This is a genomic window from Kaistella pullorum, from assembly GCF_014837035.1.
GTDB classification, from domain to species: Bacteria; Bacteroidota; Bacteroidia; order Flavobacteriales; family Weeksellaceae; genus Kaistella; species Kaistella rhinocerotis.
In genome coordinates, this window is record NZ_JACSPS010000002.1 from 449,851 (window position 1) to 850,999 (window position 401,149).

Consider the following 401,149-nt stretch of genomic DNA (forward strand, 5'->3'; position numbering starts at 1 on the left):
TAAAGATGCTCGAGAGCAACAAGTCCGATCAGGATTTTTGACAGAAGTTCCATGATGATTGTTTTTAATGAAATGTAGTTTTAACATGCAGGCTGCCCGAATGTCAGCATATTGTTATCTGGATCCAATACGGAAAATTCCTTCTGACCCCACGGTTTCAGCTGTAGTTTTCCGTTCGGATAAATGCTTACATTTTGATCTGAATAAGATTGATACAGCCTTTCAATATCATTGGTGCGAAGGTAAATCTGCCCGTAATTATAGCCGTGAAATACTTCTATAGCAGTTGCAAATTATTCAATGCATTAAAATATGGCCCTAAAATAAGTATCCCTGCGGCTAAAGCTAACTTAATTGAACTTTTTAACATTTTGTGGTGAAATATTAAAACTATGTTAAACTGTTACACGCACGATGCTCAGTGTGGGCTTAATATATCCCTGGACAGCAATATCAAAAAGTACCTGAAAGCGTCAGAAAATCTAATCCTTCCGCGCCGGCGCTTGCACAGCAAAGCGGCATGTACATAGACAGTGTCACCCAGAATAAACTGAATGTTTCTGTAAGTGAAGACTCTGCGGAAATCACTGGGTGGAATTCCCAGGTTAAATTTCAGATAGATGCAGCCGGCAGGCTCATTTCTCAATACGGCTCGGTACTGGAAGAAAAACAGCCGGAAGAGAATCTCCCAGCTGGTTTTGTAGGCTGTATCCTTCGCAGAAGGCTACTCAGACGCGTTTTTTTTTATCAATTACCTGGTCAGCCAGCCGCCGTTCTTCACGGTGGCAATGGCGAAGGGGAAGATCCAGAATAATCCGAAGAGATAAAAGACACTGTACGGATAAGCCCAGAGTCCGTCACCCACAGGATAATTCCGGCTGAAGAAGAGCATCTGTATACTCGAGAAAATAAAGGTGCCGGTAAGTGCGGAGCTTACGTAAAGCAGCGGATGGGTAAACAGGAAATATATCATCAGAATCATCAGCGGGTAAGCCATCAGCAGCTTCATACATTGGTGAAGGAAGATAAATCGGGCCCCGGTTCTGTTGGTCTCGCGGAAACGTTTAAACATAAAACGGTTCATCTTCAACGTTTCCCTTACGTTACTCCGTCCCCAACGCGTAAACATTTTATGTAATGTTTTAAAACCGACGGGTGTATTTGTCAGGACAGCAGCGTTTCTTTGGAACTGAACATCAAGGCCCTGTTCCAGGATCAGATTGGTCATGGCCCTGTCTTCCCCGATGGTGGCGTAATTACCCATGAATTTCTGATTCATCCACTCCTCCAGGCAGTTATCCACAGCATCGCGGCGGTAGGCCGACAGCGCGCCGGGCGTACAGAGAACAAATCCCAGGGAACTTTCGGCAGCCCTCATAAACTCGAAACTGAATACGAAGCTTACGTTCAGCATGCGCGGGATCATACCCTGATTACGGTTTAGCACCTTGACATTTCCGGCTACGGCGCCACATTTTTCATTTACCGCGAACGGACTCAGAAGATTGCGGAGGGTATCGGGTTTTACGACAGAATCTGAATCAATGGTCACAAAAACCTCACCGTTACCCGATTTAAAACCGTGGTATAACGCATGTCTCTTCCCACGGTTTTCGGGCTGTTTCCAAATGGTGATGGAGTCGCCAATGTCGCTCTGTGCACGCTGGATCCAGGACCACGTGTCGTCGGTACTTCCGTCATCAATCGCTATCACCTGCATTTTATGCTGCGGATAGTCACTGGCGGCGATGCTTTTCAGTGTATCATATACAAGACTGCCTTCGTTGTAGGCGGGTACAATTACGGTGCAGGATGGCAAATCACCGTCGGACACTCCGGTGACCGGACGGTAACGCATGAAAAGGATTGCCACAAAAATGAGGAAACACACCTGAAATACTAGTGCACCAAGCAGGAAATACACCAGAATTCTGCCCGGCAAAGTTTCCATACGCTGGAAGTGCAGTTCCTCGAAGTAGGGATGGAAATTATTCACGGCATAGATGGCGCTGAACATCAAGATCTGTGCGCCGATAAGCACGCCAAATTCTTTTTTCTTGAGTGAACGCAACCGCGCAATGACGCGGATGCGGCTTATGGGAAGTGCAGTGTTATCCTGCAGGACTGTATTTTTCATTTAACCTTTTTATGTAGTATAATTTCAAAAATTCCCTACAAAGAAAGGTCAAGTGACTACTTTTTTCCGCACAGAAGGCACCGATGTTTTTCTGTCCTGTTGTAGATTTTTATCTACGCGGTTCTTCTCTGTGAATGCGCATCACCTCCAGAAAATCCACCAAAGTTTCCACATCAAGTTTTTTAAAAATACGTTTTTTAAAAGTGCTTACTGTGTTCTGCCGAAGGTCCAGCTTATTGGCTATTTCCAGATTTCCCAGCCCTTCAGCCATCAGATCCGCGACCTCAAGCTCACGGTCTGTCAGCCGTGCCAGCGGATCCGGACTCACCGGATTAAGGGCGGCCTGTGCCAGTAACTGCTGAGTAATCGGTGAAAAATAACTGCCCCTGGTCATCAGTTCCTGCAGTGCGGTTTCAATCTCAGCTTCTTCTGCCAGTTTACTCAGAAAACCGTTTGCGCCTTCAGCAATAAACTTTAATGAATAATGTTCCTCCTCAGCACTTGAAAAAATGATTATTCGGGCATCCGGCTGCAGTTCGCGGATTTTCTTTAAAATGGTCACCGAATTTCCGTCCGGAAACTGCGCATCCAGAATTGCCGCGTCCAGAAGGCCTTCACCAGCTTTCTCCAGGATTTCCCGCAGCGTAGAAGCATGCTTTATTTCTGCTTCGGGGAAAAGATCTTTTACAATGAATGCCATTCCCTGTCTTATGATCTGATGATCGTCTCCTAAAAGAAACACCGGTTTTCGGTCTGTCATTGGGTGGGTTTATTCAGATTAATATAAAAATAAATGCTTGTGCCTTCAGCAAGTTCACTTTCCGCACTGATTCGCCCGCCGAGCAGTTCCACGGTCTCGCGACAAAGGTTCAGCCCCAGGCCGGCACCCATATTTTCCACATTCTTAAAGTTCCGGCCCTGATAGTAAGGATCAAAGATCCGTTTCAAATCGGCTTTGGAAATGCCGCTGCCTGTATCCTCCACTTTTACATGCATCTGAACAGAATGGTTTTGCTCCACGAGCCATGTCCGGACCGAGATTTTTCCGTTTTCGGTGAATTTATTCGCATTGCCCAGAATGTTTACGAACAGCTGATAGATCAGTATATGATCTGAAAACACGACCGTTTCCGCGGGAATTCCGTTCTGCACTGTAAACTCATTGTTACGGGATTCTATATAAGGGCGGAAAGCAGTAAGGATTCTTTCGGTTTCGCTGTACAGACCGAACGCTACCGCATTGACCGTCTGTCCGCGCTGCTGGTTTTTTGCATACTCCAATATTTGCGTAGCCTGCAGCAGGAGCGAACTGTTCGTATATTTCATTGACTGAAGATAGTCTTCGATACGTTCGTCACTGTTTTTCTTACTGATCCGGTCTATGAAAAGGTTGATGATCTTCAGCGGTGCCCGAACTTCATGACTCAGCATGCCGAGGATTCGGTTCTTGAATTTCAGGTTGCTGTTGATCTCCTCATTGGCCAGTTTTAGTTCACGCTGATACAAATAGGACTGACGGGTAAAATAGATGATAAGCATCAACACGAGGAACATCAGAATCGTCAGTCCCGTCAGCAGATATTTGCGGATCTCGCGGTTTTCCGAACGCTGCTCATCGAACTGATCCTGCAGTGCCCTGCTGAGATCGCCAACGGCGAAAGTATAAACCTCCATCCAGTTGTTGCTTATCCACATCAGTTGGTCATACGTGCGGTACAGGTTGTCATTCTGCTTCATTGTACTCTGCAGGCCGGCCTCATAGGTCTTAATTTCACTGCGGTAGTGTTCCTGTACGTTCCTCAGCACACTGTCCACTTCATTCTTGATCTTGTTTGTGTTAATGGTATCACTTTGGCGCGTGGTAACCAGCACCACTTCGCGCTGTACCTCAGATTCATTGTTGATGGCGTCTTTCAGCCGTGAAAGAAACGGCTTCTTCGCTACCGTATCCACCTGCTTTTCGATTTTCAGATCGAAACGTGTTTCCGGAGGTGCAATCTTGAAATCTTTGAGGACGAGCGGTTTTCTCTCCGCACGCGGTTTCTTTGATTCAGTGTACACAGACTGGATGACCTTATCCAGATCGGGGAGGGTATCAAGCTGCTTTTTCCGGGCCTGAATGAGCGCAGCCAGTTCAGGTTTGAGCTGCGGTGAGGAGGCGATACTGTCCAGATTTCTGCTGAGTTTGCGCAATGATGCAAAGTAGGCATCGAGATCTTTCTTGTCCTGCGTGTCGCTGTACTTTCTTAAATTATCCTGCGCCTGCAGAAGGTCGGTGCGTGCCTGTCCGGCGGCTCTTTCGAGCGTACGGCTGTCTCGCAACTGCGCTTCGATTGACTCGAGTTTCTTCTGGTTGAAATATTCGTTGTAGATGAAAACCGCAATGACCACCTGTATGATCAAGGTAGCCACAATCAGTGAATAATGAATCAGCGGTCTGGTGTTTTTGGTTTCCGTCATAAGCTGATGGTTTGCTCAGCAGAAATTTGCTGCTGTGCTGATCGCTGCGCTAATTTTTTTTGAAGCTGCAGGCAATCTCCGGTGTACATAGCATCTGAACTGTAATTCCGTACGCGAAGATACAAAATATGAAGCGGCTGAAAAACCGGGACTGCGAGGGAAACCGCACGTTAAAAAAAGGAACTCTGTTACGTATTAAAACCGAAAAGGCAGAGGGATGTGCTTTTTATCCAGGTTCAAAAACTTCGGAAAATACAACAAAAGAGTTTTTGTGTATCCCCGGACTATTTTTAATTTTTATACCTACTCTCTGACAATTTTAATATTAAAGTAAGTCAATCATCCGATTTTATCGCAATAAGATTTAAATCAGGCGCCCCCGCACTGCACAGGTTTTGTGAAGTTTGTTTTAAAGATTCGATAAAATTTAGTCAGTACTTAACTCCACTAAATCTTTAATACATTTACAGCCAAAGAATTCCCATGACTCAACGCTTCCGGGACAAAAATCACCGTCTCAGCTATTTCCGGGATAAGGTAGATGTAGAATGTCCTGCCTGTACGAAAAAGGCAACCGCCACTGCCGACCATGAAAAGAAGGACGCACGGCTCAACTGCATGCACTGCGGTTACTCAAAAATAAGCAGTACGGAGGTCGAATTGCTTGGCATGCACGGACAACTTAATGTGGCTGCAAACGAATATTTCGGTACGGCTCTGTGGTACACCGCACCTTTTAAAAATGAGGTCTTCATCGCCTACAACCGCGAGCATCTGGATTATCTCGAATCCTACATCTCTGCCACACTTCGCGAACACAAAGACCGCACCCATTTTACCCTCCTCGAGAAACTGCCGCGCTTTTACCACGAAGCCAAAAACAGGGAGGCCCTGCTCAAAGTGATAGCCAGGCTCAAACAAAGACAGTAGACCCTTTTTCCCGGCGAGTTTTAGTTTTTCAGGAGAAGGACGATCAGCGCAATGATAGCCGGCACCGCCTGCGTCACAAATATTTTCTTACTCGCCGTGAGTGCACCGTATGTTCCCGCCACGACTACGCAGGTGAGAAAGAAAATGGCGATATTGCTGCTCCACTCACGGTCTTTTATGAAAAATGTCCAGATGAGACCTGCCGCTAAAAAACCGTTGTACAGACCCTGGTTCGCCGCAAGACCTTTGGTAGGCGTGAACAGATCTGCAGGCAGCGAGCGGAAAGTTTTCTTGCCTATGGTTTCCCACGCAAACATTTCGAAGTACAAGATGTAAAGATGCTCGAGAGCAACAAGTCCGATCAGGATTTTTGACAGAAGTTCCATGATGATTGTTTTTAATGAAATGTAATTTTTAAGAAGCCGACTGTCCGAATGTCAGCAGATTGTTATCCGGATCCAATAGAGAAAATTCCTTCTGACCCCACGGTTTTACCTGCAGTTTTCCGTTCGGATGAATGCTTACATTTTGATCTGAACAAGATTGATACAGCCTTTCAATATCATCAGTACGAAGGTAAATCTGCCCATAATTATCTTCCGGATCAAGCGTTTTAAACTCAAAAAAATGAATTTGTCTATTGTCTTTCTCAAGCATTAAATAGCCTTCAAAATCTGTGTTTCCAAATAGATGAAAGCCTAATTTATCCACATAAAACGCAACGGTGGCAGCCCTGCCGCGCATCGGTAATTTAGGATGTACGTGTGTCAGCATTTTTTTATTTTTATCCGTCGCCATTTAGCGGGCTTATTAATTCAGGTTGATCTTTTTCTTATAAACATACAAGCGCAAGCAATCCCACAATTACTTTGGCAAATACAGTTTCACGGTGCCCGGCTTAAAGGTCACTTCGTCTAAATGTCCCAATTGTCGGCGGTCTTTCGTGATCAGATGCATGTGCAGGAAGGTATCGTGGTGCGTAAAAATGGCTTTATGCTTTGTGGAGAAAAACCCGATGATGTCCGCTTTTTCGTTCTGCAGCTTATAGTTGACCTGACCCTGATGCGCTTCATCCGGCGAACTCACTTTTGAGCCTTCCGGCAAATTCACGATGTGTACCGTCGCCTGTTCTACGGTTCCTTTCAGCTTAAACATAAACGGACGAGGCGAATCTTTGGTAATGGAATCGAGGTAAGTTTCGAGCTGCTCCAGGTTCTGTACAGTTTCCGGCAAACTTTGTTCGGACCAGTCTGAAATATTGGCGTAAGCAAAAAACGGCGCTTTGATGTCGTAGGTTTCTTCAACTTTCATCGCTGCATCAGAAGTAACGGTAGATTTGTATGATTTGCCGTCGATGATCAGAATTTCGCCGGCCAGATATTCCACAGGTCCAAAGCCGTACAGGTTTTTCCTGTTGGCAATGGTGTCGAGGTGAATGTTTCCGAAAAGTTCCCCCTTCCACATCACGTTTTTCATCTGTCCGATCACTTTTACGTCTTTATTGTTTTTTTGTGCCTGAATGCTGGAACCGCTAAGTGCCAGCAGGCCGAGGGCGGCGATGATTCGTTTAAAATTCATATCAAGTGCTTAATGATGTTTAAAAGTTTTAATAAAAGTAACTATTTAAACCTCAACTTTAGAACCGAAATCAACATCGTAGCCGGACTGGTAGTCCTGAACACCCCAACTTTCCTTCATACTGTCGCGCCCCACAATCAGAAAACGGTCTTTCGGGATGCCCAAAGCGAACAGATTACCTCCGTGTTTGACAATGTCGTATGCTGTCCAAAAAATTTGAAATATCGGATGTGTGAATTTTTTGGGTATTTATGGGTTGTAAAAACGCCTAAATAAGCAGTTTTTGTCATAGGGGGGCGTGTGTTGTTACTTGTTTTGTGACAGAGCTATTTTAAGTTTATTCGGATCTTTATAAGCAGTGCTATTTCAGGTAGTTTAAGAAACATGGTAATCTTCTAACTAAAATAATATTTTCTCATGTACACAGCGCTTAAATGTAAAATTTATTTACCGGCTCAAAACCCTGTTAATCAATAAATCTTGATTTGAACATTCACACATGGTCATTGCTAAACAATAAAACAGCGGGTAGAAAATCTTAGCCATAAGGTGAGATCATACAGATAAAACTGATGTGGGTTCGTTTCACCAACATGACGAAATATGGCCGCTCGAAATTCTGAATATAATTGAATGAAGCTACCGGAACCGCATGTAAGGAAAGATTGATATAAATAGTGCTTCCTATCTTATCTATTTACGTTTATTTGAATTCAATTTTATTCTCTTTTACATTACTTGTCTTTTATTTGTGTGTATTTCATATACTGATATTAACGATCTTTTTTGAAAACTGATTTTTTACAAGATCGAACACATAGCCTATAGTTGGCGATAACACTGATAGTAAGTAAATTAATATATATTCAGTATCTACACTGTTGATAAGGTATTTAGAGGCATTCTTGGTTTAAAATAAACTGTAACCCAGATTTTTATGTGCATTTATTGTTCATTTATAGATAAGTATTTTTATTTTTGTAAAAACATTAAGAAATGATAATAAGATTTATTAAACCAGACGCAACAGGAGGTAGTGCAAAACTTACGGTGCATAAAACAGGAAAGCTTGGACTTTCAAAGGGAGCTATGGAGATGCTCAATACAGAACGTAACCGCTTCGTAAGATTTGGTTTTGGGGAAGATGAGCAACTGCTTATGGAAGTTTCACCTGACGCCAAAGAAAATACTTTCCCAATTGGCAAAGCAGGTCAATATGACTATATTAACGCACGGGCTATGCTGGAGGAGTTAGGCGTAGATTACATGGCGAAGCAAACGGTGATTTACGACATCAAAAAAACGACGGAAGAAGGTTTATTCAGACTCCACCAGAGGGTGATTAAAAAGTAAACTTATCATTAAAGTACAAGACAGTAATACTAATTTGAAATACGCATTATAAAAAATGCACAGACACCAATGAACAGAAAAAAAAATATCAACAACCGCCCTCAGTACCGAACGCCCGGCTGGCAGAATGAGAGCAGTGCGCATCCGCTGACCGGCACGTATTACGACACTTCCGAAATGATGAATGTGCTGCATGTATCTGACCGTACACTGCACCGCTGGCGCAAGGAGGGGAAGATTCCTTATACCAAGCTAGGCGGCAAGATCTATTACCTGGCAGATGCCGTTGACCGGATGATGCGGGAAGGCGAGTAGGGCAGCCCCATCCGTGCGACATCAAAAAAAATACCGCAGGAAAGCGAGGCTTTCTGCGGCATCTTCTCACCCGGTTACCCGGCGAACTGTCAGATCAGGACAGCTGAACCGAGGTAAACGGAATTGCAGGCCAGATCCTGCTCTGCATTCTGAAAGAATGCATACACATGCACCGTAGCACCTGCCCAGTCTGCAGGCAATGCCACCTCTGCCAGCGCCGAAGTACGTACTTCCGGCCCTTCCTTCACGAAGAACTCACCACTTTCCGCCTCATAGATGGCGCAGCTGAAAATGTCAGTCGCGTTAGCCATCATCTGCGTGCTGTTGTCTGTCCATGTGAAGTTCAGCAGTTCACCGGCCGTCGCCGTTACCGCCAGATCCTGGAAGCCCGTCAGCTCACCTTTGGTGATCTGCACTTTGTCCATCTGCAGCGTTACCAGACCGTTCACATCCGTCACCACTTCGCGCAGCAGCTGGCTGGCGGCGAGGTTCACCCGCGATCTCACGCCGGCATTGTCACCATAGAGCCGCTTCTGCATGGTGCGCAGCGAGTTCTGGAACTTAATGGCAAGCGCAAACTTTTCGCGCTGCAGCAGTTGCTGGGGAGTAGCAATACTTCCCGACTTTTTTGGACGGCTGCGAATGACGTCCATTCCGCGCCAGTTAGCGCCCACTACGGTACCTACAGTACCACTGAATCCACCCAGGATTCCTTTCTTAATTGTTCCCATTTTATTTATTTTTTGGGGTTAAACAGGACAAATATAGAAAGGTAAGCGAGTCCATGCAAGTAATTACAAATCAGTAAGTTAAACTTTCTTTAACTGTCACTTTATTTTCTTCGTTAGCATACATTAAGACTTTCTTTCCTGTTTTAAAACATACTGGCATAAATAGTTTCAAAATAGGTGAGATATCGCCACTTTGTGCCACCAATTTTCCCTTATGATGTTTCTCTTCGCTAACCGATGATTATTGTAATAATTAGTCCGCGACAAAGTTTAATTACGAATTAAAATCCAGGCACCTCCTGTCATGATTATAATCGACGCCAAATAGCAGTACGGTTACTACAAAGCATGCACATGTCTTTCAATTGCGGTGAGATACAAGACTTGTCCGGCAATGTCCTTTCCTGTCCGGATGTGTCCGCACCCCTTGCAGTTTTGTTGCAGACTTGTTCGGGTGTTGTTGCGGCGTGCTTCCGAAAAAAGGGTGATTTTGGGAAGGAGAGTGCAAGGAGGGTGGGAGGAGGGCGATTGTATTAGCTTAAAATTATTGTTTTATTAGAAACAATTCATTTGATTTATACCATTACATTTTGTGATTAAGAAAGGGTGTTTTTCGCGGGGTATAAGGGTCTTTACTTCTTACTTTAGTTCTAAACTAATCACCATGAAAAAAACTTTATTAATTATTTTGTCACTTATGTGCGGCGTGTGTTGGGGTCAGCAATCGGATGCTGAAAAGTATTTAAGAGAACTTTCTGCCAGTTATGTACAGGATAGTACTAAGCTTGCAGAAGGAACTTTGATTTTGGAAGAGATTAAGGCTAAAATCGTTCCCTCAAACCAAGACTCGAAAGTTTTGAATGAATTGACCCAGCAGATACAGGAAACAAGAAAAATTCAAGTTAGACTTGACTCCGTATATACTGCTGCACAAACAGCAATGTCTTTTTATATTGCAAAGGAAAAATTAAAGCTAGAAGATTTAAAGCTCTTTTTTCCGCATAAACATCAGATGTCTACGGGAGATTCGACTGCCCAGGAAGAAACGAAATTGATATCATATTTTGGAGAAGATCAGACCATTGACCATGATATTTTAAAAAATAAAACCGGAAAAGAAGCTGAAATTATCAGGAGCGCTTTAATGACGGTAAATAAGGATCATTATTTAGGAGACATCACAATCCCTAAAAAAGGCCAGCCATTCTATTTTTACAGATATTTTACAGGAGGTGAAATTAAAAAAATAAAAAAAGGTAGTTCTGATAGTAAGATGTTAAAGCTTTATAACTTAATCGCATCATCTTCAGAATTAATTAATGTGCTGCTAAGAGAAAAAAATACTAGTGATTATATTTTGACCGGTAAGGTCTTTAAATTTAATAGTCTTAGTGTGGAAATAAAAGACGGTTACTTTTATGATATTATCGCTAAAGTGGATGATGAAGCTGGCAATACTCATATTTTTAGCAATCAAGTAGGTCAAAGTGTATTGTTTTTCTCAAGTTATGGGGATAGAAAGTTTATGTATTACTCGCACTCAGAAAAAAAAGATGCAATGCGTGGCTATACAGATTCTGAACTTTCAAACCTTTATATAAAACTTACTGATATCTTTTCATATTCTTACGATATTGGTAACCATTACATTCCGTTAGAACTTAACATTAAACTTCCTGATGATATAAAAGATAATAACGACAGCAATGTTAGATACAAAATAGTACAGGAAGCACCGTTGGAGAAAATTGTGGAACTGCGAGTATATTCTGATTTTCTGGCCCTATTTGGAGAGGCTGAAAATGGTCTCGTGCAAGTGGACGGAAGGGCTACTTTTTACCTTTTCCCGTATCCCTTCCCGGTATTGAGAGGAAATAGTATCATGGGACAGATAGAATTTCTGCCCACGCTGTCACCGTATGTTAATTACTCAAGATTTGAAAATGATAATAGGTTTGCATCTTTGGAACACATTCAAGATGATTTAATTCATCCTCAAAGACTTAATCTTGTCGAAAAACGGTTTCTTACCATGGGTGTAGAGGGCGAAATTATTAAATGGCAACACAAAAGTGCACCTGTAAAACTCAGCGGTTATGGATTTTTGAATTACAATATTTCAGAACTTAATATAGGTACTGAAGAAATCAGGGATGTAAGAGGCCTTAAGTCGATGGGATATGGAGGAGGTTTACACTTAAGTACTAAACGATTTAATAACTTTGGTTTTGACTATAAGGTAGAACTATCATGGTTTGATTACCAAAATTTTAATGTATATAACGATGTTGCTACAGATTTTATAGTTCCCGTTTTTAAACATGAAGCGGAAATTTTTTATCATGCGAATGGAAATCCCAATTCCGCCATTTTTGTGCGGTTAGTAACCCACAATTATAAAGGAAATAAAATTGATGATGCCTTCTATCAGTTCCAGTTCGGTTATAAGTTCGCTCTTGGAAACAGAGCGGTTCGAAAATAGTTTTAGGGCATTTCGATTTGATAAGTTCCCTTTCCCATCCCAACCTTTTTCCCTACTTTTGAAAGGTAACCGAAACCTATTCAAACATTTTAATGAGCAACTTTACGCAGACGTTTAAAAACATAGACGACTTACTATACAAGGATTCAGGAGCTGATTCGGAGATTGATTATATCGAACAGTCCTCCTGGATTCTTTTTTTACGATACCTCGATTCCCTCGAAAAAGACAAGGAAGATGAAGCTGGCTTGGAAGGCAAGGAGTACAAATACATCCTTGATGAACCTTTCCGCTGGGAAACCTGGGCAAAACCACGCAGCGAAAGCGGTTCTGATGACCACCATCTGGAACTTACCGGACCCGACCTTGTGAGATTTGTCGAAAACCAACTCTTCCCTTACCTCGCCGAATTCAAGAACCTCCATTCCGAAAATGCCAGAAGCATTGAATACAAAATCGGTGAAATTTTCTCCGAGCTTAACAACAAAATAAAATCAGGCTACAACCTTCGCGAGATCATCGATATGGTGGATAAACTGCCGTTCGGTACCAGCAAAGACAAGCACGAGCTTTCCCACCTGTACGAAACCAAGATCAAGAACATGGGCAATGCCGGAAGAAATGGCGGCCAGTATTACACGCCACGTCCTTTGATTCGTGCAATGATTTCTGTGATTGATCCGAAAATTGGCGAAAAGATCTACGATCCTGCCTGCGGTTCTGCCGGGTTCCTTTGCGAAGCGTATGAATACCTGTACGAGCGGATGGAGAAAACAACTGCCAACCTCGACACACTGCAGGATAATACCCTTTTCGGTAAAGAAAAAAAGAATCTGGCCTACATCATCGGGACCATGAACATGATCCTTCACGGCATCGAAGCTCCCCACATTACGCATACCAATACTTTAGGAGATAGCATCCGCGATATTCAGGAAAAGGACCGTTATGATATTATCCTCGCAAATCCACCTTTTGGCGGTAAGGAAAGACCGGAAGTACAGCAGAACTTCGATATCAAGACTGGTGAAACGGCCTTCCTCTTCATGCAGCATTTTATTAAATCGCTGAAAGCAGGCGGCCGTGCTGCGGTAGTCATTAAAAATACTTTCCTGAGCAATACCGACAATGCTTCGGTGGCTTTACGTAAATACCTTCTGGAAACCTGTAACCTGCACACCGTACTGGATATGCCTCAGGGCACATTTCAGGGTGCGGGTGTTAAAACGGTGGTGTTATTCTTTACCAAGGGCGAGGCCACAAAGAACATCTGGTATTACCAGCTTGATCCGGGTCGTAATATGGGCAAGACCAATCCGCTGAACGATGCCGATTTAAAGGAATTTATACATCTAGAGAAAACAAAACCCGAGTCTGAAAAATCTTGGAACCTTCCGGTAGCTGAATATTTAGAAGCTACATTGGATTTGAGTGTGAAAAATCCGAACAAGCCAGAGGAAACACCGTTGCGTGAACCTGCATTAATTTTGGAGGAGATAACTACTCTGGATGAGGAGACGAGTGAGATATTGCAAACTTTAAATGAGTTACTCCAATGAAGGAAGGCTGGTTAGAATATGAATTTGAAAAGTGCTTAAATCCTTTTCCTAGATATAATAAAATTTCCAAGAAGAATTTTTTATCAATTGGTAATTTTCCAATTGTCTCTCAAGAAAAAAAATTAATAAACGGTTATTGGAATAACGAAGAAGATTTAATTAAAATAACTAAGCCGGTGGTCATTTTTGGTGATCATACCAAAATTGTTAAGTATATTGATTTCAATTTTGTTGTGGGAGCTGATGGAGTAAAAATATTTGACCCAATTGACAAAATTGATTCAAGATATTTTGCATATGTAATAAGTAATTTGAAACTTGATGATCTGGGTTATGCGCGACATTACAGGGTGCTAAAAGAGGCAAAAATTCCAATCCCCCCACTCCCTGAACAACAACAAATCGTAGAAAAATTAGATACTGCTTTCGTTCTGATCGACCGCGCCAAAGTCAATATCGAAAAAAACATCCAGAATGCAAAAGAGCTTTTTCAAAGCAAATTGAATCAAGTGTTTTCGGAAAATGGTGAAGGGTGGGAAGAGAAAAAATTAGAAGATTTCTATTTGATAAAGCACGGGTATGCTTTTGATGGAAAATTATTTGAAATCAGTGAAAATAAAGATCTTCCTATAGTCTTGACCCCAGGGAATTATCATGAAAATGGCGGTTTATATTTTACGAAAAAAAATACCAAAAGAACACATGCGAAATATCCACTAGATTTCTTATTTGATGTGGGTGATTTAACTGTTGTAATGACTGACTTATCTTCAAAAATGAAAATTCTGGGTTTACCTGCAATAATTGAATCCTGCAACATTCTTCACAATCAACGAATTGGTAAATTCATAAGTAAAGGCAACGATGAACACTTTGATAAGAAATTTTTGTACTATTTTCTAAAATCTAAAAAGTATTTGGATAAAATAAAATTAACAGCCACTGGTACTATGGTTAAACATACAGCTCCGGGGCGAATTTTAGATAACAAAATTAATTTTCCCTCATCTTTAGATGAACAAAAGGAAATAGTTTCACAGTTAGATCAACTTTCCGCTCAAACCGAACTCCTTCAGCAAAAATACAAACAAAAACTCGCCAACCTGGAGGAGTTGAAAAAAAGCATTTTAGAGAAGGCGTTTAAAGGGGAATTAATCAATTAAAAAGGAGATGGGGAAGTCATTCAGGAGTTCAGCGTCTTTCGGCAAAAGAATTGAGCATTATGTCATTAGCTTAATGCTCAAAGAAGGGCTGGATGTGTATCTTCCGATGGTAGATGACGATGGAATTGATGCTGTGATAAAAAGACCCGACGGCAGTTTTGTAGAAGTTCAGGTTAAGGCCAGATCAAAAGACGTGGTTTTTGGGGATGCAGCATTGTTCGCTGCAATTCCACATGAATATAGAAATAATTATTGGTTTGTGTTTTACTCTGAAAGAATGGAAATGATTTGGATCTTGAATTCGCATGAGTTTATAAATGAGTCAAATCAAAATAAGACCGGAAAAAATATTGGTAAAAGGTCTATTTGGTTTAATGGCAGAAAAACCAAAACACAAACTGAACATTGCAAACCACAGTTTTTAAAGTATGTTGAAAAAGATTTCAGTCGCATTTTAAAAGAAAGCCCCATTAAATAACATGAACGAATCCGAAACCCGCGCAGAACTCATTGACCCGCACCTTCTTGAACAGGGTTGGCAGGTCGTGAAAGACAGCCGAATCCGTCGAGAATTTCCGATTTCTAAGGGCCGTTTAATTGGTTCTGGCAAAAGAGCCATGCCCGATAAGGCCGATTATATCCTGCAGTATAAGAACAGAAATGTCGCGGTCATTGAGGCAAAAGCATCTACCTGTTATTACACCGAAGGTTTAGGGCAGGCAAAGGATTATGCAGAAAGACTGAATCTGAGATTTGCCATTGCAACCAACGGCCACAAATACTATCTCGCCGATCTCGAAGGTACAGAGAAGGATATTAATAAAGTTCCAACGCCTGAAGAGCTTTGGCAAATGCTGTATGGGCAGGAAACGCATGATCATCCCGCAGCTTTCAACTGGAAACAGAAATTCTACGACATTCCTTTTGAAACCAAGGGTGGCACTTGGGAACTTCGCTATTACCAGCAGAACGCCATCAACAAAGTACTGGAAGCCATTGCCGATGATCAGAAAAGAATTTTGCTGACATTAGCTACCGGAACCGGGAAAACTGCCATCGCTTTCCAAATCGCCTGGAAACTTTTTCACGCAAAGTGGAACATCCGAAAAGACGGATTAAGAAGTCCGCGCATCCTTTTCCTGGCAGACCGTAACATTCTTGCAGATCAGGCATTCAATGCCTTCGGTGCATTTGAGGAAGATGCTTTGGTACGGATTAAGCCGGCAGAAATAAACAAGAAAGGGCAGGTCCCGAAGAACGGCAGTATCTTCTTTACAATCTTCCAAACTTTTATGTCCGGGAACAAAGAAACGGCCTCTTCTGCAGGGCCAATGGTAGCGGATGAAGATACCGCTTACGGCAAAAAAGGAACTCCCAATTTCGGTCAATATCCAAAAGATTACTTCGATTTTATCATCATTGACGAATGTCACCGTGGCGGCGCAAACGACGAAAGTACCTGGCGTGCAATCCTGGAATACTTTTCACCTGCTACTCAGCTCGGTCTCACCGCAACGCCAAAACGCGATGTAAACGCTGATACTTATGCATATTTCGGTAAGCCGGTGTATGTATATTCACTCAAAGAAGGGATAAACGACGGCTTCCTCACGCCTTTTCGGGTAAAACAGATCGACACTAATATTGACGATTATATTTACATTTCTGATGATAAAATTATAGAAGGAGAAATCGAAGAAGGAAGGGAATACAAGGAAGAAGATTTTAACAGAATCATTAAGATAAAACAGCGTGAAGAGTTTCGGGTAAAACAGTTCATGAACCAGATCAACCAGAATGAAAAGTCTTTAGTATTCTGCGCCACCCAGGAACACGCAGCAGCCATAAGGGATTTAATAAATCAGTTCGCTGTCAGGAAAAACCCAAATTATTGTCAGCGGGTTACCGCGAACGATGGCGATTTGGGTGAACGATACCTTAGAGAATTCCAGGACAACGAAAAAACCATTCCCACAATTCTCACAACTTCCCAGAAACTCAGCACCGGAGTAGATGCCCCGGAAATCCGGAACATTGTTCTGCTGCGCCCTGTAAATTCTATGATTGAGTTTAAACAGATTGTTGGCAGAGGCACACGCTTGAATGAGGGCAAAGACTATTTTACCATTTACGATTTTGTAAAAGCTTACAAACATTTTAGCGATCCTGAGTGGGATGGTGAACCATTGGATCCTGTACCTCCAGATGGTGAGAAGGAAAAGCCAATCTGCAAAGAATGTGGTCAGCGACCTTGCATCTGCGCAAAACCTGATCCTGAACCGTGTGAGGTATGCGGTTATATAGATTGCCGTTGTAATGTAAAACAGAAGATGATAGAAGTTGTTTTAGCCGATGGCAAAGTCCGTCAGTTACAGTCAATGACCACAACCTCATTTTGGTCCGCAGACGGCACCCCAATTACAGCTTCAGAATTCCTGAAGCAGCTCTATGGCCAGTTGCCATCTTTCTTCACCAGCGAAGCCGATCTCAAAGAACAGTGGAGCGTTCCCGCAACCCGCAAAAAACTCCTGGAAAAACTTTCAGAAAAAGGCTTTACCTCAGAGCAACTCAAGGAATTTCAGATAATCCTGAAAGCCGAGAATTCTGATATTTATGACGTGCTCTCTTATGTCGCATACAATTCACAAATACTGGAACGGGTGGAACGCGTAGAGAAAGCACGATTTCAGTTTGAACATTTGGATGATAATAACCGCGACTTCCTGAATTTTGTATTAGATCAATATGTTCTTAAAGGCGTAGAGGAACTCGATGACGAAAAAATAAGTGCTTTCCTGCAATTAAAATACAACACCATCCAGGATGCTAAACATAAACTGGGAGACGTACTCACCATCAGAAACAATTTTATACAATACCAGCGTTACCTCTATCAATAACTATTTGTTATAATAATTATAGGCGGTGGTTAAAATTTTCACCTTAACATGAAATAATCCCATTTCCATTTTTTTTAATTGCCATAATTACTAAAATAAAACACAATAAAACATATGAACTACGAACTACTAATTATGATTGCAGCTGCAGCAATAATGCTCGCTTTCATTCTTTATTATGAAAATATTATCTCACGTGCGAAATCTCCAAAACTACGCCTGGAGATTAATTATTACGAACTCGAAAATGCTCCTTCTACCTTTGTAACAATAGGTCTATTAGGTACTTGTGCAGGTATATTCTTGGGCCTACTTAATTTTGAAACAGACGCTGGCCAGATAAAAGAAAGCGTCAAAGAACTCCTCTCGGGATTAAGATTTGCTTTCTTAGTTACCATTGTTGGTCTCATTTTGTCACTCTTCTATAAACAACGCGTAAATAGAATTTTGAACTTGTATGGGGATATTCAGCCACCTGAATCTCCGGAATTCGCAGAGATGAAAAAAACCAACGCACTTCTATTAGGATTGGGACACGGAATTGATAAATTAAACCGCGCTTTTTCTGATGATTTAATTTCCAAAATTCAAGAATCCAATAAAAAATTAGCAGACAATCTTTCAAAGTTTGGTGAAAATTTAGCAACCTCAAATCATGATGCATTAATTGAAGCTTTGCAAGAAGTTATTTCGGATCTGAATTCAAGTTTCAGAGATACCCTGGGCCTATTAGTAAAGCAGAATTTTTCTGAACTTACCAACTCGATTGATAGTCTTAATAATTGGCAAAAAGAGAACAAAGCGTATATTGAAAATTTCGCGCAGCGGTATGAAAACATTGTACAGCACACGGAGGACATGAATACAAACCTGGAAAACATCGTTAACACAAACGCCAATTTGCTATCTCAGAACAGTACTCTTCATGACATTATTGATGCCCTTAATTCTGTAATGGTCAAAGATGAGCGTTTCGTAGAAATTACTTCAAATCTTTCAGAGGCTTCTTCAACCATCAAAACAAGTGTACTCGAATTTAATAAAGAATTACAGACCACAAGAAAGCAATTGCAGGCAATTGCTAATCTTAGGGTGAATATTGAGCTTTTGATTTCCAAACTCGCAGATTTGAAGCAAATAGATACCGACGAAGAAAGGCTTTATGTGCAAGGCATATCTCAAACTATGGCATCAATGGATGAAATGTTTAAAAAACATTACGAAGCAATACCTAAATTGATCAATCAAAATATAAAATCTTTAGCAAATGGCTAGACCTCGTTCTAAAAGCGATCACAATTTTATTGCTTACTCCGATATTATGACAGGGTTGGCGATAATATTTTTATTTATAGCGGTAGCATACATATTAGAGGGTATTTCAGACAAAATTATTAAAGATGATATATACAATTCTATTGGCGAAGACCTCAAAAAAGATTTTAAAAGCAAAAATGTTGAACTGGACGCAGATATGTCTCTCAAATTCCTACAGGATAGTATCAATAAATCAGACGAGCTTTTTACAATCGGGTCAGCTGAGATGACGCCATCTTTTAAATACAAGGTTGCAGAAATCTGGCCTAAATACCAGCAAATTCTTCTGGATAAAAAAAATCTGCCATACATAAGTGAAATAAGAATTGAAGGCCATACCGACACCATTGCGCCAAAGAAAGATCAAATGGAAAGTTACTTATATAACCTTCAACTATCATCTGCACGCGCACAATCAGTACTTTCTTTTATTAGATCTTTAGATTCGTATAAATCTTTACCTGAAGAAAACCGGTCAAAGCTGGACTTTTTGCTTACATCAAATGGGATGTCCTTTTCGAGAACGCTTAATAGTAAAGGAGAAATTTCTACGCTAAGTGAAACAGATAAATCAATTGATTTGAATAAATCTCGAAGAGTAGAATTTAAAATAAACACGTCGAATCAGGAATTACAAAAAACCCTAACAGAAAAATGATATACGATTTCAGAAAGGGAAAATCTGCACTGTATTTTTCTTCTTTATTAGCGGTCGACTATGAATACGATGTTCAGGACTTTATCTTGTCAAATTCTACTTTAGAACATGATCATATCGGCTATTATCGTGTGTCAAAAAAAAATGGTTTCGTCCGCTTAGGAAGTTTTCTTCCAGAATATAAAGATATTCAGTTCAAGAGAACTCCTGCGTTCCATATCCACGATTGTCAAACCACGGATAGGCTTGGGCGTCGTATGAAAGTTACCAATTCCGCTAGGAATACTTATTGGTCACTAGATAAACAAAAAGAGGTCGAAGCCGATCTTGAAATTTGTTGGGAATGTCTGAAAAAACTCCGTCGGGAATATAAGATCTCAATGGGGCTCAACACTTTTAATAATTTCGTCCTTAGTCTTGAAGAAAATCCACGCACTAAACAGACTATAGTGGATGGCAACGGCTATACTATTAACTGGAAGCAGTTGTCATTTTGCTACAGAGATTTTAGGCGGTTCACATGTGAAAAGTGTGGTTTCAAAGCCAAAAACGAAGCCGAGCAAAGATTCCTTCATTCACATCACCGTAACGGTATAAAAACAGACAATAATAGATCAAATTTACAATGCTTGTGTGTAAAATGTCATTCAAATGTCGATGATCATCACCGTGCAAAATTTTCACTCGAAGGGCTATCGCTATTGTTGGACTTTGAACAGCATATTAATACGGCAACCTAGATTATATTGTATAATATTTCGCAATTTTACAAAATGGAGCTTTCTTTACCTTTCTTAAAGGAATTACAAAACAGACTAAAAGTTGGTAACAGGTTATCAACTCATTTAAATGCTATCCCTAAAAAATCAAATTATAAACTCGATTTTTCTTTATTATCAGCCATCGATCAAAATATGCCTCAAGACTTCCTGGAAACATTATTTTCTAAAGGAAAATTTAGGTTTGAAATTTCGTGGAAGGATAAGGAAATTGATCTATTTAATTTATCCGTGGGCGAGCATAAAAAGTTTTCTGCAATCAGTAAAATTTTTACTAGTCTATTAAATCAGGTTACCGTAATTAAGGAAGAACGAGGTGTTGAAACTTTTGGTTTTGGTTTCCCGTTGCTCATAAGGCGAAATAGAACTGATAAAAAGCTTACAGTGGCACCGCTAATTATTTGGAAACTCAAGGTAGAACGTTCGAAGAAAAATGATGCCTGGATAATTTCTAGAGAACCGGATTCGGATATCTATCTAAATGAAGTTTTGGATAATCATCTCCAGGCTGATGGTGGTATATTTCTGGATCCGTTGAGCGCTGATTTGGTAGGAGATGGTTTAATTACAAAGGAGGAGCTTTACGATGTTTGTACCGCAGTCCTTAAAAAGACGAATGTATCAAAAATTGCTAATCTTGAGAATAATCTTAAGAAAATATTTAGTGAAATTACGCCAATATTATCAGAAGAGGAATATGAAGATCTTCCTCTGAATGATACAAATAGCTTTCTTACATATTCCGGCTTATTTTCATATTTTGAAATTCAGAAGCAGAATATCATTAAGGATTACGATGCATTACTGTCATTGGAAGGAGCAGAACTAGTACAAGGCCACCCGGAAGGAAATGTTTTCCAGTCGTTAACTTCTATACCCACGGATCCTTCGCAGCAGAGTTTTTTAAATTCCATAGATAAAATACGCCATCTGGTAATTCAGGGGCCTCCAGGTACTGGCAAGAGCCAGACGCTTACTGCTTTGTTAGTAAATGCAATGGAAAATGGTAAAAAGACAATTGTAGTCTGTGAAAAACACACAGCATTAGATGTACTTCATAAATCTTTGGATAGAGTAGGCTTATCGTCCCATGTCGCTCTTATTAACGATGCATCTGAAAGGAGACAGACTATAGTCTCCGCTGCTAGAAGCCGTGTTAATAATCTTCACCGCCTATCTTCTACCTACGCTAATGGTCCTTTAAAGTACAAGGCACAACTCAAAAATATCAAGGCAGCAATTGATAGAATCAACCAACAGCATAAAAGTTTAGATGTTAAAATGCTGGAATTATACTCTTGGTCAGATATTGTAGGTAAATATTTAAAAAATCATCGTTTTAATGATGCCCAGAAAGTTGCATTCCCTCTTAATATGGCATTTGCTTTTACCTATGAGGAATATGATGAATGGCGCACACTTTTGCAAAAAGGTCAACAATTGTATGCAGATTATACTTCTTCTGGTGAAATCACCTTGCTCACGCGAGAAAGTTTTTTAAATAATAGCTTCTACAGTTTTGAGGAAGAATTAGAAACCGCTTTCGAAGCCTACGATCAAAGTTTAAATAAAATCAGCGAACTTAAAAATCAACTTTATAACCAGTTTATCGTACAACGCAACAAAAAACTTTATGCACAAAAAGACATAATAGACGCGTCACTTTCTAAGCTGCGCACCAATGTTTTAAATGTTTATGCATTAATTTCCACTCACAAAGTAAAATTTACAGAAAACAATAAAGCGGATTTTGATCGGGATATTTCTCGTTTTAGTGATATAGTGACCAGTCTTCAGAATATATGGAATCGAAATCAGAAAAAACCAGATTTTTTAAATGAACAAACGCAGAGGTCCTTTGGTTTTAAAATAGGCAGTTGGTTTTCCAGTGAAAAAAAATCCATACTCTCCGATGTCAAACAGTTCAATGAATTATATGACGCGTTATCATTTTCCGTTTCTACTTCTCCGAACTTTGATGGATTAGAACCTGCTCAGGACATCTCCTTAAATGTTAAAAGCTTTAATAATTTTAATAGTAGTTACACTTCTGCGATCTCCGAATTTACCCGCAAATCGGAAAAGGGATTTAATTCCCTTGATTTACCTTATTTATCAACGCTAACAGATTCTGCAGGAATAATAGGACATCTGCAGCTATTACTACAGCGAAATTTTCTGTCGGTTAATCAGAAAAAACTGTTAGATGATTTAATTTCGGATATAAATAATTTCTTCGCCTCACAAGAATTAAATTGGCTGGAGTTGACCTCGGCTCTAAATCATTCGCCGGATTTTAAATTTGATTTCGAGTATAATTCAAAATTGGTTGACAACGAAAAACAGATAAGTAAAATTGAAAAACGTATTGCAACTGTTGTTGAAAGCATACAATCCAAAATTGATTTTGAGTTTCTCAACGCGGATATTTTAAAGGATAAGGATTTGTTCTCACATCTAGAGATTTATCGTGAGCTTGTTGAGGCCTATGATTCTTTAACTTCTAAGATATTATCGGATAATTATATTTCAAATTGCACTTTACCTGTTAATATAAATGCTTTTATAGATTACGTTAATAACCTGATTAATCAAAAACGTGCCTTATACGATGAGCATCCAAGTGCTTTATCAAATTCTTACAAATGGATAAATTTCAATGAAGGTTTGAATGAAAGCCAGAAAAAAGTTATTGCTAATGTTAAGACTGAAGAAAACTGGGAATATTCATTTTTAATGTTTTATTTTGATCGCTTATTGAAGAAAAATGCATCTGATGATCTTCCAACGGATGAAATCTTTTTAAATGATTATAAAAAGAAAATTATTAATGTCGAGGAAACGCAGATTTCTAGCATCAATGATTTTTGGTATAAAAAACAGCGCGATGCGGTTTCACGTTTCAATAGTGCTTCACCGTATTTCCAGTTTAATAATCTCTATAACCTGCGGGGTGCAGCCGGCAACCGACGATATTCACTCAGAAATCTAATTGAACACAATTGTGACTTGTTCACCGACCTACATCCGATAATTCTTACAACTCCAGATGTGGCGTCAACACTTTTTAGAGAAAAGAACGGCTACTTTGACTTTGTTGTATTTGATGAAGCAAGTCAGTTACGGCTAGAAGATAATTTGCCGGCTATGCTTAAGGGAAAACAAATTATAATTGCTGGCGACGAACATCAGATGCCACCATCAAGCTTCTTTGAAAAAAAACTAATTGCAGGCTTGTTGGAAAGTGAGGAGGAAGATGAGGAAGAGAGTTTTGCGATAAAGGATAAAAGTTCAGTTGAAGCTGGCTTGCTCTCATCAATCTCACTATTGGACGCAGTATCAGAACTCAATTTTAAAAACCAGCATTTAAATTTTCACTATAGATCTAGACATCCTTTTCTTATTGACTTTAGTAATTACGCTTTCTACGGTCAAAAGCTTGTTCCTCTCCCGGTTGCGGTAGAATATACACCGATAAAATACATACATGTCGGAGGTATTTATGAGTCCAACACAAATGACAAGGAAGCTGAAGTCGTCATGTCAATTTTAAAAAATAATATTCATAAAGATTCTCAGGGGAAATACCCGTCCGTAGGGATTGCAACTTTTAATATTAAGCAGCGTGATTTAATAAAAACGAAAATCCTTGAACTCAAAAAAGTAGATCGCGATAGAGATTTTATTAAGAAAATTGAGAGATTGGAATCCGATGGTCTCTTCATAAAAAATCTTGAAAATATCCAGGGTGATGAAAGAGATGTAATCATTATGTCGACGACATATGGTCCAGATGAGGAAGGCAAATTTCATCAGAGGTTTGGTCAATTAAATAATTCAAAAGGTTACAAATTGCTGAACGTTATTGTTACGAGAGCAAAATACAAAAACTACATTGTAACTTCAATTCCGGAAGAGCACATAGGTAATTACCAGTCATATTTGAAAACGACGGGCACCAATCACGGTAAAGCACCACTCTACGCATATCTCGCATATGCAAAAGCGGTCAGTGAAAAAAATGAAGACTTACGAAAATCTGTTCTTCAGGCCTTAGCGCTTAACAATCCTGCATCTTCAGAAAGTATCTCTGCAATTGAGGATAAATTAGAATCTATTTTTGAAGAGGAAGTATATACTCGCCTTCGCGAAACTGAGTTGCGGGATTTTATAGAGCTGCAATATAAAGTAGGAGGGTTCAGAATTGATATGGTAATTGATTTAAAAATGCCTGGCATTCCCAAAATTGCACTTGAATGTGATGGTGCGAAATTTCATTCTAGTGAAGAAGCGTATTTGTACGATTTTCATCGCCAGAAAATATTAGAATCCCATGGGTTTATATTTCACCGTATTTGGGGAACTAATTGGTGGCGCAATCCTGATTACGAAATACAAAAGTTGCTAGAATTTGTGAATAATGTAAAAACTCCAAAATCTGGTGATCTGTTTGCAAATTCAGACCTTTCAGAAGGAATTTACAGTGAAGATATCATCATTTCAATCGAAGAACCAGAGATACTTTTAGATAGTGCGAGTCCTTCTGTAGAAAATATAGATTCTCTTTACCCTGAAGAGGATATAATTTTAGTCGATACGGAATTACAAAAGATCGAAATTGGCTCTTACGTTACAATCAATTATATCAATCAAAAGCAAATTTTACAATTTAAAATTGTAAGTCCGAAAACTGCCGCCAACGAAGCAAATCCAAAGATTAGAGAAGTTCTTTTTAACAGTCCGTTAGGCAAAGCAGTAATGGGTAAAACAGTCGGGGATAGTGCAAGTATCGAAGGGGTTGATAATATTGTTGAAATTCTAGAAATATCTTACCACTCGTAATAACCATACCTCAATTAATAATATCATACTCTAATATTATGGATATTTTCGACCAAGCTTTATCATATTTATTCCATCAACTTAGCGCTGTAATACAGGAAGGCAAAAAAAATAATCGTATTAATGATGATTTTCATAATGTAATGAGTGTCATAGATATAGATGATTCTTATGCAGTAGGAATAAGGTTCAAAGGGTCGGTATATTGTATAATTGTACATCTAATTAACGAACATCAAACTTCCGCTATATCCGACGAGGATTTTAGCAAATATTTGGAGATTAGCTATGCAAATAATTTTATACCCATACTTTTTCCGGTTAAGGCGATTGGTTCTGATCCATATACATTTGAAAATGGTCTTGAGGGGAATAACTATTTATGTTTAATAACCGGCAAACGGGTCAACATATATACCGACTCGGTTCGTGACATGGTCCCGCGTTCTCACTACGAGTATTTAGATGCGGCAAGAAATTGCCTACAGGCAGAATATGGTCAGACCACATTTGTCAAGTCTATTTCTTCTTTAAATTTTCATAGTGACCCTTATGCAATTGCTTGGTTTCACAATAACAAAGGGCAACGCATCTGGGTATCTATAAGGTATCATTTCAAAGGGGAGAATCACGAGGATTTAAGGCATATTTTTATTCGACCTAAAGCGATTCAAAAATTGTCCGTAAGCCCTGGATATTTGGCAGATATTGAGTTCGAAGAAAGGGTTCCCAGAGTTTATGATGCTAAAGCAAAAGTAGTGGGCATCAAGAAATTTTATTCTCCTACCTTAAAATAAGTACGCAAATGAAACTCTTTAACTACATCTACACTTTACTAATCTACCCATCTACAACGCTTAACCGCAGATTTGCCGTAGTCAGTCCGCTCTCGTGTCAACACGGGTACATGTTGTTGTTTGAAAGAAATTGAATATAACCGTTTATTTCCTTTGCAGGAACTGTAGTATTAAAATAATAGCAAACATAAAAAAATCGCATCATGGCATTCAAATCATATCTCGTTGAAAAATATGAAAATACGCATGAAAATATTTTCTTTCGTGCCCTCAGTAGTAATTTATCCGAACATTTCGAAAACAAAAATGGCTTACACATTCTTGTGGGTAACCTCTCCGTCGGCGGCCAGGCAATTGATGCAATTTTTATTAAAAATGGTGCAATTGTCGTAATTGATTTTAAAGATTATTCCGGCACACTTGAGTTTTCTGAAAATGGTCCATGGCGGTTAAAAACCGAAAAGGAAAAAATCGTTTTTGTTGCAGGTGGCGGCAGATCACGGAATCCATTTCAGCAGGTTAATGCCTATCGATTCACCCTGTTTCAGTTCCTTTCAGAGAAACAGAACAACATTCTGACGGTTAATCATGATAATATCTCATGGGATCACACCTGCGGCATTGTCCTTTTCCAAAGAAAAATATACTTCGATCATAATACCATCCCTGCCCACATCCAGCGCAAATTTCATATAACAGACAATGATAATTTCATTAGTCGGTTAAACGATATACACAGTTCAAATCTGTATTTAAATGACAATGAAATCAAAAACATTATAAGTTTACTTTCAATTTCGGAAGATGACTTGTTTGATGCTTCAGCCGCTATAGAAGAGGATAAAAGTCTGCTGTCCTACGATCCAGATAGGATGCAGAAAATTAAGCAGCTTCTTCCCGCAGGAATTTCAGATCAAGTAAAAAAAACGCTGACCTTTTACAATACCATGATCTCTGTGGAAAAATTAAATGAAGCATCAGTCACAGACATATTTCATCTTCCGATTGTCTGGAACGCTATTGCAGTTGATAACTATACTTTAGACCTTTCTTTAAACACAACCTTTCTTAATGTTTTTTTACAAAATAGACAAGAAAACTTTCCAAAAAATCTATTCATCAGTGTAAATGTTAACCTTAATAATGAGACGGTCCCCTTGTTTTATGGAGTAACTGTTCACAGTATAATTGAAGACTATCAAAATATCAATATAGATTTTAATGGTTTCGATTTGTTCTCGGCAATACTTTCAGAATTAAGTTTAACTGAAGATATAATCGAGGAAATAGCTCAAAAACTTACAGAGAGCGTCTTATTGGAGGATAAAATTTCCATCGTATCAGAAATATTGGACACTCCCATTTCATTAGGTAACACTATTTCAGTGGGTTTAAGCGATGAAAGTAAATTTACACTGCAGCTACAGGCTGAATATAGAAATTGGCTAAATGGCAAAGCTCCACTTCCCGCCAGAAATTCAGTCTTAGATTCCTTTCTTACAAACTCACAGATATCATTCAAAAATAATATTGAAAACTTCAAGTATGTTCAGATAACTGACCTTAATAGCTATCAAAAAATGGCAGTTCGTGCTGCTTTCACACAACCCTTACTCATTATTACAGGGCCTCCCGGGACAGGAAAAAGCCAGGTTGTAATGAATATAATGGCAAATGCTGTCGTTAATAGTCAGAAAGTTTTATTTGCAAGTAAGAATAATAAAGCGGTCGATAATGTATATCAGAAAATAAATGATTTATTGGACACAGATTACTTTATAAGGTTTGGTAATAACGAAATTAATGCTTCTACTAAAGATATTCTTTCACGAACTGTCGGCTTAATCAACTCAGAAAATTTAACAGATCAGCAAGAGGAATTATCACAGATTCAGCTAAGCCACAATAAATTGCTGGAATTGCAAAGTGAACTTATAAAAAAAATTAGGAGAATTCCAGAGCTAAGAAAAAACCTGGAACAGAAAAATGAGCAACAATTTGTCATCAAGAATGATTTTGATACTTGGATGCGCACATTATCTGAGATTCACAAAAAACTTTACATAGACAGAAATATAAAGTTTAATATTTCTTTGTCCGAAATAAATGAGCTCATTTTAATAATCCAGAACAGAAAAGGCTTTTTTTCAAAACTCTCGTTCAATCTTTTTCACAAAAAGATGGTAACGGAAAGCATCAAAAAAATAAACAGTGCACTTCCAACCGAACTTTTACAATATATCGAAAAAGAACAGCCATACTTTTCACCGGATAAAAAAATTACACATTCATTCGCAGATAATCTGAATCTGATAAAATCTGAATATGCTTCTCAGAAAGAAATTTCTCATAAGAATGCCGATTTTAAAATGCAATTAGATGAAATTACGATTGAAATTAAAGAATTACAGTCAACTTATGACAAACTACTGTCGGAAGAACCACAAAATCGCTTACAATTAGCCAAACTCGAACCCTCGATTGTTGATTCATCGAAAAAACTTGTCAAAACAGTAATCAATGAGAAACTGCGCAATTCCGATCCTTACACGATCGTCAGATACGCCGATTATTTAATAAATGGTATTTCGTGGAAACGTGAGGAGCAATCTGAATTCTCGCGCGTTACCCATGATTTTCTCACCACTTATAACGTAGTTTCGATTAGTAATTTGACAGTGAGAAAGGCTTTTCTCCAGGAAGGTGATATTTTTGATTTGTTAATAATAGACGAAGCCTCTCAATGCGATATCGCATCGGTCTTACCACTGCTGTATCGTGCTAAAAAAGTTGTGATTCTTGGTGATCCACTACAGCTACCTCATATAACATCAATAAAGAAACAGGAACAGGAATTTATTGCTGACCAGCTTGATATCGCAGTGCCTGATCACAATTATGTAAATGATTCCCTATTTTTAAAAGCGGAAAAAGTGTCTAACAAAAATCAGCTAAAGCAAGTGTTCTTAAAAGAACACTACCGTTGTCATCCACAAATCATAGAATTTTGTAACACCCATTTCTATCGTGTTCTTGCGGGTCAGGAACTGGAGATAAAAACCAAGAACACAGATTTCAAGCTTGGACTTCCTGGTCTTCACTGGTTGGATGTAAGAGGAGAAGTTGAAAACAATAGAAATGTTAATAATGCAGAAATTGAAAAGTGCGTCACAGAGGTTAAAAAATTATCTGAAAAATTTCCGAGCGCAACTATCGGGGTAGTCACTCCTTTTGCACATCAAAAACAGGCGCTACAAAAGGCATTTATGAACTTTCAAAATAAAAACTTGACAGTTGACACTGTACATCGTTTCCAGGGTGATGAAAAGGATATTATTGTTTTTAGTATAGTCGTAAGCGAAAATGCTCATGTATCTTTACATAGGTTCATTAATTATTATTCAGCATACCTCCTAAACGTTGCTGTTTCCCGGGCAAAAAGTTCATTGCTGATCATTGGTAATAAAGATTATTGTAAAGCTCTTGTAGACAATAAGGGCAGGACACTCCTTTCTCACCTTGCAACATATTCAGAAAAAACATCTAAAAACTAACACAACATGGGTCTACTGGATTTTTGGCGTAAAAAAAAGCCTGAAGAAATACAAAATGATTTACCTGAACAACGGTCAAAAGCACATGATAAACATGCTGATCCACAATATCCAGGGAGGAGTATAGCAAAATCAGTTGATAATAAAATTGAAGATAAAAAGACAGATCCTGCAGAAGAAAACCTTCAAAAAGCTTATAATAACTTTAAATCTCTCAATTTCGAAAAAGCCAACGACTACATTGATAAGGCAATCGAGCTCGGGGGTAAACCGGATGAAAAATTAATGACATCGATAAGAAGCTTTGTAAATACTTTAGATACTCCGGATACGCAAACATTAGAACTTAAACGTGACATAATTTTAAAATCAATTTCCTCCCATTCTCATATTGAATTCCTTTACCCCAAGGAACAGAGCCGTTATTTACAACTTATTTTTATCTGTATACCTACTGAACTGGCCAGCGTGAAAGATGCGGTGATGATAGACGGGGAGCGCTACGAAATTAAAAATATGCGAAAATTAAAATTTGTTAATTCAAACTACTACCCTGATAAACCACAATAGAGCCCACTGCTTAATTCTGATAACTTTACTCCATTATACCCTTAAATGTCAAAAAAAAAACTAATACTCAAAGCATTTGAAGAACTTGACGCAGAGATGCTCGACGTCCTCCTGAATGACGGGCAGTCTTACCAGGATGTCCACAAAGAAACCTTTGTGGCAGAACTAAAATCATACTTTTCAGACCTTCGGAACGATCGGGATTATAAAACAGACTTTAAAGCAGTGAGGGGAATGTGCACCAATTGCAACAAGGGTAAAAAAGGATATTCTTTTATAAATTCTGATGGCGAAAGTTTTATGAGCATGGTATTCGAAGAATCGGATGATGATTATACCGACATTTACAAATGCAGCAGCTTTAAAACTTTCGACAGGGAAATCACAGAAGAATGGGTCGGTATTCACTTTTATGAAGAGGACAAGGTAGATTATAGGCCTACAGAAGTCCACATCCGGGAGCAGAAGGAGTGCGACCGTGCGGTTAAAGAACTCGAAATGGAAATCAAAACTGAAGGTATTCTGTCAAAAAATTTCTATGTTTCCTGGGTCAGCACCTATCGTCATCTACACTCCATCGGAGACATTTTCACCGATAAATCCTACCGTTATAAAAACGAAGTCTCCGGCTACCTCTGGATTCTCGAACCTCTGGCAGAGGTTCTCGAAAAATCTGACCTTGCCCGCGAGCTCTTGCAAGAGTTCATTGCCTTTCCTTTAATTACCCACGAGACCATCCAGGATTGGTTGATCAGGGCGGATTACCATTTCCCTTATTACAAATTTGCCACTGAATACAAAGCTGATTATCAACAGGACTTATTCATTACCGGACGTATTAAAATTAGACTTTCAGAACACTGGTACCTGCAGAATATTGCGGTCATCCTTAACAAATATTCCAACTGGATTCCTGATTACAATCCTTTGAAAGAAGCCGAGGATTTTGTCGCAAGTGAGCAAGATGATGATATGTTTCCTTTCTGATAAAAAGCACTTACGTTTCCTTCGTTACTCTAAGTCTCCTTAATTCAGGTCTCGGTCAATTACGCATCCACCGCTTTGTAACCACAAACACTCCTGCAAACAATTTAAATAAACCGCTATTAATCAAGGCTTTCACTATTGCTGCAAATAAACTGTTGCTGCACTATAGCCTTGTCTCAGTCACGTTTATAAATTTTTCTTCGGTACTCATAATTTTCCTGTACCCGTGCCGGCAGCCGCTTCTTACACTTGTTGCGAAGGTTCAATTTCATCGAAGTGTAAATTCGGTAAATCCTTTTATGGTTCCACCTGAAACTAAGGTTCTTCAAACGGTGGCGCATTAGCCAGAAGTCCCACGTTTGGTGTTGATTTGCCAGCAGTAGCAGTTCTTCACAGATTTGGTCATCTTCATTATTGCTCCGCTTTTTGTAATAAAGCACCGAACTGCTTACCCTGAAAACATCACACGCCTTACGAATACTTATTCCATGGGTTTGTTTGGAATAAGCTACCAACTCTCTTTTCTCGCAAGGCGTCAGAGCTTTTTTTCGATCACGTCTTTTAAAACGGTGTTTTCCAATGTAAGCTCAGCATCAATCTTTTTATACTGCGAAAGTTGCTTCTCGATCTCTTTCAACTGAGCCAGCTGGTGGGCTTCCATACCGCCATATTTGCTCTTCCAATTGTAAAAGGTGGGTTGGCTTATTCCGTGTTCACGGCAGATCTCATTCACCGTTTTCCCCTGATTCTGTTCAGATAAAATCTTTACGATCTGAACCTCTGTAAATTTGCTTTGTTTCATCTTTCCCAAATTTAAAAACTATATTTATCTTCGTTTCGGTTTTTGGGGAAGATTACACTATAATTTAAATATTTCCCTACATTTGCTGTCTCCAAAGGGTGAATCGTGTGAAACTCACGAACTGTCGCGCAACCGTAATCTGCATTTGCAGAAAGTCGGATCCCCAAAATACTTTCGCGATCTGAAGTAAAATCTCCGGGATTTTATTCATTTCAATGTTTATAATTAAAATCAGCAGAGATGAATTACGAAGACAAAATTAAATCTTCCGAAACTCACGTTTTTAAAGTCGTTTTTCCAAATACCACCAACCATCACAACACAATGTTCGGCGGTAAAGTAATGGAAATGATGGACGAAGTTGCCTTTATGACCGCCACACGTTTTGCGCGTAAATCCTTTGTTACTGTGAGTTGTGACCGCATCGATTTCAACAGGCCTATCCCCGCCGATACGCTGGTTGAGCTGATAGGCCGTGTGAAATATGTAGGGAACAGCAGTCTGAAGGTCTCCGTTGAAATCTTCATCGAGGAAATGTACCTCGAAAGCAGAGAAAAAGCCGTGAGCGGCGATTTTACGCTCGTAGCGATAGGGGACGATAAAAAGCCGGTTAAGATTTTTGAGACGCAGCAACTGCCTGTTTAGCGACCGCAGAATCCTCTTCTTTGCGGTTCGAAACTTATAACAGAACCTATACGGGCTGCTGGCTTTGGGCGATTGGTTATTAACAATACGGAACCCTGAAATACCTGTCCATATCAGTTTAATCTGGATCCAGCACAAACCGCCACGGCATATTTTTCCACACTTCACCGGCATAATCCACGCCGATACGCGGACCGGCGGTGACCGTTCCTGCCAATACAGAATCCTCTAGCCACAGCCGTTCTGAGCTCCCCACATCTTCTCCGTAAAAACTTTTATCGAGTTCCAGCAGATTGCCGATCCGCCCGGGTCCACTTACGGTACTCAGTCCCCGGATCAGCACGGCCTCGGGCTGTCCGGTCTTTCCGGTTACAATGTTCAGCAGCCAGTAGCGCCCGTAAATCAGGTAAACATACACGAAGCCGCCCTCGCCAAACATAAGTTCGGTGCGTGGGGTGCGGCCTTTGCTCGCATGACTCGCCAGATCATCGGTGCCGAAATAGGCTTCCGTTTCAGTAATCTGTGCACGCAGTTCGCGGCCGTCCGCAAATTTGCGTACCAGTGTTTTACCCAACAGCGACTGTGCCAGATATACTGCATTATGTTTTTGAAAATAGGAGTTAGGGATGCGCTTAGCCATTTGCACGATAGGTGGAAGGGTGAAAAGATGGTAAAATGCAGGTGAAACCTTCAAATTGTGTACCCTTTGAATGTGTTGATGCACACCTTGAGGTTGGTAAAATCGTTTTCAGAACATAAAACCGCTTCATCATGGATGAAACGGTTTGGTAAGTTTCCGGTTATAATTTGCCGGACTCCGGATTTCAAAAGGTGGCCTCAGCCTCTGCATTTTTAGTTCTGGTCCGGCAGGAAACTGTACTCTTTAGAATAGTGCAGCATCTGCTCCGCAAAGGTTTCCGGATATTGCAACACATAATCAGTTACATTGCCGGCGCTGTTTTTAACCGGTGTAATATAAGGATTCACAAAACCGCGGTACGGCGCCTCCTTATACTGCGCGTTGCGCGCCAGCACTTCTTTGTGGATGGTCTGATCTACTTTAACACCGTAATTTTCAACCAGATTTTTAGCGGCATTATAGTCGCCTTCCGATTTAATGCGTTGGGTTTCGCGCAGCAGCTGCCCGAACAGATCGTGCAGTTTATCGTAGTCGGTAATATTGAAATAGGTCTTACCGTTGCGTGTGATTTTTTCAATTACATTGTCCTCTTTTCCTTTCTCAAAAACCCACGCGCTTACCCACTGGCGGTTCCGCATGTGCGATTCTTCAATATCGGCGCCGGGTTCCAGCCGCACGAGCTGCATCATAAGCCCGTTGCGGATATAATTGTCGTATGAGGCCTTACCCACACCTTTCCAGTCATCAGTGAGCCCCAGTTCCTGCAGTTTTGGGTTGTACAGGAAGTACAGACCTACAAGGTCAGCGCGGCCTTCTTCCATTGTCGAAGCGTAGCTTTTCAGTGTTTCCTTAGGCGTTCCCACACCCGGATTGATCTGACCCGACGCGTGACCTACCACCTCGTGCAGCGCCGTATGCAGTTTGCTGGAAAGTTCGCCATACTTCTGTGCGAGGCGCAGTTCTTCATCGTCATTCACGAATTCCTTAAGACGTCCCGAACCGGCTGCTTTATCATACGCGTCGATGATATTTCCGAGTGAAACGGATTTTGAACCGTGTTCAGCACGTATCCAGTCAGCATTAGGAAGGTTCACACCGATTGGCGTGCTTGGTGATGCATCACCGGATTCCGAGGCTACAATTACCGTCTTATAGCTGACGCCTACCACATTTTTCTTCTTATGTTGTGGCATGAGCGGAGAGTTGTCTTCAAACCACTGCGCCTGCTTTGAAAGGACTTCCATCTTTTTGGACATGTCGAAATCCTTGATCTGTACCACGCTTTCATAGGAGCCTTTGTGGCCCAGCGGGTCACTGTATACTTCGATAAATCCGTTGATATAGTCAATGTTCCCTTCAGTGGCATCCACCCACGCTACGTTGTAATCGTCCCAGGTTTTGAGGTCGCCGGTTTTGTAATATCTGATGAGCAGGTCCAGCGCATTTGCCTGCTTCTGGTTTTCGGCTGCGCCTTTTGCTTTTTCAAGCCAGCCCGTAATCTGGTCGATGGCTGCGCCGTACATGCCGCCGCTTTTCCACACCTTCTCGGTCAGCTTACCGTTTTCTTTAACGAGTTTGGAGTTGAGTCCTGTTGAAAGCGGACGTTGTGGATGCTTGCTTTTCATATTGGAGTAAAAGCGGTCGGCTTCATCAGCGCTGATGCCGTCACCGTAGAAATTAACGGCTGAACCTTCCAATAGTCCTTTGCTGAGGTCCAGGTTCACTTTTTTGCTGTCCTTATTATTAAAGAGTACATCAGCCACGGCTGTATTCAGCGTAGTATTGGTCTCTTTTAAAAGTTGATCCAGATAGACGCGGGAAAATGCCGGCTTCATCTTGTCGTTGGAGTAGTGGTGGTGAATACCGTTCGCGAACCAGATGCGTTTAAGATAAATCTCAAAGTTCTGCCAGTCCTGTGTGGTTTTGTCGCCCTTGTAATTCTGATAAACCTTTTCCAGGGCCCGGCGGATGGTCAGGTTGTTTTTATAGTTCTGGTCCCAGATGATATCGCGGCCTGCGTAACCGGCCTGGCTCAGGTAGTACACGTATTCTTTTTCTTTTAAAGTCAGATCATTCCAGCTTGGCACGTCGTACCGCAAAACTTCAATGTCTGCAAAACGGTCAATGCTGTTCTGTCCCTTTGGGGTGCTCTGTTCCTGAGGTGCGCTTTCAGCGGCGGCATTCTGTTGTGCCGTGCAGGATAATACCAGCATAGCAGCCAGTGCGAGCAGCGTTATTTTGGTTCTGTTCATAATTAAATTTTTATTTAAAGTTATAACTATATTTATCCCGATTTTAGAAGGAAGCGGATAAACAGGACGTAAACCGCCTGTAGTCCCAAAGTAAAAGGAGCGGTCCATCCGTTTCGGGCACAGTGACTTTTTTAAGTTCGCCCCGACATAAGCAACAAAATTCGCACCGCAGCATTTGTGCTGCTAATTAATGATTTGTAAAAAATGATCGCAAAAAAGCCCCAATCTCTTGGGGCTTTATCTTTATATCTAAAAGGGATTACCCTTTTGCACCTCTTTCAATGCGTTTTCTTTCGTTTTCAGAAAGAATTTTTTTACGCATACGGATGAAGTTTGGTGTTACCTCAATAGCTTCGTCGCTCTGGATGTATTCCATACATTCTTCGAGAGAGAAAAGAATTTTTGGCGCGATGCTGCCGTCTTTGTCTTTTCCGGATGCACGCATGTTGTTCAGCTGCTTGGCTTCAACGATGTTTACAACAAGATCGCCAGGTTTATTCTGCTCTCCGATGATCATACCTTCGTAAATTTCCTCGCCCGGATCAACAAAGAACTTGCCTCTGTCCTGAAGTTTTGCGATAGAGTATTCGGTAGCCGGTCCCTGAGACTTGCTCACCAATACACCTACGAGTCTTCCGGGAATTGAGCCTTTGAAAGGCTTGTAATCTACAAAACGGTGTGCCATAATGGCTTCGCCAGCCGTAGCAGTCAACATTTGAGAACGCAGTCCGATCAGGCCTCTTGAAGGAATCTCGAATTCCATGTGCTGCATTTCACCTTTGGTTTCCATAATGTGCAGGTCACCTTTGCGTTGCGTCGCCAAGTCGATTACACGTGATGCATATTCTTCAGGTACGTCAACTACCATAGATTCATAAGGCTCACATTTAACACCGTCAATCTCTCTAAGGATTACCTGTGGCTGACCGATCGTCATTTCGTAACCTTCTCTTCTCATTGTTTCGATCAATACAGAAAGGTGAAGGATACCACGTCCGAATACCAGGAATGTATTGGCATCTTCAGTTGGTTCAACTCTTAGTGCTAAGTTTTTCTCCAACTCTTTCATCAACCTTTCTTTCAGGTGATTTGAAGTTACATATTTACCGTCTTTTCCGAAGAAAGGGGAGTTGTTAATCGAGAACGTCATGTTCAAAGTAGGCTCATCGATTGCCGTACGTGGCAACGGATCCGGATTCTCAAGATCAACGAATGAATCCCCGATCTGGAATTTATCGAAACCTACGATCGCACAGATATCACCTGCTTTAACTTCCTGAACTTTCTTTTTACCAAGACCTTCGAAAACGTAAAGCTCTTTTACTTTTCCTTTGATGATGTTGCCGTCTTCCTGAGCCAAACCAATCCATTCAGACTCTTTTACAGAACCCTGGGTGATTTTACCGATCGCAATTCTTCCTAAGAAAGAAGAGAAATCGAGTGAAGTGATCTGCATTCTCAGCGGACCTTCTTTAGCGTCGGGCGCAGGAACGTGTTCCAAAATACCATCTAATAGTGGGAAAATATTATCAGTCTGTTCCAAAGATGAATTGAACCAACCTTGTTTTGATGAACCGTAGAAGGTTGGGAAGTCAAGTTGCTCTTCCGTAGCATTAAGGTTGAAGAACAGGTCAAAAACCTGATCGTGAACTTCATCCGGACGGCAGTTTGGCTTATCAACTTTGTTAATTACCACTACCGGTCTCAGACCCAATTCCAAAGCTTTCTGAAGAACGAAACGCGTCTGCGGCATAGGACCTTCAAAGGCATCTACCAAAAGCAGAACCCCGTCAGCCATTTTCAGTACTCTTTCCACCTCACCACCGAAATCGGCGTGACCAGGCGTATCGATTACGTTAATCTTGGTGTCTTTATAAGTTACCGAAATGTTTTTTGACAGGATGGTAATTCCACGCTCTCTTTCAAGGTCATTGTTGTCCATGATAAGATCACCTGATTCCTGATTTTCGCGGAAAACACTGGTGGCGTGAATGATTTTGTCGACCAGCGTAGTTTTTCCGTGGTCAACGTGCGCAATGATTGCGATATTTCTAATGTTTTGCATAAACGTTTTTTGACGGTGCAAAAGTAATCTTTTTTACCGGATAATTTGTGCAGCGATGAAGAATTATCACAATTTTATACATAAAATTACAGAAAACTCAAATGCCTGATTATCAATTGCATTTTAAATTTTCCAAAAAGAAAAGCGACCCGATAGGGCCGCCATGATAAAATTTGATTTTGATAAAAATTTATTGTCTTAGATAGGTGTACAGATTATCTTTCAGGTGAACGCGTTTTTTGCGAAGGTCGGTAAGATGATCATCTGTGGTGTGATTCACTTCACCTTCTTCGTAATGCTGAATGAGTGCGTTTACCTCTTCATAATTCACGTACATCTTCTTAAAATTGTCGTCATTCAGCTTCAGCGCCTTGATTTTTGATTCGAACTCAGGAAACTCGTTGGTTAAAATGTGGTTTTCCATGACTTTAAATTTTAATGATTTTTAATAAACTAAAGTTAAGGAAAAATTATCGCTGACTCCTTATGAGAATTATCATTTTCAGGTCTAAAAAAACAAAAGCCGGAGAAAATCTCCGACTTTTTAGCGATCGCTGTTTTAAAGACTGCTATTTCTTGCCCGTAATGTGAATTTCGCCTTTGCCATCCTTCTTATATACGTGCACCGATTCAATATTTTTAGGTTCAATTTTATCCATCTCTGCCTTGGATATCGTCTTTCCGTCCAGATAGTAGATCACATCCTGTTCTTTACCGCGCAGAAGGTTGGCTTCCGTCGATCTTCGTGCAGCTTCCTCAGCCTTTTGCGTGGCGTCTTTCAGGCGCTGCTGGAATTCCGGCGAATCAAGTTTGATCTGCATTTCCTTTGCCCGGCGCTCGGCTTCCTGTATGCGCTTTTGAAATTCGGGTGAATTGACTGTCTTTTCGATGTCCTTTGAACGGCGCTCCATCTGGCGTAACTGCTTTTTAAAGGCCGGAGAGTTTACTTTTTTGTCGATTTCGGCTGCGTGTTTTTCGTAGTCGCGGATTTTGTTTTTAAAATCTTCAGAATCGTAAAATTTAATTGTCTTGCCCGTCAGTTCTTTTATTCTTGCTGCCATTTGCTCCTGAGTTGCAGTAAAATCCTCACTGTTGAGTTTTTCTTTTATTTTGGCGTCCAGTTTTGAAAGCTGCATTTCAAGGTCTTTGAATTCTGCGCTGCTCTCCAGGTTCTTTTCAGTCAGTTTTTGGATCTGCGCTGATGTCTGCTGCATTTCTGCGCTCAGCTTTTGCACCTGCTCAGACTTCCGCTCCCTGTTTTTCGACCGCAACAGCAATTCATTTTCAATTTTGTCTACTTTAAGGACAGCCTTCGGGCTAGGTACTTCAGGAACTTCAGGAACTGGAGCCGGTGGCGGCGGTAGGGTATCCCGTGTCATCGCGGTCACATATTCTTCGATCTGAATGTTGGTTGCCGCGATTTCATGGTTCTTTGCGTTGACAAGATAGAAGAAACAGAGGGCGAAGATTAGGGGCAAAGCTGCGATGCGACGTGCATAGCTGTATTTGGTCTGTGGTTTTTTAAGCATTGTTAGTCGTTTTTTTAAGTTAGAACTGAGAAACGGACTCGTTGCGGGCAGCGGTCTTCCGGAAAACCGGCTCGCCAAAAGCATCTGCGCAAATACCTTGGTGTCCGAATTGGTAACGGCTTTTTTATCAGCCAGATATTCGTGGATAAGCGCTATTTCGCGCCTGATTAAATGATAGAATGGATTAAACCAGAAAACTGCAACCAGAATTTCAGAGAAAACACGGTCCCAGGAATGTTTCTGCTCAATATGCACCATTTCGTGCTTCAGGATTTGGCGTCCGAGGTCAGAAGAAATCGGCAGGGATTCTTTCCAGAAAAGGTTGCGGAAAAATGAAAACGGTGCTTCGGCAATATCAGTTTGGTAAAAACTGATGCCTTCAAAACTTTTCTTCGGATAGCGTTTTTTAAAATGCTCAATCCGTACAACGGCAAGTAAAAATCTTAGGAGAAGACCGACAGAAACCAGTCCAGCAACAAGAGCACAAATTTGAATATAACCGAAATCATGGCTTAAAGTTTTATTTTCGTTGGCGTACGTTAACTTATTTAATAATAGATAAATATCACTGTTTACTTCAACTGTAAAATAAGACAGTTTCAGCAAAGGCAGCAGCAGGCTGATCAACATCGTGCCAAGCAGATAAAACCTGTTGTAATGATGAAATGTCCTGTCCTTTAAAGACAACTGATAGTACAGAAACATTACACCGGAAGTAAGGATTACTTTGCCGAAATAGAGCAGGAGCGCTTCCATTATTTTTTGTTTTTGATTTCGTCAAGCAGCATCTCAAGATCTTCAACGCTGATTTCATTCTTTTCAACCAGAAAGGAAACCGCGTTGCGGTAAGAACCTTCGAAATAGTTTTTCACGAGGCTTTTCATTGATTTTCCACTGTATTGCTCGCGGCGTACAAGCGGGAAATATTCGTGCTGACGACCGAAAACGTTGTAATCAACAAAAGCTTTTTCTTTTAAAACCTTTAAAATGGTCGATATCGTATTGGTGTGCGGCTTCGGTTCCGGAAACTTTTCGAGGATATCTTTTAGAAAGGCTTTTTCCAGGTCCCACAAATACTGCATTACCTGTTCTTCGGCTTTGGTGAGTTGCGTAATTTTCATATCACTAAATGTTTAGTGATACAAATGTAGGAATTAATCTCATACATACAACTATTTTTATAGTGATATTAAAATATTTTTGTAATCAATTGGTTTTCAATATTAAATATTTCGCGTTAAAAATTAAAACAAAGAAAATTTAGCCTGGAAAAGTTCAGGTACAATTATGTGGAAGTGAAAATTTTACCCTTAAAAACATTCACAAAATCACTACCTTTGCGCACTTTAAACAGAATATCATTCTGTCTTTATATATTTAAATTCAAACTCATTATATGAAATGTGGAATCGTAGGTTTGCCGAATGTAGGTAAATCAACCCTTTTTAACTGCCTCAGCAACGCCAAAGCTCAGTCTGCCAACTATCCTTTCTGTACCATCGAACCCAACTTAGGAACGGTTTCAGTGCCGGATCACCGTCTTTTCGAACTTGAAAAACTCGTTAATCCTGAGCGCGTACTGCCTGCAGTAGTGGAAATTGTGGACATCGCAGGTCTTGTGAAAGGCGCCAGCAAAGGTGAAGGTCTTGGTAACCAGTTTTTGGCGAATATCCGCGAGTGCGAAGCGATCATCCACGTTTTAAGATGTTTTGAGAATGGAAATATCGTGCACGTTGAAGGTTCAGTAGACCCGATGCGCGATAAAGAAATCATCGACATCGAACTTCAGCTGAAGGATATCGAAACCATTTCAAAAGCCGTTGACAAAGCAAAGAAATTCATCAAGTCCGGTAAGAAAGAAGATGTCCTGACTTATGAAACGCTTCAGAACCTGCTTAGATTCGTGGAAGACGGCCGGAATGTACGCGAGTTTCCAATGGACGATTTCAGTACAGATATCATTGCAGATATTCAGCTTTTAACCAACAAACCGGTTCTTTACGTTTGTAATGTTGATGAAAATTCAATAAAGAACGGCAACGAATGGATCGCTAAAATCGAAGAGATGGCGAAAAAAGAAAACGCCGAAGTGGTGGTTCTTGCCGCTCAGATCGAAGCTGATATCAACGAACTTGAAACTTTCGAAGAAAGACAGATGTTTCTTGAAGAACTCGGCTTAGAAGAACCTGGTGTTAACAGATTGATTAGAAAAGCTTACGACCTCTTGAAACTTCAGACCTATTTCACGGCTGGTGTGAAAGAAGTGCGCGCCTGGACCATTGGACAGGGCTGGACAGCTCCTCAGGCGGCCGGCGTCATTCACACGGATTTTGAAAAAGGATTTATCCGTGCAGAAGTAATCGGCTACGAGGATTTCGTGAATTACGGCTCCGAAGCGAAAGTAAAAGAAGCCGGCAAAATGAAAGTGGAAGGCAAAGAGTATATCGTAAAAGATGGCGATGTGATGCATTTCAGGTTTAATGTGTAAGAATTCATTAGCTGAACATTTATAGAGAGTTTACCCCACCAGGTAAACTCTTTTTTGTTTACACTGGGTGATTTTAAAACCTCTCATACATTAGGTTCATATTGAACACCGCACATGTGATAAGTTGAATGTTTGAACTTATCTAATTTCTTAAATATGGTTAAACTACCTTACATCAATGCTTTACCATTTTATTTAAACTAAATTTGTAAGATAAGCATAGCAAATTACAGCTATTTAGTTTTTATTAATCACTTAAATAATCAGCATATGAAAAAGTTAGAAAACAAAGTGGCCATCATTACTGGCGCAGGATCGGGAATCGGAAAAGCAACGGCAATTCTTTTCGCTAAAGAAGGCGCAAAAGTTGTCGTAAGCGACATCAATGAAGTCAACGGCAGCAAGGTAGTGGACGAAATAAAAAGCAGCGGCGCAGAAGCACTTTTCGTAAAAGCAGATTCATCCAGCCCTCAAGACAACCAAATATTAGTAGACGAAACTTTGAAAGCATTCGGCAAACTTGATATTGCTATAAACAACGCAGGAATAGGTGGCGAAATCAACAAAGCGGGCGACATGTCAATCGAAGGCTGGAAGAAAGTCATTGACATCAACCTCTCAGGCGTATTCTACGGCGTGAAATACCAGGCACCGGCGATGGTAGAAAACGGGGGCGGAAGCATCATCAATATTGCTTCCATTCTTGGTCAGGCAGGATTTGCGACCTCAAGTGGCTATGTGGCTGCAAAACACGGTGTGGTGGGTCTTACGAAATCTGCGGCGTGGGAATATGCGAAAGATAAAGTCCGGATCAATGCAGTAGGCCCCGGATTTATTTATAGTGGCATGGTGAATGAGGAGGCGATGGGCAAAGAAGCGTTGACAATGCTCGAAAATAAACATGCTTTCGGCAGGCTTGGCGAGCCCAAAGAAATCGCCGCAATGTTGCTTTTTCTGGCTTCAGATGATGCGTCTTTCATCACAGGGTCCTATTATCCGGTAGATGGCGGCTATCTTGCAGTATAAAAAATTTAAACTTTGAGTTTTAAATTATTCAGAAGTTTAGCAGAACTCAATCTCAACCTTTAAAACAAAATTATGGCAAAAAACATCGCAGTACTTGTAGGCTCTTTAAGGAAAGATTCTTACAACAGAAAAATCGCAAATGAAATGATCAGGCTTGCGGAAGGTAAACTCAACATGGAAATTATAGAAATCGGAAATCTGCCTCTTTATAGTGAAGATCTCGATGAAAATCCACCGCTACAATGGACGGCATTCCGGCAGAAAATACAAAGCGCCGACGGTATTCTGGTGGTTTCTCCCGAATACAACCGCACAATTCCCGGAGCGCTGAAAAATGCAATCGATGTAGGATCGCGGCCGTACGGAAGCTCCGTCTGGCCAGGAAAACCGGGCGCGGTCGTCACTTCGTCAGTAAGTTCGCTGGGCGGTTTGGCAGCGAATCATCATATCCGTCAGGCCTTCGTATTTGTTGATGTTCCGCTGATGCAGCAACCTGAAGCGTATATCGGGAACTCATCAAAAATTTTCGGGGAAGACGGAAAGACAGTTGTGCCGGACACGGAAAAATTCCTTCAGACTTTTGTGGATGCCTTCCAGAAATGGGTTGAGAAGTTCTAAATATGCTTGAGTAGCCACTGAAAAACCTTGTTCAGCAATGAGTAAGGTTTTCTTTTGCGCTTTATTTTACCGTGAAATATTTTTACACGGCGAAATAATGCCTAAATTTAAGAAACTGTTCAGTACCTAAAAAACAAACTATGTGGTTTACAAAATCCATCGATGAAACCTTAAAGGAACTCAGTGTTGGCCCCGCCACTGGCCTTTCCAGCGAGGAGGCGGCGAGCCGGAAGAGCAAATATGGGCCTAACCGTCTGGAAGCTAAAAAGAAAAAATCGGTCTTTCAGATTTTCATTTCGCAACTGAACGACTGGCTGATCTATGTACTGTTTGCGGCCGTAATCATTACGTTTTTTATGGGCGAATATATAGATTCGGTCATCATTATTCTGGTCATCCTGATTAACGCCGGAATCGGGGTTTTTCAGGAAGTTAAAGCCGGGAAAGCGATTGAAGCACTCATGCAGATGTCGTCACCCAGGGCGCTCGTCAGGCGCGATTCACATACTGCTGAAATCGACAGTGCAGAGCTGGTTCCGGGGGACATCGTTATTCTGGATGCCGGCAGGGTGGTGCCCGCCGACCTGCGGCTGATAGAGTCGGCAAATCTGCAAACCGAAGAATCGGCCCTCACGGGTGAATCCGTCCCGGGCTCTAAAGAGGCAGCCGATATCTACGACGACCCGAATACACCCATTGGCGACCGGGATAATCAGGCATTTATGTCGTCCATTGTTACATACGGCCGCGGCGTCGGAGTAGTGGTAGAAACCGGGATGCGCACCGAAGTCGGCAAAATTGCGCACCTTATCGATAACGAAGAACTCACCAAAACACCTCTGGAGAAAAAGCTGAGCGAGCTCGGCAAAATGCTGGGAAAGATGGCGGTGGGTATCTGTGCGTTTATATTTGTTCTTTCATGGTTTCAGGGAAGGGATCTGGGCGAAATGTTCCTCACCTCGGTTTCACTTGCCGTAGCATCGATCCCCGAGGGCCTGGCTGCAATCGTAGCGGTGGTACTTTCCGTCGGCGTCACTGCAATGTCGAAAAACAACGCCATCATCCGCCAGCTTCCGGCAGTGGAAACATTGGGTTCAGTGAATGTAATTTGCTCTGACAAGACCGGTACGCTTACCATGAATAAAATGAGCGTCACCCAGGTTTATACCACACAAGGCCTGCTGGATTTGGATGAACATGTTCCAAACGACATTCCGAATGCCGCAAAATTTGCAGCTAAAGCCATGATCTTATGCTCCGATGCCACCTTGCATAATGACGATGCCACCGGCGACCCGACCGAAATAGCACTGTTAGCATTGGGCGATACGCTGAGACTCGACCGAAAGAATCTGGAGAACGATACAAACCGAATTAATGAAAAATCCTTTGACAGTGACCGCAAAATGATGTCGGTACTGGTGAAGGAAGAAGACGGCGATTACAAAGTCTTCACGAAAGGTGCATTGGCAAGTTTAAAAAAAGTTTCGACCAGGATTTTTGACAACGGAGAAGTACGCGAAATTACCGAAGCCGATCTGAAGAACTTCAGCCACGCCGCGCGGCAAATGTCAGATCATGCATTGCGCACGTTGGCCGTAGCCTATAAACCCGCTGCAAGAGATACGCATCCCGACGAAATGGAGCAGGACCTTGTGCTTCTTGGTTTGGTAGGCATGATAGACCCAGCACGCGACGAAGTGAAACCATCGATAAAACTCGCGAAAGACGCCGGCATCAAAACCATCATGATTACGGGCGATCATAAAAACACTGCGTTTGCCATCGCTAAGGATCTGCACATTGCCGATCATGTGGATCAGGTAATCACCGGGCCGGAAATGGACAGCTTCAGTGAGGACGAATTAAAACAGAAAGTGAACAGCTATCGGGTGTACGCACGCGTTTCCCCGGAACATAAAGTGAAAATAGTACGCGCACTTAAAGCCAATGGAAACATAGTCTCCATGACCGGCGACGGCGTGAATGATGCACCGTCGCTTAACGCGGCCGACATCGGTGTGGCGATGGGAATTACCGGTACCGATGTAGCAAAGGGCGCTGCAGACATGATTCTTACCGACGACGATTTTTCCACTATTGTTAAAGCCATTGAACAGGGAAGGAACATCTACAATAACATCAAAAAATCCGTCATTTTTCTCCTCACCTGCAACCTGGGCGAAGTGGTGGTTATGTTTCTCGCGCTGCTGGTGGGCTGGCAGTCGCCCCTGATCGCGACACAGCTGTTGTGGATCAACCTGCTTACCGATTCGCTGCCGGCCATCGCGCTGGGCATGGATAATGGCGACCCCGATGTAATGAAAGAAAAACCTCGCTCCATAAACGAAAACTTCTTTTCGCACGGCGCCGGAATACAGGCAGTTGTTGGCGGTATATTCATCGGGCTGATCACGATGCTGGCGTATTGGTACGGATATTACGAACTCGGTTATTCTCCTGCAGACGGCAACATTCCCGAAGAAGTGGTGAAGAATGCGCGCACTTTAGCATTTATGGTTTTGGTATGCTCGCAACTGTTTTTTTCTTTAGGCTTAAGGAATAGGAAAAAACCACTGTATAAAATAGGTATCTTCGGCAACCGATATCTTGTGGGTGCAATTGTACTTGGGATTCTGATGCAGATTCTCGTCCTGTTTGTGCCGGTTTTGCGTGAAGCCTTTAAACTTCATATGCTCGACCAAAAAGGATGGATGATGGCGGTTGTTCTTGGTTTGTTACCGTTAACCGCGCTCGAGATCTACAAGATAGTCTTCGCAAATAGAAAGCAACATTCAACAGCTAAAATTTAAACCAAAACCAGCTTATGAAAAAACTTTTCAGTCAAATCAGCGTTCAGAAAGCCCTTATTTTCACCGCGCTTTTTCTCGTTGCGCTCATTTTGTTTGAACTTAATTATTTCATGTCAGGCCTGTTGGGCGCCATTACGCTCTATGTTCTTACCCGCAAATCTTACCTAAAATACACCGAGGAAAAAAAGTGGAACAGCAATCTTACCATCACGCTCATCATTTTCCTTATCATTATCACATTCGCGGTGCCGCTCTGGATCATCCTGGAGATCTTGATTCCAAAAATCAATGAATTCCTGAGCGACCGTGAGGGAATCATTAAAAAATACGACGCTGTGCGGACATTTCTGGAGAACAATGAGTACCTCAAAAGGTTTGATTTCCATGTTTCCAATGAACAGATCATGCAAGTGCTGAACCGTGCAGTTTCCTACATTCCTTCCACGCTGAACTGGGTCGGCCAGACCTTTGGAAACATTTTTGTCGCGCTTTTTATCCTTTATTTTATGCTTAAAGAAACGCGGACAATGGAACAGAAATTTAAAGATCTGCTCCCATTTTCGCGGGATACGAAAAAATATTTCATTCGTGCCAATGCAGACCTGATCCGTTCCAATGCTTATGGAATACCCATTCTGGGCCTAAGCCAGGGTCTGATTGCAATTTTGGGCTACTACATTTTCGGTGTCGAGAATGCGATCTTCTGGGGTTTGCTCACTGGAGCCGCATCCATCGTTCCGGTACTCGGCACGATGCTGATCTATGTACCGATTAGTGTCTATCAGGTTGCCAGCGGCGATGTGAGCGGCGGGCTGATGCTGGCAGGTTTCTGTCTGATATTTGTGGGTGGTATCGACAATATTCTGCGCTTTACTTTATTAAAAAAAATGGCGGACATTCATCCACTAATTACGGTTTTTGGTGTGCTGCTCGGTTTACAGATTTTCGGTGTGATGGGACTTGTTTTTGGTCCCGTACTCATGTCTTTGCCCGGAATTCTCTACCGTATGTTTGAGATGGAACGCAGCTTTAAAGATCTTAAAGACCATGAGCAGACCGAAGACGAGGAAAACGTTCCGGTGTAACATTTGGCTGCAGATTTTTACAAATCATAAAAATTTAAAAACCTAAAAAAATGAACAACCACGAAATCGACTACAGAATCCACGGCGAAGAAATGCAGTGCGTAGAAATAGAACTGGACCCGAATGAAAGCGTAATTTCCGAACCCGGCAGTTTCATGATGATGACAGACGGCATACAGATGCAGACGATGTTCGGCGACGGAAATGAAAAAGGTATCATGGGCAAGCTCTTTTCCGCTGGAAAAAGGATGCTCACCGGCGAAAACCTGTTTATGACGGCCTTTACCAACACCGCGTCCGGTAAGCGGCAGGTTACTTTTGCAGCGCCGTATTCGGGGAAAATCATCGCGCTTGACCTTTCAGAATTAGGCGGAAAAGTGATTTGCCAGAAAGATTCATTTCTGTGTGCGGCCAAAGGTGTGGCGGTCGGGATCGAATTCCAGCGTAAGCTGGGCACGGGGCTTTTCGGCGGCGAAGGTTTCATCATGCAGAAACTCGAAGGAGACGGCATGACCTTCGTACACAGCGGCGGTCACGTGATCGAAAAACAACTGCAGCCGGGCGAAGTTTTGAAGATAGATACGGGCTGTATTGTGGCCTTTACGAAAGATGTAGATTATGACATTCAGTTTGTGGGCGGCATAAAGAATACCATTTTTGGCGGGGAAGGTCTGTTTTTCGCACAGCTCCGCGGTCCGGGAAAAGTTTGGATTCAGACGTTGCCAATTGCACGTTTGGCGAACAGGATCCTGCAGTTCGGCACTACAAAAAAAGGCGAGGAGGGAAGCCTGCTCGGCGGTCTGGGCAGAATGCTGGACGGCGACGGAATTTAAATTTTTTAGAATTTAATTATATCAGGCACACTTCTTCAGTGTGCTTTTTTAGTTTTACTGAATTGCCGATCAATACAAATACATTTTCTCCTGGCAAGACGGCATTTTTAGGGACATTATTTTTTCCACAAAGTTTTTAGCTTGAGCTAACTTTCACTATTTTTGTGGATTGCTGAATTTTAAAAACATTCAGGCCCAAATATGAGCGAAAACAACGCAGTAAACTACTCAGAAGACAACATCAGGACCCTCGACTGGCAGGAGCACATCCGCGTAAGACCCGGAATGTACATCGGTAAGCTGGGCGACGGTTCATCGGCCGATGACGGTATCTATATTTTGCTAAAAGAAATCATTGACAACTCGATTGACGAGTTCGTGATGAAAGCCGGCAAGCGCATCGAAATTAAGATCGACGAAGGAAAAGCCTCGATCCGCGATTACGGACGAGGAATTCCGCTCGGAAAAGTGGTGGACGCGGTTTCGAAAATGAATACCGGCGGTAAATATGATTCAAAAGCCTTTAAGAAATCTGTAGGTCTTAACGGTGTCGGTACCAAGGCTGTGAATGCACTTTCGGAGTACTTTAGGGTTAAATCTGTGCGGGATGGCAAGGCGAAAGTGGCTGAATTTTCAAAAGGACTGATCACGGAAGATTTTCCGGAAACCGAATCGTCTGACCGCAACGGAACCGAAATCACTTTTATCCCGGACGGAAGCATTTTTACCCATTTCAAGTTCAGGAAAGAGTACATCGAAAAGATGCTCAAAAATTACTGTTACCTGAATCCGGGACTTAAAATCATATTCAACGGAGAAACCTATTTCTCAGAGCACGGCTTGAAGGATCTTCTTCAGGAAGAGATTGAAGGGGAGATTCTCTATCCGGTGGTTCATCTTAAAGATGAAGATATTGAGGTGGCCATCACACATTCAGACAAATCACAGTCGGAAACGTACTTTTCGTTTGTCAACGGCCAGAACACCACGCAGGGTGGAACTCACCTGAATGCGTTCCGTGAGGCATATGTGAAAACCATCCGCGAATTTTTCAATAAGAATTTTGAAGCGGCCGACATCCGCAAATCGATTATTGCAGCGGTTGCCGTAAAGGTGATTGAGCCGGTTTTCGAGTCGCAGACGAAGACCAAATTAGGTTCCAATGAAATGGAGCCCGGCAAAGAGACCGTGCGGACTTTCATAACCAATTTCTTAAAAAACAAACTCGACAACTTCCTGCACCAGAATCCGGAAATTGCAGAAGCAATAAACCGCAAGATCATAATTTCTGAGCGCGAACGGAAAGAACTTTCCGGCATCCAGAAACTCGCGCGTGAAAGAGCGAAGAAAGTTTCACTGCACAACAAAAAATTGCGCGATTGCCGCCAGCATTACAATGACCAGAAAGCGCTGCGGAAAAGTGAAACGATGATTTTCATTACCGAGGGTGATTCCGCTTCGGGTTCCATCACAAAATCACGCGATGTAGAAACGCAGGCAGTATTTTCGCTGAAAGGGAAGCCGCTGAACTGTTATGGACTGACCAAAAGAGTTGTTTACGAAAACGAGGAATTCAACCTTTTGCAGGCGGCACTTAACATTGAAGATTCACTCGAAGATCTGCGTTACAACCATGTCGTGATCGCAACCGATGCCGATGTTGACGGGATGCACATCCGCCTTCTGATGATCACATTCTTCCTTCAGTTTTTCCCGGACCTGATCCGGAACGGCCATCTTTACATTCTTCAAACTCCGCTTTTCCGCGTGCGGAACAAAAAAGAGACAAGGTATTGCTACAGCGAGCCGGAACGGATAAAAGCACTTGAAGAATTAGGTAAAAACCCGGAAATAACCCGATTTAAAGGTTTGGGTGAAATCTCTCCCGATGAATTCAAGCATTTCATCGGCAAAGATATCAGGCTTGAACCGGTAGTCTTAGGGAAAGATCAGACGATCGATCAGTTACTCGAGTTCTATATGGGTAAAAACACACCGGACAGGCAGCTTTTCATTCTCGAAAATCTGGTCGTAGAAGATCCCGAAATCGACAAGAAAGTAGAGCTTGCCAACGCTGAGGCCTAAATGTACACCACATAAAAATCATTAAGAAAACCAAATATACGCGAGAGCTGGATTGATGGAAGAACAAGAAAATCACCACGAAGAATCACTGAAAAAAGTTTCCGGACTGTATAAAGACTGGTTCCTCGATTACGCTTCATACGTAATTCTGGACCGTGCTATACCTTCTATTTTTGATGGTTTCAAGCCTGTGCAGCGCCGAATCATGCACTCTATGCGCGAGCTGGAAGATGGGCGCTATAATAAAGTGGCGAACCTCGTCGGGAATACGATGAAGTATCACCCGCATGGCGACGCCTCCATCACCGATGCTATGGTGCAGATCGGGCAAAAAGAACTGTTGATTGACACGCAGGGAAACTGGGGAAATATTTTTACCGGCGATTCTGCTGCGGCTGCGCGGTATATTGAAGCAAGGCTGACGCCTTTCGCGCTGGAAGTGGTCTTTAATCCTAAAACTACGCATTGGGTAAAATCTTATGATGGCCGGAACAATGAGCCCATCGACCTTCCGGTGAAGTTTCCGCTTCTGTTGGCGTCGGGGGTAGAAGGAATTGGTGTCGGACTTTCGACCAAGATAATGCCTCATAACTTTAATGAGCTCATCAATGCATCAATAGCACATTTAAAAAATAAAAAGTTCGAGCTTTACCCGGATTTTCTCACCGGTGGAATGCTGGATGTAACGAACTATAATGACGGCGAACGTGGCGGACGAATCCGGACACGCGCGCGAATCATTCAAAAAGAAAAGAACGTACTCTGCATCACGGAGCTACCGTACGGTAAAAATACAGGTGACCTGATAGATTCCATTATCAAAGCCAATGATAAAGGAAAAATTAAGATCAAAAAAATTGAAGATAACACGTCTGATCAGGTGGAAATCAATATTCTGCTGAATAATGATGTTTCTCCGGACAAAACCATTGATGCGCTTTATGCTTTTACGGATTGTGAAATTCCTATTTCGCCCAATGCCTGTGTGATTGTCGGCGATAAACCCGAATTCCTCACTGTATCTGAGATCTTAAGACGTAACACAGACCACACAGTACAGCTTTTAAAAACTGAACTCGAAATTGAGCTTCACGAACTGCAGGAAAAGTGGCATTTCGCAAGTCTTGAAAAGATTTTCATCGAGAACGAAATCTATCAGGAAATCAAAGGTAAATCTTCGAAAGAGGAAGTTTATGAAGCGGTGGACAAAGGTTTGAAACCGTTTACGGGAAATCTTCTGCGTGCGGTGACAACTGAAGATATCATCAGGCTTACCGAACTTCCGTTCATGCGAATTTCCCGTTATGACCAAGATAAAGCGATCGAGAATCTCCAAAATTTGGAGGCTAAAATAGAACAGGTGAAGTATCATCTCGAAAACCTGGTTCCGTACGCGATCGATTATTTCCTCGGCATCCAGAAAAAATATGGAAAAGGGAAGGAGAGACGCACCGAACTTCGTGTTTTTGATACCATCGATGCGACGAAAGTGGCCGTGGCAAACGAAAAATTTTATGCGAATTTTGAGGAAGGCTTCATCGGGACATCACTTAAAAAAGACCAGTATCTTTTTGACTGCTCGGATATCGATGACATCATCACTTTCCAGAAAGACGGCACGATGAAAGTGGTGAAAGTGGAACCAAAGACGTTTATCGGTAAAAACATCCAGCACGTTGCGGTTTGGAAAAAGAACGATAAACGCACGGTTTACAACATGATTTACCGCGAAGGTAAAGAAGGCCCATACTACATGAAACGTTTCTCCGTAACCGGCGTTACGCGGAACACTGACTATAAACTCGCCTCCGACACCAAAGGTTCGGAAATGCTTTATTTTTCGGCGAACCCTAATGGCGAAGCCGAAGTAGTGACGGTACTTTTGAAGCCTAATGCAAGGATCCGAAAGAACAAGATTGAGATTGATTTTGCCGAAATAGGTATCAAAGGCCGTGATTCAAAAGGAAATCTCGTCACTAAATACGCGGTGAAAAAAGTAGATCTGAAAGAAGAAGGTCATTCTACGCTGGCACCGCGGAAAATCTGGTTTGATGACACGGTACGCCGCCTGAATGCGGATGCGCGCGGAACTTTGCTCGGAACTTTCAAAGGTGATGACAAGATCCTTACCATAAATTCGAATGGTGATGCACGGCTGATGTCATTTGACCTGATGAACCGGTTTGAGGATGAGTATTTGGTTCTCGAAAAATGGAAACCGGAGCAGCCGGTGACTGCGATTTACTACGATGGCGAGAAACAGATGTACTTCATCAAACGTTTTCTGCTCGAAAACACCACGAATATCCAGCACTTTTTGCCTACAGAACATCCAAAATCCTTTATCGAGCAGGTGATTGTTGCCAATGGCGCCACCGCAGAAATCGTTTTTGCGAAAGAAAAAGACAAACAGCGCGAACCTGAAACAATCAATATTGACGAGTTCATTACGGTGAAAGGCATAAAAGCAATCGGAAACCAACTCACGCGCAACAGGGTGAAAACCATCAGCGTAAATATTCCGGAGCCCGAAGAGGAAATCAATCCCGGTTTTGACGTGGTGGAAAGCACAGACGGCCACATCAGCTTCATCGATGAAGATGTGAAAGAAGAAGATTTCCCGGACGAAGGTACCATCGGCAGCCTTTTCGATGAATAAATTAATAAAGACGCTTACAGAGCGTCTTTATTAATTTAAAACTGAACATTCAGTGTGATTTCCTCGCCATCGCGTGCTACGGTGACAGGCAGTTGATCGCCGGGATTTACGCGCGAAAGACAATCCATATACGAATAGATTTCGCTTACCTCGCACGTTCCTATCCGTTTCAAAACATCACCTGCCTTGATGCCCGCAAGCGCTGCAGGGCGGTTTTCGGAAACGCCGTCGATCAGCATTCCGTCCTTCGTGTCGGCGTAGTTTGGCATTATGCCAAGTGTTACTTTAAACTGTGGTAGTTCGTTATTCATTTTTTTTGTTTAAATGTTTAATGTTTACAGGTTATTTCCAACCGCCGGACCTGTAGCTAAGTTTGTGCCCTTTGATTTTTTTAGTAAAAAAAAACCGCAGTAAGGAACTGCGGTTGCATTTTAAAACGGATAACCGAAAGCAAAGTTGAGTACCGGTTTCCAGGTCTCGCCCAAAACAAAACGCTCGCCCAGCGGCCGGTTAGGGTCGTACACCTTGTAAGCGGCATCGAGCCGCAGCGTGATGTAAGCCACATTTATCCTTACACCTACGCCAGTTCCGACACCCATCTGCGAGATGAATTTGCTGAACTTAAATTCATCGCCAAAGCCGGTATCTTTTAAGCCCCAAATGTTACCCGCATCAACGAATGCCGCTCCCTCAAACATTGGGGTGAACGGAACTCTGTATTCTACGTTTGTGGTAAGTTTTAAATTATCCATTGCGTAGCTTCGGATTTTCTCATCGAGTTGTGAATCTGCCGGTCCCAAACCGCCGAAAACACGCCATGCCCGAATGTCATTGGACCCGCCGTTAAAATAAGACCTTACAAAAGGCATCGTGGATGAATTGCCGTAAGGAATGCCCACGCCGATGAACTGTCGGAGTGCCAACGTATGTTTTCCGTTGAAGAACGTGTAATATTTCCGAATATCTACATCAAATTTCACGAACTGAGAGTACGGAATATTAAAAATGGTCTTGGAAGCTCCGGAAACAACCCCGTCATTTTCTGTCCTGTTATTAAAAAGACTAAACACATTGCCTGCAAGTTCTACCTTTGCATTAAGATAAACCGGATTCGGTCTGTCTTTTTTACCAATCTCATTGTAGATAAAGTTGTAAATCATTGAGGAAATGAGTACGTCCTGCGTCTGTCTGTCTTTGTTGATGAGTGACTGGCGGAACGTATTGAACAGCGAAAGCCGGTCCCCCGAAAGCGAATTTTGATACTGCTCATCATTTAAGATTATGGTCGCGAACTCATCAGATGTGATAGTCCCGTTATTAAAATCATTCACAAGCGCCGGTGAATAATCATCAAAAACAGCATTTCTTACCCCTTCATCTACCGGAAAAAAATCATAATAACGGTCTTTGTTACGCGTCAAACTAAGTTGCGTGTTGAACAGTGACAAACGGTGCGTGACGATGTCATTTACATTCGCGAAATAATTTAAGCCCGCATTAAACCCAATTCTCCCCAAGCCAATATTATTCTGGACAGATGTGCCCAAAACGATGGAACTGGCCGGTGAAAAGCGTTTTGGGATCAATTTCCAGGTTGTGAAAGGCATCAGCAGACGCGGAAAATTGAGCGATCCCTGTGCGGAAACTTCGTAAGCCAATACACGCTTATCCGGATCCTTGGTATTTTCGATTGAACCAAAAATACCTGATACACTCGTGACAAGGTTTTCTGCGCCACCAAAGACATTTCGAGTAGTGAGATCCACAGACGGCGATATGCCGAAATTCAGGATTTGAGAATAATTAAGGTCAGTGGCGATCCGTAGGTCATATTTCGGAAGTGGCGCGAGATAATAACTCACATCCAATATACTGTCATTGTCTTTACGCAGGATTTCATCATACTTCAGCACGCTGAAATTGTTTGTGGACGCGATGTTCCGCTTGGTAAGATCCAGATTGCGCTGCTGGTAAAGGTCACCCTTCTTTAAGATTAGCGGTCGCCAAAGCGCGATCGTTTTATACTGATCATCGAGTTTGTAAAAATTGATTCCGAGCAGTGAATCTTTTACCGTATCAACGGTGTCGGCAAGTTTCTCAAGATAATGAACTTTAATATCGCCGATTGTAGTCTTCCGGTATGGGGTATCCAGGGAGTCACGGTGGATATCCATCGTCAGCGGGACCTGTTTGCGGCTTTGCAGCGTGTCAGCAGTGAAATAAATTTCTTCATTTGAGTTATTGAAACGGTAATATCCGCGCTCTTTCATAAGGTCGTTGATACGTTTTACTTCTTTTTCGAGCACGCTCTGGTCTAAAATATTCTTCCCCTGCACAAGACTTTTGCTTAGATCTTCTTCGTAAACAGAGCGTATCGCGGGATCCGGAATATTATAATAATAATCGCTGATGATTGTAGGTTCACGATGGGTGATAAGATAGTTTGCCTGCGCTTTTTTAGCCGCTGAATCAAGGTCATGACTGAATTTTACATCGGCATCCCAATAGCCGCGATACACGAAGTATTTTCGTATAGAGTTGGCGCTGGTTTCGGTTTTACCCTGATCCAGGATTACCGGTGGCTGGCCGATATTGTGCATGAACCTTTCATAAAAGAGGCTTTTGCCCACATATTCGGGGTGATTGTATTTAATGAAAAGCGAGTCGCGCAACTTCTGATCCCGAATTTCAGACGGGTAGGTAAGGTACTCATTCAGTATCGAGTCGTATTTAGGATTTGTGGCATTGTACATCCACAGACCGATCGGAAACAGAAACAGCTGTTTTTTATTTGGCTTTTGGCTTACATAATCGGGAACCTGGTCTGCAAAAAGCTTTCCGTCTTCATAGCGGAAATTATTTTTTGTGAGCAAATATTCACCATCGGGGACTTTGCGGGTGGTGCTGCAGGCGTACAGAAGCGAGACTGCAATTGCGAAAGCGAAAAATATATGATACTTTTGATAATATTTTAACAGATGCTTACCGCTCATACACTAAAGATTTTACAGTCCCTGGACAGGAAGAAGTTCAGACAAAAATACAATTTGTTTTTGGTTGAAGGCAACAAAACCATCAAAGAAATCCCGGGTTCACGCTACAGAATCCAGCAGCTGTACTCGGTTGATCCTACTGCGCTTAATATTAGTGATACAGAGATAACAGCGGTTTCTGAAATAGAACTAAGACGCATAAGTTTTCTGCAAAATCCGAAAGACTCAGTTGCGGTTTGTGAGATCATCAAACCGGAAATGAAAAGTGATGTTCCTGTGCAATTAGTTCTGGACGGCATCCAGGATCCGGGGAACCTGGGTACCATCATCCGCCTTGCCGATTGGTTCGGTATCGAACAAATAATTTGCAGTGAGGACACTGCTGATTATTACAATCCCAAAGTAATCCAGGCTAGCATGGGCTCGTTTCTTCGCGTAAACATCCTGTATACCGATCTTCAGAACTATTTCAATTTTTCAGGCCGGGCGGTTATCGGAACTGATATGCAGGGCGAAAGCACTTATAGTTTCCGGTTTCCAACGGAATTTGATTTGGTCTTGGGCAATGAAGGAAACGGAATACGTCCTGAAACTGAAGCAATTTTAACAGATAAGATCACGATTCCGCGTATGGGAAAATCGCAGGCTACAGAAAGCCTGAACGTTTCGATGGCCGCGGGCATTATTTTAGGACAGATATTTTCCAAATAAAAAAAACCGCCCAGGCGGTTTAGATTATATAAGTTGCTGCATGCTCGATGTAGTGCGGCTTCGCTGATAGTCTTCAAGCCTCTCGCGTACCATTTTCAGTACCACAGGTGCTACATAGATCAGTGCAAGTCCGATGGCTTTCTTTTTCCAACTCGTGTTGCTTAAATTTTTGCGCGCATAATTACCGATATAGCTTACCGCGCCAAGTTTTAAAGCATTTTCGGCCATCGCGACCGTTCCTGGATTTGCGGCGAAATTACGAACAGTATTTTTGTGGAGAATAGAATCTTTAAGATTCTCCGCGAATTCTTTTACAATTCCGCTTCCGTCAAATTTAAGTTCTGTGCCACCGCCCGCTTTTGGTTCCTCCTTCAGAAATCTGTCGGTAAAACCATTGGTAAAAGCACTCAAACTTTCCTTCGTATTGTCAAAAGTCAATAAATCCTCAAGGCCTGAAACATCTTTCTTAAGAAGTTCTTTCTTTCGCTTCAGTTCTTCTAAATTACTGTATTTAGTATCCATAATTTTAGCTGTTTAGTGATTTGATGATTTTATTTGCGACAGCGGCTTTGATGGCATTTCGCGCAGCGAAAACAATCAGGATAAGCAGCAGATAAAAACCGGCAAGTATAAGGAAACCGTAACCATAGTTATCTACCCACGTGCCGATCAAGAAGCCCAGGCCAATATTCAGCAGAATGATAAAAAAGAGCGCAGCCACCGCGGCCAGCGTAAGATAGGTAACCGTACCTGCCGTAACCGAAGACTTTTCGGTTGCCTCCATCTTAAGAAGCGTGAGCCTCTTCGAGGTGTATTCTTTTACGAGGTCAAGCATAATGTTTATGTTTAAAGTTACAAAAAAGGAACTTCAAAAATTTAAAGTTCCTGTTGGTTTTGAATTACCGCATCTTCCTAAGATTTCATGCCGTCTAATTCATTCTCTACATCTTTTACAACCTCTGTGGTAGTAGCGATTGCCTGATCTTTATAGCGGTCGTAGCCTTCTTTTACAGATGATACTACTTTATCTGCTGTTTCTTTTACCTGCGTAGTGATGTTGCCATACTGGTCACGCACTTTGCCAGATACATCCTGGAACTGCTCTTTAGCTTTCTCAGAAACTCTGCCATATTGGTCTACGGCTACATCCTTCAGCTCATTTGCTTTCTCCTTTACCTTTCTTCTGGTTTCTTTGCCTTCTTCCGGAGCGTAAAGCATTCCAAGAACAATACCTGCTGCTGCACCTGCAAGTAAACCGGCTAAAACTCCTGCTGAATTATTACCTTTTTTAGACATTTTAATAATTTTTAATAGTTAATAATTAATGTTTGATTTATTTCAACAAAGGATTACAATTTATATACCAATTGAAAGGGTACTTTCTTAAATAAATGTTAAAACTCGGCAATATGGCTTATTATTGCAGCGATTGTTTCGTCTTTAGACATATTTGAGTTATCGATCAAAATGGCATCTTCAGCTTGCCGAAGTGGCGCAATTTCACGTTCACTGTCAATCTTGTCGCGAGTCGTTAAATTGTGGCTCACCTCCTCAGCTGATATTTCCACACCCATATTCTGGAGTTCGAGAAAGCGTCTTTTGGTTCTTTCTTCAATGCTGGCGGTAAGGAAAAACTTATAATCGGCATTGGGCAACACCACCGTGCCGATATCACGGCCGTCTAAAATAACGCCGCCTTGTGCCGCAATAGCTCGCTGTGTATCCAGTAGGAACGCGCGAACCTCTTTTTGGCAAGCAATCTGGCTTACATGATCCGAAACTTCTTTCGTACGGATTTGCTGCGAAATATCTTCACCGTCCAGGAATAAAGTCAGTATGTCGCCGGTTTTTCGGAATTCCAGACTTATGTTTTTAAGATTGTCAAATACTTTTTCGAAGTTGATATTTCCTTGCGCATCAGCACAACACTGTAAGGAATAGTAGGTGATACCGCGGTACAGCGCGCCGGTGTCCATATGAATAAGTCCGAGTCGCTCTGCCAATATTTTTGAAATTGAACTTTTGCCGGTGGAGGAGTAGCCATCTATTGCTATGACAGGTTTTCTCATAGCGCAAATTTCATCTTTTTTTTTGAATTTTAAGCCAGGGAAGCGGCTGTCTTTCCTTAAATCTGAAAATTATCAGCGTCTGTTTCCGGAAACTTCTATGAGGTCCAGCGTAAGCCCAAACATATTCGTGTTAGAGGCATTGTGATAGCGTACATGCGCATAATCGAACCTGAAAGAAGATATCTTAATTCCGAAACCCGCGCTTAAGCCTGCGAAACTCCGCTGGTCCAAAACTGCCAACTCGTTGCCCCGGCGTATATTATATCCAAGTCTGATATTAAAGGCCTGTTGTGGGAAAAGTTCGGCACCAAGGGAAAAATGGTCGGCAAATTTGCGCTGCCAGCTGATCGGCTGACCGTTATTGTTATAATCCTGTGAAATATTAAACTGCTGAAGGTCGTGCGCGGTAATGGTAAATGCGAGCGGGAACTCGTCTAAAATCCTTGTATAACCCAGGTCTACCCTGAAAGCTACATTTTCGCGCAAACCATTAAAGGTCTTAAACTGATAGCCAAAATTCCGGAAAACAAGGGCCACAGTTTCGTTGCTTTTCCTATTATGGTAAGTTACGCCTGCATTTCCTACAACGGCCATTGACGCGTAAGTATCGATTTTTGAGGTCACGAAATTCGCACTTCCGCCGATCGTCCAGTCTTCATCAAACTGATAGGCGTAGCCAACACCCACAGACGCATCCATCGCTCCGAATTCACCGTCGATATTTGCACTTTCATCAGTTCGCGGCATGCGGCCATAATCCATATAGCGGGCGCTCAGAGAAATCAGATGTGCTTCCTGCAGATCACGGGCGTAGGTGAAGGTTCCGTATTTAGAATCGGCAAGGTAAGATGCATAGTTTATGGCTAACATTTCATCCTGCTCGATATTCATTACCGCCGGATTTACACCTGCAAAACTCACATCATAATCACGTATTGAAACAGCGTCACCACCCATCGCTGCCTGACGAGCCGAAAACGGGAGGTTGAGAAACGGATACACCCGCGTCCCTTCCTGAGCGAAAAAAAGTGTAGAACACAGCAGAGCGGAATATGCAAAGAGTTTTTTCAAATGATGATCTGTGTTTGCAAAAGTAATTTTTTTAGAAAAATTCGGATGAAATTTTTAGTCTAAATTTAAATGTATTAACGGAATTATTCGCGTTTCCTTATATTTGCAGGGCAAAAATGCAGTTTTAAAAACTAATAAATGAAATATAAGAGAATTCTCCTGAAATTAAGTGGTGAAGCCCTCATGGGAAACCGTCAGTATGGTATTGATAATGACCGCCTGAAGGCATATGCTGCTGAAATAAAAAAAGTGGTCGATATGGGTTGCGAAGTGGCGATCGTTATCGGTGGCGGTAATATTTTCCGCGGGCTTGCCGGCGCTGCTAAAGGGATGGACCGTGTGCAGGGAGATTATATGGGGATGCTGGCAACCGTGATCAACGGCATGGCACTGCAGGGCGCTCTGGAAGATGCGGGAATTCACACAAGACTACAGTCTGCAATTGAAATGGATAAGGTGGCTGAACCATTCATTAAAAGAAAAGCAACACGCCATCTTGAGAAAGGCCGTGTGGTGATATTTGGTGCCGGAACCGGGAATCCGTATTTCACAACCGATACGGCAGCAACTTTAAGAGCAATCGAAATTGGTGCTGATGTGATCTTAAAAGGCACACGCGTTGACGGAATCTATGATTCTGATCCGGAGAAAAATGCAGATGCAGTGAAATTTAATTCACTGACTTTTGACGAAGTTTACGCCAAGGACCTGAAAGTGATGGATATGACGGCCTTTACATTAAGTCATGAAAATAAACTACCGATCATTGTATTTGATATGAATCGCGAAGGAAACTTAAAGCGCGTGGTAGAGGGCGAAAAGGTAGGTACGCTGGTAGGACTTTAATTTACTGCATACATTTATTTATAATTTTAAAAAGAACAGAAAATTATGGAAGAAATAAATCTAATCATCGACATGGTAAAGCAGGAGATGGATGCTGCGCTGAAACACTTAGATCACGCTTTTCAGAAAATCCGCGCAGGTAGGGCATCTACCTCGATGGTGCAGGATGTGATGGTGGAGTATTATGGTGCGCCGACCCCGCTTAACCAGGTGGCAAATGTGATGGTACCCGATGCGATGACCATTTCTATTCAGCCTTGGGACCGCAGTGCAATAGGTGCTATCGAAAAAGCGATTGTCAATTCAAATCTTGGCTTCGCGCCTATGAACAATGGTGATAATATTATCCTGAACGTTCCGCCACTTACAGAAGAGCGCCGCCGCGAGCTGGCAAAGCAGGCAAAAGCGGAAAGCGAAGCAACCAAAGTTACCGTACGCAATGCACGCCAGGACGGCATGAAGGAACTGAAAAAGCTTGACGGTGTTTCCGAAGACCTTATCAAAGGTGCTGAAGCTGAAATTCAGGAGCTAACCGACAAGTACGTAAAGATTTGCGATGAACATCTGAAAACAAAGGAGGCAGACATCATGAAAGTTTAAAACAAAAAGTTCTGAGAAATCAGAACTTTTTTGTGCTATTTCGCGGCGAAACTGAAGATATTGCCCAGTTTGATCTCTGAGAAACTTTTAGATTTAATTTTGGCGGCATTAATCATCGCCTGAGCTAAAACATGGGTAGGCAAAGGTTTTTGACTTTTAAATAATCCAAGACTGTTTGCAAACTTCAGCACTTTTGCACCCAAAACTTCTCCGGTACGGTCAGAATCCTTGCGCTCGAGCATTCCGGGCTGAAAAAACGTGAGCTTTGGAAATTCGAGTGCTTTAATTTTTTCCTCCAGTTCACCCTTCATCCTTGAATAGAATATTTTTGACCGCGGATTCGCACCATACGCGGAAACCAGTACAAAATCTTCAACACCGTTTTCATGTGCTGCCTTTGCGAAATTATACTGATAATCAAAATCCACTTTCCATTGGGCATCTTTGCTGCCGGCTGCTTTCAATGTGGTCCCCAAACAGGAGAATGCAACATCACCCTGTGCTAATTTTTGCCACTTTTCAGGAGCATCAAAATCCACCACATTTACGGTAAGTTTTGAATTGTTTATGTCTAAAGGCTTTCGGACAAATACCGAAACTTCGCTGTATTCGGGATCATTAAGTAAAAGTTTGACTAAATCTTTTCCAGTAGCGCCCGTCGCGCCGATTATTAAAGCTTTCATATAAAAAATTTGGTTAGCGGTCCCGATGCCAATTTCTTGCCGAAATTTAATAATTTTGTCCTTAAATCGCCACGGCTCATTAGGCATTACAAATTTAAAACTGAATGGACGCTTCGGAAATTCTTGATTATTGCAACGAAAAGAAAGGCGTCGAAGAAACCTTTCCTTTCGATAACGAAACGCTGGTGCTGAAAGTTGGTGGCAAAATGTTCCTGCTGATGTCGCTCGATAAACATCCGCTTCATATTGCCGTGAAAACCGATCCAGAGCGGAGCGAAGAACTTCGCGCAGACCATCCGCAGATTTCGGGCGCGTATCACATGAACAAAACGCACTGGAATTCGGTAGTTTGTGAAGGTTTAAAGAAGGAACTGATAAAAAAGCTCATTGATCATTCTTATGAACTGATTTTCAAGTCGCTCACCAAAAAGAAACAGCAGGAGGTAAAAGATTCAGTCTAAAAACCGAATTCCGCAGTGAGGCGTTTGTCCTCATCAAGCCTTTCAATCAGCTTTTCAAGGCTCTCAAACTTAATCTCATCATGCAAAAACTCGCGGAAATTGACCGAGATTTCTTTACCGTAGATATCTGCATCAAAATCTAAGATGTAAACTTCCACAGAAAGCGCGCTGCCACCCACGGTAGGATTTGTGCCTACGCTCAACATTCCTTTGTAACGCTCACCTTCAACAAAAACTTCCACGATGTACGCGCCTTTTTTTGGAAGAAGTTTCATTGAATCTACCTTTATGTTTGCTGTAGGATAACCAATTGTACGGCCAATTTGCTTACCGCCAACAACCACGCCGTTGACTGAATAGACGTAGCCCAACATTTCGTTTGCGGCAACCACATTTCCTTCTGCCAACGCATTTCGGATTTGGGTAGAACTTATTGGCGCTTTACCAAAATCCACGGCCTGTACTTGCTCGAGTTCAAAACCACATTCGGGTGCCATCTTTTCCAGCAACGCGAAATCTCCGCTTTTGTTTTTGCCGAATGTGTGATCGTAACCGATGATCAGGTATTTTACATTGAGTTTTTCAACTAAAATCTGCTTTACAAACTCTCCACCGGTCAAATTGCGGAAACGTTCGTCGAATTCCTTCAAAAACAGATGCTGGATACCGTTCTTCTGCAGAAGGTAAGTTTTTTCGTCAATGGTATTCAGTAATTTTAAATCATCATTTGGGTTAAAAACTTTCCTCGGATGCGGCCAAAAGGTCAACAACGCGGAATCCAGATTATTCTGTGCAGCGAAAGCATTCAGTTTTTTAATGATTTGCTGATGTCCGAGGTGAACTCCATCGAACATGCCGATTGACAGCGCGAGTGGCTTTTGGGCTGTGTATCCGTGAAGGTTTTTGATGATGTTCAAAAGTGCTGATTTGATGCTGCAAATATGATAAAAATCTTCTTTTAAAAGCAATTGCCAATTTGGGAAGTTTCATTATATTTGCACACACGAAAAAAATCAGCAATGGCAAACCAAATTAAAGGAAAAATTTCTCAAATTATCGGTCCGGTAATCGACGTAGTTTTCTCGGATGCAGCAGAGCTTCCAAAGATCTATGACGCACTGGAAATCTTGAAAACAGACGGTAACAAAGTAATTCTTGAGGTAGAACAACATATCGGTGAAGATTCTGTAAGATGTATCGCAATGGATGCTACAGATGGTCTTCAGAGAGGTCAGGAAGTTATTTCCCAGGGCCGCCAAATCACCATGCCAACCGGCGAAGGTGTATATGGACGTCTGTTCAACGTGGTAGGTGACGCTATTGATGGTATCCAGGAAGTTTCAAAAGAAACCGGCGGCTTGCCAATTCACAGAGAAGCACCAAAATTCGATCAGCTTTCTACATCTGCAGAAGTTCTTTTCACTGGTATTAAAGTAATCGACCTTGTAGAGCCTTATGCAAAAGGTGGTAAAATTGGTTTGTTCGGTGGAGCTGGTGTAGGTAAGACAGTACTTATTCAGGAATTGATTAACAATATTGCAAAGGGACACGGTGGTCTTTCGGTTTTTGCCGGTGTAGGTGAAAGAACGAGAGAAGGAAATGACCTTTTGAGAGAGATGCTGGAATCCGGCATTATTAAATACGGTGATGAGTTTATGCACTCCATGGAAAATGGCGGTTGGGACTTATCTAAAGTAGATATGGAAGAAATGAAAGACTCTAAATGTACTTTCGTTTTCGGACAGATGAACGAGCCACCTGGAGCAAGAGCGCGAGTAGCACTTTCGGGTCTTACAATTGCTGAATACTTCCGTGATGGTGACGGACAAGGACAGGGTAGAGACGTACTTTTCTTCGTTGATAACATCTTCCGTTTCACACAGGCAGGTTCTGAGGTTTCGGCACTTCTAGGCCGTATGCCATCAGCGGTAGGTTACCAGCCAACGCTGGCGTCTGAAATGGGTGCGATGCAGGAAAGAATTACTTCAACTAAAAACGGTTCAATTACTTCAGTACAGGCGATCTACGTACCTGCGGATGACTTGACTGACCCGGCTCCTGCAACTACATTTGCTCACCTTGATGCAACAACGGTTTTGGACAGAAAGATTGCTTCCTTAGGTATTTATCCCGCGGTTGATCCATTGGCGTCAACTTCAAGAATCCTAACTCCTGAGATCTTAGGTGATGAGCATTACGACTGTGCACAGAGAGTAAAAGAAATCCTTCAGAAATACAAAGCTTTACAGGATATTATCGCGATTCTTGGTATGGAAGAACTTTCAGAAGAAGATAAACTTTCAGTTTACCGCGCTCGTAAAGTACAGCGTTTCCTTTCTCAGCCTTTCCACGTTGCAGAGCAGTTTACAGGTCTTAAAGGTGCATTGGTAGATATTAAGGACACCATCAAAGGATTCAACATGATCATCGACGGAGAACTGGATCACCTGCCAGAAGCTGCTTTCAACCTTAAAGGAACCATCGAAGAAGCAATCGAGGCCGGACAGAAAATGTTGGCAGAAAACGCGTAAAAGTTAGACTTGAGAAGTTTAGATAGGAGACAATAGACTTTGGTCAGTCTCCCATCTCAAATCTCTTAATCTAAAAATCTAAAGAAAATGAACATTAAAATATTAACCCCAGAGTTTGTAGCTTTCGAAGGCGAAGTAAGTTCAGTACTGCTTCCCGGCAAAAACGGAGATTTCCACATCAAGAAAGATCACGCGGCCATCGTAGCCTCGCTTACAGGCGGTAAGGTGAGGGTTTATACGAACGAAATTCCTGAAAACTACGCCAACCACTTTACAAAAGAAAATACGTCTGACAGCGTATATTCAATCGAAGTGAAAAGCGGAGTAGTGGAATTCAGCGGTAATAAAGGGATTATTCTTGCAGAATAATTTTCTATTCAGATACAAAAACAGAATCCCGGAATTAGTTTCCGGGATTTTTTTTATAGAAAGTTTACACTTAAAGAATCTGTAATAATTTTTAGAGGCTTAAAATAATTCCGTTTTCTTTTAATTGCTGAACAGGTTTGGAAAACCAGAACATTTCGAAGTTTTCAAAGTGCAGTTCGAAATCATTTTTAAGCTGATGAAGGGTAATTTGACTCCCGTTTTTTATTGAATGTCTCAGCATGCTCTCAGTAAGCCAAGCAGCGAGCTTTTGTTTTAATTCAATTTTAAGAATATTCGTATTCAGATGAAAAGTAAGTGAAGTAATTTCCCACGAATCTCCCTTCTTTGACTTAATGAAATCATCCTTGATCGGCTCCGGATGCATGAATATAATCTTTGAATTAGCCTTGAATTTAAAAACTTCATCTTCAACTAGAGAATCGTGGATGTAGTCCGGATCGACGGTTGGACGCGGAATTTTAAAATCAAACCATTCCTGCAGTGGAACGTCAAAATTAATTCCGTGCATAAAGTTGAAGAGAGACTTTTTGAGGCCAAAACTGAACTTGCTATGATCTATTCCGGTGCTGTCTGTGAAATCGATGTCATTATTGGCAAACGAAATCTCACGTTTCACCGGTGTTATGCCAAACTCCTGTGGATTTATACCGATGGGAGAGTGTGCCGTCAGCGCAAACTGATGCCAGAAACCGCTTTGCAAAACGCCCATCTCGAACATCTGTCTTACCATTTCGAGAGAATCTACCGTCTCCTGAATTGTCTGCGTCGGGAATCCGTACATCAGATAAGCATGAACCATAATCCCGGCTTCGGTGAAATTTCTGGTAACCCGCGCCACCTGTGCTACAGACACTCCTTTATCAATAAGCTTCAGGAGCCGGTCACCGGCGACTTCCAGTCCGCCGGAAACCGCGACGCACCCTGAAAGTTTAAGCAACACACACAGATCACGGCTGAAGCTCTTTTCAAATCTGATATTTGTCCACCAGGTTACCACCAGTTTTCTGCGTATAATTTCAAGTGCAACTTCGCGCATCAGGGCCGGCGGTGCGGCTTCATCCACGAAATGAAAGCCAGATTCACCTGTCGATGCGATCAGTTCTTCCATTCTGTTAACCAGAATTTTAGCGGCGACCGGTTCGTAAATCCGGATATAATCAAGTGAAATATCACAGAAAGTACATTTGCCCCAATAGCAGCCGTGCGCCATCGTCAGCTTATTCCAGCGCCCGTCGCTCCAGAGGCTATGCATAGGGTTTGCGATTTCAATCACCGAAATATATCTGTCTGTCAGCAAATCACCGTAATCCGGCGTGCCTACTTCAGCCTGGCGATAATCCGCCAAAGACGAATTATTCACGTAAACAACCTGATCGTCCTCTAACAGAAAAGTTCTTTTATAAGATTTCGGACCGTCTTCATCAAGGTTTTTGATCAATAATTCAACCGGAAGTTCACCATCATCCAGCGTGATAAAATCAAAAAATTCAAAAACTCGCTTGTCGCTTAATTGACGGAGTTCTGTATTTGGAAATCCGCCACCCATTGCTGTTTTAATGTGAGCGTAGTTTTCCTTAATATACTTAGCGGCACGGAAAGCAGAGTATAGATTGCCCGGAAACGGAACTGAAAAACAGATTAACCGTGGATTTTCGAGTGTAAGGTGCTGAGCGAGAATTTTCAAAGTCAGGCCGTCAATGTACGTCTGAGGTCCTACAATCTTGTGATATAATTCGTCGAATGAGTTTGCGCTATGGCCGATCCGTTCTGCATAGCGGCTGAAACCGAAATCAGGATCAATATTTTCAACGATATAATCTGAAAGATCTTCGAGATAAAGTGTAGCCAGATGTTTTGCTTTGTCCTGCAAGCCCATAGTCCCGAAAGCGTAATCGAGCTCGTCGAGTTGTGCAAAACGTGAGGCTTCAGGCAGAAAATTCATCGTACAGATTTGTCGGGCCAACGTCGCATTTTTGTTCTGAAGGAATAGAATTACCTGATCAATAGTCCTGATATACTCACTTCTGAGCGAGAAAATTCTTTGGGAATTTAAGGAGGTAGTCTGCAGATCGATCGGTTGTGCAAAGACATCAGTCATTCCTTTTTTAGAAAACAACTCCAAAATCACTTCAATTCCCAAATCCATCTGGAAGCTTCGGATATTTTTTGTATTAAGAAATCCTTTAATATAAGCTGTGGCCGGATAAGGAGTATTAAGCTGAGTAAATGGAGGCGTGATAAGGAGGATATCGTTCAAAAGCAATTTTTTGCAAATTTACCGTATTCCCGGGACTAATTATAATCTCCAAATTTTACTTAGTAGCGGACAGAATAAATGCTGCTGCTACGCCCGCAGCAATACCCCACTGCTGTATACGCGAAAGTTTTTCTTTATGGTAAAGTTTGGAGATGCTAAGCCCTATTACAGGTTCTATCAAACCTATTACAGCGAACATTATAATACTGATATTGGCCAGCGCAAAATTTAAACAAAACGTCCCGAGCGTACCCAAAATGATGAGTAGGCCGATTTCATATTTAGTTCTTTTACTGACCGTAAGGTGTGATATTTTTGTAGGTTTCCACAGAAAAAGAAGAAGGCTCATTGTACAGACTGTGAACTCGAGCACTACGCAGAACAGAATCGGTCCTAATTTAGTAATGAACGGAACATAAAGGAACGCGGTGCTCCAAAAAACCTTGCATAAAACTGAATACAGTAAACCTTTTGACAATAAAGTTGTACGTTTTCCCGATGAGAATTCAATCATCGAAACGCCAATGAGTACCAGTGCAGCCAAGAATATTTTAAGCAGGGAAATTTCTTCATCATACACGAAATATCCTACGGCAATACCGATGATCAACCCGATTTTTCCAAAGCCGATGGTATGCGCAACGGGCGCATGTTTCATCGCTTTTAAATAAAAGAAGAGACCAAAATAATTTATGGCGCATATACCCATAGTCTGTAATATATCACTTGCCGAAACCTGTGGAATACTGATAATTCCGACTGCCTGGAGAACGAAAAATGAAACTGAGAAAATAACGAGACACCCTAAACTGCGAATAATAATCAGCGGCAAGGTACCGACCTCGTTCCGTGGATTCTTCCAAAGTACATTGGTGGTTCCATACGCGATGTGCCCCAGAATAGTGAAAAATATGGGGAACATTATATTTTTTGTAGGTATGTGAATTTCATCCTGTTTGCCAAAAGCTCGAACCTGCCTCGGATATCTTTACGTTTCGGATATAGTTTTTGCGCAAAAAAGAGGTATTTCAATTCGAAATACATTTTGCTGTCAAACGAAAATGTTTTCACGTTATTGATATCGCTGGGCAGCAACTCAAAGATATCCATCGCGGCATCTTTTTGCCCCAGATGGTATAGCGTGATAGCGCGCTCCAGTCTGTAAAGGAAAACATGCGCACGATAAGCGTGATTATCAACTTCGAATTGCTTGATTGTCTTCTCAGAAACATCCTCACCAAAGCATATATCCGCACTCTCGTAATCTTTTAGGACATTGAGGATATTGGTGACGTAGGTACGATAGATAAAACGTTCTGTGAAGGTGAGATTCGGCACATGAGAAAGCGTGATTTCGCGCTGCAGGTGTTCTGGAACATGATACTTATTACCGTCACCATTGCTAAGATAATCATGGATGCACCTTGCAATCATGTACCGTGCTTCCGGGAATGCATCGAACTTTTCACTTTCCCGGCGCATTTTTACCACATTTTTTTCAATTTGAACCAATAGTTTGCCTGATTCTTCCACCTGCAAACTTTCGGACATGAACTTGCCGAAATATACGAATGCCAATGCGAAAACTTTGATGTGGGCTTTTGAACTGAATTTAGCCAGATTCAGCAATGCGTCCTGATAGTGTTTGTACGCCACGTTCTCATACGATGGATGCCATGCCAAAACATATTCGAGCGCCTCCTCATTCTGTGCAAAACGTTTGACGAATTCTTTCAGATTTTGAGGATCGGAGATGATTTTTTCGGCAAAATAATAGTTCGCCAGCTGGAAACGCGTTTCGTTGAGCGACGTACCCTGACCTTTGACGATTCCGTAATAAATGTCGAGTAATTCAAAATCAAGCGTGTACTTTTCCCGGCCCACACTATTGCAATAATCGCGGTAATCTTTGTAGCCAAGTCTTTGCGCGATAAGGCTTAGTGTGGAGTCGCGAAGCTTTGTATTATCCTGAATCTTGCCGAGAAAACGGCGCATAGAATTCTTTGAGATGCCGATGTTTACGGCTAATGCTTCCAAACCTTTGGTGGTAGAAATCGTGCTGAAATAAATCTCTTCAAACTCGCGTCTGAGCTTTTGAATCATATGTAGTTACTAATTTTTGCTAAAGATAATGCATTTCAGAAAATGGGCAAACTTGGGCAAAAATAAAAGCCGTGATACTTGTATTTTTGCTGAAGATTCAGTAACGAGAAAAACACATCCATATATAACGAGAAAAATCCGCCACCGGCTAGGCCAGGGCGGATTTTTTGTTGTGAACCTGGGAGTACTTGGCATTACAGCTCAAAATCTCCGGCTGCCTCGGGCTGATAAATTATTTCGTCAATGATAATCTTTGTCATTCCTGACGGCACTATCCAGTCGATTTCATCTTTTACGCGATAGCCGATAAGCGCGGCTGCAACCGGTGAAAAGATCGAAATTTTCTTTTCTTTAATATTTGCCTGCTCCGGATAGACTATTTTAAATTCGGTTTCAGTCTTATTATTCTGGAAATGGATTTTCACCACCGAGTTCATCGTCACTACATCAGCCGGTATCTCGGCAGACTCCACGATCTTTGCTGCATGCAGTTCACGCAAAAGCCTTTCTGCATCTTCTTTCTTTATACTGTTGTTTTTTTTGGCATCCATAATTGATTTATGGATCCTGTTCGAATCTTGCTTGGTGATGATAATTTCTTTCATGTGTTATAATTTTTTGCTATTATTTAAATTTGAGAATGGTCACTTTAAACCTACAAAAAACCGCCTGAATTTCAAGCGGTTTATATTATTAATAACTGTTTGAAAATTCTATGAATTCTTGAACTGGAGGTTTTTTTCTTCTAAAAGTTTCTGCTCCTGCTCCTTGTAGAAACCTGAGGTAAGTTTATCATGAATTGCATCGAAAGCATCCAGCGTTTCATTAATCTCCGAATCGGTGTGCGATGCGGTAGGGATCAGTCTGAGAAGTATCATGCCTTTTGGTATTACCGGATAAATCACTACCGAGGTGAAGATACCATAATTTTCGCGCAGATCCTGCACTAGAAGCGTTGCTTCTACCGTAGAACCCTGCATCATTACAGGCGTAACACACGTGTTGGTACCACCGATGTTGAAACCGCGTTCTATAAGACCATTCTGAAGCTTGTTTACGTTCTCCCAAAGTTTGGCTTTTATTTCCGGACGTGACCGAAGCAGTTCAAGTCTTTTCAGACCTCCGATTACCATAGGCATCGTCAGCGACTTCGCAAAAACCTGTGAACGCAGGTTGTATTTCAGGATTCTGATGATCTCCTGGTCACCCGCGATGAATGCACCGAAACCAGCCATTGACTTGGCAAATGTTGAGAAATAAATATCGATCTGATCCTGGCAACCCTGTTCTTCACCAGCGCCGGCACCAGTTTTACCCAATGTTCCGAAACCATGTGCATCATCTACTAAAAGTCGGAAATCGAATTTGGATTTAAGATCGCAGATTTCTTTGATCTTTCCCTGCATTCCGCGCATCCCGAAAACACCTTCGGTAATCACCAGGATACCGCCTCCGTTTTCTTCAGCTACTTTTGTCGCACGGGCCAGATTCTTTTCTAAACTTGCGATATCATTATGTTTGAAAGTAAAACTTTTACCCATATGAAGACGCACCCCGTCTACGATACACGCATGCGAATCTGCATCATAAACAATCACGTCATGGCGTGAAACCAAAGCATCAATGGTAGAAACCATGCCCTGATAGCCAAAATTTAACAGATATGCAGCTTCTTTATTTACAAATTCTGCCAGTTCTCTTTCGAGTTGCTGGTGCTGCGCCGTTTCTCCTGACATTGCGCGGGCGCCCATAGGGTAGAACATCCCGAATTCAGCAGCTGCTTTTGCATCAGCTTCCAAAACTTCCGGATGGTTGCAGAGACCCAGGTAATCATTCGCGCTCCAGAAAACCACCTCGCGGCCCTGAAACTGCATCCGCGGCCCGATAGGCCCCTCGAGTTTTGGGAATACAAAATAACCTTCGGCATAATCTGCAAACTGCCCCAGCGGTCCGGGGTTCTGTCTTAACCGTTCAAAAATATCTGTCATTACGTAATTAAATGTATTAAATATAGGATAGCGGCAAAGTTAATGATTTCAAACATAAAAAAAGCTTTTTGCACCACGCAAAAAGCTTTGTAAATGAGTTTTATCACATATTCTATTTCACGTGTTCCGTTTTATAAAGTGAGTCGTAATTGTGTACGCCGTTATTCACAAATCCCTGCTCATTCATCCACTCATCGCTATACACTTTTGTGATATAACGTGAGCCATGATCAGGAAATATCGCAACTACCACATCATCTTCTTTAAATGAGTTGGCTGCTCCATACTGCAACAATCCCTGGATCGCCGCGCCGGTAGTATATCCGCCCATGATAGCTTCTTTCAAAGCGATCTCACGTGTACGGTAAGCCGCCATCTCGTCATTTACGCGTACAAATTCATCTACTTTATCAAATAAAAGTGCCGAAGGAATCAGGTTTTTTCCTATTCCTTCAATCTGGTAAGGATGAATATCTTCTTTGTTGATTTTTCCGGTTTCGTGGAAACTTTTCAGGATAGATCCCGCGGCATCCACACCGATTATTTTAATATTTGGATTCTTTTCCTTTAGAAATTTAGCTGAGCCTGAAAGCGTACCGCCGGTTCCGGTGCACGCGATGAGATGCGTAATCTTACCTTCTGTCTGTTCCCAAATCTCAGGACCGGTGGTCTGGTAATGCGCATCGATATTGAGCTCATTGAAATACTGGTTGATATAGATAGAATTCGGAGTTTCTTCTGCGATCCTGCGCGCAACTTCATAGTACGAACGCGGATCATCTGCCGGAACGTTTGCCGGACATACGTAAACGGTAGCACCTAAAGCTTTTAGGTAGGCAATCTTTTCCTGTTTGGTTTTATCGCTTACTGCGAGAATGCATTTGTAACCTTTAATAATACAAACCATCGCCACGGAGAAACCGGTGTTGCCCGAAGTAGTTTCCACCACAGTAGATCCGGGTGTCAGCAAGCCTTTTTTCTCAGCAGCATTGATGATGTGGATCGCTATTCTGTCTTTAGTGGAGTGGCCCGGATTATAAGATTCTAGCTTGGCATAGACGGTTGCGGGTATTTCTTTGGTTACCTCGTTCAGCCTTACCATCGGCGTATTGCCTATCAAATCCAGAATGTTATTGTAAACATTAGTCATTAGTCGTCATTTTTTTCTCCTAAAAAGCGTGGCAAAAATACTAAAAAATTAATTATTGAGAAATTTATACACAATTTCAATACGGCAGATGCTATGGTTTGTGGTCTAATTTAATCTTTAAAATCTGCTCTTTTCATATCATTGAAGCGCTAAATTTCATGGTGAGTTAGTTCGTTACAGCTGAAAAACCTTATTTTCGCATATCTGAATTTTATCTATGAAAAACTGGAGTTTCAAACAGTGGAATACCGTCCTCGGATGGGTAGTATTTGTTATCGCTTTTTTGACTTATCTCTCAACTATTGAGCACTACCTGAGCTTTTGGGATACGGGTGAGTATATCGCCTCTGCAGTAAAGCTTGAAGTGACACATGCACCGGGTGCAGCGCTTTTCCAGCTCGTAGGTGCCGTGGCAGCGATGCTGGCATTTGGGGATGTGGAAAACTACTCAATTGTCATCAATGCAATGTCCGCACTTTTCAGCGCCCTTACGGTATTGTTCCTTTTCTGGATCATCACGCATTTGGTTCGCAGATTACTGAACAAAGATTTTGAGCAGATCACGCGGCACGAGGAGATTTCGATCCTGTTTGCAGGTGCGATTGGCGCACTTTGTTTTACTTTTTCAGATACGTTTTGGTTCTCAGCTGTGGAAGGTGAAGTTTATTCGATGGCTACGCTTTTTATCGCGCTTTTGGTTTGGCTTATTACGAAATGGGAAAATGAATATCACGACTCAGACAATGAACGGTGGATCATACTGATTTTCTTTGTTACAGGTCTGTCAATCGGTGTTCATATGATGTGTATGTTGGCAATTCCAGCCGTTTGTTTTATTTATTATGCAAGGAACTACGATTTTACCTGGAAAAGCTTTCTATGGGCAAATGCAATTACGCTTGTGATATTAGGGATTGTCTTCAAAGGCATTTTCCCGCTGATAATGACCCTTTTCGGACGAATGGAAATCTTTGCCGTAAACGGCATTGGTCTGCCGTTTCACTCAGGAACTGTAATCGCGTTCATCATACTGATCAGCTTGTGCTATTTCGCCATTAAATATGCTAAAAATTCCGGGAAAAGTATTTGGCAGACGATCGCATTGTCTGTAGTATATATGATCATCGGTTTTTCATGCTGGATGGTAATTCCCATACGTGCGAATGCAAATCCACCCATGAACCTGAACAATCCGGATAACGCGATTGGGATGCTCGATTATTATAACCGTGAGCAATATGGCGACTGGCCAACCTCCTATGGTCAGAATTACACGGCTTATCTTGACGCCAATGGAATCCAGAAAAACGAAGACGGCAGCTATAAAACCAAGAAAACGGGTGACGTTTACGAAAAAGACGAAAAAACAGGCACTTATCTGAAGGTGGGCGACCGTTTCAATTATGTCTTCAGTGAGGCGCATGTGGGCTTTATGCCGAGGATGTTCAGCGAAGACAAAGATGTAATGTCGAACTACATTTCGATGTATGGCGCGCCTGATTTTTCATTTAATTATGATAATCCGGACGTTGCTGAAAGCCCGGAAGCTAAACAAATATTTGAGGAATTGCGCGGCAAGTTTGACGCAGGTACGATACGGGCTGATGACTATCTTAAAGTGAAGCCTTATAATCTGATTAACATCCAAAAGCCGTCCCTCGCTCAAAACCTGGATTATTTCTTCACTTTTCAGAATGGATATTACTTCGTACGTTATCTGATGTGGAACTTCGTCGGCCGCCAGAATGACCTCGAAGGTAACATGGAAAACAACCGCGGCAACTGGATTTCAGGCATTCCTGTTATTGATAATGCAATGTGGGGTGACCAAAGCCAAATGCCCGCAAAATTCAAAAACGAAAGCACCGTAGCCTTCTTTTTTCTTCCGCTGCTATTGGGAATTCTAGGTTTTTTCTTTCAGCTGAACCGTGATTTCGGACGCTTCTACGCCATACTTTCACTGTTCATCATCACAAGCGTCGGAATTATTTTCTATACCGGCGTCAAACCTTTTGAAGTCCGCGAACGTGATTATGCAATGGTGGGGTCCTTTTTCGCATTTGCGGTGTGGATAGGGCTTGGAGCGGCGGCACTTCTTTGGGCTGTTCAGAAAAAGATAAAATCAGATGCAGCAAACGTAGCGGTTGGCGTTATCCTTTTAGGTATTCCGCTGATGATGGGCTTCCAGAATTATACACCGCATGACCGAAGCGGCCGTTCAGCTGCTTATGATTATGCCTATTCCACATTAAAATCGTTACCGAAAAACGATATTTTGTTCGTTTATGGGGATAATGATACGTATCCGATTTGGGGAATGCAGGAAACATCCGGTTTGCGTGATGATGTGAAAGTAGTGAACTTTACGCTTCTTTCCACACCGTGGAATATCGATCAGGTAAAACGCCGGACTTATAACTCAATGCCGATACCGTCGATTCTCACGCATGAAGATTACCGCGACGGGACCAATGACCAGATATTCCTGATGAGTCCTGAAGACTGGCAAAATGTTTTTGCGAACCTTAAAGACCAGGGCGCGCCTGAAAGTGCATTCGCAGGCTTCAGAAAATACCTTACACAGGATTCGATGACATTAAAGGAAGCATTGAATTTCGTCAGAACAAAATCTGATGACAAAGATGAGATCCTGAAAATGCTTTTTGGTGAGGAGAAATTTGAAAAGTTCAATTTCCTGCCTGTAAGCAGATTCATACTTCCGGTGAATAAAGAAAACGCACTCAAATCGGGTACCATTGAGGCTAAGGATCTTAATCAGGTTGTAGACCAAATTACGATTGATTACAGAAGATCGAGTATGTTTAAAAACAATCTGTTGCTTTTGGATATGCTTGCGAATAACGACTGGAAGCGGTCTATCAATTTCTCTTCCGGCGGAATCTATGATCCTGAAAACATATTCTATCTTGGTGAATATCTACAGTATGACGGTTTCAGTTACCGACTTGTACCGATTAAGACAGAAGAGCGTGAAGACGGTGAAATGGGACGCGTAGACGCAAACTCACTTTATAATATCGTAAAAAACTACCGTTGGGGCAATTTTAAAGACCTGAATGTGCATTTTGATGAAACCTGTATGCAGAATATCGTAAGCTACCGAAGTTCGGCCAGCCGCGCCGCGGAAGCACTTGCACTTTCGGGACAGCGTGCAAAAGCACTTGAAATACTCGATTTGGCTTCCCGCGAAATTCCGGTGGCGAAATACAATGATCCGCGTTCGCTGAGTTCCATGGTTTACGGATACATCGTGGCGGGCCAGGAACAGAAAGGTTTAATGCTTGCCGAGGAGCTCAAAAAAGGAATTTTCGAAGAGTATGATTATTACAGCAGGCTTTCTGCACGCGAACAGATGTTTGTTTCGCGGCAAATGCGTACAAAACCGATGGAATATTCACTTGTGGTGGGCGCAGTGAGTGATGCTTATGACAGACTTGGGAAAAGGGACAAGGGTTATAACTACGTCGTAAAATCTATTGAACCTATTGACAAACGTTTCAACGGTTTTGTGAAAAATCTTGAGATTATGGGGAAGGAGAAGGCGTACAAAGAGTCTGAGAAAGTGCAGAAGATAACGCCATTTTACACGTATCTGTTTGATATAATGAATCCGTACGATTCTACCTACAGCCAGGAGAAAGAAACGCAGATCACTAATGCGGTTATCCGAGCCACGCAATAATTCCGCAATGATGAGGTTCTGTGCATTTCTTCGCGGTGTAAATGTGAACGGTACTTCGATGAAGATGGCCGACGTTCGTGATGTTTTTGAAAGTGCGGGATTGAGTGAAGTTTCATCTGTTTTGGCATCGGGAAACATTCTGTTTTCGTCCGAAAAGTCGGTAAACGAGCTTAAAATTTCACTTGAAAAAGCAATGAGTGATCATTTTAAATATGACGCTTTTATGTTCATTAAAACCAAGGATGAAGTGAAGCAGATTTTGCAATATGTACCGTTTCAAAACGATTCCTCATCTCACGTCTACGCTTTCATTGGTGAAGAGGGCGTTGATAAGATGTTGGATGATGAATTCAGTAAACTAAAAGCATCAGAAGCCGAAAAAACAAAAATAGTAAACCATCATTTTTACTGGCAAAATTCAAAAGGCAACACCGTAAAGTCAGATTTCGGAAAAATACTCGGGAACAAACGTTACAAGCATCTCGTAACTTCACGTAATATTAATACTATTGAAAAGATTTTGCAGAAGCTGTAAGTTTTAAATTCTACTTTTTTCAATTTAAATTTTTAAATATAATGATTCAATACCTTGATAATATTCAGCACAAAAATTCAAAAAACTTTTTCCTGATTGCCGGACCCTGCATCATCGAAGGTGAGGACATGGCTTTACGAATCGCGGAAAAGGTGATAGAGATCACCAACAAATATGAGATTCCTTATATCTTCAAAGGCAGTTTCAAAAAAGCCAACCGCAGCCGTGTAGATTCATTCACCACAATTGGCGAAGAAAAATCGCTTGAGATACTAAAAAAAGTAGGCGAAACTTTTAGTATTCCTACTACCACGGATATTCACGAGAACGACCACGCAGCACTTGCTGCAAAATATGTAGACGTACTGCAAATCCCGGCATTTCTGGTTCGACAAACCGATCTGTTGGTAGCTGCAGCCAAAACAGGAAAGTGCGTAACGCTGAAAAAAGGACAGTTTCTTTCACCGGAAGCGATGAAATTTGCGGTGGAAAAAGTGACAGATTCGGGCAACCAAAAAACCGCTATCATCGAACGCGGGAACTCATTTGGATATACAGATTTGGTCGTAGATTTCCGCGGAATCCCAACGATGAAACATTATGCGCCAGTGATTCTGGATGTAACGCATTCACTTCAGCAGCCCAACCAAAACTCCGGTGTGACTGGCGGAAGACCTGAACTTATAGAAACTATTGCCAAAGCCGGAATCGCTGTGGGTGCAGACGGACTTTTCATTGAAACACATCCCGACCCCAGCTGTGCTTTATCAGACGGCGCGAACATGCTGCAACTTGACAAACTCGAGAATCTGCTGCAGAAATTGACCCGCGTGCGCGAAGCTGTGCTTTAAAATTTGCTATCTTTAAAAACTAAACTTCAAACCATTGAAAAAGATATTTCTACTGTTTGCCTTTGTTCCGGCAGTTCTGTCCGCGCAAATCACCCTGAAAGTATTAGACGAAAACGGAGCGCCGGTAAGCGCGGCCAATGTTTATTATAACAACGGAAGCTTTACTACAGACGAGAATGGAATGGTAAAAATTCCGGTAGCAGCTACGGAGCAGCAACTTCAGGTTTCAAAAGAGAGTTTTTTCAGCTTCAGCAAAAACATTAAACCGACGCCGAAAGTACAGAACGTGAACGTACTTTTTAAAGATTCCGGGCGCGAAACGCAGATTCAGGAAGTTGTTTTTCAGAAAAAAGGCAAACCAAAAGTTACCGATCTCACCTCTGTAGAAATCACAGCAAAAGAGGCTCAGCAGGTCGCGTCACTTTCGGGTGGCGTTGAAGGATTGCTGAAAACCCTTCCGTCGGTTAACTCAAATACCGAACTTTCCTCACAGTATATGGTGCGTGGCGGTAATTACGATGAAAACCTTATCTACATCAATGATATCGAAATTTACAGACCTTTCCTGATCCGTAATTCGCTGCAGGAGGGCATGAGCATCATCAATCCGGATATGGTGCAGGCCATCAACTTTTCAGCGGGTGGTTTTGAAGCAAAATACGGCGACAAAATGTCTTCGGCGCTGAATATTTATTACAGACAGCCTACCAAATTTGAAGTTTCAGGAGAAGCAAGCCTTATAGGAGCAAGACTTTCCACAGGCTTTGCTACGAAAGACCGAAGACTTTCTGCGCTTTTCTCCGGACGTTACCGAAATACAAATCTGGTCCTTAATACTTTAAATGAAGACACAGATTTTAATCCACAGTATCTTGATTTTCAATCTTATATCACTTACAGACTGAACAGTAAATGGGATTTTTCCTTCGTTGGTTACTACAGTAAGAATGATTATGAGATGATTCCGAAAGTGAAGGAAGTAGATTTTGGCTCGTTACAAACTCCACTAAGACTCAGCGTTTTCTATAACGGCCAGGAAGATGATGCCTATAAAAACATGATGGGTACGGCATCGATCAACTTCAGGCCAAACAAAAAATGGACTTTTACATTAGATAATTTTGCTTATCAAAACCGTGAACGCGAGTATTATTCCATTGCTTCTGCTTATTTATTGCAAACTTTTGATCCGATCACAGGCGACCCAATTACCTCTTACGATGTGGGTGGACAGATTGATCATGCACGGAACGACTTATTGGTGAAAACATACGGCAGCCAGCTTAAAACCCGTTTTTCACCCGATGTGAACACAGATTTTGAAGTAGGGTTAAAGTTCGAAAAAGAGAACCTCAAAGATTTCACCAATGAATGGCAGCTTGTCGATTCGCTTGGTTACAGCACGCCTCGCGATTATACAGATCCAGGAACATTGGATCCGTCTGACCTGAGACTGCGTTTTCATATTGCAGGCCAGAATCACATTCAGCCAACGCGTCTTTCGGGATATGCGCAGTTTTCGAAAAAACTCTTTTGGGGAACGAACCGTGTATTTGTGAACGCGGGCGTCCGTGCTTCACACTGGGATTTCAATGATGAAACCATAATTTCGCCACGTGCGCAGTTTGCGATAAAACCAGATTGGGAAATGGACATGCTGTTTAAACTTTCCGGCGGAATCTATTATCAGGCGCCATTTTACAAGGAAATCAAAGATTTAGACGGTAATTTCAATCCAAACATCAAATCTCAGCGGTCAATGCAGGTTATCCTGTCAAATGACTATGAGTTCCGCATGCTCGAACGTCCGTTTAAACTCACAACAGAAGCGTACTATAAGAAAATGGATAACCTGATTCCTTATTATCTCGATAATGTGAGGATAAGGTATTCGGGTAAAAACAATTCGGAAGGTTATGCTTACGGCGTAGACACGCGTCTTTTCGGTGAATTTGTTCCCGGAATCGATTCGTGGGTTTCCGCCAGTTACGCGCGTGTATTTGAAAACATTGAAGGTCGCGGAGATATTTCAAGACCAACTGATCCGCGCTTCAGATTTTCAATGTTTTACCAGGATTATATGCCGAAATTTCCGTCTATGCGTGTAAATTTAACGTTGACATACGCCAACGGACTTCCTTCCGGAACACCGATCACACTGGATGAAAACGGTCAACCGGATTACACGGCGCCGTATCTGTACCAACGTACTTTGCCTTCGTACAAACGAGTGGACATTGGTTTGTCTAAAGTGTTCATCGACCAGAAAGACAACAAAGTAAACAGCGGTTTCTGGAGTAATTTCAATGAACTCACCCTCGGTGTACAGATATTCAACGCGTTCAACATTCAAAATACAGTTGCCAACCAATGGGTGAACGATGTTTCATCGGGCTACAACTATCCGGTTCCGGTTCGGATGACCGGCCGTTTCTTCAATGTAAAGCTTGAATTTAAACTTTAAAAAAAGTTTATCCCGAAAATAAAAAATCCTGAAATGTAAAGTTTCAGGATTTCTTTTTTAGCATAAATAATTTAAAACTAATCTTTTTCCGCATTCAGGTCCAATGTGGTGTATAGATCGGAACGGCGGTCGCTCATCGTACGTACCGCGCCATAATGATGCAGCTCTTTGAGTAAATTTAAATCTACATCAACGATTAAAGTGGTTTCCGTATTCGGTGTAGCTTCGCCTTTCACGGCATTCGATGGAAATGCAAAATCAGACGGCGTGAAAACCGCGGCCTGACCGTACTGGATATCCATATTGTTTACACCCGGAAGATTCCCCACACAGCCCGCAATCGCAACATAACATTCGTTTTCGATTGCCCTGGCAGCAGCGCAGTGGCGGACCCGAACGTAGGCATTTTGCGTATCGGTAAGGTAAGGAACAAACAGGATTTTCATTCCTTGGTCGGCTAAAATCCGCGGCAGTTCGGGGAATTCTACATCATAGCAAATCACAAGGCCTACTTTTCCGCAATCTGTATCGATCACTTTTATTTCGCTGCCACCTTTCATGCCGTAGAATTTTCTTTCGTTGGGTGTGATGTGAATTTTACGGTGCTCATCGATCTTTCCGTCACGGTGCAGCAAATAACTCACGTTAAAAAGATCGCCGTTTTCTACCAGCGGCATACTGCCGGCGATGATATTGATGTTGTAACCAATCGCCAGCTCAGAGATTTTATTCTTAATCTGCTCTGTAAGTTCGGCCAGTTTAAACATACTTTCGCGCTCCGAAAGATGGTTGAAAGGCGCAAGTAGAGGCGTATTGAAGAATTCCGGGAACATGATGAAATCCGATTTATAATCAGCCATCACATTTACGAAAAATTCTACCTGTTCATAAAACGCATCGATGGTCTTGAAGTGACGCATTTGCCACTGAACAAGTCCGAGGCGGATCACCGAATCCTGCATCGTATTCGGTTTTTTGCTGTAATAGATGTTGTTCCACTGCAGCAAAACCGCATTTTCCTCGGAATGAAAATCTTCCGGAAGGTAGTTTTTAAGAATCCTTACCGGTAAAAAATTGTTTGCGAGCTGAAAACTCAGTACCGGATCGTACAGCTCCTTGTTCCGCACTTTCTGGATATAGGCACGCGGCGAAAGTTTATCGCTGTGCAGATGATAATTAGGAATTCTGCCGCCAACCATGATGGATTTTAAGTTCAGCGTTTCGCAAAGTTCCTTCCGCACGTCATAAAGTCTTCGGGCGAGACGGAGTTTTCGGTACTCCGGATCCACAAAAACTTCAATGCCATAGAGCACATTTCCGGTCTCAGAATGGGTATTGAACGTATAATTTCCTGTAATTTCTTTATAAGTGTGATCGTCCCCATACAACTCATACTGCACGATAAGCGAAAGCGCCACCGCGGCTATTTTGCCGTCGACGGTAATGCAAATCTGCCCGTCACGAAAGATCCGGATGAGTTTTTGGATGCTTTTTTTCGACCAAATGCTCTGAGACATTGTCGGGTACGCTTTCATCATTGTTTCCCGCAGTTCTTCGTAGTCTTCTACTGCAAGTTTTCTTATATCAATCTGCATAATATTGTCTTTAAATTTTTAAACCACTAATCCTGAAGAATGATCTTCTGTACTTCCCGTGGCTGAAGAAAGTACGTTGATTTTATTATTAAGTTTCAAAACGCCCATAAATGCAAAAATCAGGGCTTCTTTGTAATCAATGATTTCCTTTTCGGGGATGATGATTTCTGCTCTGCACTTTGTTTTTATCCTTTCAATTAAAAACGAATTGTAAGTTCCGCCGCCGGTAAAAAAGACTTTCTTCAAATCAAATTTTCCCAGCGTTTCAGCTATTTGAAGAGCTGCATGTTCCGTGAACGTCGCGAGTAGATCTTCAGCCATCTGATCCTGTATTAACGGATCGATGTTTTCTTCAACCCATTCAATACCTAATGATTTTGGAGGAGCGTACTTGTAGTAGGGAAGCGCGTTCAAAGAATTTAAAAGTTCCGGAATAATTTTTCCGCTGCGCGCGATTGCGCCATTTTTGTCATACTTTAAATTTAAAACCTTTGCAAAACGGTTCAATACGATATTTACCGCACAAATATCAAACGCAATCCGTCTGCTATTCGCCTTAAAGGAAATGTTCGAGAAACCGCCCAGGTTCACACAGGCATCGTATCCGGCAAAAAGCAATTCATCACCAATGGGGACTAAGGGCGCACCGTTGCCACCCATCAGCACATCCTGACTTCGGAAATCATATACTACCGGAATTTTTACCATCGTATTAATCGCACGTCCGTCGCCAATTTGCAGAGTAAACTTATTCTGAGGTTGATGAAAAACCGTGTGGCCGTGGGAAGCAACCAGATCTACGTTGCTTAGTTGATTCTCTCGTATAAATTTTTGAACCTGCTCACCGAGATAAAATCCATATTCAGAATTCAAGGCTAAAAGTTTTGCGGAGCTAAGTTGTGTTGAATTGCGAAGCTTGAATTCCCATTCTTCACTGTAGCCGACAGTTTCGGCATGGAGAATTTTGAAATTCCAATCACCACCATCGAACTGAAACCGAACAAAGCAGATATCCAGCCCGTCAAGGCTGGTGCCGGACATTAATCCAATCGCGTGAAATTCCATCAAATAAAAACCATTTGACGCGAATTTACGAAATATTATTGGCCCTGTTCGGGGATTTTCTGTGCGCTGATGTTGCCGGAATTATTAAAAAATGTGTACTCGCTGAAATCATCTTTTGCCTTCATACCATTGGCACCGACGAGCGTCGAACCATCTTTGTCGGTAACGTACACGGTGTCTGAAGTATAAATCAGACGTTTGTTCTGGTCCCAGAATACCGACTGCATCGCGAACATCTGATTTTCATTTGTTGTAATGCGCACGTTGCCTTTCGCCTCATAAAATTTTTTCTTTTCGTTGAATTTGGCATATTTTGCCACGATTTTGCCCGGAACATTCGGTTTTTTCTTATCGTAGAAAAGTATGTTGATTCCTTTCCTTGCCACGATATACGGCGAGTCGATATATTCGTACTTCTCTATGAGGGGCGCCGTAGCACGCAGCTTTACCATACCTGAATCACGCTGTACAATGTTCGCGCGGTTGATAATTTGCGAAGGGAAGTTGGTATTGTTGTTCTGATTGACTTTTGTAAGATCTTCTTCGCAAGAAATAAGCGCAAAAAATATAGCACAACCCAGAAGGCCTGCTATACTTGAAGGAAATATTTTGTTCTGACGAATCATTTCTTAATCATAAAGACGTTTTTGGAACCACTTATCAGCGAAATTCAAACCGATTCGGAAGTTCACAAAATTTTGACGGATCATATTGTTCTCCAGCGTGCCCCGTTTTCCAATCTCCAAACCTACATCGATGCCGCTCAGGCGGTTTGCGCTTCGGTTCTCAAATGGCAGCGTAAGTCCGCCGGTGATCGCAAACTGATTGATATCAGTTCCGTTAAATGAAAGATTACCTTTCTCGTAATAAGCACCATAACGGTAGGTCACTCGTGAAAAATAACTTCTGAAATTATTAAAGTTCGGCAAATACCAACCTCCCGCGGCAATTCTGTAAGAATTCTGGTTTACAAAGGGCTGACCCAGGAACTGGATTGTCTCACCTTTTTTATAATCGAACTGAGTTCCTAAAAACCATTTTGCATCACGACCATAGCCCGCACCCACCGAAAATTCCGTTGGGATCAAATTCTTATCGGAGCTGTACTGCTCATCGATGATGCTCATATTGGTTTTGTCGGAATTGCCGTTGTAGTAGTAGGTACTATTCATGTAACTTGTCTCCATCTGGCCGGTATTCCCGAAAGTGTAGGTGGCACCAAGCGTTAACTTGCGGTCTAGACCGTATTTTTTCTGATAGGCTGTACCCAGCGTGAAGTTGAAAGTCTTTACCTTGTTCCGGGTTTCGTAGCCATTGATAAGCTCCGCATTGCTGTACGTCAGCTCATTGATATCGTAAAGATTACCAAAATAAAAATTGGTTCGTGCGCCTAATGCAAATTCGGGTGTGATTTGGTAGGCGAGTGCAGCTTGAACGGTGCTCAAAGTACCTTCACCACGGAAAAGGTTTGCTTCTGTAACGCCGTCTTGCTCATTTTGAACCAAAACGGAGTATTTTTTTGAACTGTACGGCTGATAACCGACTCCAAATTTGACTTTCGGTGAAAGCGGGAATGCAATTGAAAGATTTGAAAGGTAAGTAGAGTGCTTATTCACACTCATGTTATCGAAATTCGACTTGAAAAAATTGTTTTCGTTGGTTGCTTCTACTTTGATTGTCGTCAGCTCAAGATTTTTGCTGGCTGCCGGGTTGCTGAAATTGAAATTATTATTAAAATCCCAAATATAAGCTGTAGAAATACCGCCCATCGCATTCACATCCGTCGTATTGTCATACTTCACATCTCCAATTCCGAAGGCGGCGTACGGTGAATTACCAATTGTTTGCGCGCTGGCAAAAAAAACCGCGGCGACCATTGGCAACACAAAAAATTTTTTCATTCGTTATTTTTAAAAATAATGCGCAAATATCTTAATTATTACTGAATTGAAGAAATTTTACAGAGGTTAAAGTTTGTTAAGTACAGAAGCCGTTTTCATGCTTCGTTTTAATGATAATTCTCCCGTTGAATACTGCTTAATTCGCTAAAAATTTAATTTAAATATATTTTCGTCCTAGTAAGGACAGATTATCTTGATACCAAAATTAATATCTTTGGCAGATGAATTGGGATCAGATCGTTGGCCAGCAAACGCTCAAAACCATGCTTGCTAATAGCATTTCGGACAACCGTGTCAGCCATGCGCAGTTTTTTGTCGGCGCATATGGATATGGTACATTAGCACTCGCACTGGCTTTTGCCAGACAGATTTTCGCCCGCGAAAATGAAGGGTCAGCGCCTAAAGTTGAGCATCTCAACCACCTTGACCTGCATTTCTCATTTCCGGTGTTCAAAGAGAAATCGAGTGGTTTGTCCTCGCATTTCGCAGACGAATTCCGGGAACTTGTGCTCGAAAATCCATACGCTGACAATGCCGACTGGAGCAATATTCTACAGTCGGAAAACAAACAGCTGACCATTTATGCTGAAGAAATCGATGCCCAAAATCAAAGATTTTCATTAAAAAGCTACGAAGGCGGCAGCAAGGTGCTGATAATATGGCAGGCCGACAAAATGAATATTTGGGCTGCCAATAAGTTTCTCAAGTTTCTGGAAGAACCGCCGAAAGATACTGTAATCATCCTCACAGCCGAAAGTAGTGATAATGTTCTGCCGACAATCCTGTCCCGTACGCAACTGGTAGAAATCCCGCGGATTGATGATGCGGAAATCGACGCAGCACTCCAAAAACATTTTGATATCTCTGATGAAAAGCGTCGGGAAATTGTTTTTCAGACTCAGGGAAATTGGAATATCGCGCAAAAACTCGTATCCGCCGAAGATGTAAACTCTGAATTCCAGAATCTCTTCGTATTGTGGGTACGCGAAGCATTTCAGGTGAAGAAAAAACCGCAGTACCTGAAAAATATTGTTTTTTGGGCACGTAATATTGCCACATGGAACCGGGAAAAACAGAAAAACTTCCTCGAGTACTGTGCCGACATGTTCCGGCTTGCATTGCTGCAGAATTACGGAAATTCAGACTTGGTATATCGGAAAATAGTGACGGATGGCTTTAAATGGGATGGTTTTGCACGTTACATTCACGGAGCTAATATTGAAGTGATTTTAAACGAAATTTCCGAGGCAGATTATCACTTGGAAAGAAACGCAAATCCAAAAATCGTGTGGACGGATCTTGGCATAAAGCTCTCGCGCTATATACACAAAAGTGCGTAGGGCAGGACTAAATAAAATTAAAGCCGGAAAAATTCCGGCTTTAAATAAATAAAAAAGTTGAGGAATAAATTCCTCAACTCCCCTTGAAAACATTACTCCCAATCCGGCATTTCTGCATCGGGGAATAAAGCTGTTCGTGTAATATCTTGCAAGGTTACTTTCATAATATTCTTCACTGAAATACCGTCATTGGAAGTGTTTGTAAAGATTACCTCGGCATTGTTGGGTGAAAATCTGGGATCCAGGTCATTTGTACCGTCCGGCTTTTCGCTCGCGACCGACACGTCGGTGACATCTCCTGTCTGCATATTGTGAATGAAAATATGCGTATTGAGCTGACGGTAATTATTGTCCTGATGCCCGCTGATATCGTACGTATAGAGCAAGAGATTACCATCAACCGAAAAGTTAAGACCTCCGGCGGCGCCGTTTACGTTTTCAAGCACCGTTTTTATCACGTTTCCAAGCATATCAATCACGATTATTTTGGCATTGTATCCGTTTGGATCGTTTGTTTTCAGTGCAATCATACTACCATCATAGCTCCAGTCACATTCAGAAATTAAACTTCCGTCAGGCGTCGTGTACACAAGTTCAAGGCCGCTGCCGTCTTTGTTAATTCTGTAAAGTTTAGTAAAACTCGGGTATAGAAGTTCCTTGCCGTTGGTACTCCAGGAGAAGTCGAGCTCGGCATTATTGAAACCTCCAACAGGAATCGTGGTGACCTGGAATGCTTGTGAACCGTCTGGTTTGGCAGTAAAAATATGTGTGCTACCGCCGGTAGTTCTCAGAAATGCGAGCTGCTGTGCATTCTGGCTTAAACGTGGACGCCAACTGTTTGCAGAAAGTGCCGTGAAATTAAAGTTGCTGCCGGCTTCGTTGCTTGAGACGATGTAATAATTTCCATTAGACTTTTTTACATAGTGAAATCTGTTATTGGGAACCGAATTGGTCTTAAACCGAAATACCGGACTGTTTACGGCGGGATTTACGCCATCGCTTACGCTGACCTGCCAATAATAGGTTACTCCAAACTTCAGATTTTCAAGGAAATAATGTTTCTCCGTTAAATCTTTGATTTCAATGACATTCTGGTCGAAATCATTCTTTACCGTCAACGTATATTTTAATACATCCAGCGAGTCCGGATCTGTAGCGCTCCATGACAGGTCGACTGACAACGGTTGGTCCACCGCATTATCAGTCGGGCTAAGCAAAACCGGTGCTGATGGTGGAGAGTTCAATGATTCGTCATCACTCATTTCCAAAACAACAGACACATTCTGCCCTCCATTTTTAATACTGATTCCCTGCAAAGTCGTTACATAGCCTGATAGTTCCGCTCTTAAAGAGTATTCGCCAACAGGTATTTCTGCGATTTCAAAACTACCGTCATCTTTGGTAAAAACAGTTTGCGTAGATGGTGCGGTATAGATTTTTACATTTTTCAAAGGTTGATTAGTTCCTTTTTTGATTACGGTTCCTTTTACAGTTCCTGTCTGCACTTTGCTCACGAGCTCCTCACTGCAGGAGGTGAGCGAAAATAAAATAACGAAGGCAGTGAATATATTGAGTAAATTTTTCATGTTTTTAATTATTAGCTTTTTTAGAACCGAAATAATAATTCACACCGATGCCAATCCGTACACCCTGGTCTTTTTGTGAGCCGTTCACGAATCCATCCCAGTCATCGGTGAAACCGAAATCATACTGGCTCGAAAGACGCAGCGCGAGATTTTGATTAAGCAAATATTCAAGTCCGCCGCCTACCTGGGCTTTGTAACGAGGCTTATCTGGAAGAAAAAAAGTACCGGCACCAGCGTAAACAAAAGGACTCAGCTTAACTTTTGGAATCATCAGATACTCTAAATTCACTTCAGAAACGAAAACATTTCTCCTAATGATGTCCTTATTTTCAATCGTTACATTGCTGACGTTAATTTCAGCGTTGATGTACTCGGAAAGGAAATACTTCAGTCCGACTTTTCCGCCAATATTCATTTTAGCATCTACATAATCACCTTTGATTGTGAAAGCCTCAAGATTCCCAAAAGCAGCCCACTTACCGCGATTACTCTGTGGAAACTTGTTTCCGACAATCCTTTGGTCGTTCACTTTTTCCTCCGTACGGTAATTGGCAACGATTTTATCGAAATCGGTAGGATTAGCGAGCTTATTAGCCCATAAATTATCACGTACACCTTCGACAATCAGAGAATGAACAGCCTTTTCTATAGCCTCAGTCACTGCAAGATGTACGGGCTCATTCTGGGTAATACCTATATCCGATTCCAAAAGTCTTTCCGTATCTACAAACCGGAAAAAATTTCCGTTAATGCTTGTCGACAGGATGGTTTTAGACGTATAAACGGTCTTCAAAATTTCGCCGGACGAGGTTGACACCGCCCGTAAGTAAACCGTAATCCGGTCCTGCCTGTATTGGGCGCCAGCTCCGAGTCCAAAATAACGCGCCCCGATCCCGCCGGTCATCACATTGGTGTCATACGAGATCACACCGCCTTCGAGTATAATACCCGCAAATAGAAGTGGTGGCAATAGGGCTGCCTCATTGGCGTCATTCCCTGCATATTCCTTTCGGGTACTGCGGATGATTTGCCTTTCATTGAGGAGATTACCTATGTTTTCGCGCTCGATTGGCGTAAACCAGCGGCTGTCTTCCAGTGCTTTGAGTAAAATAGGCGTCGTTCCCTGGGGAATGGCCGTGCTCCAGCTCGCGCCAGTTTCCGAGGCTTTGTATTGCCCGGTTTGATCGCGGAATTTGTATACACCAACCACGATTTTTTCCTTTGGTGCAGGAAGATTTTTAATTTCGGGCGTGTAAGGTGTTACTTCACCGAGTGTTGATTTCTCGCCGGTAGCAGGTAAATTAAAGAGGGTGCAACTGGTAAAAAAAATTAATGGTGTTAAAAGTGCAATTTTGGTTAGCTTGTTTGTTTTCATGGGGATATTTTCAAGGGGTTGAATAATTTTAGCCGCCGCCCGGTATGACGATTTCAGACTGTTCGCCGGTGTCCGTGTTCAGAATAGTAATGAGCAGACCCTGACCGGTTTGGGTGACCTCCAGAAATATGGAGCCAAATACGTACGTTCCGGGCTGCAGTTCTCCGTCACCGAACTGATCGCCGAACAGCTTTCGGGATAATTCCGATAAAATCTGACGGTTTAAGTTTTCCGTAAAACTGTCAAGAGAGCTAGTTCTGCCGAGCGTAGAGCGCGAACTATTATCAAACTGATTTTGCGCGGTAGCAGAACTTAGCAACCATTGATAATTAAAAGTATCACCTCCAAAAGCGGGGTTGATTGGCTTGTAAACCAGTTGCTGAGCAAAAATGTAAAATGGCGCACAGAGAAGTGCTATTAAAATATATTTTTTCATGAACTTAATATTTAAACTGATTATTACGTACGCTGCTCTTCGCATTGTAATCCTCCAGAATAGCGAGTGTACGTGTGACTTCTTCAGCTATTGCCTCATCATCAGCCCGCGGTACAAATACGTAAACAAGCTGATCGTCATACATCACGGTAACACGCGTACTGCGGCCAAATCCCGGCAATTCGGCTACCGTTACTGTACCCTGGAATTTTTTCGGCAGTTGATTATACTTCATAAAAAATGCGTCATAAAACTGTTGACCAATTCGGGTTTTTGTTTCATCGATTGTTAATCCGGAAAGTTCAAGCTTGTTTTCAGGTATGTAACTTACTTCTTTGGCGAACTGTGCACCATTGATCTCCAGACTGTCTTTAGACAATAATGCGTCGGTCTCTTCATCTTTTACAAAGAGGTATACCTTCAATCCGTCATTTTTCTGGAGATTAAAGTTAGTTTCTGCAAGTGTTTTGGTTTCGTGGGGAGTGATTGAAAATTTACCGCTTTGTTTATTGCTGGAACTTCCTGATTGTCCTTTTTTCACAGAAACCATGATGTAATTTAAGCTGTGATAAGTATCTGAGGTACTTATAGCTGCTGCTCTTATTTGTAAAGAGCCTTCTTTTTGTTCGGTTATGATTTTTGCGGTAACGCCGTGCTGCGACTGAGCAGAACTTTTGGCGACCACAAAAAATATTCCCAGAATCGTGGCGAGAGTTTTCATTTTCAAGGGGTGGGGTTGTTTTAATAATTCTTCATAAAAATATTGGTATCGTTAGCATTGATATTGATTTTCATTCCATCAGATATACTGTTACTTCCCAGAATCTCGACAGAATTTCCAGAGCCTATAATGTTAATCTCAGCATTGCCACGATGATTGTTGGTATTATAGAGATATGTAGTGTTATTATCTCCGATCTGGCTGAGTGCTATATAGCTTGATGCGAGATCTGTAACTTCCATAAGATTATTATTACCGACCTGAAGCATCACAGTGGCTGAACCGGGATCCGCTGCCAATAAAGAAGCGTGCGTTCTTGCATAATACTCAAGTACATTATTGCTTGTAATTGTTTGCGCTTCCGAAAAAACTACGCAAAGCAGCACTGCGAAAAGCGTGATTAGGTTTTTCATAACTGGATTTTAGAAAAATACAGGAGGAACCGAGATTCCTCCTGCATTTGTAGAATAGTGAGATGACTAGTTAGATTGATTCACTGTCATAGTGTTATCATTTCCGAAAACAGTACCCCAATGTATGTGGCCATTTCCAGTTTGATTTATTTGACCAGTGTTATCATTACCGATTTGCCAGTCGTCAGCTAGGTTATCATTACCAATTTGGAATTGTTCCAAGAAGTTACCATTTCCATTTTGCAAAGCTCTGCTGATGTTATCATTGCCCCACTGATGAGAATCTCCCCAGTTACCGTTACCATTTTGCGTATTCGTTGCATAGTTATCATCTCCACCTTGATCCTGGTGGATATAGTTGCTGTCACCGTTCTGCATAGCTATACCCTCATTGGAATCACCAACTTGTTTTTGGAACGATTGGTTACCGTCACCTAGCTGAGTAATGGAAAATCTGTTTCCATCTCCCAGCTGATCCTGCCACGCATAGTTATAGTCACCAGCCTGAATACCCACAACTACGTTACTGTTACCCTCCTGACGCTGGATTAATGTATTGTCGAAACCATTCTGATTTGCCGTACCAATGTTGTTATTTCCGTACTGATTAGTAGCGTTACTGTTAGATTCACCTACTTGGTCAACATCAATAGCATTCATGTCACCTTCACTACGGGCCTGATTAACGTTGATTTGCCCAGTTTGGTCAATGGTTGCAGTGTTAGTGTCACCCACCTGATAAAGGTTGTTGTTGTTCTGTAACCCCGACTGGTTTACCGTAGCTGTGTTGCCGTTTCCTTGTTGCCAAGTCCAGTCATAATTCGATTGAGCGTAAGTTAAACTTACTGCAGTTAGTGCGATCGCACTTGTAAATAATTTTTTCATGGTTAAAAAATTTTGGTTAGTTTGTGTTCCAAAAGTAGGATCATTAGGACATATAGCGCCTCCCAGCAAGCAGGGAAATTTTGAAAATCATTAGAAACTATTAGAAGGGTGATTTAAACACCCTCACTTATTTTCAATTTTACTGTCATTAAAAATGCAAAATAAAAAAACTTGGAAACTTTATTTGTTTTTAAGTTTTCTGTCGTATCTTTGCGCCCAATTATGGATGACAAACAAAATTTTTTAGTCAAAGCCGCAGAGCTGTTTATTGAAAACGGCGCGAAAACTGTGACGATGGATGATGTGGCCAATGCATTTGGAATCTCCAAGAAAACGCTTTATCAGATGTTTCGCAACAAAGAAGAATTACTCGAAGAAATTCTTCGGTACCATCTGGACCTTGTTATTTCAAAACTTAAGCAACTGGATTTAAGCATTGACAATGCGATAGAGCGAATGGTCTGCAGGGATGAAGAGATTGAACGCATTTCACATTCAAACAAAACAATACTTATTAAACAGTTGATTAAATACTATCCGGCAATATTTAATAAGCATATGCTCAATTTTTCGGAAAAGTTTTCCGAAGTGTTGGTTCAAAATATTGAGAAAGGCCGAAGACAGGGTTTTTACCGCGATGATTTCGATGCTGTGGTATATTCTAAAATTTTCTTTCAGCTTGTGATGTCTTATGACAGTTCACCTTATATCGATACCAGCACACTGGATCGCGAACAATATAAGGACGAGTTGATGATGATGTATATGCACGCTATCACTACTGAAAAAGGAAAAGAAACAATTAAAAAATTAAAAAATAATAAATGAAAAAGTTCGCTATAAGCTTGCTATTTGCCGGAACTCTAGTTTTTGGGCAGGAAGCTAAGATGCTTACCTTACCCGAAGCTATTTCCTACGCGCTGCAAAATAAAGCAGATGCCGAAAAGGCCCGCCTGGACATCAGGAGAGGTGAGGCTCAAATCGCTGAAGTAAAATCAAGCGCTTACCCAAACATCTCTTTCGGGAGTAACACCGCTTACAACCCGCTTCTACAGGAAAGTGTACTGCCGGGAGAGATTTTTGGAGCACCGGGTCAACAGGTAAAGGTTGCATTTGGCCAAAAATTCACCTCCAGCAACATGTTGCAACTTACGCAAGTCCTGTTTAACCAGTCGGTTTTTACGGGTTTAAAGGCTGCTAAAACTACACGGGAATTTTACATTATCAATGCAGAACTTACCGAAGAACAGATTATTGAACGTGTAGCTAATGCATATTTTCAGGTTTATCAGAGCGAGCAAATGCTTGCAAATGCCGAAAACAATCTGAAAATCACCAATGAAACGGGGAAAATCATTAAAGGTCTTTTTGACGCTGGACTCGCGAGAAAAATCGATTTCGACCGTACAGAAGTAGCTAAAAACAACATCACTTCATCAAAACAACAACTTGAGAATGCCGTTGAAATCAGCGAAAATGCGTTGAAGTTTATGATAGGGATGCCGATGCAGCAGGAAATTGATCTGCCTGCACAGACCTTTGACCCCTCCATTTTACCAGACAGCGATCCCGGAAGTTTCGATGAAAGAACCGAACTCCGCCTTGCCAATAAGCAAGTCGAGTTGCTTGAATGGCAGAAAAAAGCCAGCGAAGCCGAATATTACCCCACTGTAGCGTTATCGGCCAATTACGGTTTCCTGGGCCAGGGAAATAAGTTCCCCTGGTGGAACGGCGAGAAAAACGGTGTTTTTTGGTCTGATGTCGCATCAATTGGACTTAATATCAGCGTCCCAATATTCAATGGTTTTGCTACAAAATCTAGAATTGAACTCAATCAAATTGAAATTGAAAAAGCACAGGCTGATCTTCGCGAAGCTAAAATGGGCCTTGAGATGGAACACAAAAATGCGGTTACACTTCTCGAGAATAATATGACGACCATCAATATGCAACTTTCAAATGTTAAGCTAGCGGAAGAAGTTTTGGCAAACACAAGGTCCAATTACCAGTACGGACTTGCAACCTTAAATGAAATTCTGGATGCAGAACGCGCCGTTACCGATGCTAAAAATAATCTTACACGCGCACAGCTCGATTACAAACTGGCTGAAATAGACCTCTTAAAATCTCAAGGAAAACTAAAAACATTAAAAGAAATAAATTAAAAAAATGAAAAAAAGAACTTTAATAACAATATTGGCCATCATTGCCGTGGCAGTGGGGTTTTTCCTCATCCTCCAGAATAATAAGAAGAAAAATGAGGAACAGGTGGCTATCGTTGCTGAGAAAAACACGAACGTTGCGGTACGTACGGCGCCAGTGACAAGAGAGGAAATAAGTGGCGAGTTTGCAGTGAACGGTACATTTTTGCCAAACAGACAGAGCCAGATATCTGCAGAAATCGGTGGACAGCTTGTTGCACTTTATGTAAAAGAAGGTAGCTATGTGCGCGCCGGACAAAGCATCGGGCGTCTTGGCGGCGAAAAGCTTAACGTGAATGTGAGCAATTCACAGGCGAATTTGGCGCAGGCTCAGTCCGCACTCAGCCGTTACGAAGCTGCTTACAAAACAGGTGGTGTCACTGCACTGCAGCTGGATCAGGCGAGACTGCAGGTTCAGAATGCGCGTGCACAGGTTCAGTCTGCGAGATTGCAGTCTGGCGATACGAATGTAATCTCGAAAATCAGTGGTATCGTTAATCAAAAAATGGTGGAAGTGGGTGCTGTGGTAGCGCCGGGAACTCCGATTGTTGAAATTGTAGATATCTCTTCGCTTAAACTTAAAGTGGATGTTGACCAGGCGTTGGTGAGCCAGCTTTCTGTCGGCAACACTGTGAAAGTAAAACCAGACGTTATCGAAGGTGATATCGACGGAAGGATAACTTTCATCGCGCCGTCTGCTTCCGGGGCGCTTAAATTTCCCGTTGAAATCACCGTTCCAAACAGCTTCAATAAACTTAAAGCCGGGATGTACGGTACTGCAACATTCAACCAGTCAGGCGCAGCCAACGTACTTACGGTACCGCGGGACGCATTTGTAGGAAGTGTAAGTGACAACAAAGTTTTCGTAGTAAGGAATAATGTAGCCTATCTCACGCAGGTACAAACCGGAATGAACTATGGCGAGAAAGTAGAAATCACGGGCGGCTTAAAAGAAGGAGACTTGGTAGTGACCAGTGGTCAGATAAACCTGGCAGACAAAACGAAAGTCCAAATCTTAAAGTAAGCCGATTAAAAGAATAACATGAAATTAGCAGAAATATCGATAAAAAGACCCAGTGTGGTGATCGTGATGCTTGCATTACTAATCATTGGCGGGCTCTTCAGTTATACCCAGCTCAATTATGAGCTGATCCCAAAATTCGAGGTTAAAGTAGTAACCGTTTCTACCATCTATCCGGGTGCATCGCCATCAGAGGTAGAAAGTACGGTTTCAAGAAAAATTGAGGATGCAATTTCCTCGCTCGAAGGAATTAAGAAAATCCAGTCGAAATCATACGAAAGCCTGTCGGTAGTGATCATTCAGTTTAATAATGACGCTGATGTAGATTTTGCCTTAAATGAAGCTCAGCGGAAAATCAACGCTGTACGGTCAGAACTTCCGGAAGACATCGAAGAACCTTCGCTCTCACAGTTCTCACTTTCAGATTTACCGATCGTGAGTATGGGTGTGACCGCGAATTTGACGCAAAGCGAACTTTACGACCTTATGGACCAGAAGATTCAGCCTGAATTTTCGAGACTTCAGGGCGTCGCTCAAGTGAACATTGTAGGTGGACAAGAGCGTGAAATCCGTGTAAACTTAGATTTAAATAAACTGGAAGGTTACGGACTTACGATTCCGCAAGTTCAACAGATTATCTCCACTTCAAACCTTGACTTCCCCACAGGAAGTTTGAAAACCCGCGAAAACAGTACGCTTATCCGTCTTTCGGGTAAGATTCAGACTGTGGATGAACTAAGAAATCTTACCATCTCATCCGCAAACGGACAGAATATCCGGCTTTCAGACGTTGCAGAAGTACAGGATACCCAAAAGGAAACAGACAAGATTGCACGTGTTAACCAGCAAAGCACGATTTTGCTACAGGTTCAGAAGCAAACTGATGCGAACGCTGTGGAAGTGAGTGAGCTTGTACAGAAAAAGATCGAGCAGATGCAGACGCAATACAAAAGCCAGGGACTGGTGATTGATGTTGCTAATGACACATCACTCTTTACCCTTGAAGCTGCGAACTCGGTAATCAAGGATTTATTCATTGCCGTGGGTCTTGTGGCATTCGTGATGTTATTCTTTCTGCACAGTTTCCGAAATGCACTTATTGTGATGGTCGCGATTCCAACCTCACTTGTAGCCACATTTATTGGTTTAAGCCTGCTTGACTATTCATTGAACTTAATGAGCTTACTCGGGCTTTCCCTGGTCGTAGGTATTCTGGTGGATGACGCGATTGTAGTAATCGAAAACATTCACCGTCACATGGAAATGGGTAAGAACAAGGTGCGCGCGGCGTACGACGGAGCATCAGAGATTGGATTTACCGTTACCGCGATCACGCTGGTAATTGTGGTGGTATTCCTCCCAATTGCGATCAGCAGCGGTTTGGTATCAGACATTATCCGTCAGTTCTGTGTTACTGTGATTATTGCGACCATGCTATCGCTTCTGGTGTCATTTACCGTGGTTCCGTGGTTGTATTCACGTTACGGGAAACTCGATCTGATCAGTAAAGATTCACTATTTGGTAAAGTGATCTATAAATTTGAGGACGGACTTTCGCGTTTTACCGTATTTATTACAAATATCCTTAAATGGAGTCTTCACCACAAAATCAAGACATTCACAATCACTTTTGCCCTCTTTGTTTCAGCGATTTTAATGGTAGCATTCGGGTATATTGGTTCAGATTTCTTTCCCGGAACTGATAAAGGTGAATTCTTAGTTCAGATCGAAATGCCGAAAGATGTTTCCATCGAGCAAACCAACTTTACCACCCAAAAAGCTGAAGCTTTCCTAAGTAAAAGACCGGAAATCGAAAGAATGATCACCACGGTTGGCCAGGCGAGTACCGGTATGGGTGGTGCGCAGGCAACCAGCTATCAGTCGGAGATAAGTGTAAAACTCATTCCCAAGTCTGAGCGTGGCGAAAGTTCAAAAGTTTACGCCGCAAAAATGAAACGCGAGCTTGAAAAAGAACTGGTAGGTGCTAAGATCACTACCGTTCCTATCGGTTTCATGGGTGCAGAGCAGGCACCGCTTCAGATGACAGTGGTAGGACCGACGCTGGAGGATGTAATGGCCTATGCAAAGCAAGCTGAAGCCCAATTGAAAACTATCGATGGTGCTTCTGAAGTGAAACTTTCGGTAGAAGCCGGAAATCCAGAAATTGCGGTAACAGTAGACCGTGATAAGATGTCGTCACTCGGATTGAGCGTTGCGCAGGTGGGGCAAACACTTCGTACGGCATTTAGCGGTAACGACACCAATAAATTCAGAACCGGAAACAATGAATATGACATCAACATCATTCTTGATGAAGGTTACCGAAAAAGCATCGATGACGTGAAAAACATCACGTTCAAGAATAATGATGGAATGACCATCCAGCTTTCGCAGTTTGCAACGATTTCGAACTCATCGGGGCCGGCGCTACTTGAACGATATGACCGCTCACCTTCAGTTACCGTACAGTCTCAGGTGGTTGGTAAAACTACCGGAACTATCGCTGCGGAATGGGAAACTAAAATGGAGAAGGTACAGAAACCCGCAGGCGTGAGCTGGATCTGGGGTGGAAATATGGAAAACCAAAGTGAAGGTTTCGGAACTTTGGGAGTTGCGCTACTTGCAGCGATTATGCTGGTTTACATGATTATGGTTGTGCTTTACAACGACTTTGTGAAACCTTTTATCGTACTTTTCTCAATTCCGTTATCATTTATTGGGGCGCTTTGGGCATTGGCATTAACAAACCAGAGTTTGAACATTTTTACAATTCTTGGGGTGATCATGTTGATTGGTTTGGTTGCGAAAAACGCGATTCTACTGGTTGACTTTACCAACCACAGGATGGATAAAGGTGAAACGATTGAAAATGCACTTATCCAGGCGAACCATGCCAGATTACGTCCGATTTTGATGACCACGATCGCGATGGTATTCGGTATGTTGCCGATTGCGCTTGCATCGGGTGCTGCGGCGGAAATGAACAACGGACTTGCGATTGTAATTATCGGTGGTTTGCTTTCCTCGCTGTTTCTTACGCTGATCATTGTTCCGGTTGTATATTACATCGTAGTGAAACTGGAAAACCGTTTCTCCAATCATGAAAAAACGGATTATGCGGAGGAGATGAAAGCTGATTATGAGCACATCGATCCTGAACATGAACTTGAATTTTAATATTTAACTATTAAAAACTAATAGCCGCCCCAATTTTTTGAGGCGGCTATTTTATTTAATGTTTCTAAGTTTATTTAGATAAATATTTAATATTATTAAATCGGCTGTGCTGAATTAATTTTTCGCTGCGTAAGTTTCATAAACCTTCTTACCAGCAACAATGCCGAAACAGTGAGGCCCAGACCTAAACCAATCCACATCCCGAATGCACCCATCTTGAAAGGAACACATAGGAAATAACCAAGTGGAATCGCTATCAGCCAATACGCAACAAAAGTAATGATGGAAGGGATTTTCACGTCCTGAATACCACGAAGACTGCCCAGCGCCACTACCTGAATGCCGTCTGAAAGCTGGAACAAGGCCGCGATGATCAATAGTTTGGCTGCGAGCTGAATCACGTCAACATCTTCTGCGCGCGTGAAAAACGTCGGCAAAATGTGTCGGCCAAAGATGAATACCAACCCACAAAAAAGCATAAATAAGAAAACGATCTTTATATTATTGATTCCGATCCGCTGAAGTCCTACAAAATCACGTTCACCTAATTTCCGGCCGATAAGAACGGTGGAAGCCACACTAAAACCGATGCAAAGATTAAAAGTAAATGAAGCCATGGAAAGGGCAATCTGATGCGATGCGATGTCTCTGGCAGAAACAAGTCCACAAATAAAGGCCGCACCCGCAAACGCAGTCACTTCGAAAAACATTTGCAAAGCTGTCGGGAAACCGATTTTCAGCATTTTGCGGAACATTTCCTTTGAAAATTCAGCAACTTTAAGCGAAAAATCCTTGATGTAGCGGCGTGTTTTTTCTTCTTTTACCAATACATAATAGAGGAAGACCACCATAAAAATCCGCGCAATCAGCGTCGCGAGCGCTGATCCCTGTACACCCATTGCCGGCAAACCAAACATTCCTTTAATGAAAACATAGTTTAATGCTACATTTATAACATTCGCAATGATGGTCGCTTTAGTTACACCGATTGTATAGGAAAGTCCTTCCGAGACTTCGCGGAGCGTTTGAAATGCCATAAACGGTAGAATGCTGACCGTCATGATGCTCAAAAATGCCACCGTGTCCGGGATGATTTCCTTTGGCTGATCCATATGGTAGAGTAGTGGCATAGCAAGAAAAAGCAGCAACATCAATATAATACCGATTCCCATATTGATTACGAAACCATGCCGGAAAACAGAGTCAATTATTTTATGCTTTCGCTGAGAATGCGCTTCCGAAACCAGCGGCGGAATGGCGAAGGAGAATCCCAATGCAAAGACAAAAATGGAGAAGAATACCGCATTTCCGAGTGAAACCGATGCCAGCGCCTGCGCACCCAGCAGTTTTCCAACGATTATGTTATCAAAAAGATTTACTGAAACCTGGCCGACCTGTGTGATCATCACAGGTAGTGCGAGCGCGAGGCTGGCACGCGTGTAGTCTCTGTTAAGAAATGGCATAAAAAAAAATTTGCAGCAAAAATACTGCAAACTTTATCGTTCTGATCAAATTGACCTCTGTTTTATTTTCTTACGAAACTTGCCACATCTGTTTCACTTATCGGGTTCGACCCTAAAATTATCAGACGCTCTACAACGTTTCTTAACTCACGGATGTTTCCTGTCCAGCTAAAACCTTCAAGTGCCTTAATCGCATTCTCATCAAAAGTCTTCAGCGCAGTACCGTGTTCATCAGAAATAACCTTGGAAAAATGTTCCACCAAAAGTTTAATGTCTTCTTTGCGCTCATCCAATGGCGGTACATAAATTTCAATAACTGAAAGTCTGTGATACAAATCCTCACGGAATTTCCCTGCTTCGATCTCTTTCTGCATGTTTTTGTTCGTGGCAGCAATCACTCGTACATCCACTTTCACTTCCTTATCACTGCCAACAGGTGAAACCTTGCTTTCCTGCAGCGCGCGGAGCACTTTAGCCTGTGCCACTAATGACATATCCCCAATTTCATCAAGGAAGATGGTACCGTTTGTTGCAAGTTCAAATTTACCCTGCTTATCTTTGATGGCACCCGTAAAACTGCCTTTTACGTGCCCAAACAATTCAGATTCAATAAGTTCTGAAGGAATAGCCGCACAGTTCACTTCGATCATAGGACCTTTGCTTCGGTCACTTTGCGCGTGAATTGCATGCGCAACCAACTCTTTTCCGGCTCCGTTGGGACCCGTAATAAGTACACGGGCATCGCTCGTAGCTACCTTTTCGATCATCTCCTGAATTTTTTTAAGCGCAGGAGACGAGCCAATCATCTGATATTTCTTATTTACTTTTTTCTTTAATGTGCTGTTCTCTACATTGAGTACCTGATTGTGCTTTACAAGGTTCCGCTTGTCCAGTGCATTTCGAACGCTGGTTATCAATCTGTTGATATCAATTGGCTTCGAAATAAAATCATAAGCACCATCTTTCAGACACGCAACTGCGGTGTCTATATCTCCATGGCCGGAAATCATGACGAAGGTAAGATCTGGTTTAACCTGTAGAGCCTGCTTCAGAAATTCTGTCCCGGAAACTTTCGGCATTTTGATATCTGAAATCACCAGGGCAAAATCATCTTTCTCCACTTGTTTCAAGCCATCCAACCCATCTTCCGCACTGACGAATTCGTAATCTGGCAATTCGTCGGAAAGGATGCTCTGCAAAACACTGGAGATCGCTTTATCATCTTCTACAATTAAGATTTTCTGCATTATATAAATTTAAGGATTCTTTAAATTAAGGTATTAATATTTGCTGAAAATTCATCAACAATCATACCCAAAAGCACTTAGCGGACATATTGTCGTGGGCCGAAAATACCAGACCCAATGCGTACCGACGTAGCTCCGCACTCAATAGCCAGGCCGTAATCACCACTCATTCCCATTGAAAGTGTATTCAGTTTTTTCTTGGCCGAGAATTCATCAAACAGAGCTTTTAAGATTTTAAATTCACTTTTGATTTGTTCTTCATCCTCCGTAAAGGTAGCCATCCCCATGAGTCCATCGATGATCACATTTTCATACTGCGAATCCACATAATTTTCAAATAACTCGCGCGCTTCGTCCGGCGTAAGTCCGAATTTTGTGTCTTCCCGCGCAATTTTCACTTGTAGCAAGACATTTATCTTGCGCCCAACACGGCCGGCCTGCCGGTTGACTTCAGTAAGGATTTTTTCGGAGTCAATGCTTTCAATGGTATCAATAAACGCAGCGATTTGTTTGACCTTGTTACTCTGCAGATTTCCGATAAGATGCCACTTAATGTCTTTAGGCAGCTGCGCGTGTTTTTCGAGCAGTTCCTGCACTCTGTTTTCGCCAAAAGTGCGGTGACCGGCGCCGTATAATATATGCACCGATTCAGCCGGGTAGGTTTTGGTTACCGCTACCAGCTGCACGTGAGGCGGCAGCTCACGGATGATTTGATTAAAATTTTCTAATATGTGATTATTGGACTCCATTTTGTAGATCAATGCCTGATTATTACTTTAAGAGTGAAATATAATGATAAAATATCTTCAGGGCAAATGTAATCATACGATGTTGTTTCGGGTGATTTCACGTAAGGTCTGGTAATTTTAAATAATATATTTGCAACATAAGTGTTATTTTTTCCACAAAGAATCGCACTTATTTTAATGTAATGCTCAATCCTAACATATTTATAAGATGCATACCGCGAGAGATATATCAGGTGCAATAGGAGTGGGCGTACTTGTCATAACACTTTTAACGCTGCTTTACAAACATAGAAATGCAGGTCGCGCGAAATGGTACTACATCTCCGCTGTATTTGTCCTGACCGTCGTGGAGGCTTATAATACTTTTCAGCGCAGCACTGATCCCAATTATAATTCCTCGCCCGTGTACATTATTGGTTTGGATCTTATTGTTTTTGCACTGCTGCTTCTGTACTTTCATAAGTTGCTTGCAGTCCGGCTTTGTCGCCAAATAAGCACAGGGATATTTGTGCTTTTTTTTACTCAATATATCCTCGGAGCCATACTGATTGACGATTTTTTCCAGCAAGTCCCTTTCATCACTTATTTTATGGGTGTATTTTGCCTGGCGGTCAGCATTGTTCTGGTTCTGTCAGAAACATTTAACTCAAAAAAGATATTTGCACTTCAAAATTATTTTCCTTTTTGGGCTTGTATCAGTACTTTAATTATCTTTATAGGTGCATTACCTTTGATATTTGCCCGGTATTACGCTGGACTTAGCGCCAATCTTTTCTATACAACGCTTTTTATGGTGCATGTTTTGGGTCAGATAGCAACCATTATCGGCATTTTCAAAGCTAAAACCGACGAATAACGTATGCAACTGCAACTTTCTTCCACTGATATAATTGTGATACTTTGCAGCATCATTATTCTTATTGTATTGCTGATTCTTATTGTAATTTACGGCGTTTTCATCAAGAAAAAATCCGAACTTTTGCTTATCCACCAACAGAAAGAAGCTATCTTTGAGCAGGAACTGGCGCGCTCGCAGGTTGAACTGCAGAACCAGACTTTAAAATATATCGGACAGGAACTGCATGATGATTTGGGCCAGAAACTTTCGGTAGCACGCCTTATGACAAGCAAACTGAAACATGCCGATCCAGCAGACCTAAGGATTGTAGAGGAAATCAATCTCATACTTGGCGAAAGCTTGCAGGATATCCGTAATATTTCGAAATCATTTATTACGCCGGCGGCGGATGTGGGGGACTTTGTGGAATCGCTTGAGAAAGAGGTTTTCCGCATCAAGAGATTGTCCCTTTTAGAAGTAGATTACCGGATCAACAGGCATCATCTGCCTATCAATGCGGAGCATGGTCTTATTTTGTTTCGGATCATCCAGGAGTGTATTACCAATGTGATCAAGCATTCACGTTCGAAAAGTATCCAGATTATAGTGGAAGACAGACCAAAGCAAACTAAATTTGTGATAAGCGACAAAGGGATTGGGTTTAAGACCGCGCGGAATTTCGAAGGAATCGGTTTGAAGAACATGATTAACCGCGCTAAGATTATCAATGCTGAATTTAAAATCAGCTCTGAAGAAAACCAGGGTACGGCAGTGACAATAATTTATAAAAAACTATGATGGAACCTATAAAAATTGCGATTGTAGACGATCACAAACTGGTCTCGAAAGCACTTGAAAACATGATTTCCTATAATCCGAACTTTGATGTGATTATGAACAGTCCGAACGGGCAGGATTTTATAGAAAAACTCCGAGCAACGCAGGACTTTCCGGATGTGGTACTCATGGATATCAACATGCCGATAAAGAACGGGATAGAAACTACCGCAGACCTCACGCGTGAATTCCCCCAGCTGAAAGTAATCGCGCTTACAATGGAGGATCATGAAGGAACGATCATAAAAATGCTGAAAGCCGGTGCCAAGGGCTATTTGCTTAAAGATATGTCACCGGATATTCTTTTTGATGCGATCGATATTGTACACAAAAAAGGTATTTTCTACACCGATCTCGTAACGCAAAGTCTTCTGAAAATTAAAACGGAAGAAAAATTCATGGACAGTCTCAATGAAACTTTGAAAGACCGTGAACTGGAATTCATAAAGTTGGCTTGCTCAGAGCTTACCTACCGTGAAATCGCAGATAAAATGTTTGTAAGTCCTAGAACGATAGATGGTTACCGCGATTCGGTTTTTGTAAAACTCAATGTAAAATCACGTGTAGGGATAGTTCTTTTTGCAATAAAACACAATCTTTTTTGAAATAGGGTGTTTTCACGCTATCTCTGTTATTTGTTTAGTAGTATTTTTGAGGCGTCAAACACAAGACACAAATGATGAAAAAAAAAACCGGTTTGTTAGGAATCGGTTTTTTTGTTTTTATAGCTTAAAGTTTCGTTCTTAATATTTGTTTCAGCATCCTCATCCCTTCGGTAGCCGAAGTCTTAAAGAAATTTTCCCTGTTTGTAAATTTGTTTTCAAGTTGAGGATCAACAACAAACACTATGCCACTACTTGGCACATATTCCACAAGCCCTGCAGCAGGATAAACCTGCATCGAAGTACCGATAATCAGGAAATAATCGGCTTCCGAAACAACTTTTACGGCGTGTTCCAGCTCTGAAACCACCTCGCCAAACCATACAATATGCGGGCGCAACTGTATTCCGCGATTATCAGTGTCGCCAACATTTAAATCATTTTCCCATTTCACTATATCGTTTTCAGAATCTACAGGCCGAACCTTTTTCAACTCACCGTGGAGATGGATCACATTTTTGGAGCCGGCGCGTTCATGTAGATCATCAACGTTTTGGGTGATTATATGTACATCAAGATCCTGCTGGAGCTCAGCCAGGATGAGATGTGCGGCATTAGGTTTCACTTCCCGGAGTTGACGGCGCCGTGCGTTATAAAAATTTAAAACGAATTCAGGATCGCGCGCGAAACCTTCCGGACTTGCAACATCCTCAATGCGGTAATTTTCCCACAAACCAGTGGAATCGCGGAATGTAGAAATACCACTTTCGGCCGAAATTCCCGCACCTGACAATACGACTAACTTCTTTTTTTGTGAATTTTTTAAATTGTTGCTCATCCAAGACTAAATTATTAAAAAGATTTAAAGAAGAATTGTTTAAATGAACTCTTTACAGGCTGTAACGGAATCAACCCCACACATAATAACTATTTTTACATCTTTTAAGAATATATGGAAACAAATAATACAAATTATTCCTTTAGAAAAGCGGAAATGGCGGACGCTGCAAAGGTTTGGGAAATCATTGCTCAGGCAATCGAAAGACGGCGCCGTGACGGCAGTACGCAGTGGCAGGACGGTTATCCAAACCCAACTTCCATTCAAAATGACATTGCAGACGGCTGGGGTTATGTAATTGAAATCGGCAGCGAAATTGCAGCATATTGCGCCCTGATATTTGATATGGAGCCGGCGTACGAAAAGATCGAGGGCAAATGGCATTCTGATGGTCCTTATGCGGTTCTTCACCGAATGGCTGTGTCAGACGCTTTTGCAGGGCAGGGGCTGGCGAAGGCTATCTTCAGGGAAGCGGAGAAAACGGTGTTACAAAGCGGTATTAAGACCATAAAAGTTGATACAAACTTCGACAATGCCGCGATGCTCTCTATTTTAAAGAGTTTAGGATATCAATACCGAGGCGAAGTATATTTCCGTGGCAGTGCCCGGAAAGCATTTGAAAAAACGCTCATGGAATAAATCATGGGTCGGAAACGAGCCAATACCGGCACATTTTAACTAAATTTGTACTTCAAAAATCTAATCTGATATGTCTAAAAAAGCCATCTTAGCCATTCTTGACGGCTGGGGACTCGGAACGGTTCCTGAGGTTTCCGCCATCGCGCAGGCTAAAACACCATTTATCGATTCTTGTTACCAGAACTTCCCCAATACTACGCTTGAAGCCAGCGGCACCGCGGTGGGTCTGCCATTCGGGCAGATGGGTAATTCCGAAGTTGGGCATATGAATTTAGGTGCTGGCCGCGTCGTTTATCAAAATTTGGTAAAGCTTAATATGGCGGTTGAAAATGCAACTTTAGGCAAACAGAATGAGATCACCAAGGCTTTTGAATACGCTGCATTAAATAAAAAAAACGTCCATTTCATCGGCTTGGTTTCCGATGGCGGTGTACATTCACACATCAATCATCTTAAAGGTTTACTTACTGCCGCACATGAGTATGGTCTTGAAAATGTCTTTGTACATGCTTTCACAGACGGGCGGGATTGTGATCCGCATTCCGGCAAAGGTTTTATTGAAAATCTTTTAGAGCACATGGCGCAAACAACCGGAAAGCTCGCCAGTGTTATCGGACGTTACTACGCAATGGACCGTGACCGCCGTTGGGACCGCGTAAAACTCGCCTATGACCTAATGGTTCGCGGAATTGGAGAGCGGACGCGTGATGTGATCGGCACATTAAATAATTGCTACGCAGATGGAATTACAGACGAATTCTTACGCCCCATCCTGTGCATGAAAGACGGTAACCTGCCCGTGGCACGCATCCAGAATGAAGATGTGGTGTTTTGTTTCAATTTCCGTACAGACCGGGGCCGCGAAATTACAGAGGTGTTATCGCAGAATGAACTGCCCGAATTCGGTATGAGTCCGCTGAATCTTTATTACGTCACGATGACAAACTATGATAAAGATTTTAAAAATGTAAAGGTTGTCTTTGACGAGGATGTGCTACAGAATACTTTAGGCGAAGTACTGGAACGTAACGGCAAGACGCAGATCCGCGTGGCCGAAACCGAAAAATACCCTCACGTGACATTCTTTTTTTCCGGCGGACGTGAAGCCGAATTCATGGGCGAACGCCGACTTCTTTGTCCCAGCCCGAAAGATGTCCCGACCTACGATTTCAAGCCAGAAATGTCAGCCTACGACATCACTGCGAAGATTCTTCCAGAGATTGAAAATGAAACGGCTGATTTTATATGCCTGAATTTCGCAAATACCGATATGGTAGGACATACCGGCGTTTTTTCCGCTGCCGTGCAGGCTGCAGAGGTTGTAGACCATTGTATCAGCCAGGTGGCTTCTGCCGCCTATGAACATGGATATACGGTTTTCATTCTGGCGGATCATGGCAATTCAGATGTCATGAAAAACGCTGATGGCAGCCCGAACACACAGCATTCAACCAATTTGGTTCCACTGATCGTGATGGATAAAGAAAAAACGTGGAATCTTAAGCCTGGTAAACTCGGCGACATCGCGCCGTCCATTCTTACCGTCATGAATCTTGAAATTCCCGAACAGATGACCGGCGAAGTTTTGGTAAGCTAATCGCATGATATTTAGGGCAATTAGGAAATTTTCTTTATACTAATGTTGGCTGTTTGTGCTTAAAATTATAATTTAGGTACAAATAATACAACTTGAGATCAAAAATTTATATTTTCTTGATGATTCTGGTCGCATCTGCATTTGCGGCGGAAAACCCCCGGGACACCATCGCCGAAAATTTAAAAAGATCTAAAAGTAATTCCGAAAAACTTTCGCTGTATAAAAAATATGCGGAATTTTTTGAAACTAAAGACTTTGACCGCAGTATAAAACTGTCGAACGAGGGCCGTAAACTTGCCAAAAAAACCAATAACCAAACGCTGGAGGCCGAATTCCTGCGACATCTGGGCAACGCTTACTATTTTTCGGGCAAATTAGACAGCGCAGGAGGTTATTATTTCAGTGCGCTGAACATCCTCAAACTTCAAAAAGACCGGCGTAAGCTCGCCGAACTTTACAACAATCTAGGGCGTTTTTACCGCAAAACCAGCGACTATCAGCGGGCGCTGAAAAACTATGATGAAGCACTCCACATTTATACGCAACTTGATGATTTAGAAGGAATTGCCACAGTTTATAATGAAAGTGGCGTGGTGTACGAATATTTAGAGCAACATAATGAAGCCATAAGCCGTTACCAGAAATCACTGGAGATACAAAGGAAACGCAGTGATCTTGTGGGTCAGGGATATTCTTTAGAATTTATCGGCGGCAATTATATTTTGCAGAAGAAATTCGAATTGGCGGAAAAATTTTTGCTTGCAGCGATAAACCTCCGTGAGCAGACAAAGGATGAATTTGCGCTGGCCATGAGCTATAATGTTCTTGGGAAGTTGTATCAGGAGCAGGATCGCTACAGCGAATCTGAGGTTTATTTTCTTAAAAGTAACGCCATTTCCCGCCGGCTTGATTATCTTGATTTACTGAAAAACAACTATCAAAACCTCGCTAAAATCTATCGTCTGCAGGGCAAAAACGATGCAGCATATGAAAACCTCGAAAATTTCAGAATCATAAACGACAGTATTTTCACACTTGGAAAGGCTGAGCAGATCGAGGAACTTTCGGTAAAATATGAAACCGCCGAAAAAGACCGTCAGCTTTTAGCCGAAAAGTCAAAGGTATTCAAGCGTAATGTCCTGGTATTCTCGCTTCTTGGCGTGTTACTGCTCGGCTTTTTCTATTATCAGAATTACCGTGCACGCCAGAAAGTTCAGTTGCAGCGGGTGGTCCTACATCAACAGGAACTTGCCGCAAACGCCGTACTGCAGGCCGAAGACAACGAAAGGAAGCGCATGGCAACGCAGCTTCACGATGGTATCGGCCAGTTGCTTTCTGCCGCAAACATGAACCTAAGTATGTTTAATGACTTTAAAAATGACGAAAATAAATTCACCGCAGTTCTTAACAAAACGCAATCTATTCTCGGGGACGCAATTTCGGACGTTCGCACACTTTCACACCAAATCATGCCAAATATGCTCATCAGAAACAGTCTGCCCGATGCCTTGCGTGATCTGGTAGCCAAAACCAGTTCGACTAGTTTAAATATTCAACTCGAGATCAATAATCTTCGGAAGGATCTTAATCAGTCACTTCAGGTCTTGATTTTCAGGGTGATACAGGAATGTCTGAACAATACAATCAAACATGCGAAGGCATCGGAAGTGCAAATTAAAATTCAACAGGACAAGGGCTTTGTGGAGATTTTCTATGGTGATAACGGGATTGGTTTTGATGTCGATGAGGCCATCGCAGCCGGTGGTTTGGGCGTGGAAAATATAAAATCACGTATAGAAATGCTTAAAGGATCGTATGTTCTGAAAAGTGAGAAAGATCGCGGAACCACAGTCAAAATGAAAATCCCATACTGATGGAGAATACTGTAAACATCGTAATCATCGACGATCACAATATCATTATTGAAGGTATTGAGCTGATGCTGGGTTTCGAAAAAGATATCGCTATCAAGAAAACCTATAATGACGCCAATCTTTTCATTGATGACCTGCGAAACAGGAAAGTAGAGTCTGAAATAGTGTTGATGGACGTTGTGATGCCTGCTATCAATGGTCTCGAAGCATCCAAAATTCTGAAAAAGGAGTTTCCACATCTAAAAATCATCATACTTTCGATGAACTATGAGGCGAAAATCATTTATGAACTAATCGAAAAAACGGGTGTGGAGGGATATCTTTCGAAAAAAATCTCCCGCAGCGAACTGGTTTCGGCCATTCAATACGTTCGGAAAGGCTACACGCATCTGTCACCTGAGGCTGCGGAAATGCTGGATAGCTTCCGAAAAAAGATTGTGGATTATCCCGCAGTGAAACTTTCGGACCGTGAGAAACAGATTGTGAAAATGATGTTCGCAGGCGACTCGAATAAAGAAATTGCCGCAAAACTCTTCATAAGCCTGAGTACTGTAGAAACCCACCGGAAAAACATCTACCGGAAAACCGACGTAAACAGTTTGCCTAAACTGATGCAAATTGTAACCGACCTGCAGCTTTTGGATGATCTTCATTAACGGAAGATTTGAATTCGATTTTAATTGTCACGAAATTTCAGCGATAAACTTCGGGTCAATAAATAAACTTCGTGCACCGCGAGGTTTTTTTATGCCTAAAAATACCCAAAAAGGTGTAGCGATGTGTACCGGGCAGCGGTGTACTTTTATTCTACAAAAAATCACAAATCATGAATTACAAAAATTTATTTGTTGCCGCATTTGTTACAGCAGGTGTTGCGATGCATGCGCAGGGCATGAACGTCCTGGAGAAAGATTATGAAATTTCACGTAAAGCCAAAAAAGGATACTTGGGTGGAGTAGAAGCTAAAGCGGATGGTAATTTCGACATGATCTATTTTTTGCCATCGTCTAAAAAGATGGTGAAAATAGAAACCTACAGCTTTGATAAAGACGCGAATCTCACCGGATCAAAGAAAGATGAGTGGGAAATAGAAAAAGCCCGAAAACGGTACAAAGGTCTGACATACAAGGGTGATCTACTGGTTAACAATGCTATTTCGGTAAGTTCAAACCTGATGGGTAAACTGGTTTACAAAAACCGGAAAGTAACCGCCAAATACAACTGGCTTGCGGGTGGATATGTGCGAAAGGTAAAAATGCTCGACAAACAAAAACTCACCAACGACAATGGCGACGAATACCTTTTCGGAGGTGCTTATGAAGTGGAAAGAGACAGCGCGATCCTCGTGATGGGCTACCCTTACAGCCGCGAAAAAGCAGATTTTTCTAAAATCGAATTATTAAAAGTTCAAAACGACGGCAGTATACGGAAAATACAATCTCTTGCGACCGGTAGCCAGCTTCGGCCCGTCTTCTCAAAACCATTGCTCGATGATGACAGCCGTAATATAGAAAACGATGATTTACCACGTGATTGGATTTTGGTAATGGCTCCGGCGAGAGGCACAAATCTACCACCAAATGAGATGACTTATTTCCGCATCACGCCTGAAGGTACGATTAGAGAAAACTTCAAATTCACCGCACCCACAGCCGGTTACAGGATCATCAATGCGTACGAGAAGAACGGAAATGTGCTTCTTTATGGACTTGGAATAAAAAAAGACGGGAAAACGGCGGAAGAATTACTCGGGATGTCAGTTTCTCCGTCCAGTATGGATTCTGAAGAAATAGAACAAACCAAAAGCGGAACGTCTGCCACAGAAAAAGTCCTGGGTAAACTTGGCGGATTAGGCGGATTGGTAAGTGCCGGAAAAAAAGCTGTAAACCTCGCCACTGGCAAAGAGGAAATGATGCCGAGCCAGGACGACCTTGAAAATGCCATGGATGAAAAAAAATATACTGATTTCATCGTGTGCAAAGTCTCCGGTGGTCGTTTGGTATTCGCTAATGCGACGCCGATCGAGGAGCTGAATCAGAAAGCAGTTGCAGGACCCGACATGAAAAAAGCGCTCAGTTTTGACGGCAAAAAATTTAAGACAAATAATTTCCAAATCTTAAATGATGGCTCGATGGTTTTAAGTTTTCAGGATTTCAAGAAAAACAGCGGTGGAGTAGGCGGAAACAAAATGCTGAACACACTCGCAGGCATCAGAACTTCATCCAGCGGTCCGAAATACGAAAGGATTTATCAGGGTCTTTATATGCTTCACCTGAATCCGGACGGCAGTTTGAAGAAAAACTACACGGTTTTGCTCGATCAGAAGAACAAAAAAGGCTTTTTTAATAATTCTCCGATGACCGCTGATAATTTTCCCGCAACCAGTTATGTAATCGAAAGCAAGGACGGAAAGTCTGTTAACTGGGTAATGGAAATGGTAAAAGCAATTGATAAGGATACAGATTTCAGCAGTTTCATGAATTTTGACGGGTCTACCACCAATACTACTACCACTTCCTATTCGCCATTTTACAGTATCGAATACGGAAAACTGAACCTTGCAGAAGGATCCTCATCCGCCTTCCGCACATTGGGAGACCTGGAAAAAAAGAAATATTACCTGTATGAAAAATACAACCGGATGCAGATTGGAGATTACACGTACTTCTTCAGTGAAACACCAAACGGTGACCGGCTTCTGATCTCAAGGCTTGATGTGAACCAATAGTAAAATCATAGTGATTTCCGCGCCCTTCGATAATTTATAAGTATTTAAGTGGCTCATAAGGGTGCGGTTTTCTTTAAACAACAAAAAATAATCATGAAAACTTTTAATAAATACTTTGTTCTAATACTTCCAATCATCCTTGCATCAGTGATTTTAATATCATGCGAACGGTCAGAAACTAATGATGACCAGGTTGCACCGCCTGCTGCAACCGGATTTTTCTGGCGGGAAAATGATATGAACGCGGCGTTGAAAACTGCCGGGTCCTCTGAACTCAGAACACAGTTTAAGAGTATTTTTGCATTCACAGGTGCAACTACCAGTTCGGGAACTGTATTTGAAATAAATCTTAGCGGCACAGCGGTCGGAACTTATGATATCGGAACTGCGGGAAACGCTTTATATTTTAATGGTTTTGGCAGCACCAGCGGCGGCAAAATAATCATTACCAAAAATGATGGCAGCAAAGCTTCAGGCACTTTCGAAGCGAGTGGGACCGGTGGCACAGCCAGCAAAGTCTATGGAACATTCACAGACATTCCAGTAAAATAAAAAATACTGTATAACAAAACTAAAAACGCAGACCGGGGATTTTACTTCCCGGTCTGCCTGTGATATGCCATAAATACTATTTTGTTATATTTGCGTACCGGTAAAAATTAACATGATGTACGATAAACTTGTAAGAATAGAGGTAATGCGCAGTTTGGGCAAAGAAGTGAGCGATTTCATAGCGACGTATCTTACCCCAGTGGAAAAAATTTGGCAACCCACAGATTTTTTGCCGGATCCTACTGCAGATCAGTTCAAATATGATGTAGAAGAACTGCAAACCTACGCCCAGGAAATGGATTATGACCTATTCGTGACGCTCATCGGAGACTGTATCACCGAAGAAGCGCTCCCAAGTTATGAATCATGGATTATGGGAATCGATGGTATCGAACAGGAAGAACGAAGCGGCTGGTCTCAATGGGTACGCAGCTGGACGGCAGAAGAAAACCGTCACGGTGATTTGCTGAACAAATATCTTTATTTGTGTGGCCGCGTAAATATGCGGGAAGTAGAAATCACTACTCAATATTTAATTCAGGATGGGTTCGATATCGGAACTTCAATGGATCCGTACCGAAATTTCGTGTACACCAGTTTCCAGGAAACCGCTACCAACATCTCACACAGGCGAGTAGGTTCTTTGGCAAAGCAGACCGGAAATACAAAACTTTCCAGAATGTGCGGTGTGATCGCTGCTGACGAGGCGCGACACGCAAAAGCATACAAGCACTTTGTCACACGTATTTTTGAACTTGACCCTTCCGAAATGATGCTGGCTTTTGAAGATATGATGCGTAAGAAAATTGTAATGCCGGCACATCTGATGCGGGAATCTGGCCAGAAAGCAGGCGAATTGTGGGGTCACTTCTCCGATGCGGCCCAGCGCGCGATGGTGTATACCGGTCAGGATTATATTGACATACTTAGTGGTTTGCTGAACGACTGGAAAATAGAACATATCACCGGCCTAACCGAAAAAGCGGAAAAAGCCCAGGAATACCTGATGAAATTGCCAAGCAGGCTGCAACGCGTAACAGACAGGATTGCGACCCCGGATCTGGAATATCAGTTTAAATGGGTGAAGTCTTAAATAAGAAAACTCAAATTAATTTCATTGCGAGCGGCAGATTTTCTGCCGCTCTTTTATTTTGTTATCTTTGCTCGGCAAAAAATTTATTTTGATGAAAAGCAACAAGAAACTTGCAATTGACTTTGACGGAACCGTCGTAGAAGACGCATATCCGGGTATTGGAAAACCCAAAACCTTTGCGTTCGAAACTTTGCGTAAACTGCAGTCTGAAGGCTACCGACTGATCTTATGGACGTACAGACACGGGAAAACACTCGAGGAGGCCGTAGAATTTTGCCGCAAACATGGTGTGGAGTTTTATGCCGTCAATTCAAGTTTTGAAGGTGAGATTTTTGATGCAGACGCAGCTTCACGCAAGATAGATGCAGATCTTTTCATTGATGACCGCAACCTTGGCGGTTTTCCGGGTTGGGGCGAAATCTATAACATCATCAATGACCGTATCGAGTTTCGCGTGGAAGGCTCTGAGGTTTTAGCCTATTCAAAAATGAAGAAGGAAAAGAAAAAAGGTCTTTTCTGGTAAACTTTCCTTCCCTGATAAATTTAAATTTAAGCCTGTTAAAATACTTACATGATCATCTTAAAAACACTTGAAGAACTGAGGGTAATGCGCGAAAGCGCACAATTGGTTTCCAGGACGCTCGGCATGCTGGCCAAAGAAATAAAACCCGGCACGACCACCGTTCATCTTGATAAGTTGGGTGGAGAGTTCATCCGTGATCATGGCGGTGAACCGGCTTTCCTCGGAATGTACGGATTCCCGAAAAATCTGTGTATCTCGCCCAATGCGGAGGTTGTACACGGAATTCCGAATGACAAACCGCTTGTAGAAGGTGACATACTTTCCGTTGATTGCGGCGTGTATATGAACGGTTTTTACGGTGACCACGCTTATTCTTTTGAAGTGGGAGAAGTGGAACCTGAGACTAAAAAGCTGCTCGATATAACCAAAGAATCTTTGTACAAAGGAATTGCGCAGTGTGTTCGTGGAAAAAGAGTAGGAGATATTTCAAATGCTATCCAGGAACACTGCGAAAAACACGGCTATGGTGTTGTCCGTGAACTTGTAGGCCATGGTCTTGGCCGAAAGATGCACGAAGATCCACAGGTTCCGAATTATGGCCGGAAAGGCAGTGGCAAAGTATTGAAAGACGGTGTCGCGCTGGCTATAGAACCGATGGTAAATCTCGGTACTGAAAAAGTGAAATTTCATGATGATGGCTGGACGGTTACTTCGCTGGACAACTCTCCGTCTGCACACTTCGAGCACAATGTCGCAATAATCGGTGGCAAACCGGTTCTGCTGAGCACCTTTAAATATATCTATGAAGCTTTAGGAATTAATAGTACGGAAGAAGACGCCTTCACCCTCGATTTTTGATGAGAAAAATTGCAAAATTTTTTCTGAATAATATACCTCGGCCTATCCTTATAAACCTGAGCGTTTTTTTGCGGCCGTTGATTTATCAGCTCTTTAAAGGCGACCGGTTCACAGATCCAATTGACGGTAAATCATATCGGAAATTTCTGCCGTATGGCTACGGAAGACAGCGTGATAATGCGCTTTCACCCGGTACTTTAAGTCTCGAGCGTCACCGCCAAATGTGGCTGTATCTCCAAAATGAAACCGATTTTTTCCGGAAAAACTACAAAGTGCTGCATATCGCGCCTGAACAGGAATTTCAGCGGCGGTTCAAAAAAACAAAAAATCTCCAATATGTTTCGGCAGATCTTTTTTCCCCAATTGTGGACGTGAAAGCGGACATTCTTGATTTACCTTTTGAAGACGAAAGTTTTGAAGTCATTTTCTGCAATCATGTGTTGGAGCATATCGAAGATGACCAAAAAGCGATGGGCGAACTATTTCGTGTGATGAAAAAGGGCGGCTGGGGAATCTTTCAGGTACCGATGAAAACGGGTTTGGAAAAAACTTACGAAGATTTTTCAATTAAAGATCCAAAAGAACGACAGAAAAACTTCGGCCAGTACGATCACGTGCGCTGGTACGGAATGGATTATTTCCAAAGACTGAAAAACGCCGGATTTGAAGTTGATATCAATTTTTATTCAAAGCAATTTTCACCGGAGCTGCGCAAGCGTTACGGCCTTCTCGTAAATGAGATATTGCCAGTGGTTTATAAGCGGTAATTCAACGACAGAACACAACATTCCAAACTGCCATCTCTGAGCTAAAAAACCTTGTTTCAGCATATTTTTGCCTTTCGCGGAATTCTTATACTAAAGTTTGTTTCATTAACTTTGCAAAAGGTCTAAACACAGACTTTTTTAATATCTTTTTTTCAATGCATAAAGCTGGATTTGTAAATATAGTCGGTAAGCCCAACGTGGGTAAATCTACTCTCCTCAATCAATTGATGGGTGAGAAGCTCGCCATCGTAACGCAGAAAGCGCAGACAACGCGCCACAGGATTTTTGGAATGTATAATGAAGAGGATCTTCAGATCGTATTTTCAGACACGCCGGGCGTTCTTGATCCAAAATACGGATTGCAGGAAAAAATGATGGATTTTGTGAAAGATTCACTACAGGACGCGGATGTTTTCCTTTACATTGTAGATGTGCTTGATACCGGCGAACAGTCGGAATTTCTGATTGAAAAACTGAACAAAATACCAGTTCCTGTCCTTATTTTGATCAACAAGATCGATCAGTCGAACCAGCTTGACCTTGAAAAGACAATGGAGCTGTGGCACGAAAGAATTCCTAAAGCTGAAATACTGCCCATTTCTGCCCTCCGCGCCTTTAACACTGAGGTTATTTTACCTAAACTAAAATCTTTGCTGCCGGAAAGTCCGCCATATTATGACAAAGATATGTATACGGACAAGCCGGAAAGATTTTTCGTGAATGAAGCAATCCGTGAGAAAATCCTGCTCAATTATGAGAAGGAAATCCCTTATTCAGTAGAGGTGGTGACAGAAATGTTTAAAGAAAAAGAAGGCATCATATTCATCGATTCAATCATTTACGTGGAGCGCGATACCCAAAAGGGCATCATCATAGGCCACAAAGGTGAAGCCATAAAAAAAGTGGGTACGGAAGCCCGGCTCGACCTCGAAAAATTCTTTGCGAAGAAAATACACCTGAACCTTTTTGTAAAAGTGAAGAAAGACTGGCGCAAAAACGACCGTGACCTCAAAAATTTCGGCTACCGCTAGTAGTTGCTGATACAGGTTATTTTCTTAAATTTGGTAAAATTTGTCCCGATGAACTACTTTACTTCCTCGCAAAGTAATGCTGCAATAAGTGATATCGTCATCCTTATTACCAGAATTTTTGTAGGATTTGCAATGCTCTCGCATGGTTTTCCAAAATTGCAGCAACTCTTTTCCGGCGAAGAAATTCAGTTTTACAGTTTTCTGTGGCTGAGCCCCAAAAGCACACTTATCTTAGCCGTATTTGCAGAATTTGTCTGTTCTATATTCATCATCCTGGGACTTTTCACGCGTTTCGCACTGTTTTTCCTGCTGATCACGATGGCTGTCGCCGGACTGATCGTTCATGGCGCAGATCCATTTGCAAAACGTGAAATGAGCTTGCTTTACCTTTCGGTTTACATGTTACTTTTTGCGTTCGGGCCCGGCAGATATTCAGTGGATGCAATGATAACCAGGCGCCGCCAATCGAGCTGGTAATTAGCTAAAACATATCTATAGTGCATTGACTGACCGTTGGTGCATTTTTTTTAATACTAAAACTAAACAGATCATTATGAGAATCAAAACAGCAGTCCTCGCGCTTCTTTTTGCCGGAATGACTTTCGCACAGGAAAATATAACGTACCAGCAGCCTTCTGCCGAAATCCTTCAGCTCGCTGACTTCCAACGCGCGCCCGGCGTCATCATGAACAGCAAGAAAGACTGGATGGTTTTCACCTACCGCAACACGTACAAATCGTTGGACGAACTGAATATGCCCGAAATGAAACTCGCAGGTCTTCGCGTGAATCCGGTCACAAATATCAGCAGCACTGTCACTTATATTAACAACCTGAAAGTCCGCAAGTTAAAAGATAAATCGGAAACGCAGGTTAAAGGGCTTCCGGCCAATCCTAAAATATCGTATACGAGTTTCTCACCTGACGAAAAGACGCTGGCATTCACAAATACTACCGCAAAAGGAGTGGAGTTGTGGGTGGTAGACCTCGCTTCGGCAACCGCAAAAAAAATCAGCCGCGACAACCTGAACGCGAATCTCGGGACGCCTTATGTGTGGATGAAAGATTCAAAATCACTTTTGGTTAAAAGCATTCCGGACGACCGCAAAGCATTGATTGATTCAAAGACTGCAATTCCCACCGGTCCTACGGTTTCTACCGCAGACGGAAAGGTTTCGCAAAACAGAACTTATCAGGATTTACTCAAAAACCCGCAGGATGAGCAAAATTTCGACACGTTGGCAAACGCTGAATTGGTAAAAATAAGTGTTGACGGTAATGAAAGTACATTCAAAAACGCTGCGATCTATACCGGGATGAGTCTTTCTCCTGACGGAAGCTTGCTGATGCTCACTACCATTCAGCGGCCATATTCGTACATAGTTCCTTTGAACCGTTTTCCAATGACAACCGCGGTTTACGATACGGCTGGGAAGCTCGTAAAAACCGTAAATGAAGTGCCGTTAACTGAAATAATGCCTAAAGGTTTCTCGTCTGTCCGCACCGGAAAGCGCAGCATGACCTGGCGGGATGATGAGCCTGCAACGCTCGTGTATGCGGAAGCCCTGGACGGCGGTGATCAGTCTAAATCCGTCGAGTTTCGCGATGAAGTGTTTCTTTGGAAAGCGCCATTCAGTGCAGAACCTCAATCATTCTTTAAAACAAAGCAAAGATTCAATAATATTGATTGGTCTAATGGAAATTTTGCGGTGATTACAGACTCATGGTACGACACGCGGAATACCAAATCATACCTTATCAACTTGAAAGACAACACACACCGCATCATTGATGACCGGAATTATCAGGATGTTTACACGGATCCGGGTTCATTTAACCAATCGAAGAACCAATTTGGAAGAACGGTCATCGATGCCAAAGACGACAAGGCATATCTTGTGGGTGACGGATTCACAAAAAGCGGGCAGTTTCCATTTATTGATGAAATTGACGTAAATACGTTATCAAAAAAACGCGTCTATACCTCTAAGCTGAAATATTCGAAAGAGAATATCATCGATATTTTGGATGCAAAAAAAGGTGAAGTTTTGGTAGTGGAACAATCGGCCAATCTATATCCGAATTATTTTCTCAGAAATATTAAGAATGGCAAAGCAACGGCACTTACGACGTTTGCAAATCCATTCGAAAGTATTAAAAACGTACACAAAGAAGTTATCAAATACAAGCGTAATGATGGGGTAGAACTCACCGGAACGCTTTATTTGCCGGCAGGTTTTGACAGAAAAAATCCAAAGGAAAAACTGCCGTTGCTCATTTGGGCGTACCCAACCGAGTACAAAGACAAAAACACAGCCGGCCAGAATACCCAGAATCCAAATGATTTTACCTTTCCGAGTTACGGCTCTTTCATTTACTGGGTGACCAAAGGTTACGCGGTTTTGGATGATGCGGCTTTCCCGATAATCGGTGAAGGAAAAAGTGAACCGAATGACAGTTTCGTTCCACAGCTTGTAGCCAATGGTAAAGCGGCAATTGATGCGGTGGATCAGCTTGGCTATATTGACCGTTCAAAAGTTGCTGTGGGTGGGCATTCTTATGGCGCTTTCATGACGGCTAATCTGCTTACGCATTCAAAAGATTACGCTTGTGGCATCGCGCGAAGCGGCGCTTACAACCGAACGCTTACGCCATTTGGCTTCCAATCTGAACAGCGTAATTATTGGGATGTACCGGAGGTTTACAACACGATGTCACCATTCATGAACGCAGATAAAATGAAGACTCCGATGTTGCTGATCCATGGTGAAGCCGATAATAATCCGGGAACATTCACGCTGCAGACCGAAAGATATTTCCAGGCATTGAAAAATCTGGGTGCACCGGTACGTATGGTTTTGCTTCCGTTGGAATCTCACGGTTACGCTGCCCGTGAAAATATTTTGCACGTTTTGTGGGAACAGGATCAGTTTCTGGAGAAATGTCTGAAAAAATAATATGAAGGTTTTCCGGTTTTGGAAAACCTTTTTAATCTTTTATTTTAATGTATAAGCGTAGCTGGCATCAATTTGAATAAATAAATAAATAGCATCTGTCAGGGGGTTTCCGCAAAAAAGGAGATTGAGACTTACTAAATATTAAAAATGCCCAAAAACATAAACAACTTAACATAATATAAATTATAGCACTTTTTGTTGTCCTCGTATAATATCTTCCACTTACCAAAAATTTGTACTTTTATAGTCATGAAAAAATTAAAAATGAATAAGATCTGCCTTGCATTACTCGCCGGCTCAATGATTCTCAGCTGCGAAAAAAAATCTGAACAGATTACTGACAGTTCAACCAAATTTGATTCAGTTAAAGTTCCGGAATCCAACGAACCCATCGAGCTCTCAACTATTCAAAATTGCTATATATCCGTGGTTGGCAAAGATTCCGTCTTTGTTTCCATTGAGGATAATCTCGGTACCTTGATTGGTAAGATGCGTTACAAAAATTTTGAAAAAGACAGTTCCTTTGGCGAAATATCCGGTACGCAAAACGGTGATACACTCAAATTAAACTATGTTTTCCAAGCTGAAGGAATGACATCTGAACGCGAAATTTATTTTCTTAAAAAAGACGGAAACTTACTTGAAGGCATTGGTGACCACGTCACAGAAGGCAGTACAGACCGTTATGCAAATCCTGCCCAACTGAAATATGAAGGTCATTCGCTGAAGCCGACCGATTGCAAAGATTTTGACAAAAATTTCCCCACGGCCGCTTCACGTTAATGTTTGGTAATCCGAAACTCCATCTTCCTTATTTTTAATGTATTTTTAAAAATTTCATGACAAAAATCATGCATGATAATTATGTTATGCCCAACCGAAATTCTTAAATATGATAAGATAACTACTAATTTTAACACATATGATCAATGATGAAATTTCAGACAACATGCGTCTGCACGGCGTATTGACGAAAGAAAAATATGTTAAGCATCTCTCTGTAGACTGCACTATTTTCAGCGTTCAGGATGCCAGGTTAAAAGTGCTTCTTTTAAACTGGCAAGACGTGGAATATTGGTCCCTGCCTGGTGGATTTGTTAAAGAAGATGAAGATTTAGATGAAGCTGCGCGCCGCATCCTTTACGAAAGAACCTATTTAGACAACATTTTTTTAGAGCAGTTTCATACTTTCGGGAAAGTTGACCGCACAAGCTTAAAACTCAGCAAAGACTTTTTAAAGGCGAGAAATCTTACATTTCCCGATGATCACTGGCTTTTTGAACGGTTTATCTCCGCGGGTTACTGCAGTTTGGTAGATTACACACAGATAAGCGTTTTTCCGCGCTACAACAATGAAAGCGGCAAGTGGTTTGACCTCGATAAACTTCCCAAATTAGCCTTCGACCACAAAGAAATTGTGAAAAAGGGTTCTGAATATATCCGAAAAAACATCGATACGCAGATTGCTGCCAGCAACCTTTTGCCGGAAAAATTCACGATGAACGAGCTCCAGAGTGTGTATGAAGCTGTGCTCGGCGAAAATTTCAGAAGGAATAATTTTCAGCGCAAAATACTGGCGATGAATTTTTTAGAAAGACTGGAGAAATTATATGACGGTTCGGCAAACAAGGCGCCCTACCTCTATCGCTTCAGGGATGTCCGTTAAAACTCAATTTTTAATTTTTAATTATTTCGCCATCACTGCGAAAAAACTTAATTTTAGCAAAAAACTATAAAATATGTCATACTACCCGCTCACAAGCATCCCCGATTATTATTTGATGGACAGTCTGCTCACCGAAGAGCATCTGTTAATCCGCCAGTCTGTCCGCGATTGGGTTGAAAGTTTTGTGATGCCTAAGATTGACAATGCTGCGCAGCACCACACCGATATTCCCGGTCTCATGCAGGAACTGGGCAAAATCGGCGCACTCGGCCCGTACATTCCCGAAGAATATGGCGGTTCAGGCCTTGATCAAATTGCTTACGGAATCATCATGCAAGAACTCGAACGCGGAGATTCGGCCGTTCGTTCTGCTGCTTCTGTTCAAAGTTCGCTGGTGATGTTCCCAATCAATGAGTTTGGATCTGAAGAACAAAAGCGTAAATATCTTCCGAAGCTTGCGACCGGAGAAATGATTGGTGCCTTTGGTCTTACCGAGCCAAATCATGGTTCAGATCCAAGTTCAATGGAAACGAAGATCGAGGATAAAGGTGACCATTATTTGCTTAATGGTGCCAAGATGTGGATCACGAATGCGCCACTCTGTGATATCGCGGTTGTTTGGGCTAAAGATGAAAGCGGCAAAGTACGCGGACTTATTGTTGAGCGCACTTTAGAAGGTTTTTCTACGCCTGAAACGCATAATAAATGGAGTCTTCGTGCGTCAAAAACCGGCGAATTGGTGTTTAATAATGTAAAGGTTCCGAAAGAAAATATTTTACCGAATGTCATTGGTCTGAAAGGTCCTCTTTCGTGCCTGAACTCTGCGCGTTACGGCATTTCGTGGGGAGTGATCGGCGCTGCTGTAGACTGTTACTGCACGGCTGTACAGTATTCAAAAGAGCGCAAACAGTTTGGCAAACCTATAGCTTCATTCCAGCTTCAACAGAAAAAACTGGCCGAATTCCTTACAGAAATCACCAAAGCACAACTTCTTTGCCTTCAGCTCGGTAACCTTAAAAACGATCATAAAGCTACACCTGCGCAAATTTCTATGGCCAAACGAAACAATGTGAAAATGGCAATCGACATTGCGCGGGAATCCAGACAAATGTTGGGCGGTATGGGAATAATGGGTGAATTTCCGATGATGCGTCACGCGGCAAACCTTGAATCTGTAATCACTTACGAAGGTACGCATGACATCCATCTCCTAATTACTGGAATGGACATCACCGGAATTAATGCTTTTGGTTAAATTGCTTAATAATCATACGAAACTTTAACTGACTCCACGAATTTGTTCTCGGGGTTCAGGATATCTAAAATAACGTTTTTCACAGCGTTCATTGAGGTTTGCAGATTTTCGGCGGTAATCTCATCATCGCCGAAAAGACTGAGCGTCTGTACGCCTCTGTTTACCTCGGCAAAGCTCCAGATTCCGCACTGTACCTTGTTGTCAACAAAATCGGTGCTGTTCAGAATCAGATGTGCATAGATAGAAAGCTGCATCGCCTGCTTATAATCACTGCTGAAGAACAGATTCTGCAATTTTTCGCCACCATCGTCTTTTTTAGGATGTGTAATCGCCAGATTTTTCGTTTTTGCTGTTTTAAAGTCGATGATGCGAAGGTTTCCGTTCAATCTGTCAATTCGGTCAATAAAACCGTAAAATGCAACTGAATCTGTCTTTTCGTCGTTTAAATAAAACGGCGGACTGGTAAATTCCCGCTCCACACCCACAATTTCGAGCGTGTTTCCATTGGATAAAAGTTCGATGTCATGCTGCAACACACTTCGCACTACCCTTTCCGCAATTGATTTGTGGATGAAATTGATTCCGCGTTCATAAAATTCAGGCTGATGTTTAATTTTCTCAATCGCGGCATTCAAAGCTTCATTTATCGTTTCACTGATCAGTGATAAATCATTATTTTGCAACACTTTGCCAACTAATGGATCATAAATATGCTGAAGTGCATAGTGCACAAGATTTCCGTAACTGCGCTGCGAAAGCTCCTCTTCCATCTCCTCGCCTTCCCGCGTGTGCAGGATCTTATTCAAATAGAAATCAATAGGATCATAGATGTACGATGTAAGGTGCGAGGCAGAAACCCGCGATTTCCAAAGTTCAAGTTGCTCAAGAACCGGAGGCGTTTTTTCATACTGCATCGGCTGCAGAAGAATCGGTTCCGAACTGTTTTCGATGATGATATTTTCAATTTTGTGATACCGGTCTTCTATTTCAAGCTGCGTGATGAAACGGCTTTTCTCACCACTGTTCACACCCGAATTCAAAGCATTAAACAGCAGATGTACATTCCGGGAATCCTGCAGAAAACGGTAAAAATGATAAGCGTAAATACTGTCATTTTCTAAAAAAGTATGCAAACCGAAATGCTTCCGCACTCCGAATGGCACGTACGTATTTTGAGTGTTCCCCAGCGGCAGTTTTCCTTCGTTGGCAGAAAGCAGGATGATATTTTCGAAATTCAGCAGACGCGTTTCCAGTAAACCCATCACCTGCAAACCTTCTAACGGTTCACCCTGGAAATCAATTGTTTCCGAGCTGATCAGTTGGTTGATAAGCACTTCCAGCGTTTCCATATTCAGTGTAAAACTGTAGGGTGACAACTGGTTTTTAATGATTTTAAATGATTTTTCGAAGTGCGAAATATTTTCATATTGGATGTCATCCAAATCACCAAACTTCAGTTGGTAGCAATACGAAATAAGTAAATCCAGAAATACCGCGACCGATTCCTGCTTTTGAAAAAGATTGAAATACGAAAGTTCACCCAGAAGCTCAGCTAGCAATTTGCGGGAGATGTAAATAATATTCCGTTCCTCAATCTGCACCCGGAATTGTACGATGATCTCTTGGTCTTGATCCGCGTTTGGCAGTTCTTCCAGAATAGAAAGTACGTCATTGTAATAATAAGATGAATCTGAGGCTTCGAGTAGTTTCTGAAGATAAAAAAGCCGTTTCATCGCGTTGCTGAATGCCAGATTTTTCAGCGGAAAACCCATCGTGATATTCAGGCGCGGCGCTGCAGCCAGAGCATCCAACGCGGCTGGCAGGAGATTTTCATCCAATAAAACAACTGCTGTATCGGCAAGATTCTCAGATTCAATTTCTGAAAAGATTGACGGCAGCACTTTAGTTTGCGACACATTGCCCGAAACTTCATAAACCTTAATGTTCTTGGTCTTCCGGAAATCATCCTCGATCCAGCGAAACGGCCGGCTTTCATTGAATTCTTTCCAATGCCTGTGTTGGCGAAGGAACTTGCCGGCTTCCTGTCTTTCATCCGCGACATAATAATCGTCGCCCTGAAAATAACAGATCGCCCTGTCCCACTGCAAAAGGTTTTTCACAAGTTTCTCCTCCACCGGCGTGAAGGCATTAAAACCACAAAAGACATATTTCCCATCCGTACTTTGAGCGAATTCTTCTATTTTTCTACTAGCCGCTTTGTGCATCATGCCCGAGGTCGCCCAGCCTTTTTCCTCCAGCCGGAGCTGCAGCAAAGGGACGAAGGCGTTCATACGCTGCCAGAAATTCAAATGCTTACGCACCGTGCCGTCCTGATCACCCAGGTTTTCCGCCCAGTTTTTAATTCGTTCTTCGCTCACCATGTATTCCAGAACTTTGGTGTCATCTTCGGCGAATTTTGAAATATCATCCCAGTCTTTCAGCAAAGTGGGAAACCATTTAAGAAAATCCGAAAAGCTTTCACCCGGATGCTGGCTGCGATAGACATCGAATGCAAACAACCAGACCGCAATACCCTGGACAGGCGTCTTTCCGCCAATTTCAGTGATTAAGTCTTCGATGGTAAAGAAATTAGGCAAAAAACCGGAATACTGCTTTTCTTTAAATATTTTCTTGATGAAAACTATCGGCCGCTTGCCGGGCAGCACGATGTTAAACTTCGAAAGGTCACTTTTCAGAGCGAGCAGTTCAGTTACAATTTTATTTAAAAATTTCATTTAGCGTTGCGGGTAATGATTAACTTTTAAAAATACAAAAAAAGCATCCGAAACCTACCTCGAATGCTTTAAGTTTTGAAAATTAAAAACAGAATTTATTTTACGACGATCATCCGTTCCAGCCAGGCATCGGCGCCTGAAGAATCTCTACCCGTCCAGAAGCGGAATGTGTAAACACCAGCCTCCACAGGTCTGAAATTGATCTGTGAGGAGCGCGCCAGGGTTTCCCCACAAGCCGCGGTCGTTTTAAACTTATATGTGGCAACATCACGTTGCAGTGAAGGTTTGTGGACATAATCGTAGCCGTAAAAGCCTTCACAGTTTGCGGCGTAATCTGAATAGGTTTTAATAGTCTGGATGGTGTAAACATCCATCGTGTCCTGCGCGATATTCACGCTGTCAATCTTTGCGAGTTCTGTGCTGGTGATTTCATCACCTTCAAACCGGTCATTGCAACTTGCAAGGCCCAGAAAAAGAACCAGCGGCATTGCCATTTTTAATATAGTTTTCATAAAGATTTGATTTATTACAACTAAAACGATAAACATAATCGCAATAGTACGTGCATATCAAGAATTAAAATTTCCTTTAGATAAATATACCACTTTTTTAGTCTCAAAGAATTCGCCTTCAAAATAATTCTTAAGGTCAAATATTTCGCATTTCAGTCCCGAAAGCTCTTCACTTAGATCTCCGCCTTTTAGATAAAGGACGCCATTGTGTTTTGGATTAAATTGCTCTTTCTCAAATTTTCCTTTGAGCCAACGCAAAAACACCGGCATCTGCGTCACCGCACGGCTTACTACAAAGTGAAATTTTCCGGGAATATCTTCCGCACGTGCATGGATCGCGGTCACATTTTGAAGTTCCAAAGCGGCGGCAACTTCCTTCACCACGGTGATTTTTTTACCGATAGAATCTACCAGCGTAAAATGAGTTTCCGGAAACATAATGGCCAGCGGAATTCCCGGAAATCCACCACCAGTCCCAATATCAAGCACTTTCGTGTTGGGAGAGAAGTTCATCACACGCGCGATGCCGAGTGAATGAAGGACGTGTTTCTCATAAAGCGAATCCATGTCTTTGCGCGAAATCACATTGATTTTTGCATTCCATTCTGCGTACAGTTCCTGGAGTTTATCAAACTGCTGCTTCTGGTTTTCGGAGAGATCGGGAAAATATTTTAGGATAAGTTCGGTCTGCATCTAAGTCATTTTTGGCAAATTTAAACAAAAAGAAAGCGCCTGCATGAAGAAAAAATTTATCTTTGGAAGCCTAAGAAAAATTATGGAGAAACTAGCAAACCGCCTTAGCAGAATGAGCTTTTCGCAGACATTCGTGATGAGTAATAAGGTGAGGGAAATGAAGGCCGCGGGCCTGGACGTAATCAGCCTGACATTGGGCGAACCGGATTTTGACGTACCGGAAAATATTAAGAAAGCCGCTTTCGAAGCGATAGACAATAACTTCAGCCACTACTCCCCCGTCCCGGGATTTCTGGATCTTCGCGAGGCCATTTGTGCCAAACTGAAACGCGACAATAATCTTCACTACGAACCGAGCCAAATATGCGTATCAAACGGCGCGAAACAATCGATCCTGAATGTGCTTGCCTCATTACTGAACGATGGTGACGAGGTTATTTTACCTGCACCATATTGGGTGAGCTATAATGAAATGGTGAAAATGATGGGCGGCGTGCCGATTTTCATTGAGACTTCGATCGATACAGATTTCAAAATGACGGCCGCGCAACTTGAAAATACCATCACAGCCAAGACTAAAATCTTGCTTTACAGCTCACCGTGCAATCCATCGGGCAGTTTTTATTCCTATGAGGAGCTAGAGGCGATTGCAAATGTAGTCGCGAAACATCCACAGGTAACTGTAATTTCAGATGAAATTTACGAATACATCAACTATGACGGGAAACACACCTCGATTGCCGAATTTCCACAAGTTTATGAGCAAACCGCGGTAATCAACGGGATGTCAAAATCATTTGCGATGACAGGTTGGCGAATCGGCTATTCGGCTTGTCCGAAATGGCTGGCGACAGGTTGCGAAAAAATTCAGGGTCAGATGACAAGTGGCGCGAATACGATGGCGCAAAAAGCTTCTGTAGCAGCGTTACGTGCCGAGCCAAGTGAATATGGATATATGATTGAAAAATTTCGCGAGCGACGTGACTTGGTCTTCAATCTTTTGCAGGACGTTCCGGGTTTTAAAGTGAATTATCCGGAAGCTGCATTTTATTTTTTTCCGGATATTTCCTACTATTTAGGGAAGAAACTGAACGGAAAATTAATGGTTAATGCAGATGATTTTGCGATGTTTTTGCTAGAAAACGCGCATGTAGGGACCGTTGGTGGAGTTTCATTCGGAAACCCGCACTGCATCAGATTTTCTTACGCAGCATCTGAGGCGGAACTTATGAAGGCCATGCGGAGAATAAAAGACTGTCTGGAAAATGCAGCTATTGAATAAAACAAAAAGGTTCGGAAAATTTCCGAACCTTCTTTATTTTTAGAGAAAGAATTAAAATTTAATAATATCTTTCATTTTTTCAGTTTCCTCATTTACGAGATCATCATCTACCAGGATTTTACCGCTATGCTCATCGATAATGATTTTTTTGCGCTGAGCGATTTCCATTTGCTTCTGTGGAGGAAGTGTGAAGAATGAACCTTTCGGCGCACCTCTTTCAAGACCTACAACCGCCAGACCGGTCGGTGAGTTGCTTCTGATTCTTTGGTAAGATGCCAGCAGTCTTTCATCGATATTTTTAGCGAATTCTTCAGACTTCGCAGTAAGGAATTCCTCTTCTTTCTGCGTTTCTGCAACAAGACTTTCAAGCTCTTCCTTCTTGAATTTCAGGTGATTCTTCAGTTCAGAAATCTTGTTGGTCAATTCTTCTAAAGTTTCATCTTTATGTGAAATCTTCGCACCGAATTCTTTGATTCTTTTTTCAGCCAACTGTATTTCAAGTTCCTGGAACTCGATCTCTTTGCCTAAAGCTTCGAATTCTTTGTTGTTTCGAACGTTATCTTGCTGAGCTTTGTATTTGTCAATCAATGTTTTAGCATGATTGATAACCTCATTTTTATTATTGATCTCGTCGTTCTGTTCCTTTATTTCGGCCTGAAACTTTTCTGCTCTTTTCTCTAAACCTTCAATTTCAATTTCGAGATCTTCAACTTCAATCGGGAGTTCACCGCGCGTATTACGGATCTCGTCTAGACGTGAATCAATAATTTGCAGGTCATACAGTGCCCGAAGCTTGTCTTCAATTGTAACTTCTACAGTTTTCTTAGCCATATTTTTAGAAAAAATAATTAACAGGATTGGTTTTCTCAAGAGATTTTGAGACCGCAAATTTAGGAAAAATTTCCGACAATATTTGAAATATTTGGTCTGGGACAAATTGCTCAGACTCAAAATGCCCGATATCACAAATCAGCATCCGGTCTTCGCCCTGATAAAATTCGTGATACTTCACATCAGCCGTGACGTACGCGTCACAGCCTTTCGCCAAGGCGCTTTTTATTCCGCTGGCGCCACTGCCACCCAAAACAGCGACAGCTTCAATCATTTTGCCCATACGATTGCTGTGGCGGATTACGTTCAAACTAAATCTGTCTCTTAAAAGCTGAAGAAATTCTACTTCAGTCAGTGCCTTTTCAAATTGACCAAAACGCCCCAGACCGGCGTATTGATTTTCGTTTTCGAGATTAGTAAGTTGGTAAGCAACTTCTTCATATGGATGCGCTGCTCTTAAAGCGGAAATTATCTTTGATGATTTGTAGCTTTCAAAAATTACGGAAATCATTTCTTCCGCGGCGTTTTCGCGAACACCCTGCGTACCGGAATATGGATTTGATCCTTCAATTGGTCTGAATGTCCCACGCCCGTCAACCGAAAAACTGCATTCATCATAAAAACCGATGTTGCCGGCGCCCGCTTCAAACATTGCGTTTCTTACCGTATCTGCATGACTGTGCGGAACATAGACTTCCAGTTTTGACAGATTAGATTTTTTAGGTATCAAAATCTGTTGGTTTTTTAAGCGCAATTCTTCGCAAATGCGATAATTCACGCCGAAATAGTCATTATCAAATGCCGTATGGATGGCATAGATCGCAATTTTATTTTCTATTGCCTTAAGTACAGCACGCTCCACGTAATTTTTACCGGTAATGGATTTTAAGCCTGAAAAAACAATCGGATGAAAAGCCACAATCAGATTTAAATTTTTCGAAATAGCTTCATCTACAACACATTCCAGTGAATCATGGCACACCAGTATTCCCGTAATTTCACGTTCCGGATTGCCGCAAAGTAATCCGACATTATCAAAATCTTCGGCCTGGCTTATCTTAAAACGCTGTTCAATGGCTTCTACAGCCTGCTTCAGTTTCATTTGCACTAAGTTTGTTACGAAAATAGGAATTATTTATTTACATTTATTTCCTAAAGGCATATGGATAAGGAACACAATTTTATTTCTGAGAACAAACGCTGGAAACGCAAGGTTTTCCGCATCATTTTCAAATCTGATACGCGGCTCGGAAAACTGTTCGACCTCACACTGCTTACACTGATCCTCCTCAGCACCTTCATCGTCATGATGGAAAGTGTGAAAATTTACGACGCGAAACTTCACCGGCTATTTGTAATCCTGGAGATCATCATAACCGCCTTTTTCACCGTCGAATATGTCTTACGGATAATCACGATCCGCAACCGCCGCGCCTATATCTTCAGCTTTTTCGGAATCATTGATTTTCTGGCGATTTTGCCCTTTTATCTGAGTCTTTTCTTCCCTATTACGAAGTATTTCCTGATCATCCGCATGCTGCGGATGCTACGTATTTTCCGGATCCTCAACCTGCTCGACTTCATGCATGACGGCACTTTCATCGTACGTGCGTTGAAAAACAGCTCACGCAAAATCTACATTTTCCTGCTTTTTCTGGTAATTTTTTCAGTGATTGTAGGCTCGCTGATGTTCATGGTGGAAGGCCACAGACCTGGCTTTGAAAGTATTCCGCAAAGTATTTACTGGGCAGTAGTAACAGTTACTACCGTCGGCTATGGCGATGTTTCACCTGCCACACCACTGGGCAAGTTTTTGTCCGTTTTGCTCATGCTCGCAGGTTATTCTATCATTGCAGTGCCTACAGGAATCGTAACGGCTGAAATGCGCAACAAACGCCAAAATTTGGAGAAAGTTTGCAACCGCTGCGGAAATGAGGATATAGATGATGACGCGCGCTACTGCAAAATCTGCGGTGAAAAAGTAGTATAAAAAAGATGCATTCTTTTGAAATGCACCTTCCCTTTTCAGTCATTTGTGTTTATCGTCATCTATCTGTGTTGTGTAAAGCTAATTCAAGTTTAAGTTTCTGTTGCCGCATTATACCTGCTTTTCGCTTCCGTGCTTTCCTTAAACTTCTGGTACAAATTTACCGTAACAATCAAAATGGTTGTACCGTGAAATCACCATAATTGCTATGATGCTTTAGGGTATTTTTAATTAAAACTGAAGAATTAAGCTAAAATAATTAACCAATAAAAAAGGAACACTAAAAAATAGTGTCCCTTTATTATAATTTTATGGTTATTGAGTTATCTTGTTAAAGTTGCATTCACTTTTACAAGCTCCACATCAAATACCAGCCACGCGTTCGGAGGAATCACGCCGCCAGCACCTCTTGCTCCATATCCAAGATCTGAAGGAATAAGGAAAGTACCGGTTTCACCTTCTTTTAACAGTAAAATTCCTTCGTCCCAACCTTTTATGACCTGGCCAATACCCACTGAAAACGTGATCGGCTCATCACGTTTAAACGATGAATCGAACTCACTACCATCAACCAAACGACCTGCATAATGTACAGCGACTTCATCACCGGCCTTTGGCGCAACGCCGTCGGTAGTTTTCGTGATTTTGTAGTAAAGTCCTGAAGCTGTCACCTGCATCCCGGCTTTCATATCTTCTACCATTTTCAATTGCTTTGCTGCGAATTCTTCTTCTTTACGTTTCTTTTCTGCTTCAATCTTTGCCATCGCAGCTTTGTTATTTTCAGCAATTTTAGATTTGCCTTCAGTAAAAACCTGCGCAGCATCATAGTTTTTGTACTGATCTCCTTTTGAGAATACAGAAACTTTTTCCAGAACAACATCCGTACGCGGCTTATCCTGTGGACCTTTTTCTACATTCGCGATAGCATCAATCACTTCCTCTCCTTTTACCACTTTACCAAAAATGGTGTGTTTTCCGTCGAGCCAAGGTGTTGCAACCTCAGTGATAAAAAACTGCGAACCGTTGGTATTAGGACCTGAATTTGCCATTGAGAGAATACCTTTTCCGGTGTGCTGAAGGTCATTTTTTTCATCTTCAAATTTGTAGCCGGGATCACCCATTCCGGTTCCCTGCGGATCACCACCTTGAATCATGAAATCTTTGATCACGCGGTGAAAAATAGTACCGTCATAAAACGGAACACCCTTAGTCTTGGACTTATTTTCGATTTTTCCTTCTGCAAGACCCACGAAATTAGCCACCGTAACCGGTGATTTCTGATCTTCAAATTTTACGATCATATTTCCTTTTGAAGTCTGGAAATTCGCGTAAAGGCCATCTTTTAAGCCTTCGTAAGTTTCTTTTTCTACGTTCATTTTTTTATAGATTGGTGTGCAACTGCTGAGCGAAAACGCTGCCATTGCGATTAATAAATTCTTTTTAAACATGGATTAATTTTTATAATACTTTGATTTTTATAATTAGCGGCAAGTCGTTCGGGATATTATTATTGTCACCATAAGTGCCAAAAGCCAACACCGAAGGCACCAAAATAGTGGCAGAAGCACCGAGTTCCAGATATCTCAAAACATCTTCTACGGCTTTCAGTTCCTCAAAACGTCCAAACTGAACATTCCTTTTCTCCACCGGCTCTATCGAAAGTTTCACTTGGTCAAAATCAAAAATTTCATAAGAATAGGAGATGGTCTGACCCTCAGCTTTCCGTGGATTATTCTGCAGGTTTTCAACATTTACCCAATAGTTTAAAGGCATTGGATAAAACTTTTCATCCTGGCTCTTGATCCAGTCTTCAATCTGCAGTCTTTCGGTTTGATTTAAATTTTTCGCCCGGTTTTTTGAAGTTTCCAGATCTTTCTCGCTCAGAAAGCCACCTACAGGCGGATGACTCTGCTGTTTCTGTGCACAGCCGACCGCTACAAGTATTGAAAAGACAATTATTTTGCGCATAAATATTTGCGAAAATAGTGAATTCGCGCTAAACTTTTAACCAAAAAGACCGGGAAGTTCCCGGTCAAATATATTTATCGCTGATAGAAATTAAGCATCCTGCAAAACTTCTTTACCTACTTTCATTCTCCAGCCAAACGGATCTTCAGATTTATTGTTCTGAATATTCACAAGGTCCTGCTGCAGTGAAAGCGCGAAGCTTTCTTCAAGTGGAAGTGTAGGAAGTTCAAGTTTTTCACCTTTGTAACCCAGCGCACGGAAAACACTCGTAACTACGGCAGTTCCAACGCCCCAAACTTCTTTCAGGCTACCATCTTTCTGCGCCTCGATCACTTTTTTCACAGATACAGGCTCAATTCTCACCTCAATACCCCGTCTTTTCGCCAAATGGATAAAACTGTCACGCGTAACGCCATCAAGAATTTTTTCCGATGTAGGAGGAGTATAAATGGTATCATTGATTCGTACGAAGACATTCATCGTTCCACTTTCTTCGAAATATTCGTGTGTGGAATCGTCTGTCCAGATCACCTGCTCATAGCCCTGTTGATTTGCCAACTGAGTCGGATAGAAAGATGCTGCATAATTCCCAGCTGCTTTTGCAGAACCTACACCGCCGCTTGCCGCACGTGAGTAAAAATCTGAAATGAGTACAGAAACCGGTTCAGTATAGTAACTTTTTGCCGGTGTCGCAACAATCGCGAACATGTATTTATTTGAAATTCTTGCTTTCAATACCTCTTCCGTTGCAAAAATAAGCGGGCGGATATATAAAGAAGTCCCTACTCCCTGCGGAATCCACTCCCGATCCATATCTACAAGTGCTTTCAGGCCGCCAAGAAACATTTCTTCGGTAACTTCCGGCATCGCCAATCTAGATGCAGATTTATTTATTCTTTCAAAATTCTTTTCAGGTCTGAAAAGAAAAACTTCGCCTTCATCATCTTTATAAGCCTTCATTCCCTCGAAACATGCCTGACCATAGTTCAGCCCCATCATTGCTGGTGTAAAAGGCAGCGGACCATACGGAATAAGCTTCACATCACCCCATTTGCCATTCTCATACTCGCAGATGATCATATGATCCGTAAACGTATCGCCAAAAGAGAAATTTTGTGGATCAAAGGTTGCAATCCGGGGAGTTGCAGATTTTTGAATTATCATATTAAAAAATTTTATTGATGTTCTACAAATTTAACATAATTTTCTAAATATAAAAGTTTTAAAGTATTTTTGAAAAAATTTAGCATGGAACGGATTGTAACAACTACCAAAGATGGCAGTAAAACACTGCTAATAAAGGATTTAAATGAAAACTACCATTCCGGTCACGGTGCGTTGCAGGAAGCGCGTCACGTCTTTATCAATAATGGATTAATATTGTTTGAAAATAACGAAATTCATATTTTGGAACTCGGTTTTGGCACAGGACTTAACGTTTTGGTAACATTAAATGAATTTTTAAGAAATGACAAATGTCATGTTATTCATTATTATACATTAGAGAAATATCCCGTAATGCAAGCCGAAATTACAGAACTTGCATATGAGAGCCTTTTCGATGAGGAAAACATAGCAGACCTCAATGCTAAAATTCATGCATGCGAGTGGGAAAAAGAAGTGGAAATAGTCCCTAATTTTTATTTAACTAAATATAAATGCGATTTCTTTGAACTTGAAAACATCGCAATGCCAAGTATCGATCTTGTGTACTTCGATTGTTTTGGCGCCCGTGTACAACCGGATCTTTGGGAGCAGCCTCTCTTAGAAATGGTAGCTGATAAAATGGGAATGGGTGCACTTTTCACAACTTATTCTTCCAAAGGCAGCGTTCGGCGGATTCTTAAAGAACTCGGTTTTAAAGTAGAAAAACGTCCCGGACCACCGGGAAAACGTGAAATGATGATCGCCTGGAAAGGAAGCCAACCTACATCCTAAATTTTATTAACTTTGGAATGTTCTGTAATTTAAACCAATGACCGAAAAACTAAATGTCCGCGTATATGGCGCCGCGGTAAAAGACGGAAAAGTGCTGGTACTACATGAAGAATATGTAGGCCAAAATCTTTTGAAACTGCCTGGTGGCGGACTGGAGCTCGGCGAAGGTGTTACCGATTGTCTCCGACGCGAATTTGAAGAAGAATTAAATGTAAAGATCAATATCGTAAGTCATCTTTATACGCAGGAACATTTCGTGGCCTCCCGTTTTCGCGAAAACGAGCAGCTACTTACCATTTATTACATCGTAGAAATCGCTGATGAAACTGAATTCTTGATCATGGATCCGTGCATCGAAAAAACAGAGTGGCTTCCAATCAATGCCGCCCAAAACCCATTCGTACTCCCGGTTGACAGGATCGCTTACGAAAAACTTTGTGAAAGATTCCTATAAAATTTCATTCAGGATTTTTGCCAGCCTTAATCCTCCATGCAACAACTGGCGCTCCATAGTTTGCGCAAATTTATAGTTGTAATCGTAGGAATAAGCGGCTCCGGCTACCGTATTTGCATAGATCGTATCCGCCATTTTCTGGCTGTCATAGAACCAATCTTCAAGTGTTCCGCTTTGGATCTGCTCGATTTCTTTTTTAGATTTTACATTCAACACAGTTGCATACTCCTCGTAACTGTATTTCTGGAAATCGATCAGTTTAGAATCCCACAGCGAATGTAGATTGGTATTATCTCCGAAGAATTTAATCTTAATCGTATTTCCGCCCAAATCTTCGGCGCGACCCACATGTAGTGGCTGTGATGAATCTCCAACCATATGAATAAGAAAGCGCAACGCAATCTCGCGCTCATTCTGCGGCGTATTTTTGTCTTTGATTTTCGTTGAAAGTGCTTTAATCTCCGTGTAAAGATTCGGACCTTTCTGTGCCTGAAGACTGTCAGAGAACATTTTAGCGTTTGGCTGCGAATTTACATTTACATAATGCCAAACCTCGGAATGTTTCCACGTTCCCGTGGTGTCAGCTTTTATAAAATCAGGCCAGTTTGCCCAATAAGCCAATTTCTGGTCGCCAATGATTTTCTTTAAATTTTTCTTTGCTTTCCGTGTTAGATTCCGTTCGGCAATTTCGGCAACTATCCGGTGACCGGTAATGCCATAAGAGTACATAAAACCTGAGATAATGAGCCCGCCGGCCAATATCAGTCTGTTGAAAAATCTGTTCATTAAAAAAATCTTATTTCTTTATTTTGAAATCACGGTGACCCGGGTATGGCTGCAGATATCCGGAATTCCAGTTGCTTTGAAGAAGCGATTCCAAAAACTCGTCGGTGCGGTTTCGGTACGGATCGTAAGGCTCTTTCAGTTCAATATCTGCAATATTTCCTTTAACATTCCACCAGAAAGCACTCCAGCCGCCACGCAGTTCCTTAATGATCTCAAAGACTGTCTTGCCGGTCGCACGGTACATCAGTTTAGCAAAAACTTTCCCTTCGGTGGTCGTCAGGTCGCGTAGCTGCTTTTCATACTGATCTGCCAGCAATTTCTGCTGCGAACTTACGTATTTTTTCTGTTCGGCGCGGCTAAGACCCTTTATTTCCTGTTGAATACCCTGATACTGGTCCAGTGCCGTAAGAAAAAGTGGATAAACACGATTGAGTTTCTTGTTGAGAAAGTAATAATAGTTTTGATCGAGTTGGTTATTAAACCTAGGTTTATTCAGCAAAATGAGTTCGTCCATTACAACCACATTTTCACCGTCAATCTCGTATATTTTGGCTTTTTGAGCTTCGTCGTAGTAATATTTATTTCCCAGTTCGTCAGTCTTCAAAAGCTCGGGTGGGTATTGGCTAATTGGTTTTGCAATAAGTACGGTGTCCTTTTGGGCACTCATGAAACTGAAGCAAAACACAGCGGATAGTACCACCAGTTTATTTAAATTCATTATTTTTACGTCGTATAAAATCAGGCTTTTACATCAAATTTCATACCTAATATAATGGCTGACGAAAATAGGTCTTTAAACTTTTTAAAAAAATATTTAAATACCGCATCACCAACCGGTTACGAGCATGGTGGCCAAAAAATCTGGATGGATTATGTGGCTCCATTTGTGGACAAAGTGGAATTTGATCATTATGGAACATGTTACGGTATTATCAATCCTGAAGCCGAATTCAAGGTGGTCATCGAGGCGCACGCTGATGAAATCTCGTGGTACGTGAATTATATCACGGATGAAGGTTTGATATATGTGATCAGGAATGGTGGCTCAGACCAAATGATCGCTCCGTCGAAGGTTGTTCAAATCCACGGCGAAAAAGGTGTTGTTAAGGGAGTTTTCGGCTGGCCGGCGATACATACGCGCGGCATAAGTTCAGATGAACCCGTCCCGAAACTCGAAAATATATTCATTGATTGCGGCGCCATCTCCAAGCAGGAAGTAGAAGATTTGGGAATATTTGTTGGCTGCATGATCACCTATCCTGACGAATTTTTCGAACTGAACGACCGATATTATGTGTGCCGCGCCCTGGACAACCGTATCGGCGGCTACATGATTGCCGAAGTTGCAAGAATGCTTAAAGAAAACCAAAAGCAGTTGCCGTATGGTCTCTACATTACCAATTCTGTGCAGGAAGAGGTAGGTCTTTATGGCGCTGATATGATCGCTGACACGATAAAACCGAACATCGCCATTGTCACCGATGTGACACACGACACAGGCACGCCGATGATCGAGAAAAAGAAGGAAGGCGACCAAAAATGTGGTGCCGGACCTGTAATTTTCTTTGCGCCCAGCGTTCATCACACCATTCGCTCCCTCATCGTGGAGACAGCCAAAGAGAAAGATATACCGTTTCAGCGGGCGGCGGCAAGCCGTGCAACCGGAACAGATACAGATGCGTTTGCGCACTCAAACGGCGGTGTTCCTTCTGCACTGATCTCACTTCCGTTACGTTATATGCATACCACTGTGGAGATGGTTTCCAAGGAAGACGTACAACATGTCATCAATCTTATGTACGAAACTTTGCTGAAAATCGAGCCCGGAATGAATCTAAAATATCACTAAAATTCCTTAAAACCGATTCCGTTTTAAATATAAATTCATGAAAACCAAACTCATCGCTCCTTCCCTCCTGTCAGCCGATTTCGGAAATCTGCAGCGAGACATAGAAATGCTCAACAACTCGCAAGCAGACTGGCTTCACATCGACGTAATGGACGGCCGTTTCGTACCCAATATTTCATTTGGATTTCCTGTGATGAAAACCGTTCAGCAACACGCGCAGAAATTTGTGGACGTGCATTTGATGATTGTGGAGCCTGAAAAATATGCCGAGGAATTTATCTCTGCGGGTGCAGATTTGGTTTCCGTTCATTACGAAGCGTGTACTCATCTTCACCGCACCATCGCGCTCATACAGGAAAAGGGAGCGAAAGCGGGTGTAGTGCTCAATCCTGCCACGCCGGTCCTGATGCTCGAAGATATCATCGCAGAAGTGGATTTGGTATTGCTGATGAGCGTGAATCCGGGTTTTGGCGGGCAGAAATTCATTGAAAATACTTACAAGAAAATTGCGGAGACTAAGGATTTGATTCTTTCCAATAATTCCACAGCACTGATTGAAGTAGATGGCGGCGTGAATCTGGATAATGCAGGCAGACTTTTCGAAGCCGGTGCCGACGTTTTGGTCGCCGGAAACGCAGTCTTCTCATCTGAAAGTCCTGAACGGACCATTGAACTTCTGAAAATTTAAAACTTTAAGTCTGAAAACAGAAAAAGTCCCGTTGCCGGGACTTTTTATATTTAAATAATTCAGTTAAGTAATTAGAAAATCTCTCTACCTGAAAAATGGAAATTAGCTTCGATCAATGCATTCTCATCAGAATCTGAACCGTGTACGGCATTCTCACCAACACTTCTTGCAAACATTTTTCTGATGGTTCCTTCCTCAGCTTCGGCCGGGTTCGTTGCTCCAATAAGTGTACGGAAATCTGCTACCGCGTTATCTTTTTCAAGAACCGCCGCAACGATAGGTCCGCTGCTCATGAACTCCACAAGTTCACCATAAAAAGGTCTTTCTGCATGAACTTCGTAGAATTTCTGCGCATCAGCAACCGTAAGCTGAGTAAGTTTTAAAGCTTTGATCTTGAAACCTGCTTCCGAGATTTTCCCTAAAATAGCACCAATGTGACCATCTGCAACTGCATCTGGCTTGATCATAGTGAACGTAATTTTACCTGACATATATCGTATTTTAATGTGGCGCAAAAGTACAAAAAGTTTTATATATTTGCACCGTAAATTCATTTTCTAGAGAGCTAAATTCATTTTGGCACAGAAGTTGTGAATAACACTTCGATTCTCATGTTTAATTTGAGTTTTCATGGTTATTAGTTTTTACCCAGCTTCGGCTGGGTTTTTTTATGGAAGCGAATTTTCTTCGGCTTCCTCCATCAGTTTCAGGTAGGTGTTGTAGCGGCTTTCTTCTATCCTTCCGCCCTCTTCAAGTGATTTGATCACCGCACATTTAGGCTCATTGATGTGCATACAGTTGTGATACTTGCAGCCTCTGCCAACGGAAAATATCTCAGGAAAGTAATGCTGGATTTCGGCTTTCTCTACATCAATCATCGCAAACTCCCGCACCCCTGGTGTATCGATCACGCTTCCGCCAAAATCCCAGAAATGCATTTGGGCAAATGTAGTGGTATGTTTGCCTTTAAGAACAGAGGTTGATATCTCGGATGTTTTAAGGTTTAAATCCGGCTGCAGAGCGTTTACCAACGTAGATTTCCCGCTGCCCGAATGACCGAAAAATACCGAAACTTTGTTTTTGATCAAATCCTGAAGCTGGTCCAGGTTCAGTTTAGAATAAGAAGAAATTTCTAAAGTATCGTAGCCGATTTCTTTATAGAGCGACTCGACATAACGCACCAGTTCCGTTTCTTCGTCACTCAGCGTATCCATTTTATTGATAAGGATGAGCGGTTTGATATTGTACGCTTCACAACATGCCAGAAAACGGTCAAGGAAACCTAAGGAAGTTTCCGGAAATTTCAGCGTATAGATAAAGCATGCTATATCAATATTAGAGGCAATGATATGCGCTTCTTTCGAGAGATTTACAGATTTGCGGATCAGGTAGTTTTTTCGCGGCGTAATGTGCGTGATCCACGCGACATCATCCTGCTCCAAAGAAAATTCTACCATATCACCTACGGCCAGAGGATTCGTAAGCCTTGTTTTTATGAGCTTAAATTTGCCACGGATCCGCGCTTCATAAAACTGGCCCTTTTCCGAGTCTAAAACCTGGTACCAGCTGCCGGTAGATTTAGTGATAAGTCCTTTCAAACCGTTATTTTTTCAAATTTAAAGACTGTTTTGAACTTCAATTGATTCTTCATGTATCGCTTTGAAGACTTTCTCTATAAATTCTGATGACATTCCCGTTTCGTCAGCTTTTTGCTGCGCGTATTCCGAAATGATTTTCCAGCGTTCAGGTTGGAAGATCGCAATGTTGTTGTCTTTTTTCAAGGTCCCAATCTTTTCCGAAATTTTCATGCGGTGCGACAGCAACTCAATCAATTGGAAATCAAGGTCGGAAATCAGTGTTCTGTGCCTGTCCATTTCATCATCAAATGCTGAAATATCAGAGTTCCTGATCTGCAGATTTGAAATAATATCAGCCAAAACCTCAGGCGTAATCTGCTGCGACGCATCGCTCCAAGCCTCATCAGGGTTGCAGTGCGTTTCGATGATCATACCTTCATAACCAACATTGAACGCCTCCTGCGCTACGCCAGCCAGACCGGTTCGGTTTCCACAGATATGCGACGGATCTACAAGCATCGGAATATTCGGGAATTCCTGCCGGAAATCCAGTGCAATCTGCCAGTTCGGAATATTCCGGTATTTCGTCTTTCGATAGGTTGAAAAACCGCGGTGAATGACACCGAGATTCTGCACATTCTGGCTCAAAAGCCTTTCCAGTGCGCCAATCCACAATGCTAAATCAGGGTTCACCGGATTTTTTACGAAAACTGGTTTTTGCGTTCCGTTCAATGCTTCTGCAATTTCCTGCACAGTGAAAGGATTTACTGTAGAACGGGCTCCAATCCACAAAATATCGACATCCGCCGCGAGTGCAGCCTCCACGTGATGCGCGTTCGCAACTTCAGTCGCGGTACGGAAACCGTATTCTTCCTTTACTTTTTTAAGCCAGTTGAGACCGATTACGCCAACGCCTTCAAAGCCGTTCGGCTTCGTGCGTGGTTTCCAGATTCCAGCGCGAAAAATCGGCACGTCAGCACCCGATTCTTTGATGCGTCTGGCCGTTTCCAGCATTTGGCTTTCGCTCTCGGCGCTGCACGGGCCGGCTATGATGATGGGTTTGGCAAATTGGTGAACCCACTTGTTTTCAATATTTTTTAGATCCATTCTTTATTCTTGATTTCTGACGTTTCCTGTACTTAAGAATTAAAGTCAAATTTAAATAATTCGTCAAGTTCATTTAAAACAGGATTTATCGCCGCTAATTTATCGAAAAGCATCCGCTTGGTCACGATTTCTTTTTTGAGCGTGACGTCGTTTCTGTATTCTATTTTTATGTTGTAATGATTCACCTTATGCATGAAATGGTTGAAGAAATCTGCGCGCACCTTCTCGAACTCGCTCTTCGCAGAGTCTGACGGATAGGTGATTTCAATAATATCTTCATCCTTTTTCCGAATGCGGAATGAGCTGATTGCATTAAAAACAATCACATCGTCGCTCTGCAGGTTTTGCAGGAACTTTTGCCACTCCTGCTGAAGATCAGTATCGGTAAAGTGATTGCTCGGCAGTTTTTCCTGAGGTTTTTCCGCAACTATTTCGGCTTTTTCTTCCGATTTTTCAAGCATCGCCGTAATGCTGTAACGGGATGGCGCTTTTTTCGCTAATAATGGTTCGGAAGTTTTTGCAATGACTGGCGCGGTTTCCGGTTCGGTCGGCACGGGCGCTACAGCAACAGATTTTTCTACGGAAATCTTCGCAACTACAGGTTTAGGATTAGCCTGCGGTGCTAAAATCAGATACTTTTTTTTTTATCTGCACTGCCGTTTGCAGTAAGCGAGGCAAGTTGCATGAGCGCAATTTCGACGGTAAGCCGTGGGTTTTTTGAATTTTTATAATTGATGTCTGCGTGATTACAGATTTCAATGGCGTCTATCAGAAGTTGCGCACTCCACTTTTTGCTTTGCGCGGCATATTTCGTCTTTGTGGTTTCGCCGACTTCTATTAAATTTAAAGTATTCGTATTCTGGGCCATCATCAGGTCGCGGAAATGGTTTCCGAGCCCCGCGATGAAAATGTGAGAATCGAAGCCTTTTTTCACTATCTCATTAAACGCTGAAACTATTTCGGAAATCCTGTTTTCGTGTGCAAGATCGACGATATTCAGATATTGGTCGTAATCTAAAATATTCAGTACTTCCGCGGCTTTCGCCAAAGTAATGTTTTTCTGCGTGAAGGTAGAAAGCCTGTCAAATATCGAAAGTGCGTCACGCATGGCACCGTCTGCTTTTTGGGCAACCATATAAAGCGCATCGTCTTCGTACGCTATTCCTTCTTTTTCAGCGATCTTTTTCAGTTGCAGCTGGATATCTTCGATCGTGATTCTTTTAAAATCATAAATCTGGCATCGCGAAAGGATTGTCGGGATGATCTTATGCTTTTCGGTAGTAGCCAAAATGAAAATAGCGTGTGCCGGCGGTTCTTCAAGTGTCTTTAGAAAAGCATTGAAGGCAGCTGACGAAAGCATATGAACCTCATCAATGATGTAGATCTTGTACTTGCCGACCTGCGGTGCAAAACGAACCTGATCAGTAAGTTCGCGGATTTCATCTACACCGTTGTTTGAAGCGGCATCAAGTTCAAAAATATTGTAGGAAAATCCATCTTCCGACGTAGAACCGTCGCGTTCATTGATTTTTCGGGCCAAGATCCGCGCGCAGGTTGTTTTTCCCACGCCACGCGGACCGCAAAAAAGCAGTGCCTGCGCGAGCTGGTTTTCCTGAATGGCGTGCTCCAGCGTATCAGTAATATGCGCCTGTCCCACCACAGTATCAAACTCCTGCGGACGGTATTTTCTTGCTGAAACCACGAAATTTTCCATCGGTCAAAAATAGGCAAATAATTGGGAAGATAAAATAGCTTTTTTTACTTTGTTATAGCGCAACAGCTTCCGGATAGCGCGATATCCTTATCTTTGCAGCGCCGAAAAACCGGCATTCAGACTTATGGCACTTACACTTTTTAATCCTTTTGAAGAATTGATATTTGGAGAACAATTCTGTTTTCTTACCGGTGATCTCACGACCGAAAGCATGACGGTCTTTCCAGAATGGCTGATGGATCATTTCAAAATAGGCCAGGACCGCATCGAAATGATGGATAAATCAAAATCATACGTGTATGCCGACCTGAAATTGCCGTGCACGCAGCGCGTAAAAGATGCTTTTGTAAATTTAGACCAAAAAATATTTGAAGCCTACAAAAAGGGCTACGAAGGAATGGCCGCACTGGATGAGCATTTGATTTTTCTCTGGACGAGCCGAATCGTTTATGGCCTGCTCTATCACGAGATGCAGTACGAAAGCAACCGTGTATTAAGTGTTGGTCAGACATTCGACCTTTCTCCGATGCTCCGCGAAAGATTCGGGAACTTTCATTTGATGATACAGTCGATTATCGAGCCGGTTTCATTTTCAGACCGGAAACCGTGGTCAATCACTGTATTTCCCCTGAAATATTCGGCAGACATCCTAAGTTACCGCGATGATGCGATCAACCTTCTCTTCCAGTTTGGTGTGAACGGTTTTGGTTTCATTGCATGCCTACAAGACAATGGCATCATCGGCGAATGCCAGCAGGAAATCCTCGAAAAGATGAAAGGTCACATACTTCATCCGATTCAGTTTGAGGAACTTTACGCGCGTTTTCACTATTCAGATTATCTGCTGCAGTACAAACCCGAGTATAAGAACCTGCGTACAGACAACGGGATTAAGATTGAAGCACTACCGGTTGTTGTTGTTGCGTCACGGCCGCTATTCGGATTTTGGGACCAGGATATGTTTGCACAACTGCTTTCCAACTATTGGTCTGTCTACGGAATTCAGCGCGAAGACATCATCACATTTCGTAAGCCTTTCTTAAGTTTTCTCGAAAATCCATATTCCGGCGATTTTGTAAATCCTGAGAACATCAAGTTACCGTATTAAAAAAAATTCCCTCAATCTTTTGAGGGAATTTCATTTTTGTATTTAAAGTATTTTACCGTCTTCCTGCAGTTCCTTGATCTGGTATTCCTGCACGAGTTCAATCGCATTTGAAATAACATCGCTAAGGGCAATTATGAAGGTATTTTCTTCAGCTAAACTGATTGCATGTTTAAGTGCATCTGTTTCCTTTGGAATAATTTCGTAGCTCACATCACGTCCCGATTCATGGATACCGGTGATTACAAGGCCATTTATTTCCTCTTCAGTTCGTCCGCGCAGATGTTTTTCGTTGCGGATGATGATATGATCAAACATTCTTCCCGCGATTTTCCCGCATTCTCGGATATCTTCATCACGACGGTCGCCAACGCCGGAGATAATCCCGATTTTCTTCGGTGAATCTACATTTTTAAGATAATCTTCAATAGCTTCGTAACCCGCCGGATTGTGCGCAAAATCGATCAGCACGTGGAATTTCTTAAATTTAAATAAATTCAGACGTCCAGGAGTCAGTGCAGCGCTTGGTATCAGCGTGCGGAGTGAGTTTGCTATATCTTCTATCGCAAAACCGTGCAGATATGTTGCTAAGGTTGCCGCAAGTACATTCGAAATCATGAAGCGCGCCTTCCCTTCCATGGTAATGGGCACATTTCGTGCTTTCACAACACGAATTTTCCAATCACCTTTTTTGATGGTGATGAAGCCTTCCTCATAAACGCATGTGATCTTGCCTTCTTTCGCGAATTTCAGGATGTTTTCATTGTTTTCATCAAGGCTGAAAATGGCAATTTTCGAATCAAGGTCCGGCATCAGACGCATAGAATAGGCATCATCTGCATTCAAGACGCTCCAGCCGCCTTTTTTCACTGCATCCAGCACTACCCTTTTTACTTTGGTCAAATCCCGAAGATTGTGAATATCATTCATGCCCAAATGATCTTCTTTAATATTCGTCAGTACGCCAATGTCACAGGAACTGAAGCCAAGACCGGAGCGCAAAATCCCCCCACGCGCAGTTTCGAGGACTGCAAATTCCACAGTGGGGTCTTTTAAGATAAACTCAGCAGAGATTGGCCCGGTGGTATCTCCTTTCGTAAGCATTGTATTCTGGATGTAGATTCCGTCTGAAGTGGTGAAACCTACACGGAACCCATTGTTTTTTACGATATGTGCTATAAGGCGCGTCGTAGTGGTCTTTCCGTTGGTTCCCGTCACCGCGATGATTGGGATTCTGAAAGGTTTTCCGGGCGGATAAAGCATATCTACAACTGGCGCAGCCACATTTCGGGGCAGGCCCTCGCTCGGAGCCAAATGCATCCTGAAACCGGGCGCTGCGTTTACTTCGATGATTGCACCGCCGCTTTCTTTTAAAGGTTGTGTAAGGTTTTGAGCCATGATGTCGACACCGCAAACATCCAGACCTATGATTTTCGAGATCCGTTCGCACATGGTGACATTTTCGGGATGCACCATATCGGTCACATCTATAGAAGTGCCGCCGGTGGAGAGATTGGCCGTGGATTTTAAATAGACCACTTCACCTTTTTGAGGCACAGTCTCAAGGCTGTAATTCAGTTTTTCAAGCAGTTCGTTGGTATCTTTATCCACCAATATTTCGGTAAGCACATTTTCGTGTCCGTAACCTCTTCTGCTGTCCTGGTTTTCGATATCGATAAGTTGCTGGATATTCTGCACACCGTCGCCCACTACATGCGCCGGAACCCTTCTGGCTGCCGCCACCATTTTATGATTGATCACAAGCACACGGAAATCATAGCCGGAAATATATTTTTCTACAATTACCTTACGCGAGTAATTTTGGGCGTGTTGTAGTCCAATAAGTGCAGTTTCCCAATCATTAACATTGATCGAAGATCCTTTTCCATGGTTGCCGTCCAGGGGTTTCAAAACAATCGGATATCCTATCTTGCGAATTACTTTATCCAGGTCTTCAGGCTCGGTGACAAGTTCTCCCATCGGCACAGGAATCGCGTTATCATCGAGCATTTTTTTTGTCAGTTCTTTATTACAGGCCATTTCAACCGCAATAGAACTGGTTTTCCCGGTTATGGTCGCCTGAAATCGCTGTTGGTTTACGCCGTACCCTAATTGGACCAACGAATTACGGCCGAGACGTATCCACGGAATATTTCTGGAGACCGCTTCTTCTACAATACTTCCGGTAGAAGGACCTAACCTTTCCTGTTCACGTATTTCCTTGAGCTGCTGGATGCACGCTTCAATATCGTACTGTCTACCGTCAATCAGATATCGTACAAGTTCCACCGACTGTTCTGCCGCGTACACGCCACAATTGGCTTCCAAATAACTGAAAACCACATTGTAAACGCCAGGTGTTTTCGTTTCGCGTGTTCGTCCAAAGCCTGTGTCCATACCCGCCAGCGTCTGAATTTCAAGTGCAATGTGTTCAATGACATGGCCCATCCAAGTTCCCATCTCTACACGCTGAAAAAAGCCTCCATGTACGCCTTCAGAACATCTGTGTGTGACTAGTGAAGGGATAAGCTGCTCCAGCCTTTCGCGAAAACCGTCGATCTTATTGGTAGGTAAATGTTCAAGTTCTTCCAGATCCAATCTCATCTGAATCAGTTTTTTTCGTCGGATGCTCCAGATATTCGGTCCTTTTAAAACCTGTATTTTTTCAATTTTCATAGTTTATTGATGTGATTTGCGACTTGTAAATTTTTGTAACAGAATCAAAGATAAAGGAAATGCCTAAAAATCTGCAACTATTTTTTTATCCGCCTGTTTATTAGAATTAAGTACATCTATACTGTCGGCCTGAAAATTGGTAAGTAAAGCGCTGAAAACTTAAATTTAGTAAATTTGCACTCTATGAAAGCAGTTGGGAAATTAATGATCATCGGAGGTGCGGTGAACAAAGGGAGTTTTGCAGAAACCGAATATGACCAGAATGTTGAGAAAAATCTTAATTTTTTTGAAAGAGGAATCCTCCGAAAGATCATCGATGAATCACGGCTAAAGAAAGATTCTGTTATCGAAGTAATCACTACCGCTTCACAAATTCCGCAAATCGTAGGTCCCGAATATAAAAAAGCCTTTGAATTCTTAGGCGCAAAAACCGTCAACATCCTCGATATCCAAAATCGCGAGCAGGCAAACAGTGACGCAATGGTGGCACGGGCCAACGCTGCAGATGTGGTGATGTTCACGGGTGGCGACCAGCTGAGGCTCACCTCCATCCTGGGTGGCACAAGATTCCATGAAGCCATCTTAGTGAAGTATCAGGAGCAGAATTTCATCTATGCAGGCACCTCAGCTGGTGCTGCGGCGGCTTCTGAAAACATGATTTACCAGGGATCAAGCAGCGAGGCGCTTTTGAAAGGCGAAATAAAAACAACCCAGGGACTCGGTTTCATAGAAAATGTGATCGTGGATACACATTTTGTGCAGCGCGGAAGAATCGGGCGGCTTTTTCAGTCGGTGGTGAATAATCCGAGAACGTTAGGCATAGGACTTGGTGAAGATACCGGACTGTACATTTCGGGTGACCGAATGACAGCGATTGGTTCCGGACTTGTGATACTGGTCGACGGAAGGTTCATTAAAGACACCAACCTAACTAAAATCCAGTTGGGAGAACCCATTTCTATTGACAATCTCACGGTTCATGTGATGTCTCAGAACGATTATTTTGACCTTAAGACAAAAGAGTTCACCATCGTTAATTCCCAGTACAACCCGATTCCACAGGACAGTTAAATTTAAAAGATGAAAATTATTATACACGGTGGCTTCTTCTCTGAAAGCGACCAAAGTACCGAAGTAAAGACCGCGAAGCAGGATGCTTTGAAGGAGATTATTGAAAAATCGTATTCATATCTAAAGGATAATTCCGCGGAAGAGACCGTGGTCTACGCGGTTTCTCTCCTTGAAGATGACGAACTGTTCAATGCCGGAACCGGATCACAGATTCAAAGTGACGGAAAGATAAGGATGAGTGCATCACTGATGAACGGACAAACTCAGAAGTTTTCCGGTGTAATCAATATCCAAAACATTAAAAACCCCATTGAAGTCGCGAAAATCCTTAAAAATGAGGATGACCGCGTTTTGGGCGGAAACGGCGCCAATCAATATGCTGCTGAAAAAGGTTTCGAACAATATTCTACAGAAACACAGAAAAGGCGCGAAGAATATGAGGAAAAGCTAAAAAATGGCGGAAAAGGAACTGTGGGTTGTGTCGCAATCGATAAAGATGGAAATCTAGCAGCTGCAACATCTACCGGTGGTAAAGGTTTTGAGATTGTGGGGCGAATTTCAGATTCGGCTACTGTGGCCGGAAACTATGCGAACACATTTTGTGCGGTGAGCTGTACGGGTGTAGGCGAAGACATAGTGAGCAACGCTACCGCCGCAAAAATAGTGACCCGTGTTACCGATGGTTTATCATTAAAGAAAGCTTTTGATAAAACTTTTGCTGAACTGAAGGAAATCAACGGATTTGCCGGCGCAATCGCAATTGACAGAGACGGCAACATTTTCCATCAGGACTCTGAACCGACGATGGTATTTGCCAGTTTTGACGGTAGTGAACTTGAAGTGTTTGAGTAACAATTAGGCGCGTAAATTTCAGTTTTGAAATGATTGCATAATTATTGCAGGCTGGTATCAAATTAAAAAAATAACAGCATGAAAAATTTATTTGGTCTCGCGATTTTAGGAATGCTCTTCATGAGCGCCTGTGTGCAGAAAGAAGAAAAACGGGATGAATTCAAAGAAAATCACAGTGTGGAAGAAGAACGCAATTCCGGTGTTGATTCGGCTGCGCTGGAGTCTACACAATCTCCGGTACAATAAATAAAAATGCCCCAAAACGGGGCATTTTTTTGTTTCAACTTGTGTGTATTAATAATTAAAAAGCACAGAACCCCAAGTAAATCCGCTTCCGAAAGCAGACAGTAGCACAAGGTCTCCCCTTTTTATTTTTCCTTCGGCAATGGCTTCACTTAATGCAATCGGAATAGACGCTGCCGTGGTATTTCCATACTTCTGGATATTATTGAATACTTTATCTTCCGGCAGTCCCATTTTTTGCTGTACGAACTGCGCAATTCGCAAATTGGCCTGGTGAGGAATGAACATATCCAGATCTTCCACTGTTTTTCCGGCTGCTTCCAGCGCTTCCATCATCGTCTGCGGAAAGCGTGTCACCGCATGTTTGAAGACGAAATTACCGTTCATCACTGGGTAAATCTCAGCATTGGTCACATTTTCAGGCTCCAGACGCATCCTGTCGCTCCAACCGTACTTAGATCCCGGGAATTTCGTGCAAAGTTCATCGGCATATTTCCCTTCAGAATGCATATTAACAGACAGAATATCGCCGGTATCATCACTTTCTGATGCAGATAATACTATAGCACCTGCCCCATCACCAAATATCACCGAAACACCGCGGCCTTCATCAGAAAAATCGAGTCCGAATGAATGCGTTTCAGCACCTACTACAAGTATGTTTTTGTATGTTTTTGATTTAATGAAAGCATTCGCAACACTCATCGCATACACGAAGCCGGAACACTGATTTCTCACATCGAGCGCGCCAATGGTGTCGCAGCCCAACATTTCCTGCAAAAGCACGCCACAACCCGGAAAATAGTAATCGGGTGAGAGCGTTGCAAACACGATATAATCGATATCTTTTGCGGTAAGACCAGCCATTTCCAGCGCTTTTTCAGAAGCTTTAAAACCAAAATAGGCTGTGGTTTCTGTTGCATCATTTCTGTTGGCTCGGTGGCGGCGTTCCTTTATGCCCGTTCTTTCCGTGATCCACTCATCGTTGGTGGTCATCAGTTTTGCAAGGTCATCATTGGTCACTACATTGTCCGGAACATAATGGCCAATACCTCTTACTGTACTTTTTATCATGTAAAATTCTTTGTGCAAAGATAATTTTATTTAAATCAACAGAGCGGGACAGCAGCAGGCAGATTTATTGCTAATTTTGTTTAATGCCAATCGAAACCGTATACCAAAATCAACACTGTAAGTGGATTGACGTGGAAGCGCCCACGCTTCAGGACCTGAAATTTCTGGAGGAAACCTATCACATCAATGGCTTGCTGCTGGAAGATACGATGGATCCGAACCACCTTCCGAAATTTGAGGAAGACGGAGGCACAAGATTTTTTCTTTTGCGAGAAAATACAAAGCTTGAACGCCGCGCACTGAATACCTTAAGTGATGTCTCCACAAAGCTCGGGATTTTTCTGCAAGATGATGTGATCATCACGGTTCACCGTATGAAAAATCTAAGCGTCGTTGAATATTTAAATGAAATCAAGGCTGCGGACGGGCTTTCACCCACACCCGACGGGATAGCGCTTGCTCTTGCACTGAAAGTAATGAAATCCTTCGATGATGAGTCACAAAAGCTGCTGGAAGTAATGGATAAGATTGAGAATGATATTTTTCTAAAAAACAACGGAAACAGCAAGCTTATCCGTCAGCTTTACAACCTTAAAAGACGCAGCAGCCTGAATTCCCGCATTCTGCACATCTCGGGAAGCATCATCGATCAGTTTAAAATACTCTCGATTAATGATTCGGAATTTATCAACCTTAAAGATAAACACGACGACGTTGTAATAGATTTTGAACATCTTACATCGCAATCTACCAACCTGATTTCGATGTTCCTGGCGATGAGTGACCAACGTGCTAACCAGGTGATGAAGGTACTTGCGATTTATTCGATGTATTTTTTTCCAATCACATTTATCGCCGGCATTTACGGAATGAACTTCGATAACATGCCCGAACTTCACGAACCGTTCGGATATTTCATGACACTGGGTCTGATGGTGCTGATCGTAGTCATCACATTTGTTTATGTCCGCCGGAAAAGATGGTGATTTTATTGAGATTAAATATATTCCTTGCTGAACATATATTTAATTAAAAAAATAAAGTTGTGTTGTGATAAATTATTAATTTTGAGGAAACTAACAACACAACCATGAAAAATAACTATTCTCAAAGCAAAGAATTTCCGCTGCTTTATTATCCTTCTTTTGTTCCTCTGATGATTGATTAATAATAAGTCATGGAAAATTTCTTTGCCCTCATCATTGGTGTTGGCGGAGATCTTCCTGCCACAGTTGCTGATGCCAACGCAATCTATCACTTGCTTAGCGACCCACAAAAAGGCGGCTACCCCAATGAAAATGTCGAATTTCTTACGGAAACAAACGCTTCAAAACAAAAGGTTCTTGAGGCGCTTGAGCGAATCACTGTTGCAAGCCGGCTAACCACAAATCCGACTGTGATGATCTACTATTCCGGTCACGGATTAAAAACTCCACGCGGGGATGATCCTCAGGTTTGCGACTTTTATCTAAAAACTTCCGGTGCTGATCTGAATCAGAAAGAAGAAACCATGCTCAATGGAAATCTCTTTTCACAGAAGATCAATGAGCTCAATGCCGACAAAATATTGGTTTTGCTCGATTGCTGCCATGCAGACGGCATGAAAGCAAAAGAAATTTCGGTTTTCGAGCAGCTTGAAACAGTTCCCGAGACGTCGAACAGGCTGCTCCTTGAAAAACTTCAGGGCGGCGAGGGCAGGGTTTTTATCTCAGCTTGTGATGACGATGAAAAATCGGTGATTTTGCCGGGCTCCGACAATAGCCTTTTTACGGAAGTCTGTCTTGAGGTCTTTAATGGAAATCTCTCGCCCACGGATGAGTTTGTGAGCGTAGTTGACCTGATTTATTTCGTGGTGAAGGAAGTTCCAAAACGTGTTCTTCCCTACCGTCATACACAGCGGCCGATCATTACCGAAGTAAAGAACCTATCGCCGGATTACTTTGTTTGCAGAAACGGCAACTATGGTCCTTTACACGCCGAACTGGAAGGCTTCGGCTTTGATGGCTCCGCGGAAAGACTGGCCTTCATTTCGGATTATGACAATAAAATTTAAAATAACAAAGCGATGGAAATATTAGATAAATTCGGAAAACCAATTCCTCGGATCATTACAAAAGGCGACGAACTAAACCCTTGGGACGCCGCACACGATTATTTGGACGGCGAATTGGCGGCCGGACAAAAACCTGAATTTGTAGAACCGGACCTGCGACATAGGATTTTTTCCGCACAGGATCCGGAATATTTGGCAAGCCAAAACCTAGACTTAGAAGCTTTTGATGAAAACGAATACCTTAAAAACTGGCCACGCCCGGATGACGGTACCGACCGTTTTGTTTGGCATCTTACAGATAAATATTCCGAATTTTTTAAAGCTAATAAAAGACTTTTAGAAAAAGTGAAAGATCCCTGGATCAAAGTTGGGCACATCGATACAGGATTTCAGCCGGATCATCCCGCGCTGCCAAAAAACTTAATGAAAGACAAAAGCCGAAGTTTCATTAAAGGTGAAGAAGGTAAACAGGCGATAGATGTCGCCTCAGGTACAAAACTTGAGCAGGATGGCCACGGCACGGCGACGATGATCTTATTAGCCGGCGGGAGCGTCGGGAACTCACATACAAGTGACAATTACAGCGGTGTGGTAGGTGCTGCACCGTTTGCCGAAATTATCTCAATGCGGATCAGCGAAACGGTTGCGCTAATCCAGACATCCTCATTTGTAGATGCGCTGGAATATGCAATTTCCGAAGGTTGTGAAGTCATTAGTATGTCAATGGCAGGTGCGCCTACTAAAGCGTGGGCAAACATGGTGAACAAAGCCTATGCAGCCGGAATCACAGTTGTGACAGCCGCCGGAAATTCGTGGTTTGAAGGACCCAGGAAAGCATTGCCTAAAACGATTTTATATCCCGCGCGCTGGGAGCGGGTGATCGCAGCAACCGGCGTCGCATATGACAATCTTCCGTACGTTTTGAAGGCAAGAATCCAAACAAAATCTGAGGGCGGTGAGACGATGCAGGGAAATTTCGGACCTGCCGACGTGATGACTCACGCTTTGGCAGCATACACGCCGAACGTTTTCTGGGCGACCATGAATGACGCAGGCAAATACTTCCGTCTTGACGGTGGCGGAACGTCATCTGCCACGCCGCAGGTTGCAGCCGCAGCGGCAATTTGGCTAACGTATTATCGCAATGAAATCAACGAGATACTGAAAAAATTCCCGGGAGAAAAATGGCGTAAAGTAGAAATGGTAAAAAACGCACTTTTCGCTTCGGCGGACCGCCATTCTTACCCACTGCACAAAATTTATCTGGGCCGCGGTATTTTGAAAGCAGACCAAGCTTTAACAGTTCCGCCTTCCGAAGAAAATTTAGTTAAAGCCAAAGAAGCAACCGTGAATCTGTGGGGAATTTTGGATCTACTCGGACTTTTACTGAGATTGAAAGGTGAAAATGAAGCTAATGAAGTACGCGGTGAAATGTTCCAGACTGAAATCCTGCAACAAATGCACACCAATCCGGCTCTCCAAAAGTTTTTGGAATATCACGAAAATGATATCTGGAGCGATGCTGACCGTGAACTGATGCGGGAAGAACTACTGAAGTCGCCGGAAGTTTCGCAAAAACTGAAAGAATATCTCGCCGCTGAATGATTTAAAATTCCTGAAAATGAAAATATTCACGCCCTTTTTACTCTGTCTTCTGCTTTTGGCTTGCTCCGGTGGCTCCAATGAAAACGCACCCGCGGCGACAGATTCTGATACGGCCGTATTTACAGATTCGGCAACGCTCGGAAGTTCGGTAGACATAGATTCTGCCGCTGTTTCTGTGGATGCCGATGCCGGTGAAAGTGTAACAGACGATAATGAAGCGAAGCCTGTAGATGCCACGCTCGGATTTTCATATTACCCGGTGATCCCGCAAAATGAAACCCGTGACCTGCGCGTTTTCGTGAAAGTGCAGGGAAAACCGTCAGAGGTCCGACAGAGCATCCGACAAATAGAAAAGGAGGATCTGGAGTTTACCAAAATCAATGACAGCAGCGTGGTTTGTATTATTAAAAACATTGAAGCCTACAAAAAACTTTCGATAAAACCACTCTACGATTTTGATGACTTTAAAATAACAAAAGTAGATGATGCAGAACCACTTTCGCAAGCTGACCCCAATGAGCAAACACTCGATTTGGAGAATGGAAATTACTGGCACTGGAAAGTAAAAGCTATTGCAAAGACCGCGCATTTGGGAAATATCACGCTGCTTATCAAAGCAGAAACCCCTGAGGGACAGAAATTGAAACTTGCAGAGCGACAAATCAATATCAAAATTGACATCAACGAGCCGCAACTCACTTTTGGGCAAAAGATTTACCGGTTTGCGGATTCACATTTCAAGGAAATCCTTTCACTTATCGTCATCCCACTTGTGATCTACCTCTTCAATATCATCAGGAAACGGGTGAAAGGCGGCCAAACAGACCAAGATAATAAAAACTAAAACCTGACTCAAATGGATGCAAGAATAATCGAAATGATACAGCACGATGCAAAGTTAGATAAGGAATCAAAAGAACGATTCAGCGAACTTTGTGACAACATCGCAGCACAGGAATTCTCGGACATATTAGACGACGAGGGCAATCAGTATGTAAATTTTGTGCAGGAAGGCGGCGGCGTTTGGGGTGTAGCGCTGGTGGGTTATCTGTATGCGCTGGAAGTTTTTGGGATTCGCTTTTTGCGTATCGCGGGAACGAGTGCGGGGGCGATCAATACGATGCTTATTGCAGCCCTGGGTAATCATAAATTAAGTAAAAGCACGAAGATTAGAGAAATCTTATTTAGTTGGAAATTTGAGGCTTTCATGGATGGAAAATCTATTGTGCGCCGGCTCGCCAGCCGGATTTTGAAACGAAAAAGGTACATTAAAAGAGCGTCATATACGGTTTTGGGACTTTTGATTATCATCCTGCTCTTCCCATTTGTTACTTTAATTTTTAAAATCAATCCGCTGTGGTATCTGTTGCCGTTTGTTATCTTTTTATCGCTGGCATTAATCAGTTGGCATTATTTTCAACTTTTTAATAAGAATCACATCGGACTTAATCCGGGAAACGAATTCGAGAAGCAAATGATGGCCGTTCTTGTACGTAATAACGTCAAAAATATCAGCCATCTGAATGAGCAATACAACAAAAAAGGTAGGGACCTGCAGCTCAACTACCGATACGGAAATGGCCCGGAATATTACACCAATGCGCTCGAACACATTAAAAACATCCCAGACACTCAACTAGCCAACCTTGATCTGGTACGCTTCCGCAACTTTTTGCAGGCCGCGCAGGACAATGACGTTTATCGTGACAATCCTTTTACGCTACTGCGTGCAGATTACACGATCATCACCACTGATATCAATTCAAAAATAAAAGTTGAATTACCCAAAATGGCCAACCTTTACTGGAGCAACACACAGCTTTCCGAGATCAGCCCGGCGAGGTTTGTACGTGCTTCGATGTCGGTACCCTACTTTTTCGAGCCAATGATTACAAAAATCGATACTTCAAAAGATTCAATAGTTGCGGCGTGGAAATTTTGGCTTAATGCAGAGCCGGCAAGTGTATATGAACAAGGAATCTTCATCGATGGTGGCAGTATTTCAAATTTTCCTATAGATATTTTTCACGAAAGCGACATCTTCTATCCGCGAGTTCCGGTCTTTGGGGTCAGACTTATGGATAAAGCGGAATTGGGTGAGGCGCGCAGCTCCGGAACGAAGGAGATCCTGAAAAGTCCGCTATCTTTTATGGCGAATATCTTTGATACACTGAAAGGATTTAACGATAAAACTTTTCTCACGAAATACACCTTCTACAGCACGCACAGCATTCAATATGTAGACTGCAGCCCAAGTAACTGGCTCAATTTCTTCATGGATGAACAGGAAAAGACCGAACTTTTCAATAAAGGTTTCCGTGCGGGCATTGAATTCTTAGCAAAATTCGATTGGCAGCAATACAAGTACGAACGTATGCTGGTTGCCTTAAAGGAAAAGAATATTCTGAAGCAGGAAGCGCATCCTAACGTTGGCTGAGATGCCAGAGTACAAAAAAATCCCCCAAAAGCGTGTAACCTTTTAGGGGAAGCAAAAGATCTGTATCCTTGTTAAGAAACTAATTTGTGGCTCATCGCAAATTTCACGAGCATGGAGGAACTTCGTACCTCCAATTTCTGCATGATGTTGCGGCGGTGAGATTCTACCGTGTGCGGACTGATAAACAGCTCATCGGCAATTTCGCGTGTCCGTAATCCTTCGCAGATATGACGCAAAACTTCTTTTTCACGGACTGTGAGTGCTTCGGTGCGCAAAGGATCAGGCTCTTCGATATTTTCAACGTTGCAAATAAAGTTGTAAAGCGCGTTTTTGGTATCTTCCGTAAGAAAAACCTTTCCTTCCAACACCTGCGTCATCGCGTGCACGAATTCCGCACCGTCAGTGGTTTTGGTTAAAAAACTCTTCACTCCTTTCTCAAAGAATTTTTTAATCACCTTCACTTCAGGACTTGAAGAAACGATGATGATCTTGAGTTGCGGATTCTTCGCGAGAAGTTTCTCGGGCATCTCCAGAGCGTCATTGCTCGGCACGCCGCAAACGTTGATAATAGCGATTTCCGCCTGGTTGGTAATCATCTCCGGAAGCTCCTGAAAGTCGGAGGTGTGGAGGTAATCGAACTTTTTGTTATAACCATTACTGTCGAGGAAGCAGCAGAATGCTTCCATAGAGAGATAATGATTATCGTAGAGGATAATTTGATTTCTCATGCATTTGTGTGTTTGATTGCTAATTTAGCAAAAATATCAATACCTGCAAAAGAAATTTATGCGGAATCTTTTTTAATAATTTTAATTACGATAATGTCGCTTTAATTCAGAAATACCTGATATTTCTGCGTTTGATGGATAATTTCGAGCAGTGAGCCGTTAATTTCAATCTGTGCTTTCATTGAAAGCATTTCAACTGTGGTCTGGTCATCAGGATTCTTGACAAGGAACGTAAGTTTTTGCTCTCCTTTGTTATCGATGAAGTTTTCGCGGAAAAAACTGATGTCCTCACGCCGAAGGTCATTCAGCCCAATTACCACGGTCATCTTTTTCGCAAATTTTTCGAAAGCATCCTTCAGATCGGTCACTTCATTCACATTCACGAAAACACGCCGGTCTTTAGACTGCGCAAATTTAATCTTGAAAATAACAAAACGCTGTACTTCTATTTTATCACGAAGCCTCATATAATCTCGGTCGCCGAGCCTAAAACTGTAACTTCCGCTATAATCTTCCAGTGTGACAAAAGCTATCTTTTCGCCACTGTTTTTTCCGTCGCGGACGCTGTATTCGGTTACCAGTCCGGCGACCATATATTCAGGTGTGTTATTTCGAAGCGCCTGTTTTTCCTTCCAGCTCAGCTGGTCATTATTAAACAGATCGGCCTGCGGACCCGCGAACGCAGTATCTTTGAAACTATCGATCTCATCAAGGTTCAGGAAATTAAAATTTCCCCGCGGCTCTACTTTCTTCGTCGGTTCTTCTATCGCGGCGTCATCTTCCTCATCAGCAACATCCAGCGGAATATCCACCAAATCTTCATCAGCTTCCGCTGTATCGATGATCTCCGTAGGTAAGATGAGAGGACTCAGTTCCTCTATTTCCTCTTTCTTGCCTTCCAAAATTTCCTTCTTGCTCAATGCGCCCTGCAAAAACTGAAACTGAAAACGGTACTCATCAAGCGGATGCGCGGAAAGATAAAACCCGATAATTTCCTTTTCCTTATTGAGTTTGTGCATGTTCTGCCACTCCGGCGCGGGATTTATTTTGGGCTGCTCGATCTGCACTTCTTCTGCAAAGTCAGCAAAAAGCGAATTTTCGATCTCATTTTTGCTTTCCTGAAAACTTTGGCCGTAGCGCAAAAGCCTTTCAAGATTGGTTCGGCCACTCATATCGATGTCAAAATACTGCGCGCGGTGGTAACGGTCAACCTCATCAAAAGCACCGGCGATCACCAAACTTTCCGCCACTCGCTTATTCATTTGCGTACACGGAACTTTTTCGAAGAAATCATAAATATTGCGGTATTTCTCCTCTTTTCGGGCATTTACGATTGCCTCACTCGGACCTTCACCAATTCCTTTTATAGCGCCAAGCCCAAAGCGGATCTGACCTTTTTCATTCACCGAAAACTCGTATTGAGATTCATTCACGGCCGGTCCTAACACATCAACGCCCATGCTTTTGCAATCTTCCATGAACATGGTGATCTGCTTAGTATTATTGAGGTTATTCGTCATTACGCTCGCCATGTATTCTGCGGGATAATTGGCTTTAAGATAAGCGGTATGATAAGCTATCAGCGCATAACAGGTGGAGTGAGATTTGTTAAAAGCATATTCTGCAAAAGCTTCCCAGTCTTTCCAGATTTTATTGAGTTTATCAACGTCGAGATTGTTCTTTTGTCCTTCCTCCAAAAATTTAGGATACATTTTATCCAAAGTAGCGCGGTCTTTTTTCCCCATCGCCTTTCGCAGCGTATCGGCTTCACCTTTGGTAAAGTTGGCGAGTTTTTGCGAAAGCAACATTACCTGTTCCTGATAAACTGTGATTCCGTAGGTTTCCTCGAGAAATTCTTTAGTTTCTTCAAGGTCATAAACTGTTTCCTCAAGCTTGTTTTTTCTGTTGATAAAATTTGGAATATATTTAATTGGGCCCGGCCTGTAAAGCGCGTTCATCGCGATCAAATCAGCAAATTTCGTAGGTTTTAGCTCGCGCATATACTTCTGCATTCCCGGACTTTCATACTGAAAAATACCAATTGTGCGGCCTTCCTGAAACAACTGATACGTCTTTAGGTCGTCCAGCGGAATGTTGTCTGTATCGATTTCAATTCCGTGTCTTTGCTTAATGAGTTTGATGGCGTGCTTGATGATCGTCAAAGTCCGCAAACCCAAAAAGTCCATTTTCAGCAAACCGGCACTTTCTGCCACCGAGTTATCAAACTGCGAGACCAAAATATCCGGATCCTTTGCCGCAATAGCGATCGGCACAAGGTTCGAAATATCTTCAGGAGTGATGATAACACCACATGCGTGAATTCCGGTATTCCGGATGCAGCCTTCCATTCTCTGCGCTGCGTTCAACACATCATAACGCTCATCAGCAGGATCAGCCAGAATATCTTTCATCTCCTGCGCTAAAACTTTGTCTTCCGGCCCGAGTTTTTCAAATTTTGCAAAAGCCTTGGCAATGTTCATTCCGGGCACAGCAGGAACGAGTTTAGCAATGTTATTGGTTTCCGGGATGGACACATCGAGCACACGTCCGGCATCCTTGATAGCGGATTTTCCGCCAAGAACAGAATAGGTAATGATTTGCGCTACATTGCTCTTGCCGTATTTTTCAACTACCCATTTGATGATTTTATCACGGCCTTCGTCATCAAAATCAATATCGATATCCGGCATCGAGATACGTTCAGGATTCAGAAAACGCTCAAAAAGCAGATTGTATTCTATGGGGTCCACATTCGTAATTCCTGTACAGTAAGCCACCGCAGATCCCGCGGCCGATCCACGTCCCGGACCCACCCAAACGCCCATCTTACGTGCTTCATTACAAAAATCCTGTACGATGAGGAAGTACCCCGGATAACCGGTCTTTGCAATGACATCAAGTTCAAAATCGAGCCGGTCACTTATTGACGGAGTAATCTCAGCATATCGCTGGCGTGCACCTTGGTACGTAAGATGCCGCAAATAGGCATTTTCACCACGTTTTCCACCATCAAGCAAATCTTCTTCATGTAAAAACTCTTCCGGAATGTCAAACTTCGGAAGCAGCACATCACGCTTCAGTTTGTATGGTTCAAATTTTTGCCGGAACTCTGTGTAAGCTTCGAAAGCATCAGGGAACTGAATGAAAGCCTGCTTCAGTTCCTCGCGGCTTTTCAGATAAAACTCTTTAGACGGAAGACCACGTCTTTTCCCGAAACCTTTACCAACCGGTGAGGAAAGCTTCTCACCATCTTTGATGCAGAAAAGGATATCCTGAATGTTTGCATCGGTTTTATTGGTGTAAAAAGTTTCATTTTGGGCTAAAATTTTCACTTCATGCTGATCTGCAAAGCCCAATAGCACTTCATTGATATATTCTTCCTCTTCTACCCCGTGATTTTGAAGCTGGACATAAAAATTATCTTCAAATGTATTTTTCCACCACTTGAAAACCTCCTCTCCTTTCTGTTCACCAAATTCTAAAACTGTCGAAGGAATATCACCTGAAATGCCGCCGGTAAGCGCAATCAGGTCTGATTTGTGCTCCGCGATCATTTGTTTTGAAATCCGCGGAACGCCGAAGTAGAATCCGTTCACAAAACCAAGACTTGAGAGTTTGATGAGGTTTTTATAACCGTTGAAATTTTTTGCGAGCAAAACTACATTCGTTCTGCGGTCGGGATCGTCTTTGGTAAACTGCTTCTGCTCCGGCCTGTCTGAAATATAAAATTCACAACCCAAAACAGGGATCAGCGGTTCTTTTCGCGGCGCAGGTTCGGTGAAAGTTTGCCCTTCCGCTGCAGCAGATTCTAACTTTTGAAGATAGGTCTGATAATTTTTTGAAATATTGTCATTGGCCTTTTCCACCTCCGCAACAAATTTGAAGGCGCCCATCATATTTCCGATATCCACCAGTCCCACCGCCGGAAAATCATTGGCAAGAGCGTGAGAAATAAGTTCAGAGATATGCGTCGAAGACTGTAGCGACGAATAAATGCTGTGATTGTGAAAATTAAAGTATTCGCCAAGTTCGATCTCATCAAAATCGCCAAAATCAACGGTTTTCTTCTTTTTAGTAGCTGAAACCTGGCGGCGGATGACAATCGGGAACGGCGCGAATCGTGACCGGTGTGCGTCCCGGAATCTTTGCAATTCGTCTTCGCTGATTTGCAATGCTTTTGCGGGAATAATCCCTATTCGTATCATCTCGAAAAAGATCTGTGCGGTGGCATTTACGTCTGCCGCGGCATTGTGGGCTTCGTCGAACTTTTCACCGAAAAGTTTATCATAGAGCTCCACAAGTTTGGGCGATTTGAACCGGCCATTTTTGCCACCTCCCAACTGGCAATACTCTGTACCGATCTCCATTGTATCGGCAGACGGAATTGCGTGCAACGAGTCGTCAAGACCCTGTCTTAAAAATTCAGCGCCGACGATTTTGTAGTCAAAATCAATATTGTGGCCGGCAACTATCTTAGACTTTTTTAAAACCTCGGAAAACAGTGACAGCACTTCCCGCAGGTCATGACCTTCCTCACGGGCCATTTTGGTGGAGATACCATGGATTCGCGATGCGTTAAACGGTATATCAAAACCGTCAGGCTTAATTACAAAATCCTGGTTTTCAATAAGATTTCCTAAATCATCATGCAATTGCCACGCGATCTGCACCATCCGGGGCCAATTGTCGGCATCGGTAAGTGGTGCATTGAAATTTTTAGGTAAACCGGTGGTTTCAGTGTCGAAAATAAGATACATGAAGTGTGGAAATTTTGGTAAAAATAGGCGTTTATCTTCTTAAATCAAAACCATGAAAGCAGGTTCGGTTGCCAGAAATTTCACTATAAGCATATTGATTTTCTACGCTTAAAACAGCGAAAGTTTGGGCCGACAAAATTAAATCTAAACAAAAAAAGACGGCAGATAAACTGCCGTCCTTCAATAGAAATTTAAATGAAAAATCTACTTCTTTACAGACTTCACTGTTTTCACAGTACCATCCTCATAGCGAAGATTGATAAAGTAAAGACCAGATTTCAGTTGTGCAAGGTTGATCTCAGAAGCCGCAGCTAAAGTGCGAACATTTCTGCCTGAAGCATCTGTCACTGTGATTGATTTTACACCTTTGATATCAGAAATCTTCACCACATCAACGAATGGATTAGGATATACAGATACTGCATCTTTACTAACATTTCCTACTGCAAGGAACTGCTGATAATCGAGCGTATAATCTTCCGCCTGACCGTTACCCATCTGGCTGCATCCTGTGGTAAGTGCTGTGTGGATAGCCGTGCTGGCAAAATTGTACTTCACTCGCATACGTTTTTGGCCATACGCAACACCAGAAGGGATTGTGATATTTCCTGTAAGTACGACCGGGTTATCAGTTACCCCTGCTTTTCTCACCATAGTTGCTGTAGTATTGAAGTAAGATTCTCCGGCATCATCGAAGTCACCGTCACCGTTCCAATCGATAAATACAGACATAGCCCAACCATTCACAGGGTTTCCGTTTGTAGTTCCTGATACCGTGATAGGCAATGTAGTAACATTATCTTTCACCTCAAAAATAGTGGATGTGAAATCCTGATAATGCGCGAATGAACCAATAGTAGTTGCTGTAGGATCAGAACTGTTCGTTACGCCCGCAAAGTTTACAGATTTAATTGGCGCAATAGCCGTAGGCTGATTCGTTGTAAGCGCGCAATAAGTAATCACATTGTTCGTGGTGAAAGATACTTCCGTACAACCTGTCGCCTGTCCTACTGTATTCCAAGGAGACACAGAGGCGTAATAAGTACCGTTTGGCGCCAGGGTAATGTTCTGTGAAGTTCCTGTCACAGCAGCGTTGAAGACATCAGTTCCGCCAGGAGTAGTTCCCACTTTCAGATAATAATTTACTGCAGTCGGAGATTCATTCCATGAAATAGTGTTGGTTCCCGATGGCAGTACTGAACCGCTGGTAAGGTTGGTAAAGGTAGTACAAGCAGGTGCAGTACTTACGTTTTGCTGTGCAATGTTGATATCATCAACAAAAATATTTCCGTTAGCACTTCCTACAACCCACGCGCCAATACCGTAGGCTTGGCCGGGCTGCATCTTACCTGCAGGAATAGTAGCACTTTTAGTTTGACAAGTCGTAATCGCAGCGGCTCCCAATGCAGTTCCTGCTCCGATGTATTCCACGTTCCACTGGTTTGTTGCCGGCAGGTAGCTGAATAGGGCAACATAAAGCGTTCCGTTTGAGTTCGCGGCTTTTTTGTAATTAAAGCTTACATCTACCGCCTGTCCATTGTTCAGTTTGCCGAATTCTTCTTCAAGCACTTCTGTAAGGACCATCCAACCTGTTTGCGTCACTGTACCGTTTGTAGTGACCGCGCCAATCTGCAACTGTCCACCAAAATCTCCCGAACATGCAGCTGCGGAAGTGAAAGTACCGCCGCCAAATTGTGCGTACTGTCCTACATCAGTTGCATCCTCGAAATCAGCTAAGTGATTCAGCTGAGCCTGTGCGAAAAAGCTAAAAGCGATACCGCAAGAGAGTAATAATTTTTTCATAAAACTAATATTTAAATTTTTCTGTGGTAAATATAGGATAAATATGTGAAATAAAACATCCATGAATAAGTCGCAAAAGGTTAGCTTAGGCAGTAACTTTTATTCAACGGTTCAGGCTAAATGGCGACAATATCATTTTGTAGCTATTTAGGGCTTGATATAGGCTTCAGATAACGTCATCATCTTTAAATTTCCCCTAAAATCTTTATCTTTGTTAGCTATGGAAACCGAAACTCAGCCCAACGTATCTAAAGAGATTTTATTAAAAGCCTTCAATCATATGATGCTCGCGAAAGCCATGGCGGATATCTATGAAGAAAACCGGGCAATTGTACCTTACGTTCACAGTACCTCACGCGGACACGAAGCCATACAGCTTGCCACAGCCTATCAGCTTACAGCCGAGGATTGGGTTTCGCCGTACTATCGTGATGAAAGTCTTTTGATGGGCATAGGCTTTGAGCCGTACCGTTTGATGCTCCAACTTTTAGCTAAAGCCGACGACCCATTTTCAGGCGGCAGATCTTACTACTCACACCCTTCAAGTCTTGAAGAGAATCTACCGAAAATCATTCATCAAAGTTCGGCTACGGGGATGCAAGCGATACCTACAACAGGTATTGCGCAGGGTATTCAATATATTGAAGAATTTGGGCTTAAAGAATTTAAGCAAAATCCAGTTGTAATCTGCAGTTTGGGTGATAATTCGGTAACCGAAGGCGAAGTTTCGGAGGCTTTCCAGTTTGCGGCTCTTCACCAACTCCCGATCATCTTCTTGGTGCAGGATAACGAATGGGGAATCTCTGTTACAAAAGAAGAAGCCCGCACTGCGGATGCGTACGATTTCGTGGCGGGATTCACCGGTCTTGGCCGTATGCGTGTCGACGGAACCGATTTTGCGGCAAGTTTTGAAGCGATGAAAAATGCAGTAGAATTCGTGCGTGCAGAACGTAAACCGCTCGTAGTTTGTGCCAAAACAGTACTGATAGGCCATCATACTTCCGGTGTGCGGCGTGAATTTTACCGTCAGGAAGATGAATTGATCAATTGCCGCGCGAAAGATCCGGGTGATATTCTGAGAAAAAGTCTTCTTGAAATTGGGCTTGATGAAGCGACGCTGAACGAAATGGAAAAAACAGCACGTTCGGAAGCAGAAAATGCATTCCAAAATGCCCTCGCAGCACCGGATCCCTCACCGGAATCTGTGGAAGATTTTGTATTCGCACCCACTCCTATTACCGAAGAAAGCGGTACGCGCTCACCGCACGGCCAAGAAAAAATTGTGATGGTAGATGCAGCGATACACGCGATTCAGGAAATCATGAGAAAACATCCCGAAGCGTTACTTTACGGCCAGGATGTGGGCGAAAGAATCGGCGGCGTGTTCCGCGAAACGGTTACATTAGGACAAAAATTCGGTAAAAAACGGGTTTTTAATACACCCATCCAGGAAGCATATATCATCGGCTCTACTGTCGGGATGAGCGCTGTAGGACTTAAACCTATCGTAGAAGTTCAGTTTGCAGATTATATTTATCCAGGGATTAACCAATTGGTAACGGAAATTTCAAAATCGAGCTATTTAAGCAACGGAAAATTCCCCGTAAGCAATATCATCCGCGTGCCCATCGGCGCGTATGGCGGTGGCGGACCCTATCACAGTGGCAGTGTAGAAAGTATTCTTGCAAATATCAAAGGAATTAAAATCGCCTACCCAAGCAACGCTGCTGATTTTAAAGGATTGTTAAAAGCTGCTTATTATGATCCGAACCCTGTGATAATGCTTGAGCATAAAGGTCTGTACTGGAGCAAAGTGCCTGGAACTGAAGATGCAAAACGGGTTTCTCCCGCCGAAGATTACATCTTACCGTTCGGCAAAGCAGATATCACCGTGAAAGCTGAGGAGCAATGTATTCAGGAAGGACGCTCAATTGTTATCGTAACCTACGGAATGGGCGTTTATTGGGCCAAAGCCGCAGCGAAGAATTTTAACGGGCAAGTGGAAATCATTGATCTGCGGACACTGATTCCGCTGGATGAGAAACTGATTTTTGAACGCGTAAAAGCACACGGAAAATGCATCGTGCTTACGGAGGAACAGATCAATAATTCACTTGCAGAAGCACTCGCACACCGCATCTCGAAAAACTGTTTCCGATATCTCGACTTACCTGTGGAAGCAATCGGCGCGCGAAATGTTCCGGCGGTACCGATCAATTTGGTACTTGAGAAGGAGATGCTTCCGAATTCGGAGAAACTTTCTGATAAAATTCAGCAAATGCTTAGCGAATAAACGCGCACAGGAAAATTCAAACTATTAATTTCCAATTCTTATCTAAACTTCAGTAAAATGCCCGAAAATATTCAGCAAAAAATAGAGGCGCTGCGCAAAGAAATTCACCAGCACAACTACAGCTATTACACGCTGGATGAACCTACCATTTCAGATTTTGAATTTGACATGAAGCTCAAAGAGCTTCAGGATCTTGAAACACAGTTTCCACAATACTTTGATGCAAACTCGCCTACCCTTCGTGTGGGCGGCCAGGTGACGAAGGTATTTCCTACCGTTCAGCATCAGTTTCGGATGTATTCACTTGACAATTCTTATGATTTCAATGATTTGGATGAATGGGAAAAGCGTTTGCGCAGAACTCTTGATGTACCAAGCGAATTTGTTGCTGAACTAAAATATGACGGCGCCTCCATCTCAATCCTATACGAAAACGGAAAACTGAAGGAAGCCGTTACGCGCGGCGATGGTTTTCAAGGTGATGAAATCACTTCCAATGTCCGAACCATCTCGGCAATTCCCATGCAGTTGTACGGAGATTATCCTGAGCGCTTTTTCATGCGTGGTGAAATTTACCTTACCCATGAAAATTTTGACAAAATAAACGCGCGCCGCGCAGACGAAGGTCTCGATCCATTTATGAATCCGCGCAACACAGCTTCCGGAAGTCTTAAAATACAAGACTCTGCGGAAGTGCGCAAAAGAGGTTTGTCCGCCGCGATGTATCAGTTTGTAGCTGAAAAAACAGATGCGGAGACACATTGGGAACTGCTGCAAAAAGCCAAATCGTGGGGCTTCAGCATTTCAGGACAGGCGAAGCAGTGCAAAAACATTGAGGAAGTAAAAGAATTCATTAATCATTGGGAAGAAAATAGACATATTCTACCTTTCGACATTGACGGTATTGTGGTTAAAGTAAACAGCCTCGCGCAACAGCGCACGCTCGGTTATACGGCGAAGTCACCACGCTGGGCCACGGCCCACAAGTACAAAGCCGAAAAAGCCGAAACAGAATTACTGGCCGTAACCTATCAGGTCGGGCGAACAGGAGCCATCACACCAGTTGCCAACCTTAGCCCGGTTTTACTGGCCGGCACCGTTGTAAAACGCGCGAGTCTCCATAATGAGGATATTATCAGAAAACTTGACCTGCACCAAAACGATTTCGTGTATGTAGAAAAAGGTGGGGAAATCATTCCAAAAATTGTTGGGGTGAATTTATCGCGGCGCCAAGCTGATTCTGCTGAGATCCAATACATCCGGAACTGCCCGGAGTGCGGAACTGAACTAGTTCGCGTAGAAGATCAGGCCATCCATTTTTGCCCGAATGAACTTCACTGTCCGCCACAGGTGATTGGACGGATGATCCATTATGTATCGCGGAAAGCATTAAATATCGAGAACTTAGGAAGCGAAACAATTGAACAGCTCTACCGCGAAAAACTGATTGAAAACCCTGCGGATTTTTACGCATTGACCAAGGAACAGCTCCTCCCGCTTGAAAGAATGGCTGAAAAATCGGCCCAAAACATCATCAAAGGCATTGAAGATTCTAAAAAAGTGCCCTTCGAAAAGGTGCTTTTCGGCATTGGGATCAAGCATGTAGGTGAAACCGTGGCAAAGAAACTTGTCAAAAATTTCAACAGTATTAACGAGCTGATGAACACCAAAGTTGAAGAACTTGTTCAGGTGGAAGACATCGGCGTAAAGATTGCCGAAAGCATCACCGAATTCTTCCGGAATCCTGAAAATATCCTAATGATCGAGCGTCTGAAATCTTATGGTGTACAACTTGAAAAAACTTCAGGTTCCAGCGCGATGCTTAGCAATACGTTGCAGCACAAAACCTTTCTTTTCACAGGAAAACTTTCGCTCTTCACGCGTGAGGACGCTGAAGATATGGTGGAAAAACATGGCGGGAAAAACATTTCGGCTGTATCCAAAAACCTGAACTATCTGGTTGTTGGTGAAAAAGCAGGCAGCAAACTGAAGAAAGCCCAACAGATCGGCACAATCGAAATCATCGATGAGCAACAGTTTCTGGACCTTCTTGAAGTTTAAAATTTACATATTTAAAAAAAAATACCGCTGAAAATTCAGCGGTACTTTTTTAAATACAAATTATTAAAAACTCACGACGCGAACATCGATCCTTCTGTTCTGTGCTTTACACTCATCGGTATCATTGGCCTCACAAACCGGAAACAGTGGTCCGTAACCTTCCGTTTCGATTCTCTCACCTGCGATTCCCATTTCAAGAAGTTTCAGTTTAGCAGTCTGTGCTCTGAGGTTTGACAACTTAAGATTGGTATCAGCGTTTCCGGTGTCATCAGTATAACCACCCAATTTGATCTTTAAGGTTGGATAGTCATTCATAATCTCCGCCAAATTAGCCAGCGCAACATCAGCACCCGGCTTTAGGTCGCTGCTTCCGCTTACAAAATGCAGATTTTCAATCGTGTACCAATTGTTTGGGTTGAGAACGGCCTGATCCTGGAGTTTGATTCCGTTGTACATCGCGTAAAGCTGGCTGTTTTCACCCATTGCAATGGTTTTATTGGAAAGCTTTACCTCCTGAATTTCTCCAGTATCATACACAAAATCACCTTCATCATTCAGTTGACCACGAACTTCGGCAGGCTGTGAAACTACACCCGCATCCATACCGTTTGCGGTTTCAACTACCGCTACATTGCCAGTAGCAGCGTTTAAGGCTTCAATTTTCTCAAGACGGTTTTGGTCAATCTGGTCTTTGTGCATGATGGCTAAGGTAGGCGCAATAACAAGCGAAACAATAGACATCAACTTGATAAGGATGTTCATTGAAGGTCCGGAAGTATCTTTAAATGGATCACCTACCGTATCACCGGTCACCGAAGCTTTATGTGGCTCAGAACCTTTGTAGAAAGTCTCTCCATTGATGTCAACACCTTTTTCAAATGATTTTTTCGCATTGTCCCAAGCGCCACCGGCGTTGTTTTGGAACATTCCCATCAACACTCCGGAAACGGTGGCTCCTGCGAGGAAGCCTCCCAAAACCTCAGGTCCAAAGATGAAACCGACCAATAGTGGCGAAATAAGTGCAATAGCACCGGGAAGAAGCATTTTTCTGATCGAAGCATCGGTAGAGATCGCCACACACTTTTCATATTCTGGCGTCGCTTTTCCTTCCAGGATTCCCGGAATTTCGCGGAACTGACGGCGAACTTCCTCCACCATCGCCATCGCTGCTTCACCTACTGCTTTGATTGCCAGTGAAGAGAAGATAAACGGTATCATAGCGCCTACAAATAGTCCGGCCAACACGTCAGCTCTGTAAATATCGATACCATCAATACCTGCAATGCCTACGAATGCTGCAAAAAGCGCAAGCGCAGTAAGCGCTGCAGAAGCGATTGCGAAACCTTTTCCGGAAGCAGCCGTAGTATTGCCTACTGCGTCCAGAATATCTGTTTTTTCACGAACTTCCTTCGGTAATTCACTCATTTCGGCAATACCACCGGCGTTATCCGCGATTGGTCCGAATGCATCAATCGCAAGCTGCATCGCTGTGGTAGCCATCATCCCGGCTGCGGCGATCGCCACACCATAGAGTCCGGCACACAGATACGATCCGTAAATCCCGCCTGCCAAAACGATGATCGGTAAAAGTGTAGATTCCATCCCGACGGAAAGTCCACCGATAATGTTGGTCGCGTGGCCCGTAGAAGATTGTTTTACAATACTTTTCACCGGTCTTTTACCCATCGCGGTGTAATATTCGGTAATGATACTCATCAGCGTTCCTACGACAAGACCTACGATTATAGCACCGAATACACCCATTTTGGTGAATTCATGTCCGCGAAGGCTCATGGTTTCCGGAAGCAAATAATTAACAAGGAAATAAGACGAAATCGCTGTGATAATGATACTTCCCCAATTTCCGAAATTCAGCGCGTTCTGAACCGGTGCCGTGTCTAATTCTGTAGTTTCGCTAATCTTCACGAACAGCGTTCCGATAATAGAGAATATAATCCCTGTTCCTGCGATTAGCATTGGCAAAAGTATTGGCGCGAAACCGCCAAACAAGTCCTGTGACATCGTCTCACGACCTAAAACCATTGTTGCCAGAACAGTCGCAACATAAGAACCGAATAAATCGGCGCCCATTCCGGCAACGTCACCTACGTTATCACCTACGTTATCTGCGATGGTAGCAGGGTTACGCGGGTCATCTTCAGGGATTCCTGCCTCTACTTTACCTACAAGGTCAGCACCTACGTCTGCGGCTTTAGTATAAATACCACCACCTACTCTGGCGAAAAGTGCGATAGATTCAGCGCCGAGTGAGAAACCGGTCAGGATTTCAATCGTCCTTTCCATTTCGTGCGAGTCTACAGCAGAGTTTGGCGCAAAGATTTGTTTAATGATGATATAAAGTGCGCCCAGACCTAAAACTGCAAGTCCCGCAACGCCCATTCCCATCACGGAACCTCCGGCAAATGATACTTTTAAAGCTTTAGAAAGTGAAGTTCGCGCAGCTTCCGCGGTACGGACGTTTGCTTTGGTGGCAATGTTCATCCCGATAAAACCCGCAAGTGCGGATAGGAATGCGCCAAAAACGAAAGCAAGACCGATGCTCCAGTGAGAATTGGCGTTTGATGCGCCCATCAGTGCGAGCAAAATAGCAACAACGATCACGAAGTACATCAGGATCTTGTACTCTGCTTTTAAGAAGGCCATCGCACCATCGGCAATGTGGCCACTGATCTCTTTCATTCGGTCGTTTCCGGCACTTTGTTTGCTTACCCAGGCACTTTGGGCAAACGTGTAAATCAGTCCAATAATCCCAAAAATGGGCACCAGCAGGAATAAATTCATAGTTTATTTGTTTTAATGTTAAGCTTTTGTTAATAAAAAACCGTTATCGAAAATACAATTTTTTTTTTAACTGGCACCTTTATAAAAAACAAAAGACAGGCTTAGAAACCTGTCTTTTATCGTGTTATTTTAAGTGTAATCTATCCACCAAACTTGCTCGCATAATCCTTTTGGGAAGCGGCAATAACTTTTTTTGCATGCTCAGCACCATAAACCTCCTGAATCCTGCATTTCGCCGGTTCGTCCGGAAGATTTTTGTATGTGAGGAAGTAATGCATCAGTCTCTTCACCTCCGCTTGTGGCAATTCAAGGATGTCACGGAAATGTCCGAAAGCATGGTCACCTTTCATTACAGCAACGATCTTATCATCGGCTTCACCTTTGTCAATCATCTTAAATCCACCGATTGGGATGGCTTCCATCAACATTCCACCAGCGTGGATATTGTGCGAGCTCAGCACGCAGATATCAAGCGGATCCAAATCACCCATCGTAACGTCTTCAGCACCGCTTTCAAGCGCAAGTTTCAAAACTTCGTCATGGCAATAGGTACGCGGAATAAAACCGTAAAGTGCAGGAATTATATTCGAAAACTGCTGCGGACGGTCAACTTTGAGATAACCGCTTTGTTTGTCAATTTCATATTTTATCGTGTCGCTTGGTACGATCTCTACGAAGACATTTACAACATCGGGCACCTCCGTTCCGGCTGAAATACCGTGCCAAGGATGTGCTTTAAAATTTGGTATCATTTCTTATTTTTAGTTTACTATTAAATGTTCTTTCCTTAATTCATCAATTGTGCGGGCCACAAAATCTTCACTGTTCATATAATTCATGAGGAAGATGGTCTTAAATTCATCCAACGTAGAATTTGCACCCAAATCCTCAAACGTTGTGCGCAACAAATGCAGGACGTTGCCTTTAGCACTGACCACATTTTTCCAGGTAGCCTTACTTATATAAAGCTGCTGGGAAGCATTATAATCAAATTCTTCCGTAATGCTTTTCTCAATCAGGAAAACGAATTCGTGCGGCGCGAGATTGCGGTCGAATTTTGTCACGAGGTTTGAAGGTTTCAGCCGTTCAAGAAAAAGCGTAATGCGTTCGTAAGCGTTCACGCGCTGTTCGGCACTGCCTTTTACGGTAAGCAGTTTGAGCTCCTTATTTTTCAGTTTGATATAGCTGAACACGAACTGCCGCATGAAAACCAAAAACGGAATCGCGAGCAGAAGAGCAAATACATACGGGAAATAAGGCCAATCAATCATTTCAAATATTGAGGTGGCAAAATTACTCAAAAAATAACCTCGATGAGCTAGAATGCACTAAATCTTTGAGACTTTGAAGATAATTTCGCGCTTGCCGTCACCCAATGACATTTTGCGCCGCTCCTCACTGCTGAAATTTTCGCGGTAATCAATACGTTCTACCTTAACTTCAGGTCTGCTGACACGTGCAGAAAAATCAAGACCATAGAGACGCTGCAGGTCTTTTTCGCCGTATAATTTAAGTTTTTCTTCTGCTGAATCTGCGCGGCTAGGCTCTTCGATGGTGAACGCCGAATCCGGATTCAAAAGTGACAGGAAAAATATCGTTCCAGACGGTTTCAGCACGCGGTAAAGCTCCGTGACGGCCTTTTCTTCATCGGGAACGTGACCCAAAACATGCGAACAGATGATATAGTCGAAGTGATTATGGGGGAATTTTATATCCGTGATGTCCATTTGCGTCCGCGCAAAATTCGGATTTAAATCAGCGTCGATATACTTTGGATTTGGTAAAAGCTTTTGCTTCAAAACTTCTTCCGGAGCAAAATGTAAAATATGAGGCGAATCCTGAAAGATTTCCGTCTCGTTTTTTAGATACAGATACAGAAGCCGCGTCCGTTCGAGCGAGCCACAGTTCGGACAGATTGCATTGTCGCGCGTTTCAAGTCCGTTGCCTTTGCTTAAAAATTTAGAAAAGGATTGTTCACAGCAAGGGCAATACACATTGTTGCCGGAAAGTGTGAGTGCTTTTAACTTCCGCAAACTGATGTGCAGCTGCAACCGAAGTTTCTCAGAAAATAATTGCTGGTAAATACTTTTAATCATCTCCTGATTTTATTTTTAAACAAAAAAGCCTTCCAAAAATAATAAAAATACTCCGTTTTGATGATTTCTTCCGCAGTGTAAGGCTGTTCCATCAAAATCCGGTGCTGATGTTTCTCGTAAAAGTCTTTTTTAAGTCCTGAAACGCCGAAGGATTTTTCAATCTCTCCTTCCGTGAATAACCATTCAAAAAACTCATTTTTTATTCCATGGTCGCCATACGGGAACGCGAAAAACAACTTATCGGCGCCTAAGGCTTTTAAAAATCTGTTTGTCGAGACAATTTCAATCTTTTGTTCACTGAAACTCAGCGTATTGAAATTGTGGTGCGTTTCGCTATGATTTCCGATGGTAAAACCGGCCTTTTTAAGTTCAATAATTTGGTTTTTAGAAAGATACGGTTGATGATCGTGTAAATATTGCTTAAAATCGATTCCAAGCAAATTTGCAATTTGATCTATTTCTGTCTCATTTTTGAGTTCCGAAACATTTTTAAATATTTGATTTTCATTAATTTTCAAATAATCGGCAGCCTTTGTCGAATTATAAGACGAATTTTTGATCTCGTTCAGCAACAGCGAGCGTTTGTGTGAAACGAACATCTTTTTATTATCGATGAAATCGGTTGTTACAAAAAATGTTGCATGAATTTTAAGCTCAGTTAAAAGTGGAAAAACGACGTCGTACACTTCGCGCATCCCGTCGTCGAATGAAAGGTGAAAATGTCTTGAAAATCCATTAGCTATTTCGATAGGAACACTTTCAAAATTCTGCGTGAAGAACTCAAGATCGGCGATGAAATCTTTTTCCGTCCTGAAATAAGTCAATTCTGAAAAGTGAGGTTTTAGCTCATCAGAAACCGCGTGGTAAAAAGGCAGCACGAGTTTTTGCCCGGTAATTTTAATTAGAAAATCCAGACTAATCGGCGCCGAAAGTGTCCTCATGATATGTTGCAGACTGTTTTTCACCTTAAAAATTTAGCTTTAAACAAATTTTTGAGCAGCGCGCTTCTGCTATGTTGAATTACAGGATAAGTCGTCATCACAGCGCCAAAGCTTTTAAAAAAAAGTTCGATTCCCCGAATATTTCCGCCCATGAAATCAAGCGCTTTGTCTGCAATGTTATTTTTCAAAAATTCATTGACTACAAAGGTTGAAGCATTTAAATTTTTAAAATTTTCATCATTGATCAACGCCAGTAGACCAAAGCTTTGGTCAGTTTCTGTTAAAACCGCCACCGAAACCAGTTTTTCACCCGCATACACATGACGGAAGTGAAGTTTGCTGGAATATTTCCGGAGAAATTGCACAAAACTTCTGATTTCATCTGTTTTATTCAAACCTTTAAAATGTGTTTGAATAAACTCAAAAGTTTCAATATCCGCCATTTTTGATGACATTTCCAAACCGGAAATCTTTTTGATATCTGATTTTCTTCCTTTTTTAAAACCTTTCCGCGAAAGAAAATCATAATCCTGCTTTGCAATCACATAATTTTTTCGTGTAGGCAATACGACGTCCAACGAATTTCTTTCGTTGAATGCATATGTTTGGACGGCGTAATTCTTTACCAATTTCCTGTAAAACAATAAATTAACTTGAGCATCATCATCTTTCCCAAAAATTCCGAGCTGTTGTATAAATAGCGGCATCGCAACGAATCTAAAACCGAACTTAACAGTCACCGGAACCGGCATTACGTATTCATAATCACCGCAAACCAGAAGTTCCCAGCGTTCGCAGTTTAGGTCGAGAACCGCCGGATCGGCATAAAAATTCTGCTGAAAAGAATTTTCGATGCAGCGAGAGTAAGCCATCAAATCTATGTCGGACCCGATCAATCTTTTAATCATAACATACTTTCGTCAGCAAAACTGAAATACGAATTCTGCGCTATTATCACATGATCGAGCAGCTGAATATTTAAAATCTTTCCGGCTTCAGCGATTTGCTTGGTAATCTTAACGTCTTCGGTGCTCGGCTTCAAATTGCCCGAAGGATGGTTATGAGCGATCACCAAAGCCGTGGCAAACTGGTCTATCGCTGCTTTAAACAAGATCCGCACGTCTACAACCGATTGATTGATACCGCCAGAAGAAAGTTGAGATTTTCCCAGTACGCGGTTATTTTGGTTTAAAAATATCGCCCAGAACTCTTCTGTCTGTAAATCTGACAAAAACGGACTCAACAGGAGAAATATATCATTACTTGATTTGATTTGAGTGCGCTCCGGAATTTCCTGCGCTGCGCGCCGCCGACCGATCTCGAGAGCTGCTGCAATAGAGATCGCTTTTGCCTCGCCGACACCTTTAAATTTCATAAGATCCGCAATCTGCAGCCGTGAAAGATGATGCCAATTGTTTTCCACACTTTGCAGAATCTTTCGCGCCAACTCTACTGCTGATTCGTCCCGGCTGCCGCTGCCCATGATGATTGCCAATAACTCCGCATCGGAAAGCGCATTTTTGCCTTTAAGCAAAAATTTTTCGCGCGGCCGGTCGTCTTCTGCAAGAAATTTAAGTGACATATTGGGTTATTTTGGCTAATTGAAACGGCTAACAGGTAAATCAAATTTAAATGATAAGACCGTCCTTCATCACCAGTTTTCTGTCTGTCGTATTGGCCAGATGGGTGTTGTGCGTTACGATTACAAAAGTCTGGTTGTATTTATCGCGGAGATCGAAAAAAAGCTGATGCAGGTCATCAGCATTTTTAGAATCCAGGTTTCCGGTGGGTTCATCGGCGAAGATAATCTTCGGCGAGTTTATCAAAGCGCGCGCAACTGCTGCACGCTGCGCTTCACCGCCAGACATTTCGCTCGGTTTATGATGAAGACGGTGAGCAATATTAAGATCTTCAAACAGTGAGTAGGCTTTATCGAGTGACTCGCGCTCATTTTTGCCGGATATCCGCGTTGGAAGCAAGACGTTTTCAAGCGCAGTGAATTCAGGTAAAAGCTGGTGAAACTGAAATACAAATCCAATATTTTCATTCCGGAACTTTGAAAGCTGACGGTCATTCATATTGATGAAAGATTTCTTGTCGAGTGCTAATTCGGTATTGAAGCCTTTCGGATTTGTGGACGTGTCCAATGTACCCAAAATCTGCAGAAGCGTAGATTTTCCCGCACCGGATTCGCCGACGATGGACACTACTTCTCCCTCCAAAATATGAAGGTCGACTCCTTTTAAAACCTCTAAATCGCCGTAAGATTTGTGGATATTCTTTGCTCTGATCATAGTTTCAAAAATAGTGAATTGATTTGATTATTAAACTAAAAAAACCTCCCAAAACGATTGGAAGGCTTTTTATAATGAAGAAAATTATTTTAGAGGAGCAGCGTAAGCGGTTGCTCCAAATACGTTTTCAATGTTTGCAGGAACTGAGCTCCGGTAACACCATCCACAACTCTGTGGTCGCATGCAAGCGAAAGTTTCATGGTGTTTCCTACAACGATCTGCCCGTTTTTCACCACCGGTTTTTCAACGATCGCACCCACGGAAAGAATCGCTGAATTTGGCTGATTGATGATTGAGGTAAATGTTTCGATACCAAACATCCCTAAATTTGAAACCGAGAATGTAGAACCTTCCATCTCGTTGGCTTTCAGGCCTTTCGATTTGGCACGGCCGGCCATATCTTTCACAGCGGCTGATATCTGGTTATAATTCATCTGATCTGTATTTTTCAAGACAGGAACCACTAAACCGTCCGGAATTGCCACTGCGACACCAATATTGATGTTCCCGTGATGAACAATCTTGTCTGAATGCCAAGTAGAGTTCACCTGCGGATGCTTTCTCAAAGCCATTGCGGTAGCTTTGATCACCATGTCATTGAATGAAATTTTGGTATCCGGCAATAAATTGATTTCCTTACGGGCCTCAATTGATTTATCCATGTCTACCTCTACGATGAGATAGTAATGCGGCGCGGTGAATTTACTTTCAGAAAGACGTTTTGCAATGATAGTTCTAACCTGCGAGTTTGGCGTCTCGGAGTCTTCACCCTGAATAAATGCAGGAGTAGCAGCTGCTTTAGCCTGTGGAGCGGCAGTTGAACTTTCCGTGCTTTGAGATTTTTGCGACTGTGCGTCAGCTTTAAATCCTTCAACATCTTTTTTCACGATCCTGCCATTTTCGCCAGAACCGGTAAGCGCGTTAACATCGATTCCTTTGTCTTCAGCAATCTTTCTGGCCAATGGTGAAATAGCAATACGATCCTGATTAGAAGTTGCTGCACCTGGAGCACTTTCTTCTTTGTCCTTAGCCAGTGCTTCAGATTTTTCGGGTGTTTTCGCTGCCGCCTTCGGTGCGCCCGAAGTAAATGCAGAGACATCAGTTCCCGCAGGTCCGATGATCGCCAAAACCGTGTCCACCGGATTTGCGCCGCCTTCTTCGGTTCCCACATAAAGCAGTGTTCCGTTGAATTCAGATTCAAAATCCTGCACGGCTTTATCAGTTTCAATCTCGGCAAGGATATCCCCTTCTTTCACGGTGTCACCTACATTCTTATGCCATTTTGAAACTTTTCCTTCCGTCATCGTATCCGAAAGCCTCGGCATCGTGATGATTTCTACGCCTTTTGGTAGCTCAGCATTTTGCGCCTGAGTTCCTGTTTCGTTTTCTACAGGCTTGGTAGTTTCTACGTCAGTTACGTTTTGTTCAGTTTTATTTTCTTCAGGAATACCTTCAGTTTCTTTTGCGTCAGCCGACTTTGCGGATCCTCCTTCTTTCAAGGATGAAATGTCCTCACCTTCTTTCCCGATTATGGCAAGCACGCTGTCAACCGGTGCCGAACCACCTTCCTGAGTGCCGATATATAACAAAGTTCCGTTGATCTCAGACTCGAAATCCTGAACCGCTTTATCAGTTTCTATTTCCGCAAGAATATCGCCTTCTTTCACGGCATCGCCCACTTTTTTGTGCCATTTTGCCACTTTTCCCTCCGTCATCGTATCAGAAAGGCGGGGCATTGCAATTACTTCTGCCATTTTATTCGTCTATTATAGTTTATAAAAATTTGATAATCAAACGACTACCAAATTATTTTTAAAAAATTATTTTTTGTTTTCGTAAAGATCAAGGAAAGGATAATCTTCCTGTGCATACACATACTCGTATACTTTTTCAGCAGACGGATACGGCGATTCTTCCATGAAATCTACGCACTCTTCCACGAATTCTTTAGATTTTTCGTCAAGAGCCGTCAATTCGTCCTCAGTGGCCCAGTTGTTCGAGAGAATTCGCTGCTTAACGATCTCAATTGGGTCATCTTTTTTATGTTCTGCCACTTCATCTTTGCTTCTGTACGGCTCTGCATCAGACATAGAGTGTCCTCTGTAACGGTAAGTTCTGGCTTCAATGAAGGTTGGTCCGTCACCACGGCGTGCTCTCTCGATGGCTTCATAAGCTGCTTCTGCCACTTTTTCAGGATCCATCGCATCTACCGGCAGACATGGCATTTCGTAACCTAAACCTAGTTTATAGATATCTTCATGGTTGGCAGTTCTTTTAACCGAAGTTCCCATCGCATATTGGTTGTTCTCTACCACGAAAACCACCGGAAGTTTCCAGTTCATCGCCATGTTGAAAGTTTCGTGAAGTGATCCCTGACGTGCAGCACCATCGCCGAAAAAGCAAATGTTCACGCCACCAGTTTCGAAATATTTATCTGCGAATGCAATACCGGCACCCAAAGGAATTTGTCCGCCCACGATACCGTGACCGCCATAAAATCTTTTTTCTTTACTAAAAATGTGCATTGATCCGCCCATTCCGCCTGATGTACCTGTTGCTTTACCACAAAGCTCAGCCAAAATTCTCTTTGGATCTACACCCATCGCCATGGGATGGATGTGGCAACGGTAAGCGGTAATCATGCTGTCTTTGGAAAGATCCATCGCATGTACGAAACCGGCCGGAATTGCTTCCTGGCCATTATATAAATGCAAAAAGCCTCTTATTTTCTGTTTAAGATAGAGAGAACGGCATTTGTCCTCAAACCTTCTCCACATCGTCATTTCTTCGTACCATTTTAGGTACACTTCTTTTGAAAATTCTTTCATGTTTAGTTGCAAATATTCCGCAAAAATACTAAAAAACTTTGTCTTAAGGCGAAGCATACGTTGAATAATTTTATGTCTTAAAAACTTTAAAAAGACCTATTTTTGAACAGATAATCATTAAAATGCCAAATACTAAAAACAGCACCGTCATCAATCTTTCGCGGTTTATCTCGAATTTTTTTAACCCGATTGTCTCACTGCTGATCTACTTTATCTACAGCAGCATTTATTTTTTCGAGCCGGGAAGCTCAGTGAGCCGGTTTATACCGATTCTACTGCTGATCATCCTTCCGATTGTCATCTGGCTGATCTGGAATGTAAAGAAAGGAAACTATACCAACCTGGATGTCTCAAACCGGCAGCAGCGCAAAGGTTTTTATTTCTTTATCAGCGGCGTGTTCTTCCCTTATTTGAGTTATGATTATTTGCGGAACGGTACCCTGGACCTGGTGATGCTTTTCCTGTTCATCCTGCTGCTGGCGCTGCAACTAAGTAACTACTTCGTGAAAAGTTCAATGCATACAGCCTTCAATGTTTATGTAGCGGCATTGTTTTTCTTTCGCGAACCTATTTTGGGTTTTGCCTGGCTTCTTATTGCCGCGTTGGTCGGAATCACGCGCGTTGTCCTTGGGCGGCATACCGTAAAGGAGGTCTGCATGGGCGCAACCATCGCGTCGTTGGTTTCTTTTATTTATCTTTATGCAGCAATCCAAAATTTTAATTTATGAAAATAAGCCAACTCACGCATAGTGAAGAAGTTCTGATGCAAATCATGTGGAAACTGAAATCTGCGCCGCTGAAAGAAATTTTAGCCGCGTATCCGGAGCCAAAACCGCATCAAAACACAGTCTCTACTTTCGTGAAGATTCTCACCGAAAAGAAATTTTTGTCTGTCATAAAAGAAGGACGGATCTTTAGGTATGAAGTGGCTGTACCGCGTACCTCTTACCGACTTTTCCTGCTGCAGAATCTGTTGGCCGGATATTTCGAAAATTCGGGTGACGAATTGATTAATACACTTACGGAAAAAGGACTTTGGGATTCGGAAGAAAGTTCCAATTTACCACAGGAAAAGGAGGTTAAAGAAGAAAATGCAGTGGGCGATTTCATCAACGAAATTACCGGTAAGAAAAAGCAGGACAAAAAAGAAAAGAAGAAAAAGAAGAAAAAAAATAAGTAAGACCGCCATATGCTGCGCAAGTTTAAAGATACTTACTACAAAATTGGTCAGGCCGTTGGGGAATTTCCGATGGTGCTGCTGATGGCATTTTTGGGTTCTGTCTCACTGATGTGTTTTGCCGAGCTCAATTTTGATGCACGGCCTGAAAACTTCTTTTACGTAAAATTCACGCTTGTGTCTGTGTTGGGTATCTCGATGATGTTCTCACTGAAGATGCTGGAACAAAGGATTGGCAAAACGGTTTTTCTGGAAATCTGCGGTGTATTGTTTTTAGTCTCGTTCTATTTTATCTTACCTCAAAAAGAAGAAGATTTCACGGAGAAATTCGCGTTTCTACTCATCCCTACTTTTGTTCTTTCACATCTATTTGTGTCTTTTGCAGCGTTCTTGAGCCGCGAAAAAGAGCTGAATTTTTGGCAGTATAACAAAAATCTGTTTATCAATATCTTCCTCACGGCTATATTCACAGGCGTACTTACTGGTGGCGTAGAACTGGCGGTCCTGGCCGTGGATAAATTATTTGATTTTAATTTTAATGATAAGATTTACCCGCAAATCTTCTATTTGCTGAGTATTTTCGGGAGTGCTTTGATTTTTGTGCTTTTCAGTCAGGGCGGTTTGCGGACGCTGGAAAAAGACGGGAGTTATCCGGAAATTTTAAAGTTTTTCACGCAATACATCCTCATTCCGCTGCTAATCATCTACGCCTTCATACTCTATTTTTATGCGGCCAAGATCGTTTTTAAATGGGAACTTCCGCGTGGTTGGGTGTCCTACCTCATTCTCGCCTACTCCATTGTTGGGATTTTTGCGCTGCTGATCGTGCATCCTTTGAAACAGAATTCGGCTAAATCCTGGGTGCGAATGTTTTCAAGAATCTTTTATTTCTCACTTTTTCCGCTGCTCTTCCTTCTGTTTGTAGCGATTTTCACACGCATCCTGGAGTATGGCTATACGGAGCCACGATATTTTGTACTTCTTCTCGCCGTGTGGCTTGGGTCCGTGGTTTTGTATTTTAACTTGGCGCAAAAACCAACAATTAAATATATTCCGGTTAGCCTTTTTGTCTTCGGAATATTTTCACTTACGGTTCCTTATTTAAATACATTTTCAGTGGCCAAAAGAAGTCAGCGGGCTGAATTTTCAAAAATTTTAATTGAAAATAATCTTCTGAAAGATCAAAAAATTGATTTCGGAACTAAAGTAACTGACAGCATTGCCGATGAAGTTTCAAATAAATTCATGTATTTAATGCAGCGCAGTGATTCGGCTTTTGTTGTTAATTTTTTGAGTGAAAAAGACCGGAGAGATATTTTTAAAGCCAAAAATCATCGACAATACGGCGGCTTGCGCGCACAGTTCAGCGATATAATTCCAACAAAAAACACAGTGCAAACGAACCGGCTTGAAATCTTTTCGCAAAATAAGATACGCGACATTTCGGGCTATGACTATATGTTCCGTCCGGAAGATTTTGACCAAAAAATGACTGTAAACGTCGGAAATGATATTTTCATCTTTGAAAACATTTCAAATGTTAAAGATCCAACATTCAAAATTACGCTGAACAACAATAAAAGTTGGGATTTGAAACCATTTCTTAATGGCAAAATAGCGGAGTATAAAGTGCGCAGCGGCCGTGTGGAACAGGAAGAAATTTCCGCAGAGAAACAATTGGGAGACTATACGGTGAAAGTTTATTTTAATAATATCATTGCTGAAAAAGAGCTTGTGCAGCGCATGTATTTCAATGTAGGATATATTCTGATTGCGAAATAAATATTTACATAAACAAAAAGCGGCTCTCCAGAGGAAAGCCGCCATATTTTTGTTGTAGAATGATCTTACCAGCTAGATCCGCCACGGTTTCCACCGCCGTAACCACCACCACCACGGTTTCCACCACCGTAACCGCCTCCACCACGATTGTTATCGAAGCTTCTTCTTGGCTTGTCTTCTCTTGGCTTAGCTTCAGAAACGTTAAGCTCCTTTCCGTCAAGTTCTTTTCCGTTAAGTGCTTCGATAGCGTTCTTGCCATCTTCGTCACCCATTTCTACGAAACCGAAACCTCTTGAACGGCCAGTTTCTCTGTCTGTAATGATTTTAGCCGAAGATACTTCGCCAAATTCTGAAAATAAATCCTGCAATGACTCTTCTCTTGTAGAGTAATTGATGTTTGAAACAAAAATGTTCATCATAAAAAAAAATTAAAAAAAATTAATACTTGTTGAAATTATAAAAGAAATTCAGCGATGATGAACATAGTGAATTCGGATATAAAAACGGCTGCAAGATACAATAAAAATTTATTAAACGCTTTTTTTTATACTTTTTATTCAACCGCGGTTCCGCGTGAAGCCTCAAGCAGCTTAAACCAATCTTCGCGCGAGAGCTCAGCGCGAAGTCCATTTGCCAGAGTTACCAATGTTTCAGCATTTGAAGTACCGATCACTGGAAGAATGCGGGCAGGATGTTTTAGTATAAATGCAAGTAACAGTTGGTTTTCGGTGGCGTTATATTTTGGAGCCAGTTCATTCAAAACCTTTTTAATGCGCAGATTCTGTTCTGAATTTTCTGAAAAGTAGTTCCCCATTACTGACCAGGCCATTGGACGTAGCTTTTTGAGCATAAGCTGATCTAATGTGCCATTGTAAAATGCTTTTGTTTCGTTAACCGAAACTTCGATCTGGTTGGTCACAAGCGGAAATTCACTGTCGAGAAGCTCGAACTGTGACGGTGAAAAATTAGAGACACCGAAATGCTTCACCTTTCCCTCTTTCTTTAATTTATCGAAGGTCGAAGCTATTTCTTGTGGGTTCATGAGGGGCGACGGCCGGTGCAGCAACAAAAGGTCAATATAATCTGTCCTTAAATTGCGTAGGCTGCTTTCAACAGATTTAAGTAGGTGTTCCGCCGAATAATTGTATGATTTTATTTTAAAGTCGCGGTTTGCGCAAGGCATTTCGATGCCACATTTCGTAATCAGCTGTACCGAATCGCGCGCAACCGAACAGTGCTGTAAAGTGTTTCCAAATAGCCTTTCACCGGTGTAGTCTCCATAAATATCGGCATGGTCAAAAGTGGTCAATCCCTGCGAAAGTGCAGTTTCTATCAAATGCTGCACCTGCTTTTCAGAATGATTCGCGCCCCAAATTCCCCAGCGCATGGTGCCGACTATCAATGGTGAAATTTGCATCAGTTTTTAAATTTATCTTCAAAAATAGGATTTTGAGGGTGAAGTTTAACATTCGAAGCATAAGGTTTTTAAGGGATATTATTAACTTTGAACAAACAATTTTACAATGAAGAAGATTTCTATTTTATTTTCAACCTTGCTTTCTGCTATCGCGTTTTCCCAGTTTGTAAGTCCGGGTACTGGCGTTACCTACAATCTGGCATCGCTTTCTGAAGCGGCTCCAACGGTTTTAGTGAACACAGGCACCGGTTATCAAATGGTTTCAGATATTACCATTTCTGCCGGTGATGCACTTTTAATGAATGAAGACACTACCCTAAAGATTGATGCCGGAATTCAGCTCAATATCGCAGGGAATTACGATACCACTGCTGCAAGTCTGTTGGTGACCGCTACCGATCCTGCCAATATTTTCAAAGGTATCCGCCTTGAGTCTACCGCAAATGTTATCATTAAAAATACCATTTTTGAATATGGCGGCGGCATACAGGCTTTGACAGGAAATTTCCTGATGGAAAATTCGACGGTTCGCTACTTTAAATCAGGACTTGTTACCGGTGCGTCTATTAATTTCTCAACCGGAAATCCAATTATCCGCAACTCCCAATTTATCGAAAACGAATTGCCGGCGGTGGGTTCGGGAGCAAATCAATCGGTTGCACTTGAATTTACCGGAAATTATCTGTACGGAAATACAAAAGGAAACACGAACCGCCCGCAGGTCAACATGGGCCCGAGCGGCACCGGAATAACGAAAGTACTGAACAACACCATCATCGGGGACAGAACGTTGACGCGCGTTGGCGGAGTGTCAGTTTCTACCCTGCTTGGTGTTGAAAACCATCCGGTGATTGAAGGTAACATCATTAAAGATAACCGATACGGAATTACGGTGACGGGAAACAATTCTTCCGGATCCATCTCGAACAATACGCTGATTGACAATAACACCGAAACCAACCCGATTAACGGCGGGAGCGGTATCTCACTTTCCGGCAGCGGCAGCCAGGTGATGGCGATCAAAATCGAGAAAAACATCATCCGCGGACATCTTTGGGGTATCACCATCATCAACACTGCGCGTGCAGATCTTGGCGGAGGTTCTCTTGGAAGTATTGGTCAGAATGTTTTCGCGAATAACGGAAACGGTGGACAGATCTATGCGCTTTACAATAACACACCGAACCCGATCAGTGCTGAAAACAACTGCTGGCGAGAAGGTGAACTTTCAACGGAAGCAATGGTAGAAGAAGTGATCTTCCATAACGCAGATGACCCCGCGAAAGGCTTGGTTGATTATAAACCGTTTTTATGTGCGGACCCATTAGCCATAGCAAATGCGACGCAGCTAATCGAGAAGATTTATCCGAATCCTAGTAATGGAAATTTTGTGGTAGATGCCTCCGCAAAAGGTGAAATCGTAATTTCAGATATGAGCGGACGAAAAATTTACGGCGGACCGGTTGCCAAAGGAACAAACAATGTTTCAGTAAACGCAAAAGCGGGTATCTACCTGCTGCAGCTTATCTCCGAAGGAAGAAGCCAAACAACTAAATTAATCATTAAATAATTGACATTCCTATTGATTTTTTTAAACTCATTCTGCCATTATCAGAATGAGTTTTTTATTTTTTGTAACCTTTCGCCTAAAAGGGTCGTATAATAGATTGCAGTCCTAAAGTGGACGTGTTACAGAAATAAGATGAGACAACTAAAAATTACAAAGCAGGTTACCAACCGGGAAACCGCCTCACTGGACAAGTATTTGCAGGAAATCGGTAAAGTAGACCTGATTACCGCGGATGAAGAGGTAGAGCTGGCCCAGAAGATTCGCGCAGGTGACCGCGTAGCACTTGAAAAACTGATTAAAGCCAACCTCCGATTTGTGGTTTCGGTTTCTAAGCAGTATCAAAATCAAGGCCTGTCGCTGCCCGATCTAATCAATGAAGGAAATCTCGGCCTTATGAAGGCTGCAAAAAGATATGATGAAACCAGAGGTTTTAAATTTATTTCTTACGCCGTTTGGTGGATTCGTCAGTCGATTCTGCAGGCATTGGCAGAACAGTCGAGAATTGTAAGACTTCCTTTGAACAAAATTGGTTCCATCAACAAAATCAACAAAGCTTACGCACACCTTGAGCAGGAAAATGAGCGACCACCGTCGCCGGAAGAATTGGCAGAGGTTCTTGATATGAGTGAGGACGACATCAAGGAATCGATGAAAAACTCCGGCCGTCACCTGTCTATGGATGCGCCGCTTGTAGAAGGTGAAGATTCTAACCTTTATGACGTCTTACGTTCAGGCGAATCACCAAGTCCTGATAAGGAACTGATGCTCGAATCACTTCAGATTGAAATCGAAAGAGCATTGCAGACACTTACTCCACGCGAGGCCGACCTTGTAAGACTTTATTTTGGTCTGAATGGTAAGCATCCGATGACATTGGAAGAAATTGGCGAAACTTTTGACCTGACAAGAGAAAGAGTTCGTCAGATAAAGGAAAAAGCCATTAAAAGACTGAAACACAATACCAGAAGCAAGATTCTGAAATCTTATTTAGGTAAATAATTCAGTACCACTCATTATAAAAGGAACTCAAACTCGAGTTCCTTTTTTTATGATGTCTGAAAATTTTTCTTCGCCAGTTCCTTCCGTACGCGGCTTAAACTTTCCGGCGTAATTCCAAGATAAGAAGCCACCATCCATTGTGGAACGCGCTGCAGGATATCCGGGTACATCCGGATAAAATCCAGATAACGCTCTTCGGCAGTATCAGAAAGCAGCGAGTTGACGCGGTTCTGCAGATTGCGGATGTGCTTCTGCAACAACAAATCATTATTTTCAGAGGTGTTTGGGAAATGTAGATTGATGTTCGTGAAGAAATCGGCGTCCAGAAGCAGCACTTGGCTCTCCTCTACTGCTTCTATGTAATAATCGGATTTTTCATTGAAATGAAGCGAGCTGCGGTCTGAAATCAGCCACTTCTCAGGCGCAAACTGAATGATGTGTTCCTTGCCGTTCCTGTCGATTGAGTACATCCTCAGCAAGCCTTTTTCGACAAAATAAGTTCCTTTACAAACTTCGCCGGCGCGCAGCAAAAATTCATTTTTACTGACGGTCATCGGCACATAAAACGAACTGCATAAATTTCCTGCGTCACCCGGCAACTGCAAAACGTCCGACAGGTAAGCTTTAATATTTTCCATCTGTAATTGTCGGTGCTAAATTCCGCTGGTGGTAATGCCCTGATGAGACATATGGTTTATCGCCTTTCCATCTTTGAGCACGATAAGTTGCGGACTTTGGTGCACAACATTAAGGTCACTTTCGATCCTGTTTGATATAGGGCGGTATTCCAGCAAATCTAAAAAATAATAGGAAACATCACCGTCATTTTGCTGTACCTCTCTTTCGAAATTTTTCAGAACCATCTTGCTGATATGGCAGCGTGTCGAATGCTTAAAAATAGCCACTTTACGTTCTGAAGATTCCGATATTGCTTTGTCCAAATCGCTCTCAGATTCGATATATTTCCAAAAATCGGGTGCTGACTCCGGGCTGGCAGATTTGCCTAAAATTTTATCTAAAAAACTCATACTCCAAATTGTTTAAGATGATGATTAATATGTTTGTACTGCAGAAAAGCCCAGTCGCAGCTTGTCATTTCGCCGAAAAGAGCATGCCTGCGAAGCAAAGTATCTGCTTGTAAGGAGCTCAGAAACTCCTCGAAAGTTGCGAGAAAATCTGCCTTTGTACTCTCAAAATTACAATTTTCTTTTAATTTCACCACCTCAAACGTGGGCATATTCGGCGGAATACCGTGATTACATACTTTCATTGTCAGTTTGGTGCAAATTCCCACAGTTTTAAAGACTAAATTGGTTTCGGGTAGCACAATTTTAGTCAAACCCACCTGCAGGATTTTATCGCAATGGCCGACCATCTGTGCGCTGCTCATTCGTCCCCATTTTCGCGGCGAATGTTCATTGAGTTGGTTTAACCTGCGTTTTAGTTCGGAGACATCTTCAGGATTGCTCAAACTTCTTCTCATGTCCAGCCTTTCTCCTTCATTAGTGCCGATATCTGCGCAAAATGATGGTCACAGTGCCACGCATAAAATGCCAGAATCTCGCGCAGTGCCACATTTCTGTTCATTTCTGGATGGAAGAAAGTGCGGTCGAATTCACGGTTGGTCATCGATTTCATAAGGTGTGCCCATCGGCAGTGCAAACCTTCAAGCAGGGTTAATGCTGCTTTTATGGGTTCGTTCCGACTGTCCTGCAATTCGGCCCATTTGGCTTCGTCATAGGTTTTTATTGTAGGATTATCCTCTGTCAGCGCCCATTTAAACCTACAAAAACTTTGCATGTGGCTGTCTGCAAGATGATTGATAAGCTGCTTGACGGTCCAGCCGCCACTGCGGTATTGCGTATCAAGCATATCATCTGAAAAAGTTTTTAAAGTACATCTAAGTTTATCCGGAAACTTTCTGATGGTATCAATGTGCCCTTCCAGTTCTGGGTCCGAAACCTTTTCGGGCGCGCTGTATCTTCCGAGCGGATATTTTTTATTTTCTAAAGGATCCATGATTATGAGTATTGTGGCCGTTTTGTCGCAATTTGAATGATGGCTGAACATTTGCCATTAAGCATTTGTAAATTTTAATTTCAAAAACAAAAGCTGTTCCAGCATAATAAAAATATTAAAGTATGAAAAAAGCACTGATCATCGTGGATGTACAAAACGATTTTTGCGAAGGTGGCGCATTGGCAGTTCCGGGCGCAAATGAAGTGATTCCGTACATCAACCTGCTAATGGAAGAAAACGAATACGACCAGATTGTCCTGACACAAGACTTTCATCCCGCAAACCATAAAAGTTTTGCCTCAAATAATGGCCGAAAAGTTGGCGAAACCATCACGCTGAACGGAATTCCTCAGTTTATGTGGCCAGACCATTGTGTACAGGGCAGTTTCGGTGCCGAATTTCACAAAGACCTCAACATCAGCAAAGCGACCCACGTCATTCAGAAGGGGAAAAACAGTGACGTAGACAGCTACAGTGGTTTTCAGGATAACAACCATTTCGTAAAAACCGGTCTTGATGATTATTTAAAGTATCATGATATCCAATTGGTCGAAGTTGTAGGGCTCGCCTTGGATTACTGTGTGAAATTTACCTGTCTTGATGCCGTTCAACTTGGATATATCACTTGTCTGCATTTTAACGGGACGCGCGCGGTGAACGTGAAACCAGAAAACGGGCGTGATGCGATCTATGAAATGCTGCAGAATTCGGTGACGGTTCTTGGCTAGATAAAAAACTCCGCTGAAATCGCGGAGTTTTTTATTTTTAAAATTCAAATATAAAACCGAAATACGGTAACGGTGTGGAGCGGTCTGCCGTTCCGGTTTCGAGCAGATAATACTGCTGGTCCGGTGATGCCTCAGGGTTTGCAATAATCCCGTTATTCTGGTTGTCACGCTGCAGATTTACTACCGGCAAACCGCTCGGACTTGTAGATCCATACGCATTCACCACGTCAACATAGGCCGTAAGCTGCCATTTTTTGAAAATCCATTTCTTTTCGCCGCGAAGGTCAAGCTGATGTGACAGATTGCCGCGCGCTGAATTCAATAGTGCGAAATTCTGAACGGGTCCGTTCGCGATGTTCCAAATATTCACCAAAGCGCTGCGCTGCAGGTCATACGGCGTCTCCGGAAGCCCGGACTGAAGGCGGAAACGTGCGCCGACGTTCCAGTTGCGGCCAAAATATTTCCCGGTTGTCAGCGTAAGGATGTGACGTGAATCCCAGCTTGATGGCAGAAGGCTTCCGGCCGAATCTGAAAACTGAGAATAGCCGAAAGTATAGGCCATGATTCCGTAGAAGTCGCTCGCCGTACGCTTTTGGGCCAGGAATTCAATTCCATACGTCTCACCAAAACCACGCGAATCCAGCGGCTCACTACCCACGATTCCAAAATCACCGCCAACATTGGCCAATGAGATCTGGTTCCGCAATGAGAACGGATAATTTTTGTATTTTTTGTAGTAGCCCTCGAGCGTTAGTCGCAGATTATTTGCTCCGTTGTATTCGAGACCGGCAACAAGATGTGAGTTTTTGATGTATTCTAGGGTATTTTTATTAAGAAATGCATCATTCAGGTTAAAGCCAAGTGCAGTATACGCTGGTAACTGGTAATAGATGCCCGTATTAAAATTAAAAACCAATCTTTCTGCGAAACGGTAGCTTAGCGAAAGACGCGGCGAAAACTGCTCGAGCGGATTCTGTGTTTTATCTGAATAGTTGCTTGCATCCAAACGTACACCCGCAGACAACTGCAATCGGTTATCGAAAAATTTCCGGGCAGACTGCAGGTAAAAACCATACTGAATCAAATCGAGATCAGATGTAACCACGTCGTAATTTACTGCGCTTTGCGTCACACCTTTAGCTATCGAATTATTATAATAGTTGGCAAAATTAATATTTGCTCCGCTGCTGAACTGATAATCGCTCAAAGTAAAGTTCCGGTCCACACGCAGTTTGTTCTCGCTTTCCTGCGACTTATAATCGAAAAGTAAATTTTCGGGCGTTTCAATATTACGATAGTATTTCGTTGCCCGGTTATCAAGCATATTGCGGCTCCACGTGAAGAGCCAGTTTCCGTTTTCAGCGAGGTGGCGGTAGCCTGCTCCTACCGTATAATTCCACTGTGGTGAAACCGGCAGGCGGTCTATTAAAGTCAAATTATTTAAAGTGGGTTCCGCTTCATCATTAAATTTAAAACTATCCTTAGCTCCAATTCCAAGTACATAAAATTCGTCACCGGACTCGAACTTTTTTGAAACTTTAAAGGTCGCATCATAATAACTTGGCAGGAACGGTAAACCGATTGCTTTGAAAAGCAATTGGAGATTCGATTTCCGAACACTGAAAAGTCCGCTCCACGATTGGTCCTTTGACAGAGGTCCGTCTGCCATCAGCTGCATATCATCCAGACCCAAAACCGCTTTATAACCCAACTTATCTTTACGCGCCTGTTTTAAATTAAATTCAAAAAGCGAAGACAGCACACCGTTTCTTGCCGCCGGGAAGGCTCCGCTGTAAAAATCGACATCTTTTATAAAATCAACAGTGATGATGCCGCGCGGTCCACCACTCGCGCCCTGTGTCTGGAAGTGATTGATTACCGGAACTTCGATTCCGTCGATGTAGAATTTGTTTTCAGCTGAACTTCCACCGCGAATGAAAAGGTCATTACGAAAGGTCGCCGTGCTGCCCACACCCGGAAAACTTAAGATAGCTTTCGATACATCACGGTTCGAACCCGCGTTTTTCTGCACTTCCTCACTCGTTATATTCCTAAGTGACAGCGGGCTCTCCGCCGTTGTTTTATAAGTTTTCCGCACCAGCGTAACTTCCTGAATTTCGGCGGCCTCTTTTATTAAACCCACCGAAAATGTAAGGTTTTGATTTGGGACTACATTAATTTCATTCAGAAAACTCCTGGTGTAGCCCGGCGCACTGATTTCGAAGGTATATGTACCGGAAGATATTTCAGATACAACGATGTTTCCTGACGCGGACGGATAAATTTGGTCCTGCCCAACGATTTTGGCTTCTGCCGATAGCGGTTTCCGGCTGAATTCATCAAAAACATTGATGTTTATGCTTCCGACCTGCCCAAACAGTTGCGCTGAAAGAATTGTGAAAACGACGAGAAAGGTGTTTTTCATGATTTAAAATAAATAAGGTGCAAATTTACGATAAGCGCCCCTTTTTGAGGGACGCTTTCGTAACAATTAACTAAAAATAAACTATGGCAAAAGTACCTTATCCAGCACATGTATGATACCGTTGGTGCACTGTACATCGGTAGCAATCACGTTTGACACGCGGTTGTTCGCATCGGTAATTTTCACGCCACCGTTTGTGGTGATCTTAAATGTCCCACCCTGGAAGGTATTCACGGTCATGTTATTGGTAATGTCTGTTGAAGCGACATTCGCACCGGCTACTACGTGGTATTTCAACACGTTTTCAAGCGTTAGAGCAGGAATTGCGCCCAGTCCTGAAAGGCCAAGTTCGGAAAGCAACGATCCGAAAGCATTATTGGTAGGTGCAAAAACGGTAAACGGAGAATTTGAAGTTCCGCTTAGAATACTTACAAAATTCGGTTGGTCCGGTCTTGTCAGTGCAGTAACTAAAGTTGAAAAGTTAGGGTTCGCCGTCGCATGCGTGACGATAGTAGGTAAACCGATTACTTTGTCTACTTTGTGAATCACGCCGTTGCTTGCGCTGATGTCTGTCTTCACCACGTTAGACATCCCGTTAATCTTTACACCAGAAGCTGTGTTGATGTACATGCTCAGGTTTTTGGTTGCCGAGGCACTGCCTTTTGCGAGCGTGGAAACATAACCGGTAGTAACCTCTGAGGCCATTACTTTGGTGGACAGTACGTGGTTCAGCAGAATTTCTTTCAATGCCGCAGTAGGCACATCGTTCAGACTTGCGTAACCGTTTTCAGCTAAAAATGCAGAGAATGCCGCGTTACCGGGCGCAAAAACCGTGAAAGAACCGGATGTGCTGAGGGTTGCGGCAAGACCAGCTTTGTCAATAGCGGCTTTAAGATTTGAGAAATCGGCGTCACGCGAGGCCAGTTCATAAATGGAGTTGCCCATTACCATTTCATCATCGCGGTTTTCTTCGCAGGACATCGCGAGCATCCCAAAGAAAAGGAGCAGCGCGGAAAATTTGAATAAATTTTTCATAATAAACTATTTTTTTGTGGGGTTCATTAGACAAAAATCATGCTAAAAAAATAAGTTTAGTATAACATTTTACTATTTAAGTTATAGATGAATTTATATAACCGGTGATTGTGAAAACTTAAGGCTAATATTTAATAAGGAAAGCTTTTAAATGCATCTTTTATCTAAGTAGTCTAAAACACTGAGGCCGGATAAATTCCGGCCTCATTTACATTATCTCTTATCTAAAAGAATTAGAACAAATTTTCATCCACAAAATTCGGTAATGTGACTTTCAGTTTTGGTTCTGCTTCCATCGCTCTTTTGATCGCAAAAACAGCGCCCTCATTCCGTGCCCAACTGCGACGCGAAATTCCGTTGTTTACATCCCAAAAAAGCATGGACTTCAGTCTTCGGTCAGCATCACCGCTGCCATCGAGCAGCATACCGAAGCCACCATTGATCACTTCGCCCCAGCCCACACCGCCGCCATTGTGAATTGAAACCCAGGTCGCACCACGGAAACTGTCGCCAATCACATTGTGAATCGCCATATCGGCGGTAAACCTGGAACCGTCATAAATATTGGAAGTTTCTCTGTACGGCGAATCTGTGCCCGAAACATCATGATGATCTCTGCCCAAAACAACCGGACCGATTTCTCCCGCCGCAATTGCTTTGTTGAAAGCTTCCGCAATTTTCATCCGTCCTTCGGCGTCAGCGTAAAGAATTCTCGCCTGTGAGCCAACAACCAAATTGTTCGCCTGAGCACCCTTTATCCACTGGATATTATCTTTCATCTGCTGCTGAATCTCTTCAGGAGAATTCTTGATCATTTCCTCCAAAACATTGCAGGCAATCTCGTCGGTTTTCTGTAAATCTTCAGATTTACCACTTGTGCAGACCCAGCGGAACGGCCCAAAACCATAATCGAAACACATAGGCCCCATAATATCCTGAACATAACTCGGATATTTAAATTCCCGGCCCAATGTGGGGTTTTCAGCCATTACATCAGCGCCGGCTCTGGATGCTTCGAGTAAAAAGGCGTTTCCGTAATCGAAGAAATAGGTTCCCTTCTCCGTATGTCTGTTGATAGCCGCAGCGTGTCTTCGCAATGTCTGCTGAACTTTTTCTTTAAATAAATCCGGATCTTCTGCCATCATCTGATTTGATTCCTCAAATGACTGCCCCACCGGATAATAACCGCCCGCCCACGGATTGTGAAGCGAAGTCTGGTCTGAACCGATGTCGATCCTTAAATTTTCAGCAGCAAATTTTTCCCAAACATCAACGATATTTCCAAGATAGGCCAGTGAAACAATCTCCTTAGCGTCTTGCGCTTTTTTCACCCTTTCGACCAGTTCATCAAGGTTTTCGTGGATTTCGTTGACCCATTTTTGGTCGTGACGGATTTTTGTAATCTTTGGATTCACCTCTGCGATTACTGTGATGCAGCCCGCGATATTTCCGGCCTTGGGCTGCGCGCCCGACATCCCACCTAAGCCTGAAGTAACGAATAAGCCGCCTTTAGGTTGTCTTTTGATTTTCCTGAATGCATTGAGAACCGTAATCGTCGTACCGTGCACAATTCCCTGCGGACCGATGTACATGTATGATCCGGCAGTCATCTGTCCGTATTGCGTCACGCCAAGTGCATTGAATTTTTCCCAGTCGTCAGGTTTAGAATAATTCGGAATCATCATTCCGTTGGTAACCACTACTCTCGGCGCATCTTTGTGCGAAGGAAATAATCCCATCGGATGTCCGGAATACATGGTCAAAGTCTGTTCGTCGGTCATTTCCGACAGGTATTTCATCGTCAGTAAATATTGCGCCCAATTAGAAAAAACAGCGCCATTACCACCATAAGTTATCAGTTCGTGCGGATGTTGCGCCACAGCATAATCCAGGTTATTCTGTATCATCAGCATGATGGCTTTCGCCTGCTCGGATTTTCCCGGATATTCTGAAATGGGCCGCGCTTTCATTTCATAATCCGGTCGGAAACGGTACATGTATATCCGGCCATATTTTTCAAGTTCCGCCCGGAATTCGGGCAAGAGTTCAGCGTGAAATTTAGGCTCAAAATACCGCAACGCGTTTTTCAGGGCGAGTTTCTTTTCTTCGCTGTTTAAAATTTCTTTACGTTTCGGCGCGTGATTAATTGAGGTATCGTAAGGTTTTGGCTGTGGAAGTTCGGCGGGAATACCCTGTGAGATTTGGTCCTGAAAAGTCATAGGCAGTCTTTTTACTTAAGCTTTTGATGTGCAGCTTCAAAAATAAGCATAAAAAAATCCCGCACAAGGCGGGAAAGTCAATTCAGTTGGTAAATCTATCCTAGTATATCGTCATTTTCAGATTCGTGATCGTCTGCATTGTCGCTCAGGCTGTAGAAATCGTTCTCTTCATCTTCAGGACCTACGCCATCCATCACTACGCCCTCTTCATCTTCCGGCAACGGAACGTCCAGAATATCACCGACATCGGTAACGGGTGTAGTTTCATCTAAAATCGGGTTGCCGTCACCATCGATCGGTACGTGTTCTTCCTGATTAAATATATCATTCTCAGGACTGTAATCCATCTCGCGGAGCTTCTGATCCTGTTCGTTCTTATTATTTTCGGGTGCCATAATTTTTATTTTTTTAAGTTAAATTTTTACATCTCCTCGCCGAGTTGCTGGTTTTTGTTGTGCTGCCACGCGTCATCGTACGCTTTCTTTTGGTTCTCCCAGGCTTCGGGCGGCACAGCATTTTCTGCGTTCTTTACAAAATTTTCCTGCGTAAGTTCCGGGTTTCGGACATCTTTGATGCGTATTTCCGAATTTTCAACTGCCTGTTGCTGTTCGTTCTTTGCTTCGTTATCATTCAGATTTTTATCTACATTGGCAAAATCCTGTGATTTTTTGAAATTATTATTGTCCATTTTATTGAGGTTTTGTGATTTAATGCCATTAATCCAAATTGCATTCCTAAACATGGAAATCCTTTAAATTAATTAGAGATCGCCCACATTTTTTACGTCGCTAGATAACCATAAAAACTAAGTCTTGACTGAAATTGTTTGATTTTATTTTTTAAATTTGCCCACACTGTTACTATGGAAAAAAACACGAAAACCGCGCCTGCAAAAGGCGTTTCACAAAGCAAGACACTTTCCCGGCCACGCATATTTTTTGGAGTGTTGTTCCTGCTCATCTCGGTGGTCCTCACCTTCTCATTTATTTCTTACCTGATGAGCTGGCGCGCAGACCAAAGTCAGGCCGGAACAATGCTTGACAAAACGGTAAAATCCTCAAATATTTTTGGCAAAGCCGGCGATTGGTTAGGTAACCTGTTTATTTTTGAAAGCATCGGTCTCGCTGCCTTTATCGTGGCATTTCTTTATCTGGTTTTCGGACTCATCATCCTTAAAAAGAATTATTTCAAGCCATGGAAAACCATTGGCCACTCACTTTTTTTCATCTGCTGGCTGCCCATTTTTCTTGGTGCCGTAACGCGCGGCGAAGGCGTTCTGAGTGGCGTTTACGGCTACCAAATCATGGAATTCCTGAATTCGGTGATTGGCACTGCCGGACTTTGGTTGGTACTTGTAGTAAGTATCGGGCTGTATTTTATACTTGAATTTAATTTAAATCCAAATAATGTAAAATCGAAGCTTGACGATCTGAATGCCAATACCGTTGGCCGTGTAAAAGCGATGATGCCGAAATCTGCCGAAAAGTTCGAAGCCGATCAGGAACTCGAAAATGCAGACGAACTGGATTTGGAAGCGGCCGAAATGGTTGCAGCCTCAACTCCCGTGGTGCCTGTGACGCCAACACCTGTGGTGATTAAAGATTTTCCGCCTGTAGAGATCAGCAACGATTTTGAAACAATTAAAACACCAAACGAAACTTCATTTGACGCCGGTCCCATGCAGGCGGTGGATGGAAAAATAAACCTTACAGGCGATGATGACATCAATTTTAAGGTAGAAGTGGCGCAAACACATGATGTTTTGGATGATCACGACAAAAAATCGAACGAACTTGTAGAAAAACATGGTTTGTACGACCATAAACTTGATTTAGCCAACTTCCAGATGCCGCCAATCGATCTTTTAAGAGATTATGGCAACGAAGAAATTGCGATTAACCGCGACGAACTCGAGGAAAATAAAAATAAGATCGTCGGTTTGCTTAAAAACTTCAATGTAGGAATTGCTGAGATCAAAGCGACCGTAGGACCAACGGTTACACTTTACGAGATTGTTCCTGAAGCCGGAATCCGCGTAGCTTCAATCAAAAAACTTCAGGACGATATCGCACTGAATCTTTCGGCTTTGGGAATCAGGATTATTGCGCCAATGCCTGGAAAAGGGACAATCGGTATTGAGGTTCCACGAAAAAATCCGTCGATGGTTTCTATGCGAAGCGTTATTTCATCACAAAAATTCCAGAATTCGGATATGGATTTGCCGGTGGTTTTCGGGAAAACGATCTCGAACGAAATCTTCATGGCGGATCTCTCCAAAATGCCTCACCTTCTCATGGCAGGTGCAACCGGCCAGGGTAAATCGGTGGGTATCAACGCGATCCTTACTTCCCTACTCTACAAGAAACACCCGAGCGAACTGAAATTCGTGATGGTGGATCCAAAAAAAGTAGAACTTTCACTCTATTCAAAAATCGAAAGACACTATCTTGCGAAACTACCGGATGGCGATGATGCAATCATCACTGATACGCACAAAGTGATCAATACATTAAACTCGCTATGTGTGGAAATGGACCAGCGTTATGATTTGCTTAAAAATGCCTTCTGTAAAAACTTAAAGGAGTACAACAAGAAGTTCAGCGAGAGAAAACTAAACCCGGAAAACGGGCACCGATACCTGCCGTACATTGTTTTGGTTGTTGACGAATTTGCGGATTTGATCATGACGGCCGGAAAAGAAGTGGAACTGCCGATCGCCAGACTTGCACAGCTTGCAAGAGCTGTAGGTATCCACCTGATCGTGGCAACGCAAAGGCCGTCAGTGAACGTAATAACCGGAATGATTAAAGCAAACTTCCCTGCAAGAGCGGCCTTCCGTGTGATTTCCAGCGTGGATTCAAGAACTATCTTAGATTCACCGGGAGCAGACCAGCTCATCGGTAAGGGTGATATGTTATACTTCAACGGAAACGAGATCCTGAGATTGCAGTGCGCCTTCGTAGATACACCGGAAGTAGAGAAAATCGCCGAATTCATTGGCGAACAGAAGGGTTATTCTAGTGCATTTATGCTGCCGGAATATTCAGGAGAAGACACTACTTCAACAGTTGGCGCATTTGATCCGAATGAAAAAGACGCCCTTTTCGAGGATGCCGCGCGTATCATCGTTTCTACGCAGCAGGGTTCTACTTCAATGCTTCAACGTCAACTGAAACTGGGCTATAACCGCGCCGGCAGAATTATGGATCAGCTGGAAGCGAGCGGCATCGTAGGTGGGTTTAATGGCGCAAAAGCACGTGAAGTGCAGATCAGCGACCTCAATTCGTTGGAACAGTTTTTGGAAGAGTTGCGCAAATAAATTTAAATCTTAAACGTAAGTTTAACTTTATTTAATTAATTCAATCCAAAAACAAAATAAAAGAATGAAAAGCCTATTTAGAAATATTACACTCGCGCTGTTCACGGTTGCCACTGCTGCAACTTTTTCAGCACAGAAGATAGACGCAAAAGCAAAAAACCTACTCGATGCTGTAGCCAAAACGTACAAAACGAAAAATAACGTTTATTTTAAATTTGTTTACGGAACAGGAACCGGAAAAACCGTTACCAAGACTGAACCAGGGATCTTCTACTCTGCCGGGGACCGCTATAAACTGAAGATCATGGGAACGGAGCAGCTTTATGACGGAAATAAAATCTACAACGTCTCTGCGGAAGACCAGGAAGTTACCATCGCAAAACCTTCGGGCTCAGAACAAATATTCTCACCTTTAACCTATATTGAAGAATATAAAAAAGGCTACAATGTGCAGTACTTAGGTAAAATAAAGGTGAATGGAGTGCTTGCAGACCGAATAAAACTTACCCCAACCACGAACAACGGCATCAAAGAGGTCAACATATTTGTGAACGCTGCCAAAAATCAGTTGGTGAAGCTGGAGCAGTTCAGCAAAGACAATTCGGTTTCTGTAATTGCGATCAGTGATTATAAAGAAAACCAAAAACTCAGCAATTCGATGTTTACATTTGATAAAGGTCAGTACAAAAATTATATTGTCACGGAGCTTTAAAAATATCAGAAAGCCCTTTCGGTCAGGAAGGGCTTTTTTTAGCGCTGACAGCGACTTACCATATTTAGTTTTTTGGTAAATTTGCGCCATGTTTAAAAAACTCGACGGCTACGTCATCAAATCTTTCTTTGGCCCGTTCCTGTTCATCTTCAGCGTCCTGTTTTTTATTTTCGTAGTTAATATTATCTGGATCCAGCTGGCACAGTTCACGGGGAAAGGCCTGAGCTACTGGGAAATCCTGAAGTTGCTTGCGTATCTTTCAGTGAAGGTCGTGCAATTGGTTCTGCCACTCACCATTCTGCTCTCGTCTATCATGACGTTTGGTGATTTCGGTGAACGCTATGAGCTTGCCGCGATGAAAGCCGCCGGAATTTCGCTCACACGCATCATGCTGCCGCTTTTTGGCGTTACCGTGATGCTCTCCTTCTTTCTGTTCCTGTTTTCGAATAACGTGATTCCCGATTTCCAGCGCAAAGCGAAAAATATGCTCTATAATATAGCTGCAACGAAGCCTGCGCTCAATTTCACACCGGGACAGTTTATCAATCAGATTCCGGGGTACAGCGTAAAATTTGATGAAATTTCCGGTGAAAACGGAGAGAATATCAAAGGTGTTTTCATCCATAAAATGGCGAATTCCTATGAAAGTCAGCAATCTATCGTGGCTGAAAAAGGGAAATTCGTGCAGGCGGATAATCGCAATTATTTGAAACTGATTCTTCACAACGGACATATTTTCGAGGAAAACCTGTCAAATGCCGATTACTTTCAGCGACTTCGGCAGCCAGACCAAACCATAAAATTTGACACGCTAGTCTCGCATTTTAATATTTCTGAAATCATTAATAATGCACTTGAAGCTGAGCAAATCACCGATGATTATTCATTCCAGAATTTCATTGAACTGAACTCTACCATCAGTAAAGCGCAGAAAGAGAACAGCAAAATCATCGAAAATCTCACGAATGACTTGGTGAACCAAACCAGCGGTTACCTGAGCTATATTGATAAAGTGCAGCCTAAAACACAAATCAAGCCCATACCGAAAACTGATACTTTGAAAGCGCAGAAAAAGCAGGAGATGTTGCTGTATGCGTATACAAAAATTGAAGGTTTAAAGAATCTGAACGAAAGCAAAAAGACGCAGGTGAAAGAGCTGCACTCCTACTACTCGCGGATTATTATGTACCAGCAGCGTATTTTCGCTTATTCGGTGACGTGTATTATTTTCTTCCTGATTGGCTCCAGTCTTGGATCGATCATCCGTAAAGGCGGACTCGGGCTGCCGGTTGTGATTGCAATCGTAGTCTTTATTATCTTTTACATCCTGAATCTCTCGGTGGAAAACATGGCTTGGGCCGGTGAAATGGACCCGTATCTGGCCTCATGGCTACCGAACATGGTTCTGTTTCCGTTTGGCGCGTGGCTCACGTATAAAGCACTTACAGATTCGCAACTGTTCGACATCGAAAAGTACAGAAGCATGCTGAAACCGGTAATCCAACTGTTCCAAAAGAACAAAGAACACCAGCGTTACCGCTAATTATTTAAAATACTTCACGATTTTTTCGTCAGTCGGCTTGGTCGTGCTGATGAAAGAATCGATCAGTTTACCGTTTTCGTCCAAAAGAAATTTGGTAAAATTCCACATAATTGACGTGTTTTTCACGCCATTAAGGTCTTTTTCGGTTAAATATTTAAAAATTGGCGCCGTGTCATCACCTTTTACCGAAACTTTAGCTGCCAGCGGGAACGTCACGCCGTAATTTTTTTGGCAGAACGCACCGATTTCTTCATTGCTTCCCGGTTCCTGGCCACCAAAGTTATTCGCCGGAAATCCTACAACTACTACTTCGTCTGCATATTTCTTTGAAATGGTTTCCAAATCGGCATATTGTGGCGTAAAGCCGCATTCTGACGCCGTATTCACAATAAGGATTTTCTTGCCTTTGAAATCTGCAAAATTGATTTCATTGCCATCCAGGCTTTCTACTTTGTAATCGTGAATTGTTTTCATCGCAGCGTTTTTATCTTGTGAAATCTCCTTTTTCTGTTGTGTGCAGGCCAGAATCGAAAATCCTAAGGCGAACAAGAATACAAATTTTTTCATGTTTAAAATTTTATTAATTCAGTTAACGGTCAATCTTCAGGAAACGACCGCTGCGGTCAAATTCCAGTTCCAGTCCGGTATTTAATTCTACTTTTTGCCTGAAGCGGCTCTCGTTTTTCCACTCCGTGGCGTATGAATTGGGATAATTGGTTTGGATGTACCGAAGAATCTTCACCGGCAAAATGCTGTTCGGAATCCGTTGGATGCCTTCTATCTCATCGATTTTGTTGTTGACGAATTCAAGCTTGGTTCCATTGTCGAGCCGCACGTCGTATTCTGTCTTACTAAGATTTTTTTCACGGGTTACGCTGGTAATCTTAATTGCCGGATAGTGCTTACGTACAAACTGCGAAATAGCACCGGGAACTTGGTTTGGCTGAATCCGAACTTCCTGGGCACTAGTATCTGTCGCGAAAAATATCAAAGCGCTGATTGCGACAAGTTTCTTTAAGTTTTGCATTACGTTATTTTTTTTGGATTGGTCTGAATTTCAGCAAAAAACAATCCAACGCAGCAATTTAAAGCTAAAATTTGAAGGTATTATCCGGAAATACTTTATTCGTTTCAATCCGGTTGATGATGATCACATAATCGCTGTCTTTTTTTGGCGAGGAAGATTCGATGCGGTACGGCATTGTTAGCGCACCGGTCTTGCGGTAATCACCGTAGGTCAGCGTTTCATCTTTTTTCACTTCCCGGAGCAGCATATAGGTTTTGCTGTCAAAATAATACATCGTTTTGTTGACGTTTTTTGTAAGTTCAACCTTGTGACAGTACACCTCGCCAACTTTTTCCTTGCCTAAATATTTAGCCTCGAAACCTTTGTTTTCCCAGTCGATGAAGTCTGTATCAAAACTTTCAGCGATATAGTTCGGATATTCCTGCAACTTATTGGCAGCATAATTCATCGCATACCCTTTCTTGCCGTCAAAACCTTCTATCGCGGTCTCTTTTTTATTCAGAATGATTGCGGTCTTGGTCAGATTAGGTCTTTGCTGATAGATTTTTAGTGGATACTCATCGTTGATACCGAGCGTCAGACGGCCATGAATCACAATAGAGTTCAAAAGTTTCCAGTTTGTAAGTCCGCCTGAAAGTTCAATATTTTTATCGATGATCTCTTTAGCGGTTTGCGCCGGTAAAAGGCTGAATATGCAAAACAGAAGTGCTGATAATATCTTTTTCATTAAATAATTCTAGCTGTAAATTTATTAAAAATTAATTAGCGCTTTTCCCGCCATTTTCGCTGGATTTCAAGATTTCCTTCGCTTTCTCGAGATCTTCCGGCACATCAATACCTACCCCTAGGAAATCGGTTTCGATCATTTTTATCTTCATACCATACTCCAAGTAACGTATGCATTCTATCTTTTCTGAGATTTCTAGCGGCCGCATCGGCAGATCCGCAAAACGGAGAAGCGCGTTTTTTCTAAAAGCATAAACGCCGACATGCCTAAAATATTCTACATCCGGATGTACTTCGCGAGGAAACGGAATCACAGAACGGCTAAAGTACAGTGCAAAATCATCCTGATCAGTAATCACTTTAACATGATTAGGATTTTCGATGTCTTCTTTGCTGCTCATCTTTATTTTTAAAGATGCCAGGGAAATTTTATTGTCAAAATCATCTTTAAAGACTGAAATTAGTTGGGAGAGCGGATCAGATTTTACGAAAGGTTCGTCACCCTGAACATTCAGCACGATATCGCAGTCCAACTCCTTGATTGCTTCGGCAATGCGGTCGCTGCCGGTTTCGTGCTGGCCGGTCATCACCACGTTTCCGCCGTGACTTTTTATCTCATCAAAGATTATCTGCGAATCTGTAGCGACAAGTACTTCATCAAAAAGACCTGTCTCCGCAACATTCATGTAAGTGGTGTAAATTACGGTTTTATCGCCCAGCAACTGCATAAGTTTGCCCGGAAAACGGCTGGCTTCGTAACGTGCAGGAATTACGGCAATGATTCTCAAACTATTTAATTTTAAATTAAATCTGCTTTAAATATTTAAATCTAAAAATTACAGATTAAGAGAGTCGATTTAAGGCAGCTTCAAGTCTAGGAATCATCGCTGAAATCTCTTCCACAGACAATCCACCGACTGAAGCGCGGAACCATGGCATCGTACGTGAGTTTCCGAAAGCAGAAAACGGTACAAGAGCTACGCCGGCCTCCTCAATTAAATAAAACACCAAATCTGAGGAATCGTTGATTTTGGAACCTTCAGGAGTAGTTTTTCCTAAATAATTGAGTTCGATGGTGAGGTAAAGTGCGCCCATCGGTTCGATACTTTCAACCTGTAAACCACGCTTTTTCAATTCCTGAATACCATCGTGAAGAACCTGCAAGCTTTTTGAAATTTTAGTTTTAAAGTCCGCAACAAATTTGTCAACCTCACCGGAATCTTTTAAAAATACAGAAACGGCCTGCTGCTCGGGTTTTGGCGCCCACGCACCGATATGTCCGAGCAAAGATTTCATTTTATCCATCACTTCCTGTGGACCGAAACTCCAGCCTACACGGATTCCCGTGGCGGCGAAGCATTTCGAAGTACCGTCGATGTAGATGGTATATTTTTTCATTTCGGGAAACAATGAAACCGGATTGAAATGTTCGTGACCGAAAGTAAGCATCGCGTAGATCTGGTCGTACATCAGATACAGCGGTTTTTCACCTTCGGTGCGGCTGTTGTTTTCTTCAATTACCAGCTCGCAGATCTCACTCAACTGCTCTTTGCTAAACATCGTGCCCGTAGGATTCAGCGGCGAACACAACGCAAGGAGAACAGCACCTTTCAAATGAGGTTTCAGTTCTTCGGCGGTTGGCAAAAAGTTGTTTTCCGGAGAACTTTCCACTTCCACCTTTTGGGCATGCGTGAGGTAAGAATAATGGTTGTTGTTCCAGGAAGGAACCGGGTAAACCACTTTGTCACCATCATCCACAATTGTGCGGAAGCTAGCGTAAATCAATGGCCTAGATCCGCCCGCAATCAAAATTTCATCAGGCGAGTAATCAAGGTTCCAGCGGGTTTTTAAATCTTCAGAAACAGCTTTCCGAAGCGACAGAAGTCCGTTTGCCGGCGGATAATTGGTGAGATTATTCCGGTAAGCTTTGGTGATTTCTTCTTTAAGAAGTGCCGGAATCGGGTAAATATCCGAGTCCAGATCACCAATCGTGAGATTGGCAATCGTGGCACCGCTAGCTTTCATGTCGTTGACCTGATTTCCGATTTTTATGATTTCGGAACCAATGAGATTCTGCGCGAGTTTTGAAACTTTCATACTTCGTCGATTTGGTATTTCGCGGATAGATTACTTTTCTAAAGCTTAAGATCGCTTTTCACCTGTTGGATTTTGCCATCAAGAACCGTGAGCTTTTGGCGAAACTCTTCTTCGCTTTGAATGGAATCTTTAACTGAAACATAAAACTTGATTTTCGGCTCCGTGCCCGATGGTCGTACACAAACTTTGGTGCCGTCTGCGGTATAATAAATTAACACGTTTGATTTCGGAATACCATCCATCACCGATTTCTGCCCATTTTTTAGATCTAAGGAAGTCTGTTCAAGGTAATCTCTCACTTCAGTCACCGCTGAACCAGCAATTTCCGCTGGTGGATTTTCGCGGAAGTCGGTCATCATCTGTTTGATCTCTTCAGCGCCACTTCTGCCCTTTTTCACGACATTTATAAGACCTTCGTAATACATTCCGGTTTCTTTGTAAATATCGATCATGTATTGGTACATGGTTTTGCCGTTGGCTTTGCACCAGGCCGCAATTTCGCATGCCAAGAGTATAGAACCACAAGAATCTTTGTCGCGTACAAAATCACCCGTCATAAAACCGAAGCTCTCTTCACCACCACACACAAATTTTTCTTTTCCTTCGTTGTCGCGGATCATTTTACCGATCCATTTAAAACCGGTAAGACCAATTTTGCAGTCGACTCCGAATTTTTGGGCGATGTCTTCAAAAATGTCCGATGTCACGATGGTAGAACCGATGAACTCTTTACCGGTAATTTTTCCGGCCTTTTTCCATTGGTCAAGGATATAATAAGTAAGGATCGTATTGGTTTGGTTACCATTCAGCAACTGCATTTCACCATCGAGGTTTCGCACAGCAATGCCAAGACGGTCACCGTCTGGATCTGTTCCGATCACGATGTCGCCATTCGTGATTCTCGCCAAATCCAGAGCCATTTCCAGTGCAGCGGGCTCTTCAGGATTAGGTGATTCTACAGTTGGGAAGTTTCCGCTCGGAATCATTTGTTCTTTTACCAGATCAACTTTGGTAAATCCGGCCTTTTTCAAAGCCTGGGGAACTGTTTTATAAGTTGTTCCGTGAATTGAAGTGAAGACAATATTCAGATTATCGTAACCAATTTTATCTTTTTGGTACAGCGAGTTTTCCATACAGGCGTCAATGTACACATCATCCTGCTCTTCGCCGATCCATTCAATCAAATCATCATTTCCCTCAAATTTGATATCCTCGAATTTCAGTGAATACACTTCTTTGATGATCGCTTCATCATCTGGCGGCACGATCTGGGCACCATCATTCCAATATACTTTGTAACCATTATACTCAGGCGGATTGTGCGACGCTGTAAGCACGATTCCTGCATTACATTTTTTGTCGCGAACCGTAAACGAAAGTTCGGGTGTCGGGCGGTGTTCTTTGAAAAGCAAAACTTTAATTCCGTTCGCCGTCAAAACATCCGCGCAAAGTTTCCCAAATTCTTTGGAGTTATTCCGCACATCATAAGCGATCGCCACCTTAATCTGCTGCCCTGAAAACTGCTGGTGAAGATAGTTCGCCAGACCTTGAGTAGCTTGCCCCAACGTATATTTGTTAAGTCTGTTAGTTCCCACTCCCATTATTCCGCGCATCCCGCCGGTACCAAATTCCAGCGCACGGTAAAATGAATCGTCCAAATCTGCAGATTGTGAGCTGATCAGCATCTCTACGGCTCTTCGCGTTTCTTCATCAAAACCTTCGCCCAGCCAAAGTTTAGCTTTTTCGAGTGGTGTTAAGTTTTCGGTAATATCCATAATATCAGTCTATTTTTTTATTCTGTACTGTTGCGGTCGGGGCGATTTTGAAAGCCCGGATCGGGTTGTTATAATATACGAGTTTCGCCGTGTTTTTGACGCTTCCTTTCAGCGAATCTTTTACATTCACCTCGGCATAATTTGCGTCTGTGGACTCCAGTTTTAAATTGTCAATGTTCCAGTAAGGCGCTATTATACTGGCGCTGTCGGAAATTTTTAAATTCACCTGCTGACTTTTACCCAGGAAGTTGGCCTGACTTCGGTCCGCCATTTCCACCTCTGCTCTGCGGGCGTTAACCGACCCAATAAATTTAGCATAATTTTTTAAATTCAGGCGAAAGTTATCGGTCTTTATTTCACTCGAAACATTGATTTCAACCGAATCAGAAATTTTAATTTTTTCCGGCTGATACTTCGAATACAGCGTGATGTTGTAGAAATCGACACCTTTCGTCGCGCGCTTTTCCTTTATGGTTAAAGTCTTATCCTCGACATTGATTTTGAGGTTATTGAAAACATTGGGATACGTTTCCACATTCACGAAACTGCTGTCGCTCTTCACATAAAATACCCTGAATTTACCATCAAGATCAATATTCACAAAGTCTTCAAGGGGCAAATCTTTGCTTTCGATGCTGCCTTTTGGCGAAATGTCACCACAAGAGATCAAGGTAAAAGAAAATATCAGGATAAACAGATTTTTCATAATCAAATTACTTCGTCGATGTTGTAATTTTTATGTTCACGGTTTGAACGGATGATCATTTCACCCAAAAAGCCGGCGATAAATAGCAGTGTCCCAAGAATCATCATAGTCAGCGCAATAAAAAACCACGCATTATCGGTGAGCAAATGGCCGTAAATTCCGCGTGAAACATCGATTAACTTGGAAATGCCGAGCCAAAAAGCGGATAAAAATCCAACGATGAACATTAAAGTTCCAACTGCGCCAAAAAAGTGCATCGGCCTGCCGCCAAAACGGCTGACAAACCAAAGCGTTATAAGATCTAAAAATCCACGCACAAATCTCTCGGTCCCGAATTTTGAGGTTCCGTAAGGTCTCGCCTGATGCTGCACTTCTTTCTCAGTAATCCGTCGGAAACCTGCATTGGCAGCCAAAACCGGGATGTAGCGGTGCATGTCGCCGTACACATCAATCGATTTTACCACCTGTTTTCTGTACGCTTTTAGGCCACAGTTGAAATCATGTAAAGCAACGCCTGAAACCTTTCTCGCAGCTGCATTGAACAGTTTTGAAGGCAGATTTTTGGTCATTACATTATCAAAACGTTTCTTTTTCCAGCCTGAAACAATGTCATATTCTTCCTCTTTGACCATTCTGTACAGTTCCGGAATTTCCTCAGGAAAGTCCTGAAGATCAGCATCCATCGTAATCACAACATCGCCCTGCGCCTTTTCAAAAGCTGCGTGGAGGGCCTGTGATTTACCGTAATTCCGTGAAAACTTGATTCCGTGGATCTGTGGAAAACGAACCCGAAGATTTTCAATGATGCTCCAGGAAAGATCGGTACTGCCGTCATCTACAAACCAGACTTCGTACGTCAGGCCAGCGGTTTTACAGGTATTGTCGATTCTGGAAAAAAGCTCCTCCAGAGATTCTTCTTCGTTCAGGAGCGGGATGATTATAGATAAGTTCATTTTAATTATAAATTTAAAACAGAGCGTTATACCGCTTTATACTTGCGGTTTATTTCTGAAAAAAGTGGCGAAAAAGGTCGACAGAATCACATAAAAAATCAGTATTGCAGCGAAATAGTATGTGAACTGACGGAACGAGAACATGTCTTTGTCTTTCAGCATCTCCGGCGAAAAACTTTGAAGCCGTTCGTTGTATTTCTGGTCGAGTTGGCGACTGATATCATCATTGTTCAAACCCGTTTTTGCTTTTACATATTCATTTTTGAGCTCGGTCTTCTGACGCTCGATGTACTGATAATTCAGCAGGTCTTTGGCATCTTTGTCCACGAAATTCAGAAATGCAAACATAGCCAGAACAGACAGTAAACCACCAAAAAACATCGGTTTGAACGCGCGGCCGAAAACATCACGAAATCCCATCAGCGCACCGGTTTTTTTGAGTTCGTAAACGGAATAATAAGCGCCCGCAAGATAGACCGCCGGCATAAGAAACGCGTTAATGAGGAGTGAATTGTTGAAATAATCGGTGTTCATACCGAAAAAATACATTCCGAAGAAGAGAATCATTGTAGCAATAAACAGCAGAAAGCCAATAGTGTACACACTTTTTACCATGAAAATAGTTTAATTAAGAATTTTTTTATGACTGAATTTTTTGAATTTTGATTTAAAGCTTTATCTTTGCACCGGCAAGTCCTACACAACCAGCTCCTGTGAATCCTCCAGGGTGGGAACGCAGCAAAGGTAAACGGTTGTAGCGGTGTGATGTAGATCGCTTGCCATTTTTTTATGCCTAAAATTCAAAGGTTTCTCCCAGTTTAGGTAACACAAGCTCCACTCCTTTTTCCGCAAAATGTTCCGCCGCTTCTGCATGATTAATCGCAATTGGAGGGAATGTATCGAAATGACAGCCAATCACTTTTGGTGTTTTTAAAAGTTCCGCTGCAGCAAAACTCGCTTTGCGTGCACACATCGTGTAATGCGAACCCACCGGCAGAATCGCCAGAGTGATATCACCAAACAGTTGCGGAAACAGCGCCATGTCTGCCATCACGCCTGTATCGCCGGCAAAATACAGGTTTTTACCAGGCAACCTGAAAATATAACCTGCAGGTTCACCGCCATAGCTTCCGTCCGGAAAAGAGCTTGTGTGACTCGCAGGAACCATTGAAATCTTTAAATCATCGATTTTTGCCGAACCGCCAAAATTGATATCGATCGAATTTGAATGACCGAAGTAGCCGCAAATCTCGGGCTGACCGATAATCTGCGCTTCAGGATGATGCTGCAGAACTTCTTTCACATCGGCAGTATGATCGCCGTGTGCATGCGTGATCAGGACATAATCAATCTTTTGTGCAGCAATATCAAATCCCGACTGTTCTTTCTGAAAGTTATAGAAAGGATCGCTTAAGATGTTTTTTCCGTTGTATGTGAACAGAAAACAGTTTTGTCCGAGGAACTGTATGGTCATTTTCTTAGTTTTTAAATTCTGATTTTTTAAAAATAATTTAACCCGATTGCCAGCAAAATTGCAGTGGTCATCGTGATCATGCCAATTTGCTTCAAAAACGGATCAAGCGCTCGCGGTTCTTTGGTCTGAAGAATTCTTCGTCGTAACGCAGCCGTCGGAAACAGCATGATCATCACTATAAACGCATAATATTTTTTCTCGGTGTGTAGCCCGTTCATCATTAAAAATACCAGAATAAGGATGATTGGGAGCTGCAGCAAAACCATTTCGTATATCATCGCGTTGCGGAAACCGAGCCTGAGTGCCAGTGTTTTCTTACCCGAAACACGGTCACTTTCGATATCGCGCATATTATTAAGGTTTAAAACTGCCGCGCTCAGCATACCGATTGCGGTTGCGGGAAGTAAAATGTCGGCCTCAAAAGTCTTGGTGAACAGAAAGTAGCTGCCGCCAACGGAAACAAGTCCGAAAAAGATAAAGACCATCAAATCACCCAAACCCAGGTAGCCATAAGGCTTTTTCCCAACAGTATAACCGATTGCAGCCAGAATGCAAGCGATACCAAGAACAACAAATGTGTAAAACTCGCTGATGTATCCTTCTTTAAAAAATGCCTGGTACAGAAGCGCCACGGTAGCGAGCAAAGACAATACAGCAAACAGAATCACCGCATTTTTCATATGTTGTGCAGAAATTCTGCCTGAAGCTACGGCGCGCTGTTCAGCCTCGTCAAACCGTAATCTATCTGTTCCTTTGATGCCGTCGCCATAATCATTTGCAAAGTTCGACAGCACCTGATAAAGGAGTGTGACGAGCAGCGCGAGCGCGAAAACAATCCAGTCCCAACTCAAGCCGGCAATTTCGAGGCGCCATTTGGCAATGAATGAACCTACGATGATTCCGCTCATCGATAAGGGTAAAGTGCGGAGGCGTGCGGCCTGTATCCAGTCTGTCATTATTTTTTATATACGTTGTTTTAGTAAAATGTACGATATCGTGAGAGAAGACAGCGCTTCACTCGGCAATATATTTTACAATTAAGAAATCCACTTATCTTCCCCAAAATTGGGCTTTCTCTTTTCAAGGAAGGCGTTGCGTCCTTCTTTGGCTTCTTCGGTCATGTACGCAAGTCGCGTCGCTTCACCGGCGAAAACCTGCTGACCTACCATGCCGTCATCGGTAAGGTTCATCGCAAATTTCAGCATGCGGATAGACATTGGCGATTTGCCCAGGATTTCCTGCGCCCATTCATAAGCTTTCTCTTCGAGTTCGGCGTGAGGAATCGCGGCGTTTACCATGCCCATTTCTGCTGCTTCTTTCGCTGAATAATTCCGGCCTAAGAAGAAGATTTCGCGGGCTTTTTTCTGACCCACCATCTTGGCAAGATATGCAGAACCGTAACCGCCGTCAAAACTGGTTACATCTGCATCGGTCTGTTTGAAAATCGCGTGTTCCTCGCTTGCCAACGTAAGGTCACAAACGACGTGTAGTGAATGACCGCCGCCTACAGCCCAGCCGTTCACCACCGCGATAACAACCTTTGGCATGAAACGGATCAGACGCTGAACTTCGAGAATATTCAGTCGGTGACGGCCGTCTTCGCCCACGTAACCCTGTTCACCACGAGCCTTTTGGTCGCCACCGCTGCAAAATGCGTGGCCGCCATCTTTTGGGCTCGGTCCTTCGCCGGTAAGCAATACGACGCCTACCGAAGGATCTTCGGAAACATGGTAGAAAGCATCGTAAAGTTCAGAGGTGGTTTTTGGGCGGAAAGCATTGCGCACTTCCGGTCGGTTAAAGGCAATCCGCGCTACGGCGCCGCATTTTTTATAGGTAATGTCTTCGTATTCTTTTACGGTTTTCCAGTCGGTCATGGTATGTAAAAATTTTGCCCAAAGATACAGATTTATGAGGTGAGGCAAAAGGAAACCGCGGTGTTATTCGGTGGATTTTTATGATGGCTGTCCGGGCCCGGTACTGTCTTCGTGAGTTTCTGCAAGAATCTTTTCCGCTTCCTCAAAATCGTGCTCGCTGACGAGCAGAAAGTAATTTTGGGAAATAGGGAAAACGGCGATATTGTTCACGTATTCGTTTTTTATATAGCTCGGGATTTCGCGTGAAGCGAGTTTTGACTTGGCTAATTCGATTTCGTATAAGTAGGATGACTGGAATATGGGGACTAATTCTGACATGTTTTTCTTTTTGCTAAAGATACGCATGATTATAAATATGGCTTTAAAGCGAAGTTGTGATTGAATATCACCGACAATGTAAATGCATAGACAGCGAATCCCACCCTTACGAAAGAGAAATTCCTGAACTTTTAGCCCTGATTGAACGGCCTGTCTGAGCTCGCCCGGCGACCGAAAGGGAGCCGGGCAGCGAGTAGTGAAAGCAGGTGAAGACTTCGGAAGACGCGAAAATCTTCGGGCTTCCGGAAAACTATGAAATTTTTCTGCGGTTGATGAACCAATAGACCGGCAGCCCGAGTAAAATAAGTAGAAAACCAGGCCACGTATATTGCGGTTTGAACCAAATGAGCAGCACGCAGAAGGCGGTTCCGATAATTAAATACAGCACCGGCGTCAGCGGATAAAGCCAGGTTTTATAAGGTCTTACGATCTCCGGCTTCTTGATTCTTAGGTAAATCACGCCAAAAACGGTAATCATATAAAACAGCACGATCACGAACGAGATCATATCGAGCAAATCGCCATACTGACCACTCAGCGCGAGTACACAGGCCCAGATTCCCTGCATCCAGAGCGATTTTTCGGGTACGTCGAACCGGTTGTTTTCGGTGGCTGACCTGAAAAACAGTCCGTCTTTTGCCATGGTTTGAAAGACGCGCGCGCCCGCCAAAACAAGTCCGTTGATACAGCCAAATGTAGAGATCATCACCAAAACTGCCATGATTACCGTGCCTAAATTGCCGAAAATGACCTCGGAAGCAGCTACAGCCGGGCGGTTTTTGTCGGCGAACGCAATACCGTCACGATCGAGCGCGTTCAGATAGACGAAGTTAACCAGCATGTACAGTACCATAACGACGATTGTACCGAGTACCATTGACTTTACGACGTTTTTCTTTGGGTTTTCTATTTCGCCGGAAACAAATGTGACATTCTCCCACGCGACAGAACTAAAAACGGAGCCGACCATCGCGGCGGCAATTCCGCCCAGCAAGGTGACGCCGGAAATGGGCTGCCAGCCTGTGGAAACAAGGTCATTACCCACTTCGCGTCCGAAATTTTGGAAACCGGACCAACCAAAACTCATGTTCTGCGTCCAGTTTGAATCTTTGATCAATAGAAAGCCGAACAAAATGATTCCAAGTAATGCGAGGATCTTGGAAGTAGTGAAAAGGTTTTGCAGTAGTTTGCCATTTTTTACACCGCGGGTATTGATAAAAGTCAGCAGCAAAATGACGACAATGGCGAGAATCTGAACCCAAGTAATGCGGAATGTACCGCTTTGGAAAATGGGTGCTGAATCATTGAGTGCAGGAATCAGGTAGGCGGTAAATTTTCCGAACGCCATGGCGACGGCCGCGATTGTTCCGGTTTGTATCACCGCAAAAAGTCCCCAACCGTAAAGAAAACCGGTCATTTTCCCGAAAATTTCGGTGATGTAGGTGTACTGTCCGCCGGCTTTTGGAAACATTGCAGACAATTCACCATACGAAATGGCTGCGGCAACGGTCATAATGCCTGTGATCACCCAAACCACGATGAGCCAGTACCCCGAACCCAGGTTCCGCATCATATCTGAACTGACGATAAATATTCCGCTGCCAATCATAGAACCCATTACAAGCATCGTTGCATCCCAAAGTTTAAGTTTTTTCTGCATAAAATTTTTTCGTTTTGTACGGCGGAATTTTGTCGGTTCCTGGTTTTTTAAAATTTATTATCGGGCGTAAATATAAAAATTTCGGTAACGGGTTTAGGTTTTTTTTACGTTTTTAATATCAATATGCGACAACAGGTATTAAAAAAGGAAGTTACACCTTCGCACTTTGACAGTTGGCCGTCTGAGAATTTAAATTTTCGATAAGTTCTGAGGAAGAAGAGTCCGTTGAACGCATTCTGCACAATATTAGGAGCAAAAGAAATCTACATGTGAAAAATTTATTAGATTTGCTCAAATTATAAAAACAATGAAAAAATTTGCCTTGATTCTTTCGGTAGTCTTATCCACCACAGTTTTTGCGCAGGAAACGGCTAAAAAAATGGGTCCGCCGGAGGGAAAAGCGCTGGCTGGCGAAACTTATGGAGCGCAAGTTTCCGCTAAAGCAGAACAAAATGCCATCACACCCGCTAAACTCGATAAGAAACTTAAAGCTGCAAAAAAGGTGGATCAGGTAGCTGTGAAAGGTAAAGTAACCGACGTTTGCGAGAAAAAAGGCTGTTGGCTGACGGTGGAAACCGAAAACAACGAGAAGTTCTTTGTAAAAATGAAGGATTACGCATTTTTCGTTCCTACAGCATTGAAAGGAAAAGAAGTTTTATTGGAAGGTTCTGCCGAGACAAAAGTGATTTCAGTGGATGAACAAAAACATTACGCCGAAGATGCAAAGAAACCGCAGGCTGAAATAGATGCGATCACGAAACCGCAGGAAGAAATAAGATTCGTTGCGAATGGAATCAAGGTTTTAAAGTAAACCTCTTTTAAATACAAAAAATAAATTGCGAAGCGAATGCTCCGCAATTTTTTTATTCAAAAGTGAAATCGACCGGAGCGTCCAACTTGGGAAATTTCCGGCTTGAGATAAATTTTTTGCCCGTACAGTCGATTTCCTGCCAGCCTTTTTTGGCTCCGACATCACCCACCTCGATGACAATCGGCACGAACGAAATCTCATCTTCGGCCGGCACATACTCTTCCCGAAACTGCACCGCGATATCCAGCGTGCATTCATAATCAAGATTCAAGGTCACGTTCCGGTAAATCACATCGCAATGCGTTTCCTTATTCACAGGAATTGTTGCATATTCTTCCCAACCAGAAATGCTGCCTTTCAGCACGGTAATCGCCTGCAGACACTCGATAAGCGCAAGAGTGTAAAATTTCCGCGTCTGCAGCCTTTTATAATCATCTATAAAATGCCCTCCTTCGAATAAAACAGTGGGCAAACCCATTTTTGTGAAGTTATCACCTGTTGATGTTGGATAAAACTCATCGGAGTATCTGGCGATCTGATTGGGCAAACTCCTGTTCAGACGACTATATATTCTCGAAACTATCGCCATTACTTGCTTCCGAACATGCGTAACCTCACGCTCAAAATTAACCGATGGCGCCAAAAATGAAAGTGTGGCAGGATTGGTTCCGTCGGTGGTAAATATGGTTCGCTGATCGTGCAGATTCAGTGCATAATCATAATTTCCGCTTTCAGCGATCCCGCGCAGAATCTGGAATTCTTTACTTGATCTTTTCAGGAAATCCCGATTCAGATCAATATCCAGCGCGTTTCGTCTTGTCCATTTCGCTGATCCGTCGGGATTCAGCATAAAAATAAAATGGAGCGTAATATCTGAAAATAGCTGATTTTCCATTTCAGGCTGACGATTGCACATTTCAAGCAAGTCGAGCATCCCCAAAGTGCCCGTGGATTCGTTCCCATGCATCTGCGACCAAGCCAGAATTTTCGTCTCACCTCTACCAACTTTCATCATATAAATAGGCTTGCCCAGAAATGACCTACCGATCTCTGAAATGAAGTCGCTGAAATTCGTCTGTAAGTAATTAAATAATTTTTCTGGGGAAATATAGCGGTTTGGGAAATTAGGATTTGCTTGATAAAGGAAAGTACTGTTCATAAATGCGGTTTACAATTTTCAAATTTACTTTAAAATTTTTTCAAATACATTTTATTACAATTGTAAAATCGTTAAACATCGCTAATGGTCAGTTTGTCTGTTGGTAAAATTGTGGATTGAGTTATATTTAATGAAAAATTTTATAAAGTACAATATCAGTTATTTAGGAAATTTACTTACAGTATTTTATAATTTTACTTTAAGTACTAAATGGGTTGGTTTTCCCCAAATGTAGGTTGTTAACCTAAACATATCCGCTCTGTTGAAAATGTTTTATAACAAACCGTGTTACAATTGTAACGTGGCTTAGAAATTATTATTTGGAGTATATTTGCCGATAAAATTTTTATATGAACAGCGAAACTATTTTCTTACTTTCCTTCCTGGCTTTTATTGTTTTTATCCTGGCTTTAGACCTTGGTCTTCTTAATAGTAGAAAATCGGATACAGTTTCGATGAAACAGGCAGGTCTCATGAGTTTTTTTGTAGTGGCACTGTCGATGTGTTTTTACTTTGTTCTGCTTACCTACGGTCACCTACTCCACGGCATAGACAACCTCGAAAAACTGCAACAGGTCATTTCTTCGCACCACCACCCTGTCAAGATCATTCCGGGAGATTTAGAAAACAGTATCCAGTTATATAATCAGAACCTCGGTCTCGAATACCTTACCGGTTATGTGGTGGAATATGCTTTATCAGTAGACAATATATTCGTGATGGTTTTGGTCTTCACCGCATTTAGTGTAGCTCCGAAGAACTATCACCGCGTGCTTTTTTGGGGCATCCTCGGCGCGATTGTGATGCGTTTTATCTTCATTTTCGTGGGAGCGGCGCTGATTGAGAAGTTTAGCTGGATCATGTACGTGTTCGGAGCTTTCCTTGTGTTTACCGGAATCAAGATGTTCTTTGAGAAGGACGGCGATGATAAGATTGATACACACAACCACCCAGTGGTAAAATTCGCGAACCGTTTTTTCAAAGTCCACAACCATTTCGTAGGCAACAAATTCTTTGTAACGATTGACGGTGTAAAGAAAATAACGCCTCTATTTCTGGTCTTGCTGATCATCGAAGCAACAGATTTAATATTTGCCGTCGACAGTATCCCGGCGATTTTCTCTGTGACTAAAGATCCTTACATCGTATTTTTCTCGAATATCTTTGCGATCATAGGTCTGCGTTCAATGTTCTTTTTGCTCGCCGGAATCATCGATAAATTCCGTTTTCTTAAGGTTGGGTTGTCAGTACTGCTTACGTTTATCGGACTTAAAATGCTGCTTCATTCCTACCTTGAAAATTGGGGTTTTACAACCAGTCATTCGCTTATCGTGATTGTGAGTATCCTTGGTTTAAGTATCCTTTTCTCCTTAATGTTCCCTCTACGTACGAAAGAACGTAAACTGAAATTTGATCCGGAGAAGGATGAACATTTACGTCACTAACATTCGTAATCTTATTTAAAATATTCTAAACCAGCCACATACGGCTGGTTTACTTTTGTAATATGTTTTGATTTACAAATGTATTTACATATTTAAATTTAATCTTTACATTTGTAATATGAGTTTGAATGAGAGAGTTTCCCAAATTATCGAATATTCGAAGTTGACTGCATCAGAATTTGCAGACGAAATAGATGTGCAGCGCAGCAACATTTCTCACATCACATCCGGACGTAATAAACCCTCCCTAGACTTTCTTATTAAAATCAAATCGCGCTTTCCGGAGCTGCAATGGGACTGGATCATCACCGGTGAAGGCGAAATGCTGAAAACCGTAACGGAAGAAACACCCGTTGCAAAACCTGCCGCTGTCCCCGATCTCTTCTCAATTATCAATGATGAAAATTTTGGGTACACCGAATCGGAAGACCGGGTGAGCAAGCAAGCACCTTCAGAATCCGTTATTCCTGAGCAAGACACCAAAAGAAAAGATTTAGGCGATTCTCAGCGATTAGCGCCTGCAATTTCCGAGTTTGAATCGCAAACCTTTGAAAAAGAACAGGTTGGCATAAAGCGGATTGTTTGGTTCTACGAAAATGGAAAATTTGAAAGTTTCGAGCCGTAAAAACTTTGATCATCTTCTTATTGTGTAGGCCTTCTTTAAAAAACTAAAAAGAAGCTATGCACACTTTTTGCAGTTCAGACCAAAATCACTTTTTATGAAACTTGCCGAACTTGCAAAGGAACTTCACATCACCACCGACAGCTTTATAAAATTTATCCAGGATTTCGATCTCGAACTTTCCGAATGTATAAGTACAGATTTCGAGGTAAAGGAAGACTTTGCCAGATTTGCCCGTGAAAATATTTCGTTTTTAAAAAATTACCAAAAGGATCTTGAACAGCCCAAAACCGTAGAAGATATCGCCGGAAATATCAGTCAGCCCGCAGACAAGGTCGCGGAAGTGATCCGCAAGGAAAAACCTGCGATTTACGAAAACGGCGTCTATAGATCCTCAGTTTCGAGTTTTGGCGTAGACCAGAAATTGGGTGGCGACTACAATTTTGTGTACAACTATTTCGGCAAGCGTATGCCGCTCGCAAAACGTGATTTCATCGGCTATCGCGATCTGTTCTTTTATATTTCAAAGGCACTTGACCCATTTGCAAATGAAAATACCACGCTCACCGATTGGGGCATACACAGACCGGCTGGAATCATTCTCTACGGCCCACCCGGAAGCGGTAAAATATTTTGGGCGCACAAAATTGCTCAGATCATTGGGTATCAATTCAAAGAAATAAAGAAGTATTATCTCGGGACCTCGTTTGTAGACGGCAACGAGACCAGTTTTAATGATTTTCTGCTCGAAACCATGAAACAGGAAAAAGTAGTGCTTTTCATGGATGATTTTGATAATGTGATGATGGAACGCACTGCCACAAGTTCGGTCAATTCATGCGATGAGGAAACTAAGGAGATCATACTTCATCATATCGACCGATTTGAGGAAGAGGAGTTGCTCATGGTAGCCTCGGCCAACACTTTAACAGGTATCGACCGCGAGATACTCGCGCCCGGCCGCTTCGATGTGGTGATTCCGGTATTTCCACCGAATGTGCAGGAACGTGCGGAAATCATTCTTTATTATATGACGAAAGATCTGTCCGACGAAGCTTTACTAAAACAGATTTTAGAAAAAAATAATGCAGACCATCTACCGTTCTGGAACGAAATTTCGGCCAGAATGAAGGTATTCTCAAACACGATGCTCATCGATTTCACGCAGAGCCTTAAAAAGCGGATCCGGACGCAGTATCTGAAAGACAACTCTCTGGATATCGACATCAAAAAACATCTGCAGCCTGCGTTGAGGGAAGCTTCGGCAAAACTGACGGATGAATATTTCGAACAGATGTCCAGGTTTATAAAAGATATCTCTGTAAATAATTACGACGATTTCGCGACCAGGATTGAGAATCTTAAGCAGGAACTTCAGCACTACAGAATCGTAGAAAAACCACGTCAGGCAATTGGTTTCACGCATAACTCTGATTCAAAATAAAACGAAAGCCATCTTTATTTGATGGCTTTTGAATTTTATCCTATTTCTTTTCTTTCGGTACTTTCAGGCCTTTTTCTTTGGCCTCTGAAATTCCGATCGCAACCGCCTGCTTGCGGTCTGTAACTTTGTCACCATTGGAAGATTTTAGTTTTCCTTCCTTGAACTCGTGCATCACTTCTCCAATTTTATCGGATGCCTTATCCGAATACTTCTTGTTTGCCATAATTCAGATTTTATTGTTAAAAAGTTAGTTGTTATGCATTTCGAATTCAATTTTGCTGCCATCTGTAGCCGATTGGCGGGCGTTTTAATAAAATTGTTATCTTTGAGACCTTTATCAAATTATCTATATGAAGAAAATATTTTTATCTGTCTCTTTACTCGCGGCTGTAGCGCTGTTTTCGCAGGAAATAACGCTCGATAAAATTTACTCGGGCTATTACCGCGGAAAGAGCATTTCGGGAATCGCATCGCTGAAAGGCGGTGACAGCTATGTGGTGATAGAGCCTGCCGGAATTGCTAAATATTCCTACAAGACCTCACAAAAAGAGGTAAATATCGTTGACGGAAAATTTGAATCATATATTTTCAGCAGCGACGAATCGAAAATATTGCTTTTGAAGGAAAGTGAACCAATTTATCGCCATTCCTATTTAGGTATATTTGATGTGAAGGACCTGCGTACGGGCAAAATGATCAGCCTGAATAACGGAAATGCGGTGCAGGAACCTACTTTTTCGCCGGACGGAAACAAGGTTGCCTTCATTGCTGACAATAACTTATACTATCAGGACCTAAATTCCGGCAAAATTATTCAAATTACAACTGACGGCAAGAAAAATTCAATATTAAACGGTCTCGCAGACTGGGTGTATGAAGAGGAATTCGGTCATGCAAAACTGTATGAGTGGACGCAGAATTCAGACGCAATTGTGTTCGTAAAGTCTGATGAAACGGAGGTTCCGGAAATGTATATCCCGATCTACGGCAAGCAGCTCTACCCTTCTGAGATGCGTTTTAAGTATCCGAAGGCCGGTGAAAAGAACTCGATTGTCTCAGCACAACTTTTCCGTTTGGACTCAGGAAAAACGGTGGCTCTCGATCTGTCGGATTTTAAGAATTATTACATTCCGAATGTCATTAAGACATCCAAGCCGGATGAAATCATCCTTATCACTTCCGCGCGTACCCAAAATGCCTCCGATGTTTTAAAGGTTAATACCAAAACTGGCAAGATTCAGAAATTATTTACCGAAACCGATGAAAAATGGGTTGACACCGATAATGTGACAATGGAATTTCTGCCGGATAACTCATTTATCTGGGGTTCAGAGCGTGATGGGAACCGTCATCTTTATTTGTATGACGAGAATGGAAAATTAAAAAAGCAAATCACCAAAGGCAACTGGGAAGTGACCGATTATTACGGATACAACCCAAAAACCTATGAGGTTTTCGTGCAAACTACGGAAAAAGGTAGCATCAACAAGGTGGTTTCGAAAATCAATATCAATTCAGGCAAATCCACTTTGCTTTCAAATGCTGAAGGCAACAACAGTGCGAACTTCAGCGGTAATTTCAACTATTTCATCGAAACGTCCTCATCGGCGAGCAAACCTTACACTTTCGTGCTGAAGGACAACAACGGAAAGGCGGTAAAAGAACTTCAGAATAATGACGAACTCCTCAAAAAACTGCAGGCAGATAACCTTGTAACAAAAGAGTTTTTTACTATTCCAAATGAAGTTGGAGACCAGATGAACGCATGGATTCTGAAGCCGAAAGACTTCGACAGGAATAAAAAATACCCGGTTTTTATGTATCAGTATTCCGGTCCTGGCTCACAAAGTGTTTCCAATTCGTGGGATGCCGGTAACGGACTTTGGTTCAATCATCTGGTGCAGAAAGGATATCTGGTGGTTTGCGTGGATGGCCGCGGGACGGGTTTTAAAGGAACCAAATACAAGAAATCTACGTACATGAATCTTGGCAAGTATGAGATTGAAGACCAGATCGCAGCCGCGAAATGGCTCGGCAAGCAAAGCTATGTTGATGCTTCGAGAATCGGGATTTTTGGATGGAGCTATGGCGGTTACATGGCGAGTTTGGCGCTGACCAAAGGTGCTGATGTTTTCAAGACCGGAATCGCTGTAGCACCGGTTACAAACTGGAGATATTATGACACGGTTTATACCGAAAGGTTCCTTCGCACCCCACAGGAAAACCCGAAAGGTTATGACGAGAATTCACCGACAGAATACGCGAAACTTTTGAAAGGTAAATTCCTTTTGATTCACGGCACCGCTGATGACAATGTGCATTTCCAGAATTCTATGGAGTTTGCCGAAGCGTTGATTCAGAACAAAAAGCAGTTTGAGTTCATGGCGTATCCGGACAAGAATCACGGTATTTTCGGCGGACAGACGAGACCTCAGTTATACCAGAAAATGACAGACTTCTTACTTGAAAATCTTTAATATTTAAATATAAAAAATGGCATCAAACACCAGTAAACATCCCAAAGGACTACCCTTTTTGTTTTTCACGGAAATGTGGGAACGCTTTGGCTATTACCTAATCCTCGGAATTTTTGTACTCTACATGATCGATCCTACCGAAACCGGCGGATTGGCTTTAAATGACAAAAACGCGGATGATATTTTCGGAACTTTCATCGCTTTAACATACCTGACGCCGTTTTTGGGTGGCTTTCTTGCAGACCGGGTGCTTGGCTACATCAAAGCGATCTACATAGGCGGGGTTCTTATGGCTTTGGGTTACATTGGTCTGGGTGTCTTCCAGGATTTACCGATGTTTTACGCATCGATGGGTCTTATTATTTTAGGAAACGGCTTCTTCAAACCAAGTATTTCCACGCTTTTGGGAAACCTCTACGAAGAAGAGCCTTACGCAGCCAATAAGGATGCAGGTTACAACATTTTCTATATGGGAATCAACATCGGAGCGTTTGTCTGCAATATTATCGCGGCCTTCATGCGAAACAAATTTGGCTGGGGCGAAGCGTTTATGACTGCCGGTATAGGGATGTTTTTGGGTCTGATCATATTTTCACTGGGCCGCAAGCATATTCTTAAAGCTAATGTCATCAAACCCGCTCAGGAAGGTGATACCAAGATTTCCGATGTCTTGGTCAAAGTATTTCTACCCGCAATCATCGCTGGTGTTGTTGGTTGGGTAATCCCAGGAAATATCTTCGGAAGTGATTCTACTGATGCGTTTATATTTGCCTGTCTGCCTGTTATTTACTTCTATGTCATGCTTTATGTAAAGGCAAATTCGGAGGATAAAAGACCGATTGGTGCCTTATTGGCGATTTTTGCGGTGAGCCTGATGTTTTGGGCCGTATTTAAACAAAACGGAACTGCACTGACGCGCTGGGCGAATTATTATACGGACAGAAGTGTTCCTGCAGCGCTCGAAAAACCTTTGGAAGCCATTTATCTTGTGGATACTAAGGATTATACAACTCAATCGGTGAATGTCTATGATGATCAGTATCAGGCTAAAAAAGACGAGTCTGGCAACGCCCTGAAAGAAGAGGGCAAAGACATTTATTTCCGAAATGAGACGCCTGAAAAAAAGGCTGCGATGGAAGCCAATCCGGAAGGGAAAGTTTACCTCTACAACACTGAACTTTTCCAGTCTGTCAATCCATTTTGGGTAATTGTGCTCACGCCGGTGGTGGTAGGTTTCTTCATGTTTCTCCGACGAAAGGGCAAGGAACCCACAACGCCAAGTAAAATAGTCCTCGGATTGTTCATCTCAGCACTCTCCTGCCTCGTTATGGTGGGTGCGGTATATGCGGGCCAGAACGGGCTATTCAAAGTATCGGCTTTATGGCTTGTAGCAGCTTATGGAGTTATTACAATTGGTGAACTTTGCCTGTCACCAATGGGCCTTTCGTTGGTATCAAAACTTTCGCCACCGCGGATTACGGCTTTGATGATGGGCGGATTCTTCCTTTCAACTTCAATCGGTAATAAACTTTCCGGAGTTTTAGCGAGTTTCTGGTACGATTACGAGAATAAAGCTAACTTCTTCATTGTCAATTTCGGACTGTTACTTTTAGCTACCCTTTTGGGACTGTCGATCCTGAAAAGGCTTAATGTAATTATGAAAGAGAAAGGAGTAAAGTAGTTTTTGGTACAATTTTCACTACGAAATGCCGGCAAGTCCGGCATTTTTTGTGTCCACATACCAAACAATTATATACCGAACAACGGAAAAAAACTATATTTGTCTATTAACAATTATTAACAGAAATAAATTATGGCTACAGAAGTACAGACAGGGCATCCTAAAGGACTCTATCTTTTGTTTATGACTGAAATGTGGGAACGCTTTTCCTACTACGGAATGCGGGCGATTTTCGTTCTGTATATGACGAAAATGCTTTTAATGGATGATGCAGAAGCTTCCCAGATCTACGGAAGTTATACCGGCCTCGTTTACCTTACACCGCTTCTAGGTGGTTATCTTTCAGACCGTTTTCTGGGGAACAGAAGAAGTATCGAGATCGGAGGTTTGCTGATGGCTTTAGGACAGTTCATAATGTTCTTCAGTGCATCTACTTCGGGTACTTCAGCAATTACATTGATGTGGATTGGTCTTACGGCGCTGATCATCGGTAATGGTTTCTTTAAACCGAATATCTCCACCATGGTTGGCCAGCTTTATCCAAAAGGTGACCGCCGTATTGACTCGGCTTTTACTATATTTTATATGGGTATTAACCTCGGGGCATTCTTTGCACCGCTTGTTTCAGGTACCTTGGCTGAAAAAGTGGACTTCAAATGGGGTTTCCTTGCGGCAGGTATCGGTATGGTAATCGGCTTGGTAACATTCATGCTTCAGAAAAATAAATTATTGGTTGATAATGAGCAGAAACCGATCGGTATGCCTACCAACAAGTTTGGTATCGCACAACTGGGAATGGTTTTAGGCTCAATCGCGATCATTTTCTTCCTGATGAACTTCAAGACGATGTTCCAAAGCGACCTCGACATCATTGGCTACCTCATTTACGGTGCAATGATCGTGATGCCGCTTATCGTGCTTACCGATAAATCGTTGACAAAAGAAGAACGCGACAGAATTATGGTGATCTTCATCCTTGCGTTCTTTGTAATCTTCTTCTGGGGCGCATTTGAGCAGGCTGGAGCCTCCCTTACAATCTTCGCGGACAGGCAGACCGACAGAATGATTTTCGGTTGGGAAATGCCTGCGAGTTACTTCCAGTCAGTTAACCCATTAGCAATTATCCTTCTTGCACCATTGTTCTCTTCAATGTGGTTACGTCTTGGAAACCGCGGCATGGAGCCTTCTTCGCCAAAGAAAATGGCGTTAGGTCTTGCATTGGTATCTTTAGGATATGTAGTAATTGCATTTGCAGTGTATGGTCTTGGAATGATGGACAAAGTTTCAATGTTCTGGTTGATCGCACTTTATGTAATTCACACGATGGGTGAACTTTGCCTTTCACCAATCGGACTATCAATGGTTTCAAAACTTTCACCACTGCGTTTTTCATCGCTTTTGATGGGAACCTGGTTCCTTGCGAATGCAGCGGCGAATAAATTTGCAGGTACGCTCTCAGCACTTATTCCTGGTAGCGGCGAAGATGGTCAGGGCGCAGCAGTTACGCATTTCCTTGGATTCGAAATCGCAAACCTGTTTGATTTCTTCCTTGTATTTATCGTAATGTGCGGTGCTGCAGCTGTGATCCTGTTTATGATGAGCCGTTGGTTAGAAAAGAAAATGCACGGTGTGAACTAAGCACAGCAAAACCTTTAAAAATCTTAAAACCATCGGATATCCGGTGGTTTTTTCTAATTTCGTTAAAATTTTATCTAATGAATCTTACGCTTGATCAAATTCAGGATTTTAAAGGAAAATATCCGAAACAGATATGGTCCCTGTTTTTCTCGGAAATGTGGGAACGCTTCTGCTTTTACGGGATGCGCGGTATGCTGGTATTTTTTATGATTTCTGAACTGAAATTCGATGACGAAAAAGCCAATCTGCAATACGGTGCCACGCAGGCTTTCGTGTATGCTTTCACCTTTGTAGGCGGCCTTTTTGCGGATAAGATCCTGGGATTCCGGAAATCGCTGTTCTGGGGCGGACTGCTGATGATCGTTGGAAGTTTGATACTTGCCACAAACCCTCACGACTTTTTCTTTCTCGGCATCTCGTTTACCGTTGTGGGAACCGGTTTCTTTAAACCGAACATCTCCACCATGGTTGGCAAGCTCTATCGGGGCGATGATTCACGCCGTGACGCCGGTTTCTCACTGTTTTATGCTGGAATCAACCTGGGTGCGCTGCTCGGCGGCTATCTGTGTATCGCGATTGGAAAGGGCGAAATGCTAACTAATATCATTCCGGAAGATAAACGATGGAATGTGGCTTTTGGTCTGGCCGCCATCGTAATGGTCATCAGTCTGATTAATTTTGTATTTACACAGCGCAGACTGGGACCCATCGGTTTGATGCCGCAAAAAATTGCAGCAGATGGTACATTGATTCCAACTGAAAAGTGGAAGATTTACGGGGTGTATGCGCTCACATTATTATTTGTACCGCTTATCATGATTATGGTTTCGGTACCGCAGTACACCGATTATTTTATGTGGACTGTCGGTCCTTTGACATTGATTTATCTGTTTTTTGAAATGTCTAAAGTTTCAGCACCTGAACGCAACAAGCTTTGGGCTGCACTGGTATTCATCATATTTTCAATCCTTTTCTGGGGAATTTATGAGCAATCGGGCGGTTCACTGAGTATTTTCGCGGCCAATAATCTGAACAAAGATCTATTGGGTCTTGATCCAAATGGGGTGAATAATTCCGGAGGCGCATTTTTCATCATATTTTTAGCACCGCTGCTGGGTCTTTTGTGGATTTGGCTGAGCAAAAGAAGGCTTGAACCAAATACACTGATCAAGTTCGGACTCGGATTCATTTTCCTCGGACTGGGTTACTACGTACTTTTTGCGACACGTTTCTTCGCCGATTTACAGGGCGTGACCTCCTTAAATATATTCACCATCGCACTGTTGGTCATCACTTTTGGTGAACTTTGCCTTTCTCCGATTGGTCTTTCGATCATGACCAAACTATCCACAGAGAAACTTCAGGGTATGATGATGGGACTCTGGTTCCTGGCATCAGCGTATGGACAGTACGTCGCGGGAATCATTGGTGCGAATATGGCCACCGCAAAAGAAGGCTCCTCAAATATGGATGCATTGATTGCGTACACTGAAGGTTACAAACAACTCGGCTTATATGCAGTGCTTGCTGGTGTAATCCTTATGGTAATTTCTCCGTTTGTAAAAAAACTGATGCAGGACGTGCGGTAATCCTTATTTAACTAATCCTGATATTAGCCATCCAAATTGCTATGAGAAACATTTTCAGTATAATTTTCCTTTTTTTAATGACTTCAGCGCACGCGCAGGTGAAGTGGATGTCGCTGGAAGAAGCTCTAAGCGCACAGAAAGTTGCACCACGTAAGATTTTCATTGATTTTTACGCAGAATGGTGCGGACCGTGCAAGATAATGGACAAGACCACCTACGGACATCCGTTAATCGCAAAATATTTAAATGAGGAATATTATGCCGTGAAATTTGACGCAGAATCCCGCGAAAAAGTAACATATGGCGGCCGTGCTTTCATAAATCCCGGTTTTGAACCTGGGAAACGCCGCAATTCGCTGCACGAATTCACGCGGTACATGAATGTATCTGCGGTCCCTACCATCGTATTCCTGGACGAGCACAGCATGCCCATCACCATCTTGCAGGGCGCGTTCACCGCTCAGGAGCTGGAACCTTACCTACCCTTCATGGCAAGCGATGGTTATAAAAAAATTACCACGCGCGAGCAGTGGGAAAACTACCAGCGAAAGTTTAAATCAAGTATCGTTGAGTAAGAATATTTAATTGAAAAGGACTTGTAAATACCTATTTGCAAGTCCTTTTTATTTTTACGAAATTCGCCTTCCGCGAAAAATAAATCCTTCACGTACTGCACTTGAATTTAGATACACCCATAGAATTTCTTAAAGGTATCGGTCCCGAACGAGCCAAATACATTAAAAATGTCTTGGGTTTTTCGGTAGTTGAAGATTTTCTTACATTTTACCCGCTTCGGTATATTGACAAAAGCAGGATCTTCAAGATTTCAGAACTTGCAGAGAACGTGGATACCGAAATCCAGCTTAAAGGGAAAATCACAGATTTGCAGGAAATAGTGTACGGAAGCGGAAAAACAAGACTTTCAGCCAAGTTCAGGGATGAAACGGGAACGATCGAACTGGTATGGTTCCGTTATTCTAAATGGATGAAGGAACAGATCCCGATACTTACAGAGCTCATTGTTTTCGGAAGACTGAATGAGTTTAATGGCATATACTCCATCGCACATCCCGAAATAGAAACAGACGAAAAAAAAGCGGTGTCCGGTTCACTGTTGCCAGTTTATCCGGGAAGCGAAAAATTAGCGAAACGCGGTCTCAACAATAAATTTTTCCAACAGGTTGTCAGCGATATTCTCAGAAATTTACCACAACTCATTGAGGAAAACCTTCCGACTTCCGTCATGGAAAAATATAGGCTGATAAGCCGCCAGCACGCATACTATCACATCCATTTTCCTAAGAATAAAAATTCTGCTGATCATGCAAACCGCCGACTTAAATTTGAGGAAGCATTTATGTTTCAGTTGAGCTATGCATTAAAAAAAATTCATCATAAATCTACTGCAGTTGGAAATCCGTTTAGGCATGTGGGCGAGAATTTTAAACATTTTTATGCTGAAAAGCTACCATTTGAACTTACAAATGCACAGAAAAGGGTTTTGAAGGAAATACGGCTCGACATGAAAAGACCTGTGCAGATGAACCGATTGCTGCAGGGTGATGTAGGTTCGGGCAAAACGATGGTCGCACTTCTTGCGATGCTGATTGCGCTTGACAACGGTTTCCAGAGCTGCATGATGGCCCCGACTGAAATCCTTGCGCAGCAACATTTCTATTCGGTGAAGGAACTTCTGCAGGACACAGACATTAAAGTGAAATTACTTACCGGCAGCACCCGGCCGGCGGAGCGAAAAATCATACACGAGGAGCTTTTGAGCGGTGAACTTACCGTTTTAGTAGGTACACACGCGGTCCTTGAAGACGTGGTTAAATTCCGAAATCTCGGTTTGGCGATCATTGATGAACAGCATCGTTTTGGCGTGGCACAGCGCGCAAGGCTTTGGGCGAAAAATAAGATTCCACCACACATTTTGGTTATGACGGCGACCCCGATTCCGAGAACATTGGCGATGAGTTTCTACAGTGATCTTGATGTTTCTGTGATCGATGAGATGCCCGTGGGACGGAAACCGATCATTACTGCCCACAGACGTGAAAAAGACAGGCTGTCCGTCTTCAGGTTTGCGAAAGAGGAAATAGAAAAAGGCCGCCAAATCTACTTTGTGTATCCACTGATCGAAGAATCTGAAACACTGGATTACAAAAACCTGATGGAAAATTTCGGGCATATCGTTGATTTCTTCGAAGGAAAAAATGTTACCATGCTCCATGGCCGGATGAAACCCGTCGAAAAAGACGCTGCGATGCAGTATTTTGCCTCAGGAAAAGCCGAAATAATGGTTGCAACAACCGTTATTGAAGTGGGCGTGAATGTACCGAACGCGTCTGTGATGGTCATCGAAAGTGCAGAAAGGTTTGGGCTTTCGCAGCTTCATCAGCTTCGCGGACGTGTCGGCCGGGGCGCGGAACAAAGCTACTGCATCCTGATGACCTCAGACAAACTCAGCAAAGAAAGCCGTACACGCATAAAAACAATGACAGAGACGAACGATGGCTTTAAAATCTCAGAAGTGGACATGCAGCTTCGCGGTCCGGGTGACATTCTGGGGACACAGCAAAGCGGCGTTGTAGATTTTAAAAAACTTGATTTAATTGCGGACGGAAAAATCATTAAAGCTGCCAAAGATGCGGTGGAAAACCTGCTTGCCCACGACCCTAAACTCGAAACGGCAGATTATCAGTCCCTGAAAAAATATTATACCCAGCAATACCGTGGGAAAAACAAATGGGGACGCATTTCTTAGCGATTATTGGCTTCGTTTTGCGGCACAATTTTTAGTATAAAGGCAGCATCTAAACAAAGTCAACTGCGTATTCATTACAACCGATTTATATGAAAAAACTTATATATTTTCTTCTCCTCTCTTTCCCCCTCGTTGCCTTTGCACAAAACAAATTAAAAGTGAGTGAAGCGGGCACCGAAAATCCGGTTGCCGGCGCTTCCGTTTTCTGCAGCAAAAAACTTATCGGGAGAACCAACTATGAAGGCGTGCTGACCTTTAAAACCAAATGCACCAAAGTGGATGTAAAAGCAGCCGGCTTCTACGATGATGAAGCGGTTGTTGACCGTGTGATGGAAGTTTCACTTGCCAAAGTGGATCCTAAAGTTCAGTCAATTGAAACTGTTTTAATCAATGACAGTAGTGATCCGCTGGCTCTGGCCATTTTAAAAAAGGTAAATGACAACTATAAAGACAATTCCCCGCTAAGCCTTGATTCTTACAGTTTTAAATCTTACGAAAAAATCTCGCTGGACCTGGATGAGGACAGCATTAAACAGTACAATACCTTTCTGCAGCACCGTCTAGATTCACTGAGTTTACTGCCCACGGTACAGGTTAGCGAACAAAAGAAAAAAGATTCAACCGAGAGCGTAAATGTGCTCAAATTGATGTCTGAAAGTAAACTCTTTCTTTGGGAACGTGCATCGGAATTTTTGTATTCGAAGAAATACGGCGAAAAGATCAACATCCTGGATAACCGCGTGGCCGGCCTCAAAGATCCGATCTACGAAATGATGACCCTGCGGTCTAACCGGAATACGATGCCGCGCGAGATCCGTGAAGAAAACCGATCACTTTACCGTTTTTTCCTTACCGATTCAATTGAAATTGAAGGAAGAAAGAACTATGTCATCCGGTTTCGCCAGGTCGATTATAAACAGCCCCTGAACAAACGCCGGTTCAATGGATATCTGTACGTAGATGCCGAAACCTACGGTCTGAAAAAGCTCGAAAGCAATAGCAAGAAAAAGTCTGAAGGTAGCATCACCAGTATCTGGAAACCCATGGACGGAAAATGGTTTCTGAGCAAGGAAAATTTGAAGATAAAAATGGGATCCACGGTTTTTGACAGCAAAAATGCGCAGGATGAAACGAAGGATCAAAAGCAGAAATTCGGGAATTACGTCTACATGATGGCTGATTATTTTGATTTTAAGTCTCCGATCGACGTTCAAAGCAAAGATTTCAGCGGCTACACGATGTCCGTGCAGAACGCAGACGGAAAATCACTCGATGCTTTCCGCACAGATTCACTTTCCGCACGTGAAAAACTATCGTACGAAAAGATAGACAGCGTAGGCAAAAAGTATAAACTTGATCAGAAAATAAGCGGTTTCAGCGGCCTTATCCGCGGAAAATTTCGGGCCGGACAAGTTGATTTTGACCTTTCGCAAGTCATTAAATACAATTTGTATGAAGGCGCAATGCTCGGTATCGCGGCCAAACTGAACGAACGTTTTCATCCGTATATTTCACCCGATGCTTACATCGCATACGGATTTAAAGATCATAACTGGAAATACGGGGCGGGACTGGACGTAAAAACCACACTTCAAAAGAACTCCTTTTTCCGCGCGGAATACTATCGTGATGTGATGGCTGCGGGCCGCTTCAGTGAAAATCTCTGGAATTTCAGGATGAAGATAATGAACGCCGGCATCGACCTTAAAAACGACCGATTCTATAGTTATGACGGTTTCAAACTTTCATTTGAACACGACTTAAATAATGACCTGACCCTTCGTGCATCGGCGAAGAAAGACCGCGAAGAAGCAACATTTGATTACGATTTTATGCAGCGCGGTGCCCGGTTCCAGAATTTTGCAACGCAACTTACATTGAAGTATTCGCCACGCTCTAAAAATATAATGACGCCAGCCGGAAAGTTTACTTACGAACAAAATTATCCTGAGTTTTTCTTTAATTATGAACAGGGTCTGAATGCACTTGGCGGCGATTTACAGTACAGCAGATTTGATGCACTGGCGCAGCACAGCTTCAAGACGAAAGCGGGCGTTACCGGATTGCGTCTTTATGGCGGAATCGTTACCGGTGAGACGCCGATTTGGCACCATTTCACCATGAATGGCCTGGGCGCCGCAGACGGCAGCGGTTTCAACTATAACCTAACGTCTTTCCTTGGTTTTGCGACGATGGAAAGCGGAAAATATTTTAACGACAAGTTCGCAGGCTTCTACATTACGCACCGCATCCCGTGGTATTTCAGGACTTTTGGGAAAACCACTTCCAGTTTTGACATTATTTACCGCGGAGTAAGCGGCGACATGAAAGACCCGGAACAGCACAATTTTGAGTTCAGCAAGTTGGATCACCTTTATCAGGAAGTCGGGTTTGAGGTCAATCACTTCCTCGGAACGCCCTTTAACCTTGGCTTTTTCTACCGTGTCGGATATTATGCGACAGACGCATTCAAGGAAAATTTTGCGGTCCAACTGAAACTAAATGTATTAGGATTTTAGATTATGAAAACTATTCAGATTAAAGCAGCGCAGTTTTTTGAGCTTTTAAAAATGAAAGATGCATCAATGTGGGAAATTTTCGCGCAGATGATTGACGGTGAAGAAAAAGAACTGATCTTTCTGGATGACGATGACCAGGTACTTTTTAATTATACGCTGCCTAAGACTTTGGAACAGCTCAACGAAGACCGCGCGCAGTTCGCAAAGGAATATTCGGCGAAACTTTCAGGTCTTAATTAGATTCTAAAAATTCAGCGAGCGTCTTTTGCGCGGCAGCGACATCGTGAACGCGAAGGATTTTTGCACCTTTCTGTAAGACTTTCAGATGCAGTTTCTGTGTTTCTTCATTGATGTCATGCGGCAACTTACCCAGCGGTTTGTAGATGAATGATTTGCGGGAAATACCAATCAGCATTGGGTTTTGGCCAAAATTTATATGCTGCACCTTATCGATCAAATCGTGCTGCTGCTCTACCGTTTTACCAAAACCGAATCCCGGATCTACGATGATGTCTTTAACGCCCAGACTCCTCAATTCCAGAATCTTTTCAGAAAGATACATGTTGATTTCAGGTAATAGATTTCCTTCTAGCTTTTGGCTGTGCATTTCATCATAGGTCGGGTTCACATGCATCAAAATGTAGGGCAAGCCGGTTTTTGCGACAGTTCCGAACATTTTGGGATCAAACATTCCGCCGGAAATATCATTCACCACATCTATCCCTTCATCAAAACCAAAGTTGACGACATCCGAATGGAAGGTATCCAGTGAAATCAGCGTCTCCGGAAATTCTATTTTGATGGTTGAAATCAGTTTTCCGAGCCTATTTATTTCCTCTTCGGCCGTAAGATATTGCGATTTTGGGCGCGTAGACTGTGCGCCGATATCGATGAAGGTGGCACCATCACGAAGCATTTTTTCAGTCTGTCTTAATGCGTCATTGTGATCATTAAATTTTCCTCCATCTGAAAAAGAATCGGGCGTAATATTTAGGATGCCCATAATTTTTGGCACCTCAAGACTGACTAACCTTCCGCGGCAGTTAATAGAAAATGCTGATGAACCGAACGCGTTGAAAACCTTATCCATAGCGCAAAATTAGCTAAAAGCGCATAATAAATCGGGGCAGCAAAGGTTTTAGGCATGTTTTAAAATCCTTATCTTTGGAAAGATTTGAATTTTTATGCAAAAAACGTCCGCACAATTTGACGATGTCATCACGCTTTGCCGTGATCTTTTCACCAAAAAGCTGTCCGATTACGGCCCATCATTCCGCGTTTTACGCGCGCCTTCGCTCACAGACCAGATTTTCATCAAAGTTAAAAGTCTCCGTACATTTCAAACCACCGGCACCTCAAAAGTTGGCGAATCTGAGGGAGAAAATTTCATTGCGATTGTCAATTATGCTATTATTGGCCTGATCCAGCTAGAAAAAGGTGTTGCGGATGATTATCGTGAAGACCGGGAAGAAATGCTACATCTTTATGACCATTTTGCGGGTGAAGCCAAAGCGTTGATGCTGCGAAAAAACCACGATTATGGTGAAGCCTGGCGCGAAATGCGAATCTCATCAATCACAGATTTAATTTATCAGAAAGTGCTCAGAACCAAGCAGATTGAAGACAACGCAGGACAAACGGTGGTTTCAGAAGGCATTGATGCGAACTATTTTGATATGCTGAATTATGCAGCTTTCTGCCTGATCCGCCTGCGTGAAAAAAGTTTTCCAACGGTAAAAACTTCTGAAAATTAAGCCATTATGAAATCAGTTTTACGGATTGCTGTTGCACTTATTTTCATTGCCTCCGGTTTCGTAAAGGCAGTGGATGTCGTAGGTTTTTCATTTAAACTTGAAGAATATTTTTCGCCAACGGTCTTCAACATGCCTTTTTTTGAAAGCATCGCGCTACCAATCGCTATTTTGGTGGTGGCGCTCGAATTGGTTTTGGGCTTTCTTCTGTTGCTGAAAATCAGGCTGCGGTTTTCACTTGCGGCGCTGATCGCTTTGTGCATTTTCTTCGCTTTCCTCACGTTTTATTCCGCATATTTCAACAAAGTGACCGATTGCGGATGTTTTGGTGATGCCATCAAATTCACGCCGTGGCAAAGTTTCTTTAAAGACATTATTTTGCTGCTTGGTCTTATCGTGTTGTGGCTGCTGTACAGAAATTCTTTTGGGCTTTTACAGCCAAAAAGGCCTGCCAAATATATCGTGTTCTCGGTTCTGGTTATCACAATGGGTCTGATTACGATTCACGGCATCGTACATGAACCGCTGATCGATTTCCGCGATTATAAAATCGGGACCGATTTGAAAGAGGAAAAAATTAAGATCGAAAAAAATCCTTCTGAATACAAGACTTTCTATTCACTGAAAAATCAGAAAACTTCTGAAGTCTTCGAGGTGAACCAAGATGAATATGTGAACGACAAAAAATATTGGGAAGAAGGCTCGCCGTGGAAGATCGAGGATGGGAAAACCTCATCAAAAATCGTGAAGGAAGGTTACAGTTCCGAGATTGCAAAATTCAAACCTGAAACGTCGGAAGGGATTGATTTGACCATCGAAATCATCAACGCGCCAAAAGCAATTCTGGTCTTTTCTTACGATCCGAAAAACGCAGATGCGCAGCTTATCAGGGAAACGGAGTATAATCTTTTAAGCCAAAAAAACACGTATGTTTTGGGAATTTCAACGGATCCAAACACCTTTAAAACAATCAAAAACGCACTGATGGACGGTACTGCGATAAAGACCATTGCACGAAGCAATCCGTTTGTGGTGGTTTTAGAAAACGGAAAAATCGTCAGTAAAATGTCGGCGAAAGATTATCTGAAACAGTAAATTTTAAGAGTATAAACTGTAAACGGAATCTTTTACGGCTACTTTAAAACTGTGACAAATTAAACTTTAAAACAATTTGAACTATAATAATTTAAAAAAATAAAACAATGCAAAAATCTAATAAATCAATCGCGGGTTATCATATTCTAATGATTTTATCGTCTGTTGACGGCGAATTCGCACCGGAAGAAGGCTTGAAATTCCAGGAATTCCTTGCCGAAGAATTCCCGTTCAAAGTAGATCTTGATGACGAACTCGACATCATCGCCACACTTCATCCGGACAAATGGCAGGAGCATTTCGAGTTTCATGCGCAGTGTTTCTATGATGATTCTACCGACGAGGAAAGAAAATCTTTCGCGGAGTTTGCCAAATCACTTATCAAAGCCGATGAAGACGTAACTGACAAGGAACACGACTACTATCTTCAGCTAAAAAAAATCTGGAAGCTCGACTGAAGCTTTCAATAAAAAACTAAAAACCACACCGATGAAAAAAACGCTCGCTGCTTCACTTCTCACTTTTACCTGTCTGATGAACGCACAAAACTGGCCTGATACCAAACCACCGGTTGCCGAAAAGCAAAATCATGTACGCGATATCCATGGCGACAAAGTTGCGGATCCCTATTACTGGATGATCGATTACTTCAAAAAAGGAAAAGATTCCACCAAAGTTGTAGATTATCTTACGGCTGAGAACGCGTATGTGGAAACCATGATGGCCGACACAAAACCGCTGCAGACCGAGCTTTTTAACGAAATGAAAGCGCGGATTAAGGAAAAGGACGAAAGCGTGCCGGTTTACAAGAACGGCTACTATTATTATTCGCGAACCGAAAGAGGAAAGCAGTATTTCAAGTATTGCAGAAAAAAAGGTAGTCTTTCTGCGCCTGAAGAAGTCTTGCTCGACGTGGACCGGATGGCAGAAGGAAAACCATATTTTGCGGCTGCACACTTCAATGTTTCGCCTGATAATACGATGATGACCTTTGGTGTGGATGATGTTTCGCGCCGTCAGTATCGGATTTATCTTAAAGATTTACGTACGGGAAAAATCACGGATTTAGGTATAAAAAACACGGAAGGTGACGCGATCTGGGCAGCTGATAACAAAACGCTTTTTTACACGGCAAAGAATGATGTGACGCTTCTTTCGGAAAAAATCAAGCGCCATACATTAGGTACAGATCCGGCTAAGGATGTGGTGGTCTACGAAGAAAAAGACAAGAGCAATTATCTTGGCGTTGCTAAATCGAAGAACCAGAAATATATTTTCATCTATTCCGCGGCCACGACAAGCAGTGAAATCCGGTATTTGCCGACGGACCAGCCTAACGCAGCTTTCTCAGTGTTTCAGCCACGAATGAAGGACGTGCTTTACGATGTGTATCCGCTGGAAGAAAAGTTCCTGATCTTAACCAATAAGGACGCGCTCAACTTCAAAGTCATGGAAACGCCTTTGGATAAAACCGGGCTTCAAAACTGGAAGGAAGTACTGCCGCACCGGCCCGATGTGCTGGTTGCGGGCATTGACGAATTCAAGAATTTTCTGGTCTTTAATGAAAGACAGAACGGCTTGTCTCAACTTGCTATCCTCGACAGAAAAACACAGAAAAAGGAATTCTTGAAATTTGACGAACCTACCTACTCCATTCGTCCGATGGAAAACCCTGATTATAACACCGATAATTTCAGGTTTGTCTATACCTCGATGATTACACCGAGTTCGCAGTACGAGCAAAACCTGCGTACAGGTGCTAGAACATTGCTGAAGCAGCAGGAAGTTTTGGGCGGTTATGACAAATCGCAATATGTAACAGAAAGACTTTTCGCGACAGCGAAAGACGGAACTCAAATTCCGCTTTCGGTAGTTTATAAGAAAGGATTTGAGAAAAACGGTAAAAACCCGGTGTTACTTTACGGATACGGATCATATGGAAATTCCATGGAAGCTACGTTCAGCTCTCCACGGCTCAGCCTTTTGAACCGGGGCTTTGCCTTCGTGACCGCGCATATCCGTGGTGGCCAGGAAATGGGAAGACAGTGGTATGAAGACGGCAAAATGATGAAGAAAATCAACACATTCATCGATTTCATCGATGCGGGCGAATATTTAGTGAAAGAGAAATTCACCTCTCCGCAGCATTTGTACGCGCAGGGCGGTTCCGCCGGCGGGCTTCTGATGGGCGCGGTAATGAACATGAAACCTGAACTTTTCAATGGTATCGTCGCGCAGGTTCCGTTTGTGGATGTGGTGAATACGATGCTTGATGAGAGTATTCCGCTTACCACGAATGAATATGATGAATGGGGAAATCCGAATACCGAAGCAGCTTACCGCTACATGAAATCGTATTCTCCATATGAGAATATCACCAAAAAGAATTACCCGAATCTTCTAATAACCACAGGTTTACACGATTCCCAGGTTCAGTATTTCGAGCCGGCAAAATGGGCCGCAAAACTTCGCGACATCAAAATAGGAAATAATGTGATCTTGCTTAAAACGGACATGGCGTTCGGACACGGTGGCGCATCGGGGAGATTTGATTATCTGAAAGATGTAGCGTTGGTTTATGCTTTTCTGCTCAAACTTGAAGGTATTAAAAAATAAAATTAAAGACATTAAAAAAATAATTAATCGCTATGAGAAAAAATATCGTTGCCGGAAACTGGAAGATGAATAAGAACGTAATCGAGGCGCAGCAGCTGATGTTTCAGTTACTCGAATACAAAAAAAACAACACTACGAACTGTGAAGTTTGGATCGCGCCGCCTTCGCTTTATCTCATGATGGCAAAGGATCTTTATGAACAGGACGAGATCGGTGTTTTCGCGCAGGACATGAGCGAACATGAAAGCGGTGCGTATACTGGCGAAATTTCGGCAGATATGCTCGATTCTATCGATGCTACAGGCGCAATCATCGGGCATTCTGAAAGACGCCAGTATCACGGCGAGACCGATTCTCACTGCAACCGGAAAGTGAAACTGGCATTGGACAAAGGTCTGATCCCAATTTATTGCAACGGCGAAACTTTAGAACAGAGAAAATCCGGACAACATCTGGAAGTGGTAAAAAACCAAACCGAAACGGCTTTATTTACCCTTACCGCAGAAGAAATCAAAAAAGTTGTGATCGCTTACGAACCGGTTTGGGCCATCGGAACCGGTGAAACCGCAAGTCCGGAGCAGGCGCAGGAAATCCATGCGCACATCCGTAGTTTGATCGCCAACAAATATGGCAAAGAAATCGCGGACGAGATTTCAATCCTTTATGGTGGATCCGTAAAGCCTGAAAATGCCCAAGAAATCTTCTCGCAGACCGATATTGACGGCGGATTAATCGGCGGAGCAGCACTCAAGATCGATGACTTCAGTAAGATTATTGAAGGATTTAATTAGTAATCAAGTCAAAAGTAAAAAGTCGAAAGTCCCTTTTATTATAAAATAGAAACGCGCTGAAAATTCAGCGCGTTTCTATTTGATTGGAATTGATGTTATTTCCCGATTTTTCTTTCCAAAACTTCATCCACCATCCCGAATTCCTTCGCTTCAGAAGAAGTCATCCAGTAATCTCTGTCCGAAGCTTTCTCTACCCATTCGTAAGTCTGTCCGGAGTGAATTGAGATAATATCGTAAAGTTCCTTTTTCAGTTTGAGCATTTCTCTCAGATTGATTTCCATATCCGAAGCCACACCCTGCGCGCCACCGGAAGGCTGGTGAATCATCACGCGTGAATGTTTCAGTGCCGAACGTTTTCCTTTTTCTCCTGCAACCAGAAGTACCGCACCCATTGATGCTGCCATTCCGGTACAAATCGTGGAAACATCGGGTTTGATGATCTGCATGGTGTCATAAATCCCCAAACCTGCATAAACGCTGCCTCCAGGGGAATTGATGTAGATCTGAATATCCTTGGAAGCGTCGGAACTTTCGAGAAACAGAAGCTGCGCAGTCACAATATTCGCTACCTGATCATCAATGCCGGTTCCGAGGAAAATTATCCGGTCCATCATCAGACGGGAAAAAACGTCCATCTGAGCTACGTTCAGGCGGCGTTCCTCCATGATATATGGTGTAAGGTTAGTTGGGCCATACATGCCCATATATTGGTCAGTGGCGAGTCCGCTGTTACCTAAATGCTTCACAGAGAAATCCCTGAAATCCTTTTTTATATCCATTTTTATATGTTTTACTTAAATTTTAGCAAACCAAAGTACACAAACGGCATTCCAAAATAAAAGACCGACAAACTGTCACAAAATTCGGAAGAGTTTTTCATCTAGTTCTTTGCGCAGATGCGTCAGCGTAATGATTTTCTTATACGTGTCTATATTGTCCTCATCCGCGGACAGCGCGTTCTTTAGGTCATTAATGATTTTCAGAATGTACTCTCTTTTATGACGGAAAATCACATCTTGAACGAGCTTCGGCAGCACTTCTTCTTCCGAACTGAAAAAGATCTGATATTTGCCCCAATCACTGGTTTCATAAGGCTCTACGAGCGCGTCAGCCACCTTTCCCGAAATATTTTCGTCGAGTAATGTCATGAAAAAGTTGCCCGAACGCAGTTCGTTTTCAGCAATACCAAGTTTTATCTCGTCGATGATTTTTTTATTGAGTTCCGACTGGATCTCGCAGCTATCTTCCTCCAGATGGCCTATTATTTCCTCGATTACCGTAATCTGATATTCATTTTGCTCGTCATCTTTGCGGTGCAACACGATATCGCCATATTTCAGCATCAGTTCGACCATCTTTTCCTCCAAAACGAGTAAAGGATTGATGGTAACTTCCGGTTCCGGAACTTTTTCCAGCTTTGGTGCGGCTTGCTGCTCCCGTCTTTGCTGCGGCGTAACCTGCTGTTTCTTAACCTGTTTCTGAACATCGAGTTCGTTGAACAGCGACTGTTCCGAAAGTCCGAATTTCGTAGCGACTTCCTTTAAATAAACCTCCTGCTTAAGCGCATTTTGTACAAATGCCACCGACTTTACAATATCGCGTATCGCTTCGGCTTTTCTTATTGGGTCGTTTGCCGCTTCTTTCAGTAAGATTTCAGCCTTAAAGTCGATGAAATCCGTCGCTTCGGTCTTAATGAAATTTTCTACATATTCCTGCGGATGTTTCCTTGCGAAAGAATCGGGATCATCGCCATCCGGGAACAGCAAAATTCTGATGTTCATTGCCTCCGAGAGCAGCATATCAATACTACGGAAACTGGCTTTAATTCCGGCCGTATCACCGTCAAACAATATTGTCACATTCTCGGTCAGACGTTTGATAAGCTTAATCTGCTCTACCGTAAGCGCGGTTCCCGAACTTGAAACCACATGCTCAATCCCCGCCTGATGAAGCGCTATCACGTCCATATAGCCTTCCACCAAAAGGCAGAGGTTGTTTTTTGAAATCGCCTGCTTGCTTTGGTTGAGGCCGTAAAGAACCTGAGATTTGTGATAAATTTCGGTTTCGGGAGAATTCAGGTACTTCGCGGTTTTCACGTTATTCCGCAAAATTCTGCCGCCAAAACCAAGCACGCGGCCTGAAAAACTGTGAATAGGAAAAATTACGCGTTCGCGGAAGCGGTCGATACCGTTGGGAGCATTTTCGGGAAAGATTGAAAGGCCGGATTTCTCCAGAATTTCTTTAGAATAGCCCTTTTCAATAGCGAATTCGGTGAACGCATCCTTTTTTTCGGGCGCGTATCCCAACTGAAATTTAGAAATGATGTCGTCGCGCAGCTCACGCTCTTTGAAATAAGAATACCCAATCGTCCTGCCCTCCTCCGTTTGCAGCTGCTCCTGAAAAAAACCATTGGCAATCTCGTGAATCTTGTAAAGCAGTTCCTTGTCCGTCTGCGACTGTTTTTCCTCTACCGTAAGCTCGCGTTTATCTTCCTCAATCTCAATTCCGTATTTTTTGGCGGCATGGCGCAGTGCTTCCGGATAGGTGAAACTTTCAATTTCCATCAGAAAGGAAATGGCAGTTCCACCTTTTCCGCTGGAAAAGTCCTTCCAGATCTGTTTGCTTGGTGAGACAACGAAACTTGGCGTTTTCTCGTCGTGGAAGGGGCTTAGCCCTTTGAAATTGGAGCCTGCACGTTTAAGTTGCACGTATTCGCCAATGATTTCCTCCACGCGGATCGTAGAAAATATTTTATCGATGGTGGCTTTAGAAATCATCCGGTAAAAATAGCGAATTTGTTTACTAAAAGTTACAATTATTTGGGCGTATCCCTCGCCAGCGCTTACAATTGAGGCGCGGTATTCTGCAGCCGCCCGGGTCGGGCTCTTCGCTGCAAGTCCTCGCCGCTGCCGCGGCTGTGGGCTTTCCGCTGCGATCCCTTACGCAGAAGCTTCGGGAAAGACGGTTCCGCGCAGTCAAGGTCAGACATGGCTTCGTGACCAAAGCACTCATCGGCGCTCGCTTCGCTCGCGCCCCAAAATTTTCGCTAATTTTGACGAAATCTTTAACATGAGAAAACTCGCGCTACTACTAATGTTTCCCGTTTCTGCACTCCTTTTTGCGCAGACAAAATACATAATGGTGATTCATGGGGGCGCCGGCACCATCACACGCGAATCCATGACACCCGAAAAAGAAGCGGCGTACCGCCAAAAGCTGACGGAAGCTTTGCAAACCGGCTACAATGAGATCCAAAACGGAAAATCTGCCGTGGAGGCGGTGGCTGCAAGCATTGTAATCCTTGAAGATTCGCCGCTGTTTAACGCCGGAAAAGGTTCGGTTTTCACTCATGACGGCAAAAATGAAATGGACGCAGCAATCATGTTCGGAAAAGATAAATCAGCAGGCGCGGTTGCCGGCGTTCACACCATTAAAAATCCGATAAAAGCGGCTATCGCGGTGATGCAGAAGTCGGAGCATGTGATTCTGAGCGGGCGCGGTGCCGAAGAATTTGCGCGGAAAAAAGGTCTGGACATTGTGCTGCCTTCTTATTTTTGGACTAAAGACCGCTGGGACGGTCTGCAACGGGTCCGACAGAAGGAAAAGTCAGACAAAACTTCAAAAAACAATACAAAAAACGCCTTTGAAATCGACCAAAAGTTCGGAACCGTTGGCGCCGTGGCATTGGATAAAAACGGGGATTTGGCAGCCGGCACTTCTACTGGCGGCATGACCAACAAAAAATGGAACCGCATCGGAGACGCACCCATCATCGGCGCCGGAACCTTTGCCAATGCGCAAGTCGGAATCTCCGCAACCGGCTGGGGCGAATATTTCATCCGCGCTACCGCCGCACGAACTGTCGCCGCCAAAATGGAATACCAGAATAAGGACATTAAATCTTCCGCACGGGAGGTAATCGATGAAATCGGTGCAATGGGCGGCGACGGCGGCCTTATTGCGCTCGATAGAGACGGCCATGTAGCAATGCCTTTCAATACCGCAGGCATGTACCGCGGAACGGTGACTGAAAAAGGTGAAATAGATGTACAGATTTATAAATAATCATGATGAATTTTAAAATTGATAAGCTGGAGCAGTGGCAGGATGTGGTGGACCAGATTTTGCCACAGCTGAAACATCCTGTGCTTTTACTAAAAGGAAATCTCGGTGCCGGAAAAACAACTTTTACGAAAGTTTTGCTTAAAAATCTGGGCAGTACCGACGAGGTTTCCTCACCTACATACGCCATCGTGAACGAATATGTAACACCAAAAGGTTTGGTTTATCATTTTGACCTGTACCGCATGAAGAATATTGGTGAAGTGTACGACATCGGCATCGAAGAATATCTTGACAGCGCTTACCTGTGCATCATAGAATGGCCTGAAATTTTTGAGGAAGAGCTTCAAGCTGCGCCTCATCACGAGATGCAGATCGGGACGGAGGATGATGCACGGCATATTACATTCCTTTAGCAGCAATACGGTACCGAAATATCATCGTATATTTGCAGCGTTGCATTTAAGGAAAATCAAAGCATTAAAAATTGCATTTGCAACAATTAAGATATGAGCAGTACACACGTTTTCACGCCATTTTCGGAGCAGGAACTTATGCCGCACGAAGAAAAACTGGAAGTTGTAAAAAAAGGTAAACAGTTCGGAATCGGGATCCCAAAAGAGACCTGCCTCAATGAGCGCCGAACATGCATCACGCCCGACGCAGTGCAGGTTTTGGTACAAAGCGGACATGAGATCGTGGTCGAAACCGGCGCAGGTGAAGGATCTTTTTTCACGGATTTACAATATTCTGAAGCGGGAGCACGGATCTCGCCGGACGCTAAGGAAGCATTCTCGCAGGATCTGGTTTTAAAGATCAATCCACCGACTTCGGAAGAAATCGAATACCTAAAAAACGGTGCGTACCTTATTTCTGCTTTGCAAATCAATCTGCGTGACAAAGATTATTTCAAGCAACTCGCGGAAAAGAAAGTGAACGCGATCGCCTTTGAATTCATCGTGGATGAATACAAACAACTTTCATTGGTAAGGCTAATCGGTGAGATTGCGGGCAACATTTCAATTCTTTATGCTGCCGAACTCCTCGCCCTTTCGAACGGACTTATGCTGGGTGGAATCACCGGTGTGCGGCCTAGTGAAGTCGTCATCATCGGTGCCGGAATCGTAGGCGAATTTGCTACGAAAGCCGCATTGGGACTGGGTGCAAGCGTAAAAGTTTTCGACAATTCACTTTCGAAACTTCGCCGCCTGCACATGATGGTCGACGGCCGCGTTCCTACTTCCATAATTGATCCCAAGGAACTTGCAAAAAGCCTTAGACGTGCTGATGTGGTGATCGGAGCGCTGTCTAAAATCAGTCTGTCACCTATCATCACGGAAGAAATGGTCGCACAGATGAAGAAAGGCAGTGTGATCATTGACGTGACCATTGACAACGGAAAAGTAATCGAAACTTCAGAGCTTACCGATATGGAAAATCCGTTCATCATCAAGCACGGTGTCATTCATTGCGGACTTCCGAATCTTACGTCAAAAATGCCGCGCACAACGACGAAAGCTATCTCTAATTTCTTCCTTAGCTACCTGTTAAACTATGATGAAGAGGGCGGTTTCGAAAACATGCTGGTGCGCAAGAACGAAATCAAGCAGTCACTTTACATGTACAAAGGCCGTCACACAAAGAAGTTGATTTGCGACCGTTTCAATCTTAATTATCACGATATCAACCTTCTAATCTTCTAAATGAGAAAACTGAAGTTTTTCATGATCGGTATGATACCTGGTCTGTTACTCGTATTTTTTATCCTGAACAAAAAAGGCGCAAGCTGCAGCGGATATCTGCCAAACTCGCGCGTTATCGCAGAATCACTGTCGAAAAAACCCGTTTACAGCGCAGATTTTTCGGAAGCGATGGCTGAAAACAATGTCGATGAAACATTTCTGAAAGACAGCATTATGACGGAAGGTAACATCGATTTTGATAAAAGCCAGGCGCAGAAACAACCCTGCCCTACTTACATTCTGCATTACCCAAAGAAAAACCCAAGGTTTGAGATCACATTTGAGAAATGCAGCGCGGAAACCACTTACCAGCGTTTTAAGAAGATTCGTTAGATTTCATATTCAGATTTAAATGAAAATTGCGGTGATTGGAGTCGGCCTGATAGGCGGTTCGATGGCTTTAAAACTTAAAGCCGGAGGCTCTGCCAGCTACATTTTTGGCGTTGACATGAATACTGTGCATCTGAAAACGGCTAAAGAACTTGCGATTATCGATGAGATTTCTACGTTAGAAAACGCGGTGGAAAATTCAGATTTAATCATTCTCGCGATTCCCGTCGATGTCGCCAAAGCACTTATCTCCATAGTTTTAGATTTAATAAAACCGCATCAAACCGTGATGGATGCGGGATCCACCAAGGCCGGCATTGTAGAAAGCATTAAAGATCATCCGAACAGAAGCCGATTTGTCGCATTCCACCCGATGTGGGGAACGGAGAATTCCGGACCGGAAGCGGCGGTTTCCAACAGTTTTTCAGGTCGTGCTGCAGTGATCTGCGACCGCGAAAATTCGGCGGAAGACGCATTAAACACAGTTGAAAATGTAGCTGAATCACTTGGGATGCATCTGATTTATATGAGCGCAGCAGATCACGATTTGCACACCGCTTATATTTCGCACATTTCGCATATCACGTCATACGCGCTTGCCAATACCGTACTTGAAAAGGAACAGGAAGAGGAAACCATTTTCCAGCTCGCCAGCACCGGTTTTTCAAGTACCGTAAGACTCGCCAAGTCGCATCCCGAAATGTGGGTTCCGATCTTCAAACAGAATCGCGAAAACGTGCTCGATGTCCTGAATGAACATATTTTGCAGCTGAATAAATTCAAAGAAGCCCTTGAAAATAAAGATTTTGAAATGCTTTCAGACCTGATTTCAAATGCAAACAAGATACGCGGCATCCTTCAGAAATAGGATACAGCTACCAGCTTAGCATTCAGCAACATTCACGGCTATTGCGAGACCGCCTTCAGACGTTTCCTTAAAGCGGTCGCTCATACTTTGCGCCGTTTCCCACATTGATTGTATCACCTCGTCCAAAGTCACGCGCGCTTTAGCAGGATCAGATTCTATTGCGATATTCGCGGCAGTGATTGCCTTGATCGCACCCATTGAGTTGCGCTCAATACAAGGAATCTGTACCAGTCCGGCAATGGGGTCACATGTCATTCCCAAGTGATGTTCCATCGCGATTTCTGCGGCCATCAAGACCTGTCCGGGTGTTCCACCCATTATTTCGGTCAGTCCGGCAGCGGCCATCGCGCTGGATACACCCACCTCTGCCTGGCAGCCGCCCATGGCGGCAGAGATGGTGGCGTTTTTCTTGAACAGGGTCCCGATTTCACCAGCAACCAACAGGAAGCGAATGATGTCATCATTGGAAGTAAATTCTGTGAAAGCCTGTGCATACATCAGCACCGCCGGTATTACGCCGCTGGCGCCATTCGTAGGCGCTGTAATGATCCTTCCGAAACTCGCGTTCTCCTCATTCACGGCCAGCGCGAAACACGAAACCCATTTGTTGATATTGGTAAAAGTTTCCTCGGTTTCCACGACCAACTGGAACCACTCATCAATGTTACGGTAGATTTTTTCTCCTAAAAGTTTGCGGTTGAGTCCGGCAGCGCGGCGTGATACATTCAGGCCACCGGGCAGAATGCCTTCTTTATTGACTCCTTTATAGATACATTCTTTGATCTGTTGCCAGATGTACAGCGCTTCGGCATCGGTTTCTTCACGGCTGCGCCAGCTTTCTTCATTCAGATAAATCAGATCAGAAATCTTGGTCAGACCTAACTTTTGAATATTTGCGATGACATCACGACCGTGGTGACATGGATATAAAGTCCTTACGCAATGTTTTTCGTAAGAGCTTTCTTCCTTTGTAGCGATAAAACCGCCGCCCACGGAGTAATAATCCTGCTCAAACTCCTGACCATCGTTAAAGACCGCCCGGAATATCATTCCGTTTGGATGGAATTCGAGGGATTTCTGTTTATTTAAAATTAAATGTTCGCCGTAGATGAATGGAATCACATGGCGACCAGCCAGATTGAGTTGTCCGGAGTTCTTGATTTGTGCAATTTTTTCGTCTATCCTGGAGGTATCAATCAGCTTAAAGTCTTCGCCTGAAAGCCCAAGCATGCCCGCGATATCCGTTCCATGGCCGACACCTGTCTTTGCCAGCGAACCGAAAAATTCTACGTAAACTTCCTTTACTTCGCTTATTGGTTGCCGGTCCTGAACACGCTGCAGAAAATTTGAGGCCGCATTCCATGGTCCCATCGTGTGCGAACTCGACGGGCCAATGCCCACTTTTATAATTTCAAAAACACTGATTGACTCCATAATGTACTGAACCTTTAGCTTTACAAATTTAGCGAAATTAAGTGTGTTGCCGTAATCTGTGTTGCGTAATGCACGCTTTTTGTAATCAGTCTTGGCAAAATAAAAAAACATGTCTACCGTACAGGAAAAGTTCAATAATTATTCGAAATTCATCAAATTCATATACAAGTACTGGAACAGCGATGTCTTCCGCGCCGCGAGTGAAAACGCACGGAATATAGAGGCGGAAACGGACTCAAATGGGGAAACGGACGATTACCACGGTCCCCAAGAATTGGTGGAAGACCTTAAAAAGATGGGCCCTACCTACGTGAAACTGGGACAGTTACTCAGTACGCGGCCCGACCTGTTACCGCCAAATTATCTGCAGGCACTTGAAACGTTACAGGACGACGTAGAGAAAATTCCATACAGTACGGTACAGGAAATCGTTGAAGAAGAAACCGGACAGCGAATCTCGAAGGCTTTTGAAAGTTTTGATACTGAACCACTCGCCAGTGCGTCTATCGGGCAGGTTCACCAGGCAACGCTCCGCTCCGGCAAGATGGTCGCGGTAAAGATCCAGCGGCCCGGAATCCGGAAAAAGTTCCTTGAAGACCTCGACACACTGAAAGAAATGACTGATTTTGCGGTGAAACACAATGATGCCGCTAAAAAATATGCGGTAGATGAAATACTTGACGAGTTCAGATTCATCCTACTTAATGAACTCGATTACGTGAAGGAGGCAGAAAACCTGCGCGTGCTCGCGAATAATCTGCAAAATTTCAGGAAGATCTTTGTTCCGCAACCGGTCGACGGCTACTCCACCTCCAAAATCTTAACGATGGAGTTTGTGAAAGGCCAGAAAATCACGTCGGTTTCGCCGCTCAGCAGGACAGAAAATGATTACAGTACTCTGGTAGATGAGCTCGTGGAAGCTTATATGAAGCAAATTATCATCGATGGATTTGCGCACGCGGATCCGCATCCAGGCAATATCCATCTCACACAGGATGGCAGAATTGCGCTGATGGATCTCGGTATGGTGGCAAAATTCGGTACCGAAATGCGCGATGATATCCTGAAGCTCATCATCGCGATCAGTAAATACAATGGTGTGGAAACCGCCAATGCTTTACTTCAAATGAGCGAATACGGAAAGGAAACCGATGTACAGAAATTTCAGAAGGAAATTAACCGCCTCGTGCTGGAGGCCGAAAATAAATCGGCCGGTAAACTTAAAACGGCGCCGCTCCTCATCCAGATGAACCGTGTGGCCGCTGAACACGGAATAAAACTGGCCGTGGAACTCAACATTTTCGGAAAAATTCTCATGCAACTCGACCAAATTGTGGCCGTGCTGGCGCCCGAATATGACCTGCAAAAATCCATCGAAGAAAATGTGGAGAAAATGATGCAGAAAAAAATGCTTCAGGACCTCAAACCCGAGAATTTTCTTTCACAGCTTATTGAGACCAAGAAACTCGCAGAAAAACTGCCCGAACGCCTTAATACCATTACCGAAAGACTCGCAAATAATGAGTTCGAAATCAAAATCGATGCGATTGACGAAAAACGGCTCACCGATGGATTTCAAAAAGTAGCTAACAGGATTTCAATCGGGCTTGTGATTGCGGCACTCATCATAGGCGCGGCTTTGCTGATGCGCGTTCCGACAACATTCGTGATACTGGGATATCCGGGCCTGGCTATGATTTTCTTTTTAGCGGCGGCACTTTTTGGGATTTGGCTGATCTTAAAGATGATCCTCAACGATGAAGAACTTAAATCAAATAAAAGGAGATAAAATTTAAAGAATATTTAAATATTTATTTCAAGCCAATTCGCAAAAAACTTTGGCAAGAATCTCAGAGGTTTCGCGCGGTTTCGTGGCGGGGAAAAGATGGGTTCCGTTTTTAATGATGTAGTCGGGTTTCGAATATTTAATGGGGAATACGATATCACGGTCACCCATAATCTGTACCACGTCCGGGCATTCCTCAAATTTCCAGCCTGAAATCTTTTCAATGCACCATTTCAGATAATAGGGTTCACGGACGTTGAAATACTGCATCAGTCGCGGATTTTGGGGATCAAAAAACTTCCTAACGAACGAGTACGCTAAAGCGGATTTAGTGGTGAAAATCCTTTCGGGTAAATATTTCGGCAAACCCGTGCGCTCCCCCAATTTTATAAAGCGGGATTTTTCGTGATGTGATTTTATGCTCGCCAATATGACCGTTTTCCGCGCAGGTTTCAGCTTGTTGATTTCCTGCACCACAATGCCGCCAAAAGAGTAGCCAAGCAAGCAAAACGGTTCACTTTCATCCACGCGGACGGCCATCCTGATAATGTAATCCTGGAAACTTTCGTTACGAACCGGTATGAGCCACTCAAGAAATACCACTTCGAGGTTTTCGGGAAATTTGAGTTTGTCAAGAACTTTAAAATCGGCGCCGAGTCCGCTTACCACGTATAATTTCATCAAACTAAAATTAGATAAAATTTAAAAATAAAAAAAGAGCACGACGGCTCTTTTTTCAGTTAGATACTTTTACAGAATGCTACTCACCCGAAAAGGCAGCGTAGAGCGCCGCACCCTGGATGATGGTTTTCTGATCTTTCACGAGATAGATCGGCACATCACGAAGCAGGTCGTCCATCTTATCACTTACGATAAAGTTTCGGTAAAACTTTTCTTTGTTCAGGTACGTTTGCAGCATCACCGGGATATCTCCGCTGATAAACAGTCCGCCCGTAGCTTTCAGTTTCAAAACCAAACTGTTGGCTTCGCGCGCCAAAAATATCATGAATGTATCAATGGTCATATTGCAGATGCGGTCCCGGCTTTGCAGCGCGCCTTCGATGATGGCTTTGGAGAAATTTCCGGCTTCGATCTCTTTCGTGAGCCAATCCGGCTGTTTTTGCTGTTTCACATCGCGCAGGAAACGGTAAATATTAAAAAGACCGTCGTGCGACAACACCGATTCCCAGGTTACGATGCCATAGATTTTGTGCAGAAACTGGTAAAATTCAACCTCATCACTGGTGCGCGGCGAGAATTCACAATGTCCACCCTCCGTGGCGAAAGGGCGCATGTATTGCCCGTCCCAAAAAAGTCCGGCTTCACCCAGGCCTGCGCCCGGTGCGAGCACGGCGATATTTCCCGGCACCATGTTCTGCGTGTGGTGAATCGTATGGAAACACTGCTCGTCATCATTTCCAAGACCATACGCAGAAGCTTCAAGGTCATTTATCAGGTACACGCTTGGAATGTTCAGCTGCCGACTTATTTCATCGGCATTCAGCGCAAACGAAAGCCTTTGCGGCGCGGATGTGCGGGAAATCACGGGTCCGGGCACCGCTACGGCCAGTTTAGTAATACCGGAAAGCGAAAACTCACCGATGAACCGTTCAGCAATGGCTTCAAATGAAGAGAATTCACCTGTTTTGTATTCTTTTTCGGCGCGTAGCACCAGATTTTGATTTTCTGTGGTGTAATGCGCAAAACATGTGAGCTCACCACGGACGTCCGCCGCGATGAGCGAAATATTGTTGTTATTTTCATCCGCAATGGCGGGAAGATACAGCTTGAATTTATTATTAGAGTCCATCTTTTTAATGTTAGAAACCAAAGATAATAATAGTTTTGAAAAATAGCGTGAAAAATAAAAAACCTTCTTAAATGGTCTGTTTAAGAAGGTTTAAAGAAATTTTCAAGGTCTTATTTGCCTAGCGGAATGTTGTAGCCTACGCCCACTCCGATGGCACCAGCATTGTAACTTTGGCTGCCAATCTCGCCTTTATCCCCTGTGAAGGTTTTTTGGTATTGCAGTGCAAAGTTCCAGTCCTGGTTGTGGTAACCGATTTCAGGTTTGATGTAGAAACCGCCGTCAGGTCTTGCTACTGTACTGTTTGAAGCCACCTGCTCATCACCTACGATGAAACCGTAACCCAAGTCAGTTCCCAGATAGAAACCGGTCTGTTTTGGATATACACGGATCAGTGCTGCTACAGGGATTACTCCAAAATCGTTGTTATCGATCCCATCATTTTCTCTTCCGAAAAAGTGGCTGTAACCTGTTGCGATACCTAAACCGAAACCAGGGGTCACAAGATTCTGGTATGAAAGGTCCAAACCAAGGTTTCCGCCTGCGTTCTCAGCAGGAACAGAGATACCGCCGTTTACACCTACCTTCAGCATGTTGCGCATATCTGCACTTTGAGCACTTACTAAACCTGCCGTCATTAATCCTAATGCAAGGATTGTTTTCTTCATTGATTTCATAACTTTTAATTTTTGTTTTACACCCTGCATACTTGGCAAAATCGTGCCAAATCCGATGAGGCAGGAGGGGCAAAATTAAATTCAATCCATTAGAGTACTGTAAATCAATACCTTACGAACGTAAAAAAGTTAAACAATCATTTAGATTTAGATGTGACATAAATGCAGTTTATGGGTTTGGCAGACTTTGAATTACATTTTTTCAAGTAATTCTTTCATATCCGCATAGCCGCCGCCGTTGTACACATCGGTCATGCCTTCAGACTTGAAATAATCCACGGCTTTTCCGCTTCTGTTCCCGCTTCGGCAGAAGAAAATCTTGGTTCCGCTCAGGTTTATGACTTCCTGTTTGCGCTGCTCGAGTTCGCCGAGCGGGATGTTCTGGGCTGCTTCGATATGGCCGTCCATCTCAAGTTCCATAGGTTCGCGAACATCGATCAGATGGTAGTTTCCGGTTTGCAGTACTTCAGCTAATGACATAGTAAATTGTTTAAGTTGGATGAATTATTTAAGAATAGAATTCAGGTTTTAAAAACCTGAAGCCACAGTAACAAAGTTAATAAATAAGATTAATTTTGCACCATTAAAATGAATGCAAACGCCCGGAAATACGCAGAAAACATAAAAACGAAAGCCAAAAAATTCGGTTTTCAAAGCTGTGGCATTTCGAAAGCGGGCTTTCTTGAAGAAGATGTCACGCCATTTGAAACGTGGCTCCAAAACGGGCATCATGGCGAAATGTCTTATATGGAAAATCATTTCGATAAAAGACTTGATCCTACCCTACTCGTGGAAGGTTCAAAATCTGTAATTTCACTTTCCTACAATTATTATCCAGAGACCGATGCGGGAAAATTTTCGGAACTGAAGATTTCGAAATACGCCTACGGAGAAGATTATCACGAAGTGATCAAAGAAATCCTGCGTGAAATGGTCGCTGAGCTTAAAGAGGAGATCGGTGATTTCGACTGCCGCGTGTTCACGGACTCGGCTCCCATCCTCGAACGAAGCTGGGCGCGGAAATCGGGCATCGGCTGGGTTGGAAAAAACGCGAATCTGCTTACGAAACAGCACGGTTCGTTTTATTTTCTGGCCGAAATAATCTGTGACCTTGAGCTTGAACCCGATTTTGCTACAACGGATCACTGCGGAAGCTGCCGCAGATGCATTGATGCCTGCCCTACCGACGCCATCGTAAGCGACAGAATAGTGGATGGGAGCAAGTGTATTTCGTATGCCACCATTGAACTTAAAAATGAGATCCCCGAAAGTTTCCGCGGAAAGATGGCGGACTGGATGTTTGGCTGCGATATCTGCCAGGATGTCTGCCCATGGAACCGGTTTGCGTCACCGCACAACCAACCGAAATTCCGTGCTAAGGATGAAATTTTAAGCCACAACACAGGTGAATGGCGCGAACTTTCACAGGAAATTTTTTCAGAAATCTTCCGGAAATCGCCGGTGAAAAGGACCAAATTCGCGGGACTCAAACGTAATATCGACTTCATTTTAAACGGAAAAAAACTTTAGCGTTTTCCCTGGGTACGTTTAGGTGCAACTTTCACGCGGACTTTCAGTTTACTTTTCTCTCTAGATTTTTGTTGCATATACGGTCTGTTTATTTCTAAAATTAAGAATAATCAGCATACAACCTCCGTACGCGCATCTCAACTTCCATAAAAAATGGACTTCCGAAACCGGAAGCCCACCGTCAACACTCAATTATAATGAAAAACTTAATTTGATATGCTGTATACAATTTAAAAAAAACTAGCGCAGTGCCAGGCTGAAAAACAGGTCGATCTCATTCTTTACGTACACCATCCCGCCCATCTTCTTTGGAGGAACGATATTGAAATCTGAAAATTTAAGCCGCTTATTTCCAACCAAACTACCGTCTGCCTCACTGAACTCGATATTATACTTTCTGCTCACGTTCATCATCTTCACTTCCACCGTCGCAGCAAAAAAGTTTGTGCGGACTTTTTCGAAATGAAGGAATCTGATGGTTAGCGTCGGGTAAGCCTGTGCGTTCAGGGTTTTGCGGAAATCGGCGGTCATCACTTTGTTGCGGCAATCGAAATCCACCACTTTCAGTACAATGTTTGGCAATGCGTTTCCACTGAATGAGTAGACCGAACGGGAGTTTTGGAAATTATCATTCGCGCACTTAAATGTTCCGATATTGGTCCAGCCATTGATCACCACATCGTTCTTCTGCGCGATGGCAGCCAGCGGAAGCAGGAGGAACAGGAGGATTAATCTGTAATTTTTCATGACACTAAGATAAAAAAAGGGGTTCGTGAAAACCCCTTCCAAAAAAAATATTAAAAATTAGAAACCGATGGTCGCTTCAAGCATAAGACCGTTGAATTTACCGCCACGAAGTGCACTGGTTGCTCCCCACACGGCACTGTCATTATAGTTTTGAGATACGTATTCTACTTTTGCAAGTACGTTTTTCGTCATGAACCAGCCACCGCCAAGGTTGAATCTTTCAATTTTTCTTTCGTCAGAAACTTCGTCATCTTTACCGTTCACGGTGTTGTATCTGCCACCGAAGTAAAACTGTTCTTTGTTACCGAATCTGTATAGCAATTCTGCTCCAAGTTGGGTGTAATCTCCGTCTGTAGGTCTTTCTGTAAGTCCTGCTGCTTTGTTGCCGGATACATGCTCGTACAATCCGAAGAACTCAAGTCCGTTGTATTTCACGAATGGGTTCACCATCACCGCTTTCACTTTTTTGAAACCAGGGTTGAAACGGCCGGTAGCATAGTTTGATGTTCCCATCGCATCATTCTGGGTAAGCAGTACATAATAGTATCTTGAACCCGCTCTGTCCGCGCTGTAAAGGTAACCACCTGTAGACAAACCGTTGGTCTGGATGAAAGATCCCGTCAGTCTTACTCTAAGGTCTTCATTGATCTGTTTGTCCCAACCCAGTTTTGCATATACGGACGGTGAATTGTAGTTTGTACCTTTCACTGGTGTTTGGTTCAGTTTACCGTTTGAAACCCCAAGCATTGCTGAAAAGTTATTAAAGAAGCCGTAAACCTCACCAAAAGCTTCAGTAGTAAAACTGTCCATGATGTAATTGCCTACGAATGGGTTGTTGATCGCTTCCGCATTATCTGTTCTTCTGAAGTGCGCATCACCGTAGTTGATCTCATCCATACCTACTTTCACTCTCGCGTGCTTCATGATGTTTGAGGCAAAACCTTCTGAGATGAAATCAAGGTCATCTACCTGAATATAACCGCCTTTTACCCACGCTTCGTTGTGGTGACGTGCAGATAGATAGGTTCTTAGATGCATTTTCAAACCTTTTGCGAGGTAAGCATTCACGTCTAAGTTAGCGGTAGGAAGGTTAAAATCTGAACCCATCACTACCAATGTGTTTGGCGTTGCAGGATTACTGCCGGTAACCACGCCCAGCGAAGGCGCTTTGGTTTCATGGTCGATTGCCTGGAACTGCAGTGCAAAATCACCACCTACAGACACTTTCACACCATCATATTCCGGAGAAGCTACTTTTGGATCTTCAAAAACATTTCGGGAAGCTTTTTCAGGCGCTAAATAGTCGCGCATTGTAGAGGTGGTGTCCTGCGCCTGTAAGAGGCCGGCTCCTGAGAAGATTACTGCAAGCATTGAAGCTCTCATTAACATCGTTTTCATAATTTTAAATTTTAATTGATTTCTCTCTGTTTAATTTGCACTTACGTTCACTGTAATTTTGATATCGTTTCCGGTTTTTACCGTGTTCATCATGAATGAAGGAGGTGTCACCCCGTAGTCACTCATCTTGATGGTCTCTGTACCGGTGATGGTGTATCCGTTTCCGCTTTTCGCTACTGTCACCGGGAAGCTTACGGTTTTTGTTACGTTGGTCACTTTCAGTTTTCCGGTGATCGTTCCTTTTCCTACGTTTACTGATGTGGCGGTGAAGGTGATGTTCGGATATTTATCGGCTTCCATCGCTTTGTACGCATTGTTGTCCATTGCACCTTTGCCAGATTTTAGGGTTTTGGCTCCTAAAGTATAGGTAATGTCTGTAAGGGTGTTCCCTGAAACATTCGCGCTGAAAGTACCGGTGTTTGAAGTCATCGTCCAGTCGTGCATAGTAGAGGTTCCGGTTACGGTTGTTTTCACGTTCTTGCTGCTGATTTTTTGACCGGCAACAAGGCCAGAGAAAAGTCCGAATGCCAACACGAGAATCTTGAAGTTTGCTAAATTTTTCATTGTATCTAATTTTAATATTTTTTCTTGCTTTTTGATAGGACAAAGGTAAATGGTATTTTAATTATCTGCTAATATTTAAGCAAAATAACCGTATGATATATATCTTATTTGCAATTTAAATTCAATTAATAACAAACCATTCATTATTTATTTACCATTTTATTAATTTTAAAACAAGTGTTTTGAATTAATACTAAAATAATGTTTGTCAAGATGAAGAATTAAAAAAAGATCGGACGCTTTACCGTTTAAACATTGACGGAAATCATATGTTTTGATGACAAATTTTAAAAAATAAGGGTATATTATCAAGAGTCTGCAAAGAAATGCAGGGAGTATAAGACGCAGGAAACAAAAAACCCCAACTTCTGAAGAAGCTGAGGTTTTGTACCCAGTGCCGGAATCGAACCGGCACACCTTGCGGTACTAGAGTTTGAGTCTAGCGCGTCTACCAATTCCGCCAACTGGGCTCCGTAAATTGGTGTGCAAATATAGATTTTTTTTGGATTCCTCAAAAATATTTTTTCCAAAAGTATCAGAGCCCCTCATAAAACAGGGTTGTAGGTCCGTTATATGCGGCGAAGAAACAACAGTACTATATAAAAGCCTCGTTCGTCCACAGATTCTGCATTTAGTCCCAAATTTAATATTGAAAATAAAACATGTATTACTTTTATCATAACAATACCGAAGTTCTGACCAAACCGGTTTCCCCCCTGCAAACACCATTGGTTCCCATACATTTCGTTAGCCAGAACTTGCGGTCTTGAAGTGGCTCTTTTTGCCGGAGCTTTAATTCAGTTTCGCAAATGTGAACTGGTTTGGTGATGTGGATGAACTGCGAATCTATTATACAGTGGATCAGGCAGATGCCTGGACACCGATCGTAAGCACTTACACTACAGAACACAGCAGCTGGACAGATGTGACTATTCCGCTACCGAATAAGTCGGATAACTATCAGATTGCTTTTGAAGGCCCCTCAAACCGGGCAAGAGGAATAAATGTGGATAATGTCAAAGTAGAAGATGCTTCTACGCTTTCAGTAACCTACTGCTAGAGTTTCAGCTACTGTCAAACCTAAAATTCCAGTTCAAGTCCATCATAAGCCAGGTGCAGGCCCGGCGGAAGTTCCGCTTCGCTGGCCTCATGTAATCCCATATGATGTGATAGATGGGTCAGATACATCTGTTTAGGCTTGAGTTGCGCAAACAGGTCGAGAATCTGCGGCAAAATAAAGTGGGCCGGATGCTCATTTACTTTCCGGATGCAGTTGAGGATCAGATAATCCAGGTTTTGAAGTTTAGGAATTTCATCAGCCGGAATTTGGCTCGCGTCTGTAATATACGCGAGTTTTTTAAATTTAAAACCCAAGATTGGCAACCTGTAGTGCATTACCGAAACCGGTGTCACCGCCGCATCGAAAAGCGTAAAATCACCATTGATTTCAGTCAACTGGAAAGAAGGCGCACCCGGATATTTTTCGGCCGCAAAGGCATATGAAAAACGGCTTTTCACCTCCTCTCCTACGCGGGACATGCAGTAGAGCGGCATATCACCGTGATTTTTAAAAATCAGCGGCCTCAAATCATCCAAACCAATCACATGGTCGTTGTGCTCGTGCGTCAGCAGCACCGCATCGATGTGGTCTTCCCTGTTTTGCAGCATCTGAAATCGGAAATCCGGGCCGCAATCGATGAGGATTTTTTTGTGTTGGTCTGTAGTCACGAGAACAGAGGAACGTGTACGGGAATCGCGGGGGTCTCCGGACGTGCAGACTTCGCAGTGGCAACCGATAACGGGCACTCCCTGCGAGGTACCGCTGCCCAGAAATTTCAACTTCATTTTTTTTGCCTTGCTATATTTTATGAGTAAATTTACAAAAATTTAAAAATTGCACGTGACCCTTCCGAAATTGACCCCAAAGCAGAAAGCTTTAGCTATAAATTTAGATGCAGATATTTACGGTACATTCGCTGAAATAGGCGCCGGCCAGGAGACGGTTCGGCACTTTTTCCGTGCCGGAGGTGCTTCACGTACGATCGCGAAAGCCATGTCTGCCTATGACAAAGATTTCAGCGACGCTATTTATGGCAAGGAAGCAAAAAACCGATATGTAACACAGAACCGTCTGCGCAAGATGCTGCGCTATGAGGTTTCTCTTATTGAAGAAAGGCTTTCTCGCGAAAATAACCCGGGACGCAAGTTTTTCTCCTATGCCAACACGGTAACTACCATCAATTTCAATAAGACCATGAAAGGTCACGGCTGGGTAGGCTTGCGCTTCCAGCTCGATGAAAATGAAGATTACAGCGAGATCGTACTTCACGTAAAATTCATGGAAAACGACGCCACGCTGCAGCAGGAAACGCTCGGCAGCCTTGGTGTAAACCTTATCTACGGTGCCTTTAACCTGCACGACAATCCGCGGAAACTGATCGAATCGCTCTACGACGACATTTCGATGGATAATGTAGACATTGATATGATTGATTTCAGCGGGCCTGCGTTTGCGTACGTTGATAACCGCCTTATGAGTCTGCAACTGGTGAAGAACGGGATGACAGATGCAGTGATATTTAATTCTGAAGGAAACAATATGCTGCCCGCAGACGTGCTCTACAAAAAGAATATTTTCGCGGTTCGCGGCAGTTTCAGGCCAGTTACACTTGTGAATATTGATATGTTCGAACGCGGCCTCGAGATGTTCATGCAGGATTCGAACTGTGGGGTGGACGAAACGGTGGTTTTGTTCGAAATAACGATCTCAAATCTTCGCGCCGCCGGCGACATTGACGAACGCGATTTCCTTGACCGCGTAGATGTGCTCGCAAAACTGGGCTATACCGTTATCATTTCCAATTTCTCCGAATATTACCGTCTGATCGATTATTTCGCTAACTACACGAACGGAAAAATTGGTGTGGCAATGGGCGTAAACAACCTGCTGGACGTATTTGACGAAAAGTATTACCGTAATCTTTCCGGTGGAATCCTCGAAGCTTTCGGTAAGTTCTTCAGACAGGACATGACGGTTTATCTGTACCCATATAAAGATCCGGAGACGCACGAACTGCTGACCTCAAACAACCTCAAAGTAAGCGATAACCTCAAGCAGCTGTACAAATACTTCAAACAGAACCGCCGCATCGTTGATATCAATGATTATAACCCGAACCATTCGGAAATCTACTCGCGGGACATCCTGCACAAGATCGCGCACCACATCTCAGGATGGGAAAACCAAGTGCCTGAAGGTGTTGCCGAAATGATTGTGGAACGCGGCATGTTCGGCTACAAAGAAGAACTCAAGCTGAAAGAATTCTCTTAAAACCTTAAAATCTCAACAATGTCTGAAATAAAGAAACGTCTTTCCATCATTCTGGAAAGCCCAACAAATAATTTGAATGATAAACTGCAAAAGGTTTGTCAACTTCTGGATCAGGAAATCCCCTACTTCAACTGGACTGGTTTTTATTTCAAAAACGGCGACAAGAACGAGCTCATTTTAGGGCCGTATGTCGGCGCTGAGACGGATCATACGATTATTCCGTTTGGAAAGGGAATTTGCGGCCAGGTAGCGGTTTCCAATGAAACATTCGTGGTGCCCGATGTGCATGAACAGGATAATTATCTGAGCTGCTCCATCGACACGAAAGCGGAAATCGTGGTTCCGATCATCAAAAACGGCGAAAACATCGGTCAGATTGATATCGATTCGCATACGCTTGATCCTTTCACGGATGAAGACCGGGAAATGCTCGAATGGCTTTGCGACGAAATCGCGAAGATTTATTAAACATAATGTGCGGCCCTGCGGGCCGCACTTTTTTTATTGGGACAGATTGGCGATGGCCTGCTGATCCAATCTGAAAATCGTCCATTCGTCCATAGGCTTGGCACCCAGTGATTTGTAAAATTCAATGGCAGGCGTGTTCCAATCGAGCACAGACCATTCAAGGCGGCCGCAGTTTTCAGCGCCAGCGATCCGCGCAAGTTCTACTAAAAGTGCTTTGCCGTAACCTTTGCCGCGATGTTCGGGCTCCACGAACAAATCTTCGAGATAGATTCCGGGCTTGCCGACAAAGGTGGAAAAATTATAGAAATACAGCGCAAAACCGACCGGTTTACCATCCTCTTCTGCCATCAAAACCTTAGCAAAATTCCTTATGAAGATATTTTCGTGCAGTTCTTCCACGGAAGTCACCACGTCGTTTTCGAGTTTTTCGTACACCGCGAGTTTTTTAATTAAATCAAAAATTACCGGCGTGTCTGAAGGAATCGCTTTGCGGATTTTAAACATAATGCATCTTGATTTTAAAGCGTAAAAATAATGTTTTTTAAAAGACCTTTCTAAAGTGCGCAAACCCCTAGCCCCGATTGAACGGCCTGTCTGAGCTCTTTTTCGGCGGCGGCTTCGCCGCCGCCGAAAAAAGCGAGTAGTGAAAGCGGGAAATAGCTTCTCATTTAATTTAAAAAGTGCTTTTCGAAAAAGTCAAAACGAGCACAAAAAAACCTCCGGAAAAATCCGAAGGTTAATTGTTTTTTTCGATTTTAAATCTCGGTATTGAGATCCCAGTTCTGCAGATAATCATGCACGTGTTTGAGGAACATGCCGCCCAGCGAGCCGTCTACCACACGGTGATCGTAAGAATGCGACATAAACATGAGGCTGCGGATCGCGATCACATCGCCGTCTTTTGTTTCCAGGACCGCAGGCTTCTTCACGATGGCACCCACCGCCAAAATCGCGACTTGCGGCTGCGGGATGATTGGTGTTCCCATAAGGTTTCCGAAACCGCCCACATTCGAAATGGTGTACGTGGCACCCTGCGTATCTTCGGGTCTGAGTTTCTTGTTACGCGCGCGGTAAGCGAGGTCGTTGATGGTCTTCGCAAGACCGGAAAGCGAGAGTTGGTCTGCATTTTTGATCACGGGAACGATTAGGTTACCGTCCGGAAGTGCCGTAGCCATCCCTATATTGATGTTTTTCTTCTTAATGATTTTGTCGCCGTCTACCGAAACATTGATCAGCGGGAAATCCTGAATGGCTTTCACGATGGCCTTTACGAAAATCGGCATATAAGTAAGCTTTTCGCCTTCGCGTTTCTCAAATATATCTTTGTGCTTTGTACGCCATTTTACCACATTCGTCACATCTGTTTCGATGAAAGAGGTTACGTGCGGCGATATTCTTTTTGAATTCACCATCGCGTCTGCAATGATCTTGCGCACGCGGTCCATCTGGATCACTTCATCACCCTGCCCTACAGGTACCGGAGCCGAAATTGGCGCAGGCGCGGGAGTTTGGGCAACTTGTGCCGGTGCGCTTTGTGGAGCAGCAGCCTGTGCAGGTGCGGAAACACTTCTGTTTTCCAGGTATGCCAGGATGTTTTCTTTGGTGATCCGGCCTTCAAGCCCTGTACCTTTGATTGACTGAAGTTCGGCTTCAGAAATATTTTCCTGTTGCGCGATGCTTTTCACAAGTGGTGAAAGGTAAATATCACCGGAAAATTCTGTGTTATTGGTAGCTGAAAGCGGTTTTTCAAGCTCTTTTACTTCTTCATCACTTAGTTGCGGAATATCAGTCTGAACATCTTCAGCGGTCTTCGGCTCCTGCGGCTGATCAGCCACGGCAACGCCTTCACCGGCGATCTCCATTATCGCAATGGCTTCACCAATCTTGGCTACCTCATCTTTCTGCTTCAGTATTTTTACGATCTTTCCGGAAACGGGTGTCGGAACATCTGAATCTACTTTATCGGTCGCAATTTCCACAACGGAATCATCTTCCTTCACCGTGTCGCCTTCCGCGTAAAGCCAACTAATAATCGTAGCTTCCATCACGCCCTCTCCCATCGAAGGAAGTATTAATTTATATTCTGCCATTTTGATAATTCGGTTTTGACAAAGATAAAATTTTTTGCCGATTAAAGAAATCTGAATTTACAAGCCGCTTTTCTGACATTCCTGCAAAAACCTCAACAGCATAAAAAAGCGTTGAATTTTAGCTTAAATTTGGCGGACAAACATTTCAAATTTATGTCTAAATTATATATCGTCGCGCTGTTTCATTTCAAGGGAAACCATCTTACCGATGCACTCGAACTGCTCGAGAAACTGGTAAGTGAAACGCGGAAAGAAGACGGTTGTCTGCAATATGACCTTATAGAAGAGTCGGAAAATAAAGGCGTTTTCTTCCTGATGGAACTTTGGGAAAGTGAAGCGCATCACCGTGAGCACAACGCTTCCGAGCATCTCGCAGAATTCCGTAAAGCTGCTGCACCACTCTTCGAAAGCAGCGCTGAAGTTTACCGCGGCGCGAAACTTTTTTAAATAATCTGCGCTTCGAAAACGTCGCAGAAGTGTTTTTTGATCCTGATTTTAAGATCTGAGATCTCGATGTCTGTAAATGTACGTTCAAGTTCCCGACTGATTGAGGTCACCGCCTTATCTTTAATTCCGCACGGGATGATGTATTCAAAATAGCGCAGGTCTGTATTCACATTCAGCCCGAAACCGTGCATCGTCACCCATTTCGAGGTCTTCACGCCCATCGCGCAGATTTTCCTTGCGTAGGGTTTGCCCACATCGAGCCATACGCCGGTTTCGCCTTCGCTGCGCATTCCTTTGATGCCGTATTCGGCCAGAACGCGGATGATCACTTCTTCCAGATTGCGCATATAAAGGAAAATATCCGACGAGAAATTATCCAAATCCAACACGGGATAGCCGATCAACTGCCCGAAACCGTGGTAAGTAATGTCGCCGCCGCGGTTCGTCTTCACGTAAGTTGCGTTGATTTCCTTCAGTTTTTCGGCGTTTGCCAGCATATTTTGTTCGTCGCCCGATTTCCCGATGGTGTACACATGCGGATGCTCCACAAAAAGCAGATAATTGGGAGTTTCGAGTTGTAAATCCGGGGTTTTACTGCGGTTTTCGAGCTTTAAAGCGATGATTTCCTGCATCCGTGTTTCCTGAAAAGCAAATGCCGCCTCATATTCCATCAAGCCGAGGTCCTGAAACTGCAGTGTTCTGTTCTGTGTCGCTGTCATTTTTTACTACTGATTTTTTGGGCAATCCCCTTGCCACAGCTTTGCCAGCTGCACGGGGGCGGGCTTTCCGTTGCAATCTTTTTTGGGGCGCGCCTGCGGCGCGCCCCGAAAAAAGGATTTCCACTTCAATCCCTATTGCGAAGTATCTGCACCCGATTTTACGATGCCAAAAATACGATTTTAATCAACTATGCTATGGATAAATTCGGCCGTCTTTTCTTTCCAACCGTCGTTTTCGAGCAAAATGTTGACGAAAGCCGTCCCGATGATTCCGCCAGCCGCTTTCCGCGTGACGTTCTGAAAATCTTCTTTGTTTTTTATTCCGAAGCCGATCATCACGGGATTTTTAAGATTCAGGCTGGCCAGGCGGTTCAGGTATTCTTCGTTGTTCACTTCTTTGGAAATATTGCCTGTGGTGGAAGAACTTGATACGGCATAAAGAAATCCGGAGCTTAAAGAATCAAGGTATTTTATCCGTTCATCAGAGGTTTCCGGAGTTACGAGAAAAATGAAGTTCAGGCCGTACTGTTTTAAGACCGGCTGATAGTTCTTTTCGAATTCAATGGGCGGCAGATCCGGAATAATCAGGCCGGAAACGCTTGAGGCGGCACATTCGCGGCAGAAACTTTCGAATCCGAAACGAAGGACGGGATTGATATAACCCATAAGCACGATCGGAATATCGATTTCGGATTTCACAGATTTGAGTTGCTCAAACAGTGTGGCAATCGTCATTCCGTTGCTCAGCGCGAGTTCATGCGCTTTTTGGATTACCGGCCCATCTGCCACGGGATCGGAATATGGCATCCCAATTTCCACCATTTCAGCACCGGAACTTTGAATTATTTTCAGAATTTCGGCGGTGTCATTCAGTCGCGGAATTCCTGCGGTGAAATAGATATTGAGTTTTTTGTGCTGTTGGATGTTATCTGTGTTATTCATATTTCGATTTACTAAATTTGTTTTTAAATGCCGTGGTCTGCGCCCCGGCCTGAGCGGAGCTCTTTTTGCGAGGAGGTACGACGAGCAAAAAAGCGGGAGCGGAGGACGGAAATGGCGCCCAAATAAGGCTAAAGATGTTTCAAATAAGTTTCCATGTCTTTGTCGCCGCGACCGCTCAGACAAATCACCACGACCTCATTTTCCGCGAACTTCCTCTTTTCTAAGACCGCCAGTGCATGCGCAGATTCGAGCGCTGGGATGATTCCTTCAAGTTTGGTAAGTTCGAAAGCTGATTTCAGTGCCTCATCATCGTTTACGGAGAAAAATTCTGCGCGTTTTTCGCTGAATAAGTTCGCATGAAACGGTCCGATGCCCGGATAATCAAGGCCCGCAGAAATGCTGTGCGGCTCGATAACCTGGCCGTCATCAGTCTGCATCACGAGACTTTTGCTGCCATGCAAAACGCCTAAAGTCCCCAGAAATGTGGTAGCCGCAGATTTACCCGAATTTACGCCAAAACCACCGGCTTCGGCCGCGATTAGCTTCACTTTTTCCTCATTCACGAAATGGTAGAAAGCGCCTGCAGCATTGCTCCCGCCGCCGACACACGCAATCACGTAATCCGGATTTTCGGTGCCGGTTTTTTCTTTCAGCTGCCATTTTATCTCTTCTGAAATAACACTCTGGAACCCCGCTACCAAATCGGGAAATGGATGCGGCCCAACCACGCTTCCGATGATGTAATGTGTGGTGGTAGAATTATTGATCCAGTCCCGTAACGCTTCATTTACCGCATCTTTCAGCGTTTTGGATCCTGAAGTTGCCGGAATTACGGTGGTGCCGAGCATTTTCATCCGTGCGACGTTCGGAGCCTGTCTTGCAATATCGATTTCTCCCATGTAGACGATGCATTCCAATCCGAGTAATGCGCAGGCAGTCGCGGTGGCGACGCCATGCTGTCCGGCGCCGGTTTCAGCGATGATACGCTCTTTGCCGAGTTTTTTGGCGAGCAAAGCCTGTCCGAGCGCGTTGTTGATTTTATGCGCGCCGGTATGGTTCAAGTCTTCTCTTTTTAAATAAATTTGAGTCTGGTATTTTTCACTTAAATTTTTAGCAAAATACAGTGGTGTGGCTCTTCCTACATAGTTTTTCAGCAAATCCTGAAATTCTTCCTGAAATTCAGCAGATTCGATAATCTGAAGGTATTTTTCCCTTAATTCTGCAACATTTGGGTATAACATTTCCGGAATGAAGGCGCCGCCAAATTCGCCGTAATATCCGTTTTCGTCGGGATTTTTATAATTTTTCATAAAAGTTTTTTATTTTTTCGAGGTCTTTAATTCCAGCCTCGGTTTCAAATTTCGAATTGATGTCGAGCGCAAAAGGTTGATGTGTGATTGTTGTGAGTTTGTCGATATTTTCGAGGGAGATCCCGCCACTTAAAAAATAGGGTTTTGCAATTTCTAAATCATTCAAAATCTGCCAGTCAAAGGTCTTTCCTGTGCCGCCAAATGATTCGGAATCTGTGTCGAAAAGAAGATAGTCGGAATTGAATTTTAAATTTTGAATTTTAGATTTTAGATTTTCTGAATGCTGTCCAATTCTGAAAACTTTGATAATCATAGTTTCTTTATTCAGGCTATGTCGCAATTCATCAATATAGTTTTCGTCTTCATCGCCGTGCAGCTGGATATAATTTAAGGAACATTCTTCTGCCATCTTCACAATGTTTTCTAAGGTTTCGTTTACGAATACACCCACTTTTCCGCTATGAGGAATAACTGAAATCTGGTCTGCATTTAAATGGTTCAAAACATATCGCGACGATTTCGGGTAGAAAATAAAGCCGAGAAAATCTGTTTTTAAGTCAATTAACTGCTCGATCTGATCAGGCTTTGTGAGACCGCAGACTTTTATTTTCATGATGAAATTTCGTTTATAAATTTGTCAAACGCTTCTCCCGGATTCTTCATGAAATATTCACCCATCAGGAAACCGTCGAAGCCTTTTTTTTTGAGGAATCTGAAATCTTCAACACTGTAAATTCCGCTTTCGGCAACTGACAAGGTGTTTTGAGGAAGCAGATTTTTCAGATTCACAGAATGCTGTAAATCTACTTTGAAGTCTTTCAGATTACGATTGTTAATGCCGACTAAATCGACGTTTTCGTTGTAATGTGCGAGTTCGTCCTCGGTATGGATTTCGAGCAGTACTTCCAGGCCCAGGCCCTGTGCAAGATCAGTAAATTCCTGCACTTGGCTGACCGAAAGACACGCAGCAATCAGCAAAACCACATCCGCTCCGATGGACTTCGCCTCGTAAAATTGGTATTCATCGATCATGAAATCTTTGCGCAAAATGGGAATTGTGATTTCATTCCTGACTTTTAAAATATCGTCAAATGTTCCACCGAAAAATTCGGAATCCGTTAATATGGAAATACCGCTTGCGCCATAGGTTTTGTATGATTTTGCCACATCCAAAACATCTGCGTTTTCACTGATTACGCCTTTGCTGGGCGACTTGCGTTTAAATTCAGCGATGATTCCGGATTTGGATTTTAGCGTTTGTTTAAGTGAATAGGTCTCACGCCCAAAAAATCCAGAATCTTTAAGTTGTTCTAAAGGAACGGCCGATTTTGAGTAGGAAACTTCCTGCTTTTTTCTTGTTATTATCTGATCTAAAATTGTCATTATAAAAGAGTTTTCGGTTATGAAAGGACCGCGACCCGGCTTGAACGGAGCTCTCCGCCGCGGCGGAAGCGGGAGTGGAAGACGGAAAATGTCGCCATAAAAATCTATTTGATAATAATCTCCAGAGATTTTAATGCGTTGCCGCTTTCTAAACTTTCCGTCGCCAGTGCCAGACAATGTTTGTAATCACCATGTTTACCGGTGTTTTTTAAGGCCATCGCAGCATTTGCAAGTACAACAGCATTCTGTTCATAAGTACCGTTGCCTTCGAGAACCGACCTGAAGATCTTTGCCGCATCCTGTTTCGTGTTTCCGCCGAAGATACTGTTGGCGTTAATGTTTTTGAAACCCAATTCCTGCGCGGAGAAAATATATTCGCCCGATTTATCGAAAATCTTGGTGTCCGAGGTCAGCGAAATCTCGTCGTAACCGTCGAGTGCATGAACAAGAAGAAAATTCTCTTGTTTTTTCTGCAGCAGATACTGATAAATCCGAGCGATTTCCAAACTGTACACGCCAATCATCGAGAATTTCGGCCTTGCGGGATTGACAAGCGGCCCCAAAATATTGAAAAACGTCCTTAAACCCAGGCCTTTCCGCAGCGGCGCCACCGAACGCAAAGCCGGATGAAACAGCGGCGCGTGGAGAAAGCAAATGTTTCCTTTAGCCAGATCTGCGCGCAAGTCGCCCGAATCGGTTTTGAATGAATAACCCAGTTCTTCGAGCACATTTGATGCACCGGAAATGGATGAAACACCGTAATTGCCGTGCTTCGCCACTTTCTGGCCGGTTCCCGCCACCACAAAACTGGCCAGCGTGGAGATATTAAAGGTATCTTTTCCGTCGCCACCGGTGCCCACGATATCGACCAGATCATCCGTTTCTAAATCTACGCTGACCGAAAGCCGCAAAAGCGCTTCCTGAAAACCTTCCATTTCCTCGAGCGTAATGCTGCGCATCAGGAAAACCGTGACAAACGCTGTGACTTCATTCTCATTGAATTTGTTTTGGGCAATTTCGGTAAGGATAGCCTTGGCTTCAGCTTTTGAAAGCGTGTTGTGATTGAATAAATATTGTAGAATCTGTTTCATAATTTGTTTCTGGTTGTTAGTTGTTGGTTGTCAGTTATTAATGTGTAGTTCTGAATTGTTCAGAACTATCAACCGAAATCTATCAACTATTTTAAAAAGTTTTCCAAAATTTGCTTTCCGTCCGGCGTTAAAATACTTTCCGGGTGGAACTGAACAGCGTGAACATCGTAGATTTTGTGCTTTAAACTCATGATCATTCCGTTTTTATCGATGCTCGTGATTTCTAATTCTTCAGGAAAATCTTCAGGATTTACTGCCCACGAATGATATCTGCCGACCTCCAACATATCTGGTAAATTCTGGAAGATCCGATGTTCCGAAACCTTTGTAGATTCCGTGGCGACGCCGTGATAGATCTCCGAAAGATTGATCAGACTTCCGCCAAAAGCTTCTGCAATCGCCTGCTGACCAAGGCAAACGCCGAGAATCGATTTTGTCGGCGCATATTTTTTAATAAGATCCAGAAGAATTCCGGCTTCTTCGGGAATTCCGGGTCCCGGGGAAAGTATGATTTTGTCATATCGATCAACATCATCCAGGGAAATCTGGTCATTTCGGAAAACGTATACTTTCCCACCGATAATTTCTTCAATCATCTGCACGAGATTGTAGGTGAAACTGTCGTAATTATCTAAAACTAATATTTTCATGTTGTCTTTTTTGGATTTTTAGAGGAATTCTTCCGATCATTTATTAATCCTGACAGGAATTCTTCCTGTCCTTAATTTAGCCGTCACTTGGTGACTTTTATGTAAGTTTTTCTGCTTTAAGAATTGCTTTTTTTAATGCGCCCAATTTATTATTAACTTCCTGCAGTTCATTTTCCGGGGAAGATTTGGCCACGATGCCGGCACCGGCCTGATAAAAAAGTGTATTGTTTTTGCTTAAAAAGGTGCGGATCATGATCGCCTGGTTGCAGCTTCCATCAAAACCCACAAATCCGATGCAGCCTCCATAAAAACTGCGCGAAGTCTTTTCATATTCATCGATGAGCTGCATGGCGCGGTATTTCGGCGCTCCGCTTAAAGTTCCCTGAGGAAAGGTGGTTGCAATCATTTCATACGGATTCTGATCTTCTGAAACATCGGCGGTAACCTCTGAAACCATGTGAATCACATGCGAAAAAAACTGGATTTCTTTGAGCTTCGAAACTTTGGTATTTTTTCCGAGAATGCTCAAATCATTTCTCGCCAAATCAACAAGCATGGTGTGTTCCGCGTTTTCTTTTGCATCCTGCGTTAGTTCTTCAGCAGCTTTAAGGTCATCTTCAATGTTTCCGGTACGTTTGAATGTGCCGGCAATCGGATGAATGATCGCACGGTTGTCTTTGATGATCAGCTGACTTTCCGGGCTCGAACCCATCAGTTTATAATCTCCATAATCAAAAAAGAACAGGTATGGCGACGGATTGATATTCCGCAGAGCGCGGTAGACATTGAATTCGTCGCCCACAAACTTCTGCTGAAACCTGCGGCTCAAAACGAGCTGAAAAACATCACCGCGGAAACAGTGCTTTTTTGCAGTCTCAACTGAATTTCTGTATTCTTCATCGGTCAGATTTGATTCCTCAGCGCCCGCTTTTTCAAATGGGAAAATGGGCGCATTCTTTTGCTGGATTAAATTTTCTACCACTGCGACCTCCGATTTCAATCCATCAATTTTATTTTCGATCAGAAACATTTCATCATTGTGATGATTGATCGCTATGACGTACTGATAAAGGCGGTAGCGCAGCAGCGGAATTCTGTTTTCTTCTGACATCTCTTTAAACTTGATGCTTTCAAAAAAAGGAATCGCGTCGTACGATGTGTAACCGTAAAAACCCTGCGCGGTCTTTCCAATTGGCAAATTCGGCTCCTGACAATCAAAACAATTTGAGAATTCCTGCAGTAAATTCGTCAGTTTTTGAGTCTCGATATTTACTTTTTCAGCACTTTCGAGCGGAAACTTAATTTGAGCTTCGGTATAATTCCGAATTTCAATTCCGGCAATGGCATTCACCGCGATAAAGGAGAAATTGTTATCGGTATTTTGGTTTCCGGCACTTTCTAAAAGGATGGTATCCCGAAACTGATCGCGAAGCCTGAGGTAAATTCCGATTGGCGTAAAAAGATCGCTCAAGGTCGATTTTACGGTGGTTTTCAGTTTGATATTTTGATTAAATTTCATGTTTGGATTTAAGTTTTAGAAATAAAAAAAGACTTCAACGCATTCGTCAAAGTCTTCTTATTTTTTTGGTGGGATATATTTACACAAAAGAACAGTGCTCAAGACTTTGAAAGTTTTGAGGCCACCACCAGTTTGTATTGTTGATCGTTATCATTGGGACAAATATAGAAATCATTTCTAATTTAAAAAGAAAAAAATTAGAAAAATTACTCTTCAACATTTTTCAGTGCCATCAGCAAATGATATGCGCCTTTAGTTACAAAGGCTTTATTCGCATTTTTAATGTCAAAATTCAGCAGTTCGGTTAAACCGTTTTCAGAATTTCCTATCGTGACAGGAAACATTTTGTACGTTGTGGGTTTTACTTCTTCAAAAACATACTGTTTCCCTTCCCAGGTTACAACTGCATCGTCTGGAATTACAAATCCTTGTTCCGCATTCACTTCAATCTCTGCATTCATGAAGGTTCCAGGAATAAGGCTTTCATCTTTATAGATCAGATCACAATGGATGAGAACGCTGCGGTCCGGCGCAAAATCTTTACCGATTAATTTCACCGTTGCGGCGAATTTTTTTGTTGGGTTCTGGTTTGTAAATGCATAGACTTTTTGTCCGACTGAAATTTTATTCAGATCTTTTTCGAAGACTTTTAAAGCCAAGTGGATCTGTCCGTTATTTACAATTTCATACAAAACATCGGCGGAAGAAACATACTGGCCAATAGTCGCGTTTACTCTTGAAATGTAACCCGAAATAGGTGCGACTACTGCCACAGATTTTCTGATATTGCCGGAACTCACACTTCCAGGGCTTATTCCGTAAGAACGCAGTTGAGATTCAATTCCGCGAACGGCAGCACCCTGTGATTGGGCTTCGTTGGCAGCTTTCTGAGTAACCTTGTCGGAACTTGCCTGGTATTTATTCAAATATTTCTGGCGGTCATAATCTTTCTGCGCATACCCCAAATTCGATTTTGCCTGAAGATAGTCCTGCTGAAGTCTCGCAAACTCCGGATTTTCAACAACTGCTAAAGTTTGACCGCGGGTTACATAATTTCCCGGTACAAAACGTGCAGTTTTTATAATTCCTCCTGTTGAAGAAGAAACACCTGCCATTCCTGTTGGCGGCACATCAATTTGTCCGGTCAGGAGAATTTTGTTGGCAATATTCTCACTATTAAGTGTTGTAGTTTCAATGGCAGCCGTTTTTTTTTGCAAATCGGTCAGTGTGATTTGGTCGTCGGAAATGGCGTATGTTTCCTGGGTTACCGTTTCCTCCTTTTTGGAACACGAGAATAAAAGAACCCCGGAAAGCATTACTATAATTGATTTTTTCATTTTTTTTAACGGTTTAATTATTCTCCGCCAATCATTTTGGAGGTAATTCCTTTTTTATTCGTGAGTTCTGCTACTGTAATTCCAGCAAAATGCAGCAATACAAATATAGGCATCCAGTAGAACGCAAATTTGTGAATCTCTTCTGCCCTTTCCAGCGCCTGTTCTGAAGCAAGCTCCCACATCAGCGCAAAACCGGTGACCATTTGTACCGCCAACAAAATATAGAAAATACTGTACACAGTCCCCTGAAGTTTCTCTTTTCCTGTAGATGATTTGGGGAAAGGATTAGGGTATCTTACGCCTTTAGCTAAAAGATATATAATTCTTAAAATATAAGCGAAAACAAGCACATACGCGAAATTGATATGCCAGTCGAACATTGGGTTAATGATGCTTTTCGCGATGCCAACTACACTTTCCTGCGGCAGTTGAACATTATTTTTGCCCAGTTCTGCAGAAATTGCGGTAGTGATGGTTTTTTTTGACATCCAGTACATTCTTAAAAATCCGGTGGCAAAAAGCACCAGCATTGAAACTGCGATTAACCAGTGGATGAGCCTGTGGAGTGTTGTGAATTTTTTCATAGCCTTATTTTTAAATTTCGTTTTGAAGTTCTATTTGAAACTTCGCAGCAAAAAATTCTTTATTTATTTTTAAGATTATTAAGTTCAATAATTTTCTCATTCAAAGTGTTTTCAGCGTCGATATACTTGTTCTGAATATCAAGCGACTGATTCACTAAAATGGTATATTCCAGATAGTTGATTTCACCTTCTTTAGACAGTAGATCTGCTGTAAACAGGATGGTTTGAGCGTTTTTTAAACCTTTTGTTTTATAATAATCGATTTCAGATTTCAGTTTCTGGTATTCGCTGTAGGTTTTTGCATATCTGTTTTTAAAGTCACGAACAGCGATATCGTAATTGTTTTCGGCAATCTGCTGGTTAATTTTCTGCCCTTCAATCAGGGATTTCTGTGCAGAATTAAAAACTGGAAGCGCCACGCCCACCAAACCGGTCTGAAAGCGGTGAGTTCCGTTATAAAACTTATCATCTGAGCCGTTTCCTTTCATAGTTGTGGAATTTATCCCAAGATTGAAACTCGGTAAAAGTTTGGCTTTTTCAGCTTCAAGTCTTGCATTTTCAATGTTTTTCTGACGCTCGAGTTGCGACAGAACTAAAGGGTTTCCGCTAAAATTCTCATCAAAATCCAGATTCAAAAGATAAAAACTCCCTTTTTCATTCTGATACATTTCACCATCATTAATCAGATAACTAAACTGATGAATTGAAATTTCGCGGTCCTTCAGCAAACTTTGGAGCTGAATTTCGGCCTGGCTTCGGTAAGCTTCAGCGGTGGTTTTTTCCAGAATGTTACTTTCGCCTGCTTTCAACCTAAGTTCAGATCGTGTGTAATAATTTGAATAGATGCTGTCAGCTTTTTTCAGAAGTTTCTGTTTTTCGTCCAGATAATTTAGATTATTGTAAACTAAAGCGATTTCCTTTTTCAGTTGCCATTTCTGAACATCCAGACCCAGCTTTGCGTTTTTCCACTGTTCCGTTAAAACCTGTTTTTGGGTTTTATAGAATTTCGGCAGCCGCAGCGTTTGGTTAACGGAAAAAGCATTGTCCACATATGCAGAATTAATTTGTCCGATTTCTGCATTAATATTCAAAGGATCTATCGCTACAGCAGAGTTTTGGATGCGGTTCTGATAATCAACTTTCAGCTGACCCGATTTTAAATTCAAATTGTTTTGAATTGCTCTGTCGTACGCATTTTCCAAAGAAATTGGAGTTTGCGGAAAGCTTTTCAGAAAAAATAATATTAAAAACAGACTGAGATATTTAGGTTTCATTATTTTAAAATTATTCATCTAGGTTAATGTTTTTTTTACGTTGGGGAAAATGTTTTTCAAACCAAATATAAACGGTTGGCAAAATGAAAAGCGTAAGAAAGGTTGCGAGTAGTAAACCTCCGATCACTACTGTTGCGAGTGGTCTTTGTACTTCCGCACCTTCACCCTGGCTTATCGCCATCGGTAAAAATCCGAGCGAGGCAACCAAAGCGGTCATCAGTACAGGACGGAGCCGCATTTTACCGCCGATACGAACTACTTCTTTCAAATTTGAATGAATTTCCTTCTGTCGGTTAAACTCTGCAATCAATACAATTCCGTTAAGCACCGCCACCCCGAAAAGAGCGATAAAACCGACACCTGCAGAAATACTGAAGTTCATATCCCGAGCCCACAGTGACAGGATTCCACCAATCGCAGAAAGTGGAATTGTAGTAAAAATAATCAATCCATATTTCACTGAACTGAAGGCGAAATAAAGCATCAGAAGTATTAAAGCCAAACTGATAGGAACCGCAATACCAAGACGTTGCTGCGCATGCTGAAGATTCTCGAACGTTCCGCCGTACTTGATGGTATAACCTACGGGAAGTTTTAAATTCTTATCAACCATTTGCTGTAAATCCTGCACGGTCGACTGAATGTCGCGTCCTTTCACATTGAATCCAACAATGATTCGGCGGTGTGCTTCCTCGCGCTGGATCTGGTTTACACTTTCTTTCAGTTCCACCTGAGCTACTGCGCTTAAAGGAATTTCGACACCAGTTGGTGTTGGAATCAGAAGATTTTTTACATCTTCGAGATTTTTCCGGAGTTCCCCATCCAGACGGACTACCAAATCAAATTTTTTCTCTTCTTCGAAAACAGAACCCGCACTTTGGCCCGCAAAAGCAGTGTTCACCATTTTATTGACCTCACCAATGCTTAATCCATATTGCGACAGCGCGGCGCGGTTATATTCAATTAAAATTTGGGGCATTCCGGAAACCGGCTCAACATAAATATTTTCTGCTCCATCAATTTTCTTAGAAATTTCGCCCAATTTTTCAGCATAAATCTTTAACGAATCGAGATTTTCGCCGAAAATTTTACATACAACATCCTGTCTTGCACCGGTCATCAGTTCATTAAACCGCATGTTAACCGGATATTGGAAGGAATAAGTTACGCCCACGATATTTTTCTTGAGTTCCGCAGACATTTTTTCGGCAAGTTCGTCATATGATTTGGCGGAAGTCCATTCTTTACGCGGTTTCAGGATAATCATCATGTCGCTCGCATCGATCGGCATTGGATCGGTTGGAATTTCGCTGCTTCCGGTTTTCCCTACAATTTTTTCAATTTCAGGGAATTTTTTCAGTAGAATTTGCTGGCTTTTTAAAACTGCGTCAGTTGAAGTTTTAAGGTTACTTCCAGGTAAAACCCTTGTATCAACGGCAAAATCGCCTTCGGGAAGTGTGGGAATAAATTCTCCACCTAATTTAGTCATGATAAAAACCGAGAAGAAGAAAAGCCCTAAAACACTGAAAAATAGAGGATTCTGAAATTTTAAAACTACCTTAAGAATTTTATCATAAACCGCTTCAAGCTTATCCATCATCCGGTCGGCATAATTTTTCTTATGTGTAATTTTCTTGGACAGAAAGAGCGCGCTCATCATCGGGACATACGTTAAAGACAGGATAAATGCACCTAAAAGTGCAAAAATCACCGTTTGCGCCATGGGCTTGAACATTTTACCTTCCACCCCTTCCAACGTCAAGATTGGCAAGTAAACAATCAGAATAATTATCTGTCCAAATACCGCCGAATTCATCATTTTACCAGCTGAACTTTCCACGGTTTCGTCCATTTCTTTGGCGGTAAGGAAGTTTTTGTTGGCGAGCGTTGGGCCGTGAAGCCTGTGTAGAATGGCTTCCACAATAATCACGGCACCATCCACAATCAATCCGAAATCGAGTGCACCTAAACTCATCAGATTTCCGGAAACCCCGAAGATATTCATCATGATAAATGCAAAAAGCATGGAAAGCGGAATGACAGACGAAACGATAAATCCTGCCCTAAGATTTCCGAGGAAAACTACAAGAACAAAAATGACGATTAATGCGCCCTCCAAAAGGTTTTTTGAAACTGTGCTGATTGCATTGTTTACCATCTTGGTCCGGTCAAGAAACGGTTCAATCACCACGCCTTCCGGAAGGGTTTTACGGATTTCGTCGATGCGGATTTTTACATTCTCAATAACTTTATTGGAATTGGCACCTTTCATCATCATCACCACCGCACCGGCCACTTCCCCTTTTCCGTTATAAGTCATTGCACCGTATCTGATCGCATTTCCGTACTGCACTTTTGCAATATTTTCAATTAAAACAGGCGTTCCATCGGGAAGATTTTTAACAACCGTTTTTTCGATGTCATGAATCTTTCCCATCAAACCTTCTGTTCTGATGTAGAGAATTGTAGGACCTTTTTCAATATATGCACCACCGGTATTCTGGTTATTGTTTTCCAGAGCGGTGAAAACCTCCTGCATCGTAACTCCCATCGCTTTAAGTTGCGCAGGATTTACTGCAACTTCATACTGCTTCAGGTTTCCGCCAAAACTGGCAACATCAGCAACACCTTCAGTACCCAGGAGTTGTCGTCTTACAATCCAATCCTGAATGGTACGGAGCTCCATAGCAGTGTAACGGTGCTCGTAACCGGTTTTCGGACGTATTACATACTGATAAATTTCGCCTAAACCAGTAGAAATTGGGGCCATTTCTGGGACTCCAAGCGTTACGGGAATATCTTTGGAAACATTTTGTAACCGTTCGGAAACCTGCTGCCTTGCGAGATAAAGATCTACGTCTTCCTCGAAAACAATGGTCACAACAGAAAGACCGAAACGCGAAAAACTTCGCATCTGTTTGATTCCCTGTATATTGTTCATCGCCTGTTCTAACGGAAAAGTAATAAACCGTTCCACATCGGGAGCGCCCAAACTTGGCGACGACGTAATCAGCTGTACCTGATTATCCGTAATATCAGGCACCGCATCAATAGGTAATTTTCTGAGTTCTATTATTCCATAAATAATCCAGCCCAAGGTCATCAACAAGATGATCAGCTTATTTTTTATGGAAAAACTTATGATTCTGTCTAACATTTTTTCACTTTATAATTAATGATCACCATAATAAATTCACAAACTAAAATGCTCATTTTAAGAGATTTATGATAAAATAACTTTAAAGTGAAATTAATCATTATCGCCGCCATCCTTAGAAGCATTTCCATTTTGGGCCGCAGCTCCGCTTCTAATTTCCGTATGACGGATTTCACCACCGGTTGTGCCAGCCTTTTGGGCAAAAAACAAGGTTGCTAAGGCAAATAAACCGACGATGAAAGGCATTATTTTAGAAAATGTATAGCTTCGGAAACTCGCGAAAAGCGCTACAGTACTCACTCCACCTAAAATATAAGACAGACCTGCGAAGAGTTCGGCTGCTTCTTCATGTGTTTCAATCAGGTTTTCTTCAACGCCGGGAAGATTTTCTACGCCATGTTCGGCCCCTTCGCCTGTAGCCATCGCGGCTATCGACGCTATTGCGCCTATAATAAATGTGATGTACGCGTTACGTTTTGAAATTTCGGTTTTAGTGAAAATACCGATGATTAGAATTATCAATCCTACGACCGGAAATATGATTGGCAAATGGTTTACCACCAAATGCAGATGTGTATTGTTCATTTTGTTTGATTTTAAATTTAAATAATGGTATCGCGAAAACGTCAATAACTGAATTATTGAAATTCTGCGCGTGCTGCTTAAATATTTAAACTAAAATCGGCGGCCGGAATATGGATCCCAAGAGATTGGACGCGTAATGGGAGCTGTGAGAATAAATATGGGATTTTACCGTGAAAAACCGCGGCGGAGTCAGCGCAAAACTGAAATTTTCCGGGATGATGAGCGGATTAGAAACGATGGTATTGGCTTCGTGAGTTTTAAAAGGCAGCTTCATATCCTGCTGATAATCTGCATCTACCGGATGATCATTCAGGTAATGCATCTTCAGGAACGAAAACACAGATGTGCTACGGTCTGTGATTTTATGCGCAAGGTAATGTTCTATGAAATTCGGAAATTTCAGCACCTGCCTCATCTCTGCAAACGAAAAAAGATAAATGGAGACGAACATGTAAATAACGAACCTTTTCACAACTCAAATTTACGACATTCAAAAGCTTAGTTACCCGAAACTTATCAATTTGTATTTACTTTAAATAAAAATAAAATCGCCCTGATCTTATGTTCATTCTTAAATTTCTATTTTTGTTCAAATTAAATTACAATGAAAAAATTATTCGCACTTGCACTAATCAGTGGTTTGGCAGTAGCCAGCTGTTCTAAGAAAGAAACCGCTACGGAATCTGACAGCATGCTGCAGGAACCAGTGGAAACTACCGCTGCAGATTCTTCAGCAGCCGTTCAGGACTCCCCTACCAAAGCCTATGGTAACGGTTCGCCGGAAGCACCGGACTCGGTTGCAATCGATCCACAAACTGACGTTAAGTAATACACTAACGCGTTTTTGTCTTAAAGAATTTATAAAGCAGCCTTAGCGCTGCTTTTTTGGTGATCAGAAACGGCTGTATTTAGCGGAATTTGTGTAAATTTGCAGCCTTAAAAACTTAAGAATAATGCAGTTATCAGAACAGGAAATCATCAGAAGAGAAAAGCTACAAACCCTGCAGAAAATGGGTATAGATGCATTTCCGGCTGAGGAATATAATATCACCGAGACTACCGCTACGATAAAATCCAACTTTGAAGAAGGCAAAAAAGTTCAAATCGCAGGTCGGCTGATGAGCCGCCGGATTCAGGGTAAGGCGAGTTTTGCCGAACTGCAAGATTCGGAAGGTAGAATTCAGGTTTATTTTAACCGGGACGAGATCTGCACAGGCGAAGATAAAACCCTGTATAACGAGGTTTATAAACATTTGTTGGATATCGGCGACATCATCGGACTTGAAGGTGAACTTTTCACCACGCAGGTTGGCGAGATGACCGTGAAGGTGGAAAGCTTTAAGATTTTGACCAAATCACTGCGCCCTCTGCCACAGCCGCGCACGGACGAAAATGGGGTTACGCATGATGCTTTCAATGATCCTGAGCTTAGATACCGTCAGCGGTATGTAGATTTGATCGTGAATCCGCAGGTGAAAGACGTTTTCGTGAAACGTACAAAACTCTTTAATGCAATGCGTACATTTTTTAATGACGCGGGCTATTTCGAAGTGGAAACTCCTATTCTTCAGTCGATTCCCGGCGGTGCGGCAGCGAAACCATTCATAACGCATCACAATGCGCTCGATATACCATTATATCTGAGAATTGCCAACGAGCTTTATCTTAAAAGGCTTATCGTAGGAGGTTTTGACGGCGTTTATGAGTTCTCGAAAAACTTCAGAAATGAAGGAATGGACAGAACGCACAACCCGGAATTTACCGCAATGGAAATCTATGTAGCCTACAAAGACTACAACTGGATGATGGATTTTACCGAAAAACTTCTGGAATTCTGCGCCCTGCAGGTTAACGGTACCGCTGAATCAACTTTCGGTGAACATTCAATTAACTGGAAAGCGCCATATCCGAGGATTTCAATGACAGATGCCATCTTGAAATTCACTGGTTTTGACATTACCGGAAAATCTGAACAGGAATTATTTGATTTTGCCAGGTCAATCGGCATCGAAGTAAATGAAACGATGGGCAAAGGAAAACTCATCGATGAGATTTTCGGCGAAAAATGTGAGGGAAATTTCATCCAGCCGACATTCATTACCGATTATCCGGTGGAGATGTCACCTTTGACCAAGAAGCACCGCAGCAAAGAAGGACTTACAGAACGTTTTGAGCTGATGGTTTGCGGCAAGGAAATCGCCAACGCATATTCAGAATTAAATGACCCAATAGACCAAAGAGAACGTTTCGAATCCCAAATGGCACTTTCCGAACGGGGAGATGATGAAGCCATGTTCATCGATAATGATTTCTTACGCGCCCTTGAATACGGTATGCCGCCAACGTCAGGTTTAGGTATCGGAATGGACCGCCTGATCATGTTTTTAACAAATAATCCGTCGATCCAGGAAGTACTTTTCTTTCCACAGATGAAACCTGAAAAAGTGGTTCCACAGGTTGAACTCGGCGAAGACGAAAAAATGATTTTGGAGATCCTAAAATCTCAGGAAGAGCCGATGGAGATTGCGGAAGTAAAAAACCGCTCACAGCTCTCCGGTAAAAAATGGGACAAAGCCACGAAAAATTTAACCAAAAACAATCTGATTAAAGTAGAGAAGACCGATGAAAAGGTGAATATGATTCTGCTTTAAACTATTAATTTTCAGAACCCCGGGCCATCGCCCGGGGTTTTCTGTTTCATAAAAGATTTGTATATTTACCGCAACACACAAATGATTTATGAAACTAAAATTTACCCTCTTGGGTATGCTTTCGTGCATATCCCTCTCAAGCCAGATTTCGCTGGTAAAAGACGCCACTTTCGGTAACGGCGGCATCGCAAAAATCTCTTATCCTTCCACACTTTCGGAAACGCAATTCGAAAAGATCTTCCTGAATCCGAACGGCTCGCTTACGCTGACGCTTGGGTCTGAGGGCAACGTTCATTCCGCGATGATGGCCAAACTCACCTCTTCCGGCGCGCTGGACGTAAGTTATGGAACCAATGGAAAGGTCCTTCTTGTAGGTGAAACTGGCAGCGGCATCCAGTTTGCGCAGCAAGGTCAGAAAATGATCGCGATTTACGTGAAAGACACTGATGCAGGTACGTCCCGCACAATGCTCAAGCGCTTTCTGCCCGACGGAAAGACAGACACAACTTTCGGGATTAATGGCACCATGACGGCCAGACCGGATTTGTTCTATAACCAAATCAGTTTCCAGCAAAACGGTTTCTATCATCTTTGGGGAAAAATCACCGCATATTTACCGAACGGAGCCATCAATAACGGCTACGGCAACGCGGGCAACCAAAATCCGATCGTAAATGGTCTACCGCAGGAATACATGGAACTGTACAGCTATTTCGGGAACAGTAACGGAAAAAACTTCCTGAACAAGTACCATTATGAAATTGCAGTCAGCAACGAAAATTCACCGCATCAGTTTACGACCTACGACCTGATGAACGCGCATCTTTATGATTACGCGGGCGCTTCAAACGGTATTTCCGTGTATCCTAAAAAGTTTGTCCTTACACCTGGAAATGAGATTCTGTATTTATATGGCGTAGATCCAAACAGCGGCGACGAGGAGACGCGGGCGGCTATTCTCTCAAGTACGGCACAACCCAAAAACATTAACGGAAAGACTTACCTTGATTTTGGTTTATCTAATATAAATACCGCGATAACTGATGCAGTTTCACTTCAAAACCATTATTTGTTTGCGGGTAAAAAAGAAGGTAAACCAGTGATGATGGCTTATGATTTTAATGGTGTGAAATCAACCGTGAATGGTCTTGAAGAATTTTATGAAAATGTCTCGGCAGATCAATGGGTAGCTATGTTGCCCAATGGCCCGAACCTTTTCGTCATGGTTCGTAACTCCGCTAACCACGATCTATATGTCATCAAATACAAATCAACTCTGCTTGACACGCAAAGCACACAGTTAACGGAAACAAGGATCACCACTCCTTTCCGCGATCAACTTAAAATTTCGACAGCTAATAAAATAAAGAAGGTTTCGATCTACGACGCCTCGGGAAAAGCCGCAAAAGTCGGTTCAACAGGCGAGATTCAGACCCAAAATCTAACGCGCGGGATTTATCATATTCAAATTGATTTTCATGACAGGCCGAGCGAAACTTTTAAATCCATTAAAAACTAACATTAACCTCCCGATGCGGAGTTTTTTTTGATGTCAGCAGCTACAATTGCGCCTTGGAAATACTTTCAATTTTGGTATAAATTGCGTATATTTGTTGGTCTTTATTATCCACGAAAACACGGGGATAAACTGCAAAAAATTTATACTAAAACAAACTTAGCAAACCAGCTGAAACTGAGGTTGGACAAAATAAGATTATGAGTCAAAAAGAATACACGGCGAGTAGCATTCAGGCATTGGAGGGGATGGAACACGTGAGGCTTAGACCTTCAATGTACATTGGGGACGTAGGCACCAGAGGTCTGCATCACCTGGTTTACGAAGTAGTAGACAACTCCATTGATGAGGCACTGGCCGGGCATTGTGATACTATCTCGGTAACGATCCACGAAGGCGAGAGTATTACCGTAAAAGATAACGGCCGCGGTATCCCGGTGGATATGCACGAAAAGGAACAGAAATCGGCGCTTGAAGTGGTAATGACCAAGATTGGTGCAGGTGGTAAATTTGATAAAGATTCCTACAAAGTGTCCGGTGGACTTCACGGTGTAGGTGTTTCCTGTGTAAACGCCCTTTCCACATCGCTTGTAGCGACTGTAAACCGTGACGGCAAGGTATATCAGCAAAAATACTCAGAAGGTAAAGCACTGGATCCAGTGAAAGAAATCGGGACTACTGACAGACGTGGTACCGAAGTATTCTTCCAGCCTGATGAAAAAATATTCCAGGAAACCGTTTACAACTACGATACGCTTGCAGCACGTCTGCGTGAACTTTCATTTTTGAATAAAGGCATCACCATCACCCTAACCGATGAAAGACGCCAAAATGAAGACGGTTCTAATATCACTGAAACCTTCCACTCTGAAGGCGGGCTTAAAGAATTCGTAGAATTCATCGATGGTAACAGAGAATCGATCATGAGCAATGTGATCTACATGGAAGGTGACAAAGATGACATTCCTGTGGAAGTTGCGATGCGCTACAACACTTCTTACAATGAAAATCTCCATTCATACGTAAACAATATCAACACGCACGAAGGTGGAACTCACCTTGCAGGTTTCCGCCGTGCATTGACGAGAACTTTAAAGAAATTCGCGGACGAACTTGGTATTCCGGCAAAAGAAAAAGTGGAAGTTACCGGTGATGACTTCCGCGAAGGTCTTACCGCAGTGATATCCGTAAAGGTAATGGAACCACAGTTTGAAGGCCAGACCAAAACAAAACTTGGAAACTCTGAGGTTTCAGGAGCGGTGGACAAGATTGTGGGCGAGATGCTCAGCAACTTCCTCGAAGAAAATCCAAACGAGGCTAAGATCATCGTTCAGAAAGTGGTTTTGGCGGCGAAAGCACGTCAGGCCGCGAAAAAAGCACGTGAACTTGTTCAAAGAAAATCGCCGATGGGCGGAAGCGGACTTCCGGGAAAATTATCCGACTGCTCATCAAAAGATCCCGAGATATCCGAATTATTCCTGGTAGAGGGTGATTCCGCAGGCGGAACGGCTAAACAAGGTCGTGACCGCCATTTCCAGGCCATTCTCCCGCTAAGAGGTAAGATCCTGAACGTGGAAAAATCGATGCTTCACAAAGTCTACGACAATGATGAGATCAAGAACATCTACACCGCCCTTGGCGTTTCCGTAGGAACCGAAGAAGACAGTAAGGCTTTAAATATCAGCAAACTGCGTTATCACAAAATCGTGATCATGACCGATGCGGATATTGACGGATCGCACATCTCCACATTGATCCTGACGTTCTTCTTCAGATACATGAAGGAACTCATCGAAAACGGCTATATCTACATCGCCCAGCCGCCGCTTTATCTCCTTAAAAAAGGGAACAAGAAGATCTATGCGTACAATGAAAAAGAACGTGAAGAATTTACACTTGAGCTCGCTCCGGACGGAAAAGGCGTAGAAGTACAGCGCTATAAAGGTTTGGGTGAAATGAATCCTGAACAGCTTTGGGAAACCACGCTGAATCCTGAGAACCGAATCCTGAAACAGGTAGGAATTGAGAGCCTTGCAGATGCTGACAACGTATTTTCAATGCTGATGGGTGACGAAGTGCCGCCGCGACGTGAATTCATTGAGAAAAATGCGGTTTACGCCAAAATCGATGTTTAATTTTTAGGAAGACTACTACATAAAACCGTTCAGCAATGGACGGTTTTTTGCAGCACAGAACCTAAACTTACTTTTTATGAAAACGCTTCTGCTCCATTTTACCGCCCTTACTGTTCTCCTTACGGCATGTTCACAGAAAAAGCAAACCGAAAAGTCCGGCGCACAACCGTCGGAAGATAAGATTGCAGCTTTTGAAGTAGATTCTGTAGTGGCTGCAGACAGCGTAATGGTGGCCGACAGCGTCACTGCGTCATTTAAAATGACAACTTTAGTTTTCCCAACTATCCTTAACAAAACAATTCTCGACAGCATTTACGCCGGCCAAAACATTAAAACCAAGTCTTTCAGCAAAATAGAATTACAGGGCGCACTCGACAGCTTAAAGAATAATTATTTCAGTCAAACTAAAGAATCACTGACTGATTTCATGCCCGGTTTTGCACAGGAATGGACGCAAAACTCTATCATGAAAGTCTTCGCGCACAAAGACGATATCCTTACACTTACTTATCTAAGTGATGGTTACACGGGTGGTGCGCACGGTTATTACAACGAAATGTACCGCGTTTTCGATCTTAAATCCGGCCGCCAGATTACACTGAATGACATCATTAATAATCGGGATGCGCAGGTTTGGTCACGGATCCTGATGACTCAGTTCCTACAGGGAGATTTAGACCGAGGTCAGGCTGAAATGCTTTTGGAAAAGGACATTCCATTGAATAAAAACTTTTATTTTGATAATGCGAATCTTTATTTTCTTTATAATCAGTATGAAATTGCGGCGTATGCAGCCGGTCCGGTATTGATAAAAGTTCCGTTCAGCGAAATCAAACCATTTTTGCAGCCCAAGTTCAGAACCAGAATCAATCTTAAGTAATTGATAGTTAGCCTTTAAATTTCAGAATGGAAAATGTTGCCTTTATAATCAACCCGTTTTCGGCCAAAAAAAACTACGAGCCATTCTTCGAGGCTTTAAAGCAGAAAATTCCGGAGGCTAAGGTTTACATTTCAGAATCCATTAACGGCACGTTTGAATTTATCGAAAGTCATTGGGAAACGGTTGATATTTTCGTGGCTGTGGGCGGAGACGGTACCATTTCTACAGTTGCACAAAAAATCATCAATACAGACCGGATCCTAGCGATTTATCCGGCCGGATCAGGAAACGGTTTCTCCAAGGAAACCCATTTCAATGCAGATTTGGATGAACTTCTGCGGAAAATAAAAGCGCGAAAAATCAAATGTGTGGATACTTTTACGGTAAACGGCAAGCTTTCAATCAATGTTTCCGGAACCGGATTTGACGGCAAAGTGGCGAAAGAATTTGAAAAAACGACACGTGGATTTAAAAATTATATCAAAGTTTCACTCAAAACGTATCTGAGTTACAAGCCGATCAACATCAACTTCATCAGCCAAAATCTGCACAAATACAGCGGCGAATATCTGATGTTGAATGTCGCAAACACGCGCCAGTTTGGCAACAACGCCTACATCGCGCCCAAAGCCAGCAAAAGTGACGGCCTTGTGGATTTGGTTTTGGTAAGAAAATTTCCGTTGCGGTATGCGCCTGTTTTTGCCTATAAAATGTTCACTAAAAAGCTTGAGGACGATCAGTACATCACGTATGTTCCGGTGCGTGAAGCCAATTTGGAAATAAGTACGACAAACTGGCATCTGGACGGCGAATACACACGAATAGAATCACCGGTGCGGATTGTCGTGCAGCCGAAAAGCCTGAATATTTTACAATAGTTCCCGGCAATGGCTAAATAAGTTTAAGGATTTCTGCCGTATCCTCATTCTTGAAGTTGCAATATACCGTGTGATGGAAGGTGTTGAGTTTTTTCAGCGAGGCCAAAAGCGCTTCCTTCTCTTTTGTATCGAGCTGTCCGCACATAATTTTAGAAACAACCGTGATATCCTGCATAGACTCGCGGAAGACTTTTTTACCTTTTGGCGTCACGGTGATGCGTGTGCTTCGTTTGTCGTGTTCATCGGGACTTTCGGCGAACAGTCCGTTTTTTACAAGCCTTTTTATAATTTCGATTCCGGTCTGCTTTTCATGGGCATTTTTTTCGATTAGCTGCATTTTCGTGAGGCTGTCATAATCCATCATGCGGAAAAGATAGGTAAAGTCTTCGTTCACCAGTGCCGGATGATTTTCAAGCGACTTTCGGATCAGTTGTTTTGAATATCTGCCCAGCAAAATCACCTGTTTGGCAATCTCATTTTCAAGGTCGTATACATCAAGGTCGAACTTTTCGGTCAAGTTGTGCGGGTTTTCGTGCTCGTAAGCCTTTTGGTTCAGATAAAGCCGGAAATCATCGAGATTGCCACCACCCGAAGGCGCACCTTTAAGGTAATTGTCAAGCTGCGTTAACGTCTCAATGATTAGATTTAATTCCATTTATTCCGGTTTAAAGTCTGCGCTTCATCCTTACTAAATAGGCATGAATGCGGTAAACTAACAATATTGCAAAGATAAGCCACATAAAAGTATGTTCAGATACAATATGGCTTAAAAATTGGCTTTGAAGCGCGACGTGCAAAATTAAAAAAGTAAATAATATCTGTAAAATACAATTTATCTTAGTTGATTTACTAATTTTAATGACAATATTATACAATATAAACAAAAGCACACCGCTTCTGAAAAATTTCTATCCTGAAATTTTAAGACAAATTTAGGAAATAATATTTCCATTTTAAACAATAAAGTATATTTTTGTACTAATAATTTGAAACTATGAAAAAAGTCATCGTCCTGGGTTCCGGATTTTCATCACTTGCATCAGCCTGTTACATGGCGCAGGCTGGTTTTGATGTGACTGTGATCGAAAAAAACGAGCAGATTGGTGGCCGTGCTTCAATGCTTGAAATAGATGGTTTCAAATTTGACATGGGACCAAGCTGGTACTGGATGCCCGATATCTTTGAGCGTTTTTTTGCCGATTTTGGCAAAAAGGTGTCCGATTATTATTCGCTGGAAAAACTCTCACCTGCCTACCGGGTTTATTTCGGGAAAGACGATTTCATCGATATTTCCGACGATCCGGAGGAAATTGTAAAAACTTTTGAGCGCCACGAAGCAGGTTCCGGCAAGCATCTGCAGGATTTCATGAAGAAGGCAAAAGCAAACTACGGGATTGCGATGCAGGACTTGGTTTACAATCCCGGGAAATCTTTGCTAGAGCTGGTTTCCGTAGAGACCGCAAAACGTCTGCCGCTTTTTGTACAGGATATTTCGCAAACTGTCCGCAGGAATATTAAAAATCCAAAACTGAGAAGCATCCTCGAATTTCCTGTGCTTTTTTTAGGCGCGAAACCCAGTGATACGCCGGCTTTTTATAATTTTATGAATCATGCTGATTTCGGTCTCGGAACGTGGTATCCGAAAGGCGGCTTCAATGCCGTAGCTAAAGGAATTGCAAGGCTCGCGGAAGATCTGGGCGTGAAGTTTCTGCTTAATGAAGAGATCACTGAAATAGTGAATGAAGATCGTGTTGCGACGCGAATTATAACCAAAAACGGCCAATACGAAGCGGATATCTTCATTTCCGGTGCCGATTATGCCCACACCGAAAGTCTTTTAAACAAAGAAGTCCGGAATTATTCCAGTGAGTATTGGAATAAAAAAACTTTCGCACCGTCTTCACTTTTATATTACGTGGCTTTTGACAGAAAAGTGCCGGAACTTCAGCATCACAATTTATTTTTCGATACCGATTTTGAAAAACATGCGGAGGAAATCTACGACACCCAGCAGTGGCCTAGAAAACCTTTGTTTTACGCGAACTTTTCGGGCAAAACGGATCCCGAGCTTTGCCCTAGAGGCAAGGAAATCGGATTTTTTCTGGTTCCGGTCGCAGTAGATCTCGAAGATTCGGAGGATATCCATGAAAAGTATTTTGAAGTGATCATGAGCCGTATCGAGAAAAATATCGGCGTTGACTTACGGTCTTCGGTACTTTTCAAGAAAAGTTTCGGCGTGCAGGATTTCAAGGATAGGTATCATTCGTGCCGCGGCAATGCGTACGGACTTGCCAATACACTGCGGCAAACGTCGGTTTTGCGTCCCGCCATCAATAATTTTAAAGTAAAGAATCTTTTTTATACCGGGCAGCTTACGGTTCCGGGTCCGGGTGTGCCTCCGGCGCTTATCTCTGCGAAAGTAGTGACCGATTATATCCTGAAGCGTACCCATAAAATTTTAGCAAATACATAAGCGATGAATAATTTAGAAATCTACCACTCGGTTTGCGGACTGTCCTCAAAAATGGTGACCGAAAAATACAGTACTTCATTTGCGCGTGCTTCTACCCTGTTTCAGCCGGAGATTCGCCAGCATATCTATAATATTTACGGCTTCGTTCGCTTTGCGGATGAGATCGTGGATACTTTTCATGAGTTTGATAAAGCAAAACTGATGGACGAGTTCGAAAACGGTTACCGCCAAGCGCTTGAAAACGGAATCTCGCTGAATCCGATACTGCACTCGTTCTGCCAGACGCAGCGGGAGAAAAACATCCCGCAGCATCTCGTAGATTCATTTTTACACTCCATGAAGATGGATTTGGGCGAGATAAAAGACCTCAATGACGAAAAATATAATGAATATATCTACGGATCAGCGGAAGTTGTGGGCTTAATGTGCCTCAAAGTTTTCGTGAACGGAGACGTGGCGGAATACGAGAAACTGAAACCATATGCCCAGAGTTTGGGCGCCGCATTCCAGAAAATCAATTTTCTTCGTGATATCAGCGCAGATTTTAATGATCTGAACCGAACATATTTCCCGAATGTTGATTTCCGGAAATTTAGTTTAAAGGACAAGCAGGAAATCGAGGCGGACATTGCATCAGACTTTGCGCACGCGTACAAAGGAATCAAGATGCTGCCGATATCCAGCCGTATCGCAGTATTCATGGCGTATAAATATTATAATAACCTGCTTAAAAAAATCCGTAAGACCAAGCCCGAACTGCTGCTGACGAGCCGCATCAGCGTATCCAATGCCCGCAAAATCTATCTTTTCGGGGAAATGATGATTAATAAAAACCTTAATTTAGTTTAATGAAAAGTCTCCTTATATTAATATTTTCAGTCTCTACACTCACTTTGAATGCACAAAATCTGGTTTCTTACCGGGATTTGATGAAGAAAGGCGTAGAAAGCGAAACCGCAACCAAAACTTTGGTAGAAAATTCCAAAAAAGCATTTGAGTCTACTAAAAAACCCATTTTTGAAGCATTCTATGCGATGGGAAATTTACTGTTGGCCAAGCATGCGGGCAATCCGATGAAGCGGTTTTCCTATTTCAGAAAAGGGAAAAGTGCGCTCGACAATGCCGCAAAAACAGATCCGAAGAATGTTGAGATCCGATTTCTGCGATATGTTACACAACAGCAGGCGCCGGCGTTTTTAGGCTACAATAAAGACATGAAAGCGGATAAAGAACTTATTCTGCGAGAGTACAAAAATTTAGAGGATAAAGATTTGGTTCAGAGAATAAAACGTCACTTCAAAATAGGTTAATGATGGAAACTACTGGATTTATACTGATTACGCTGAGCGTTTTTGTCGGCATGGAAGCCGTCACCTGGCTCACACACAAGTACATTATGCACGGGCTTGGCTGGTATTTTCACGAAGATCACCATCAGCCGGGATATCCGCATGTGTTTGAAAAAAACGATTTCTTTTTCGTAATCTTTGCCATTCCGAGCATCCTGCTTTTCTATTTCGGCTCCCGTGGCGAACTAAACTGGATGTTTTTTGTGGGTCTCGGCATTTTGATTTACGGAATCTGCTATTTCCTGATCCATGATGTGTTGATTCACAGACGGTTCAAATGGTTTGACAAGACCAACAACTGGTACTTTCGGGGTTTGCGCAAGGCACATAAGATCCACCACAAACATTTAAACAAAGAGCACGGTGAATGTTTCGGGATGCTTTTCGTTCCGTTTAAATATTTCCGTGAAGCAAAAGCGATCCGTTCCTAAAACATATATTTTGCAGGCATATTACTATTTACTTCTTGACATCCTAAGTTTTTCGGTTCCCTTTCTGTTCAGTTTTGAGCGCAAGCGGATGTATTTCATCCAGTACTGGAAAGCATTTTTCAGCGCCATTCTGCTTGTCGGGCTGTTTTTTATCGCGTGGGATATCTATTTTACCTACATGAACGTCTGGGGTTTTAACGATGAATATCTGATAGGTTTGAGGATATTCCGGATGCCGCTCGAGGAATACCTTTTCTTCCTGCTGATACCATATGCGAGCGTTTTCATTCATTATTCCCTCGAATATTTTTATCCAAAAATCATACTGAACCAAAAAATCACCAACGCCATTACGTATGTGCTGTTCGCGGTGGGTTTGGGTGTTGCAGTTTTCAATTTGGATAAGATTTATACACTTTGCAGTTTCGGGCTTTTTGCCCTGCTCATGCTGGGTCAGATTATTTTTAAATGGAAAGATGCGAACCGGTTTTACCTAAGTTTCATCATTATTTACATCCCTTTCTATTTTGTGAACAATGCACTTACCGGTAATTACTCGGAAAATCCGGTCGTGTTTTATGATGATACTGAGAACCTTGGAATCCGCGTGGGCACAATGCCTCTCGAAGACAGTTTTTATTGCTTCACACTGCTTTACGGTATTGTTTTGGTCTTCGAATATTTAAAGAATAAATGGAATTATCCACCTTCAAAAGCTGAATATGCCAAGTAAAACCATCCGCCAGTCCGGAATTTATACACTCACTTCAGAACAGGTCTTACCGATAACGATGGCTGAAGCATGGGATTTTTTCTCGTTACCCACAAATCTGGATAAGATTACGCCGGCTGACATGAAGTTTTTTATCACCAATAACCCGGGTTCCGAAACGTATGAAGGCCAGATCATCACTTACAAAATTGGTATTTTGCCTTTCATTAAAAGCAACTGGATCACCGAGATCACACATCTGAAAACGCCAGCCGGAATTCATTTAAAGAAAGCTTTTTTCGTAGATGAACAGCGCTTCGGGCCGTATGCAATGTGGCATCACGAGCACCATTTTGAAGAACTTGAAAATGGAAATGTAAAAATGACCGACATCGTAAATTATAAGATGCCGCTTGGATTTCTAGGTCAAATTCTTGCGGGCAAACTGGTTTCCGATAAAGTCACGCGCATATTTGAAGGTCGGCGGCAAATACTCACTAAAATATTAGGCTGATGAAAATTTTTCTCACCGGTGCTACCGGCTATATCGGTAAACGGCTTCTGATCCAGCTTTTGGAAGAAGGCCACACCGTGGTTTGCTCCGTTCGTGACCGAAAAAGGTTCAGCACCAAACTTTACAAAAGTCATCTTGAGCAACTTGAAATAATTGAAAACGACTTCCTGATTGAATCCTCACTTCAGAACATTCCACATGATATTGATTTCGCGTACTATCTGATTCATTCGATGTCATCAGAAGACGGTGATTTTGCGGTAAAAGAGAAACAAAGCGCAGACAATTTCAGGAAAGCATTAGAAAAAACAGCGGTTAAACAAGTCATCTTTCTCACAGGAATCATTAATAATGACAAACTTTCTAAGCATCTTCAGTCGAGAAAAAACGTTGAAGAAGCCCTGCACAGCGAAAAATATGCGCTTACGAGTTTGCGGGCGGGCATCATCGTGGGTTCCGGAAGCGCCTCATTTGAAATCATCCGCGACCTTGTCGAAAAACTGCCGGTGATGATTGCCCCAAAATGGCTCAGTACGAAATGCCAACCTATTGCGATCCGGAATGTCATCCAGTTTCTCATCGGTGTGATGGGCAAAACCTTTACTTACAATCGCAATTTCGATATCGCCGGTGCTGAAGTGTACACCTATAAACAAATGCTGCTACAATATGCGGAAGTCCGAGGTCTCAAACGGCACATTTACACAGTTCCGGTTATGACGCCGCAAATGTCTTCGTATTGGCTTTATTTTATTACCAGCACCACCTATCCGTTAGCAAAAAATCTGGTGAGCAGTATGAAGACAGACGTAATCGCGAAGCCGAATGATCTTGCAGCTCAACTGGGAATCGAGTTGTTTTCATACAAAGAAGCCATAGCGCTGGCGTTCGATAAAATAAAGCAAAATGATGTTCTTTCAAGTTGGTACGACTCGTTTTCCGCACCGTTTCACCACCGGAATGTTTGGCAATATCTGGAAGTTCCGGGCAAAGGCACCTTCAAAGATGTCCGGCAGATGAAAGTTGACGACGTAGAGTTGGCTACAGAGCGCATATTCAGCATTGGTGGAAAGCGCGGCTGGTATTATGCAGATTTTCTGTGGCGTATCCGCGGATTCCTGGATCGGCTGGTTGGCGGCGTAGGTGTAAGCCGTGGAAGACGCAATCTAAATGATTTGGAAGCGGGCGATTCGGTCGATTTTTGGCGTGTACTGTATGCAGACAAAGCCGAGAGAAGACTTTTGCTTTTCGCGGAAATGAAAGTGCCGGGTGAGGCGTGGCTTGAATTCAGAATAAAAGACGGAATCCTGCATCAGGAAGCGACTTTCCGACCGTTAGGATTATCCGGAAGACTTTATTGGTATTCCGTTTTGCCTTTTCACGGACTTATTTTTAATGGAATGCTGAAGAAGCTGGCCGGGAAATAATAGCTGTGAAAAGAAAAATCTTGCGCTTTGTTGAATTATTTTAAAATTAACGCAACAAAGGCAAGAAATAAGACAGGCTGCAATTTCTCTTCATCATTTGTGTTCTGCAATCTCAACAAAGATATTATGCGGATATCAAACACCACTTAACATTTGTTAATTTACTTTAATTTACTTCTTTCCTTGCGAATGCGGGACAGATGAACAGGAGAAATATTGAGCCAGGAAGCGAGATGCTTCAGCGGAACCACATCCAGATAGCGGGAAAAATAGCTTTCGACAAGATCATAATTTTCGCTTGCCTTATTAAAACTTCTTGTATTGCTGAATTTGAGCAGGTTCACGTAATGCTCCTCCATCACGAGTAGTCCGAATAGGGCCCAATCGTGGTATTTTGCGTAAAGTTTCATCAACTTTTCCTTTTCGATAGAGTATACCATCGAATCTTCGTAACAGCAGATATCACATTTGCTCACCGTTTGTGAACTGAAACTTTCATACTCCGTGATCACGGTACTTTCCTGCTCCAGCCACATAGTTTTTTCTTCGCCGTCTTTATCTACGAAATAGCAGCGCGTAATAGAATTTTCAACCATAAAAATCCTTTTACACACTTCACCCGCTTTTAAAATGAAGGCTCCGCTTTTACAGTCCCAAACTTCGAATTCATCTAAACCCAGCTCGAGGATTTCCAAATCAAAATCCGGCTTGTATGAAAGCACTTTTGCTTTTGCAAAATCTTTATTCGCTTTGTCTGTTATCATATTATTTTTATTCTACTGCCACAGAATCATCTCCACGCCCGTCTGCCACGGCGGTTGCATTGCCGTTTTCGTCGATAACAATGAGTTCCGTCCGGCCAATTTGCGACACAGACTCCAACTTATAATTCATCGTTTCTAAAGCTTTTACTGTACTTGTGGGAAAGTTTTTTTCTACCATCACAATTTCCGGAAGCCACTGATGATGAAATTTCGGCGAGTTAACGGCGATATTCGGGTTGAGTTTGAAATCGACGATATTTACAATGGACTGGAAAACAGAGGTCGGAATTGTGGTTCCACCCGGCGTTCCCACGATAATGTAAGGCCTATTATTTTTAAGGACAATTGTGGGCGTCATCGAGCTCAGCATGCGTTTGCCGGGCGAAATAGCGTTCGCCTCACCGCCCACAGCGCCAAACATATTGGGGACGCCGGGCTTGATCGAGAAATCATCCATCTCATTATTAAGAAAAAATCCCGCACCGGCGACTACCACCTTACTTCCATAGAGCCCATTAAGCGTGGTGGTGACAGCTACTGCGTTTCCGTCTTTATCCACAATCGAAATATGCGTTGTCTCCGCAGATTCTCTTGGCTGCGAGATGATCTTGCCCACGTCAGCACTGGCTGTCGCTTTGGTTTTACTGAAATTTTTCCAGCGGTTTTTTAAATATTCCTCCGAAATCAACATTGTCGTCTGATCCCTGATGAAACCAGGATCGCCCATATATTCTGCACGGTCCGCAAACGCACGACGTTCGGCTTCAACCATAATCTGTACAGCTTCCGCGGAGTTTTGCTGATATTGCGACAAATTCTCAAACGCCGACATCTTCAGCATTTGCGCCAGAAGAATTCCACCGCTTGAAGGCAAAGGCATGCAAACAATCTCGGTATCTTTATAGTTAAATGTAAGTGGCGCACGTTCGACAACTCTGTAATTTTTTAGGTCACTAAGCGAAATAATTCCTTTGCCACGCTTCATTTCCGCTACGATCAGTTCCGCGGTTTTACCTTCGTAAAAGCCTTTTGGGCCGTCTTTTTGAATCCGTTTAAGTGTTTCGGCCAGCTCCTTTTGAATCAAAATATCACCCTGTCTCCAGTCGGAATTTTTTTGGAAAACAGTGGGAATTTTATTGTGGTCATTAATAAATTGCATTTGATGATTGAGCAAATCCGCTTCCTTTTGAGTGATTGCAAAACCCTGTTCCGCGAGATCGATCGCAGGCTGAATGAGTTTCTCCATCGGGAGATTTGCATGTTTTAATGTAGCATAAAAACCAGCTACAGAACCCGGAACGCCAACAGCCAACCTTCCGTTTTGCGAAAGATCGGTAATTGCATTACCTTTTTTATCGAGGTACATATCCCGCGAAGACTTTGCAGGCGCAGTTTCCCGGAAATCAATGGTGAATTTGTCGCCGTTTCGTTTCACACCCACTAAAAATCCGCCTCCGCCAATATTGCCGGCCTGCGGATAGACCACGGCCAGTGCAAATTGCGTTGCGATGGCAGCATCGTAAGCATTCCCGCCATTTTTCATCACCATCGCGCCTACTTCACTTGCCAGCGGATGTGCCGAGACAACCAAACCTTTGCTTTTCGTGCGGATCTCTTTTACAATGTTGATATCCGTGAATTGGGGATAGGCCAAACTGCTCAGAAACAGACAAATAACAAGTAACTTTTTCATTGAAAGAATTTTATCAAAAGTACTAAAAACAGAAGTGTTCCAAAGCATTATGCGCGTGAACTGGCTGCCTAAACTCTATTCAATAATTTAATGAACGGTAGATTTCGTTTTCCACCCTTATTTTTTTAAATTTGCTTAAAAGCAAACCCTGATATGAACTCCACCACGGAAAAAATCCTCATAACCGGTGCACTCGGCCAGATCGGCACCGAACTTACCAATAAATTAGTAGAAATTCACGGCGCTGAAAATGTGATCGCTTCCGGATTGGACCGGTGGGACAAAAACCTCACATCAGCCGGATATTATGAGAGGATGGATGTTTCGAACACGCAACTGGTGAGACAAATCATTAAGGATTATGAAATCACTACGGTTTATCACCTTGCGTCACTGCTTTCAGGCACATCGGAAAAACAGCCGCTTTTCGCCTGGAAACTGAATGTAGAGCCATTGCTGAATTTCTGCGAGATGGCGAAAGAAGGTTTGCTGAAGAAAATTTTCTGGCCAAGTTCTATAGCCGTATTTGGAACCGGAATTCCCAAAGAAAATGTTGGTCAGGACGTGGTGCTGAACCCAACCACTGTTTACGGAATTTCTAAAATGGCCGGCGAAAAATGGTGCGAATACTACAACACAAAATTCGGTGTTGACGTGAGAAGCATCCGATATCCGGGACTTATTTCCTGGAAAACGCCCGCAGGAGGCGGCACAACCGATTATGCAGTTGAAATTTTTTACGAAGCAGTGGAAGAAGGCAAATACACGAGTTTCATCTCAGAAAACACCGCGATGCCGATGCTTTATATGGATGACGCCATCAATGCGACTTTGAAGCTGATGCATGCACCGAAGGAAGATCTTACCGTGCACACCGCCTATAATTTGGGTGGGATGTCTTTTACACCGCAGGAACTGGCAGCAGAAATCAAAAAAGAAATGCCGGATTTCGAAATTGACTATAAACCCGATTTCAGACAGGCAATAGCAGACTCCTGGCCGGCATCGATAGATGATTCAGTGGCGAAGAAAGATTGGGGACTGACATATGATTTTGATGTAACCTCTATGACCCAAGACATGCTTAAAAACCTGAAAGTGAAATTGGGTAAATAAATGCATATTTCCAGCATTAAAGCCTTTAAATAATTTCCGCATAACATTCCAAAAAAATTGAGGGCGGCCCTGAATTTTTTCAATAGTAGGATAAATAATGTCCGTTTGCTTTCGCCGGAAGCGGGGATTTTAATTATTTTTAAACAGTCAGGGCAGGTATGATTCCAATCATAAAGTCATTGATAAATTAACAAACTTTAATTAAATACGCTATTAATTTCGGTAAAATCGCTCGTTTTCATTGGTGATTTAATTTTTTATACTTAGCTTTGAGAGTAAGTTTAACCAAATTAAATTAGTTCTTATGAAAAAAATTTTACTATTTGCCTCATTTTTGGCAATTCCGTTCTTCGGGAACGCGCAAATTTTTCAGGAAAATTTTGACGGAGCAGGACCCGGTTTCTCAGCCTGGACACTGATTGACGTCGATGGTCTTACCCACGATGCCACTGTAGCAGAGTTTGATGCCGGTGCCTGGATCAGAAAAGACCGAGGTGGACCAACTCCGAATTACGGAGGACCGGATAATGATTATGCTGCCATGAGTTCGTCGTGGTACAGCCCTCCGGGAGCTTCGAATGACTGGTTGATTTCGCCACAAATCACACTTCCTGCTGCAAACACTTTTTTGCAATGGGATTCTAAAGCACAGGATGCACTTTATCCCGACGGTTACAAGGTAATGTTGGCTCCGAACGGAGGAAATACCGAAAGCGATTTTACTGTAGAGCTATACAACACTACTGCTGAAAGCGCTACGTGGGTTACACGCACTGTAAATCTCGCAGCCTATTCAGGGACAACAGTACGCGTTGCATTTGTTAATAATTCAAATGATAAGTTTGTCCTGTTAATTGATAACATTTCAGTGAACCTGGCGCCAACTTCGCCTCCTGACTGTGTAACGCAGGTTGCTCCGGCAAACGCGGCAACCGGAATAGATTACACTGCGCCGGTAACCCTTTCCTGGACTGCGGCTACTACCGGAACTACTCCATCAAGCTACGATGTGTATCTCGGCACTTCGCCAAACCCTACCACCCTGCTTGCGAATGTAACAGGTACGAGTACGGTAGCCAACGGTCTTGCTGCTTCAACTACCTACTACTGGAAGGTAATTGCTAAAAACGGCGCCGGAGACGCGACTGGATGTACAGAGTTTTCATTCACTACGATGGACAATCCTTTTGCGCCATATTGCGGACCGATTGCTTTCACATCCAATACGGAACCGATCACACTTGTTAATTTTGCCGGAATAAATAACACAACTTCAGAAACGGTAAACGGAACGCCGGATCACGAGAACTTTACAAGTATTGTAGGCGACGTAACACAGGGAAGCTCTCACACCATTACGCTAAAAGGCAATACAGACGGAAACTTCACCAACAGATTCGTGGTGTTTATAGACTGGAACCAAAACGGTGTACTGAATGATGCCGGTGAAGTGTATCAGATCACACAAACCATCGTGAATTCCAGCGGAACAGATGGTGTGCAGGCTGTACAGACCCTGGCAGTACCTACAGATGCAGTGGTTGGTAATACCAGAATGAGAGTGAAAAAGATCTTCGGAACTACCAATTATCTTGACCCTTGCGCAGGAGCTTCATTCGGCCAGATCGAAGATTATACGCTTACCGTGGGTGCTCTTGGCGTAAGCGATCAGGCTAAAAACGCTGTGAAAGTTTATCCAAACCCTGTAGTGGATGTTCTAAACATTGAATCACCGGATAAAGTGAAATCAATAACCGTATTTGACGCTACCGGAAGATCAGTTTCCACACATGTTCTGAATGCATCAAAATCCCAGGTTAATCTTTCAGCATTAGCTTCAGGAGTTTATGTAGTGAATATTGTAACTGACAAAGGTGTACAGACAGTAAAAATGATTAAAAAATAGTTTAATCTGAATCAATAAGAGGGCCTGCAATTTAGCAGGCCTTTTTTGATTTATTTAATTGAAAGATTGGTAGTTTATCAAAATATGATTACTTTTGCACCTCGAAATATCTAACAATTTATTTAACATTATGAACAATTACGAAACTGTTTTCATTTTAACTCCCGTTCTGTCTGATACTCAGGTGGAGGAAGCAGTGCAAAAATTCGAAGATCTATTGACTTCACACAATTGCGAGATCGTTGCCAAAGAAAATTGGGGACTTAAGAAACTTGCTTACCCAATTCAGCTTAAGAAGAATGGCTTCTACACGCTGATTGAGTTTAAAGGTGAAGGAACTGTGGTTGCAGATTTGGAACTTGCTTTCAAACGTGATGAAAGAGTCATCCGTTTCCTTACAACAAAATTAGACAAGCACGCGATTGATTACGCTGTGACGAGAAGATCTAAAAACAAATCTGCGAAAGCTTAATTTTAACCCACACAAAAATTTACGACAATGGCAATAGACGATATGGCTAAACAAGCCTCAGCCGGTGGAGAATCTGAAGTAAAATTCCTTACTCCGCTTGACATCAATACAAAAACAGACAAAAAATACTGCCGATTCAAAAAATACGGAATCAAGCATGTAGATTATAAAGACGCTAACTTCCTTCTTCAGTTCGTAAACGAGCAGGGTAAAATTTTACCAAGAAGATACACAGGAACTTCTTTGAAATACCAAAGAAAAGTTTCTGCAGCCATCAAAAGAGCAAGACACCTTGCGATGATGCCTTACGTAGCTGACTTACTTAAATAAAAAAAATCGCAATTAGCCATTAGTTTTTCGCTTTTGGCTTTTTGTTGCTGAATACTAATTAATTCTAACTGTTTTAGATATTAGACTTTAGATATTAGCCATTAGATCTACGATTCGTTTCTTATTTTTAATTTCTAAGCTCTAGCTTCTAACCTCTAAAATCTAAACAAGACAACAACAATGGAAATTATCTTAAAAAAAGACGTAGAAAACTTAGGACTTGAGTTTGATACTGTAAACGTAAAACCTGGTTACGCAAGAAACTATTTGCTTCCACAAGGTCTGGCTCTTTTGGCTACACCAAAGAACAAAGCAAACCTTGAGGCAACTCTGGAAGCACGCAAAGATGAAGAAGCTAAGTTGGTAGCGAACGCTAACGCAATCGTTGAGCAACTGAAGAAAACAAACATCACTATCGCTACCAAAGTAGGTGCAGGTGACAAACTTTTCGGATCTATCAACAATGCTGACCTTTCAGACGAACTTTCGAAAGCAGGTGTAAACGTTGACAAAAAATACATCAAAATTCCAGGGAACACAATCAAGAGAACTGGTAAAGTAGAAGCAATCATCAGACTCCACAGAAATGTAGAGCACACATACGAGTTCGAAATCGTATCTGATGCGCCTCCTGCACCGGCAGCTCCGAAAGCAGCTCCTGCGAAAAAGCAGACAGAAGAGGAAACTACTTCAGAAGAAGCTTAATTCTTCCACAATATTTTTAAAAGAATCCGGTAAATTTATTTGCCGGATTCTTTTTTTGTGTTTGTTCAGCGCTGATTTTTAATTAAAAGGTTATTTTTGTTTATGCTTCGGATCCTCGTTTACTTAAGACGCAGTTTAAAAAAAGCGTTCGACAACCTTCACAATGAAAAGCTAAAACACAATCTGCTGCAGGCCATTCCGTTCTGGATTGGCTCGCTGATCACCGGTGTATTTGCGGTGATGTACGCGAAAATATTCACCTGGGGCGAAAAACTGATGAATTTTATCCTCGACTGGAACGCTTGGATGATCTTCATCATTGCACCGATTGGTTTTGTACTGTCTTGGTGGCTGGTGAAAGAATTTGCGCCCTATTCCAAAGGCAGCGGAATTCCGCAGGTGATGGCAGCCGTAGACTTGGCCAATCCGCGCGAACATAAAAAAATCCGGAATCTATTAAGCTTAAAGATCATCATCCTTAAAGTTCTGTCGAGCCTCGCGCTGATCATCGGAGGTGGCGCGGTGGGCCGCGAAGGCCCGACGATACAGATTGCTGGCTCCGTTTTCCGGAAAGTAAATGAATACCTGCCGGAATGGTGGCCGAAAATATCGAAGAAAAACATGATTATGACTGGCGCGGCGGCCGGTCTTTCAGCGGCATTCAATACGCCGCTGGGCGGAATCGTGTTCGCGGTAGAGGAACTTTCGAAGACGCATATCAATTACTTTAAAACCGCTTTGTTTACCGCCGTCATCATCGCCGGCCTCACTGCCCAGACGCTTGCCGGTTCCTATCTCTACCTTGGTTATCCCAAAACATCAGATGTAGCTTTGACTGTAATGTTTCCCGTGATGCTGGTTTCAGGTGTTTCGGGTGTTTTTGCAAGCCAGCTTTCGGTCTTGATGCTTAAAATAAATGCCTGGAAGAAAAATTTAAAAACACAGAGGGCACATATACTATTTCTTGTGCTGTCCGCGCTTTTCATCGCGTCACTCGCCTACTTTGTCAACCGTGAAATTCTTGGCTCAGGAAAGGAAATCATGGACAGGACGCTCTTCAGCGACGATAAACATGAAGAGTGGTACATGCCGTTGTTTAGGATGATCGGGCCCGCAGTTTCGTTCACTTCAGGCGGTGCCGGCGGTATCTTTGCACCGGCCCTCTCTGCAGGCGCGAGTATTGGATCCGTGATTTCAGGTTGGATTGAATTGACGCCGAACGAGACCAATGTGGTGATCCTTTCCGGAATGGTCGCATTTCTCACGGGAATTACGCGCGCACCATTTACATCTGCGATTATCGTACTTGAAATGACCGACCGTCATTCGCTTATATTTCATCTGATGCTTGCCGGAATGGTTTCTTCGATTGTTTCACTAATGATCAGCCGCAGGTCATTATATGACGCCCTAAAAACAACATACCTGGCAGAAATAAGAAGCGAGACCGCACTGGAAAATTCAAATAAAAAAATCCGACAATAAATTATCGGATTCTATTTTATGTAAAAAAATTTGCGTTTAGTATTTCGTAAGCCTTTCTTTAATGTTCCCCAAAATATCCGGGAAATAAAGGTCTGAAAGATGCTCAAACTCGTCACCGCGCATAAACATTGAAGCATCTACCTCATCATATGAACTGCGACCGGCTGCGGCAATCAGTTCATTACATGTACGGAGCGTATTTTTATGGAAATGATACACACGTTCGCTCTTATCAGTGACATCAAGGCCTTTGATGAGCATTTTGTCCTGAGTAGCAACGCCGGTTGGACAGTTATTCGTATTACATCTCAAAGCCTGAATGCAACCCAGTGCGAACATAAAACCGCGCGCGTTGTTACACATATCTGCACCCATCGCCACAGCGCGCAGGATATCAAGAGCTGTAAGCACTTTTCCGCTCGCAATAATCCTGATCTTATCACGCAGATTAAGATCTTTTAAGGTTCTGTTGACAAAGATCAGCGCAGGCTCCAGTGGCATACCAACACCATCCGAAAATTCCGGCGGAGCAGCTCCAGTACCGCCTTCCGCACCGTCTACGGTGATGAAATCCGGATAGATCTTCAGTACATTCATTTGGACGCAAATGTCCTCAAACTCTTTGGTATCACCGATGCAAAGCTTAAAACCAACAGGTTTTCCTCCTGAAAGTTCGCGCAGTTGCTGCACAAATCTCAATAAACCAGCCGGATCAGAAAATGCCGAGTGTGATGGCGGAGAAATAATCGTCAGTCCAGGACGTACATGTCGGATTGCCGCGATTTCGGGCGTATTCTTCGAACCCGGCAATACGCCACCATGGCCTGGTTTCGCCCCCTGTGAAAGCTTGATTTCAATCATTTTCACATTGGGCAACGAAGCATTTTTAGTAAAGATTTCAGGTGAAAAACGCCCGTCATCATCCCGGCAGCCAAAATATCCGGTACCGATTTGCCAGCACAGGTCACCGCCTTCCAGATGATAAGGTGAAATTCCCCCTTCACCTGTATTGTGGTAAAACTGACCTTTTTTTGCGCCTTTGTTAAGTGCCATCTGGGCCCGGTCGCTCAGGGAACCAAAACTCATCGCAGAAATATTAAACAATGAAGCCTCGTATTTCTGTGTACACTGCTCGCCGCCTACCCAAACTTTGGGTAACTCTTCGTTCGGTGACTTTGCGTAAATGGAATGTTTTATCCCTTCATATTTCCGGTGGTTCACTTCCAGCTGCGTCCCGAACGGCACAGTATCGCTGATGTTCTTGGCGCGTCTGTATACTGCGGATCTTTCGTTTCTCGGGAATGGTTTACCGTCTGTTTCACGCTCGATGAAATATTGCTGCATTTCGGGGGAGATACTTTCGAAAAAATAGCGGAAGTAACCCAAAACCGGAAAATTCCGCAGGATTGCATGTTTAGTCTGGAAGGCGTTGTAAATCCCAATTGCGTAGATGCATGTCAGCAGAATCGGGATCCAGTAGTGCGCTCTTATGAGAAGTGAGATTGCCCACACCAAAATAAGCACGATAATACCATATTTAATGAACTTGTCTCTCATTATTATTTTGATTAAAAAATGACCTCAAATTTACCAATAATAAACCGACTAAAAAAACCACTTTCATTATAGAAAGTGGTTTTATTAAAAGCATCTATTTACTCCAGTTTATTTTGGTTTTGCTCACATCGGCAGAGTTGGTTCCGATCATGATCTCAAATTCCCCGGGTTCCCAATCGAACTTCAGTTCGTGATTGTAGAACTTCAAGTCCTCCGGCGTGATGGTGAATGTCACCGTTTTGCTTTCGCCTTTTTGCAGGAATGCTTTTTCGAAACCTTTAAGCTCCTTCACCGGTCTGGTGTTGCTTCCCACCAAGTCACGAATGTATAGCTGCACTACTTCGGAACCGTCATAGTTTCCGGTATTGCGCAGGTTTACACTTGCGGTGACAGAGGTGTCTCCTTTCGGATTGGTGTTTGAGACCTTCATATCCGAATAGCTGAATGTTGTATAACTGAGTCCGTAGCCGAACGGATACAGCGGTGTGTTGCATTCATCCATATAATTGGCGCGGAAACGCTCATATTCACATTTATCCACTTTCTCACTGTTCAGCGGACGGCCCGTATTTTTATGATTATAATAAATCGGAACCTGGCCTAAACTACGTGGAAAGGTTACCGGTAATTTTCCGGAAGGGTTCACTTTGCCGTAAAGAACGTCTGTGATCGCATGCCCGGCCTCAGTTCCCGGAAACCAAACATTTAATATGGCATCTGGAACCTCTTTTACATTGGTAAGCGCGAGTGGACGGCCAGTAAACAGCACCATTACAATTGGTTTGCCCGTTTTCTTTAGTTCCATCAACAGATCAACCTGAGATTTTGGAATATCAATTTCAGTTCTTGATGACGATTCACCGCTCATTTCGGCAGATTCCCCAATGGCCAGAACGATAACATCCGATTTTTTCGCAACTTCCACCGCTTCTTTTAAGATTACATCTGCTGGGCGGTTATCGCGGTCCGTCAGTTTGCCGTGTGCGGCGTAGATGTTCTCCAATTTTTCACTGTAATCGATATTCGCACCTTTTGCGGAGATAAACTTAGTATTCTTTCCAAAGTTTTCCTGCAGACCTTTCATTAAAGACACTGAATTTGAATGCTTTGCACCCACGCTCCAGGTTCCGGCCATATTCAGTGCATTATTAACCAACGGTCCGATTACTGCAACAGTTCCACCGGGTTTCAATGGTAAAACATTGTTTTCATTCTTCATTAAAACCACCGACTGTGCGGCCGCACTACGCGCGATTTCGCGGTTTTTGAGGCTGTAGACTTCCTTTTCGGCAGCTTTAGGATCACCATATCGGTATGGATCATCGAAAAGACCTAAATCGTATTTCGCTTCCAGAACTCTTTTTGCAGCAAGATCGATTTCAGCCTGTGTGACTTTACCTTCCTGCAATGATTTCTTTAAAGTCGTCAGGAAACCTTCACCTACCATATCCATATCGATACCTGCCTTCAGTGCCAATGCCGAAACTTGTTGCAGGTCTCCCATTCCGTGATCGATCATCTCATTGATACCGGTGTAATCGCTTACCACGAAACCCTTGAAGCCCCATTGATTTCTCAGAACCTCAGTCTGCAGCCAGCGGTTGCCGGTCGCCGGTATGCCATCTACTTCGTTGAAAGAAGCCATCACTGTTCCTACACCTGCATCTACCGCAGCTTTGTAAGGTGGAAAATATTCATTGAACATGCGCACATGGCTCATGTCAACGGTATTGTAGTCCATTCCGGCTTCACCGGCTCCGTAGAGTGCGAAGTGTTTTACACATGCCAGGATGGTATTTTTAAGCGATAAATCTTTGCCCTGATAACCGTAAACCATCGCTTTCGCAATCTCACTTCCGAGGTAAGGATCTTCACCCGAACCTTCGGAAATGCGTCCCCAACGTGGTTCACGCGATATGTCGGTCATTGGGGAGAATGTCCACGAAATACCGTCCGATGAAGCTTCACTAGCTGCAACACGCGCCGTCTGCTGAATCAGGTTCATGTCCCAGGAGGCGGCAAGACCCAGTGGAATCGGGAACGTGGTTTCATAGCCGTGGATCACGTCCATACCGAAAATCAAAGGTATTTTCAGACGGCTTTTCTCTACCGCCACTTTCTGTACCGCCCGTATCTTCTCAGCACCTTTGATATTAAAAAGTCCGCCTACCGAACCTTCTTCTATCTTCTTGCCGATGTTGGAATTTTGGGCCTGACCTGTGGTGAAGTCGCCGGCACTCGGTAAATTGAGCTGTCCAATCTTTTCATCCAGCGTCATTTTGGCTAAAAGCGAATTGACGAAAGCCTCCTTTTTGGTTTTATATTGCTGCGTTTGGTAAGACTGTACCGGTTTCGAGACGGTTTCCTGCGCCGAGACCACGTGCGAGAGTGCCAGCGCCGCTACTAAAACTAATTTTTTCATAATATATCAATTTACTTTTTTTTGCTTTGAGCGAGCATCCACTCATAAAGTTTAGGATCCGAATAGGTAGAATCCCAGGAGTTGTGATTAGCATTCGGGAATAGAATAAGTTCCACATTCTTATTGGTTTTCCTTATTTCCTGATAAATTTCGATTGAATTCATCGGTGAAACAATATCGTCATTGGCACCGTGATAGATTTTCATGGGCAATTCTGAATACTGCGCCGCGCGAACCTTCATCAGTCGGTCAACCGGCGGACAGACAGGCACCACGGCCGAAAAGACTTCCGGATGCTCCATGGCTAATTTCAAAGTTCCCCAACCGCCCATAGAAAGGCCGGTAAGGATGATTTTCGAGTCATCTATCCTGTATTTCTGCTGGATTTCTTTGATCAGATAGTAGATCGCTTCCGTGTCCCACCACTCGCCGGCCGGGCACTGTGGCGCAAGGATGGCGACAGGCTCAGGAATCAGATTTTTATACTGAAACGGACCGTTCACTTTCACTTTTTCAAGGTCGTTTCCCCTTTCTCCAGAGCCATGCAGGAAAACCATGAGCGGCACTTTGCCTTTAGCGTTTGCGGGATAATCTAAAATGTACGATATCTGTTTGGTTTTACTTATTTTCTTATTCAGCGAACTTTTGATTTCCTGCGAATGTAGATTGCCAAAAATCAGCAGCAAACTCAGCGGGAATAATATTTTTAAATTTTTCATGTAGTTCAGATATTTAAACTTTAAAATTCTAATGATTCCAGGCGTATATTTTTTATTAAATACTTTCCCCTAGCCCCGATTGCAGTGGAAATCCTTTTTATTTTTTCCGGCAGGAAAAATAAAAAGATTGCAACGGAAAGCGGGAATAGCTCCAAAAAAACATTTCGAACCGAACCAAAGCTTCTAAAACTCGTACTTAGTCGATTTGAAATCCAATTTCTTCAATCCGGCTTTAATTTCCGGTGCGTTCATAAATAACTTCCAGATCAGACCCGTGCGGTAATTCTCAATCATCGGCGCGATTGTACCCTGATCGATGGCCAGATAACGCGGCGTAAACCAGTCGTCAAAATGCACGGAAGTGGCATCATAAGGCCCCGCAGACCCGATGAAATGGGGTTTTTCTTCATATAAAAAGCGCAAAACATTCATCGATTCTTTTGGCGTGTACGGGAAACTGCTCAGTGCGGCCGTCGGCGTGATGACGCCGTTATCTTCTTTCGGATTGTGCGCGCGATAACCTACCGTACCGTCCGGATTTCTTGTATAACTCGCCGTGAAGCCCCAATAATTGCTACCATATCCCTTGAAATTCTTAGGATTCTCAAGGCTGTAATTGTACTGAATGAGCGCGTGGTTTCGATTCAGGTCAAAATAGTTTTTCACCAAGCGGTCTGAAAGGCCTGTAGGATCAAGGCCCAAATAAGAATACTGCGACCAAAAAAGCGGGCCGCCGTATTCTTCGGCACCGTTATGCTTTACGTAGAGCGGCAAACCATACTTCTCGCGGTCTGTGGAGTATGTTCCGTTGCGCGTCCAGCCCTGATAGAAGGTTTCGGCATCGATTGGATACGTAGGCGACGAAGCGGCCAGAATATACGTTACCAGCGTTTCATCGTAACCCTGAAGTTTGTGGTTCATTTCCCAACCGTTGACCGGCGACCAATGCCAATAAAGCACTTTTTCGCCGCCTTTGGTGTACCAGTTCCATTCAACACCTTGCCAGAGGTCATCCATTTTTTTGGCTAAAGCTTTTTCTTCGGCGTTGCCATTTTTAAAATATTCCCGGACGGTGATGATACCTTCCACTAAAAAAGCGGTTTCCACGATGTCGCCACCATTGTCTTTTTTGCCAAATGACACCGTTTTCCCGGTTTCACCATCGAGCCAGTGCGGCCAGGCACCATGATGGCGGTCAGCCTTTGCAAGGAAATCGGCGATGTGCGTCAGTCTTTTCACCGCTTCTTTTCTCGGAATAAAACCGCGTTCTACGCCGACAATTATCGTCATCAATCCGAAGCCTGAGCCACCTGTTGTCACAACATTTGCGTCATTTTTCGGATAAAAATCTTCGTGATAGCGTTCGCGCCCCATTAAGGAATTAGGTTCCGCAAAATCCCAGAAAAACTTCAGTGTTTCACGCTGAACTTTATCCATTAGCTGTTCATCTGTTAGCTTTTGCGTAACCGAAGCGGTATCAGCCGTTGCAGCACTGCCGCACGACAGCAAAACAGCAGAAGACAAAGCGATACCAGTGAAAAATTTAAACATTTTTAATTCTTTATTTTTTTAAGTTAAAAACCGTGTTGGGTAGAATGAAAGCCAAGCTTCACTAATCCCTGCCTAACGTCGGGTGCATTCATAAATAAATTCCAGAGGAATGAGGTCCTGGCATTCTCAATCATGGGTGACATGGGTCCCTGATCAATAGCGAGATATCGTGGCGTGAGCCAGTTATGATGAACCGAATAGGCATCGTAAGGTCCCGCTACACCGATGTATTTTGGATTTTGATTGTACAGGAAACGGAGATAATCCATACTTTCTGTGGGTGTGTACGGAAAGCTGGAAATGGCGGCAGTAGGCGAAATCACTCCCAAATCATTACCCGGCTGATGAGCAGCATAGCCCGTGGTACCATCTGCATTCCGCGAATAGCTTGCGGTGAGCCCCCAGTTTTTAGCGGAATATCCGTTCCAGTTTTTGGGATTTGCAACGGCATACTGATGCATGATCTTTGCATGGTTGGCAGTTGCTGCGCCATAATTTATGAATTCATCAGTCAGACCGCGCGGATCAAGACCGATGAAACTGTAATGCGAGAAGAACATCGGGCCCACGGTCTGGCCAGCGCCATTATGATTTACAATGAGCGGGATTCCGTATTGGGAACCGGCACTTTTTATTGCACCGCCTCTTGCCCAACCCTGTGTGTAGACTTCTTTTGAAATGGAAAAATCGGGTGATGCAGCAGCCAGAATATACGTGATCAGTGTCTCGTCATAGCCCTGCAATCTGTGGTTCATCTGGAAATCGTAATTGGGTGACCAGTGCCAGTACAGAACATTTTGGCCCTGCGTATACCAGTTCCACTCTACTCCTTTCCAGAGTTGATCTGCCTTTTGAGCCAGGCCCAGTTCGGCAGTGTCTGCTGATGTTTTAAAATATTCACGGACACATATTAATCCCTGTACCAGAAATGCTGTTTCGACAAGATCTCCGCCATTATCCATGGTACTGAACGGAATTACCTGACCGTTACTTCCATTGAGCCAATGTGGCCAGGCGCCATGAAACCGGTCCGCATTTTCCAGGAAGGTCAGTGCTGTGGTGAGACGCGAGACAGCTTCGTTACGCGGGATATGTCCATTTTTTATTCCCACCAATATATTCATTAAACCAAAACCCGACCCGCCCGTGCTGATGACGCCCGCATCCATACCCGGATTGTCGGTATGATAGCGTTCGCGTGCAAGCTTTGAATTCGGCTCAGCGAAATCCCAGAAATATTTAAGGGTTTCTTTTTGAACCATGTCGATAATCTGAACATCGGTGTATGTAGCAGGTTTTGGTGGATCAATGGGTGGTTCGGGCGCAGATGGCGTACGCTCATTAGAACAACTGCCATAACTGAAAAGTATGGCAGTTGCTAAAGAAAAACTTAATATACGGTTAAATTTCATTTACTTTTTCTTGGTGAATAAAGTCTGAACCTCGGTGGCGGTAAGCGCAGAAGAATACATTCTAAACTGATCTATACCACCGACGAAAGAATTCTTGAGCCAGTCATCGCCATTATTTGCGATTTCCGTCGCGGTAAATTCTTGTGGTCCTGCGCCAATCTTCAGTGCGGTAATTTTGGAAGGTTCAAGAACGATGTTTCCGTGGTTTGCCCATTCAGATTTAAACGAATGAGGCTGTCCATCCACATAAAGTGTCATTACAGATGTTGAGCCATCATACACAAAAGCCAGATGATGCCACTGTCCGTTATAGAGTCCGTTCACAGCATTTGCGCCCACCCATTCGAACCATTTTTCTCCGGTTTTATCCTTGACGAAGAATTTTACCACCGGACCTGAAACCGGACCTTCTGTCAATAAAAACATAGAACCTCCGGACCAATGATAGTCGGATGCAGCGGGCATACTGAAGATATGGTCTGTTCGCTGCTGATTTTTCTGCATCCAAACTGATACGGTGAAACTTCCGGCAGTCTGTGCGAAATCGTTTGCGCTGGTGTACTTGATGTATTTATACTTTTCGCCCTGCACACCTTTCGCAGATATACCGTCAATAGAGGTCAGCGGATTGTCAGACGGAAATTTGGCTTTTATGCTGTCTACGGCATTCATCAGCGGGTTGCTCGAAGTACCATCAAAAGCAACATAAAATTTTAGCGGACCGCCAGGTAGAGCGGCGTCCTTCGGATAATTCCCGAGTTCAGGACGATCCAGATCCTGACACGAAAAGGCAAAAAGTGCCATCGCGCAGCCTCCGATTATATTGATAATTTTATTTTTCATGACTTTAAATTAATAATTAGGATTTTGAACAAGGATTCCCTGGCTCTTGTCTATGGCACTTTGAGGAATAGGGAAATACATATTACGCGGAGCGTAGCCTAAACCTGCCAGGACGGTGGTAGCATCACCCCATCGCACCAGGTCATAGAACCTTTCAGATTCCATCGCAAATTCAATCCTTCTTTCATGCTTGATTGCATTACGCATTGTTCCCTGGTTAAGTGCCGTAGTAGCAGGCAGACCGGCTCTGCTTCGGATCATGTTGACATAAGTAGTAGCCGTGGCTATCTGTCCCATTTCGTTTGCAGCTTCTGCAGCCATCAGCAATACATCAGCGTATCTGATCAGCTTAATATTTTCCCAATGGTTTTTGTTTTCCGCAAACTGTATTCTTTCGGCCGGCAAAGTATACGCCTTTCCGTTCCAGTATTGCTGCGCCAATGGCGGAGAAGTAGGAAGCACAAGATTTGGGGTATCATAGATATCAGGTCCACCAGATACCAAAATAGTTGTTTTTTTGCGTTTGTCACCCGGTTCGTAGGCCGCTACCAAACCTTCAGAAGGTACATTGAAGCCCCAGCCAAGATCCCAAACGCCCGAGCCGCGAACTCCCTGGCTTTCGTAATAGTTGTTTGAATATTTGATAGGGTTGCTATAATTTTTCTGCACTTCAAAAATTGACTCTGTAGAATTATTCCCGGCTTTTGTAAATTCGGCATCGTAGGAAGGATTCAGCGTGTACGCACCAGAATTGATAACTTCCATTGAATGCTCAAGTGCTTTCGGATAATTTTTCTGAAGCAAATAGGTCTTGGCCAAAAGTGCATTCGCCATTCCTTTTGTGGCGCGGCCACGGTACGCAGCAGGCCACTGAACAGGTAAAAGTTCGCGGGCAGCCATCAGGTCGCTGATTATTTGAGCTTCTACCTGCGCAATTGTATTCTTCGGTGCGATCTCGTCTTCAGGAGAAGTGATCAGTTTAAGATTTACAGGAACTTCGCCGAAATCACGTCTAAGCTGGAAAAAGGCATAAGCACGGATGGCTTTGGCTTCTGCAATATTCACCAATGTACCGGTGGTGGCATCTGTGAGGGCTTCACCTTTTGTTATGAGGTCATTCGCATCATAAATAAGTCTGTAAGGTCCGTTCCAGGCGTTTGCAATGTGTCCGTTCGTGGCTACGTATGCAAAATTATTAAAGACATTGCCGTCGGTAGACGCATCAGACGCTGTACTTCCCTTCTCATTATCATCTGCACGTATGCTGTGTGTCCACAAATAGGAAAAATCGCTGAGACCACTGTTGGTTCTCAAACTCGCATAAAGACCAAATGCGCTCGCTTCCAGACCACCAATAGGCACTTCATCGCCGGTAGGACGGCCTTCAGGTCTCAGATCAAGCCATTCTTCCGTGCAACTCTGGAACGAGAAGCTTGCGGCAGATAACGCTCCAAGAAAGAGCAGGTTTTTAAAAGATATTATTTTCATTGTTTTTATTTTAAAAAGTTGCATTTATACCAAATGTGGCAATTCGCGGGTTAGGATACCCTGCACCGTTGATCCCAAATGAAGTTGCGCTACCGCCGGCTTCAGGGGTAAAACCGTTTACATTGTCCCAGGTTTTTAGGTTTTGTACGTTGACGTACACTTTCAGTGCTTCCAAACTTAAACCTGCAATAAGGTTTTTATTAAAGTTATACCCGAGCTGTACGTTACGGATTCTGAAAAAGCTTCCATCTTCAATCATATACGAGGAGTTTTCACGGTTATATCCAGATGCGGTATAGCTGCGCGGCTCCCAGTTTGAAGTTCCCGGTCCTGTCCACCGGTCAGCGCGTTCTGCTCTATAATTGAACGGCGCGAATGAACTTCCATTGCCCCAGGTTCTGAAAACCTCATTTCCATAAACGCCGTAGAAATCTGCGTCAACAAAAAAGCCCTTGTAGTCTGCACCCAGCGTGAAGCCGTAAGTGAAATCCGGTGTTGGGTCGCCAATCACTGTTCTGTCATCAGGTGTAATCTTACCATCACCGTTTACATCACGGTATTTAAAATCGCCCGGAGCTACATCGCCTATGGTTGATGCTGGCGATCCTAAGATCTCAGCATAGGACTGGAAAATGCCTTCTACATCATAGCCATAAAAAGCACCGATCGGTGTCCCCACCTGATAGATTGCCGGGCCATAGTATCCGATATATCCTTCGCCACGAGTTTCCAAAACCTTTGTTTTGGTCGTAGTAAGGTTCGCATTGGCGTACCAGGTGAAATCATCTGTAACATTATCTTTCCAGCCTGCGGTAAATTCAAAACCTTTTGCCTGTATTGCGCCTGAATTCAGGAAAAAATTAGGATTACCTTCTACAAGGTTAAGTAGATCGTACGTTTCTTTGTTGTAATAGGTTGCATCAAATGACAGTTTTCTGTCAAATAGTTGAGACTCGAAGCCAAATTCGTAGGACTTCACGTGCTCCCAGCCTATTCCCAGACCCGGACGCCATGCGAAACTCAGTGCCGGATAAACACTGTCACCGAAAACTCCGGTAGCCCCTGGCACATATGGCGGATATGCAAAGTAGTTGTAGGGTACATATTGGTTTCCTAAATCGCCATAAGATCCTTTTAATTTTAAATAATTAATGACCGGATTTTCTCTAAGGAATTCTTCACGCGAAACCTCCCAACCAGCACCTACAGACCAGAACCAATCGAATTTCTTGCCCGCTGCGAGTGCGGATGACCCGTCATACCGCAGCGATGCGTTTAGCAGATATTTGCTGTCGTAATTGTACAGCACGCGGCCGAGGTAAGATGCGGTTCGGAGTCTTGATTGCTCACTATTTACCGAGCGCGTGTTGGTGTCTCCATAATCTGTTCCTAAATACCAAAAACGCGGATCATTTGGGATTTGTCCCAGCGGCCCGGAAAGGCTACTGCGAACGGAACCATTCATCCCGGTGAGATTGTCATCCGTAGTTTCGAAACCCAGCAATGCCGTCACATCATGTTTTCCAAACTCATTTTTGTAAGTTAGTAACTGACTTTGTTGGAAAACAAGATTGCGTCTTTCAAACTGATTTACACTTGTAAGAAGTTGTCCTGAGTAAGGTGCAATAGTATTCGTTTCCGGAATATAAATATCGAAGATCGGGCTGTAACCACGCCCATAATTACTTCGGTAGTTCACAAAATAATTAGAGCGGAACGTAAAGTTTCTGAGGAAATCAAACTCCAGATACGCATTTGGGTTAAACTGAATATCGCGGTTGAGCTGCGTATACTGCGTCGCTTCTATTGCCGCTAATGGGTTGCCGATTTGCGGCCCACCAATCTGCTGTGGCAAAGAGTTGTAATAGCCATAGAACTCACCTGCCGTCATATTTCGCGGCGTCACTACCGGAGTGGCATTCAGTGCGCTGCCGAAACTTCTTAGCTGCGGTAATTTTGAGTAAGAACCGTTCAGGCCAATTCCCGCACGCAAACGGTCAGATATTTTCAGGTCATCATTAAATTTGAATGTGAGACGCTGGTATTTTTCATATTTGATGGAACCATCCTCATCATGATAACCGAATGAGAAACTTACACGGTTCTTTTCGCTTCCATTAGAGATTGTCACGTTATGCTGGTTAATGATCCCACCCTTTTGCGCTATTTCATCGATCCAGTTCGTATTCCCGTTAAAGAGCGAAAAATCGTAAGGCTGTAAACCCTGGTATGCTAAATCTTCATTGAAAAGTGTACGGAAAAGGTCTCCATCAGCCAAATCGGGCCGGTTGTCCAATGATTTCACACCTAGCGATGACGTAAGTGTGACACTGGTTCTGCCCGAACGACCTCTTTTGGTCGTCACGATGATCGCTCCGTTCGCGCCTCTGTTACCGAAAATGGCGAGTGATGACGGATCTTTGAGGATTTCCATCGATTCAATATCTGCTGGGTTCAGGAAATCGATATTATTAGCGAAAACACCATCTACAATGTATACAGGCTGCGTTTGGTTGATGGTCACCGTACCACGTATCCTCACGTCGGCCTGTGAACCCGGCTGACCGGAGTTTACAATTGAGAGACCCGCTACTTTCCCCTGTAATGAGTTTACCGGGTTCGACGCCGGCTTATCATTGATCTCCGCACCAGACACTTTCACGATGGATCCGGTGAGATCCCGCTTTTTGGCGGTACCGTACCCGATCACCACTACTTCCTCAATTTTTTGTTCCCGACTGCTGGAGTCCCGCGGTGTTTCCTGCGCGCTTACATTCATGCCGAAATAAAAAACAGCGATCATGCAAGGAAACTTTAAGATGTTGTGTTTCATATATTTATTAATTTATTTTTCTCTTTAGAAGCGCTTTCGCGTTATGTTCACTCAAAGTTAAAAATTATTTTTAAACGTTAAAAAAATATTAATTTCAATTTGTTCCGCAGAGACACAAACTCCATTTGGCTTAATATTTGAAAATCAGCTCAATTATCATTAAATTTTAAAGTAATGAACAGAAATACGATTTTAGTTGCCACCATGGCCGTTGCCACACTAGGCACTACTACACAATCTTGCCTGGCACTTGCCACTTCAAGTGTAGGATTAGCAGTTTTGAAACAGATATTATTGGGCGGAATCACAAAAGGCCTCAATATCTTCAGTGATAAAGACAGTTTTTTGGCGAATCAGCTCATTGATGCTGCGCTTCCCCAGCAACTTAAAGACCTCAACAGTACCCTGCAAAAATTGGGGCTTAACAGCCTTGTTCAAAAGGAGAAAGAATATATCGCAAGAGCCGCAGCTTTTACCGTGGAAACTTCAAAACCTATTTTGGTGAATGCCGTGAACAGTCTTACTGCCGATGATGCCGCAAGAATCATCCAGGGTGGCAGCGGCGCAGCAACGCAAATCTTGAGGGAACGTACATCTGAACAGTTGATGGCAGCCATTGCGCCAAAAGTAGATGCTAAGCTTAATGAGTTTGGCTTGGTAAGTTCATTAAATTCAGCACTTTCCGGAACGAATCTCTTAGGCGGTCTTTTTGGAAACCAGAATTCTACAAGTTCTGTGACTGGAGGCCTGAGCCGTTTTGCTTCGCAGCAAATGGTGAATGGGTTGTTTAATATTATTGAAAACCACGAGAAGCAAAACCAAACTGCGATTCTCAATTCGCTTACCTCAGTAAAATAGTCATCAAATATTTCATAAATTTACATTCCGGCTGGCCCGGAATTTTTTTAAACTTAAAAGAAGATGTCATGATTAATATTTCGGAACCACATGAGAACATCAATCCCGACGATTTTTATGCTTCACTGAAAGAAAAGCTGGAGGCCACGCACAATTTCCCCGAAGACTATCTGTTCAAATTTATACTTACCAACGAAGATTCGCGGCATACCGAGATTTACAGAATTTTCGACGGGATAAAATTCACGCTCAATACCCGTGAAAGCAAAAACGGAAAATACAGCGCCATAAGCATCAGCGCATTTGTGCTCGATGCCGATCAGGTGATCCGGATATACAAGGAAGTTGGGCAAATTCCGGGTGTAATGATGCTTTAAATAATTTCAGCAAACCCTCAAGATGAACATTTTAATCACCGGCGGCAGCGGACTGATTGGCCAATCGCTCACGAATGCGCTTCGTGGCCGGAATCATAATGTGCGCATCTTATCACGCCAGGAAAGCAGTAAGCCCGATGTATTTCAGTGGAATCCCGCAGAAAATCACATCGATGAGCGGGCGTTTGAAAATCTAGATTCAATAATACATCTCGCCGGCGCCAGCATCAGCAAACCTTGGAGTGCAAAATATCGAAAAGAGCTGTATGAAAGTCGGATTTCCACAGCGGCGCTGCTTAAAAAATACTGCGAGCGCCTGAACGTCCGTCTTACATCTTTTATCTCAGCATCCGGTGTCAACTACTACGGCACTTTTACTTCAGACCGCATTTTAACGGAAGATGACGGCGTCATCAAAAAAGACTTTCTCGCAAAGCTCTGTGAAGACTGGGAAGCCGCTGCATACGAGTTTGCAGATATTTCAGACCGCGTTGTGTGTGTTAGAACTGCGATGGTTTTGGCTAAAAACGCTGGCGCATTCCAACTATTAAAAAAAAGTGTTGATTATTATGCCGGCGCTGCTACGGGTTCCGGACAGCAGTGGATGAACTGGATCCATCTGGAAGATTTGGTGAATCTGTACGTTTTCGCAGTTGAAAACAAGGTGGTTTCCGGCAACTTCAATGCGGTTGCTGATGATACTGTTCGAGCCAAAGATTTTACGAAAAGCCTGGCCGGCGCCGCAAAAAAACCATTTTTACCATTCAATGTTCCGTCATGGACGCTAAAATTAGCGCTGGGCGAAATGAGTTCGATCATCCTGGAAGGTTCAAGGGTAAGCAACAAAAAAATCAAATCGCTGGGATTTGATTTTAAATTTTCTACGGTAGATAAAGCTTTCAAAGATTTGGTCTGAGAATCAAGATTCTAGCCGTTATTCAATAAACAAACGTACATTTTCAATAGGGCGACCAAGCATCGCCACAGGTCCTTTGATGAGAATGGGTCTTTGGATCAGTGATGGATTTTCAACTAAAATTTTAATCCATTCCTCTTCAGAAAGTTCCTGTCCTTCAAACTTTTCACGGAAAAAAGGATCGTTCTTTCGGGTAATGGCATGCACGTCGGCATTCATTTTTTTCAGAACAGTTTTAAGTTCTGTTTCGCTTAGCGGGTTTTCTATGATGTCAATAATTTCAAAAGCCACATTATTTTCATCAAGATGCTCAAGGATCGCGCGGGATTTGGAGCATGAATTGTTGTGAAGCACTTTGATCATTGCAAGTAAGATTTAATATTAAACTTAAAAAAGGCCGTGCAGCTCTGTTTCTATCTTTTCGAGTATATAACCGAAATCTTCCGGTCTTTCAACAAAATCCAGATCATCAACTTCGATGACCAGAAGTTTCCCCTCTTTGTAACCGGATATCCATTTCTCGTACTTTTGGTTAAGTTTTGCCAAATATTCTATCGAGATCGACGCTTCATAGTCACGTCCGCGTTTATAGATTTTCTTTACAAGATTCGGAACATCAGACTTTAAATAAATCAAGAGATCCGGCGCCGATACAAAGCTTTTCATTAGATCAAAGATAGCCGAATAGTTGTTGAAATCACGATCTGTAAGGAGTTCCATATCATTGAGGTTTTCCGCGAAGATATGCGCATCTTCATAGATCGTTCTGTCTTGAACGATGTTTTTTCCGCTGTCGCGAATTTCTTTCACCTGGCGGAAACGGCTTCCTAAAAAATAGATCTGCAGCGCAAAGCTCCATTTGCTCATATCGGCGTAAAAATCTTCGAGATAAGGATTGTGATCTACATCCTCGAATTGTGCATGCCAGCCGTAATGTTTTGCAAGCATGGTAGTTAGCGTAGTTTTTCCGGCGCCAATGTTTCCTGTAACCGCGATGTGCATAAAAAAATTTTAGAAGGTTGAAGAGGGCTGCGGCACAGTTTTTTTGGCTGTGGCAAGCTTATTTTTTAATCGGGTAAAGATAAAGTTTGTTATCCTTGATTTCAAAGAAAGCGCTGCTGTTTTTATCCACAAAATCTGCAGTGTCACTCTCAAAAACCACTTTGAAGGAATTATTCTCCAAACCTAAAATACCGTTTTTCGTCACTACCGATATCTGCGAGTTTTCACGCAACAGTCTGTGCGGATTACTTACCGGGATTTCCTGTATTTCCCCTGATTTAAATTTAAAGATACTTAATGCGTTACGATGTAATATATAAGCGACATCTTCGTAAACCAAGAGATCCAAAATCAAATCAAAATCTGCCTTGAAAGGAAACGAAGCAATCACATGATCATCGCGAAAATTATACAGAATCAAATTTTTCGAGCTCTCATCCAGCAACCAAATCTGTTGCAGATCTTCGGCGTACGCCATTTTCACGAAACCGAATCTCGGTGAAAACTCCACCGTCTGAACAAGATTGAGATTTTGGTCATAAAAGCGAAGTTCCTGCGCATTTTCCGAAAACGCGGGTATACTGAGTGGATTCTGTACAGACTGGATTTTGAACGGCAGCGTAAACATCAGCTTTCCGAGCTGATTTCCGGCAGGGCTGTACTTCGTAAAGCTGAAATCAGCCTTTTTGTAGATATAAATATTGCCGTAATCATCTGCAAATAAATCCGAAATATTTTCAAACGCGAAAGGTTTTTCGTTAAAAATCTCCTGCGCCGAAACGTGCGAAAAGAGCGAAAGCAATATGAAATAAAAGGTTTTCATTTTCGCTCTGTGTGTATTAGTTTTTAATGACTACTTCGTAGATCTTATCCCAGTTTTTTCCCGTCACAAGCATATTTTCGCCTTTGAAAGCGATTCCGTTCAAGACATCGTCTTCATTGGTGGTATGTTTTTTCGCGATTTCCGTAAAATCAAATTTACCCACCACTTCCCCGTTCGCGGGATTGATTTTTAAAATGATCGGTTTCTGCCAAACATTTGCGTAGATGAAACCCTTGTGGAATTCAAGTTCGTTCAGCCTGTCGTAAGCTTCGGTATGTCCCGCTACAGAAATAAATCTGTCAATTTCTGAAGGATTGTTCGGCTGCAGGAAATAGATATTCTTCGTACCGTCTGAAAGTATCAGGTTTTTACCGTCGTATGTAAGTCCCCAACCCTCGCCTACCACATTTGGATAGGCAAATTCACCGATAAGGCTCAGGTCACTTTTGTTATAAATGAAGCCTTTTTTGTGCATCCACGTCAACTGGTAAATCTTGTCACCCACGATAGCCGCGCCTTCAGAGAAAATTTCCGCAGGTTGCGGTGTAGAGACAATCGGCGTGGTACTGCCAAGTCTGTATTTAATAATTCTGGACGAACCTTTTTGGCCGTCCGACTCATAGATCGTGTTTCCTTCAAGCAAAAATCCCTGCACAAAATTGGCCGGATCATGCGGATACTCTTTTATTATCTCGTAGCTAAGCTGAACTTCGGGATTTTTAGCAAAAACGTTGATGGTAGCATCCTGCGTGATGATCTCACCGTTCTTCTTTTTGATATTGAATGTCACTGCGTTGTCGCCGAGCGTGAAAAAATTCGGGTCCACGATAAGTTTGGAAGTTTCTTTGTCGCCAAAACTTATTGAGATACTTTCCGCGTTTTCGGTCACTTCTGTTGGCAAATTCAGGGCGTCACCGAAATGGTAACCTTTGCTCTCCATAGACAGGTTATAATCGTTCAGCGTGTTAAGAATTTCCTTATCCTTATTACATGCAGTGAAAAACAAAAATGCCAGCATCAGCAGCAAAAAGCGATTATTCATTGAAATATTTTTGTCAAAAATACTTAAATTTTATTACTTCCGAAGCCATGTAAGATTAGCACAAGCACATTGCCGAATTATTTATCTTTGCTTCTCTACAGCCAAAAAAAATGAAAAAAACGTTCTTACCACTGATTTTTATTTCTGCGATGTCATTAGCCCAAAACTTCACGCGGCAGGATACTTTAAAAGGTTCAAACACCAGATTCCGCGATTTCTGGGATGTGAAAAAATATGAACTTTCTGTAGAAGCAGATTTTGCAAGCCAAAGCGTTGCGGGCCAGAACAGGATAATTTTCGAAATCACAAAAGATGTTGTAAATCCTGTTTTTCAAATCGACCTGCAGCAGCCTATGACTTATAAGATTGTAGATTCCAGCACCAAACTCTGTACTTCAAGACGTGAAGGCGATTTTATATTTGTAGAAACCAATAAATCTTACAAAAAAGGCGAAGTGCATTCATTTACTTTTGAATTTTCCGGAAACCCTGTTGTGGCGAAGAATGCACCTTGGGACGGCGGTTGGGTCTTCAAAAAAGACGAAAGCGGAAACCCATTCGTCAGTGTGGCTCAGGAAGGGATTGGCACTTCGGTTTGGTTGCCGGTAAAAGATATCTGGAGTGACGAGCCGGATAACGGAATCTTAATGAAAATCATAACGCCAAGAGATTTAACAGGCGTCGGAAACGGAAGGCTGATTTCACAAACCACCGAAAAAAACAAAAACATCTTTGTGTGGGAGGTTAAGAACCCCATCAATGCGTACAGTATCGTGCCGAGCATTGGTAAATATGTCAATTTTAAAGAAACTTACAACGGAGAGAAAGGTCAGCTCGACCTTGATTATTGGGTGCTTGATTATAATTTAGACAAGGCAAAAAAGCAGTTTCAGCAGGTAAAACCGATGATGCAGGCCTTTGAATATTGGTTTGGTCCTTATCCGTTTTACGAAGATTCTTACAAACTGGTTGAAACGCCTTACCTCGGTATGGAGCATCAGAGCAATGTGGCGTACGGCAACCGGTACGAAAATGGCTATCTCGGGCGTGACCTCTCCGGAACGGGCGTAGGTTTGAACTGGGATTTCATCATCATTCACGAAACAGGACACGAATGGTTCGCGAACAACATCACCGCGAAAGACCAGGCGGATATGTGGGTCCACGAAGGTTTCACCAGTTACTCTGAAACGCTCTTTACAGAAAAATATATGGACAAAGCTTCAGGTGAAAATTACGTGCAGGGAATTCGGGGCAACATAGAAAATGACATCCCAATCATCGGAAAATACGGTGTGCGGAATGAAGGCAGCGGTGATATGTATTACAAAGGCGCAAATATGCTCCATACGATCCGCCAGGTGATTAATGATGATGAAAAATTCCGACAGATCCTTCGGGGCCTGAACAAAGATTTCGGTCTGCAGACGGTCACTACGAAGCAGGTTGAGGATTATATCACAACAAAATCCGACATCGATTTTTCCACCGTTTTTGATCAGTATCTGCGTACCACAAAAATTCCGGCACTTGAATATTATCAAAACGGTAAAACACTGACATTTAGATACATAAATGCAGTGAAAGGCTTAATACTCCCAATTAGAATCAGTGAAAGCCAAACCATAATACCTACAGATCAATGGCAGACTGTTCAGCTTAAAAGCGCCGAAACCGTGCAGTGGAACCGGAATTATTATGTGGAATATTTAGACGTAAAGCCTTAGAGCGGATTTACACGTTTCTAATGGAAATCCGGAACGTTGTCCCCTTCCCGATTTCGGTATGCACTATTTTAATATCGCCGCGGTGGTATTCTTTTATTACCCTTTTGGCCAAAGAAAGACCTAAGCCCCAACCGCGCTTTTTCGTAGAATATCCGGCTTTGAACGCATTGCTGGCCTGGAAGTTTGTCATTCCGGAACCGCTGTCTTTGAAATCGATGACAATAGATTTGCTCTTTTCGTAGAGTTCGATCTCCAGCCTTCCCTCGCCTTTCATTGCGTCTACGGCATTTTTTACGAGGTTCTCGATAACCCAGCTCAGCAAGATTCGGTTATGAGGAATCAGAACTTCGTGCGGCGGAAGAATCAGCATAAACCGCACTTTAGTAGAAATCCTCGATTTTAAATAGTCGAAATTTTGCTGCAGCGTTTCATTGATATTGAGATCGTTGAGTTCCGGCACCGAACCGATTTTTGAGAACCTTTCGGAAATTGTCTTCAGACGGTTGATGTCGTTTTCAATTTCGCGCACTCCTTCGCTTTCTTCATTTTCCATCCGCAGAATCTCGATCCAACCGATCATCGAGGAGAGAGGCGTACCGATCTGGTGAGCGGTTTCCTTCGCCAATCCTGCCCAAACATAGCCTTCGTCGGTTTTCTTGATGGTGCGCAGAAACCAAAAGGAGAAGGAAATATACGCAATTATCAAAAGTCCAAGGATATACGGCGAGTAACGGAGATTATTGAGAAGGTTGGAGTTCATGTAGAAAACATACTGGTTGTTCCCGTCCGGCATCTGCAGCTCGATCGGTCTGTAAGATTTCTCCATTTTACTCAGCAGCTGCTGCATTTTCTGCGGGCTTTCCAGTACATTTTGAGGAATATTCTTTTGGAAATCGGGACCGATGGGTTTCTTGTTCTTATCGGTAACGATCACGGGTATCGTATTGTTTGTCTTGCTGATCTGCAGCAACAGGTCCAGCGTCATCGGGTCTTCGATGATCTCTTCCTGCTGGTATTTCATCGCAGTGGCGAACAGTTCGATCCGCTTTATCTCCTCTTTGCGCAGATAATCGATAAGGATTACGGAGGCCACGACGACACCTGTCACAGCGAGCGTTAAAAGGATATAGATGACCCAGTTATTAATTTTTGAAAGGAAGCTTCTGCGTTTCATGCCGGTTTTCTACTTTAAAATATTCAGCACTTTATACAACGCATCGCTGCTGTTTGCACCCTGATAATTATTGATGATGATCGCGAAAACATAGTTTTTGCCGTCTTTGGAAGTATAATAACCCGCGAAAGACTTGGTGTTTTTCATGGTGCCGCTTTTCATCTTCATCCCGTTGCCCTGTGTCGGAAAACCTTCGAAAAAATCTTTGAACCAGGGCTGCTTTTTGCTCCATAGCAACGCCTGCACTTCGGCTCTGGCCGACACATAGTTTTGAGGAGAAAGTCCGCTGCCGTCGGCAAAATTGATCATCGAAGTGTTGATACCTTTGGCTTTCCAGAAGTCTTTGAGAAAAGTTATTCCCGCATCAAAACTTCCTTCATTCTTTTCCCTGCCAAGTGTCTTTATTAAAGTTTCGCCGTATAAATTCACACTTTTACGCATAAACCAATAGATAATCTTGTCGAGTGTGGGCGATTTATATTCCAAAATCTTCTTACTACCCTGCCTTGGCTGCGATGTTTCTCCATTGAGTCGCTGCATCGACGCCGACAGAATATTTCCAGTGAACGTAACACCCGAATCTTTAAACCACGCTGCGATTTCTGTTCCTAATGTTAATGGCGGATTAGGCATCGAACCCGAAACTGTAATACGTCTTGCAGGCAGTATTCCGTTGATGTGCGCTGCTTCTGAAAACGGTGCTGTATAAATGAGACTTTGGTCAGACGAGCCGCCTGTTTTCAGGTCATTAATCCATTTTACACCGGGCAGTTCCACATTTACACCATTCATTTGTTTACCGGTCATATCAAGGTCAAACTGGTTCTCGCGCCAGTTTACTCCCCACACGCCGGCTCCATAATAGTTGCCGATATCATTCCACGGCCAGCCGCCAGGCACCGTTTGAAAATCAAAATAAGAATCATCAATATAGAGGTCACCGGAAATTTTATTGATACCGATTTCTTTTAGTGCTGCGAGCAATTTTGCCCTGAAGTTTTCAGGCTTATAGCCGTCATAGCGCCAGCTTCCCAACGTGGGATCGCCATTTGAACTGATGATCAGAGTTCCGTTCAGCGTGTTTCCGTTTATTGCGCCTGTATGTGAAACTGCAGTCGTGTACTGATAATCTGAACCTAAAGTTTCGAGCGCCGCCGCCGCAGTGAAAATCTTTTGTGTAGAAGCTGAGGAAAGCCCTTTATTACCCTGATATTCGTAAACCAAATTACCTGATTGATCACTTACAAAAAATGAAAGGTTTGCAGAATACGCCGGCGAACTCGCCAAAAGATCTGCTGTTGCTTTCTGTAATTTTTGCGCTGTTCCCTGTCCAAATGTAAGATTGCAGCTGAAAAGAGCTATTGCAAGTAGTTTGTGCATATTTTTGAAACATTTTCTGTTCAAATATATTAATAATTATGCGCCTACATGTCTCAACCAGAACTCTTAAAGTTTTAATGTAAATGCTTGCACATCTGCTAAAATTTTTGTAAAATTTGTATGAAAATCTTAAAAATTTATCGTTATGGCCTCAATTATTACGGGCTTGTTCAAAAGCCAAACCCAGGCACGCAAGATTTCCGAAGACTTAGAGCAGGCAGGTTTCGCGAGCGAAGACTTCATAATCTATCTTCAGGATAAAAATGTGAGCAAAGAAGTGAAAACCTCTATCTGGCAGTCTTTCTTTCGCGACCAGACCAAACTTGAAGACGACAGCCTCGTAGTGAGCGTCCGTGTGCGTACACTGGAATGCGAACAGAAAACGTATAGAATTTTTGAAGCGAATGGCATAATTCGCAGCCATTTTTTCGAAAATATCAGATTCCAGGATGCGATGTCGCTGCACTTCCTGAAACGGATCGTTTCACTACGGGCAAAATCGCAGATCGCCCATACACCGGAAGTGCGACATCACGAAAAGGCAAATGGCATGAATGCGGAAGTGACATTCGGCAAGACCTGAGAAATTCCACTAAAATCTGTTTCCGATGAGACGGATTTTTTTATTTAATTTCCCTATTTTCGTTACCTAAAGCACTTTCTTAAATGGTTTATGATCTAGAACAGGAAAATAAGGAAATCCTTGCGCGCTATAAAGATTTGATCTCGAATACTTACCGCACGCTGGATGAGGAGAACAATAAACTCATCCGGAAGGCTTTTGATATTGCGCTGGATGCGCACAAAGACCAGCGCCGGAAAACGGGCGAGCCGTACATCTATCACCCCATCGAAGTGGCGAAAATCGTGGCGAATGAGATCGGCCTGGGTGCGACATCCATCGCGTGCGCACTTCTTCACGACGTGGTGGAAGATTCAGATTATACCTATGAGGATCTCAAGAAACTTTTCGGAGCCAAAATCGCCGGAATTGTCAATGGTTTGACGAAAATTTCGGTAATGAACCATCAGAACATTTCCATACAGTCTGAGAATTACCGTAAACTTTTGCTCACACTTTCCGAGGACTTCCGTGTGATACTGATCAAAATCGCTGACAGGCTGCACAACATGCGTACCCTGGAAAGCATGACGCCGGAAAAGCAGAAAAAAATCGCTTCCGAAACGGTTTACATCTATGCGCCTTTGGCGCACCGTCTCGGACTCTACAATATCAAGTCTGAACTTGAAGATCTTTCGCTTAAATTCAACAATCCTGAGGTTTATTTTGACATTTCCGAACGCCTGGAACTTGCAAAGGAAAGCCGCGAAAAATACATCGAAGAGTTTAAAAAAGAAGTTTCAGAACAGCTGGAAGCTGAAGGATTAAAAACTTCAATCAAAGGCCGAGCAAAAGCGATTTCTTCCATTTACCGGAAAATGCTGAAACAGGGTGTCACTTTCGATGAAGTGTATGATAACTACGCGATACGCATCATTTACCGTTCTGATGCGAAGAATGAAAAATTCCTGGCCTGGAAGATTTACTCCGTTGTTACCGACCTCTATCACAGTAATCCACAGCGGATGCGCGACTGGATCACACGTCCCCGGTCCACTGGTTATGAGAGTCTGCATCTTACGGTTTTAGGTCCGGACAAAAAATGGATTGAAGTGCAGATCCGGTCCGAAAGGATGGACGATATCGCCGAAAAAGGCGTAGCTGCCCATTATAAATACAAAGAAGGCTTCCGCCAGAATACGGATGAGAAAAACTTTGAGAAATGGGTACGTGAAATACGTGAAGTGCTGGAAAATCAACAGGCGCTTAGCACCACAGAACTGCTGGATAACATAAAACTTAATCTATATTCGAAGGAAGTTTTTGTTTTCACGCCAAAAGGTGAGATCAAAATCCTACCAATCGGTTCTACCGCGCTCGATTTCGCCTTCTCAGTCCATTCAGACCTCGGCACGAAATGTCTCGGGGCTAAAGTGAACGGTAAACTGGTGCCCATCTCGTACGCGTTGCAGAACGGCGACCAGGTAGACATCCTGTCTTCCCAAAACCAAAAACCGAAGCCGGACTGGCTGGATTTCGTGGTGACTTCCAAAGCCAAATCGAAAATCAAGGCGATTCTGAATTCAGAGAAAAACCATTTGTCTGAGGAAGGGAAAGAAATCCTGCAGCGAAAAATGCGTCATGCAAAGCTGAATTTTAATGATGAAGAAATCAATAAAATGCAGAAATTCTTCAACCTTAAAACTTCACAGGACCTTTTCCTGAGCTTCCAAAACGGGTCACTTGACATTAGCGACATCAAAAAATACACGGAAGGCAAGGGAATTTTCAGCAATATCATTCAGCGTTTCCGCAAGTCGCCAAGTAAAAACGAAGTTTTCACGGAACATCCGGAATCTAATCTTGATATGATTGTTTTCGGAAAGGATGAAGAAAAACTGAACTATACTTTTTCTAAATGCTGCACGGTAATCCCGGGCGACAAAATTTTCGGTTTCATCACTATTTCCGAAGGAATCAAAGTGCATAATGACAATTGTCCCAACGCCATAAACCTCCGTGCACAGTACGATTACCGCGTACTTCCGGCCAAGTGGGTAAATGAAGAAAGCTTCAAAAACCGAATCAAAATAGAGATTGAAGGTCTGGACCGAATGGGGATGATCAACGATATCACCGCGGTCATCTCAAACTCAATGAACATGGACATGAAGAGCATGTCAATAGAATCAAACAACGGTATTTTCCTGGGCAACATCAATCTTGAGGTCCGTAACAAAAGTCAACTGGAAGAAACTTTCAAACAACTTAAAAACATAAATGGCGTATCACGCGTCCGAAGGTTATAAATATTTTCTAATTTATGCTGATTACCACGTATTTCAAAAAATTTCTACACAGTTCGCAGTCATCAGGCATCTTGTTGATTTTCTGCGTTGCCCTTTCTTTAGTTATTGCGAACTCTGCTCTCGCTGAAGGTTTTCAGCATATATTGGATAAAAATATCGGTACAGACCTGTTTGACCTGCGGTATCCGCTGAGTATTTGGGTGAATGATGGTCTGATGGCTGTCTTCTTCCTGCTTGTCGGGCTCGAGATAAAGCGCGAAATCGTAGAAGGCGAACTTTCAAGTTTTAAGAACGCGTCACTTCCCATTGTGGCCGCGCTTGGCGGAATGATAGTGCCGGCGGCGATCTATTTCTTCTTCAATCAGGACACGGAATATGCAAAAGGATGGGCAATACCGATGGCCACCGACATCGCATTTTCCCTGGCTATTCTTTCACTGCTGGGGAAACGCGTTCCGCTCTCATTAAAGATATTTTTGGCAGCATTGGCCATTGTAGATGATCTGGGTGCCATCGTGGTTATCGCGGTTTTTTACACAGAACAGATCCACTGGATGTATCTTTTGTGGAGCGCGCTGATGGTGTTGGTTTTGGTTCTGCTTAATTTCTTTAAATTCCAAAAACACGTGTTTTATGTAGTTCCGGGTATCTTGCTTTGGTACTTCATGCACCATTCCGGGATTCATGCAACTATCGCCGGGGTTCTGCTTGCATTTACCATTCCTACAAATGTATCCGACACCGAAATCTCACCTTTGGAAAAACTCGAACAGAAGCTTCACTTACCGGTGAATTTTATCGTGATGCCGCTTTTCGCGCTCGCCAATACCAACATTACATTCAAGGACGGCATGGTAGACGGTCTTTTCGGATCATTAGGTTACGGCATTATCTTAGGACTTATTTTGGGGAAGGTAGTCGGGATCAATCTGTTCTCCTGGATTTTTATCAAGCTGAAAATCAGTTCGCTGCCAGATAAAAGCAACTGGACTCAGATGGTTGGAACGGGACTTTTAGCCGGAATCGGTTTTACAATGTCTATTTTCATTGCACTGCTTTCATTCAAAGGACATCCGGAAATTCAGGATGAAGCCAAATTTGCGATTCTTGTAGCTTCCTTAATCGCAGGTGCAAGCGGATTTTTACTGCTTAAAACTTCAGCGAAATCAGTTTCGTAACACTATAATTTCAGCGTCTGAGTATTCGACGGTTCTTCTTCGAGTTCCGGAAGAATTGCGGTATCGAAATGCTTTGCATTGGCTTTCATTTCATCGGCAATCATTTTTTCTACTCGCACTTTTTTGATCGCGATGTTTAGTTCATTTCCCAGCAGGATGAGAATGATATTTAAATTCACCCAAACCATCACAAGAATAATGGTTCCGATGGATCCGTAAATCACATTGTAGCGCGCGAAATCCCGGACATAAATGGCAAAAATATAGGTCAGGATCACAAACAGCACCGTTGTGAGCACGGCTCCCGGCAGCGCTTGTTTAAACGAGGTGATTTTCAGACAACCAACCCAGTAGAACAGCGCCAGCAAAATCAGATAAAAAACCGGAAACGAGATAAATCCGATGATCTTCGTCATGTTTCTCACCAACCAGGAGATATTGATCTCTGGCGTGAAAAGTTTTAATACGACCTCACTGTAATACACGCCAAAAAGTGATGCGATGACCAAAACGACAAACGCGATGGTGATGCCGAACGCCACAAAATATTCTTTTACAACCCCACGCTGAAGATTGGTATTCAGGTTAAAACCGTTGATAAGCGAATGCGTTCCGTTTACCGCAAAAATCATCGCAAAAATAATCGTGAGGTTGCTGATATTCTTCATGTTCGGCACGATGAAGGTGTTGATATAGCCCGTGACGTCTTTCTGGATGTGAGCCGGAAAGATATTGAGCATCAACACATCGAAAATATAAAACTGTAGTTTGTCGTAGTGCGGAAGGTTGGGCAAAACCGAAAGCAGGAAAAGAATGAAAGGGAAAAGACTCAGGAAAAAACTCCACGAAATGCTGGCCGCACTTCTCCCAATCTGCATCTTGAACACGCCCTGCCCATAAATTTCGAACATTTTCCAGAGAGAAATGCCCAGGAAAGGGATGTGCAGATCGTCGAGATAGTCGTGGATTCGGAGGAGGAATTTAGGAGTTTTAAGGCCCATTAATCTATATTTGCAGCTCAAAGGTAAGAAATGAGAATCAATTTGGTCTGCATCGGCAAAACCGATGATAAAGAAATCGCGCACCTCGTGAAATATTACCAAAACCGGCTGCCACGGCACTGGAACTTCGAATTAACCGAAATTCCCGACGTAAAAAACGCGCGTAATCTTTCGCCGGAGCTTTTGAAAAAAGAAGAAGCAAAACTGTTCCTCGCCCAAACCGAAAGTACGGATTTTATCGTCTTGCTCGATGAAAAAGGAAAACAGTTTACCAGTCGGGAATTTGCGGCTAATATTGACAGCTGGATGAACTCGGCCGTGAAGAAAGTCTCGATATTTATCGGCGGCGCTTATGGCTTTTCGCCTGAAATTTACCAGCGTGCAAATATGCAGATGTCTTTGAGCAAAATGACCTTCACACACCAGATGATTCGTCTTTTTATTTTGGAACAGCTCTACCGCGCAGACCAAATTTTGCAGGGGAAACCTTACCACAACGATTAAATATCCGCAGGAAATAAGCCCGGTAAAATCAACTATCCACTTTTCACGTCGCCTATTTTGCGTACTTTTGAAGCCATGGATCTTTCTTTACGCACCGTCACCGTCATGCGCTACATCCTGCCTCTGCGCGAAGGCGGATCTTTGCCGGCACTCGCCGAAGCCGATGACGATTTCAAATATGTCTTAAAATTCCGCGGCGCCGGCCACGGCGTGAAAATGCTGATATCTGAACTTCTGGGCGGTAAAATTGCGGAAGTTTTAGGCCTGAAAATTCCTGAACTCGTTTTTGCAAATCTCGATGTAGATTTCGGTAGAACGGAGGCAGATGAAGAAATTCAGGACCTTCTCAAGTTTTCCGAAGGTCTGAACCTCGCGCTGCATTTCCTCTCAGGAGCCATCGCCTATGATGCGTCGGTGAAAGTTGATCCGCTGCTTGCTTCGAAAATCGTGTGGCTCGACGCCTTCATCACGAATATTGACCGGACGCACAAAAACACCAATCTGCTTTTGTGGCACAAAGAACTTTGGGTGATTGACAACGGTGCGTCATTCTTCTTCCACCACTCGTGGATGAATTTTGAAAAACAGGCGCTAAGTCCGTTCGTATATGTAAAAGATCACGTGCTTCTGTCACAGGCTTCGATGCTCGATGAAGCCGATGTTTTCGCAAAATCTGTTTTAAACGAAACAATCCTGCGCGAAATCGTAGAGCTTATTCCACCTGACTGGCTGGAGTGGCGCGACACCGATGATTCGCCGGAAGAAATAAAAGACATTTATTACAATTTCCTCAAAACCCGTCTTGAGAACTCGTCTAACTTTGTAAACGAAGCAAAAAATGCAAGAGCTTAAAATTTACGAATACGCCGTCATCCGCCTGGTACCAAAGGTGGAGCGCGAAGAGTTTTTCAATATCGGGCTCGTGATGTTTTCGAAAAAGGAAAAATACATCCGCGCAGAATTCCATCTGTGTCCTAAAAAATTCGAGCTGATGCATTCAAAACTTGATTATGAGGATGTGATGAAAAATCTCGAAAATTTCAATCATGTTGCACAAGGCAGCAAAGCAGGCGGTGAAATTGCAGCTTTTGACATTCCGGAAAGATTCCGGTGGCTGACAGCGGTTAGGAGTTCTGTGATTCAGACTTCACGCCCGCATCCGGGCAAAACCAAGGATTTGGATGCTACGTTTGAGAGATTGTTCGAAGAACTAGTGAAATAGTTTTAATTTAAAATCGGCCACTGCACTTTAAATCAAATAGTTCTGGTAAAATTTCAATAAAATCCAGAAATTAAATCTTCGTCAGCTTCGCAAACTTTAAAATCAGATTCTTCTCGCCTTCGTGCTGGAATTTTACTTTGGCTTTAATATTCTGCGGATCGGTACCATCCAGAAACATCACCTCACCCACGCCAAAACGGTCATGACGTACCTGATCGCCCACCTCGATATTTTCTGATGAAGCGCCACTCGGATTGATGATTCTCGCGGTAGCAACAGGTTTCAGGTTTTGCGGCACAGGTTGAGGCTCGCTGCGCTCAATTGTTTTTTTCTCCGATTTCCTGGTGAATGACCGCGGCTCTGACGGGTGTTCATCGAATATATTCGATTTTAAACCGGAATGGTTCACAAACCTGCTTTCCACGGCCGGATTAATGAATTCCAAATATTGTGAATCTACTTCACTCAGGAAGCGTGAAGGTTCTGCATCCGTAATTTTGCCCCACTGAAAACGCGAAACGGCATACGAAAAATACGCCTGCTTCTCCGCACGCGTAAGCGCAACGTAAAATAAACGTCTTTCCTCCTCTATTTCCTCGCGCGTAGACGAACTCATAAAACTTGGGAAAAGGTTTTCCTCAAGACCCACCAGGTGTACAACCGGAAACTCAAGACCTTTTGAAAGGTGAATTGTCATAAGAGAAACCTGGTCGCCGGTTTCATTTTTGTCATTCTGCGTATCTGCAGACAGCGCAATGTTCTCTAGAAATCCCGAAAGCGACGGGTCTCCGTCTTCAAGCTGCTGCTGTTCTTCGATGTAACCCTGCATGGAGTTCATTAGTTCCTGAACGTTTTCAACGCGTGAAATGCCTTCGGGTGTCTGGTCGTCTTTTAAAAACTTAATTAAGCCGCTCCGTTTCGCTACTTCCATCGCGACGGTGTAGGCGTTTTCGCTTTTCAGCATTACCTGAAAGGCTTTGATCATGGCCCAAAAATCAGAAAGTTTCGTTAGGATACCGTTGTTCAGCCCCAATTCAGGTGCGTAATGACCGAGATTTCCAAGAACTTCAGTAATCGCCACACTTTTTTTATCGGCAAAAACGGTGAGTTTATTTTGGGTGGTTTCGCCAATGCCACGCGCCGGATAGTTTATAATTCTTGTAAGCGCCTCTGCATCGTTTTCGTTAACCAGCAAACGCAAATAAGCGATCAAATCCTTGACTTCCTTTCGCTGATAGAAAGACAGGCCGCCATAAACTTTATAAGGTATATTCTTTCGTCGCAGCGCATCTTCGAACGCCCTGGTCTGCGAATTGGTACGGTAAAGAATCGCAAAATCACTGAATCTGCGCTGCAAAGAATTGTGTTGTTCCCAAATGTTTGACGCTACGAAATTGGCTTCATCCGCATCTGAAAGTGAGCGGTATACCTTGATTTTTTCGCCTTCTTCGTTATCGCTGAAGACGTTTTTCTTAAACTGCTGTACGTTTTTAGAGATAACAACATTTGCCGCATTTACGATATTTTGTGTGGAACGGTAGTTTTGCTCCAGCGAGACCGTAACAGCGTCCGGATAATCTTTCTTAAAATTTAAAATATTAAAAATGTTTGCTCCACGGAATGAATAAATCGATTGTGCATCATCTCCCACGACGCAGATATTTTCAAATTTGGAAGCCAATGCTTTCACAATGAGATATTGGGAGTGGTTGGTATCCTGGTACTCATCAACCAAAATATAACGGAACCTGTCCTGATATTTCGCCAAAACCTCCGGAAAACGCGTCAGCAGTTCGTTCGTACGCAGCAAAAGATCATCAAAATCCATCGCACCATTGCGGTAACATGCGTCCACATATTTCTGATAAATGGCGCCCATGTGCTTCATATTGGCGCGTTCATCATTTTCAATAAGTTCGGGATTATTAAAATAAGCTTTAACCGTAATCAGATTGTTCTTATAGCTTGAAATACGCGCTTGAACTTTTTTAGGCTTGTAAAGATCTGCATCAATACTTAAATCTTTCAATACTTTCCGAAGAACATTCAGCGAATCCTGAGAATCATAGATCGTAAAGTTCGATGGAAACCCAAGATAGTGCGCCTCGCTGCGTAAAATGCGCGCAAAAACCGAGTGAAAAGTTCCCATCCAAAGTGAGCGGGCTTCGCTTTGCCCGACTACCTTTGCGATCCTCTCCTTCATCTCTTTCGCCGCTTTATTGGTAAATGTAAGCGCAAGAATATTGAATGGATCCACGAGATTGGTGATCAAATGAGCAATGCGCATCGTAAGTACGCGCGTTTTGCCGGAACCTGCGCCAGCAAGCACCATAAGCGGGCCTTCGAGTGTGGTAACCGCTTCATATTGAGCTTCATTTAATCCTTTTAAGTAATCCATCAGGGCAAAAAAATTTGGGACACAAATTTAGTGAAATATAAACGGAAGCCAAATCATTCAAGACATTGGCTGACCATTTTTAAGACAATGATTGGGACGAAAAAAGCTCCAAAAAAGGAGCTTTGAATATATTCAGTGCTAAAAATTTAGCAAATAAAACTTATTTGACGATCTGGATATTGATCGCGGAGAAACCTTTTGGCGATCTTTCTTTTTCGAATGACACTTTGTTGCCTTTCTTCACCTGGTGCGCACAATTGTTTTCGTGGAAGAAGATGTTTTCCTGCGAGCCGGCTTCCGTGATAAATCCGTAACCTTTGTCGCTTAAGAAAGTTACCACACCTGTTTTCACTGTTTCTTCAGCTTCTATTGGCGCTGCGCCTAGCTGGATATCATCCAGGTTGATGCCTTCACGGTCTTGCTGATCCGGTGGTGTAGAGGTCAGTTGCCCGTTTGCGTCCACATAAAGAAACATTTCATCAAGGCCTTTGCCTTTGTTGTTATTGGTTTTGCGCTCTTCGCGTTTCGCCGTTTTCTCCTTTAGTTTCTGTTGTTTTTTCTTAAAGTTTTCTTTTTTTGAAAAAGAATCTGCCATAAATTATATGAGTATTAAAAAGTTTGTTTGATGAATTGCGCTTGCTAAACCGAAGTGTAACAACGCAGATTTAAATTTACGAAAAGTTCGCCAGAAAGAAGCCTGCAAAAAGTAAAGTAGATAATAAAAAGGTGGAAACCGCTAAATCGGTCTAATTGTAAACAGGTAGTTGCAGAACTTCTGATTTCTAGCACAAAGATACGGAAATATATCCATATTGCTTTTTGAACAGCATTCGTGGACATTTTCCGTGAAAGAAACCCGCACAACAGCACAGTTTGTGTAACTTTAGCCAAAGAAGACCTACCAATAATTAAAAATTGTACAGTTTATGAAAAAAAGACTTTTATCTGCTGCTGCTGTGGCTTTTCTCGGAATAGCGCTGCAGGCACAGAAAATTAAATTTGAAGAGTACGATCTGCCCAACGGGCTTCACGTCATTCTGCATCAGGATAATTCAGCACCGGTAGTCACAACTGGTGTGATGTATCATGTAGGCGCAAAAGATGAAGCTGTAGGACGAACCGGCATGGCGCATTTTTTTGAACACCTGCTTTTTGAAGGGACAAAAAACATCAAGCGCGGTGAATGGTTTAAAATCGTTTCGTCAAACGGCGGAACCAACAATGCGAACACGACGAATGACCGCACCTATTATTATGAAACTTTCCCGTCAAATAATGAACAGCTTGGACTTTGGATGGAAAGTGAAAGGCTAAAAAGCGGCACTGTGAACCAGATCGGTGTTGATACGCAGCGCGAAGTGGTGAAGGAAGAAAAACGTCTCAGAATGGACAACCAACCTTATGGAAACCTTTTCACTGCTGTGCAAAACAACCTTTTCACAAAGCATCCGTACCACTGGTCCACCATTGGTTCTATGGATGACCTGAACGCAGCTACGCTGGCAGAATTCCAGGATTTTTATAAGAAATATTACGTTCCAAACAACGCCACGCTTGTTGTAGCCGGCGATATTAATCCGGAACAGACCAAAAAATGGATCAACGAATATTATGGTGACATCCCGAAAGGAACTGTTTACCCGAAGAACTTCCCTAAAGATGAACCCATCACGAAGGAAAAAGAAGTGACCGTTACTGACAAAAACATTCAGCTTCCGGCGTATGTTTTTGCCTACAGAACACCTTCAAACAAAGAAAAAGATGCGTATACGCTTGATATGCTGTCATCTTACCTGAGCAGCGGAAAATCTTCTGTCCTGTACAAAAAACTGGTAGATGAAGAGAAGAAAGCGCTTCAGGTTCAGGCTTTCAACATGGGTCTTGAAGATGCGGGTATTTTCGCATTCTTTGCGATTCCGATGGGAGCAACGTCTAAGGACACGCTTCAGAAAGACATCGACGCAGAAATAAAAAAACTTCAGACTACGATGATCTCTGAAGAAGATTATCAAAAGCTTCAAAACCAATATGAAAACCAGTTTGTGAATGCCAACTCATCTATCCAGGGAATTGCGTCTTCACTTGCTACCAATTACGTCCTGATGGGTGACACCAACCTGATTAACAAGCAACTGGAGGTTTACCGTTCGGTTTCGCGCCAGGATCTGATGAATGCTGCGAAAAAATATCTGAACCCGAACCAAAGAGTTGTTGTGAATTACTTACCTGAAAAAAAATAATCTATGAAATATAATTTTAAATATATAGCAGCCGCTTTCCTGATCTCAGGTGCACTTTCTGCACAGAAAATTAACCGGGACGAAATGCCGAAACCCGGCCCCACACCTACGATAAACATCACCAAACCCAAAACTTTCACCCTGAAAAACGGTATGACAGTGATGGTGGTGGAAAATAACAAACTGCCGCGTGTGAACATGAGCCTTACAATGGACAGACCCCCAATTGTAGAAGGTAATAAGGCAGGTTTGAGCCAGATTATGGCTGATCAGCTTGGCAGCGGAACCACTACCCTGACCAAAGACCAGTTCAATAAAAAAATCGATTTCCTGGGCGCAAACCTCGATTTTTCTGCCACCGGCGCTTCCGCGAACACACTTTCAAAATATTTTCCGCAGGTTTTAGGTTTGATGGCCGACGCTATAGTTAATCCAAAATTCTCGGCATCGGAAGTGCAGAATTCGAAAGACCGCATGATCGAAGGCCTCAAAGCCGACGAAAAAAATGCAAGCAGCATCGCAAACCGCGTTTCTACGGCGCTGACATACGGTAAAAATACATCCCGTGGTGAATTTGAAACTGAAAGTACGATCAAGAACGTGCAGTTGGCCGATGTTCAGGATATGTATAAAAAATATTACGCTCCAGACAATGCATACCTCGTGATTGTTGGCGATGTAAAATTTAATGATGCGAAGAAACTGATTGAAAAATCCTTTTCCAACTGGAATAAAGCCGGAACGCAGTTCCCAGCTTTGGAGCCGGCCGCAAATGTCGCGAAGACAGAAATCAATGTGGTGGATGTTCCAACGGCGGTGCAGTCTGTGGTAATGGTTGGAAACATCAACAACCTGAAAATGAACGATCCGCAGTATTTCCCTGCAATGATAGCGAATTACATCCTCGGGGGTGGCGGTGAATCACGTCTTTTCATGAACCTGCGGGAAAAGAACGGTTTCACATACGGTGCTTACTCATCAATGACAGCGAGCAAATATACTCCTGGCTTCACTGCAAATGCGAGCGTACGAAATGAGGTGACGGACAAAGCAGTGAAGGAATTTATGAATGAAATCAAGGATATTTCAACCATCAAACCTGATGAATTGGCAAACGCAAAAGCCAAACTTAAAGGAGATTTCATCCGCTCGCTTGAAAGACCGGAAACAATTGCAAGGTTTGCAGTAAACGAGAAAGTGCAGAATCTACCTGCTGGTTTTTATACCAATTATCTGAGATCGATCGATAATGTAACGGCTGCGCAGGTTTCAGACGCTGTAAAAGCCAACATTCTACAGAATCAGAGCAGGATTTTCGTGGCCGGAAAAGCCGCTGATATCGCTGAAGGTCTTGATAAATTAGGATATCCTGTAAATTATTTTGACAATGAAGCCAATCCGGTAGGGAAACCTTCAGGCAAAAAACTGGATCCAAGTATTACACTGAAAACCGTGGCTGATAAATACATTACGGCTATCGGTGGTTTGGCTGCAGTTCAAAAAGTAAACTCTATCACCACAGACGCATCAGCCAAAGTTCAGGGCATGGACGTGAATATGAATATGGTACAGGCCCGTGGCGGAAAGATGAAGATGGAACTTAAGATGATGGGAAACACGCTTCAGAAAATGGTTTTTGACGGAAAAGACGGCTACATGGAGGCACAGGGCCAGAAAACGCCTTTGCCAGATGAAATGAAGAAGGAACTTGCTGCTGCGTCTGACCTTTTTCCTGAACTTAGTTTTGCAACGTCCGGAGCTTATACATTAAATGGCATTGAAAAAATCGAGAACGAAGATGCGTATGTTGTAAAAAAAGGTTCTAATTCTTATTTCTACAGCACCAAAACCGGTATAAAGATTGGCGAGATAAAGATGCAGAAAGGTCCGCAGGGTGAAATGGCAATTCCCACTAATTTCTCCGATTACAAAACAGTTTCAGGCGTACTGTTGCCTTATAAGATATCACAGAATATCGGTGGAATGCCGCTTGAGTTCACGGTGTCATCTTACCAACTCAATCAGGCAAAAGACGCAGACTTTAAATAAAAAAAATTTAAACATATTGAGTAAACGGTGGCGAAAGCTGCCGTTTTTTTTGTTTTAAGATTTATTGTTAAAAGAATGTAACTTAAAGACAAAAGGCATAAAAATTGTTAAACTGTATTAACTAAAACTGAAATCATGTCTGAAAATATACTCTCTCTAGAAGATCTTAAATTCCTGGAAAAACTGCACACCACGTACGGTTTACAATACATCAGGTTTGATGACAGCGGCATCCTGCTGAACAGTCAACAGCTGCTGGATGATGATTTGGAAAAGACAGATTATTTCAATCTGCTGAGCGAAATTTCGAAAAAGCTGAAATACAGACTCAACTCAAACTTCCAAATGAATTTTAACACGTCATTCAACTTTGACGTGGTAAGGGTTTAAAATTCAAAAAAATAATATTAGGTTGTCAGTTGGTAGATTTTGCCCACTACATCCTCAAGCTCGAATGGCTTCGCAATGAATTCGCATGCGCCGGAATTTAAGGCTTCATCCTTCATTTCGCGCCCTGCCGACATCATAATTACTGGGATGTCTTTGGCCACTTCATTTTGCTTAAGTTTTTTGCAAATATCACGTCCGTCTTCTCCGGCCAGCGAAATATCGAGCATGATTACATCAGGAATCAAACGTGTTTCAAGCATCGAGAAGATATCTGATCCGCGTTCAAAAGCTTTTACTTCAAAGCCTTCAAAATCGAGCATTACACTTAAACTATCTAAAATTGACGTATCGTCATCTACAATCGCTATCTTTTTTGCGTGCATTTTTTCAATCATTATGAGCTAAAGGGAGAGAGAAATAAAATGTAGAGCCCCTATTCAGTTCACTCTCAACCCAGATTTTACCATTTGACCTTTCTATGATTTCCGCGGCAATGTAAAGGCCGAGGCCCAAGCCGGGAAATGTATTGTTTTGGTCTTCAGCTACGCGGTAATACTGGTCGAAAACTTTCTCTAACTTATCGGCTGGCATCCCTATGCCAAAATCCTGCACTGAAAAAATCACATTGTTGTCCTGCACCTTGCTGCTTACAATTATTCTGTCCGCTGCCGGAGAATATTTTATCGCATTAGAGATCAGGTTCGTCATTACCTGCGCGGTCCGCTCTTTGTCAGCAAATACCGTACCTATAACATCAAAGTTTGTTTCAATTTTTTTCGATGTCGACATTTGCTGCTCTTCAATGGTCTCTTTTATCAATTCATCGAAACCGAAATAATCTTCATTCAAATGAATTTTGCCCGCGTTTATCTTAGTCACATCAAGCAGGTCTGAGATCAGTGAGGTGAGTTTGACCACCTGCAGATCCATTTTACGGGCTAAATCTGCATTCCTTTCGTCGCCACTTTTGACCATCATCCGCTCCAAAACCTGGGCGTATAGTTTTAGCGAGGTTAATGGCGTTTTCAGTTCATGACTCGCAATACCAAGGAAAGTATCTTTTTGGGTTGATAAATTTTTAAATTCATTGATATTCGTACAAGTTCCTACCCATTTTGTGATGACGCCATCCACAATCACAGGTTTCGCCCGGCTGAGAAACCACATATATTTGCCGGTAGTAGCTTCCAGCATGCGGAATTCAAGTTCGAAATCCTGCTTCATTAATGACGCTGTCTTCCACTCCTGCTTCAGCTGGCGCACGTCATTCGGATGGATTAATGTCGCAAAATACTCTCTCACAAGGTCTTCGGGCGAACAACCCAAACTTGTGCACATATTATTATTGGCGTAGATTATTTTACCTTCAGCGGTAGCTGTCCACACCATTTGCGGCATCGCTTCAGCTAGCGTGCTATACTCTTCGCTTTGCAAACGAAGATTTTCCCGCGCGCGCACCAGTTCGGTTACATTCATCGCAACGTTCATTATAGCGTAGATCTCACCATATTGATTGCGAAGTGCTTTGTATGAAAAATTATAGTAGAACGTCTGCAGTACCCCGTCTACCACTAAATCTACCCTGTCTTCTTTGGCCACGTATGACCGGCCCGTATTGTAGACATCGTGTAAGATCTGTACAAAAGGCTGACCGGCAAGTTCCGGCAGCGCGTCCTCCAACTTTTTACCTATTACCGATAAATCTTTGCCCCAGGTTTTGATCATCTGCTTATTGGCAAATTCAATCACAAGATCACTTCCGCGATAAATAGCGGTAGAATAGTCGGAAATCTCCATGAGATTCCGGAACCGCAATTCACTTTCACTCAATTTTAACTCAGATTTCACCTTTTCCGTTACTTCAGTCGCAACTACGCTGACACCGGTGATTTTCCCAAAATCGAGGATCGGTGAATAAACGAAATCAAAATAACAATCTGTGATGATGCCGTTGCGAACAAGCTTTGCCAGAACACCGTCACCTTTGAACGGTATTCCGGTTTCATAGACGTTTTTTAATATACCTGGGAATTCCTGATCACGAATTTCGGGCAGTGCCTCCAAAATAGGCAGACCAATCACGCTTTCATCCTTGCCCCAGAGTTCCAGTACTTTATTATTGGCAACCTCCACCCTCTGGTCATCACCCATCAGCATCGCCAGGGCAACAGGCGCTTGGCTGAAAAGCGTAATAAGCGAATCGAAATTGACGTGTTTGAGCAGAAGATTTTTCATAAATACGAATTTAGCATATTTTATGTTAAATGAATGCAATTCTTCTTTTACCAGTTAAAATAAATCTTCCGATTAGCCCGCGATGCATTCTATATATTATTCTTTCACCAAGGGAAAAAAATATTATATTTGCAAACTCTTAAAAATATTTAAAAACAGAATGAGCACAATATTTACCTTATTCATGATCCTCATCATGATCCTGAGCGTTTTGCTAATCATCATCGTTATGGCACAAAACCCCAAAGGTGGCGGCCTTTCCGGGACTTTCGGCGGAACATCTTCAGCGCAGTTTGGCGTACAGAGAACCAATGACTTCATGGAAAAAGCAACTTGGATCTTAGGCGGAAGTATTGTTTTCCTTATCCTTTTAAGTGTAATTCTTACAGCAAAACCGTCAATCGCGCTTCCACAGCAAGCAGCTCCGGCTAGAACTGAAAGCCCGGCTCCTCAAACTGCGCCTGGAACGAACAGCCCTGCGACACTTCCAGCTACGCCAGCCGGAAATTAATCAGCAAACAATAAAATATACAGTGAGACTCCAAAAGGGGTCTCATTTTTTTTGGTAACGGCGCAGCTCGATCCTGTGTCTCAGCTTAAGACCGGCTGAAAGAAAGGCATGCTGAATCGTCTTTGTCTTATAGTATTTATCCACAAAAATCTGCATCGCGCCATAAAACCTTTCCAGGTAAGTATGATCTTTCACGGTACTTTCGCCTTTGTGATGTAAGATCGAAACCTTTCCATAGTACCAGTTTGTGTAGTTTTTCTGCAGCAGCGTGTAACACAGGTCGATATCTTCGCCGTACATGAAGTAAGTCTCATCCAGACCGCCAACTTCCAGATAAACGTTGGTTTTCATCAGCAAAAAGGCGCCGGTAAGAACCTCGACCTGCGCAATCTCAAATTCGCCAATATCATTACGATAATAGGTTTTTCGGTTTTTGTTGCGGCTTAATCCTGCGAAAAGTTTTTGGAAAGAATTGAACATATCAGGTACAGAACGCTTGCTTTCGGGCAGGAAACGATCCTGAGAATCGTGCATACGGACACCCAACGCACCAAAACGCGGCTTACTGTCCGCAAAATCTAAAATTTCATTGAGGTAATATCCTTCAAATTCGGTGTCGGGGTTCAAAAGTAAAATGTATTCACCACCTGCTTCTTTTGCAGCTAAATTATTCGCCACAGCGAAGCCGGCATTTTTTTCAGCTTCGATAAACCTTACATCCGGAAATTCTTTGATCAAATCTTTCCATTCCGCATCCGGCGATTGGTTATCTACTACAATCACCTCATGGCTGACATCCTGCGCATATCTTGCGAGGGATTGCAGACACTTGCGCAGAAGCGAAGCCACGTTGTAATGGACAATTATTATCGATACTTTCATCTTCCCTTTAGCTTATAATACTGGTTTCGCGCAAGTCTTAAAATATATTTTGAAGAATAGAAAATTTTATAGAAAATATATTGCGAAGGGCTTAAAAATGTCAATTCCTTCATCTCAACCAGTGTTTTCTGGAAACCCTTTTCCATCTCCCGGAGATTTCCAGACAATCCGCTTGCGCCGAAAGACCTTTTTCCGCCGCCGGCAACGACCAGTTCTTTATTCAAAATAAACATACGGTTTTTGCGCGCGATCTTCAACCAATAATTATGATCCTCCGCAAACCTGTGCGACTCACTGAAAAAGCCCGTGTTTTCGAGAATTTTTCTCTTAAAAATAACCGTCGGGGTTGGAATTTCATTCCGAAGCAGCAACTTTTGAAAAGTAACCGGTATCAGACCATTTTGATCTGCGGAATAGGGAAATTTCACGCGGTGACCCACGCGCACGCATGATAGAAAATCGATATCTAGGGAATCGTTTTTCAAATAATGCATTTGAAGTTTGGTTTTTTCCGGGAGCCAAACGTCGTCAGCATCCAGCAGTGCTAGAAAATTTCCCGTGGCCATCTTCAGACCTCTATTTCGGGCTGCCGAAACTCCACGGTTTGACTGGCGGACGATTTTTATGTCCAAAGACGGATTATTTAAACGGAAACTTTCCACAATCGCAATGCTGCGGTCCGTAGACCCATCGTCGATGATGATAATTTCAAAACTTCCCTTCCAAGTCTGTTTCCGCACAGAGTCCAAAGTAGTTCCGATGCTGTTTTCAGCATTGTAAACCGGAATTATTACCGAAATCAGATCAGTCACTTCGTGCGTTTTCAAATTTAAATTTAGAAAGAATTATGCATTTTCCTCATAAGGCAAACGGTTCTGGATCGAACGTCCGAGCGAAATTTCGTCAGCATACTCCAGCTCATCGCCTACTGAGATTCCGCGCGCAATGGTTGAAAACTTCACATTCAGGTTCTTAAATTTGCGGAAAATATAATAAGAGGTGGTATCACCTTCCATCGTGGCGCTGAGCGCAAAGATAAGTTCTTTCGTACTGCCAGATTCGAGCTTGCGGCCGAGAGCCGAAATATTCAGCTGGTTGGGTCCCACACCTTCCATCGGGGAGATTTTGCCCCCCAACACCAGGTACTTTCCGCGGTATTTTCCGGTATTCTCTATCGCAAGCACATCGCGTACATCTTCCACCACGCACAGCGTATCTTCGCTGCGTTTCGGATCAGAACAAATCTCGCAGATTTCAGTATCCGAAAAGTTATAGCAATCCCGGCAATACTTAATGTCTGTCACAAGTTTTTTCAAAGAATCACCCAAGGCAATAGCTTGAGATTGCGGCTGCCGCAGAAGATGAAGCGCAAGCCTCAAAGCCGATTTTTTGCCAATTCCCGGCAACCCGGAAATCTCTTCTACTGCTTTCGCTAAAACCTTACTCGGATAGTCCATTCCACAAAAATAAAATTTAATCCCTCACAGCACAAATTTCCCCTCTTTTATTATCTTTGAGGTTAATACTTTCTATGGTACTTAAAAATCTCAACTATCCGCTGGATTTCAAGTTCAAAATCACCACCCTTTCCAGCGACTTCAACATTACCGACAACAACGGCAATTACGTGGCGTATGTGCGGCAGAAAATGTTCAAACTAAAAGAAGACGTGATCGTTTTCAGTGACGAACGGCGTGCGGAGGAGATGTTTCGCATCCAGGCAAATCAATGGATTGATTTTAATGCCTCCTACGCCATCACAGAACCTGGTTCAGGCAAGAAATTCGGGCGTATGGCACGGCGCGGAATGCGCTCCCTCTGGAAGTCTCAATATGACATCTACGATGAAAACGATCAGACCAAATATCAGATCAATGAGGATAATGCGTGGATAAAAGTCATCGATGGCATCATCGGTGAGATTCCTGTCGTGGGCATGTTTTCAGGTTATTTCCTTAATCCGTCTTACACCGTAAAAGACAGCTCAGGTAAAGAATATTTCAGGCTCAAAAAGATGCCGTCACTGTTCGGGCGCCGCTTTCAGCTTGATCGGTTGATCGATATTGATGGTGAAGATGAATCGCTGGTAATCCTCAGCTTATTGATGATGGTACTTTTAGAAAGAAGCCGGGGCTAAACTTTAAAAATTTAATTTCAAAAATGAAGAATACCGTAAAAACAATTTTTTTTGGTTTGATTTTATTGCTAACTGCGCAATCCTGTTCGAAAGAACCTGCCGTGACAGAAAACACGACCACAGATAGTATCGCTGTCACAGCGCCCGTTCCTGCGGATTCCGTTGCAGCTATAAGCACCCTGAAACTCGATAAATTCGGGATGCCGCCGCAGGTGGAAGGCTGTTCGTGCTATTTCAGCGATACGAAAGAGAATTTTGAAAACGAGCGGTATATCTATGTGGATGATTACGGAAACAGTGCGTACGTTCAGATTGCCGGTAAAATGATAAAAATTCCGATGGAAGAAGGCGATTTTGATCCTTCAAATTTCACTAAAACGATTGAAAACGGTGATTTTAAAGTAAAAATGACCGGAAAGAAACTGAGCGAGCAGGAAGAAGTGATGATGTTTAGCGGCCAAATGACCGTTGAAAATAAGAAAACAGGCGAGAAAACCTTGAGCCCAATCTACGGAGAATGTGGCTGCTAATAACTTATTTTGAGTTTGAAGCCTTTTAATAATTGTAAATTTGATTTAAATAAAAACCAATATGGATATCTCTCAAATAGAACCTAAAATCGTCTGGAAAAACTTTGCAGCATTGAATGCGGTTCCGAGACCTTCAAAAAAAGAAGAAAAAGTAATAGAATTTATAAAGAATTTTGGTGAAAACCTGGGACTAGAAACCATGGTTGACGATGTAGGAAATGTGATCATCAAAAAACCTGCAACTGCGGGTATGGAAAATCGGAAAACAGTGATCCTGCAATCTCACCTCGACATGGTTCACCAAAAAAATTCGGATATACAATTCGATTTTGAGAGCCAGGGAATCGAAATGGAAGTGGATGGTGACTGGCTGAAAGCAAAAGGAACCACGCTGGGTGCAGACAATGGCCTGGGTGTGGCGGCCATCATGAGTATTCTCGAAAGTAATGACATTGCACACCCTGACCTGGAAGCATTGTTCACGATCGACGAAGAAACCGGCATGACAGGCGCCATGGGTCTGAAACCCGGTCAGCTCCAGGGCGAAATTTTACTCAATCTGGATACCGAAGAAGATGACGAAATCGATATAGGCTGCGCCGGTGGTGTGGATGTAACGGCATCGCAAACCTATGACCTCACCGAATCTAAAGGACAGATTGTAAGAATTGAGATTAAAGGCCTGCAGGGCGGACATTCCGGCATGGACATCCATAAGGGTTTCGGAAATGCAAATGTGATTTTGGGCCGTTTGCTTTACACAGGAGTTGAAATTCAGAATATCCAACTGATCGAAATAGACGGCGGCGGTCTGCGCAACGCGATTCCACGTGAAGCAGTAGCAATTCTCTCTGTCCGGAATTCAGCGGAGTTCATCGAAGGCGCCACTACGCTGAAAAATGCAATTCTGGAAGAATTCGCGGCCGTCGAAAAAGACCTTCACGTTAATATCGAAACTTATTCAAGTACTGACAAAGCAATCAGTGAAAATGATTCGCGAATGATCATTTTAGCGCTGAAAGCTGCACATAACGGTGTTTTCCGGATGAGTCCGGACGTCGCGGATTTGGTGGAATCATCGAACAATATCGCACGTGTTGAGCTTAAGGATGGTAATTTAAGAATACTGAACCTTTCCCGCTCATCTGTAGAATCCACGAAGTTTGCAGTAGCGGAACAGCTTAAATCTGTCTTCGAACTGGCAGGTATGGAAGTGGAATTTAGCGGCTCTTATCCGGGTTGGAAACCAAGACCGGGTTCGGACATCGTAAAACTGATGGAAAAACTTTACGAACGGGATTTCGGTGCAAAACCGCACGTCGTAGCTTGCCATGCAGGACTTGAGTGTGGCATCATCGGCGCCAACTATCCCGAAATGGAAATGGTGAGTTTCGGCCCGACAATCCGTGGTGCGCACTCGCCCGATGAAAGAGCGAACATACCTTCAGCACAGAAATTCTGGGCATTCCTGAAAGAAATTTTAAAGGAGATCCCAAAAAAATAATAAGTTTCTAAAGTCATTTTAAAAACACAAATCATGTCAAACGGATATACACTTCCCGCGCAAACGCGCATTGGCCACATCCATCTGAAAGTGGCAGATCTACAACGTGCACTTGCATTTTACCGTGATCTGCTCGGGTTTGAAGTGACCACGTATTATGGTGACCAGGCAGTGTTTCTGTCCGCCGGCGGATATCACCATCATATTGGTCTGAACACGTGGCAAAGCAAAAATGAACCACCTGCCCCGCCGCATAGCGTAGGTTTGTACCACACCGCAATCCTGTACCCTACAAGAAAGGATCTGGCGGCTATTTTCATGCGTCTGCGTGCGGCCGAATATCCGCTTACCGGCGCCAGCGACCACGGTGTTTCGGAGGCACTGTATCTGAATGATCCCGATGGAAACGGCGTGGAACTGTATTGGGACCGCCCGAAAGATTTGTGGGAATATGAATCCGACGGTAGTATCATCATGTATACGCGGCCACTTGATTTACGGTCGCTCATCGGCGAACTGGACGCTGAAGATTAGGGCTGTTTGAATTATTTATAAAAGCTGTTTCTCAAAAGGGAACAGCTTTTTATTGAGCTTTTTTCAAATTAAAATTTTAATTAATTTTAAATAAATATTTGAAAATAAGTCAAGTACATTTAAATAAAAAATAATGCAATGACTCACGATGAATTTCTTAAAGTACTGGAAAACCGCTTCAACACGCATCCTGAACGGCGTAATGAACTCGATTGGAAAGCAATTGAGGAGAAATTAAGGTCAAATCCGGAGAAAATTGAAATTTTATTAAAGATGGAGTCCTCAGGTGGTGAACCCGACGTCGTAAAAATCGATGAAAATTCTGGTGAGTTCATCTTCATTGACTGTTCTACCGAAAGTCCCGGCGGACGCCGAAGTTTGTGTTATGACAGAGCTGCGCTTGAAAGAAGAAAGGAGAATAAACCAAAAAATAACGTTTTGGATGCCGCGGCTGAAATCGGAATAGAATTGCTGGATGAAACAGATTACCGCTTCCTGCAAACCCTTGGACGCTTCGATAATAAGACATCGAGCTGGCTAAAAACGCCCGAAGACATCCGCAATCTTGGTGGCGCCATTTTCGGCGATTTCCGGTATGGAAACGTATTTATCTATCACAACGGTGCCGATTCTTACTACGCCGCACGAGGCTTTCGCGGAAAATTGCGGGTTTAATTTCTAAACTCTATTGACCGAACTCAAACAGTCAAAGACTCACATTCAATAAATCCAAACTCTCAAACTCTCCCGCTCTCCAACACTCAAACCCTACGGATATGGCGCGATCTGAACCTCCAATCCGTCAATCTGCTCCGTGATATGGATTTGGCAACTCAGGCGTGAATTAGGTTCTACATGGAAAGCTTCACTCAGCATTGCGTCTTCTTCAGCATCCATTTCCACCAGTTTTTCTGCGCCGTCGATCACGTAAACCTGACAGGACGCGCACATGGCCATTCCGCCGCAAACGCCGATAGTGCCTTCATCCGCCAGTTCATAAGAGCGGATAACTTCCATCAGATTCATCGACATGTCTGTGGGTGCAGCTATGTCGTGCGTTTCACCGTGTCGGTCTGTAATTTTTATATTAATATCCTGCATCGAAAAATTTTAATTTTTTGATTTTGAATTATTGATTGAGTTCAGTCACTGATTCCTTGGCTCTACTCAATCTTCTTCACCACGGCTTTTTCCGCTTCTTTCCGGCTACCGTCGAAACCGTCCACTCCGCTTACAGTGGTATATTTAAGTACATATTTTTTACCCGGATTCAGCATATTGTAAACGCTTTGGCACATCAGCGTCGCCTCGTGGAAGCCGCAAAGGATCAGTTTGAGTTTTCCGGGATAGGTATTGATGTCTCCAATCGCGTACACACCCGGAATGTTCGTTTGGTAATCGAGCGCGTTGTTTACAACAATTGCATTCTTTTCTATTTCAAGGCCCCAGTTGGCTAGGTCACCAAGTTTCGGTGTAAGACCGAACAGTGGAATAAAATAATCGGTTTCATGATCGAAATATTCGCCCTCTTTTTCAATCGTAATCGCAGAAACTTTACCGTCACCTTTGATTCCAACCACTTCTGCGGGCGTTATCAGGTTTATTTTACCTTCATTTTTTAACGCCTGCACTTTTTCTACAGAATCAAGCGCGCCACGGAATTCGTTGCGGCGGTGAATTAAAGTCACTTCATCAGCCACGTTAGCCAGAAAAATGCTCCAGTCAAGTGCAGAGTCACCACCACCTGCTATCACCACTTTTTTACCGCGGAAATGTTCGGGTTCTTTAATGAAATATTCCACACCCTTTTCCTCGTACTGGTCGATGTTCGAAATCGTGGGTTTTCTTGGTTCGAAAGTACCCAATCCGCCTGCGATAGCCACTGCTTTTGCGTGATGAACAGTACCTTTGTTCGTTATTACTTCAAAAGTGCCGTCTTCAAGCTTTGTAAGTGTCTGTGCTGTTTCACCCAAAGTAAAACCAGGCTGAAACTGCTTGATCTGTTCCATCAGATTATCTACCAAATCCCCTGCGTTGATCGAGGGAAAACCTGGAATATCGAAAATAGGTTTCTTTGGGTAAAGTTCTGTAAGCTGACCGCCCGGCTGGGGCAGTGCATCAATAATGTGGCATTTCATCTTCAGCAAACCCGCTTCGAAAACTGCAAAAAGACCGGTCGGGCCGGCACCTATAATCAATATATCAGTAGAAATCATATTTAAAATTTAGTTCGGCAAATTTAAGAAAAATAATAGAAAAGAGCCGGGCGACAAATATGGACATGTGCGTCAAAACGGCGTACCAGCCGATGTTTTATATTTGTGGCAAATTATTTGCAAATCTATGTGCATGAGAAATTTTTTTAGTTTGTGGGGCATCCTTTTTTTTGCCCTCGGGTTTTCCCAAAAATTAGATAATATTCAGTCCGGTGAGGTTTTAAACTATAGAATACATTACGGTTTACTTAATGCAGGTACAGCAACTCTTTCTGCCCAGAAAACCAATTACAAGGGCCAGCCGCATATTTATGTAAAAGGTTACGGACGTACTACAGGGGCTGTGCGAGCGTTCTTTAAGGTAGAAGACAACTACGAAAGTTACATCAATTACCGAACAGGTTTGCCCAGCTATTACGTGCGGAATGTGCAGGAAGGCGGGTACACACAGCACTTGCAGACGGTTTTTAATCATGACAGCCAAACGCTGATTCTTACTGATAAGGAGAAAAATTCTTCGAGGAATATGAAATCTGTGAAAGGTGTACAGGACATGCTGTCAGCATTTTACTACTTAAGAAGCTTGGAACAGTCTGAATTAAAGGTCGGAAGCGTTAAAAAACTTAATGTATGGATTGATGACGAACTTTTCCCGTTTCAGGTGAAAGTGGTGGGAACCGAAAACATCAGGACGAAATTCGGTACCATCAACTGTCTGAAAATTGTTCCGCAGGTGATGAGTGGCCGGGTCTTTCGGGATAAGGAAGGCGTCACACTCTGGGTGAGCAACGACCGGAATTATGTACCGATAGCCATCAAAGCCGAACTGGCGGTGGGTTCGCTGAAAGCCAGTCTGGAATCCTACAAAAACGTAAAATATCCTCTGAAATTTGCGAAATAGAAAATAATCCTTTTTAATAAGCGCCTCATTGTAACAAAATGAGGCGCTTTGCTGTCTTATACACAGCAAACTAAATTTCCATGAAAACTATAATTAAATGTTTCGCGTTCACATTGGTTTCGGCCATGTACGCGGCACAGAACGGCAGCGACAGCATACAGCGTAAGAGAATTCAAGCTTCCCCAATAAGTACCTCAATAAAAATTGACGGAATTTTGGATGAAGAGAGCTGGCAAACAGCGTCGGAAGCCAGCAATTTCGTAGAAAGACGTCCAAATAATGGCCAGCCGGAACCGGCGACAACTAAAAGTGTGGTCAAAATCCTTTACGACGATAGCGGAATCTACATTGGCGCTACGCTATACGATAATCAACCCGATAAAATTGCACGTGAACTCACCGAACGCGACAATTTGGAAAACGATGATATTTTTGGTGTTACGCTGAACGGTTATAATGATCATCAGCAAAGCCTTGAATTTCTGGTAACCGCCGCAGGGGTGCAGGCTGACGCGAAGCTGACAACCGATTTTGGCGAAGATTTCAGCTGGAATGCCGTTTGGTTTTCAGCAGTAAAGTTCACCGACACCGGCTGGACGGTCGAGATGAAGATTCCTTACTCAGAATTGCGTTTTCCGAAAAGCGAAGTTCAGCAATGGGGCATCAACATCCTGAGGCTTGTAAACCGTACAAGCTCCGTTTATGACTGGAATTTCGTGGACAACAAAAAAGGAAGCTACATGCTGTACGACGGTGTTCTCAGCGGCATAAAAAACATCAATCCACCGACCAGACTTTCATTCCTGCCCTATTTCTCAACATACGTGAACAATTACGACGACAAAACCAAGGCTAATCTGAACGGCGGGATGGACTTAAAATACGGCATCAACGATGCTTTCACGCTCGATTTAACGCTTATTCCGGATTTTGGGCAAACGTCATTTGACCGTTCGGTGCTGAATCTTTCGCCGTTCGAAGTGCAGTTTCAGGAACAGCGTTCATTCTTCACAGAAGGGACCGAGCTTTTCAGCAAAGGTGATTTGTTCTACTCCAGGCGAATAGGTGGATATCCGAGCGGAAGCCCGACCCTGAATGAAGACGAAGAAATCATCGAAAATCCGGAAAAAGTAAAACTTTTCAACGCGATAAAAGTTTCGGGACGTACGAACGAAGGTCTGGGAATCGGGTTTTTCAATGCGGTTACCGAAAAAACATCAGCAAAAATCTACAATACAGCAACCGGTGAAACAAGATATGAAACCACCGAACCGTGGGCAAACTATAACGTATTCGTTCTCGACCAAAGGTTCCGCGGCAACTCATCCGTTTCGCTTGTGAACACCAATGTGATCCGGGACGGCGATTTTCGGGACGCCAACGCTACGGCGCTGCTTTTCGACATCAGGAACCGCAAAAATACATACCGCTATTTTGGTGCTACCAAAGGAAGTTTAGTGATGAACGGTGAAAACAAATTCGGGAACGAAAGTACTTTGGGTTTTAATAAAGTGGCAGGTATACACCGTTTCGGCGCGAATTATTTCGTACGAACGAAAGATTATGACATCGGTGACCTTGGTTACTATGACCGAACCAACTTTCACAGCCTGAATACGAACTACTCTTACCGTTATCTGCAGCCGCGCGGCACCCTGAATTCGCTGAATTATAACCTGAACGTCTCACACAACCGCCGTCTGGATGATGATCTTTTCACGCAGTTTGTCATTCACAACAGTATCGACATGCAGACCAAAAACTTTTTCAATTTTGGCGGCGGACTTATGATTTGGCCTTTCGGCGAAAACGATATCTACGAACCGCGCACCGCAGGCCGCTTTATGCTGGTGCCGGCCATGATCAATCCCTGGATTTTCATCAATACAGACAACCGCAGAAAATTCCGCATTAATACCTACATCGATTATTATGCATTTGATGAAAAGGGCCGATATCAACTTATTTACCAGCTAAATCCAAGCTACAAGTTCTCGGACAAACTTCGTCTTTACTATAATGCGAATTTTAATTATCAGCAAAACGACCGCGGTTTCGCCGGTAAAGATGCACAGCACATCTTCATGGGAAGCCGCAACAGATTCACTGCCGAAAACGGCATATCATCGCAGTACACATTCAACAATAAAATGGCGCTGAATCTTTCTTTCCGCCATTATTTCTCTGAAGTTCACTACCGAAAATTTGAAACTTTAAACGTAGACGGAGATGTGACAGAGACTGATCTGTTCAATGAAAACCGGGATGGAACTTTCAACTCCTGGAATGTAGATTTGCGCTATTCATGGTGGTTTGCACCGGGTAGCCAACTCACTTTACTGTACCGAAATGCCGTGGGAAATTATCTGGAAGAATCGCGCATCGGTTTCAGCAAAAACTTCGAGAAACTTTTTGATGAGCCCATGATCAACAGTATTTCGCTTAAACTCACTTACTATATCGATTACAACCAAGCCAGAAACTGGATGAAGAAGAGCTGATTTAATATTGGTTTCAGCAGAATTAACAAATTATATTTTTAAACATATTTATTATCTCTCAAACTTTGATTTTTTCAGGATTTATGTCCAAAATAAATGAATAATTAAAAAAAATTGGACAAATATTTTCTTATAACTATTTTGTAACTTTACTAGCAAATAACAAAATCATGAGTGATAATTTACATTTTTTGTTTTTCGTCTTATGGATTTTATCAGCCGGTCTGATGGCATACTTAGGAAATAAAAGACGAATCGGCCCCGTAATTCCGTTTATAATTTCGTTGCTATTCAGCCCTATTATTGGCTTCATATGCATTCTTATTTCTAAGGATAATCAAACTGATAGGTTTGAGAAAAAAGTTCTTGCTGAAACGACATTAAATGACTTAGAAAAAATCAGTAAAATGAAGGAGCAAGGTTTAATTTCGGAGGAAGAATTTACTGCTTTAAAAAGTAAAATTATTAAGTAGCTGCTTTAAAAGAAAATTTATTCTGTAAATAAGTATTTTCAATTTGGCTATCTAATAAATATAATTACTAAATGAATTAAAAAAGCCGCTTCAGAATATCTGAAACGGTCTTTTACATTTTTAAAGAGATCTGAATTGCTCCAGCATTCGCTTGTCGTTTTCGAAGAACATGCGGATGTCGCTCATCTGATAAAGCAACATCACGATCCGCTCGATGCCCATCCCAAAAGCATAACCGGAATATTTGTCGGCATCGATATTTACATTCTGCAAAACAGCCGGGTCCACCATTCCACAACCCATGATCTCCAGCCAGCCGGTTCCCTTGGTGATGCGATAATCGGTCTCAGAATTGAGTCCCCAATACACATCTACTTCAGCACTTGGCTCTGTGAACGGGAAATAAGACGGTCTGAGACGGATTTTTGATTTACCGAAAAGTTCGGTGGTGAAATACTGTATGGTCTGTTTTAAATCTGCAAAGCTCACATTCTCATCGATATACAGACCTTCGATCTGGTGGAAGATGCAGTGCGAACGTGACGAAATGGCTTCGTTACGGAAAACGCGGCCGGGCGAAAGAATACGCATCGGCGGCTGATTTTCTTCCATATAACGGATCTGCACAGACGACGTGTGCGTTCTGAGCAGCACATCCGGATTGGTTTCAATGAAAAATGTATCCTGCATATCGCGCGCCGGGTGATATTCGGGAAGGTTCAGCGCGGTGAAATTGTGCCAGTCGTCTTCTATTTCAGGGCCGTCTGCTACGGCAAAACCAATAGATTTGAAAATATCAATGATCTTATTTTTCACGATGTTGATCGGATGCCGCGTGCCGAGCTCGGACGGGAAACCAGGACGCGTAAGATCTTCCTTCTCGAGGATCAGATTTTGTGTACCGCTGTTCTTAAGGCTTTCGAGTTTGGTTTCCACGGCCTGTTTCAAAGTATTGATCTTTTGGCCAAATTCTTTTTTCTGCTCGTTCGGAACATCTTTGAACTGCGCAAAAATATCATTCAAAATCCCTTTCTTACCGCTGAATTTAATGCGGAACTGTTCTATTTCCGCTTTTTCAGAAGTCTGAAAGTTCTGCACCTCGGCCAATAAATCGTCTATTCTCTGTAACATCTTTTCGTAATATATCGAAGCGCAAAAATACAATTTAATGCTGAAAGAGCCCTTGTAAAAATTGCGCGGACCCTGCGTTTTCTCAAATTATTTAATTCTTATTGCAGGTATTGCAAAAATTTGGATAATGCCTTTTTGCGGTGACTGATGGCGTTTTTCTCTTCGGCGGGCATTTCTGCAAATGTGACCGCATAATCATTCGGAATAAAAATCGGGTCGTAGCCAAAACCTTTTTCACCACGAATCTCATGGATGATCTTTCCATAGACGCGGCCTTCAAAGTATTCCTCAACTCCGTTGTCAACAAGACACATCACGGTCACAAAATAGGCGTCGCGGTTCTCTATATCTTTGATCTCAGCGAGTACTTTTGCCATGTTTTTTGCGAAATCGTGATCACCGGCGTACCGTGCGGAATAAATACCCGGTCGGCCGTCGAGCGCGTCAATCACCAGTCCGGAATCGTCACCCAGACTTGCTTTACCGGTTTTTTCGAAGCAATATTTTGCTTTGATCAGCGCGTTTGCGTGAAAAGTATTACCATCTTCGATGATTTCGTCATGCAGGTCATAATCTGTAAGTGAAGTTACTTTAAACTCTTCACCCAAAATCTGCTGGATTTCTTCTTTCTTGTGTTGGTTATGCGTGGCGATAAGTATTTCTTTAGACATAAACTGACAGTTATTTTTAATGCACAAACTTATTTTTCGGAATGTTTAACAGAAAACTTTCGGCTAAAAAGATAATAGAATACACTGAAAAGCACGATTCCCAAAGCTAAAACCTTAAACTCTGAAACTTTGAACACTTCGGCAAAACTTTCGGTATCACCGTAAAAAATAAGAAGTGCGGAACAAAGGTTGTTAAACGCATGGAGCAAAATCGGCAGCAGCAGCGACTTTGTTCTGTGATAAACCAAACCAAGCACTACGCCAAGCAATACCGCGCCCACAAACTGCCAGGGATTTCCGTGTACGATTCCGAAAACGACCGACGCGATCAGAATTGCCGCTGCAGGCTTCATACCCTTATTGATTAATCCTTTCTGAATGATTCCGCGGAAAATAATTTCTTCAAAGAGTGGCGCCATCACCACCGCCATTACAATCAGGGTTTTCATGTCTGCGGTCATATTCGCCATCAGATTTTGAAAAAATTCATAAAAAGGTCCGAAAAACGGTCCGCTGATGGGAATTTGCGAGGTAATGAATTCCGCAATGAGCATCATACCGAACATGAAGGGAAAAATGATGAGATGCGTACTTAGATCAGTTACAGAAAGATTGAAACCGAGTTTCTGCCCGGTTTGCGGACGTGCAATGGCTAAATCATAGGTGAGGATCGCACCTAAAAAACCCGCGGCGTTCACTACCATCAGGTAAAAGTTCGAGTACTGAAAGTTGGTATTGAAAACAAAGATCGAAATCACATTTATGGAAGAAACAACTGATGTTCCCGCGATCATGCCGACAATCAGTGCAAGTGCGCCTTTCCAGTTGAATGTGTGCTCCGGCTGGTTTTTTCGTTCTGTCATCAGCTGTTGGGTAGGTGAAATTGAAATAATAAAATAAATAAATACAGGTTTCAACAGACCTGTAAATGCGCACAAATATAATTTAAATATGACAAAAGCGAAGTTTTGCGTGGCCTTTTCAGGCAGTTTTCATGTTCGGTAAAAAAAGACGATTTTTGCATTCTCAAATTTGTATATGGCAGACTTCACCAAAGAAATAGAAAGGCGTAAAACCTTCGGAATCATTTCCCACCCCGATGCCGGGAAAACAACACTTACTGAAAAGTTGCTGCTTTTCGGTGGGGCGATTCAGGAAGCAGGTGCAGTAAAATCGAATAAAATCAAGAAAGGCGCAACCTCCGATTTTATGGAGATCGAGCGCCAGCGTGGAATTTCGGTGGCTACTTCGGTTTTGGCATTTGAATACAGGGATCACAAAATCAACATCCTCGATACACCCGGACACAAAGATTTCGCCGAAGATACTTACCGAACTCTAACGGCGGTAGATTCCGTAATCGTGGTAATCGATGTGGCTAAAGGTGTGGAGGAACAGACCGAAAAACTCGTTCAGGTTTGCCGCATGCGAAACATCCCGATGCTGGTGTTCATCAATAAACTTGACCGTGAAGGTAAAGACGCATTCGATCTCTTAGATGAAGTTGAACAGAAATTAGGCCTGACGGTCTGCCCGCTTTCTCTGCCCATCGGTATGGGAAGTGATTTTCAGGGAATCTATAATATCTGGGAGAAAAACATCCAGCTTTTCCTTGAAGAAAAAAAGCAGAAAGTTGGGGAAACCATTAAGTTTGAAGACATCAATGACTCGAAAATCGATGAAGTAATTGGCGAAAAGGCTGCTGCCACACTGCGTGACGAGCTTGAACTTGTAGAATCTGTCTATCCGGAATTCAACCGCGAAGATTACATGAACGGTAATCTGCAGCCGGTATTTTTCGGTTCGGCTTTAAACAATTTCGGTGTGCGCGAACTTCTTGACGCTTTCATCGACATTGCGCCGCAACCACAGCCTAAAGAATCTGAAACGCGACTCGTGAAGCCTGAGGAAAAAAACTTCACCGGTTTCGTATTTAAAATTCATGCTAATATGGACCCGAAACACCGCGACAGGCTTGCGTTTGTAAAGATTGTATCGGGTACGTTCAAGCGAAACGAGAATTACCTTTTGGTCCGTGAAAACAAAAAGATGAAGTTTTCCTCACCAAATGCATTTTTCGCAGATAAAAAAGAAGTGGTAGACGAAAGCTTCCCGGGCGATATCGTCGGGCTGCACGACACCGGAAACTTCCGGATTGGTGATACACTTACCGCAGGTGAAAAAATCAGTTTTAAAGGAATTCCGAGCTTCTCGCCGGAGCATTTCCGATACATCAACAACGATGATCCATTAAAGGCAAAACAACTTGCGAAAGGTATAGACCAACTCATGGACGAAGGTGTAGCACAGCTTTTCACCCTCGAAATGAACAACCGAAAAATCATCGGTACCGTAGGCGCACTACAGTACGAGGTGATCCAGTACCGTCTGGAACACGAATATGGCGCGAAATGCACTTATGAGCCACTTTCGATACATAAAGCGTGTTGGATTGAAGCAGATGAAAAGTCTGAAGAATTCAAGGAATTTGCGCGGCTTAAACAAAGATTTATGGCGCGTGACAAATATGGCCAGCGTGTTTTTCTCGCAGATTCGTCGTTTACGATCCATATGACGCAGGAAAAATTCCCGAATGTGAAACTGCATTTCATTAGCGAATTCCGCACGCATACATCATAAATTTTCGGCACCGAAAACATTTAAAAACAGAATCTTCAGCCAGTCTGAAGATTTTTTTTGTAAAGCTGGTAGCAAAATATTTTACAATCTACTTTAAATCAACGGATTACCTTTTAAAGCAATTATTGAGGAATACAATTTGATTATATTTCGCGTTCTTAATTTTTTTAAATAAATAAATGAAAAACTTCTTCTTAATCCTGCTTACATCGGTGTTGTTTGTCTCCTGTGAGAAAAACACGCTGCAGCAGACCACGGATAATATAAAAAGAGCCGACAGCCTCTTTACCAAAGCAAATCAGGGAATTAAAACATTGGATTCGATTTCAAAGACGATCAGCGATTCCAACGGAATTGCAAAAAAAGTGATCATTCCCGAAATTCAAAAACAAAAAAAATCCATTGATTCCACGATTAAAAGCGGCGGCTGGCGCATAGACTCAATCAACAAACAGATCGAGAAGATCACCAAAAATGTGGTAGTGGGAACTGAAGTCGCGAAGACGCTTGATTCCGCGAACACATCTTTACAGAATGGGGAAAATGCTTTGAAAGTGCTCACGCGAACTGCCGATAAACTTTTAAAACAGACAAAAAAGCAATCGGAAGCAGCGGAACCTGCGAAAAATAAAGCTGAGACCGCCCCGGAAAACTACCCGACAGCAAGCACACCTGCGCCTACTCCACTACCCGAGCGCAACCCGGTGGTAAAAACTGCGACACTTGAAATACAGGTTGAAGATTTGGCTGCGGCTCAGGCAATTTTAAGACAAAAAATCCGCGAAAATAATGCTGATCTGGTGAGCGATAATTTCAGTCAGAACGAAGGCATTCAGCGTCAGCGTGTGACAGCCAAAGTTCCTTTGCAGTATTTCGACCGATTCGTCAGCGATATCTCGTCAGATCTGGGTGACATTAAATCTAAAAACACAGAAACAGAAGGTTCTGACTATGTAGCTTCTCAGTATTGCGACGTGGAAATTGTACTTGCGCAAAACCAAAATATCGCGGCTGTAGACGCACAGCAGACCGACGAACAACCAAAAGATGAAGGGTTCAGCGCCGCGTTCATGAAAGGTTTCAATATGCTGGGCGCTGCACTGCTCTTCCTGCTGCCCTTCTGGCCTGTATTTGTGATTGGTGGATTGATTTGGTATTTCATCCATCGGAAAAATCAGAGAAAACGCAGGGAACAGACCATTGCGAAAGCGGAAATAATCACTGACACTACAATGTATCCGACTGAAAACCGAACTTCGAGCGCAGAAAACCCTAAACCAGATGCGACACCGGATGATGATACAGATTATTCTAAATACATGCCCAAATAAAAATAAAGCCTTCCAAAAAAATGGAAGGCTTTGCTTATTTCATATGGACAATACGGTCTACGACGTAAACCGTATTTCCACGCCACGGCAGCACGCCATGGTATTCTTTGTAATGAAGATCGAAAGTCTTGCCGTTGTTCACCTCCAGCGTCTTGAAAATTTCTTCGTCCACGATGGAGAACTCAAATTCGTAACTGGTGAGACTTCCCGTGCGCGGATTTGCGCCAAAACCCTGCTGGATCAGTTTGCCTTCGTAAGTTTTGAAGACATTGCCTTTTTTCACGGCATAATTGAGCACGCCCGATTTCACGCCTTCGCCAAAGACAAAGTAATAGCGGTAATAAAGCACGCCGGAAAGCAGTAAAACTACGGCAACGAGAATGATCCAGAAGTATTTCATCACAATTTGGGTTTAAAAATTTAGCTTTTATTTCGCAATGCTGCGCGAGATCACGATTTTCTGAATTTCAGATGTACCCTCGTATATCTGCGTGATTTTGGCATCGCGCATCATTCTTTCTACATGATATTCTTTCACGTAACCGTACCCACCATGAATCTGAACAGCTTCCACTGAAACGTCCATCGCAACCTGTGAAGCATAAAGCTTAGCCATCGCCCCGATTTCGGAAATGTCTTTGCCTTCGTCTTTTTCAGTCGCTGCCTTGTAACAAAGCATCCGGGCCGCCATAATGCTGGTCGCCATATCGGCAAGTTTAAATGCAATCGCCTGGTGATTGATGATTTCGGTTTTAAATGCTTTACGGGTTTTGGCATATTTTAAGGCAAGTTCGTAAGCTCCCGCAGCGATGCCGAGCGCCTGTGAAGCGATACCGATACGGCCGCCGTTTAAAACCGCCATTGCAAAATTAAACCCAAATCCGTCCTCACCGATTCGGTTTTCTTTTGGAACTTTCACGTCCGTGAACAGCAAAGAATGCGTGTCACTGCCGCGAATACCCAGCTTGTCTTCTTTAGGTCCGACATCGAAACCTGCCCAGCCGCGTTCTACGATGAAAGCATTGATTCCTTTGTGTTTTTTCTCAGGATCGGTCTGCGCGATCACGATGTAGTACGTTGCATTTCCACCGTTTGTGATCCAGTTTTTGGTACCGTTCAGCACATAATGGTCGCCCATATCTACCGCTGTTGTTTTTTGCGAAGTTGCATCAGATCCTGCTTCCGGCTCAGAAAGCGCAAAAGCTCCGATTACCTCCCCACTCGCGAGCGGTTTCAAGTATTTCATCTTCTGCTCCTCGCTGGCATATTTTTCAAGGCCTGCGCATACCAGTGAATTGTTTACTGACATCACCACGGCTGCCGAAGCATCTATCTTAGCGATTTCTTCGATTGCAAGAACGTAGGAAACACTGTCCATACCAGCACCTCCATACTTGGGATCCACCATCATTCCGAGGAAACCCATTTCCCCCATTTTTTTCACCTGCTCATGTGGAAATTTCTGCTCATTGTCTCTTTCTATCACGCCCGGTAAAAGTTCCGTTTGCGCAAAATCCCTTGCAGCCTGCTGAATCATCAGCTGTTCTTCGGATAAATTAAAGTCCATAAATCTTAAAATTGTTTGCCCGTAAAGCTACAATTTTTCTAAAAAGTATAAAATAAACAGAATAGGTTTAGAAGATTCTCGAGAAAATGTATAAATATCCAGAAACAAAGTAAAATTTAGCCCGTTTCTATAAAGAATAAAGCTGAACAAATCTTTTTTGCTGTTTAAAATAAAATTGATATTTTTACCACTATCCCAATAGTTTTCTACAGGGAATAAGCTCGACATTAAAAAATATAAGATGACAATAAAACGAATTTTCGATTTTCCAAAACATGCCCTTGAAAACTATCCGCGTGAGGATATGTTTGTGACGAAATACAACGGCAAGTGGGAAAAGACCTCCACGCAGGAATTCCATCACATGGCGAACAGAATTTCGCGCGGACTTTTGAAACTAGGAATTAAGCCGGGTGACAAAATCTCACTGATCACCACCGCAACGCGCACTGAGTGGGCAGTGATGGATATGGGAATTTCGCAGATCGGTGCGGTATCTGTACCGGTTTACCCTACGATTTCATCTGAAGATTACGATTACATCTTTAATAATGCTGAAATCCAATACTGTTTTGTTTCAGACCGTGACCTGCTTGATAAGGTATTGAAAATTAAAGGAAATGTGCCTTCACTGAAAGGAATTTTCACCTTTGATCAGATAGAAGGCAGCGCAAACTGGCATGAAGTGCTTGACCTTGGGAACGATGACAGTACACAGGGCGAAGTGGAAGATTTGGCGAACAGCATCAATTCTGAGGATTTGGCCACCATCATTTACACGTCGGGAACAACCGGCAAGCCAAAGGGCGTAATGTTGACTCATCACAATATTGTATCCAACGTACTTGCTTCAAACCCCAGAATCCCGCGAATCAAAGGACTGGAATATTCGGACATCAAAATCCTGAGCTTCTTGCCGATCTGCCATATTTTCGAACGCATGTTGTTTTACCTTTATCAGTATAATGGTTACTCGGTTTCTTTTGCCGAAAGCATTGACAAAATGGGCGAAAACATCAGGGAAGTGCAGCCGCACATCATGTCTGTTGTACCAAGATTGGTGGAAAAAGTTTACGATAAAATCTACGATAAAGGTACCAGCGCGGGCGGATTAAAATCTAAAATATTCCTTTGGGCATTGGGTGTCAACAAAGCGAAACAGAACATTGGTAAGCCTTCTGGTCTGAAAGAAATCATCGCCGACAAACTTGTCTTTAAAAAATGGCGTGAAGGTCTTGGCGGCAACATTATCACGCTGGTTTCCGGTTCTGCGGCTCTTCAACCAAGACTCAACAAGATGTTCCAGAATGCGGGAATCCCAATTTTGGAAGGTTACGGACTTACGGAAACATCTCCGGTTATCTCGGTTAACAGTTTCGGTAAAATAAAAGTCGGAACTGTGGGACATGTACTTGAAAACCTCGAGGTAAAGATTCAGGAAGACGGCGAAATCACGGTAAAAGGTCCTTCAGTTTTCAAAGGCTATTTTAAAAACGAAGAACAGACCAAAGAGGCATTCACCGAAGACGGATTCTTCAAGACCGGCGATATCGGGCACATCGATGATGAAGGTTATCTGCACATTACCGACCGTAAAAAAGAGATGTTCAAGACATCCGGCGGAAAATATATCGCGCCACAGGTTATTGAAAACCAGGCAAAAGCGTCTAAATTCATCGAACAGATCATGGTGGTGGGCGACGGTGAGAAGATGGCGTGTGCGCTCGTGCAGCCAGATTTCAATTTTGCAGGTCACTGGGCTGAAAGAAAAGGTTTGAATATAGGTAACACAACTGCTGAGATGGCCAACAGTACCGAGCTGAAAGAACGTATTGGTAAAGAGATTGATTACCTAAACACCAAGCTTGGAAATTGGGAACAGATCAAAAAATTCGAGCTTACGCCTGAAGCGTGGACAATTGAGCAAGGTATTCTTACACCCACACTCAAACTGAAGCGGAAGGCACTGAAGGAACGGTATATCAAGCTTTACAATAAGATGTACGGTCACCAGGATTAAAACAGAAACACGGTTTAACAGCCGTGTTTTTTTTGTCATTTCTTAATCACCCGATTTTTAAAAGTCTAAATTAATCAAAGTCCGTCTTACACTTTAAAAACACTTATATCCGGTTTCCACTCAATAAAATAAGTAATTCATACCACGATTGCATTTATTACTAACACGGTTTAGGCGCTGTAAACCCTAATTTTGCAGCCATGGAATCAATTACTACTTCTGCATCACCAATAAAGAAAATCGCTGTACCGATCGATTTTTCACCAAAATGTGAAAACGCGGTAAAGACCGCCGTGCAGATGGCACTACGGCACCGTGCGAAGATTTTCCTGGTTCACGTGGTGAATCCTTATTTTATAACCGACCGTGCGGGCCGCCAGATCATTGGTGGAGAAAGCATCAGTAAGGACATTGATGCTGCGATACGGAGGCTCGAGGGTCTTCGTGATCTGCTCAGCGAGCGACATCCTAATCTGAAGATTGAAACCATCGTACAAACAGGCTTGGTAACAGATACGCCCAATGATATTGTGGTGAGTCACCACATTGATCTCGCTGTTATCGGAACATCCGGCCATCAGAAACTCAAACAGGCGTTACTCGGCTCCTATTCTTATACGATGCTGACGAGCCTGAACTGTTCGGTGATGCTGGTGCCGGAAGAATTCAAGACTAATTCATTTAGGCATATTCTTTTTCCGGTCCGCACGCTCAATCATCTGCGTACAAAACTCAGGTTGGCCATCGCCATCGCAAACCGTAATGACGGCATCATCAATCTCTCGGGAATCGGTAACAGCAACAACTTTCCTAAACTAAAACGGGAATTTTTATTGCTAAAAAGATCGCTCCGCAACCGCAAACAACGCTTTCAATCCGAACTGGTTCTCACAGACGACAATGCGGAAACGATCTCAAAACTATCCAATGAAAAATCGTGCGATATCGTGATGCTGAATTATGAAGATGAAATGAAATGGAAGTCGCTTTTTGCGGAGAATTTCTTTAAAAAAATCATTAACAATACTGAAAGCGCACTGCTTTTCATCAAACCTAAAAATACCGTGACCATCGAGCCTGCCACTTATTCAGGCTACGATCTCACCATGCCGATTCCGGGCTGAACAGCTATGACAACATTTACTATTTATACCGAAAAAGACACCGCCGCAGATTCGCAGCTCGAAGTAGTGAAGGATTTCCTGCACCTGCATCTTGAACAGTATGGCGACAGCAAAGCCGATATTGAAAAATCACTTCATTATGCGATGGGGAAAAACGGAAAACCGGGCGGTTTGATCATTACTGCTACTCACGAAAATGCATTAGCCGGCGCTGTCGTAGTGAACAAGACGGGAATGGAAGGTTTTATCCCCGAAAATATCCTCGTTTATATCGCGACAGACCGAAATAAAAGAGGCACTGGGATCGGAAAAGCACTCATGCAGGAAGCTATCAACCGAAGCGAAGGCGATATCGCACTTCACTGTGAACCAGATAATCCGGCCAAAGACCTGTATACAAAGCTGGGTTTCACCAGTAAATACCTCGAAATGAGGTTAAAAAAATAGTCATGTCTTATATTACACTAAATTCTTCGAAGCTATATCACAATTTTACTTTCCTCGAAGACCTTTTCAGCCAACACAACATCGAATGGGCAATCGTGGCAAAACTCCTGTGTGGGAATGAGAAATTCCTCGATGTTTTGCTGAATATTTCAGACAAGGAAATTTGTGATTCCCGTTTGAGCAATTTAAAAACGATCAAAAAGTTATCGCCAGAAACCACTACCATTTACATCAAACCGCCCGCAAGGCGACTGGCAAAAAGTATCGTGGAATTTGCCGATGTAAGTTTCAATACCGAACTCGAAACACTCAAAGCACTTTCAGCAGAAGCTGTGCAGCAAAATAAAGTACACCGCGTCGTTTTGATGGCGGAAATGGGCGAGCTGCGCGAAGGCATTTTGCTTGCTGAGTTAATGGAATTCTACGGGGCTGTTTTGCAACTGCCTAATATGGAGGTTGTCGGTCTCGGGACAAACCTTTGTTGTCTTAACGGAATCTTACCGGATGAGAAAAAACTAAAAACGCTGGCACAGTATAAAACGCTTCTTGAAAAGAAATTCGGTGTGAAAATTCCGTATATCTCAGGCGGATCATCCGTTACCGTTCCTTTGATTTACCGAAATGAAGTGCCGGAAGGAATCAATCATTTCCGTGTGGGAGAAACGCTGTTTTTCGGCACAGATGTATTTGCTGACGGCTATATCCACGGTATGTATCGCGAAGTTTTCACCTTAAATGCAGAAGTGATCGAACTATCGGAAAAGCCTCGTGTACCTTCTGGCACGGCCGGAACAAACCTCACGGGGGACACACCGGCTTTCGATCAGTCTGAATATGACCAGACATCCGTTCGTGCCATCGTAGACGTCGGACTGCTGGATATCGACGCCAAAAACATCACGCCCATGCTCGCTGACATTAAGATTATCGGCGCGAGTTCCGATATGCTTATCTTGGATTTAGGTGAAAATGAGCGCGGACTAAAAACCGGTGATAATGTAGAATTCAGCATGAATTATATGGCCGTTTTGCGCGCGATGAATTCAGATTATGTCGACAAGAAAGTGGTAAACGTCCTATCGGGTGCCGCGATAAGCCTGGCCGAAAATTCAAACTGAAAACATTAACTTTACTTCTCAAGTGAGCTGAAAACCGTTTCAGCTTGAAAAATGTAGTATTTTAATGTTAGGAAACCAACCCGTAGAATCTGTCACGATCCGAAAACTGAAAGGCTTAAAATCCCTGGATGACGATTTTGCCGTGGCTAAAATGACCGCTGCCGAAGAGGCATTTAAAGCAGGTGTGCCATACCGAAGCAGATTTTACACACTGTTGATTTGCGACAAAGGAAAGTGTGAAATAGTAGTTGATCACACGTCTTACGAACTGGCGGCCAATCGCGTTGTTTTCATTAATTATAACCAAATTTTCCAATTCACTGAAGGTGGTAGCTTTTCTGCACGAATTATTCTGTTTACGCGCTCTTTTTACAACCGAATTTATACGGGTAACCGCAAAATCAAGACTGACACCGCATTTTCCGACTTACCTTCGCTGGCCGAATTTTCTAAACCCGATTTCGCCGCCTTTATTCACACCGTAAAAGACATTGAAACCGAATTCCAGAAAGATGATGTGCTGAGCCGGGAAATTATTTGTTTATTGCTTAAAACGGCCATGCTCAAGTACATCCGTTGCACGGGTGGTGGAGGTTTTACAGGGTTTAGGGCCAGCCGCACGCTGAGTTATATCGAAGATTTTAAAAGTCTGGTGAACATCCACTTCAAGGAGTTGAAACGGACCTCAGATTACGCTGCAAAACTGAACATTACGCCCAATTACCTCAACTCGATCGTAAAAGACAAGGCTGATATGTCGGCTGAACAGTTCATCCGTGAACGCGTGGTGCTAGAGGCGGAGCGGCTTCTGCTCAACACGCCGCTTTCCGTAACTGAAATCGCTTACGAACTTGGTTTTTCGGATAAGTCACATTTTGGAAAATACTTCAGGAAAACGACGGGCGAAAGTCCTGCCAGATTCCGGCAGAAGATTATGGATGAAAATGCAAATTTCTCCGCAACTTAAACCCTTCACCACTTATGGCTTTTTTCTTCTAAACGCTTACTTTTGCGGCAACAAAACCGTATGAAAGCAGCACTCAACCTATTCGATTTCTCTCAGAAAGTAAACTACCGCACCGAAATCCTAGCCGGACTTACCGTGGCGATGACCATGATTCCGGAATCACTGTCGTTTGCGATACTCGCCGGTTTCCCTCCATTGGTCGGACTTTACGGTGCTTTCATCATGGGTCTGGTCACCGCCATTTTTGGCGGAAGACCGGGACTGATTTCCGGTGGAGCTGGCGCGACGGTGATTGTTCTTATCGCACTGATGAAATCTCACGGACTGGAATATGTTTTCGGCGCGATTGCACTCGCGGGCGTTATTCAAATTCTGGTGGGCGTATTTAAACTCGGGAAATTTGTGAGATTGGTTCCGCAACCCGTCATGTTCGGTTTTGTAAACGGTCTGGCGATCGTCATCTTTATGTCGCAGTTCGAGCAGTTTAAAATCTCAACCAACGGACAGACGGAATGGCTTACGGGAACTCCGTTTCTGATCATGGCCGGACTTGTAACACTGACTATAGCAATCGTAGTGATGTGGCCGAAATTCTCAAAAAAAGTTCCGGCGTCACTTGTTGCGATCATGGTCGTATTCGCGTTGGTAATGGTTTTCAACATCGATACGAAACGTGTGGCAGACATTGCGTCGGTAAGCGGAAGTTTGCCACCATTCCACATCCCTAATATTCCATTTAACTTCGAAACACTGCAGGTCATTTTTCCGTATGCGGCAATTATGGCGGCGGTAGGTTTAACCGAGGGACTTTTAACGCTGAATTTGGTGGATGAAATCACCGGAACCAAAGGCAACAGCAACCGCGAATGTGTTGCGCAAGGTGGCGCCAATATCCTGAACGGATTTTTCTACGGCATGGGCGGCTGCCCAATGATTGCGCAGACTTTGGTAAATCTTTCGGCTGGTTCACGCGCAAGATTATCGGGAATTGTAGCGGCTTTAACCATTTTACTGATCATTTTAATAGGCGCTCCGGTGATCGGGAAACTGCCAATGGCGGCGTTAACAGGCGTGATGATCATGGTCGCGATCGGGACTTTCGAATGGGCCAGCTTAAAGATTTTCAAACGGATGCCAAAATCCGATATTTTCGTGATGATTGTGGTGACGTTAATTACGGTGTTCCTTCACAATTTAGCACTGGCGGTTTTAATCGGCGTGATTATTTCTGCTCTGGTTTTCGCGTGGGACAATGCCAAAAGAATCCGTGCGAGAAAGCATGTTGATGAAAACGGTGTAAAGCATTATGAAATCTATGGACCATTATTTTTCGGCTCTGTAACGGGTTTCGCTGAAAAGTTTGACGTAGCGAATGATCCTCCGGAAATTATCATCGATTTCGCGGAAAGCCGCGTGGTTGACATGTCAGCGATTGATGCTTTAAACGCGTTGACAGCGCGCTATTCAAAACTGGGTAAAACGGTTCGCTTGAAACATTTAAGTAAAGACTGCCGCACGCTTTTACAGAATGCTTCCGCAATTATCGAAGTGAATATCCTGGAAGATCCGGAATATTTGGTTACTGAAAAGGCGTAAATTTACTTCTCCCGCTCTTTTAAAACCGCTTCAATTTCTTCCAATGTAAAACCTTTCGATTTCAGCAAAATTAAATAGTGATAGAGTAAATCCGCTGCTTCATTTTTAAAGAGCTCTGCATCATTATCTTTAGCTTCTATCACGAGTTCTACGGCCTCCTCGCCTACTTTCTGTGCGACTTTGTTGATGCCTTTTTTGTAAAGTTGATTCGTGTAGGAATCTTCAAAATTTTCGTCTATCCTTTCATGAATGGTTTGTTCCAAACGGTATAGAAATCCCTTTTTAGGCTCGGTATTGAAACACGAAACCGCTCCTTTGTGACACGTGGGTCCGTCGGCTTTTGCAGTGATTAATAAGGTGTCGTCGTCACAATCAAGCCTCATGTCTTTTACCCAAAGAAAGTTTCCGGAAGTTTCGCCTTTCGTCCAAATTCGGTTTTTGCTGCGGCTGTAAAAGGTTACTTTTTGTTCTGCAACGGTTTTATTGAACGCATCTGCATTCATATAACCCAGCATCAAAACCTGCAGCGTTATTTCATCCTGAATGATGACGGGAATCAGGCCGTTGGATTTATTAAAATTTGGTTTCATAGTCGTACCGTGATGTTTTGTGTTGATAAATATTTTTTAAGTTCCGGTATCGGGATCTGACCGAAGTGAAAAACGCTGGCTGCTAAAGCGGCGGTGACTTTTGTTTGGCTGAAAACATCCGCAAAATGTTCCATCGTTCCGGCGCCGCCAGAGGCAATCACCGGAATGGAAACCGCTTCCGAAACCGCTTTACTGATTTCACTTGCAAAACCATTCTTTGTTCCGTCGTTGTTCATCGACGTCAAAAGGATTTCTCCAGCTCCTAATTCTGCACCTTTTTTGGCCCAGTCAACGGTTTTTAATTCTGTGGAAACTGTACCGCCACTGCGGAAAACTTTCCATTCATTATCTTCAAACTTTGTGTCGATCGCCAAAACGACGCACTGGTTTCCAAACTTACGCGCAATCTCCGTAATCAGTTCAGGTCTGAGAATTGCCGCGGAATTCAAACTGATTTTATCCGCGCCGGAATCGATAATTTTTTTGGCGTCTTCCAATGTATTAATTCCACCTCCGACCGTAAATGGAATATTAATTTCTGAAGCGATTCGGGTCACGAGTTCCGTGAGTGTTTTACGGTTCTCAAGTGTTGCGGTAATGTCGAGAAAAACAAGCTCGTCTGCGCCTTCGTCAACGTATCTTTTCGCAAGTTCCAAAGGATCGCCCGCGTCCTGAATATCAACAAAATTGATTCCTTTTACCGTCCTTCCGTTCTTTATGTCGAGACACGGAATGATTCTTTTCTTCAGCATAATTCTGTTAGTTCTTTAAGATTAATCGTCCCTTCATAAATCGCTTTTCCAATAATTGCGCCTTCGCAGCCGAGTTTTTTCAGCTTTTGCAAATCTTCAATCGTGGTGATTCCGCCGCTGGCAATCAAACTGATTGTTGTTTCGTCCAGGATTTCTTCATAAAGCCCAAAAGCCGGCCCCTGAAGCATTCCGTCTTTATCGATATCGGTTACAATGCTGTATGTTCCGCCATTTTTATTGAATTCTTTAATAAATTCAACCACGTCCAGACTGCTGCTTTCGAGCCAACCGTTGGTCGCAATCATCCTGTTCTTACAGTCGGCGCCCAGAATGATTTTTTCAGCACCATATTTCACGAGCCATTCCAACATCAATTCTGGATTTTGCGCCGCAACACTTCCGACGGTTATCTGTTTCGCGCCGCATTCAAAAGCGGTTTTGATATCAGTTTCTGATTTAATTCCGCCTCCGAAATCGATTTGGAGTCCGGTTTTTGAGGAAAGCATTTCCAGCGTCTTATAATTGACAATCTGCTTCGATTTTGCACCATCAAGGTCTACGACATGCAGAAATTTAATATCGTTATCTTCAAACATTTTCGCCATATCCACCGGATTTTCACTATAAATTTTCTGGGTCGAATAATCGCCTTTCGTCAGTCTTACACATTTACCACCGATGATGTCGATGGCCGGAATAATTCTCATAAGCTTAAAAAGTTTTTTAAAATCTGCATTCCAGTGTCAGCTGATTTTTCGGGGTGAAATTGGGTTGCGTAGAAATTATCTTTCTGCAAGGCCGCGCTGAAAGGCAGGATATAATCTGTGACCGCCACGGTTTCCTCGCTGGGTTCGGCGTAATAACTGTGAACAAAATAGCAATTTTCGTCAGTCTCAACATTTTCAAAGAGCTTTCCTTTAACGGAAGTGAAATTGTTCCAGCCAGTGTGAGGAACAAGATCTTCAGGCGGGAACTTCTTGACTTTAGTTTTAAAAATCCTCAAAGTTTCAGTATCACCTTCTTCTGAAGATTCGCAGAGCAGCTGCATCCCCAGACAAATTCCCAGAACCGGTTGCGTAAGGTTTTTAATTACTTCATCCAAACCCTTTTCCTTCAAATATTCCATTGCTGAGGCTGCTTCGCCAACGCCCGGAAGGATGACCTTTTCAGCATTTTTTAAAACATCAGGATCATCGGTGATAACCGATTCATAACCGAGCCTTTTTACCGCATTTTCCACGGATAGCGAGTTGCCGGCGTTGTATTTCAATATTGCGATCATAAAATTCCTTTTGTACTGGGGATGTTATAGTTTTGGGTTTTACTTACCGCCATCTTTATTGCTTTTGCGAACGCTTTAAAAATAGATTCGATTTTGTGGTGTTCATTTTCGCCTTCAGCTTTGATATTCAGGTTGCATCTCGCCTGATCGCTGAAGGATTTAAAGAAATGGAAAAAAAGTTCGGTCGGCACATCACCGATTTTCTCCCTCTTAAACTCCGCTTCCCAAACAATCCACGGCCGACCGCCGAAATCTACCGCTACCTGAGCCAGACAATCATCCATTGGCAATAAAAAACCGTAACGTGAAATGCCTTTTTTTTTGCCAAGAGCCTGCAGAAAAGCGTCACCCAAAGCAATCGCGGTATCTTCTACGGTGTGGTGTTCATCGATTTCGAGATCACCTTTCACCTTGACATTAAGGTCGAGGTTACCGTGTCGGGAAATTTGTTCCAACATATGATCAAAAAAAGGCAGACCTGTATCGATATCTGAAACGCCAGTTCCGTCCAGATTCACTTTAACTTTAATGGAAGTTTCGAGGGTTTCCCTTTTCACTTTACCAATTCGGGGGACAGATTTTAAGAACTGATAGATTTTGCTCCAATCATTAGTGGAAAAGGTCGCCGCTTCATTTTCAGTATCGCTGATGAGTATCGATTTTGAACCTAAATTTTTTGCCAATTGAATATCCGTTTCACGGTCACCGATTACAAAGGAATTTCCGAGGTCATAGTTTCCGTAAATGTATTTCTGAAGCATGCCCGTTCCCGGTTTTCTTGTGGGCTTATTTTCATGTTCAAAAGACGGATCAATAAAGATTTCCGCAAATTCCGCACCTTCATTTTTCAGCATATTGATGATGAAATTCTGCACTGGCCAGAAAGTGTCTTCCGGAAAAGAATCGGTTCCCAAACCGTCCTGATTGGTCACCATTACCAGTTCGTAACTCAATTCGCGGGCAATTTTAGCAAGATTGCTGATGGAATTTGGTAAGAATTCGAGCTTTTCGAAACTGTCAATCTGGAAATCTTGGGGTTCGCGGATGATGGTCCCGTCGCGATCTATAAATAAAACTTTTTTAGTCATTGCTGAATTCTTTTAAGGCATTTAATAACTGTTCATTTTCTTCGGATGTTCCCACTGAAATCCGCACGCAGTTTTTGATGACGGAGTTCCGGTTTCTGATGATGATCTTTCTTTCAACGAGTTTTTCATACAGTTGATCTGCATTTTCCACTTCTGCAAGAATGAAATTGGCATCAGAAGGATAAATTTTTCTTATCATCTTTAAAGTGGAAAGTCTTTGAATCATCTGCTCCTTTTCTGCTAAAATATTTTTTACTTTATCATCATAAGCCGCTTTATCATTTAAAATTTCGAGCGCGGTCTGCTGATTGAGCAAACTGATGTTATAAGGAGGTTTCACGCGGTTGAAGTAAGACAGAATTTCCTCATTCATGTAACCGATTCCGAGGCGTACTCCTGCCAAACCCCAGGCTTTGCTTAAAGTCTGGATGATGATTAGGTTCGAATAATCCGTAAGTTTTTCGATAAAGGAAGGTCGGTCACAAAAATCAATGTAAGCCTCGTCAAGAATCACAATTCCGCAGAATTGATTGAGAATAAACTCAATATCTTCAGTTCGCAATAAATTTCCTGTCGGATTGTTCGGCGAACAGATAAAAACGAGTTTCAGATTTGGGTCTGAAAAGTAAGGCTGCAAAAGGTCTTTTTCAATCTGAAAGTCATCATTCAAAGGAAGTTTAATGAGGTCCACATCATTGATGTTTGCAGAAACTTCGTACATCCCGTAGGTCGGAACAAAAGTCAAGGCTTTATCCTGACCAGGCTCGCAGAAAATCCTGAACGCCAGATCAATTATTTCGTCGCTGCCGTTTCCGATAAAAATCTGCTCGGGAGACGTATTTTTGAGTTCTGCCAATTTCTTTTTCAAAGCCGGTTGATACGGATCGGGGTAGCGGTTGTAGATTCCAAAAGGGTTTTCATTGGCATCCAGAAAGATTCCCTCTTTCCCCGAATATTCGTCTCTCGCGCTCGAATACGGCTTCAAAGCCTGAATATTTTTTCTTACGAGTTCATTAATTTTACTTTTCATCCTGTATTTTTTTTAATCTGATGGAAACGGCATTTCTGTGCGCCAAAAGCTGTTCTGCCCCGGCCATCACTTCCACCGTTCTGCCGATATTTTGTAAACCTAATCTACTGATATTCTGGAAAGTAATCTTCTTCACAAAACTGTCCAAAGAAACTCCACTATAACTTCGGGCATAACCGTTGGTCGGCAAGGTGTGATTGCTTCCACTCGCGTAATCGCCGGCACTTTCACAGGAATAGTTTCCAATGAAAACCGAACCTGCGTTCTGAATCTTGTCGGCAAATTCTTGCGCATTTTCAATGGCCAGAATTAAGTGTTCGGGTGCATAACGGTTACTGAATTCCACACATTCTCCTATGGAATTGAAAATCACCGAAAAGCTGTTTTCAAGCGCTTTTGCTGCAATGTCAGCTCGGGGTAAAACACGCAGTTGTTCATCAACAGCAAGTTTAACTTTCTCAACAAATTCCGAAGAATCTGAAAGCAAAACAACCTGACTGTCTGGGCCATGCTCTGCTTGGGAAAGCAAATCGGAGGCAACAAAATCCGCATCCGCAGTTGAATCTGCAATCACCAGGACTTCACTCGGACCCGCCGGAAGATCGATGGCAATACCGTTTTTCTGAACAAGTTCTTTGGCTTTGGTGACAAATTGATTTCCGGGTCCGAAGATTTTATCCACTTTCGGAACCGTTTCCGTCCCGTAAGCCAATGCTGCAATGGCCTGTGCGCCACCCACTTTGAATATTTGGGTAATCCCCAGAAAATTTGCCGTGTACAAAACTGCGGGTTTGATATTGCCGTCCTTATCAGGAGGTGTACATAATACAATTTGTTTGCAGCCAGCAATCAGCGCCGGAATTCCCAGCATCAAAACTGTTGAAAACAAAGGCGCGGAACCACCAGGAATGTACAATCCAACATTTTCGATCGCAACACTTTTTCTCCAGCACTGGATTCCCGGCATTGTTTCCACAATGGTTTCGGTGAGTTGCTGGGCTTCGTGAAAAGATCTGATGTTTTTTGCGGCAACCGAAATCGCTACTTTTAACTCCTCTGAAACCTGCTTTTTTGAAGCTTCTATTTCAGCTTCGCTTACTTTCAGCTCTTCAACTACGGCTTTATCAAACTTTAAACTTAATTCTTTAAGTGCCGTATCGCCTTTCTGCTGCACCAGTTCAAGAATATTTTTGACTTTGTCTTCCAAATCTTCAGCGGGAAAAACCGGTCTTTTACAAATTTTAGCCCAATCAGAAATTGTCGGGTTGGTTATATTTTTCATTTGGTTTTTTTTGATTTTAAAGAATCATTTTTTCTATAGGAACCACCAGGATGCCTTCAGCACCAGCTTTTTTCAGCTCATCGATGACGTACCAGAATTTATCTTCGCTGATGACAGAGTGTAAGCTGCTCCAGCCATCTTTTGCGAGCGGAAGAATGGTAGGGCTGTTCATCCCGGGAAGGATTTGGATGATTTTTTCAAGCTGGCTGTTAGGAGAATTCAGCAGGATGTACTTGTTCTCTTTCGCTTTTTGGACAGAACGGATGCGGAAAAGCAGTTTGTTTAAAATCTGCTGAGCTTCCTCGCCCAGAGTTTGGTTTGCAACCATCACGGCCTGGCTTTTTACTACTGTTTCCACTTCCTTCAATCCATTGGAAAGTAAGGTAGAGCCGCTGCTTACAATATCGCAGATTCCGTCAGCCAAACCAATACCCGGCGCAATTTCCACACTTCCGGAGATGACTTCAACAGTCGCTTCGATCCTATTTTCTTTAAAATACTTCTGAAGAATATTGGGGTAAGAAGTGGCGACTTTTTTTCCTTTGAAAAAATTTATACCCGGATAATCAATCTCTTTCGGAACTGCCAGACTTAAACGGCAAACCGAAAAATTCAGTTTTTCAACGATTGTAATCGCTTTTTCACTTTCGAGAAACACATTTTCACCGATGATGCCGATGTGTGCAACATTCTGCTCCACGTACTGCGGAATATCATCATCTCGCAGAAAAAGGATTTCAACAGGGAAATTGGTGCATTCGGTAATCAGTTTTCCGCCGCCGTTGGGGAATTTCAGGCCACACTCTTCCAAAAGAGCGACTGATTTTTGGCTGAGTCGACCACTTTTTTGGATGGCAATTTTAAGTTTACTCATTTGTTTTATTTTGAAAAAGCATGAGTAAATCGAAATCCGGAAGTAGTAAAAAAGAAAAATCCCGCCTTGATTTACTCAGGCGGGATTATATATTTGTTGATTTTACAGCATATCATAATCAGCTCGCGAGAGTGCAAGTATGAAAATGATGATGATGTAGCTGATTGAACATTCTGTTTATTTTGTGGGACAAATTTATAATTTATTTATCCGCCTGTGCAAATAAAATTGAAAGTTTTTTTCGTGAGTTGCTGTTAGCTGAGCTTTTAATGCGGCAATTTTTCGCGGAAATAGCCATAAACCCAGGTACCGGCAATCGCGCTGAGCAGCGTTACTACAATAACTGTTGCGCCTGTTCCGATCTGTGCAAACAGCGGTCCCGGGCAGGCTCCGGTGATGGCCCAACCAAAACCAAAGATGAGTCCACCGTAAATCTGGCCTTTGTTAAACTCTTTTTTATGGAAGATGATTACTTCGCCATAAATAGTTTTTATTTTGAATTTTTTAATAAAAAATATCGAGATCATCGCGACCAAAATAGCGCTTCCGATAATGCCGTACATGTGAAAAGACTGCAGCCGGAACATTTCCTGGATGCGAAACCAACTGATCACTTCCGCTTTGATGAAAACGAAGCCGAACAGGATGCCCACCACAAGATATTTCAGATTATGATACCATTGGTGCTGCAAACGGCTTTCATTCACACACATCGTATCCAGTGACCTGAGGTCCAGATCTTCCTGTGGATTTATATTTTGAGACATTTATTATTTAAAATTTAAAGTGAAAGAATGATTGGAAGTAACACGTTGGCCATTAAAAATCCGCCAATCATGAAGAAGATTGTGGCGACTAGGCTCGGAAGCTGCAGGTTCGCAATTCCCATGATGGAGTGGCCGCTGGTGCAACCTCCTGCATATCGGGTACCGAAACCGACCAGAAATCCGCCGCCGACCATCATGATCATGCCACGCAGCGTGAACAGTGATTCCCAGTTCATCAGTTGGGTAGGAACCAAATTGCTGAAATCTGTAATTCCGTAGCCGGCAAGTTCTTTTACCAGATTTGGATGAACCTCGATAGGGTTTGGATTTGAGAAAAACATCATCGTGATGATGCCGCCCAAGAAAATTCCGAAGACGAAAAATAAATTCCAGGCTTCTTTCTTCCAGTTGTATTTAAAGAACGGAATATTGGCCGGCAGACACGAGGCACAGATGTGCCGCAGCGAAGACGAAATTCCGAAAGATTTGTTCCCGAGGATTAAAAGCGCCGGGACGGTAAGACCGATCAGTGGGCCCGCGACATACCATGGCCACGGCTGCTGAAGAAATTCTAACATATTTTTTTAATTGTTTAACAGATTATTTACGTTTTGCCAGGTTTTACCGTCGGTCACGTTGCTTATGCCGTTCTGCTCCAGTATTTTTTTGGCCTGGCTGCTTCGGTTGCCGCTCCTGCAAAACACCACGGTGCTGCTCTTTCCCGCAAATTTACCCATTTGTTTAGTAATAGAATCGAGTGGAATGTTCACGGCACCTTTTACGCTTCCGGAACGGAATTCGCCGGGCGTGCGCACATCCACAAGAAAAGTTTCGCTGGTGATGGCAAAAGCAGGCTCGCTGCTGGCTGGCCCTGCGAAAATATTTTTAATGAAATTGAACATAACGGTTTAGTTAAAGGGATTTTTAAGTGTCACAGCCGTTTTCATTGAATTGGTCACAAGGCAGGCCGCTTTAGATTTTTCCAAGACTTTGAGTGCTTTTTTGCAGTCTTTTTCGGGGTCTGCAAGTACAAGTTCAGGCGTGATTTCCGCTTCAGAGATCTGGAATTTGCCTTCCACCAATTCAAGTTTGCAAATTGTATTACATGAAAAACTTTGAAAATCGAGCTTGAAATTTTCAGCGATTGCCAAAAAAGTCGAGAGATAACAGCTGCTTATGGCGGCTGCGAACAAATGTTCGGGTGACCAGATTCCGGGTTCACCTTTTGGGAATTCCGGCGGCGTGGCACATTCTATTGTTTCATTCAGTACGGGAGAGGATAAAAGTCCCTTGCGACCGTTTTTCCAGTCTGCTTTTACTTCATAATAATGCGGTTGTGACATAGTATTAATAATTTTATTTATGGTTAATGATTGATTGATTGATTTCAATTAAATTAGAGTCTCCTTGATGAGGATATAGACGCCCATCACCAAGACAAACCAGCCGAACGCGGGCTTCAGTTTCTTGCCATCGATCTTCGTTGAAAGCCAGCTCCCGATGAGTACGCCGAGTATTGCCAGACCCAGAATCTTTAAAATTAAATTCCACTCAATCACGAAATGTGAAACGGAAACACCAAAGCCGAACAGAGAATTTAGCGCGATGATGAAAAGTGAAGTTCCGATGGCATTTTTAATGTCGAGTTTCAGCAAACCAACTAATGCCGGAATAATAAGAAAACCGCCGCCAGCACCGATAAGACCGGTTACAAAGCCTACCAGCGCGCCCTGCAGCACAATTGCCGTGTTTTTTACGGGCTTATTATCAGTTTTAAAACAGTCTTCACCTTTGCATTTTTTGATCATGTTGTAAGACGCGAAAATCATCAGCACTGCAAAAAGCAGCATCAGCATGATGTCTTTGGTCAAGCTGAAATTTGCAAGTGTAAAAACCTCATCCGGAATGGCGGGAACGAAAAAAGTTCGGGTCAGAAATACGGAGATGATCGAAGGAATGCCGAAAATGAGCGCAGTCTTCATATTTACCAAACCTTTTCTGAAATAGGTAAATGAGCCCGCCACACTGGTCATTCCGACGATAAAAAGTGAATAAACCGTCGCTACTGCCGCGTCTATCCCGAAAAGATAGACCAGCACAGGAACGGTGAGTATGCTGCCACCGCCGCCGATAAGTCCTAACGAAATGCCGATGAATATTGAAGCGATGTAACCTGTTGTGTCCATAATTCTGTTTGATGCTGCAAAATTGCACCAAGCCAGAACGCTGCACAGTTACTTTGGTTACATAAGGATGATTTTGTTGCGCCCGAGCTGAAGATTACCGTTTTCCTCAAGCTGCTTAAGCAGCCTGGAGACCACTACCCTTGCGGTTCCGAGTTCATTGGCGAGCTGCTCATGGGTAATGCTGATTGTTTGACTTCCCGTAATCTCCACTTTTTTTTGTAACAGCGTAAGCAGTCTTTCGTCCACTTTCCGGAAAGCGATTGCGTTGACAATCCCGAGCAGTTCCTCAAAACGTTTATGGTAAAGCCTGAAGATATAATCAAGCCACTCAGGATGCTCTTTGATGAACAGATGCACTTTCTCCATTGGCAGGAACATGATTTCGGCATCGTCTTCCACTTCCGCTTTCACCTTACTTTTTTCATCGTGCATACCGCCCAGGAAAGACATGATGCAACTTTCGCCGGTTGTGATATAGTAGAGCAGGATTTCGCGGCCGTCTTCTTCGGTTCTCATCACTTTCAGTGTCCCTTTTGTCACAATCGGGATGGCGCGGATTGCAGAATTTTCGTCGAGGATAAGGTCGCCGGCGGTATAAGTTTTCACCACGCTGTGCTCGCGCAGTTTTGAGATGAGTTCGGGTGAAGTCTTAAATTCAATAATCTGTTCAAGTGAATCCATGCAGCAAATTTAATTATAAAAGCGCAGAAGCTTAATGAAATTACTAAGAGCCAATATTCAGAAAAATTTAAAGCCAGCATAGATAAATTTTATATATTTGATTATCAAATGTTTGCTATGCAAGACTGCCTGGAATGTGGCGAAAAGATCATCGGCCGAAGCGATAAGAAATTCTGCAACGACAGCTGCCGAAACGCCTACAACAACAAACACAATAAAGATTCGTCTAACCTGATGCGCAACATCAACAACAAGCTGCGCAAAAACCACCGCATACTTTCTGAACAGAAATTTACCGAAGGCAAAGCCAAAACTACGCGCAATAAGCTCACCTCGGAAGGCTTCGATTTCAGCTATTTCACCAGCCTTAAAATCTATAAAAACGGCGCTGAATACCGCTTCGTGTACGACATCGGCTACAAACTACTTGAGGAAGACTGGATCCTGCTGGTGCGCAAGGAGTGATTCAACTGCGGACTCAAATTCAGCGCATGAAAAACCAGTAGCTGGGTTTTTGCTTAAAAACAAAAATTAGAATCCAAAATCATCTTGCAAAATTATCGTCAAAATCCTTATTTTTGCCGCAGTTTCGGGATGTAGCGCAGCCCGGTAGCGTACTTGCATGGGGTGCAAGGGGTCGCTGGTTCGAATCCAGTCATCCCGACAAAACAAAAAAAGAGCAGTTTCTACAAACTGCTCTTTTTGTTTTTTCGAGATCTTAGATTTTATTCTGTTTCTTCGATGAGACGTATTTTATCTTCAAAAATCTCAATTTTCTTGTCGCGGTAAAGTCCACCGATTGCTTTCTTGAAATTTTTCTTGCTCATCTGCAGCTCATCCTTTATTTCGTCCGGTTCAGACTTATCCGAAAGATACAGCACGCCGTAGTTTTCTTTCAGTTTCTGCAAAATGATCTGCTGGAACTCATCGATATTCTCATAACCTTGCGGCTGCAGCGACACATCGATTTTTCCGTCCTCGCGAATGGTTTTTATATAACCGGTTTCCTCCGAAAGCGGGAACAGTTTTTTGTAAACGTCGGAAGCATACACCAGGCCAATGTATTTTTTATTAATGACAACATTCCAACCCAGTTCGCTTTCACCCATGATGATCAGATTCACTTTATCGCCTACGCGAAAGGGCAGATCTTCATAAGTCGGGTTGCGTTTGAACGTTGTTGTACCAGTGATTAGTCCTAAAGTTTCGTCCACGAAAACATGAACAAGATATCGTCTTCCTTCAATGATCTTTTGCTTCTGCTGCTTATACGGAACAAATAAATCTTTGATGATTCCCCAATCCATAAATGCGCCGCTAGGTAGGCTCTGCACGCAGGACATCACCGCAAATTCGCCCACTTCGGCATTCGGTTTTTCTGTCGTAGCTTTCAGTTTATCATCATCCTGATACACAAATACCTCCATTTCATCGCCAATTTCGGCACTTTCGGAAGCGAAAATTTTAGGAAGAAATGCGCGTTCGCCGTTTTCGTCTTCAAGAAAAAGTCCGGAATAGTTTTTTTCTGCGATTTTTAGAATTTGAGTTTTACCTGGAATCATATAGGATAGTAATAAAGATGCGCAAAGGTATGAAATCTAAAGGAACAGAAATTGTAGAATCACGGCATGCCTTCCTCCGTAATCCGAAAATATTTTTACAAACCTGAGCTCGAAATTCTGCGCATCATCTATGTTTCGGGCGCAGTGTACGATTATTTGGATGTTCCGCAGGAAGTTTTCGAGGAATTCCGGGCTGCGTTTTCAAAAGGTACCTATTTAAATAAAATCATTAAACCAAAATACCGCTATGAAAAACGGGATGATATCAATTTTTAAAAACAATAAAGAGAAGCCGAAACTTCTCTTTATTTTTTGCCTATACGACAGCCAAATCTGTCCCTACTTGGCTCCTTTCACTTTTTACTTTGTTCTTACATATGCAACGCAATCTTACCCGTTGCGTCCAGCGCCGCTTCCTTAATAGCTTCTGCGAATGTTGGGTGTGCGTGAGACATGCGCGAGATATCTTCCGCTGAAGCGCGGAACTCCATTGCTGTAACCGCAGCAGCGATCATATCTGCTGCTCTTGCGCCAATCATGTGAACGCCTAAGACCTCATCGGTTTTTTCGTCTGCAATGATTTTGATGAAACCTTCGATATCACCTGAGGCACGGCTTCTGCCAAGCGCTCTCATAGGGAAATTACCGACTTTTATTGCAACACCTTCTTCTTTCAGTTGCTCTTCGGTTTTACCTACGGCCGCAACTTCTGGCCATGTATAAACCACGCCCGGAATCAGGTTGTAATTGATGTGCGGTTTTTGTCCGGCAAGCTGCTCAGCTACCAAAACGCCTTCTTCAGAAGCTTTGTGCGCCAGCATTGCTCCGGCTACTACATCACCGATCGCATAGATATTCGAAACATTGGTTTGAAGATGTGCATTTGTCTTCACTCTGCCTCTCTCATCAAGGTCCACACCTGCTTTTTCAAGCCCAAGACCTTCTGTATAAGGTTTTCTTCCAACAGAAACCAAAACATAATCACCTTCTACAACTACTTCAGCACCTTTTTTGTCCTTTGCGGTAACTTTCACCGAATCTCCGTTTCTTTCAACAGCCTGAACTGCGGTTGAAAGCATGAATTTGATACCCTGCTTTCTCAGAACTTTATTAAGCTCTTTTGATAGTGCACCGTCCATCGTTGGGATGATTTTATCCATAAACTCAACCACGGTAACCTCTGAACCAAGTCTTTTATACACAGAACCAAGTTCCAATCCAATCACTCCACCTCCGATCACAACAAGATGTTTCGGAATTTCTTTAAGCTCCAATGCTTCGGTTGAGGTGATCACACGCTCTTTATCCAGGCTGATGAAGGGCAACGAACTTGGTTTCGAGCCGGTTGCGATAATGATATATTTTGAATCGATGATTTCCGATGAACCGTCCTTTTTAGTTACTTTAACCTGCGTAGAAGATTCAAAACTACCTACACCTTCAAAAACGGTGATCTTATTTTTGTCCATCAGGAACTGGATTCCTTTAGTCGTTTGGTCCACCACTTCGTTCTTACGCGCGATCATACGGGCAAGGTCGGCTTTCGGCTCATCGATGATGATACCGTGGCTGGCAAAATTATGTTTGGCATTCTCGAAATGTTCCGAACTGTCCAGCAAAGCTTTTGACGGGATACAGCCCACGTTCAGACAGGTACCGCCCATCGTTGGATATTTCTCAATAATTGCGGTCTTCAAACCCAGTTGCGCACAGCGTATTGCAGCAACATATCCTCCAGGTCCTGAACCGATAACGGTAACATCGAATTGACTCATTGTTATTTTTATTTGTATTTAAACGTTAGCTTTAAGTGTCGCGAATTTACGAAAATTTTGCCTTTGGCTTTAGCCTTTAGTACTTTAAATATATTTAATGACAGGCCGCAAAACACCAGACTTTTAGAACAACATTGAAGTGCTGTATTTAATTAAAATTCGGTACGCCCATTTCTTTAAACTTAATTTTTAAATACATTTGTTGAAATAAATCTTCCCGCATGCAAAATATTTTCGATGCCTCCACTGCGCAGTATTACATCGCGAGAATCAACAAACTTACACCGGAAAGCAGCCCAAATTGGGGCCAGATGACCGTAGATCAAATGTTGGCGCACCTTAACGTGGCTTATGAGCTGGCATTCGAACCTCAAAAGTTTAAGAAAATGGGCGGCATTGCGAAGTTTATCATGAAGAATTTCGTAAAAGCGAAGGTAGTAGGTGAAAAATCTTACCCGCATAACGGTCCTACCAGCCCACTTTTCAAAATTGCCGGCGAAAAAGATTTCGAGGCTGAAAAGAAAAGACTCATCGGTTACATCCAAAAAACACAGCAACTGGGCCGCGAGGCTTTTGACGGTAAAGAAAACCATTCATTTGGCGAACTTACCGCGCAGGAATGGAATAATATGTTCGCCAAACATTTAAACCATCATCTTCAGCAATTTGGCGTTTAAAAAGTACAACCCTAAAAAACTACAACCTATGTTAAGAAAAATTGCAGCCGTTATCGCAGGCATCATTGTCACTGCAGTAGTACTGGGAATTGTACAGTGGCTCGGTCGGCAGGCCTACCCGCCGCCAATGGGCGCTGATCTCAACGATACAGAATCTTTGAAAAACTATGTGGAGACCGCGCCGTTCATGGCGTTGTTCTTCGTCATTTTATCCTACGCCGCCGGCGCGTTCTGCGGTGGCTTCACAGCAACTAAAATTGCGCGCGACAGCAGTCGTGCACCCGCATTTATCATCGGTGCGCTCTTCGCACTTATTTCAATCTACATGATGCTTACGCTGCCCACACCATTTTGGTTCTGGGTTCTGGGCCTTGCGTCCTGGGGGCTCGTAATGGCCGGCCGATCGTTGGCACGAAGCACCACTTCACTTCAAAAAAACTAAAAAAATGGCACAAATTAACGCCTATTTGACATTCGACGGTAACTGCGAAGATGCATTTCTATTCTACAAATCCGTTTTTGCCGGTGAGTTCGGCCAATTTTCACGCTTCGGCGATATGCCCGCGCAGGACGGTCAGCAGATGCCCGAAGAACTCAGAAACAGAATCATGCACGTCTCGCTTCCAATTTCGCAGGAAACCCTTTTGATGGGTTCTGACACCAATGCGGACCCGAACGGCGATTTTACACCAGGAAACAATTTTTCGCTTTCCATAAACACAGATTCGCGCGAAGAAGCAGAGCGCATTTTCTACGGGCTGGCCGAAGGTGGCAACATTACAATGCCGCTCGCTGACACCTTTTGGGGCGCGTACTTCGGCATGTGGACGGATAAATTCGGCATCAAGTGGATGGTCAATTATGACGAACCCGCAACTTCGAAACACATTTAAATTTCGATTGAGGAGCTACCAAATTTTAGCTTCTTCCGAAAAGCATACCCGCTTTCCGCTATATCCCGCCTCGGCGGCGATGCCGCTTCAATCGGGGCTAAAAGTTAGGGACGAGCACCTTTCCCCAGGATTAATTTAGAATAACAAAAGCCGGAAAATTTCCGGCTTTGCTTTTCATATTTTAAAGACATTCTTAAACGGCAGGATTCTCTAAAACCACCGCATATCCCTGCCCTACACCCACACACATCGTGGCTAAAGCATAGCGCTTTCCGGTTTTGGAAAGCTCCAGCGCTGCCGAATAAGTGATACGCGTACCACTCATACCAAGCGGATGACCCAATGCAATGGCGCCACCATTCACATTTACACGTGGATCATCGTCGGCAATTCCAAGTTCCATCAGGCAGGCGATACTTTGCGCAGCAAAAGCTTCGTTCAGTTCGATGATATCAATCTCGTCCAAAGTCAGCCCTGCGCGTTTCAGCGCCAGTTTGCTCGCTTCCACCGGCCCGATTCCCATGATGCCGGGTTCAGTTCCGGTCACTGCAGATGCGACAATTTTAGCCAGGGGCTTTAAGGAATATTTATTTATTGCTTCACCAGACGCGACAATCACTGCGGCCGCACCGTCATTCAAACCCGAAGCATTACCCGCCGTCACCGTACCGTTTTCTCTTAAAAACGCGCCCCGCAGATTACCTAAAATTTCCATATTCGACGCCGGTTTCAGAAACTCATCTTTTTCAAAAAAGACCGTTTCTTTTCGGCCTTTCGGGACCGCCACCGCGGATATTTCTTCCGCCAACCTTCCTTTATTCTGCGCTTCTGCAGCTTTCAGCTGAGAGTTCAGCGCGAAAGCATCCTGTCTTTCTCGGCTTATTTCGTATTTCTGGGCAAGGTTTTCAGCCGTTTTACCCATGGCTTCGGTGCCGTACATATCTTCCATCTTAGGATTGATAAAACGCCAGCCAAAACTTGAGTCGTACATTTTCTGGTCAGTCGCAAAAGCGTTTTCTGCTTTTGAAATCACGTAAGGCGCCCGGGACATTCCTTCCACACCACCCGCAATGAAAAGGTCACCATCCCCAGATTTTACAGCTCTCGCGGCGTGCACTATCGCACTCATGCCTGAAGCGCAAAGGCGGTTTACGGTTTCACCTGGAACGCTCACCGGTAGGCCAGCAAGCAACAAAGCCATTCTGGCAACATTTCGGTTGTCTTCACCTGCCTGGTTTGCGCAGCCGATGATGACGTCATCCACTTTATCAAAAGGAAAATCCGGATTTTTATCGATCAGATTTTTGATGACATTTGCCATGAGGTCATCCGTGCGGAGGGGTGAAAGGCTTCCTTTAAAATTTCCGATGGCCGAGCGTGTGCCGGATATGATGTATGCGTCTTCCATTATTAAATTTAAGTTTGTCGCGTAAAATTAAAATAAAAAGGCTTCCGCGGGAAGCCTTTAATCAAAAGTTATTTGATGAAATCAAGCAGTGGCTGGATAAAACGGCCAAAAACTTCGATATGTGGCGAATGCCCTACGTTTTCAAGCTCTACAAGCTTTGAACCTTTAATTTTTTGATGTGTTTGCTTGCCGAGATTCTGATACTGGCCCATCAAGGGCTGAATTTCTTTAGGCGCATTATTTTTTCCGATCGCCGTTCTGTCGCGGGTTCCGATTATAAGAAGAGTCGGGCTGGTAATTTTTTCAAAATCCTGCACCACAGGCTGCGTATAGATCATATCGGTTGTGAGCGCCGCATTCCATACTGTTATTGGAAAATCTTGGTGGATTGTCCAGCCCGCAAGTAAATTCAGCCACTTGTCATATTCCGGCTTCCATTTGCCGTCATAGTAATATTTTAGCTGATAATCCCTGTAAGAATCGTAAGTGTTTTTGAGCTCGGAAGTATAGAGTTTGTCGATGTTTTGGTAAGGAGAAAAATCCCGATAGTCTTCGAGGCCGATCGGATTCACAAGCACCAATTTATCAATATTCTCCGGATACATCACAGCCATTTTGGTGGCGAGCATTCCGCCCATCGAGTGTCCCAGAAGCGCAAACCGGTCAATTTTCAGCGAGTCAAGGATTGATTTCGTGTTTTCAGCTAACTGTTGGAAGCTGTATTGAAACTGAAGCGGTTTCGAAGACTTTCCAAAGCCAATCTGATCGGGCATGATCACGCGGAAACCTTCCTGCTGCAGGCGGATTGCGGTTTCTTCAAAGTAGTAGCCGTTAAAATTCTTACCGTGGAGCAGCACGATGGTTTTTCCGTTTGGTTTGGCAGGCAACACATCCATATAGGCCATTTTAAGTTTTTGCTGTTGATTTACAATACGCTTAAAATGAACCGAAAACGGATATTGTACCGTCGAAAGCTCAGCATCAAGTGGCTGAAGTTTACTAACGTCCTGCGCATAGACAGTTACATAAAAAAGAAGCGCAAGAAGCGTAAAAAATTTAAAATTCTGAATTTTCATATCCCACCAATTTACGAAAATCTATCGAGGCCCAAACGCTCTTCGTTTTAAAAGGAAGATGACGCTGCTGACCGCAATTATAAGTGCTGCCACAAGTGCTGCAGCATAAACGGTATAATTTATATCCTGATTTGAGACGGCGATTGCCACCAATGCCCAAACCGCGACCAACGCGAAAGCCAAAGCTCTTTTTTGCCAGGTCATGAATAGGTGAACAGCGACCGCAACTGTGATCATTATGACCGTCCATGCCTCTTCTGACAATCCGAAACCTTCCCAACCAATCTTCTGTAGCCACGACGCGGCCGCGGCGATCAATGCAACGCTGAGCCAACCTGCATAGATCTGGAACGGGATATTGATAAACCATTTTTCGGCACTTCCGCGGTAATATTTTAAAGCCTCAAGAACAATTACCATTAATGAAATGAATGCTGCGGCGAGTACAAGTACCGAAAGCCCCGTGTAGCCAAAAAGCCAGGTGACAATCCAGAGACAATTGGCGATACAGGAAACCACAAACCACCAGCCCATTCGGGTCACGAAGGTCTCACCTCCATTTTTTTCAGGTTTGAAGAGGCTTCTTCCGGTGTAGATCACGAACGCGAACAGTAAAATATAGATCAGGCCCCAAATTGAAAATGCATAGCCCGCGGGCGTGAACAGATTGTGGTATTCATCGGAAACATTGCCGATGGTTTTTCCGTTGAAAACCCCAGTATTACTTAAATAATTAAATAAAATGGTGAAAACTAACGCAATACCGTTAGCAATTTGTAATGTTCTGGTCATAGTGCTGGAATTTAACCATCACTGAAGTAAAAATCATTCCAAATTTTATCGGTATTTGTCCCACCAGCGCGGATAAACACGCGTATCCTCCTGCCAAATTACTTTCCCGCCTATTTCAGGTGTGATGATGCGTAGTTTTTCGGTGTTAAGTTCCATGATTTTATCTAATGGCTCCGTCCACGGGTGAGACGCCAATGCAAATTTGGAATTATGGACAGGGATCATGCGTTTCGCGTTGAGATCTTTCATCGCCTGAATATTTTCGCCGGGCAGGAAGTGGATATATCGCCAATCGCGGTTGTATTGGCCGTTTTCCAGGATTGCGAGATCAAAAGTACCGTACTTCAGGCCAATTTTTTTAAAGTGATCGTCATAGCCGCTGTCGCCACCGATGTAAATTGTTTGGGAAGGAGACTCTAACACAAAACTTGCCCAAATTGCCTTGTCGCGCCGCAGACCGCGCCCGGAAAAATGCCGCGCAGCTTCACAATAGATTTTGAAACCATTTTGCAAATCGGCACTTTCACCCCAATCGAGCTCGGTCATTATGTTCGTGTCATAACCCCAACTTTCCAGATGTTCACCGGTTCCGAGACCTGTGATGACGTGCTTTACTTTCGGTTTCAGTTCTTTTACCGTTTCAAAATCGAGATGATCCCAATGATCGTGCGTGATAATCAGGTAATCAAGCTCGGGGATATCCGCTGCTGAATAAATATCGCTGCCCGCAAATGCTTTTGTGGTAAATGAAACCGGCGAAGCGTTGCCGCTGAAAACAGGATCCACAAGAATTTTCTTACCGTCAAGCTGGATGTAATAAGACGAATGACCCATCCAGATAAAGACATTCTCATCGGGGCGAAGTGTATTCAGGTCGGTCTTTTTGAATTTGAATGGTTTGGACGGGCGCGTATTTTCTTTTTTGCCGAACAAAAGCCGAAACATCACTTCGGACATCGACGTATCTTCTGCAAACTGTGGTGTTTTATTAAGATTATCAAACCGGCCGTTTTTGTAATGAGGGGATTTCAGGATTCTTTCCAAACGTGCTCCCGAAGGGTGTTTTCCAAACTGCGACTGCGCGAGGAACAGTAAAGTGCCGGCCGTAAGCAGCATAAGGACGGCAATTATAAATACGATCATCTTCGGAAATCTCATTTTTGTTTAAAATAAAAAAAGCGGTTGCAAAATGCGGGCAAATTTACTTTAAAATAAGATACTGAATAAAGTCAGTTACAGATTGCAAGAAATGTTCACATATTTTGACTAATTTTAATAGACTTAAAAAACCAATATTATGCACGATAATATAGTTGTAAAACAAAAAATGGAGGCTCCGGTAGACAAGGTGTGGGCCGCGCTTACTGACAAAGACCAGATGAAGGAATGGTATTTCGACATCCCTGATTTTGAACTGGCTGAGCATGGCGAATTTAATTTTTTCGAGCCTGGTGATGGGAAGAAATTTCATCACCACGGCGAAATCCTGGAAGTGATTCCGAACGAAAAACTGAAACACACGTGGAGTTATCCGGAATTTTCTAAAGAAAAAACCATCGTTAAATGGCGTCTGGAGCAAGATGGGGACGGAACTCTCGTCACGCTGATGCATAAAGGCCTTGAAAACTTAAACCATCTTGGCAGTGATTTTCGCCGCGAAAGTTTTGAGGAAGGCTGGAACGAAATTGTAGGTACGGACCTGAAAGAATTTGTGGAGAAAAAGTAAGCGGATATTTCCTCTTTTTTTCAAAGTGAGAACTCTCAAAAGGTGTAGGTTCCGTGTTTGTAGCCCCGATGGAGCGGCCTGTCTGAGCTCTCCTGCTACCTGAAAAGGTGGCAGGAAGCGAGTAGCGACAGCGGGTACCCTTTGCGGAAACTGCGGAAACTGTGTTGCTCTTTAAAATTTAGATTCGCGGTGCGGCATCGCGCGCCTGAACTTTCTTGAAGGTGTATGTGCTCATCATGATGCTGAATTCATACAGCAAAAGCAGTGGCAATGCAGCCATCATCATACTCAGCACATCCGCCGGCGTGATGATTGCGGCCACCACCATGATCAAAACAATAGCATGGCGCCGGTAAGTACGCATGAAAACAGGTGTGAGGATGCCGATGGACGTGAGGAAATACACGATGACCGGGAAGAGAAAAACGACGCCCATCCCGAGCACGACCTGCAGGAAAAGTGCTGTATAATCACTCAGGTCAAATAACTGCGTGATTGATTCGGAAATACTGAAGAGTAAACCAAAGTTAATGGCGAAAGGCAGGATCAGAAAATAGCCGCAGAGAATACCGACCAAAAACAATATCCACACAAAATTGATCAGGAAAACCGAATTTTTTCTTTCATTCGGGTGCAGCGCCGGCGAAATGAAACGCCACAATTCCCAGATTATGTAAGGGAATGCCGCGACGAGACCACCAAAAATAGACACAGACATCATTACATTGAACTGCTGAAAGAGCTTTTTCTGCTGAACCGCAAAATGGTCGGGCAAAATGATGCTGTCATGACCTAAAAGTTCGCGCGAGAAGTGATTCACGACCCGAAAAGTAAAAAAATCGTTGCGCGTGGGCCCAAAGAAAATATGATCCATGATCCAGTTCACGTTCATACCAACGATTATTGCACCCAAGACAATCGCGATGAGCGAGCGGATGAGGTGGCCGCGCAGTTCGCCGATATGGCCCCAGAATGACATTTCTTTCTTTACGCTCACGGAAAAATTATTTTTGAGATGATTTCATTTAATACAGCTGCTGAAAAGCGCTGCGAAATTACTGAATTATCTGCAAAATCAGATGTTGCACGGGAAGAGGTTTTTGGCAGAGAGTTACGCAATACCTTCATCTAAAAGTTTGTGGATATCGATGATGCCGTAATATTTTCCGTGTTCGGTAACAATCAGCTGGCCGATATTGTTGCTTTTCAGGATCTGCATCGCTTCTTTTGCGAGCGCGTTTTTGTCCACCGCTTTCGGATTTTTACTCATGATGTCTCCCGCACGTACTTTTGAAAGATTCTGCTGACTCAGCAACATCCTGCGAAGATCACCGTCTGTGATTACGCCTAAAATTTCATCATGCTCAGCCACGACGGTAACCCCATGCGTGGAGCTGCTGATGGAGATTATTATTTCCCGAATGCCGACATCGGCTGCGACCTGAGGTTTTTGGATGGATAAAAACTGCTCCACTGTAGCCGTAAGATTTTTCCCAAGTGCACCACCGGGATGAAACTTTGCGAAATCGCTTTCTTTAAAGCCGTTGATTTCCATCAGACACACCGCAAGCGCGTCTCCGAGCGCCATCTGAACTGTAGTGGAACTTGTAGGAGCGAGTTTTATAGGACACGCTTCTTTTTCCACGGAAGTGTCCAGCACAACATCTGAGGCTTCTGCCAGTTTAGAATGTAAATTTCCGGTCATCCCGATCAATGCTGAGGAATACTGTTTCAGAAAAGTCAGTAGGTTTACGATCTCCGGTGAGTTGCCTGAATTCGATATACACAGCACCACATCATTTTTCTGGATGACGCCTAAATCCCCGTGCAGCGCTTCGGATGCATGCAGAAACTGCGCCGGTGTGCCGGTAGAATTCAGCGTTGCCACTATTTTGTTGGCGACATGTGCCGATTTTCCGATGCCCACGATGATTAGTTTGCCATTGCTCCCGTTGATTGTTTCAATGGCTCTAAGGAAGCTCTCTCCCAGTCGGTTTTTTAGACTTTGAAGTTCGATAATTTCGGTCTCAAGTGCTTTACGGGCAAGATTTAGAATAGACTCGTCGTTCATATTTAAAATTTAAAATCAGGTGCCGCGGAAAACTTAATTTTCGCTGCCGGGCACCGATTTTTTTTATTCTGATTATTATTTTTTAACTTTGAGTAATATGCAAATTTAGCAAACTAATTCATTCCGTCTGTCAGTGATGAAAAGGAGAATTAAAATGAAAAAATGCATAAAATACCTTGAGACAAATGAAAAACAATACCGCCGATATACAGCAACAACTTAAGAAGTATTTCGGTTTTTCAACCTTCAAAGGACAGCAGCAGGAAATCATCAAGAGTCTTCTCGAAGGCAACGACATATTTGTATTGATGCCAACCGGCGGCGGAAAATCGCTGTGCTATCAACTGCCGGCACTTATTTCGGAAGGAACTGCGATTGTGGTTTCGCCTTTGATCGCTCTGATGAAAAATCAGGTTGACGCCGTGAATGGGCTTTCTTCAGACGAAGGCGTGGCGCACGTGTTAAATTCGTCACTTAATAAAACCCAGATCAAGCAGGTTTTTGACGACATTCGTCGTGGAAGGACGAAGCTACTTTATGTGGCGCCGGAATCATTAATAAAAGAAGATTATCTGGAGTTTTTGCGCGAAGTGAAAATCTCGTTTGTAGCGATAGACGAAGCACACTGCATCTCGGAATGGGGACATGATTTCCGTCCGGAATACCGGAATCTAAAACTCATCATAGACAAAATTGCCGATGTACCTGTGATTGCGCTTACAGCTACCGCGACACCAAAAGTACAGGATGACATCCAGAAAACACTTGGCATGACGAACGCGCTGGTGTTCAAGGAAAGTTTTAATCGCCCAAACCTGTTTTATGAAGTACGACCTAAAGTAGATATTGACCGCGAGATCGTAAAATTCATCAACCGCTACAAAGGAAAATCCGGAATTGTATACTGTCTGAGCCGCCGCAAAGTGGAGGAACTTGCGCAACTCTTACAGGTCAACGGTATCAATGCACTACCCTACCACGCCGGTCTGGACCAAAAGACACGCGTGCTGAACCAGGATAAGTTTCTGATGGAAGAAGCCGACGTCATTGTGGCCACAATAGCCTTCGGAATGGGTATCGACAAACCTGATGTGCGTTTTGTGATTCATTATGACATCCCAAAATCGCTTGAAAGCTATTATCAGGAAACCGGACGCGCAGGCCGCGATGGTGGCGAAGGTTACTGTCTGGCATTTTATGACCCGAAAGATATTGAAAAACTTGAGAAATTTTTGGCTCAAAAACCCGTTTCGGAACGCGAAATCGGCCTACAGCTTCTGAATGAAGTGGTAGGTTACGCCGAAACTTCGATGAGCAGACGGCAGTACATCCTCTATTATTTCGGCGAACAGTTCGATCCGGTGAACGGTGCGGGCGCGCAGATGTGTGATAATTTCGCGAATCCCCCGGTTCTTAAAGATGCTACAAAAGAATTGAAACAGGTTTTGAGCCTTGTGAAAGACCTGGAAGAAAAATTTAAAACTAAAGATCTTATCTCTGTCATTGCAGGCAAAGAAAACTCCGTGACAAAATCTTATAAGCTTGAATTGCGGAAAGAGTTCGGTTTCGGCAAGGAACACGCGGAGAATTTCTGGAAAACGATCATCCGTCAGGCTACGGTGCAAAATTATCTGCAAAAGGACATCGAAACTTATGGTGTCTTAAAAATCACAGAAAAAGGTCAGAAAATAATTAACGGAAAAGATAAAACACCGTTCCTGATTGCCGAAGACCGCCAGTACGACCTCGCACAGACAAAAGCAGATTCTGAACAGTCTCAGCAGGGCAGCAGCATGGATGAAGTGCTTTTTTCCAATTTAAAGGAATTACGGGCAAGCGTCGGGAAGAAACACGGCGTTCCACCATACACTGTTTTCATGGATCCAAGTTTGGAGGACATGACGGTTCAATACCCTACTACTATTGAGGAAATGGCGAAAATATATGGTGTTGGCGAAGGCAAGGCCAAACGTTATGGAAAGGAATTCGTAGAGTACATAAGGAAGTACGTGGAAGAAAACGGCATCGAACGTAATGAAGATATGGTGATCAAGCAGGTGGCTAACAAATCTTCGCATAAAGTTTTCATCATACAAAGCACGGACAAGAAAATCGACCTGGAAGACATAGCAAAAGCAAAAAACCTTTCGATGGAAGATTTGCTGAAAGAAATGGAACGTATTGTTTATCAGGGTACTAAACTTAATATTGATTATTACATCGACGAGAATTTCGACGAAGACATTGTAGAAGGCTTCATGGAATTCATGAGTGAAAGCGAAAGTGACAGTATGAAGGTTCTACTGGCAGAATTTGGCGACGATCTAAGTGACGAGGAGGTAAGAATGCTTAGGATTAAATTTATTTCGGATGTAGCTAACTGATTCGTTTGACACAAAATAGCACAAAGATGGAAAACAACATGGAAACTTTAAAAACAGAAATCGCTGACTGGCTAAAATCACTTGAAGACGAATCTGTATTGCTGGAGATTTTAAGGATTAAAAACCGGATGGAAGTTCCGCAGGTGGCCGAAGAAACGACTGCGTATCCTGTAAAAGATGATTTTGATGAAAGGTTTGCGAACGGTATACCTGCAGAAGAAATGAGTAGAAGAACGCACGCCTATATCGAAAGTCTGCCCTTGAAAAAATGACTATTGTTTACCACGCTAGATTTGAAGCCCAAATTCACAATCTAATTGACATCTTGATTAATAAGGGCCTTGCCGTTGAAGAGGATTCGATTAAGTATGCTGAATAGATCTATGATTATATTGAAAACAATATTGGTCTGAAAAATGTCGGAAAAAGCAGTGGTAAATTAAAACACTCCGGCCATCATTATATAAAATACAAAGCCAACCAGCGCACGACCTGGTATTCTTTTACCGGAAAGCCGACCGCGTCCCCGTTAATCACATTCTCAACAACCATTCGCAGGAATATCCTGAACTTTTGTAGCTGCACGCAACACATTTTGAAAGTTTCTGCATAAACTTCATGAGCAAAACCTCAATAATTTTCATCCTTCCCGACCTTGAAACCGGCGGCGCTGAGCGCGTAATTACCACGATCGCGAATCATCTTCCGCGCGAACTCTTTGAACCAAAAATCCTGCTTATGAGGAAAGCAGGTGGCTATCTGAAACATTTGAAGGAAGACGTGGAAATCATCGACATCAAAACACAGAAAATGCGGTTTGCCTTAAAACCCATTCTGCTTGAAATCATACGCCGGAAACCGGACATCGTATTTTCCGGATATGGTGAAATAAACGCATACATCTCCCTGTTCATCCCGCTTTTTCCGAAAACTAAATTTATTGCGCGCGAAACAAACGTAGTTTCGGAACACGTAAAACGTCCGGAAATCCGGTTCTTTTACCGCTTTTATAATAATTTTCACCGCATCATTGCACAAAGCGATGATATGAAAACTGACCTCATCGAAAATTTAAGGATTGACGAGCATAAAATCGTCAAAATAAATAATCCGGTCGATTTTGATTTCATTAGAAGCCAAACGGAAAATGCGAAGAAATGCGAAAGTTTTAAACCCGATTTTAAAAATGTGGTGGCAATAGGCAATCTTTCTGCTAGAAAGGGTTTTGATAATTTGCTGAAAGTATTTTCACACCTTAAAAACGAAAAAATTCTATTGCATATCGTAGGAAATGGTCGCGATTATGCGTTGCTCCAGCACTTGAGGAGGCACCATGGCTTAGATAATGTCATTTTCCACGGGCAGCATGAAAACCCTTACCGCTTTCTTCTTTTCGCGGATCTTTTCGTGCTGTCTTCACGCTACGAAGGTTTTCCGAATGCACTTCTCGAAGCCGGCGCATGCGGCACATACGCGTTGGCAAATAACTGTCCGGGTGGGATTTCGGAAATTATCGAGCATCAAATCAACGGGGAAATACTTGACATCAACCAGCATGAGATTTTTGCAGGCCGAATCCGGGAACTTGTAAATCTGGAATTTGACCGCGAAACCATGCGCCAATCCATTGCAACACGATTTTCGAAGGATTTTATTATGTCTAAATACGAAAATTTAATATTAAATATAATAAAATAATCGTCACTGATTTTTCATTTTTGCAAACTTTTAGCTCTCTTTGAAAAATTAATTTATTAGTTATCAACGTTATAACAATTAAAATTTGTAAACTTTTTGCCTTGTGGAAATAATGTTCTACTTTTATTTAATTAATAAAGATAGATTTATGGATACACTGGAACTCGAGCACAAAGGCACAATTTATAGTTACGCGGATGCGTATGAATCAACATTACAGTACTTTAACGGCGATGATTTAGCTGCAAAAGTTTGGGTCAGCAAGTATGCGCTCAAAGATTCCGACGGCAACATTTACGAACGCACACCGGATGATATGCACCGAAGAATTGCGTCAGAGATCGCAAGAATTGAAGCCAATTATCCCAATGCTTTACCTGAAAATGAAGTTTTTGACCTGATTAAAAATTTTAAATACATCATCCCTCAAGGAAGCCCAATGACCGGAATCGGAAACGATTTCCAGATTGCTTCGCTGTCCAACTGTTTCGTGATCGGCAACGGCACGCAAAGCGACTCTTACGGCAGTATCATGAAAATTGATCAGGAGCAGGTGCAACTGATGAAAAGACGCGGCGGTGTGGGCCACGACCTGTCGCACATCCGCCCGAAAGGTTCCGCAGTGAAAAATTCGGCACTTACTTCTACGGGCTTGGTGCCATTCATGGAAAGATATTCTAACTCCACACGCGAAGTAGCCCAGGATGGCCGACGCGGCGCACTGATGCTTTCGGTTTCGATTAATCACCCCGATTCTGAAGATTTCGTGAATGCTAAACTTGAGCAGGGAAAGATTACGGGCGCCAATATTTCTGTGAGGATTGATGATGAGTTCATGAACGCGGTGGTAGCCAAGGAAAATTACATTCAGAAATACCCAATACACAGCCAAAATCCGAAGTTCGAAAAGGAAGTGAAAGCGACCGAGCTTTGGGATAAGATCATCCACAACGCCTGGAAATCTGCGGAACCCGGGATTCTTTTCTGGGACACGATCATCCGAGAGTCTTTGCCGGATTGCTATGCAGATCTGGGTTACGAAACGGTTTCCACGAATCCATGTGGTGAAATTCCGCTTTGCCCGTATGATTCGTGCAGACTTCTTGCGGTGAACCTGTTCTCGTATGTAGAAAATCCGTTTACCAAAAAAGCAAAATTCAATTTCGAACTTTTCAAAAAGCACGTCGGTTATGCACAAAGGATGATGGACGATATCATCGATCTTGAGATTGAAAAAATTGATGCGATTTTAGAAAAAATCGAGTCAGATCCGGAAGGCGACGAGATTAAGGCAACCGAAAGAAATCTTTGGATCAGCATCCGCAAAAAGACGATCGAAGGCCGCCGAACAGGTGTTGGGATTACCGCAGAAGGTGATATGCTGGCGGCTTTGAACATACAATACGGCAGCAAAGAAGGGAACGAATTTTCAACTTTAGTCCATAAGACATTGGCGCTGGCAGCCTACCGTTCGTCCGTTGAAATGGCAAGAGAACGCGGCGCATTCGCGATTTATGATGAGAAACGCGAGAAAAACAATCCTTTTGTTCAAAGAATTAAAGATGCAGATCCGGAATTGTTTGAAGACCTTCAAAAATTCGGCAGAAGGAATATCGCGTTGCTTACTATTGCGCCTACGGGCAGCACTTCGCTGATGTCTCAAACGACTTCCGGCATCGAACCGGTTTTCCTGCCTGTCTACAAACGTCGCCGCAAAGTGAATCCGAACGACCAGGAAGTCCGTGTAGATTTCGTAGATGAAGTTGGCGATCACTGGGAAGAATACATCGTTTTTCACCACCGTTTCAAGCAGTGGATGGAGGTGAACGGTATCGATACCGAGCGCAATTATACCCAGGAAGAAATCAACAAAATCATCGAGCAGTCGCCGTATTATAAGGCTACTTCGAATGACGTTGATTGGCTCAGCAAGGTGGAAATGCAGGGTGCAATCCAAAAATGGGTAGATCATTCTATTTCCGTAACGATCAACATCCCGAATGATGCAACAGAAGAACTGGTGAATCAGCTTTACATCAAGGCTTGGGAAGTGGGCTGCAAAGGCGTGACAGTTTACCGCGACGGTTCGCGTTCCGGCGTTTTGATTTCGAACGACGAAAAGAAAGAAGAATCTCCGGCCAGCACTGCATTTCCGAAAAAAAGACCTCAGATCCTGGAAACCGACATTGTGCGTTTCCAAAACAATAAAGACAAATGGATTGCCTTCATCGGTCTGATCGATAAAAAACCGTACGAAATCTTCACCGGACTGGCCGATGATGAAGAAGGTATCGCGCTGCCACGCTGGGTAAATGACGGGGTCATCATTAAAAACCGCGACGAAAACGGCAAATCACGCTACGATTTCCAGTTTAAGAATCTTCGTGGCTATAAAACTACAATTGAAGGGCTTTCGCATAAGTTTAATCCTGAATTCTGGAATTACGCCAAACTGATTTCGGGCACCTTGAGACACGGAATGCCGATTGAAAACGTAGTGGAACTGATCAACCGTCTCGAACTCGATTCCGAATCGATCAATAACTGGAAAGCTGGTGTAGCACGCGCCCTGAAGCGGTATATCGCCGACGGTACTGAGGCTGCCGGAAAATGCTCCAACTGCAGCTCCGACCAGGTGGTTTATCAGGAAGGTTGCCTGATTTGCAAAAACTGTGGCTCGAGCAAGTGCGGCTAAAACCAATCCAGAAAGTATATTTAAATAAAATCAAAATCCGTTTCCTCAGTGGAGGCGGATTTTTTTTATCGGAACATACAGCTTTAGGTTAATCAGCGGAATGTTTAAGGCCGCAGGCTAAACGATTACGTCCGCGACGTATAATTTTACGTCAGGAACCTAAACATTTACGTCCTTTACCTAAAACTTTAGCTTCATAACCTAAACCATTGCGTCTTTAACCTAAATGATTATGTCTTTAACCTAAATGATTACGTTTTAAAGCTAAATGTTTAGCACATCAAGCTAAAACTTTCACTGGTGAGCCTAAAATTTTAGCTTAGTCATTCAAACATTGGGCTCGGGACCGAATTGATCATTTTCAATAGGTTGTTTTGATGATTTTAAATTTTATTTTTAAAATTAAATCTCATTGCAAGTTGTGTTTAAACAGCATCGACGGGCGTGAGGCGCGGATTTTGAAGCGCTTTTGATTAGTTCAACTGAAATATACCAACAACTAATGGATTATACGCAACTCATAGAAAATCAGCGCGAATTCTTCCGCACGCACCAAACCAAGGATATACGTTTCAGGAAAGAGCAGCTGATAAAACTGCAAAAACTGGTTAGTGATAACGAAAAAGCCCTGTACGAGGCCATTCATAAAGATTTCGGAAAGTCCGCGTTCGATACTTTCACCACTGAAATTTCAATCATCAATAAAGAAATTAAGTATTTTTTGCGCAACCTTTCGCAGCTTGCTAAACCCGAAAGAAAATGGACGAACCTAGCGAATCTTCCGGGCTCAAGCAGGGTTTACAGTGAACCTTTGGGTACCGTTTTGGTCATTGGTGCGTGGAACTACCCTATTCAGCTTTCGCTGTTGCCGGCCATTTCCGCAATCGCAGCCGGAAACACCGTAATCCTAAAACCCAGCGAAATCGCACACCACACGATGTTGGTCATCCAAAATCTCATCAACCAACACTTTAAACCAGATTTCTTCCACGTGTGCATAGGCGGTGTGGAGGAAACTACGGAAATATTAAAGCAAAAATTCGACAAGATATTTTTTACCGGAAGTACACAGGTCGGCAAGATTATTTATGAAGCCGCGGCAAAAAACCTGACGCCGGTAGTTTTGGAACTCGGCGGAAAATCACCGGCGATCGTGACGGCCGACGCAGATTTGGAAGTGGCCGCACGCAGGATCGTGTGGGGAAAATTCATCAATGCCGGACAGACCTGTGTGGCGCCGGACTTCGTGCTTGCAGAAGAGAAAATCAAGGATCATTTCTTAGACTATCTGCGGGATTATATTAAAAAATTCGATTATAAGGCCGGCAGTGAGCATTATGCGCAAATCATTAATGATAAAAATTACACGAGACTTGTGCAGCTGATTGACCGCGGGAAAATTTATTTCGGCGGAAATACGGACCCCGGGACACGATACATCGAGCCAACTGTTTTGGATAACGTGAACTGGGATGATGAAGTGATGCGCGAGGAAATTTTCGGGCCCATTCTGCCGGTTGTTTCCTATAAATATTTTCGGGAGGCGATGAATCACCTGGCGCAACTCGAAAAACCGCTGGCAGCATACCTTTTTTCGAACAATCCGGAAGAGATTAAATTTTTTAAAGACAACTATTCTTTTGGTGGCGGCTGTATAAACGACGTGATGATGCACCTCAGCAACGATGCGCTGCCGTTCGGCGGCGTGGGAAATTCCGGAATGGGTAACTATCACGGGAAATATGGCTTCGAGGCATTTTCACATAAAAAGGCGGTGCTGCACAGGAAAAACTGGGGTGAACCGGCCATTAAATATCCGCCATATACAGCCAAAAAACTTTCACTGATCCGGAAACTTCTGTCCTGGTAAAAGCCTGTTTTAAACACAAAAAAAGCCGTTTCACAAATTGTAAAACGGCTCGTTTTTTTAGTTAAATCTATTCTGAAATTGTCACCCGTGTTCCCATCGTATGCGCGCTCATCTGAGGTGCGTAATAGTTCTGCAGCGTCGTAATTCCGTTGCTGAAGGTTCCGGAGGCATTGCAGATATAGTCGTACTCAAAAACATACTTCCCTTTCGGCATATTTTCAATGTAGAAATTGGTGGAAGCATCCTTCGTAGACTGATAATAACCCAATCCGTTTTTCCACTCATAACCGGAAATGACATTCAGTGGCTCAAATCCGGCAGCGCGCATGTCCTTCAGGTGGATGAATTCCATATTCCTGTCGGTGTTCAGGATCATTCTTACGGTTACTTTATCGCCAACTTTCAGAGGTGTTGCAGCGGTTATTTTCTGAAGTTCCTCCCCATTTACGGTTTTCACTTTTTTGTAAAGTTCTTTGGTTATTGAAATATAAGATTCGGAAGATTTAATCTTGTCCAGATCTTCATAATACTGCCAGAAGAGTCCACCCTGCACAACACCGGGGCCGGGTTTAGTAACAGTCACCGTTCCTAAGGTCTTGTCAATCTGTTCTGGCTTTACAGATGTTTTCACATAACCTGTGGCTTTGGTGTCCGGGTTTACAAGCTCCTTCCCTCCCCACACAATTGTTGCCTTATCACTTTCAGGACTTGTCCATGATTTTCCGGAATTCAGCATCGTAAAAATAACTTCAGCCGTTCCGCGCGAACTTCCCCAGGAGTTTACTTCTTTCTGAGTCACGAGCCAAATTTTCATTTCCTCAATGAAATCTGTATCATTTGGACTCAGCTTGTTAAAGGCTTCCAAAGCGCCGGCGTGGTTCACCGTTTTGGACGAATACCAACCCCAGTTGTTCAGGTTCTGTTTCCAGTACACGCCCTGAGTTTGAGTATCTGTAGAGGTTTCCTTTAAATACGAAAGAAATTTCTTCGACTCCGTTTTCATTCCATATTTATCAAACAACAACGCCAGACGGTGCAGGCCAAAGAAGGTGAAATCAGTAATCTTCTCCGTCTTAGCTTTGGCAATCACTGCATTTTTTAAAGATGTTCCTTTGGCTTTCAGCGGATACTGAACCTCCCAGTAACTGCGGGTATCCAGATAATCCAGTACGAAATTATTCACCACAAATTTTTTGTCAATGTTCCCATACTTTTTGACTTCCTGATCTACATAAGCGATGAGTTTCGAAACCAGTTCTTTCTGTTCGGAACCCTGATATTCAGACATGTTTCCTTTCAGCCATTCATTGATCCTTCCCAGATTTTTAAGAATATATAATGAAGTATAATACGAACTTGGATAACCCTGATACCAGGAGAAGCCTCCGTCGGGATTCTGCAGTTGTTTCAGTTCTGCCCAATCCGTCTGAATGGAGTTCCGCATTGTATTGGCATCGAAAAGACGGGCCAGTTTCTGCATCTGCTCGGTTTCATCCTTACTGTCCAGCACCCAGGGCGTTTCTTCGAGCAATAATTGTTTCAACTCCTGATTCTTCTCAAGATTTGAAGTTAATAAACCTTTCTGCTGGTATTCATCAAAAACCGTTTTAAGTTTCGGATTGGCTTTAAAAATTTCTGAAGCCAGAACATCCGCAAACCATTTGTTGAAAACCACATCGGCCGAACCGTTCTGATCGTTTTTCAGGCTTGGTAAGGCAAACATGATTTCCCAAATTGGGTTGGTTGTCAATTCAAGTGTATTGGCAACGTTCGTGGCGGTTGTTGAATTATTTTCAGATAAATTCTCCAGGGTAAACGTTTTGGTTTGGCCTTCTTTTACAAAGATCGGAACAGCATCGGTTACCAACATTCTGTTGGGCAGAACAGCAATTGCTTTCTGTTCCCCGTCGGAGAAATTGCCGGCCTGCGCAACAACTTTTATAATGATTGAGGAAACATCGTTCGGAACTTTCAGTTTCCAGTTTACCACCGCGTTTCCATTCTCTTTTAATTCAAATGCGCTCGAATTATTACGAATTAACCCGAATCGATCCGAGATGTCCTCGTTTGTAAACGCATCCAAAATCTGAAGTTGTGCTGTACCATTTAAACTCTGGCTTACCAGACTCGAAAGTTTGGACTGCAAGTTCAGCTCGTCTCCTTCACGCAAAAATCTTGGATAGTTCGGCGTCACAGAAAATTCCTTCTGCGTTACGACTTCTTTTTCAAGCGTGGCCGCTCGGGCATCTTTTGTATGCGCCAGGAACATGAGTTTCCACTGCGTCAATGCTTCGGGCGAGGTAAATTCAAACGTGACGTTTCCGTCTTGATCCGTCATTAAATTCGGATAGAAAAATGCGGTTTCATTAAGGTTTTGGCGGACGGGGATTTTTAGCAAATCTTTTCCCGGGCCGACTCCCGAAACTACCACTTCTTCTACTTCCGAAACGGCAGCGGAATCAGCCGCCGGTTGATTGGAAACCTGAACGCCTGCGACTTTTCCTGCCAGAGCAGCTGGAGCATTCATATTTTCCTTCATTGCGGAAGATTCAACGGAATAAGCAACAATTGCCTGGTCACGAACCATTCTACCATAAATTCCGCCATCAAACCATGCGAATTCAGGGATGCGGATTACATTTTGATTCAGATATGGTATCCGTTTGCTGTAATGTTCCTGCGCCAGGTTTTGGTCTATATCATAGGATATCATCCTGAAATATTTCCGGTACAGTTGCTGCCACGACCAACGGTTTACCGCAAACTGATCCAGCGACATGTCGTACATATTGGCCAAAACTTCTGCATTAATCTTCTCTTTATCATCTCCAAGAATTTTTACAGTCCACTTCTCTTTTGAATTGGGCTGTAGCTTGTCCCGGAAGGTCACCGTTTCAATTCTTAATGGTTTTTTATCGGAACTGATCTTAAGATTGATGCTTTCGGTTTGTACATCATTGAATGCGACAATTTGAAACTGAACATTCACCTGGTCGATGCTTTCGTCATTCGGGAAGGCAAGGTCGTATTCCAGCACCCCGTTTTTAAGCTTCCGCTGCTCAGTAATGGTTTCCCCGTTTCCGTTCTGCACATATACATTGACCAAGGCATTCGGTATGGCCGAATACACATAAATCTTGGCTTTCTCAGAACGTTTGAATTCATCTTTTGGCTGAAGTACTTTGAGGAAAGGTTTCTGGGTATCTACCAGAAATCTCTTGTCGAAAACTTCAAAGGTTTTTTCCGTTTTGATCGTGTCTTTCCCTTCAATATTGTAGAGTTCAAGACTGTATTTTCCGGCGGCGAGTTTACCCAAGTCAAGAGATTCATCAGTTTTCTGCACTCCATTCAGAATGACAGATTGAACAGCAGGTTCTTTCTCGTCAATAGAAAAGTAATCATGCGGGAATTTCTGGATGAATTCCTGTTTTGACAATTTAGGCAAATCCTGGATTTCATTTTGGAAATTACTTCTGAAGATCCTTTCAGGCGGCAGCAGCTTCGACAGTTTAACCTGATAAGGTTTGTTCAGGTTCTGATCATTATAATTCTTAGTCTCAACCTTGACCTTAATATTCTCATCGGTGAAGCTGTCTTTAATATCATCAGCTTTAATATAATGCGACACGGAGGCGACTTTCACGTTCGTGGTTTCCGACTGGGTTTCGCCATTGATGTCGGTCACCGAAGCATTAATTTCATAATTATCCACCTGGATTCCGTCCAGAGTTTCATCCTTCTTAAGGTCGATCCTGATCGTGAATTCACCTTTATCATTGGTTTTTACATCACCTAAAATGGAATTCTCCTTGTCGTTTCCGCGCGGATACCACCAAAAGTACATCCAGCGAATATTCTTCTTTTTGATTTCATAGTTCACAGTAGCATTGCTAAGCGGAACTCCCGAAAACATCATAGCTTTTCCTTTGACTTCTACTGTCTGCCCATATTTATATTCATCTTTTACAGGCTCAAATGTCACCTCAAATTTGGGTCGTTTGTATTCTTCAACCTGAAAATATTTGGTTCCATCAATCAAGAAATCTGAATCTTCATCATCATTGTCAACCTCAATATAAAACTGTCCGTTCAGTTTACCAAGTGGTAGCACGAACGATCCGTTTACAGAGCCGAATTCATTGGTGGTCAGTTGTTGCTTACTTACTTCATCGCCATTTGCATTGTTTAGCGTGATGTTCAGTTTTGATTTTGAAACTACATTTTCTGTTTTAGATTTTCCGTTGAAAGCCGTTGCAATCACTTTAAAATAAACCGTCTGCCCGGGTCTGTAAATAGCGCGGTCAATGAATATTTGGGCAGTTTCACGGTCGTTATTGTCCTCCCCTCCATAATACCGGTCTCCATACACCTGAATCAGGTTAAAATCATTGGTCTTTGGCTGCTGAACCAGATAATAGCGGTAATATTCCTTACTCCCTGAATCAGGGAATCGGAAATTAGCAGCCTTGTCCGTATTTTGGTTGGTTGTTGTAACCGTTTTCGCACCGCTGTATTCATAGATTTTCAATCCTTCGTTGGAAATCGACTGTCCGTTTTCGCGGTTCACCAGCTTCAGCTGGTTGTCGACTAGCTTCCTGTCATCCTTTTTATCATATAAAATACGGGATTGGGTCGCAATGAAATAAAAATGTTCCTGGATGGCGCCATCCACAACGTATTCAGCCAGGTAAATACCCGAAGGCAGAGGTTTGATTTCAAGGGAAGTTTTATGCGGTTTATAGTCTTTCTGGTCCCGAAGCTCAAACATATCTTTACGAACTAAAGATTTCTTAACCGGCGCAAAACTGTTTTTATCGTAGGAGTTGCGCACATACTTCATAAAGTTCTGTACATCGTCTTTAACCTCATAAATATTTAACGAAAACTGATTTACATTCTTAGCCTCGGCAACCAAATGGATCGGACGGTTGCTCTGCGTGTGATTCTCGAATTTAATGATCAACGTAGGGTTGATGATCTGATTTTCGCGGTTCTTAATATTCTCGAGAAATTTAGATTTAGGATACTGCTTCTTTGCAGAGTCAGCCAACTGTAAAGCCTGGGTAAACTTCTGCTCAGCCGAAAGTAAATCCATCATCTCAGCGATAACCAATACTTTGTAATCGCCATCAATGCCGGAATTTACAAGAGTCTGAAGCTGTTCAAACCGGTCTTTGCAATTCAGGAACTCACAGTTATAATTGATTTTTTGATGCCCAAAGTATAGTTTTGAATTGGTCGTGTTTTTCGCAATCAGTTCATCATAAAGAGTTATGATTTTTGCATGATTAACTTTAAGTTCATTTGGAGTAAAAAAGTTACTGTTCTTTAAAAACTCAATTTGATTCACCGTGTTCCAGTCAAACAGTGTCGGGAAGTAATCCAGATCTTCAGTGCCTTCAAAAATATCTTTGTATTTACCCAGCCGAACCTGCTGTAAAGCCGCTTTTTTGGTTTCGAGTTCAGCAAACTGTTTGGTCAGGAAATTCTTGAAATCGAGTTTACTCCAGGTTTCAATCTGCGCGAAATCCTGATTGTTAATGTTCGTACGCTGGTTAATTTCCCATGATTCATTCTCGTAATAATCAATAAAAAATTCGCCCAAAAGCACCTCATAAAGTAATTTCTGTTCACCTTTAAGTTTATCGCCAAACGTAGAAAGTTTTGTAAAGAACTGGCTGGCCGAATCATTATTTTCATCGTCCTGTGTTTGGTTCACAATGCTGAATTCAGCTTTCAGCGAGCGTATAAGCTGGTTGGCATTGTCGTCTTTCATAGCCTGGTTCTGGATTTCTAAAATAATGGGAAGGTTGGATTTGTATTTGCCTGATTTATAGTTTTCTGATACCTTCTTCCATTGGTCGTCATAGTATTTCTGGCCGAAAAAAGATGAAAAGAAAGCGGTAAAAACGAAAAGGATAAAAACCTGGGTGAATTTATTCATATTTTGAGGATTGAATGTAAGTAGGATTGGGCAACTGATTATTGGTTAAATTTGCTCAAATGCAGTTTTTAAATTTAGCGAAAAAATACATCATTAACAGTCAACTGTACGTATCCCTGACGGGCACTGCCCTGGCGGTCTTCTTTATGCTGGAGCAGAACCTGTTACGCTGGCCCACGGTTTTGCTGATCTTCATCACCTATTTCAGCGGCTATCTGTATACCAAATACCAAAAGCACCGGCACTTTTCCAAAATCCTTGTATTCAATGTAATTTGCGGAGTTTTATCCGGGGCATTAATTTTACTGAATCACAATGAAGTCAGACTACTGAAATGGCTCTGCATCGTAGCCTTGGGTTTACTGTACAACTCGTTTTTCCTGGAAAATTATATCCGCAAAATCCCGCTTCTCAAGGTGTTTTATGTAGGTTTTACCTGGGCCCTGGTTAATTCCTGGCTCATCCTACCCGACTTTCATCCCGGTATTTTCACAGTGAGCCTGCTCTTCGTTTCTGCGCTGGTTCTTCCCTTTGATATACGCGATATGAATCACGATGACGTTGTGACATTTCCGAGGCTGATTGGGGTTCAAAAAACAAAGTATCTGGCCTGTCTGATGCTTACCGCAAGTGCATTAATTTCAATATTTACGCTCCCTCGTGAATTTGCTGCGGCTTTTGTCATCACCAACATTCTCACCATGATCTTCGTTTACTTTTCTGAAAACACCAATAAGGATGCATACTTTTCATTTGGCGTGGAATCATGTTCGGCGCTGCCGCTTTTAATTACCATATTAATGAAGTATTTTTGACAAATGGTTATTCAAAAGCTCCAACTCATCCACTTTAAAAATCATCCCAAAAGAATTTTTGAATTTTCGCATCAAATCAACTGCTTTGTAGGTAACAACGGCGTGGGAAAGACCAACGTTTTGGATGCGCTGCACTATCTTTCGGTGGGCAAGAGTTTTCTTGGAAATACAGACCAGAACAATATTGAGAACGGTGAGGATTTCTTCAGCATTGAAGGAAACATCTTTGATGGCGAAAAGGAAAGCATCATCAAAATCCAGATGCCGCGCGACGCCAAAAAAATCATTAAGAAGAACGATAAGACCTACGACCGCATGGCCGATCACATCGGTTTCCTGCCCAGCGTCATCATTTCGCCCTATGATTCCAATTTGATCTCCGACTCGGGAGAAAGCCGGCGAAAATTCCTGGACGCCATGATTTCGCAGACCGATTCGGATTATCTGTTCAATTTGATTCAGTATCAGAAGACAGTTCAGCAACGGAATGCATTGCTGAAAAGTTTTGCGAAAAACCGTTTTTTCGATCCGGAAAGTCTGGAGATCTATAACGAGCCTTTAATCAAATTCGGCAGCCGTATTTTCGAAAAAAGACGCGCATTCACCGATTCCATTCTCGAACTCATCCAGAATTATTACGAAATCATCTCGAAAGGGAATGAAAAAATAACGGTGGAATACGGGTCAGATCTTATTCATCAAAATTTTGAAGACCTACTCAGCACAAACCTGGAAAAAGACAGGGCTCTTACCTACACCTCACGCGGGATTCACAAAGATGACCTAATGTTTAGTATGAACGGCCAACCTCTGAAAAAAACCGGCAGCCAGGGTCAGCAGAAGTCATTCCTAATCGCGCTGAAACTGTCGCAGATGAACCGCATAAAAGAGCTTACCGGCAAAACACCAATCCTTCTGCTCGATGATATTTTTGACAAGCTGGATGACACACGCGTGGAACAGCTTATTGAACTAGTGAACCGTGAGCATTTCGGTCAGATATTCATTACCGATACGAGTAAAGAAAGAACAGAAGCGGTGGTAAGAAAAATTAATGAGGAATCTAAAATTTTTGAAATCTAAATCGGACGCCGAAATCTTACACGCCGAACATTCAGAAAGTAATATAACTCAAATTCAAATCTTATACAAAATAAAAAAATCTCCTTGAAGGGAGATTTTTTTTGCGATCCGGACGGGACTCGAACCCGCGACCTCCGCCGTGACAGGGCGGCATTCTAACCAGCTGAACTACCGGATCA

Annotated in this window: 357 protein-coding genes, 3 tRNA genes, 1 other RNA gene and 1 pseudogene; 177 read left to right on the top strand and 185 right to left on the bottom strand. The window is 42.9% G+C overall.

Going from position 1 to position 401,149, the window contains the following annotated elements:
• Positions 1 to 751: 751 nt before the first annotated feature.
• The 3 genes from H9628_RS06520 to H9628_RS06530 form a co-directional block, all read right to left on the bottom strand.
• A complete protein-coding gene (locus tag H9628_RS06520; protein WP_251833312.1) occupies positions 752 to 2,137 on the bottom strand; it encodes a glycosyltransferase in 1,386 nt (461 codons plus the stop codon).
• Between the two features lie 109 nt (positions 2,138 to 2,246).
• On the bottom strand, positions 2,247 to 2,897 hold the full coding sequence (locus H9628_RS06525; RefSeq protein WP_251833313.1) for a response regulator transcription factor: 651 nt from the start codon (positions 2,895 to 2,897) through the stop codon (positions 2,247 to 2,249).
• On the bottom strand, positions 2,894 to 4,597 hold the full coding sequence (locus H9628_RS06530) for a sensor histidine kinase (RefSeq protein WP_251833314.1): 1,704 nt from the start codon (positions 4,595 to 4,597) through the stop codon (positions 2,894 to 2,896). The genes H9628_RS06525 and H9628_RS06530 overlap by 4 nt, the downstream gene beginning before the upstream one ends.
• Positions 4,598 to 5,080: 483 nt before the next feature.
• Between H9628_RS06530 and H9628_RS06535 the strand changes: the two genes are divergently transcribed.
• Positions 5,081 to 5,527: a hypothetical protein gene (locus tag H9628_RS06535; protein WP_251833315.1), complete on the top strand. Its 447-nt coding sequence runs from the start codon at positions 5,081 to 5,083 to the stop codon at positions 5,525 to 5,527.
• A 20-nt stretch (positions 5,528 to 5,547) separates the two neighbouring features.
• On the opposite strand, the gene H9628_RS06540 is transcribed toward H9628_RS06535, so the two are convergent.
• The 3 genes from H9628_RS06540 to H9628_RS06550 all read right to left on the bottom strand — a co-directional run bounded on the left by H9628_RS06540 (position 5,548) and on the right by H9628_RS06550 (position 7,105).
• A complete protein-coding gene (locus H9628_RS06540) occupies positions 5,548 to 5,913 on the bottom strand; it encodes a DUF1304 domain-containing protein (protein WP_251833316.1) in 366 nt (121 codons plus the stop codon).
• A 28-nt stretch (positions 5,914 to 5,941) separates the two neighbouring features.
• Positions 5,942 to 6,301 (bottom strand): bleomycin resistance protein, encoded by a 360-nt coding sequence (locus H9628_RS06545; RefSeq protein WP_251833317.1) that lies wholly within the window; start codon positions 6,299 to 6,301, stop codon positions 5,942 to 5,944.
• A gap of 90 nt (positions 6,302 to 6,391) precedes the next feature.
• Positions 6,392 to 7,105: an acetolactate decarboxylase gene (locus tag H9628_RS06550; protein WP_251833318.1), complete on the bottom strand. Its 714-nt coding sequence runs from the start codon at positions 7,103 to 7,105 to the stop codon at positions 6,392 to 6,394.
• A 996-nt stretch (positions 7,106 to 8,101) separates the two neighbouring features.
• Between H9628_RS06550 and H9628_RS06555 the strand changes: the two genes are divergently transcribed.
• Together H9628_RS06555 and H9628_RS06560 are read left to right on the top strand one after the other, a co-directional pair.
• Positions 8,102 to 8,458, top strand: a complete 357-nt coding sequence (locus H9628_RS06555) for a hypothetical protein (protein ID WP_251833319.1) — start codon at positions 8,102 to 8,104, stop codon at positions 8,456 to 8,458.
• Positions 8,459 to 8,527: 69 nt separating this feature from the next.
• Positions 8,528 to 8,773 (top strand): helix-turn-helix domain-containing protein, encoded by a 246-nt coding sequence (locus H9628_RS06560; protein ID WP_251833320.1) that lies wholly within the window; start codon positions 8,528 to 8,530, stop codon positions 8,771 to 8,773.
• Positions 8,774 to 8,862: 89 nt separating this feature from the next.
• On the opposite strand, the gene H9628_RS06565 is transcribed toward H9628_RS06560, so the two are convergent.
• Positions 8,863 to 9,504 (bottom strand): DUF6266 family protein, encoded by a 642-nt coding sequence (locus tag H9628_RS06565; RefSeq protein WP_251833321.1) that lies wholly within the window; start codon positions 9,502 to 9,504, stop codon positions 8,863 to 8,865.
• Between the two features lie 664 nt (positions 9,505 to 10,168).
• Between H9628_RS06565 and H9628_RS06570 the strand changes: the two genes are divergently transcribed.
• The 13 genes from H9628_RS06570 (at position 10,169) to H9628_RS06630 (ending at position 31,112) form a co-directional block, all read left to right on the top strand.
• The gene (locus H9628_RS06570; RefSeq protein WP_251833322.1) at positions 10,169 to 11,986 is read left to right on the top strand and encodes a hypothetical protein; all 1,818 of its coding nucleotides are present in this window, start codon (positions 10,169 to 10,171) and stop codon (positions 11,984 to 11,986) included.
• A gap of 92 nt (positions 11,987 to 12,078) precedes the next feature.
• Positions 12,079 to 13,545, top strand: coding sequence for a class I SAM-dependent DNA methyltransferase (locus H9628_RS06575; RefSeq protein WP_251833323.1), 1,467 nt, complete (start codon positions 12,079 to 12,081; stop codon positions 13,543 to 13,545).
• Positions 13,542 to 14,708 (top strand): restriction endonuclease subunit S, encoded by a 1,167-nt coding sequence (locus H9628_RS06580; RefSeq protein ID WP_251833324.1) that lies wholly within the window; start codon positions 13,542 to 13,544, stop codon positions 14,706 to 14,708. The genes H9628_RS06575 and H9628_RS06580 overlap by 4 nt, the downstream gene beginning before the upstream one ends.
• 73 nt (positions 14,709 to 14,781) lie before the next feature.
• Positions 14,782 to 15,186 (top strand): hypothetical protein, encoded by a 405-nt coding sequence (locus tag H9628_RS06585; RefSeq protein WP_251833325.1) that lies wholly within the window; start codon positions 14,782 to 14,784, stop codon positions 15,184 to 15,186.
• Position 15,187: 1 nt separating this feature from the next.
• Positions 15,188 to 17,608, top strand: a complete 2,421-nt coding sequence (gene hsdR, locus H9628_RS06590; RefSeq protein ID WP_251833326.1) for an EcoAI/FtnUII family type I restriction enzme subunit R — start codon at positions 15,188 to 15,190, stop codon at positions 17,606 to 17,608.
• Positions 17,609 to 17,722: 114 nt separating this feature from the next.
• A complete protein-coding gene (locus H9628_RS06595; RefSeq protein WP_251833327.1) occupies positions 17,723 to 18,883 on the top strand; it encodes a MotA/TolQ/ExbB proton channel family protein in 1,161 nt (386 codons plus the stop codon).
• A complete protein-coding gene (locus tag H9628_RS06600) occupies positions 18,876 to 19,583 on the top strand; it encodes an OmpA/MotB family protein (RefSeq protein ID WP_251833328.1) in 708 nt (235 codons plus the stop codon). The genes H9628_RS06595 and H9628_RS06600 overlap by 8 nt, the downstream gene beginning before the upstream one ends.
• Complete coding sequence (locus tag H9628_RS06605; protein WP_251833329.1) at positions 19,580 to 20,323, top strand: HNH endonuclease signature motif containing protein; 744 nt, start codon at positions 19,580 to 19,582, stop codon at positions 20,321 to 20,323. Before H9628_RS06600 ends, H9628_RS06605 begins: the two co-directional genes overlap by 4 nt.
• Positions 20,324 to 20,356: 33 nt before the next feature.
• Positions 20,357 to 25,204: an AAA domain-containing protein gene (locus H9628_RS06610; RefSeq protein WP_251833330.1), complete on the top strand. Its 4,848-nt coding sequence runs from the start codon at positions 20,357 to 20,359 to the stop codon at positions 25,202 to 25,204.
• A gap of 38 nt (positions 25,205 to 25,242) precedes the next feature.
• Positions 25,243 to 26,001 (top strand): hypothetical protein, encoded by a 759-nt coding sequence (locus H9628_RS06615; RefSeq protein WP_251833331.1) that lies wholly within the window; start codon positions 25,243 to 25,245, stop codon positions 25,999 to 26,001.
• 203 nt (positions 26,002 to 26,204) lie between these two features.
• Positions 26,205 to 29,555, top strand: coding sequence for an AAA domain-containing protein (locus H9628_RS06620; RefSeq protein WP_251833332.1), 3,351 nt, complete (start codon positions 26,205 to 26,207; stop codon positions 29,553 to 29,555).
• A gap of 6 nt (positions 29,556 to 29,561) precedes the next feature.
• Complete coding sequence (locus H9628_RS06625) at positions 29,562 to 30,125, top strand: hypothetical protein (RefSeq protein ID WP_251833333.1); 564 nt, start codon at positions 29,562 to 29,564, stop codon at positions 30,123 to 30,125.
• Between the two features lie 45 nt (positions 30,126 to 30,170).
• Entirely contained in the window at positions 30,171 to 31,112 is a 942-nt protein-coding gene (locus H9628_RS06630; protein ID WP_251833334.1) for a hypothetical protein, read from the top strand.
• Between the two features lie 535 nt (positions 31,113 to 31,647).
• On the opposite strand, the gene tnpA is transcribed toward H9628_RS06630, so the two are convergent.
• Positions 31,648 to 31,914: an IS66 family insertion sequence element accessory protein TnpA gene (tnpA, locus tag H9628_RS06635; RefSeq protein ID WP_251833335.1), complete on the bottom strand. Its 267-nt coding sequence runs from the start codon at positions 31,912 to 31,914 to the stop codon at positions 31,648 to 31,650.
• 76 nt (positions 31,915 to 31,990) lie between these two features.
• On the bottom strand, positions 31,991 to 32,125 hold the full coding sequence (locus H9628_RS11995; RefSeq protein WP_285268835.1) for a hypothetical protein: 135 nt from the start codon (positions 32,123 to 32,125) through the stop codon (positions 31,991 to 31,993).
• Positions 32,126 to 32,154: 29 nt separating this feature from the next.
• Between H9628_RS11995 and H9628_RS06640 the strand changes: the two genes are divergently transcribed.
• On the top strand, positions 32,155 to 32,559 hold the full coding sequence (locus tag H9628_RS06640) for an acyl-CoA thioesterase (RefSeq protein WP_251833336.1): 405 nt from the start codon (positions 32,155 to 32,157) through the stop codon (positions 32,557 to 32,559).
• Between the two features lie 118 nt (positions 32,560 to 32,677).
• On the opposite strand, the gene H9628_RS06645 is transcribed toward H9628_RS06640, so the two are convergent.
• From H9628_RS06645 to H9628_RS06670, 6 genes are all read right to left on the bottom strand, one after another.
• Positions 32,678 to 33,199 (bottom strand): DNA-3-methyladenine glycosylase, encoded by a 522-nt coding sequence (locus tag H9628_RS06645; RefSeq protein ID WP_251833337.1) that lies wholly within the window; start codon positions 33,197 to 33,199, stop codon positions 32,678 to 32,680.
• A 212-nt stretch (positions 33,200 to 33,411) separates the two neighbouring features.
• On the bottom strand, positions 33,412 to 35,451 hold the full coding sequence (locus H9628_RS06650) for a dipeptidyl peptidase 3 (protein ID WP_251833338.1): 2,040 nt from the start codon (positions 35,449 to 35,451) through the stop codon (positions 33,412 to 33,414).
• A gap of 259 nt (positions 35,452 to 35,710) precedes the next feature.
• The gene (gene typA, locus H9628_RS06655; protein WP_251833339.1) at positions 35,711 to 37,516 is read right to left on the bottom strand and encodes a translational GTPase TypA; all 1,806 of its coding nucleotides are present in this window, start codon (positions 37,514 to 37,516) and stop codon (positions 35,711 to 35,713) included.
• 190 nt (positions 37,517 to 37,706) lie between these two features.
• Positions 37,707 to 37,940 carry a YdcH family protein gene (locus H9628_RS06660; RefSeq protein ID WP_251833340.1) on the bottom strand — a complete coding sequence of 78 codons (234 nt, stop codon included), beginning with the start codon at positions 37,938 to 37,940 and terminating at the stop codon, positions 37,707 to 37,709.
• Between the two features lie 145 nt (positions 37,941 to 38,085).
• Positions 38,086 to 39,801: a M56 family metallopeptidase gene (locus H9628_RS06665; protein WP_251833341.1), complete on the bottom strand. Its 1,716-nt coding sequence runs from the start codon at positions 39,799 to 39,801 to the stop codon at positions 38,086 to 38,088.
• On the bottom strand, positions 39,801 to 40,166 hold the full coding sequence (locus H9628_RS06670) for a BlaI/MecI/CopY family transcriptional regulator (protein ID WP_251833342.1): 366 nt from the start codon (positions 40,164 to 40,166) through the stop codon (positions 39,801 to 39,803). The genes H9628_RS06665 and H9628_RS06670 overlap by 1 nt, the downstream gene beginning before the upstream one ends.
• Before the next feature lie 275 nt (positions 40,167 to 40,441).
• On the opposite strand from H9628_RS06670, the gene ychF reads away from it, so the two are divergent.
• The 8 genes from ychF to H9628_RS06710 all read left to right on the top strand — a co-directional run bounded on the left by ychF (position 40,442) and on the right by H9628_RS06710 (position 52,652).
• Positions 40,442 to 41,533, top strand: a complete 1,092-nt coding sequence (ychF, locus tag H9628_RS06675) for a redox-regulated ATPase YchF (protein ID WP_251833343.1) — start codon at positions 40,442 to 40,444, stop codon at positions 41,531 to 41,533.
• Positions 41,534 to 41,803: 270 nt separating this feature from the next.
• Positions 41,804 to 42,559, top strand: coding sequence for an SDR family NAD(P)-dependent oxidoreductase (locus H9628_RS06680; RefSeq protein ID WP_251833344.1), 756 nt, complete (start codon positions 41,804 to 41,806; stop codon positions 42,557 to 42,559).
• A gap of 72 nt (positions 42,560 to 42,631) precedes the next feature.
• Positions 42,632 to 43,177 carry an NADPH-dependent FMN reductase gene (locus H9628_RS06685; protein ID WP_251833345.1) on the top strand — a complete coding sequence of 182 codons (546 nt, stop codon included), beginning with the start codon at positions 42,632 to 42,634 and terminating at the stop codon, positions 43,175 to 43,177.
• 140 nt (positions 43,178 to 43,317) lie between these two features.
• Positions 43,318 to 45,990: a cation-translocating P-type ATPase gene (locus H9628_RS06690; RefSeq protein WP_251833346.1), complete on the top strand. Its 2,673-nt coding sequence runs from the start codon at positions 43,318 to 43,320 to the stop codon at positions 45,988 to 45,990.
• 14 nt (positions 45,991 to 46,004) lie between these two features.
• Positions 46,005 to 47,075 carry an AI-2E family transporter gene (locus H9628_RS06695; protein ID WP_251833347.1) on the top strand — a complete coding sequence of 357 codons (1,071 nt, stop codon included), beginning with the start codon at positions 46,005 to 46,007 and terminating at the stop codon, positions 47,073 to 47,075.
• A 50-nt stretch (positions 47,076 to 47,125) separates the two neighbouring features.
• A complete protein-coding gene (locus H9628_RS06700; protein ID WP_251833348.1) occupies positions 47,126 to 47,908 on the top strand; it encodes a TIGR00266 family protein in 783 nt (260 codons plus the stop codon).
• Between the two features lie 201 nt (positions 47,909 to 48,109).
• Positions 48,110 to 49,993, top strand: coding sequence for a DNA topoisomerase IV subunit B (locus tag H9628_RS06705; RefSeq protein WP_251833349.1), 1,884 nt, complete (start codon positions 48,110 to 48,112; stop codon positions 49,991 to 49,993).
• A gap of 55 nt (positions 49,994 to 50,048) precedes the next feature.
• Positions 50,049 to 52,652 carry a DNA gyrase/topoisomerase IV subunit A gene (locus H9628_RS06710; RefSeq protein WP_251833350.1) on the top strand — a complete coding sequence of 868 codons (2,604 nt, stop codon included), beginning with the start codon at positions 50,049 to 50,051 and terminating at the stop codon, positions 52,650 to 52,652.
• Positions 52,653 to 52,687: 35 nt separating this feature from the next.
• Here H9628_RS06710 and H9628_RS06715 read toward each other — a convergent pair whose 3' ends face one another.
• Both H9628_RS06715 and tamL read right to left on the bottom strand, forming a co-directional pair.
• Positions 52,688 to 52,963 carry a PDZ domain-containing protein gene (locus tag H9628_RS06715; RefSeq protein ID WP_251833351.1) on the bottom strand — a complete coding sequence of 92 codons (276 nt, stop codon included), beginning with the start codon at positions 52,961 to 52,963 and terminating at the stop codon, positions 52,688 to 52,690.
• Between the two features lie 120 nt (positions 52,964 to 53,083).
• The gene (gene tamL, locus H9628_RS06720) at positions 53,084 to 55,645 is read right to left on the bottom strand and encodes a translocation and assembly module lipoprotein TamL (protein ID WP_251833352.1); all 2,562 of its coding nucleotides are present in this window, start codon (positions 55,643 to 55,645) and stop codon (positions 53,084 to 53,086) included.
• Between tamL and H9628_RS06725 the strand changes: the two genes are divergently transcribed.
• The gene (locus tag H9628_RS06725) at positions 55,631 to 56,356 is read left to right on the top strand and encodes an RNA methyltransferase (RefSeq protein ID WP_251833353.1); all 726 of its coding nucleotides are present in this window, start codon (positions 55,631 to 55,633) and stop codon (positions 56,354 to 56,356) included. The genes tamL and H9628_RS06725 overlap by 15 nt on opposite strands.
• 24 nt (positions 56,357 to 56,380) lie before the next feature.
• Here the strand turns inward: H9628_RS06725 and H9628_RS06730 are convergent, their stop codons facing one another.
• From H9628_RS06730 to porQ, 5 genes are all read right to left on the bottom strand, one after another.
• The gene (locus H9628_RS06730) at positions 56,381 to 56,878 is read right to left on the bottom strand and encodes a phosphoribosyl-ATP pyrophosphatase (protein ID WP_251833354.1); all 498 of its coding nucleotides are present in this window, start codon (positions 56,876 to 56,878) and stop codon (positions 56,381 to 56,383) included.
• Between the two features lie 4 nt (positions 56,879 to 56,882).
• Complete coding sequence (locus H9628_RS06735) at positions 56,883 to 57,191, bottom strand: phage holin family protein (RefSeq protein WP_251833355.1); 309 nt, start codon at positions 57,189 to 57,191, stop codon at positions 56,883 to 56,885.
• A 77-nt stretch (positions 57,192 to 57,268) separates the two neighbouring features.
• Positions 57,269 to 57,652 (bottom strand): YtxH domain-containing protein, encoded by a 384-nt coding sequence (locus tag H9628_RS06740; protein WP_251833356.1) that lies wholly within the window; start codon positions 57,650 to 57,652, stop codon positions 57,269 to 57,271.
• Between the two features lie 98 nt (positions 57,653 to 57,750).
• The gene (gene cmk, locus H9628_RS06745) at positions 57,751 to 58,425 is read right to left on the bottom strand and encodes a (d)CMP kinase (RefSeq protein ID WP_251833357.1); all 675 of its coding nucleotides are present in this window, start codon (positions 58,423 to 58,425) and stop codon (positions 57,751 to 57,753) included.
• Positions 58,426 to 58,497: 72 nt separating this feature from the next.
• Positions 58,498 to 59,496: a type IX secretion system protein PorQ gene (gene porQ, locus H9628_RS06750; RefSeq protein WP_251833358.1), complete on the bottom strand. Its 999-nt coding sequence runs from the start codon at positions 59,494 to 59,496 to the stop codon at positions 58,498 to 58,500.
• A gap of 138 nt (positions 59,497 to 59,634) precedes the next feature.
• On the opposite strand from porQ, the gene pyrH reads away from it, so the two are divergent.
• Both pyrH and frr read left to right on the top strand, forming a co-directional pair.
• Positions 59,635 to 60,342 (top strand): UMP kinase, encoded by a 708-nt coding sequence (gene pyrH / locus H9628_RS06755; RefSeq protein WP_251833359.1) that lies wholly within the window; start codon positions 59,635 to 59,637, stop codon positions 60,340 to 60,342.
• Between the two features lie 45 nt (positions 60,343 to 60,387).
• Positions 60,388 to 60,942, top strand: a complete 555-nt coding sequence (frr, locus tag H9628_RS06760) for a ribosome recycling factor (protein ID WP_251833360.1) — start codon at positions 60,388 to 60,390, stop codon at positions 60,940 to 60,942.
• Positions 60,943 to 60,977: 35 nt separating this feature from the next.
• Here frr and H9628_RS06765 read toward each other — a convergent pair whose 3' ends face one another.
• Positions 60,978 to 61,625 (bottom strand): NAD(P)H-binding protein, encoded by a 648-nt coding sequence (locus tag H9628_RS06765; RefSeq protein ID WP_251833361.1) that lies wholly within the window; start codon positions 61,623 to 61,625, stop codon positions 60,978 to 60,980.
• A gap of 104 nt (positions 61,626 to 61,729) precedes the next feature.
• Between H9628_RS06765 and H9628_RS06770 the strand changes: the two genes are divergently transcribed.
• Complete coding sequence (locus tag H9628_RS06770; protein ID WP_251833362.1) at positions 61,730 to 62,086, top strand: MmcQ/YjbR family DNA-binding protein; 357 nt, start codon at positions 61,730 to 61,732, stop codon at positions 62,084 to 62,086.
• Here H9628_RS06770 and H9628_RS06775 read toward each other — a convergent pair.
• Positions 62,083 to 63,003 carry a bifunctional riboflavin kinase/FAD synthetase gene (locus H9628_RS06775; RefSeq protein ID WP_251833721.1) on the bottom strand — a complete coding sequence of 307 codons (921 nt, stop codon included), beginning with the start codon at positions 63,001 to 63,003 and terminating at the stop codon, positions 62,083 to 62,085. The two genes, H9628_RS06770 and H9628_RS06775, sit on opposite strands and share 4 nt — an antisense overlap.
• 102 nt (positions 63,004 to 63,105) lie before the next feature.
• Between H9628_RS06775 and atpD the strand changes: the two genes are divergently transcribed.
• A complete protein-coding gene (gene atpD / locus H9628_RS06780) occupies positions 63,106 to 64,617 on the top strand; it encodes a F0F1 ATP synthase subunit beta (RefSeq protein ID WP_251833363.1) in 1,512 nt (503 codons plus the stop codon).
• An 87-nt stretch (positions 64,618 to 64,704) separates the two neighbouring features.
• Positions 64,705 to 64,986: a FoF1 ATP synthase subunit delta/epsilon gene (locus tag H9628_RS06785; protein ID WP_251833364.1), complete on the top strand. Its 282-nt coding sequence runs from the start codon at positions 64,705 to 64,707 to the stop codon at positions 64,984 to 64,986.
• A 91-nt stretch (positions 64,987 to 65,077) separates the two neighbouring features.
• Here the strand turns inward: H9628_RS06785 and H9628_RS06790 are convergent, their stop codons facing one another.
• From H9628_RS06790 to H9628_RS06815, 6 genes are all read right to left on the bottom strand, one after another.
• The gene (locus tag H9628_RS06790; RefSeq protein ID WP_251833365.1) at positions 65,078 to 67,264 is read right to left on the bottom strand and encodes a B12-binding domain-containing radical SAM protein; all 2,187 of its coding nucleotides are present in this window, start codon (positions 67,262 to 67,264) and stop codon (positions 65,078 to 65,080) included.
• Positions 67,265 to 67,319: 55 nt separating this feature from the next.
• Complete coding sequence (locus tag H9628_RS06795; protein WP_251833366.1) at positions 67,320 to 68,186, bottom strand: DMT family transporter; 867 nt, start codon at positions 68,184 to 68,186, stop codon at positions 67,320 to 67,322.
• A complete protein-coding gene (locus H9628_RS06800; protein WP_251833367.1) occupies positions 68,186 to 69,367 on the bottom strand; it encodes a hypothetical protein in 1,182 nt (393 codons plus the stop codon). The genes H9628_RS06795 and H9628_RS06800 overlap by 1 nt, the downstream gene beginning before the upstream one ends.
• 194 nt (positions 69,368 to 69,561) lie before the next feature.
• Positions 69,562 to 69,972 (bottom strand): nucleoside diphosphate kinase regulator, encoded by a 411-nt coding sequence (rnk, locus tag H9628_RS06805; RefSeq protein WP_251833368.1) that lies wholly within the window; start codon positions 69,970 to 69,972, stop codon positions 69,562 to 69,564.
• A 108-nt stretch (positions 69,973 to 70,080) separates the two neighbouring features.
• Positions 70,081 to 71,355 (bottom strand): aminotransferase class I/II-fold pyridoxal phosphate-dependent enzyme, encoded by a 1,275-nt coding sequence (locus H9628_RS06810; RefSeq protein ID WP_251833369.1) that lies wholly within the window; start codon positions 71,353 to 71,355, stop codon positions 70,081 to 70,083.
• A gap of 112 nt (positions 71,356 to 71,467) precedes the next feature.
• Positions 71,468 to 72,505: a PLP-dependent cysteine synthase family protein gene (locus tag H9628_RS06815; RefSeq protein ID WP_251833370.1), complete on the bottom strand. Its 1,038-nt coding sequence runs from the start codon at positions 72,503 to 72,505 to the stop codon at positions 71,468 to 71,470.
• Positions 72,506 to 72,722: 217 nt separating this feature from the next.
• On the opposite strand from H9628_RS06815, the gene H9628_RS06820 reads away from it, so the two are divergent.
• From H9628_RS06820 to H9628_RS06835, 4 genes are read left to right on the top strand one after another with little or no spacing between them, the layout of a single operon-like run.
• Positions 72,723 to 76,208: a glycosyltransferase family 117 protein gene (locus tag H9628_RS06820; protein WP_251833371.1), complete on the top strand. Its 3,486-nt coding sequence runs from the start codon at positions 72,723 to 72,725 to the stop codon at positions 76,206 to 76,208.
• Positions 76,209 to 76,215: 7 nt separating this feature from the next.
• Entirely contained in the window at positions 76,216 to 76,743 is a 528-nt protein-coding gene (locus H9628_RS06825) for a DUF1697 domain-containing protein (protein WP_251833372.1), read from the top strand.
• A gap of 41 nt (positions 76,744 to 76,784) precedes the next feature.
• The gene (kdsA, locus tag H9628_RS06830) at positions 76,785 to 77,594 is read left to right on the top strand and encodes a 3-deoxy-8-phosphooctulonate synthase (RefSeq protein WP_251833373.1); all 810 of its coding nucleotides are present in this window, start codon (positions 76,785 to 76,787) and stop codon (positions 77,592 to 77,594) included.
• A gap of 34 nt (positions 77,595 to 77,628) precedes the next feature.
• A complete protein-coding gene (locus H9628_RS06835) occupies positions 77,629 to 80,058 on the top strand; it encodes a TonB-dependent receptor plug domain-containing protein (RefSeq protein WP_251833374.1) in 2,430 nt (809 codons plus the stop codon).
• Positions 80,059 to 80,135: 77 nt separating this feature from the next.
• Here H9628_RS06835 and H9628_RS06840 read toward each other — a convergent pair whose 3' ends face one another.
• The 4 genes from H9628_RS06840 to H9628_RS06855 are packed head-to-tail and all read right to left on the bottom strand — an operon-like array spanning position 80,136 to position 84,619.
• Positions 80,136 to 81,653: a carbon-nitrogen hydrolase family protein gene (locus H9628_RS06840; protein WP_251833375.1), complete on the bottom strand. Its 1,518-nt coding sequence runs from the start codon at positions 81,651 to 81,653 to the stop codon at positions 80,136 to 80,138.
• An 18-nt stretch (positions 81,654 to 81,671) separates the two neighbouring features.
• Positions 81,672 to 82,718: an anhydro-N-acetylmuramic acid kinase gene (locus tag H9628_RS06845; protein ID WP_251833376.1), complete on the bottom strand. Its 1,047-nt coding sequence runs from the start codon at positions 82,716 to 82,718 to the stop codon at positions 81,672 to 81,674.
• Between the two features lie 35 nt (positions 82,719 to 82,753).
• Positions 82,754 to 83,344: an LPS export ABC transporter periplasmic protein LptC gene (gene lptC, locus H9628_RS06850; protein WP_251833377.1), complete on the bottom strand. Its 591-nt coding sequence runs from the start codon at positions 83,342 to 83,344 to the stop codon at positions 82,754 to 82,756.
• Positions 83,345 to 83,347: 3 nt separating this feature from the next.
• Positions 83,348 to 84,619: a hypothetical protein gene (locus H9628_RS06855; protein ID WP_251833378.1), complete on the bottom strand. Its 1,272-nt coding sequence runs from the start codon at positions 84,617 to 84,619 to the stop codon at positions 83,348 to 83,350.
• Positions 84,620 to 84,840: 221 nt separating this feature from the next.
• Between H9628_RS06855 and H9628_RS06860 the strand changes: the two genes are divergently transcribed.
• Positions 84,841 to 85,959 (top strand): DNA polymerase III subunit, encoded by a 1,119-nt coding sequence (locus tag H9628_RS06860; RefSeq protein WP_251833379.1) that lies wholly within the window; start codon positions 84,841 to 84,843, stop codon positions 85,957 to 85,959.
• 92 nt (positions 85,960 to 86,051) lie between these two features.
• Here H9628_RS06860 and H9628_RS06865 read toward each other — a convergent pair whose 3' ends face one another.
• The 6 genes from H9628_RS06865 to H9628_RS06890 form a co-directional block, all read right to left on the bottom strand.
• Positions 86,052 to 87,545, bottom strand: coding sequence for a carboxypeptidase-like regulatory domain-containing protein (locus tag H9628_RS06865; RefSeq protein WP_251833380.1), 1,494 nt, complete (start codon positions 87,543 to 87,545; stop codon positions 86,052 to 86,054).
• Positions 87,546 to 87,549: 4 nt separating this feature from the next.
• Positions 87,550 to 88,920 (bottom strand): CsgG/HfaB family protein, encoded by a 1,371-nt coding sequence (locus H9628_RS06870; protein WP_251833381.1) that lies wholly within the window; start codon positions 88,918 to 88,920, stop codon positions 87,550 to 87,552.
• Between the two features lie 28 nt (positions 88,921 to 88,948).
• On the bottom strand, positions 88,949 to 89,356 hold the full coding sequence (locus H9628_RS06875) for a curli production assembly/transport component CsgF (RefSeq protein ID WP_251833382.1): 408 nt from the start codon (positions 89,354 to 89,356) through the stop codon (positions 88,949 to 88,951).
• 4 nt (positions 89,357 to 89,360) lie between these two features.
• On the bottom strand, positions 89,361 to 90,077 hold the full coding sequence (locus tag H9628_RS06880) for a curli production assembly/transport protein CsgE (protein WP_251833383.1): 717 nt from the start codon (positions 90,075 to 90,077) through the stop codon (positions 89,361 to 89,363).
• Between the two features lie 20 nt (positions 90,078 to 90,097).
• A complete protein-coding gene (locus H9628_RS06885) occupies positions 90,098 to 90,490 on the bottom strand; it encodes a hypothetical protein (protein WP_251833384.1) in 393 nt (130 codons plus the stop codon).
• 66 nt (positions 90,491 to 90,556) lie between these two features.
• Positions 90,557 to 91,375 (bottom strand): hypothetical protein, encoded by an 819-nt coding sequence (locus tag H9628_RS06890; protein WP_251833385.1) that lies wholly within the window; start codon positions 91,373 to 91,375, stop codon positions 90,557 to 90,559.
• A gap of 222 nt (positions 91,376 to 91,597) precedes the next feature.
• Between H9628_RS06890 and H9628_RS06895 the strand changes: the two genes are divergently transcribed.
• Genes H9628_RS06895 through H9628_RS06910 form a run of 4 tightly spaced genes read left to right on the top strand, consistent with a single transcriptional unit; the run spans position 91,598 to position 97,774 of the window.
• Positions 91,598 to 92,203, top strand: a complete 606-nt coding sequence (locus tag H9628_RS06895) for a TetR/AcrR family transcriptional regulator (RefSeq protein ID WP_251833386.1) — start codon at positions 91,598 to 91,600, stop codon at positions 92,201 to 92,203.
• Positions 92,200 to 93,540, top strand: coding sequence for a TolC family protein (locus tag H9628_RS06900; protein WP_251833387.1), 1,341 nt, complete (start codon positions 92,200 to 92,202; stop codon positions 93,538 to 93,540). The genes H9628_RS06895 and H9628_RS06900 overlap by 4 nt, the downstream gene beginning before the upstream one ends.
• Before the next feature lie 4 nt (positions 93,541 to 93,544).
• Positions 93,545 to 94,600, top strand: coding sequence for an efflux RND transporter periplasmic adaptor subunit (locus H9628_RS06905; RefSeq protein ID WP_251833388.1), 1,056 nt, complete (start codon positions 93,545 to 93,547; stop codon positions 94,598 to 94,600).
• Positions 94,601 to 94,618: 18 nt separating this feature from the next.
• On the top strand, positions 94,619 to 97,774 hold the full coding sequence (locus H9628_RS06910) for an efflux RND transporter permease subunit (protein ID WP_251833389.1): 3,156 nt from the start codon (positions 94,619 to 94,621) through the stop codon (positions 97,772 to 97,774).
• A 95-nt stretch (positions 97,775 to 97,869) separates the two neighbouring features.
• On the opposite strand, the gene H9628_RS06915 is transcribed toward H9628_RS06910, so the two are convergent.
• From H9628_RS06915 to H9628_RS06925, 3 genes are all read right to left on the bottom strand, one after another.
• Complete coding sequence (locus tag H9628_RS06915) at positions 97,870 to 99,237, bottom strand: MATE family efflux transporter (protein ID WP_251833390.1); 1,368 nt, start codon at positions 99,235 to 99,237, stop codon at positions 97,870 to 97,872.
• A gap of 62 nt (positions 99,238 to 99,299) precedes the next feature.
• Positions 99,300 to 100,484: a sigma-54-dependent transcriptional regulator gene (locus tag H9628_RS06920; RefSeq protein WP_251833391.1), complete on the bottom strand. Its 1,185-nt coding sequence runs from the start codon at positions 100,482 to 100,484 to the stop codon at positions 99,300 to 99,302.
• Between the two features lie 77 nt (positions 100,485 to 100,561).
• On the bottom strand, positions 100,562 to 101,233 hold the full coding sequence (locus H9628_RS06925; RefSeq protein WP_251833392.1) for a YggS family pyridoxal phosphate-dependent enzyme: 672 nt from the start codon (positions 101,231 to 101,233) through the stop codon (positions 100,562 to 100,564).
• Between the two features lie 208 nt (positions 101,234 to 101,441).
• Between H9628_RS06925 and H9628_RS06930 the strand changes: the two genes are divergently transcribed.
• The 3 genes from H9628_RS06930 to H9628_RS06940 are packed head-to-tail and all read left to right on the top strand — an operon-like array spanning position 101,442 to position 103,513.
• A complete protein-coding gene (locus tag H9628_RS06930; RefSeq protein WP_251833393.1) occupies positions 101,442 to 102,089 on the top strand; it encodes a hypothetical protein in 648 nt (215 codons plus the stop codon).
• A gap of 3 nt (positions 102,090 to 102,092) precedes the next feature.
• Entirely contained in the window at positions 102,093 to 102,869 is a 777-nt protein-coding gene (locus H9628_RS06935; RefSeq protein WP_251833394.1) for a sensor histidine kinase, read from the top strand.
• Positions 102,866 to 103,513: a response regulator transcription factor gene (locus tag H9628_RS06940; RefSeq protein ID WP_251833395.1), complete on the top strand. Its 648-nt coding sequence runs from the start codon at positions 102,866 to 102,868 to the stop codon at positions 103,511 to 103,513. Before H9628_RS06935 ends, H9628_RS06940 begins: the two co-directional genes overlap by 4 nt.
• 124 nt (positions 103,514 to 103,637) lie before the next feature.
• On the opposite strand, the gene H9628_RS06945 is transcribed toward H9628_RS06940, so the two are convergent.
• On the bottom strand, positions 103,638 to 104,348 hold the full coding sequence (locus tag H9628_RS06945) for an SIR2 family NAD-dependent protein deacylase (protein WP_251833396.1): 711 nt from the start codon (positions 104,346 to 104,348) through the stop codon (positions 103,638 to 103,640).
• 114 nt (positions 104,349 to 104,462) lie between these two features.
• On the opposite strand from H9628_RS06945, the gene H9628_RS06950 reads away from it, so the two are divergent.
• From H9628_RS06950 to H9628_RS07025, 16 genes are all read left to right on the top strand, one after another.
• Positions 104,463 to 104,987, top strand: coding sequence for a GNAT family N-acetyltransferase (locus H9628_RS06950; protein ID WP_251833397.1), 525 nt, complete (start codon positions 104,463 to 104,465; stop codon positions 104,985 to 104,987).
• Positions 104,988 to 105,057: 70 nt separating this feature from the next.
• Positions 105,058 to 106,584: a 2,3-bisphosphoglycerate-independent phosphoglycerate mutase gene (gene gpmI, locus H9628_RS06955; protein WP_251833398.1), complete on the top strand. Its 1,527-nt coding sequence runs from the start codon at positions 105,058 to 105,060 to the stop codon at positions 106,582 to 106,584.
• A 119-nt stretch (positions 106,585 to 106,703) separates the two neighbouring features.
• A complete protein-coding gene (locus H9628_RS06960) occupies positions 106,704 to 108,458 on the top strand; it encodes a tetratricopeptide repeat-containing sensor histidine kinase (protein WP_251833399.1) in 1,755 nt (584 codons plus the stop codon).
• Positions 108,458 to 109,114 carry a response regulator gene (locus tag H9628_RS06965; RefSeq protein WP_251833400.1) on the top strand — a complete coding sequence of 219 codons (657 nt, stop codon included), beginning with the start codon at positions 108,458 to 108,460 and terminating at the stop codon, positions 109,112 to 109,114. Before H9628_RS06960 ends, H9628_RS06965 begins: the two co-directional genes overlap by 1 nt.
• Before the next feature lie 170 nt (positions 109,115 to 109,284).
• Positions 109,285 to 111,186, top strand: coding sequence for a hypothetical protein (locus H9628_RS06970; RefSeq protein WP_251833401.1), 1,902 nt, complete (start codon positions 109,285 to 109,287; stop codon positions 111,184 to 111,186).
• 93 nt (positions 111,187 to 111,279) lie between these two features.
• On the top strand, positions 111,280 to 111,738 hold the full coding sequence (locus H9628_RS06975; RefSeq protein WP_251833402.1) for a hypothetical protein: 459 nt from the start codon (positions 111,280 to 111,282) through the stop codon (positions 111,736 to 111,738).
• A gap of 115 nt (positions 111,739 to 111,853) precedes the next feature.
• On the top strand, positions 111,854 to 112,831 hold the full coding sequence (locus tag H9628_RS06980) for an acyl-ACP desaturase (protein ID WP_251833722.1): 978 nt from the start codon (positions 111,854 to 111,856) through the stop codon (positions 112,829 to 112,831).
• 91 nt (positions 112,832 to 112,922) lie between these two features.
• Positions 112,923 to 113,354, top strand: coding sequence for a BT0820 family HAD-type phosphatase (locus H9628_RS06985; protein WP_251833403.1), 432 nt, complete (start codon positions 112,923 to 112,925; stop codon positions 113,352 to 113,354).
• A gap of 48 nt (positions 113,355 to 113,402) precedes the next feature.
• Positions 113,403 to 114,212 carry a type I methionyl aminopeptidase gene (map, locus tag H9628_RS06990; protein ID WP_251833404.1) on the top strand — a complete coding sequence of 270 codons (810 nt, stop codon included), beginning with the start codon at positions 113,403 to 113,405 and terminating at the stop codon, positions 114,210 to 114,212.
• On the top strand, positions 114,212 to 114,979 hold the full coding sequence (locus H9628_RS06995) for a class I SAM-dependent methyltransferase (RefSeq protein ID WP_251833405.1): 768 nt from the start codon (positions 114,212 to 114,214) through the stop codon (positions 114,977 to 114,979). The genes map and H9628_RS06995 overlap by 1 nt, the downstream gene beginning before the upstream one ends.
• 155 nt (positions 114,980 to 115,134) lie before the next feature.
• Positions 115,135 to 116,010 (top strand): GTPase Era, encoded by an 876-nt coding sequence (era, locus tag H9628_RS07000; RefSeq protein ID WP_251833406.1) that lies wholly within the window; start codon positions 115,135 to 115,137, stop codon positions 116,008 to 116,010.
• A gap of 48 nt (positions 116,011 to 116,058) precedes the next feature.
• Positions 116,059 to 116,487, top strand: coding sequence for a DoxX family protein (locus H9628_RS07005; protein ID WP_251833407.1), 429 nt, complete (start codon positions 116,059 to 116,061; stop codon positions 116,485 to 116,487).
• Positions 116,488 to 116,563: 76 nt separating this feature from the next.
• A complete protein-coding gene (locus tag H9628_RS07010) occupies positions 116,564 to 118,966 on the top strand; it encodes an alpha/beta hydrolase family protein (protein ID WP_251833408.1) in 2,403 nt (800 codons plus the stop codon).
• A 264-nt stretch (positions 118,967 to 119,230) separates the two neighbouring features.
• Positions 119,231 to 119,749: a hypothetical protein gene (locus H9628_RS07015; RefSeq protein ID WP_251833409.1), complete on the top strand. Its 519-nt coding sequence runs from the start codon at positions 119,231 to 119,233 to the stop codon at positions 119,747 to 119,749.
• Positions 119,750 to 119,888: 139 nt separating this feature from the next.
• Complete coding sequence (locus tag H9628_RS07020) at positions 119,889 to 120,632, top strand: NUDIX hydrolase (protein WP_251833410.1); 744 nt, start codon at positions 119,889 to 119,891, stop codon at positions 120,630 to 120,632.
• A gap of 73 nt (positions 120,633 to 120,705) precedes the next feature.
• Positions 120,706 to 121,887, top strand: coding sequence for an acyl-CoA dehydrogenase family protein (locus H9628_RS07025; protein WP_251833411.1), 1,182 nt, complete (start codon positions 120,706 to 120,708; stop codon positions 121,885 to 121,887).
• A 5-nt stretch (positions 121,888 to 121,892) separates the two neighbouring features.
• On the opposite strand, the gene H9628_RS07030 is transcribed toward H9628_RS07025, so the two are convergent.
• The 3 genes from H9628_RS07030 to rsmG form a co-directional block, all read right to left on the bottom strand.
• Entirely contained in the window at positions 121,893 to 124,622 is a 2,730-nt protein-coding gene (locus H9628_RS07030; protein ID WP_251833412.1) for a PD-(D/E)XK nuclease family protein, read from the bottom strand.
• A gap of 95 nt (positions 124,623 to 124,717) precedes the next feature.
• Positions 124,718 to 125,134, bottom strand: coding sequence for a hypothetical protein (locus tag H9628_RS07035; protein ID WP_251833413.1), 417 nt, complete (start codon positions 125,132 to 125,134; stop codon positions 124,718 to 124,720).
• 57 nt (positions 125,135 to 125,191) lie between these two features.
• On the bottom strand, positions 125,192 to 125,827 hold the full coding sequence (gene rsmG / locus H9628_RS07040) for a 16S rRNA (guanine(527)-N(7))-methyltransferase RsmG (protein ID WP_251833414.1): 636 nt from the start codon (positions 125,825 to 125,827) through the stop codon (positions 125,192 to 125,194).
• 82 nt (positions 125,828 to 125,909) lie between these two features.
• Here rsmG and H9628_RS07045 point away from each other — a divergent pair, with 82 nt between their 5' ends.
• A complete protein-coding gene (locus H9628_RS07045; RefSeq protein ID WP_251833415.1) occupies positions 125,910 to 127,109 on the top strand; it encodes a pyridoxal phosphate-dependent aminotransferase in 1,200 nt (399 codons plus the stop codon).
• 51 nt (positions 127,110 to 127,160) lie between these two features.
• Here H9628_RS07045 and H9628_RS07050 read toward each other — a convergent pair whose 3' ends face one another.
• On the bottom strand, positions 127,161 to 127,940 hold the full coding sequence (locus tag H9628_RS07050) for a zinc ribbon domain-containing protein (RefSeq protein ID WP_251833416.1): 780 nt from the start codon (positions 127,938 to 127,940) through the stop codon (positions 127,161 to 127,163).
• Positions 127,941 to 127,944: 4 nt separating this feature from the next.
• Positions 127,945 to 129,042 carry a Nif3-like dinuclear metal center hexameric protein gene (locus H9628_RS07055; protein ID WP_251833417.1) on the bottom strand — a complete coding sequence of 366 codons (1,098 nt, stop codon included), beginning with the start codon at positions 129,040 to 129,042 and terminating at the stop codon, positions 127,945 to 127,947.
• Between the two features lie 60 nt (positions 129,043 to 129,102).
• Between H9628_RS07055 and H9628_RS07060 the strand changes: the two genes are divergently transcribed.
• Positions 129,103 to 129,930: an ion transporter gene (locus tag H9628_RS07060; protein WP_251833418.1), complete on the top strand. Its 828-nt coding sequence runs from the start codon at positions 129,103 to 129,105 to the stop codon at positions 129,928 to 129,930.
• A 320-nt stretch (positions 129,931 to 130,250) separates the two neighbouring features.
• Here H9628_RS07060 and H9628_RS07065 read toward each other — a convergent pair whose 3' ends face one another.
• From H9628_RS07065 to H9628_RS07075, 3 genes are all read right to left on the bottom strand, one after another.
• A complete protein-coding gene (locus H9628_RS07065) occupies positions 130,251 to 131,303 on the bottom strand; it encodes a peptidylprolyl isomerase (protein ID WP_251833419.1) in 1,053 nt (350 codons plus the stop codon).
• Positions 131,304 to 131,385: 82 nt separating this feature from the next.
• Positions 131,386 to 131,895 (bottom strand): FKBP-type peptidyl-prolyl cis-trans isomerase, encoded by a 510-nt coding sequence (locus H9628_RS07070; RefSeq protein ID WP_251833420.1) that lies wholly within the window; start codon positions 131,893 to 131,895, stop codon positions 131,386 to 131,388.
• Positions 131,896 to 131,985: 90 nt separating this feature from the next.
• Positions 131,986 to 133,059 carry a branched-chain amino acid aminotransferase gene (locus tag H9628_RS07075; RefSeq protein ID WP_251833421.1) on the bottom strand — a complete coding sequence of 358 codons (1,074 nt, stop codon included), beginning with the start codon at positions 133,057 to 133,059 and terminating at the stop codon, positions 131,986 to 131,988.
• 84 nt (positions 133,060 to 133,143) lie between these two features.
• Between H9628_RS07075 and mnmD the strand changes: the two genes are divergently transcribed.
• Together mnmD and H9628_RS07085 are read left to right on the top strand one after the other, a co-directional pair.
• Entirely contained in the window at positions 133,144 to 133,833 is a 690-nt protein-coding gene (gene mnmD, locus H9628_RS07080) for a tRNA (5-methylaminomethyl-2-thiouridine)(34)-methyltransferase MnmD (RefSeq protein WP_251833422.1), read from the top strand.
• A 37-nt stretch (positions 133,834 to 133,870) separates the two neighbouring features.
• On the top strand, positions 133,871 to 134,287 hold the full coding sequence (locus tag H9628_RS07085) for an NUDIX hydrolase (protein ID WP_251833423.1): 417 nt from the start codon (positions 133,871 to 133,873) through the stop codon (positions 134,285 to 134,287).
• On the opposite strand, the gene H9628_RS07090 is transcribed toward H9628_RS07085, so the two are convergent.
• Together H9628_RS07090 and H9628_RS07095 are read right to left on the bottom strand one after the other, a co-directional pair.
• Positions 134,282 to 135,073 carry a S1/P1 nuclease gene (locus H9628_RS07090; RefSeq protein WP_251833424.1) on the bottom strand — a complete coding sequence of 264 codons (792 nt, stop codon included), beginning with the start codon at positions 135,071 to 135,073 and terminating at the stop codon, positions 134,282 to 134,284. The genes H9628_RS07085 and H9628_RS07090 overlap by 6 nt on opposite strands.
• 10 nt (positions 135,074 to 135,083) lie before the next feature.
• Complete coding sequence (locus H9628_RS07095) at positions 135,084 to 135,791, bottom strand: DUF4294 domain-containing protein (protein ID WP_251833425.1); 708 nt, start codon at positions 135,789 to 135,791, stop codon at positions 135,084 to 135,086.
• 54 nt (positions 135,792 to 135,845) lie between these two features.
• Here H9628_RS07095 and H9628_RS07100 point away from each other — a divergent pair, with 54 nt between their 5' ends.
• Together H9628_RS07100 and rpe are read left to right on the top strand one after the other, a co-directional pair.
• Positions 135,846 to 136,922, top strand: coding sequence for a M42 family metallopeptidase (locus H9628_RS07100; protein WP_251833426.1), 1,077 nt, complete (start codon positions 135,846 to 135,848; stop codon positions 136,920 to 136,922).
• 37 nt (positions 136,923 to 136,959) lie between these two features.
• Positions 136,960 to 137,610 carry a ribulose-phosphate 3-epimerase gene (rpe, locus tag H9628_RS07105; protein WP_251833427.1) on the top strand — a complete coding sequence of 217 codons (651 nt, stop codon included), beginning with the start codon at positions 136,960 to 136,962 and terminating at the stop codon, positions 137,608 to 137,610.
• Positions 137,611 to 137,681: 71 nt separating this feature from the next.
• Here the strand turns inward: rpe and H9628_RS07110 are convergent, their stop codons facing one another.
• The 5 genes from H9628_RS07110 to dnaX form a co-directional block, all read right to left on the bottom strand.
• Positions 137,682 to 138,101 (bottom strand): nucleoside-diphosphate kinase, encoded by a 420-nt coding sequence (locus H9628_RS07110; RefSeq protein WP_251833428.1) that lies wholly within the window; start codon positions 138,099 to 138,101, stop codon positions 137,682 to 137,684.
• 177 nt (positions 138,102 to 138,278) lie between these two features.
• A complete protein-coding gene (rsgA, locus tag H9628_RS07115; RefSeq protein ID WP_251833429.1) occupies positions 138,279 to 139,208 on the bottom strand; it encodes a ribosome small subunit-dependent GTPase A in 930 nt (309 codons plus the stop codon).
• Positions 139,209 to 139,226: 18 nt separating this feature from the next.
• Positions 139,227 to 140,294, bottom strand: coding sequence for a chorismate mutase (locus H9628_RS07120; RefSeq protein ID WP_251833430.1), 1,068 nt, complete (start codon positions 140,292 to 140,294; stop codon positions 139,227 to 139,229).
• Between the two features lie 32 nt (positions 140,295 to 140,326).
• Positions 140,327 to 140,755 carry a hypothetical protein gene (locus H9628_RS07125; RefSeq protein WP_251833431.1) on the bottom strand — a complete coding sequence of 143 codons (429 nt, stop codon included), beginning with the start codon at positions 140,753 to 140,755 and terminating at the stop codon, positions 140,327 to 140,329.
• Positions 140,756 to 140,922: 167 nt separating this feature from the next.
• Entirely contained in the window at positions 140,923 to 142,008 is a 1,086-nt protein-coding gene (dnaX, locus tag H9628_RS07130; protein ID WP_251833432.1) for a DNA polymerase III subunit gamma/tau, read from the bottom strand.
• A 124-nt stretch (positions 142,009 to 142,132) separates the two neighbouring features.
• Here dnaX and H9628_RS07135 point away from each other — a divergent pair, with 124 nt between their 5' ends.
• A complete protein-coding gene (locus tag H9628_RS07135) occupies positions 142,133 to 143,116 on the top strand; it encodes a hypothetical protein (RefSeq protein ID WP_251833433.1) in 984 nt (327 codons plus the stop codon).
• 42 nt (positions 143,117 to 143,158) lie between these two features.
• Here H9628_RS07135 and cphA read toward each other — a convergent pair whose 3' ends face one another.
• Entirely contained in the window at positions 143,159 to 145,789 is a 2,631-nt protein-coding gene (gene cphA / locus H9628_RS07140; RefSeq protein ID WP_251833434.1) for a cyanophycin synthetase, read from the bottom strand.
• Positions 145,790 to 145,972: 183 nt separating this feature from the next.
• On the opposite strand from cphA, the gene H9628_RS07145 reads away from it, so the two are divergent.
• From H9628_RS07145 to H9628_RS07155, 3 genes are all read left to right on the top strand, one after another.
• Positions 145,973 to 146,860 (top strand): cyanophycinase, encoded by an 888-nt coding sequence (locus tag H9628_RS07145; protein WP_251833435.1) that lies wholly within the window; start codon positions 145,973 to 145,975, stop codon positions 146,858 to 146,860.
• A gap of 9 nt (positions 146,861 to 146,869) precedes the next feature.
• Positions 146,870 to 147,712, top strand: a complete 843-nt coding sequence (locus H9628_RS07150; protein WP_251833436.1) for an isoaspartyl peptidase/L-asparaginase — start codon at positions 146,870 to 146,872, stop codon at positions 147,710 to 147,712.
• Positions 147,713 to 147,790: 78 nt separating this feature from the next.
• Complete coding sequence (locus H9628_RS07155) at positions 147,791 to 147,958, top strand: hypothetical protein (RefSeq protein ID WP_251833437.1); 168 nt, start codon at positions 147,791 to 147,793, stop codon at positions 147,956 to 147,958.
• Between the two features lie 48 nt (positions 147,959 to 148,006).
• On the opposite strand, the gene H9628_RS07160 is transcribed toward H9628_RS07155, so the two are convergent.
• A complete protein-coding gene (locus H9628_RS07160) occupies positions 148,007 to 149,029 on the bottom strand; it encodes a 3-oxoacyl-ACP synthase III family protein (protein WP_251833438.1) in 1,023 nt (340 codons plus the stop codon).
• Between the two features lie 83 nt (positions 149,030 to 149,112).
• On the opposite strand from H9628_RS07160, the gene H9628_RS07165 reads away from it, so the two are divergent.
• From H9628_RS07165 to H9628_RS07185, 5 genes are all read left to right on the top strand, one after another.
• Positions 149,113 to 150,015, top strand: coding sequence for a CorA family divalent cation transporter (locus tag H9628_RS07165; RefSeq protein ID WP_251833439.1), 903 nt, complete (start codon positions 149,113 to 149,115; stop codon positions 150,013 to 150,015).
• Between the two features lie 191 nt (positions 150,016 to 150,206).
• Positions 150,207 to 151,082, top strand: a complete 876-nt coding sequence (locus tag H9628_RS07170; protein WP_251833440.1) for a caspase family protein — start codon at positions 150,207 to 150,209, stop codon at positions 151,080 to 151,082.
• Positions 151,083 to 151,094: 12 nt separating this feature from the next.
• Positions 151,095 to 152,687, top strand: coding sequence for a S8 family peptidase (locus H9628_RS07175; protein WP_251833441.1), 1,593 nt, complete (start codon positions 151,095 to 151,097; stop codon positions 152,685 to 152,687).
• Positions 152,688 to 152,703: 16 nt separating this feature from the next.
• Positions 152,704 to 153,531, top strand: coding sequence for a hypothetical protein (locus H9628_RS07180; RefSeq protein ID WP_251833442.1), 828 nt, complete (start codon positions 152,704 to 152,706; stop codon positions 153,529 to 153,531).
• 12 nt (positions 153,532 to 153,543) lie between these two features.
• Positions 153,544 to 155,124: a patatin-like phospholipase family protein gene (locus H9628_RS07185; protein ID WP_251833443.1), complete on the top strand. Its 1,581-nt coding sequence runs from the start codon at positions 153,544 to 153,546 to the stop codon at positions 155,122 to 155,124.
• 71 nt (positions 155,125 to 155,195) lie between these two features.
• Here H9628_RS07185 and H9628_RS07190 read toward each other — a convergent pair whose 3' ends face one another.
• The 3 genes from H9628_RS07190 to H9628_RS07200 form a co-directional block, all read right to left on the bottom strand.
• Complete coding sequence (locus H9628_RS07190) at positions 155,196 to 155,852, bottom strand: response regulator transcription factor (RefSeq protein ID WP_251833444.1); 657 nt, start codon at positions 155,850 to 155,852, stop codon at positions 155,196 to 155,198.
• Positions 155,853 to 155,953: 101 nt separating this feature from the next.
• Positions 155,954 to 160,609, bottom strand: a complete 4,656-nt coding sequence (gene dnaE, locus H9628_RS07195; protein WP_251833445.1) for a DNA polymerase III subunit alpha — start codon at positions 160,607 to 160,609, stop codon at positions 155,954 to 155,956.
• A gap of 204 nt (positions 160,610 to 160,813) precedes the next feature.
• Entirely contained in the window at positions 160,814 to 162,412 is a 1,599-nt protein-coding gene (locus H9628_RS07200) for a T9SS type A sorting domain-containing protein (protein ID WP_251833446.1), read from the bottom strand.
• A 220-nt stretch (positions 162,413 to 162,632) separates the two neighbouring features.
• Between H9628_RS07200 and H9628_RS07205 the strand changes: the two genes are divergently transcribed.
• Complete coding sequence (locus H9628_RS07205) at positions 162,633 to 164,705, top strand: alpha-ketoacid dehydrogenase subunit alpha/beta (protein WP_251833447.1); 2,073 nt, start codon at positions 162,633 to 162,635, stop codon at positions 164,703 to 164,705.
• A gap of 57 nt (positions 164,706 to 164,762) precedes the next feature.
• Positions 164,763 to 166,766, top strand: a complete 2,004-nt coding sequence (gene ligA, locus H9628_RS07210) for an NAD-dependent DNA ligase LigA (RefSeq protein WP_251833448.1) — start codon at positions 164,763 to 164,765, stop codon at positions 166,764 to 166,766.
• Positions 166,767 to 166,829: 63 nt separating this feature from the next.
• Here the strand turns inward: ligA and H9628_RS07215 are convergent, their stop codons facing one another.
• The 10 genes from H9628_RS07215 to pdhA form a co-directional block, all read right to left on the bottom strand.
• On the bottom strand, positions 166,830 to 169,568 hold the full coding sequence (locus H9628_RS07215) for a sodium-translocating pyrophosphatase (RefSeq protein WP_251833449.1): 2,739 nt from the start codon (positions 169,566 to 169,568) through the stop codon (positions 166,830 to 166,832).
• A 140-nt stretch (positions 169,569 to 169,708) separates the two neighbouring features.
• A complete protein-coding gene (locus tag H9628_RS07220; protein ID WP_251833450.1) occupies positions 169,709 to 170,320 on the bottom strand; it encodes an inorganic pyrophosphatase in 612 nt (203 codons plus the stop codon).
• 9 nt (positions 170,321 to 170,329) lie between these two features.
• Positions 170,330 to 170,839 carry a DUF7935 family protein gene (locus tag H9628_RS07225; RefSeq protein WP_251833451.1) on the bottom strand — a complete coding sequence of 170 codons (510 nt, stop codon included), beginning with the start codon at positions 170,837 to 170,839 and terminating at the stop codon, positions 170,330 to 170,332.
• 57 nt (positions 170,840 to 170,896) lie between these two features.
• The gene (locus H9628_RS07230) at positions 170,897 to 171,664 is read right to left on the bottom strand and encodes a methyltransferase domain-containing protein (RefSeq protein ID WP_251833452.1); all 768 of its coding nucleotides are present in this window, start codon (positions 171,662 to 171,664) and stop codon (positions 170,897 to 170,899) included.
• On the bottom strand, positions 171,661 to 172,605 hold the full coding sequence (locus tag H9628_RS07235; protein WP_251833453.1) for a polysaccharide deacetylase family protein: 945 nt from the start codon (positions 172,603 to 172,605) through the stop codon (positions 171,661 to 171,663). Before H9628_RS07235 ends, H9628_RS07230 begins: the two co-directional genes overlap by 4 nt.
• Positions 172,606 to 172,625: 20 nt before the next feature.
• Positions 172,626 to 173,513 carry a hypothetical protein gene (locus tag H9628_RS07240; RefSeq protein WP_251833454.1) on the bottom strand — a complete coding sequence of 296 codons (888 nt, stop codon included), beginning with the start codon at positions 173,511 to 173,513 and terminating at the stop codon, positions 172,626 to 172,628.
• Positions 173,510 to 174,187 carry a RadC family protein gene (gene radC, locus H9628_RS07245; RefSeq protein WP_251833455.1) on the bottom strand — a complete coding sequence of 226 codons (678 nt, stop codon included), beginning with the start codon at positions 174,185 to 174,187 and terminating at the stop codon, positions 173,510 to 173,512. The genes H9628_RS07240 and radC overlap by 4 nt, the downstream gene beginning before the upstream one ends.
• Positions 174,188 to 174,233: 46 nt before the next feature.
• On the bottom strand, positions 174,234 to 174,899 hold the full coding sequence (locus tag H9628_RS07250; protein WP_251833456.1) for an ABC transporter ATP-binding protein: 666 nt from the start codon (positions 174,897 to 174,899) through the stop codon (positions 174,234 to 174,236).
• Positions 174,900 to 174,988: 89 nt separating this feature from the next.
• Entirely contained in the window at positions 174,989 to 176,653 is a 1,665-nt protein-coding gene (locus tag H9628_RS07255; RefSeq protein ID WP_251833457.1) for a pyruvate dehydrogenase complex dihydrolipoamide acetyltransferase, read from the bottom strand.
• 66 nt (positions 176,654 to 176,719) lie between these two features.
• A complete protein-coding gene (pdhA, locus tag H9628_RS07260) occupies positions 176,720 to 177,727 on the bottom strand; it encodes a pyruvate dehydrogenase (acetyl-transferring) E1 component subunit alpha (RefSeq protein WP_251833458.1) in 1,008 nt (335 codons plus the stop codon).
• A 122-nt stretch (positions 177,728 to 177,849) separates the two neighbouring features.
• Here pdhA and H9628_RS07265 point away from each other — a divergent pair, with 122 nt between their 5' ends.
• From H9628_RS07265 to H9628_RS07275, 3 genes are read left to right on the top strand one after another with little or no spacing between them, the layout of a single operon-like run.
• Complete coding sequence (locus tag H9628_RS07265; protein WP_251833459.1) at positions 177,850 to 178,455, top strand: phosphatase PAP2 family protein; 606 nt, start codon at positions 177,850 to 177,852, stop codon at positions 178,453 to 178,455.
• Positions 178,452 to 178,907 carry a BlaI/MecI/CopY family transcriptional regulator gene (locus H9628_RS07270; RefSeq protein WP_251833460.1) on the top strand — a complete coding sequence of 152 codons (456 nt, stop codon included), beginning with the start codon at positions 178,452 to 178,454 and terminating at the stop codon, positions 178,905 to 178,907. The genes H9628_RS07265 and H9628_RS07270 overlap by 4 nt, the downstream gene beginning before the upstream one ends.
• 9 nt (positions 178,908 to 178,916) lie before the next feature.
• Positions 178,917 to 180,686: a DUF4153 domain-containing protein gene (locus H9628_RS07275; protein ID WP_251833461.1), complete on the top strand. Its 1,770-nt coding sequence runs from the start codon at positions 178,917 to 178,919 to the stop codon at positions 180,684 to 180,686.
• A 65-nt stretch (positions 180,687 to 180,751) separates the two neighbouring features.
• On the opposite strand, the gene H9628_RS07280 is transcribed toward H9628_RS07275, so the two are convergent.
• Entirely contained in the window at positions 180,752 to 181,102 is a 351-nt protein-coding gene (locus H9628_RS07280; protein WP_251833723.1) for an RNA recognition motif domain-containing protein, read from the bottom strand.
• 137 nt (positions 181,103 to 181,239) lie between these two features.
• The gene (locus H9628_RS07285) at positions 181,240 to 182,103 is read right to left on the bottom strand and encodes an aldo/keto reductase (RefSeq protein WP_251833462.1); all 864 of its coding nucleotides are present in this window, start codon (positions 182,101 to 182,103) and stop codon (positions 181,240 to 181,242) included.
• A gap of 106 nt (positions 182,104 to 182,209) precedes the next feature.
• On the opposite strand from H9628_RS07285, the gene H9628_RS07290 reads away from it, so the two are divergent.
• Entirely contained in the window at positions 182,210 to 183,673 is a 1,464-nt protein-coding gene (locus H9628_RS07290; RefSeq protein ID WP_251833463.1) for a T9SS type A sorting domain-containing protein, read from the top strand.
• A 132-nt stretch (positions 183,674 to 183,805) separates the two neighbouring features.
• A complete protein-coding gene (locus H9628_RS07295) occupies positions 183,806 to 184,672 on the top strand; it encodes a sigma-70 family RNA polymerase sigma factor (protein WP_251833464.1) in 867 nt (288 codons plus the stop codon).
• A gap of 47 nt (positions 184,673 to 184,719) precedes the next feature.
• Here the strand turns inward: H9628_RS07295 and H9628_RS07300 are convergent, their stop codons facing one another.
• The 4 genes from H9628_RS07300 to H9628_RS07315 are packed head-to-tail and all read right to left on the bottom strand — an operon-like array spanning position 184,720 to position 186,691.
• Complete coding sequence (locus H9628_RS07300; protein ID WP_251833465.1) at positions 184,720 to 185,310, bottom strand: Crp/Fnr family transcriptional regulator; 591 nt, start codon at positions 185,308 to 185,310, stop codon at positions 184,720 to 184,722.
• Positions 185,311 to 185,325: 15 nt separating this feature from the next.
• A complete protein-coding gene (ytxJ, locus tag H9628_RS07305; protein ID WP_251833466.1) occupies positions 185,326 to 185,700 on the bottom strand; it encodes a bacillithiol system redox-active protein YtxJ in 375 nt (124 codons plus the stop codon).
• Positions 185,697 to 186,155, bottom strand: a complete 459-nt coding sequence (locus H9628_RS07310) for a DUF1569 domain-containing protein (protein WP_251833467.1) — start codon at positions 186,153 to 186,155, stop codon at positions 185,697 to 185,699. Before H9628_RS07310 ends, ytxJ begins: the two co-directional genes overlap by 4 nt.
• Entirely contained in the window at positions 186,152 to 186,691 is a 540-nt protein-coding gene (locus H9628_RS07315; RefSeq protein WP_251833468.1) for a YfiT family bacillithiol transferase, read from the bottom strand. Before H9628_RS07315 ends, H9628_RS07310 begins: the two co-directional genes overlap by 4 nt.
• Before the next feature lie 122 nt (positions 186,692 to 186,813).
• On the opposite strand from H9628_RS07315, the gene pncA reads away from it, so the two are divergent.
• Complete coding sequence (gene pncA / locus H9628_RS07320; RefSeq protein WP_251833469.1) at positions 186,814 to 187,419, top strand: bifunctional nicotinamidase/pyrazinamidase; 606 nt, start codon at positions 186,814 to 186,816, stop codon at positions 187,417 to 187,419.
• A 37-nt stretch (positions 187,420 to 187,456) separates the two neighbouring features.
• Here pncA and H9628_RS07325 read toward each other — a convergent pair whose 3' ends face one another.
• The 5 genes from H9628_RS07325 to H9628_RS07345 all read right to left on the bottom strand — a co-directional run bounded on the left by H9628_RS07325 (position 187,457) and on the right by H9628_RS07345 (position 193,786).
• Complete coding sequence (locus tag H9628_RS07325; RefSeq protein WP_251833470.1) at positions 187,457 to 189,844, bottom strand: TonB-dependent receptor; 2,388 nt, start codon at positions 189,842 to 189,844, stop codon at positions 187,457 to 187,459.
• Positions 189,845 to 189,925: 81 nt separating this feature from the next.
• Positions 189,926 to 190,879, bottom strand: a complete 954-nt coding sequence (locus H9628_RS07330) for a fasciclin domain-containing protein (protein ID WP_251833471.1) — start codon at positions 190,877 to 190,879, stop codon at positions 189,926 to 189,928.
• A gap of 233 nt (positions 190,880 to 191,112) precedes the next feature.
• Positions 191,113 to 193,098 carry a urocanate hydratase gene (locus H9628_RS07335; RefSeq protein WP_251833472.1) on the bottom strand — a complete coding sequence of 662 codons (1,986 nt, stop codon included), beginning with the start codon at positions 193,096 to 193,098 and terminating at the stop codon, positions 191,113 to 191,115.
• Between the two features lie 95 nt (positions 193,099 to 193,193).
• Positions 193,194 to 193,493 carry a hypothetical protein gene (locus H9628_RS07340; RefSeq protein ID WP_251833473.1) on the bottom strand — a complete coding sequence of 100 codons (300 nt, stop codon included), beginning with the start codon at positions 193,491 to 193,493 and terminating at the stop codon, positions 193,194 to 193,196.
• A gap of 26 nt (positions 193,494 to 193,519) precedes the next feature.
• Complete coding sequence (locus tag H9628_RS07345; RefSeq protein WP_251833474.1) at positions 193,520 to 193,786, bottom strand: hypothetical protein; 267 nt, start codon at positions 193,784 to 193,786, stop codon at positions 193,520 to 193,522.
• 174 nt (positions 193,787 to 193,960) lie between these two features.
• On the opposite strand from H9628_RS07345, the gene H9628_RS07350 reads away from it, so the two are divergent.
• From H9628_RS07350 to H9628_RS07360, 3 genes are all read left to right on the top strand, one after another.
• Positions 193,961 to 196,417 (top strand): FtsK/SpoIIIE family DNA translocase, encoded by a 2,457-nt coding sequence (locus H9628_RS07350; RefSeq protein ID WP_251833475.1) that lies wholly within the window; start codon positions 193,961 to 193,963, stop codon positions 196,415 to 196,417.
• 64 nt (positions 196,418 to 196,481) lie between these two features.
• Positions 196,482 to 197,129: a LolA family protein gene (locus H9628_RS07355; protein WP_251833476.1), complete on the top strand. Its 648-nt coding sequence runs from the start codon at positions 196,482 to 196,484 to the stop codon at positions 197,127 to 197,129.
• A gap of 88 nt (positions 197,130 to 197,217) precedes the next feature.
• Positions 197,218 to 198,672 (top strand): LptF/LptG family permease, encoded by a 1,455-nt coding sequence (locus H9628_RS07360; protein ID WP_251833477.1) that lies wholly within the window; start codon positions 197,218 to 197,220, stop codon positions 198,670 to 198,672.
• Here the strand turns inward: H9628_RS07360 and H9628_RS07365 are convergent, their stop codons facing one another.
• The 9 genes from H9628_RS07365 to H9628_RS07405 form a co-directional block, all read right to left on the bottom strand.
• A complete protein-coding gene (locus H9628_RS07365; RefSeq protein WP_251833478.1) occupies positions 198,673 to 199,239 on the bottom strand; it encodes a glutathione peroxidase in 567 nt (188 codons plus the stop codon).
• A 22-nt stretch (positions 199,240 to 199,261) separates the two neighbouring features.
• Positions 199,262 to 199,699: a PepSY-like domain-containing protein gene (locus tag H9628_RS07370; RefSeq protein ID WP_251833479.1), complete on the bottom strand. Its 438-nt coding sequence runs from the start codon at positions 199,697 to 199,699 to the stop codon at positions 199,262 to 199,264.
• Between the two features lie 64 nt (positions 199,700 to 199,763).
• The gene (locus H9628_RS07375; RefSeq protein WP_251833480.1) at positions 199,764 to 200,426 is read right to left on the bottom strand and encodes an outer membrane lipoprotein-sorting protein; all 663 of its coding nucleotides are present in this window, start codon (positions 200,424 to 200,426) and stop codon (positions 199,764 to 199,766) included.
• Between the two features lie 31 nt (positions 200,427 to 200,457).
• Positions 200,458 to 201,213, bottom strand: a complete 756-nt coding sequence (gene kdsB, locus H9628_RS07380) for a 3-deoxy-manno-octulosonate cytidylyltransferase (protein ID WP_251833481.1) — start codon at positions 201,211 to 201,213, stop codon at positions 200,458 to 200,460.
• 55 nt (positions 201,214 to 201,268) lie between these two features.
• Positions 201,269 to 202,522 (bottom strand): pyridoxal phosphate-dependent aminotransferase, encoded by a 1,254-nt coding sequence (locus H9628_RS07385; protein WP_251833482.1) that lies wholly within the window; start codon positions 202,520 to 202,522, stop codon positions 201,269 to 201,271.
• 38 nt (positions 202,523 to 202,560) lie between these two features.
• Positions 202,561 to 204,297: a phospho-sugar mutase gene (locus H9628_RS07390; protein WP_251833483.1), complete on the bottom strand. Its 1,737-nt coding sequence runs from the start codon at positions 204,295 to 204,297 to the stop codon at positions 202,561 to 202,563.
• 4 nt (positions 204,298 to 204,301) lie between these two features.
• Positions 204,302 to 205,003, bottom strand: a complete 702-nt coding sequence (locus H9628_RS07395; RefSeq protein ID WP_251833484.1) for a GIN domain-containing protein — start codon at positions 205,001 to 205,003, stop codon at positions 204,302 to 204,304.
• 2 nt (positions 205,004 to 205,005) lie between these two features.
• Positions 205,006 to 205,956 (bottom strand): glycosyltransferase family 2 protein, encoded by a 951-nt coding sequence (locus H9628_RS07400; protein WP_251833485.1) that lies wholly within the window; start codon positions 205,954 to 205,956, stop codon positions 205,006 to 205,008.
• Positions 205,957 to 205,992: 36 nt separating this feature from the next.
• Positions 205,993 to 206,571, bottom strand: a complete 579-nt coding sequence (locus tag H9628_RS07405) for a DUF4199 domain-containing protein (protein ID WP_251833486.1) — start codon at positions 206,569 to 206,571, stop codon at positions 205,993 to 205,995.
• A 72-nt stretch (positions 206,572 to 206,643) separates the two neighbouring features.
• Here H9628_RS07405 and ffs point away from each other — a divergent pair.
• Positions 206,644 to 206,741, top strand: an RNA gene (ffs, locus tag H9628_RS07410) — signal recognition particle sRNA small type.
• An 8-nt stretch (positions 206,742 to 206,749) separates the two neighbouring features.
• On the opposite strand, the gene H9628_RS07415 is transcribed toward ffs, so the two are convergent.
• From H9628_RS07415 to H9628_RS07435, 5 genes are all read right to left on the bottom strand, one after another.
• Positions 206,750 to 207,430: a metal-dependent hydrolase gene (locus H9628_RS07415; RefSeq protein ID WP_251833487.1), complete on the bottom strand. Its 681-nt coding sequence runs from the start codon at positions 207,428 to 207,430 to the stop codon at positions 206,750 to 206,752.
• Positions 207,431 to 207,456: 26 nt separating this feature from the next.
• Positions 207,457 to 208,386 carry a 1,4-dihydroxy-2-naphthoate octaprenyltransferase gene (menA, locus tag H9628_RS07420; RefSeq protein ID WP_251833488.1) on the bottom strand — a complete coding sequence of 310 codons (930 nt, stop codon included), beginning with the start codon at positions 208,384 to 208,386 and terminating at the stop codon, positions 207,457 to 207,459.
• A gap of 81 nt (positions 208,387 to 208,467) precedes the next feature.
• On the bottom strand, positions 208,468 to 209,304 hold the full coding sequence (locus H9628_RS07425) for a 1,4-dihydroxy-2-naphthoyl-CoA synthase (RefSeq protein ID WP_251833489.1): 837 nt from the start codon (positions 209,302 to 209,304) through the stop codon (positions 208,468 to 208,470).
• Positions 209,305 to 209,382: 78 nt separating this feature from the next.
• Positions 209,383 to 209,622 carry a putative signal transducing protein gene (locus H9628_RS07430; protein ID WP_251833490.1) on the bottom strand — a complete coding sequence of 80 codons (240 nt, stop codon included), beginning with the start codon at positions 209,620 to 209,622 and terminating at the stop codon, positions 209,383 to 209,385.
• A gap of 250 nt (positions 209,623 to 209,872) precedes the next feature.
• Positions 209,873 to 211,282 (bottom strand): APC family permease, encoded by a 1,410-nt coding sequence (locus tag H9628_RS07435; protein WP_251833491.1) that lies wholly within the window; start codon positions 211,280 to 211,282, stop codon positions 209,873 to 209,875.
• Between the two features lie 307 nt (positions 211,283 to 211,589).
• On the opposite strand from H9628_RS07435, the gene H9628_RS07440 reads away from it, so the two are divergent.
• Positions 211,590 to 212,093 carry a DUF4920 domain-containing protein gene (locus H9628_RS07440; RefSeq protein WP_251833492.1) on the top strand — a complete coding sequence of 168 codons (504 nt, stop codon included), beginning with the start codon at positions 211,590 to 211,592 and terminating at the stop codon, positions 212,091 to 212,093.
• A 52-nt stretch (positions 212,094 to 212,145) separates the two neighbouring features.
• Here H9628_RS07440 and H9628_RS07445 read toward each other — a convergent pair whose 3' ends face one another.
• Positions 212,146 to 213,252, bottom strand: a complete 1,107-nt coding sequence (locus H9628_RS07445) for a M14 family zinc carboxypeptidase (protein WP_251833493.1) — start codon at positions 213,250 to 213,252, stop codon at positions 212,146 to 212,148.
• Positions 213,253 to 213,602: 350 nt separating this feature from the next.
• Here H9628_RS07445 and H9628_RS07450 point away from each other — a divergent pair, with 350 nt between their 5' ends.
• The 3 genes from H9628_RS07450 to H9628_RS07460 all read left to right on the top strand — a co-directional run bounded on the left by H9628_RS07450 (position 213,603) and on the right by H9628_RS07460 (position 216,763).
• Positions 213,603 to 214,697, top strand: a complete 1,095-nt coding sequence (locus H9628_RS07450) for a TerC/Alx family metal homeostasis membrane protein (RefSeq protein WP_251833494.1) — start codon at positions 213,603 to 213,605, stop codon at positions 214,695 to 214,697.
• Positions 214,698 to 214,815: 118 nt separating this feature from the next.
• A complete protein-coding gene (locus H9628_RS07455; RefSeq protein WP_251833495.1) occupies positions 214,816 to 215,322 on the top strand; it encodes a helix-turn-helix domain-containing protein in 507 nt (168 codons plus the stop codon).
• Between the two features lie 94 nt (positions 215,323 to 215,416).
• On the top strand, positions 215,417 to 216,763 hold the full coding sequence (locus H9628_RS07460; protein WP_251833496.1) for an AAA family ATPase: 1,347 nt from the start codon (positions 215,417 to 215,419) through the stop codon (positions 216,761 to 216,763).
• A 40-nt stretch (positions 216,764 to 216,803) separates the two neighbouring features.
• On the opposite strand, the gene H9628_RS07465 is transcribed toward H9628_RS07460, so the two are convergent.
• A complete protein-coding gene (locus H9628_RS07465) occupies positions 216,804 to 216,986 on the bottom strand; it encodes a DUF6496 domain-containing protein (RefSeq protein WP_251833497.1) in 183 nt (60 codons plus the stop codon).
• Positions 216,987 to 217,113: 127 nt separating this feature from the next.
• Here H9628_RS07465 and H9628_RS07470 point away from each other — a divergent pair, with 127 nt between their 5' ends.
• From H9628_RS07470 to H9628_RS07505, 8 genes are all read left to right on the top strand, one after another.
• Complete coding sequence (locus H9628_RS07470; protein WP_251833498.1) at positions 217,114 to 219,240, top strand: S9 family peptidase; 2,127 nt, start codon at positions 217,114 to 217,116, stop codon at positions 219,238 to 219,240.
• Positions 219,241 to 219,256: 16 nt separating this feature from the next.
• Positions 219,257 to 220,921, top strand: coding sequence for a peptide MFS transporter (locus H9628_RS07475; protein ID WP_251833499.1), 1,665 nt, complete (start codon positions 219,257 to 219,259; stop codon positions 220,919 to 220,921).
• 132 nt (positions 220,922 to 221,053) lie between these two features.
• Entirely contained in the window at positions 221,054 to 222,559 is a 1,506-nt protein-coding gene (locus tag H9628_RS07480) for a peptide MFS transporter (protein ID WP_251833500.1), read from the top strand.
• A gap of 77 nt (positions 222,560 to 222,636) precedes the next feature.
• On the top strand, positions 222,637 to 224,148 hold the full coding sequence (locus H9628_RS07485) for a peptide MFS transporter (RefSeq protein WP_251833501.1): 1,512 nt from the start codon (positions 222,637 to 222,639) through the stop codon (positions 224,146 to 224,148).
• Between the two features lie 77 nt (positions 224,149 to 224,225).
• Positions 224,226 to 224,723 (top strand): thioredoxin family protein, encoded by a 498-nt coding sequence (locus tag H9628_RS07490; RefSeq protein ID WP_251833502.1) that lies wholly within the window; start codon positions 224,226 to 224,228, stop codon positions 224,721 to 224,723.
• A 101-nt stretch (positions 224,724 to 224,824) separates the two neighbouring features.
• On the top strand, positions 224,825 to 226,915 hold the full coding sequence (recG, locus tag H9628_RS07495) for an ATP-dependent DNA helicase RecG (protein WP_251833503.1): 2,091 nt from the start codon (positions 224,825 to 224,827) through the stop codon (positions 226,913 to 226,915).
• An 89-nt stretch (positions 226,916 to 227,004) separates the two neighbouring features.
• The gene (locus H9628_RS07500; protein ID WP_251833504.1) at positions 227,005 to 229,434 is read left to right on the top strand and encodes a DUF5686 family protein; all 2,430 of its coding nucleotides are present in this window, start codon (positions 227,005 to 227,007) and stop codon (positions 229,432 to 229,434) included.
• A gap of 3 nt (positions 229,435 to 229,437) precedes the next feature.
• Positions 229,438 to 229,674 (top strand): hypothetical protein, encoded by a 237-nt coding sequence (locus H9628_RS07505; protein ID WP_251833505.1) that lies wholly within the window; start codon positions 229,438 to 229,440, stop codon positions 229,672 to 229,674.
• Here H9628_RS07505 and folP read toward each other — a convergent pair.
• Positions 229,667 to 230,524, bottom strand: a complete 858-nt coding sequence (folP, locus tag H9628_RS07510; RefSeq protein WP_251833506.1) for a dihydropteroate synthase — start codon at positions 230,522 to 230,524, stop codon at positions 229,667 to 229,669. The two genes, H9628_RS07505 and folP, sit on opposite strands and share 8 nt — an antisense overlap.
• Positions 230,525 to 230,618: 94 nt before the next feature.
• On the opposite strand from folP, the gene H9628_RS07515 reads away from it, so the two are divergent.
• From H9628_RS07515 to tpiA, 5 genes are all read left to right on the top strand, one after another.
• Positions 230,619 to 231,188: a DUF1599 domain-containing protein gene (locus H9628_RS07515; RefSeq protein WP_251833507.1), complete on the top strand. Its 570-nt coding sequence runs from the start codon at positions 230,619 to 230,621 to the stop codon at positions 231,186 to 231,188.
• 6 nt (positions 231,189 to 231,194) lie between these two features.
• Positions 231,195 to 232,280, top strand: a complete 1,086-nt coding sequence (locus H9628_RS07520) for a BT_3928 family protein (protein ID WP_251833508.1) — start codon at positions 231,195 to 231,197, stop codon at positions 232,278 to 232,280.
• A gap of 107 nt (positions 232,281 to 232,387) precedes the next feature.
• On the top strand, positions 232,388 to 232,738 hold the full coding sequence (locus H9628_RS07525; protein ID WP_251833509.1) for a tellurite resistance TerB family protein: 351 nt from the start codon (positions 232,388 to 232,390) through the stop codon (positions 232,736 to 232,738).
• Positions 232,739 to 232,769: 31 nt separating this feature from the next.
• Positions 232,770 to 234,896, top strand: coding sequence for a S9 family peptidase (locus H9628_RS07530; protein WP_251833510.1), 2,127 nt, complete (start codon positions 232,770 to 232,772; stop codon positions 234,894 to 234,896).
• Between the two features lie 32 nt (positions 234,897 to 234,928).
• The gene (tpiA, locus tag H9628_RS07535) at positions 234,929 to 235,687 is read left to right on the top strand and encodes a triose-phosphate isomerase (protein WP_251833511.1); all 759 of its coding nucleotides are present in this window, start codon (positions 234,929 to 234,931) and stop codon (positions 235,685 to 235,687) included.
• Between the two features lie 95 nt (positions 235,688 to 235,782).
• Here tpiA and clpP read toward each other — a convergent pair whose 3' ends face one another.
• Both clpP and dnaG read right to left on the bottom strand, forming a co-directional pair.
• A complete protein-coding gene (clpP, locus tag H9628_RS07540; RefSeq protein ID WP_251833512.1) occupies positions 235,783 to 236,466 on the bottom strand; it encodes an ATP-dependent Clp endopeptidase proteolytic subunit ClpP in 684 nt (227 codons plus the stop codon).
• A gap of 75 nt (positions 236,467 to 236,541) precedes the next feature.
• Positions 236,542 to 238,464: a DNA primase gene (gene dnaG / locus H9628_RS07545; RefSeq protein WP_251833513.1), complete on the bottom strand. Its 1,923-nt coding sequence runs from the start codon at positions 238,462 to 238,464 to the stop codon at positions 236,542 to 236,544.
• Positions 238,465 to 238,756: 292 nt separating this feature from the next.
• Here dnaG and H9628_RS07550 point away from each other — a divergent pair, with 292 nt between their 5' ends.
• The 5 genes from H9628_RS07550 to H9628_RS07570 all read left to right on the top strand — a co-directional run bounded on the left by H9628_RS07550 (position 238,757) and on the right by H9628_RS07570 (position 242,689).
• Positions 238,757 to 239,752: an isoaspartyl peptidase/L-asparaginase family protein gene (locus H9628_RS07550; RefSeq protein ID WP_251833514.1), complete on the top strand. Its 996-nt coding sequence runs from the start codon at positions 238,757 to 238,759 to the stop codon at positions 239,750 to 239,752.
• 5 nt (positions 239,753 to 239,757) lie between these two features.
• On the top strand, positions 239,758 to 240,165 hold the full coding sequence (gene tsaE, locus H9628_RS07555) for a tRNA (adenosine(37)-N6)-threonylcarbamoyltransferase complex ATPase subunit type 1 TsaE (RefSeq protein ID WP_251833724.1): 408 nt from the start codon (positions 239,758 to 239,760) through the stop codon (positions 240,163 to 240,165).
• A 93-nt stretch (positions 240,166 to 240,258) separates the two neighbouring features.
• Positions 240,259 to 241,452: an alanine dehydrogenase gene (locus H9628_RS07560; protein ID WP_251833515.1), complete on the top strand. Its 1,194-nt coding sequence runs from the start codon at positions 240,259 to 240,261 to the stop codon at positions 241,450 to 241,452.
• Positions 241,453 to 241,824: a hypothetical protein gene (locus tag H9628_RS07565; protein ID WP_251833516.1), complete on the top strand. Its 372-nt coding sequence runs from the start codon at positions 241,453 to 241,455 to the stop codon at positions 241,822 to 241,824.
• Positions 241,825 to 241,843: 19 nt separating this feature from the next.
• Positions 241,844 to 242,689 (top strand): prephenate dehydrogenase, encoded by an 846-nt coding sequence (locus tag H9628_RS07570; RefSeq protein WP_251833517.1) that lies wholly within the window; start codon positions 241,844 to 241,846, stop codon positions 242,687 to 242,689.
• 15 nt (positions 242,690 to 242,704) lie between these two features.
• Here H9628_RS07570 and H9628_RS07575 read toward each other — a convergent pair whose 3' ends face one another.
• Entirely contained in the window at positions 242,705 to 244,123 is a 1,419-nt protein-coding gene (locus tag H9628_RS07575) for an L-serine ammonia-lyase (RefSeq protein ID WP_251833518.1), read from the bottom strand.
• 109 nt (positions 244,124 to 244,232) lie between these two features.
• Between H9628_RS07575 and H9628_RS07580 the strand changes: the two genes are divergently transcribed.
• Positions 244,233 to 245,912, top strand: coding sequence for an ABC1 kinase family protein (locus H9628_RS07580; protein WP_251833519.1), 1,680 nt, complete (start codon positions 244,233 to 244,235; stop codon positions 245,910 to 245,912).
• Between the two features lie 27 nt (positions 245,913 to 245,939).
• Here H9628_RS07580 and H9628_RS07585 read toward each other — a convergent pair whose 3' ends face one another.
• The 4 genes from H9628_RS07585 to H9628_RS07600 all read right to left on the bottom strand — a co-directional run bounded on the left by H9628_RS07585 (position 245,940) and on the right by H9628_RS07600 (position 248,873).
• Positions 245,940 to 246,590 (bottom strand): alpha/beta hydrolase, encoded by a 651-nt coding sequence (locus H9628_RS07585; RefSeq protein ID WP_251833520.1) that lies wholly within the window; start codon positions 246,588 to 246,590, stop codon positions 245,940 to 245,942.
• Positions 246,591 to 246,669: 79 nt separating this feature from the next.
• Positions 246,670 to 247,719 carry a glucokinase gene (locus H9628_RS07590; RefSeq protein WP_251833521.1) on the bottom strand — a complete coding sequence of 350 codons (1,050 nt, stop codon included), beginning with the start codon at positions 247,717 to 247,719 and terminating at the stop codon, positions 246,670 to 246,672.
• A gap of 110 nt (positions 247,720 to 247,829) precedes the next feature.
• A complete protein-coding gene (locus H9628_RS07595; protein ID WP_251833522.1) occupies positions 247,830 to 248,393 on the bottom strand; it encodes a hypothetical protein in 564 nt (187 codons plus the stop codon).
• 192 nt (positions 248,394 to 248,585) lie between these two features.
• Positions 248,586 to 248,873 carry a rhodanese-like domain-containing protein gene (locus H9628_RS07600; RefSeq protein ID WP_251833523.1) on the bottom strand — a complete coding sequence of 96 codons (288 nt, stop codon included), beginning with the start codon at positions 248,871 to 248,873 and terminating at the stop codon, positions 248,586 to 248,588.
• Positions 248,874 to 248,981: 108 nt separating this feature from the next.
• On the opposite strand from H9628_RS07600, the gene queG reads away from it, so the two are divergent.
• A complete protein-coding gene (queG, locus tag H9628_RS07605; protein ID WP_251833524.1) occupies positions 248,982 to 249,923 on the top strand; it encodes a tRNA epoxyqueuosine(34) reductase QueG in 942 nt (313 codons plus the stop codon).
• A 240-nt stretch (positions 249,924 to 250,163) separates the two neighbouring features.
• Here queG and H9628_RS07610 read toward each other — a convergent pair whose 3' ends face one another.
• From H9628_RS07610 to H9628_RS07625, 4 genes are all read right to left on the bottom strand, one after another.
• Positions 250,164 to 250,670: a YceI family protein gene (locus H9628_RS07610; protein WP_251833525.1), complete on the bottom strand. Its 507-nt coding sequence runs from the start codon at positions 250,668 to 250,670 to the stop codon at positions 250,164 to 250,166.
• Between the two features lie 57 nt (positions 250,671 to 250,727).
• Entirely contained in the window at positions 250,728 to 252,068 is a 1,341-nt protein-coding gene (locus H9628_RS07615) for a hypothetical protein (RefSeq protein WP_251833526.1), read from the bottom strand.
• Positions 252,069 to 252,098: 30 nt separating this feature from the next.
• Entirely contained in the window at positions 252,099 to 252,632 is a 534-nt protein-coding gene (locus H9628_RS07620) for a YceI family protein (RefSeq protein ID WP_251833527.1), read from the bottom strand.
• Positions 252,633 to 253,020: 388 nt separating this feature from the next.
• Positions 253,021 to 253,102, bottom strand: a tRNA-Leu gene (locus H9628_RS07625).
• 341 nt (positions 253,103 to 253,443) lie between these two features.
• Between H9628_RS07625 and H9628_RS07630 the strand changes: the two genes are divergently transcribed.
• Complete coding sequence (locus H9628_RS07630; protein WP_251833528.1) at positions 253,444 to 253,692, top strand: hypothetical protein; 249 nt, start codon at positions 253,444 to 253,446, stop codon at positions 253,690 to 253,692.
• A 20-nt stretch (positions 253,693 to 253,712) separates the two neighbouring features.
• On the opposite strand, the gene H9628_RS07635 is transcribed toward H9628_RS07630, so the two are convergent.
• Positions 253,713 to 254,477 (bottom strand): MBL fold metallo-hydrolase, encoded by a 765-nt coding sequence (locus H9628_RS07635; RefSeq protein WP_251833529.1) that lies wholly within the window; start codon positions 254,475 to 254,477, stop codon positions 253,713 to 253,715.
• A gap of 49 nt (positions 254,478 to 254,526) precedes the next feature.
• Here H9628_RS07635 and H9628_RS07640 point away from each other — a divergent pair, with 49 nt between their 5' ends.
• Both H9628_RS07640 and H9628_RS07645 read left to right on the top strand, forming a co-directional pair.
• Positions 254,527 to 255,963: a TonB-dependent receptor gene (locus H9628_RS07640; protein WP_262891790.1), complete on the top strand. Its 1,437-nt coding sequence runs from the start codon at positions 254,527 to 254,529 to the stop codon at positions 255,961 to 255,963.
• An 18-nt stretch (positions 255,964 to 255,981) separates the two neighbouring features.
• The gene (locus H9628_RS07645; protein WP_251833531.1) at positions 255,982 to 256,431 is read left to right on the top strand and encodes a GAF domain-containing protein; all 450 of its coding nucleotides are present in this window, start codon (positions 255,982 to 255,984) and stop codon (positions 256,429 to 256,431) included.
• 33 nt (positions 256,432 to 256,464) lie between these two features.
• Here H9628_RS07645 and H9628_RS07650 read toward each other — a convergent pair whose 3' ends face one another.
• The gene (locus H9628_RS07650) at positions 256,465 to 256,935 is read right to left on the bottom strand and encodes a GNAT family N-acetyltransferase (RefSeq protein ID WP_251833532.1); all 471 of its coding nucleotides are present in this window, start codon (positions 256,933 to 256,935) and stop codon (positions 256,465 to 256,467) included.
• Positions 256,936 to 257,186: 251 nt separating this feature from the next.
• On the bottom strand, positions 257,187 to 258,521 hold the full coding sequence (locus H9628_RS07655; RefSeq protein ID WP_251833533.1) for a dihydrolipoamide acetyltransferase family protein: 1,335 nt from the start codon (positions 258,519 to 258,521) through the stop codon (positions 257,187 to 257,189).
• 153 nt (positions 258,522 to 258,674) lie between these two features.
• On the opposite strand from H9628_RS07655, the gene H9628_RS07660 reads away from it, so the two are divergent.
• Positions 258,675 to 258,968 carry a putative quinol monooxygenase gene (locus tag H9628_RS07660; protein ID WP_251833534.1) on the top strand — a complete coding sequence of 98 codons (294 nt, stop codon included), beginning with the start codon at positions 258,675 to 258,677 and terminating at the stop codon, positions 258,966 to 258,968.
• On the opposite strand, the gene lipB is transcribed toward H9628_RS07660, so the two are convergent.
• The 13 genes and pseudogenes from lipB to H9628_RS07725 all read right to left on the bottom strand — a co-directional run bounded on the left by lipB (position 258,965) and on the right by H9628_RS07725 (position 273,991).
• Positions 258,965 to 259,687 carry a lipoyl(octanoyl) transferase LipB gene (lipB, locus tag H9628_RS07665; protein ID WP_251833535.1) on the bottom strand — a complete coding sequence of 241 codons (723 nt, stop codon included), beginning with the start codon at positions 259,685 to 259,687 and terminating at the stop codon, positions 258,965 to 258,967. The two genes, H9628_RS07660 and lipB, sit on opposite strands and share 4 nt — an antisense overlap.
• A gap of 180 nt (positions 259,688 to 259,867) precedes the next feature.
• Positions 259,868 to 260,629 (bottom strand): tryptophan synthase subunit alpha, encoded by a 762-nt coding sequence (trpA, locus tag H9628_RS07670; RefSeq protein ID WP_251833536.1) that lies wholly within the window; start codon positions 260,627 to 260,629, stop codon positions 259,868 to 259,870.
• A gap of 128 nt (positions 260,630 to 260,757) precedes the next feature.
• Complete coding sequence (trpB, locus tag H9628_RS07675; RefSeq protein WP_251833537.1) at positions 260,758 to 261,939, bottom strand: tryptophan synthase subunit beta; 1,182 nt, start codon at positions 261,937 to 261,939, stop codon at positions 260,758 to 260,760.
• Entirely contained in the window at positions 261,926 to 262,552 is a 627-nt protein-coding gene (locus tag H9628_RS07680; RefSeq protein ID WP_251833538.1) for a phosphoribosylanthranilate isomerase, read from the bottom strand. The genes trpB and H9628_RS07680 overlap by 14 nt, the downstream gene beginning before the upstream one ends.
• Positions 262,549 to 263,322 carry an indole-3-glycerol phosphate synthase TrpC gene (gene trpC / locus H9628_RS07685; RefSeq protein ID WP_251833539.1) on the bottom strand — a complete coding sequence of 258 codons (774 nt, stop codon included), beginning with the start codon at positions 263,320 to 263,322 and terminating at the stop codon, positions 262,549 to 262,551. The genes H9628_RS07680 and trpC overlap by 4 nt, the downstream gene beginning before the upstream one ends.
• 104 nt (positions 263,323 to 263,426) lie before the next feature.
• On the bottom strand, positions 263,427 to 264,413 hold the full coding sequence (trpD, locus tag H9628_RS07690) for an anthranilate phosphoribosyltransferase (protein WP_251833540.1): 987 nt from the start codon (positions 264,411 to 264,413) through the stop codon (positions 263,427 to 263,429).
• An 86-nt stretch (positions 264,414 to 264,499) separates the two neighbouring features.
• Positions 264,500 to 265,063 (bottom strand): anthranilate synthase component II, encoded by a 564-nt coding sequence (locus H9628_RS07695; RefSeq protein ID WP_251833541.1) that lies wholly within the window; start codon positions 265,061 to 265,063, stop codon positions 264,500 to 264,502.
• A 97-nt stretch (positions 265,064 to 265,160) separates the two neighbouring features.
• Positions 265,161 to 266,582: an anthranilate synthase component I family protein gene (locus H9628_RS07700; RefSeq protein WP_251833542.1), complete on the bottom strand. Its 1,422-nt coding sequence runs from the start codon at positions 266,580 to 266,582 to the stop codon at positions 265,161 to 265,163.
• 206 nt (positions 266,583 to 266,788) lie between these two features.
• Positions 266,789 to 267,919, bottom strand: coding sequence for an efflux RND transporter periplasmic adaptor subunit (locus tag H9628_RS07705; RefSeq protein ID WP_251833543.1), 1,131 nt, complete (start codon positions 267,917 to 267,919; stop codon positions 266,789 to 266,791).
• A 17-nt stretch (positions 267,920 to 267,936) separates the two neighbouring features.
• Positions 267,937 to 268,503, bottom strand: a complete 567-nt coding sequence (locus tag H9628_RS07710; protein WP_251833544.1) for a cytochrome b/b6 domain-containing protein — start codon at positions 268,501 to 268,503, stop codon at positions 267,937 to 267,939.
• A gap of 59 nt (positions 268,504 to 268,562) precedes the next feature.
• Positions 268,563 to 272,934, bottom strand: a pseudogene (locus H9628_RS07715) (CusA/CzcA family heavy metal efflux RND transporter).
• A gap of 93 nt (positions 272,935 to 273,027) precedes the next feature.
• The gene (locus H9628_RS07720) at positions 273,028 to 273,519 is read right to left on the bottom strand and encodes a hypothetical protein (RefSeq protein WP_251833545.1); all 492 of its coding nucleotides are present in this window, start codon (positions 273,517 to 273,519) and stop codon (positions 273,028 to 273,030) included.
• 85 nt (positions 273,520 to 273,604) lie between these two features.
• Positions 273,605 to 273,991 (bottom strand): hypothetical protein, encoded by a 387-nt coding sequence (locus H9628_RS07725; protein ID WP_251833546.1) that lies wholly within the window; start codon positions 273,989 to 273,991, stop codon positions 273,605 to 273,607.
• Positions 273,992 to 274,123: 132 nt separating this feature from the next.
• Here H9628_RS07725 and H9628_RS07730 point away from each other — a divergent pair, with 132 nt between their 5' ends.
• The 6 genes from H9628_RS07730 (at position 274,124) to H9628_RS07755 (ending at position 281,579) form a co-directional block, all read left to right on the top strand.
• Positions 274,124 to 274,348: a hypothetical protein gene (locus H9628_RS07730; protein ID WP_251833547.1), complete on the top strand. Its 225-nt coding sequence runs from the start codon at positions 274,124 to 274,126 to the stop codon at positions 274,346 to 274,348.
• A gap of 124 nt (positions 274,349 to 274,472) precedes the next feature.
• Positions 274,473 to 276,170, top strand: coding sequence for a lysine--tRNA ligase (lysS, locus tag H9628_RS07735; RefSeq protein ID WP_251833548.1), 1,698 nt, complete (start codon positions 274,473 to 274,475; stop codon positions 276,168 to 276,170).
• A gap of 88 nt (positions 276,171 to 276,258) precedes the next feature.
• On the top strand, positions 276,259 to 277,689 hold the full coding sequence (locus H9628_RS07740) for a T9SS type A sorting domain-containing protein (RefSeq protein ID WP_251833549.1): 1,431 nt from the start codon (positions 276,259 to 276,261) through the stop codon (positions 277,687 to 277,689).
• Between the two features lie 197 nt (positions 277,690 to 277,886).
• Positions 277,887 to 279,821: a DNA topoisomerase (ATP-hydrolyzing) subunit B gene (gene gyrB / locus H9628_RS07745; RefSeq protein ID WP_251833550.1), complete on the top strand. Its 1,935-nt coding sequence runs from the start codon at positions 277,887 to 277,889 to the stop codon at positions 279,819 to 279,821.
• A 76-nt stretch (positions 279,822 to 279,897) separates the two neighbouring features.
• Complete coding sequence (locus tag H9628_RS07750) at positions 279,898 to 280,701, top strand: DUF3298 and DUF4163 domain-containing protein (RefSeq protein ID WP_251833551.1); 804 nt, start codon at positions 279,898 to 279,900, stop codon at positions 280,699 to 280,701.
• 26 nt (positions 280,702 to 280,727) lie between these two features.
• The gene (locus H9628_RS07755) at positions 280,728 to 281,579 is read left to right on the top strand and encodes a diacylglycerol/lipid kinase family protein (protein WP_251833552.1); all 852 of its coding nucleotides are present in this window, start codon (positions 280,728 to 280,730) and stop codon (positions 281,577 to 281,579) included.
• A 13-nt stretch (positions 281,580 to 281,592) separates the two neighbouring features.
• On the opposite strand, the gene H9628_RS07760 is transcribed toward H9628_RS07755, so the two are convergent.
• A complete protein-coding gene (locus tag H9628_RS07760) occupies positions 281,593 to 282,234 on the bottom strand; it encodes a MarR family winged helix-turn-helix transcriptional regulator (protein ID WP_251833553.1) in 642 nt (213 codons plus the stop codon).
• Positions 282,235 to 282,573: 339 nt separating this feature from the next.
• On the opposite strand from H9628_RS07760, the gene H9628_RS07765 reads away from it, so the two are divergent.
• The 7 genes from H9628_RS07765 to H9628_RS07795 are packed head-to-tail and all read left to right on the top strand — an operon-like array spanning position 282,574 to position 288,485.
• Positions 282,574 to 284,052 (top strand): phytoene desaturase family protein, encoded by a 1,479-nt coding sequence (locus tag H9628_RS07765; protein ID WP_251833554.1) that lies wholly within the window; start codon positions 282,574 to 282,576, stop codon positions 284,050 to 284,052.
• A 3-nt stretch (positions 284,053 to 284,055) separates the two neighbouring features.
• Entirely contained in the window at positions 284,056 to 284,901 is an 846-nt protein-coding gene (locus tag H9628_RS07770; protein WP_251833555.1) for a phytoene/squalene synthase family protein, read from the top strand.
• Positions 284,901 to 285,362, top strand: a complete 462-nt coding sequence (locus H9628_RS07775; RefSeq protein WP_251833556.1) for a hypothetical protein — start codon at positions 284,901 to 284,903, stop codon at positions 285,360 to 285,362. Before H9628_RS07770 ends, H9628_RS07775 begins: the two co-directional genes overlap by 1 nt.
• Before the next feature lie 2 nt (positions 285,363 to 285,364).
• Entirely contained in the window at positions 285,365 to 285,832 is a 468-nt protein-coding gene (locus H9628_RS07780; RefSeq protein ID WP_251833725.1) for a sterol desaturase family protein, read from the top strand.
• Positions 285,833 to 285,842: 10 nt separating this feature from the next.
• On the top strand, positions 285,843 to 286,565 hold the full coding sequence (locus H9628_RS07785) for a lycopene cyclase domain-containing protein (protein ID WP_251833557.1): 723 nt from the start codon (positions 285,843 to 285,845) through the stop codon (positions 286,563 to 286,565).
• Complete coding sequence (locus tag H9628_RS07790; RefSeq protein ID WP_251833558.1) at positions 286,555 to 287,058, top strand: SRPBCC family protein; 504 nt, start codon at positions 286,555 to 286,557, stop codon at positions 287,056 to 287,058. The genes H9628_RS07785 and H9628_RS07790 overlap by 11 nt, the downstream gene beginning before the upstream one ends.
• Positions 287,058 to 288,485, top strand: coding sequence for an SDR family oxidoreductase (locus tag H9628_RS07795; protein WP_251833559.1), 1,428 nt, complete (start codon positions 287,058 to 287,060; stop codon positions 288,483 to 288,485). Before H9628_RS07790 ends, H9628_RS07795 begins: the two co-directional genes overlap by 1 nt.
• Positions 288,486 to 288,646: 161 nt before the next feature.
• Here H9628_RS07795 and H9628_RS07800 read toward each other — a convergent pair whose 3' ends face one another.
• Entirely contained in the window at positions 288,647 to 289,249 is a 603-nt protein-coding gene (locus H9628_RS07800) for a Crp/Fnr family transcriptional regulator (RefSeq protein WP_251833560.1), read from the bottom strand.
• A gap of 7 nt (positions 289,250 to 289,256) precedes the next feature.
• A complete protein-coding gene (gene ggt / locus H9628_RS07805; RefSeq protein ID WP_251833561.1) occupies positions 289,257 to 290,942 on the bottom strand; it encodes a gamma-glutamyltransferase in 1,686 nt (561 codons plus the stop codon).
• 153 nt (positions 290,943 to 291,095) lie between these two features.
• On the opposite strand from ggt, the gene H9628_RS07810 reads away from it, so the two are divergent.
• The 6 genes from H9628_RS07810 (at position 291,096) to H9628_RS07835 (ending at position 296,956) form a co-directional block, all read left to right on the top strand.
• Entirely contained in the window at positions 291,096 to 292,058 is a 963-nt protein-coding gene (locus H9628_RS07810) for an NAD-dependent epimerase/dehydratase family protein (protein ID WP_251833562.1), read from the top strand.
• Positions 292,059 to 292,362: 304 nt separating this feature from the next.
• Positions 292,363 to 293,964, top strand: coding sequence for a T9SS-dependent choice-of-anchor J family protein (locus tag H9628_RS07815; RefSeq protein WP_251833563.1), 1,602 nt, complete (start codon positions 292,363 to 292,365; stop codon positions 293,962 to 293,964).
• A 130-nt stretch (positions 293,965 to 294,094) separates the two neighbouring features.
• Positions 294,095 to 294,436: a 30S ribosomal protein S6 gene (gene rpsF, locus H9628_RS07820; RefSeq protein WP_251833564.1), complete on the top strand. Its 342-nt coding sequence runs from the start codon at positions 294,095 to 294,097 to the stop codon at positions 294,434 to 294,436.
• Between the two features lie 27 nt (positions 294,437 to 294,463).
• Complete coding sequence (gene rpsR, locus H9628_RS07825) at positions 294,464 to 294,766, top strand: 30S ribosomal protein S18 (protein WP_015806249.1); 303 nt, start codon at positions 294,464 to 294,466, stop codon at positions 294,764 to 294,766.
• Positions 294,767 to 294,946: 180 nt separating this feature from the next.
• Positions 294,947 to 295,471 (top strand): 50S ribosomal protein L9, encoded by a 525-nt coding sequence (gene rplI / locus H9628_RS07830; protein ID WP_251833565.1) that lies wholly within the window; start codon positions 294,947 to 294,949, stop codon positions 295,469 to 295,471.
• A 102-nt stretch (positions 295,472 to 295,573) separates the two neighbouring features.
• Complete coding sequence (locus H9628_RS07835; RefSeq protein ID WP_251833566.1) at positions 295,574 to 296,956, top strand: chloride channel protein; 1,383 nt, start codon at positions 295,574 to 295,576, stop codon at positions 296,954 to 296,956.
• A 36-nt stretch (positions 296,957 to 296,992) separates the two neighbouring features.
• Here H9628_RS07835 and H9628_RS07840 read toward each other — a convergent pair whose 3' ends face one another.
• The 8 genes from H9628_RS07840 to H9628_RS07875 all read right to left on the bottom strand — a co-directional run bounded on the left by H9628_RS07840 (position 296,993) and on the right by H9628_RS07875 (position 309,781).
• A complete protein-coding gene (locus H9628_RS07840; protein ID WP_251833567.1) occupies positions 296,993 to 298,513 on the bottom strand; it encodes an FMN-binding glutamate synthase family protein in 1,521 nt (506 codons plus the stop codon).
• A gap of 94 nt (positions 298,514 to 298,607) precedes the next feature.
• Complete coding sequence (bglX, locus tag H9628_RS07845) at positions 298,608 to 300,935, bottom strand: beta-glucosidase BglX (RefSeq protein WP_251833568.1); 2,328 nt, start codon at positions 300,933 to 300,935, stop codon at positions 298,608 to 298,610.
• Between the two features lie 11 nt (positions 300,936 to 300,946).
• On the bottom strand, positions 300,947 to 301,654 hold the full coding sequence (locus H9628_RS07850; RefSeq protein WP_251833569.1) for a carboxylesterase family protein: 708 nt from the start codon (positions 301,652 to 301,654) through the stop codon (positions 300,947 to 300,949).
• 183 nt (positions 301,655 to 301,837) lie between these two features.
• Positions 301,838 to 303,205, bottom strand: a complete 1,368-nt coding sequence (locus H9628_RS07855) for a glucoamylase family protein (protein ID WP_251833570.1) — start codon at positions 303,203 to 303,205, stop codon at positions 301,838 to 301,840.
• A 23-nt stretch (positions 303,206 to 303,228) separates the two neighbouring features.
• The gene (locus H9628_RS07860) at positions 303,229 to 304,617 is read right to left on the bottom strand and encodes a glucoamylase family protein (protein ID WP_251833571.1); all 1,389 of its coding nucleotides are present in this window, start codon (positions 304,615 to 304,617) and stop codon (positions 303,229 to 303,231) included.
• Positions 304,618 to 305,460 carry a LamG domain-containing protein gene (locus H9628_RS07865; protein ID WP_251833572.1) on the bottom strand — a complete coding sequence of 281 codons (843 nt, stop codon included), beginning with the start codon at positions 305,458 to 305,460 and terminating at the stop codon, positions 304,618 to 304,620.
• 9 nt (positions 305,461 to 305,469) lie between these two features.
• Positions 305,470 to 306,948 carry a RagB/SusD family nutrient uptake outer membrane protein gene (locus H9628_RS07870; protein WP_251833573.1) on the bottom strand — a complete coding sequence of 493 codons (1,479 nt, stop codon included), beginning with the start codon at positions 306,946 to 306,948 and terminating at the stop codon, positions 305,470 to 305,472.
• A 10-nt stretch (positions 306,949 to 306,958) separates the two neighbouring features.
• Complete coding sequence (locus H9628_RS07875) at positions 306,959 to 309,781, bottom strand: SusC/RagA family TonB-linked outer membrane protein (protein WP_251833574.1); 2,823 nt, start codon at positions 309,779 to 309,781, stop codon at positions 306,959 to 306,961.
• 174 nt (positions 309,782 to 309,955) lie between these two features.
• Between H9628_RS07875 and H9628_RS07880 the strand changes: the two genes are divergently transcribed.
• From H9628_RS07880 to H9628_RS07890, 3 genes are all read left to right on the top strand, one after another.
• Positions 309,956 to 310,639, top strand: coding sequence for a DUF4197 family protein (locus tag H9628_RS07880; protein ID WP_251833575.1), 684 nt, complete (start codon positions 309,956 to 309,958; stop codon positions 310,637 to 310,639).
• Positions 310,640 to 310,707: 68 nt separating this feature from the next.
• Positions 310,708 to 311,016 carry a DUF493 domain-containing protein gene (locus tag H9628_RS07885; RefSeq protein WP_251833576.1) on the top strand — a complete coding sequence of 103 codons (309 nt, stop codon included), beginning with the start codon at positions 310,708 to 310,710 and terminating at the stop codon, positions 311,014 to 311,016.
• A 22-nt stretch (positions 311,017 to 311,038) separates the two neighbouring features.
• The gene (locus H9628_RS07890; protein ID WP_251833577.1) at positions 311,039 to 311,932 is read left to right on the top strand and encodes a TIGR01777 family oxidoreductase; all 894 of its coding nucleotides are present in this window, start codon (positions 311,039 to 311,041) and stop codon (positions 311,930 to 311,932) included.
• Positions 311,933 to 311,950: 18 nt separating this feature from the next.
• On the opposite strand, the gene H9628_RS07895 is transcribed toward H9628_RS07890, so the two are convergent.
• The 4 genes from H9628_RS07895 to H9628_RS07910 are packed head-to-tail and all read right to left on the bottom strand — an operon-like array spanning position 311,951 to position 314,799.
• The gene (locus H9628_RS07895; protein ID WP_251833578.1) at positions 311,951 to 312,295 is read right to left on the bottom strand and encodes an arsenate reductase family protein; all 345 of its coding nucleotides are present in this window, start codon (positions 312,293 to 312,295) and stop codon (positions 311,951 to 311,953) included.
• 24 nt (positions 312,296 to 312,319) lie between these two features.
• Complete coding sequence (locus tag H9628_RS07900; protein ID WP_251833579.1) at positions 312,320 to 312,934, bottom strand: deoxynucleoside kinase; 615 nt, start codon at positions 312,932 to 312,934, stop codon at positions 312,320 to 312,322.
• A 58-nt stretch (positions 312,935 to 312,992) separates the two neighbouring features.
• Positions 312,993 to 313,757 carry a hypothetical protein gene (locus H9628_RS07905; RefSeq protein ID WP_251833580.1) on the bottom strand — a complete coding sequence of 255 codons (765 nt, stop codon included), beginning with the start codon at positions 313,755 to 313,757 and terminating at the stop codon, positions 312,993 to 312,995.
• A 16-nt stretch (positions 313,758 to 313,773) separates the two neighbouring features.
• The gene (locus H9628_RS07910; RefSeq protein WP_251833581.1) at positions 313,774 to 314,799 is read right to left on the bottom strand and encodes a glutaminyl-peptide cyclotransferase; all 1,026 of its coding nucleotides are present in this window, start codon (positions 314,797 to 314,799) and stop codon (positions 313,774 to 313,776) included.
• A 110-nt stretch (positions 314,800 to 314,909) separates the two neighbouring features.
• Here H9628_RS07910 and H9628_RS07915 point away from each other — a divergent pair, with 110 nt between their 5' ends.
• Positions 314,910 to 316,526 (top strand): M1 family metallopeptidase, encoded by a 1,617-nt coding sequence (locus H9628_RS07915; protein WP_251833582.1) that lies wholly within the window; start codon positions 314,910 to 314,912, stop codon positions 316,524 to 316,526.
• Positions 316,527 to 316,533: 7 nt separating this feature from the next.
• Here the strand turns inward: H9628_RS07915 and H9628_RS07920 are convergent, their stop codons facing one another.
• Positions 316,534 to 317,700, bottom strand: a complete 1,167-nt coding sequence (locus H9628_RS07920) for a sensor histidine kinase (RefSeq protein ID WP_251833583.1) — start codon at positions 317,698 to 317,700, stop codon at positions 316,534 to 316,536.
• A gap of 9 nt (positions 317,701 to 317,709) precedes the next feature.
• Positions 317,710 to 319,080: a D-alanyl-D-alanine carboxypeptidase/D-alanyl-D-alanine endopeptidase gene (gene dacB / locus H9628_RS07925; RefSeq protein WP_251833584.1), complete on the bottom strand. Its 1,371-nt coding sequence runs from the start codon at positions 319,078 to 319,080 to the stop codon at positions 317,710 to 317,712.
• Positions 319,081 to 319,225: 145 nt separating this feature from the next.
• On the opposite strand from dacB, the gene H9628_RS07930 reads away from it, so the two are divergent.
• The 3 genes from H9628_RS07930 (at position 319,226) to nhaA (ending at position 323,129) form a co-directional block, all read left to right on the top strand.
• Positions 319,226 to 319,663 (top strand): hypothetical protein, encoded by a 438-nt coding sequence (locus H9628_RS07930; RefSeq protein WP_251833585.1) that lies wholly within the window; start codon positions 319,226 to 319,228, stop codon positions 319,661 to 319,663.
• Between the two features lie 83 nt (positions 319,664 to 319,746).
• Entirely contained in the window at positions 319,747 to 321,951 is a 2,205-nt protein-coding gene (locus tag H9628_RS07935; protein WP_251833586.1) for a RelA/SpoT family protein, read from the top strand.
• A gap of 14 nt (positions 321,952 to 321,965) precedes the next feature.
• Entirely contained in the window at positions 321,966 to 323,129 is a 1,164-nt protein-coding gene (nhaA, locus tag H9628_RS07940; protein WP_251833587.1) for a Na+/H+ antiporter NhaA, read from the top strand.
• Positions 323,130 to 323,131: 2 nt separating this feature from the next.
• Here the strand turns inward: nhaA and H9628_RS07945 are convergent, their stop codons facing one another.
• Complete coding sequence (locus H9628_RS07945; RefSeq protein WP_251833588.1) at positions 323,132 to 324,130, bottom strand: YihY/virulence factor BrkB family protein; 999 nt, start codon at positions 324,128 to 324,130, stop codon at positions 323,132 to 323,134.
• Positions 324,131 to 324,160: 30 nt separating this feature from the next.
• Between H9628_RS07945 and H9628_RS07950 the strand changes: the two genes are divergently transcribed.
• The 3 genes from H9628_RS07950 to H9628_RS07960 all read left to right on the top strand — a co-directional run bounded on the left by H9628_RS07950 (position 324,161) and on the right by H9628_RS07960 (position 325,856).
• Positions 324,161 to 324,634, top strand: a complete 474-nt coding sequence (locus H9628_RS07950) for a 23S rRNA (pseudouridine(1915)-N(3))-methyltransferase RlmH (protein ID WP_251833589.1) — start codon at positions 324,161 to 324,163, stop codon at positions 324,632 to 324,634.
• A gap of 75 nt (positions 324,635 to 324,709) precedes the next feature.
• On the top strand, positions 324,710 to 325,486 hold the full coding sequence (locus H9628_RS07955) for a HipA family kinase (RefSeq protein ID WP_251833590.1): 777 nt from the start codon (positions 324,710 to 324,712) through the stop codon (positions 325,484 to 325,486).
• Positions 325,473 to 325,856, top strand: a complete 384-nt coding sequence (locus H9628_RS07960) for a DUF3037 domain-containing protein (RefSeq protein ID WP_251833591.1) — start codon at positions 325,473 to 325,475, stop codon at positions 325,854 to 325,856. The genes H9628_RS07955 and H9628_RS07960 overlap by 14 nt, the downstream gene beginning before the upstream one ends.
• Before the next feature lie 70 nt (positions 325,857 to 325,926).
• Here H9628_RS07960 and H9628_RS07965 read toward each other — a convergent pair whose 3' ends face one another.
• Complete coding sequence (locus tag H9628_RS07965) at positions 325,927 to 328,254, bottom strand: ATP-dependent helicase (RefSeq protein WP_251833592.1); 2,328 nt, start codon at positions 328,252 to 328,254, stop codon at positions 325,927 to 325,929.
• Between the two features lie 160 nt (positions 328,255 to 328,414).
• On the bottom strand, positions 328,415 to 328,849 hold the full coding sequence (locus tag H9628_RS07970; RefSeq protein WP_251833593.1) for a cold shock domain-containing protein: 435 nt from the start codon (positions 328,847 to 328,849) through the stop codon (positions 328,415 to 328,417).
• 331 nt (positions 328,850 to 329,180) lie between these two features.
• On the opposite strand from H9628_RS07970, the gene H9628_RS07975 reads away from it, so the two are divergent.
• The 3 genes from H9628_RS07975 (at position 329,181) to H9628_RS07985 (ending at position 332,933) form a co-directional block, all read left to right on the top strand.
• On the top strand, positions 329,181 to 330,494 hold the full coding sequence (locus H9628_RS07975) for a M16 family metallopeptidase (RefSeq protein WP_251833594.1): 1,314 nt from the start codon (positions 329,181 to 329,183) through the stop codon (positions 330,492 to 330,494).
• A gap of 3 nt (positions 330,495 to 330,497) precedes the next feature.
• The gene (locus H9628_RS07980) at positions 330,498 to 332,543 is read left to right on the top strand and encodes a M16 family metallopeptidase (RefSeq protein WP_251833595.1); all 2,046 of its coding nucleotides are present in this window, start codon (positions 330,498 to 330,500) and stop codon (positions 332,541 to 332,543) included.
• Positions 332,544 to 332,678: 135 nt separating this feature from the next.
• Positions 332,679 to 332,933: a hypothetical protein gene (locus tag H9628_RS07985; RefSeq protein ID WP_251833596.1), complete on the top strand. Its 255-nt coding sequence runs from the start codon at positions 332,679 to 332,681 to the stop codon at positions 332,931 to 332,933.
• Positions 332,934 to 332,950: 17 nt separating this feature from the next.
• Here the strand turns inward: H9628_RS07985 and H9628_RS07990 are convergent, their stop codons facing one another.
• The gene (locus H9628_RS07990; protein WP_251833597.1) at positions 332,951 to 333,316 is read right to left on the bottom strand and encodes a response regulator transcription factor; all 366 of its coding nucleotides are present in this window, start codon (positions 333,314 to 333,316) and stop codon (positions 332,951 to 332,953) included.
• Positions 333,317 to 333,320: 4 nt separating this feature from the next.
• Positions 333,321 to 335,168, bottom strand: a complete 1,848-nt coding sequence (locus H9628_RS07995; protein ID WP_251833598.1) for a PAS domain-containing sensor histidine kinase — start codon at positions 335,166 to 335,168, stop codon at positions 333,321 to 333,323.
• A 160-nt stretch (positions 335,169 to 335,328) separates the two neighbouring features.
• On the opposite strand from H9628_RS07995, the gene secG reads away from it, so the two are divergent.
• Positions 335,329 to 335,679, top strand: a complete 351-nt coding sequence (gene secG, locus H9628_RS08000) for a preprotein translocase subunit SecG (protein ID WP_251833599.1) — start codon at positions 335,329 to 335,331, stop codon at positions 335,677 to 335,679.
• Positions 335,680 to 335,721: 42 nt separating this feature from the next.
• Here secG and H9628_RS08005 read toward each other — a convergent pair whose 3' ends face one another.
• Genes H9628_RS08005 through recR form a run of 3 tightly spaced genes read right to left on the bottom strand, consistent with a single transcriptional unit; the run spans position 335,722 to position 338,018 of the window.
• Positions 335,722 to 336,561: a glycosyltransferase family 2 protein gene (locus tag H9628_RS08005; RefSeq protein WP_251833600.1), complete on the bottom strand. Its 840-nt coding sequence runs from the start codon at positions 336,559 to 336,561 to the stop codon at positions 335,722 to 335,724.
• The gene (locus H9628_RS08010) at positions 336,558 to 337,388 is read right to left on the bottom strand and encodes a glycosyltransferase family 2 protein (RefSeq protein ID WP_251833601.1); all 831 of its coding nucleotides are present in this window, start codon (positions 337,386 to 337,388) and stop codon (positions 336,558 to 336,560) included. Before H9628_RS08010 ends, H9628_RS08005 begins: the two co-directional genes overlap by 4 nt.
• An 18-nt stretch (positions 337,389 to 337,406) precedes the next feature.
• Entirely contained in the window at positions 337,407 to 338,018 is a 612-nt protein-coding gene (gene recR, locus H9628_RS08015; protein ID WP_251833602.1) for a recombination mediator RecR, read from the bottom strand.
• A gap of 74 nt (positions 338,019 to 338,092) precedes the next feature.
• Here recR and H9628_RS08020 point away from each other — a divergent pair, with 74 nt between their 5' ends.
• From H9628_RS08020 to H9628_RS08040, 5 genes are all read left to right on the top strand, one after another.
• Positions 338,093 to 338,698: an LURP-one-related/scramblase family protein gene (locus tag H9628_RS08020; protein WP_251833603.1), complete on the top strand. Its 606-nt coding sequence runs from the start codon at positions 338,093 to 338,095 to the stop codon at positions 338,696 to 338,698.
• 23 nt (positions 338,699 to 338,721) lie between these two features.
• Positions 338,722 to 339,228 (top strand): hypothetical protein, encoded by a 507-nt coding sequence (locus H9628_RS08025; RefSeq protein WP_251833604.1) that lies wholly within the window; start codon positions 338,722 to 338,724, stop codon positions 339,226 to 339,228.
• A gap of 61 nt (positions 339,229 to 339,289) precedes the next feature.
• Entirely contained in the window at positions 339,290 to 340,732 is a 1,443-nt protein-coding gene (locus tag H9628_RS08030) for an aminoacyl-histidine dipeptidase (RefSeq protein ID WP_251833605.1), read from the top strand.
• A 33-nt stretch (positions 340,733 to 340,765) separates the two neighbouring features.
• Positions 340,766 to 341,266 carry a VOC family protein gene (locus H9628_RS08035; protein ID WP_251833606.1) on the top strand — a complete coding sequence of 167 codons (501 nt, stop codon included), beginning with the start codon at positions 340,766 to 340,768 and terminating at the stop codon, positions 341,264 to 341,266.
• Positions 341,267 to 341,404: 138 nt separating this feature from the next.
• Positions 341,405 to 341,941, top strand: a complete 537-nt coding sequence (locus H9628_RS08040) for a DUF4256 domain-containing protein (RefSeq protein ID WP_251833607.1) — start codon at positions 341,405 to 341,407, stop codon at positions 341,939 to 341,941.
• 93 nt (positions 341,942 to 342,034) lie between these two features.
• Here the strand turns inward: H9628_RS08040 and H9628_RS08045 are convergent, their stop codons facing one another.
• Positions 342,035 to 342,367, bottom strand: a complete 333-nt coding sequence (locus H9628_RS08045; RefSeq protein ID WP_251833608.1) for a 2Fe-2S iron-sulfur cluster-binding protein — start codon at positions 342,365 to 342,367, stop codon at positions 342,035 to 342,037.
• Positions 342,368 to 342,429: 62 nt separating this feature from the next.
• On the bottom strand, positions 342,430 to 343,482 hold the full coding sequence (locus tag H9628_RS08050) for an NAD(P)/FAD-dependent oxidoreductase (protein ID WP_251833609.1): 1,053 nt from the start codon (positions 343,480 to 343,482) through the stop codon (positions 342,430 to 342,432).
• Positions 343,483 to 343,615: 133 nt separating this feature from the next.
• Between H9628_RS08050 and H9628_RS08055 the strand changes: the two genes are divergently transcribed.
• The 3 genes from H9628_RS08055 to H9628_RS08065 all read left to right on the top strand — a co-directional run bounded on the left by H9628_RS08055 (position 343,616) and on the right by H9628_RS08065 (position 347,357).
• Positions 343,616 to 344,383 carry a DUF3108 domain-containing protein gene (locus H9628_RS08055; RefSeq protein ID WP_251833610.1) on the top strand — a complete coding sequence of 256 codons (768 nt, stop codon included), beginning with the start codon at positions 343,616 to 343,618 and terminating at the stop codon, positions 344,381 to 344,383.
• 80 nt (positions 344,384 to 344,463) lie between these two features.
• The gene (locus tag H9628_RS08060) at positions 344,464 to 346,884 is read left to right on the top strand and encodes a DUF5916 domain-containing protein (protein WP_251833611.1); all 2,421 of its coding nucleotides are present in this window, start codon (positions 344,464 to 344,466) and stop codon (positions 346,882 to 346,884) included.
• 170 nt (positions 346,885 to 347,054) lie between these two features.
• Positions 347,055 to 347,357: an SHOCT domain-containing protein gene (locus H9628_RS08065; RefSeq protein ID WP_251833612.1), complete on the top strand. Its 303-nt coding sequence runs from the start codon at positions 347,055 to 347,057 to the stop codon at positions 347,355 to 347,357.
• Positions 347,358 to 347,477: 120 nt separating this feature from the next.
• Here H9628_RS08065 and pheS read toward each other — a convergent pair whose 3' ends face one another.
• From pheS to H9628_RS08080, 3 genes are all read right to left on the bottom strand, one after another.
• A complete protein-coding gene (gene pheS, locus H9628_RS08070; RefSeq protein WP_251833613.1) occupies positions 347,478 to 348,488 on the bottom strand; it encodes a phenylalanine--tRNA ligase subunit alpha in 1,011 nt (336 codons plus the stop codon).
• A gap of 98 nt (positions 348,489 to 348,586) precedes the next feature.
• Positions 348,587 to 349,159 (bottom strand): RdgB/HAM1 family non-canonical purine NTP pyrophosphatase, encoded by a 573-nt coding sequence (gene rdgB, locus H9628_RS08075; RefSeq protein WP_251833614.1) that lies wholly within the window; start codon positions 349,157 to 349,159, stop codon positions 348,587 to 348,589.
• Positions 349,160 to 349,188: 29 nt separating this feature from the next.
• The gene (locus H9628_RS08080) at positions 349,189 to 350,022 is read right to left on the bottom strand and encodes a CPBP family intramembrane glutamic endopeptidase (protein ID WP_251833615.1); all 834 of its coding nucleotides are present in this window, start codon (positions 350,020 to 350,022) and stop codon (positions 349,189 to 349,191) included.
• Positions 350,023 to 350,197: 175 nt separating this feature from the next.
• Between H9628_RS08080 and H9628_RS08085 the strand changes: the two genes are divergently transcribed.
• Together H9628_RS08085 and H9628_RS08090 are read left to right on the top strand one after the other, a co-directional pair.
• Entirely contained in the window at positions 350,198 to 351,799 is a 1,602-nt protein-coding gene (locus H9628_RS08085; protein WP_251833616.1) for a peptide chain release factor 3, read from the top strand.
• A gap of 179 nt (positions 351,800 to 351,978) precedes the next feature.
• Entirely contained in the window at positions 351,979 to 353,130 is a 1,152-nt protein-coding gene (locus tag H9628_RS08090; RefSeq protein WP_251833617.1) for a DUF4349 domain-containing protein, read from the top strand.
• Positions 353,131 to 353,164: 34 nt separating this feature from the next.
• Here the strand turns inward: H9628_RS08090 and H9628_RS08095 are convergent, their stop codons facing one another.
• Together H9628_RS08095 and H9628_RS08100 are read right to left on the bottom strand one after the other, a co-directional pair.
• The gene (locus H9628_RS08095) at positions 353,165 to 353,530 is read right to left on the bottom strand and encodes a hypothetical protein (protein WP_251833618.1); all 366 of its coding nucleotides are present in this window, start codon (positions 353,528 to 353,530) and stop codon (positions 353,165 to 353,167) included.
• 27 nt (positions 353,531 to 353,557) lie between these two features.
• On the bottom strand, positions 353,558 to 354,697 hold the full coding sequence (locus tag H9628_RS08100) for an acyl-CoA dehydrogenase (protein ID WP_251833619.1): 1,140 nt from the start codon (positions 354,695 to 354,697) through the stop codon (positions 353,558 to 353,560).
• Positions 354,698 to 354,938: 241 nt separating this feature from the next.
• Here H9628_RS08100 and H9628_RS08105 point away from each other — a divergent pair, with 241 nt between their 5' ends.
• From H9628_RS08105 to H9628_RS08130, 6 genes are all read left to right on the top strand, one after another.
• A complete protein-coding gene (locus tag H9628_RS08105) occupies positions 354,939 to 356,717 on the top strand; it encodes an AMP-dependent synthetase/ligase (protein WP_251833620.1) in 1,779 nt (592 codons plus the stop codon).
• 200 nt (positions 356,718 to 356,917) lie between these two features.
• Complete coding sequence (locus H9628_RS08110) at positions 356,918 to 357,841, top strand: universal stress protein (protein WP_251833621.1); 924 nt, start codon at positions 356,918 to 356,920, stop codon at positions 357,839 to 357,841.
• 6 nt (positions 357,842 to 357,847) lie between these two features.
• Positions 357,848 to 358,288, top strand: coding sequence for a GNAT family N-acetyltransferase (locus tag H9628_RS08115; protein WP_251833622.1), 441 nt, complete (start codon positions 357,848 to 357,850; stop codon positions 358,286 to 358,288).
• A gap of 2 nt (positions 358,289 to 358,290) precedes the next feature.
• The gene (locus H9628_RS08120; protein WP_251833623.1) at positions 358,291 to 359,406 is read left to right on the top strand and encodes an alanine racemase; all 1,116 of its coding nucleotides are present in this window, start codon (positions 358,291 to 358,293) and stop codon (positions 359,404 to 359,406) included.
• A gap of 64 nt (positions 359,407 to 359,470) precedes the next feature.
• Positions 359,471 to 360,373, top strand: coding sequence for a helix-turn-helix domain-containing protein (locus tag H9628_RS08125; protein ID WP_251833624.1), 903 nt, complete (start codon positions 359,471 to 359,473; stop codon positions 360,371 to 360,373).
• A 60-nt stretch (positions 360,374 to 360,433) separates the two neighbouring features.
• On the top strand, positions 360,434 to 361,969 hold the full coding sequence (locus H9628_RS08130; RefSeq protein ID WP_251833625.1) for a SulP family inorganic anion transporter: 1,536 nt from the start codon (positions 360,434 to 360,436) through the stop codon (positions 361,967 to 361,969).
• Positions 361,970 to 361,971: 2 nt separating this feature from the next.
• Here H9628_RS08130 and hisIE read toward each other — a convergent pair whose 3' ends face one another.
• The 14 genes from hisIE to H9628_RS08200 form a co-directional block, all read right to left on the bottom strand.
• Positions 361,972 to 362,559, bottom strand: coding sequence for a bifunctional phosphoribosyl-AMP cyclohydrolase/phosphoribosyl-ATP diphosphatase HisIE (gene hisIE, locus H9628_RS08135; RefSeq protein WP_251833626.1), 588 nt, complete (start codon positions 362,557 to 362,559; stop codon positions 361,972 to 361,974).
• Positions 362,556 to 363,311, bottom strand: a complete 756-nt coding sequence (gene hisF, locus H9628_RS08140) for an imidazole glycerol phosphate synthase subunit HisF (protein WP_251833627.1) — start codon at positions 363,309 to 363,311, stop codon at positions 362,556 to 362,558. Before hisF ends, hisIE begins: the two co-directional genes overlap by 4 nt.
• Positions 363,305 to 364,018 carry a 1-(5-phosphoribosyl)-5-[(5-phosphoribosylamino)methylideneamino]imidazole-4-carboxamide isomerase gene (gene hisA, locus H9628_RS08145; RefSeq protein WP_251833628.1) on the bottom strand — a complete coding sequence of 238 codons (714 nt, stop codon included), beginning with the start codon at positions 364,016 to 364,018 and terminating at the stop codon, positions 363,305 to 363,307. The genes hisF and hisA overlap by 7 nt, the downstream gene beginning before the upstream one ends.
• Complete coding sequence (gene hisH / locus H9628_RS08150) at positions 364,015 to 364,593, bottom strand: imidazole glycerol phosphate synthase subunit HisH (RefSeq protein ID WP_251833629.1); 579 nt, start codon at positions 364,591 to 364,593, stop codon at positions 364,015 to 364,017. Before hisH ends, hisA begins: the two co-directional genes overlap by 4 nt.
• Positions 364,590 to 365,681 carry a bifunctional histidinol-phosphatase/imidazoleglycerol-phosphate dehydratase HisB gene (gene hisB, locus H9628_RS08155; protein WP_251833630.1) on the bottom strand — a complete coding sequence of 364 codons (1,092 nt, stop codon included), beginning with the start codon at positions 365,679 to 365,681 and terminating at the stop codon, positions 364,590 to 364,592. Before hisB ends, hisH begins: the two co-directional genes overlap by 4 nt.
• Positions 365,674 to 366,711 carry a histidinol-phosphate transaminase gene (gene hisC, locus H9628_RS08160; RefSeq protein WP_251833631.1) on the bottom strand — a complete coding sequence of 346 codons (1,038 nt, stop codon included), beginning with the start codon at positions 366,709 to 366,711 and terminating at the stop codon, positions 365,674 to 365,676. Before hisC ends, hisB begins: the two co-directional genes overlap by 8 nt.
• Entirely contained in the window at positions 366,701 to 367,993 is a 1,293-nt protein-coding gene (hisD, locus tag H9628_RS08165) for a histidinol dehydrogenase (protein WP_251833632.1), read from the bottom strand. The genes hisC and hisD overlap by 11 nt, the downstream gene beginning before the upstream one ends.
• 16 nt (positions 367,994 to 368,009) lie before the next feature.
• Positions 368,010 to 368,867 carry an ATP phosphoribosyltransferase gene (gene hisG / locus H9628_RS08170; protein ID WP_251833633.1) on the bottom strand — a complete coding sequence of 286 codons (858 nt, stop codon included), beginning with the start codon at positions 368,865 to 368,867 and terminating at the stop codon, positions 368,010 to 368,012.
• A 266-nt stretch (positions 368,868 to 369,133) separates the two neighbouring features.
• Positions 369,134 to 369,634 (bottom strand): DUF6691 family protein, encoded by a 501-nt coding sequence (locus H9628_RS08175; RefSeq protein ID WP_251833634.1) that lies wholly within the window; start codon positions 369,632 to 369,634, stop codon positions 369,134 to 369,136.
• A 14-nt stretch (positions 369,635 to 369,648) separates the two neighbouring features.
• Complete coding sequence (locus H9628_RS08180; RefSeq protein WP_251833635.1) at positions 369,649 to 370,212, bottom strand: YeeE/YedE family protein; 564 nt, start codon at positions 370,210 to 370,212, stop codon at positions 369,649 to 369,651.
• Positions 370,213 to 370,218: 6 nt separating this feature from the next.
• Positions 370,219 to 370,536, bottom strand: a complete 318-nt coding sequence (locus H9628_RS08185; RefSeq protein ID WP_251833636.1) for a rhodanese-like domain-containing protein — start codon at positions 370,534 to 370,536, stop codon at positions 370,219 to 370,221.
• A gap of 6 nt (positions 370,537 to 370,542) precedes the next feature.
• The gene (locus H9628_RS08190) at positions 370,543 to 370,977 is read right to left on the bottom strand and encodes an OsmC family protein (RefSeq protein ID WP_251833637.1); all 435 of its coding nucleotides are present in this window, start codon (positions 370,975 to 370,977) and stop codon (positions 370,543 to 370,545) included.
• Between the two features lie 48 nt (positions 370,978 to 371,025).
• Positions 371,026 to 371,820: a sulfite exporter TauE/SafE family protein gene (locus tag H9628_RS08195; RefSeq protein ID WP_251833638.1), complete on the bottom strand. Its 795-nt coding sequence runs from the start codon at positions 371,818 to 371,820 to the stop codon at positions 371,026 to 371,028.
• A gap of 57 nt (positions 371,821 to 371,877) precedes the next feature.
• A complete protein-coding gene (locus tag H9628_RS08200) occupies positions 371,878 to 372,501 on the bottom strand; it encodes a Crp/Fnr family transcriptional regulator (RefSeq protein WP_251833639.1) in 624 nt (207 codons plus the stop codon).
• Positions 372,502 to 372,618: 117 nt separating this feature from the next.
• Between H9628_RS08200 and H9628_RS08205 the strand changes: the two genes are divergently transcribed.
• Both H9628_RS08205 and H9628_RS08210 read left to right on the top strand, forming a co-directional pair.
• A complete protein-coding gene (locus H9628_RS08205) occupies positions 372,619 to 372,966 on the top strand; it encodes a hypothetical protein (protein WP_251833640.1) in 348 nt (115 codons plus the stop codon).
• A 125-nt stretch (positions 372,967 to 373,091) separates the two neighbouring features.
• A tRNA-Pro gene (locus tag H9628_RS08210) sits at positions 373,092 to 373,165 on the top strand.
• Positions 373,166 to 373,226: 61 nt separating this feature from the next.
• Here H9628_RS08210 and H9628_RS08215 read toward each other — a convergent pair.
• Positions 373,227 to 374,063 carry a CvfB family protein gene (locus H9628_RS08215; RefSeq protein WP_251833641.1) on the bottom strand — a complete coding sequence of 279 codons (837 nt, stop codon included), beginning with the start codon at positions 374,061 to 374,063 and terminating at the stop codon, positions 373,227 to 373,229.
• Positions 374,064 to 374,129: 66 nt separating this feature from the next.
• On the opposite strand from H9628_RS08215, the gene H9628_RS08220 reads away from it, so the two are divergent.
• Positions 374,130 to 374,339, top strand: coding sequence for a KTSC domain-containing protein (locus H9628_RS08220; RefSeq protein ID WP_251833642.1), 210 nt, complete (start codon positions 374,130 to 374,132; stop codon positions 374,337 to 374,339).
• 95 nt (positions 374,340 to 374,434) lie between these two features.
• On the opposite strand, the gene lpdA is transcribed toward H9628_RS08220, so the two are convergent.
• Positions 374,435 to 375,838 carry a dihydrolipoyl dehydrogenase gene (gene lpdA / locus H9628_RS08225; RefSeq protein ID WP_251833643.1) on the bottom strand — a complete coding sequence of 468 codons (1,404 nt, stop codon included), beginning with the start codon at positions 375,836 to 375,838 and terminating at the stop codon, positions 374,435 to 374,437.
• A gap of 221 nt (positions 375,839 to 376,059) precedes the next feature.
• Between lpdA and H9628_RS08230 the strand changes: the two genes are divergently transcribed.
• Genes H9628_RS08230 through H9628_RS08240 form a run of 3 tightly spaced genes read left to right on the top strand, consistent with a single transcriptional unit; the run spans position 376,060 to position 377,408 of the window.
• A complete protein-coding gene (locus H9628_RS08230; protein ID WP_251833644.1) occupies positions 376,060 to 376,515 on the top strand; it encodes a DUF1569 domain-containing protein in 456 nt (151 codons plus the stop codon).
• Between the two features lie 28 nt (positions 376,516 to 376,543).
• Complete coding sequence (locus H9628_RS08235) at positions 376,544 to 376,957, top strand: hypothetical protein (protein ID WP_251833645.1); 414 nt, start codon at positions 376,544 to 376,546, stop codon at positions 376,955 to 376,957.
• 4 nt (positions 376,958 to 376,961) lie between these two features.
• The gene (locus H9628_RS08240) at positions 376,962 to 377,408 is read left to right on the top strand and encodes a VOC family protein (protein ID WP_251833646.1); all 447 of its coding nucleotides are present in this window, start codon (positions 376,962 to 376,964) and stop codon (positions 377,406 to 377,408) included.
• 193 nt (positions 377,409 to 377,601) lie between these two features.
• Here H9628_RS08240 and H9628_RS08245 read toward each other — a convergent pair whose 3' ends face one another.
• From H9628_RS08245 to H9628_RS08260, 4 genes are all read right to left on the bottom strand, one after another.
• Complete coding sequence (locus H9628_RS08245) at positions 377,602 to 378,816, bottom strand: acetyl-CoA C-acyltransferase (protein WP_251833647.1); 1,215 nt, start codon at positions 378,814 to 378,816, stop codon at positions 377,602 to 377,604.
• Between the two features lie 68 nt (positions 378,817 to 378,884).
• Positions 378,885 to 379,892 carry an alpha/beta fold hydrolase gene (locus H9628_RS08250; protein WP_251833648.1) on the bottom strand — a complete coding sequence of 336 codons (1,008 nt, stop codon included), beginning with the start codon at positions 379,890 to 379,892 and terminating at the stop codon, positions 378,885 to 378,887.
• A 21-nt stretch (positions 379,893 to 379,913) separates the two neighbouring features.
• Positions 379,914 to 380,684 (bottom strand): tryptophan-rich sensory protein, encoded by a 771-nt coding sequence (locus H9628_RS08255; RefSeq protein WP_251833649.1) that lies wholly within the window; start codon positions 380,682 to 380,684, stop codon positions 379,914 to 379,916.
• Positions 380,685 to 380,729: 45 nt separating this feature from the next.
• Positions 380,730 to 381,827, bottom strand: a complete 1,098-nt coding sequence (locus H9628_RS08260; protein WP_251833650.1) for an MBL fold metallo-hydrolase — start codon at positions 381,825 to 381,827, stop codon at positions 380,730 to 380,732.
• 154 nt (positions 381,828 to 381,981) lie between these two features.
• Here H9628_RS08260 and H9628_RS08265 point away from each other — a divergent pair, with 154 nt between their 5' ends.
• Positions 381,982 to 382,410: an SRPBCC family protein gene (locus H9628_RS08265; protein ID WP_251833651.1), complete on the top strand. Its 429-nt coding sequence runs from the start codon at positions 381,982 to 381,984 to the stop codon at positions 382,408 to 382,410.
• A gap of 178 nt (positions 382,411 to 382,588) precedes the next feature.
• On the opposite strand, the gene tatC is transcribed toward H9628_RS08265, so the two are convergent.
• Positions 382,589 to 383,407 carry a twin-arginine translocase subunit TatC gene (tatC, locus tag H9628_RS08270; RefSeq protein WP_251833652.1) on the bottom strand — a complete coding sequence of 273 codons (819 nt, stop codon included), beginning with the start codon at positions 383,405 to 383,407 and terminating at the stop codon, positions 382,589 to 382,591.
• 114 nt (positions 383,408 to 383,521) lie between these two features.
• Positions 383,522 to 384,481: a KpsF/GutQ family sugar-phosphate isomerase gene (locus H9628_RS08275; protein WP_251833653.1), complete on the bottom strand. Its 960-nt coding sequence runs from the start codon at positions 384,479 to 384,481 to the stop codon at positions 383,522 to 383,524.
• Between the two features lie 185 nt (positions 384,482 to 384,666).
• Between H9628_RS08275 and recQ the strand changes: the two genes are divergently transcribed.
• From recQ to H9628_RS08300, 5 genes are all read left to right on the top strand, one after another.
• Positions 384,667 to 386,865 carry a DNA helicase RecQ gene (gene recQ, locus H9628_RS08280; RefSeq protein WP_251833654.1) on the top strand — a complete coding sequence of 733 codons (2,199 nt, stop codon included), beginning with the start codon at positions 384,667 to 384,669 and terminating at the stop codon, positions 386,863 to 386,865.
• Positions 386,866 to 386,891: 26 nt separating this feature from the next.
• Positions 386,892 to 387,137 carry a hypothetical protein gene (locus H9628_RS08285; protein WP_251833655.1) on the top strand — a complete coding sequence of 82 codons (246 nt, stop codon included), beginning with the start codon at positions 386,892 to 386,894 and terminating at the stop codon, positions 387,135 to 387,137.
• A 346-nt stretch (positions 387,138 to 387,483) separates the two neighbouring features.
• Positions 387,484 to 388,563, top strand: a complete 1,080-nt coding sequence (locus H9628_RS08290) for a glycosyltransferase (protein ID WP_251833656.1) — start codon at positions 387,484 to 387,486, stop codon at positions 388,561 to 388,563.
• 148 nt (positions 388,564 to 388,711) lie between these two features.
• Positions 388,712 to 391,258: an adenosylcobalamin-dependent ribonucleoside-diphosphate reductase gene (locus H9628_RS08295; RefSeq protein ID WP_251833657.1), complete on the top strand. Its 2,547-nt coding sequence runs from the start codon at positions 388,712 to 388,714 to the stop codon at positions 391,256 to 391,258.
• A 502-nt stretch (positions 391,259 to 391,760) separates the two neighbouring features.
• A complete protein-coding gene (locus H9628_RS08300) occupies positions 391,761 to 393,128 on the top strand; it encodes an aldehyde dehydrogenase (RefSeq protein ID WP_251833658.1) in 1,368 nt (455 codons plus the stop codon).
• Between the two features lie 67 nt (positions 393,129 to 393,195).
• Here the strand turns inward: H9628_RS08300 and H9628_RS08305 are convergent, their stop codons facing one another.
• Positions 393,196 to 399,072, bottom strand: a complete 5,877-nt coding sequence (locus H9628_RS08305) for an alpha-2-macroglobulin family protein (RefSeq protein WP_251833659.1) — start codon at positions 399,070 to 399,072, stop codon at positions 393,196 to 393,198.
• 59 nt (positions 399,073 to 399,131) lie between these two features.
• On the opposite strand from H9628_RS08305, the gene H9628_RS08310 reads away from it, so the two are divergent.
• Positions 399,132 to 399,887, top strand: coding sequence for a UbiA prenyltransferase family protein (locus tag H9628_RS08310; protein WP_251833660.1), 756 nt, complete (start codon positions 399,132 to 399,134; stop codon positions 399,885 to 399,887).
• A gap of 3 nt (positions 399,888 to 399,890) precedes the next feature.
• Positions 399,891 to 400,970: a DNA replication/repair protein RecF gene (recF, locus tag H9628_RS08315; protein ID WP_251833661.1), complete on the top strand. Its 1,080-nt coding sequence runs from the start codon at positions 399,891 to 399,893 to the stop codon at positions 400,968 to 400,970.
• 104 nt (positions 400,971 to 401,074) lie between these two features.
• On the opposite strand, the gene H9628_RS08320 is transcribed toward recF, so the two are convergent.
• Positions 401,075 to 401,148, bottom strand: a tRNA-Asp gene (locus tag H9628_RS08320).
• Position 401,149: the final 1 nt, after the last annotated feature.

Bases quoted from the DNA above. Each gene is read 5' to 3' on its own strand.
- H9628_RS07075 (WP_251833421.1), bottom strand. From the start codon at position 133,059: ATGATAATTCAAAAATCTGCAACTCCCCGGATTGCAACCTTTGATCCA.
- H9628_RS06925 (WP_251833392.1), bottom strand. From the start codon at position 101,233: ATGGAGTCCAATAATCACATATTAGAAAATTTTAATCAAATCATCCGT.
- H9628_RS08295 (WP_251833657.1), top strand. From the start codon at position 388,712: ATGGATACACTGGAACTCGAGCACAAAGGCACAATTTATAGTTACGCG.
- H9628_RS07700 (WP_251833542.1), bottom strand. From the start codon at position 266,582: ATGAAATTTAATCAAAATATCAAACTGAAAACCACCGTAAAATCGACC.
- hisG (WP_251833633.1), bottom strand. From the start codon at position 368,867: ATGAGTAAACTTAAAATTGCCATCCAAAAAAGTGGTCGACTCAGCCAA.
- H9628_RS07575 (WP_251833518.1), bottom strand. From the start codon at position 244,123: ATGGAGTCAATCAGTGTTTTTGAAATTATAAAAGTGGGCATTGGCCCG.
- recR (WP_251833602.1), bottom strand. From the start codon at position 338,018: ATGGACTATCCGAGTAAGGTTTTAGCGAAAGCAGTAGAAGAGATTTCC.
- H9628_RS06705 (WP_251833349.1), top strand. From the start codon at position 48,110: ATGAGCGAAAACAACGCAGTAAACTACTCAGAAGACAACATCAGGACC.
- H9628_RS07840 (WP_251833567.1), bottom strand. From the start codon at position 298,513: ATGAGAGACAAGTTCATTAAATATGGTATTATCGTGCTTATTTTGGTG.
- H9628_RS07880 (WP_251833575.1), top strand. From the start codon at position 309,956: ATGAACAGAAATACGATTTTAGTTGCCACCATGGCCGTTGCCACACTA.
- H9628_RS07705 (WP_251833543.1), bottom strand. From the start codon at position 267,919: ATGAAAAAATCAATTATAGTAATGCTTTCCGGGGTTCTTTTATTCTCG.
- tsaE (WP_251833724.1), top strand. From the start codon at position 239,758: ATGAATTTTAAAATTGATAAGCTGGAGCAGTGGCAGGATGTGGTGGAC.
- H9628_RS08110 (WP_251833621.1), top strand. From the start codon at position 356,918: ATGGAATCAATTACTACTTCTGCATCACCAATAAAGAAAATCGCTGTA.
- H9628_RS07045 (WP_251833415.1), top strand. From the start codon at position 125,910: ATGGAGAAACTAGCAAACCGCCTTAGCAGAATGAGCTTTTCGCAGACA.
- H9628_RS07475 (WP_251833499.1), top strand. From the start codon at position 219,257: ATGGCATCAAACACCAGTAAACATCCCAAAGGACTACCCTTTTTGTTT.
- H9628_RS07020 (WP_251833410.1), top strand. From the start codon at position 119,889: ATGATCAATGATGAAATTTCAGACAACATGCGTCTGCACGGCGTATTG.
- H9628_RS07950 (WP_251833589.1), top strand. From the start codon at position 324,161: ATGAGAATCAATTTGGTCTGCATCGGCAAAACCGATGATAAAGAAATC.
- H9628_RS07890 (WP_251833577.1), top strand. From the start codon at position 311,039: ATGAACATTTTAATCACCGGCGGCAGCGGACTGATTGGCCAATCGCTC.
- H9628_RS08235 (WP_251833645.1), top strand. From the start codon at position 376,544: ATGTTAAGAAAAATTGCAGCCGTTATCGCAGGCATCATTGTCACTGCA.
- H9628_RS06975 (WP_251833402.1), top strand. From the start codon at position 111,280: ATGAAAACTTTTAATAAATACTTTGTTCTAATACTTCCAATCATCCTT.
- H9628_RS07390 (WP_251833483.1), bottom strand. From the start codon at position 204,297: ATGGATATTACCGAAAACTTAACACCACTCGAAAAAGCTAAACTTTGG.
- H9628_RS08120 (WP_251833623.1), top strand. From the start codon at position 358,291: ATGTCTTATATTACACTAAATTCTTCGAAGCTATATCACAATTTTACT.
- H9628_RS08100 (WP_251833619.1), bottom strand. From the start codon at position 354,697: ATGGACTTTAATTTATCCGAAGAACAGCTGATGATTCAGCAGGCTGCA.
- H9628_RS08260 (WP_251833650.1), bottom strand. From the start codon at position 381,827: ATGATCGTATTTATAATTGCCGTCCTTATGCTGCTTACGGCCGGCACT.
- pyrH (WP_251833359.1), top strand. From the start codon at position 59,635: ATGAAATATAAGAGAATTCTCCTGAAATTAAGTGGTGAAGCCCTCATG.
- H9628_RS07375 (WP_251833480.1), bottom strand. From the start codon at position 200,426: ATGAAAAAGATATTATCAGCACTTCTGTTTTGCATATTCAGCCTTTTA.
- H9628_RS07240 (WP_251833454.1), bottom strand. From the start codon at position 173,513: ATGATTAAAAGATTGATCGGGTCCGACATAGATTTGATGGCTTACTCT.
- hisB (WP_251833630.1), bottom strand. From the start codon at position 365,681: ATGACTAAAAAAGTTTTATTTATAGATCGCGACGGGACCATCATCCGC.
- H9628_RS08245 (WP_251833647.1), bottom strand. From the start codon at position 378,816: ATGGAAGACGCATACATCATATCCGGCACACGCTCGGCCATCGGAAAT.
- H9628_RS06855 (WP_251833378.1), bottom strand. From the start codon at position 84,619: ATGAAAAAATTTTTTGTGTTGCCAATGGTCGCCGCGGTTTTTTTTGCC.
- H9628_RS07145 (WP_251833435.1), top strand. From the start codon at position 145,973: ATGAAAGCAGTTGGGAAATTAATGATCATCGGAGGTGCGGTGAACAAA.
- H9628_RS08025 (WP_251833604.1), top strand. From the start codon at position 338,722: ATGAAGAATACCGTAAAAACAATTTTTTTTGGTTTGATTTTATTGCTA.
- H9628_RS07650 (WP_251833532.1), bottom strand. From the start codon at position 256,935: ATGTTTAAAATCCGCAAAGCGATTCCTTCAGACACGCCGGTAATTTTT.
- H9628_RS07485 (WP_251833501.1), top strand. From the start codon at position 222,637: ATGAATCTTACGCTTGATCAAATTCAGGATTTTAAAGGAAAATATCCG.
- H9628_RS07875 (WP_251833574.1), bottom strand. From the start codon at position 309,781: ATGAAACACAACATCTTAAAGTTTCCTTGCATGATCGCTGTTTTTTAT.
- H9628_RS07290 (WP_251833463.1), top strand. From the start codon at position 182,210: ATGAAGAAGATTTCTATTTTATTTTCAACCTTGCTTTCTGCTATCGCG.
- H9628_RS07920 (WP_251833583.1), bottom strand. From the start codon at position 317,700: ATGAAACGCAGAAGCTTCCTTTCAAAAATTAATAACTGGGTCATCTAT.
- H9628_RS06620 (WP_251833332.1), top strand. From the start codon at position 26,205: ATGGCATTCAAATCATATCTCGTTGAAAAATATGAAAATACGCATGAA.
- H9628_RS08255 (WP_251833649.1), bottom strand. From the start codon at position 380,684: ATGACCAGAACATTACAAATTGCTAACGGTATTGCGTTAGTTTTCACC.
- H9628_RS07090 (WP_251833424.1), bottom strand. From the start codon at position 135,073: ATGAACAGATTTTTCAACAGACTGATATTGGCCGGCGGGCTCATTATC.
- H9628_RS11995 (WP_285268835.1), bottom strand. From the start codon at position 32,125: ATGAATAAAATCCCGGAGATTTTACTTCAGATCGCGAAAGTATTTTGG.
- H9628_RS07265 (WP_251833459.1), top strand. From the start codon at position 177,850: ATGCCAAATACTAAAAACAGCACCGTCATCAATCTTTCGCGGTTTATC.
- H9628_RS07395 (WP_251833484.1), bottom strand. From the start codon at position 205,003: ATGAAAAATCTGTTTATCCTGATATTTTCTTTTACCTTGATCTCTTGT.
- H9628_RS06980 (WP_251833722.1), top strand. From the start codon at position 111,854: ATGTACGATAAACTTGTAAGAATAGAGGTAATGCGCAGTTTGGGCAAA.
- ychF (WP_251833343.1), top strand. From the start codon at position 40,442: ATGAAATGTGGAATCGTAGGTTTGCCGAATGTAGGTAAATCAACCCTT.
- H9628_RS07330 (WP_251833471.1), bottom strand. From the start codon at position 190,879: ATGAAAAATTTATTCAAATTTTCCGCGCTGCTCCTTTTCTTTGGGATG.
- H9628_RS07175 (WP_251833441.1), top strand. From the start codon at position 151,095: ATGGAAATATTAGATAAATTCGGAAAACCAATTCCTCGGATCATTACA.
- H9628_RS06565 (WP_251833321.1), bottom strand. From the start codon at position 9,504: ATGGGAACAATTAAGAAAGGAATCCTGGGTGGATTCAGTGGTACTGTA.
- hisF (WP_251833627.1), bottom strand. From the start codon at position 363,311: ATGCTGAAGAAAAGAATCATTCCGTGTCTCGACATAAAGAACGGAAGG.
- H9628_RS07800 (WP_251833560.1), bottom strand. From the start codon at position 289,249: ATGATAACAGACAAAGCGAATAAAGATTTTGCAAAAGCAAAAGTGCTT.
- H9628_RS07635 (WP_251833529.1), bottom strand. From the start codon at position 254,477: ATGAAGTTGAAATTTCTGGGCAGCGGTACCTCGCAGGGAGTGCCCGTT.
- H9628_RS07740 (WP_251833549.1), top strand. From the start codon at position 276,259: ATGAAACTAAAATTTACCCTCTTGGGTATGCTTTCGTGCATATCCCTC.
- H9628_RS07730 (WP_251833547.1), top strand. From the start codon at position 274,124: ATGAAAAAATTATTCGCACTTGCACTAATCAGTGGTTTGGCAGTAGCC.
- H9628_RS07325 (WP_251833470.1), bottom strand. From the start codon at position 189,844: ATGAAAAACACCTTTCTCGTCGTTTTCACAATTCTTTCAGCGCAACTG.
- H9628_RS07930 (WP_251833585.1), top strand. From the start codon at position 319,226: ATGGCCTCAATTATTACGGGCTTGTTCAAAAGCCAAACCCAGGCACGC.
- H9628_RS06960 (WP_251833399.1), top strand. From the start codon at position 106,704: ATGATTCTGGTCGCATCTGCATTTGCGGCGGAAAACCCCCGGGACACC.
- H9628_RS08050 (WP_251833609.1), bottom strand. From the start codon at position 343,482: ATGATTTCTACTGATATATTGATTATAGGTGCCGGCCCGACCGGTCTT.
- tamL (WP_251833352.1), bottom strand. From the start codon at position 55,645: ATGAGCGGTAAGCATCTGTTAAAATATTATCAAAAGTATCATATATTT.
- nhaA (WP_251833587.1), top strand. From the start codon at position 321,966: ATGCTGATTACCACGTATTTCAAAAAATTTCTACACAGTTCGCAGTCA.
- rplI (WP_251833565.1), top strand. From the start codon at position 294,947: ATGGAAATTATCTTAAAAAAAGACGTAGAAAACTTAGGACTTGAGTTT.
- H9628_RS08215 (WP_251833641.1), bottom strand. From the start codon at position 374,063: ATGATTCCAGGTAAAACTCAAATTCTAAAAATCGCAGAAAAAAACTAT.
- H9628_RS08300 (WP_251833658.1), top strand. From the start codon at position 391,761: ATGGATTATACGCAACTCATAGAAAATCAGCGCGAATTCTTCCGCACG.
- H9628_RS07095 (WP_251833425.1), bottom strand. From the start codon at position 135,791: ATGAATTTAAATAAACTGGTGGTACTATCCGCTGTGTTTTGCTTCAGT.
- H9628_RS08040 (WP_251833607.1), top strand. From the start codon at position 341,405: ATGACTCACGATGAATTTCTTAAAGTACTGGAAAACCGCTTCAACACG.
- H9628_RS07530 (WP_251833510.1), top strand. From the start codon at position 232,770: ATGAAAAAAACGCTCGCTGCTTCACTTCTCACTTTTACCTGTCTGATG.
- H9628_RS07460 (WP_251833496.1), top strand. From the start codon at position 215,417: ATGAAACTTGCCGAACTTGCAAAGGAACTTCACATCACCACCGACAGC.
- secG (WP_251833599.1), top strand. From the start codon at position 335,329: ATGAGCACAATATTTACCTTATTCATGATCCTCATCATGATCCTGAGC.
- H9628_RS06650 (WP_251833338.1), bottom strand. From the start codon at position 35,451: ATGAACAGAACCAAAATAACGCTGCTCGCACTGGCTGCTATGCTGGTA.
- H9628_RS07355 (WP_251833476.1), top strand. From the start codon at position 196,482: ATGAAAAGCCTATTTAGAAATATTACACTCGCGCTGTTCACGGTTGCC.
- H9628_RS07855 (WP_251833570.1), bottom strand. From the start codon at position 303,205: ATGTTTAAATTTTTCACTGGTATCGCTTTGTCTTCTGCTGTTTTGCTG.
- H9628_RS07645 (WP_251833531.1), top strand. From the start codon at position 255,982: ATGTCTGAAATAAAGAAACGTCTTTCCATCATTCTGGAAAGCCCAACA.
- lipB (WP_251833535.1), bottom strand. From the start codon at position 259,687: ATGACAGCGACACAGAACAGAACACTGCAGTTTCAGGACCTCGGCTTG.
- H9628_RS08130 (WP_251833625.1), top strand. From the start codon at position 360,434: ATGAAAGCAGCACTCAACCTATTCGATTTCTCTCAGAAAGTAAACTAC.
- H9628_RS07660 (WP_251833534.1), top strand. From the start codon at position 258,675: ATGTCTAAATTATATATCGTCGCGCTGTTTCATTTCAAGGGAAACCAT.
- H9628_RS08230 (WP_251833644.1), top strand. From the start codon at position 376,060: ATGCAAAATATTTTCGATGCCTCCACTGCGCAGTATTACATCGCGAGA.
- H9628_RS07610 (WP_251833525.1), bottom strand. From the start codon at position 250,670: ATGAAAAATTACAGATTAATCCTCCTGTTCCTCCTGCTTCCGCTGGCT.
- pheS (WP_251833613.1), bottom strand. From the start codon at position 348,488: ATGTTACAGAGAATAGACGATTTATTGGCCGAGGTGCAGAACTTTCAG.
- rpsF (WP_251833564.1), top strand. From the start codon at position 294,095: ATGAACAATTACGAAACTGTTTTCATTTTAACTCCCGTTCTGTCTGAT.
- H9628_RS06900 (WP_251833387.1), top strand. From the start codon at position 92,200: ATGAAAAAGTTCGCTATAAGCTTGCTATTTGCCGGAACTCTAGTTTTT.
- H9628_RS06825 (WP_251833372.1), top strand. From the start codon at position 76,216: ATGATGAGGTTCTGTGCATTTCTTCGCGGTGTAAATGTGAACGGTACT.
- H9628_RS07550 (WP_251833514.1), top strand. From the start codon at position 238,757: ATGAGAAAACTCGCGCTACTACTAATGTTTCCCGTTTCTGCACTCCTT.
- H9628_RS08115 (WP_251833622.1), top strand. From the start codon at position 357,848: ATGACAACATTTACTATTTATACCGAAAAAGACACCGCCGCAGATTCG.
- H9628_RS08005 (WP_251833600.1), bottom strand. From the start codon at position 336,561: ATGAAAGTATCGATAATAATTGTCCATTACAACGTGGCTTCGCTTCTG.
- hisD (WP_251833632.1), bottom strand. From the start codon at position 367,993: ATGAAAAATATAACCAACCCGACAATTTCTGATTGGGCTAAAATTTGT.
- H9628_RS06585 (WP_251833325.1), top strand. From the start codon at position 14,782: ATGCTCAAAGAAGGGCTGGATGTGTATCTTCCGATGGTAGATGACGAT.
- H9628_RS07180 (WP_251833442.1), top strand. From the start codon at position 152,704: ATGAAAATATTCACGCCCTTTTTACTCTGTCTTCTGCTTTTGGCTTGC.
- H9628_RS07340 (WP_251833473.1), bottom strand. From the start codon at position 193,493: ATGGCACCCGAAAATAATAAGAACGAACAGGATCAGAAGCTCCGCGAG.
- H9628_RS07335 (WP_251833472.1), bottom strand. From the start codon at position 193,098: ATGACTTTTCAGGACCAAATCTCACAGGGTATTCCCGCCGAACTTCCA.
- H9628_RS08085 (WP_251833616.1), top strand. From the start codon at position 350,198: ATGGCAGACTTCACCAAAGAAATAGAAAGGCGTAAAACCTTCGGAATC.
- H9628_RS06545 (WP_251833317.1), bottom strand. From the start codon at position 6,301: ATGCTGACACACGTACATCCTAAATTACCGATGCGCGGCAGGGCTGCC.
- H9628_RS06800 (WP_251833367.1), bottom strand. From the start codon at position 69,367: ATGATTCAAAAGCTCAGACGCGAGTTTGAAGAGATTTATTTCAGCACG.
- H9628_RS06920 (WP_251833391.1), bottom strand. From the start codon at position 100,484: ATGCAGAAAATCTTAATTGTAGAAGATGATAAAGCGATCTCCAGTGTT.
- H9628_RS08290 (WP_251833656.1), top strand. From the start codon at position 387,484: ATGAGCAAAACCTCAATAATTTTCATCCTTCCCGACCTTGAAACCGGC.
- H9628_RS06715 (WP_251833351.1), bottom strand. From the start codon at position 52,963: ATGAATAACGAACTACCACAGTTTAAAGTAACACTTGGCATAATGCCA.
- H9628_RS07935 (WP_251833586.1), top strand. From the start codon at position 319,747: ATGGTTTATGATCTAGAACAGGAAAATAAGGAAATCCTTGCGCGCTAT.
- rsmG (WP_251833414.1), bottom strand. From the start codon at position 125,827: ATGCAGACCGAACTTATCCTAAAATATTTTCCCGATCTCTCCGAAAAC.
- H9628_RS06865 (WP_251833380.1), bottom strand. From the start codon at position 87,545: ATGAAAAATTTACTCAATATATTCACTGCCTTCGTTATTTTATTTTCG.
- H9628_RS06895 (WP_251833386.1), top strand. From the start codon at position 91,598: ATGGATGACAAACAAAATTTTTTAGTCAAAGCCGCAGAGCTGTTTATT.
- H9628_RS06885 (WP_251833384.1), bottom strand. From the start codon at position 90,490: ATGAAAAACCTAATCACGCTTTTCGCAGTGCTGCTTTGCGTAGTTTTT.
- H9628_RS06910 (WP_251833389.1), top strand. From the start codon at position 94,619: ATGAAATTAGCAGAAATATCGATAAAAAGACCCAGTGTGGTGATCGTG.
- H9628_RS07110 (WP_251833428.1), bottom strand. From the start codon at position 138,101: ATGTCAGGTAAAATTACGTTCACTATGATCAAGCCAGATGCAGTTGCA.
- H9628_RS07135 (WP_251833433.1), top strand. From the start codon at position 142,133: ATGGCACTTACACTTTTTAATCCTTTTGAAGAATTGATATTTGGAGAA.
- H9628_RS07455 (WP_251833495.1), top strand. From the start codon at position 214,816: ATGAGTTTGAATGAGAGAGTTTCCCAAATTATCGAATATTCGAAGTTG.
- H9628_RS07190 (WP_251833444.1), bottom strand. From the start codon at position 155,852: ATGAGAAATCAAATTATCCTCTACGATAATCATTATCTCTCTATGGAA.
- H9628_RS07010 (WP_251833408.1), top strand. From the start codon at position 116,564: ATGAGAATCAAAACAGCAGTCCTCGCGCTTCTTTTTGCCGGAATGACT.
- tnpA (WP_251833335.1), bottom strand. From the start codon at position 31,914: ATGAAACAAAGCAAATTTACAGAGGTTCAGATCGTAAAGATTTTATCT.
- H9628_RS07025 (WP_251833411.1), top strand. From the start codon at position 120,706: ATGTCATACTACCCGCTCACAAGCATCCCCGATTATTATTTGATGGAC.
- H9628_RS08200 (WP_251833639.1), bottom strand. From the start codon at position 372,501: ATGGATTCACTTGAACAGATTATTGAATTTAAGACTTCACCCGAACTC.
- H9628_RS07910 (WP_251833581.1), bottom strand. From the start codon at position 314,799: ATGAATAATCGCTTTTTGCTGCTGATGCTGGCATTTTTGTTTTTCACT.
- H9628_RS07695 (WP_251833541.1), bottom strand. From the start codon at position 265,063: ATGAAAATATTAGTTTTAGATAATTACGACAGTTTCACCTACAATCTC.
- H9628_RS07350 (WP_251833475.1), top strand. From the start codon at position 193,961: ATGGAAAAAAACACGAAAACCGCGCCTGCAAAAGGCGTTTCACAAAGC.
- H9628_RS06915 (WP_251833390.1), bottom strand. From the start codon at position 99,237: ATGCCATTTCTTAACAGAGACTACACGCGTGCCAGCCTCGCGCTCGCA.
- H9628_RS06735 (WP_251833355.1), bottom strand. From the start codon at position 57,191: ATGCTTGACCTCGTAAAAGAATACACCTCGAAGAGGCTCACGCTTCTT.
- H9628_RS07015 (WP_251833409.1), top strand. From the start codon at position 119,231: ATGAATAAGATCTGCCTTGCATTACTCGCCGGCTCAATGATTCTCAGC.
- H9628_RS07220 (WP_251833450.1), bottom strand. From the start codon at position 170,320: ATGATACCAAATTTTAAAGCACATCCTTGGCACGGTATTTCAGCCGGA.
- H9628_RS07560 (WP_251833515.1), top strand. From the start codon at position 240,259: ATGAGCAGTACACACGTTTTCACGCCATTTTCGGAGCAGGAACTTATG.
- H9628_RS07790 (WP_251833558.1), top strand. From the start codon at position 286,555: ATGCCAAGTAAAACCATCCGCCAGTCCGGAATTTATACACTCACTTCA.
- H9628_RS07450 (WP_251833494.1), top strand. From the start codon at position 213,603: ATGAACAGCGAAACTATTTTCTTACTTTCCTTCCTGGCTTTTATTGTT.
- H9628_RS08175 (WP_251833634.1), bottom strand. From the start codon at position 369,634: ATGTCTCAAAATATAAATCCACAGGAAGATCTGGACCTCAGGTCACTG.
- H9628_RS07100 (WP_251833426.1), top strand. From the start codon at position 135,846: ATGGCTGACGAAAATAGGTCTTTAAACTTTTTAAAAAAATATTTAAAT.
- H9628_RS06580 (WP_251833324.1), top strand. From the start codon at position 13,542: ATGAAGGAAGGCTGGTTAGAATATGAATTTGAAAAGTGCTTAAATCCT.
- H9628_RS06725 (WP_251833353.1), top strand. From the start codon at position 55,631: ATGCTTACCGCTCATACACTAAAGATTTTACAGTCCCTGGACAGGAAG.
- H9628_RS07415 (WP_251833487.1), bottom strand. From the start codon at position 207,430: ATGACCATACAGTTCCTCGGACAAAACTGTTTTCTGTTCACATACAAC.
- H9628_RS07285 (WP_251833462.1), bottom strand. From the start codon at position 182,103: ATGCAAATTTCACCATTGATAGTCGGCACCATGCGCTGGGGAATTTGG.
- H9628_RS07005 (WP_251833407.1), top strand. From the start codon at position 116,059: ATGAACTACTTTACTTCCTCGCAAAGTAATGCTGCAATAAGTGATATC.
- H9628_RS06535 (WP_251833315.1), top strand. From the start codon at position 5,081: ATGACTCAACGCTTCCGGGACAAAAATCACCGTCTCAGCTATTTCCGG.
- H9628_RS07280 (WP_251833723.1), bottom strand. From the start codon at position 181,102: ATGAACATTTTTGTTTCAAACATCAATTACTCTACAAGAGAAGAGTCA.
- H9628_RS07370 (WP_251833479.1), bottom strand. From the start codon at position 199,699: ATGCAAAACTTAAAGAAACTTGTCGCAATCAGCGCTTTGATATTTTTC.
- H9628_RS07870 (WP_251833573.1), bottom strand. From the start codon at position 306,948: ATGAAAATAATATCTTTTAAAAACCTGCTCTTTCTTGGAGCGTTATCT.
- H9628_RS07465 (WP_251833497.1), bottom strand. From the start codon at position 216,986: ATGGCAAACAAGAAGTATTCGGATAAGGCATCCGATAAAATTGGAGAA.
- H9628_RS06845 (WP_251833376.1), bottom strand. From the start codon at position 82,718: ATGGAATTTCACGCGATTGGATTAATGTCCGGCACCAGCCTTGACGGG.
- H9628_RS07990 (WP_251833597.1), bottom strand. From the start codon at position 333,316: ATGCACGCAAAAAAGATAGCGATTGTAGATGACGATACGTCAATTTTA.
- H9628_RS06690 (WP_251833346.1), top strand. From the start codon at position 43,318: ATGTGGTTTACAAAATCCATCGATGAAACCTTAAAGGAACTCAGTGTT.
- H9628_RS08035 (WP_251833606.1), top strand. From the start codon at position 340,766: ATGTCAAACGGATATACACTTCCCGCGCAAACGCGCATTGGCCACATC.
- H9628_RS06595 (WP_251833327.1), top strand. From the start codon at position 17,723: ATGAACTACGAACTACTAATTATGATTGCAGCTGCAGCAATAATGCTC.
- gyrB (WP_251833550.1), top strand. From the start codon at position 277,887: ATGAGTCAAAAAGAATACACGGCGAGTAGCATTCAGGCATTGGAGGGG.
- H9628_RS07810 (WP_251833562.1), top strand. From the start codon at position 291,096: ATGAACTCCACCACGGAAAAAATCCTCATAACCGGTGCACTCGGCCAG.
- H9628_RS06630 (WP_251833334.1), top strand. From the start codon at position 30,171: ATGTCAAAAAAAAAACTAATACTCAAAGCATTTGAAGAACTTGACGCA.
- hisA (WP_251833628.1), bottom strand. From the start codon at position 364,018: ATGAGAATTATTCCGGCCATCGACATCATCGGTGGTAAATGTGTAAGA.
- ytxJ (WP_251833466.1), bottom strand. From the start codon at position 185,700: ATGAGTTTTTTAGATAAAATTTTAGGCAAATCTGCCAGCCCGGAGTCA.
- H9628_RS07385 (WP_251833482.1), bottom strand. From the start codon at position 202,522: ATGAAAGTTTCAAAACTCGCGCAGAATCTCATTGGTTCCGAAATCATA.
- H9628_RS07360 (WP_251833477.1), top strand. From the start codon at position 197,218: ATGTTTAAAAAACTCGACGGCTACGTCATCAAATCTTTCTTTGGCCCG.
- H9628_RS06890 (WP_251833385.1), bottom strand. From the start codon at position 91,375: ATGAAAAAATTATTTACAAGTGCGATCGCACTAACTGCAGTAAGTTTA.
- H9628_RS08190 (WP_251833637.1), bottom strand. From the start codon at position 370,977: ATGTCACAACCGCATTATTATGAAGTAAAAGCAGACTGGAAAAACGGT.
- H9628_RS08045 (WP_251833608.1), bottom strand. From the start codon at position 342,367: ATGCAGGATATTAATATAAAAATTACAGACCGACACGGTGAAACGCAC.
- H9628_RS07755 (WP_251833552.1), top strand. From the start codon at position 280,728: ATGGAAAATGTTGCCTTTATAATCAACCCGTTTTCGGCCAAAAAAAAC.
- hisIE (WP_251833626.1), bottom strand. From the start codon at position 362,559: ATGAAACCAAATTTTAATAAATCCAACGGCCTGATTCCCGTCATCATT.
- H9628_RS08105 (WP_251833620.1), top strand. From the start codon at position 354,939: ATGACAATAAAACGAATTTTCGATTTTCCAAAACATGCCCTTGAAAAC.
- H9628_RS06575 (WP_251833323.1), top strand. From the start codon at position 12,079: ATGAGCAACTTTACGCAGACGTTTAAAAACATAGACGACTTACTATAC.
- H9628_RS08065 (WP_251833612.1), top strand. From the start codon at position 347,055: ATGAGTGATAATTTACATTTTTTGTTTTTCGTCTTATGGATTTTATCA.
- H9628_RS06530 (WP_251833314.1), bottom strand. From the start codon at position 4,597: ATGACGGAAACCAAAAACACCAGACCGCTGATTCATTATTCACTGATT.
- H9628_RS08195 (WP_251833638.1), bottom strand. From the start codon at position 371,820: ATGGACACAACAGGTTACATCGCTTCAATATTCATCGGCATTTCGTTA.
- H9628_RS07965 (WP_251833592.1), bottom strand. From the start codon at position 328,254: ATGGATTACTTAAAAGGATTAAATGAAGCTCAATATGAAGCGGTTACC.
- H9628_RS07345 (WP_251833474.1), bottom strand. From the start codon at position 193,786: ATGGACAATAATAATTTCAAAAAATCACAGGATTTTGCCAATGTAGAT.
- H9628_RS06970 (WP_251833401.1), top strand. From the start codon at position 109,285: ATGAATTACAAAAATTTATTTGTTGCCGCATTTGTTACAGCAGGTGTT.
- H9628_RS06820 (WP_251833371.1), top strand. From the start codon at position 72,723: ATGAAAAACTGGAGTTTCAAACAGTGGAATACCGTCCTCGGATGGGTA.
- H9628_RS07815 (WP_251833563.1), top strand. From the start codon at position 292,363: ATGAAAAAAATTTTACTATTTGCCTCATTTTTGGCAATTCCGTTCTTC.
- H9628_RS06570 (WP_251833322.1), top strand. From the start codon at position 10,169: ATGAAAAAAACTTTATTAATTATTTTGTCACTTATGTGCGGCGTGTGT.
- H9628_RS07035 (WP_251833413.1), bottom strand. From the start codon at position 125,134: ATGAAAACTATATTAAAAATGGCAATGCCGCTGGTTCTTTTTCTGGGC.
- H9628_RS07565 (WP_251833516.1), top strand. From the start codon at position 241,453: ATGAGAAAACTGAAGTTTTTCATGATCGGTATGATACCTGGTCTGTTA.
- H9628_RS07435 (WP_251833491.1), bottom strand. From the start codon at position 211,282: ATGCAGAAAAAACTTAAACTTTGGGATGCAACGATGCTTGTAATGGGT.
- H9628_RS07185 (WP_251833443.1), top strand. From the start codon at position 153,544: ATGGATGCAAGAATAATCGAAATGATACAGCACGATGCAAAGTTAGAT.
- H9628_RS07235 (WP_251833453.1), bottom strand. From the start codon at position 172,605: ATGAGGACACTTTCGGCGCCGATTAGTCTGGATTTTCTAATTAAAATT.
- trpD (WP_251833540.1), bottom strand. From the start codon at position 264,413: ATGAAACAGATTCTACAATATTTATTCAATCACAACACGCTTTCAAAA.
- H9628_RS06605 (WP_251833329.1), top strand. From the start codon at position 19,580: ATGATATACGATTTCAGAAAGGGAAAATCTGCACTGTATTTTTCTTCT.
- H9628_RS07885 (WP_251833576.1), top strand. From the start codon at position 310,708: ATGATTAATATTTCGGAACCACATGAGAACATCAATCCCGACGATTTT.
- trpA (WP_251833536.1), bottom strand. From the start codon at position 260,629: ATGAATAACACAGATAACATCCAACAGCACAAAAAACTCAATATCTAT.
- H9628_RS07985 (WP_251833596.1), top strand. From the start codon at position 332,679: ATGTCTGAAAATATACTCTCTCTAGAAGATCTTAAATTCCTGGAAAAA.
- H9628_RS07795 (WP_251833559.1), top strand. From the start codon at position 287,058: ATGAAAATTTTTCTCACCGGTGCTACCGGCTATATCGGTAAACGGCTT.
- H9628_RS07490 (WP_251833502.1), top strand. From the start codon at position 224,226: ATGACTTCAGCGCACGCGCAGGTGAAGTGGATGTCGCTGGAAGAAGCT.
- H9628_RS06870 (WP_251833381.1), bottom strand. From the start codon at position 88,920: ATGAAAACAAACAAGCTAACCAAAATTGCACTTTTAACACCATTAATT.
- lysS (WP_251833548.1), top strand. From the start codon at position 274,473: ATGCAGTTATCAGAACAGGAAATCATCAGAAGAGAAAAGCTACAAACC.
- queG (WP_251833524.1), top strand. From the start codon at position 248,982: ATGAATGCAAACGCCCGGAAATACGCAGAAAACATAAAAACGAAAGCC.
- H9628_RS07580 (WP_251833519.1), top strand. From the start codon at position 244,233: ATGTCTACCGTACAGGAAAAGTTCAATAATTATTCGAAATTCATCAAA.
- H9628_RS07860 (WP_251833571.1), bottom strand. From the start codon at position 304,617: ATGAAATTTAACCGTATATTAAGTTTTTCTTTAGCAACTGCCATACTT.
- H9628_RS07155 (WP_251833437.1), top strand. From the start codon at position 147,791: ATGAAAAATTTATTTGGTCTCGCGATTTTAGGAATGCTCTTCATGAGC.
- H9628_RS07865 (WP_251833572.1), bottom strand. From the start codon at position 305,460: ATGAAAAATAAAATTATCAATATAATCGGAGGCTGCGCGATGGCACTT.
- H9628_RS06710 (WP_251833350.1), top strand. From the start codon at position 50,049: ATGGAAGAACAAGAAAATCACCACGAAGAATCACTGAAAAAAGTTTCC.
- H9628_RS07425 (WP_251833489.1), bottom strand. From the start codon at position 209,304: ATGACCGACTGGAAAACCGTAAAAGAATACGAAGACATTACCTATAAA.
- H9628_RS08080 (WP_251833615.1), bottom strand. From the start codon at position 350,022: ATGACAGAACGAAAAAACCAGCCGGAGCACACATTCAACTGGAAAGGC.
- H9628_RS06875 (WP_251833382.1), bottom strand. From the start codon at position 89,356: ATGAAAAAATATATTTTAATAGCACTTCTCTGTGCGCCATTTTACATT.
- H9628_RS06660 (WP_251833340.1), bottom strand. From the start codon at position 37,940: ATGGAAAACCACATTTTAACCAACGAGTTTCCTGAGTTCGAATCAAAA.
- H9628_RS08030 (WP_251833605.1), top strand. From the start codon at position 339,290: ATGGATATCTCTCAAATAGAACCTAAAATCGTCTGGAAAAACTTTGCA.
- H9628_RS06610 (WP_251833330.1), top strand. From the start codon at position 20,357: ATGGAGCTTTCTTTACCTTTCTTAAAGGAATTACAAAACAGACTAAAA.
- H9628_RS08125 (WP_251833624.1), top strand. From the start codon at position 359,471: ATGTTAGGAAACCAACCCGTAGAATCTGTCACGATCCGAAAACTGAAA.
- H9628_RS07445 (WP_251833493.1), bottom strand. From the start codon at position 213,252: ATGAACAGTACTTTCCTTTATCAAGCAAATCCTAATTTCCCAAACCGC.
- H9628_RS07065 (WP_251833419.1), bottom strand. From the start codon at position 131,303: ATGAACGTAGAAAAAGAAACTTACGAAGGCTTAAAAGATGGCCTTTAC.
- mnmD (WP_251833422.1), top strand. From the start codon at position 133,144: ATGGAACGGATTGTAACAACTACCAAAGATGGCAGTAAAACACTGCTA.
- ggt (WP_251833561.1), bottom strand. From the start codon at position 290,942: ATGAAAAAGTTACTTGTTATTTGTCTGTTTCTGAGCAGTTTGGCCTAT.
- lpdA (WP_251833643.1), bottom strand. From the start codon at position 375,838: ATGAGTCAATTCGATGTTACCGTTATCGGTTCAGGACCTGGAGGATAT.
- H9628_RS07205 (WP_251833447.1), top strand. From the start codon at position 162,633: ATGGAAACCGAAACTCAGCCCAACGTATCTAAAGAGATTTTATTAAAA.
- H9628_RS06600 (WP_251833328.1), top strand. From the start codon at position 18,876: ATGGCTAGACCTCGTTCTAAAAGCGATCACAATTTTATTGCTTACTCC.
- H9628_RS08060 (WP_251833611.1), top strand. From the start codon at position 344,464: ATGAAAACTATAATTAAATGTTTCGCGTTCACATTGGTTTCGGCCATG.
- H9628_RS07125 (WP_251833431.1), bottom strand. From the start codon at position 140,755: ATGCTTGAAAAATCGGAAGAAAAAGCCGAAATAGTTGCGGAAAAACCT.
- H9628_RS06700 (WP_251833348.1), top strand. From the start codon at position 47,126: ATGAACAACCACGAAATCGACTACAGAATCCACGGCGAAGAAATGCAG.
- H9628_RS07770 (WP_251833555.1), top strand. From the start codon at position 284,056: ATGAATAATTTAGAAATCTACCACTCGGTTTGCGGACTGTCCTCAAAA.
- H9628_RS08055 (WP_251833610.1), top strand. From the start codon at position 343,616: ATGAGAAATTTTTTTAGTTTGTGGGGCATCCTTTTTTTTGCCCTCGGG.
- rpe (WP_251833427.1), top strand. From the start codon at position 136,960: ATGAAAACCAAACTCATCGCTCCTTCCCTCCTGTCAGCCGATTTCGGA.
- H9628_RS07655 (WP_251833533.1), bottom strand. From the start codon at position 258,521: ATGGCAGAATATAAATTAATACTTCCTTCGATGGGAGAGGGCGTGATG.
- H9628_RS07215 (WP_251833449.1), bottom strand. From the start codon at position 169,568: ATGAATTTATTCCTGCTGGTGCCCATTTTTGGGATTATTGGACTGATT.
- H9628_RS06540 (WP_251833316.1), bottom strand. From the start codon at position 5,913: ATGGAACTTCTGTCAAAAATCCTGATCGGACTTGTTGCTCTCGAGCAT.
- H9628_RS07895 (WP_251833578.1), bottom strand. From the start codon at position 312,295: ATGATCAAAGTGCTTCACAACAATTCATGCTCCAAATCCCGCGCGATC.
- H9628_RS06810 (WP_251833369.1), bottom strand. From the start codon at position 71,355: ATGACAGATATTTTTGAACGGTTAAGACAGAACCCCGGACCGCTGGGG.
- H9628_RS07300 (WP_251833465.1), bottom strand. From the start codon at position 185,310: ATGGAAAATATTAAAGCTTACCTGTCGGACGTTTTGCAGTTGCCGGGT.
- H9628_RS06930 (WP_251833393.1), top strand. From the start codon at position 101,442: ATGCATACCGCGAGAGATATATCAGGTGCAATAGGAGTGGGCGTACTT.
- H9628_RS07780 (WP_251833725.1), top strand. From the start codon at position 285,365: ATGGAAACTACTGGATTTATACTGATTACGCTGAGCGTTTTTGTCGGC.
- cphA (WP_251833434.1), bottom strand. From the start codon at position 145,789: ATGAAAATTGAAAAAATACAGGTTTTAAAAGGACCGAATATCTGGAGC.
- era (WP_251833406.1), top strand. From the start codon at position 115,135: ATGCATAAAGCTGGATTTGTAAATATAGTCGGTAAGCCCAACGTGGGT.
- H9628_RS08180 (WP_251833635.1), bottom strand. From the start codon at position 370,212: ATGTTAGAATTTCTTCAGCAGCCGTGGCCATGGTATGTCGCGGGCCCA.
- gpmI (WP_251833398.1), top strand. From the start codon at position 105,058: ATGTCTAAAAAAGCCATCTTAGCCATTCTTGACGGCTGGGGACTCGGA.
- H9628_RS06525 (WP_251833313.1), bottom strand. From the start codon at position 2,897: ATGACAGACCGAAAACCGGTGTTTCTTTTAGGAGACGATCATCAGATC.
- H9628_RS06840 (WP_251833375.1), bottom strand. From the start codon at position 81,653: ATGCAGATTGATATAAGAAAACTTGCAGTAGAAGACTACGAAGAACTG.
- tpiA (WP_251833511.1), top strand. From the start codon at position 234,929: ATGAGAAAAAATATCGTTGCCGGAAACTGGAAGATGAATAAGAACGTA.
- H9628_RS08285 (WP_251833655.1), top strand. From the start codon at position 386,892: ATGGAAAACAACATGGAAACTTTAAAAACAGAAATCGCTGACTGGCTA.
- H9628_RS08205 (WP_251833640.1), top strand. From the start codon at position 372,619: ATGCAAGACTGCCTGGAATGTGGCGAAAAGATCATCGGCCGAAGCGAT.
- H9628_RS06795 (WP_251833366.1), bottom strand. From the start codon at position 68,186: ATGTTCCCCATATTTTTCACTATTCTGGGGCACATCGCGTATGGAACC.
- rnk (WP_251833368.1), bottom strand. From the start codon at position 69,972: ATGAAAGAAATTATCATCACCAAGCAAGATTCGAACAGGATCCATAAA.
- dacB (WP_251833584.1), bottom strand. From the start codon at position 319,080: ATGCACAAACTACTTGCAATAGCTCTTTTCAGCTGCAATCTTACATTT.
- H9628_RS07615 (WP_251833526.1), bottom strand. From the start codon at position 252,068: ATGAAAACGATGTTAATGAGAGCTTCAATGCTTGCAGTAATCTTCTCA.
- H9628_RS07995 (WP_251833598.1), bottom strand. From the start codon at position 335,168: ATGAAAAATCTTCTGCTCAAACACGTCAATTTCGATTCGCTTATTACG.
- H9628_RS06785 (WP_251833364.1), top strand. From the start codon at position 64,705: ATGAACATTAAAATATTAACCCCAGAGTTTGTAGCTTTCGAAGGCGAA.
- H9628_RS06520 (WP_251833312.1), bottom strand. From the start codon at position 2,137: ATGAAAAATACAGTCCTGCAGGATAACACTGCACTTCCCATAAGCCGC.
- H9628_RS07365 (WP_251833478.1), bottom strand. From the start codon at position 199,239: ATGAAAAAATTTGTATTCTTGTTCGCCTTAGGATTTTCGATTCTGGCC.
- ligA (WP_251833448.1), top strand. From the start codon at position 164,763: ATGCCCGAAAATATTCAGCAAAAAATAGAGGCGCTGCGCAAAGAAATT.
- H9628_RS08250 (WP_251833648.1), bottom strand. From the start codon at position 379,892: ATGAAAATTCAGAATTTTAAATTTTTTACGCTTCTTGCGCTTCTTTTT.
- H9628_RS06555 (WP_251833319.1), top strand. From the start codon at position 8,102: ATGATAATAAGATTTATTAAACCAGACGCAACAGGAGGTAGTGCAAAA.
- cmk (WP_251833357.1), bottom strand. From the start codon at position 58,425: ATGAGAAAACCTGTCATAGCAATAGATGGCTACTCCTCCACCGGCAAA.
- radC (WP_251833455.1), bottom strand. From the start codon at position 174,187: ATGTCACTTAAATTTCTTGCAGAAGACGACCGGCCGCGCGAAAAATTT.
- H9628_RS06695 (WP_251833347.1), top strand. From the start codon at position 46,005: ATGAAAAAACTTTTCAGTCAAATCAGCGTTCAGAAAGCCCTTATTTTC.
- H9628_RS07980 (WP_251833595.1), top strand. From the start codon at position 330,498: ATGAAATATAATTTTAAATATATAGCAGCCGCTTTCCTGATCTCAGGT.
- pdhA (WP_251833458.1), bottom strand. From the start codon at position 177,727: ATGAAAGAATTTTCAAAAGAAGTGTACCTAAAATGGTACGAAGAAATG.
- H9628_RS07915 (WP_251833582.1), top strand. From the start codon at position 314,910: ATGAAAAAAACGTTCTTACCACTGATTTTTATTTCTGCGATGTCATTA.
- H9628_RS07595 (WP_251833522.1), bottom strand. From the start codon at position 248,393: ATGAAATCAATGAAGAAAACAATCCTTGCATTAGGATTAATGACGGCA.
- H9628_RS07900 (WP_251833579.1), bottom strand. From the start codon at position 312,934: ATGCACATCGCGGTTACAGGAAACATTGGCGCCGGAAAAACTACGCTA.
- H9628_RS07850 (WP_251833569.1), bottom strand. From the start codon at position 301,654: ATGAAAAATTTAAAAATATTATTCCCGCTGAGTTTGCTGCTGATTTTT.
- H9628_RS07200 (WP_251833446.1), bottom strand. From the start codon at position 162,412: ATGAAAAAATTATTACTCTCTTGCGGTATCGCTTTTAGCTTTTTCGCA.
- H9628_RS08020 (WP_251833603.1), top strand. From the start codon at position 338,093: ATGGTACTTAAAAATCTCAACTATCCGCTGGATTTCAAGTTCAAAATC.
- H9628_RS07505 (WP_251833505.1), top strand. From the start codon at position 229,438: ATGAAAACTATTCAGATTAAAGCAGCGCAGTTTTTTGAGCTTTTAAAA.
- H9628_RS07255 (WP_251833457.1), bottom strand. From the start codon at position 176,653: ATGGCAGAAGTAATTGCAATGCCCCGCCTTTCTGATACGATGACGGAG.
- H9628_RS07750 (WP_251833551.1), top strand. From the start codon at position 279,898: ATGAAAACGCTTCTGCTCCATTTTACCGCCCTTACTGTTCTCCTTACG.
- H9628_RS07720 (WP_251833545.1), bottom strand. From the start codon at position 273,519: ATGAACAATACACATCTGCATTTGGTGGTAAACCATTTGCCAATCATA.
- H9628_RS07570 (WP_251833517.1), top strand. From the start codon at position 241,844: ATGAAAATTGCGGTGATTGGAGTCGGCCTGATAGGCGGTTCGATGGCT.
- H9628_RS07150 (WP_251833436.1), top strand. From the start codon at position 146,870: ATGAAAATTATTATACACGGTGGCTTCTTCTCTGAAAGCGACCAAAGT.
- frr (WP_251833360.1), top strand. From the start codon at position 60,388: ATGGAAGAAATAAATCTAATCATCGACATGGTAAAGCAGGAGATGGAT.
- H9628_RS07430 (WP_251833490.1), bottom strand. From the start codon at position 209,622: ATGTCAGAATTAGTCCCCATATTCCAGTCATCCTACTTATACGAAATC.
- H9628_RS06740 (WP_251833356.1), bottom strand. From the start codon at position 57,652: ATGTCTAAAAAAGGTAATAATTCAGCAGGAGTTTTAGCCGGTTTACTT.
- H9628_RS07500 (WP_251833504.1), top strand. From the start codon at position 227,005: ATGAAAAAACTTATATATTTTCTTCTCCTCTCTTTCCCCCTCGTTGCC.
- H9628_RS07060 (WP_251833418.1), top strand. From the start codon at position 129,103: ATGGATAAGGAACACAATTTTATTTCTGAGAACAAACGCTGGAAACGC.
- H9628_RS07050 (WP_251833416.1), bottom strand. From the start codon at position 127,940: ATGGCTAAGAAAACTGTAGAAGTTACAATTGAAGACAAGCTTCGGGCA.
- H9628_RS07525 (WP_251833509.1), top strand. From the start codon at position 232,388: ATGCAAAAATCTAATAAATCAATCGCGGGTTATCATATTCTAATGATT.
- trpB (WP_251833537.1), bottom strand. From the start codon at position 261,939: ATGAAAAATTATAAAAATCCCGACGAAAACGGATATTACGGCGAATTT.
- H9628_RS07225 (WP_251833451.1), bottom strand. From the start codon at position 170,839: ATGATTGATTGGCCTTATTTCCCGTATGTATTTGCTCTTCTGCTCGCG.
- H9628_RS08220 (WP_251833642.1), top strand. From the start codon at position 374,130: ATGCCTTCCTCCGTAATCCGAAAATATTTTTACAAACCTGAGCTCGAA.
- recF (WP_251833661.1), top strand. From the start codon at position 399,891: ATGGTTATTCAAAAGCTCCAACTCATCCACTTTAAAAATCATCCCAAA.
- typA (WP_251833339.1), bottom strand. From the start codon at position 37,516: ATGCAAAACATTAGAAATATCGCAATCATTGCGCACGTTGACCACGGA.
- clpP (WP_251833512.1), bottom strand. From the start codon at position 236,466: ATGGATATAAAAAAGGATTTCAGGGATTTCTCTGTGAAGCATTTAGGT.
- H9628_RS06905 (WP_251833388.1), top strand. From the start codon at position 93,545: ATGAAAAAAAGAACTTTAATAACAATATTGGCCATCATTGCCGTGGCA.
- folP (WP_251833506.1), bottom strand. From the start codon at position 230,524: ATGGATAAGGTTTTCAACGCGTTCGGTTCATCAGCATTTTCTATTAAC.
- H9628_RS08275 (WP_251833653.1), bottom strand. From the start codon at position 384,481: ATGAACGACGAGTCTATTCTAAATCTTGCCCGTAAAGCACTTGAGACC.
- H9628_RS08095 (WP_251833618.1), bottom strand. From the start codon at position 353,530: ATGAAATACTTCTGGATCATTCTCGTTGCCGTAGTTTTACTGCTTTCC.
- H9628_RS08305 (WP_251833659.1), bottom strand. From the start codon at position 399,072: ATGAATAAATTCACCCAGGTTTTTATCCTTTTCGTTTTTACCGCTTTC.
- H9628_RS07400 (WP_251833485.1), bottom strand. From the start codon at position 205,956: ATGAACTTATCTATAATCATCCCGCTCCTGAACGAAGAAGAATCTCTG.
- H9628_RS06670 (WP_251833342.1), bottom strand. From the start codon at position 40,166: ATGAAAATTACGCAACTCACCAAAGCCGAAGAACAGGTAATGCAGTAT.
- H9628_RS07405 (WP_251833486.1), bottom strand. From the start codon at position 206,571: ATGGTAAAAAGTGTGTACACTATTGGCTTTCTGCTGTTTATTGCTACA.
- H9628_RS07520 (WP_251833508.1), top strand. From the start codon at position 231,195: ATGAAATCAGTTTTACGGATTGCTGTTGCACTTATTTTCATTGCCTCC.
- atpD (WP_251833363.1), top strand. From the start codon at position 63,106: ATGGCAAACCAAATTAAAGGAAAAATTTCTCAAATTATCGGTCCGGTA.
- H9628_RS06995 (WP_251833405.1), top strand. From the start codon at position 114,212: ATGAGAAAAATTGCAAAATTTTTTCTGAATAATATACCTCGGCCTATC.
- H9628_RS07600 (WP_251833523.1), bottom strand. From the start codon at position 248,873: ATGTCATTAGCTGAAGTACTGCAAACCGGAAACTACCATCTGATCGAT.
- H9628_RS06950 (WP_251833397.1), top strand. From the start codon at position 104,463: ATGGAAACAAATAATACAAATTATTCCTTTAGAAAAGCGGAAATGGCG.
- H9628_RS07085 (WP_251833423.1), top strand. From the start codon at position 133,871: ATGACCGAAAAACTAAATGTCCGCGTATATGGCGCCGCGGTAAAAGAC.
- H9628_RS07835 (WP_251833566.1), top strand. From the start codon at position 295,574: ATGCTTCGGATCCTCGTTTACTTAAGACGCAGTTTAAAAAAAGCGTTC.
- H9628_RS07170 (WP_251833440.1), top strand. From the start codon at position 150,207: ATGGAAAATTTCTTTGCCCTCATCATTGGTGTTGGCGGAGATCTTCCT.
- H9628_RS07250 (WP_251833456.1), bottom strand. From the start codon at position 174,899: ATGATCAGAGCAAAGAATATCCACAAATCTTACGGCGATTTAGAGGTT.
- H9628_RS07955 (WP_251833590.1), top strand. From the start codon at position 324,710: ATGGATCTTTCTTTACGCACCGTCACCGTCATGCGCTACATCCTGCCT.
- hsdR (WP_251833326.1), top strand. From the start codon at position 15,188: ATGAACGAATCCGAAACCCGCGCAGAACTCATTGACCCGCACCTTCTT.
- H9628_RS07620 (WP_251833527.1), bottom strand. From the start codon at position 252,632: ATGAAAAATTTAGCAAACTTCAAGATTCTCGTGTTGGCATTCGGACTT.
- H9628_RS07710 (WP_251833544.1), bottom strand. From the start codon at position 268,503: ATGAAAAAATTCACAACACTCCACAGGCTCATCCACTGGTTAATCGCA.
- H9628_RS07760 (WP_251833553.1), bottom strand. From the start codon at position 282,234: ATGGAATTAAATCTAATCATTGAGACGTTAACGCAGCTTGACAATTAC.
- H9628_RS08310 (WP_251833660.1), top strand. From the start codon at position 399,132: ATGCAGTTTTTAAATTTAGCGAAAAAATACATCATTAACAGTCAACTG.
- dnaX (WP_251833432.1), bottom strand. From the start codon at position 142,008: ATGGAAAATTTCGTGGTTTCAGCAAGAAAATACCGTCCGCAGGAGTTT.
- kdsA (WP_251833373.1), top strand. From the start codon at position 76,785: ATGATTCAATACCTTGATAATATTCAGCACAAAAATTCAAAAAACTTT.
- H9628_RS07160 (WP_251833438.1), bottom strand. From the start codon at position 149,029: ATGATAAAAAGTACAGTAAGAGGTATTGGCCATTATGTTCCGGACAAT.
- H9628_RS07295 (WP_251833464.1), top strand. From the start codon at position 183,806: ATGAGACAACTAAAAATTACAAAGCAGGTTACCAACCGGGAAACCGCC.
- H9628_RS08240 (WP_251833646.1), top strand. From the start codon at position 376,962: ATGGCACAAATTAACGCCTATTTGACATTCGACGGTAACTGCGAAGAT.
- H9628_RS06860 (WP_251833379.1), top strand. From the start codon at position 84,841: ATGAATTGGGATCAGATCGTTGGCCAGCAAACGCTCAAAACCATGCTT.
- H9628_RS08265 (WP_251833651.1), top strand. From the start codon at position 381,982: ATGCACGATAATATAGTTGTAAAACAAAAAATGGAGGCTCCGGTAGAC.
- H9628_RS07270 (WP_251833460.1), top strand. From the start codon at position 178,452: ATGAAAATAAGCCAACTCACGCATAGTGAAGAAGTTCTGATGCAAATC.
- recQ (WP_251833654.1), top strand. From the start codon at position 384,667: ATGAAAAACAATACCGCCGATATACAGCAACAACTTAAGAAGTATTTC.
- H9628_RS07680 (WP_251833538.1), bottom strand. From the start codon at position 262,552: ATGAAAATAAAAGTCTGCGGTCTCACAAAGCCTGATCAGATCGAGCAG.
- H9628_RS06965 (WP_251833400.1), top strand. From the start codon at position 108,458: ATGGAGAATACTGTAAACATCGTAATCATCGACGATCACAATATCATT.
- H9628_RS07515 (WP_251833507.1), top strand. From the start codon at position 230,619: ATGCAAAAAACGTCCGCACAATTTGACGATGTCATCACGCTTTGCCGT.
- H9628_RS07230 (WP_251833452.1), bottom strand. From the start codon at position 171,664: ATGATTAAAAGTATTTACCAGCAATTATTTTCTGAGAAACTTCGGTTG.
- dnaE (WP_251833445.1), bottom strand. From the start codon at position 160,609: ATGTATCTTATTTTCGACACTGAAACCACCGGTTTACCTAAAAATTTC.
- H9628_RS06685 (WP_251833345.1), top strand. From the start codon at position 42,632: ATGGCAAAAAACATCGCAGTACTTGTAGGCTCTTTAAGGAAAGATTCT.
- H9628_RS07480 (WP_251833500.1), top strand. From the start codon at position 221,054: ATGGCTACAGAAGTACAGACAGGGCATCCTAAAGGACTCTATCTTTTG.
- H9628_RS07590 (WP_251833521.1), bottom strand. From the start codon at position 247,719: ATGGACTCTAATAATAAATTCAAGCTGTATCTTCCCGCCATTGCGGAT.
- hisH (WP_251833629.1), bottom strand. From the start codon at position 364,593: ATGATCGCAATATTGAAATACAACGCCGGCAACTCGCTATCCGTGGAA.
- H9628_RS06665 (WP_251833341.1), bottom strand. From the start codon at position 39,801: ATGGAAGCGCTCCTGCTCTATTTCGGCAAAGTAATCCTTACTTCCGGT.
- trpC (WP_251833539.1), bottom strand. From the start codon at position 263,322: ATGACAATTTTAGATCAGATAATAACAAGAAAAAAGCAGGAAGTTTCC.
- hisC (WP_251833631.1), bottom strand. From the start codon at position 366,711: ATGAAAAGTAAAATTAATGAACTCGTAAGAAAAAATATTCAGGCTTTG.
- H9628_RS06730 (WP_251833354.1), bottom strand. From the start codon at position 56,878: ATGGATACTAAATACAGTAATTTAGAAGAACTGAAGCGAAAGAAAGAA.
- H9628_RS07470 (WP_251833498.1), top strand. From the start codon at position 217,114: ATGAAGAAAATATTTTTATCTGTCTCTTTACTCGCGGCTGTAGCGCTG.
- H9628_RS07275 (WP_251833461.1), top strand. From the start codon at position 178,917: ATGCTGCGCAAGTTTAAAGATACTTACTACAAAATTGGTCAGGCCGTT.
- H9628_RS07905 (WP_251833580.1), bottom strand. From the start codon at position 313,757: ATGAAAACCTTTTATTTCATATTGCTTTCGCTCTTTTCGCACGTTTCG.
- H9628_RS07765 (WP_251833554.1), top strand. From the start codon at position 282,574: ATGAAAAAAGTCATCGTCCTGGGTTCCGGATTTTCATCACTTGCATCA.
- H9628_RS06945 (WP_251833396.1), bottom strand. From the start codon at position 104,348: ATGAGCAACAATTTAAAAAATTCACAAAAAAAGAAGTTAGTCGTATTG.
- bglX (WP_251833568.1), bottom strand. From the start codon at position 300,935: ATGAAAAAATTAGTTTTAGTAGCGGCGCTGGCACTCTCGCACGTGGTC.
- H9628_RS07055 (WP_251833417.1), bottom strand. From the start codon at position 129,042: ATGAAACTGAAGCAGGCTGTAGAAGCCATTGAACAGCGTTTTAAGATA.
- H9628_RS06640 (WP_251833336.1), top strand. From the start codon at position 32,155: ATGAATTACGAAGACAAAATTAAATCTTCCGAAACTCACGTTTTTAAA.
- H9628_RS06680 (WP_251833344.1), top strand. From the start codon at position 41,804: ATGAAAAAGTTAGAAAACAAAGTGGCCATCATTACTGGCGCAGGATCG.
- H9628_RS07585 (WP_251833520.1), bottom strand. From the start codon at position 246,590: ATGAAATTATACGTGGTAAGCGGACTCGGCGCCGATTTTAAAGTTCTT.
- H9628_RS07310 (WP_251833467.1), bottom strand. From the start codon at position 186,155: ATGAGAAGAAGTTTGAGCAATCCTGAAGATGTCTCCGAACTAAAACGC.
- H9628_RS07030 (WP_251833412.1), bottom strand. From the start codon at position 124,622: ATGAAATTTTTAAATAAAATTGTAACTGAACTGCTCGCTCTGAAAAGT.
- pncA (WP_251833469.1), top strand. From the start codon at position 186,814: ATGAAAAAAGCACTGATCATCGTGGATGTACAAAACGATTTTTGCGAA.
- H9628_RS06765 (WP_251833361.1), bottom strand. From the start codon at position 61,625: ATGAAAGCTTTAATAATCGGCGCGACGGGCGCTACTGGAAAAGATTTA.
- lptC (WP_251833377.1), bottom strand. From the start codon at position 83,344: ATGATTCGTCAGAACAAAATATTTCCTTCAAGTATAGCAGGCCTTCTG.
- H9628_RS06560 (WP_251833320.1), top strand. From the start codon at position 8,528: ATGAACAGAAAAAAAAATATCAACAACCGCCCTCAGTACCGAACGCCC.
- H9628_RS07945 (WP_251833588.1), bottom strand. From the start codon at position 324,130: ATGGGCCTTAAAACTCCTAAATTCCTCCTCCGAATCCACGACTATCTC.
- rpsR (WP_015806249.1), top strand. From the start codon at position 294,464: ATGGCAATAGACGATATGGCTAAACAAGCCTCAGCCGGTGGAGAATCT.
- H9628_RS08090 (WP_251833617.1), top strand. From the start codon at position 351,979: ATGAAAAACTTCTTCTTAATCCTGCTTACATCGGTGTTGTTTGTCTCC.
- H9628_RS06935 (WP_251833394.1), top strand. From the start codon at position 102,093: ATGCAACTGCAACTTTCTTCCACTGATATAATTGTGATACTTTGCAGC.
- H9628_RS06940 (WP_251833395.1), top strand. From the start codon at position 102,866: ATGATGGAACCTATAAAAATTGCGATTGTAGACGATCACAAACTGGTC.
- rdgB (WP_251833614.1), bottom strand. From the start codon at position 349,159: ATGTCTAAAGAAATACTTATCGCCACGCATAACCAACACAAGAAAGAA.
- H9628_RS08185 (WP_251833636.1), bottom strand. From the start codon at position 370,536: ATGTTCAATTTCATTAAAAATATTTTCGCAGGGCCAGCCAGCAGCGAG.
- H9628_RS06645 (WP_251833337.1), bottom strand. From the start codon at position 33,199: ATGGCTAAGCGCATCCCTAACTCCTATTTTCAAAAACATAATGCAGTA.
- H9628_RS07120 (WP_251833430.1), bottom strand. From the start codon at position 140,294: ATGGATCTAAAAAATATTGAAAACAAGTGGGTTCACCAATTTGCCAAA.
- H9628_RS06880 (WP_251833383.1), bottom strand. From the start codon at position 90,077: ATGAAAACTCTCGCCACGATTCTGGGAATATTTTTTGTGGTCGCCAAA.
- H9628_RS06815 (WP_251833370.1), bottom strand. From the start codon at position 72,505: ATGACTAATGTTTACAATAACATTCTGGATTTGATAGGCAATACGCCG.
- H9628_RS07440 (WP_251833492.1), top strand. From the start codon at position 211,590: ATGAAAAAATTTGCCTTGATTCTTTCGGTAGTCTTATCCACCACAGTT.
- H9628_RS07960 (WP_251833591.1), top strand. From the start codon at position 325,473: ATGCAAGAGCTTAAAATTTACGAATACGCCGTCATCCGCCTGGTACCA.
- menA (WP_251833488.1), bottom strand. From the start codon at position 208,386: ATGACAGACTGGATACAGGCCGCACGCCTCCGCACTTTACCCTTATCG.
- H9628_RS07775 (WP_251833556.1), top strand. From the start codon at position 284,901: ATGAAAAGTCTCCTTATATTAATATTTTCAGTCTCTACACTCACTTTG.
- H9628_RS07315 (WP_251833468.1), bottom strand. From the start codon at position 186,691: ATGGATCCTTTAGAAAATAAAAAATATCCGCTCGGAAGATACAGCGCG.
- H9628_RS07975 (WP_251833594.1), top strand. From the start codon at position 329,181: ATGAAAAAAAGACTTTTATCTGCTGCTGCTGTGGCTTTTCTCGGAATA.
- H9628_RS07070 (WP_251833420.1), bottom strand. From the start codon at position 131,895: ATGCGCAAAATAATTGTCTTTTCAATACTTGTAGCGGTCGGCTGTGCA.
- H9628_RS07165 (WP_251833439.1), top strand. From the start codon at position 149,113: ATGCCAATCGAAACCGTATACCAAAATCAACACTGTAAGTGGATTGAC.
- H9628_RS06625 (WP_251833333.1), top strand. From the start codon at position 29,562: ATGGGTCTACTGGATTTTTGGCGTAAAAAAAAGCCTGAAGAAATACAA.
- H9628_RS06615 (WP_251833331.1), top strand. From the start codon at position 25,243: ATGGATATTTTCGACCAAGCTTTATCATATTTATTCCATCAACTTAGC.
- H9628_RS06770 (WP_251833362.1), top strand. From the start codon at position 61,730: ATGGACGCTTCGGAAATTCTTGATTATTGCAACGAAAAGAAAGGCGTC.
- H9628_RS06550 (WP_251833318.1), bottom strand. From the start codon at position 7,105: ATGAATTTTAAACGAATCATCGCCGCCCTCGGCCTGCTGGCACTTAGC.
- dnaG (WP_251833513.1), bottom strand. From the start codon at position 238,464: ATGATTTCTAAAGCCACCATCGATAAAATATTTTCTACGATCCGCGTG.
- H9628_RS07970 (WP_251833593.1), bottom strand. From the start codon at position 328,849: ATGGCAGATTCTTTTTCAAAAAAAGAAAACTTTAAGAAAAAACAACAG.
- H9628_RS06985 (WP_251833403.1), top strand. From the start codon at position 112,923: ATGAAAAGCAACAAGAAACTTGCAATTGACTTTGACGGAACCGTCGTA.
- map (WP_251833404.1), top strand. From the start codon at position 113,403: ATGATCATCTTAAAAACACTTGAAGAACTGAGGGTAATGCGCGAAAGC.